General features: G+C 44.2%; 391 protein-coding genes and 17 pseudogenes (2 of these 408 running past the window's edge). 222 read left to right on the forward strand and 186 right to left on the reverse strand.

Features of this window, described 5'->3' with window-relative positions; all coding sequences use genetic code 11:
- Positions 1 to 334, forward strand: the 3' portion of a protein-coding gene (locus OCV52_RS20890; RefSeq protein WP_137407949.1) for a helix-turn-helix transcriptional regulator. Its footprint begins 449 nt before the window's first position; the window shows 334 of its 783 coding nt (coding positions 450–783); the start codon falls outside the window, past its left edge; its stop codon occupies positions 332 to 334.
- A 127-nt stretch (positions 335 to 461) separates the two neighbouring features.
- Here OCV52_RS20890 and pdxH read toward each other — a convergent pair whose 3' ends face one another.
- Positions 462 to 1,097 carry a pyridoxamine 5'-phosphate oxidase gene (pdxH, locus tag OCV52_RS20895; protein WP_102424646.1) on the reverse strand — a complete coding sequence of 212 codons (636 nt, stop codon included), beginning with the start codon at positions 1,095 to 1,097 and terminating at the stop codon, positions 462 to 464.
- Positions 1,098 to 1,264: 167 nt separating this feature from the next.
- Here pdxH and OCV52_RS20900 point away from each other — a divergent pair, with 167 nt between their 5' ends.
- From OCV52_RS20900 to OCV52_RS20930, 7 genes are all read left to right on the forward strand, one after another.
- Complete coding sequence (locus OCV52_RS20900) at positions 1,265 to 3,145, forward strand: sensor histidine kinase (protein ID WP_137407950.1); 1,881 nt, start codon at positions 1,265 to 1,267, stop codon at positions 3,143 to 3,145.
- A gap of 53 nt (positions 3,146 to 3,198) precedes the next feature.
- On the forward strand, positions 3,199 to 4,512 hold the full coding sequence (locus OCV52_RS20905; RefSeq protein WP_137407974.1) for a sigma-54-dependent transcriptional regulator: 1,314 nt from the start codon (positions 3,199 to 3,201) through the stop codon (positions 4,510 to 4,512).
- Positions 4,513 to 4,624: 112 nt separating this feature from the next.
- Positions 4,625 to 6,016: an HlyD family type I secretion periplasmic adaptor subunit gene (locus tag OCV52_RS20910; protein ID WP_137407951.1), complete on the forward strand. Its 1,392-nt coding sequence runs from the start codon at positions 4,625 to 4,627 to the stop codon at positions 6,014 to 6,016.
- A gap of 59 nt (positions 6,017 to 6,075) precedes the next feature.
- On the forward strand, positions 6,076 to 6,744 hold the full coding sequence (locus OCV52_RS20915; protein WP_061031924.1) for a transglutaminase-like cysteine peptidase: 669 nt from the start codon (positions 6,076 to 6,078) through the stop codon (positions 6,742 to 6,744).
- A gap of 5 nt (positions 6,745 to 6,749) precedes the next feature.
- Positions 6,750 to 8,660 (forward strand): bifunctional diguanylate cyclase/phosphodiesterase, encoded by a 1,911-nt coding sequence (locus OCV52_RS20920; RefSeq protein ID WP_137407952.1) that lies wholly within the window; start codon positions 6,750 to 6,752, stop codon positions 8,658 to 8,660.
- An 18-nt stretch (positions 8,661 to 8,678) separates the two neighbouring features.
- Positions 8,679 to 10,793: a type I secretion system permease/ATPase gene (locus OCV52_RS20925; protein WP_137407953.1), complete on the forward strand. Its 2,115-nt coding sequence runs from the start codon at positions 8,679 to 8,681 to the stop codon at positions 10,791 to 10,793.
- Between the two features lie 158 nt (positions 10,794 to 10,951).
- A complete protein-coding gene (locus tag OCV52_RS20930; protein ID WP_102424718.1) occupies positions 10,952 to 12,700 on the forward strand; it encodes an SgrR family transcriptional regulator in 1,749 nt (582 codons plus the stop codon).
- A 52-nt stretch (positions 12,701 to 12,752) separates the two neighbouring features.
- Here OCV52_RS20930 and OCV52_RS20935 read toward each other — a convergent pair whose 3' ends face one another.
- The 4 genes from OCV52_RS20935 to OCV52_RS20950 form a co-directional block, all read right to left on the reverse strand.
- On the reverse strand, positions 12,753 to 14,423 hold the full coding sequence (locus OCV52_RS20935) for a FapA family protein (protein ID WP_137407954.1): 1,671 nt from the start codon (positions 14,421 to 14,423) through the stop codon (positions 12,753 to 12,755).
- A gap of 353 nt (positions 14,424 to 14,776) precedes the next feature.
- The gene (locus tag OCV52_RS20940) at positions 14,777 to 16,903 is read right to left on the reverse strand and encodes a GNAT family N-acetyltransferase (protein WP_137407955.1); all 2,127 of its coding nucleotides are present in this window, start codon (positions 16,901 to 16,903) and stop codon (positions 14,777 to 14,779) included.
- A 93-nt stretch (positions 16,904 to 16,996) separates the two neighbouring features.
- The gene (locus OCV52_RS20945) at positions 16,997 to 17,971 is read right to left on the reverse strand and encodes a ParB/RepB/Spo0J family partition protein (RefSeq protein ID WP_008217970.1); all 975 of its coding nucleotides are present in this window, start codon (positions 17,969 to 17,971) and stop codon (positions 16,997 to 16,999) included.
- 5 nt (positions 17,972 to 17,976) lie between these two features.
- Entirely contained in the window at positions 17,977 to 19,194 is a 1,218-nt protein-coding gene (locus OCV52_RS20950) for a ParA family protein (RefSeq protein ID WP_008217969.1), read from the reverse strand.
- A 1,281-nt stretch (positions 19,195 to 20,475) separates the two neighbouring features.
- Between OCV52_RS20950 and OCV52_RS20955 the strand changes: the two genes are divergently transcribed.
- Positions 20,476 to 22,455 carry a replication initiator protein RctB domain-containing protein gene (locus tag OCV52_RS20955; RefSeq protein ID WP_137407956.1) on the forward strand — a complete coding sequence of 660 codons (1,980 nt, stop codon included), beginning with the start codon at positions 20,476 to 20,478 and terminating at the stop codon, positions 22,453 to 22,455.
- A 380-nt stretch (positions 22,456 to 22,835) separates the two neighbouring features.
- On the opposite strand, the gene OCV52_RS20960 is transcribed toward OCV52_RS20955, so the two are convergent.
- From OCV52_RS20960 to OCV52_RS20970, 3 genes are read right to left on the reverse strand one after another with little or no spacing between them, the layout of a single operon-like run.
- Positions 22,836 to 23,318 (reverse strand): transcriptional regulator, encoded by a 483-nt coding sequence (locus tag OCV52_RS20960; RefSeq protein WP_137407957.1) that lies wholly within the window; start codon positions 23,316 to 23,318, stop codon positions 22,836 to 22,838.
- Entirely contained in the window at positions 23,315 to 24,247 is a 933-nt protein-coding gene (locus tag OCV52_RS20965) for an ATP-binding cassette domain-containing protein (RefSeq protein WP_137407958.1), read from the reverse strand. The genes OCV52_RS20960 and OCV52_RS20965 overlap by 4 nt, the downstream gene beginning before the upstream one ends.
- An 8-nt stretch (positions 24,248 to 24,255) precedes the next feature.
- Positions 24,256 to 25,074, reverse strand: coding sequence for an ABC transporter ATP-binding protein (locus OCV52_RS20970; protein WP_137407959.1), 819 nt, complete (start codon positions 25,072 to 25,074; stop codon positions 24,256 to 24,258).
- 368 nt (positions 25,075 to 25,442) lie between these two features.
- Between OCV52_RS20970 and OCV52_RS20975 the strand changes: the two genes are divergently transcribed.
- Together OCV52_RS20975 and OCV52_RS20980 are read left to right on the forward strand one after the other, a co-directional pair.
- The gene (locus OCV52_RS20975; protein WP_004736928.1) at positions 25,443 to 25,637 is read left to right on the forward strand and encodes a PA3496 family putative envelope integrity protein; all 195 of its coding nucleotides are present in this window, start codon (positions 25,443 to 25,445) and stop codon (positions 25,635 to 25,637) included.
- A gap of 189 nt (positions 25,638 to 25,826) precedes the next feature.
- Positions 25,827 to 26,387: an NADAR family protein gene (locus OCV52_RS20980; RefSeq protein WP_137407960.1), complete on the forward strand. Its 561-nt coding sequence runs from the start codon at positions 25,827 to 25,829 to the stop codon at positions 26,385 to 26,387.
- 125 nt (positions 26,388 to 26,512) lie between these two features.
- On the opposite strand, the gene OCV52_RS20985 is transcribed toward OCV52_RS20980, so the two are convergent.
- Positions 26,513 to 27,271, reverse strand: coding sequence for a substrate-binding periplasmic protein (locus tag OCV52_RS20985; protein ID WP_137407961.1), 759 nt, complete (start codon positions 27,269 to 27,271; stop codon positions 26,513 to 26,515).
- An 88-nt stretch (positions 27,272 to 27,359) separates the two neighbouring features.
- Between OCV52_RS20985 and OCV52_RS20990 the strand changes: the two genes are divergently transcribed.
- Positions 27,360 to 29,750: a response regulator gene (locus OCV52_RS20990; protein ID WP_004736934.1), complete on the forward strand. Its 2,391-nt coding sequence runs from the start codon at positions 27,360 to 27,362 to the stop codon at positions 29,748 to 29,750.
- 98 nt (positions 29,751 to 29,848) lie between these two features.
- Here OCV52_RS20990 and OCV52_RS20995 read toward each other — a convergent pair whose 3' ends face one another.
- Complete coding sequence (locus OCV52_RS20995; protein WP_105024031.1) at positions 29,849 to 30,577, reverse strand: UTRA domain-containing protein; 729 nt, start codon at positions 30,575 to 30,577, stop codon at positions 29,849 to 29,851.
- A gap of 211 nt (positions 30,578 to 30,788) precedes the next feature.
- Between OCV52_RS20995 and OCV52_RS21000 the strand changes: the two genes are divergently transcribed.
- Genes OCV52_RS21000 through OCV52_RS21025 form a run of 6 tightly spaced genes read left to right on the forward strand, consistent with a single transcriptional unit; the run spans position 30,789 to position 36,123 of the window.
- Entirely contained in the window at positions 30,789 to 31,871 is a 1,083-nt protein-coding gene (locus tag OCV52_RS21000; RefSeq protein WP_105024030.1) for an ABC transporter substrate-binding protein, read from the forward strand.
- A 33-nt stretch (positions 31,872 to 31,904) separates the two neighbouring features.
- Entirely contained in the window at positions 31,905 to 32,768 is an 864-nt protein-coding gene (locus OCV52_RS21005; RefSeq protein WP_137407962.1) for an alkaline phosphatase family protein, read from the forward strand.
- Positions 32,765 to 33,658 carry an ABC transporter permease gene (locus OCV52_RS21010; RefSeq protein WP_137407963.1) on the forward strand — a complete coding sequence of 298 codons (894 nt, stop codon included), beginning with the start codon at positions 32,765 to 32,767 and terminating at the stop codon, positions 33,656 to 33,658. The genes OCV52_RS21005 and OCV52_RS21010 overlap by 4 nt, the downstream gene beginning before the upstream one ends.
- Positions 33,658 to 34,443, forward strand: a complete 786-nt coding sequence (locus tag OCV52_RS21015; protein ID WP_137407964.1) for an ABC transporter permease — start codon at positions 33,658 to 33,660, stop codon at positions 34,441 to 34,443. The genes OCV52_RS21010 and OCV52_RS21015 overlap by 1 nt, the downstream gene beginning before the upstream one ends.
- A complete protein-coding gene (locus OCV52_RS21020) occupies positions 34,443 to 35,462 on the forward strand; it encodes an ABC transporter ATP-binding protein (protein WP_004736940.1) in 1,020 nt (339 codons plus the stop codon). Before OCV52_RS21015 ends, OCV52_RS21020 begins: the two co-directional genes overlap by 1 nt.
- Position 35,463: 1 nt before the next feature.
- On the forward strand, positions 35,464 to 36,123 hold the full coding sequence (locus tag OCV52_RS21025; RefSeq protein WP_137407965.1) for an HAD family hydrolase: 660 nt from the start codon (positions 35,464 to 35,466) through the stop codon (positions 36,121 to 36,123).
- A gap of 94 nt (positions 36,124 to 36,217) precedes the next feature.
- Here the strand turns inward: OCV52_RS21025 and OCV52_RS21030 are convergent, their stop codons facing one another.
- On the reverse strand, positions 36,218 to 36,400 hold the full coding sequence (locus tag OCV52_RS21030; RefSeq protein WP_137407966.1) for a hypothetical protein: 183 nt from the start codon (positions 36,398 to 36,400) through the stop codon (positions 36,218 to 36,220).
- 103 nt (positions 36,401 to 36,503) lie between these two features.
- Here OCV52_RS21030 and hppD point away from each other — a divergent pair, with 103 nt between their 5' ends.
- The 4 genes from hppD to maiA are packed head-to-tail and all read left to right on the forward strand — an operon-like array spanning position 36,504 to position 40,456.
- Positions 36,504 to 37,577, forward strand: a complete 1,074-nt coding sequence (hppD, locus tag OCV52_RS21035) for a 4-hydroxyphenylpyruvate dioxygenase (RefSeq protein ID WP_004736942.1) — start codon at positions 36,504 to 36,506, stop codon at positions 37,575 to 37,577.
- Positions 37,570 to 38,700, forward strand: coding sequence for a homogentisate 1,2-dioxygenase (locus OCV52_RS21040; protein WP_004736943.1), 1,131 nt, complete (start codon positions 37,570 to 37,572; stop codon positions 38,698 to 38,700). The genes hppD and OCV52_RS21040 overlap by 8 nt, the downstream gene beginning before the upstream one ends.
- A 12-nt stretch (positions 38,701 to 38,712) precedes the next feature.
- The gene (locus OCV52_RS21045; protein WP_137407967.1) at positions 38,713 to 39,750 is read left to right on the forward strand and encodes a fumarylacetoacetate hydrolase family protein; all 1,038 of its coding nucleotides are present in this window, start codon (positions 38,713 to 38,715) and stop codon (positions 39,748 to 39,750) included.
- 22 nt (positions 39,751 to 39,772) lie between these two features.
- Positions 39,773 to 40,456: a maleylacetoacetate isomerase gene (maiA, locus tag OCV52_RS21050; RefSeq protein WP_137407968.1), complete on the forward strand. Its 684-nt coding sequence runs from the start codon at positions 39,773 to 39,775 to the stop codon at positions 40,454 to 40,456.
- Positions 40,457 to 40,536: 80 nt separating this feature from the next.
- On the opposite strand, the gene OCV52_RS21055 is transcribed toward maiA, so the two are convergent.
- Positions 40,537 to 42,522, reverse strand: coding sequence for an acetoacetate--CoA ligase (locus tag OCV52_RS21055; RefSeq protein ID WP_137407969.1), 1,986 nt, complete (start codon positions 42,520 to 42,522; stop codon positions 40,537 to 40,539).
- Between the two features lie 200 nt (positions 42,523 to 42,722).
- Between OCV52_RS21055 and phhA the strand changes: the two genes are divergently transcribed.
- From phhA to OCV52_RS21075, 4 genes are all read left to right on the forward strand, one after another.
- Positions 42,723 to 43,517, forward strand: coding sequence for a phenylalanine 4-monooxygenase (gene phhA / locus OCV52_RS21060; RefSeq protein ID WP_137407970.1), 795 nt, complete (start codon positions 42,723 to 42,725; stop codon positions 43,515 to 43,517).
- Entirely contained in the window at positions 43,507 to 43,845 is a 339-nt protein-coding gene (locus OCV52_RS21065; protein WP_137407971.1) for a 4a-hydroxytetrahydrobiopterin dehydratase, read from the forward strand. The genes phhA and OCV52_RS21065 overlap by 11 nt, the downstream gene beginning before the upstream one ends.
- Before the next feature lie 217 nt (positions 43,846 to 44,062).
- A complete protein-coding gene (locus OCV52_RS21070; protein ID WP_004736949.1) occupies positions 44,063 to 44,272 on the forward strand; it encodes a DUF3283 family protein in 210 nt (69 codons plus the stop codon).
- Between the two features lie 96 nt (positions 44,273 to 44,368).
- A complete protein-coding gene (locus tag OCV52_RS21075) occupies positions 44,369 to 45,085 on the forward strand; it encodes a YebC/PmpR family DNA-binding transcriptional regulator (protein ID WP_004736950.1) in 717 nt (238 codons plus the stop codon).
- 127 nt (positions 45,086 to 45,212) lie between these two features.
- On the opposite strand, the gene OCV52_RS21080 is transcribed toward OCV52_RS21075, so the two are convergent.
- Entirely contained in the window at positions 45,213 to 45,443 is a 231-nt protein-coding gene (locus tag OCV52_RS21080; RefSeq protein WP_004736951.1) for a DUF2798 domain-containing protein, read from the reverse strand.
- Positions 45,444 to 45,527: 84 nt separating this feature from the next.
- Here OCV52_RS21080 and OCV52_RS21085 point away from each other — a divergent pair, with 84 nt between their 5' ends.
- The 7 genes from OCV52_RS21085 (at position 45,528) to OCV52_RS21115 (ending at position 52,838) form a co-directional block, all read left to right on the forward strand.
- A complete protein-coding gene (locus OCV52_RS21085) occupies positions 45,528 to 46,427 on the forward strand; it encodes a LysR family transcriptional regulator (protein ID WP_137407972.1) in 900 nt (299 codons plus the stop codon).
- Between the two features lie 16 nt (positions 46,428 to 46,443).
- On the forward strand, positions 46,444 to 47,319 hold the full coding sequence (locus tag OCV52_RS21090) for an NAD(P)-dependent oxidoreductase (protein ID WP_004736953.1): 876 nt from the start codon (positions 46,444 to 46,446) through the stop codon (positions 47,317 to 47,319).
- A gap of 166 nt (positions 47,320 to 47,485) precedes the next feature.
- Complete coding sequence (locus tag OCV52_RS21095) at positions 47,486 to 48,058, forward strand: TetR/AcrR family transcriptional regulator (protein ID WP_137407973.1); 573 nt, start codon at positions 47,486 to 47,488, stop codon at positions 48,056 to 48,058.
- Between the two features lie 108 nt (positions 48,059 to 48,166).
- Positions 48,167 to 49,087, forward strand: a complete 921-nt coding sequence (locus tag OCV52_RS21100) for an IS5 family transposase (protein WP_096995464.1) — start codon at positions 48,167 to 48,169, stop codon at positions 49,085 to 49,087.
- Positions 49,088 to 49,690: 603 nt separating this feature from the next.
- Entirely contained in the window at positions 49,691 to 50,461 is a 771-nt protein-coding gene (locus tag OCV52_RS21105; RefSeq protein ID WP_010647221.1) for an SDR family NAD(P)-dependent oxidoreductase, read from the forward strand.
- Between the two features lie 83 nt (positions 50,462 to 50,544).
- Positions 50,545 to 51,090, forward strand: coding sequence for an OsmC family protein (locus tag OCV52_RS21110; RefSeq protein ID WP_032553968.1), 546 nt, complete (start codon positions 50,545 to 50,547; stop codon positions 51,088 to 51,090).
- Positions 51,091 to 51,368: 278 nt separating this feature from the next.
- Positions 51,369 to 52,838, forward strand: a complete 1,470-nt coding sequence (locus tag OCV52_RS21115) for a S41 family peptidase (protein WP_137408273.1) — start codon at positions 51,369 to 51,371, stop codon at positions 52,836 to 52,838.
- Between the two features lie 201 nt (positions 52,839 to 53,039).
- On the opposite strand, the gene OCV52_RS21120 is transcribed toward OCV52_RS21115, so the two are convergent.
- A complete protein-coding gene (locus OCV52_RS21120; protein WP_137408274.1) occupies positions 53,040 to 53,813 on the reverse strand; it encodes a hypothetical protein in 774 nt (257 codons plus the stop codon).
- Between the two features lie 522 nt (positions 53,814 to 54,335).
- Here OCV52_RS21120 and OCV52_RS21125 point away from each other — a divergent pair.
- From OCV52_RS21125 to rlmJ, 12 genes are all read left to right on the forward strand, one after another.
- The gene (locus OCV52_RS21125) at positions 54,336 to 55,010 is read left to right on the forward strand and encodes a hypothetical protein (protein WP_137408275.1); all 675 of its coding nucleotides are present in this window, start codon (positions 54,336 to 54,338) and stop codon (positions 55,008 to 55,010) included.
- Between the two features lie 66 nt (positions 55,011 to 55,076).
- Complete coding sequence (locus tag OCV52_RS21130) at positions 55,077 to 55,775, forward strand: ABC transporter ATP-binding protein (RefSeq protein ID WP_137408276.1); 699 nt, start codon at positions 55,077 to 55,079, stop codon at positions 55,773 to 55,775.
- Positions 55,763 to 57,052, forward strand: coding sequence for an ABC transporter permease (locus tag OCV52_RS21135; protein WP_137408277.1), 1,290 nt, complete (start codon positions 55,763 to 55,765; stop codon positions 57,050 to 57,052). Before OCV52_RS21130 ends, OCV52_RS21135 begins: the two co-directional genes overlap by 13 nt.
- Positions 57,045 to 57,827 carry an outer membrane lipoprotein-sorting protein gene (locus OCV52_RS21140; protein WP_137408278.1) on the forward strand — a complete coding sequence of 261 codons (783 nt, stop codon included), beginning with the start codon at positions 57,045 to 57,047 and terminating at the stop codon, positions 57,825 to 57,827. The genes OCV52_RS21135 and OCV52_RS21140 overlap by 8 nt, the downstream gene beginning before the upstream one ends.
- 9 nt (positions 57,828 to 57,836) lie before the next feature.
- A complete protein-coding gene (locus tag OCV52_RS21145; protein ID WP_137408279.1) occupies positions 57,837 to 59,129 on the forward strand; it encodes a hypothetical protein in 1,293 nt (430 codons plus the stop codon).
- Positions 59,129 to 60,187: a sensor histidine kinase gene (locus OCV52_RS21150; RefSeq protein ID WP_137408280.1), complete on the forward strand. Its 1,059-nt coding sequence runs from the start codon at positions 59,129 to 59,131 to the stop codon at positions 60,185 to 60,187. Before OCV52_RS21145 ends, OCV52_RS21150 begins: the two co-directional genes overlap by 1 nt.
- A gap of 49 nt (positions 60,188 to 60,236) precedes the next feature.
- Positions 60,237 to 61,085 carry a LytR/AlgR family response regulator transcription factor gene (locus OCV52_RS21155; protein ID WP_137408281.1) on the forward strand — a complete coding sequence of 283 codons (849 nt, stop codon included), beginning with the start codon at positions 60,237 to 60,239 and terminating at the stop codon, positions 61,083 to 61,085.
- Positions 61,086 to 61,261: 176 nt separating this feature from the next.
- A complete protein-coding gene (locus tag OCV52_RS21160; protein WP_137408282.1) occupies positions 61,262 to 64,036 on the forward strand; it encodes an insulinase family protein in 2,775 nt (924 codons plus the stop codon).
- Positions 64,037 to 64,289: 253 nt separating this feature from the next.
- The gene (locus OCV52_RS21165) at positions 64,290 to 64,754 is read left to right on the forward strand and encodes a hypothetical protein (protein ID WP_137408308.1); all 465 of its coding nucleotides are present in this window, start codon (positions 64,290 to 64,292) and stop codon (positions 64,752 to 64,754) included.
- Positions 64,755 to 64,918: 164 nt separating this feature from the next.
- The gene (secD, locus tag OCV52_RS21170; RefSeq protein ID WP_137408283.1) at positions 64,919 to 66,718 is read left to right on the forward strand and encodes a protein translocase subunit SecD; all 1,800 of its coding nucleotides are present in this window, start codon (positions 64,919 to 64,921) and stop codon (positions 66,716 to 66,718) included.
- A gap of 2 nt (positions 66,719 to 66,720) precedes the next feature.
- Positions 66,721 to 67,662, forward strand: a complete 942-nt coding sequence (gene secF / locus OCV52_RS21175) for a protein translocase subunit SecF (protein WP_105024009.1) — start codon at positions 66,721 to 66,723, stop codon at positions 67,660 to 67,662.
- A 202-nt stretch (positions 67,663 to 67,864) separates the two neighbouring features.
- Positions 67,865 to 68,731, forward strand: a complete 867-nt coding sequence (gene rlmJ, locus OCV52_RS21180; protein ID WP_137408284.1) for a 23S rRNA (adenine(2030)-N(6))-methyltransferase RlmJ — start codon at positions 67,865 to 67,867, stop codon at positions 68,729 to 68,731.
- A gap of 269 nt (positions 68,732 to 69,000) precedes the next feature.
- Here the strand turns inward: rlmJ and OCV52_RS21185 are convergent, their stop codons facing one another.
- The 4 genes from OCV52_RS21185 to OCV52_RS21200 all read right to left on the reverse strand — a co-directional run bounded on the left by OCV52_RS21185 (position 69,001) and on the right by OCV52_RS21200 (position 73,154).
- Positions 69,001 to 69,822, reverse strand: a complete 822-nt coding sequence (locus OCV52_RS21185; protein ID WP_063524818.1) for an HNH endonuclease — start codon at positions 69,820 to 69,822, stop codon at positions 69,001 to 69,003.
- Between the two features lie 206 nt (positions 69,823 to 70,028).
- Positions 70,029 to 71,117: an alkene reductase gene (locus OCV52_RS21190; RefSeq protein ID WP_137408285.1), complete on the reverse strand. Its 1,089-nt coding sequence runs from the start codon at positions 71,115 to 71,117 to the stop codon at positions 70,029 to 70,031.
- A gap of 74 nt (positions 71,118 to 71,191) precedes the next feature.
- Positions 71,192 to 72,385, reverse strand: coding sequence for an MFS transporter (locus OCV52_RS21195; RefSeq protein WP_137408286.1), 1,194 nt, complete (start codon positions 72,383 to 72,385; stop codon positions 71,192 to 71,194).
- Positions 72,386 to 72,470: 85 nt separating this feature from the next.
- A complete protein-coding gene (locus OCV52_RS21200; RefSeq protein ID WP_137408287.1) occupies positions 72,471 to 73,154 on the reverse strand; it encodes an SDR family oxidoreductase in 684 nt (227 codons plus the stop codon).
- Positions 73,155 to 73,278: 124 nt separating this feature from the next.
- Between OCV52_RS21200 and OCV52_RS21205 the strand changes: the two genes are divergently transcribed.
- The 5 genes and pseudogenes from OCV52_RS21205 to OCV52_RS21225 all read left to right on the forward strand — a co-directional run bounded on the left by OCV52_RS21205 (position 73,279) and on the right by OCV52_RS21225 (position 76,992).
- Positions 73,279 to 74,211 (forward strand): LysR family transcriptional regulator, encoded by a 933-nt coding sequence (locus OCV52_RS21205; RefSeq protein ID WP_137408288.1) that lies wholly within the window; start codon positions 73,279 to 73,281, stop codon positions 74,209 to 74,211.
- Positions 74,212 to 74,311: 100 nt separating this feature from the next.
- A complete protein-coding gene (locus OCV52_RS21210; protein ID WP_102424287.1) occupies positions 74,312 to 74,704 on the forward strand; it encodes a GFA family protein in 393 nt (130 codons plus the stop codon).
- A gap of 10 nt (positions 74,705 to 74,714) precedes the next feature.
- Positions 74,715 to 75,182, forward strand: coding sequence for an OsmC family protein (locus OCV52_RS21215; RefSeq protein ID WP_137408289.1), 468 nt, complete (start codon positions 74,715 to 74,717; stop codon positions 75,180 to 75,182).
- 122 nt (positions 75,183 to 75,304) lie between these two features.
- Positions 75,305 to 76,493, forward strand: a pseudogene (locus OCV52_RS21220) (MalY/PatB family protein).
- Between the two features lie 154 nt (positions 76,494 to 76,647).
- Complete coding sequence (locus OCV52_RS21225) at positions 76,648 to 76,992, forward strand: ribosome recycling factor family protein (protein WP_061032887.1); 345 nt, start codon at positions 76,648 to 76,650, stop codon at positions 76,990 to 76,992.
- Positions 76,993 to 77,123: 131 nt separating this feature from the next.
- Here the strand turns inward: OCV52_RS21225 and OCV52_RS21230 are convergent, their stop codons facing one another.
- A complete protein-coding gene (locus OCV52_RS21230; RefSeq protein ID WP_004736983.1) occupies positions 77,124 to 77,363 on the reverse strand; it encodes an RNA recognition motif domain-containing protein in 240 nt (79 codons plus the stop codon).
- A gap of 131 nt (positions 77,364 to 77,494) precedes the next feature.
- On the reverse strand, positions 77,495 to 77,758 hold the full coding sequence (locus tag OCV52_RS21235) for a DNA polymerase III subunit epsilon (RefSeq protein WP_137408290.1): 264 nt from the start codon (positions 77,756 to 77,758) through the stop codon (positions 77,495 to 77,497).
- 42 nt (positions 77,759 to 77,800) lie between these two features.
- Between OCV52_RS21235 and OCV52_RS21240 the strand changes: the two genes are divergently transcribed.
- On the forward strand, positions 77,801 to 77,968 hold the full coding sequence (locus tag OCV52_RS21240; protein ID WP_170222462.1) for a hypothetical protein: 168 nt from the start codon (positions 77,801 to 77,803) through the stop codon (positions 77,966 to 77,968).
- Positions 77,969 to 77,985: 17 nt separating this feature from the next.
- Here OCV52_RS21240 and OCV52_RS21245 read toward each other — a convergent pair whose 3' ends face one another.
- The 13 genes from OCV52_RS21245 to OCV52_RS21305 form a co-directional block, all read right to left on the reverse strand.
- Positions 77,986 to 78,528 (reverse strand): DUF3833 domain-containing protein, encoded by a 543-nt coding sequence (locus OCV52_RS21245; RefSeq protein WP_137408291.1) that lies wholly within the window; start codon positions 78,526 to 78,528, stop codon positions 77,986 to 77,988.
- The gene (locus tag OCV52_RS21250; RefSeq protein WP_137408292.1) at positions 78,525 to 79,130 is read right to left on the reverse strand and encodes a chalcone isomerase family protein; all 606 of its coding nucleotides are present in this window, start codon (positions 79,128 to 79,130) and stop codon (positions 78,525 to 78,527) included. Before OCV52_RS21250 ends, OCV52_RS21245 begins: the two co-directional genes overlap by 4 nt.
- Before the next feature lie 3 nt (positions 79,131 to 79,133).
- Entirely contained in the window at positions 79,134 to 79,658 is a 525-nt protein-coding gene (locus OCV52_RS21255; protein WP_137408293.1) for a DUF2878 domain-containing protein, read from the reverse strand.
- Complete coding sequence (locus tag OCV52_RS21260) at positions 79,636 to 80,916, reverse strand: SAM-dependent methyltransferase (protein WP_137408294.1); 1,281 nt, start codon at positions 80,914 to 80,916, stop codon at positions 79,636 to 79,638. The genes OCV52_RS21255 and OCV52_RS21260 overlap by 23 nt, the downstream gene beginning before the upstream one ends.
- Before the next feature lie 103 nt (positions 80,917 to 81,019).
- Positions 81,020 to 81,823: a DUF1365 domain-containing protein gene (locus OCV52_RS21265; RefSeq protein WP_137408295.1), complete on the reverse strand. Its 804-nt coding sequence runs from the start codon at positions 81,821 to 81,823 to the stop codon at positions 81,020 to 81,022.
- On the reverse strand, positions 81,820 to 83,091 hold the full coding sequence (locus tag OCV52_RS21270; RefSeq protein WP_137408296.1) for an NAD(P)/FAD-dependent oxidoreductase: 1,272 nt from the start codon (positions 83,089 to 83,091) through the stop codon (positions 81,820 to 81,822). The genes OCV52_RS21265 and OCV52_RS21270 overlap by 4 nt, the downstream gene beginning before the upstream one ends.
- A 2-nt stretch (positions 83,092 to 83,093) precedes the next feature.
- Positions 83,094 to 83,825, reverse strand: a complete 732-nt coding sequence (locus OCV52_RS21275) for an SDR family NAD(P)-dependent oxidoreductase (RefSeq protein WP_137408297.1) — start codon at positions 83,823 to 83,825, stop codon at positions 83,094 to 83,096.
- Positions 83,825 to 84,256 carry a nuclear transport factor 2 family protein gene (locus OCV52_RS21280; RefSeq protein WP_137408298.1) on the reverse strand — a complete coding sequence of 144 codons (432 nt, stop codon included), beginning with the start codon at positions 84,254 to 84,256 and terminating at the stop codon, positions 83,825 to 83,827. The genes OCV52_RS21275 and OCV52_RS21280 overlap by 1 nt, the downstream gene beginning before the upstream one ends.
- A gap of 14 nt (positions 84,257 to 84,270) precedes the next feature.
- Complete coding sequence (gene phrB, locus OCV52_RS21285; RefSeq protein WP_137408299.1) at positions 84,271 to 85,686, reverse strand: deoxyribodipyrimidine photo-lyase; 1,416 nt, start codon at positions 85,684 to 85,686, stop codon at positions 84,271 to 84,273.
- Positions 85,683 to 86,630 carry a YbgA family protein gene (locus tag OCV52_RS21290; protein ID WP_137408300.1) on the reverse strand — a complete coding sequence of 316 codons (948 nt, stop codon included), beginning with the start codon at positions 86,628 to 86,630 and terminating at the stop codon, positions 85,683 to 85,685. The genes phrB and OCV52_RS21290 overlap by 4 nt, the downstream gene beginning before the upstream one ends.
- A gap of 125 nt (positions 86,631 to 86,755) precedes the next feature.
- Positions 86,756 to 87,436, reverse strand: coding sequence for a ChrR family anti-sigma-E factor (locus OCV52_RS21295; protein ID WP_137408301.1), 681 nt, complete (start codon positions 87,434 to 87,436; stop codon positions 86,756 to 86,758).
- Positions 87,429 to 88,076, reverse strand: a complete 648-nt coding sequence (locus tag OCV52_RS21300; protein ID WP_004736997.1) for a sigma-70 family RNA polymerase sigma factor — start codon at positions 88,074 to 88,076, stop codon at positions 87,429 to 87,431. Before OCV52_RS21300 ends, OCV52_RS21295 begins: the two co-directional genes overlap by 8 nt.
- Positions 88,077 to 88,185: 109 nt before the next feature.
- Complete coding sequence (locus tag OCV52_RS21305; protein WP_137408302.1) at positions 88,186 to 88,806, reverse strand: LON peptidase substrate-binding domain-containing protein; 621 nt, start codon at positions 88,804 to 88,806, stop codon at positions 88,186 to 88,188.
- A 287-nt stretch (positions 88,807 to 89,093) separates the two neighbouring features.
- Here OCV52_RS21305 and OCV52_RS21310 point away from each other — a divergent pair, with 287 nt between their 5' ends.
- Positions 89,094 to 89,480, forward strand: a complete 387-nt coding sequence (locus tag OCV52_RS21310; RefSeq protein ID WP_004736999.1) for a tautomerase family protein — start codon at positions 89,094 to 89,096, stop codon at positions 89,478 to 89,480.
- A 120-nt stretch (positions 89,481 to 89,600) separates the two neighbouring features.
- On the opposite strand, the gene OCV52_RS21315 is transcribed toward OCV52_RS21310, so the two are convergent.
- Positions 89,601 to 90,413, reverse strand: coding sequence for a DUF4344 domain-containing metallopeptidase (locus OCV52_RS21315; protein WP_137408303.1), 813 nt, complete (start codon positions 90,411 to 90,413; stop codon positions 89,601 to 89,603).
- Between the two features lie 187 nt (positions 90,414 to 90,600).
- Between OCV52_RS21315 and OCV52_RS21320 the strand changes: the two genes are divergently transcribed.
- Both OCV52_RS21320 and gltS read left to right on the forward strand, forming a co-directional pair.
- Entirely contained in the window at positions 90,601 to 90,957 is a 357-nt protein-coding gene (locus OCV52_RS21320) for a YibL family ribosome-associated protein (RefSeq protein WP_004737001.1), read from the forward strand.
- A 315-nt stretch (positions 90,958 to 91,272) separates the two neighbouring features.
- A complete protein-coding gene (gene gltS / locus OCV52_RS21325; RefSeq protein ID WP_102426651.1) occupies positions 91,273 to 92,499 on the forward strand; it encodes a sodium/glutamate symporter in 1,227 nt (408 codons plus the stop codon).
- 567 nt (positions 92,500 to 93,066) lie between these two features.
- On the opposite strand, the gene OCV52_RS21330 is transcribed toward gltS, so the two are convergent.
- From OCV52_RS21330 to OCV52_RS21345, 4 genes are all read right to left on the reverse strand, one after another.
- Positions 93,067 to 93,981 (reverse strand): patatin-like phospholipase family protein, encoded by a 915-nt coding sequence (locus OCV52_RS21330; RefSeq protein ID WP_137408304.1) that lies wholly within the window; start codon positions 93,979 to 93,981, stop codon positions 93,067 to 93,069.
- A gap of 339 nt (positions 93,982 to 94,320) precedes the next feature.
- Entirely contained in the window at positions 94,321 to 95,454 is a 1,134-nt protein-coding gene (gene cfa / locus OCV52_RS21335; protein ID WP_004737004.1) for a cyclopropane fatty acyl phospholipid synthase, read from the reverse strand.
- Between the two features lie 424 nt (positions 95,455 to 95,878).
- Positions 95,879 to 96,535: a nitroreductase family protein gene (locus OCV52_RS21340; protein ID WP_004737005.1), complete on the reverse strand. Its 657-nt coding sequence runs from the start codon at positions 96,533 to 96,535 to the stop codon at positions 95,879 to 95,881.
- Between the two features lie 324 nt (positions 96,536 to 96,859).
- Complete coding sequence (locus OCV52_RS21345; protein WP_105023984.1) at positions 96,860 to 97,726, reverse strand: glycerol kinase; 867 nt, start codon at positions 97,724 to 97,726, stop codon at positions 96,860 to 96,862.
- Positions 97,727 to 98,287: 561 nt separating this feature from the next.
- On the opposite strand from OCV52_RS21345, the gene OCV52_RS21350 reads away from it, so the two are divergent.
- From OCV52_RS21350 to OCV52_RS21360, 3 genes are all read left to right on the forward strand, one after another.
- Entirely contained in the window at positions 98,288 to 100,180 is a 1,893-nt protein-coding gene (locus OCV52_RS21350; protein ID WP_004737007.1) for a PTS mannitol transporter subunit IICBA, read from the forward strand.
- Positions 100,181 to 100,363: 183 nt separating this feature from the next.
- A complete protein-coding gene (locus OCV52_RS21355; RefSeq protein WP_137408305.1) occupies positions 100,364 to 101,512 on the forward strand; it encodes a mannitol-1-phosphate 5-dehydrogenase in 1,149 nt (382 codons plus the stop codon).
- A 50-nt stretch (positions 101,513 to 101,562) separates the two neighbouring features.
- On the forward strand, positions 101,563 to 102,099 hold the full coding sequence (locus OCV52_RS21360; RefSeq protein WP_206383574.1) for an MltR family transcriptional regulator: 537 nt from the start codon (positions 101,563 to 101,565) through the stop codon (positions 102,097 to 102,099).
- A 287-nt stretch (positions 102,100 to 102,386) separates the two neighbouring features.
- Here OCV52_RS21360 and nagB read toward each other — a convergent pair whose 3' ends face one another.
- Positions 102,387 to 103,187, reverse strand: a complete 801-nt coding sequence (nagB, locus tag OCV52_RS21365) for a glucosamine-6-phosphate deaminase (protein WP_004737010.1) — start codon at positions 103,185 to 103,187, stop codon at positions 102,387 to 102,389.
- A gap of 536 nt (positions 103,188 to 103,723) precedes the next feature.
- Positions 103,724 to 104,077 carry a DUF413 domain-containing protein gene (locus tag OCV52_RS21370; protein WP_128163264.1) on the reverse strand — a complete coding sequence of 118 codons (354 nt, stop codon included), beginning with the start codon at positions 104,075 to 104,077 and terminating at the stop codon, positions 103,724 to 103,726.
- A 154-nt stretch (positions 104,078 to 104,231) separates the two neighbouring features.
- On the opposite strand from OCV52_RS21370, the gene OCV52_RS21375 reads away from it, so the two are divergent.
- Positions 104,232 to 105,122, forward strand: a complete 891-nt coding sequence (locus tag OCV52_RS21375; protein ID WP_137408307.1) for a LysR family transcriptional regulator — start codon at positions 104,232 to 104,234, stop codon at positions 105,120 to 105,122.
- A gap of 83 nt (positions 105,123 to 105,205) precedes the next feature.
- Here OCV52_RS21375 and OCV52_RS21380 read toward each other — a convergent pair whose 3' ends face one another.
- Together OCV52_RS21380 and OCV52_RS21385 are read right to left on the reverse strand one after the other, a co-directional pair.
- On the reverse strand, positions 105,206 to 106,582 hold the full coding sequence (locus OCV52_RS21380) for an IS4 family transposase (RefSeq protein ID WP_261900842.1): 1,377 nt from the start codon (positions 106,580 to 106,582) through the stop codon (positions 105,206 to 105,208).
- Between the two features lie 250 nt (positions 106,583 to 106,832).
- Positions 106,833 to 107,036 (reverse strand): hypothetical protein, encoded by a 204-nt coding sequence (locus OCV52_RS21385; RefSeq protein ID WP_008216777.1) that lies wholly within the window; start codon positions 107,034 to 107,036, stop codon positions 106,833 to 106,835.
- A 238-nt stretch (positions 107,037 to 107,274) separates the two neighbouring features.
- Here OCV52_RS21385 and OCV52_RS21390 point away from each other — a divergent pair, with 238 nt between their 5' ends.
- The 3 genes from OCV52_RS21390 to OCV52_RS21400 all read left to right on the forward strand — a co-directional run bounded on the left by OCV52_RS21390 (position 107,275) and on the right by OCV52_RS21400 (position 109,717).
- Positions 107,275 to 108,651 (forward strand): AlkA N-terminal domain-containing protein, encoded by a 1,377-nt coding sequence (locus OCV52_RS21390; protein WP_137408942.1) that lies wholly within the window; start codon positions 107,275 to 107,277, stop codon positions 108,649 to 108,651.
- A gap of 48 nt (positions 108,652 to 108,699) precedes the next feature.
- Positions 108,700 to 109,182 (forward strand): methylated-DNA--[protein]-cysteine S-methyltransferase, encoded by a 483-nt coding sequence (locus OCV52_RS21395; protein ID WP_102425403.1) that lies wholly within the window; start codon positions 108,700 to 108,702, stop codon positions 109,180 to 109,182.
- Between the two features lie 160 nt (positions 109,183 to 109,342).
- Positions 109,343 to 109,717: a hypothetical protein gene (locus tag OCV52_RS21400; RefSeq protein ID WP_137408943.1), complete on the forward strand. Its 375-nt coding sequence runs from the start codon at positions 109,343 to 109,345 to the stop codon at positions 109,715 to 109,717.
- An 11-nt stretch (positions 109,718 to 109,728) separates the two neighbouring features.
- Here OCV52_RS21400 and nhaD read toward each other — a convergent pair whose 3' ends face one another.
- Together nhaD and OCV52_RS21410 are read right to left on the reverse strand one after the other, a co-directional pair.
- A complete protein-coding gene (gene nhaD / locus OCV52_RS21405) occupies positions 109,729 to 111,168 on the reverse strand; it encodes a sodium:proton antiporter NhaD (protein ID WP_137408944.1) in 1,440 nt (479 codons plus the stop codon).
- Positions 111,169 to 111,382: 214 nt separating this feature from the next.
- Positions 111,383 to 111,553 carry a hypothetical protein gene (locus OCV52_RS21410; RefSeq protein WP_170259340.1) on the reverse strand — a complete coding sequence of 57 codons (171 nt, stop codon included), beginning with the start codon at positions 111,551 to 111,553 and terminating at the stop codon, positions 111,383 to 111,385.
- Between the two features lie 469 nt (positions 111,554 to 112,022).
- On the opposite strand from OCV52_RS21410, the gene OCV52_RS21415 reads away from it, so the two are divergent.
- From OCV52_RS21415 to OCV52_RS21430, 4 genes are all read left to right on the forward strand, one after another.
- Entirely contained in the window at positions 112,023 to 112,760 is a 738-nt protein-coding gene (locus OCV52_RS21415) for a nucleoside recognition domain-containing protein (RefSeq protein ID WP_102425097.1), read from the forward strand.
- A 71-nt stretch (positions 112,761 to 112,831) separates the two neighbouring features.
- Positions 112,832 to 113,227 (forward strand): YjiG family protein, encoded by a 396-nt coding sequence (locus tag OCV52_RS21420; RefSeq protein WP_240700707.1) that lies wholly within the window; start codon positions 112,832 to 112,834, stop codon positions 113,225 to 113,227.
- A 605-nt stretch (positions 113,228 to 113,832) separates the two neighbouring features.
- Positions 113,833 to 114,219, forward strand: coding sequence for an MAPEG family protein (locus OCV52_RS21425; RefSeq protein WP_061032915.1), 387 nt, complete (start codon positions 113,833 to 113,835; stop codon positions 114,217 to 114,219).
- Between the two features lie 8 nt (positions 114,220 to 114,227).
- Positions 114,228 to 114,758 (forward strand): DNA mismatch repair protein, encoded by a 531-nt coding sequence (locus tag OCV52_RS21430; RefSeq protein WP_137408946.1) that lies wholly within the window; start codon positions 114,228 to 114,230, stop codon positions 114,756 to 114,758.
- A gap of 34 nt (positions 114,759 to 114,792) precedes the next feature.
- On the opposite strand, the gene OCV52_RS21435 is transcribed toward OCV52_RS21430, so the two are convergent.
- Together OCV52_RS21435 and OCV52_RS21440 are read right to left on the reverse strand one after the other, a co-directional pair.
- Positions 114,793 to 115,419, reverse strand: coding sequence for an START domain-containing protein (locus tag OCV52_RS21435; RefSeq protein WP_137408947.1), 627 nt, complete (start codon positions 115,417 to 115,419; stop codon positions 114,793 to 114,795).
- Positions 115,420 to 115,582: 163 nt separating this feature from the next.
- Positions 115,583 to 116,059 (reverse strand): YHS domain-containing (seleno)protein, encoded by a 477-nt coding sequence (locus OCV52_RS21440; RefSeq protein WP_137408948.1) that lies wholly within the window; start codon positions 116,057 to 116,059, stop codon positions 115,583 to 115,585.
- Between the two features lie 110 nt (positions 116,060 to 116,169).
- Between OCV52_RS21440 and OCV52_RS21445 the strand changes: the two genes are divergently transcribed.
- Both OCV52_RS21445 and OCV52_RS21450 read left to right on the forward strand, forming a co-directional pair.
- Positions 116,170 to 116,994 carry an AraC family transcriptional regulator gene (locus OCV52_RS21445; RefSeq protein WP_137408949.1) on the forward strand — a complete coding sequence of 275 codons (825 nt, stop codon included), beginning with the start codon at positions 116,170 to 116,172 and terminating at the stop codon, positions 116,992 to 116,994.
- A gap of 229 nt (positions 116,995 to 117,223) precedes the next feature.
- Complete coding sequence (locus OCV52_RS21450; RefSeq protein WP_137408950.1) at positions 117,224 to 118,102, forward strand: 6-pyruvoyl trahydropterin synthase family protein; 879 nt, start codon at positions 117,224 to 117,226, stop codon at positions 118,100 to 118,102.
- A gap of 122 nt (positions 118,103 to 118,224) precedes the next feature.
- Here the strand turns inward: OCV52_RS21450 and OCV52_RS21455 are convergent, their stop codons facing one another.
- Both OCV52_RS21455 and OCV52_RS21460 read right to left on the reverse strand, forming a co-directional pair.
- A complete protein-coding gene (locus tag OCV52_RS21455; protein WP_137408951.1) occupies positions 118,225 to 119,265 on the reverse strand; it encodes an acyltransferase in 1,041 nt (346 codons plus the stop codon).
- Positions 119,266 to 119,387: 122 nt separating this feature from the next.
- Positions 119,388 to 120,344 carry an AEC family transporter gene (locus OCV52_RS21460; RefSeq protein WP_137408952.1) on the reverse strand — a complete coding sequence of 319 codons (957 nt, stop codon included), beginning with the start codon at positions 120,342 to 120,344 and terminating at the stop codon, positions 119,388 to 119,390.
- A gap of 163 nt (positions 120,345 to 120,507) precedes the next feature.
- Here OCV52_RS21460 and OCV52_RS21465 point away from each other — a divergent pair, with 163 nt between their 5' ends.
- On the forward strand, positions 120,508 to 121,101 hold the full coding sequence (locus OCV52_RS21465; RefSeq protein WP_137408953.1) for a TetR/AcrR family transcriptional regulator: 594 nt from the start codon (positions 120,508 to 120,510) through the stop codon (positions 121,099 to 121,101).
- A gap of 144 nt (positions 121,102 to 121,245) precedes the next feature.
- Positions 121,246 to 122,094 carry an alpha/beta hydrolase gene (locus tag OCV52_RS21470; RefSeq protein WP_137408954.1) on the forward strand — a complete coding sequence of 283 codons (849 nt, stop codon included), beginning with the start codon at positions 121,246 to 121,248 and terminating at the stop codon, positions 122,092 to 122,094.
- Between the two features lie 90 nt (positions 122,095 to 122,184).
- Here the strand turns inward: OCV52_RS21470 and OCV52_RS21475 are convergent, their stop codons facing one another.
- Positions 122,185 to 124,725: a glycosyl hydrolase family 18 protein gene (locus tag OCV52_RS21475; protein WP_137408955.1), complete on the reverse strand. Its 2,541-nt coding sequence runs from the start codon at positions 124,723 to 124,725 to the stop codon at positions 122,185 to 122,187.
- A gap of 382 nt (positions 124,726 to 125,107) precedes the next feature.
- On the reverse strand, positions 125,108 to 125,572 hold the full coding sequence (locus OCV52_RS21480) for a DUF2850 domain-containing protein (RefSeq protein ID WP_137408956.1): 465 nt from the start codon (positions 125,570 to 125,572) through the stop codon (positions 125,108 to 125,110).
- 308 nt (positions 125,573 to 125,880) lie between these two features.
- Here OCV52_RS21480 and ppnP point away from each other — a divergent pair, with 308 nt between their 5' ends.
- The gene (ppnP, locus tag OCV52_RS21485) at positions 125,881 to 126,162 is read left to right on the forward strand and encodes a pyrimidine/purine nucleoside phosphorylase (RefSeq protein WP_102424116.1); all 282 of its coding nucleotides are present in this window, start codon (positions 125,881 to 125,883) and stop codon (positions 126,160 to 126,162) included.
- A 167-nt stretch (positions 126,163 to 126,329) separates the two neighbouring features.
- Here ppnP and OCV52_RS21490 read toward each other — a convergent pair whose 3' ends face one another.
- Positions 126,330 to 127,193: a pirin family protein gene (locus tag OCV52_RS21490; protein WP_137408957.1), complete on the reverse strand. Its 864-nt coding sequence runs from the start codon at positions 127,191 to 127,193 to the stop codon at positions 126,330 to 126,332.
- A gap of 157 nt (positions 127,194 to 127,350) precedes the next feature.
- On the opposite strand from OCV52_RS21490, the gene OCV52_RS21495 reads away from it, so the two are divergent.
- Positions 127,351 to 127,632: a hypothetical protein gene (locus OCV52_RS21495; RefSeq protein WP_008216740.1), complete on the forward strand. Its 282-nt coding sequence runs from the start codon at positions 127,351 to 127,353 to the stop codon at positions 127,630 to 127,632.
- Positions 127,633 to 127,634: 2 nt separating this feature from the next.
- On the opposite strand, the gene OCV52_RS21500 is transcribed toward OCV52_RS21495, so the two are convergent.
- Positions 127,635 to 128,819, reverse strand: a complete 1,185-nt coding sequence (locus OCV52_RS21500; protein WP_137408959.1) for a GGDEF domain-containing protein — start codon at positions 128,817 to 128,819, stop codon at positions 127,635 to 127,637.
- A 281-nt stretch (positions 128,820 to 129,100) separates the two neighbouring features.
- On the opposite strand from OCV52_RS21500, the gene OCV52_RS21505 reads away from it, so the two are divergent.
- Positions 129,101 to 129,439, forward strand: coding sequence for a DUF1840 domain-containing protein (locus tag OCV52_RS21505; RefSeq protein WP_137408958.1), 339 nt, complete (start codon positions 129,101 to 129,103; stop codon positions 129,437 to 129,439).
- A 143-nt stretch (positions 129,440 to 129,582) separates the two neighbouring features.
- Here the strand turns inward: OCV52_RS21505 and OCV52_RS21510 are convergent, their stop codons facing one another.
- From OCV52_RS21510 to OCV52_RS21525, 4 genes are all read right to left on the reverse strand, one after another.
- Positions 129,583 to 129,777, reverse strand: a complete 195-nt coding sequence (locus OCV52_RS21510; protein WP_240700706.1) for a hypothetical protein — start codon at positions 129,775 to 129,777, stop codon at positions 129,583 to 129,585.
- Between the two features lie 38 nt (positions 129,778 to 129,815).
- Positions 129,816 to 131,024, reverse strand: coding sequence for an IS256 family transposase (locus OCV52_RS21515; RefSeq protein ID WP_261900885.1), 1,209 nt, complete (start codon positions 131,022 to 131,024; stop codon positions 129,816 to 129,818).
- A 26-nt stretch (positions 131,025 to 131,050) separates the two neighbouring features.
- Entirely contained in the window at positions 131,051 to 131,494 is a 444-nt protein-coding gene (locus OCV52_RS21520) for a hypothetical protein (RefSeq protein WP_240700714.1), read from the reverse strand.
- Positions 131,495 to 131,817: 323 nt separating this feature from the next.
- Positions 131,818 to 132,285 carry a hypothetical protein gene (locus tag OCV52_RS21525; protein ID WP_240700715.1) on the reverse strand — a complete coding sequence of 156 codons (468 nt, stop codon included), beginning with the start codon at positions 132,283 to 132,285 and terminating at the stop codon, positions 131,818 to 131,820.
- A gap of 77 nt (positions 132,286 to 132,362) precedes the next feature.
- Between OCV52_RS21525 and OCV52_RS21530 the strand changes: the two genes are divergently transcribed.
- Together OCV52_RS21530 and OCV52_RS21535 are read left to right on the forward strand one after the other, a co-directional pair.
- Positions 132,363 to 132,620, forward strand: coding sequence for a hypothetical protein (locus tag OCV52_RS21530; protein ID WP_137409119.1), 258 nt, complete (start codon positions 132,363 to 132,365; stop codon positions 132,618 to 132,620).
- 19 nt (positions 132,621 to 132,639) lie between these two features.
- A complete protein-coding gene (locus tag OCV52_RS21535; RefSeq protein ID WP_137409120.1) occupies positions 132,640 to 132,885 on the forward strand; it encodes a hypothetical protein in 246 nt (81 codons plus the stop codon).
- Between the two features lie 115 nt (positions 132,886 to 133,000).
- Here OCV52_RS21535 and OCV52_RS21540 read toward each other — a convergent pair.
- Positions 133,001 to 133,329: pseudogene (locus OCV52_RS21540) on the reverse strand (recombinase family protein); the annotation flags it as partial.
- A gap of 558 nt (positions 133,330 to 133,887) precedes the next feature.
- Between OCV52_RS21540 and OCV52_RS21545 the strand changes: the two are divergent.
- Positions 133,888 to 135,120, forward strand: coding sequence for a DUF711 family protein (locus tag OCV52_RS21545; protein WP_137409121.1), 1,233 nt, complete (start codon positions 133,888 to 133,890; stop codon positions 135,118 to 135,120).
- Positions 135,121 to 135,374: 254 nt separating this feature from the next.
- On the opposite strand, the gene OCV52_RS21550 is transcribed toward OCV52_RS21545, so the two are convergent.
- Positions 135,375 to 137,207, reverse strand: a complete 1,833-nt coding sequence (locus OCV52_RS21550) for an ABC transporter ATP-binding protein (protein WP_137409122.1) — start codon at positions 137,205 to 137,207, stop codon at positions 135,375 to 135,377.
- A 590-nt stretch (positions 137,208 to 137,797) separates the two neighbouring features.
- On the opposite strand from OCV52_RS21550, the gene OCV52_RS21555 reads away from it, so the two are divergent.
- Positions 137,798 to 138,772: an arginine deiminase-related protein gene (locus OCV52_RS21555; RefSeq protein WP_137409123.1), complete on the forward strand. Its 975-nt coding sequence runs from the start codon at positions 137,798 to 137,800 to the stop codon at positions 138,770 to 138,772.
- A gap of 101 nt (positions 138,773 to 138,873) precedes the next feature.
- Here OCV52_RS21555 and OCV52_RS21560 read toward each other — a convergent pair whose 3' ends face one another.
- Positions 138,874 to 139,506 (reverse strand): esterase/lipase family protein, encoded by a 633-nt coding sequence (locus OCV52_RS21560; protein ID WP_137409124.1) that lies wholly within the window; start codon positions 139,504 to 139,506, stop codon positions 138,874 to 138,876.
- Positions 139,507 to 139,618: 112 nt separating this feature from the next.
- Positions 139,619 to 140,458 carry a helix-turn-helix domain-containing protein gene (locus OCV52_RS21565; RefSeq protein WP_137409125.1) on the reverse strand — a complete coding sequence of 280 codons (840 nt, stop codon included), beginning with the start codon at positions 140,456 to 140,458 and terminating at the stop codon, positions 139,619 to 139,621.
- A 97-nt stretch (positions 140,459 to 140,555) separates the two neighbouring features.
- Between OCV52_RS21565 and OCV52_RS21570 the strand changes: the two genes are divergently transcribed.
- Positions 140,556 to 141,464 carry an IS5 family transposase gene (locus OCV52_RS21570; RefSeq protein ID WP_150897877.1) on the forward strand — a complete coding sequence of 303 codons (909 nt, stop codon included), beginning with the start codon at positions 140,556 to 140,558 and terminating at the stop codon, positions 141,462 to 141,464.
- 223 nt (positions 141,465 to 141,687) lie between these two features.
- On the opposite strand, the gene OCV52_RS21575 is transcribed toward OCV52_RS21570, so the two are convergent.
- Positions 141,688 to 142,260, reverse strand: a complete 573-nt coding sequence (locus OCV52_RS21575; protein WP_004736887.1) for a porin family protein — start codon at positions 142,258 to 142,260, stop codon at positions 141,688 to 141,690.
- 516 nt (positions 142,261 to 142,776) lie between these two features.
- Between OCV52_RS21575 and OCV52_RS21580 the strand changes: the two genes are divergently transcribed.
- On the forward strand, positions 142,777 to 143,259 hold the full coding sequence (locus tag OCV52_RS21580; RefSeq protein WP_137408465.1) for a hypothetical protein: 483 nt from the start codon (positions 142,777 to 142,779) through the stop codon (positions 143,257 to 143,259).
- Between the two features lie 206 nt (positions 143,260 to 143,465).
- On the opposite strand, the gene OCV52_RS21585 is transcribed toward OCV52_RS21580, so the two are convergent.
- Positions 143,466 to 145,538, reverse strand: a complete 2,073-nt coding sequence (locus OCV52_RS21585) for an ATP-binding protein (RefSeq protein WP_137408464.1) — start codon at positions 145,536 to 145,538, stop codon at positions 143,466 to 143,468.
- Between the two features lie 206 nt (positions 145,539 to 145,744).
- Here OCV52_RS21585 and OCV52_RS21590 point away from each other — a divergent pair, with 206 nt between their 5' ends.
- The 4 genes from OCV52_RS21590 (at position 145,745) to lhgO (ending at position 151,990) form a co-directional block, all read left to right on the forward strand.
- Positions 145,745 to 147,085, forward strand: a complete 1,341-nt coding sequence (locus tag OCV52_RS21590) for a sigma-54-dependent transcriptional regulator (RefSeq protein WP_137408463.1) — start codon at positions 145,745 to 145,747, stop codon at positions 147,083 to 147,085.
- Between the two features lie 321 nt (positions 147,086 to 147,406).
- Positions 147,407 to 148,420 (forward strand): TAXI family TRAP transporter solute-binding subunit, encoded by a 1,014-nt coding sequence (locus tag OCV52_RS21595; RefSeq protein ID WP_004736883.1) that lies wholly within the window; start codon positions 147,407 to 147,409, stop codon positions 148,418 to 148,420.
- A gap of 148 nt (positions 148,421 to 148,568) precedes the next feature.
- Entirely contained in the window at positions 148,569 to 150,746 is a 2,178-nt protein-coding gene (locus OCV52_RS21600) for a TRAP transporter permease (protein ID WP_137408462.1), read from the forward strand.
- A 26-nt stretch (positions 150,747 to 150,772) separates the two neighbouring features.
- Positions 150,773 to 151,990: an L-2-hydroxyglutarate oxidase gene (gene lhgO, locus OCV52_RS21605; protein WP_137408461.1), complete on the forward strand. Its 1,218-nt coding sequence runs from the start codon at positions 150,773 to 150,775 to the stop codon at positions 151,988 to 151,990.
- 86 nt (positions 151,991 to 152,076) lie between these two features.
- Here the strand turns inward: lhgO and OCV52_RS21610 are convergent, their stop codons facing one another.
- The 9 genes from OCV52_RS21610 to OCV52_RS21650 all read right to left on the reverse strand — a co-directional run bounded on the left by OCV52_RS21610 (position 152,077) and on the right by OCV52_RS21650 (position 166,132).
- Positions 152,077 to 152,850: an ADP-ribosyltransferase gene (locus tag OCV52_RS21610; protein ID WP_004736880.1), complete on the reverse strand. Its 774-nt coding sequence runs from the start codon at positions 152,848 to 152,850 to the stop codon at positions 152,077 to 152,079.
- Between the two features lie 15 nt (positions 152,851 to 152,865).
- A complete protein-coding gene (locus OCV52_RS21615; RefSeq protein WP_004736878.1) occupies positions 152,866 to 153,615 on the reverse strand; it encodes an ADP-ribosyltransferase in 750 nt (249 codons plus the stop codon).
- 12 nt (positions 153,616 to 153,627) lie between these two features.
- Positions 153,628 to 156,225: a hypothetical protein gene (locus OCV52_RS21620; protein WP_137408460.1), complete on the reverse strand. Its 2,598-nt coding sequence runs from the start codon at positions 156,223 to 156,225 to the stop codon at positions 153,628 to 153,630.
- 217 nt (positions 156,226 to 156,442) lie between these two features.
- A complete protein-coding gene (locus OCV52_RS21625) occupies positions 156,443 to 158,335 on the reverse strand; it encodes a methyl-accepting chemotaxis protein (RefSeq protein WP_137408459.1) in 1,893 nt (630 codons plus the stop codon).
- 706 nt (positions 158,336 to 159,041) lie between these two features.
- The gene (locus OCV52_RS21630; RefSeq protein ID WP_137408458.1) at positions 159,042 to 160,577 is read right to left on the reverse strand and encodes a M28 family metallopeptidase; all 1,536 of its coding nucleotides are present in this window, start codon (positions 160,575 to 160,577) and stop codon (positions 159,042 to 159,044) included.
- Between the two features lie 110 nt (positions 160,578 to 160,687).
- Entirely contained in the window at positions 160,688 to 163,057 is a 2,370-nt protein-coding gene (locus OCV52_RS21635) for a M4 family metallopeptidase (protein WP_137408457.1), read from the reverse strand.
- A 539-nt stretch (positions 163,058 to 163,596) separates the two neighbouring features.
- Positions 163,597 to 163,872, reverse strand: a complete 276-nt coding sequence (locus OCV52_RS21640; protein ID WP_061031988.1) for a hypothetical protein — start codon at positions 163,870 to 163,872, stop codon at positions 163,597 to 163,599.
- Positions 163,873 to 164,071: 199 nt separating this feature from the next.
- Positions 164,072 to 165,391, reverse strand: coding sequence for an ATP-binding protein (locus OCV52_RS21645; RefSeq protein ID WP_137408456.1), 1,320 nt, complete (start codon positions 165,389 to 165,391; stop codon positions 164,072 to 164,074).
- Between the two features lie 36 nt (positions 165,392 to 165,427).
- A complete protein-coding gene (locus tag OCV52_RS21650) occupies positions 165,428 to 166,132 on the reverse strand; it encodes a response regulator (RefSeq protein WP_137408455.1) in 705 nt (234 codons plus the stop codon).
- Positions 166,133 to 166,584: 452 nt separating this feature from the next.
- On the opposite strand from OCV52_RS21650, the gene OCV52_RS21655 reads away from it, so the two are divergent.
- The 11 genes from OCV52_RS21655 (at position 166,585) to OCV52_RS21705 (ending at position 179,567) form a co-directional block, all read left to right on the forward strand.
- Positions 166,585 to 167,676 (forward strand): alpha/beta hydrolase, encoded by a 1,092-nt coding sequence (locus OCV52_RS21655; RefSeq protein ID WP_137408454.1) that lies wholly within the window; start codon positions 166,585 to 166,587, stop codon positions 167,674 to 167,676.
- Between the two features lie 226 nt (positions 167,677 to 167,902).
- On the forward strand, positions 167,903 to 169,585 hold the full coding sequence (locus tag OCV52_RS21660; RefSeq protein WP_137408453.1) for an LruC domain-containing protein: 1,683 nt from the start codon (positions 167,903 to 167,905) through the stop codon (positions 169,583 to 169,585).
- Positions 169,586 to 169,594: 9 nt separating this feature from the next.
- Complete coding sequence (locus tag OCV52_RS21665; protein WP_102425773.1) at positions 169,595 to 170,104, forward strand: hypothetical protein; 510 nt, start codon at positions 169,595 to 169,597, stop codon at positions 170,102 to 170,104.
- A 401-nt stretch (positions 170,105 to 170,505) separates the two neighbouring features.
- Positions 170,506 to 171,108, forward strand: coding sequence for a transcriptional regulator BetI (gene betI / locus OCV52_RS21670; RefSeq protein WP_061031994.1), 603 nt, complete (start codon positions 170,506 to 170,508; stop codon positions 171,106 to 171,108).
- A gap of 104 nt (positions 171,109 to 171,212) precedes the next feature.
- On the forward strand, positions 171,213 to 172,673 hold the full coding sequence (gene betB, locus OCV52_RS21675) for a betaine-aldehyde dehydrogenase (RefSeq protein ID WP_137408452.1): 1,461 nt from the start codon (positions 171,213 to 171,215) through the stop codon (positions 172,671 to 172,673).
- Between the two features lie 71 nt (positions 172,674 to 172,744).
- A complete protein-coding gene (gene betA, locus OCV52_RS21680; RefSeq protein WP_137408451.1) occupies positions 172,745 to 174,448 on the forward strand; it encodes a choline dehydrogenase in 1,704 nt (567 codons plus the stop codon).
- A 112-nt stretch (positions 174,449 to 174,560) separates the two neighbouring features.
- Positions 174,561 to 175,532 carry a choline ABC transporter substrate-binding protein gene (locus OCV52_RS21685; RefSeq protein WP_137408450.1) on the forward strand — a complete coding sequence of 324 codons (972 nt, stop codon included), beginning with the start codon at positions 174,561 to 174,563 and terminating at the stop codon, positions 175,530 to 175,532.
- A 76-nt stretch (positions 175,533 to 175,608) separates the two neighbouring features.
- Positions 175,609 to 176,451 (forward strand): choline ABC transporter permease subunit, encoded by an 843-nt coding sequence (gene choW, locus OCV52_RS21690; protein ID WP_004736863.1) that lies wholly within the window; start codon positions 175,609 to 175,611, stop codon positions 176,449 to 176,451.
- 2 nt (positions 176,452 to 176,453) lie between these two features.
- Positions 176,454 to 177,668, forward strand: a complete 1,215-nt coding sequence (gene choV, locus OCV52_RS21695; RefSeq protein WP_137408449.1) for a choline ABC transporter ATP-binding protein — start codon at positions 176,454 to 176,456, stop codon at positions 177,666 to 177,668.
- A gap of 353 nt (positions 177,669 to 178,021) precedes the next feature.
- Positions 178,022 to 178,504 carry a MarR family winged helix-turn-helix transcriptional regulator gene (locus OCV52_RS21700; protein ID WP_004736861.1) on the forward strand — a complete coding sequence of 161 codons (483 nt, stop codon included), beginning with the start codon at positions 178,022 to 178,024 and terminating at the stop codon, positions 178,502 to 178,504.
- A 406-nt stretch (positions 178,505 to 178,910) separates the two neighbouring features.
- On the forward strand, positions 178,911 to 179,567 hold the full coding sequence (locus OCV52_RS21705) for a Qnr family pentapeptide repeat protein (protein WP_137408448.1): 657 nt from the start codon (positions 178,911 to 178,913) through the stop codon (positions 179,565 to 179,567).
- Positions 179,568 to 179,907: 340 nt separating this feature from the next.
- Here the strand turns inward: OCV52_RS21705 and OCV52_RS21710 are convergent, their stop codons facing one another.
- Positions 179,908 to 181,020 carry a linear amide C-N hydrolase gene (locus OCV52_RS21710; RefSeq protein ID WP_137408447.1) on the reverse strand — a complete coding sequence of 371 codons (1,113 nt, stop codon included), beginning with the start codon at positions 181,018 to 181,020 and terminating at the stop codon, positions 179,908 to 179,910.
- Between the two features lie 417 nt (positions 181,021 to 181,437).
- On the opposite strand from OCV52_RS21710, the gene OCV52_RS21715 reads away from it, so the two are divergent.
- Positions 181,438 to 181,707 (forward strand): winged helix-turn-helix transcriptional regulator, encoded by a 270-nt coding sequence (locus tag OCV52_RS21715; protein ID WP_004736858.1) that lies wholly within the window; start codon positions 181,438 to 181,440, stop codon positions 181,705 to 181,707.
- 72 nt (positions 181,708 to 181,779) lie between these two features.
- Complete coding sequence (locus OCV52_RS21720; protein ID WP_008216064.1) at positions 181,780 to 182,067, forward strand: YciI family protein; 288 nt, start codon at positions 181,780 to 181,782, stop codon at positions 182,065 to 182,067.
- A gap of 211 nt (positions 182,068 to 182,278) precedes the next feature.
- On the opposite strand, the gene mrdA is transcribed toward OCV52_RS21720, so the two are convergent.
- Positions 182,279 to 184,129, reverse strand: coding sequence for a penicillin-binding protein 2 (gene mrdA / locus OCV52_RS21725; protein WP_137408446.1), 1,851 nt, complete (start codon positions 184,127 to 184,129; stop codon positions 182,279 to 182,281).
- A 329-nt stretch (positions 184,130 to 184,458) separates the two neighbouring features.
- Between mrdA and OCV52_RS21730 the strand changes: the two genes are divergently transcribed.
- Positions 184,459 to 184,890 carry a GNAT family N-acetyltransferase gene (locus OCV52_RS21730; protein ID WP_102424726.1) on the forward strand — a complete coding sequence of 144 codons (432 nt, stop codon included), beginning with the start codon at positions 184,459 to 184,461 and terminating at the stop codon, positions 184,888 to 184,890.
- A gap of 147 nt (positions 184,891 to 185,037) precedes the next feature.
- Here OCV52_RS21730 and OCV52_RS21735 read toward each other — a convergent pair whose 3' ends face one another.
- Complete coding sequence (locus OCV52_RS21735) at positions 185,038 to 185,253, reverse strand: hypothetical protein (RefSeq protein ID WP_102424727.1); 216 nt, start codon at positions 185,251 to 185,253, stop codon at positions 185,038 to 185,040.
- Positions 185,254 to 185,701: 448 nt separating this feature from the next.
- Between OCV52_RS21735 and OCV52_RS21740 the strand changes: the two genes are divergently transcribed.
- On the forward strand, positions 185,702 to 185,962 hold the full coding sequence (locus OCV52_RS21740; RefSeq protein ID WP_017072477.1) for a DUF5062 family protein: 261 nt from the start codon (positions 185,702 to 185,704) through the stop codon (positions 185,960 to 185,962).
- 90 nt (positions 185,963 to 186,052) lie between these two features.
- On the opposite strand, the gene OCV52_RS21745 is transcribed toward OCV52_RS21740, so the two are convergent.
- The gene (locus OCV52_RS21745; RefSeq protein WP_137408445.1) at positions 186,053 to 188,314 is read right to left on the reverse strand and encodes a hypothetical protein; all 2,262 of its coding nucleotides are present in this window, start codon (positions 188,312 to 188,314) and stop codon (positions 186,053 to 186,055) included.
- 332 nt (positions 188,315 to 188,646) lie between these two features.
- Here OCV52_RS21745 and OCV52_RS21750 point away from each other — a divergent pair, with 332 nt between their 5' ends.
- The 3 genes from OCV52_RS21750 to OCV52_RS21760 all read left to right on the forward strand — a co-directional run bounded on the left by OCV52_RS21750 (position 188,647) and on the right by OCV52_RS21760 (position 189,913).
- The gene (locus tag OCV52_RS21750) at positions 188,647 to 188,802 is read left to right on the forward strand and encodes a DUF5993 family protein (protein ID WP_004736852.1); all 156 of its coding nucleotides are present in this window, start codon (positions 188,647 to 188,649) and stop codon (positions 188,800 to 188,802) included.
- A gap of 9 nt (positions 188,803 to 188,811) precedes the next feature.
- Complete coding sequence (locus tag OCV52_RS21755; protein WP_063524954.1) at positions 188,812 to 189,351, forward strand: disulfide bond formation protein B; 540 nt, start codon at positions 188,812 to 188,814, stop codon at positions 189,349 to 189,351.
- A 355-nt stretch (positions 189,352 to 189,706) separates the two neighbouring features.
- Complete coding sequence (locus OCV52_RS21760; RefSeq protein ID WP_063524955.1) at positions 189,707 to 189,913, forward strand: hypothetical protein; 207 nt, start codon at positions 189,707 to 189,709, stop codon at positions 189,911 to 189,913.
- 38 nt (positions 189,914 to 189,951) lie between these two features.
- Here the strand turns inward: OCV52_RS21760 and OCV52_RS21765 are convergent, their stop codons facing one another.
- Positions 189,952 to 190,548 (reverse strand): sugar O-acetyltransferase, encoded by a 597-nt coding sequence (locus OCV52_RS21765; RefSeq protein WP_137408444.1) that lies wholly within the window; start codon positions 190,546 to 190,548, stop codon positions 189,952 to 189,954.
- A gap of 133 nt (positions 190,549 to 190,681) precedes the next feature.
- The gene (gene add / locus OCV52_RS21770) at positions 190,682 to 191,680 is read right to left on the reverse strand and encodes an adenosine deaminase (protein WP_137408443.1); all 999 of its coding nucleotides are present in this window, start codon (positions 191,678 to 191,680) and stop codon (positions 190,682 to 190,684) included.
- Between the two features lie 120 nt (positions 191,681 to 191,800).
- On the opposite strand from add, the gene OCV52_RS21775 reads away from it, so the two are divergent.
- Complete coding sequence (locus OCV52_RS21775; protein ID WP_004736845.1) at positions 191,801 to 192,745, forward strand: LysR substrate-binding domain-containing protein; 945 nt, start codon at positions 191,801 to 191,803, stop codon at positions 192,743 to 192,745.
- A gap of 140 nt (positions 192,746 to 192,885) precedes the next feature.
- Here OCV52_RS21775 and OCV52_RS21780 read toward each other — a convergent pair.
- A pseudogene (locus tag OCV52_RS21780) lies at positions 192,886 to 193,200 on the reverse strand (glutathione transferase); the annotation flags it as partial.
- 71 nt (positions 193,201 to 193,271) lie between these two features.
- Between OCV52_RS21780 and OCV52_RS21785 the strand changes: the two are divergent.
- Positions 193,272 to 194,192, forward strand: coding sequence for an IS5 family transposase (locus OCV52_RS21785; RefSeq protein ID WP_261900886.1), 921 nt, complete (start codon positions 193,272 to 193,274; stop codon positions 194,190 to 194,192).
- A gap of 52 nt (positions 194,193 to 194,244) precedes the next feature.
- Here the strand turns inward: OCV52_RS21785 and OCV52_RS21790 are convergent.
- From OCV52_RS21790 to OCV52_RS21815, 6 genes and pseudogenes are all read right to left on the reverse strand, one after another.
- Positions 194,245 to 194,346, reverse strand: a pseudogene (locus tag OCV52_RS21790) (VOC family protein); the annotation flags it as partial.
- Positions 194,347 to 194,418: 72 nt separating this feature from the next.
- The gene (locus OCV52_RS21795; RefSeq protein WP_137406138.1) at positions 194,419 to 196,002 is read right to left on the reverse strand and encodes an SgrR family transcriptional regulator; all 1,584 of its coding nucleotides are present in this window, start codon (positions 196,000 to 196,002) and stop codon (positions 194,419 to 194,421) included.
- Between the two features lie 703 nt (positions 196,003 to 196,705).
- The gene (locus OCV52_RS21800; RefSeq protein ID WP_008216026.1) at positions 196,706 to 197,104 is read right to left on the reverse strand and encodes a DUF1090 domain-containing protein; all 399 of its coding nucleotides are present in this window, start codon (positions 197,102 to 197,104) and stop codon (positions 196,706 to 196,708) included.
- 134 nt (positions 197,105 to 197,238) lie between these two features.
- Entirely contained in the window at positions 197,239 to 198,744 is a 1,506-nt protein-coding gene (locus OCV52_RS21805; protein ID WP_137406139.1) for an SgrR family transcriptional regulator, read from the reverse strand.
- Between the two features lie 9 nt (positions 198,745 to 198,753).
- Positions 198,754 to 199,764: a Gfo/Idh/MocA family protein gene (locus OCV52_RS21810; RefSeq protein ID WP_137406140.1), complete on the reverse strand. Its 1,011-nt coding sequence runs from the start codon at positions 199,762 to 199,764 to the stop codon at positions 198,754 to 198,756.
- A 112-nt stretch (positions 199,765 to 199,876) separates the two neighbouring features.
- Positions 199,877 to 200,776, reverse strand: coding sequence for a homocysteine S-methyltransferase family protein (locus tag OCV52_RS21815; protein ID WP_137406141.1), 900 nt, complete (start codon positions 200,774 to 200,776; stop codon positions 199,877 to 199,879).
- 229 nt (positions 200,777 to 201,005) lie between these two features.
- Here OCV52_RS21815 and OCV52_RS21820 point away from each other — a divergent pair, with 229 nt between their 5' ends.
- Positions 201,006 to 201,707 (forward strand): lipoate--protein ligase family protein, encoded by a 702-nt coding sequence (locus tag OCV52_RS21820; protein ID WP_137406142.1) that lies wholly within the window; start codon positions 201,006 to 201,008, stop codon positions 201,705 to 201,707.
- A 2-nt stretch (positions 201,708 to 201,709) separates the two neighbouring features.
- Here OCV52_RS21820 and OCV52_RS21825 read toward each other — a convergent pair whose 3' ends face one another.
- Both OCV52_RS21825 and OCV52_RS21830 read right to left on the reverse strand, forming a co-directional pair.
- Positions 201,710 to 202,564, reverse strand: coding sequence for an SDR family NAD(P)-dependent oxidoreductase (locus OCV52_RS21825; RefSeq protein WP_137406143.1), 855 nt, complete (start codon positions 202,562 to 202,564; stop codon positions 201,710 to 201,712).
- Between the two features lie 252 nt (positions 202,565 to 202,816).
- Positions 202,817 to 203,254: pseudogene (locus OCV52_RS21830) on the reverse strand (alkyl sulfatase C-terminal domain-containing protein); the annotation flags it as partial.
- On the opposite strand from OCV52_RS21830, the pseudogene OCV52_RS21835 reads away from it, so the two are divergent.
- A pseudogene (locus OCV52_RS21835) lies at positions 203,247 to 204,011 on the forward strand (LysR substrate-binding domain-containing protein); the annotation flags it as partial. The pseudogenes OCV52_RS21830 and OCV52_RS21835 overlap by 8 nt on opposite strands.
- A 55-nt stretch (positions 204,012 to 204,066) precedes the next feature.
- On the opposite strand, the gene OCV52_RS21840 reads toward OCV52_RS21835, so the two are convergent.
- The gene (locus OCV52_RS21840; protein WP_249042796.1) at positions 204,067 to 204,906 is read right to left on the reverse strand and encodes a DMT family transporter; all 840 of its coding nucleotides are present in this window, start codon (positions 204,904 to 204,906) and stop codon (positions 204,067 to 204,069) included.
- 253 nt (positions 204,907 to 205,159) lie between these two features.
- Here OCV52_RS21840 and OCV52_RS21845 point away from each other — a divergent pair, with 253 nt between their 5' ends.
- Both OCV52_RS21845 and OCV52_RS21850 read left to right on the forward strand, forming a co-directional pair.
- Positions 205,160 to 205,549 (forward strand): VOC family protein, encoded by a 390-nt coding sequence (locus tag OCV52_RS21845; protein WP_128162807.1) that lies wholly within the window; start codon positions 205,160 to 205,162, stop codon positions 205,547 to 205,549.
- Between the two features lie 40 nt (positions 205,550 to 205,589).
- Entirely contained in the window at positions 205,590 to 206,114 is a 525-nt protein-coding gene (locus tag OCV52_RS21850; RefSeq protein WP_137406145.1) for a hypothetical protein, read from the forward strand.
- Between the two features lie 84 nt (positions 206,115 to 206,198).
- Here the strand turns inward: OCV52_RS21850 and OCV52_RS21855 are convergent.
- A pseudogene (locus OCV52_RS21855) lies at positions 206,199 to 207,113 on the reverse strand (DMT family transporter).
- Between the two features lie 789 nt (positions 207,114 to 207,902).
- On the opposite strand from OCV52_RS21855, the gene OCV52_RS21860 reads away from it, so the two are divergent.
- From OCV52_RS21860 to OCV52_RS21900, 9 genes and pseudogenes are all read left to right on the forward strand, one after another.
- Positions 207,903 to 209,030: a hypothetical protein gene (locus tag OCV52_RS21860; protein ID WP_004736821.1), complete on the forward strand. Its 1,128-nt coding sequence runs from the start codon at positions 207,903 to 207,905 to the stop codon at positions 209,028 to 209,030.
- A gap of 63 nt (positions 209,031 to 209,093) precedes the next feature.
- A complete protein-coding gene (locus OCV52_RS21865; RefSeq protein ID WP_137406146.1) occupies positions 209,094 to 212,786 on the forward strand; it encodes an RHS repeat domain-containing protein in 3,693 nt (1,230 codons plus the stop codon).
- Positions 212,776 to 213,906 carry an RHS repeat-associated core domain-containing protein gene (locus tag OCV52_RS21870; RefSeq protein WP_004736818.1) on the forward strand — a complete coding sequence of 377 codons (1,131 nt, stop codon included), beginning with the start codon at positions 212,776 to 212,778 and terminating at the stop codon, positions 213,904 to 213,906. Before OCV52_RS21865 ends, OCV52_RS21870 begins: the two co-directional genes overlap by 11 nt.
- Positions 213,907 to 214,181: 275 nt before the next feature.
- The gene (locus OCV52_RS21875) at positions 214,182 to 215,621 is read left to right on the forward strand and encodes a 6-phospho-beta-glucosidase (protein WP_137406147.1); all 1,440 of its coding nucleotides are present in this window, start codon (positions 214,182 to 214,184) and stop codon (positions 215,619 to 215,621) included.
- A 96-nt stretch (positions 215,622 to 215,717) separates the two neighbouring features.
- Complete coding sequence (locus tag OCV52_RS21880; protein WP_137406148.1) at positions 215,718 to 216,716, forward strand: LacI family DNA-binding transcriptional regulator; 999 nt, start codon at positions 215,718 to 215,720, stop codon at positions 216,714 to 216,716.
- Between the two features lie 250 nt (positions 216,717 to 216,966).
- Positions 216,967 to 217,140 (forward strand): annotated as a pseudogene (locus OCV52_RS21885) (maltose acetyltransferase domain-containing protein); the annotation flags it as partial.
- Positions 217,141 to 217,259: 119 nt separating this feature from the next.
- A complete protein-coding gene (locus OCV52_RS21890) occupies positions 217,260 to 217,802 on the forward strand; it encodes a recombinase family protein (protein WP_137406149.1) in 543 nt (180 codons plus the stop codon).
- Between the two features lie 3 nt (positions 217,803 to 217,805).
- Complete coding sequence (locus OCV52_RS21895) at positions 217,806 to 218,564, forward strand: hypothetical protein (protein ID WP_137406150.1); 759 nt, start codon at positions 217,806 to 217,808, stop codon at positions 218,562 to 218,564.
- 1,025 nt (positions 218,565 to 219,589) lie between these two features.
- Positions 219,590 to 221,719, forward strand: a complete 2,130-nt coding sequence (locus OCV52_RS21900) for a hypothetical protein (RefSeq protein WP_137406151.1) — start codon at positions 219,590 to 219,592, stop codon at positions 221,717 to 221,719.
- Between the two features lie 78 nt (positions 221,720 to 221,797).
- Here OCV52_RS21900 and OCV52_RS21905 read toward each other — a convergent pair whose 3' ends face one another.
- Positions 221,798 to 221,956: a hypothetical protein gene (locus tag OCV52_RS21905; protein ID WP_170222394.1), complete on the reverse strand. Its 159-nt coding sequence runs from the start codon at positions 221,954 to 221,956 to the stop codon at positions 221,798 to 221,800.
- A 238-nt stretch (positions 221,957 to 222,194) separates the two neighbouring features.
- On the opposite strand from OCV52_RS21905, the gene OCV52_RS21910 reads away from it, so the two are divergent.
- From OCV52_RS21910 to OCV52_RS21945, 8 genes are all read left to right on the forward strand, one after another.
- Complete coding sequence (locus OCV52_RS21910; protein WP_137406152.1) at positions 222,195 to 223,007, forward strand: DUF2971 domain-containing protein; 813 nt, start codon at positions 222,195 to 222,197, stop codon at positions 223,005 to 223,007.
- A 136-nt stretch (positions 223,008 to 223,143) separates the two neighbouring features.
- Complete coding sequence (locus OCV52_RS21915; protein WP_137406153.1) at positions 223,144 to 223,725, forward strand: hypothetical protein; 582 nt, start codon at positions 223,144 to 223,146, stop codon at positions 223,723 to 223,725.
- 832 nt (positions 223,726 to 224,557) lie between these two features.
- The gene (locus tag OCV52_RS21920) at positions 224,558 to 225,526 is read left to right on the forward strand and encodes an LPD25 domain-containing protein (RefSeq protein WP_137406154.1); all 969 of its coding nucleotides are present in this window, start codon (positions 224,558 to 224,560) and stop codon (positions 225,524 to 225,526) included.
- 53 nt (positions 225,527 to 225,579) lie between these two features.
- Positions 225,580 to 225,768, forward strand: a complete 189-nt coding sequence (locus tag OCV52_RS21925) for a hypothetical protein (protein WP_137406155.1) — start codon at positions 225,580 to 225,582, stop codon at positions 225,766 to 225,768.
- Between the two features lie 283 nt (positions 225,769 to 226,051).
- The gene (locus OCV52_RS21930) at positions 226,052 to 226,873 is read left to right on the forward strand and encodes a restriction endonuclease (RefSeq protein WP_137406156.1); all 822 of its coding nucleotides are present in this window, start codon (positions 226,052 to 226,054) and stop codon (positions 226,871 to 226,873) included.
- Between the two features lie 273 nt (positions 226,874 to 227,146).
- Positions 227,147 to 228,085, forward strand: a complete 939-nt coding sequence (locus tag OCV52_RS21935) for a hypothetical protein (protein WP_137406157.1) — start codon at positions 227,147 to 227,149, stop codon at positions 228,083 to 228,085.
- A gap of 181 nt (positions 228,086 to 228,266) precedes the next feature.
- Entirely contained in the window at positions 228,267 to 228,674 is a 408-nt protein-coding gene (locus tag OCV52_RS21940; protein ID WP_137406158.1) for a LexA family protein, read from the forward strand.
- On the forward strand, positions 228,674 to 229,930 hold the full coding sequence (locus tag OCV52_RS21945; RefSeq protein ID WP_137406159.1) for a Y-family DNA polymerase: 1,257 nt from the start codon (positions 228,674 to 228,676) through the stop codon (positions 229,928 to 229,930). The genes OCV52_RS21940 and OCV52_RS21945 overlap by 1 nt, the downstream gene beginning before the upstream one ends.
- 82 nt (positions 229,931 to 230,012) lie before the next feature.
- On the opposite strand, the gene OCV52_RS21950 is transcribed toward OCV52_RS21945, so the two are convergent.
- Positions 230,013 to 230,423: an OST-HTH/LOTUS domain-containing protein gene (locus OCV52_RS21950; RefSeq protein ID WP_170222395.1), complete on the reverse strand. Its 411-nt coding sequence runs from the start codon at positions 230,421 to 230,423 to the stop codon at positions 230,013 to 230,015.
- An 84-nt stretch (positions 230,424 to 230,507) separates the two neighbouring features.
- Here OCV52_RS21950 and OCV52_RS21955 point away from each other — a divergent pair.
- The 3 genes and pseudogenes from OCV52_RS21955 to OCV52_RS21965 form a co-directional block, all read left to right on the forward strand.
- A pseudogene (locus tag OCV52_RS21955) lies at positions 230,508 to 230,891 on the forward strand (sugar O-acetyltransferase); the annotation flags it as partial.
- A 417-nt stretch (positions 230,892 to 231,308) separates the two neighbouring features.
- On the forward strand, positions 231,309 to 232,457 hold the full coding sequence (locus OCV52_RS21960) for an S-(hydroxymethyl)glutathione dehydrogenase/class III alcohol dehydrogenase (protein WP_137406162.1): 1,149 nt from the start codon (positions 231,309 to 231,311) through the stop codon (positions 232,455 to 232,457).
- Between the two features lie 165 nt (positions 232,458 to 232,622).
- Positions 232,623 to 233,903 (forward strand): dicarboxylate/amino acid:cation symporter, encoded by a 1,281-nt coding sequence (locus OCV52_RS21965; RefSeq protein WP_261900887.1) that lies wholly within the window; start codon positions 232,623 to 232,625, stop codon positions 233,901 to 233,903.
- A gap of 81 nt (positions 233,904 to 233,984) precedes the next feature.
- Here the strand turns inward: OCV52_RS21965 and OCV52_RS21970 are convergent, their stop codons facing one another.
- The 4 genes and pseudogenes from OCV52_RS21970 to OCV52_RS21985 form a co-directional block, all read right to left on the reverse strand.
- Positions 233,985 to 234,275, reverse strand: a complete 291-nt coding sequence (locus OCV52_RS21970) for a putative quinol monooxygenase (RefSeq protein WP_137406164.1) — start codon at positions 234,273 to 234,275, stop codon at positions 233,985 to 233,987.
- 202 nt (positions 234,276 to 234,477) lie between these two features.
- A pseudogene (locus OCV52_RS21975) lies at positions 234,478 to 234,976 on the reverse strand (hypothetical protein).
- A 209-nt stretch (positions 234,977 to 235,185) separates the two neighbouring features.
- On the reverse strand, positions 235,186 to 235,977 hold the full coding sequence (locus OCV52_RS21980) for an oxalate:formate antiporter (protein ID WP_137406165.1): 792 nt from the start codon (positions 235,975 to 235,977) through the stop codon (positions 235,186 to 235,188).
- A 226-nt stretch (positions 235,978 to 236,203) separates the two neighbouring features.
- Positions 236,204 to 236,770 carry a dihydrofolate reductase family protein gene (locus OCV52_RS21985; protein ID WP_102425860.1) on the reverse strand — a complete coding sequence of 189 codons (567 nt, stop codon included), beginning with the start codon at positions 236,768 to 236,770 and terminating at the stop codon, positions 236,204 to 236,206.
- 60 nt (positions 236,771 to 236,830) lie between these two features.
- On the opposite strand from OCV52_RS21985, the gene OCV52_RS21990 reads away from it, so the two are divergent.
- Both OCV52_RS21990 and OCV52_RS21995 read left to right on the forward strand, forming a co-directional pair.
- A complete protein-coding gene (locus OCV52_RS21990) occupies positions 236,831 to 237,400 on the forward strand; it encodes a TetR/AcrR family transcriptional regulator (RefSeq protein WP_105023901.1) in 570 nt (189 codons plus the stop codon).
- Positions 237,401 to 237,606: 206 nt separating this feature from the next.
- A complete protein-coding gene (locus tag OCV52_RS21995) occupies positions 237,607 to 239,136 on the forward strand; it encodes a phospholipase D family protein (protein WP_137406166.1) in 1,530 nt (509 codons plus the stop codon).
- Positions 239,137 to 239,241: 105 nt separating this feature from the next.
- Here OCV52_RS21995 and nfsA read toward each other — a convergent pair whose 3' ends face one another.
- Positions 239,242 to 239,964: an oxygen-insensitive NADPH nitroreductase gene (gene nfsA / locus OCV52_RS22000; RefSeq protein WP_137406167.1), complete on the reverse strand. Its 723-nt coding sequence runs from the start codon at positions 239,962 to 239,964 to the stop codon at positions 239,242 to 239,244.
- Between the two features lie 247 nt (positions 239,965 to 240,211).
- On the opposite strand from nfsA, the pseudogene OCV52_RS22005 reads away from it, so the two are divergent.
- Positions 240,212 to 240,310 (forward strand): annotated as a pseudogene (locus OCV52_RS22005) (haloacid dehalogenase-like hydrolase); the annotation flags it as partial.
- Between the two features lie 571 nt (positions 240,311 to 240,881).
- Complete coding sequence (locus OCV52_RS22010) at positions 240,882 to 241,118, forward strand: YdcH family protein (RefSeq protein ID WP_004740376.1); 237 nt, start codon at positions 240,882 to 240,884, stop codon at positions 241,116 to 241,118.
- Between the two features lie 181 nt (positions 241,119 to 241,299).
- Here OCV52_RS22010 and glpD read toward each other — a convergent pair whose 3' ends face one another.
- The 5 genes from glpD to OCV52_RS22035 all read right to left on the reverse strand — a co-directional run bounded on the left by glpD (position 241,300) and on the right by OCV52_RS22035 (position 247,518).
- A complete protein-coding gene (gene glpD / locus OCV52_RS22015; protein ID WP_137406168.1) occupies positions 241,300 to 242,859 on the reverse strand; it encodes a glycerol-3-phosphate dehydrogenase in 1,560 nt (519 codons plus the stop codon).
- A 288-nt stretch (positions 242,860 to 243,147) separates the two neighbouring features.
- A complete protein-coding gene (locus tag OCV52_RS22020; protein ID WP_137406169.1) occupies positions 243,148 to 243,942 on the reverse strand; it encodes a DeoR/GlpR family transcriptional regulator in 795 nt (264 codons plus the stop codon).
- Between the two features lie 260 nt (positions 243,943 to 244,202).
- The gene (gene glpK, locus OCV52_RS22025) at positions 244,203 to 245,723 is read right to left on the reverse strand and encodes a glycerol kinase GlpK (protein WP_137406170.1); all 1,521 of its coding nucleotides are present in this window, start codon (positions 245,721 to 245,723) and stop codon (positions 244,203 to 244,205) included.
- A gap of 58 nt (positions 245,724 to 245,781) precedes the next feature.
- A complete protein-coding gene (locus OCV52_RS22030; RefSeq protein WP_137406171.1) occupies positions 245,782 to 246,636 on the reverse strand; it encodes an MIP/aquaporin family protein in 855 nt (284 codons plus the stop codon).
- A gap of 450 nt (positions 246,637 to 247,086) precedes the next feature.
- Positions 247,087 to 247,518, reverse strand: coding sequence for a PACE efflux transporter (locus OCV52_RS22035; RefSeq protein WP_137406172.1), 432 nt, complete (start codon positions 247,516 to 247,518; stop codon positions 247,087 to 247,089).
- Positions 247,519 to 247,629: 111 nt separating this feature from the next.
- Here OCV52_RS22035 and OCV52_RS22040 point away from each other — a divergent pair, with 111 nt between their 5' ends.
- Positions 247,630 to 248,517, forward strand: a complete 888-nt coding sequence (locus OCV52_RS22040; protein WP_137406173.1) for a LysR family transcriptional regulator — start codon at positions 247,630 to 247,632, stop codon at positions 248,515 to 248,517.
- Positions 248,518 to 248,610: 93 nt separating this feature from the next.
- On the opposite strand, the gene arsB is transcribed toward OCV52_RS22040, so the two are convergent.
- The 3 genes from arsB to OCV52_RS22055 form a co-directional block, all read right to left on the reverse strand.
- Entirely contained in the window at positions 248,611 to 249,666 is a 1,056-nt protein-coding gene (arsB, locus tag OCV52_RS22045; protein ID WP_137406174.1) for an ACR3 family arsenite efflux transporter, read from the reverse strand.
- Between the two features lie 109 nt (positions 249,667 to 249,775).
- Positions 249,776 to 250,117 (reverse strand): ArsR/SmtB family transcription factor, encoded by a 342-nt coding sequence (locus OCV52_RS22050; protein ID WP_004740382.1) that lies wholly within the window; start codon positions 250,115 to 250,117, stop codon positions 249,776 to 249,778.
- A gap of 178 nt (positions 250,118 to 250,295) precedes the next feature.
- Positions 250,296 to 250,811, reverse strand: a complete 516-nt coding sequence (locus OCV52_RS22055) for an HPP family protein (RefSeq protein WP_137406175.1) — start codon at positions 250,809 to 250,811, stop codon at positions 250,296 to 250,298.
- A gap of 125 nt (positions 250,812 to 250,936) precedes the next feature.
- Between OCV52_RS22055 and OCV52_RS22060 the strand changes: the two genes are divergently transcribed.
- Both OCV52_RS22060 and OCV52_RS22065 read left to right on the forward strand, forming a co-directional pair.
- On the forward strand, positions 250,937 to 251,509 hold the full coding sequence (locus tag OCV52_RS22060) for a TetR/AcrR family transcriptional regulator (protein ID WP_137406176.1): 573 nt from the start codon (positions 250,937 to 250,939) through the stop codon (positions 251,507 to 251,509).
- Positions 251,510 to 251,746: 237 nt separating this feature from the next.
- Entirely contained in the window at positions 251,747 to 252,544 is a 798-nt protein-coding gene (locus OCV52_RS22065) for a Cof-type HAD-IIB family hydrolase (protein WP_137406177.1), read from the forward strand.
- A gap of 91 nt (positions 252,545 to 252,635) precedes the next feature.
- On the opposite strand, the gene OCV52_RS22070 is transcribed toward OCV52_RS22065, so the two are convergent.
- On the reverse strand, positions 252,636 to 253,835 hold the full coding sequence (locus OCV52_RS22070) for an MFS transporter (RefSeq protein WP_137406178.1): 1,200 nt from the start codon (positions 253,833 to 253,835) through the stop codon (positions 252,636 to 252,638).
- A gap of 193 nt (positions 253,836 to 254,028) precedes the next feature.
- On the opposite strand from OCV52_RS22070, the gene OCV52_RS22075 reads away from it, so the two are divergent.
- Both OCV52_RS22075 and OCV52_RS22080 read left to right on the forward strand, forming a co-directional pair.
- Positions 254,029 to 254,676, forward strand: a complete 648-nt coding sequence (locus OCV52_RS22075) for a DsbA family oxidoreductase (RefSeq protein WP_137406179.1) — start codon at positions 254,029 to 254,031, stop codon at positions 254,674 to 254,676.
- A 34-nt stretch (positions 254,677 to 254,710) separates the two neighbouring features.
- A pseudogene (locus OCV52_RS22080) lies at positions 254,711 to 255,908 on the forward strand (winged helix-turn-helix domain-containing protein).
- A 63-nt stretch (positions 255,909 to 255,971) separates the two neighbouring features.
- On the opposite strand, the gene OCV52_RS22085 reads toward OCV52_RS22080, so the two are convergent.
- A complete protein-coding gene (locus tag OCV52_RS22085) occupies positions 255,972 to 256,910 on the reverse strand; it encodes a LysR family transcriptional regulator (protein ID WP_137406180.1) in 939 nt (312 codons plus the stop codon).
- A 106-nt stretch (positions 256,911 to 257,016) separates the two neighbouring features.
- Here OCV52_RS22085 and OCV52_RS22090 point away from each other — a divergent pair, with 106 nt between their 5' ends.
- The 4 genes from OCV52_RS22090 (at position 257,017) to OCV52_RS22105 (ending at position 261,447) form a co-directional block, all read left to right on the forward strand.
- Complete coding sequence (locus OCV52_RS22090; protein ID WP_137406181.1) at positions 257,017 to 257,319, forward strand: putative quinol monooxygenase; 303 nt, start codon at positions 257,017 to 257,019, stop codon at positions 257,317 to 257,319.
- Between the two features lie 3 nt (positions 257,320 to 257,322).
- Positions 257,323 to 258,297: a Gfo/Idh/MocA family protein gene (locus tag OCV52_RS22095; protein WP_137406182.1), complete on the forward strand. Its 975-nt coding sequence runs from the start codon at positions 257,323 to 257,325 to the stop codon at positions 258,295 to 258,297.
- A 199-nt stretch (positions 258,298 to 258,496) separates the two neighbouring features.
- Positions 258,497 to 258,835, forward strand: a complete 339-nt coding sequence (locus OCV52_RS22100; protein WP_137406183.1) for a Fis family transcriptional regulator — start codon at positions 258,497 to 258,499, stop codon at positions 258,833 to 258,835.
- Positions 258,836 to 259,215: 380 nt separating this feature from the next.
- Positions 259,216 to 261,447: a hypothetical protein gene (locus OCV52_RS22105; protein ID WP_137406184.1), complete on the forward strand. Its 2,232-nt coding sequence runs from the start codon at positions 259,216 to 259,218 to the stop codon at positions 261,445 to 261,447.
- Positions 261,448 to 261,519: 72 nt separating this feature from the next.
- Here OCV52_RS22105 and OCV52_RS22110 read toward each other — a convergent pair whose 3' ends face one another.
- Both OCV52_RS22110 and OCV52_RS22115 read right to left on the reverse strand, forming a co-directional pair.
- A complete protein-coding gene (locus OCV52_RS22110) occupies positions 261,520 to 261,981 on the reverse strand; it encodes a hypothetical protein (protein ID WP_137406185.1) in 462 nt (153 codons plus the stop codon).
- Positions 261,982 to 262,161: 180 nt separating this feature from the next.
- Positions 262,162 to 262,920 carry a DeoR/GlpR family DNA-binding transcription regulator gene (locus OCV52_RS22115; RefSeq protein WP_137406186.1) on the reverse strand — a complete coding sequence of 253 codons (759 nt, stop codon included), beginning with the start codon at positions 262,918 to 262,920 and terminating at the stop codon, positions 262,162 to 262,164.
- A 280-nt stretch (positions 262,921 to 263,200) separates the two neighbouring features.
- On the opposite strand from OCV52_RS22115, the gene ltnD reads away from it, so the two are divergent.
- The 8 genes from ltnD (at position 263,201) to OCV52_RS22155 (ending at position 272,439) form a co-directional block, all read left to right on the forward strand.
- A complete protein-coding gene (gene ltnD / locus OCV52_RS22120; protein WP_137406187.1) occupies positions 263,201 to 264,115 on the forward strand; it encodes an L-threonate dehydrogenase in 915 nt (304 codons plus the stop codon).
- A 2-nt stretch (positions 264,116 to 264,117) separates the two neighbouring features.
- Entirely contained in the window at positions 264,118 to 265,374 is a 1,257-nt protein-coding gene (otnK, locus tag OCV52_RS22125; protein WP_137406188.1) for a 3-oxo-tetronate kinase, read from the forward strand.
- An 11-nt stretch (positions 265,375 to 265,385) separates the two neighbouring features.
- Positions 265,386 to 266,033: a 3-oxo-tetronate 4-phosphate decarboxylase gene (gene otnC, locus OCV52_RS22130; protein ID WP_181359905.1), complete on the forward strand. Its 648-nt coding sequence runs from the start codon at positions 265,386 to 265,388 to the stop codon at positions 266,031 to 266,033.
- On the forward strand, positions 266,033 to 266,809 hold the full coding sequence (gene otnI / locus OCV52_RS22135; protein WP_108019598.1) for a 2-oxo-tetronate isomerase: 777 nt from the start codon (positions 266,033 to 266,035) through the stop codon (positions 266,807 to 266,809). Before otnC ends, otnI begins: the two co-directional genes overlap by 1 nt.
- A gap of 159 nt (positions 266,810 to 266,968) precedes the next feature.
- Complete coding sequence (locus OCV52_RS22140) at positions 266,969 to 268,423, forward strand: GntP family permease (protein WP_137406189.1); 1,455 nt, start codon at positions 266,969 to 266,971, stop codon at positions 268,421 to 268,423.
- A 113-nt stretch (positions 268,424 to 268,536) separates the two neighbouring features.
- Positions 268,537 to 269,706 (forward strand): glycerate kinase, encoded by a 1,170-nt coding sequence (locus tag OCV52_RS22145; protein WP_137406190.1) that lies wholly within the window; start codon positions 268,537 to 268,539, stop codon positions 269,704 to 269,706.
- Between the two features lie 200 nt (positions 269,707 to 269,906).
- Positions 269,907 to 271,358 carry a catalase gene (locus tag OCV52_RS22150; protein ID WP_137406191.1) on the forward strand — a complete coding sequence of 484 codons (1,452 nt, stop codon included), beginning with the start codon at positions 269,907 to 269,909 and terminating at the stop codon, positions 271,356 to 271,358.
- 208 nt (positions 271,359 to 271,566) lie between these two features.
- A complete protein-coding gene (locus OCV52_RS22155; protein ID WP_137406192.1) occupies positions 271,567 to 272,439 on the forward strand; it encodes a patatin-like phospholipase family protein in 873 nt (290 codons plus the stop codon).
- A gap of 93 nt (positions 272,440 to 272,532) precedes the next feature.
- Here the strand turns inward: OCV52_RS22155 and OCV52_RS22160 are convergent, their stop codons facing one another.
- The 3 genes from OCV52_RS22160 to OCV52_RS22170 all read right to left on the reverse strand — a co-directional run bounded on the left by OCV52_RS22160 (position 272,533) and on the right by OCV52_RS22170 (position 274,946).
- Positions 272,533 to 273,528: a 2-hydroxyacid dehydrogenase gene (locus OCV52_RS22160; protein ID WP_137406193.1), complete on the reverse strand. Its 996-nt coding sequence runs from the start codon at positions 273,526 to 273,528 to the stop codon at positions 272,533 to 272,535.
- Between the two features lie 222 nt (positions 273,529 to 273,750).
- Positions 273,751 to 274,083 (reverse strand): DUF1971 domain-containing protein, encoded by a 333-nt coding sequence (locus OCV52_RS22165; RefSeq protein ID WP_004740404.1) that lies wholly within the window; start codon positions 274,081 to 274,083, stop codon positions 273,751 to 273,753.
- Between the two features lie 62 nt (positions 274,084 to 274,145).
- Positions 274,146 to 274,946 (reverse strand): ferredoxin--NADP reductase, encoded by an 801-nt coding sequence (locus OCV52_RS22170; RefSeq protein ID WP_137406194.1) that lies wholly within the window; start codon positions 274,944 to 274,946, stop codon positions 274,146 to 274,148.
- A gap of 331 nt (positions 274,947 to 275,277) precedes the next feature.
- Between OCV52_RS22170 and OCV52_RS22175 the strand changes: the two genes are divergently transcribed.
- Positions 275,278 to 276,222, forward strand: a complete 945-nt coding sequence (locus OCV52_RS22175) for an acyltransferase (protein ID WP_137406195.1) — start codon at positions 275,278 to 275,280, stop codon at positions 276,220 to 276,222.
- 105 nt (positions 276,223 to 276,327) lie between these two features.
- Here the strand turns inward: OCV52_RS22175 and OCV52_RS22180 are convergent, their stop codons facing one another.
- The 3 genes and pseudogenes from OCV52_RS22180 to glgX all read right to left on the reverse strand — a co-directional run bounded on the left by OCV52_RS22180 (position 276,328) and on the right by glgX (position 281,063).
- Complete coding sequence (locus OCV52_RS22180; RefSeq protein WP_137406196.1) at positions 276,328 to 277,056, reverse strand: tRNA (adenine(22)-N(1))-methyltransferase; 729 nt, start codon at positions 277,054 to 277,056, stop codon at positions 276,328 to 276,330.
- A gap of 130 nt (positions 277,057 to 277,186) precedes the next feature.
- Positions 277,187 to 278,842 (reverse strand): annotated as a pseudogene (locus OCV52_RS22185) (sensor domain-containing diguanylate cyclase); the annotation flags it as partial.
- A 241-nt stretch (positions 278,843 to 279,083) separates the two neighbouring features.
- Positions 279,084 to 281,063, reverse strand: coding sequence for a glycogen debranching protein GlgX (gene glgX, locus OCV52_RS22190; RefSeq protein WP_137406197.1), 1,980 nt, complete (start codon positions 281,061 to 281,063; stop codon positions 279,084 to 279,086).
- A 434-nt stretch (positions 281,064 to 281,497) separates the two neighbouring features.
- Here glgX and lamB point away from each other — a divergent pair, with 434 nt between their 5' ends.
- A complete protein-coding gene (gene lamB, locus OCV52_RS22195) occupies positions 281,498 to 282,721 on the forward strand; it encodes a maltoporin LamB (protein ID WP_061032119.1) in 1,224 nt (407 codons plus the stop codon).
- A 165-nt stretch (positions 282,722 to 282,886) separates the two neighbouring features.
- Positions 282,887 to 283,711 (forward strand): MalM family protein, encoded by an 825-nt coding sequence (locus OCV52_RS22200; protein ID WP_137406199.1) that lies wholly within the window; start codon positions 282,887 to 282,889, stop codon positions 283,709 to 283,711.
- A 478-nt stretch (positions 283,712 to 284,189) separates the two neighbouring features.
- On the opposite strand, the gene pulA is transcribed toward OCV52_RS22200, so the two are convergent.
- Both pulA and OCV52_RS22210 read right to left on the reverse strand, forming a co-directional pair.
- The gene (pulA, locus tag OCV52_RS22205) at positions 284,190 to 287,888 is read right to left on the reverse strand and encodes a pullulanase-type alpha-1,6-glucosidase (RefSeq protein WP_137406200.1); all 3,699 of its coding nucleotides are present in this window, start codon (positions 287,886 to 287,888) and stop codon (positions 284,190 to 284,192) included.
- A 349-nt stretch (positions 287,889 to 288,237) separates the two neighbouring features.
- Positions 288,238 to 289,946, reverse strand: a pseudogene (locus OCV52_RS22210) (alpha-amylase family protein).
- Positions 289,947 to 290,103: 157 nt separating this feature from the next.
- Between OCV52_RS22210 and OCV52_RS22215 the strand changes: the two are divergent.
- Positions 290,104 to 290,493, forward strand: coding sequence for a DUF1294 domain-containing protein (locus OCV52_RS22215; RefSeq protein WP_102423292.1), 390 nt, complete (start codon positions 290,104 to 290,106; stop codon positions 290,491 to 290,493).
- Between the two features lie 55 nt (positions 290,494 to 290,548).
- On the opposite strand, the gene OCV52_RS22220 is transcribed toward OCV52_RS22215, so the two are convergent.
- Positions 290,549 to 291,133 (reverse strand): LysE family translocator, encoded by a 585-nt coding sequence (locus OCV52_RS22220; RefSeq protein ID WP_086714841.1) that lies wholly within the window; start codon positions 291,131 to 291,133, stop codon positions 290,549 to 290,551.
- Positions 291,134 to 291,274: 141 nt separating this feature from the next.
- Between OCV52_RS22220 and OCV52_RS22225 the strand changes: the two genes are divergently transcribed.
- From OCV52_RS22225 to OCV52_RS22235, 3 genes are all read left to right on the forward strand, one after another.
- Positions 291,275 to 291,715, forward strand: a complete 441-nt coding sequence (locus OCV52_RS22225) for an Lrp/AsnC family transcriptional regulator (RefSeq protein ID WP_137406201.1) — start codon at positions 291,275 to 291,277, stop codon at positions 291,713 to 291,715.
- A gap of 26 nt (positions 291,716 to 291,741) precedes the next feature.
- Complete coding sequence (locus OCV52_RS22230; RefSeq protein WP_137406202.1) at positions 291,742 to 292,671, forward strand: LysR family transcriptional regulator; 930 nt, start codon at positions 291,742 to 291,744, stop codon at positions 292,669 to 292,671.
- A 624-nt stretch (positions 292,672 to 293,295) separates the two neighbouring features.
- Positions 293,296 to 294,462, forward strand: a complete 1,167-nt coding sequence (locus OCV52_RS22235; protein WP_137406203.1) for a tetratricopeptide repeat protein — start codon at positions 293,296 to 293,298, stop codon at positions 294,460 to 294,462.
- 157 nt (positions 294,463 to 294,619) lie between these two features.
- Here the strand turns inward: OCV52_RS22235 and sstT are convergent, their stop codons facing one another.
- The 7 genes from sstT to malT form a co-directional block, all read right to left on the reverse strand.
- Positions 294,620 to 295,834: a serine/threonine transporter SstT gene (gene sstT / locus OCV52_RS22240; protein WP_004740432.1), complete on the reverse strand. Its 1,215-nt coding sequence runs from the start codon at positions 295,832 to 295,834 to the stop codon at positions 294,620 to 294,622.
- 404 nt (positions 295,835 to 296,238) lie between these two features.
- Positions 296,239 to 297,303, reverse strand: a complete 1,065-nt coding sequence (gene rsgA, locus OCV52_RS22245; protein ID WP_137406204.1) for a ribosome small subunit-dependent GTPase A — start codon at positions 297,301 to 297,303, stop codon at positions 296,239 to 296,241.
- 490 nt (positions 297,304 to 297,793) lie between these two features.
- Complete coding sequence (locus OCV52_RS22250; protein ID WP_063525377.1) at positions 297,794 to 298,252, reverse strand: copper chaperone PCu(A)C; 459 nt, start codon at positions 298,250 to 298,252, stop codon at positions 297,794 to 297,796.
- 148 nt (positions 298,253 to 298,400) lie between these two features.
- Complete coding sequence (locus OCV52_RS22255; protein WP_137406205.1) at positions 298,401 to 298,997, reverse strand: SCO family protein; 597 nt, start codon at positions 298,995 to 298,997, stop codon at positions 298,401 to 298,403.
- Positions 298,994 to 299,434, reverse strand: a complete 441-nt coding sequence (locus tag OCV52_RS22260; RefSeq protein WP_008215856.1) for a hypothetical protein — start codon at positions 299,432 to 299,434, stop codon at positions 298,994 to 298,996. The genes OCV52_RS22255 and OCV52_RS22260 overlap by 4 nt, the downstream gene beginning before the upstream one ends.
- 196 nt (positions 299,435 to 299,630) lie before the next feature.
- On the reverse strand, positions 299,631 to 300,551 hold the full coding sequence (locus tag OCV52_RS22265; protein WP_137406206.1) for a DUF368 domain-containing protein: 921 nt from the start codon (positions 300,549 to 300,551) through the stop codon (positions 299,631 to 299,633).
- Positions 300,552 to 301,113: 562 nt separating this feature from the next.
- Entirely contained in the window at positions 301,114 to 303,822 is a 2,709-nt protein-coding gene (gene malT / locus OCV52_RS22270) for an HTH-type transcriptional regulator MalT (protein ID WP_137406207.1), read from the reverse strand.
- Positions 303,823 to 304,389: 567 nt separating this feature from the next.
- Between malT and OCV52_RS22275 the strand changes: the two genes are divergently transcribed.
- The 3 genes from OCV52_RS22275 (at position 304,390) to glgB (ending at position 311,560) form a co-directional block, all read left to right on the forward strand.
- On the forward strand, positions 304,390 to 306,843 hold the full coding sequence (locus OCV52_RS22275) for a glycogen/starch/alpha-glucan phosphorylase (RefSeq protein ID WP_137406208.1): 2,454 nt from the start codon (positions 304,390 to 304,392) through the stop codon (positions 306,841 to 306,843).
- A 176-nt stretch (positions 306,844 to 307,019) separates the two neighbouring features.
- Positions 307,020 to 309,200, forward strand: a complete 2,181-nt coding sequence (malQ, locus tag OCV52_RS22280; RefSeq protein WP_137406209.1) for a 4-alpha-glucanotransferase — start codon at positions 307,020 to 307,022, stop codon at positions 309,198 to 309,200.
- Between the two features lie 176 nt (positions 309,201 to 309,376).
- Positions 309,377 to 311,560 (forward strand): 1,4-alpha-glucan branching protein GlgB, encoded by a 2,184-nt coding sequence (glgB, locus tag OCV52_RS22285; RefSeq protein ID WP_137406210.1) that lies wholly within the window; start codon positions 309,377 to 309,379, stop codon positions 311,558 to 311,560.
- Between the two features lie 81 nt (positions 311,561 to 311,641).
- Here glgB and OCV52_RS22290 read toward each other — a convergent pair whose 3' ends face one another.
- The 7 genes from OCV52_RS22290 to OCV52_RS22320 all read right to left on the reverse strand — a co-directional run bounded on the left by OCV52_RS22290 (position 311,642) and on the right by OCV52_RS22320 (position 317,970).
- Positions 311,642 to 312,112 carry a TetR/AcrR family transcriptional regulator gene (locus OCV52_RS22290; protein WP_137406211.1) on the reverse strand — a complete coding sequence of 157 codons (471 nt, stop codon included), beginning with the start codon at positions 312,110 to 312,112 and terminating at the stop codon, positions 311,642 to 311,644.
- A gap of 261 nt (positions 312,113 to 312,373) precedes the next feature.
- On the reverse strand, positions 312,374 to 312,844 hold the full coding sequence (locus tag OCV52_RS22295; protein WP_137406212.1) for a TetR/AcrR family transcriptional regulator: 471 nt from the start codon (positions 312,842 to 312,844) through the stop codon (positions 312,374 to 312,376).
- Positions 312,845 to 313,057: 213 nt separating this feature from the next.
- Positions 313,058 to 313,897: an energy-coupling factor transporter transmembrane component T family protein gene (locus OCV52_RS22300; RefSeq protein WP_102423602.1), complete on the reverse strand. Its 840-nt coding sequence runs from the start codon at positions 313,895 to 313,897 to the stop codon at positions 313,058 to 313,060.
- The gene (locus tag OCV52_RS22305) at positions 313,894 to 315,588 is read right to left on the reverse strand and encodes an ABC transporter ATP-binding protein (protein WP_137406213.1); all 1,695 of its coding nucleotides are present in this window, start codon (positions 315,586 to 315,588) and stop codon (positions 313,894 to 313,896) included. The genes OCV52_RS22300 and OCV52_RS22305 overlap by 4 nt, the downstream gene beginning before the upstream one ends.
- Positions 315,589 to 315,594: 6 nt before the next feature.
- Entirely contained in the window at positions 315,595 to 316,143 is a 549-nt protein-coding gene (locus OCV52_RS22310; RefSeq protein ID WP_004737739.1) for an ECF-type riboflavin transporter substrate-binding protein, read from the reverse strand.
- Positions 316,144 to 316,444: 301 nt separating this feature from the next.
- Positions 316,445 to 317,575, reverse strand: a complete 1,131-nt coding sequence (locus OCV52_RS22315) for an HlyD family secretion protein (RefSeq protein WP_137406214.1) — start codon at positions 317,573 to 317,575, stop codon at positions 316,445 to 316,447.
- Positions 317,575 to 317,970, reverse strand: a complete 396-nt coding sequence (locus tag OCV52_RS22320) for a DUF3302 domain-containing protein (RefSeq protein WP_137406215.1) — start codon at positions 317,968 to 317,970, stop codon at positions 317,575 to 317,577. The genes OCV52_RS22315 and OCV52_RS22320 overlap by 1 nt, the downstream gene beginning before the upstream one ends.
- Positions 317,971 to 318,218: 248 nt before the next feature.
- On the opposite strand from OCV52_RS22320, the gene OCV52_RS22325 reads away from it, so the two are divergent.
- Positions 318,219 to 319,121: a DMT family transporter gene (locus tag OCV52_RS22325; protein ID WP_137406216.1), complete on the forward strand. Its 903-nt coding sequence runs from the start codon at positions 318,219 to 318,221 to the stop codon at positions 319,119 to 319,121.
- A gap of 96 nt (positions 319,122 to 319,217) precedes the next feature.
- On the opposite strand, the gene OCV52_RS22330 is transcribed toward OCV52_RS22325, so the two are convergent.
- The 4 genes from OCV52_RS22330 to deoD all read right to left on the reverse strand — a co-directional run bounded on the left by OCV52_RS22330 (position 319,218) and on the right by deoD (position 324,714).
- Positions 319,218 to 320,798: a GGDEF domain-containing protein gene (locus OCV52_RS22330; protein WP_137406217.1), complete on the reverse strand. Its 1,581-nt coding sequence runs from the start codon at positions 320,796 to 320,798 to the stop codon at positions 319,218 to 319,220.
- Positions 320,798 to 322,267, reverse strand: coding sequence for a hypothetical protein (locus tag OCV52_RS22335; protein WP_137406218.1), 1,470 nt, complete (start codon positions 322,265 to 322,267; stop codon positions 320,798 to 320,800). Before OCV52_RS22335 ends, OCV52_RS22330 begins: the two co-directional genes overlap by 1 nt.
- 185 nt (positions 322,268 to 322,452) lie before the next feature.
- Positions 322,453 to 323,922 carry an IS1 family transposase gene (locus tag OCV52_RS22340; RefSeq protein ID WP_137406219.1) on the reverse strand — a complete coding sequence of 490 codons (1,470 nt, stop codon included), beginning with the start codon at positions 323,920 to 323,922 and terminating at the stop codon, positions 322,453 to 322,455.
- 81 nt (positions 323,923 to 324,003) lie between these two features.
- Positions 324,004 to 324,714, reverse strand: coding sequence for a purine-nucleoside phosphorylase (gene deoD / locus OCV52_RS22345; RefSeq protein ID WP_004737732.1), 711 nt, complete (start codon positions 324,712 to 324,714; stop codon positions 324,004 to 324,006).
- A gap of 348 nt (positions 324,715 to 325,062) precedes the next feature.
- On the opposite strand from deoD, the gene OCV52_RS22350 reads away from it, so the two are divergent.
- Positions 325,063 to 326,058 (forward strand): L,D-transpeptidase family protein, encoded by a 996-nt coding sequence (locus OCV52_RS22350; protein ID WP_137406220.1) that lies wholly within the window; start codon positions 325,063 to 325,065, stop codon positions 326,056 to 326,058.
- A gap of 152 nt (positions 326,059 to 326,210) precedes the next feature.
- On the opposite strand, the gene OCV52_RS22355 is transcribed toward OCV52_RS22350, so the two are convergent.
- Positions 326,211 to 326,477 carry an Lpp/OprI family alanine-zipper lipoprotein gene (locus tag OCV52_RS22355; RefSeq protein WP_137406221.1) on the reverse strand — a complete coding sequence of 89 codons (267 nt, stop codon included), beginning with the start codon at positions 326,475 to 326,477 and terminating at the stop codon, positions 326,211 to 326,213.
- A 361-nt stretch (positions 326,478 to 326,838) separates the two neighbouring features.
- On the opposite strand from OCV52_RS22355, the gene OCV52_RS22360 reads away from it, so the two are divergent.
- Positions 326,839 to 328,170 (forward strand): DEAD/DEAH box helicase, encoded by a 1,332-nt coding sequence (locus OCV52_RS22360; protein WP_061032142.1) that lies wholly within the window; start codon positions 326,839 to 326,841, stop codon positions 328,168 to 328,170.
- 246 nt (positions 328,171 to 328,416) lie between these two features.
- On the opposite strand, the gene OCV52_RS22365 is transcribed toward OCV52_RS22360, so the two are convergent.
- Positions 328,417 to 329,667: an SGNH/GDSL hydrolase family protein gene (locus tag OCV52_RS22365; protein ID WP_137406222.1), complete on the reverse strand. Its 1,251-nt coding sequence runs from the start codon at positions 329,665 to 329,667 to the stop codon at positions 328,417 to 328,419.
- Positions 329,668 to 330,092: 425 nt separating this feature from the next.
- Here OCV52_RS22365 and OCV52_RS22370 point away from each other — a divergent pair, with 425 nt between their 5' ends.
- From OCV52_RS22370 to OCV52_RS22400, 7 genes are all read left to right on the forward strand, one after another.
- Positions 330,093 to 331,034: an esterase/lipase family protein gene (locus OCV52_RS22370; RefSeq protein ID WP_137406223.1), complete on the forward strand. Its 942-nt coding sequence runs from the start codon at positions 330,093 to 330,095 to the stop codon at positions 331,032 to 331,034.
- Positions 331,035 to 331,073: 39 nt separating this feature from the next.
- Positions 331,074 to 331,967, forward strand: coding sequence for a lipase secretion chaperone (locus OCV52_RS22375; RefSeq protein WP_137406224.1), 894 nt, complete (start codon positions 331,074 to 331,076; stop codon positions 331,965 to 331,967).
- A gap of 313 nt (positions 331,968 to 332,280) precedes the next feature.
- Complete coding sequence (locus tag OCV52_RS22380; protein WP_137406225.1) at positions 332,281 to 334,299, forward strand: prolyl oligopeptidase family serine peptidase; 2,019 nt, start codon at positions 332,281 to 332,283, stop codon at positions 334,297 to 334,299.
- Positions 334,300 to 336,441, forward strand: coding sequence for a TonB-dependent hemoglobin/transferrin/lactoferrin family receptor (locus tag OCV52_RS22385; RefSeq protein ID WP_137406226.1), 2,142 nt, complete (start codon positions 334,300 to 334,302; stop codon positions 336,439 to 336,441).
- A gap of 9 nt (positions 336,442 to 336,450) precedes the next feature.
- Positions 336,451 to 338,778, forward strand: coding sequence for a proprotein convertase P-domain-containing protein (locus OCV52_RS22390; RefSeq protein ID WP_137406227.1), 2,328 nt, complete (start codon positions 336,451 to 336,453; stop codon positions 338,776 to 338,778).
- A gap of 4 nt (positions 338,779 to 338,782) precedes the next feature.
- Entirely contained in the window at positions 338,783 to 340,270 is a 1,488-nt protein-coding gene (locus OCV52_RS22395; RefSeq protein ID WP_137406228.1) for an Lcl domain-containing protein, read from the forward strand.
- 2 nt (positions 340,271 to 340,272) lie between these two features.
- Positions 340,273 to 340,830, forward strand: coding sequence for an Lcl C-terminal domain-containing protein (locus tag OCV52_RS22400; protein WP_137406229.1), 558 nt, complete (start codon positions 340,273 to 340,275; stop codon positions 340,828 to 340,830).
- Positions 340,831 to 340,919: 89 nt separating this feature from the next.
- Here the strand turns inward: OCV52_RS22400 and OCV52_RS22405 are convergent, their stop codons facing one another.
- Complete coding sequence (locus OCV52_RS22405) at positions 340,920 to 342,563, reverse strand: methyl-accepting chemotaxis protein (RefSeq protein ID WP_137406230.1); 1,644 nt, start codon at positions 342,561 to 342,563, stop codon at positions 340,920 to 340,922.
- A gap of 468 nt (positions 342,564 to 343,031) precedes the next feature.
- Between OCV52_RS22405 and OCV52_RS22410 the strand changes: the two genes are divergently transcribed.
- From OCV52_RS22410 to OCV52_RS22430, 5 genes are all read left to right on the forward strand, one after another.
- The gene (locus OCV52_RS22410; protein ID WP_137406231.1) at positions 343,032 to 343,853 is read left to right on the forward strand and encodes a phosphate ABC transporter substrate-binding protein; all 822 of its coding nucleotides are present in this window, start codon (positions 343,032 to 343,034) and stop codon (positions 343,851 to 343,853) included.
- A gap of 112 nt (positions 343,854 to 343,965) precedes the next feature.
- Positions 343,966 to 344,895: a phosphate ABC transporter permease subunit PstC gene (gene pstC, locus OCV52_RS22415; protein WP_008215818.1), complete on the forward strand. Its 930-nt coding sequence runs from the start codon at positions 343,966 to 343,968 to the stop codon at positions 344,893 to 344,895.
- Positions 344,896 to 344,910: 15 nt separating this feature from the next.
- Positions 344,911 to 345,774 (forward strand): phosphate ABC transporter permease PstA, encoded by an 864-nt coding sequence (gene pstA, locus OCV52_RS22420; protein WP_032498030.1) that lies wholly within the window; start codon positions 344,911 to 344,913, stop codon positions 345,772 to 345,774.
- Between the two features lie 93 nt (positions 345,775 to 345,867).
- Positions 345,868 to 346,617 carry a phosphate ABC transporter ATP-binding protein PstB gene (gene pstB / locus OCV52_RS22425; protein ID WP_004737715.1) on the forward strand — a complete coding sequence of 250 codons (750 nt, stop codon included), beginning with the start codon at positions 345,868 to 345,870 and terminating at the stop codon, positions 346,615 to 346,617.
- Between the two features lie 336 nt (positions 346,618 to 346,953).
- On the forward strand, positions 346,954 to 349,098 hold the full coding sequence (locus OCV52_RS22430; protein ID WP_137406232.1) for a sensor domain-containing diguanylate cyclase: 2,145 nt from the start codon (positions 346,954 to 346,956) through the stop codon (positions 349,096 to 349,098).
- Positions 349,099 to 349,167: 69 nt separating this feature from the next.
- On the opposite strand, the gene OCV52_RS22435 is transcribed toward OCV52_RS22430, so the two are convergent.
- Genes OCV52_RS22435 through OCV52_RS22460 form a run of 6 tightly spaced genes read right to left on the reverse strand, consistent with a single transcriptional unit; the run spans position 349,168 to position 356,071 of the window.
- Complete coding sequence (locus tag OCV52_RS22435; protein ID WP_137406233.1) at positions 349,168 to 350,847, reverse strand: BatD family protein; 1,680 nt, start codon at positions 350,845 to 350,847, stop codon at positions 349,168 to 349,170.
- Between the two features lie 2 nt (positions 350,848 to 350,849).
- Positions 350,850 to 352,718 carry a VWA domain-containing protein gene (locus OCV52_RS22440; protein ID WP_137406234.1) on the reverse strand — a complete coding sequence of 623 codons (1,869 nt, stop codon included), beginning with the start codon at positions 352,716 to 352,718 and terminating at the stop codon, positions 350,850 to 350,852.
- On the reverse strand, positions 352,711 to 353,703 hold the full coding sequence (locus OCV52_RS22445) for a vWA domain-containing protein (protein WP_137406235.1): 993 nt from the start codon (positions 353,701 to 353,703) through the stop codon (positions 352,711 to 352,713). Before OCV52_RS22445 ends, OCV52_RS22440 begins: the two co-directional genes overlap by 8 nt.
- Positions 353,696 to 354,181, reverse strand: coding sequence for a DUF4381 domain-containing protein (locus OCV52_RS22450; protein ID WP_137406236.1), 486 nt, complete (start codon positions 354,179 to 354,181; stop codon positions 353,696 to 353,698). The genes OCV52_RS22445 and OCV52_RS22450 overlap by 8 nt, the downstream gene beginning before the upstream one ends.
- The gene (locus OCV52_RS22455) at positions 354,178 to 355,104 is read right to left on the reverse strand and encodes a DUF58 domain-containing protein (protein WP_063525344.1); all 927 of its coding nucleotides are present in this window, start codon (positions 355,102 to 355,104) and stop codon (positions 354,178 to 354,180) included. Before OCV52_RS22455 ends, OCV52_RS22450 begins: the two co-directional genes overlap by 4 nt.
- Before the next feature lie 10 nt (positions 355,105 to 355,114).
- Positions 355,115 to 356,071, reverse strand: coding sequence for an AAA family ATPase (locus OCV52_RS22460; protein ID WP_137406237.1), 957 nt, complete (start codon positions 356,069 to 356,071; stop codon positions 355,115 to 355,117).
- Positions 356,072 to 356,534: 463 nt separating this feature from the next.
- Between OCV52_RS22460 and OCV52_RS22465 the strand changes: the two genes are divergently transcribed.
- Together OCV52_RS22465 and OCV52_RS22470 are read left to right on the forward strand one after the other, a co-directional pair.
- Positions 356,535 to 358,451, forward strand: a complete 1,917-nt coding sequence (locus OCV52_RS22465) for a methyl-accepting chemotaxis protein (protein WP_137406238.1) — start codon at positions 356,535 to 356,537, stop codon at positions 358,449 to 358,451.
- A 212-nt stretch (positions 358,452 to 358,663) separates the two neighbouring features.
- Positions 358,664 to 358,864 carry a restriction endonuclease subunit S domain-containing protein gene (locus OCV52_RS22470; protein WP_137406239.1) on the forward strand — a complete coding sequence of 67 codons (201 nt, stop codon included), beginning with the start codon at positions 358,664 to 358,666 and terminating at the stop codon, positions 358,862 to 358,864.
- A 211-nt stretch (positions 358,865 to 359,075) separates the two neighbouring features.
- Here the strand turns inward: OCV52_RS22470 and malK are convergent, their stop codons facing one another.
- The gene (gene malK, locus OCV52_RS22475; RefSeq protein ID WP_063525341.1) at positions 359,076 to 360,188 is read right to left on the reverse strand and encodes a maltose/maltodextrin ABC transporter ATP-binding protein MalK; all 1,113 of its coding nucleotides are present in this window, start codon (positions 360,186 to 360,188) and stop codon (positions 359,076 to 359,078) included.
- A 656-nt stretch (positions 360,189 to 360,844) separates the two neighbouring features.
- On the opposite strand from malK, the gene malE reads away from it, so the two are divergent.
- The 3 genes from malE (at position 360,845) to malG (ending at position 364,584) form a co-directional block, all read left to right on the forward strand.
- Positions 360,845 to 362,029 (forward strand): maltose/maltodextrin ABC transporter substrate-binding protein MalE, encoded by a 1,185-nt coding sequence (gene malE, locus OCV52_RS22480; RefSeq protein ID WP_137406240.1) that lies wholly within the window; start codon positions 360,845 to 360,847, stop codon positions 362,027 to 362,029.
- An 81-nt stretch (positions 362,030 to 362,110) separates the two neighbouring features.
- Positions 362,111 to 363,682: a maltose ABC transporter permease MalF gene (malF, locus tag OCV52_RS22485; RefSeq protein ID WP_137406241.1), complete on the forward strand. Its 1,572-nt coding sequence runs from the start codon at positions 362,111 to 362,113 to the stop codon at positions 363,680 to 363,682.
- An 11-nt stretch (positions 363,683 to 363,693) separates the two neighbouring features.
- Positions 363,694 to 364,584, forward strand: a complete 891-nt coding sequence (gene malG / locus OCV52_RS22490) for a maltose ABC transporter permease MalG (protein ID WP_063525338.1) — start codon at positions 363,694 to 363,696, stop codon at positions 364,582 to 364,584.
- Positions 364,585 to 365,168: 584 nt separating this feature from the next.
- Here the strand turns inward: malG and OCV52_RS22495 are convergent.
- The 4 genes and pseudogenes from OCV52_RS22495 to OCV52_RS22515 all read right to left on the reverse strand — a co-directional run bounded on the left by OCV52_RS22495 (position 365,169) and on the right by OCV52_RS22515 (position 369,271).
- On the reverse strand, positions 365,169 to 365,414 hold the full coding sequence (locus OCV52_RS22495; RefSeq protein ID WP_032498029.1) for a hypothetical protein: 246 nt from the start codon (positions 365,412 to 365,414) through the stop codon (positions 365,169 to 365,171).
- Positions 365,415 to 365,700: 286 nt separating this feature from the next.
- Positions 365,701 to 366,204, reverse strand: a complete 504-nt coding sequence (locus OCV52_RS22500) for an acyl-CoA thioesterase (RefSeq protein WP_137406242.1) — start codon at positions 366,202 to 366,204, stop codon at positions 365,701 to 365,703.
- A gap of 360 nt (positions 366,205 to 366,564) precedes the next feature.
- Positions 366,565 to 368,185 (reverse strand): annotated as a pseudogene (locus OCV52_RS22510) (peptide ABC transporter substrate-binding protein).
- Between the two features lie 192 nt (positions 368,186 to 368,377).
- A complete protein-coding gene (locus OCV52_RS22515; RefSeq protein WP_102350028.1) occupies positions 368,378 to 369,271 on the reverse strand; it encodes a DMT family transporter in 894 nt (297 codons plus the stop codon).
- Positions 369,272 to 369,370: 99 nt separating this feature from the next.
- Here OCV52_RS22515 and OCV52_RS22520 point away from each other — a divergent pair, with 99 nt between their 5' ends.
- The 3 genes from OCV52_RS22520 to OCV52_RS22530 all read left to right on the forward strand — a co-directional run bounded on the left by OCV52_RS22520 (position 369,371) and on the right by OCV52_RS22530 (position 372,607).
- Positions 369,371 to 370,159 carry an AraC family transcriptional regulator gene (locus tag OCV52_RS22520; protein WP_004737696.1) on the forward strand — a complete coding sequence of 263 codons (789 nt, stop codon included), beginning with the start codon at positions 369,371 to 369,373 and terminating at the stop codon, positions 370,157 to 370,159.
- A gap of 209 nt (positions 370,160 to 370,368) precedes the next feature.
- A complete protein-coding gene (locus OCV52_RS22525; protein WP_137406243.1) occupies positions 370,369 to 371,613 on the forward strand; it encodes a hypothetical protein in 1,245 nt (414 codons plus the stop codon).
- Between the two features lie 199 nt (positions 371,614 to 371,812).
- Positions 371,813 to 372,607, forward strand: coding sequence for an endonuclease I family protein (locus OCV52_RS22530; RefSeq protein ID WP_128165012.1), 795 nt, complete (start codon positions 371,813 to 371,815; stop codon positions 372,605 to 372,607).
- 120 nt (positions 372,608 to 372,727) lie between these two features.
- On the opposite strand, the gene OCV52_RS22535 is transcribed toward OCV52_RS22530, so the two are convergent.
- From OCV52_RS22535 to OCV52_RS22570, 8 genes are all read right to left on the reverse strand, one after another.
- Positions 372,728 to 373,453: a 2'-5' RNA ligase family protein gene (locus tag OCV52_RS22535; protein ID WP_137406244.1), complete on the reverse strand. Its 726-nt coding sequence runs from the start codon at positions 373,451 to 373,453 to the stop codon at positions 372,728 to 372,730.
- A gap of 126 nt (positions 373,454 to 373,579) precedes the next feature.
- Positions 373,580 to 374,065 (reverse strand): GNAT family N-acetyltransferase, encoded by a 486-nt coding sequence (locus OCV52_RS22540; protein WP_137406245.1) that lies wholly within the window; start codon positions 374,063 to 374,065, stop codon positions 373,580 to 373,582.
- A 56-nt stretch (positions 374,066 to 374,121) separates the two neighbouring features.
- A complete protein-coding gene (locus tag OCV52_RS22545; protein WP_137406246.1) occupies positions 374,122 to 374,499 on the reverse strand; it encodes a nuclear transport factor 2 family protein in 378 nt (125 codons plus the stop codon).
- 110 nt (positions 374,500 to 374,609) lie between these two features.
- The gene (locus OCV52_RS22550) at positions 374,610 to 375,020 is read right to left on the reverse strand and encodes a cytidine deaminase (protein WP_137406247.1); all 411 of its coding nucleotides are present in this window, start codon (positions 375,018 to 375,020) and stop codon (positions 374,610 to 374,612) included.
- 31 nt (positions 375,021 to 375,051) lie between these two features.
- The gene (locus OCV52_RS22555) at positions 375,052 to 375,465 is read right to left on the reverse strand and encodes an RDD family protein (protein ID WP_137406248.1); all 414 of its coding nucleotides are present in this window, start codon (positions 375,463 to 375,465) and stop codon (positions 375,052 to 375,054) included.
- A 472-nt stretch (positions 375,466 to 375,937) separates the two neighbouring features.
- Entirely contained in the window at positions 375,938 to 377,068 is a 1,131-nt protein-coding gene (locus OCV52_RS22560; protein WP_137406249.1) for a lipocalin-like domain-containing protein, read from the reverse strand.
- Positions 377,068 to 379,578: an ABC transporter permease gene (locus OCV52_RS22565; RefSeq protein ID WP_137406250.1), complete on the reverse strand. Its 2,511-nt coding sequence runs from the start codon at positions 379,576 to 379,578 to the stop codon at positions 377,068 to 377,070. Before OCV52_RS22565 ends, OCV52_RS22560 begins: the two co-directional genes overlap by 1 nt.
- Complete coding sequence (locus tag OCV52_RS22570) at positions 379,565 to 380,275, reverse strand: ABC transporter ATP-binding protein (protein ID WP_137406251.1); 711 nt, start codon at positions 380,273 to 380,275, stop codon at positions 379,565 to 379,567. Before OCV52_RS22570 ends, OCV52_RS22565 begins: the two co-directional genes overlap by 14 nt.
- Positions 380,276 to 380,628: 353 nt before the next feature.
- Here OCV52_RS22570 and OCV52_RS22575 point away from each other — a divergent pair, with 353 nt between their 5' ends.
- The 3 genes from OCV52_RS22575 (at position 380,629) to OCV52_RS22585 (ending at position 383,416) form a co-directional block, all read left to right on the forward strand.
- On the forward strand, positions 380,629 to 381,423 hold the full coding sequence (locus tag OCV52_RS22575; protein WP_029225988.1) for an ABC transporter ATP-binding protein: 795 nt from the start codon (positions 380,629 to 380,631) through the stop codon (positions 381,421 to 381,423).
- Complete coding sequence (locus tag OCV52_RS22580; RefSeq protein WP_137406252.1) at positions 381,420 to 382,382, forward strand: ABC transporter substrate-binding protein; 963 nt, start codon at positions 381,420 to 381,422, stop codon at positions 382,380 to 382,382. The genes OCV52_RS22575 and OCV52_RS22580 overlap by 4 nt, the downstream gene beginning before the upstream one ends.
- Before the next feature lie 86 nt (positions 382,383 to 382,468).
- Positions 382,469 to 383,416 carry a FecCD family ABC transporter permease gene (locus OCV52_RS22585; protein WP_137406265.1) on the forward strand — a complete coding sequence of 316 codons (948 nt, stop codon included), beginning with the start codon at positions 382,469 to 382,471 and terminating at the stop codon, positions 383,414 to 383,416.
- Positions 383,417 to 383,540: 124 nt separating this feature from the next.
- Here the strand turns inward: OCV52_RS22585 and OCV52_RS22590 are convergent, their stop codons facing one another.
- The 4 genes from OCV52_RS22590 to OCV52_RS22605 all read right to left on the reverse strand — a co-directional run bounded on the left by OCV52_RS22590 (position 383,541) and on the right by OCV52_RS22605 (position 387,468).
- Positions 383,541 to 384,530, reverse strand: a complete 990-nt coding sequence (locus OCV52_RS22590; protein ID WP_137406253.1) for a zinc-dependent alcohol dehydrogenase family protein — start codon at positions 384,528 to 384,530, stop codon at positions 383,541 to 383,543.
- Positions 384,531 to 384,647: 117 nt separating this feature from the next.
- Positions 384,648 to 384,899 (reverse strand): hypothetical protein, encoded by a 252-nt coding sequence (locus tag OCV52_RS22595; protein ID WP_137406254.1) that lies wholly within the window; start codon positions 384,897 to 384,899, stop codon positions 384,648 to 384,650.
- Between the two features lie 232 nt (positions 384,900 to 385,131).
- Complete coding sequence (locus OCV52_RS22600) at positions 385,132 to 386,013, reverse strand: DMT family transporter (RefSeq protein WP_137406255.1); 882 nt, start codon at positions 386,011 to 386,013, stop codon at positions 385,132 to 385,134.
- Between the two features lie 123 nt (positions 386,014 to 386,136).
- Positions 386,137 to 387,468, reverse strand: a complete 1,332-nt coding sequence (locus tag OCV52_RS22605; protein WP_137406256.1) for an MFS transporter — start codon at positions 387,466 to 387,468, stop codon at positions 386,137 to 386,139.
- Between the two features lie 318 nt (positions 387,469 to 387,786).
- On the opposite strand from OCV52_RS22605, the gene OCV52_RS22610 reads away from it, so the two are divergent.
- Positions 387,787 to 388,536, forward strand: coding sequence for a helix-turn-helix domain-containing protein (locus tag OCV52_RS22610; protein ID WP_137406257.1), 750 nt, complete (start codon positions 387,787 to 387,789; stop codon positions 388,534 to 388,536).
- A gap of 100 nt (positions 388,537 to 388,636) precedes the next feature.
- Positions 388,637 to 389,830 (forward strand): MFS transporter, encoded by a 1,194-nt coding sequence (locus OCV52_RS22615; protein WP_137406258.1) that lies wholly within the window; start codon positions 388,637 to 388,639, stop codon positions 389,828 to 389,830.
- A 142-nt stretch (positions 389,831 to 389,972) separates the two neighbouring features.
- Here OCV52_RS22615 and luxN read toward each other — a convergent pair whose 3' ends face one another.
- Together luxN and OCV52_RS22625 are read right to left on the reverse strand one after the other, a co-directional pair.
- Positions 389,973 to 392,588 carry a quorum-sensing autoinducer 1 sensor kinase/phosphatase LuxN gene (gene luxN / locus OCV52_RS22620; protein WP_137406259.1) on the reverse strand — a complete coding sequence of 872 codons (2,616 nt, stop codon included), beginning with the start codon at positions 392,586 to 392,588 and terminating at the stop codon, positions 389,973 to 389,975.
- Positions 392,589 to 392,594: 6 nt separating this feature from the next.
- Entirely contained in the window at positions 392,595 to 393,773 is a 1,179-nt protein-coding gene (locus tag OCV52_RS22625; protein WP_137406260.1) for an acyl-homoserine-lactone synthase, read from the reverse strand.
- A gap of 415 nt (positions 393,774 to 394,188) precedes the next feature.
- Here OCV52_RS22625 and OCV52_RS22630 point away from each other — a divergent pair, with 415 nt between their 5' ends.
- From OCV52_RS22630 to OCV52_RS22640, 3 genes are all read left to right on the forward strand, one after another.
- Positions 394,189 to 396,618 (forward strand): M9 family metallopeptidase, encoded by a 2,430-nt coding sequence (locus OCV52_RS22630; RefSeq protein WP_137406261.1) that lies wholly within the window; start codon positions 394,189 to 394,191, stop codon positions 396,616 to 396,618.
- 205 nt (positions 396,619 to 396,823) lie between these two features.
- Positions 396,824 to 397,216, forward strand: coding sequence for a cystatin domain-containing protein (locus OCV52_RS22635; protein ID WP_061032179.1), 393 nt, complete (start codon positions 396,824 to 396,826; stop codon positions 397,214 to 397,216).
- A gap of 155 nt (positions 397,217 to 397,371) precedes the next feature.
- A complete protein-coding gene (locus tag OCV52_RS22640; protein WP_102265919.1) occupies positions 397,372 to 398,748 on the forward strand; it encodes an IS4 family transposase in 1,377 nt (458 codons plus the stop codon).
- Between the two features lie 79 nt (positions 398,749 to 398,827).
- Here the strand turns inward: OCV52_RS22640 and OCV52_RS22645 are convergent, their stop codons facing one another.
- A complete protein-coding gene (locus OCV52_RS22645) occupies positions 398,828 to 399,427 on the reverse strand; it encodes a hypothetical protein (protein ID WP_137408599.1) in 600 nt (199 codons plus the stop codon).
- 254 nt (positions 399,428 to 399,681) lie between these two features.
- Positions 399,682 to 401,280: an isocitrate lyase gene (locus OCV52_RS22650; protein WP_137408600.1), complete on the reverse strand. Its 1,599-nt coding sequence runs from the start codon at positions 401,278 to 401,280 to the stop codon at positions 399,682 to 399,684.
- A gap of 129 nt (positions 401,281 to 401,409) precedes the next feature.
- Between OCV52_RS22650 and OCV52_RS22655 the strand changes: the two genes are divergently transcribed.
- The 3 genes and pseudogenes from OCV52_RS22655 (at position 401,410) to OCV52_RS22665 (ending at position 406,054) form a co-directional block, all read left to right on the forward strand.
- Complete coding sequence (locus OCV52_RS22655) at positions 401,410 to 402,363, forward strand: LysR family transcriptional regulator (protein ID WP_063525311.1); 954 nt, start codon at positions 401,410 to 401,412, stop codon at positions 402,361 to 402,363.
- A 118-nt stretch (positions 402,364 to 402,481) separates the two neighbouring features.
- A complete protein-coding gene (locus tag OCV52_RS22660; protein ID WP_137408601.1) occupies positions 402,482 to 404,665 on the forward strand; it encodes a malate synthase G in 2,184 nt (727 codons plus the stop codon).
- A 195-nt stretch (positions 404,666 to 404,860) separates the two neighbouring features.
- A pseudogene (locus tag OCV52_RS22665) lies at positions 404,861 to 406,054 on the forward strand (ISL3 family transposase).
- Between the two features lie 86 nt (positions 406,055 to 406,140).
- Here OCV52_RS22665 and OCV52_RS22670 read toward each other — a convergent pair.
- Positions 406,141 to 407,568 carry an NAD-dependent succinate-semialdehyde dehydrogenase gene (locus OCV52_RS22670; RefSeq protein ID WP_137408602.1) on the reverse strand — a complete coding sequence of 476 codons (1,428 nt, stop codon included), beginning with the start codon at positions 407,566 to 407,568 and terminating at the stop codon, positions 406,141 to 406,143.
- 87 nt (positions 407,569 to 407,655) lie between these two features.
- Complete coding sequence (locus OCV52_RS22675) at positions 407,656 to 408,444, reverse strand: IclR family transcriptional regulator (RefSeq protein WP_008215739.1); 789 nt, start codon at positions 408,442 to 408,444, stop codon at positions 407,656 to 407,658.
- Between the two features lie 153 nt (positions 408,445 to 408,597).
- Between OCV52_RS22675 and pta the strand changes: the two genes are divergently transcribed.
- Positions 408,598 to 409,671, forward strand: coding sequence for a phosphate acetyltransferase (gene pta, locus OCV52_RS22680; RefSeq protein ID WP_137408603.1), 1,074 nt, complete (start codon positions 408,598 to 408,600; stop codon positions 409,669 to 409,671).
- Positions 409,672 to 409,738: 67 nt separating this feature from the next.
- Positions 409,739 to 410,506 carry a sulfite exporter TauE/SafE family protein gene (locus OCV52_RS22685; RefSeq protein ID WP_137408604.1) on the forward strand — a complete coding sequence of 256 codons (768 nt, stop codon included), beginning with the start codon at positions 409,739 to 409,741 and terminating at the stop codon, positions 410,504 to 410,506.
- A 49-nt stretch (positions 410,507 to 410,555) separates the two neighbouring features.
- Here OCV52_RS22685 and OCV52_RS22690 read toward each other — a convergent pair whose 3' ends face one another.
- On the reverse strand, positions 410,556 to 412,277 hold the full coding sequence (locus tag OCV52_RS22690; RefSeq protein WP_137408605.1) for a cobaltochelatase CobT-related protein: 1,722 nt from the start codon (positions 412,275 to 412,277) through the stop codon (positions 410,556 to 410,558).
- Positions 412,278 to 412,280: 3 nt separating this feature from the next.
- Entirely contained in the window at positions 412,281 to 413,261 is a 981-nt protein-coding gene (locus tag OCV52_RS22695; protein ID WP_137408606.1) for an AAA family ATPase, read from the reverse strand.
- Positions 413,262 to 413,526: 265 nt separating this feature from the next.
- On the opposite strand from OCV52_RS22695, the gene xsc reads away from it, so the two are divergent.
- From xsc to OCV52_RS22745, 10 genes are all read left to right on the forward strand, one after another.
- Complete coding sequence (xsc, locus tag OCV52_RS22700; RefSeq protein WP_061032189.1) at positions 413,527 to 415,338, forward strand: sulfoacetaldehyde acetyltransferase; 1,812 nt, start codon at positions 413,527 to 413,529, stop codon at positions 415,336 to 415,338.
- Between the two features lie 376 nt (positions 415,339 to 415,714).
- The gene (locus tag OCV52_RS22705) at positions 415,715 to 416,521 is read left to right on the forward strand and encodes an FRG domain-containing protein (protein WP_137408607.1); all 807 of its coding nucleotides are present in this window, start codon (positions 415,715 to 415,717) and stop codon (positions 416,519 to 416,521) included.
- 285 nt (positions 416,522 to 416,806) lie between these two features.
- A complete protein-coding gene (locus OCV52_RS22710; RefSeq protein WP_137408608.1) occupies positions 416,807 to 417,232 on the forward strand; it encodes a nuclear transport factor 2 family protein in 426 nt (141 codons plus the stop codon).
- A gap of 48 nt (positions 417,233 to 417,280) precedes the next feature.
- Positions 417,281 to 418,747 (forward strand): NAD(P)/FAD-dependent oxidoreductase, encoded by a 1,467-nt coding sequence (locus OCV52_RS22715; RefSeq protein ID WP_137408609.1) that lies wholly within the window; start codon positions 417,281 to 417,283, stop codon positions 418,745 to 418,747.
- A 117-nt stretch (positions 418,748 to 418,864) separates the two neighbouring features.
- Positions 418,865 to 419,866, forward strand: coding sequence for a TRAP transporter substrate-binding protein (locus OCV52_RS22720; RefSeq protein ID WP_137408610.1), 1,002 nt, complete (start codon positions 418,865 to 418,867; stop codon positions 419,864 to 419,866).
- A 163-nt stretch (positions 419,867 to 420,029) separates the two neighbouring features.
- Entirely contained in the window at positions 420,030 to 420,572 is a 543-nt protein-coding gene (locus OCV52_RS22725) for a TRAP transporter small permease (protein ID WP_137408611.1), read from the forward strand.
- Between the two features lie 34 nt (positions 420,573 to 420,606).
- A complete protein-coding gene (locus tag OCV52_RS22730) occupies positions 420,607 to 421,947 on the forward strand; it encodes a TRAP transporter large permease (protein WP_102424990.1) in 1,341 nt (446 codons plus the stop codon).
- 11 nt (positions 421,948 to 421,958) lie between these two features.
- Positions 421,959 to 422,879 carry a cache domain-containing protein gene (locus OCV52_RS22735; protein ID WP_137408612.1) on the forward strand — a complete coding sequence of 307 codons (921 nt, stop codon included), beginning with the start codon at positions 421,959 to 421,961 and terminating at the stop codon, positions 422,877 to 422,879.
- 246 nt (positions 422,880 to 423,125) lie between these two features.
- Entirely contained in the window at positions 423,126 to 423,698 is a 573-nt protein-coding gene (locus tag OCV52_RS22740) for an aldolase/citrate lyase/malate synthase family protein (protein ID WP_061032195.1), read from the forward strand.
- 456 nt (positions 423,699 to 424,154) lie between these two features.
- Entirely contained in the window at positions 424,155 to 425,762 is a 1,608-nt protein-coding gene (locus OCV52_RS22745; RefSeq protein ID WP_137408613.1) for a BCCT family transporter, read from the forward strand.
- 176 nt (positions 425,763 to 425,938) lie between these two features.
- Here OCV52_RS22745 and OCV52_RS22750 read toward each other — a convergent pair whose 3' ends face one another.
- Positions 425,939 to 426,865 carry a M14 family metallopeptidase gene (locus OCV52_RS22750; protein ID WP_137408614.1) on the reverse strand — a complete coding sequence of 309 codons (927 nt, stop codon included), beginning with the start codon at positions 426,863 to 426,865 and terminating at the stop codon, positions 425,939 to 425,941.
- Positions 426,866 to 427,039: 174 nt separating this feature from the next.
- Here OCV52_RS22750 and OCV52_RS22755 point away from each other — a divergent pair, with 174 nt between their 5' ends.
- Positions 427,040 to 427,945, forward strand: a complete 906-nt coding sequence (locus tag OCV52_RS22755; protein WP_137408615.1) for a DUF808 domain-containing protein — start codon at positions 427,040 to 427,042, stop codon at positions 427,943 to 427,945.
- Between the two features lie 135 nt (positions 427,946 to 428,080).
- On the opposite strand, the gene pyrC is transcribed toward OCV52_RS22755, so the two are convergent.
- Positions 428,081 to 429,109, reverse strand: coding sequence for a dihydroorotase (gene pyrC / locus OCV52_RS22760; RefSeq protein WP_137408616.1), 1,029 nt, complete (start codon positions 429,107 to 429,109; stop codon positions 428,081 to 428,083).
- A gap of 192 nt (positions 429,110 to 429,301) precedes the next feature.
- Positions 429,302 to 429,460: a YqaE/Pmp3 family membrane protein gene (locus OCV52_RS22765; RefSeq protein ID WP_004737661.1), complete on the reverse strand. Its 159-nt coding sequence runs from the start codon at positions 429,458 to 429,460 to the stop codon at positions 429,302 to 429,304.
- Between the two features lie 218 nt (positions 429,461 to 429,678).
- Between OCV52_RS22765 and OCV52_RS22770 the strand changes: the two genes are divergently transcribed.
- Positions 429,679 to 431,535 (forward strand): hybrid-cluster NAD(P)-dependent oxidoreductase, encoded by a 1,857-nt coding sequence (locus OCV52_RS22770; RefSeq protein ID WP_137408617.1) that lies wholly within the window; start codon positions 429,679 to 429,681, stop codon positions 431,533 to 431,535.
- Positions 431,536 to 431,620: 85 nt separating this feature from the next.
- Here OCV52_RS22770 and nadE read toward each other — a convergent pair whose 3' ends face one another.
- Positions 431,621 to 432,451, reverse strand: coding sequence for an ammonia-dependent NAD(+) synthetase (gene nadE, locus OCV52_RS22775; RefSeq protein ID WP_137408618.1), 831 nt, complete (start codon positions 432,449 to 432,451; stop codon positions 431,621 to 431,623).
- Positions 432,452 to 432,560: 109 nt separating this feature from the next.
- Here nadE and OCV52_RS22780 point away from each other — a divergent pair, with 109 nt between their 5' ends.
- The gene (locus OCV52_RS22780) at positions 432,561 to 433,082 is read left to right on the forward strand and encodes a nicotinate-nicotinamide nucleotide adenylyltransferase (RefSeq protein WP_137408619.1); all 522 of its coding nucleotides are present in this window, start codon (positions 432,561 to 432,563) and stop codon (positions 433,080 to 433,082) included.
- Positions 433,083 to 433,104: 22 nt separating this feature from the next.
- Positions 433,105 to 433,596: a hypothetical protein gene (locus OCV52_RS22785; protein WP_137408620.1), complete on the forward strand. Its 492-nt coding sequence runs from the start codon at positions 433,105 to 433,107 to the stop codon at positions 433,594 to 433,596.
- Between the two features lie 151 nt (positions 433,597 to 433,747).
- Here the strand turns inward: OCV52_RS22785 and OCV52_RS22790 are convergent, their stop codons facing one another.
- A complete protein-coding gene (locus OCV52_RS22790) occupies positions 433,748 to 434,374 on the reverse strand; it encodes an AraC family transcriptional regulator (RefSeq protein WP_137408621.1) in 627 nt (208 codons plus the stop codon).
- Positions 434,375 to 434,549: 175 nt separating this feature from the next.
- On the opposite strand from OCV52_RS22790, the gene OCV52_RS22795 reads away from it, so the two are divergent.
- Positions 434,550 to 435,656, forward strand: a complete 1,107-nt coding sequence (locus OCV52_RS22795) for a 1-acyl-sn-glycerol-3-phosphate acyltransferase (protein WP_032498059.1) — start codon at positions 434,550 to 434,552, stop codon at positions 435,654 to 435,656.
- Between the two features lie 103 nt (positions 435,657 to 435,759).
- Here the strand turns inward: OCV52_RS22795 and OCV52_RS22800 are convergent, their stop codons facing one another.
- Positions 435,760 to 436,359: a hypothetical protein gene (locus tag OCV52_RS22800; protein WP_008215701.1), complete on the reverse strand. Its 600-nt coding sequence runs from the start codon at positions 436,357 to 436,359 to the stop codon at positions 435,760 to 435,762.
- A gap of 137 nt (positions 436,360 to 436,496) precedes the next feature.
- Here OCV52_RS22800 and OCV52_RS22805 point away from each other — a divergent pair.
- Positions 436,497 to 436,778 (forward strand): annotated as a pseudogene (locus OCV52_RS22805) (YnjH family protein).
- A 38-nt stretch (positions 436,779 to 436,816) separates the two neighbouring features.
- Here OCV52_RS22805 and OCV52_RS22810 read toward each other — a convergent pair.
- Complete coding sequence (locus OCV52_RS22810) at positions 436,817 to 437,116, reverse strand: YfcZ/YiiS family protein (RefSeq protein ID WP_137408622.1); 300 nt, start codon at positions 437,114 to 437,116, stop codon at positions 436,817 to 436,819.
- A gap of 530 nt (positions 437,117 to 437,646) precedes the next feature.
- Between OCV52_RS22810 and OCV52_RS22815 the strand changes: the two genes are divergently transcribed.
- From OCV52_RS22815 to OCV52_RS22835, 5 genes are all read left to right on the forward strand, one after another.
- Positions 437,647 to 438,108: a TetR/AcrR family transcriptional regulator gene (locus OCV52_RS22815; RefSeq protein WP_004737753.1), complete on the forward strand. Its 462-nt coding sequence runs from the start codon at positions 437,647 to 437,649 to the stop codon at positions 438,106 to 438,108.
- Positions 438,109 to 438,299: 191 nt separating this feature from the next.
- The gene (locus OCV52_RS22820) at positions 438,300 to 439,493 is read left to right on the forward strand and encodes an ISL3 family transposase (protein ID WP_261900840.1); all 1,194 of its coding nucleotides are present in this window, start codon (positions 438,300 to 438,302) and stop codon (positions 439,491 to 439,493) included.
- Between the two features lie 416 nt (positions 439,494 to 439,909).
- Positions 439,910 to 440,095 (forward strand): hypothetical protein, encoded by a 186-nt coding sequence (locus tag OCV52_RS22825; RefSeq protein WP_137406689.1) that lies wholly within the window; start codon positions 439,910 to 439,912, stop codon positions 440,093 to 440,095.
- Positions 440,096 to 440,489: 394 nt separating this feature from the next.
- Positions 440,490 to 441,383, forward strand: coding sequence for a hypothetical protein (locus tag OCV52_RS22830; protein ID WP_137406690.1), 894 nt, complete (start codon positions 440,490 to 440,492; stop codon positions 441,381 to 441,383).
- A gap of 255 nt (positions 441,384 to 441,638) precedes the next feature.
- Positions 441,639 to 442,847: an IS256 family transposase gene (locus tag OCV52_RS22835; protein ID WP_137406691.1), complete on the forward strand. Its 1,209-nt coding sequence runs from the start codon at positions 441,639 to 441,641 to the stop codon at positions 442,845 to 442,847.
- Positions 442,848 to 443,296: 449 nt separating this feature from the next.
- On the opposite strand, the gene OCV52_RS22840 is transcribed toward OCV52_RS22835, so the two are convergent.
- From OCV52_RS22840 to OCV52_RS22865, 6 genes are all read right to left on the reverse strand, one after another.
- Positions 443,297 to 444,079, reverse strand: coding sequence for a heme ABC transporter ATP-binding protein (locus OCV52_RS22840; RefSeq protein WP_102425009.1), 783 nt, complete (start codon positions 444,077 to 444,079; stop codon positions 443,297 to 443,299).
- The gene (locus tag OCV52_RS22845; protein ID WP_137406692.1) at positions 444,079 to 445,116 is read right to left on the reverse strand and encodes a FecCD family ABC transporter permease; all 1,038 of its coding nucleotides are present in this window, start codon (positions 445,114 to 445,116) and stop codon (positions 444,079 to 444,081) included. The genes OCV52_RS22840 and OCV52_RS22845 overlap by 1 nt, the downstream gene beginning before the upstream one ends.
- Positions 445,117 to 445,219: 103 nt before the next feature.
- Positions 445,220 to 446,110, reverse strand: coding sequence for a heme/hemin ABC transporter substrate-binding protein (locus OCV52_RS22850; RefSeq protein ID WP_137406693.1), 891 nt, complete (start codon positions 446,108 to 446,110; stop codon positions 445,220 to 445,222).
- Positions 446,111 to 446,255: 145 nt separating this feature from the next.
- On the reverse strand, positions 446,256 to 446,669 hold the full coding sequence (locus OCV52_RS22855; protein WP_102425006.1) for an ExbD/TolR family protein: 414 nt from the start codon (positions 446,667 to 446,669) through the stop codon (positions 446,256 to 446,258).
- Positions 446,666 to 447,367 carry a MotA/TolQ/ExbB proton channel family protein gene (locus tag OCV52_RS22860; RefSeq protein ID WP_137406694.1) on the reverse strand — a complete coding sequence of 234 codons (702 nt, stop codon included), beginning with the start codon at positions 447,365 to 447,367 and terminating at the stop codon, positions 446,666 to 446,668. Before OCV52_RS22860 ends, OCV52_RS22855 begins: the two co-directional genes overlap by 4 nt.
- 2 nt (positions 447,368 to 447,369) lie before the next feature.
- The gene (locus OCV52_RS22865; protein WP_137406695.1) at positions 447,370 to 448,179 is read right to left on the reverse strand and encodes an energy transducer TonB; all 810 of its coding nucleotides are present in this window, start codon (positions 448,177 to 448,179) and stop codon (positions 447,370 to 447,372) included.
- Between the two features lie 161 nt (positions 448,180 to 448,340).
- Between OCV52_RS22865 and hutW the strand changes: the two genes are divergently transcribed.
- The 4 genes from hutW to OCV52_RS22885 all read left to right on the forward strand — a co-directional run bounded on the left by hutW (position 448,341) and on the right by OCV52_RS22885 (position 451,701).
- Positions 448,341 to 449,750, forward strand: a complete 1,410-nt coding sequence (hutW, locus tag OCV52_RS22870) for a heme anaerobic degradation radical SAM methyltransferase ChuW/HutW (protein ID WP_137406696.1) — start codon at positions 448,341 to 448,343, stop codon at positions 449,748 to 449,750.
- Between the two features lie 57 nt (positions 449,751 to 449,807).
- Entirely contained in the window at positions 449,808 to 450,329 is a 522-nt protein-coding gene (gene hutX / locus OCV52_RS22875) for a heme utilization cystosolic carrier protein HutX (RefSeq protein ID WP_137406697.1), read from the forward strand.
- 119 nt (positions 450,330 to 450,448) lie between these two features.
- Positions 450,449 to 450,979 (forward strand): heme utilization protein HutZ, encoded by a 531-nt coding sequence (gene hutZ / locus OCV52_RS22880; RefSeq protein ID WP_102295703.1) that lies wholly within the window; start codon positions 450,449 to 450,451, stop codon positions 450,977 to 450,979.
- A 161-nt stretch (positions 450,980 to 451,140) separates the two neighbouring features.
- A complete protein-coding gene (locus tag OCV52_RS22885) occupies positions 451,141 to 451,701 on the forward strand; it encodes an ATP:cob(I)alamin adenosyltransferase (RefSeq protein ID WP_137406698.1) in 561 nt (186 codons plus the stop codon).
- A gap of 92 nt (positions 451,702 to 451,793) precedes the next feature.
- Here the strand turns inward: OCV52_RS22885 and OCV52_RS22890 are convergent, their stop codons facing one another.
- On the reverse strand, positions 451,794 to 452,708 hold the full coding sequence (locus tag OCV52_RS22890; protein ID WP_137406699.1) for a chemotaxis protein: 915 nt from the start codon (positions 452,706 to 452,708) through the stop codon (positions 451,794 to 451,796).
- 214 nt (positions 452,709 to 452,922) lie between these two features.
- Here OCV52_RS22890 and ppiC point away from each other — a divergent pair, with 214 nt between their 5' ends.
- Positions 452,923 to 453,201 (forward strand): peptidylprolyl isomerase PpiC, encoded by a 279-nt coding sequence (ppiC, locus tag OCV52_RS22895; protein ID WP_008215675.1) that lies wholly within the window; start codon positions 452,923 to 452,925, stop codon positions 453,199 to 453,201.
- Positions 453,202 to 453,755: 554 nt separating this feature from the next.
- Entirely contained in the window at positions 453,756 to 455,141 is a 1,386-nt protein-coding gene (locus tag OCV52_RS22900; RefSeq protein WP_137406700.1) for an alpha-amylase family glycosyl hydrolase, read from the forward strand.
- 130 nt (positions 455,142 to 455,271) lie between these two features.
- Here OCV52_RS22900 and OCV52_RS22905 read toward each other — a convergent pair whose 3' ends face one another.
- From OCV52_RS22905 to OCV52_RS22920, 4 genes are all read right to left on the reverse strand, one after another.
- On the reverse strand, positions 455,272 to 457,143 hold the full coding sequence (locus tag OCV52_RS22905; protein ID WP_137406701.1) for a methyl-accepting chemotaxis protein: 1,872 nt from the start codon (positions 457,141 to 457,143) through the stop codon (positions 455,272 to 455,274).
- Between the two features lie 435 nt (positions 457,144 to 457,578).
- Entirely contained in the window at positions 457,579 to 458,949 is a 1,371-nt protein-coding gene (locus OCV52_RS22910) for a YjiH family protein (protein ID WP_137406702.1), read from the reverse strand.
- Between the two features lie 228 nt (positions 458,950 to 459,177).
- A complete protein-coding gene (locus OCV52_RS22915; RefSeq protein ID WP_137406703.1) occupies positions 459,178 to 459,852 on the reverse strand; it encodes a YoaK family protein in 675 nt (224 codons plus the stop codon).
- Positions 459,853 to 460,004: 152 nt separating this feature from the next.
- Positions 460,005 to 460,487, reverse strand: coding sequence for a GFA family protein (locus OCV52_RS22920; RefSeq protein ID WP_198778901.1), 483 nt, complete (start codon positions 460,485 to 460,487; stop codon positions 460,005 to 460,007).
- 32 nt (positions 460,488 to 460,519) lie between these two features.
- Between OCV52_RS22920 and OCV52_RS22925 the strand changes: the two genes are divergently transcribed.
- On the forward strand, positions 460,520 to 461,173 hold the full coding sequence (locus OCV52_RS22925) for a hypothetical protein (RefSeq protein WP_137406704.1): 654 nt from the start codon (positions 460,520 to 460,522) through the stop codon (positions 461,171 to 461,173).
- Positions 461,174 to 461,296: 123 nt separating this feature from the next.
- Positions 461,297 to 461,373: the beginning of an isoamylase early set domain-containing protein gene (locus tag OCV52_RS22930; RefSeq protein WP_004737771.1), read on the forward strand. Its footprint extends 223 nt past the window's final position; only the first 77 of its 300 coding nucleotides appear in the window; it begins with the start codon at positions 461,297 to 461,299; its stop codon lies off the right edge, out of view.

The raw sequence follows: 461,373 nt of genomic DNA on the forward strand, positions 1-461,373 counted from the left end.
GGGTCACTGGGTGTGTCAGGCAACTTGCGCCAAAGACAATCAAGCATCAATCGCAGGCTCAACTCCGCGAGTGTCTAAACTGCAAAAGAAACTGACCTCACGTGAATCAGAAGTCCTATTTTTACTGCTTTTCGGTAAGAAGCCTCAATACATTGCATTGACGTTGAACATCTCAATCAAGACGGTCGAGGGGCATGTCGCTAGACTAAAGCAAAAGTTCGATGCACGTAGTAAGAGTCAGTTAATCGAGTATGCATTGGATTCAGGATTAGGCTCTGTGATTCCTGAAACCTTACTTAAGAAACAGATCTCAGTGGTTCTACACAGCGACTGATTAACGACTCCTAGCGCCCATAAAGATAAAAAGACAGACAAAAAAATACCGTTGATGTGGATGAACACAAGATCAACGGTATCTTCCTAATTTTACTGTCTTTACTGCTGAGTCCAGCAGACTCAAACTATGGCGCTAGGCGATCAATGTCCCAGCTGTTGTCTTGGCGTGAGAACAAGAAGCGATCATGCAGGCGGTGCTCACCACCTTGCCAAAATTCAATGCTATCGACGCGCACTCGGAAGCCACCCCAGAAAGAAGGAACCGGAATCTCGCCTTTCGCAAACTTCTGTTTAAGCTCTAGATACTTGCCTTCTAAGATGCCACGTGCAGAGATACGGCTACTTTGCTTACTTGCGATAGCTGCCAATTGGCTCTCTTTTGGACGAGACGAGAAGTACTTCATGTTTTCCATCGCCGTCAGCTTTTCAGCCGTACCAGTAATATGAACTTGTCGCTCTAACGGATGCCAAGGGAAGTGCAAACTGATCTTGCTGTTGTGCTCAAGTTGCTGCGCTTTGCGGCTACCTAGGTTGGTGTAAAAAACGAAACCATCTTTATCAACATTCTTCAGCAAAACAATACGTTGGAATGGCTGTCCATTTTCATCAACCGTCGCCACTGTCATTGCCGTCGGATCCATCAACTTAGCTTCAATCGCTTGCTCTAACCAAAGGTTAAATTGGTCAATTGGGTCTGTGGCTAAGTCTTTACGTCTCAATCCACCCTGAGCGTATTCACGACGAATGTCTGTCAGTTCCATTTGGTTGCTCCTTTTAATTTTTTTGTGATTCTGCGCCGTAATCCTTTGAAACACAAGTCTAAGCCTTGGTTTTGTCTCATTGAAGGTGCTCTGTGTTAACGAGATCTCGGTACGCTAACCGTCATATTGATAGTCTATATGTAAACTGATTGTAACTTGAGTTTCTCGTGTCTAAAAAACTGTCTAACCTGATCACGCCTTTTATATTTTTCTCATTGATACTGGGAACGGCAGGGCTAACTGCTACTCACTTTTTGGCAGGTCAATACCAAGAGCAAGTTGTCACACAACAACTCAATGAAGCGGCGAACAAAGCCAACCTCCAGATCGATTCTGAATTGGATAAGTTCAAACAAATACCTGACTTGCTCAGCCACGACCCGCGCTTGCTGTCTTACTTCGATGAGTCGCCACAGGCGGATAACATCTCCACAGCTGAACTCAACACCTTGTTATTCGAGTGGTCGGGGCAAAGCCAAGCCGATACCATCTATATCCACGATCCGAGCGGCACAGTGGTTGCGTCAAGTAACTATCGAAAGCCTCGAACTTTCGTTGGCGAAAACTTCGCGTTTCGCCCCTACTTTGCCTCTGCAATAAAAGGCCATAAAACCCAATATGTCGCACTCGGCGCTCGCTCTGATGTGCGAGGCTATTTCTTATCTTCACCACTTTATATCGACGATGACATCGTAGGCGTCATCACGGTGAAAGTAAGCTTAGAAAACCTAGAAAACATTCTAACTAGCGACGAATTTGAGATTGTGGTGCTTGATTCCAACCAAGTGGTATTTCTCTCTAGTCAGACACCTTGGCTTTATCACTCATTGCTACCATTAACGGATCAACAGCAGCAAGATATCGCAGCGCAACGCCAATACGGTCAAAACAAAATTTCGATCATTGATGCGTTTAACTCTTCGAGCCAAACAACCGATGCAAGCAAAGCGCTTACTGCAAACCAGTTATTTAAACTTGGAAATTTTAACCTTTACCCTGCCGCTACCAGTGACAACCAGTACCAAGTTGTGGCTATCAAGGACACAAGATCCGAACTGCTCAAGGTGCTGCAGCTCGACGTTATCTTCATTGTGATTTACAGCTTAGTCATGCTGATTGCTTGGTCGTGGCGCCAAACCTACCTCGCGAAAGTAGCACTTACTGAACTCAATCAGAACCTAGAGCAAACCGTAGATAAGCGAACTCAATATCTGAAGCAATCCAATCAACAACTTCAACAGACACTCTTTCAATATCAAGAGTCTCAAGTGAAGTTAAAACAGACAGAGAAAGAGCTAACGCAAACCGCTAAGTTAGCCGTACTGGGTGAGCTGTCAGCCAGTATTAATCATGAAATTAATCAACCACTTGCTGCGCTTAGAACCTATAGCGAAAACAGCGTCAAGCTGCTTGAGATGGGACGTTCAGACTTAGTAAAAAGTAATCTGGATAAAATGATCGTGCTAAACACCTCGATTACCGAGATCATTGCACGCCTTAAGGTATTTACGCGCAAGGTAACCAAGCAAGAACATCATGTAGCGAACCTACATCAAGCGATCAACAATGCCACCAGCATTCTCAGCGCGCTGATGCTCAAACAAGGCATCACCCTAAGGTTAAGTACCGTGCCAGATGACATTAACATCGCGATTCACCCAACCGAACTTGAGCAAGTGTTGGTTAATCTGATGCACAATGCGACACAAGCGCTTTCGCAACAAGCCACACAACAAGTAGCACTTCAAAACGACTTGGAAACTCAAGAAGGGAAGCAACCGACCATTCCTCAAATTGGCGTAGAGTGGCAGCTTAATAATGATGCCTGCCAACTGATCATTTGGGATAACGGGATTGGTATCGCCAGCGATAAACTGGAACATTTGTTCGACCCGTTTTTTACCACTAAGCCTGAAGGATTAGGGCTCGGGCTTTCGATATCGAAGCGAATCATTGAAGCCTATCACGGCACGATCAGCGCAAGCCAGCTCGAGCCTTCAGGCATGGTATTCTCTCTGAATATTCCACTGTACCAAGAAAAATGCTAAATGATTGTTATTAATAGCTTTATTCAACATTAAGGACTCAACACTTGCACTCTATGCCTAAACTCTACTTTGTCGATGATGAACCCGCGATTCGTGACTCGGTAGAACAAGCCATGCTCATTGAAGGTATCGACATTGTCTGCTTTCCTAATGCGATCGAGGCTCTCAAGCAGATTAATATCACGCAAGCAGGCATTGTGATCACTGACATTCACATGCCAGTGATGGATGGTATTCAATTTACACAGAAACTATTGAGTCAAAATCCGAATTTTCAAATCATCGTACTGACTGGACACGGTGATGTGCAAACCGCCGTTTCAGCGATGAAGTCCGGTGCTTATGATTTTCTAGAAAAACCATTTGTGGTTGATGCCCTGCTTACCGCAGTAAGAAAAGCAGCAGATAAGCTCGCCTTGGTTGAAGAAAACAACCTACTTAGAAAAGAGCTCGCGATGCAAAATCAGGTTGGCCCTAAGCTGATTGGTCAGTCTCAATCAATGCAGACATTGCGCCGCGAATTGATCACCTTAGATTGCAAACAGAACCCGCTATTACTGTTTGTTGGTGATATAGGAACAGGCAAACGCATCACTGCGCAGTACACCCACGATTTACACAGCCAACCAACAGCGGAGCTTTGTCCGATTGCTGCATTTAATTTACCGCGCAATGACGAATCGACATTTCACCAATTCGTGCTTCAATTATTTCAAAAGCATCAAGGTGGAACGCTCTATATTCATGAAACAGAAGCATTAACTTCACAACAATGGCAGTGGTTAGCGGCTCTAAAACCGACTCTACTTCGTGAAAACTCATGCAAGACTTATGCAACTTGTGTCATTATCGCAACTACAGTAGTACCGACTACAATTACAAATGAGCTGCGTCGATTTAATCTATTACCATTAGCACAAAGAACGGAAGATATCGGGTCTTTGTTCAAACACTTTGCTCGAGGTGCAGCAAGTCGTTATCAGTTGCCTCCGCCGGTAATCACAGAAAAAGAGATTCAACGCTTGATAGCCACTCACTGGGGCGAAAACATTCGCCAGCTTCGTCAACATGCCGAGCTGCGCGTGCTAACTCAGGTGAAGCAACCAGCACTCGACAATCAAGAGTCAGGTCAAGCAGACAGTCCAGAACAAGCGGATGACGGTTCGCTAGACGTCAATATTGAAGAACAACAACAGTCATTAAGCCAACGTACCGACAGCTTTGAACAAATCCTCTTGATAGAAGCACTGCATCGCCATCAAGGGCGCTTAAAAGACGTACAACAAGAGCTGCAAGTGTCGAGGAAAACCCTCTATGACAAGCTAAGAAAGCACCAACTCGACAAAACAGATTTCAAAAACAGATAAGAGTTAAAAAATATATAGATTCAAATATTTAAAGGAGCAATTTCTTAACATTTATCAAAAGTAAGAATACACTCAATAGGCTTGCACTTTTATTCAGCAAACAAGGACTGTTATGAGCCAGAAGAATTTCAGCAAATTGAACGAAACCGAACTTGAGTACGTCGACGATAAAACCGCGGCACTACTACTCAATACGCCGACCAGTGCGCGTATCATGTTGTGGATGATCGTTCTGTTCTTTATTGCTGCTATTGGGTGGTCCGCTTGGGCGGAAATCGACAAGGTTACTGTCGGGCAGGGCAAAGTGATCCCCTCTTCCCAGATCCAAGTTGTGCAAAACCTTGAAGGTGGCCTAGTTAAAGAGATCTTAGTTAAAGAAGGTCAACAGGTTCAAAAAGGCCAACAACTGCTATTGATCGATGACACTCGATTCCGCTCTGACTTCCGTGAACGTGAACAGCAAGTTGCCAACTTAACTGCCAACGTATTGATGCTTTCCGCATCGTTAACCAGCGTAGTAATCAATGAAGACTTTAACGAAAAAGAGTGGAAGAAAAGTGTCACTCTCGATTATGGAAAACTCGCTTTCCCACCTAAGTTCTACGAGGTTCAACCTGAGCTGGTTAATCGTCAAAAAGCAGAATACCGCCAAGATTTAAACAACCTTAAAAACCAACTTTCCGTTTTTGATCAACAAGTTGAACAGAAACAACAAGACCTTGTCGAGATAAAAGCGCGTGTGCGAAACCTAAAGCAGAGTTACCAATTTGCTCGCCAAGAACTGGACATCACCAAACCGCTTGCCGACGAAGGCGTGGTACCAAGAATTGAATTGCTTAAGCTGCAACGACAAGTCAACGATACTCGCCGAGAAATGACCTCAAGTGAGCTTAAAATCCCTCTGCTACGCTCTGCAATCAAAGAAGCCATGCTCAGCCGTATCGATGCGGCGCTCAACTTCCGCTCTGAACAACAAGAAAAGCTCAACCAAGCACAAGATAAACTCTCGGCACTGACTGAATCTGCGGTTGGCCTCGAAGACAGAGTAAACCGTACAGTTGTCGTTTCTCCAGTAACCGGCACCGTTAAAACGTTAGGTATCAATACCGTGGGTGGTGTAATCCAGCCAGGTATGGACATCGTTGAGATTGTACCGACCGAAGACTCCTTGCTGGTTGAAGCAAAAATTGCCCCACAAGACATCGCATTCCTGCGCCCAGAACTGACCGCCATTGTTAAGTTCAGTGCTTATGACTTCACTAAATATGGTGGCTTAGAAGGCGTGTTGGAACACATCAGCGCCGATACGACACAAGATGAAGAAGGCAACAGCTTTTACATCGTGCGTGTACGTACCGAGAAACATAATTTTGGACAAAACGAAGAGCTGCCAATCATTCCAGGTATGACAGCCTCGGTCGATATCATCACGGGTAAAAGAACCGTACTTGAGTACATGTTAAAACCTATCCTCAGTGCACAAAACAACGCACTGAAAGAGTAAGGACGTTTGATGGTTAACAATGCCTTTCAATACATAGTGAACCAACAAGAGCTGAGGCTATGAAGTCTCGAATATCGCTGTTACTGCTCGTCCTCACCTCTTTTACTTCTGTCGCTCTCAATAAGAACGACCAAAGGTGGATCGATGCGGTCACGCAGACCTACGGCGAGAGAGCCGGAAAACGCGTGGCAACCTGGCGTTCAAATATGACGTCATACGATGGTTTAAGCGAAAAAGAAAAGCTCACGTCAGTTAATCAGTTCTTCAATCAGATGTACTTTGTCGACGACAGCATTCTGTGGGGAAAAAACGACTACTGGGCGACCCCGCTGGAATTTTTAGGCAGTAACGCAGGCGACTGTGAAGACTTCACCATTGCCAAATACTTCTCTCTGCTTGAACTAGGCGTTCCAGATAAGAAATTGCGATTAGTGTACGTAAAAGCACTGGAGCTAAACCAATTCCACATGGTGTTGGCTTACTACTCCACACCGAGTGCAGAACCACTAATTTTGGATAACTTAAACCCTGAGATAAAGCGCGGTTCTAAGCGCCCTGACCTACGACCAATTTACAGTTTCAACGGTAAAAACCTTTGGTTAATCAAGTCGGCAGCAGGCAGCGGCAAGCTAGCAGGGAAATCTTCAAGATTGAGCTTATGGAACGACTTACGTTCCCGTGAGCGCTCTCTAAAATTAAACAAACCCATTATCAATTACGATGAGTAGGTACAATGACTTTATATAAACAGCTTGTGGTCGGGATGGTTGCGGTGTTCATATTACTGATGACGTCAGTCTTTATGATCGAATTCAATACTACTCGTGGATACTTAGAGGAGCAGCAACGCTCTGAGGTAAGTAATACCATTAATACTGTTGGACTGGCTCTTGCCCCTTACCTTGAAGAAAAGGACAAGGTATCGGTAGAGTCTGTTATCAACGCTCTGTTTGATGGCAGTTCTTACTCGGTCGTACGATTGATTTTTCTCGACAGCGGTGAAGACATCATCCGTTCATACCCTGTAAAACCTTCGGGCGTACCCCATTGGTTTACCAATCTCAACCTATTTGAACCCGTTCATGACCGCCGAGTGATCACCAGCGGTTGGATGCAGCTTGCAGAAGTAGAGATCGTCAGCCATCCAGGCCCGGCCTATGATCAACTGTGGCAAGCCTTTACCCGCTTATTAAGCATCTTTGGTGTGATCTTCTTACTCGGCTTGATCTCGATTTCATGGATCCTTAAGCGAGCACTACGCCCACTATCGATGATCATCACCAAAATGGATCAGATCGCTAAGAACCAATTCGGTGAGCCATTAACACGTCCTAAAACAAAAGATCTGATCTTGGTGGTTGATGGCATCAATCACATGTCGACTCAAGTTGAACAAGCCTTTAAAAACCAAGCAAAAGAAGCTCAAAAGCTACGTGAAAGAGCGTACATTGACCCAGTTTCTCAGCTGGGTAATCGCGCTTACTACATGTCGCAATTAAATCAGTGGCTAGAAGAATCGAGCTTAGGTGGCCTTGCAGTACTGAAAGCGGAATTTATCAGTGAAGAGTACGACGAGAAAGGTTACCAAGAAGGTGATACGTTAGTGCATCAATTGGCAGAACAACTGCAAGCTTCCATCTCATCGCCAGATATCACCATCGCACGTATTTCTAGTGACGAGTTTGGTTTCATTATGCCGAACATTGATGAAAGCGAACTTAAACTGGTTGCAAGCAGCATCGTAAACTGTATTCAAAGCCTAGGCTCAGATCCAACAGGCATGGCAAACCCACACATTGCATTGGGTGTAACACACAGCAACAAACGTAAAACCAGCACCGAAATCATGTCACTGGTCGATAACGCGCTCTCTAGTGCTAAAGCGAATCGTGAACTCGCTTACGGCTACGTCACAGCTGATGACCATGGCGCTGTAATGGGTAAACAGCAATGGCGTATGTTGGTTGAAGAGGCGATCATCAATGACCTTGTGACATTCCGCCTACAAGCTGCGAACAACGCGTTTGGTAAAACCTATCACCAAGAGGTGTTCTCTGCGATTGAGAAAGATGGCATTCGTTACGGTGCCAACCAGTACCTATACGCACTGGAGCAGCTTGAAATGAGCCACATTCTCGACCAATACGTTATCGAGAAGATGATTGAGAAGCTAACAGCAAAAGAGGTGACCAGCCCAATCGCAATCAATATCTCACCAAGCAGTATTTCTCAGCCAAGCTTTATCCGTTGGATTGGCAAAACACTTGAGCAAAACGCTTCAGTTGCTCACCTGCTGCACTTTGAGATCCCAGAAAACTGTTTCATCAACGTTCCGCACTATACGGCACTATTGTGTAACACCATTCGTAATGCTGAAGCGATGTTTGGTGTCGATAACTACGGACGTAACTTCCAATCACTGGACTACATCAACGAGTACCGTCCTAGCTACGTGAAGCTAGATTACCTGTTCACGCATAACTTGGACGATGAGAAGCAGAAATTCACGCTCACGTCGATTTCACGAACGGCTCATAACCTTGGTGTCACCACCATCGCATCTCGAATAGAAACTCAGACCCAGTTAGATATCTTGTCTGATAACTACGTAGAAGTGTTCCAAGGCTTCATTGTTGATAAATAGTTGTAAGGGTTATATCGCATGCAAGATCCACTATTGAACTCATTGATCTACGTTAGCCGATATTACGGATTAGCGAACTCGCCTGAGGCGTTGGTCAATGGGTTGCCACTATCAGACGGAAAGCTAACCCCTTTCCTGTTCCCACGTTCGGCAGAACGTGCGGGGCTAGTGGCAAAAGAAAACCGTTCCGACTTAGATAACATCCCACACCTAATTTTGCCGGCGGTATTATTGCTAAAGCAGGGCGAAGCGTGTGTGCTCAACAGCATCGACCTTGAAAAACAAGAAGCTGAAATCATCACAGCTGAGAGTGGAATGGTGCCAATAATCATTCCTGTTGCCGAACTTAAAGAGCAGTTCATTGGCCGCTACTTCTTAGTTAAAAAGCAGTTCCGCTATGACGAGCGCTCACCAGAAGTCCTGAAAACACGGAAAGGTCACTGGTTTTGGAGCACCATTTGGGAATCGAAAAACATCTATCGTGATGTTTTGATCGCATCAATTCTTATCAATATTTTCGCGATTGCCGCGCCGATGTTTACGCGTTTGGTATATGACAAAGTAGTACCCAACCTCGCATTTGAAACCTTGTGGGTGTTAGCGAGCGGTATCTTCGTGGTATTCCTGTTCGATCTGCTCTTAAAGTTGATGCGTAGCTACTTCATCGACGTCGCGGGGAAAAAATCCGATATCCTGATTTCATCTAAATTGTTCAGCAAGGTGCTTGGCATTCGTATGGAAGCAAAACCAGCTTCAGTTGGTGCCTTCGCGAAGAACTTGCAAGAGTTTGAGTCAATTCGAGAGTTCTTTACCTCAGCTACGATTGGTTCTCTGATCGATTTACCTTTCGCGCTTATGTTCCTAGCCTTAATTTGGTTAATGGCGGGCAACTTAGTGTTTGTTCCAGTCGCTGGTGTGGTGATACTGATCATCTACGCGTTGCTGATTCAAGGTCCACTGCGTCGCACCATTGAAGAAGGTTCGCGCCTAGCCTCTCAGAAATACGCAAACTTGATTGAGAGTTTGGCAGGCCTAGAAACCGTTAAGTTATTCAGCGCACAGAGCCAGTTCCAATTCCGTTGGGAAGAAGCTGTTGCTCACATGGCGAACTGGAACATTAAAAGCCGTCGCATTACCGACAGCATCCAAAACACCGCTGGCTTTGTTCAGCAAAGTACCAATGTCGGGATGATCATTTTTGGTGTGTATCTAATTGCGGAAGGCGAACTGACGATGGGTGGTTTGATCGCTGCAACCATGTTGAGTGGCCGTGCGATCGGTCCTCTCGTTCAATTGTCGCTGCTTTCTACACGTTACAACCAAGCCAAATCTTCAATGACGTTGATTGAACAAGTGATGTCGATGCCTGACGAGCAAGAAGAAGGTAAGCGTTACATTCACCGACCAATCATCCAAGGTCATATTGCGCTGGATAAAGTGACGTTCCACTATCCTGATTCGCCCGTCGCTTCAGTACGAGATCTCAGCCTAACCATAGCACCCGGCGAGAAGGTGGCCATCATCGGTCGTATTGGTTCAGGTAAAACAACCCTAGAACGCCTGATTATGGGCCTGTACAAGCCCACAGAAGGCCATGTACGCATTGATGATACCGATATGGAGCAACTTCACCATGTCGACGTACGACGCAATATAGGCTGTGTACCGCAAGACAGTAACCTATTCTATGGCTCAGTCAGAGATAACATTACTCTAGGTCGCCCTTTGGTGGACGATCGTGATGTGATGGATGCTGCGAACCGTGCCGGTGTAACAGCCTTTACTCAACAAGATCCTGCTGGCCTAGAACGTCAAGTAGGTGAAGGTGGTGGTTTGCTTTCAGGTGGTCAACGCCAGTCAATTGCGATTGCCAGAGCTTTCTTAGGCCGTCCTCCGGTATTGCTAATGGATGAGCCGACCAGTGCAATGGATAACCGTTCAGAAATGCACATTAAGCACCAGCTTAGTCAACTGTTACCAAGTGAAACGCTGATCCTTATCACTCACAAAACCTCGATGTTAGATGTTGTAGACCGAGTCATCGTAATGGAGAAAGGCAGCATAATTGCTGATGGCCCGAAAGCGAAGGTTCTGTCCGACCTTAAACAAGGTCGTGTAAGAGCAGTTAGCTAAAGCCTGTCATCAACACAATCACCAAAGGGGAGCGAATGCTCCCCTTTTTTATTCCCTTAAACCGTGGCAAAAGGGGAACAAAGTAACTGAACATTTTCTTATTTTCTCGAAGTTAAGTTGAGTAAAATACCAGGCTATCCATTAACAAAGGGCTCTTGGTGTCTAATCTCAACCTGCTTAGGTATTATCAGCGAATCGCACCCATGGGTGTCGGCAGCGAAATGAAAACCACAGTACAGGAAGTGGCTGATTTACTGTGTACTTCTCCTCGACATGCTCGCAACCTGTTATCACAAATGCAAGAGCTAGCGTGGTTAACCTGGCTACCTAAAGCCGGTCGAAACCAACGATCTTCGCTACTGTTAAATATCGAATTAGGCGCACTCAAAGAGAGCCTTGCTCTAGAGAGAATCCAACAAGGCAAGTATGAGAAAGCTTTGGCTATTGTGGATGAAGACGAAGCAACGTTTGGCCGCCTGCTGAAAACCACCTCAGGGGCTTCTGTTCAGGAAGGCCGTGTCAGTATCCAACTCACATACAAGCGAATGTTTGAACGCATTGTGCCACACCAATTACACCGCTGTAGCGAGCGCTTCTTCTTGCGTCAGGTGTATTGCTGCTTGGTATCCAGCCATGACAATGGCGTTATCAAACCAGAACTCGCTCACCACTGGCGCTATGACGAAGCGAGCTATCAATGGACATTCCACCTTCGTCCCGGGCTTACGTTCCACAACGACGAGTCAATTGACGCTGATACCATTGTGAGCCTCTTTGCTAAACTCAGTGCCCTTCCCTATTATCAAAAAGAGCTCGCGCATGTCAGCGACATCAGCGCCCCACATCCACTGAAAGTGGTATTTACACTAAGCAAACCAGATCAAGGGTTCGCAGGGCTTGTGTCTGGTGTCAAATACGGTATTCAGCCAGCAAACCAAGTTAATGTTGCAAACAACAATGCAGTGATTGGCAGTGGCCCATTTACAGTGGTCGAACACGACAAAAACAGACTTAAACTGCAAGCGTTCGATGGCTACTATTCGTGTCGTGTATTAGTCGACTTAGTCACGATTTGGAGCGTCAACGACGAGAAAATGGAGAACCCGTCGCTTTCCAGTAATACACCGATCCAAGTATCTGAAACGACAAGCGGTATTGAAGTCTCAATACAAACGCCTAATGCGACTCACTCGAGTCAACACAGTCGCACTGAAGACGGCTGCTTGTTCGCGTTATTCAACCATCATGCTAAGCACCCGTTAACACGTGCCCAACGTTGTTACATTACAGAATTAATTCAGCCGCAGCGACTACTCGAAGTATTTCGCAAAGAGAAGATTCATTACGGCAGTGTCGTTGCCAACAACTTATTACCTGTTTGGAAGCCCGTTTTACGCCCATTTGGTGAATTCAGCGCGCTACCAAAAACCATTACCATTGCTGGATACAACTATACAGCGCTGCGTCGATGCGCTCGGGCTATTTCTTCAGTACTTGCCGAGCACAACTGTGTGGTTGAAATGGTGATGTATTCCTATCGCGAGTTGAATGAAAAAGCGAACAACGGCACACTCGATGAGACACTGATCTTAACGAATATCAATTTAGACGATAACCGTCATGCTTCAGCGTTTTCTAATTTCTACTGTAATAACGTGCTGTACCACACTCTAGGACAGACAAATGCCAACTGGCTTGATCAACAATTGGAAAATCTACGAGCATGCACTCCGTTAGAAGATTACCTAACAGCGCTAGAACCGATCGCTTCAACGTTAGTCAGTGAGTACTGGATAGCGCCAATGTTTCATCACACGCAAACATTACGATTTCAAGGTGTCTTAGAAGATGTCGCACTCACTAATTGGGGATGGCCAGATATTCGTTCGGTGTGGTCTTCTGATTAAAGAACTGTTGCGATGAGGATGTTTTGATAGAGGCGCCGCACACTGACGCCCTTTATAGTGAAATGTCTTCTTGTTCCATCTTAAAGGAACATTGAATCTCGTATTGATTGAAGGAAAACACACTTCCCCCATGGGTGCGCTTGGTCGTCACAGTTTCATCACCAAACTGCACGGTGACTCGTGTATAAACCTTTTCGTGTGCTTCGACTGTGCACTCCGCAAGGTTCGTTTCAAATTCCGCTTCCAGAGTATCCAACTTTTGTTTAGTGCTTTCTATGGCATGATTGTTCTTCTCGCGCTGCTGCTCTATTTGTAACGCTTGTTCTTCGCTTCGCTCTGCTTTAGGTAGTTTCTTAAACTCGAGCTCTTGGCGAATCACGTCCATAGTCTGTTCTTGCGCGTGTCTGTAGATTTCCTTGAGTTCAGCAATCTTCTGTCGGTAACCATCATAACGAGCAAAACCATGAACCTTAGTTGCAGTATCTCCTTCAACACCTAAGAAAACGCACTCCACCTTGCCACCCACTTTCGCTTCACCGCCACTGAGTGTGCCGTGCTTCTTGAGTGAGTCCATCACAATAAGGTTGTTACCACAGCGTATTTCGTTACTCATGCTGTGCACGCCAAAACGTATATCGCCCGCCGTCTGTAATTCGGCGTTTTGAGCATAGCTTGCCGTGATAGACCCTTTGCTAAATACCTTACAGCTTTTCGGTTCTCCCTCTTTGGTTGTATGTCCGATGATTCCTTTCGCGACTTTGATATCGCCTTGCGCCTGAACTTCAGCCGATTCAATAAAACCGCCGACGGTAATACTCCCTGTGGCTTTCACAACCATGCCTGGTTCAATGTTGCCAGAGACAAACACATTACCTTTAAACTTGACGTGTCCAGTAGAGACATCGACATTGCTAACACACAATGCGTCATCCACTTCGATGGTTTGATCTTTAATGATGGGCAAGCCAGGGTGGGAAGCGAGCAATAGATTAGGATCATCAGGAGAAATGTACGTGCCTTTACCAGGCTTGATTAAGCGGTCTTGTCCAGGGATTGGCGGGATGACTCGACCTTGAACCGTAAAGCCAGCGACACCTTTAGTCGCGGGTGTGCGCTTCATCAATTGGTCATTCAATCCAACGGTGATGGTTTCTCCCAAATCCCGCATATCAATCTTGCCTTCGTCTTTACTTCGGGGCTTTAGAACTTGGCGCGTAATGTCTTCCACAAGCGCTGCAAACTTAGCGTCTTTCCCCCTGATCGGCTGAGTGCCTTTAGCGACAGGCTGAGTAAACTTTTCTCCCGGCCTAAGCTTACTACTCATCATTAATACTTTTCTGAGGGCTAACTTATTAATCCCTTTAGTGATGTGAGCTTGGGCTAGACAATGAATGATGTCACTACCGCGCAGAGGGTTTCCGTTGTATGGACCAGTAACAACAAGACTCGCTAACATCTCATCATCGGATAGTTGCACCTCTACACTGGCGTCACGAACTTCAGCAATCAAAATACCTTCGTAAGCTTCTCCTTTGCCTTCTTTAGCAAGAGAGACAAAACGCAGCACTTCTTCTTCAAAAAGAAAATAGCTTGATGCGTCTATTGCTTCCAAGGCTGGTGGCAGTGTCTTGTTATCAAAGCTTGCATCAACCACAAACCCTGACGGCAGACATGCCATCACTTGTTGCTTATCTTCCGACAGTGTAACGATGTTATCCCACATTCGAATTGAGTATCCCTAATGACTCAGTTGTTATTCAGTCTATATAAATCAATCTGAGCTTAGAATCGTCACATTATAATAATCAGCGTCACATCACTTACTTTCGTGGCTGCAAAGATGACTCATAATTAAGACGTACTCATTTTATGATTTGCCTCACCTTTACAAAGACAAAGCGACAATTCTCACACGGTTTGATTTGAAGTTTCACTGTCCTGTGATGTGGTGAGTTAAATAAGAAATTGAGGGAGTGGAATCGAAATGAGGCAGAAGGCTTGGGATTAAGGGACAGTTTACAGTGTAAATTCAACATTCTAATTTACACTGTAAATCACATTTGAAATTGGCTGTCGCTATTTACACTGTAAATTCACCAATAAGGCTTCTACATCTTTTCGGAATTGAGCCTCAGCTTGCTTACGCCCAACAAAGTTAAATTGTTCAACACAGCTCCCCCACCCTTTCTGTTGAACAACTTTGGCAAGCAACAAATCAGAAACGGAAGAATGAACGACATTCGTAGAATCGAGGGGGACTACCTGAGCTTGACGTGCATTACTAATAAGCACCAACTTCAACACACTGTAGCCAATGCTGTCGTAACTATTCCCTCCTTCAACATAGTTCTTGATAAGTTGGGCTTCAAGCTCGCAGATTGATTCACAATAAGTTGGCAGCAGTGCACGCACCATATCGACTTCAAGAGAGGCTAGTGAACCCGAAACGACAAAACAAAAGCTGCGCTCAAAATGTTGCAGAAGTTGGCTGACCCAACTTTCAGAATTGGCATTAAGAGGCTTAACCATTAGCACAGAGTGGCAACCACTTGCCTGATCACGCTGATGGCCAATATGTACTGGAGCAAAATCGTTGTTACGCCAGAATGCAATCAAATCACTGGTCGCGCCAAAACTCGTCGCTAAGTAGTCGGCTTGTTCGATATGTTGCGACAACTTATCCAACATCCAACTGCCAATACCAAAACCTTGATGACGTGTTGATACAGCAATACGCATCACTCTGATACAGTGGTTCGTTGCTGCTTGTGTGGCTCCAAGTTGATTAGCTAACAACACAGGAGCAAGATGACCTTGTGGTCTGCGTTTTCCAATTTGAATCTGGGAAATCAATTCACTGTCTAACCCACCCTCTTGCGTGACCAACATACAACCCAAACACTCTTCTTGCTGCCACACGGCGTACAATTGAATCGCAGAGTTGCTTAGGAACTGCATCAGGTCATTTGGAGATGTTTGATAATGAGCATCAACCAGCAGAGAGAAACATTGATGGAGCTTACTTGGGTTAGCTAAACAATCTTGCTTGGATAACTCGACCAAACTTAGTGAGTTGAGTTTCTCATTAGAAAGCACTTCAACTTTGTGCTCTGCCGTATCAATTGATGAGGCTGCACCAAGTAAGAAACAATCAAACAACCAAGCTTCAAGCGGGTCGTTATTATTCCAACGGATAGGCTGTTCAAGTCTGTATCCTTTCCAGCCCGGACGATACTTAGAAAGCCATGCTTCGAATTTGATTCCGAAACCTCGACCACTGCCTTCATAGCCGTGCACTGTGGTTGAAAAAACCATGCGGTGATAATTGTCGACCATAGATTTCAACATTGGGATAGGAATCGCCGCCGCTTCATCAACCAATAATAAATCGCACTCGGGCTTTGATTTTAGTAGTTCGTCTGGCGCAACAAATCTAAGGCTGCCACCTTGATAACAAACATGAGTAGCATTCACGACTTCACAATCATCGAGACGTTGCTTCGCATGTGAAAAAACAGGCTCAGTGGCTTTAACAGATGGAGCTGTCACAACAATGTTGAATCCAGGACGTTCAACCAAAAGCTGCGCTGCTGCAATACCTAACGTCGAGCTTTTACCACGGCCTCTATCAGCCGTTAAAATCAAAGGACGCTTTCGATGGCCAAACACCACTTTTTTGACTAACTCAATGGCGACATTCTGCTGCGCAAATCGATCTAGATGTTTGGGATCGTTATTCTTTTGTGGAAGCAAATCAAAGCTGTGCTCCAATCCTGAAGCTTCATCACCTTGAGACACGGAAATAAGCTTTTCGAAATGCGTATGTAACCAACGTTGGCCAAACACTAAACCTTCGGTATTTTCGATATCAGGCGGTAACACCAACAACAGTCCGCCACCAATCAAGGCACCGAGTGCTGCACTAAAGCCATTCGCATCAAACTGCTCTCTAAAATCACAAACAAGCACTTGGCATTCGCGACCAAGAAGTTGCTGACCTTTCTTTGCAGGGGCATGTATAACGCCGCCAAATGGAGTCCCACCAATTTGGAAAACGGTTTGTGTGTTGTTCTCTTTGAGGTAACTAGAGATAGCAGAGTTTTGCCATGTCGCATCGCCATTAAACACCACGCCGTAACGGTGATCATTATGTTGGGCGATATCGGAAAGTGTATGCAGAAACGTGTTGATTGGGCTTGTCATAATTCGTGTCCAGATTCATCTAAACACAGTTTATCACAGCCAAATAAAAAGCCGCATAAAGCGGCTTTAGAGAAGTTTTGGAAAGTAAACGACTTAGTCGAGTTTCGATTGCACGAACGCTAGGATTTCTTGCATTGTTGCATCATCAACTTTCTTCAGGTTTAACGCTAGGTTTGAACCCTTACGGCTGTATGAAGCACGACCTTTGATAAGCTCAACTTTTGGTGACGCCTTTTTCGCTGGCGCAGGAGCCAACTCAAGAATCCAACCTTCTAGCGTTTCCGTTACGTCTTTAGTTAGACGAGTCACACCTTGTGCTTCACTGCGCTGCCATACAAAACCTTCAGACGCATCACACTTAGTGAGCAATGTTTGCTGCTGGTCTTCAGTCAGACCACTGAATTGCTTATGCAGTTTAACAATCGTTGGACGACCAAGGTCGCTCACATTTGGGTAAGCTTGAAGTAGTTCAAGTGGCAGAGCCGCTGCTTTCAAAGCACCACTCACTAGCGCTTCGCTGCATTGGAACATTTTTGCTAGTGCTTTTTGGTCTTCAGCTTCGCCTTTATCAAGCTTGGCTTGCATCTCTTTACCCTTCTCGTACAGAGAAAGCGGTTTATGAGCGTTCGCTACATCAGATAAGAACTTAGCGTGTTCGCCGTTAATGTTTTCAGCAACATAGATTAGGAACTCTTTGTCAGCCAAAATACATGACATACGACGACGGCTACCATCAAGAACTTCAATCTTACCGTCTTTGTTTTTACGACCTACTGCCGGGTATTGCTGGCCGCGTTCTTTCAATGTTGTAAGAACATCAGAAAGAGCATGTTCGTTTAGGAAAGATTGCTCACGAGCATTCTCTTCAAAAACAACGGTGCGAGTTGCTACTTCAGAAGCAGGAATTCGGACCAATTCAAATGAAACTAAATCTTCGCCAGCAACAGAAAGCTCGATCACTTGAGCCTGTTCTTTGGCAGCAGTTTGCGCTTCTTGGGGCGTAGCAACACGACGTTTGTTTGCCTTACCAAATAGCTTTGCATTTAAGTCAGATGTTTTAATTGCCATTCTTGTTATCCCTGATTAAGTGAAGGCCAGTTGCTATGTAATACTCGCTCTAATTCTAGAGCACTTTTTTGTACCGCGTCTTGAGCGACAGCCAGAGTCTTCTTACCGCCTTCAAAATCACTCACAGTAAGGTCGAAAACTGTGCTGTAAGTATCTGCACAAGTCTCGAATGCGCGGCTTCTTGGAATCGTTGCCATCATTACTTGGTCATTCAACAGGTAGTTCATTTCAGTCAGTACTGATACTTGTTTCTTGTTATCGTCTTCAAACATGGTTGGCATCAGACGAACAAACTCAAGCCCTTTCCAATCGTCCGGGAACATTTCGTACACGGTTGGTAAGTGTTGGAAGAAGTTAACCGTTGAAGCCCAATCCAAACGCTTCGCCGCACATGGAATCAAAAGTGCGTTAGACGCGTACATTGCATTCCATACCAGCGGGTCTACGTGCGGGCCGGTATCAATCATAATCACGTCAAAATCATCCGCGATTTTATCGATAAGCTTCTCTTTTAAAAGACGTACAATATCTAAAGACTGATCTTGAGAAAGGCTTTGCCACGCTTCAGCATTAAACATTGCATCTTCTGGGAACGCAGAAATCGTCTTTAGGTTTGGATATTGTGTTGGCAACAATACATTTTTGCGCAGAAATTCTTGGTCAACCTCTTGGCCTTCAGGCACGTTGTCCAGCATGATATCAACAGCAGAATAAATGCTATCGTGCTCAGCACCACTAATTTGTGGGTTTAGGAACAAACGCAGTGAGCCTTGTGGATCTAAATCGATCAGACAGATGCGGTAACGCTTATCAAGATTCAAAGATAAGCATGCCGCTAAATGAACCGCTGTCATTGATTTACCCGTACCACCCTTTTGGTTCTGTACGTTGATAATCCATGGCTTATTGCCCGCATGCTGTTTACGTTGGTGGAACTTTGGCACTTCAGCCGCGTCCATTAGCATGTGAGCTTCGGTCAATGAAATCGAGTAATGGTTGGCATTATTCTTCGTAAACTGATGGCCTTCCGCCTCAAGCTTAGTGATAGCTTCATCCAATTTACGACGAGTTAAACCAGAACGAGTCTCCATCATGGCCTTAGACATAGGCGGAAAATGCTCATCACTTCGCTCTTCCAAAATAATCTCAATTCGGTCAGCCTGAACTTGTTGAGTTTGTTCGGCTAGCTGATAGAGCTTATCAATCGTTTGTTCTCTTTTCATTGCCAGTTTCCGTAATGATTAACCAAGTACAAATTGTACAGCGATTAACAATAAAAACAACAAAAACATGAACATACATTTATGAGTAAAATCACATAAAATAGACTGAATTTTTACAGTTTGATGAAATAGTATCTAAAACGAATACAAATTTGACCATTTTCATAGTGTATAACGAGCCTAATTTCTCCTTAGATTTTAAATGTTACATCATCACTTATTTACAATGTAAATGAGAATATGAAGAAAAACCTTCGGAACGATTGAAATACAACCATAGATTACGGTAGATGTGATTTGTATTCGAATATTGATTGTGAAACAGGTGATGAACATACACGTTCAATAACAGAGTTGATTGATGCTAGATAAATAACTCGCAGACCTAAAATTTAGTCGTCAGTTGGCCAAACGAACAATCGTGTCGCCGACGACGACGGAAGAATGATCATGGGTTTCATCACATATGCTTGGATTGATAAGCACATATTATGAAGCATGATCAAGGCTTATGGTCCCCAATATTGATCCACTAAAATGCGCGCTCCAAATGATCAATCTCCGGAAAAATGATCAAGCAGATATCGTTCCGGAAGCATATATTTTCAGGGCTAACTTACGGACGAATGCTTTTGGAATGGGGATTCAAGGCTCATAAGGCTTAAACACTAGGAAATTCAATCGACACGAGCTGAGAATACGTAAACATGACAATTTCATGATCATGCTTCCTATATTTAGCGGGTTCTCTTTCCGGAGCTCCAAATCAGTAATGAGTAATCAATATTGAGTGGATTTTGTACGACAGGAGGTAGGAACGATAAAAATACCGACTCACTTGATCATCGTTCCGATACATTGATAATCAAAAATATCCACATTGCCAGCAAATAAGTACTTCGAAACAAAGTAGACAAAGATCGGCTGTGGATAAGCTGTATAACCATAATGATCATGCTTTCGAATCAATAATGATCATGCTTACAATGACTTAATGATCATCGTTCTGACTCGCTGTGATCATGCTTTCTTCTGTTTTATGATCATCGTTTCGAGTAACTTATGATCATGCTTTCCAAGCGAATTTTATTTAACAGTTTAAATTCAGCAACTTAAAAGCAAACTTACAGCCAGATCATTAGATCACTTAATCATTTAAGATCATATTAATCAAAAAGATCAGTTATTTAAAAGCCAATAAATTCTCTTTATTTATGATCATTCTTTCTTTATCATTCAGGAACTATAGTGAAATTACGGTTAGTGTGATACGGATCAAAAATGAAACCAGAAGAGAAATTGTTAATTAAGGCACGAAGCCATAAAGATGGTCATTTATTTGAGGTATCTGAAACAGCCGTTGAATGGATAGAACAATATCAACACTTCAAAGGTGTCACCAAAAGCATAGTTGAGCTTCTTAACCTAATTTCACTTCGTGGGTTTAGTAGCAAAGACGGGTACGTCTCCACCACTGAGATTATCGAATCAACCGATGGTCAAGTCACTCGCGCGGCCTTACAGCAAAGGCTGAGAGCAGCAGTCAATATTGGATTGTTCAAACAAATCCCCGTTCGCTTTGAAGAAGGCCTTGCTGGTAAAACCATGTTGCATCGCTTTGTGAACCCAAACCAACTGATTTCGGTACTGGGTGCCACAAGCTTAGTAACAGAAAGCGTGAAACAAAATGAAAAGCAAAAGCGCTCTAAAGCCCTAGCTCAAACCAAAGTAAACAAGCGCTTACTGAATGAACATGGACTGAATACCCCACCAACGATGAAAGATGAAGCGGATCAATTCATTGTTTCGCCAACCAATTGGGCGGGGATTATTGATCAAGCGTTAGCGCCGCCTAGAACTCGTAAGAGCTACCAGAAATCCATGGTTTCGATCTCTGGCACTCGAGCGGTGATCGAGACACGATCTTCTAAAAATATCATGACGGTTGACGATCTGATGACGCTATTCGCGTTATTTACGCTCACCGTTCAATATCATGATCATCACCAAGATGATTACCACCTAGACGCTAAACACACACCGAACAAAACACCACTCTACATCACTGATATTTTGTCTTTGCGTGGCAAGAAAGACAGCGGCCCAGCACGTGATTCGATCCGCGACAGTATTGATCGTATTGAATTCACTGATTTCCAACTGCATGAGCTTACAGGCCGCTGGCTTAGTGAGAACATGCCAGAAGGTTTTAAGAGTGATCGTTTCCGATTCTTAGCTAGAACCATTACCGCATCGGAAGAAGCGCCTACAGAGGGCTCTGACGGCGAAATTCGCATTAAACCGAACCTATACATCTTGGTTTGGGAACCTTCGTTCTACGAAGAGCTGCTGACGCGTGATTATTTCTTCCTATTTCCGCCAGAAATTCTGAAGCAACATACCTTGGTCTTCCAAATGTATTCGTACTTTAGAAGCCGCATGGCACGTCGTCATTCAGATTGTATGTTGCTCAGTGAGCTCAACCAGAAATTGGCGCGTAACATTGATTGGCGTCGGTTCTCGATGGATCTGATCCGTGAACTCAGAAAGTTGGGCGAAGTAGGGGATCATGAAGATACCTTCCTGGTTAACCTTTGGGGTTATCACTTGACGATCACCGCGTTGATCGAAAAAGGCAAAACGACGGATTATCAAGTAGATATCAAGTGTAACGTGGAAGAAGTACTACGTTACTCAAGAGCACGAACTACCAACGCCGGTAAACGTAATATGGCGCCGACGCTACCGAACCCGCTTCGTAACGAAATGGTTTCCAAGCAGAAGCTGGAAGAGCTGTCTGAAATCATTGATGGTGAGTTCGAGCCAATCCAACGTAAAGCACCATCACCAAGAGGCAAGTTAGGACGTCGCGTTAAACAACGTAAGCACTCTGTAGAGATTAACGCTGATGAGATCATGATAACGCTCTCTAAATATACCTCTGCAGAGGCTCTAGAACGCAGTATAACGGCTTTATCTGCTATGACAGGGCTCTCGCATGCCTCAATCAAAGAAGAGTGTTCAGAGCTTATTGAGAAGCTTGATTGGCTGAGAGTAGGGGATGAGATCATTCCTTACGAAACACTAAGTAAGTTAATTGAGCTATATAACGATCGCGATAGTAACAGTAATCGCCACCTTTCGATTGAACGTCTTATCTCAGGCTTAGCGGTGCGTCGTAAGGTTTGTAAGCAAGTTCACGAAGGGCATTTGGATGAAAATGTATTCCTAGCGTTGGATGAAATGGCGATAGGTCATTAATTCTGTGCCAGTTTTCAGTGCTATGAATGGGTCTTTGAAACACATTAGGTGTTGATAAGAACCGCACCTAACGCTGACAAAGTGATGACAAAGTAGCGCACTCGGTTGATTATTATTTATCCCGAATAGACAACCTTTTGTCCTTTCTTATGATTAATAGATTGGCTCATATTTTGTTACATCATACTGAATAGATTTTTGCGAGTTCCCCCAAGGGACTCGCTTTTTTTTTGTCTAAAATCCGCCTAACTATTAAAAATCAACAGCTTAAGATATTCTTTACCGAAGCATGATCAAGGCTAGATCATGCTTTCATGGATCCAACTCATCGCTACCGATGAAAACTTTTACGAAAAAGTATCAGATCAATAACTCGGTGATCAGTGAATCTGATGTTTTACATTGCCTTGATCATCGTTTCGGGGATGGCTGGCCATAAAGCGGACATGCGACTCGATCAACTTCTCTGATTCTGCTTGCCAGCGCGGCTCCTGCTGTTGATTGGCAAACTCTAGAGCCAGTACACACAGATGCTGAACTCGTTGAGTACACCACTCTTGCAAGTCTGGCTCCGCTTTGGGGTCACAAGACACCGCTTGCAGCTTGCCGTAAGCAAACATTAGGTATTGGTAAGCCTTTTCTTGATGGTGTGCATTTTCGTTCGGCTGTCGATAGAAGGTAAAGATTCTCAGGCAGCCATCTAACCAACATGCGATGCCTTTGCTTTGTTCATCCGTGATCAACGGCCCCCAGAGTGCATCTGGAGGCGTTAAGAGCAAAGGTTCTAACCGTTCCACTTGATCATGCTTTCGGGCTTTGTACCAATCTCCGATCCGCTCTAACCAAGTGTCTAGTTCATTCATGCAACATTATCCCATTGTTTTACAAAGTGATTATCAGCAACTTGCTTAACGTTATGCTGTATTTCACTGCTTTGTTCTCGAATACGATCTGCGTCTATTGAATAGTTTGGTTCATTTTTAACGAGTTCGCCAAATGGCAGATCAGGATCTGGCACCGCAGAGCTCAATAGCTTGGTGTATGGGTGTTGAGGATTGGTCAAGATCGACTGAGTGGATCCCCATTCGACGATCTGTCCTTTGTACATAACTGCTGTTTCTTCTGCTATGTAATGTGCGGTCGCGAGATCATGGGTTATGTACAAAAAGCCAATCCCGAGTTCTTTCTTCATTCGTTGCATTAGGTTGAGCACGCCAAGTCGAATTGAAACATCCAGCATGGAGGTGGGTTCGTCGGCAAGAATAACCTCAGCGCCAACAGCCAGTGCTCTTGCTAGGTTAACCCTTTGTCTTTGGCCTCCACTGAGCTCGTGAGGGTACTTAGCCAGTGTTTCAATGGGTAACTCCACCAGCGTTAATAACTCTTCCAGACGCTCTGCTAGCGCTTTTTTATTAGCGACTTGCTTATGAATCTTGAGAGGGCGCGTTAAATGGTGCTCTATAGTATGTGTCGGATTCAACGAGCCAAACGGGTCTTGGAACACCATTTGCACTCTGCTGCGGTAGTCCAAGATCTCTTTGCGGCTGTTGAGGGTTGAGATGTCTTTGCCATTGAACAGGATCTCGCCTTCTGTCGGTGGGTAAACCTTGGTCATTAGCCTCGCGCAGGTACTTTTTCCGCAGCCTGATTCGCCAACGAGAGCTAACGTTCTTCCTGCGTATAAGTCAAAACTCACGCCATGCAGGGCTCTAAATATCTCCTCTTTGCCAAATCCGCCACCAACGGTGAACTCTTTAACGAGGTTTTTTACTTGCATAATTGGTTGTGACATTGAAGCTCCTAGCACGCTGTGGCGTGAGCATGTTCGTGAATATTAGGGAATGAACTCCACAGCTTTTGGGTGTAGGAGTGTTGAGGGTTATTGCGAATCTCATAGGCTTGATTGACTTCAACTATCTTGCCATGACGCATAATGGCAATGCGGTCACACAGCTGGCTCATCAGGGCCAAATCGTGGGTGATAAAGAGGATTGAGAAGCCGAACTCTTCTCTGAGTTGGTGTATCTGTTGCAATATTTCTCGTTGAACGACGACATCCAATGCCGTGGTTGGCTCATCCATGATGATCAGTTTGGGATTGAGCGCGAGAGCAATCGCAATCACTAATCGTTGACGCATACCGCCACTAAATTGGTGAGGATATTCGGTCAGGCGATGACGAGGGATATTCACTAGGTCGAGCAGCTTTTCTGCGCGATCCTTGGCTTGTTCATCACTCATCCCTTTGTGGTGGCGTAACACATCGGCAAACTGTTCTTCAATGGTTAACACTGGGTTGAGTGAGTTCATGGCACTCTGAAACACCATGGCGATCTCACTCCAGCGTAATGTATTAAGCTGGCTGTCAGATAGTCTCAGTAGGTCTTGCCCACCAAAAAGTATTTGACCGCCAGAGATGAATGCGGGCGGCTTATGAAGTCGGTTAATGGCAAATGCGATGGTGCTCTTGCCACAGCCTGACTCGCCAGCCAGGCCAAAGATTTCTCCTTGTCCTATGCTAAAGCTGACGGACTTTACCGCGTTGAAGTCTCCGTCATCGGTGATGTAGTCGACACATAGGTTCTTCACTTCGAGAAGAGGTGTATCTGGATTTTCCATAGATATGATAGATACTCAGTTATGATATTGATAACTATTATCATTAACATGTGTTGGATTTAGTGAAAGCGATCAGCACAAAAACAATGAAGTGCCTCGAAATTTATCTTGGGGTATTTCAGGAATTTTCAGTGGGAAACGCGAAAACTAAGGGAGGAAAGTGAGAGTTGGATCAAACCACATTTCTTATGGGGAATTTTTTAAATGTAATTGCAGAAAATGGCTTTGGCAAAGTTTAAATGAGCTATTTATTAATTAGCTTTATGAAGCGTCGGAATCATCACATTTCAGTGCAGAATTTCTTAACAAGCGAAATAGCATTTGCTACAGATTACCTGTCCATTACATGGTGCTTTTCGGAGGAAAACATGTCCATTAATTCTATCAACCATGATGAAATGACAAACATTGCAAACAAGTGGGATGCTGAAGAAGAAGTATCTTTCAAGCCAGAAAAGAAAATGAAGTCCGCTGAAGCTCGTCGTCGTATCGAGGCGCTAAGAGAAATTAGAGAAAGCGGTTTGAGTCTGGAAGAAGCGAGGGAGCTGGGTCTTATTCACTAATATCCCCGATTGCATTTAATAGGGTGGCTCAGTGCCACCCTTTGATTTATAAGCACTTTATTCATCTCTCTTTCGATTCTCATCTGTAATTTCACCTTCTGGACACAAAGTTCACTCACACAAATTTTCTCAGTGGTCTCTACTTTTCGTTTAAAAGCAGGCTGACGGCATACTCTTGAACTAAGTTGTTTGACAGCAATATGTGACGCCACTAATTTTAAAGGCAAAGCAAAAATATGCGATGTCGTTGGTAGGGAGAAGGCTATGTCCAATTCTGTGGCTCAAGCTGAAGAAGTGTTGTTTTATGAACCAGAAGATCCGAACGGATACCTTTCAAATTTTGCTGCTTGCCCGATCAAGGTAGATGGGCAAGTGTGGGCAACCAGTGAGCACTATTATCAGGCAATGAAGTTTTCTTCACCGTCGCTGAGAAACATGATTCTTGAAGCCTGCACACCTGCTGAAGCATTCGCTTTGAGCCGCCAATACGAAGAGCAGGTTCGAGAGGACTGGTACGATATTCGTGTAGAGGTAATGCGATTCATTGTGACCGAGAAATTCACACAGAACCCGCAGTTTGCTTTGTTTTTAACGAGCACGGGTGATTCGGTGATCAAAGAGCACTCTCATAAAGACCATTTTTGGGGAGATGGGGGAGATGGAACCGGTGAGAATCACTTAGGGAAAATTTTGATGGCAGTGCGCCAACAACTTCGTAGTCAGCAACTGCATTTGATCACATCACATTAATTACATATTAAAAAGGCCGCTCTGGTTAGCTTGTACGCTAAAAACAGAGCGGCCTTTTGTATTTCTGTAGTTCCGGTATCCGAAGTCGCTAGAGTGCGCTAACGAGCCATAGAATGACGTTAGAACTATAAGTAACTTTGGACGATGTCATCAAGCTGTCCATCGTCTTTCATTTGGTCTAAACGTTGGTTAATAAAAGTTTCGAGCTTGGGATCCATTTCTGGGTCGAAAGCCAAATGAATTGGGTAGTTACTGATGACTGAACCGAAGTCCTGCATTTGGTAATCATCGATATTGAGTTTCTGATCGTTTAGGTTGTATTTGATTCGTGATTCCATTTCTACAAATACGGTATCACCAGGTGCACGTTTAATAACGCGGAATGCGGCTGTATAATCTTTTACTCGGATCTCATTAAGCTTGCCTTGCTTGATGTACGGCTCTAAGTTTGGATATTCAAATCCCACGAGCAATACCACTGCCTTGCCATCTAAATCGTCAATGGTATTGAACTCGAACGGTTTCTTACCGCTACTCAGCAATACGTGTTTTACATTGTAAATTGGCTCTTCAGACAGGTTTACTGATTGGATGTTCCCCCAGCTAGGGCTGCCGTAGGTAACCCAATTTGGGTTCTCTCTCGCATCTAGCTTGTCAATCATTCGATTAAAAGGGTAAGTGTGGTAGTTAATCTCGTACTGGCTATCGTCAAACACGGCTTCAACAATATCAGAAACGATTCCTCTGTGGGATGACCCGTCAGTTTCGATCTGAAAAGGTTGCGCTTGGCTCGCAATAATGTAGTAGTGAAGAGGCTCGCTTGAGAAAGCATAACTGCTTGAAAACAAACTGACTATGGATGCAACGATAAGATGTTTTTTCATAACCTTCCCTAGTTATTTGATGAATGACTACTACTATACTAGTTGAGTAATTGTAGTTTACTAAGATAACAACATTGGTAATTTTTATATGGTGAAAAAAGGAAAACGCTATATTGGACTCTCTCGACAGTTAATCGGGGCCATCATTGCTATCAGTACCTTATTCACAGTTATAGTGACAGGTCTGGGGCTGTATGTGGAGTACCAAAATCGAGTTTCTTTTATCAGTTCTCAGATCGAACAGGTCAAAGCTGGCTACCTTTCTGGTTTAACGTCAAGCCTTTGGGTTGAAGATCGCGCTCAGTTGTTTGTGCAAGCGGAGGGCATCTCCCGCCTCCCTTCGGTCAGTTATCTTCTTATCGAAAGCCCTGACGAAAAAATCTTAGAGCTTGGCAGCCCTACGACCGGGCAATCTTATTCTCAGTCATGGGAAATGGTGTATCAAATGGGGGGGAAAGACTTCCCACTTGCCACCCTCACGGTGCAGTCCGATTTAAGTATGATCCTCAATGACTTCGAAGAACGAGTGCTGTTGTTACTCGCTTTTGAAGCTGTGAAAATCTTTTTGCTGTCATTGGTCTCTTTGGCCATTGTTTATCGCTTGGTCGTCAAACGCTTGATGACCATGTCCTCTCAGATAAACGAGCAGCAAGTTGAAGACAATAAACCCCGTTTTTTAACGCCAACCGACTCTACTTATAAAGATGAAATATCGACGCTGGAAAACAGCTACAACCAATCAATCGAACGCATTCGTCAACAGTATCAAGAGTTGATTAAAGCCAAAGAGACGGCTGAAGTTGCTAACCGCAACAAGAGTGAATTTTTGGCTAACATGAGCCACGAAATCCGTACTCCCATGAATGGAATTATCGGACTTTCGTCTCTGCTTTCAGAAATGGATATGCCGAAAGAGCAAAAAGAGTATGTCAACATGCTCAATACCTCTTCACTTACCCTGCTAGACCTTATCAATGACATCTTGGATTATTCGAAAATTGAAGCGGGACGTTTAGAGCTTCAACAAGAGCCGATGAAAATGATGGGCATTGCGGCTGATGTTGAGTCGACGTTCAGAGTTAAAGCCGAGCAAAAAGGGCTTCGATTCCAACTAGCAATAGATCCTAAGATTCCAACCATGGTGATTGGTGATGGAACGCAGCTCAGACAAGTGCTGAATAATTTAGTGGGTAATGCCATTAAATTTACCGAGCGCGGTCATGTGACACTTTCTCTTCGTTTAGAAAAAGTGATTGAGCCTGAGCAGAAATTGAGAGTTCGATTTGAAGTTGCCGATAGCGGTATTGGTATCGCAGAAGACAAACAAAAATCGGTATTTGATAAGTTTCAGCAGGCTGATGGCAGTACCACTCGTATTTACGGCGGCACAGGATTGGGTCTGACCATATGCGATAAGATAGTGTCCTTAATGGGCAGTAAGCTTGAGCTAACCAGTATTGAAGGCAAGGGCAGTACCTTTTACTTTGTGGCTGACTTTGATCCGTGTTTGGAGCTCGACGAGAGTAATATCGATTTCAATAAGGTCTCGGTGTTGCTGGTGGATGATAGCCAACTGAACATGCGTATCACATCGACACAGCTACAATCGTTTGGTGTGTCCTCTACATGCTGTGAAACAGCAACCGAAGCGCTAGAGCTCGTTTCAGAGTCTGTCGAAAACGCTTCGCCTTACGACTTAGTGTTGATTGATAAAGTGATGCCTTCCATCGATGGGTTTCAGCTTGCAAGAAAACTGATAGAGCGCTTTGGCAAAGCCTGCCCTAAGCTTGTCATGATCTCTGCCGACCCTCGTAAGCAAGACGAAATGCATGCTAAGCAAGTGGGGTTTATTGCCTACATTGCTCGCCCGTATCAAGATAATCAGCTTAAATGGACCATCAGTGAGGTGTTGGCGAGAACAGCTGAAACCGAGACCTTTACCTATCCAAATCGAGGTGAGGTGGCGTTTAAGGACAATGACCCTCTATCAACCACTAAACCCGCGGTGGTGGCGAAAGAGGGCGTCGAGGCCGAAGAGTCTAAGCCTCAACCTGAAACTGTGTTGTTTAGCGGTAAAGTACTGGTGGTCGAAGACTCCAGAGTCAACCAACAAGTTGCTAAGATGATGCTCAAGAAGCTTGGTTTTGAAGTGGATATTGCCGACAACGGTAAAGTCGGAGTCGATAAATTTAAGCACAACGAATATCAGATGATCTTCATGGATTGTCAGATGCCAGTGCTCGATGGCTTTGAAGCGACGAAACAGATTAGAGCACTCGAAGAAGGGACGTCGAAACATATTCCTATTGTGGCGCTGACAGCCAACGTAGTGCTGAAAGATAAGCACTTATGTTTTGATGTGGGGATGGATGAGTTTCTACCTAAGCCTGTTAATCAAGGTACACTGAGAGAAGTCGTAGCGAGTTTTTTGTCTGATAAGAACAAGCTTACAGGCGACAGTGAGCAGAAGATTGTTTAGTCCGCGCGCCATTAAATCTCATCGTTAAAACCCAAAACTCCGACTTAATCCGTCGGAGTTTTTGTATATGTGACTTTACTCTCTAAAAAGATACGGCACTAGCCAATGCTATCAATGTGGATCACTACTGAGTCTGGTCGCCAGTATTCCAGTTCGCAGTCCATCAACTCGCCATCTTGCTTGTAGTTCACACGACAGATCTTCAGCACTGGCTGGCCCTCAGCTAAATTCAACGCCTTAGCGACATAGGCTGGGGCTGAAGTGGGAATGACATCAAAGCGCGAACGTTTGGTCTCATAGCCATACTTCTCTCTATAAATACCTGTCAGCGACATGGTGAGGTTTTCCGACAATATTTTTTCAAACAGGGGCGCTTTCAATACGTTTTCAACGAACAGCACCGCTCTGCCATCAATAAAGCGTAATCGCTCAATCACATGTATTGGCGTTATCTGCTCTATCTCTAATGCTTTGGCGTAATCACCTGCCGCCATTTCTGTACGGGTGCTCAGCAGTCGTGTTTCTGCAATGCGATCTTGTTCGCGAATCATTTGATGAAAGTGAGAGCGAGACAATGGGTTGTAGAGAATACGTTCGGGTGACACATACCAGCCTCGGCGCTCCTCTCGGTATATCAGACCTTCAGTTTCTAATGACACCAATGCATCTTTAAGCGTGATTCGAGTGGTGGAAAACAGTTCGCTGAGCTCTCGTTCGGATGGCAGTTTTTGCCCCTCGGTGAAGATACCCGATTGAAGCTGTTCTCTAATGCTCGCCTTAATTCTACCTAGCTGTGTCCCTGATTGCGCTGTTGCCAATGTTCTCATTACTGATCTAGTCCATAAGTTCGTGTGCTCAATAAGGTAAACCATGGAGTTAACAGGAATGTGACAGTAAACAAAGGCTTACTGTCATATGAGTGAAATATAACTGCCACGAAAATGCACCCTAACTGTCAAATAAGTTGCGCGAAAGCGTCATATTCTGGCGATAGCATACAAAACGAACTTACTGACCTAGTCCAGAGGGATAGAGACAATGAAAACTTTGCTTAGCCGTTCAACTGTATCGCCAGCCAAAATGATTGGCGCAACGCTAATAACGGCAACACTTTCAATGCCAGCGATGGCGAAAGATGCTGATCTTGAGTCACTGATTGAAGCCGCTCAAAAAGAGGGTGCGGTTTACAGTGTGGGCATGCCAGACAGTTGGGCAAACTGGAAAGGCACATGGGCTGATCTGAAAGCGAACTACGGTTTGAAGCATCAGGATACAGACATGAGCTCAGCACAAGAGATCTCGAAATTTGAAGCAGAGAAAAGAAATGCAACCGCAGATATCGGTGACGTTGGCTTCGCCTTTGCACGTGTTGCGGTGAAGAAAGACGTGACTCAGCCATACAAGCCAAGTACTTGGAATGATATTCCGGATTGGGCGAAAGACAAAGATGGTCACTGGGCTCTGGCTTATACGGGCACTATCTCATTTATCTCAAACAACAATCTTGTTAAAGACGCACCAAAATCTTGGAGTGACCTACTAGAAGGCGATTACAAAGTCACTGTTGGTGACGTAGGTGTCGCAGCACAAGCTAACAACGCGATTCTAGCGGCAGCATTTGCGAATGGCGGTGACGAGTCGAACCTAAAACCGGCGATTAAGTTCTTTGGTGAACTAGCGAAGCAAGGCCGCCTATCTTACACCGACCCAAGCATTGCGAACCTTGAAAAAGGTGAAGTGGAAGTCGCGATCATGTGGGATTTCAACGCACTGAACTACCGCGACAAGATTGACCGTGAGCGCTTCACTGTAAATATTCCACAAGATGGTTCAGTGATCTCTGGTTACACCACCATCATCAACAAATATGCGAAGAACCCGAATGCCGCGAAGCTGGCTCGTGAATACATCTTCAGTGACCAAGGCCAGATCAACCTAGCTGAAGGTTACGCGCGCCCAATCCGTAGCAACGTGACGCTTCCTCAATCAGTACAAGACAAGCTGATCTCGAACGAGCAATACAGCAACGTTCATCCAGTCACTGACTTCTCAGCATGGGAAAAATCAGCACGTCGCCTGCCGCGCCAATGGCAAGAAAGCGTCTTGATTCATCAGCAGTAATCCATATTCAAAACAAGCAACAGAGAATAGACCATGAGCAATAAGGTTATCCTTGTTGTTCTAGATGGACTGAATTATCAGGTAGCCCGTGATTGCATGGGCTACCTGAACGGTCTTCTAGAACTGAGCGATCTTCAGGAAAAACAAGGCGACTCGCTAAATGTGAGCACGCCAAAACACAAGCTTCGCGCCACACTTTACCCAATGCAGTGTGAGCTGCCGTCCATGTCACGTCCACTGTATGAATGCATCTTAACCGGAGTTCGCCCCGTTGAGAGTGGCATCGTTAACAACCAAATTGTGCGTTTATCGAATCACGAATCGATTTTTAGCTTGGCCAAGTCACAGGGCAAAGTAACAGCTGCCGCGGCGTATCACTGGGTGAGTGAGCTGTATAACCGAGCGCCATTTGATGCGGTGCGTGATCGCTTTACCAACGACGAAACCATGAACATTCAACATGGCTGTTTCTACCACTGGGACCACTACCCAGATGAAGCCTTGTTCTTGGATGCTGAGCATTTGCGTGTCACCCATCAGCCGGACTTCTTGCTGATTCACCCAATGAACATTGACGACATGGGCCACAAGCACGGGTTGGACTCTCGCCAATATCGCAATAGTGCACGTGGCGCGGATATTTACCTATCGAACTACCTTGAGAAATGGGTTGACGATGGTTATCAGGTGATCATCACCAGTGACCACGGCATGAATAATGACTTATCACACGGTGGCATTCTGCCTGAAGAACGTGAAGTGCCATTCTTTGTGATTGGCGATAAGTTCACACACCAAGCCTGTTCAGTGAAACAGACTGATATTTGCGGCAGTGTGTGTCAGCTACTCAACCTTGAACACGATAAATCTTACACTCAGGAATTGTTGGCCCTATGAGCAGTTCTGTAATCACGCAGAGCGATGGCTCTGCCCTTAAACCTCAAACCAAATCTTGGTTCAAACGCTTCAAGCCCGCTTTGTGGCTTGCGCCTTTCGCCCTGTTTTTCTATCTGTTCCAGCTAGCACCTATGGTCTGGGTGCTGATCAACAGCTTCTTCTACGACGATGAGCTTTCTCTCGAAAACTACTCTGAAATATTCGATTCTGCCTTCATGATGCAGGCCTTCGGCAACAGTTCATGGTTGTCGATTTGGTCGAGTATTGTCGGCTTGGCGATTGCGACTCTGCTCGTTTCTTCATTGCGCCGCGTTGATTCTAAAATCCGCGATGCGGTGATTGCTTTCACCAATATGAGCAGCAACTTCTCTGGGGTGCCTCTGTCGTTCGCCTTCATCATCATCTTAGGCACCAATGGTGCAATCACCTTATTGCTCAAGCAGTACGGATTGCTGGGTGACTTCGACTTGTACGGCAAGTGGGGCTTGCTGGCGATTTACATCTACTTCCAGATTCCACTGGCGGTGTTGTTGCTGTATCCAGCGTTTGATGCCCTTAGTGACGACTGGCAAGCGGCCTCAGCGTTGCTTGGTGCGAAAACCTGGCAATACTGGACCAAAGTTGCGCTTCCTGTGCTGTCTCCGGCCTTATTTGGCACCTTCATCATCTTGATTGCTAATGCGATTGGCGCGTATGCAAGCGTGTATGCGTTGACCTCGGGTAACTACAACGTGATTACGATTCGTATAGCGAGCTTGGTATCGGGCGATTTGTTCCTAGAACCTAATCTAGCTGCGGCGATCTCCGTGATTCTGATGGCGATGCTGGCCTTCATCACAGTGATTAACCAATGGCTGATCAGCAAAAGCTACGCAGGGAAGAGAAAGTAATGAATACTGTAAATACTCACTTTCATAAAACGGTTGTCTATTCGATCGTTGGTATCATGATGATCCCGATCTTAGCGACCTTCATCTACTCGATCTCTTCACGTTGGGGCGCCACGATCTTGCCTGATGGCTTTACTTTGGATTGGTACATCAACCTGCTGACGGATCCTCGCTTCTTACAAGCCTTTGGCCGTTCACTGTTTATCTGTGTAGCGGCGTTGTCACTGAGTGTGGTGTTGATTCTGCCTGCGATTTTCGTGGTGTTTTACTATTTCCCGAAACTCGACAAGGTCATGAATATCATGATCTTATTACCGTTCGCGGTGCCATCAGTGGTGTCGTCGGTGGGTTTGCTTCAGCTGTATGCCGATAGCGAAATCTCACTGATAGGCACACCATGGATTCTGATTGGTACTTACTTCACCATCGCGCTGCCATTTATGTATCGCGCGATTGCCAACAGCTTTGAAGCGATCAATCTGCACGACTTGATGGACGCGGCTCACCTGCTCGGCGCAAGCACCACCAAGGCATTCTTGCTGATTATTCTGCCAAACCTTAAGAAAGGCTTAATGGCATCGCTGTTCTTGTCGTTCTCGTTCCTACTTGGCGAGTTCGTGTTTGCCAACATCTTGGTTGGTACACGTTACGAGACACTGCAAATCTACCTATACAACATGCGTCAAACCAGCGGTCACTTCACGTCAGCCCTTGTGATGACGTACTTCCTGTTTATTTTCTTACTGACTTGGTTGGCAAGTCGTTTCAGCCAAGGAACCAAATAATGAGCTATGTAAATGCGATAAACCTCACCAAGCGTTTTGGTGACAACACAGTATTTGAAGACATTGAATTTTCCATCGAGAAGGGGGAATTCATCACGTTACTTGGCCCAAGTGGCTGTGGTAAATCAACGCTGCTACGTAGCTTAGCAGGCCTAAATCCGGTCGATGGTGGCGAGATTTGGGTGAATGGTGAAGAGATCACTCACCAAGTGCCGCAAGAGCGTGGCATTGGCATGGTGTTTCAATCTTATGCGCTGTTCCCGAACATGACGGTTGAGGGCAACATTGCGTTTGGCCTTAAAATGAAAAAGCTTGCTGCTGACGAGATCAAGCGCGAAGTGGCGAAAGTGATTGGGCTAGTGGACTTATCGGGCAAAGAGAAGTTCTACCCGCATCAGTTATCAGGTGGTCAGCGTCAGCGTGTGGCTTTGGCCAGAGCCTTGGTGGTCAAGCCGCGTATTTTATTGCTTGATGAACCACTTTCAGCGCTGGATGCGAAGATCCGTAAACATCTACGCCAACAGATCCGAGATATCCAAAAAGAGATGAATCTGACCACGATCTTCGTGACTCACGATCAAGAAGAAGCGATGATCATGTCTGACCGTATCTTCCTGATGAATAAAGGCGAGATTGTCCAAGCGGGCACACCTGAAGAGATCTACACTCAACCAGCTAATGAGTTTGTGGCAGGGTTCATGGGACACTACAACTTGGTGCAGGCGAACAAGGCTAAGCAGCTGTTCGATATTGAAACCGAGTGGAAAGTGGCGATTCGACCTGAATCTATCTACGTTAAAGAGCAAGGCCGACAATATGGCGAACATATCTCTGCGCCGAAGACCGGCACCATTCGCAACCACCAGCTTTTGGGCAACGTGATTCGCTACCAAGTGGACGTTGATGAGTGTGAATTAACGGTCGACTTACTTAACCGTTCTTCTGAACGACTGTTGGCAAACGGCAGCCAACTTGAACTCCTGTTTAACCTTAACGAAATTCAACCAGTGAGAGCCTAAGATGTTCAAACCTTTGTATGTATTTGATATGGACGAAACGCTGATCAATGCCGATGCAGCGATGCTCTGGAATGAATTCTTGGTTGAAAAGGGCATTGCTACAGCACCGAAATTTATTGAAGAAGACCAACGCTTAATGGGCTTATATTCAGAAGGTAAGCTGAACATGGAAGACTACCTCGAGTTTGCTATGGAGCCACTGGCTGACATGCCGACTGAGCAAGTCAGGGCTTTGGTGGAAGAGTGTGTTGAGCAGTATATTTTACCTAGGCAGTTCAAACAGTCGAAATCATTAATAGAGCAGCTTGAGCGTGACGATATCGACATGTTGATCATCTCAGCGAGCGTCACTTTTTTAGTAAAAGCAGTGGGCCGTAAGATTGGTATCGAGAATGCACTCGGTATCGATTTGGTAGAAAACCAAGGCCGTTTTACTTCTCAAATATTAGGCGTGCCAAGCTACCGAGAAGGTAAAGTCACCCGTTTGAAAGAGTGGTTAGATAATCAAGAAACTAACTATTCAGACATTCACTTTTATACCGATTCAATCAACGACTTACCTTTGTGTGAACACGCTGATTTTGCGTATTTAGTGAACCCATGCCCGCGTTTGAAAGCACTGGCCGATAAACCGAATTGGTCGATTCTGAACTGGGATTAACGCGAGCCCTATATTCTAATTAGCTTCGTTTTAGAACTTATCAAGCCGCTGACTACAGCGGCTTTTTTGCCTCATCAGTCTAATGTTCGACTTATCACCTTAGCTCACAAAAGCTTGAATGTAACAATTCAATAACATCTCTTGCTTGCCTGTAAATCAAACCATCATCTTTCAACCCCTTGATAGCGCTCACTTTCTTGTGAATAGAGCTTGAGTGTAACAAATATTTTACAAATTGACGGGTTTTTAGCGTGATTGTCCATTTCTCTCTATCCATTCCAATCTGTCGGCTTGTGGGCCAAATTTAGTTAAGGACAAAAAACAAACAATCATTTCACAAAAAACGTAACACAAGACCGATAGGTACAAGGAGAAAGTTCATGGTGGAGTCATACAACCCGCTTGGTACGGATGGATTCGAGTTTGTTGAATACACAGCTGTCGACCACAAGGGAATTGAGCAACTTAAAGCGCTGTTTGTGTCACTGGGTTTTGCCGAGATCGCTAAGCACCGTTCAAAAGAGGCTTGGCTTTATCGACAAGGTGACATCAACTTTATCGTCAATGAACAACCACACAGCCAAGCTGAAGCGTTCGCTAAAGTTCACGGCCCATCGGTGTGTGGCATGGCGTTTCGTGTTAACGATGCAACCACGGCAATGACACAGGCGTCTAGCGGTGGTGGGGAAGAGTACAAGACAGAAATCGGGCCAATGGAACTGAGCATTCCTGCCATTTACGGTATCGGTGAAAGTCTGCTTTATTTCGTTGACCGTTACGGCAAGCAGAGCATCTATGATGTTGATTTCCGATTCTATGATGATGCGGAAGAGCGCATGGCAAAAGCTGATGTAGGCCTCTACGAGATTGATCACCTTACGCACAACGTGAAACAAGGCAATATGGACCTGTGGTCTGGTTTTTATGAGCGTATCGGTAACTTCCGCGAGATTCGATACTTTGATATCGAAGGTAAGCTGACAGGCCTTGTGAGCCGAGCAATGACCTCCCCATGTGGTAAAATCCGCATCCCTATCAATGAGTCTTCAGACGACAAATCACAAATTGAAGAGTTCATCCGCGAATACAACGGTGAAGGCATTCAACACATCGCACTTGCGACAGATGACATCTACAAAACAGTGAAAACTCTGCGTGATCGCGGCATGGACTTTATGCCAACGCCAGACACCTACTACGAGAAAGTTGATGAGCGCGTTAAAGGCCACGGAGAAGACACTGATCTGCTGCGTGAGCTTCGTGTTCTGATTGATGGTGCACCGACGAAAGACGGCATCTTGCTGCAAATTTTCACACAGACGGTTATTGGGCCTGTGTTCTTTGAAATCATTCAGCGTAAAGGCAATGAAGGCTTTGGTGAAGGCAACTTCAAGGCGCTGTTTGAATCGATCGAAGAGGACCAGATTCGTCGAGGAGTATTAGACGATGCATAAATGGATCTCGTTTCCTCATCGGGAGGGGGTGTGCTCTAAACAAGCGCATGCTGATTTCCCCGAAGAGGCTATCTATGAGCGAGAGGCGGGCCGAAGTGGTTTCTTCGGCCCTGCCGCTCACTTCCATCACCAACATGCGCCGACAGGTTGGTCTGAGTGGGAGGGCGACTTACGCCCTCGCGCTTTTGATTTTACGCTGGTGGAAAAAGCCAGTCAGATAACCCCTTGGGCTGTGCCTCATCTTTTGCACAACGCGGACTGCAAAATTCGCGTATGGCGCATGGATGAGAAGATGGATTTCTTGGTACGTAACTCCGATGGCGATGAACTACTGTTCATTCACCAAGGCAGGGCTGATTTCTATTGCGACTATGGTCATTTAGAGGTGAGTGAAGGGGATTACGTGATGATCCCGCGTTCGACCAATTGGCGCTTGGAGCCAAGTGAACCAATGTTCATCCTGATGATTGAGAACACCGACGCCGCTTATTCCTTGCCAGAGAAGGGCATGGTCGGCAATCACGCGGTGTTTGATCCGGCGGTTCTTGAAATCCCATCGATTAACGATCAATTCCGCGCTCAGTATTCAGAAGATCAAACTCAAGTGCAGGTGAAACGCCACGAAAAAGTCAGTGTGATCACTTATCCGTTCAATCCTTTAGACGCGGTTGGCTGGCATGGTGATTTGGCCGTGGTGAAAGTGAATTGGCGCGATATCAGACCGCTGATGTCACATCGCTACCACTTGCCACCGTCTGCACATACCACCTTTGTTGGCGCAGGCTTTGTGGTTTGTACCTTTGTGCCACGCCCGATAGAGAGCGACCCTGGTGCGCTGAAAGTGCCGTTCTACCATAACAACGATGATTACGATGAAGTGCTTTTCTATCACGCTGGAGACTTTTTCAGTCGTGACAATATTGAAGCGGGCATGGTGACTTTCCACCCTGCTGGCTTCACTCATGGTCCTCACCCGAAAGCCTTTAAGGCTGGGCAAGCATATAAGAAAAAGTTTACCGACGAAGTGGCTGTGATGATTGATACCCGTCATGCACTGCAGTTTTCTGATGAGCTCGATAGCGTTGAGAACAAAGAATATGTCTACAGTTGGCAAGAGAAGTAAGGGGCAACAAGGATGAAATTAGCAACCAAGAAAAATGGTACTCGCGATGGTCTATTGATGGTCGTGAGTAGAGATCTAAAACAGTGTGTGCCAGCGACGGATATTTTCCACGCGATGCATCTGACGCCGACAATGCAAGTCGCTCTGGATAACTGGGACAGCGTTGCACCTCAGTTAGAGGAGCTATACAACTCGATCAACACTGGTCATGTAACGGGCAGTGAAGTGTTTGCGCCTCATTATTGTGAATCGCCTCTGCCACGCGCTTATCAATGGGCGGATGGCAGCGCGTATGTAAACCACGTTGAGCTGGTGCGTAAGGCTCGTGGCGCTGAAATGCCAGAAAGCTTCTGGGTTGACCCGCTCATGTATCAAGGTGGCTCAGATTCGTTTATTGGCCCACATGACAATATTGAATTTGCCAGTGACGAGTGGGGTATCGATTTTGAGGGCGAAGTCGCGGTGGTTACCGGAGATGTGCCAATGGGTGCAAGTGCCGAGCAAGCGCATGATTCGATTCGTCTGCTGATGCTAGTGAATGATGTGTCGTTGCGTGGTTTGATTCCTGCTGAGCTCGCTAAGGGCTTTGGTTTCTTCCAGTCTAAACCGTCTTCAGCGTTCTCTCCGGTTGCCGTTACGCCTGATGAGTTGAGGGAACATTGGAAAGGGAGCAAGGTGCACCTGCCACTGACTTCAACCTACAACGACACGCCTTTTGGTTGTCCAAATGCAGGTGTGGATATGACCTTCAATTTCGCGGAGCTGATTGTCCATGCTGCGAAAACTCGTCCACTGTCGGCTGGTGCAATCATTGGCTCTGGCACGGTATCGAACAAACAAGGCACTGACCACGGCACCTCGATTGCAGAAGGTGGTGTAGGCTACTCCTGCATTGCTGAAGTACGCATGATAGAGACAATTCGTGATGGTAAGCCGTTGACTCAGTTCATGTCGTTTGGTGACTCGATTAAGCTTGAGATGTTTGATGAGGCTGGTGACTCGATCTTTGGCGCGATTGACCAAAAAGTCAGTCAATATCGACAGCCATAAATAAGCTATCGAGAGGCACGATATGAACAAGAAGATCACGCTCTATGGTTATTGGCGCTCTTCGGCAGCCTATCGAGTGCGTATTGGGTTGAATCTAAAGCAACTTAGCTATGAGTCGAAATCGGTGCATTTAGTGCGTAATGGTGGCGAGCAGCATGATCCACAATATCGTGATCTCAATGCCAGTGAATTGGTGCCAGTGCTGGTGGATGGTGACGTTCAACTCAATCAGTCGCTGACGATTTTACAATACTTGGACGAGAGCTATTTGTGTGAGAGCAGCCCAGATTCCTTGTTGATTCCAGAGCAAACACCACTGCGTTACCAAGCGTTGGCGATGGCTCAGGATATTGCGATGGAAATTCACCCTCTGAACAATCTGCGTGTGCTGCAGTATTTGGAGAGAGAATTGTCGTGTGAACAAGAGGCGAAAATGGATTGGCTTCATCATTGGATGAGCCAGGGGTTCCATGCTTTAGAAGAGAAGTTGGCTAAACACAGAAAAGTGTACGGTGACTCAGTGTATAGCCTCACGGATTCACCTTGTATCGTCGATATTTGCTTAGTGCCGCAAGTTTACAATGCGCTGCGCTTTGATGTGGATATGTCGCCTTATCCGCTGATTAACTCGATTGTTGCAGCGTGTAACCAGTTACCTGCGTTCATTGATGCTATGCCAGAGAATCAGGCGGATGCGAACGTATAGCTCAGATTAAGCCCCAATGGCTGTGAAGAGTAGAAAGCCCTCCACGATGTTCATTCGTGAAGGGCTTTTTTGATTCAAGCTTAAAGCGAAATTACACGCTTGATCTCATCGAGCACATCCGCATTGGCTATCGCGCCGATGTTCTCAACGGGTTTGCCATTTACCACCTGTTTCACTGCCAGCTCTACCAGTTTTCCTGAGCGTGTTTTTGGCACGTCGCTGATAGTAAAAATTTGGCTAGGTACATGCCTAGGTGAACAAGAGGATTTGAGCTTGTGCTTAATGGCGGCCAATAGCGTTTCATTGAGAACCACACCTTGCTGCAGTTGAACGAACAACCAGACCTGCTCATTGCGGTCGACATCTTTACCGACGGCGATGGAATCTATGATGCCCTCAATGGTGTTCACTTGTTGGTAGATCTCAGCAGTACCAATACGCACACCACCAGGGTTGAGCGTAGTGTCACCTCGCCCGTAGAACAGATAGCCGCCATACACGCTCTGCGCGACCTCATCACCGTGATGCCATACATTTTCGAACCTGTCCCAATAAGTGCTGTGATAACGCTCTCCGGTGTCATTCCAGAAGCCTACTGGGAAGTTTGGGAGGGAATTGGTACACACCAGTTCACCACGTTCGTGATCGACTTTATGGCCCGTTGAATTGAATACCTTGATGTCGACGCCAAGCCCTGCCTGTTGGCACTCGCCGCGATACACCGGCGAAATAGGATTACCTAACACGAAGCATCCGCAAATATCTGTACCGCCAGAGATAGACGCTAAATGCAGGTCTTGTTTGATGTGTTTGTAAACGTAATCAAATTGCTCTGGGTAAAGCACAGAACCCGTTGAGCACAGTGTTCTTAAATTAGGCAGAGAGTGACTGTCGATAGGTGAGAGCTCTGCCTTCTCAATCGCTTCTAGATACTTGGCAGATGTACCAAACAGCGACACATCGGCGCGCTGTGCCAAGTCCCACAGTACATTGGGTTGTGGGTAAACAGGGCTGCCATCAAAGATCACTAAACAAGCACCGCTGGCGAGCGCAGAGACGTGCCAGTTCCACATCATCCAACCACATGTGGTGTAGTAGAAAACGCGATCTTTCGGCTTAACATCGCTGTGCAGTTGATGCTCTTTTAGGTGGTTGATGATGGTGCCGCCAACAGAGTGCACTATGCACTTTGGCTTACCTGTGGTTCCAGAAGAGTAGAGCACAAACAGCGGATCATTGAAGCCGATACGCACAAACCGAACAGGCTGTGGCTGGTAATGATTGATGATGTTGTGCCAGCTTTGTAGCGACACGTCGTGCTCAAAATCATTCTTTTTTAAATAGCCGATCTGACACACCTGTTTTAGCTCACTGAGGTGCTCAATGATGGCGCTGTTCTTGTCTGCCATATCAAATGTTTTACCATTGAAGGTGTAACCATCGCAGGTGAATAGCACCTTGGGTTTCACTTGGCCAAACCGCTCAATCACACTCTCAACGCCAAAATCAGGCGAGGTTGACGTCCAAATCGCTCCTAAGCTGGTGGTCGCGAGCATGGCTATCACGGTTTGTGGTAGGTAGGGCGTATACGCAGCAACTACATCACCTTGCTCGATGCCGCTATCAACAAGCCATTGCTGTACGTTGGAGACAGCTTCACACAAGGCTTTCCATGTGTAGCTCTGCTGCTCACCACGTTCATTCTCAAACCAAATCGCGTGCTGGTCAGGCATGGTTTGCGCCAAGCGCAGCAAGTTCTCGGCATAGTTTACTTGCGCATTCGGAAACCAAATCGCATCACGATTCGATTTAGGCTGCTGCCATCGGCTCTCACCTTGCGTTTGAATTTCACTTCCTTGTGAGCCAACCACGCCACAAAACTGCCACACGTTTTTCCAAAACGACTCCGGTTGATCCACCGACCATTGATGTAGCTCGGCGTAGCTTTGTATACCTCTATCTAGATGTAATTCAGACAGATCAAAGTTGTCGATAAATCGGGTTAAGTTGGCACCAGCGATACGCTGCTCACTTGGCTGCCAAACTGGCTTGTTGCTTTCGTACATTCCTTTACCTTTAACAAAAACTTAACGATTTCAGTCTGGTATGAAGGTTTTACAAAGTCAAAAGATCAGTGAAATAAGGCTTTGATATATTTATGTAAATAAAATGTTACATAAAGGGGTGTTTCGAAAAATAGTGTAAATTTGGCGCTTACAATGAGTGGGGATAGGCTTAAAGGGAGACATTCGAAAGGAGGTACGTAATGACTCAATATCATTCTAAGCCCGTGAGCCAAGAGGGATGGGTTGAGTGGAGCCTCGAAGAAGACGCCATTTGGCACGACTTGGTGAAAAGGCAACTGGACGTCATTGATGATCGCGCATGTGAAGCCTATCTTCATGGATTGACGCTGCTTGATCTGCCATTAGACAGAGTTCCTCAACTACCTGAGATAAACAAAGTTCTAAAGGAAACAACAGGTTGGCAAGTACATCCCGTACCTGCGTTGATAGATTTCGACCGTTTCTTTGATTTGCTCGCCAATAAGCGATTCCCTGTAGCCACATTTTTGAGAACGCGAGACGAGTTTGATTACCTACAAGAACCAGATTTCTTTCATGAAATTTTTGGTCACTGTGCCATGCTCACTAATCCTGATTTTGCCGCTTTCACTGAGCAATATGGAAAGCTAGGCCAAGCCGCCACCTCTAAACAGCGAGGTTATCTTGCCCGTTTGTATTGGTTTACGGTTGAGTTCGGATTAGTAAAAGAAGGCGATAAATTGAAAATCTACGGCGGCGGCATTCTCTCTTCTCCAGCAGAAACCCATTATGCGCTGGAAGGGGAGTTGGCCGTTCGTGAGCGTTTTGATTTGCAAACGGTGCTAAGAACCCCTTATCGCATCGACATCATGCAACCGAAATATTATGTGATTAATGACTTAGCTGAGCTATTTCAAATCAGTCAAGAAAACCTGTTACAGCAAGCTGATCTCGCAATTGAAGCGGGGTTACTACCACCACTTTTTGAACCCAAGGAACCGACACATGTTGAATGAATTAAAATGCGAAGCCTGCAGTATTGACGCGATTGCCCTGACTAAAGCTGAACAACAGTCGCTATTGTTGGAGTTGTTTGATTGGCAAATCATCGAAAGAGACGGCATCCCGCAGCTTGAAAAGGTATACAAGTTTAAGAACTACAAACAAGCATGGGCATTCAGCAATAAAGTGTCAGAGTTGGCAGAAGAAGAGTTCCATCATCCTTCTATCCTATTGGAGTGGGGTAAAGTCACCGTCACCTGGTGGAGTCACTCAATCAAAGGCCTGCACAAAAATGACTTCATCTGTGCCTCACGCTGCGATGTGTTCGCGGAGAGTGAGTAGCATTGTAATTTGATTAACCGATTCGGTTCGTGTTGCGGGCCGAATCATTGATACTCTCGTTGTAAAAGGGCTAACTTCTCTTACCCCAACTTGACCTGCATCAGCACTTGCTTGGTTTCTTGTCTCATAAATCCTGTCTGCTACTCATAGTATTGGTTTTATGAGGCTGCTCTATGATATATTTCTCGGCCAAGTGTATTACAGACGAAGGCGACTAATGTCTATCAACCTTTCACTCCTTCCACCCAGCGAGAAAAACAAAATCGAACTGGATAAGCAGGCATCGTTTCTAGTATGGAAATTGAAGCAGGCTAAATGTGGCCCAGAAGCCATTGTTGAAGAAGCAATGAAGCTCGGTGACCCAGATGAAAAGGCGTGGTTTGAACAGTCTGTAGAAAAATACAAACGAGTAATGGGCGTCGCATAACCGCAGACAAACCTTGCTCAGCAAAGCTGTAGAATTGAAATGACACAGTAATTTGCTAGAATTTGCCCCGTTAATTGAATCAGAGAGAAGATCCCGATGGGAAGAAGTTTTGAAGTGCGCAAAGCCTCAATGGCTAAAACTGCTGGCGCAAAAATTAAAGTTTATTCCAAATACGGTAAAGAAATTTACATGTGTGCGAAGAATGGTGGTTCAGATCCAGACATGAACCTTTCGCTAAAGCACCTTATTGCTAAAGCGAAGAAAGACCAAGTTCCTGCACACGTTATCGACAAAGCGATCGACAAAGCAAACGGCGGCGGTGGTGAAGACTACGCACCAGCTCGTTACGAAGGCTTTGGCCCAGGCGGCACAAGCGTAATCGTTGACTGTCTAACTGACAACGGCAACCGTACTTTCCAAGACGTTCGCCAATGTTTCGTTAAAACTGGCGCGAAAATCGGTGTTGAAGGTTCTGTTTCTCACATGTTCGCTCACCAAGCTGTATTCCAGTTCAAAGGTGAAGATGACGAGATCATCCTAGAAACACTAATGATGGACGACGTAGACGTAACAGATGTAGAGCTAGAAGATGGTGTAATCACTGTATTCGCTCCAACAACTGAATTCTTCAAAACGAAGACTGCACTAACTAACGCGTTCCCTGAGCTAGTTCTAGATGTTGAGGAAATTACTTTCGTTCCTCAAACTATGACGCCAGTAGCGGAAGAAGATTCTGAGAAGTTCCAGAAGTTCCTAGACCTTCTTGATGACTGTGATGACGTTCAGCAGGTTTACCACAACGCTGAGCTGTAATTTTTACAGTGACAATAGTTAATAAAAACCGAGCCTAGTGCTCGGTTTTTTTATCTTTTGAGTATTGATCAGCCTTGATCATCGTTCCGCATTTTTGCCAACAAAGAGCCCGTTGATACAGCACTGATTAGCAAAGCGTGCGTGGTCGACAAATCCACTCAGACAGCTTTCGAATCAAAGGGAGTACTGTAAGGTTCAGCACAATGGCACACGGCCAAGCAAGAAAGAAGCTTTGTAACCAGATTGGCGGCCACTCGTGGCTGAATCCCATTTTATAGCCAGAAATTAACCCAGACATGATGGTTGCCATGGTGAGTGAGGATAAAATCGCGGTTACCCAAAATTGTTTTTTGCTCATATATGTTTCTCCCGTGATTTTCTGTAACTGATGAGATAAGGTTACAACTATCCATTAATGAGAAAAATAGGCATAAATAGAAATATGAATTCCATATTCGGAAACATTGACGATCTATTCCTGTTTTGTACTGTGGTTGAAGAGGGCTCGTTGCTGTCGGCATCGAAGCGGCTTCAACTGCCTGTGTCGACCATGTCACGCCGGTTAACCGCTTTAGAAGAGCGTTTGAGCATCCGCTTGTTAGAAAAGAAGGGTAGGGAGCTGGTGGCGACGAAAGATGGCGAGGCGGCTTTTGCAGCGCTGAGTAGTGGCATGGAGTCTCTTCATCAAGGTTTTAGTAGCCTGCTTGAAGAACGTGATGCCATTCAAGGCAAGATTAAACTCGCAGTCCCTCATAATTTCTATAGTGGTTTTCTTCGCCCGACTGTCGAGCAATACCTTACTCAATATCCAAATGTGCAGCTCAATCTGATTTTGAGCCAGCAACAAGTGGTGCCTCAAACCGACCGTGATTTGTTGATCACGTTTCAGATTTCCGAAATGGAAGGCATGATCGCTCGACCATTGTTTAAAGCGAAACATGGTTTTTTTGCAAGCCAAACCTATTTAGAATCACGTGAGCCGATCGTTAAACCACAAGATCTCGAACATCAAGACTGGATTAACGTTGATGATGTGTTTGATATGCCGCTTTACAAAGCGGGTCACCTGGAACAGATGGTGACGATCAGGCCTAAGTTTATTGTGAACGATATTCGTGCGGTCGCGGCAGCAGCGCAGAAGGGGCTGGGTATCGCTTCGCTGCCTTTTCGTCATGTGGATCCGGAAATGAATCTGGTTCAAGTACTCCCTGAGTACCATCGGGGTGATCGTCAAGCGTATTTAGTGTACAAAGAAAGAAAATATCAGCCGAAGGCTTTAACTCTGCTTATTGAGGCGTTAATTAAAAGCGTTCAGTCGTTCCATAGCGACGAGCTGAGTTAAACAAAAGGAGAAAGAGATGAAAGTAAGTTTTATCGGGTTAGGTGTTATGGGTTTCCCAATGGCAGGACACCTAGTCAAAGCCGGTTTCGAGGTAACGGTATTTAACCGTACTCATAGCAAAGCATTGGACTGGGCTGGAAAGCACCAAGGTAGAACCGCTGAGAGCGTTGCTGAGTGTGTGGCAGAAGCCGATGTTGTGCTGGTTTGCGTGGGTAACGATGATGACGTACGCAGCATGACAACCAGTGAAACAGGTGCATTGGCCGCTATGAAGCCAAACGCGATTCTTGTTGACCACACCACAACGTCTGCAATCCTGTCTGAAGAGCTTGAAGTCGCTGCGAAGCAAGCTGGAGTTCGTTTTATGGATGCACCAGTGTCTGGTGGTCAAGCAGGTGCAGAGAACGGCGTGCTAACTATCATGTGTGGTGGTGAGCAACAGCTATTCAACGACCTTCAACCTGTGTTTGAAGCTTACGGTAAATCGTCAGTTCTGATGGGTAAAGTCGGCCAAGGCCAGCGCGCGAAAATGGTTAACCAGATCTGCATCGCAGGTGTGTTGAATGGCTTATCTGAAGGCTTAGTGCTTGCTGAGAAATCAGGTTTAGATATCCCAACTCTGGTTGATTGCCTCAAAAACGGCGCTGCTGGTTCGTGGCAGATGGAAAACCGCGCTACGACAATGGCGCAAGACAAGTTTGATTTCGGTTTCGCCATTGATTGGATGATCAAAGACTTAGGTTTCTGTTTAGATGAAGCTGAGCGCCAAGGCATTCAACTTCCATTGACGGAGAAGACCAACAACGCATACAAGGCTCTTTCTGCACAAGGTGAAGGCCGCATGGATACCTCTGTATTGATGAAAGCTGTGGTTGAAGAGACAAAGAAGTAGAAAGATAGAAACTTCGTTTAGATAATTAAAAATAGCCGCTAATCAGCGGCTATTTTTTTGCCCACCCACACTCGAACTTTGCACCTCCTGGAAAACCATACCTACTGATAGATAGGCAATCCCTGTGAATTATGCTATATTCACCTAAAATATAGGTGGAATTAATATGAAAGAACTTAATCCAACGGCAGAAAAGATCGTCGATTTAGCGGAAAGTTATATGCAAAGCCGAGGTTTTAATGGCTTCAGTTTTCGCGACATTCAAAATGAGCTTGGGATAAAGACTGCGAGTATCCATTATCATTTCAAAACGAAACAAGACCTGGCTCAAACGGTATTTGAACGTTACCTTGTTAATTACGAAGTAGCGTTAAAGCGGATCGAGAGTCAAGACATCTCTGCAGAAGGTAAAATTGAAGCATTAGCCGAAATTTTTGTTGATGTACGCGAGAACAACAAACTGTGTCTATGTGGTATGTATGCTTCTGACTTCTATTTTTTAGCGGATGGTTTGGAAAGCCTATTGTCTAAATTTGTTCAAATTAATGAAGACTTTATTCGTAAAAGCATAGAGCAGGGGATTGCGAGTGGACATTTCCGTTCTGGATTAGAAGCGACTCAAGCTGCGAGGCTAATTTTTGTCGCCTTAGAGGGGGGGATTTTACTGTCTCAATTCAAGGACACAGATTATATCCGTTCAGTGAAAGCCAGCTGTTTAAACATTCTGCAGGCGTCATAGTTTATCGCTCAGATTGATACGGCGCGGTAGGCTTTGTTGCGTAAATCGATGGAACCAAATCAAGAAGCTACGATCTGATCAGCTACACCTTTTAATCGTCGTAGCCTCATGCCTAAACCTCGTTACAAAACAACTAACTGGAAGCAGTACAATCAAGCCTTAACCAATCGTGGTTCTCTGACCTTTTGGATTGATGAGGAAGCGATAGCCGAGTGGAAGCAAAACAAACAAGGCAAGCGTGGTAGACCTCGCCGGTTCAGCGACTTAGCCATTACTACTGCATTGATGGTGAAACGCGTGTTCTCTATGCCATTGAGAGCGCTGCAAGGATTTCTAGACTCCGTATTTAAGCTGGCTAACATCCCACTTGTTTGCCCACACTACACCTGTATAAGCCGCCGAGCTAAGGAAGTTGAGGTTTCATTTAAACCCAAAACCAGAGGAGCAATACAACATCTGGCAATTGATGCCACTGGCCTCAAGGTTTATGGCGAAGGTGAATGGAAGGTCAAAAAGCATGGTACTGATGGGAAGCGCAGAGTCTGGCGTAAGCTACATTTAGCCGTTGATACTAGCAGTCACGAAATAGTCGCAGCAGAGCTGAGTTTATCTAACGTTACCGATGGCGAAGTGCTTCCCAACCTACTTAAGCAGACACGTCGTAAAATCATTGAGGTATCAGGTGATGGTGCTTATGACACAAGACATTGCCATGATGCAATACGTATAAAGCGAGCGGTTCCGCTAATCCCGCCACGCGAAGGGGCTGCCTTCTGGGAGCAAGGACACCCTCGCAATTTAGCAGTTGGTTGTCAGAAGCTTTATGGCTCCAACAATAAGTGGAAAAAGCGGTATGGCTATCACAAGCGGTCGCTATCAGAGACAGCAATGTATCGAGTGAAACAGTTGCTAGGTGGGAAATTAAGCCTGAGAAACTACAACGCTCAAGTTGGCGAGACTTACGCTATGATCAAAGCGCTGAATAAGCTTACGGGGTTAGGTATGCCTGAAACTCAGTATATTGTTTAAGAGTCAAGCACATGGGACAGGCATGTCTTCGCTCTGAATTAAGCAACAAAGCCCTTTACAATCTATTGCATAGCAAATGGTTTTATATGTGAAGTCATTCACATGTTAATTATGTTGCAAAGTTGACGGGATGTGGTGAAATGTTGATGATGCTCTGACTCTTCCAGGGTGTATCCACGGCATAGCAATGGGCTTTGTAGGAGACATTGTCATCGCGCTGTAGATATATTGGACGTAGTGCAACCCAAAAGAGGTTGTAGTTTTGAAAGCGAGGCTTAGCCCTCGCTTTTTTTATGTCTGCAAACTGTTCATTGGACAAAAATTCGTAATGGTTCTGACTCACTAAATGGTGTTGTAGACACTTTTTATGAGACGGATGCTTATTTTACAAAAATAATTCTATAACCTATGTTTATGATAAATATGGGTTTTTATTGAAAACAACTTTATCTATCTACTGGTAGGTAGATAAAGTTGTTGACGCGAAACCGATCCGATCTTAAAGTACACCCACTGACGAGGAGATGGTCTCTACTACTCCTCCATTTTTTTGAATAAGCAACCTATCTACTAGTAGGTAGTTTTTAAGTTAAGGATTTCATTATGTTTAATACATCTTCTATTGCACTAATTGTTGGCGGTTCTTCTGGTATGGGTAAAGCAACAGCAGAGCGACTGCTTAAGTCTGGTGTGCCTGTAATGATCCTCTCTCATGATAAACAGAATCTTGCTGAAGCAAAATTGGATCTGGAATCAACCACGAATGGTCATGTTGAAACTGCTCAGGTTGATTTATACGACCCTTCTGCTGTTCAAAGCTTTATTGAACAGTTAAATGCAGAAAAACGTCACATTGGCTACTTGGTGAACGCGGCTGGTTTCTTCAAACCGGTCGATTTCCTAGAGCATTCTGAGCAAGATTACGACCTTCAGTTAGATATGAACCGTGCTTTCTTCTTCATTACACAAGCTGTTGCGAAAAATATGAAACAGCACGGTGGTGGCGCAATTGTAAACATCGGTTCTATGTGGGCACACCAAGCAATTAAAGCAACGCCTTCTTCAGCTTACTCAATGCAGAAAGCGGCACTACATGCACTAACAAAAAACTTGGCCATTGAACTAGGTGACCACGGTGTACGTGTAAACGCAGTGGCTCCAGCAGTCGTGATGTCGACAATTTATAAGTCATTCATCGCTGAAGACGAGATTGAATCTGCACTACAAGGCTTTAACGATTTCCACCCAATCGGTCGAATTGGTTCTACAGACGATGTTGCTGATGCAATTGAATACCTACTATCGAATAAGTCTTCTTGGGTAACGGGTACGATTCTAAATGTCGATGGCGGCGTGATGGCGGGTCGAAACTAAATTACAAGTCGCCTTCCACGCGGTGTGGGAGGCACTACATGAATATTAATCACTATAAACAAGAAATAATTAAAGGATTTAACATGAGTAATGCACCATTAAATGGCCTTAACTTAGAAGACCTATCAGCTTATACGAAAGTTATTACTGATGATGCAACACAAGCGGTATCTGAATACGGCATTGTTGCTGAATGGAAAGGCGGTGTTCATAGCGAAATTCGCACGTTGAACCAAAAGGTAGGTGGAACAGAAATCGTTAAAGATTTTACTTTCGACGTGGGTGAACCAGAAGAGCTTCTTGGCAATAACGCATACCCTACGCCACAAGATTACCTGCTGGGTGGCATGGCTGGCTGTATGATGGTTGGTTTTGTTGCAGGCGCCAGTGCCCGCGGCATTCGTTTAGAGTCTGTAAAGCTGACCATCAAAGGGGCTTTGGATCTTCGTGGGTTCTTGAATGTATCTGAAGAAGCTCCGGTTGGCTTCGAAGAGATCCAATTTCAGTTTGAAGTTCAAGGTGATGGTACTCAAGCTGATTACGATGAAGTTATTGCTGGGGTCCAACAATTTTCTCCGAATTACCGAACAATCAGTGATGCCGTTAAAGTCTCAGCGATTGTGGCTTAATTAAACGATTTTATTTAATTAGCTAAAAATATAGAACCCTTTTTTAATTTATGCACTGCCAATGCTTTGAGCCTATATTTTAATATAGGCTCTTTTTTTATTCTTAATTCTCTAAATTAGGTGGGTTTAAATTAGATTTTTTTAAATTTGACAATGTTAATTTATTCTATTCTAATTAATGATGTAATAGACTCAGTTACATAAAACATACATATACCTACACTGCTTATTATCAAATTAATTTATCATTTTTAACTTCCGTATAGTGGAGTAATAAAATGAAACCTCTTAAATATGTGATGACACTTGCTTTAATTCAAGGCTCATTCGCATGTCATAGCGAACAAATTAAAAAAGACCAGACCCATGATATTAATGGGGTTTGGTTTAGCCAACGAGACGGCGAAATTAAAGTTATCGAAAATGAGACTACAAGAACGATACAAGTGGTTAATAACACTTGTTATGAAGTGTCTAACTCTCTGAGTTATGGTACAGAGTTGAGTTATGAGGCGATAAAACAGCATTCCATTCGTCAAGATAATCAATTGATTCTTAATATTCTTCGACCTAGACCTTTTACTTATACTTTAGTTAGTAATATCAATGATGTATGTACTGAAGGTCTTGGTCACTCTATGTTTCGCGATGGTTATTTTGATTTTGATGCTCAATCGATGTTCGATATATATTGGCAAGATATGAACAACCACTATGCCTTTTTTGATGAACGTAACATTGACTGGGATGAGGTTTATGAAAAATATCATGATGACTTATACGGTGCAGACGACGAGCAGCTAATTAATGTATTCGATGAAATACTTCGTCACTTAAAGGATGATCATAGTTCTATTTCTATCCCTTCAAAAGAGCTGCAGATATGGTATAGCAATAAAGCCACCTTGGAACAAAAATTGGAGTTGGAAGCTGACCAGTTAAATATTCCTGAATCCGAAAAAGAAAGCTACATAACCAGTCAGAAGGATAAAATCACGCTCAATATCATGAAGTATTTGTTTGAACATGAACAGGAAGGTTTTAAAAAACGAGCTTCTCTTGAGAGCAAGGAACATCGTCTTAACTGGGGCATCATTGATAATAAAGGCATACCGACTGGATACTTAAGAATTGGCGACTTCATGAGCTATATCGATGAAGGTTTAATAACAGAAACGCCTAGACTAAACACAGATAAAGCTCATCGTCAGTTTGAAGAATTAGTGACTAAAGTTTTAACGCAGCTAAATGATACCCAGTCGTTGATTATCGATATCCGTGAAAATGAGGGTGGGCTTGATATGCAAGGTCTATGGTTATTGCAGCATTTGATTGAAGAGCAGCAGTTAGCTTGGCATGTTAGCTCTTACTTCAAAGGTGAATTCAGCCATGATGTTGATGTCATGATGACCCCAAGCGATGGTATTTCATATACAAAACCGATTGTACTTTTGACCTCTTTTGGAACGGTCAGTGCAGCAGAGACATTCGCATCGGCAATGAAGACGCTCCCTCACGTGACCATCGTTGGTGAATCAACATCAGGCGCCACCTCAGATGCATTTGGCAGAATGCTTCCCAATGGCTGGGAGTATTCATTAAGTAATTTATATTATAAGAATCGCGACCTTAAAAACCATGAAGTTACAGGGGTGCAGCCAGAGCACGTGGTTAGAAACTTTGTGTTAGAAGATCGTCAGCAAGGCCGAGATGCAGCACTTGAAAAAGCATTGTCATTACTTTATTAAGCCTAACGAGTGCCTAGTTAGAGTGTCACTTGGATAACGAAAAATAGCCGCTGATTAGCGGCTATTTTTGTGTGGCTTGTATAAATCAAGACAAGCCTATCGATGGTTATGTGTACCTGATTAGTTAGGTACACATAATGCTTGTAATCAGGTTTGAGCTAGAGACTAATCTAGGTTAACACGCTCAAATTTGACAGTGTGTCAACCGGTGTTTTGACTTGATTCTGTTGCGTAATACAGAGATACCTTACCATTTGAATGAAGGTAGAATTCTTCACCTGTATTCACTTGAAGCGTCGAATTTTCAGAATTTCGAGAATCAATGTAGTTGATCGATACTGCGGTGATAGCATTTCCGTTTTCATCGGTTGCGCTTCCCGTCGCCGAAACTCGATACGTCGTATCCGCATCAATAAAATGTGATAGAGGCTGAGCGTTGCCTGCAAGAATATTGTGATCAGACGCGCTAACAGCGACACCTTCTTGAACAGGTAAACCACAGAATTCTGCTGTTACTTTGATTACTTCGATGGTTTCATTTGAACCTGTACGGCCTAACCCAAGATTCAGTTTTCCGTCAACTAAACGTGAAAAATAACGGTCATTGTTTAGATGCGTGTTAAGTTCAATTCTACCAGCGTTATTCGAGTTGCCGTTTGATCCACTCTCTCCCTCAAGGATACCTGAAATCGACATTGCTTCTGTAGTGCGGTTAGCTAAAAGAACCTTAACTGAAAAGTCTCGTGGATTTTCAATCTTGTCGTAGCCGAAATCAAAATCAAACTTTTCGATTTCACCCCATGTACTGGTGTTGTAATCAATGAAGAGTGGTTTATCTGGCTCGATGATACTTTCTAGCCATTGAGAGCCATCGGTTTCTCCCGTGTAGCAGCCGCTGCTGGCCATTGACTGCGCTGATGTCATGAATAATGCACTGGTGATAGCTGTGATAACCGATTTGTTAAGTAAGTTCATTTTGTTCTCATTGAATTGTTATAAGACTAGCCATTGTTTAGAACGACCGACGTACGCGAATTATAGCTATCAAAGCATTGATTAATTGACCTGATGGTTTTTTGTTCTTTTAAATCAGTGGCTTGTGACGAGCTATTTCGGGTTGTGCACTGTATTAATACACAGTGTGAAATCAAGCCCTTATAGTGGTAAATGTTATGGGGTTATGCATTGGTTGTGTGAATTCATTATGTTGTGTTTAAATTATGTACTAATGTTGCTTGAGTCGTTCTAATTAGCTTTATAAAGGGCTAAATTATTTGGGTTAATTGAAATGGCCAGTTAACAAACAGTGCAGCATGATGGTGACTAAACTTGAATCTTTCTTTGCAGAGAAGGGTAATTACTCCCACCTCTAACTTCCCCACTCACGCCTTCACTCAACCATTCACTCCGCATTATTGCCATTCGTCGCATTGATAAAACGGCATGACAGTTTGTGGTTAACCTTTCAAAGTCAAAATTTGAAAGGGATTACACATCATGACGGTTTCAAACACTTCAAACTCATTTACTGCTCTGTTTCGTCGTTCACTTTTAATTGGGTTAGCTTTAATCGCTCCTACTCTGGCGCTAGCTAATCCAAGTTCATACGTGCTTGATATTTACAATCAAGCCGCGCAAGGCAATGAAGACCTGGTCGAGGTGGCCTATGAACGCCTCAATGACACGCTGCAACAAGACGGTGCGACGCCGCTGACTTTGGTTTACCTAGGCAGCACAGAAACCTTAATGGGTCGTGATGCACTCTTGCCTTGGAACAAAATGAAGTATGTCGAGAAGGGCTTATCGACCATAGATAAATCACTGGTGTTGCTGAAAGACGAAGACCAACCCATTCATGAACAACCTCGTGTTCAAGGATTACCAGATTCTTACCTGACTCGCGCCATGGCCGCGGTGACTTACACTTCTCTACCTGGCATGTTTAACCACTTTGATCGCGGTTATGACTTGTTCCTCTCGCTACTCGCGGAAGATGAATTTCAACAACAGCACTTCTCCGCAACCTCATGGATTTATCGCTACGCAATTACTGCATCGATTCGTGCTGAAGACCTAACGCAAGCACAGGCGTGGTTAAAACAAATGGAAATGGCCGATGCCGATAACATCGAAACGATGACTGCTAAGGCCCTAATAGCGAAAGCTAAGTAATAGTTGCGAAAGTGAAATAAAGGGCATGGAAGCTGAATAGTTGGCGAGTAATAAGAGGAAAACGGAATGATTGAATTTAAAGGTATCGGTAAGTCGTATCTCACGGGTGGACAAAGTGTCGATGCTCTCAAGGGAGTCGATGGTCAGATAAAACGTGGTGAAATGGTGGCACTGTGCGGCCCTTCTGGATCAGGGAAAAGTACGCTTTTGAACATCCTAGGTTTGTTGGATATGGACTATCGAGGTGAGATAAATATTGATGGCAAAGCGTATCCAACAGAGCAGATTGCTGCTGCGCGTTTTCGCCGCCAGTCATTGGGTTTTGTGTTTCAGCGCTTCAACCTTGTTCCGGTGATGACAGCACTTGAGAACGTCGCATATCCGTTGATGCTGAACCAATGTTCAAAGCAAGAACAGCAGATCAGAGCCCAAGATATGTTAGATCGTGTTGGGCTAGGGGGTTATATCCGTCACCGTCCAGACAACCTTTCAGGTGGTCAGCAGCAACGTGTAGCGATAGCCAGAGCATTGGTCCACAACCCAAGTTTAGTGATTGCTGATGAGCCTACTGCCAGCTTAGACAGCCACACAGCCAATCTGGTGATCGACATTATGAAAGAGCTCGGTCACGAGATGGGCACCACCTTTATCGTCGCAACGCATGACCCAAGAATGGCGCAGCGTTGTAATCGAGTGATTGAACTTATCGACGGCCAACTGGCGCCACAAGCTGAAGCAATGGAGGTTATCTCATGGGCAAGTTAACGCAAGGCTTTAGCTCCGTTTTACTTCCAACTTCGGTGCGTTTGGCGTGGCTTAATTTATTGAGAAATAGTCGACGCAGCTTGCTTTCTGTGTTGATCATCGCGATTGCGGTGTTTGCACTGACTAGTGCGGGCGGTTATGGGCTTTACACCTACGAATCCTTGAGGGAATCAACCGCGCGCGATACTGGTCATCTTACTTTGAGTACGCCGGGCTATTTTGAACAAGACGAAGACATGCCGCTGAGCAATGGTTTAGATAATGTTCAAGCGCTCACCAAGAGCATTATTGGCGAAAGTGATGTGCGTGGTGTGCAGCCACGAGTTTACTTTAGTGGTTTGGTGTCTAACGGAAGCAAGTCGACCATCTTTATGGGAACAGGCGTTAATGAGCGCGAGTTCGACATGAAAGGACCTTTCCTTGACGTGCGCAGCGGTCAAACCCTCTCGGATGTGAAATCACCAAGATACGACAGCCAAGAGCCACAAGTGATGCTCGGAACCGACCTTGCTCGTAACCTTAAAGTGGCCGTTGGTGATTGGGTCACATTGCTTGCGACCACCAGTGATGGCGCATTGAATGCCTTTGATTTTAAGGTGCAGGGTATCTACTCGACTGGTGTGCCTGAGTTGGACAAACGTCAGTTGTACGTACACATCACCACCGCCCAAGAGCTTTTAGCGTCGGATAAAGTCAGCACCTTATCGGTATTCCTTTTTGAAACCAAAAAGACTTCTACGGTTCAACAACGCATCCAATTGGCTTTGGACAAGCAAGTTGGTCAACAGGGCTCAGATATTGAGATCACCCCATGGCAAGCTCGCGCGTTTTTCTACACCAAGGTTAAAGACCTTTACGACCGTATCTTCGGCATCATGGGCGCAGTGATGGCATTGGTGGTGTTTGTGTCTCTGTTCAACACCATGACCATGTCGGTGACAGAACGCACTCGTGAAATCGGCACCTTATCGGCACTCGGCAGTTACCCATCAGAAATCGTGGCGGGTTTTCTAAAAGAGGCGGGCTTACTGGCGGTGATTGGCAGTGCGATCGGCGCACTAGTGAGTGGTTTAGTGTCGGTGTTATTGCTGGTGATTGATGTGCAAATGCCACCACCTCCGGGTCGAACCGAAGGTTACCCACTCAATATTTATTTCTCATTGGAATTGGTTGGTTACGCTACTTTGGGTGTGCTGACGATCTGTTTGCTGGCTGCTTATTTCTCTGCTCGCAAAGGCGTAAATAAGCCAATCACGGAGGCGCTGGTTTATGTATAAATTTACTCGTTCACTCACTGTTTTAGATTCTGCGTTGGCCTTGGCTCTAGTATCAGCACCAAGCTGGGCTATCGATTCACAGCAAGTTACCGAGATGATTGCTAAGGCAGACAGCTACCGTTTGAACAGCGAACAGGCGTCGAAAGTGGTGTCTCTGGTCACGCTATATCAAGACGAGCAACTAGACAAAACCCGCGAATACAACGTCTACACAAGACCAAACCGAGAGTCGCTGGTTGTGTTCAAGTCGGCGGTCGAGGCGAGTCAAAAGATGCTGATGATAGAGGACAACTATTGGTTACTGATGCCGAAATCTCGCCGTCCAATTCGTATCACCCCGATGCAAAAATTGCTTGGTGAAGCTTCGGTTGGTGATATCTCAACGCTGACTTGGAGCGAAGACTACCAAGGCGAGTGGGTTGCTGAACAATCGGTTGAGATGCCAAGTGGTGATCAGTTTGATACCCATCACTTAAAACTTACCGCAAAAACTAAGGGCGCGAGTTATCAATCCATAGATCTGTGGTTAACGGCAGACCGAGCGTTTCCTGTTAAAGCGGATCTGTATCTGCGTTCAGGTAAGTTAGCCAAGCAAGCTTGGTTTACTGAAGGCGTGCGAGATGGCTTGCCAAGTGTAGTTTCGATGACTTTGCTCGATAAGATTCAACCAAGTAAGAAAACCGTGATTGAGTACCGCGAGGTAAGCGAACAAGCTTTAGCGGACAAATACTACAACCCTGCTTACTTATCACGTAATAGTGTGTCTGGGCTTTAGGTGGCTGGAATGAAAGTTCTCAATCGCAAGTTTCACATCAAGTATTCAGCCGTTACTTTGCTTGCTTTGTCTTGTGTGAGTAACACGATTCAAGCGGACGCTCTGAACCTAGCCTGGGACTGGCAACTGAGTGCTGAGGCCGTTGAATCGAGAGAGTCGCCATTTAACCCTTTCGTATCTGACAATCGCCAGTCACTCAATGGTTTGTTGGATCTTGAGGTTGGATATGGCAATTGGCTTGGCTTGTTTGCAATGAAAGCCAACGACATTTTGAGCAATGACCCACAGGGGAATGAGGCAAGCTTTGAATCGGAATTCATTGTGCGCGAGCTATTTTGGCAAGGTGGTGTTGAACTGTCTAATTCAGCGTTCGGTGAGCACTACCTTGATGTCACGCTCGGAAAGGTTCGCCTAGATTGGGGCGTTGGTTATGGCTACCGACCTTTAGACATCATCAAGCCTTACCGACAAAACCCTGTTGGCATTGTCGCAGAAGAGGGCGCAGGTGTGGCTTCAGCGTCACTGTTCGATATGACGGGCGAATGGACACTGATTTACAGCGATTCATCATGGACTTCCCAAGATGTGAATCAATTCGAAAAGCAGAATCAGCAACAAGGGGTTGGCTTACGTCGTTACAATTTAGTAGGCGATCACGAATATCAATGGGTCGCTTATTACGACGATGTACGCCACGGCTTGCTTGGAGCGAGTTTGGTGTCGGTATTGAACCTCGCATGGGAGTTTCACGGTTCGATGGTTTATCAGCGACAAAGTTTGGGTTACAGCCAGCCCAATTCACTGCTTGAACCGGTTTATCGAGAAGAGCAGGGCGAGGCTTACCAAGCCTTACTCGGACTAACATGGGCCAATGAGGCGGGCCACAATGTGGTACTGGAATACTGGTTTGATAGCCGCGCTTGGAGTGATTCTGAGTGGCAAAGCGCTTTAGATAATGCTGAGTCTTTATCTCTTAATCCCATGACGACATCGTTGGCGGGCTCTTACGCTCAAGGTTATCAACACGCTAATTTGGTTCAACACAATCTCATGTTTCACTGGTCTTTGGACTCGACACATGGCTGGCTTGAAGATATCACGCCAACATTTGATGTCATGCTGTCTCCACAAGACGGTGGCTTTATTGCTACGCAGTGGCTCAATTATCAGGCTTTCGATAATGGTGATTCATCGTTGGAATTGGAACTTGCTGCACGCTTTCTAGGCGGTAAAAGTGATTCTGCTTACGCCAACTTACCGGATAGTCATATGATTCTTTTAAATATCAAAGGACGATTTTAATGGACACTTCTTCAAACAGTCGGTTTGCATGGATTAAAAGCTTTGCGTTCACTACGCTATTTTGCGTTCTTATTGCAATTACAACCAATACGATTTGGGGAGGCGGGTTTACGCTCAACTTGGCCATCAGCTTCGGCTTTGGCTACAGCGCGGTGGGTTCTTCGTTTGTTTTGGTTAAGTGGTTTAAACGAGAATCTCGCGTCTTTGAAGTTGGCGTTTCGATGCTCATTGCTATGGTGGTGGGTACCTTGAATGCACACTATTGGTTGAACGGCTTTTTCGGCTCTAACCTTTCCGATCTTAAATCCGTGATACTGCTTGGTGTGATCTTCTGTTCCGTTTGTTATTACTACTTGTACACAAGAGAGCAGCAGCTACGAGCCGATAATGAATTAGAGGTGGCGAAGCGTCGCCAAGCTGATCAAGAAAAGGTCGTGGTATTAAGCCAGCTTAAACAGTTGCAAAGCCAAATTGAGCCGCACTTCTTGTTCAACACTCTTGCGACCATCAATGTATTGATTGAGAGTGACAGCGCCAAAGCTAAGTTGATGCTTGAAAAGCTGACTGACTTGTTACGTGTGACCCTGAAGAACAGTCTTACTGAGCAATCGACCATCGCTCAAGAGGTCGATCTGCTAGACGCTTATCTCAACATCCAGAAGATACGATTAGATGAGCGTTTGACGTTCTCGATTGAAACCAACGACATCAGCGAGCAGCAAGTGATTCCGCCTTTCTTGATTCAACCTTTGGTTGAGAATGCGTTAACACACGGAATTGAACCTAAGGCTACTGGTGGTGAAGTCAATATCCGAATTGTTCAGCAAGACGACCAGATGAAAATTGAAGTATCAGACAGTGGCGTGGGGCTGACAGCACCGTCTATTGCTGCTGGCCATGGTGTTGGATTGAGTAATATTCGTCAGCGTATTGATACCCTATACGGAGATAAGGCGAGCCTGACGATCACAGAGCGAGCGACTGGCGGCGTGGTGTCAACTATCTTGTTGCCGCTCATCAGCGAAACTAGCTCCGAGAATGCAGTTTTGAAACTCTAAGTACTGTTAAAAAACAGACGATTTACAGTGTGAATTTAAAGGAAGAATAATGATCAACTCAGGAGTAAAGCCCAGCGTGACGGCAATTATTGCAGACGATGAAGCGCTGTTAAGACATCACTTGGATAAGAGTCTTGCTGAGGTTTGGCCTGAGCTAGAGATTATCAGCAAGGCCAAAAATGGGACAGAGGCTATGCAGAGCATTCAGCAGCTACAACCTGATGTCGCCTTTCTTGATATTCGCATGCCAGAGCTTGATGGCATTTCGTTAGCCAAGCAATTGAACAAGCTTGCATCACCGCCGCTGGTGGTCTTTGTTACGGCTTACGACGAGTATGCAGTTAAAGCTTTTGAGCACAATGCGATAGATTACCTACTCAAGCCAATCAATGAAGAGCGCCTGCTTGCTACCTGTCAGAAGGTTCAAGCGCGCTTATCAAGTAATCAAACACAGTCCGGTCACATGCCAGAACAACCCGATATTGCTGCACTCATGAGTCAACTTCAGCAACTGTCACAGTCGGCATCACAGCAAACGCAGCCTCCTTATTTGTCGCAGAAAAAGTATCTCACGTGGCTCAAAGCCAGTGTTGGCGAAGACATTCACCTGATCGCCGTTGATGATGTGGCGTATTTCAAAGCAGAAGATAAGTACGTATCGATATTTAAGAAAGTGCAGGGTGGGCTTTTAGAGGAGTTTATTCTTCGTGTATCTCTAAAAGAGTTACTCGCTCAACTTAATCCGGATGAGTTTTGGCAGATTCATCGCTCAGTGGTGGTGAAAGTGTCGGCTATTGATAAGGTCAAAAAAGGACTATCCGGTCAGATGTCTGCGTATGTATCCGGTGACAAGTTGCCAATCAGCCGTGCCTCACAAGCTTTGTTTAAAGGAATGTAGTCTGCTTTTCTTCCCCTTACTCCTGAACTTCTAGTTGAATATGGCTGACTTTACATGTGTTATTGTAATTTATAAGATGACGATCTAGATCACAACTATACTCATTTGGTTCAATATTAAATAATAATCATTAACTCAATCTGTATATTGTCAGTGAATGACATTAAGAGGTTGTTATGAAGACATATTATTTAGCGACGGCAATATGCTTTGCCCTGGTTGGTTGCAGTTCTACATCAAAAACCAATGAAACTTTAATTCAACCAGATCCTGCCTGGACATCTGCTCAACTGGATAATGGTTTTACCTACCATGTTTATCCTGATCATGAAGCATCGGTATCTGTGCGTTTAGTTGTGCACGCGGGCTCCATTCAAGAAACACCTCAACAAGAAGGCTATGCTCACTTTGTCGAGCACATGGCATTTAATGGCAGCAAGAACTTCTCTCAAAACGATGTGATTCGTCTATTTGAAGAAGCTGGCTCCAGCTTTGGTGCGGACATCAATGCCTATACTTCCTATGAAGATACGGTGTATGAATTAGATTTGCCAGATAACCTCCAATTAGAGCAAGCATTGACTTGGATGCGTGACGTTGGCGATGGCCTCGATCTCTCTAGTTCGGAAGTTGAAAAAGAAAAGGGAGTGATTCTTGGTGAGTTTCGTATAGCTCGTCTCGATGATAAGTCGTTCCCTGAGAAATATGTTGATTACCTTTTCGAAGGCAGCCCTTATGAATCGCAAGATGCGCTAGGAACTAAAGCTTCGGTTATGGCTGCCACGTCGGAAGGGCTTACCGACTTTTACCAAACTTGGTATCAACCTCAAATCGTTGAGCTAGTGGTTTCTGGTGATGTGGACCTTAAAACAGTGATCCCAATGATTGAAGAGAAATTTTCGAGCTGGGAGCGCGGTAAAACGTCAAAGCCACAAAAGCAGAATACGACTTCGTTCAATGAAGGTGACTACATTGAATATGCTGGCAGAGAAGCTCCGAGTATTTCTTTGACGTTTAACCGAGGTTTAAACACTGTTGAAACCCACGCTCAACAACATCAGCGTTGGTTGGATGAAACCACTCAGATTCTTATTCAACAGCGTTTAGAGGCAGACTTTAATGATGCAGCGCTACCGACGCAATGGATAACGTCAGATAACATCAGGTTGGGTGCTCTGCTTTATTCATCGACAAGTGTTGGCTTCCCAGCAGGCAGCCGTGATGCGGTTCAGAAAGCGTTGGTTTCTACTTTAACGTCGTTACGTGATTACGGTGTTTCTGAAGGAGAAATTGCGAGTGAGCTCCATTATTATCAAGACTCACTGGATGATATTGAGCACGACTGGGATAAAAGGGACAGTGTGGATCACGTGAACGATAAAGTGAACGCATTATTGTCTGGCGATATTGTCCAATCTCAAAAAGACTATCAGGCCAGCATGGAAGCCTTTCTTGCTAATTTAAGCCTTGAAGCGATTAATAAAAATATCAAAGAAGTCCTTTCGAGTGATTACTTTTTGATTGTCGGCATGGATGACAATGAGGATCGCACAGCGGTTCTGGCTTCTCTCGATGGATTAAAAGCTTCTTATAGTCAGCAGGGTACACAGACATTCGTAACGGCAACAGCCAGTGCATTTGCTTCGCCTGCCGTACCCGGTGAGGTTGAATTGGTAGAGCAAATGTACGCCGATCCAAATATTCAAAAGTGGACTTTAAGTAATGGTATCGACATGTGGTACCTACGTGATTCATACGCGAAAGACGATGTTGGAATAATGTACGTGAGTCTTGGCGGTAAAGCGGCGTTGGATCCGGATTTATACGCAGCTGCAAATGTGACATTACCTGTTATTGCTCGAAGTGGTGCTGGTGACTTTACGGGATCTGAGCTGAAAGCCTACTTTGATCGTGAAGGGATTTTAGTCGATTCTTTTATTTCTTCGACGCGACATGGCATTGAGTTTAATATCGAAAAAGATGGGATGAGTGACGCGTTTGCTGCGCTATATACCTTCATTGTGTCTCCTAAAGTGAATTCTGATCAGTTTGAAGCTGTGAAGCAAGAGCTAGTGCAAGATAAAGAGTCCTTCCTAAGTACGCCTGTTGGTCAATTTGAACAAGCGATCAATCAAAATATTTATCGCTCGGGAAGCCGCTATCTATTCGTAAATAAAGAGCGTGTTAAAGCGGTTTCTGTTGAAGATGTCCGTGCTGTTCATCAACAATTATTTGGTCAACTAAGACACAACCAGTTGGTGGTCGTTGGTGATATCGACCCAAGTGAGTTGAAACCTCTAGTTCGTAAGTACTTAGCTTCAATTCCATTGCAAGCGGGGACGGTGCCAGACTTCAAAGTGGAGTACAAGCAACCAACGAAACCACGTATTGATGTCGCGATCAACAACGTAAATAGTGCGGAATATATCTTACGAGTGATTCCAGAGCCGACGACGATAGAAAGTGGAGGCTGGACTGCAAAAGATGTCTTCATGGAAGACTTATTGCAACGTTTAGTCGCATCTCGTTTAGACTCTTATGTTCGTGAAGAGTTGAGTTTAGATTATTCACCTTATGCTTATGCGGCTTCGAATGATGGTGAACCGACTCATGAGTGGGTAATCGGAGCAATGATCGCGCCGGAGAACGTAGATACTGTTGAAATGGCGATTGATAGAGTGATCTCAGACCTCCTACAAGGTATTTCTGAAGACGAACTGCATTCGATAGTAAAACAGTTTGAATCTGACTTCGTGCCACTAGAGGCAAGCTCTATCGATCAGGCGTGGTTTGTGTCTCGTTATCTATTGTATGGGTATGGAGTGGAAGCTTTGGCTGATGTTGACCGAGTCGCTAAATCAATATCGGTTGAAGACATGAATGCTCTGCTCCATCACCTATTTGGCGAGAATAGCCGTAAGGTTAAGAACATCATGCGTCCTGAAGCTTAATCGCTTTGATACTGTGTAATAGCTATAAAACGTCATAACAATCAGCGTTGGACGCATACGTAATGGAAAGCCAAGCCTAGTTGCTTGGCTTTTTCTTTTTTTAGAACCATTGAAGCTTAATCGGTTGCATTGAATCATTTTCTAAAAAAATGTTTTAAATCAAGACAGCGTTTCATTTGTGTTGTAGATTGGCGATCTACGAGAATGTTGTTTGGATATTAGATTGCTTAAACTGGGTACCCGATTAGTCTTAATGTTGTTTTTACTGAGCTTTGGCTTAGTGAACTCTAACGGCTATTCGTTTCCTTCTAAGCCGTTTCAAATCGAGACTGCTCAACAGCAATCTTTCGCGCAAAAACAGTGTCAGAACGCTGCCATTGATGACCCATCGGCCTATTTGGAGTGCGATAAAGTTCAAGTAGGCGCTTCGTCAGTGGGTGACAGCTCCAACTATCACGATACTGAATCTAGCCTTCAAGCGACGACTTACCGACGTATGTCAACCAATGAGCAAGAAAGCGCGCCCGACCTTGAGCCTGCTTATCACTTGCTGATTGACTTCTCTCCCCCTTCTTTACTGGCTTCGCTGTTAGCGACAACCCCGATGTTGGACCTCAAACAGCACTGGACCAGTATTGTCAGCTCTCCGCCTTCCCGTTTGTCGGGGTGGAAAGAGGGCAACATCCAATATTCACATTTCCGAGAACTTATTAGCTAATCGTTTGCCCCTGATTGGTCGCATCGACGATCCCTTGTGTCCGTTGTTCTATCCAATCCTCAAAACAATTCGCGAATGCACTCTGCTGTCGTTTAATCAGTTTGGTCTGGTTGGCGTCAGTTTCGTACCTGTTCGCAACATATTAGCTTAAGAAATAAGAGATCTTGACTGTGAAAAAACGCATTCCAAGAAAACAAATCAACCACTACTCGAAGTGGAAATACGTGGTACTTATCACCACCATTATCATCATGGTTCTGAGCGCTTTACCGTCTTGGTATGGCGAAGATGCTTCGGTTCAAATTAACAATCGCTCTGAACAAACCATCGACGCGACGCAGGTGACTCAATACCTTGCGAGCGAAGGCATCCAAGCTAAATCGGCTTATCAGAAAGACAAGCGTTTAGTGGTGATCTTAGAAGATGCCGAGCAGCAAGCAAAAGCCAAAGAAGTACTGAATGAGCGTCTGCTTGATACTGCAACCGTCGCGTTAGCAATGGAGCCAGCAGCACCAAAATGGCTGACTGACATGGGCTTTGCACCTATTCAGCTAGGCCTTGACCTACGTGGTGGTGTGCAGTTCTTACTCGAAGTAGACATGGAACCGGTTTACCACGCGCAAGCGCAAGCCATAGCTGATGAAATCACCAGCCAAGTGCGTTATGCCCGCGGTAAAGTGGTAAACGACAAAGTGGAATTTAACTTCCGTACCGATGCGGATTTTGAAAAGGCGCAGAAGCTGATTCGTGAAGAGTTCCCGCAATGGCTACGTGACAGCTCAGACAAAAAGCTGACTCTGACGCAATCAGAAGATGAACAACGTACGCTTCGCAACCTAACGGTTCAACAAAACCTACAAATCATGCGTAGCCGTATTGAGGAGCTAGGTATCACCGAAGCTTCAATTCAGCGCCAAGGTGAAAGCCGTATCCGTATCGAATTACCGGGTGTACAAGATCCCGCAGCTGCAAAAGACGTGATTGGTGCCACTGCATCATTGGCGTTCTACTCGGTTTACGACAACCCAACACGCAACACTCAAACGCTGAAAGATACCGATGGCAACCGTGTGGTTGTTGCTCGCAAAGCAGTACTAAGTGGTGAACATATTATTGATGCACGTAGTGGCATTGGTGAAATGGGCAGCGCAGAAGTAAACATCACCCTAGATTCTGCGGGTGGTAAGAAAATGTCTGAGTTCTCTCGTCATAATATCGGTAAGCCGATGGCGACAGTGTACAGTGAGTACAGCCGCGACAGAGCCGGTAATAGCGAGAAAACCAGTGAAGTGATCAGCGTTGCGAACATCCAATCTCAATTGGGTAGCCGCTTCAGAATTACAGGTGCAGGCAGCATGGCTGAAGCGCAAGAGCTTGCTCTATTGCTTCGTGCAGGTTCACTAACAGCGCCAGTCACTATCATTGAAGAGCGTACCATTGGTCCATCTTTGGGCGCAGAAAACGTGACTAACGGTTTTGCTGCACTGGCGCTTGGCCTTGGTCTTACTCTAACGTTCATGGCGCTATGGTATCGCCGTCTTGGTTGGGTCGCGAATGGTGCGCTTATCGTTAACATGGTAACGCTGTTTGGTCTGATCGCATTGCTACCGGGTGCGGTATTAACACTGCCGGGTATTGCTGGCTTGGTATTAACCGTTGGTATGGCGGTGGATACTAACGTACTTATCTTCGAACGTATTCGAGACAAAATGAAAGAAGGACGCAGCTTTGCTAGCTCCATCGATCGTGGTTTCGATAGCGCGTTCTCGTCTATCTTCGATGCTAACTTCACCACCATGATTGTAGCTGTCGCTCTTTACACCATTGGTAACGGACCAATTCAAGGCTTTGCTTTGACACTGGGCTTGGGTCTTCTAACCAGTATGTTTACGGGCATTTTTGCTTCACGAGCGATCATCAATTTGGTTTGGGGGCGTGACCAACGCCACGATGTAAGGATTTAAGCATGAGTACTTCAACAAAAATGACAATTTCAGAACGCTATTTTTCCAATAGCAATATGACTCTCCTGCGTAAGGTGATGTCGGTAATCTCTATTGTTCTGTTCATGAGCTCAGTAATGCTAGTGGCCGTGAAAGGGTTTAACTGGGGTTTGGACTTTACAGGCGGTGTGGTTGCTGAGGTTCAACTTTCTGATCAAGTGACCAAAGACGCATTGAAAACACAGCTTGATGCCGCTTTCCAACAAGACGTGCAAGTGGTTGGCATGGCAGAGCAAGACCGCTGGACCATTCGCTACAGCCAACTGACAGACGCACCGCAGATTAACTTAGTTGATGCTTTGGCATCGGTGAGTGACCAAGTGAAAGTGCTGAACAGCAGTGTGGTTGGCCCTCAAGTGGGTCAAGACATGGTTGACCAAGGTGGTTTAGCGGTATTGGTGTGTTTCTTAATGATCATGCTTTACCTAAGTGTACGATTTGAGTGGCGTTTAGCTCTAGGTGCTCTGGCTGCGATCATTTACGATGTGACGATTATCTTCGGCTTATTCGCTTTGACTCAGTTTGAGTTCAACCTAACGGTGCTGGCCGCGGTATTAGCGATTCTGGGCTATTCACTGAATGACTCAATCATCATTGCTGACCGTGTCCGTGAGATGCTGCGTGGCAACCCTAACGGCGATACCGACAACCTGCTTAACGAATCAGTCAAAGCGACGTTCTCTCGTACCATGGTGACTTCAGGTACGACTTTGTTAACAGTATCTGCGCTTTGGTTGCTTGGTGGCGCAGCGCTACAAGGTTTTGCGATTGCATTGGTTGTCGGTATTGCGAGTGGTACATGGTCTTCAATCTCGGTCGGTATCACCCTTCCGAAATTACTTGGCCTACAGCCTTGTCACTATCAAGTGAAACCGCCGGTAGAAGTTGAGGGTGAGTACCCTTAAGTTATCTATTTTGATAATGCTGCAACTCAGTAAGTGAGTTTACTTTAGCCCTTCGTTTTTAACCGAACGAAGGGCTTTATTTTATTTAAGAGTCAATTAGTTAGAGAAAAGAGAGCCTATTTCAAAAAACGACGGGTTGAGCAGGCAAGCACTAATGATATGAAGTATGTTTATATGATGTTAGTAGAAATGAGGCAAGGGAATGGAATATCGACATCAATGTCACGTAGGCGACCACGGTGATGCACTGAAGCACCCTGTATTAAGTGCTCTGGTTCAGTCATTAATGCAGCAGCATTCGCGCCTCAATGTTATCGACACTCACTCAGGTACAGGGTGTTACGACCTAACCACTGCGCCAAGTAATCACGCTGGCGAGTTTGCAGAAGGGGTTGGGTACCTTTGGCGAAACAAGGCGTACCTTCCTGAGTCATTCGCATCTTTTATGTCGGTGTTGGAATACTACAATCCGAATCAACTTATTACGCTGTATCCCGGTTCAGCGGCGATTACCTATCAACAAGGTCGCAGCCAAGATAGCTTCTATTTTTCAGATATTCAGCAAGATGAAGCCGACTTACTGCAAACCAATATTGAGAAGTTACAACGCGATCTGGATGTCTCTAGCAAGCTGACCATTAGTGCGGGCGATGGGCTTAAAGCGCTGCCTGACGATGTCGCGAAACATGATAGCCATCACCTGATAGTTATCGATCCACCTTACGAAACGGATTCCGAATATCTCGCGGTGATTGATGCTTTGGTTAAGGCCTATCAGCAGTCAGAGAGAGTCTCTGCGCTGATTTGGTATCCACTCTACACCGATGACAAAAGCTCACTGATTTTGAACCACTGCGTGACAGCGGTGAAAGATGGCTTGCTACCAAGCCCTATCAAATCGGAATTGCGACTGCGCGATCCTAAGGGCGATGACCGACTCATCGGTAGCGGTTTGTTGTTATTTAACCCACCACAAGGCATTGCAGGGACGGTTGCTGACACGCTCGATTACTTACATAGTCAGCTTGCAACTAATGGTGAAGGCTACTGGCAAATGAAAAGCCTATAAATCTGATTGGTATGGGCTTTCTGATGAATTAGTAGACACACTTCACTAAATCACTGTTATTTATGTGGTTTAAATTGACCAAACGCTAACTTTTATTGATTGATTAATTGCCGTGAATCATTTAAAAATGGAATATTGGTGCGCGCAAGTGCATAATGGCTCATAAGTTAAATAATTAGCCCAAATTAATATCAGATTGTGGTTTACCCCCTAAACTGCATTAGGCTCGCACTAGTCACGCGAGCCTTTCTTTTGCCTGAAAGAAATGTTTATAACAATTCTTCTTCAATCTTTAGTGCCTTCTCTCTGAGCTGGGAGTTGAACTCAGTAGCGTTTATTGAGTAGTGCGCTTCTCGGTGGCAATTAGGGCAGAGAGCAATCACGTTTTCAGGACAATCAGCACCACCATCCGCTAATCGTGTCAGGTGATGTACCTCTAGGTAGGGACCAGACTTTGCCTCAAAGGGCGATGCTATTTCACAGCCTTCACAAGTTCCATCTGCTCGTTTCTTTGCATAAAACTTGATAGCGTCACTACGATATTTCACGTGCGTGAGTTGCTCTTTAGGGCTAGCTTTAAGTGGTGTTGAAGCTAAAGCGATGTCTCGTAACTGCTTCAGTGATTTACTTTTAGTTGGCTTGGTAAGGTATGACATTTTTGGAGTTTGAATTTTATCTCCAATACTTTGCGGGACTATATCTAAATGGAAAATTATTGCGTCGCGAAGTTGGTCGTTTTTGTCGGGGCGTTGCTCTATGTGATGACAAATGTAGTTGCAAACTCCAACGAATCTAACCAAACCAGTTGAGACAGATTCAAATAAGAGAATCTCTTTTAGGTTGTTTTGGTGTTCAAAGATGGCCAAGTTTCCTTTAATCATCTGCATATCACCTTCTTGCCCTTCTCCTGTATATCGGAAAGTCCCGTCTGCACTAAAGCCATCAGAGTAACCAAATTCTTCACCTGCATCGCTTGTGAAGATAAATACATATGGGTGTGCTGCAGGCGTAGCTATACCACCATATTGCTGACCTTTGTAACGGCCGTGTATATCTGTACGTCGATTGTAAACTTGTCCTACGTTGAACAATGGAGAGTCCTCATTTATCCGTTTGAATCGGAATTTTTATTGATATTTTTGTAGTTTATTTTTATGTAAAGTTTAAATATAACAGTGGTTTAAGTGAAAATATGTAAGTGGATTCTTGGGTGTGAAAAGGTATCGGCTTGGTCACGTTTTTAAAGAGATAAGCCTGCAGGACTCATGCAGGCTTGGGGGTATTTAATTCTTTACCACTACAACGCTGGATAATCGATATAGCCCTTTTCGTTGCCGCCGAATAGAGTCGTGCCATCGAGCTGTGATAGCTCGCTACCGTTTCGTAGGCGTGATACGAGATCTGGATTTGCTACGAATGGGCGACCAAATGCGACGAGATCCGCGTAGCCTTTGCTTAATACTTCTTCGGCGCGTTCTGGTGTGTAGCTGCCAGCGACGATGATGGTGTTGGAGAACAAGGCTCTTAGTTCGACACGGAAGCTTTCAGGTATCACAGGTGCGTCATCCCAGTCGGCTTCTGACAGGTGCAGATAAGCGATATCACGAGCTTGCAGTGCTTTCGAAGCCTCCAAAATGGTTGGCACTATGTCTGGGCAGTTCATGTCTTTGAAGGTGATGAATGGCGCCAAACGCACGCCGACTTTATCGGCACCTATCTCTGCAATCACTGCATCCACTACTTCGATTAGAAAACGAAGTCGATTCTCGCGGCTACCTCCGTAGTTGTCAGTGCGCTTGTTTGAGTTAGTTCTTAGGAATTGATCAATCAAGTAGCCATTGCCGCCGTGGATCTCGACACCATTAAAGCCTGCTTCGATGGCTTTCTTTGCTGAGTTCGCAAAATCTTGAACCACTCGATCGATGTCTGCTTGAGTCATCTCTCTTGGTTGGATGCAATCGACCATGTTGCCGTTGCCATTCTCATCAGAAATCCACACCTGAGTTTCTATTGGAGCCAAAGCTGACGGTGCAATCGGCAGTTCGCCCTTTTGAAAGGTAGGGTGAGACACACGGCCGACATGCCAGAGTTGACAGAATATTGCTGCGCCTTGCTCTTTGGCGGCTGTGGTTACTGACTTCCAACCTTCAATTTGTGCATCGGTATAAACGCCGGGAGTGAATGAGTAGCCTTGAGAGTCATCAGAGATCTGTGTCGCTTCAGTGATGATAAGCCCGGCACTTGCACGTTGTTGGTAATAAGTCGCCATCATGTCGTTTGGTACATTGCCAGGTTGACTAGTACGAGCGCGTGTCATGGGTGCCATAACAACTCGGTTTTGCAATTCTAGGCCTTTGAGTTCTGATGTTTCGAATAATTTGTTCATGGTCTCTACCTTGTTTTAATTCGGTGTTCTTTAGTTCTGTGTCTTTTAGTTTTTTATTCGGGTTATAGAGCGGATTACTTGCTTTCCGCTGGGCTGAAAATAGAGTTGCTTTGTGGCTTGTTTGCTCGGTTAGCTTTGGCGATAAGCAGTAAACCAATGACAGGAACAACAACGGCTGCGAACGGAATCATTCCTGCACCTAACTGGCTGTCGAGAACCATGCCACCAAGGAAACCACCGAAGGCATTCGCTAGGTTAAAGGCAGAAATGTTGGCTGTAGCAGCAAGTTCTTGTCCTTCGCCGCCATGGTTCATTACTCGAAGTTGCATGGCAGGAACGTTCGCAAATGATGCAATACCAAAGACAAATACCGCTGCAACGAATAGGATTTTGTTGTCTACCACTAGGCCCACCACAACCAGTGAAGCGATCATCGCGACAGCCCAAAACATGGAAGCTTTGCCTAAATCTTTATCGGAAGAGCGGCCGCCCAATGTGTTACCTATGATTAAGCCAACACCGACAATGACTAAGATCCAAGTAACTGAGTCTTGACCGTAACCCGTGATGTGCATGGCAATAGGCGCAAGGTAGCCGTAAAGCTTCATAAACCCAGACCAAGCAAAAGCGGTGATCGCTAAGCTGATAAGCAGCATTGGATTTCTAAATGCCATTAGTTGAGTTTTGATGTCTTTCGCTTCGCTGTGACCGCTTGATTTGATAGATGTCAGGATAGAAATCATTGCGATGGTGCCAAGTGCAGCTACGGTAAAGAAGGTGGTGTGCCAACCGAACTGCAAGCTAATCCATGTACCAGCGGGAACGCCAAGAACGTTAGCCAGTGTTAAGCCTGCGAACATTTGACCAACCGCGCGGCCTGCCATTTTTTCCGACACTAGGTTGGTCGCAACAACCGCACCTATGCCATAGAAAGGCCCTTGAACTAAGCCTGCAATCACACGGCTAGCGAGCAGCAATGAGTAGTTAGGTGCTAGGGCTGACAAGACATTACCAATAATGAATAGCGCCATTAATCCAATCAGCACCATCTTCTTATTAAAGCGAGCAAGGTAGATGGTTAAGATTGGCCCGCCGATAACGATAGCTAACGCATAAGCACTGATTAGATAACCTGCTTGGCCTTCTGTGATCGAAAGGGATGTGGCAATTTGTGGAAGAATGCCTGCGATAACAAACTCAGCGGTGCCGATCGCAAATGCTGCGAGTGTCAGTATCCAAACTTGGAATGGGATCTGTTCTTTTTTCATGATGATATGCCTATGTAAATTCTGGTTTGTTAGGACGCTTAGGTACACGTCCTAACGGTTGTTCTTTGTGTCTTTGCGAGGTGTTTTAGCCGAGTAGCGCGCCGCCATCGATGTCGATAATTGAGCCAGTCACATATGAGTTTTTAATCGCGAACAGGTAGCCCATGGCGGCCTCTGAAGCATCACCGACTTTACCAACAGGTAAGTTATTCTTGGCGTTGTCATACATGGCGTTACGAGATGAGTCGTCCATATTCTTGTAGGCTTCGGTCATGGTTAAGCCTGGGCTGACGGCGTTCACTCGAATAGGCGAAAGTTCTTTTGCAAGCACTTTAGTCACGCTCTCTAGTGCGGCGTTGATGGCGGTTTTTACGTAAGTGCCTGAGACTACTTTGCGCGACAACATGCCTGTGGTGAGCGTGATAGAACCGTTGGGTTTGATGTAACGTGCCGCATGCTTGGCAACGTTCAGGCTGCCCCAAAATTTGGTATCAAATGCCGTTTTTGCGTCTTCAAGCGCAACATCTGTCACCTTTCCTGCGGGAGCAGATGAGCCAGCCGTAACCACCAAATGATCGAAGGGACCAATGGATTCGAAGTACTCGCAAATCGACTTTTCATTACTGATATCAACGCCTGTATGTCGACCAGCAATGTGTACTGTGTTGTCTTCGTTTCTCAATTGCATCGCTAATGCTTTACCGATGCCAGACGTGCCACCAATGATGACGAAAGTGCTTTTTTCTTGGTTCGTTACTAAGTTGTTCATGTTCTGAATTCCTGCATGTTCTGCTGATGGTTGTCATTATATTTATTCGATTAATTTTGATAATTGACTAAAATGTGAATTCATTATTCGGCTGAGATGAACAGTGTGGCGAGGAAGAAGTAGCATGGATAAGTTTTCAGACATGGCGATGTTCGTCAGCATCGTGAAGCATCAGGGGTTGGCTGCGGCAGGGCGAGAGCTAGGCTTATCACCTGCGACCATGACGGCAAGGCTACAAGCTCTGGAGGAACGATATGGCGTGAAGCTGTTGAATCGAAGTACTCGACATGTGTCTTTAACTGACTCTGGCGAGCTGTATCACAAGGCGTGTTTGGAGATATTGGATAACGTTAGCGAAGCCGAAAACTTGATTCAAAATGGTGTCAAAGAGGTTAAAGGCCCTTTAAAAATCGCCGCTCCCAAAGACATCGGCAAGCAGTACATTCTTCCTATTCTCTCTGAGTTCTGTCAGCAATATCCCGACGTGATCCCTTACCTGTATTTGAACGATAACCTGTCGAATATTGCAGAGTCGGGCATGGATGTGGTGATTCGCTACGGAGAGTTAGTTGACAGCAGTTTGATATCAAGACGTTTATCCCCGAGCCGACGTGTGCTGTGTGCTTCTCCTGAATATCTTGCCAAGCATGGAACGCCCCTAACGCCGCAAGACTTAGTAGACCATGACTGCTTAGCCATGCTGCGTAGCAATGAAGAACTCAAGACATGGCACTTTCAAGATCACGATATGAAGAAGTCGATTACCGTTGTGCCAAAGCGATTCTCAGACGATGGCGAAGTGATTCGCTACTGGGCATTAAAAAGCGAGGGTATTGCGCTCAAATCAGTGTTGGATGTGCAAGATGACATCAATAACCAACGCCTTGTGACTTTGCTCAACGGCTATATGAAAAACTTCAATACTTCGACCTCTGTATCAAGCGCAGACTTGAATGTGGTGTACATCAGCAAGAAGTATCAACCTAAGCGAATTCGACTATTTTTGGATTTCCTAATCGATAATTTTGGCCGTTTGACAGATAAATCAATTAATTAACGCGATATGACAAAACTCTCGAACTGAAAACGGGACTACGGACAGAACGCGCTCAACTGGTTATGATGTGAGCAATACATGGATGTTACTGGAGAGAACAATGAAAATAGTTGGCAATACGCTGATCAAACCATTCCATAAAGCGACCTGTCACTGCGGTGCGGTGGAGTTAGAGCTTAGCCTACCTAACGGCATCGAAAAGCCGCGTCGCTGCGATTGCTCTATTTGTCGTCGTAAAGGGGCGGTTGTTGGTTCTGTAGCCTTGGATGGTATCAAGATCCTCAAAGGTGCAGAGCATCTCAAGTTATATCAATTCAATACCAACACCGCGAAGCACTACTTCTGTTCGAACTGCGGTATCTATACCCACCATCAACGTCGCTCTAGCCCAAATGAATATGGATTCAATATTGGTTGCTTGGAAGGGGTGAACCCTTTTGATATTGGTGATGTGGTGACTAACGATGGGGTTAACCACCCTGCGGATCGCTAAGGAGAAAAGTATGTCTGATTATGGTGCCCTGATTCGCTGGCAGAAAGGCGGCGATGAGGCTTTTAGCGATAACCAATACAGTCGCGGGCATACGTGGGAATTTGATGGTGGCGTTATCGTACCTGCGTCGTCATCACCTCATGTGGTGCCATTGCCACTTTCGGTGGCTGAAAATGTTGATCCAGAAGAAGCCTTTATTGCGGCGATTGCCAGTTGTCATATGCTGACGTTTTTGGGCATTGCAGCTAAACAGAAGTACCTGATCGACTCTTATGTCGATGATGCCGTCGGTGTGCTGGAAGAAGATGAATCAGGTCGTTCATCTGTGACTAAGGTGACTCTGCGCCCTAAGATTGTGTTTTTAGGTACCAAAAATCCTACCGCCAAGCAGCTCGACAAACTGCATCACTTGGCGCACAAAAACTGTTTCATTGCGAACTCGGTCAAGACTGAGATTGTGGTCGAGATGCGAGATTAATTTAAAACAATCACAAGATTTCTTTAAAAGCTTCGTCCTTTTTATCTCGCTATCGTCTTAAGGGTATTCATGCAATTTCGTTGATTGCAAAAAGACCGAACACACTATTTGAGGACTCCTCCATGACAGCGTTTAACAGTGCATCGAATTACGGTGAAAATGCGTTTATCAAAAGCAAACCAGAGGTGCTAGAGAGCATTTACAATACCGCCGATGTATTTCCTTACTGGGTTGCCGACATGGATTTTCAGATAGCGGAACCCATCACTCAAGAGCTGAATCGTTTGGTCGAACGCGGCGTGTATTCTTACGAGTTTCATGAGCAAGCGGTGTTTGAAGCCCTTTCAAAATGGTATGCAAAGCGTCATGGGCTAAACCTTTCAGCGGACAAATTTGTGCAGGTGCCGGGTGTGCTCTCTGGTATTGCCTTGTTACTGCGTCAGTTTACTAATGAAGGTGATGGCGTGCTTATTCATACGCCAGCCTATCACCAGTTTTCTAACTTGGTGAACAAAGCCGGTCGCGAGGTAGTGAAAAGCCCGTTGGTAAATGATGGCCAAAGTTACCAAATTGATTTCGAGGGGATGGAGCAACAGATCGTCGACCATAAAGTGAAAACGATGATTTTCTGTAACCCCCATAACCCAACTGGCCGTGTATGGACAGCGCAAGAAATAGAGCAAGTTGTTGAGATCGCTAAGCGCCATGATGTCCTGATCATCAGCGATGAAATCCATTCTGGTATTATTTTTGAAGGCCATACTTTCACGAGCTTGACCAGTTTCGATTACTACAAGGTGATTACCTTGATTGGTTCTCCGGCGAAAACCTTTGGCATGCACAGTATTTCTAACGGTTATGTCTACACCAATAACGAAGCGCTATTTGAAGCGTTTAAAGCCAACGTAGCGGCGATGTACCTTGATCACGGTAACGCTTTGACGACATTTGCAACCATTGCTGCTTTTGAAAAGGGGGGAAGAGTGGCTAGAGGGTATGTTGGTGTACTTACAAGAGACGGTTAAGTGGGTTACTGAGTTTGCTGAAAAGCGCATTCCTCAATTGAAAGTGTTCCAGCCACAAGGTACTTATCAGGTATGGTTTGATTTTTCTGCGTTAGGTTTCTCTAAAGAAAAGCTTAAAAATACCGTGTTTGAGCAGGCGGGGATGGGGTTAACTCCGGGCGGATGGTTTGGCGCTGAGAGCTATCATTTCATGCGAATGAACATTGCGACGTCTCGCGACAATATCGAAAAATCGTTTGAGGTACTGGCAAACGCGATTGATAATGCAGAGCAAGCTAAACGCTAGTTTTGACACGATAATGCCATTTCAAATCGGATAACCGCGAGTCAGCTTAGTGCATGGCTGGCGGTTTTTTTGTGTCTGTGTAATCCTACTCACGGTTTCACAAAGCTGTTTTAGACAGCGCAGAATGATTATAGAGATTGATTGGCAGAGAGTTATGTTTAGCGTCCCACTGAATAGTTTTGTACATCGTGTGAGTGATAAGAGCCAAGTAATGGCAAACGCTGCTGAGTGTGGATGTCAGTTGAAGCGAGTTCGTCGCTCACGCAACTGGTTATTGGTGGCTCAAGAGCATCAATTGATCGAATTCAAAGCTTTGTTAACTCATGAAAAAGACGGCTGGATAACTGTAGCCATAGACAAGGTACTGCCAAAACCTGTGGTGTGTTTGGCGTCGCTGTTAGCCGCAACTCCTTCTATGACCGTTGCTCAATTGGTGATGGAGTCTGGATGTTCAATGGCCGAAGCACGACGAGCCATTGATGACTATGAAGGGTTATAGATAAGTTGTGAGCGCTTGAAAAGTACTGAGCAGCAAAAAGCCCGTAACGATATGGCGTTATTTCAGCGCGATATCGTTACGGGCTTTATCATCTGAGTTTCTGTGAAACCAGTGAGAGCGTTAAAGTCGAATTAAGAGTTAGCGACTTTTACACGAATCGTGTTTTTGCCAAGCTTGGTCATGTGCAGCTTGTCTAGTGCAGTTTTCGCTTCTTCTTGCTCTGGCATTTCAACGAAAGCAAAACCTTTTGAGTAGCCAGTTTCTTGGTCTAATACTAGGTTGCATGCTTTTACTGAACCGAACTCAGAAAATAGTACACGGATGTCTTGCTCTGTTGTTGAGCGAGATAGGTTACGAACTAGAAGTTTCATAATGAACCTTGAATATGAATTTACGTCGCGCATTGTCGCACATTTTGAAGGTCACCCTTACAAAATAATTTAAGATCTCATTTGCTTGGGTAGCCAAGATCTGCGGCTGCACTTTGAGTTGTTTGTCGTGATTATTCGTCGTCGAACTGTTTGATGGTGAAGGCGTCTTCGATTCGGTTCAGCTCTTCTTGTTCTTTCTGACGAAGCTCTTCTTGGCGAGCAATTTTCATCTCATTGAGACGTTTCTTCTCTGACTTGGTCAGGAACTTAACGGCTTTTTTGTTGGTTAATGCGTAAGCAGTTACGTCTTCACCTTTTTCTCTGCGCTCGTTTACGCGTTGTGAGAAACGTTCATTGTCGCGAGCTTTACGCTCCGCTGAGGTTAACTTGCTCATGCTTTAAAGCCTTTTTAATTTATCGTGATAGGGAATCTACACGTGGCGAAACAAAGGGGCATTCATCAGTATGAGGTATTGGCCATTTGTACGCTGGTGGCGCATCTTAGCACAGCGGGGGAGCATGTAGGCATGCTATTGAGGGATTATACGAAACAGCCCACAACGCGTCGTCGTGGGCTGGATTCTAAAGCGGGTGATTCAGATTGATTTGAAGGGCGAGTTGTCTAAATCTTTTCGATGTACAGGATGACCTCTCCGACCTTAAAGCCGAACTTGGACATTTCGGTCTTGTTGAATAATCGCGTTTCGTCCATTAAGAACATCCAATCATCTAGTGTGACTTCATAGGTACTGCCATCGACTTCAATTTCTAGGTCGTATTTCCAGTACAGAGCAGAGCCTTGGGTTTCACCATAAGCGGTTCCTACCACATCGTTAGCAGTGCCTGAGTAAGTGTTGTCGCCGGTTTTTATCAGGTTCCAAATTCGGGTTGAGCGTTCACCATCGGCAAATGAGAACCACTCTTTGATTTCACCGTTGTTGCCTTCCCACGTAGCGATCAGTTTGGCATCAAAGCGTCGTAGCAAGTTGCCGGAGCGGTCGAGTACCATACCGTAAGCCATTAACTCGCCATTGAAGAAGGTCTCAAGTTTGAGCTCTGGTGTTGTGTCGACGTGATTATCAAGGCTGGCAGAGCCGCAGCCTGTTAGCCAACTAAGAGACAGTATTGCTAGAGCAAATTTGATTATTGTTGTTTTTGGATTCATTTATTCAAACCTAATAGTTGTTTGCGTAGGCCTGGTTCGGAGGTGTTTTCAGAGAGCCAGATAGCAAGGAAGGCATCGCCAAATTGTTTGTCTTGAATGACACCGATAGGTTGCTCATCGAAGTAAAAACGGCTCACGTTGTCTTCTTCAACACGAATCGTCAGTGTGCTTCCAGCTTCTACATTTGGCCACATTGAATAGAGTGGCTTCAACCAGCGCTCGATGTTGCTGTTAGGGTAGCCGAGCTTGTTCCACTGATCCTCGGTTGCTTCGACTAGGTCCTTACTGTCTATCGCGCGGTAGTACTCTATTTTCAAAGCGCGTTCTGAACTCGAAGGTGCGGTGTAGAATTCAGCAGAGTAGAGGGTCCAAAATAGGTAATTCATTTCCCCTTGTCCGCGCTTATTTAAATCGTCGACAGCAGAGGCGCGAGCTTGACCAGCAAACAGCATTGCTGCGATTAATAGAGAGAGGGTGAAGGCCCCTAAATTTGCTTTCATGTACTGATTGTTTACAGCCGTTTGAGTGTTAGATTGGGCACACGCGCCACTCTCAGTGCTCTCTGAGTGGAGCGCCTGTGTCCGTTTGAGTGAGTAAGCCATAAGTCACCTCGTTGTCCTTGCCATTGTCGGTTTCATTAAGTTGGAGTAGGCGGCCACAAGAAGAGGCAAAAATATCCCCCAACTCAACGCAAGGGCAGCAACTACCGATGCATCTGGCCAAGTAGCAAGGAGGGCTCCCGCTTTGATTCCTCCCCAATAACTACTAGTACCCGCTACGAACCCTAAGGCGAACAAGATCACTTTTGAGCATTTTAAGAGCCAGTTAAGGCTGTGGTTGAAACTAATCAAGAACATGATCCATAGGCAGACGAGCCATACAGGGAACCATGATTGATTGGCAATGGCAGGGTCGACGGCGAAGACGCCGAAGTGAAGCATGAGGCTATCAAGCAGTAGCCCCAATGGTAATAAAACGAGTATTTTAATGTCGCTGTGGCGAGTCGGTGATAATAGGAAGTGAATGATCACCAGCAGCGGCGTTACGAACGGGGCTTGAGCGGTGAAGAACGCACTACAAACCCAGGTCGCTTGAAACAGAATGAGATTAATAATCCAAAACCGTTTCATCTTTCGCTCCAAAGTAACGAGGTTTTCTTGCGACTAAATGGTGAGTGCTGATCACTCGCTCTTTGAACGCACCTTCACAGTAGCAGAAGTAGAAGGTCCAAAGGCGCTTGAACTCTTCTGAATAGCCCAGAGACTGCAATTCTTCCCAGCTGTTTTGAAAGGCAATGTTCCAGTCATTCAGTGTGCGAGCGTAATGCAGACCAATATCGTCGATCTCTTGAACGACAAGGTCGGTACTGGTCGCAAGATGCTGGGTCATCACTGATACAGAAGGTAAGCAGCCGCCAGGGAAAATGTACTTTTGGATAAAGTCGACGCCTTTACGGTACTTTTCATAACGCCCATCAGCGATGGTAATCGCTTGAATCAGCATTTTGCCGGAAGGCTTCAACAATGAAGAGCATTTCTCAAAGAAGGTTTGCAGGTATTCGTGACCTACCGCTTCTATCATCTCAATGGAAACCAACTTGTCGTATTCACCCGTGAGGTTGCGATAGTCTTCTTTGAGTAGAGTAATTTTGTCGGTTAATCCGAGCGATTTTACGCGCTGCTCTGCTAGCTCGTGTTGTGCATCTGAAATAGTGGTGGTGGTGACGTGGCAGCCATAATGTTGTGCCATGAAGATTGCTAAACCACCCCAGCCAGTCCCTATTTCAACCACGCTATCCGATTCTGAAAGTTCTAAACGCTCACAGATGGTTCTCATCTTGTTTTGTTGTGCTTTAGAAAGGGTTAATGCGTCTTCGCTGTAGATCGCTGACGAGTACTGCATTGAGCTATCAAGAAAACGTTCGTACAGCTCATTACCGATGTCGTAGTGAGCCAAAATGTTTCGCTTAGAGCCTTGCTCGGTGTTGGCGTTTTTGCGACGAAGCAGTAGATTCTTAATGCGAGAAATCCACTGGGTTTTGTCGTCTAGCTCATCTAATTGGGATTGGTTGCGAGCCATAATCTGGATAACGCGGGTTAGATTTGGACTGGTCCATTTCCCATCAATGTAGGCTTCGGATGCGCCAATACTGCCGTTAATAACAACATCTTTAAAAAAGGTCGCATCATGAATCACGATTCGACCTTTTAAGTCTGCTTCTCTGTCACCAAACACCGAATGCTGGTCTCGCTCGATGATTTCCAGCGTTGCAAATTGCAGACGCTCTAGGACCTTAAAAATTAAAGCTCGATACTTACAGTTGCTTGAAACAGCAACGGCTTTGGCTTGGTGTTCAATGTTGTTGTTTTGTTTTGCAAGCTGTTCCATGTCAACCTCGCTGAGAATTCATTCTAACTTTTTATCAACTAAGTTGGGTGCCGTTCGTTGATTTGAGCACACTCACAACATAATCGAGTATTGGTTCTGGCGCTTAAGGTGTCGAGTCCGGATGCGCCACAAACGGTACTTTTTTCAGGAATAACTTGAGAGCCTGATAATAAATCCCCATCACGACTTTCACCGTCATTGCCGGGATTTTAACAACCGTTCGTCTAATGTTTGTTTTCGTTACTGACTGCTTAGTCAAAGCTAGTGTCGCATCGAATATTCGTTCGCTTCTGCGGCTTTCGATGTGGACAAGCGTTCGTTTCGCTGGTGGCTTAATCTTCCAAAAATAGGTCATGTTTAAATCCATGAACGGCGAAACGTGAAAATCTTTTTTAACTTTTAGCTCTTGGCGCATGTCGATCAGATAATAGTGTCTCTCTCGCCAAGGTGTGTTGCTAACCTCGGCCAACATATATCGACACTCGTCTGCTTCGTTGTAACAGAAAAAGCAGTTGATTGGACTAAAGTAAATACCTAAACATCGGCATTGAGCCAGCATTGTCACACGGTTTACATCAGACCAATCTCCACCAAGCTGTTGTACTTTGGTTGCTATACGTTGTTTTAGAGATTTAGGTTCATCGCTAATTGCCTTTTCTTCTTTTTCAGCAAGATAATCCGATTCGACAAAGCGAATCGGGTTGTACCAGCGAGTCCCAAACAGCACACTTCTCGCAGTGGTCTTAGGCAGCTCATCGATATCTAGCCCCATCATGTAGAGCTGGTAGCTGAACTCATGGGGGATATCACCAAAGCGGCGATGTCTGACGTTTCCCCAATAGATACCGCTGACTTCACTCTGTTCAGATGCTATTTCTGTGTTGGATGCTAGGGCCTCGGTGTTCATTTTGCTGCGCTCGTGCTGAGATCCAGACCGAAGCGCTTGGTCACATCCAATGCGCTATGCACACCATCTTCGTGGAACCCGTTGTACCAATACGCACCTGCGAAATGCGTATTCTGTTTACCGCAAATTCGGTCACGCTGTTGCTGTGCATTAACCGTGTTGGAGTTCAATACTGGGTGGTGATACACAAAGCTTCGGATGATCTTTTCTGGAGCAATGGCTTCACTCTGGTTTAAGGTCACGCAGAAGGTATCTTTGCTCTCTATTCCCTGCAGAATATTCATGTTGTAAGTGACACAAGCTGGTCGCTTGCTATTACCATCCAGCATGTAGTTCCAACTTGCCCACGCCAGCTTTCTGTCTGGTAGCAAGCTGGTATCGGTATGAAGAACTACTTCGTTGCGGCTGTATGGAATCTCGCCCAGTACTCGCTGCTCATGTTCGGTCGCGTCACCAAGTAGGCGTAAGGCTTGGTCTGAGTGACAAGCGAATATCACTTCATCGAAGTCTTGTGTGCCGCCATCTTCAAACTCAATGGTAATGCCAGCCTCTTGGCGGGTGACTTGTTTGATTAATGTGTTCAACGCGACCGGTTTGTTTAAACGCGAAAGGATGATCTCAACATAAGAGCGAGACCCTTTAGGGATCACATACCACTGCGGGCGGTTGGCAATGTCTAGCAGGCCGTGGTTGTAGAAGAACTGAATGAAGAATTTGAGTTCGAACTCTTCCATCTCTTCAAGACTTGTTGACCAAATAGCCGCACCCATTGGAAGAATGTAGTGTTGGCTAAAGAAGTCAGAAAATTGGTTGTCGCGTAGGAAACTGCCAAGGGTAACGTCAGGGGTGAAGCGGTTACTTTCAAATTGAGCCTTACACAACTTGTTGAATTTCAGAATGTCAGATATTAATGACCAGAACTGCGGTTTGAAGATGTTGCTCCTCTGCGCAAATAGCGAGTTGATGCTGTGACCATTGTATTCAAACTGAGTGGTTGTGTTGTGAACGCTGAAACTCATCTCGGTGGGTTGCCTTTCGACACCCAACTGTTCGAGTAGTTGATTGAAGTTTGGGTAGGTTCGATCGTTGAACACGATGAAGCCAGTATCAATCGAGAACGCCGAGCCTTGATGTTCAATATCAACGGTGGCGGTGTGCCCACCAACGTAATCATTTTTTTCGAATACTGTTACGTCGTGGTGTTTATCTAATATGTGCGCGCAAGTAAGTCCAGAAATACCTGAACCAATAATGGCGATTTTCATCATTGTTATACCATCCTTGAAGCGAGTTTTTGCCAAACTGAAGTTGGAAGCATTCTTAATAGCTTCATCAACATGATGAATCGTCGAGGGAAATCGATCTCGCTCTTTCCTTGAGCAATTCCGTTAACGATTCGCTGGGTTGCAGCCTCACTACTTATAATCATAGGCATAGAGAACGTGTTTCGCTCGGTTAAAGGCGTTTCCACAAAGCCAGGATGCACAATTGAGACATGAATATTGTGCTTGGCAAGATCAACCGAAAGCGTTTTTCCTAAGTAAGTGAGTGCAGCCTTGGAAGCGCCATAAGCCTCGGCTCGTGGCAGAGGCAAAAAGCTAGCGCTAGAGCTAACTAAAACCAAGCGTCCGCCGGGTTTGATGTTTTTCAACCAAGACTTTAGAGCGTAACCAATGGAGATTAAGTTAATGTTGATGACACGCTCAAAAAGCTCTGCATCAAAGTTGACTGGATCATCGATGTATTCACAGTCACCCGCATTGAGTATCAGCAGGTCGAGAGGTTTGTCTTGGTCAAGCTCTGGGAAATTGTGGTAATCCGTCAAATCAAAGCACAGTGGTGTGATCGACGACTCCGCGATGTCTGTCTCGTGTGAATCGACTAGGGCTTGTAATTTATCTTGGCTACGACCACAAGCAATGACTTGATGTCCTTGCTGGGCATAATCAATAGCGAGTGATTGGCCGATACCAGAGGTCGCGCCTGTGATCATAATACGCATTATCGGCTCGCTCTTTTCTTGATGGATTTGATGGCGCAGCCTAATACCGGAACATGTTCATACAACATAGAGCCGACATCGAGATAGTCTCTATGGTAAATCACTTGATCATCGAGCATTTTAAGATGGCTGTGGCCTTGCACCTCAATAGGCTTCTGCCCATTAAGTTGCTTGTGTACAAAGTGCATTGTCCAATATACCGATGCTTCTCCGTTAACTTCAAACGTGTGCTCGATGTGAAAGTCACAGCTAGTCACTTGGGTGTAAATGTTGTCGAAGTAGTGAGTTAGCGCTGCAATGCCGCTGACATGATGTAGCGGGTCTTGGAATTCGATATTAGGGTGATAAACCGTCTTTAGCACGTCGAAATTGTCCGTTCCGAGCTCTCGATACATGTTGAGAAAGTTATCAAGCCATAGAGAGTTATCCATAATATTCACTCTAATTATTTGAAAAAGGCTAAGGCTCTCAATCGTGCTTCTTTATGTTCAACGATGGGTTGCCAGTATTCACTGTTTATTCCGTTTTTTGCTATGTAATCATGTGGGAAATGCACATGCTTATCCGGAATATTTTTCAGTTCTGGTATGTACTTACGGATAAAAATTCCCTTCGGATCAAACTTTTCACTCTGGGTGATTGGATTGAAGATTCGAAAGTAAGGTTGTGCATCACAGCCGGTACTTGAAGCCCACTGCCAGCCGCCATTGTTGGCACTAAAATCACCGTCAATTAGGTGATCCATAAAGAAGCGCTCACCCCAACGCCAGTCAATCAACAAATGTTTAGTTAGAAAGCTAGCGACTACCATTCTTAACCTGTTGTGCATCCAGCCGGTGTCAAGCAGTTGGCGCATGGCCGCATCAACTAGAGGGTAGCCTGTTTTCCCTTCACACCAAGCTTTAAAGTTAGGGTGGTCTTGATACCAGTCTAAGCCATTGTATTTCTGTTGAAAGTTAGCGCCTTTAACCAGTTTAGGATGATGGAACATCAAATGCTTATAAAAATCGCGCCAAATGAGTTCATTAAGCCAAGAGAAGGCAGGCAATTGGGTATCAAACAGTAGATCCGGTTGTTGTTGGATTAACTGAATGGCTAACCATCTTGGGCTTACCGCGCCAATCGCTAAGTAAGGCGATAAACCTGAGGTGCCTTTTATCGACGGGATGTCTCTTAGGTGAGCGTAGTCGTTGACCTTGTTGGCTAGGAAGTTAGGAATCACATTGCCAAGTACGTCTTGGCTTAGTGGCCAACGGCTTGAGTCAACATGTGGAAAGTCGAAATCATAGTCACTGGCAAGCTGGAGCGTTTGCAGGTTGTCAGGCAACTCAGTCTTAGCATTGTTATTAGAAGCGAGTGCCGCAGGGCTGCACTGAATCCCTTTAGCTTGAACTTCTTTTAACCAGGCATTTTTAAATGGCGTGAAAACCTTGAACATCTCACCTTGCTGGTTAAGCACACTGCCTAGAGGGAGCATCACATCACAGTCACTGGTCTTAAGGTTTATGCCGCTCGATATCAGTTGTTGGTCACGAGCCTGTTCATCGGCCTCTGGCTCTGAATTGGCGAAAACAACCTGAGAACCGAGTTGTTGGTACAGCTCAGTCAATTGCTTGGCTTGATCATCAAAATCGGTCGCTTTAAGGTGCAGCAGGGTTATCCCCAAGTCGGCAAGTTCAGCTTCCAGTTGCTTTAAATGGCGGAAGATAAAGTCTGCTTTAATAGGAGCAAGGTGATGCTGATACCACTGTTGTGGTGTCGAAATAAAAACGGCGATAGACACGCCGTTTTCGATTGCTGAGACAAGAGCTGGGTTATCGTGAATTCGCAGGTCTCGTCTTATCCATAGAATGTCGCTCAATATCCGTATCTCAGTTTTAGTTCTTGCGGATGAGGGTTTAGGTAAACCTGTGATTGCAGGTATTCGTTTGGATACTCCATCAAGTAGTGGTTGATCAGTGTCAGTGGCACTAATAGCGGGATCACGCCCTCTCTGAAAGATGCAATTTGGTTGGATAATTCTTGTTTGTGAGCACTGCTGAGTTGCTTCTTAAAGTAACCTTGCAAGTGCTGAAGCGTGTTGGCGTGCGTACCACGGTTTGCATGGTGTGATAACGCTGTCATTAATCCTTCAATGTACTGGTCTGCAAGCTCATTGATATCTAAGTCATTACTTGCTAATAGCTTGCCAAGACTCTTATAGCTTTCAACGTGATGACACATCACTAAGTACTTGTGCGCGCTGTGGAACCGGATAAGCTTGTGTTTTGTTACGCCCTCGTCAACTAGGTCTAGCCATTTCTGATACGTAAACACACGTGTCATGAAGTTCTCACGCAAAATAGGATCGTTAAGTCGGCCGTTTTCTTCAACTGGGAGTAGAGGATTAGCGTCCATGATTTGTTGTGTGAACATGCCAATACCTGTGGACTCAGATCCACGTCCATGGTGATGATAAACTTTCACACGCTCCATACCGCAAGTTGGGCTCTTCTGGCAAACAATGAAGCCCGCTATATGCTGGTTGTTCTTTGAGTAACTTTGTCCGAACTCGATCAGTTCTTGAGTTACGTCACCTGACCCGTCTGGGCGGGAAACGTGAATGATATCGTCTAACATCCGTGTCTGACGAATAGTTGGGCGCGGCGTTGGCAATCCAACTGCCATTTCAGGGCACACTGGCTCAAGCTCAACGTAATCTGCAAGATCTTCAGTACAGAAGCGAGAACGTTTGTGGCCAGTATCGAACCTAACTTTATGACCGGCGACACATGCACTAATGCCTATTTTTATTTTTTTATCCATTGGTCAATTCCTTACGTTCATTGCTCATTTTATTTCTTATTATGTGGGATGTTGCTTATCCCACATTAATTTAGTCTGTTTTTGACGTTGTTTCCTAGCCGACTTTAAAAGTTCTGTGATGTAACTTAATAAATGTATTTACCTAGTGGGTTGAACAGCTGGCTCACCCCTTTGGTGAAGTACAAGGCGTCGCTTGATACTGTCAGGCACACACACCCTTCTTTCGTTGCTGGCTGATGGGTATGTTTTCCATCTAACCAAATGAAATCGCCTTTGTTGTAGACACCCATCTCGTCTTCAAAACTGCCTTCTAACAAAAGCGTAATCTCAAAGCCTTTATGTGTATGGCAAGGCACTTGACCGTCTTTATCGATGTGTAACAAGCTAGTGTGGTGCGCGTCATCTTCAAAATCGAGTCGTGCTCGAGATATCTTCCCAAGGTTCATCCAGTCCTTTCTCGCGATTGAACTCAACGCACGTGGAATAGTGAATGTGGTATCAGCCACAGTCACTTGTTCAGCTTTCGATTCCACCTCGATTGATTGCGACAAATCGGCGGTGATCTGATCAATAACGTCAAAATCGAAATCTATGTCGTCTGTAAGGAAGCTGTCCATCTCCTTACTTGTTGCTGTTTGCTGATCATCAAATACGCTGTCAGCTGCATTAGCAGTTAGCTGTTTCACTTTTGCCTGGCAATGTTCACAAAGCTCGACATGGCTGGACACAATTAGAAAAACTGAGTCAGCAAGAGTGCCGTCAACAAAGTTTTTCAATATTGCATCATTTGGGTGATGTTTAATCATGGCTTTGTTCCCCCATGTGAACCTTAAGTTTGGCTAGAGCTAGTCTTAAACGGGATTTCACGGTTCCAAGCGGGACGCCGAGTTGCTGAGCGAGTTGCTCTTGTGACAGCTCTTGGAAGTAAACGCCTTTCACTATGGTTTTCTGAGCTAAAGGGAGCTTCTCGATTTGCGTCATGACATGTCGGCTCATTAGATGATCGCCAAAAGGTAAATCTTCGTTTTGAGTCTCAGCCACCATAGCATCTAATGGCCAGATGTCGTCAGCTATTGTTTGCTCTGCTTTTGCTTTTACTTTGCGTAGCATATCGAATGCTGCGTTTCGCATTACTGTGTACACCCAAGTAGTCGCTGCACCTTTATCTTCATTGTAGAGGTGTGCTTTCTTCCAAACGTTGGTCATAGTGTCTTGGACCAGTTCGTTTGCGGCTGCTTCACCACCGAGTTTGCTGATTCCAAAACGTTTTATTTTCGGTGCAAAAAACTTGAACAAACAGGTGAATGCCTGTTTGTCCCGGTTTTCTCCCACCGAAATTAACCAGCTTGAGAGCTCTGTAGGTACTTTGTTTTCACTCGGTAATTTGTTGTCGGGAATGATGACATGCTCCTTACCCTTCCCTTTACTTCTGCTTTCCACTTGCATAGTCAGTAACCATCATGCGAATTTGAGTGGCACTACGTGCGCAGCATCAGTAGGGATCACTTTTGTTTAAATTAATTTTTTCTATACAAAATTATAGTGAAAAAAGCGTTCACTGCCCCGTAATGATTTGATTCAAAAAAGGAACTAGTGAAGGAAAACTCGCAGGTTCTGTAAATTCTGATTTCTTTTCTAACGGGATTGGCATCATCTCGAGCAATCGCGCACAAATCCACTGCGGGCTTTCAAAATCTGGGGTTGGGTAGAGTGTTCTGATTGAGTCGTGGTCACGGAACAACTGCACGAGAAATGCAGTGAAGACATTGGGCACATCATAATCTAGCGCTGGCCAATGGGGTAGATCACGAAATTGGCTTTTGATTAGGCCATCACTTTGGCGATATGAGGAGTGCAACTGCACCAAGGTTTGCCCTTCTACGTCGATCTCTAACAACTGATCATCCGACATGTTGAAGTCGACAATCGTTACCTTGGTTCCCCACGTACTAAGATGTTCGGACTTTGTGTTGTCTTGCGTCGCGATAATAAAACCTTCTCCTTTGGCAGCATTCGCCACCATGGTGAGGTATTTTTGTTCGAAGATTCTTAGCCTTTGTCTCCCTCCTGGCAAAAGAAAGATGGGGAGGGGGAACACAGCAAGCTCTAGAGAAGACTCTACGGGTTTGTCTGGTTTGGCTTCTGTCCGCGTGATCTTCCCAGTTGAATTGGGCACATAGCACTCCTTAGTTCAAAGATGATTTAGGAGGGTATACGGACTGTTTGAGAGGTTCGATCAATCTAGGTCAGAAGGTGGTTGTTTATTAATCAAAGTTGTTTGGCAAACCAGCTGCAATAGAAGGATATGTTTTTTGTTGCACATGTTCATAAATTCATCGTTCGTCTCTTCTTTAGTCAATGTCATTAGGTAGTATATGGATAAATAGTAAGCGAGCAGAAAGGGTGGATGGCTGCTTCTTTCTAACTTTCTTCTTTACTTAACATCACATCGAAGGACTGGTCATGATTGTTATTTATGGTATCAAAGAGTGCTTAAACCCGATTAAGCTAGAGCTATCTAATGTTTTGCAGCAGTGCTTAAATAGTGAGATGGGGTTGCCAGATGACAAGCGTGCACATCGTTTTGTGCCATTGGAACGAGATGACTTCTTTTACCCAGAAGGGCGAACGCAGGCCTATACCGTTATCGAGATTAATATGATGGAAGGACGCGCTGTTAACACCAAAAAGCGCTTAATTAAGAAGATCTTTTCTGAGATTGAAAAGCAGCTCTCTATCTCTCCGATCGATATTGAAATCACCATCAAAGAGCAGCCTTCACATTGTTGGGGTTTCCGAGGGATGACTGGCGATGAAGCACAAGATCTGAAGTACAAAGTGAACGTCTAGGTTTTGTCTGACGTCTCATTTTGCGTTCTCCAAACAACATTCAGCGGCTTTAAAAGCACGAAGCCGCTGTTGGAGGTAGCAGTTGAATGGGGAAACTTCTGAACTGTGATAGTGAAGCTCTTAACTATCGTCGCTCTCTTTTAAATATCGATGCCAATTGGCGTTGATGACATCAAAATGCTCTACGCAAAACTCCTTTCTGTCTTTCAGATAGTCGTTTTCTACTTCATCAAGTAAGTTTTTGTAGGCCTCGGGGTCGCTGCCATAGACCAAACATAGGGTTGAGAAGTAGCGCTGTAGGTCGAAGCCGTGCTCACCAATGTATTCACCCAAATCGTAATACTCTGGGCGGTCATCTGATTCGAAGGCGAACATATCAGCTGCGCTTATCGCTGCATCCGTGCCGTGTTCGACATAGTTGATAAGTAAGATGGTCGCTAAATCATCAACCGCGTCTTCTTCTTTACCTAGAATGGCTATTTGCTGATCTTCAACATAGGCATGGCCAGCCTCATGAATCAGCGTATGGAGCAAGGTATCGATGGCGCCAGTTTGCGCGGATTTCCGATAATCTTTTTCGTATTGGTTCTTTTCAAAATAGTTGAGTGATTCGGCGTAGAAGCTGTAAGGAATCAGTACATGATGAGTTTGCGGGTCGTAGAGCGGACCCTCATCGCCACCATATTGAATGACCAAAGGCTGTTTGAACAGGAACAACTGATTCGATAGGTCTACCATGGTGTCATTAACGCCACTCTGCTCAATCTCTTGCTTAAGCTGTCTCTCTGTTTCGTCTTGAGGCGCTGAATACTCAATAATCAGATTGTTGTCGTGCATGCTTTCATTAGAGGCTTCGCTGGATGCATAACTTGTGGCAAATACAGAGCCAAGGACTAGGCTGTAGGTCAATACTCTTTGTTTCGGTGATGTCATTACGCTTCCTTGTGGTTGATATCTGATCGGCGGATTAGTGGCATTTTTTTATCGATGAGCTGATAGACAGTTTAGGCTGTTTTTTATTCCAAAGGCTATTTATCAGATAAATTTCGGTTCAGGTAAACCCTTGTGCTATACTCCGCGCCCCAATCCGAATTGGCTTGCTTAATCTTAGGAAATTATTATGAGTGCTAAAAACGAACTTCAACAAATTAACAACCGTTTAGACAAGTGTCGCCATAAGTTAGCGGCTGCTAAAGCTCGTAATGATCGTCCTGTTGTTCGTCAATTTGAAGACGAAATCAAAAAGCTAACAAAGAAGATTGCACAGCTTAAGCACAAGCAAAGCTACGATGTGAATCAAGAACGTAAGTCGTTGCTTGATATGCCATTTAGCCGCGAGATTACTAAAGCTGAGCAAGCGGATATGGGTAAACTGAAAAAGTCTGTAAAAGGATTAGTCGTTGTTCACCCAATGACGAAGATTGGTAAAGAGCTTCGTCTTGAAGTTATGACGGGTTATGCTCCTAAGAAATTCTAATTACCAGCGATGGTAATAAAAGAGGAGCTAGCGATAGCTCCTTTTTGCTTTTTTAGGTATTCAGAAAGGGTTAAATCGACGATAGCATCGGCGACAAGATAAACAGATAGGTGTTGATTTGGGTCATAGAATCTCTCATCGCCTACTAAAGTTAACGTGTTACTAACATGACACTTAGCTGACACGCTAATGTGTTCGGTTTCTAATCCAACAATTTCTCATCAATTTGCACAAATATAGGCAGAGCAACACAAATACTTACAGATAAAACTAGACTCATTAAGGAAGATGAAAATGTAAAACAATAGAGGTTATATGAATCAATTAATTTCAATAGGGCCACTAGAATCTTTCTTAATCGCGATCAGCGTTTTGTTTCTAGGTCATTTTGTAAACGCAAAGCTACCGATTCTCAAAAAGTACAATATCCCAGAGCCCATAGTGGGCGGCTTAATTGTTGCTTTTGCGATTACAGGCCTGCATTTTAACGGCGTTGATCTAGAATTCTCCCTACCTTTACAGAACACATTCATGTTGATGTTCTTTGCGACTGTAGGTCTTGCTGCTAACTACACACAGTTAATGAAAGGCGGTGCGAAGGTATTCTTGTTCTTGGGCGTCGCTTCGGTATATATCATCATCCAAAATGGTGTGGGTGTGACGTTAGCTACCGCGCTTGGTCTTGAGCCGCTAATGGGCTTGATTGCAGGTTCTATTACGCTATCTGGTGGTCACGGTACAGGTGCAGCTTGGTCGCAAACCTTTGCTGATACTTATGGCATTGCCAACACGCTAGAAATCGCGATGGCTTCGGCAACCTTTGGTTTGATCGTTGGCGGTATCATCGGTAGCCCGGTGGCACAAAAGCTGATCGACAAAAACAACCTTGAATCAGAGTACGGCACAGGTACACAAACGCACGAGCGTTTCCCTGAGCTGGTGACGTATAACGAGTATGAAGAAGACAAAGTGACAGCCAAGAAGGTGATTGAAGTATTGTTCATTCTCCTTATCTGTATCACAGGTGCGCAATACCTAGAGCAATGGGTGGCGACTTTTGAAATTTCTTGGTTGACGATTCCTGACTTTGTTTACGCTCTGTTTATCGGTGTATTCATCACTAACGTGTTTGAAGTGACTAGGCTGCATAAAACCGATAGCGAAACCGTTGATATTCTGGGTACTGTGTCACTGTCTCTATTCTTGGCGATGGCGTTAATGAGCCTGAAACTGTGGAACATCTTTGACCTTGCGATCCCATTCTTGGTGATCTTGAGTGTTCAAGCAGTGGTACTTGGTCTGTTCTCTTACTTTGTGACGTTTAAAGTGATGGGTTCAAACTACGACGCAGCGGTTATGTCGGGTGGTCACTGTGGTTTCGGCCTAGGCGCAACACCTACAGCGGTAATGAACATGGGCTCTTTGGTGAACCGATTCGGTCCATCACCACAGGCGTTCATGGTGGTGCCAATCGTCGGCGCATTCTTCATTGATATCGTTAACCTGATTATCCTGCAAGGTTACATCTCGTTTATCGGTTAATGTGAACACTTCGCTTAACGCACAGAAAAGCCAGTCTATTGACTGGCTTTTTTTGTTTTGTAAGGCATGTTCTCTTATTTTTTAACTTCCCAAGCTTAGTCTAGAAGCTGCGTAGCAATATTGGCCAATCAGCATGTAAAATAAACATCAGAGAAATATTCTCTAAATAGCAGGTAAACAAGAGAGTATCTTTTCAGGAAAATCCGCTAGGACAACATGGAGTCTGGTAGGATTAAAATTATCTAATACTTTGCAAAATCTATGTAACTGTCCATATAATTTTCACACGATCTAAAATCTTGTTAACAAATACATCATTTTCCGACTCAACAGAACTCGTGGTTAGTTTTTAAGATCTGAAGGTAGAAGGTAAGTGATTTTTAAAAATAAGGCACTAAAGTCTCTCATAAAATGCATCGCATCTAGGTCGTAGCAGGCTCTCAATTTTAGATTAAATCTCGTAGCAAATAAGCTGATATCTGGTAATCTATAAGCATCTGTAATTTATGTATACTTTAACACTCTAACAAAATCAGAAGGTTATCAGGAACTAAATGGAAAACTTGATTATTTTAAGTGGTTATAATACTGTAAAAAGTACTTCCCTAGTTTTCGTCCATGTTCATAGTCAGAATGTAAAGATAATAAATCACTGCCTACTAAACTAGCATTTAATTTCTTACTTGGGTGAATTTCATATATAACAGCATCACCTGGTGGATCATTAATAAATTTTTCATTTCTTTCATAGTTTCTTTCATGAATTAGTAACATGTCGATTAATGCAGCTACTTTTGTTTTTGAAAGACACTTTTTAGCAACTTTAAGCCATTGGTGAGATGAGTAGGTCCCCTTAGGGTTAGTGCGAATCACAACAAGATTCTTAAAACCTCGATTATAAGCTTCTTCAACCGGGATCGGTTCGCTTAAACCACCATCGACCCAATACTTTTGATTAAAATAAACTGGGTGACGATTCAGTAGTGGTATTGAGCAAGAAGCTTTTAGACTATCTTCCCAAGAGCCTAGACTTAGATCGAAGAATTCAGCCTTATCCTCGTAAAGGCAAGAAGCGCAGGCAAGAACTTTCTTGTATTTCATATTCTTTTTACCTGTATCCCAATCAAGTTTCAAATTGCTTTTTGTCTCCTCGATCAACCAATCTAGATTCATTGCTCCTTTATTTGAAAATAGGTTGTAATAGTTAAAAAAATGTTTTTTTGTGGTAACTTCAGTAATTACACGATATGCGTGTTGTCGTTGGTTGCAAATATAAGATGCTAAATTTAAAGATCCTGCAGATGCTCCAATTAAAAGAGAAAATGGATTAAAATTATTCTCCATAAAAACGTCTAGTACTCCTGCTGTAAAAATCCCTTTTTGACCTCCCCCTTCAGTAATAAGTGCTAAGCTTGATAAATCATTCACTTTATGAAAAGGCTCAATACTGCTTCTGCAGATGGAAACGTTGACTCCTGACATATTTCACCATTTATCTTAACTAAAGATTTAATTTTCAACTTCTATAGGTGATAACTAGGTATGATAACCATATATAAAAATTTATTAGTTGAATTTTTATAATGCACCTGCCGGATTACTTATAAGTATTTCCACATTGTAACCCGGAGATTTTGTTAATTATTTTTAATTTTTTAATCTAGAATCCTAAAATAACCTTTAAATTTTACCTATTCATTTATTTTCTCTTTAGATTTTAAATGCAAAGAGACATTCAATGTGGTATGAAAAAATTCACCGAATCTGAATAAGGAAATTTTGATTAATATAAAATATTAGATATAAGTAAGGTATATTTTATCAACTAGAACGAGCTGTTGTAGGTAATGCTCTGCCATTTTTAGTTAGAGATATTTGTATCAAATTCAAATCACGATTCCTAAATGCACCAGCGCAGCTAAGTAAATAGTATCGCCACATCCTATAAAACATATCGCTATATTTATCTGATATTCTATGCCAATTTTTCTCAAAGTTTTCACACCAAGATAATAGTGTTTTATCATAATCCGGACCAAAATTATGGATATCTTCAATATTCATCTTTCCTTCTAAAGCAAGGCTTAATTGAGATATAGATGGGATAACTCCATTTGGGAATATATATTTATTAATCCATGGATCTGTTTTATTTACTGATATTGGACTACTTATGGTATGTAATAAAAATAAACCGTCATCTTTCATCAGTTCACATACACATTTAAAAAACTCATCATAGTTTTCAGGCCCGACGTGCTCTATCATACCAATTGAAACAACTTTGTCGTATTTATCATCCACTTCATATTCACGATAATCTTGCAAAATTATATTTACGTCTAATCCTTTTTCATTTGCAATTTTTTTTCCTAATTTCATTTGCTCTTGAGATAATGTTAAGCCATCGCAGATTACACCATAATTTTCTGCAGCATAGTTTATAAAACTTGCCCATCCACAGCCAATATCAAGTAATCTTTCACCTGGCTTTAAGTCTAATTTCCGACATATTAGATCCATTTTTTTTTCTTGAGCTTGGTCTAGGTTTTCAGCTCCATCCCAGTATGCACAAGTGTAAGTTAAACGCTTGTCTAGCATATTTTCATAAAGATCATTACCAATATCATAATGAAAAGGGACATCTTTTTTAACACGATTTATAGATTGCATGTTAAGTATATTTTTCATGCCGATATTTGCTGATATTTTTAGTATGTCTTTTTTTGATAGATGGCGTTCAATATCATATTTCAATAATTTACTAACTAGTATATCAATTCTATTGCAATCCCAAAGGTTATTCATATAACCTTCGCCAAAAGCAATCTTCCCTTTTTTTAAAAGGTCTTCATATATCTTATCATTATTTATTTTTATATCCCATTCATTGCTTCCATTGATTTCGATTCCAGCATCTTTAAGAATTTTATTTATTATTTCTTTGCTTGACATATTAGACCTTTATTGATAAGGATAGTTATTTGTTAGATTAAATATTAAATTATTTATATTTCTAACTAATATCAATATAGGGACAATTAAAGTCATTATTACGACAAGATAATGGTTTGCATGATTTTTTCTCCTTATATTATGTGGCTTTGATACTAAATTGATGGCACCAAATCCAAAGTATACTCTCTGATCTGCTACATTGAGGTCATTGATAGTTTCAAATGCGCAAGTTGGCTAGGGTGATTATTTAAAGTTTCTAAGTAATGCTGATGGAGGGATAATTTTGTTATGGAGTAGTGAACAGAGGCTATGATTTCAGGTTCGGTCTTCTTGCTCACATGAATAGAGCAAAATTTTTAGTAATGTTATTAGGCCAGACGAAAGTCTGGCCAAATAAGCAGTGCAATTTATTTGTTAGTTTTTAAAGCGTAGTCACGATTTGATCAAGAGCTAGACGCGCTTTTGGTTTACCATGGTTGTAGTCTTCGCCGTCTTTGTGGTAACCGATAGCCAGTGCTACATCAACAACGTGACCTTCTAGCTCATCAGCAAACTCTTCGCTGATCATTGCCGCGTCTACACCTTCCATTGGAGTTGAAGCGATACCAAGGCGAGCAAGCGTGTGCAGTGTGTTACCCAGTGCAATGTACACTTGAGACTTAGTCCAGTTACCGTTGAAACCTGTTTCGTCGGTGTTCATTTCTGCGAATGCGTAAGCACCTAAGAACTGTTCATACATTTCAGCAGGTAGGTGACCAGAGCTTACTTCCGTATCTGCGCGTTTCGCGAATTTCTCTTTAGTGTACTTAGGATCGTGAGCGAACAGGATTGTGTGTGACGCTTCTTTCGCATGTGGTTGGTTAAACTGGAACATGTTCTCGAAAGTGTTGTGGAAACGTTGTTTTGCCTCGTCGCTCTCAATGATGATGAATTTCCAAGGCTGAGAGTTGATAGAAGAAGCTGACAGACGAAGTGCTTCTTTGATTACTTCCATGTCTTCCGCAGAGATGCGTTTTTCTGCATCGTATTTTTTAGTTGTGTAACGAGTGTTTAGATCAGTAATGATTGGATGAGTCATGTTGAATCCTAATATCTATCAATAATAAATGTTGTAGGGTGTTATGTTCGGTAACGTCAACAATAAACGGATAACGCATTTGGGCTTTGTCTCTAATATCATCGGTCTTTAATAGAACGGGTTTCTAAGAAACAAGCGCTGAAATGGTCATCGAACATGCCCCAATAAATCGAGTATCTGCGGTAGCTCAAGTCGATGGAGGTAAGATAATAGAAGATTAGCTTGGGAAAAATAGCGAACATATCAAATCACTATGGTAAATAATGTCCATAATGATTCGATAAGTGTGATTTTAATAGGTTTGAATTGTCTAGATTCAGTCGTTTAGTACGCCTTGATGCCATACTGGCGCAACAATGGTGGAAGGACGCTGTCTAGGTTTGGGATATCTTCCGGTGTGATTTCGATTAAGCCAAAACCATGCTCATCATAGATTTTTCTCGTCGCTTCACGTTTTTCCTCGGCGATTGGCGCAGAGTCGGTTCCCCAAAATTGGATGTAGACTTTGCCACTTGGAAGATAAAAGTCACTGATCACTTCTTTTGCTATTGGCAGTGGACGCTCGTACGCATGTACCACACCCGCCATATATAGCCAGTTGTCGATGATTAGCTCTCCTTTTGAACGCACATAGTGCCCATCCAAGGTTCTATGCTTGGCCTCGAATTTTTGGCGGAAGCTAGAGAATGACACATCCGTTGAGTGGCTTTCTGCATCGTGCCCTAGGAATTCAACAACTGATTGCTTCAAACGTTTATTGCGGACTAATGAATCGTGCCATACCACGAATAGGTTTTGTGTGCCTTTATCTTCTCTTTGTTCACCACCAGCCCTTAAACCTGTCGAGGTGACGTGCCAACCGTTTTCTTCTCTTGTTATCCAACCAAGTTCATTGAGCAAGAGGTTAATTTTCTTTGCGCTGAGCTTGAAAGCACTCCCAAGTTGAGTTGCGGTTAGTGTTTGCCCTGAGAAGGTGTCCAAATCGATAAGTAGCTTCTCTGGCCAGACAATGAAGACACCAAACTTTTTGTGTTCTACATACTCCCCACCAAAGCTTTCCCCTCGTTCGGTCAGCACCCATCGATCCTGTGAACGTACGATATATCCGGCCGTTTTTAGGTCACTGAATAGAGTTTTAGCTTCTATATCTCTCTGCTTAGCGAGAGCTGATGTGGAGATCTTGTCTGACATAGTCTTCTCTTAACTCGTTATTGGGCTACTGGATAACGTTGGGGCAGGCGTTACTAGAATAACACATCTATTTTAAGCAATTTCGTTCCTTCATTGTTCATGTATTTTGAGGTTTAGGGGCTGGGAAAATCAGAATTTTGAAAATAGGCATTAATCTGATTTTTTGTAATTAAACTACAAAACAACAAGCTGAATTCATCTAGGTGCATATAAAATACACTTGGAATGGCGTTCTTTCATACATGTTTTATAGTTTTTAAGGTGTATCTTTTATTAAGTGTGATCTGGATCGCTAATTATTTTTAGTGGCTGAATTTACAAGTGTGATACGGATCTCATGTAAATGAGATTTATTATCGTTAATTTTGCTTTGTAATTTTAATTCATGGCGTTTTTGTGATCTAAATCGTTCCCAGTAACCCCCAAGTGTTTTTTGTGTGTGATTTCTATCACGAAAATTGGCTTGAGGTGCATTTTGGAAATGTTGTGATACATTTCAATCAACTTTTGAGCACACATTTTCGGTCATTTGACCAACCAATACACTACGGGGTTCTACCTATGTTATCACCAGAAGCGAAGATCAAGGTTCAAAACTTTGGTCGTTTCTTATCCAATATGGTAATGCCAAACATCGGCGCATTTATTGCGTGGGGTTTCATTACAGCACTATTCATCCCAACAGGTTGGTGGCCTAACGAAACGTTAGCATCAATGGTTGGTCCTATGATCACTTACTTGCTGCCATTATTGATTGGTTACACTGGTGGTAAGATGGTTGGTGGTGACCGCGGCGCGGTAGTAGGTGCCATCACAACAATGGGTGTTATCGTTGGTACTGACATCCCGATGTTCATGGGTGCAATGATTGTGGGCCCACTAGGCGGTATCGCAATCAAGAAATTCGATGAAGCTGTTCACGGTAAAGTGAAGAGTGGTTTCGAAATGCTAGTGAACAACTTCTCTGCTGGTATCATCGGCATGATCTGCGCGATCATCGCGTTCATCGTGATTGGTCCTGCTGTGAAAGTTCTGTCTTCTGGTTTAGCGGCTGGCGTTAACGTGATGGTTGAAGCGGGTGCACTACCTCTTGCTTCTATCTTTGTAGAACCGGCGAAAATCCTATTCCTAAACAACGCAATCAACCATGGTATTTTCTCTCCACTAGGTATTCAGCAGTCTGAAGAGATCGGCCGTTCTATCTTCTTCCTAATTGAAGCGAACCCAGGTCCTGGTCTAGGTCTACTACTTGCTTACATGGTATTTGGTAAAGGCAGCGCGAAGCAATCTGCTGCGGGTGCATCTATCATCCACTTCCTAGGTGGTATCCACGAAATTTACTTCCCATACGTTCTAATGAACCCACGTCTAATCCTTGCGGTAATCGCAGGTGGTATGGCTGGTGTATTCACTAACGTAATGTTCAGCTCTGGCCTAATCTCTCCAGCGTCTCCTGGTTCTATCTTCGCGATTCTGTTGATGACACCAAAAGGCTCTTACATCGGCGTGATTCTATCGGTTATCGCAGCAACGGCAGTATCGTTTGTTGTAGCGTCAATCCTTCTTAAAACATCAGCGCAAGATGATGAGGAAGATTCACTAGAGAAAGCATCAGCACAAATGAAAGACATGAAAGCGTCTTCTAAAGGTGCAGCAACGGGTGCAGACATCAACCTAGCTGACGTGAAAGCAGTATACGTAGCGTGTGATGCGGGTATGGGTTCAAGTGCAATGGGTGCAAGTCTACTGCGTAAGAAAGTAGATGCAGCGGACCTAAATATCACGGTAACTAACTACGCAATCAACAACTTACCAGCTGATTCACAAATTGTTATTACGCATAAAGATTTAACAGACCGTGCACGTAAAACCATTCCTGGTGCAATGCACATGTCTCTGAACAACTTCTTAGATGGCGCAGTATACGACAACCTAGTAGCAGAACTTGTTGAAGCACAAAGTGGTGAAGCGAAAGTAGAAGCACCGGCTCCTGCAGCAGCACCAGCTCAAGAAGGCAACAAGCTTGCACTGACTAATGACAGCATCTTCCTTGGCCTTAAAGCGACTCAGAAAGAAGACGCAATCAAGTTTGCTGGCGACCAATTAGTGAAACTTGGCAACGTATCTCCAGAGTACGTAGATGGCATGTTTGCTCGTGAAGAGCTTGTATCTACTTACCTAGGCGAGTCTATCGCAGTACCACACGGCACAATCGAAGCGAAGCAATACGTACAAACAACCGGCATCGTATTCTGTCAGTATCCTGAAGGTATTCAGTGGGGTGAAGATGAAGATGATATCGCGAAGATGGTTATCGGTATTGCCGCTCAAGGCGATGAGCACAACATGGTGCTGATGGCTATTACCAATTCACTTGATGATGAAGACGCTGTGGAATGCCTACAGAACACAACAAACCCTGCTGATGTTCTACGTATTCTTAGCGGAAACTAAAAAGCTCTAGTCAAGCTCCTAAGTGAAGGAGGCCGGTATCCCCCTACTGGCCTCATTTTCGGTCTAAATCTGTCTTAACAAGATTCAGTCTGAATAGCTTACTGCTTAATGTCTCTAGTTAATCATCAGGCATGTTGTTGAGCAGTTAGCTATCTAGATTCAAATATTTATAAGGTCAAAATTATGAAAGCGTTACATTTTGGTGCAGGTAATATCGGTCGTGGTTTCATTGGTAAACTTCTTTCTGACGCTGGTATGAAGGTTACTTTTGCTGACGTAAATGAAACGGTTGTTAATGCGTTAATTGAACGCCAAGAATACCCAGTGAAGATTGTTGGTGAAGAGTGCGTTGTTGAAACCGTTAAGAACGTGACAGCAGTAAACTCAGCAACAAGCGCTGTGGTAGATTGCATTGCTGAGTCTGACATTGTGACGACAGCCGTTGGCCCAACGGTTCTTAAGATTATTTCTAAGTCTATTGCTCAAGGTATCGAGAAGCGCGCAGCGGCAAACAATACTGCGCCAATGAACATCATCGCAGCAGAGAACATGGTTCGTGGTACTAGCCAACTAAAAGCGGCGGTTTTAGAGCATCTTTCTGATGACATGAAAGCGTTCACTGAAGAATATATTGGCTTTGTTGATTCAGCGGTTGACCGTATCGTGCCGCCAGCTGAAGCAGGTGAAACTGACCCTCTAGCAGTAACGGTTGAAACGTTCAGCGAGTGGATCGTAGACCAAACACAATTTAAAGGTGAGATTCCAAACATCCCAGGTATGGAATGCACTGACAACCTTATGGCTTTCGTTGAGCGTAAACTATTCACGCTAAATACAGGCCACTTGGTAACGGCATACCTTGGCGTGCTTGCAGGCCACGAAACAATCAAAGACGCGATTGAAGACCAAGCAATTTACGCTGAAGTAAAAGCGACGATGGAAGAGAGTGGTGAGGTGCTTATCAAGCGTTACGGCTTTGATCCAGAGGCACATGCAGCATACATCTTAAAAATTCTAGGCCGCTTTGCGAACCCATTTCTACGTGACGAAGTTGACCGCGTTGGCCGTCAACCAATCCGTAAACTGAGCCCACAAGACCGTCTAGTCAAGCCACTGAACGGTACGCTAGAATACGGCCTACCAAATGCACACCTTGTAAAAGCGATTGCCGCGGCTTTCCACTACAAGAATGAAGATGACCCTCAAGCGGTTGAACTTCAGGCAATGTTCGCAGAAAAAGGTTTTGCTGAGACATTAGCGCACTATTCTGAGCTGAATATCGACTCAGAAGTTGTTAAACTAGCGGAACAAGCTTACCTAGCATTGAAATGATAAATCATCAAAGTGCCACACCTGTGGCACTTTCTTATTGCCGAGCCGTTATGCCAATACATCCTAGTCATGAAACAGAATTACTCGAGGCCTTATCTGAAGCTGAGAGTGCTAGCGCCTGCTTGATGGCGGCTTATGATGCATTGGATGATACGGTGGATGCGGTTTTAAAAAACATCTTCAAGAAAGACGACACGGCGATTAAATTCGTTGTCGAACCTCTACTCAACAGCGGTGGGCCTTTAGGCGAGATAATGGTTCGTGGTAAATTGCTCTTGGGTCTGGGTGTTATCAGTAAAGAGCTTTATGACGATTTAGAGGTTTTCGTAACCTTGAAAGAGTGGGCAAAATTACAAGGTGACGACACCAGTTTTACCGAAGTTGATGTTATCTTTGAGCTCAATAAGGTACATGCGATTCAGCGTATTATGCCTATCGAATATGATGCGGAGATGGTCGAAACCATGTCCGGCCCGATGCTTCAAATGCTCTTAGGGCGACACCATCAGAAAGTGAAGTCGACCATTGTTTTGGCTATCACTGACATCATCAACACCTTATGTCGTGATAACGCCTTGAGTTCTTAGATTTCGTTATTGAACGTTTTCATTACGACACAACAACTCACTACCACTTGTTTTACCCATCCTAGAATAAATATTGATTGCTGTTTCTCTCATTGAGGAATCGCTTTTTTGTATTCACTCCATCCTTAATTTCTTCTGACCTAAGCAAGATCTGTATCGGAGATGACTCTCTCGCCTAGCATCCTATCTGATTGTTCAAACTCGTCGGTAGTTCAGCATATCGACGGCAAATTTCAGGTACAAAAAAAGCCACATAACGTGGCTTTTTGTTTCAACAAAACCTGAAATTATAGGTCTTGGATGTTTTCTGCTTCTAGCTCTTGGAAGTAGCGTAGAGTCTTAACTTTTAGCTCTTGTTGAGCAGGCTCATCAGCAACGATGATAGCTTTACGGTGCATTTGTAGTGCTGTAACAGTCCACATGTGGTTTACAGACCCTTCGATAGCAACTTGTAGAGCTTGTGCTTTGTTGTGCCCCATAGTCAGGATCATTACTTCTTCAGCGTCTAGTAGAGTCGCAACACCGATAGTTAGTGCGTATTTTGGCACTTGGTTGATGTCGTTGTCGAAGAAGCGAGAGTTCGCGATGCGAGTCTCTTCTGTTAGCGTCTTGATACGAGTACGAGAAGCTAGAGAAGAACCTGGTTCGTTGAATGCGATGTGACCGTCGATGCCGATACCGCCCATGAACAGGTTGATTTTGCCGTAAGAACGGATTTTTTCTTCGTAAGCTGCGCAGTGAGCGTCGATGTCTTCTGCTTGGCCGTCTAGTAGGTTGATGTTCTCTTCTTGAATATCAACGTGGTTGAAGAAGTTTGTGTACATGAAAGTACGGTAAGACTCAGGGTGGTTCGGATCGATACCTACGTACTCATCCATGTTGAATGTAACAACGTTTTTAAAGCTAACTTCACCCGCATTGTATAGTGCGATTAGCTCTTTGTAAGTCGTAAGTGGTGTGCCACCAGTTGGTAGACCAAGAACGAATGGACGATCAGCTGTTGGGTTGAATGCTTTGATCGCTTCAACGATGTGACGTGCTGCCCATTTACCTACTTGTGCCGCGTTGTTTAAAGGAATAAGTCTCATTTTTGTAGCCCCTAAGATAAGTAATTTATAGTGTGCTGAAACATTAATTCGCATTATAAAATAAGTGATCTGTTTCTGCCATTGTTTTAGGTCAAGTTTTTACTTGTTTCGTCGTATCTGTGACTCGAACTCGCAAAATTGCACACTTATTGTATGGATATTTGGTGGCGTTAAACAAGATTAATACGCTTGTCATATACCGCAATCTTGATTTAATTCAGCGCCTGAAAGGGTTCACCGATTTTGAAGTAGGAGTGAGCTAGAGGAGTATAGTAGAGGCGAGCAGAAAAGCATGACCCCGGGAGATAGGGCAGCATGCAACAAAGCCGCAGTAATAGCCGCTTTTGGAAAGGACTGTTAACTTTGCATTTGCAAGATTGAATACTGAGAGATAGCTATTGTGTGCTATCGCGATGAATTTTCTATAAATCTTGGTAAAACTTAATTGGTTAGCTAAAATTACTAATCACGAGGTGAAGTCGTGTTTGAAGGCAAAAAAAGCCCAAAGTGATGAGGTATCACTTTGAGCGACTTTACTAATCTTCTAACACTAACTCGCTGTCGTATTCTTCCCTAGGCACTTCGCCGCGTTTGCAGCCATTTAGGGTATGAAAGCGACGGCGTCCGCGAGCCAGTTGAATGTACTTCAACCAAACACGCTCTAACTTGGACTTTGCCTTATGAGGGTGAGACAACACTTTAAGGAAGTGCTTTTCTTCTGCATTGGTTGGTGTAAGTTCACCAGTCTCAAGTGCAAGCATAGTGTCGCCAAACAAGGTTAGGATTTCCTCTTCTGAAAGAGTAAAATCCCCTGACTTAGCGAACCCTCGTGGGAATTTAATGGTGTCATAAAAACGTTTTTTTCCGTGACGGAATTCGGTCTCAGACATATCAGCCTCAGTAATGTGGTTAGATAGAAATTAGTGTTTATTGCTCACGCGAAAATATTGTTAAAAGGCTAAAATAGGAAACAAAACGTTTTTGCCTTTACGATAAACAATCCTAGATCCGCTAGTTAGCAGATTTATTACAGAGATGTATTTGATGGATGTGAAAGTATTTAGAACCTTTCTTGAGGTTGCAAGGGTGCGCCACTTTGGGCGTGCTGCTGAAAACTTGTATTTAACACAAGCGGCGGTGAGTGCGCGGATCAAACAGCTAGAAGGCTATTTTGATACTCAGTTGTTCATCCGTGATCGTAATAACATCAAGCTTACCTCTTCAGGTGAGCGTTTGATTGGTTACGCTGAGGTGATGGTTTCTACTTTGCAACAGGCTAAGTTTGAGCTGTCACTAGAGAGTGGAAAAGCCTTGCAGCTAACGCTGGGTGGCACACCGAATATTTGGGATGCGTATTTACAAAACTGTCTGAGTGTTGTGACGGATTCTTTTGGTGGTTACGGCTTTATGGCAGAGGTGATGGGGCGTGAGCAACTGAACCGTAACTTGCTTGAGCGCACGTTAGATATGGCCTTTGCGTTTGACCAAATCAAAGCTGAAGAGCTGAACTGTAAAAAAGTGGCGGATCTCGTGTTGGTTTTGGTTTCGACACAACCTGATGATCTAGAATCCGTGTTCCAGCATAAGTATGTTTATGTTGATTGGGGAACTCGTTTTAGTTCTGAGCACGCAGAGCGTCATCCAAAAGTACCCGCACCGTACTTACGCACCTCAACGGCTCGTATTGCACTCGATTTCATTTTAGAGAAAGGGGGCAGTGCCTACTTGCCAGTGTCTCTTGTTGAACCTTTTATCGAGTCAGGACAGCTGCACAAGGTGAAAGGCGTTGAAGATTGGTATCGCCCGATTTACCTAAGCTACCGTAAAAACAGTACCTCGGTAGAGGCGATCATTCAGGTTGAGAAGTTGGTTAACGAGATTGACCCATCGACGGCATACACACTGCAACAAGCAGCTGAGCAAGCGCCAGAATAAAGTTACGATCTGCCACCAACTTATAGTGTTGATGAGATAAAAAATGGCTCCCAGTTGGGGCTGTCTCTTGATCACAAGTCTGGTTAATCAAGAGACTTGGCGAGTTCATACCCTTCAAGGATGGTTTGTAACCTAAGCCATCCTTGCCATAACGTCTTTATAGAAGCGCGACCTGTTCGCTTGGTATTCTTCCAACCACCTAACCGAGCAATACCGTTGTAAGCCCATGATATATTAGGCGCTTCTTTCGGTAGTTTTTTGCTCTCCAACTTGAGCCACATTAACTTCCACGCTTTGCCTTTTAATATCTGCTCACAACTGCTCTTAGATAACTCGTCTGATTCATTCATAAACCTCAACTGGAGTAACCGAGTCGCGATAAAAGCCAAAACGACGCTGAGCCTTTCTAAGTTATCCTTACTTTGCATTCTCAGTTGCTCAACTTCAGTCCCTTCACTTTTCCAGACTTTATGAAAATCTTCTATCAGCCAGCGCCGCTCATAATAACTGACGATTTTGAGTGCCTCTTCCTTGCTCGTTATCGGCTCTGAAGTCAGTAAGTGCCATGCGAGCTTATTACCACTCTCTCCTTGTTCTATACATCCCACGTAGTAAAGCGGAATGTTATCGAACTCTTTCTTGTTAGCAGGAGACTTGAGTGTCACGGGGGCATATTTGATATCTAAATGAGCCTTGCGAGCTTTACGACCGCCTTTTTGCGGTATTTCGAGCACTTTCTCTCCGGCTGATAACAGGGTAGAAGCATAGCTATAAAGACGATTATCGTGCTCTTCAATACAGCGGCTTTGCATTGAGCGAACGAGGAACCTTTGTTGTTGCTCTCGCTTGTAAGTGAGGTATTCAAATAGGTCGGCTTCTCTATCGCACACAGAAATGACATCCGAAATTTTATCGCCAAGTCGCTCAGCGACATGGCGAGAGGCTTGTTCCCACTTATAACTTTCTTTCTCTTTGTATGGTCGAGTCGCATGCTGGTGCCTTTGACCTCGCTTTTCTATATCACGAGTCCAGCGCTGTTGTTCAATTAAACCAATAACAGATTGAGTGTCGGGAGCAAAAAGTAAGGTTGAGTGTACAAACATGGCGCGATGTCGATTGCCTTGATTAGAGTGCCCGAGTTCATCTCGAATGCTGCGATGGGAGTAACTGAGAGAAGTGGTGTCTTCTAAGGCAAGAAGTGTTTGTTGCTCTAATGCTTCTTGTGCGGTGACATAAAAACCCGCTTCTGCGATATCTTCTGCTTTGATTTGCTCATTACGGATGAAGCGATAAGCCCCTTCCATTTCAGCAGGGGATATAATGAGTTTCGAGACGGGTACGCCAGGCTGCTCGGCCAGTGAGGCTGCGAGAGCAACGAGTCTTTGAGTGCGTCTAGGGTCATTAAGGTGGGCTTGACCGAACTGTTTTTGTGCCCAAAGGGTTGGCTCTATATAGGTCATGATAATCATCCTTGTCATTGCTTAGATGATCAGATCATGATACCTAAAAATAGTTCAAAAAAAATCCCCAAGCGTGGCTTAGGGATTTGTGTATAAGAGACAGCCCAGTTGGGGAGCCATTTTTTTGTTTAAACCAGATATATTCATATTGCCCAATTTAGAAAAAGCTCTAAGTCGGAAAACTGTTTAAGCCTGGTACGCGTAACCCTATTTCTATCGCGTGAGAACACGTAGAGATTTATCAGGACACTTATAGGTTCATTAGGTTTTCAATAGACTCTTCAAGAGAGTGTGACATGTACGAATGGATGGTGTGTCCGTCCGTTGCGTCTATCTCAATTTTAGTAATCCCATGATCCGCTTTTTCTTCAAGAAAGCCGAGTGATTGCTCGACTGATTGACTGGTGAGAACCTGTTGGTTTGATAAAACAATACGACACGTGTGAAGAACCATAGCCTTTTCCTTTTTATATTCGATAGGTCTCTGCATCTTTGGCGTGCTAAGTACCTATCGTTTGACGTTGTGAGAAGATTGACTTCTCTTGATTAAATTTAGTCGAATTGGATAAAAATAAAACCCTTTTTTGTGATTTATCTAACCTTCAGTTCCGAAAGTGGCTAGCGACAGTGGTTATTCACGGTAAACTTTTTGTTATCGGAGCCAAAATTATGGCCAAAGGGAAGAATAGAGTATGTCGAAAAAAATCCATCACAACAGTACGTTAACTAATGAGCAGTGCCACTTAGCTCGCTATGCGCGAGACGCGCGTTTTGATGGTATGTTCTTCACTGCGGTAAAAACGACGGGGATTTTCTGTCGCCCTATCTGCCCTGCAACACCACCGAAAGAAGAGAATGTCGAATATTTCTCTCATCAGGCTCAGGCATTAAAAGCAGGCTACCGACCTTGCTTACGCTGTCGACCAGACAGTGCGCCTTTCTCACCAGCATGGAAAGGGGTTGAAACCACTTTTCTTAGAGCGATGCAGCTGATCGATAACGGCGCATTGAGTTCAGGCTCAATCACCGATCTTGCAGCACGTTTAGGGATATCCGATCGGTATTTGCGAACCCTATTCGATACTTACATTGGCGTGTCGCCCAAGCAATATAGCCTGTACAGCCAGTTGATGTTTGCCAAGCAGTTACTGCATACCAGCAGTATGAGCATCACAGATGTCGGCTTTGCGAGTGGGTTTAATAGTACGCGTCGTTTCAATGATGCCTTTCAAAAGGAGCTGAAGCTTTCACCCAGTCAGATTCGACGAGCCAAACCTGATGACAGTCTGAGTAATCACGTCCAACTGACTTTTCATGGTCCATTAGATTGGAGTCATTTGCTGGACTTTTATCGACGAAGAATGATTGAGGGAATAGAAGAGGTCGGCGAGGACTATTACCAACGTACGGTGAAGGTGAATGGCTCGAAGGGCTGGTTCAAGGCGACCTTAGTCAAAGATAATAGCTTGGATATTGAGTTTGAGTTGGATGATATCAATCAGCTGCGAAGTTTTATTGCCCATATTCGACGTATGTTCGACCTTGATGTCGACATCGCTAAAGTTGAAGCCTTTTTTGCGACGATAGATCCTAACTTAGTCGCCAGAAGTGGCATTCGTATCCCAGGGGTGTGGAGTGCTTGGGAGGCCGGAGTTAGGGCGATCCTCGGTCAGCAAGTTTCGGTCACTGCGGCGATTGGTCAGCTGAACCTGTTGGTTAGAGAGCTTTCTGGTGCAGACGAGGAAACTTACTTTCCGACTCCAAAGCAAATAGCTGAGGCGGATGTAACTTTCTTAAGAATGCCGGGAAGCCGAAAGGAAACCCTAAAACGTTTTGCCGAATACATGGTCGACAACCAAGCCGAGCACCCTACCAAATGGATTGACCTAAAAGGCATTGGCCCTTGGACCATACAATACGCATTACTTCGTGGCTTGAGTGAGCCGAATCATTTGCTAGTGGGTGATTTAGTGGTGAAGAAGTTTATCGAGCACCGACCGGCTATCAATATAGAGAGTGTTTCACCGTGGGGCAGTTACGCTACGTTCCACTGTTGGAATCAGTCTTAATAGAAAGAGTAACTTGCGAACGTCCGCAATACAAAGTTAGGAGCAATCATGGCGAACCGTTTTACATATTATGACAGCCCGTTAGGCACTGTGACTCTGCAGGCGAATGAGCAAGGCTTACTCGGAGTTTGGTTTGAAACACACACAACGAAACCGGAAGACTTAGGTACACAAGAAGATAGCTTTCCGATTTTCCAATCGGTTAAAGACCAGCTCGATCGTTATTTTGCAGGAGAAGCTGTTCAGTTTGATGTACCGATCGCTGCCAAAGGCACTCCGTTTCAGCAATCGGTTTGGCACGCACTGACTACTATTCCTTACGGAGAAACGTGGAGCTATGCTCAGTTAGCCGACGCGATCGGTAATCCCAAAGCGGTGCGAGCTGTGGGGTTAGCCAATGGCAAGAACCCGGTATCAGTGATTATTCCGTGTCATCGAGTTATTGGTAAAAATGGCAAGTTGACGGGTTACGCGGGTGGAGTAGAGCGTAAACAGCGCTTGTTGGCGATTGAGGGAATTGGCCAAGAATAGATCGCTTGGTTATTGGTTATTGGGTTAAGTGATGCCTCGCAATGTTGAACTTAGCCTAGGGACCTTAAAAGTGTGACTTTGCAATAAAATCGTCACTTTCTGGAAAATACATATTTGGTTGCATATTCTTTAATCATGTTCTCTAGGCAAGGATGCCCAAATGAATAGTCAAATCCCTTTCTTACTCAGTTGCAGTAGTACGCTGTTACTGACAGGTTGTTTAAGCGATACCAGTCACCCTTTTGAAGTTCCACAGTTAGTTCTATTTAAAGGTATGTATGAAAGTACTGATAACGACAGCTATTTGCTTTTTGAGTCGGGGCAAGTTACTTATCAGGTAACGGATAACACAGTGACGCGTAGCTACAGCGTTGAAGACGATTTGATAACCATTGAGCTGAATTCAGGAAGCAGCCGAACGGATTCTAATTTGGTGATGAGAATTCAACGTCAAGGAGAGGTGTTCACTTGCAACCAATGCCCGGCGATGCAATTGAGCAACGTCTGGACACGAGTCGAAACCCCGCAGCAATAAGGCTCATCTAACTAGAATAACCCACCATTAAGCCATAAGTGAGCCGCGATGCTGACGGCGTAGCCAACCATGATGACTGGCATCCACTTTAGGTGTCCAAAGAAGGTGTATTTACCATGCGCCGCGCCCATTAAGGCCACACCAGCAGCACTACCAATCGATAACAAGCTCCCCCCAACTCCAGCGGTTAAGGTAATCAGTAACCAGTTCCCCATCGACATTTGTGGCTCCATCGATAGCACAGCAAACATCACTGGAATGTTATCGACAATCGCAGATAAGATGCCCACCATAATGTTGGCAAAAATTGGGTCCCACTGGCTGTACATCAAAATCGAAGCCAGCTCTAAATATCCGAGCAAGCTCAAACCGCCCACACACATTACCACACCGTAGAAGAACAATAATGTATCCCACTCTGCGTGAGACACTCTTCGAAATACATCAAACGGCACCACAGACCCGAGTCGTTTTAATGCACCTTCGTCATTATTGGCAATGGCCACTGCTTTTTTCTTCGCCAGCGAATTGGGCAGAGTTTTACGTAAGAAGTATCCGAAGAACTGTAGGTAAGCGAGCCCCATCATCATCCCCATCACTGGAGGGAAGTGCAGTACAGCGTGGAAAGCAACTGCGGTCGCGATAGTCATGATAAATAAGAACACGATTCGTCTTGCGCCACGCTTGAGTTCAACGTGTTGATGTACCGTGTCGGGCTGGGTGGTGGGTACAAAGTAAGACATGATTACCGCAGGGACTACATAGTTCATTACGGAAGGGATAAATAACGGGAGGAATTCGCTGAAGCTAACATAGCCAGCCTGCCACACCATTAGGGTTGTGATGTCACCAAATGGACTGAATGCGCCGCCAGCGTTGGCGGCAATAACGATATTTACACAAGCAAGGTTAACGAACTTAGGATTCGAACCCGCTACTTTAAGCACCACGGCGCACATCAGCAGAGCGGTGGTGAGGTTGTCGGCAATCGGAGAAATAAAAAACGCTAGAATGCCGGTCAACCAAAACAGCGAACGAAAATTAAAGCCTTTACCGACCATCCAGGCTTGCAGCGCATCAAACAGTCTTCGTTCTTCCATAGCGCTGATGTAGGTCATGGCGACGAGTAGGAAGAGTAGCAGCTCGGCATATTCCAATAAGTTGTGTTCGAGTGCTTGTTTCGCGACCTCAGTCAGATTGTGTTCTTGGTATGTGAAACCGATGATGATCCAAATCAGACCAGCAGCTAGCAGAACGGGTTTAGATTTTCGGAGTTTTAGATACTCTTCCATCATCACCACGATGTAGGCGACAACGAAAATGGTCAGTGATAAGTAGCCAGCAAATGAGCTAGTGAGCTTGAGTGGTTCTCCCAACTGAGAAGTGGCGGCACTTGCTACCGTAGAAAAAAACAGCAAAGAGAGGACAACAGAAAGCTGGATACCTAGCATGGATTACGCTCCAAAGTTAATAAGTTATTAACACGCGTAAAAGCGTAGACCTAAATAACCACATGGAGTGTGATAGATATCTTAATAATTCAACCGATTACAGGGGATGCAAGAGACTGTGATGCAAACGAAATATGGTCTTACATGTGGAAGCGGATAAAGAAAAAGCCCTACCGGATTTAGGGCCGATAGAGCTTATTCTGTGTCGCCAATATTATGCAGCATTGCGATCAAACGTCATTGTTTGTTCTGCAGCACATATCTCAACAGGCCAGCCATAGGATTGATACTCCATCGCAAGTTGGTCCGCAACTGCGCGAGATACCGTGGCTGTGATCCACGTGCCTTTGCCCATTACCTGATATTTGAGTGTTCTCATTTCCATCTTTATCACCATTTTCCTTCTATATTGGCTGCGCGAAGTCTATAGCACCTCTTAAGTCTGGAATTTCGAATTAAGCTCAAATCCTTTATAAAGTGGCTCATCGATTGAGGGCGGATTGAAACCTAATCAACCACAATGAAGCAGTTAACTTTTCCAAGGAAGGTTGCATGTTAAGTGCTTGATTTTGTTTTACTTTAAATCTATCAGGAAAAGTAATGTAGGAGATCTCTTACGTAAATATCAGAAATTGGATTGGGCAGGTGGTTATCGGTTTAGCGCTGATTTTTGTATCGTATCTGTGTATTTTCGGTTGCGTTGTTGCAGCAAATTCTATTTAGTTTTGTATGTTGCTGATGAACTTACATTCAAAGTCATACGCTATTTGATTTTGGTCAGTAACCTGTTGCTCATTAGTTTGCACTATCTATGCGTGTTCTGTTCCACATAAACCAGATGTATAGAGGTCCTTATGACTAATCCAGCGAAAACCGATCGTAAAGTCACGATCGGTAGTTACATCGCACTCGCCTTCGCGGTTGTGTTTTTTTCCGGCTTAATGCAGTCCAATGAATGGTATGGCGTATTCGATTTTACGACGCTTAACGGTTCATTCGGTAAAGTGGCTTACGATGTGAGTGAATCCGCCGATGGTATCCAAGCGGCAACCACCTCTTTGCGTGGTAAAGGCGGTAGTGGTGCTCGTGACGGTTTCATTTTTGCTTTGACACTTATTCCGACCGTGATGTTTGCTTTGGGTATGATCAACGTACTTGAGCACTACGGTGCGCTAGATGCGGCTCGTAAACTGCTTACTCCACTACTTCGTCCTCTTATGGGTATTCCTGGTAACTCAGGCTTGGCACTGATCGCTTCTTTACAAAGTACCGATGCAGGTGCCGCGATGACACGTCAGCTTAAAGATGAAGGGCATCTAACCAAGCGCGAAACTGATGTCTTTACCATGTTCCAATTCACAGCAGGTGCGGCGATCGTTAACTTCTTCTCGTCTGGCGCTGTGCTATTTACTCTAACCGCAATGGACGGTTCTCTCGCGGTAACATCATCTATTGGTCTTGCTGTGGCGGTGATGTTCATCTTTAAGTTTGTCGGTGCCAACCTGTTCCGTATCTACCTCAATATTACTGAAGGCAAAGAAGACAAACCAAAATCAGACAAAGAACAAAAACTGGAAGAGGAAGTAGCATAATGAGCGAAGTGAAAGCAAAGAAACCAATGGTGACTGATATTTTCGTTGAAGGTGCTAAGAAAGGCTAGGTTATTGCGACCACCTCGACAGTGCCAAACGTTCTGATGGCGTTTGTAATCATCAAAGCATTGCAGATTACGGGTGCGTTGGATCTGATGGGCAGTGTGTTTGCTCCAATCATGGCGGTGTTTGGTTTGCCGGGTGAAGCCGCTGCAGTATTGATCGGTGCGTGGATGTCGATGGGCGGTGCAGTGGGTGTGGTCATCACGCTGTTTGACCAAGGTATCTTGAATGGCAATCATATTGCGATCTTAGCGCCAGCTATTTACTTGATGGGCTCACAGGTTCAGTACATGGGCCGTATCATGGGACCAATTGGTACTGAAGGCCGTTACATTCCAGTGATGATCGCTATTTCAGTGTTGAATGCGTTTGGTGCGATGTTCCTAATGAACATTATTCTGTAGCCTAGCTTTTGAAGTTTCTTGGGCGTTAGAAAAAGGAAACCCCGTTTGGCTTTCACCAAACGGGGTATATTCTTTTTGTAGCCATCCTGCTACTGCGCGTTACTTATCTTTCAATAGGTAACTGGTGCTCCTTGCATCGTTCCTTGACGTGGCTAAATCCTTTAACCTATCCAATCCATCGCCTTCCTAGCGGTGTCCTTGCAAACTCATCATCCTGACAAGTGACTCTATCCTAGAGCAATAACTTCCTTGCTGATAACTCATCCTAAGTCATCAAATCTTCTTCCTGAAGATACCTAACCCATTAGGCTTTTTCCTGTTCCTGCCAACTCCCTGTCGACACATATATTAAACACTCTGGAGGCTTCTCCGACAATCTACTTCAAGCAAATAATCTGAAGGCAAAGCTAAGAAAAACTGTGCGGACTCATACAAAACAAGGGCTTGGGTTTGTAATCTAGGACTTTTCTGCGAAGCTTGATTGTAATCTCTTACGTTTGTTGTGAGAGATCTCTTACACGAGTACGGGCGTGAATGCTCTTTGTTTGCTGAATACAGATACGTTGAGGTAGTCCGCCGAATAAACTAACCAGTAGGAAATGATAATGGTTACAGCGTTATATGCTTCGTTGCTCACTTTGGTCATGTTATGGCTTTCTATTGAAGTGATTAAGCAAAGAAGAAAGAATCAAGTGGCACACGCAGATGGTGGTGTTGAATCGTTACAAGTGGCTCGTTCCGCTCAAAGTAATGCTATGGACTATATTCCGATTACCGTGATACTGATGGCGTTGCTCGAGTTCAACGGCGCCAATGTATGGCTGATCCACGTTATTGGTGTTGCTTTTGTTGCTGGTCGTATTATTCATGGGAAAAGCATCCTTGCTCGTAGTCTGAAGGGAAGAAAGCAAGGCATGTATTTGACCTTTGCCAGCATGGTGTCTTTAGTTGTTCTAAACTTGATTTATCTTCCTTTTGATAAGCTTATATAAGGACACGCATGGCGTTACGCCTCCCTCCACCATGGATGATTGTATTAACAGGGTTAGTGCTGAATATTCTGGCTATTGTTGTGTCGAGCCTAGTGCTCGACAAAATGGTGGTTGAACAAGCTCAGTATCGAGAGCGTCAACAGGGCAATGTATACTCGATTCAGTTGGCTTGGAATACGATTGAAACCTTAGAACGTAAGCGTGAATCTATGTTGTTGCACATGGATATCAGTACCTCTTCAAATTCGGCGGTGACACCGGAATTAGAAGAAGCAATGCGTGGTCAGCTTGGTGCGTGGGTCAGTGGCAAAGTCCCAGAGATTACCGTCGAAAACCTTTCTCAGATCATGATGTTGATAAACCAAGCTCAGCAATCACAACGTACACGTATCGATGACTTCTACCTTGATAATCTAACCTTATCTGAACGCCTCCAAGCTCTTGAAGAGCAGATGACCCTCTATAAAAATATTGCGCTCTTTCTTCAGATCTTTGGCTTAGCATTGATCCTTGCGCGTGACCTGGCGAGACGAAATTAACCGTCGCATGCCTTAAGCCAGACCTGATGTCGAGTTATTGGCCCAGGTTAGGGTGCTGTTGCCCTTGGTACTTTGGAAGCTGGTCTTTAAGCTTTTTGAAGGTACTGAATGCATTGTTAGCTGATAAGCGATTCATTAACCAGTCAGGCAAAATACCACCCGCATTCGCATATGCCGTATAGGTGATGTGGGTCAGGCCATTGGTTAGAGGCTGCAAAACCCATAGCGCATCGACCTCGTTGATTCGAATATACCCCGACTCTTTAGCCAAGTAATTAGATGCATCTTTAATGGTTAGGGTGAATTGACCGTCTTCTACTTCATATTTCGAATACGTCACCATATCTCGGTCTCGAGCAGGCCAAGGGGCTTTGAACTGGGTGTAGACGATATTCTCATTGTTAGATATTTGCATTAACACTTCACTGTGCGACACATTGTCGATCCAATTCTGTACGTTATCGCTGTCTTCCAACAATAAGAGAAAGCCTGAATAACTGGTTTCGACCTGCATTTGCGCTCGAACTTCAACAAGACCATTTCCATGGTTACGTTTATGAATGGTGATGCCGTTTTCGCTTTTGACGAACTGCCACGGAGTCGCGTAAGAAAGCGCTGAAAATAGACAGAGTCCAACTACCATAATCCTAGGTAATGTCATTATTCTTCCATGAAATGAAAAGCTTATCTGCCATGAGTATAGAATAAAAATAGGTTGGGTTCGCGTCGTAAGATGCTGCGTATTGAATATGGTTATTTGATATTGGGAAAAACGGAAGGCAGAGGGTCTTCCGTTTATAGAAGGGAGGATAGTGGCAATTTATCTAGAGCTTATAGGCCTCAACCGTTTTTATAGTGGTCCAATTGTTGTCGGCATCTTGAATGAACTCTTGTGTGTTCTCCAACCAACGCTTTTGTACTGACTTGTCTAAGTTCAGATATAACTTTCCATCTTCTATTTTCCAAGCTTGTGGATCGGTTTCAAACTTCTTACCCATTGCCACACCAAAGGCGCAGTACCCACCATATTGAGGCGCATAGGCTTGTGGATCGGCGCGGAATTGGTCTCGGTTTTCACTGCTCACAAACTGATAAATGGCATTTTTGTACGTTGCGGTGAATTCTGACGTGCCTTTCACTGGCCCTTTACTGTCGAAATAAGCAACCGGGTCGTAGCCTTTAATCGCGAGGTCGTTACTATCAACGCTCATATCAAGGTCAGCAGCCATTATTGAAAAGCTCGCGCCTAGTAACGCGGCTGTAAGAGTGATTTTTTGACTGGTCGATTTTAAATGTGACATATCAAGTTCCTTGTCAGTGTTAGTTAACTTGTATGAAATAAATTAGCCGACTGGTCCGGTCTATAGAGGGACAAAAGAACTAAAAAGTAAGCGAATCGTTCGGAGGATGCATGGATCTGCTGTCACAGTTGATGGAACACTTCTCGATACGCACCGGTGTTTTCTATTCTGGGAACTTGTGTGGGGTATCGTCATTCAACGCGCAACAGGGTAAAGAAGGGCACCTTCATGTATTGAGTGCCGGTGAGTTGACTCTATCGAGCTCTAGTATGGAACACAGGAAGCTCTCTCAGCCTTGTATCATCTACTTACCCAATAGCACACCACACGCGATTGAAGGGGTTGGAGACGGTGCAGAAGTTGTGTGTGCGAGTGTGGAATACCGTTCAGGGCAAATGAATCCTCTATTGTCTGCTCTTCCTGACGTGATCGTGATTCCGTTTGAAGACGCACCTAACCTTATGCCGGTGATTGAGGTGCTGTTTCGAGAATCGAACCAAGAGTTATCAGACCAGCAATACTTAATGGATAAGTTGAGTGACGCGCTAATGGCTTTGATTTTCCGCCATCTCATTGAACAACAGCAAATCGATCAAGGCGTATTTTCTGCGCTTGCTCACCCACGACTTGCTCCGGTAGTGACCGCCATTCACCTAATGCCAGCTCGACACTTTTCGATAGAGAAAATGGCTTCATTGGCGGCGATGTCTCGAACTCAGTTCATCGAAGCATTTAAGCGCGAGGTGGGCGAAACTCCGGGTGATTATGTCCAAAAGTGGCGTGTGTCTGTGGCTCAATCGTTGCTGTTGCAAAACAAGCCCATCAACTGGGTCGCGGATGAAGTGGGGTACAACAGTTATTCTGGATTTTCGCGAGCTTTCCAGCATGTCGCGGGAATGTCGCCGCGTTTATGGCTAAAGCAAAATGTAACGTGAAGCGCTTGCAACCCTACCTGCAATATGGCTATTAGCATGAGACTGGCCTATGTTTTAGCGGAAATTGAGCGTAGTTTGTTCATTTCTCGAATGACGGTGTAAAAAGGTGGACTTTATAAGCTTGTTGTAACATCCTGCCCGTCCTATTTTATCAGACATCAATGAGACGAAGTGCCTGCTGAACATTATTCAGCCTCCCGTATCTCATTAAAGCACTAAGGAGTTCCACTTGAACCTATTTGTAAGAGACCTTACCGTTATCGATTCTTCATACATCTGTGAACACAGAGGGGTCGTAGGAGATAGTTGGATTTTAGATGTCACCATGTCTGGTGAACTGAATGAAATGAGCATGGTTTTAGACTTTAGCAGAGTCAAAAAACAGATCAAAAACCTTGTTGATCAGCATGTCGATCACCGTTTACTGCTACCAATGAAAAATGCAGCGATCGTGCATCAAGCAAGTAAACCGGGCTACGCAAAAGTCGATGTATTGCGTGGTGATAAGAGTCTTCACTTGCACTGCCCTGATGAAGCTTACTGTCTGGTTGATGCAGAGGCGATCACAATCGAGAGCGTGACCGCACACGTTTATGACATTCTTCGCGATAACCTTCCAAGCAACGTCACAGGGTTAGAGATCACCCTTCGCCACGAGAACATTAATGGTGCGTTCTACCACTATACCCATGGTTTGAAAAAGCATGATGGTAACTGTCAGCGTATCGCGCATGGCCACCGTTCTCCGGTTGAAATTGTGGTTGACGGTCAGCGTGATGAACAACGTGAGCTAGAGTTTGCTAAGCGTTGGGAAGACATCTATCTAGGTTCTAAAGAAGACCAAGTTTCTGTTTCATCATTAAACCTAAGCGAGCATGCCAAGAGTGTGAATGACGAAAGCCACTATGGTTTTAGTTACATGGCCCCACAAGGTGAGTTTGAGTTAGCGATTGCTAAGAGTGAAACAGAGATCTTGCCAACGGATACCACGGTGGAATTACTGGCAGGCTATATTGCAGATCAAGTTGCTCCAAGTTTGGTAGAAAACCAATCACTACAAATTGTGGCTTATGAAGGTGTAGGTAAAGGCGCGATGGCGTTCCGATAACACCTCACGGTGACGCAAGTTCACTTTCTATCAGAACAAAAAAGGCAAGATACTAAGTTATCTTGCCTTTCTTTTTTGTGGCTAGTTAAACCGAGAAGGTTATTAGCGCGATTTTTTTGGTGCTAACGAAGCAGTACGTGTCGCAGTGGGCTTTTCTCAATCGCAACGACTAACCCAAAGCTGAGTAATACGGTGCCAAAGAATACGGTTAGGTCTTTTGCTAGCTCCGTAATGCCCAATACACCGCAGACATTGAACAGCAAGATGATGATTAATAGGTGACTAACGTAGATACCCAACATGCGATTTGAGATAGCACGAACCCATCCATAATTGCCCACGTTTGGATTGGCTAGAAGCCACATAAACGTGCCCATTCCCCATAGCGCAGTACCAAACAAGAAATCATGGATGTTGAATGCGATGTCGAATTTAGACAGCCATGCTGCTTCAGCAAAATGAATGCCCATGCCTAACAATATTAATCCTAGCGCCTTAGCCGACGACACTTTCCATTGATACTGACGAATAAGAAAACCCAAGGTGACCATCAATGTGCTGAAGAACGGGCCGTTACGGGTAAAGAAAGGTGCTTCCAGTCCAGTCAGGCTTGTATAACTTCCCGCTAAAACACCGTAGATGTAGAGTCCAGCTGCGAGAGGCAATAAAAGCTTATCGAGCTTCATCTCAACCATCAAAGCGATGATCAAAACTGCGAAGACTAAAGCTGGGATAAACCATAAATGCACTAAACCACCCTCTAAGAAAGAGTTGAGCGGTGTGCTCATCAGAAAGCCCCAGTAGCCTTGGCGTTCGCCCAGATAACCGAGCTCTTCAACCCTAGCGAGGTTGAATGGCATCACTAAGCAAATGATGCTCCATGCCAACCAAACTTTAAGCAGTGGTTTCGAGTAATTGATGACGGTCTCCCAAGGAGATGAGACGAGCTTAGGTTGAATCAGATAACCTGAAATTAGAAAGAACAGAGGTACTGCAAAGCGCGCGGCTTGATTAAGAATGTAACCAATCCATGGCACGTCATTGATTTGCCAATAAGTAAGGGCCATTTGGCCATGTAAGCCAATGATCGCCAAGATAGCAATCACTCGACCCAACTCGATACTGGCGATGCGTTGTGAAGGCGTATTTTGAACGGAAGACATATCAGATCTCTAAGAAAATTTTCGTAGAATCTAGCAGCCTTTCTGTTGAGCCAGTTAGCGCTAAATCAAGGGTTGCGACCTTTATATGAAGGCACGTATAGATTCTTTGAAGCCTGTCGCAGCTATAGTAAACCCATTGCAGTAAGTGCAAAGATGCCAAGCGTACAAGTGATAAGCGAGCCCATTGTTGTGAGTGCGATAATATTGGCAGCGAGCGTTGCATTCCCACCCATTGCACGTGCCATGACGTAACTCGCGGCTGCGGTTGGCGCTGCACTCATCAGGAAAATAAGACCAAGATCGAGCCCTTCAAAGCCCAAGACCAGTGCTGCTAAAGTAATAAGCAAGGGTGAAACAATGAGTCGGTAACTTGAGGAAAACCAAGTCGCGAGTTTCTCTTGTTTGAGAGAGCTGATATCCAATGAACCACCTGTACAAAGTAAAGCCAAAGGCAATGTCATTTTTGCCAAGTATTGCCCAGCGTCAGTGACCATCTTAGGGATTGGAATAGACAATGCGTAACAGAAAACACCGAGGAAAATGGCGATAATCAGAGGGTTCTTGGTTATTGATTTGGCGATTGCTTGAATGGCTTTATCGCCGGTGTCTGTGCCTTTAGGAGTTAGGGTAATCACCGCTTGAATGTTGTAGAGCACTGTAATAGATGCAACATAGATAGCAGCCAGTGCCACGCCTTGGTTGCCGTAGATATTGGCGACATACGCTAAACCTATGATGCCAGTATTCGCCCGAAACCCACCTTGGATGATAACGCCTTGGTCCTTCGACTCTTTAAACAATAACTTGGTGGATAGAGTAGCAATTAAGAAAAAGGCGAAATTAGCGGCTAAAGCAAATAGTACTAAGGTACTGCTTGCAGAGAAGTCATGTTCGGACTGAACAATACTCAAGAACAGCATTGCAGGTAAGGTGATTTGAAAAACAATTTTAGAGGCGACATCAATGAAGTTGTCATTGATTAAGCCAATTCGCTTGAGCATCACACCAAGAAACAACATCAAACAAATAGGGCCTGTTACTGACGCCGAAAACGCAAACTGTTCCCAAAGTGTGTTCATTATTTTTCCTTAAACTTAGCCAACTTCAATATCCTTTGAATACTGTCGCATTTTTCCACAATTCTTTGAGAAGAGAAATTGAATCCCAATAGATAAGTAAAAATCTTTGAAAAAAAGAACGAACGTGCTAAAAATAACGTATCAGATTTATCCTTGGTGAATAATGAGTAAAGGAAAGATAACCAAAGAGTATATTTTGAGTCATGCATTCGCACTTGCGAGTGAAAACGGGCTTGAGAGTTTGACGATTGGCGAATTAGCCAAACAGTGTGGCATGTCTAAGAGTGGCCTGTTTGCGCACTTCAACTCTAAGGAGAACCTGCAGCTCTCTGTACTCGAATATTCCAACGCTATATTCACCGAGCGAGTCATCATTCCAGCAAGAGAGCTTGGTGATGCTGACATTGAAGCGAAGTTAAAACAGTTGCTCGATAACTGGCTGGGTTGGAACCATTCGTTTCAAGGTAGCTGCATGTTTATTGATGCGTGGAAAGATGCTGGTAGTGAAACGTCTGTGATTCAGAAAGCGCTGCAGAAAACCATTTCGGTCTGGATTGACTACTTGACGATTCAGGTAGCAAAAGCGGTTGAGAGTCAGCAGTTTAGACCCGACTTAGATCCAAAACAGGCAACTTTTGAGCTATATGGTCTCTATCTGAGCGCGAACTTGTTTTACTCGTTACGAGGCCAACAAGCGAGCCACACGCATTTTTGGAGCGGTGTAGAGCGCTTAATCGCTAGCTGGAAAGCGGCTTAACTCGCGTCTAACAATTTTAAGAGAAGTGGCGGCAAGCACGTGTACACAGCTTTGCCCCATTTTTTATACTAACAAATAGCACGGTCGTTCGTTTTTCTGGCCGAGCTCGATCCGCCAATGAAGATGGCGATACAAGGAATAGTCATGAGTGACAAAATCTACTTTAATACATCGAACAAATTCAGCGTCAAGCGCAGCCTGATTGGTGCAACAACCAACCTGCACTACATCTTAGCGCCGAGCCATGCAAAGAAAACAGCGCGTAAGTTATTGCTCACGCCAATGCGTACCGAGCAGAAAAATGCTGATCCACAAGGGTTGATCAAGAGCGAAATTAAAGGCCGCGATGGCGTTCTTAAAACTTACTCTCTAGGTACTGGGCCAGTTTGGGTATTAACTCATGGTTGGTCAGGGACTGCGAGTCAGCTCTTTCCTTTGATGGAACACATCGCAGCTAAAGGTTTTACCGCTCTGGCTTACGATCACCCGGCGCATGGCGGCAGCGATGGCGTGCATGGTCATATTCCGGCGTTTGTGAACGGCCTTGAGGCGATTCTTGACTCGGTGGGTGAAGTGGCAGGCTTAGTTGGTCACAGCATGGGTACCGCTTCTGCGTTGGAATGTAAGCACGTTAAATTGGAAAACAAACCATTGTTGCTGATTGCACCTGTATTGGATTACCTCGATAACCTGTTCGGCAGCGTTGCTCGTTCAGGGTACTCAATGAAGTTGTTTGAGGCGGTAGTGGGAGAAGTAGAAGAACAGTTTAATTACCCAATCCAGTCTGTCGATCCCTATGGCAAGCTCGCGCTGCGTCAGTCTCAGACAATCATTGTGCATGATGAGCAAGACAAGTTTACCAAGTTTGATGTGTCACAGCGTGCAGCGAATGAAATGGATCGCGTTACCTTGATTGCTACTCAAGGGCAGGGCCATGGTCGAGTGATGAAGTGCCCTCAGGTATTTGAGAGTTTTGATACCTTGATTAGCTAGGTTCAGAAAAAACAACAAAAAGGCCAACCAGACATTTCTAGTTGGCCTTTGCTTTTAGGTGTTTAGTGAGTATTTAGCTAAAACCTATTTTTAGTTAGCACAGTTTGCTGGGCCAACTTCTTTCCATACACCCCATTCACCTGAGTTAACTGGGTCATCACCTTTGGTCCACCATTTCGCTTCCCAAACCTTACCAGCTTGAGTCACTTGGTCGCCGCCAGTGTAGACTGCACTTGAATCCCAAGCGTTAGTACATGTACCGCCGTCTGTGGTTTTCTTAAGTACTTTCACTGATGCAGCTGCGACTGATGAATCTGTACCGTCACTCACGGTCACAGAGAAGTTCAGAATAGTGTCTTGCGTGTATTCTGCTGCAACAAAGCTTACTGAAGCGCCTTGTACTGTTGCATCGATACCTGCAGGTACGTCCCATGTGAAGGTTAGTGTGTCTTGATCGACATCGCTAGACGCAGATGCATCCACGACCACAACGTCACCCGCATTGACTTCAGCCGGAGCCGTAACCACTGCAACTGGTGCTGTGTTAACTGGACCTGTATCTTTTGGATTGACCGTTACAACAACCGTGTCCGTTGACGTTGCGCCTTCGTTGTCCGTTACCGTTAGGCTGAAGGTCAGTGTTTCTTGCTGAACGACTTCAACAACATCGAAGCTTGCAACCACGGCATTCGCGTTAGCCAGTGTTACTGCTATACCGCCCACTTGAGACCAAGCGTAACTAGCAATTGTGCCATCACTGTCTTTTGAAGCGCTGCCATCTAGAGAAACAGAAGCAGGGCCTTCAACAGATTGGTCTGCACCTGCTGATGCGGTTGGTTTCTTGTTCACAGGTTCTGTAGTGCCACCTGCTAAACCCTCGTGCATTGCATTCAGGATATCGCCGTTATCCGCATCAATTTCCCAAGAGAACAGACCCGCAAGACCAAGGCTACGCACGTACGCACCTTTTGCTTTAACCGAGCGGTCGTCATCAAACGTGATCAACTGACCTGAAGTACGGTTCCAAACGTATGGCGCTTCTGCCATTTCGTCGTAGCCATATTCGAAGCCATTAATGCCTTGGTTGTTGGCGCCAAGCATGTTCGCTTTAATGCCTTTGTAGTCGATAACGCCATCTTCCCATACACCTTGTGCAGTGCTGCCTTTCAGTTTGCCATTACCGACACCTGTCATAGGGTCGCTTGGGTCAGAGAGTGTTGATGGTAGTACGCCTTCCCAACCACGACCGTACATTGCTGTACCTACGACAAGCTTGTTAGCTGGAACACCTTGCTGAAGCAATAATTGGATACCGTTGTCAGTGGTGTAAGCAGGGCCTGTGTATGGTTTGCCATTTTCATCAATGCCAGAGCCATCACACTGACCAGGACGCATGAAGTTACCGCAATTTAATGCTGTCTGGTGACCTAACACGTTGTTCCAACCGCCATAGAAGTCGTAAGTCATCGCAAAGATGTAGTCCATGTACTGGATCGCATCACCGTAATCCACATCCTCAATTTTGTCGTGACCAACACCGATCGCTGATGTGAGTTCGTAAGTACGACCATTTTCTGCTTCTAACTCATCAAGCATTGCGCGCAGTTCTGCCATCAGTGCGATATAAGCAGGGCCATCATTTACTGGGTCACCAAGTTCTGGCGCAGCACCGCCGCCGCCTGGGAATTCCCAATCGATATCTACGCCGTCATAGAATTTCCATGTATTTAGGAACTTCTTGACCGATGCTACGAAGGTGTCACGGTTGGCTTTGGTGGTGAAATCGAAGAATGGGTCTGACAGGGTCCAACCGCCAATTGAAGGGATGATTTTCAGATCAGGATTACGCTGCTTGAGCGCCATCATCATTGCATAGTTGCCCTTGATTGGTGAGCTGTATTCGTGACCTGCTTGAGGGAAACTTTTCTGGAAAGCTGCCCATGGGTCATGAATTACCACTTCGTAATCGTTGACGCCCTGACATGCCGTCATGAGTGCGTTGTAGCTGTTACCGCCAACCGATTTCACTGATTCGTTAGGACCACAAATTGGGATGAAGCCATAAAGGATATGGGTCAAGTTATCAGCGGGTAGGTTGTCGACGGTGTAATCACGGCCATAGATACCCCATTCAACAAAGTAAGTACCCACTACTGTGTTTGGGTCTGTATTGTATGACTTGTTGTTTGGATCAATGTTCATTGCTAGTGGTGCTAAGTGTGCACCATCCGTATCGGCGATAGTGATCTTAGCGGGTGCACTCTTGCTACAACCCGTTTCGTCACACGCTTCGATCTCCATATCAAACAAGCCACCCTGACCGTATTCGAATGAAGCTGTAGTTTGGCTGCCAGTGATTGGACCGGTCGCAACTTTAACGCCATCAAAGTAGATGTTGTACGTGTTTCCTGACGTTCCGCTCCACTGGTTAAACTTAACGTCGACCTTTGCTTTGTCTTGATACTTAACCATCTGGTTGTAGCCAGAAGTGGTTTCCATCGCGAGTTCAATTTTAGAAAACTGTAGGTTGTTGGAACCGTACATGTCGATGCTAGGTGCTGTTGGAGCAGCTAATGCTGTACCAGATAGCGCTAGAGCAATGCTCGCAGCACAGGTATTAAAACGAATCATACTATTTCTCTCATTCCTTGAAGGTTACGAGAACCAAATGGCCTCATAAGTTGCTCCGATCACTTTTGAAGGAGCTTCCCAGTCAGTATTCGAGAGAGTTTTAATTTCATAACTGAAAATAAATCTGTTTTCGATGGACAACTAAAAAATTGTATCTTGTTACAAATTTGTTGCTTAGTGAGTGAGAGGTCGAGTCCATGTTTTATAAAATGAAATGTCACCTAGCATGAAAATCTCATATGTGAAATTGTACGACATGAAGATATGTAAAAATGCGACTAGCTGCATGAAAATATCGTGACGTTGAAGCAAGATCTCGAATTAGTGGCGAGTAGATGGGAAGCTTAAAGAGTGTTGACGGAGTAATTGGGGCTACTGAAGGCTATCTTTTGAATTGCTCGGCCAATGAGGCGCGTCTTTGTTGCATGACACTGTGACTTTCAGCGGTAGCAGTATGTTCAAAACCTTCTTTGATAAATTGCTGGGCGGGTGTGCTTGGCTCCAGTCGCTTTAGGCGAGGTGAGTCGTAGGTGCCACTGATGGTGTAAACCCTTGGACCTGAACCTGTATTTATCGTGACGATTTTACCGTCAAACTCAAACGAGGTGGTGATAAGGCGATGATTGATCATTACCCCTTTTTCAGAAAGGGTCAGGATGTCGGTATTGTATGGCGGAGCACCAATCTCAATCCAATTACCGTGAACGTTACTTGGGCTGACAGACTTTTGGTGGGCTTGATAAGCAAAATAACCAGCGGTGACGGCAATCATAAAACCAGCTAATAGAAAGCCGTAGAGTAGTGAGTTGGCAAATAGATCTCTGCTTTTAGTGGGCTTTTTTGCCATTATCTCTTCATTTTTTTGCTTGTACCGTCTTTGAGTCTATAAATTAAAATCTTTGTTTGCAAAGATCGTTAGAAGAGTTAGAAGCAAGATCCAATGTTACGATAAATAGACTTGCTTTGATGTTTCTTTGAGTATTACCACCAATATTTATGTCATCAATGCAAGTTGCTGTCAGTAAATCTTAAGTTATGCGTATTTATTTCTTGTAGGAAAGTCGCGAATTGGTTAAAACAATTATCACCTAAGTCTACAGGTAGGCTTATTCGTTGAGCCCAATAACTGCAATTTTAAGATAACAAGGAAGTACAATGATTAAAGAAAACACATACTTTGAAGGTGGCGTTAAATCGTTAGCGTTTAATCAATCTGGCGCTGATGTGAGTGTTGGTGTGATGGCGGCTGGCGAATATACCTTCGGTACGGCGGCTCCAGAAAAGATGACGGTTGTAAAAGGCGCACTAACGGTAAAACGTGTTGGTGATGAAGACTGGACTACATACCAATCTGGTGAGTCTTTTGACGTTGCAGGCGATTCATCTTTTGACCTACAAGTAAAAGAAGCAACGGCTTACCTATGTGAGTACCTTTAGGGTGAAGTGAGTTAGCTTCTTTCCAATAAGAAAAAACCACGCTCTAAGAGCGTGGTTAAATAAGTGATAATAACCGGCAGTGGATAGTGTCACTTGTTTTACAGTCATCAAATCGACGACCAAATTCGTTGTTATCTTCTCAATCCCTCGAAAGTCCAAACCACACACTAATAAGTTTCAAACACGCCGCTGTTATAGTCTTGAATGGTTTGTTCAATCTCTTCCATAGAGTTCATGACAAATGGACCATAATGTACAACCGGTTCATCGATTGGCTCTCCGATAAAGATAAGTGCACCGGAATCCTCTTGGCTTTCTAAAGGCAGTACTTCAGCGCTTGTTAGGAACGCCAGTTGACCTTGGCTTATGATCTTGTCACCAATTTTAAGGCTGCCCTTGTACACATAAATCATGGCATTGTGACTAGCGTTAGTGCTTAGCGAGATTTGTTGCCCAATGCTCGCTCGCCAATCTGAAACACTCAGTGGCACGCCCGTTTGTTGTAGTGGTCCTTGTATTTTTAAAGTGTCAGCTGCAGGATTCAGTAATTCAAATCCTCCGGCAATAACTCTTAGTAAACCACTCTGCTCACTTTGGTGTTCAGTAATAGTCTCGCTTTGGAAGTCATGGTATTGCGCTGGCTTCATTTTGTCTTTGGCAGGTTGATTGATCCAAATCTGAAAACCATGAAGTGCACCTTCCTCCATCATCGGCATTTCACTGTGAATAACGCCACGACCTGCAGCCATCCATTGAGCCCCACCACTACGAAGCTCTCCAACATTGCCCATGTGGTCCTTATGTTGAAAGTGACCTTGCAGCATATAGGTGAGTGTCTCTATCCCACGGTGAGGATGGGGAGGGAAGCCGCCAACATAGTCTTTGCTCTCATCTGATTTGAGCTCATCAATCATCAAAAATGGAGAGAAGCGTTTGTTATTAAAACCAGCAACTCTTTGGATTTTAACCCCATGGCCATCGGACGTGGCGTGGGCTGAGATTACATGTTCTACGGTTCTTACATTCGACATATTGAAACCCTCATAAGCTTGAATAGGGTTAGTGTATGGAATTTAATTTATAAAGAAGATGGTGCTGCGTTGAGTGACTTATTCGAAAATTTTGAACAGGTAACAATATGAAATTAAGTCTATACTCAATATAGGGTAGACCGCCAAGGAGGCCGCTATGGCAGTACAACAAAAACATGGCGAAAGGCACGGTCGAATGGGCTTTGAAAATGACTTTACGACAGAGCAAGGTCAACGTTTTACTGAGGTTGCGAATAACGCGGTGAAACGTCGTATCAAAAAGCGCGAAGTTGAAGCGCCTTTCGTGCATTCAGCAAAGGAATCCGCGCTTAAAACCGTCACCAGATCTAAATGGGAAAACCGAAGCCGAGTTCGACAAGTGGTTTGGATTATTGTTATTGGCCTTGTCAGCTTATGGGCCATGTATATGGCTGGCTAACGCTAGCGAGTTTTTAGTAACGTTACATTGTTCCCTTCTACTTTAGTTTGTATATCCTCTTCACGTTCAGTGGAGTCGGCTTCTGAATGGATGCTGTCCATCGGACACTCTTCTATTAGGGTAGAAACAGGGTTGTCGTGATAATAAGCGTATCGGTTCTTGCCTGAATGCTTGGCAACATACATGGCTTTATCCGCACATCTCGTTAACTCATGTAAGTCTTGTGCGTCTTGTGGATACAAAGACACACCAACACTGAGCGTTAGTTCTTTTATTCTTTCATTTGTTTGGCAGCCGCTTTCGAATAAACCACAGATTCGGTCTAGAATTCCGTCGAGGTCTTTTCGGGTCGGGATATCGTAGAGCATTAATACAAACTCATCGCCTGCAAAACGCGCAATCGAATAGTCGTATTCGTGACTTTTTCGATCTCGAGTTCGAATATTGTTGCTCAAGCGATTCGCAAAGTGCTGCAGCACACTGTCGCCAACATCGTGTCCATAGCTGTCATTGATGCCTTTAAAATCATCGATATCTAAAAAAACCAATGCAGTAAGTGATCGCTCACTATCAACGGTTGTGAGTTTTTCAATAGCCCAACGTTCAAAGCTCCATCGATTTGCTAGCCCTGTGAGTTGGTCTCGGTAAGCTAAGTCTTCGATCCCTTCTTTATACAAGCGCTGTATATAACTTACTGCTTTGGTGTAGTAGTAAGCCGAGGTATGGCACACCAAGCTCATGGTAAACAAGCTAAGAATAAAGCGATGTGTGCTGTTAAAAGGTAGAGAAAAATTGCTAGGTAATGCAGTGATCAGCGTACTTATGAATAGACAAAAAGAGGTGCTTAGGATGACACCAATTCTGAAGTCGTTGATGAAAATAACGGCTGCCAAAATTGGATAGAGCCAAAGTATGCGGTCGGGAATGGCATAGCTGTATAAAAATAGGATGACGCCTTGCACAAGCAGTACACAGCTGAGAATTAACTCTGAGTACTCAGGGTTGTAGACTTTTCTTACATATATCGCGTTGGCGATAGCGATAAAAGCGAAGCACAGTTCAAACATGGACAGCGTGTAGTGTTGCCCCTGAAAGTAAGCCCATGTGTAAAAGATAAAGAGCGCGGCAGCAGTCAGTGAAAAGGAGTAGACGATTTTTTGTTTTCGTGTAGAGCGGATATCCGCCATCTCTTCAAGGTGCCTTCCTACAAGCCTGCTCATGTGATTTGTGCCACTAATTTTGATAATGGTATTAATACTAGATTAAATAGTGGGCTACGCAGAGCCTTAGCTGACCATTTAATGTGACTATTATCAAGATTTCATATGAAAGGTTGATTAACGCATTCTAAATGGTGATGGATATCACTAATGGTGCGGCTCGCCAAAAGCAAGTGGACGATATGTGCTTGCTTTCCAATGATTTACTCCACATAGTTCTTCTACTACTGATTATTAAGGGATCAATTATGTTAATCACGTTCAGTTGTAAAGCGCACGCAAGTGTCACGATGTTTGGTGAAGTAGGCCTCCAGTTTATTAAAATGCTCGGACATAGTGGCACTATCCCGGGAGCGATTGATGCTTCAGAGGTTCCCCAAGCATTGAATAACCTGCGCATTGCAATCGCTGCGGAGCAAAATCAAGCTGTAGAGCAAAACGATACGGATGACGACAATGAAGATGAAGTTATTGAAGCGCCAGTAAACATTGGCAGCCGAGCATTTCCGTTGGTAGAACTATTAAAAGCAGCCATTAAAGAAGAGTGTGAAGTGATGTGGGAAGATGGTAGCGGTAAGCATTTGTAGAGGTATTTGCTCCAAATCCTGTGATTGAGTTTTTGTGTCGAGAGCAAAGTATGGTTTGCAAAAAAGAACAAGCCAATAAGATATTGGCTTGTTTATATTACTCATCGATTACTGAATAGAAGGTAAATACTAAAATACAGTGGCTATGGTGTTAGCATGTTATTCAGAATGAACTGTTTCGTCGCTTCGCCAAAAACATAAGCCTCGCTACCGGTTTCTGAAATTCCTTTGTAAGTAATACGCACAAAACCATCTATGGCAGAAAGGTAAGCTGAGTTATCTTGCTTCTGGTAGTTTGACCATGTGGCTTGTGAGTGGAGTGATTCAGGAATCGTCACCTGAGACCCTGTAAATAATTCTGTGTAACTGCTCTTGGTTACAAGTATTCAGTTAATCGATCTTCGAACATAATCATAAAACGGTTTAGCGCTTGCTTCCAGTGATGAATTGGCATTGTCCACCTCTTGGAAGCATCCATAATCGCCAGGTACACCACCTTTTTGGCGGATTCATCTGTCGGGAACAGCTTACGTTTCTTGGTCGCTTTCCTGATGACGCTATTTAGTGATTCTATCGCATTGGTCGTGTAGATAGCTCTGCGGATATCTTGAGGATAGCTGAACAGAGTGTTGAGGTTATCCCAATGAGCCGTCCACGAGCGGCTGATTTGAGGGTACTTTTCATCCCATTTATCACCAAAGTGCTCTAGCGCCAACAGAGCTTCATCTTCAGTCGTAGCTTGATAGATTTCCTTTAAGTCTGCGGTAATAGTCTTGTAATCTTTCCACGGAACGTATTTCATTGAGTTTCGTACCATGTGTACGATACAGAGCTGGATTTGAGTTTTTGGATAAACGGCATTGATGGCATCAGGAAAGCCCTTGAGGCCATCAACACAAGCGATGAGGATATCATTTACACCACGATTTTGAAGTTCGGTAAGTACACTGAGCCAGAACTTCGCCCCTTCAGTTTCGGACATCCACATCCCAAGAAGTTCTTTCTGACCTTCCATATTGACACCGAGAGCAAGGTAAATGGCTTTGTTGATGACTTGCTTATTTTGGCGCACCTTCACAACAATGCAGTCTAGGTAAACGACGGGATAAACCGAATCAAGAGGGCGGGCTTGCCACTCAACAACTTGTTCTAAAACAGCATCAGTGACTTTAGATATTAGACTGGCGGAGATATCAGCATTGTACATTTCTTTGAAGGTTGCGACGATTTCTCGGGTAGTCATTCCTTTGGCATACAAGCTTAAGATCTTGTCGTCCATCGATTGGAATCGAGTTTGATGCTTACGAACGAGCTTGGGTTCAAAGGACGCGTCACTGTCACGAGGGATTTCTAGTTGGATCTCACCATCGTCAGTAATTAGGCGTTTAGATGAGTAGCCATTTCGACTGTTACTATCGTTGGTCGGTGAGTGTTTTTCGTAGCCAAGGTGATCATCAAGTTCAGCATTTAAAGCTGTCTCAACCGTCACCTTGGTTAACATTTTCCTGAAGTCATCAAGATCTGAAGGAGTCTTAATTGACTTAGCGGCTTCGCGAGCGAAGGCTTCTAAAGCTTTCTTATCCATATTGCTTATCCTTAGCCATGACTGGCTTAATTATAAGCAGATACACAATTTAAATTACAGGCTCGATTTTCCGACAACGAAACATTCGATTTCATTGTGTTAATAAACTGCTCCAGCGCTTCAGATTGGATACCTACGCCAATAATGGATTGTCGACCAGCTAGAGTAACGTTTAAAAATTCGGCGGCTTCCATCCGCTTACCACTATCGGTAAAGATAGCCTTAACACGTTTGCTATCGGCAAAAAAACCTTGCAGCAACACTGCATTGTGAAACTTATTTAGGCTTTCGCGCGCTATGAGCAAATGGTTTTTCTCTGAACCAACCCCCATCTGTTCTTTGTTGACGATAAGAAAACCTTTACTTCGTACAAGCGGGTAAACAAGATCTTTAAATGATTTGTGCTCAGACAGTTCTACAGAAAACAACGCTCTTATTGCGTCAGGAGGTGACAATCCATCATATTTCACAAGACAACCTTAACAGCTTCTTTTCAGATGGCGGATTTTCCTCAAGAGCGTATTTCGCAATAAATTCCGCTCGCTTAAACCAATCAGATCGACAGTAATACCCACTTTTTGCGTACTGCTCTATCACACCCAAACAGTAACCTGCCCTTAAGCTTTCGGATAACGAAGTAGTTTGGGCAGCCAACAGGTGCTTTTCATTTTTGGACGCGTATATGTTAATTAACTCATTACAACTATCTGTCAATGAGAGATATTTAGCTGAAGTACTTGCTGGTACTAGCAAAAGACCAATAGCAATGATAAAGGTATTTTTACGTAGCATTCTAGATATCCGATGTGGTTTTTGGGGATTGCTCCTGCGAAGTAGCATTGAGCTTGTCGCTACTGTCATCTCCATTTAGAGCTTGAGAATAAATAACCTTTGTCCTTTTCTTCTTACTGGGCACTGCTATGTATAGGCTTAAAAGGATACAAGCAAACGCAAACAGCTGGCTATAGTTCTCACCATGAAGCATTGCCCAGTTTAGATATTCTGTCCCATCTAGCAAATCAGAGAAAGCGACAACACTGGCGGCCAACCAGACGAATAGTACAAATCTGCCATACCAGATTAAAGGCATGGATAGAATATTCCACCAACGCTCACTAGTTTGACGTGTGTAGAAGATATACCGCCGTAAAAGAACGAGAGCTAAGACGGTGAACACAGCCTCGAGAGTTGATATGTCGGACAAGCCCTCTTGGTGTTCGAAAATATTACTAAGCTCCAACCATAAGGATGTCAGTGCCATGATCCGCCCCAGCAGTTTTGGACACCAAGTTAAGTGAATACAGGCTTTGTTGCTTAATTTAGAAAGAAGGTATGTCTATGGCAGAGCTGATTAATCTAGACAACGCTTTGCTTACCATGCTTTTAAGACCTGCTTTTGGTGGCTATGACGAGCATGGTAATGAAAAGTCGGTGGATGTGTATTTGTTAAAGCTCCTATTGCAAGATGGACGCGTTTACATTCACCCATGTATGGGTGAGAAAAAGCAGATAAAAGCTCTTGAGCTTAAAATGAGGGCTAAAGGCCAAATCAATTTAGATTATTGGCAACAGGCTAGAGAAGCACAGAATTACTAACTAGGGGAACAGATTTCGTATGAAAGCATTCAAAAAAGCAGTACACGCAGTTAGGGAAACTGATGAGGTTATGGGCGGTTGGGTAGTTAGCCTTTATTACTATTTATTTGGGAAACCAAACGGCAAATCTAACAATGCTAATCACGTAAACGAAGCAGCACATATAGAGCAAAATAGAAATCTAGGACTAGGCGAGGCTGGCTATCAGCAGCAAGTGATCGACAACACCACATCCGCACAGTTAAGAAAACATAATGGCAACTAAGGGAATTTGTAACTAATTTTACTAACCCTCCCCTCCAAATTTTGCATGCAAAATTTGATAGATACCACCGCTGACGAATTACAATACATACTGTTTAGTGACAAGCAATGCATACCTACTCACCTTCACGCTGAGCATTCATCTTCTTAACGACACGTACAACTGTTCTCGCTGAGACGCCTATCATTTTGGCTGTCTCATTAATGCTCATCTGGTTACCCACTCTAAGCTTGTAGATTTTTTCATGCAGCTCTAAATCTGGCTTTCTTCCTTGATACTTCCCTCTTTCTTAGCCTTCTCGATACCTTGTTTTTGGCGTCGGCGTCTGTCTTCATAATCCTTTCGAGAAATTGCAGCCAACATGTCCATCATCATGTTATTGATGGCTTTGATCATTGAGTGCGTGAACTCATTAGAAATTTCTGGGGCCAGTGCAATATGAACAGCACGACCAATACTGGACACTAAGTTAAACGACTTTACATACCTTTATTCATAATAACCAATTTAGCAAAGCCACGAGCAAATTTGTGTTCAAAAGTGAGTCTCAAATCCAAGTGCTCCTATGTGATCACCAAGCGACTTTGCCATAAAACTTCGTTCAGTGATGAATAACAGTTAATTGAGATGTCTACAACAAGCCCCCAATACAGCCACTTTCTATTCTTTGTCCATATCATAAACGTTCTTTATCAGAGACAGATATTTGCTGAGTAAAACAGCTATTAGATCGGAGCTAAGACTAAAAAATCACTACGCTAGGTTGGCGATACTTATACTGTGTTTAAGGCATCGAGTAAGTCATGCCAAAAACTCAGTCCGCTGTCTAATGACTCCTCAGTTTAGGGCGTTCAGTTTTACGTGCGAATTACGCAGCAAAGCCATTCTGTACACTAAAAATGATCAGAAATTGTATCTTACTTAACAGCCGCTGAATGACTACTATTAGCTTTGATTAATGAAAAAATAAATGAAACCGCTAGTCAATTAAGGTTGTTGTGTATGGAATTCAAAAACAAAGAACTGTGTAAAATAAGAACTATTACTACTTTTTTGTCATTAACAAATGATAAAAAAACTTGGAGAAGTCAAATACAAAAAGCTGCTGATTTTTTTAATAATTTATCTGAAAAATTTATTAGTCAGGGCTATATAGTTCAATCTATTCGTATTGTCACCAATCCGTTTGGTGAATACTTAAATACTTTAAATATAGAAAGTGCTAAAGCTGATTTAACTCTACTAAGTAAATTGATTAATAGCCATAATAAAAGCGGATTACGTATTAGATTTGCTATCGGTGAAGTTAAAACTAAACATGAGCTTAGCCTTCTTCCTGAATTAATACGTGACTTCGGAGATTTGTGTAATGCTTGCGTTAATGTATCACCTGATGAGTTTGGTATTCTTGATAATGAGATGATTGACTTAGCAGCAACAACCGTAAAAAGAATTAGTGTATTAACTAGCCATGGTGAAGGTAACTTTAATTTTACAGTTAATTTTAACTGTAAACCATTTATCCCATATTTTCCTGCAAGCTACCACCGTTCAGAGCTTGAGGATAGCTTTGTGATTGGTTTGGAAACACCAGATCTTTTAGTGCAAGTATTAAAAGATATAAATGAAAATTATAATATTAAAAACCATAACGAAGCATTCAAAATATATTTTGACACAATGAAAACTGCTTTGCATTATCATATCGAGGAAATTAACCAACTTATTTTAGATTCAACGACAACAGATAGCTTCAATTTTGCAGGTTTTGATAGTTCTGCTGCACCGTCTAAAAGTTGCGCAAGTATGGTGGAAGTATATAAAGAATTAGGCGTTAAAAACTTTGGGGCCGCTGGTACAGTTGAGGTCTCTTCATTGTTAACTCGCGTATTTAAGTCAATGACTCACGTTAATCTAGTTGGATTTTCAGGCTTAATGCTCGCATTGACAGAGGATACAGGGCTTGCTGAGAGAACCATGACTAGTGATTTTGATATTCTGACCTTACTTACTAATAGTGCCGTCTGTGGTATCGGTTTAGACACAGTACCGATTCCAGGTAACACATCAATAGATAAAATTTCAGCGTTAATGCGCGATACAGGGACAATGGCCTATAGGTTGAATAAACCATTAACTGTGCGTTTGTTTCCTATTCCAAATTTAGTAGCAGGTGATGTTACTCAGTTTGAAAGCGACGATTTGTGTAACTCTGCCGTACTCAGTGTGGATTAAAGCGTAAGTAAAATTACTCACTCATAAAATGCCTGATATGTTACAGTGGGGCTTATCTCTTTCTCTACATAAACAAAAAATAAAAGATTATTGAGTAAGATTTTTAAGATACATACCCTAATGCAAAAACAAGCTAGCTGAACGCTAATCGTGAAAACCAGAGCATGAGCTCTGGTTTTTTTAGAAGCGATGTACTTATATTCTTCGTTATATTGTCGCCATTTAATGTTCTATTCTAATTAATGTTTTAAAGCCTAATTCTCGGAACCGATAAAGCCACCAGTCTGGTGATTCCACAACTGCGCATAGATACCATTTTGGTTAATCAGATCTTGGTGCGTGCCTTCTTCAACGATATTACCTTCATCTAAAACGATCAGGCGATCCATTGCTGCGATGGTGGATAGGCGGTGCGCAATTGCGATAACCGTCTTACCTTCCATTAACTCAATTAAGCTCTCTTGGATAGCAGCCTCTACCTCTGAATCTAGAGCTGAAGTCGCTTCATCAAGAACCAACAGTGGTGCATTTTTCAGAAGTACACGTGAAATTGCTACACGTTGGCGTTGACCACCAGAAAGCTTAACACCACGCTCGCCCACTTGAGCATCGTAACCAATGTTACCAAACGGGTCGGTTAGGGTTTCAATAAACTCATTCGCGTGCGCTTGCTTGGTTGCGGCATACACCTCTTCATCCGTCGCTTCCGGACGACCGTAAAGAATGTTGTCTTTGATCGAACGGTGAAGCAGTGAAGTGTCTTGTGTCACCATACCAATATTGCTGCGCAGTGAGTCTTGAGTAACGCTTGAGATCTCTTGATCATCAATCAGGATACGACCGCTTTCGACATCATGAAAACGCAGTAACAAGTTAACCAACGTCGATTTACCTGCGCCAGAACGTCCAACTAGACCTACCTTTTCACCTGGTTTGATGTTCAGGTTTAGCTTATTGATAACGCCTTTGTTTTCACCGTAGTTGAAGCTCACGTTTTCAAAGTTGATGCCGCCTTGTGGAACCTTAAGTGGCTGCGCGTCTTTCTTGTCTTCGATAGCGATAGGCTTCGACATGGTCTTAATGCCATCAATCACGGTACCTAGGTTTTCAAACAGGCCACCGATCTCCCACATGATCCATTTCGACATGCCGTTAATACGTAGAGCCAAACTCACCGCAATCGCAATGGCACCCACAGTGATTGCGCTATCGAGCCATAGGTAGATAGAGATACCTGCGATACTGAATACCAGTAAGTAGTTAGCGAATTCAACACAGATGTTGAAGCCAGTAACAAGGCGCATTTGGCGATACACGGTATCTAGGAAACCTTCCATGCCTTCTTCAGCGTATTCCGTTTCACGTTTGCTGTGTGAAAACAGTTTTACTGTCGCGATGTTGGTATAGCTATCAACAATTCGACCTGTCATGAGTGAACGAGCATCCGCCTGTTCCGATGACACATCTTTAAGTTTCGGGACGAAGTAAAGCTGAATACCGATGTAGACGAACAACCAGATCAACATTGGAGCCATCAAGCGCCAATCCGACTCGGCCAGCATGAACAGCATCGCGGTGAAGTAAACCGTTACGTAGACAAACACATCAACCATTTTGGTCACGGTTTCACGCACCGCGAGCGATGTTTGCATTACTTTGGTGGCGACACGTCCGGCAAAGTCATCTTGGTAGAAGGATAAGCTTTGCTTTAAAAGGTAGCGGTGCGCCAACCAGCGAATCGACATCGGATAGTTGCCAAGTAAGGTTTGATGAAGCAACAGTGAGTAGACACTGATTAAGATTGGCATTACGACCAACAGCAGCACTCCAAGGCCCACAAGAGTGGACTTGTTGTCAGCTAAGAAGGTTTCCGGGTTACTTGTTGATAGCCAGTCAACCAATTGTCCCATGTAACCAAATAACGCCACTTCGATGATCGCAATCGTCATGCTCATGATACCGAGCAAGATGAGTGGCTTTTCAAAGCCTCGCGTGTAGTGGCGGCAAAATGCCAGTATTCCAGCAGGAGGTTGTATCGGCTCTCCCTTTGGAAAGGCTTCAGTAAAGCCTTCAAACTTTTTGTACATAGATTTCCCTTTATAAACTCGTGTCTCTATATGCAGCGGCATCGTCGTGCAGCTTTGTTTTGATAGTCTCAATTTAAAATTTTCACAGTCTTAGTTTGAAATTTTATGAGCGCCCATACGCTCTTATAAGCATTAAATCATTCGATGGAGTTTGGTTTTCACTCTGGCTTAAATGCTTGGCTCTAGAGCTTGGTTTAACACCGTGTTTTAGTTATCGCGAAAGGTCCAAAACGTATTGTGTATGACGCTTATTTTAGATTGGATCAGATAGGGAGAGTTAAGCTTATTTCAAACGTAATTGATTGTTATGCAACGGTGATAATCCTAACGCTAAATGGATTAAATTGTAACCTAAACTAGCGGTAACACAGAAAAGAGCGCTCGGATATTTATTCAGCAAATTCTCTAATTGATATGCAAACTGTTGGTTCTTTCTGGTGTGCCGTTATCTTGCAGTAAAAATTATGGTTTAAACTGGGTTTGGCAGTAAATGTTTTGGATAAATATTCAAATCATTATTCTTTTCAGTGAATCTTGCCGTAACAACTTGTTTACAATTCTTAGGTAAATAAAAGATAGAGACGGTTGAAATGTTAAACCTACACAAAAAATCACTTCACATTACCAATGTTCAAAACGCCAATTGCGTTGTTATGGTGCCGCCAAAAGAGTTTCGATTTAACGAAGAAACTGCACGTGATAACGAGTTTCAAAACAGAGTTAACCTCACTGAAGCTGAGGTGAAGTTAGAAACTATGTCTGAATTCAAGACGATGGTGGCTTCATTACGTAAAGAGGGTGTGCAAGTTGTAGAGTTTGATTATCCAGAGCTTGGTGTGGAAACGCCAGATGCGGTGTTCCCAAACAATTGGTTCAGCACCTGTAGCGATGGCAGCTTATTCACCTTCCCAATGGCCTGTGAAAACCGTCAGAATGAAGTGAAACCAAATGCGCTTATTGAAGCATTAGAGGCGTCAGGTCGCGTTGTTAACCACACTGATTCGCTAGAGTCTTATATCGCGCAAGGTTCTTATCTTGAGAGCACGGGTGTGATGGTGATTGATCACATCAACAAGACCATCTATGCCGCGCTTTCTCAACGTTGTGACCGTGAAGTGTTAGAGGATTACGCTAAGCGTATTGGTTATTCACGCGTGGTCTCGTTCCAAACGGCATTGCCATCTGGCCAGCCGATCTATCATACCAATGTAATGATGGCGATTGGTGATAACTTCTGTGTAATCTGTGATGAAGTGATTCCAGAGTTTGAGCGCCGTTTTGTAGTCAAGTCACTCGCGAAGGACAAGCAGGTTATCTCGATCTCAATCGATCAGATGAACCGTTTCTGTGGCAATATTCTGCAGCTTGAAACTGTGAATGGCGACAAAGTGATCGCGATGTCTCAATCGGCTTACGATGCGTTCTCTCCAGCTCAACTTGCCCAGCTATCGACTCATGGAAAGTTGCTACCATTCGACGTAAAAACCATTGAAGACATTGGTGGCGGTTCAGTACGTTGTATGCTTGGTGAAGTGTTCCTACCAACACGAGTGAAGCGTCTGTAGCGAACGATGCATATTGAGCTCTAAGCCTTTGCATACCACTCTTGTAATAGAGTGGTATTTTTGTATTTAACGAACTTCGTGAAACAGGCGCGGGAGAAGGGCTAGGGAGCCCTCTTGAAAGCTCTGTGTTCGATAAATTGAGTAGAGAGCGTGACTACTTCCTTAGAGTACACCAGCGCGGTGTGATTGAGCTTGAGTGCGCAGGTGTCTGTTGCGCCTCGCAGGTTAGCGTCTTCAAGCGTCACTGTGCCATCTCCTAGGTTTCTGCCCAACACAATGCGTCCTACACCTGCGTCGTAGGTGCCAGTAATCACGCCAATCGGCACATCAATATCGTAGTCGCCTAAGCCATCACTTAAGATCATCTTGCTCGAACCGAATATAAAACCTAATCCATGATTCGACAGGGTTTTCGCGATAGTCGCACCATTGTGTGGTGTGCCCGCTGTAATGATGCAGGTGTCAGTGAAGTGTGGTTGGTAGAATTTGAAGTAATGACGAATCAGTAAGCCACCGAGTGAGTGACCAAAGAAATAGACCTTATCGTGCTCATCAAAGCGTGACTTTACGAAGCGATTTAGGCGTTTTGCTGCGGATGGGAATCGCAGTGAGTTGTAGGCAAACTTATGGGTAGTAAAGCCACGTTTCTTAAAATTTCTATCTAGATATTGCATGATCAACGCAGGCATATACAGACCATGAATTAAAACTATGTGTTTGTTTTTATTATTCATTATTGCCCTCCGTCTGATGGTGTTTTCAGTATATGGAGTCGCAATCCTAAACTCAACAAAACTTGCTACGAATGGGACACGATAGACAGAGATCTAGTGTGTGGGCAGCCCGTTACTCTGACCTGACACCGCCATATACATCTATGGTTAATCCACCTTCTTTGACATAGGTATTTGGTGTGAAGCCAATGGTCTTTTTTAAGTAACGAATCAGGTGTGGTTGGTCGCTAAATCCAAATTGAAAAGCGACGTCTAGCCAATCTATGTCATTCAACTCTTTCTTATAAAGATATTCGAGCATTGCTTCGAGTTTGTTCATGGATTGGCATTGCTTTAACGTTAGGCCTGTCACTTTGTTAAAGCTTCGTTCGAGTGTTCTTTGAGAACAAAATAGCGTGTCACCAAGTTCAGCTATGGGCGTCGAACCTATCACACTCAGTACTTTACGAGTGAGCTCGCTATGTCTATCGGTTCTAGCGGCGGATAACCAAGGTAGCAGTAAGTCATCCAACTGCTGGCAACAAGCTTCAAAGTCGCTTTGAGCAAGCTTAATCAGTGATGTTACATCGGCATCAGAATTGTTGAGTAGAACTGCAAGGTCGATGGTGTTAGCGCGATCTAAGCTTTGATGGGGGTAATCAGGGATTGTGAGCGAGTATAAAGCGCCGACGTGGAACTTGATGCCCAAGTGAATAAACGGCTTCGAGTGATCCAGTTCTATCGCCTTATGATGGGGCAATAATAGGTGGCTGCCAACTCCTTGTTGGACTTGTTGATTTATTGTGTAGTGATACGCTTGGTCGCTGGGTGACAGAATCAAATGTGCTGAAGGGGAAGGGGGGAGTATCGGAAATTGATGAGTTTGAGCGTCGGGCGTTTTCTCGATTAGCCAATAACAATCAATGTATTGAGCAACAGCTGAGGGTTTAGGAGACTGTAACCAATAGCTCATTCTAATTTCAACCTCTAATGGCGTTGTTGCCTAAATCAGTTGAACCTTTTTCGAGTCCTGCGATCTGATCCTTTATGATGGTTAGAGCGGTGACAACATGGGTAAGGCGAAAAAGAAGATAACTAACTGGGCGGAGTACAATAAGGCTTTGTGCAAACGGGGCTCGGTTACGTTCTGGATAGATGATACAGCCGTAGATGCATGGCGATGCAAAACCCATCATGGTAAGCGTGGTAGAGGCTTTCAGTACTCTGATACAGCGATTGAAACTGCCTTGATGATTAAAGGAGTATTCTCATTACCCTTGCGTGCTCTTCAAGGTTTTATCGACTCTATCTTTGAGTTATTGGATGTTCCACTGACGTCCCCAGACTACACCTGTATCAGTAAACGCTCGAAGACAGTCCAGGTGAAATACCGTAATAAATCTAAAGGGGCTATTCGTCATATAGCCATTGACTCGACTGGTCTCAAAGTCTTTGGCGAGGGGGAGTGGAAGGTGAAGAAGTACGGTGCCGAAAAACGTAGAACATGGCGCAAGCTGCACTTAGCCGTTGATGTAGATACCCATGAAGCCATTAGTGCCGAGGTCAGCCTGGTAAATGTTGGTGATAGCGAAGTGCTGCCAACGTTACTCAACCCTTTACGTAGAAAGATCGATGCTGTATCTGCCGATGGAGCATATGACACAAAAAGTTGCCACAATACTCTGAAGAATAAAGGTTGTACTCCGTTGATACCACCTCGAAAGAATGCAGCGTTTTGGGAAGATGGGCATCCCAGAAATGAAGCTGTAGAGGCTCTGAAAAACGGAACAATAGCGGAGTGGAAATCCGAGTCTGGTTATCACTATCGCTCAATATCTGAGACCGCAATGTCTCGATATAAAGGACTAACCAGCGGTAAATTGAGCTTGAGGTGTTACAACGCTCAAGTGGGTGAAATCATGGCGAATGTCAAAGCTATAAACAAAGTCATAGGACTAGGCATGCCTGTTCGAAGCTAACGGTGAGTCACATATGGCGTCGTTGACCTTCAAGCTGATTTGATCAACAACGCCACCTCTAATTAGGTTTATGTATGGTGATAAGTTTTTAAATATCTTCTAACCAGTGCCTATGAATCATAAATGGCAATATTTACGCGCTGTGGAATGATAAAATTCACTTTGCCGTTTTGATTGCAAAGTGAATTATTTACGTTAGGGTGTTCTAAGTAGGTTCGCTACATTAGAAGTTGTAAGAACCACCTAGGCTAACACTGCTGAATGCCAGTGTCTTATCTTCGGTTTTGAATGGACCGTAGTAGTTTTCTACGCTCACGGCATCAGCTTGTGAGATTAGGCGTAGTGTTAGGTTTTCGATTGGCGTGTATTCAACACCAAGGCCAAAGTGGAAGCCTGTACCGCTGTCATCATTGTAACCAGCGCTCTTGTTTGCGTGTAGGTCAACAGAGCTAAGACCAGCCAACACGAATGGGCGAATCGTGTTGTCGAACGTGTAACCTAGGTTTGCAGATACGGAAACAGACGTTGGAGATACTTTTGCTGTGCCCTGTTTGTAGTTTGCGTAATCATTGTAGCCAAGTTCAACACCAACGATACGGTTGAACTGGTAGCCACCATATAGGTTGTAACCCATACCATCTGAATCTAGGTTACCTTGACCGTCTGTATCAGAATCTTGATACACACCAAGGCCGCCACCGATGTACGCACCGCCGTCAGTTCCTGCTGCTAGGGCAGGAAAAGAAACCGCGCTGATTAAGCCCAGTGCCAATGCTGATTTCGCGAATTTGTTCATTGTTCTTACTCACTCTTTTATGTCATGCAGTATCAAGTATTTTTGTTATCGGCCTTTGACCGTTGGTGAGCATTATTCCGCAGTCTTATACGTATTACTGTATGGCTTTGTAAGCTAAATCGTTACATAGTAAAAGCTTATAAATAAGGGGATATATTTTTGTTAGCGTGAATAGTGCTCTAATTTTAATTTGATATGTTTGTATTGGAGATATTGTCCTTTCGTTACAAAAAATATTGTTCAAGAGTTTGCACAATAAACGGTAGTAAAAATTGGAATACATGCCATTGAGCTCGACTTGGGAATTGCAGTGCATCCACTCATAAAAATTAATGACGAAATGAGTAACACTCTCATGGGGATTTTTCTCGCTGTTATTATATTGAGTTTATTTTAAACTACTATCAATTGGTAATATAAACCATAACGATTACACAAATTGTAACAAGTTTTATTTGATTTAAAAATTTCAGGTACTAACATTGCGGTAATTTAATTGAACAGTGTTTTATATTTATGAGAAAGAAATTTTTTGCTTTGTTAATTTTGCCATTCTTAACACATGCTAAGAGCTCTGATTATGTTGTAGGTGCTGGGTTGAGTGCTGACAATAACCATATACTAGGTGGTTCAAGTAAAGAGACTTACATGCTTAGATCCGGCATCATTAATAATGATACTCACCGATTTCTTGGAACAGTTACCTACTCAAGTGAGAGTAAGTTGACTAAATACCTTGGCTCGTATGACTATATGTATGGTTTAGGTTCAAGTGGTAAGTTTAATACATTTATTGGTATAAGTGCTGGTTATAAACATCAAGACATTGACACTCCTGATAATAATAGTTTTTATTTATTCGGGGGGCAGGCTGGTGTTAATTACTTTTTCAGCGAATCTTGGTCTACAGAATTAGGATATCGAGTGCTAAGTGGAAGCACACAAGAGGATGAATGGATAAAGGATGAGTTATACATGACGCTAGATTACCGCTTTTAGAAATCTTATGGTATTTAATTTCGTAATTACAATGAAATATTTTTCAATTACGATGATTTTATTTGTAAATTTATTTTTATCTTAGTGGTCAACATTTTATATTCTTGAGAAATATAGTAATAGGTTATTGGTTTTTATAATTTTTTTAAATTTATAACTATACATTTTTTATATTGATTTCCGATGGCGCATGCCTGTAAATGTTGTTATTGCTCATGTTTATCGTCGATATTTTTTAGCGTTAGCGTGAACGTCATTCCTTGTTCTGGGTTGTTCTTGGCAATCAAATAGCCTTGCATATCGCGTACATTGTTGGCGGTGATGGCGAGCCCGAGTCCGAGCCCTTCGCCCATTTTTTTGTTGGTGTGGAAGGGTTCGAAAATGGTTTCTAGTTGGTCTTCGGATACGCCACAACCGTTATCTTGCACCTTGATGATCACACGCTCTTGTTCGGTATGAGCACTGATAACAATGGTCGCTGTTGACTGATTTTGCGTGGCATCGATAGCATTGCTTAAGAGATTACCGAGTACTTGTCTAAGTCGTGCTTCTTCTCCCATCACCATTGAAATATTAGAGGCGACACGTACTCGAATGTCGACACGTTCTAACGCGGCTTGGTGTATGCGCAGGGTTTCTTGAAGTGCGTCTGTTAGTGAAACCGGATAAGGCTTTTCCAATCTTTGAAAGGCGAAGGACTTCAGCTGACTCGTCATGTTGGCCATCCTGTCGATCAGGCTCATCACCAGGTCCATGTTAGCTTTCAACATCTTAGTCTCGCCTCTCTCCATCAGTAATTGATTACTTGAAAGCAAGGTTTTTAGGCCAGTAAGCGGTTGATTGAGTTCATGAGTAATCGCGCTCGACATACGCCCCAATGCGGCAAGTTTGCTTGATTCTACCAACTCTTGCTGTGCGTCTTTTAGGTCTTGCGTTCGCTCTTCTACTCTCAATTGAAGTGTTTTATTGGCTTTCTGTACCGCGATTTCCGCTTTCTTACGTTTACTGATATCAATAACAGTACACAGGTAATAGGTAGTAGCATGCCAAGGAAAGGGGCTAATGGAGAACAACACCGGGAAGTTGCTGCCGTCACTGCGTCTTGCCATAGTTTCAACACTGGTGATCTCGGCCAGTTCTTGGTATTGATCTAAGTTCTTCAGCAACTGCAAAGTGGTCGAGTTCGGGTTCCCGGCCTCAAAAAGTTGCCATGCTTTGATATTGCTGATCATGGAGTCGGATAGGCAGAAGTAGTTTTTCGCCATCAAGTTAATGTCGTGGATGTGACCGTGTTTATCGATCAGCACAAGTCCAACGTGTGTCTTGTTGATCATTCCAGACAACCGTTTTTCAGACTCTTCAATCAGCTTTTGGATTCGTAGGTTGCTGAGTTTTTTCTGGCGTCTTTGGTAGCGAATAACCAGCAATAGCATGATGAAAAGGCAGCCCACCGCCACGCTCCAACTTATCCAATTCGTAGTTTGGTTGAGGCTAGTTAATGGGGTGAGGTAGGTTAAACGCCAGTTGAGGTCGTCTAACTTGATCGACTGAATCAGATAGTCTTTACCTTGCAGTCGCCACACGCGAATGTGGGTTTGATCGTACAACTCGCGTTTGGTGGCAGTAGGCTGAGAACTGAAGGTGTCGTTAAACCAATCTGCACTGAGTTTGTGGTCACTTGAGAGAAAAAATTGTTCTCGAGGGTTTTGGAACAGTACCGCTTCGCCATCGGCGAACCATTGATCGGTCAGCAGCGACAAATCAATCTGCACCGCAACAATGCCTACTACATCAGAAGCTCGATAAACGGGCGCGGCAATAAAGTAGTCTGGGGTAACGCCTTTGTTTTTGGTCACCACCGAAATTGCCCCACCTTGCTGGTGGATCTTAGACACAATCGTGTTGGCGTTCTTTTTACTCAGCTTGCTCCTCTCAACACTAGAAACCAGTAAATCGCCCGTATCGGAGAGTAAATACCAGCCTTTGGTATTCGCCGCTTTGTCTAATTGAATGAGCTGTTTTTTGATGCGTTTTTCAAGGCGGTCTTCACCATCGATAAAGCGAACCGTGGTTTCGTCGTTGGTGACTAGGTAGGGCAGATAATAGAAACGTTTTAGTGTTCGCCTTGCTTCAGCGATGTAGCCAAGGAAGCGCTGCTCAGCATAACGTTGCGCTTGTTCAAGTTTCCACTGGCTGATTCCGTTTTTGGTTGTGACCTGCACTAAGCCAATAATTAAACAGGCAAATAGAAATAACCAATATCGATTGTTATTCATCATTCTTGATTAAATCCCTTTTAAATTAGTGGTTTAAGGCTGTGTTATGTTTGCTTTTTGAGCAGGTGGAGAGTGAAACAAGTTGAAGCTAACAAACATCATAAAACAGTTAAAGAGGTGTTACTCAAAGTGGGAGCTAGCTCCTTTTCGTCTGCTCGGTTTTTGAATACCGTGGGCGGCATATTTGGTTCAAGTGTTAGGAACAAACCATGCAACGTATAGCTTTGATTGAAGATGATGCGATTGTGCGTCAAGCAACCAGCCAGTGGTTACAGTTGGCCGGCTTCGACGTCACTGCGTTTGAGGTTGGGCAAGATGCGTTAAGCGCAGTAAAGCAAGGCGATTTTCACACCATCATTAGTGACGTGCGTTTGCCCGATATTGATGGGGTGGAATTACTTGGGAAATTTAAGAGTTTGGTGCCAGAAGTTCCAGTTATTTTGATTACCGGGCATGGCGATGTTGATATGGCGGTAAAGGCGTTACATCAAGGCGCCTATGATTTCATCGAAAAGCCATTTGATCCTGAGCGTCTCTCCCAAACTGTCTCTGAAGCGGTCGAGAAATATCAAAGCAGCCAAGACAGAGTTAACCGTCAAAGCTACTTAAATAACCTAAAGGGTATTGAGCAGGTCCTGATTGGTCGCAGTAAGGTGATGTGTGAACTGCGCGAACAGATACAGAAGGTGGCTTCCATAGACACTAATGTGATCATCTATGGTGAAACTGGCTGTGGTAAAGAGTTGGTCGCTTCTTGCTTGCATGAGTTTAGCGAGAGAAAAAGACACCCTTTTGTACCGCTTAACTGTGGTGCCATTCCTGAAAATTTGTTTGAGAGCGAACTGTTTGGGCATGAGGCCGGAGCTTTTACTGGTGCAGCTAAGCGACGCATCGGTAAGCTTGAGTTTGCTGATAAAGGCACGGTCTTCCTTGATGAGATCGAGAGCATGCCTTTGTCTATGCAGGTCAAAGTGCTAAGAACTTTACAAGACAATGTCGTTGAGCGTGTGGGGGGTAACCAGCAGCAACACGTTGATTTGAGGGTAGTATCTGCCTCGAAATGTGACTTATTGAATCATCCTGACTTTCGCCAAGACTTATTCTATCGTCTGAACGTTGCCCAGTTGCACTTGCCTCCGCTTAGTGAGCGTGAGGATGACGCTTTGATTCTTTTTGAACACTTTACTCAAGAAGCGAACAGCGAAACTCGAGTAGCCAGTGAAGCGGATCGCCATGCCTTATTGTCGTATGCGTGGCCGGGGAATGTACGTGAACTTCGCAATGTTGCGATTCGTTTTGCGTTGGATGAAAGCCTAACGGTTGGGGATATATTGGCGTGTCGCCCCAATTCGGTAACGGAATCTGCCACAGCGGGAATTCCGTTGGCGGTGCAGGTACAGAGTTTCGAACGTAAGGTGATTCACGATGCGTTAGTGCGTTATCAAGGGCGCATTAATGATGTGATGCAAGACTTAGATCTACCTCGCCGAACATTGAACCAAAAAATGGTGCGCTATGCGCTGAATCGAAGCGACTATGTCGAATCTTAGTGAGCAACAAGACTGTAGTGTTTATTGAAAGTTAATGAGCAATAAATGGCTCACTCTGTATTTGCGATTTTATAACTGTTGGTCACATTTCTCACGTAAAGTGTGATGTAGCTAACTTTATATAGATGTTAATGCCCTTTTTTAGTAAGCAAAAAATTGCTCATGCCATCAGTATGTAATAAGCAATAATCCGCCTACCGCTATTGATTTTTTTATTTAAATTTATTTAAATCAATAACTTAAAATTTGGCATTGTGCTTGCTACCTGGCTGTTGTTGTTAACAAAACTATAACGTGAATAACTCTACATGGAGAGTAACAATGAAATACAACAAGCTAGTTAAAACTTTAGCAATCGCAATGGCATCTATTGGCCTTATCAGCAACGCCTCTGCTCAAGAAGAGCGCAGCTATATTCTAGCGACAGCTTCAACAGGCGGCACTTACTACCCTGTAGGCGTAGCGTTGGCGACATTGAGTAAAGTTAAGCTTGCGCCGAAGCAGCACTTTTCTTTGGCGGCTATCAGTTCTGCAGGGTCGGGCGAGAACGTAAAACTACTGAATGAAAATGAAGCCCAGTTTGCTATCTTGCAAGGCTTGTACGGCGCGTGGGCTTGGCAGGGACTAGGGCCATACGAAAAATCGGGTAGCCAAACTCAGCTGCGCTCTGTCTCTATGCTTTGGCAAAATGTTGAACACTTTATTGTTCGTTCGGACCTAGCTGAAACAGGCACCATGAGTGATTTAGAAAATCTGAACGGCAAGAAATTTTCTATCGGTAAGAAAAACTCAGGTACAGAAAACTCAGGTCGTCAGATTATGAAGGGCCTATCAGTGAACCCAGAACAATTTAAACTTGCCTTTATGGGTTACGGCGGTAGCGCGAGCGCATTGCAAAACGGCACCATTGATGGCATGAACACCCCAGCAGGTGTACCTGTGGGCGCGGTAACCCAAGCTTTTGCAGCTCTAGGTGAAGATATTCAAATCCTGTCGTTTACCGATGAACAGATCAAACAAGCGAATGGCGATTACAACATCTGGACCAAGTACGAGATCCCTGCCAATACCTACCCAGGTGTTGATAAACCGATCACTACAATCGCTCAACCTAACTTCCTAGCGGTTCGTGAAGATATCTCAGAAGAAGATGTCTACCAACTGACCAAAGCTATCTATGAAAACCTACCTTTCCTACAAGGTATCCACAAAGCAACCAAAGCCATGGCGCTTGAGAAAGGGATTGCAGGTCTGCCTGTTCCACTTCACCCGGGCGCAGCTCGTTACTACAAAGAAGTGGGCATCGAGCTTCCTTCTGAGTTGATCGTTAACTAACGGCTTTCGTCGACTAACTGTTTTGGTCGATCCCCAATCTTTAATGGCTTAACCGATAGGTGCGCGTTCACGTTGTGAATGGGTTCGTGCGCCTGCATATTTTATGGATTTTCTCTGCGCATTTTGTTGTAGAGAGCAGGAGTTTTCTATGAGCGATTCGCTGCAGCAGGAACTGAAAAAATTTGAATTGCCGACCCGAACGGATTTTCCTTGGGTAGGCAAAGCGATAACAACCATGGGAGTGATTCTCTCCCTATTACACATTTGGTTTAATACCTTATCTACCTTACCGGAGCTTTGGATCTCTGCGACTCACTTTGCTGGTTTCGCGATCATTTGTGCGCTTTGGTATCCCGCTCATATCTCGCTGAAAAAGAGCAAGGTGGCACTTGCTGTCGATATCGGGATCGCATTGGCAGCATTGGCTTGCCTTATCTATATCCCCTTTGCAGAGGATGCACTTTATGAGCGAGGCGTGAAGTTCATCGCCAGTGATTGGTTCTTCTCTATCTTGGCGATTGCTATCGTCATCGAGCTGATTCGTCGTACCATGGGCTGGTTTATTCCTGTACTTATTCTGGTGTGTTTGAGCTACGTAGTGGTGTGGGGGCAATGGACCAGTGGCATCTTCCACTTTCCTGGTTTGAGCCTTGAGACACTGCTCTATCGAAGCTTTTATTCATCGGAAGGTATGTTTGGTTCTATCTCTAGAATCAGCTGGACCTTCGTATTCATGTTTATCCTATTTGGCGCTTTCTTAGTGCGCTCGGGTGTCGGTGACTACATTATTGATGTCTCTCGCGCGGCGGCGGGCAAAGTGATCGGTGGGCCTGGTTTTATTGCGGTGATTGGCTCTGGTTTGATGGGCTCAGTGTCTGGCTCTAGCGTGGCTAATACGGTGTCGACAGGCGTTATCAGTATTCCTCTGATGCAAAAAGCGGGTTTCCCTTCACGCTTTGCTGCTGGTGTGGAAGCTGCTGCATCAACAGGTGGGCAGTTGATGCCACCAGTGATGGGGGCAGGTGCTTTTATCATGGCGTCTTACACGCAGATCCCTTATGTCGATATCATTGCGGTCTCTTTCTTGCCAGCGCTTATTTACTTTTTGTCAGTGGCGTTTTTCGTACGTATTGAAGCGAAGCGTAGCGGTGTACAAAAAGTCTCTTCGGGTTGTGAGCCTCTATTAAAAGTACTCTTGTCTGGTTGGCATAATCTTATCCCTCTTGCGGTGCTGGTGACTCTATTGGTGCAAGGCTTTACGCCGACGTACGCTGCGGGTATCTCAATCGTCTCGGTAGTGGTTGCTTCGTGGTTCTCCAAAAACCATAAAATGGGACCAAAGGCGATCATCGAAGCGCTTTCTCAAGGCGCAAAAAACATGGCAACCACAGCCGTATTACTCGTGGGTATTGGCCTTGTGGTCAATGTGATCAGCACCACCGGGATAGGTAACACCTTCTCGTTGATGATCAATAGTTGGGCTAATGGTGACTTGTTGGTGATGATTGCCTTGATCGCGCTGGCATCTTTGATTCTCGGTATGGGCCTGCCAGTTACCGCGGCTTATATCGTGTTGGGTACTCTGTCTGCTCCAGCCTTGTACAAGTTAATTGCTGAAAGCCAGCTGCTTGACCTGTTGGTTTCGGGTCAGTTACCAGAGCAGGCGAAAGCAATTTTCATGTTGGCAGCACCAGAAAAGCTGGAACTGCTTAACGCACCTATGGCTCTGGAAACTGCAAAAGAACTGATTGCGTTAGTGCCCGCTAATTTTGTGGAAACGCTGCTTGAGCAAAGCTTAGGCTTGGAAGCGATTAGCCTTGCTCTATTGTCTGCACACTTAATCATTTTCTGGTTATCGCAAGACAGCAACGTGACGCCACCGGTTTGTTTGACCGCTTTTGCAGCAGCGACAATTGCTAAAACGCCACCAATGAGAACGGGCTTAATGGCATGGAAGATCGCTAAAGGCTTGTACTTGGTGCCACTGCTTATCGCTTACACCAACTTGGTAAGTTGGGATGTGACCTCGGTTTTAGTGACTGGTGGCTTTGCTATTATTGGTACTTATGCATTTATTGCAGCGATTGAAGGTTACCTCGAGAGCGAAATCAATCTTGTGTTGCGCGCGGTATTGATTGCCTTAGGTGTGGCTTTAGTTTGGCCTGATGTGTCAATCGTGATTCGCCTGGTCGGTGTGGCACTGTTTGTTGCTATCTTCATCTACAGCGGTCGTAAGTACGATATCAATCAAGTGAAAAAGCCGTCGGATGAAGAGCAAAAGTCTTTGCCTCAAACCGAGCCTGATACTGCCGCTTCTTCCCTATAATTTAAAGGACTGAATGTAGGAACATTATGAACTCAATATACGACTATATTATCGTTGGTGGTGGCATTGTTGGCGTGTCGACGGCATGGCAACTGCAACAAGCTCACCCTGATAAAAGTATCCTTTTAGTCGAAAAGGAGCGTGGCTTTGCGCAGCATCAAACGGGTCACAACAGTGGTGTGATTCACGCTGGCGTTTACTACGCTCCGGGTAGCTTGAAAGCGGATTTCTGTAAGCGAGGCGCAGAGCGTACTATCGCGTTTTGTCGTCAACATGATATCCCCGTCGAAAACTGCGGTAAGTTATTGGTTGCGACCAATGAGCAAGAAGTTGAGCGCATGAACGCGCTCTATCAGCGCTGTCATGATAACGATATTGATGTCGATTTATTGGACCAAGCGCAGCTCAAACTCGCCGAGCCGAACATCACTGGTTTAGGGGCGATTTACGTCAAAACCACCAGTATCGTAAACTACAAAAAAGTCACTGAAGTGATGGCTCAGCAGTTTGTTGAGGCGGGTGGGGAGTTGAGTTTAGGCACGGAAGTTATCCTGGCTGATGAGCAAGACGATGAGGTTCAGTTAACCTGCAAAGTGGATGGGCAAACCTTGCAGTTGAACAGTCGATTTTTGATCACTTGCTCAGGCCTAATGGCGGACAGAATGACCAAGATGCTTGGTATTGAAACTGACTTCCAAATCCTCCCTTATCGCGGTGAATACTATCAGCTTGATCCTAAACATAACCAAGTGGTGAACCACCTTATCTATCCGATCCCTGACCCTGAACTGCCTTTCCTCGGTGTGCATTTAACACGCATGATTGATGGCTCGGTAACGGTAGGGCCTAACGCGGTTCAAGGGTGGAAGCGGGAAGGCTACGGTAAGTTGAATTTTAGTGTTAAGGATACCTTGCAGATGCTGAGCTTTGCTGGCTTTTGGAAGGTGACGGCTAAGCACCTAAAAACCGGTTTGGTTGAGTTCAAAAACTCGTGGTGGAAGGCGGGGTATCTAAAGTTGGTTAATAAGTACTGCCCAAGCATCACTGTGTCTGACTTCAAACCCTACCCGGCAGGTATTCGTGCTCAAGCGGTACTGAAGGATGGTACCTTGGTTCATGACTTCCTGTTTGCGGAAAGCCCAAGAAGCTTGCATGTGTGCAATGCACCATCGCCAGCGGCGACCTCAGCGATGCCTATTGGCGAATACATTTGTGGCAAGATAATGCGTAAAACAAGTAGTTAAATTACCCCAGCTTCAATAATAAAAAAGACCATCATTATGATGGTCTTTTTTTTATCAGCCGCTTACAAAGTAGCAGGCACGCTAGACTACAGGCAAGAGAGTGAACTGCGGCTGCGAGCCGCGACTTCTTCACCGCTGTAACTGTCATAAATGTGGATATCAGGTTCCGCTTTTAGGTACCGTGAGGGGTTCTTTATTTCACGCATCTTGATGTAGTTCTTCTTCGGTGAGACTCGCTCAATCGCTTCTACTCGAAAGTAGGTGTTTGGCTTCGCGAGTATTTCTGCTTCATCTGGTTTGAACGTGTACGCGTTAATGGCGCGACCTGCTGACTTGAGTTCAATTTTGAATTGAGCAGCAGAAGCACCTTCATAAACACCGGCTGAAGAAAAGTGCTTGGCGACACTTGGTAGAGTTGATGTCGATAAAAACGCTTTCTCATGCAGAATATCACCCACGTTGAGTTTATCGAGCAGTGAGTTCTTGATGGATGAGCCACGATAAACCGTACCTTTGTAGTTAGGCAGTTTATTCATGACATTTCGCATGTGGAATACGCGTGATTTCAATGTACGGCCAAACATTTCGGATAAGTAGCCTTCAGGCTCTCCCGCTCTCATGTATTCATTCACCACATCATGGTCAACTCGGCCGTAATTCTTAATGGCAGAGTACTCTTCACTGATCATCTTTTTTTCAGCTTTTACATGGTGCGTCGTTGCCCAATCCATCAGGTCATCCGCAATTTGTTGTTGCGCCTGATAGGAGAGTGAACGGCCTTTAAACTCTGGAAACTCCTCACTCTGTGCCGAAAAACTTGTCAATAAAGAGAGGCAAAGCCCCCAAATAAATTTTTTCATTGCTTGACCCTTAGCTTATGTACAAACGAGAGAGTGCCAAAATGACGCTTCTACTTCTTCGCCTGAATAGAGGTTATATTTCTGAGTATTTTTGGCGGCAGATGCCTTTACCGTTTCCACGCCAATGTAGGTGTGGTTAGAGGTTCGCTCTATCTGGGTGATTCGAAAGTGTGCATTTGGCGCAAATAGAACCTCTGCTTCTTTGCTGTATTCCGAAAGCCCAGCAATGGTGTGCCCCCCCTGATTGATCTTGACTTCAAACAGTACTCGCTTGAGCCTTTGCGGGGAGTTGGGATGCACTACTGAAAAGCGCTTAGCGACTTCTGGGAGAGTCGAAGTTGAGGTAAATGCTGGCTCGACCAACACGTCCCCCTCTTCGAGCTTATTAAGCAGAGATTGTTTTACCCAAGTGCCTCGATAGGCGGTCCCTTTGTATTTTGGCAGCTTGTTGAGTGCCGATTTAACCGTGCGAATGTACTGCCTCGCATCCGCCCCTGCGACACCCCATGTTGAGGTGTCAGTGGCTCTTAGGTAGTCATTAGCGGTCTGATAGCCAGAAATGGAAAAGTCTTCCACTGCTTCCTTTTCATTAGCAGTGATAAAGGAATAGCGCCAATCATTGGAAGCCTTTGACCAGTCTTTGAAGTCTTCTGCTAGCTGGGTCACTTCTTCCTCTGAACGGTTTGGCTGTTTGAGCGAATCAAACGGTTGAGAGAAGGTCGTAAAACTCAGACAACAGAGCAGTAATAAAAAACGAGTATTCATAGTGTCCGCCCTTTATTGGTATTGGTAGCTGTTAGGGCTTAAATCACATGGAATGCCGAAAGTGTTCTGATTGATGACGGCATATTTCAGAGCCCCAAACATATTGAGCTGTTGGCGAGTGACGGCGTCGTACCATTCTGAGATAGGTGAAATCCAATACAGAGCATCATCAGCCGCAACATCAAGCAGTGCGCTCTTAAGGTATGGGTAGTAAATCATGCAGCTACGGCCCGGTTTATCGGTAAAGTTTTCATTTGTATTGCTTAACTTATCGAGTTTTTGATTGAGTTCAGACGTTGGGTTAAAGATGGCGTCGATAGAACGCTCAATGCGCGCATCGTAGCTATCAGGGATGATGTCTGAAATCAGGTAGCGCATAAGGTGAGCAGGCAGCATCTCTGAAAACAGAGCGGTGACTTCACCTTCCCCAGAGGCGTAGTGCCCAGTAGAGATATGCTGAGAATGGATGATCGATGTATAGCGCTGGAATTGGCCCACTTGTGAATGTAGCCACTCAATACCGTTGCTGTCGGAGACACTGATCGCTTCAGCAAGACGAGTTTTTACGATCCCTTTCGCGAGTTGCAGCGTGTTGCCTTGCAGGTGAGCAAGATCCAGTGAGGACGATTTCAGTGCAGAATAAATCAGTGGCGCATTTTTCTGAAGATCAATGCTACCTGGGTAAGTGAAGCTATAAAACTCGACGGCTCTCTTAGCCTGCCATTCACTCTCTAGCGCAGTGGTGATCAAGCCACCAAGCTTTTGATAGCGCTTCGAATGCACATAGGCGCCTTTGCCTGAGTAATTTGCGTGCCAATTGTTGATATAATGTAGCGACGCTTGTCGTGAAAGGTTCTCTTTTTGAAGGTAAGACAAGCTCCACCCAGCACATGCGCTACCGCCACCACATTCACCTTCAAGCATTGCGCTTGAGTCCAGTAACCAGTGATAAACCTGTTGTTTGTCGAATTCAGCTTGCTTTTTTAGACGTTGCTGCGCAGAAAAATCCAGCAACTGTTGTTCCAACCAACGCTCCTCTGCTTCGGCATTCCAACCATGATCAATTAGGTTACTAAGTGAATCGAAAAGCACGCGTTTTACTGCTTCTTTGCTTGGCGGCAAGATCTGAGCAATAACGGTATCTTCAGATGGAATAAATGGGCGAGTTTCTGCTGGCACCCAAGCGTACTCAACGCAACCCCTAAAGTTTGGATCGCCTCCTAGAATGCCAATACGAACGCATTTTTCGTAACCACTTTGCAGGACGATCTCTTTGTTGCGTATTTCTTGTGTTGTTGCTGGGCGCCCCAGAATGCTGCGTGTCATCTCGTCAATGGCGCTGCGCTCGGCTTGTCCCTTGAGGAAATTATGCATGGTTTCTACCGAACCTGAACGGAATAGTCGCTCTATGGCGATATCACCTTGTGTGAACATCTCTCTTTGTAGCTTGCTCATCAGTAGATTGACATGATTATCTGCCGTTTCGATGATCTGTGTTTTAGCCGCAAGTGTGCGTGCATACAGCTGTTGAACTGCAGCTTGGTCTAGCCCCTCAATTTGACCTGTTCGCAACTCATTCAGTTTGGCAATGGCTTGATCTAGCAGGTTCTGCTGACAGTGCTGAAGTTTGGCCAATGCGCGGTTCGCTTGGCGTTTTGAAGGTAATGCTGGTGGTAGGGAGTTACTCTCTTCAATATCATGATCAGGATAAAGGTCTGCCAGCACTCGAGTTTCCTCGTTACAGCTAGAGGCAATGTCCGATGCAAACAGTTGAGAGTCTTTGTGGTCGAGAGCCAGTTGGCTAAAGATGGCCTTGCGGAGCTCGTGATCGACCGCGGTGATCAGCTCTTCCGCCATAATGGTCTGAGCTTTTACCACTTCTTGATAATGTTGTTGGTATTTGAGGGCAAGATCGGTGGCAAAGCCGCGTGCAACGGCGTTCAACATCGCTTGCTGGTCTGAGGCGAGTTCTGCCCAATAAATTTTGTCTCTTAAATCTTGCTGCGTAACGAGATCCTCATGAACGTGATAACTGTAATGGTTACCTGCTGCAATTCTATCCCAGCGACTACTCAAAATTTGGCGGTCGATCTCTCTCGCAGGCAGCTTTAAAACGCCAAACCAATCGACGAGCCCCATTACTGTGGCAAATCGATCGTAAGAGGTACGTGATTCATCTTGGAAGCTAGTTGCGACCTCATTTGCCCAAAGCCCAACGGCAACCGCGTCGCCAATCGGTCCCAGAGCTTCCAGTGCACCTTTTGCTAGCCCTGTCGTTGAACGGCCCAAAGTGTCCATCAGCCTTACAGCTTCCTCAGGTGCTAGCGTAACAGCTGAGGTGGGGCCTGTTTCTAGTAAGGTGGCAGTTTCAGGGAAAACATCACTGGCTTCAGAGAGAGAGGGTTTTAAGTCGACAATGTGCTCTGGCGCTGATGGAAACAGGTTTTCAGGAGTAATACCTTCACCGAAGGCATCATAGTTTTTCTGTCGGATCTGATGAAAGCTTTCGCTGTCCAAGACGTTATATTCGTCTCCGATGTTACAGACCTGAAAGGCATTAACGTTGGATGAAATCATAGCAGTAATAAGTGCTAATCTTTTTAACTTCATAGGTTTATCCTTATTGTTAGCGAAGTTATATGCTTAATTTAGAAAGCAAAAAGCCTCTCCTTGCCGAGATGGAAAAGAGATAACTAGAGGTTGTTGTGTGAGGTGTTTTGAAAAATCGTCTACTCAAATCACCTGGGGGGTGATATGAGGTTTAGTTTTGGTGTTGTGATTAGGGGAATAGCTTCCCCTAATCAGTCTTTATTGAATCTTGCTGAGGTTAACGGTTTAGCTTAAAGGTACTGACTGCTTGTGTGAGCTTCTCAGACAGTGCAATAAGCTCTGACGCTTTCTCTTGGTTCGATGCAGACAAGCTGTGTGTCTGACGGGCTTTGTCATTGACGTCAACGATACTCTGGTTGATTTCGCCTGCGACAAGGGTCTGTTCTTCAGTCGCTGTGGCTATCTGTGTATTCATGTCTTCAATAATAGTAATAGAGCTCGAGATTTCATTGAGTGAAGCCTGTGCTTGCTTCGCATTCTCCATGGTGACATTTGACGCCTCTCTGTTCATCTGCATCATTTCCATAGAGCTATTGGCTTCAAGTTGCAGTGAAGTAATCACCTCTTGAATTTCGTTGGTACTCTGTTGAGTGCGGTTGGCTAGGTTACGAACCTCGTCAGCAACAACTGCGAAGCCTCGACCTTGCTCACCTGCTCGTGCGGCTTCAATGGCTGCGTTAAGAGCGAGTAGGTTAGTTTGGTCTGCAATGTCTTTGATCACGTCCAATACGGTGCCAATGCTTGAGGTTTTCTCACCTACAGTGTTAATAACATCGGATACTTCTTGAATCCCTTGAGAGAGGCTCACAATACTGTGATTTACAGTATCGAACGTTTGATTGCCAGACTGTGCTTCTTGAGCTGCTTGCATTGCCGCTTCTGAAGCTCGATGGGCGTTTTGTGCGACTTCATCTACAGCGACCGACATTTCGTTCATTGCCGTCGAAGTTTGCTCTAGCTGTTCCATTTGTGAGGCAGAGCTGGCATTCACGTTGTCGGCAGCGTTGGTTATGCCTTCGGCAAAGGTAAACAGGTCGTTTGATGAATTACGGATGGTTTCAATTGTGGTGCTCAGCTCATTGACCATATCGTTAACCGCAGCGTTAATACCAATCGTTTTACCCTGTTGCTGTTTGATTGCGGTAAAGTCACCAGAGGCTACTTTAGCTACTGTCGCTTCTATTTCGCTTGGCTCTCCACCGAGTGGGCGGTAAACCAAAACTTCAACAACGTAGTACACGCAACCCGCACAAATGAACAGTAGCGTCAAAGAGGTGATCAGAGTTTCAGTGAGGTTATCCTTTGAGTCTTGATTAACATTGCTCTCTTTATCCCACGCCCAGACACTCCAACCAAGATCGTTGATTTTAGCGCCTGCTGCCAAGAACTCAGTATTCTCATAAATGTACTCGAAGCTCTCTTCTCGAGTGGTGTCTCTGTTTGCGAAAGCTGGGATCTCGTTGAAGATATTTCTACCTATCAAAGACGCGTTTTGTGCAGCTAAGATAAAGCCGTCTTCACGAGTGACGAAGATTTTATTATTTGTGGTGAGTTGCTCGGTGAATCTAGTCAGGTCTTCAACCAGGATGTTTAGAGCAACAACGCCGACAATCTTGCCTTGTTTGTAGATAGGCGTTGCTAGAGACATTACTTGGTCGCCGGTTGATGCCAAATAAGGGCGAGTAATGATTTTGTCCTCGCCGCTCATTGCTTTCAAAAACCATTCGCGTTGTTTGGTTTTGGCATTAAAGTTTTCGATGATGCCATTGGTTTTTGACGAGTAGGAAGTACCATCCGCTAGAGAAAAGTAGATGTTAGTAACCTTGGTTGAGCTCATGGCACTATGGAGCGTTGTGATTGCTCGTGATGTGTCGACTTGACCACGCTCATCGAAAGACAGCTCATTGCTCACTACGTTCAAAATATCAAAGTAGCGATTAATTTTCTGTCCGATAGTATCTGCGATAAGTTGAGATTTATATCCCAACTGTTTTTTATAACTTACGGTCGACGAAGTCTCGAAATTCTTCCAGCTTAAAAAGCTTGTCGTCATGATTAACATGACTGTTAGCCCCATAATAGAAAGCATTATTTTTAGTTTAGCACTCATAACTTGTTCCAATATAAGCAGTGTTGATTATTTTTAAGATTTATTATAATTCAGATGAATATCCGAACTTCAAGTAATATAACACTTATAAAATTCACGTATAAGCTTGGTTTATTTGTGAATAATATACATCTAATTAATATATGCAATATTTATTAAATGCATTGATTACTTATTTATTTGGTGTATCAAGCGCTTGTTTTTATTGAACCAACATCCCAGAATTAAACTGGTCTTACTTGTTGGTTTTATTGCTTATGCCTTGGTGTGTATGGGGGTGCTCGTTGATTATTACCCTTAATTAAAATAAGGTTATGACATTTGTTTACTTTAAATAAATCATAAAATGAAAGTTTGTTTAATTTTATTTAAACTTTCTTACTGGTCTGAGTTGTGGATTCCCATAATAGAGAGGAGAGAATAGAATTAATAAAGGGGCCTCTAATTAAGGCTTTTCTATTTTAGCTTTTCTTTAAGTTAATGTGTGGGAGTAGTTTTCACTGATTAAAATAAGCGTAATATATTTATGGTCATTATTAGGTGAAAAGAATTTCTCTATTTACACTTAAATTAACGCATTTTCGTAAAATAGTATTGGCTCTCAAGTTCCTCAGTCTCTCTAACAAAAAACGCAGCCGGTTTGGCTGCGTTTGTTTTGGTTATTTTGGCAGTAAGCCATGTCATGCTTGAGTTTAGCTAGTCAGCCCTAGAGAAGTTCAGGAATAAAGTTAGCGATGATAGACACATCGCTGAAGTTGCGATAGCCGCGCACCATGATGCTGAATTCACCCGCAGGTTTGTTCAGTACACATTGTTCATTGCTGCTATTCTGGTACGGGCGGCAGTCAAAGTCCGCTTTCGATACCACACCGTTATATTTGACGTATAAGTCGGCATCGCCACTGCGAGGCCCCGTTATGGTTACGGTCAATTGCCCTGCGTATTCCGTCGTTACGGTAAAGAATTGCTCTTCACCGTAACCTGCGGATAGTCCTTCAATAGGGACGTCATACTGAAGTTCTGTTGGACCTGCAACAGGTGAATCCAAACTAGTTTCAACGAGATAAGCAATCGCCAACTTAGCGAACTTTGAGGCATGGGTTGCAGTCGGGTCTGAGTTCTCAATCGTATCATGCTGAGTGTGGATGCTAGGGTTGTAGTCGTTGAACATGCTCTCGAACGGCATAGCTGCTGAGTAGCCGACGTTGTGCCATGAGGCGTGATCGGAACAGGCATAACCACAACGGTCGAAACTGTAACTGATGTCGCTAGCATAGGTGTCAATCAACTCACTTAGGTAAGCCGTTAGGTTGCTGTCGGTATAATCCGTGATGAAGGTGATATCGTGCGCCGAGCCATTGTAGTTAGTCATGTCCAACTGAAGTACAGAGACAACATTTGCTTGTTCGTCTCTAAGTGCATTAGCCACATCTTGTGAGCCACGCAGCCCCACTTCTTCAGCCGCATAGCCATAGAACTTGATGGTTTTGTCTGGCTGAATACCACTAGCTATCATCAAACGCAGCGATTCAGTAACGGTAGCAATTCCCGACGCATCATCGTCTGCTCCTGGAGAGATTGTCCCTTCGCTCGTCCAAGAACCAACAGTTGAGTCGAGGTGTCCGCCAACGACAACGATCTCTTCTGGATACTTCGCGCCAAGTAAGGTGACTTCGACAGACTTTTGCGGATATTCTGCGTGCGTGATTTGGCGTGCCGAAGCGTATGGCACATCTTCGATTTCCCTTTTCCAACGATCTAGCAGCCAATCTGAAGCAGCAACACCCGTAGAAGTGGTATAAAAACGGTTGGTGAAGTCGGTTAGATTTTCGATGGTCGTAACCATGTTGCTTGGCTCAACCTGAGCGAGTAAATCATTCACTGTATCTTGATGGCTGATCGCCGGTTTTTCGAAGGTGCTCATTGTCAGCGGCATTGCGGCAGCTTTTAATGCGCTAGCCTTGTCTTCATGAACCATGTAGCCACCACAGCGGTGAGTTTCTTCGTGCATGTGGCTAGAAAGTTTAGCCAACTGTTTTGCGTTGATTTTTGCAATGATGGAGTGTTTATTTCCATTCACAGCTGGGTATACCGTTGCGCCGTGTTCAACTATCAGGTGCTGAGCGTCAGCATCGGTTGTGATCCAAACTTCTGAGCTTGCTGGCGGTGTGATTCCTAAAGATGCATAAGCCGTAGCGCTGCCAAATAGAGCCATAGCGAGGATACTTTTTTGAATAGCCATTTGATGTCCTTTTTATCGTTATATTTTTGTTTTTTATTGTTTTAGCTATGAGGATTTTCATTACCCACATAGTCAAAGGGCCCCTTTCGGAGCCCTGAATTAACTATCGATTATTGTGCTTTGATGAAACGGTAGTGCTTGGTTTCTGAACAAACATCGCTTGAGGTACACACTTGGTACTCCACATCTACTGTGCCGTTGTGACGGAACTTATCGACGTATGAGTTGAAGTCTGTTGCACCAACATTTTTGCCATTACGCTTAATCACGAAGTAATCGTTAGTGTCGTAATCCCATGCTAGCTTGACGCGAGCTTTACCATTCGGGTTCTTGTTACCGAATTTCAGTTTTAGTGGGAAACCTTCCGCAGAGTCACCTTCAATCGTGATTGATTTGCTTGTTGATGTTGCAACGCCAGCGTCGTCAGTTACGGTTAGTGTTACTACGTAGTTGCCCGCTTCAGCATAGGTGTAGCGAGTTACTTCACCCGTTTGTGTGCTGCCATCGCCAAGGTCCCATTGGTAAGAGACAATCTGGCCGTCGCTGTCTGAGCTTGTGCTTCGAAGTTCTACTTCTTTACCGACCACGGTGTGTTCGAATGAAGATACTGGTGGCACGTTGGCGCTGCCCGCTTCATACGCCGCTTTCAGGTTGGCTCCTGAGTATTCTGAGTAGCCCAGAATGTTAACGGTGTAGCGACCTGCTGTTGGGTTCTCGATGACACAAACTTCATTCGTCACGCTTTCACTCTTACAGATGTTCTCTTGTGGGCTTGGCGCATAATCTAGGCCAACATACATATCTGGATCACCTGTAGAGACAGCAAGATCAATCGTCAGTTTGTTTTGGCCTTCTGGCACTTCGATATCAAAGTAAGTCTTGGAACCTGTTTCACCAGCCACTGGTGCTTCAACACCATTTTCTAGACGCTGATATTCAGGCTCTGGCGGTAGTGGTGGCTCATCACATGGCGTCACTCCCACCAATGCGAATGCAGAAACTACGTCATCGGTATTGTAGCCAAGATCGGACGCAGAGTTTTTCACGCCACAAGCACCTTGCCAGAAATCACTGTTTTCCGACCAGTAGATCTGGTTAGCCAATACGAACAACTCGAATGCTTTCTTTGTGTCCCATCCTTGTGTCGTTGCAAGGTGGTAAAACGCCTTGTTGAATACACCTGAACTGTAGTGCACGTTTAAGCCGTCGTAGTATTCCGATGCGTTGTTGATTGAAGAACCGTCACGCGATGGGTCATCCATGTAACGTAGAGCACCGTCACCTTTAAAGATGTTGCGACCTACCATCCAGTCGTTGGTGCCTTTCATGTAGTATTCTGCTGCTTCTCCGGCCATATCAGAGAATGCTTCGTTCATACCACCAGATTGGTTTGCGTAGATCAGACCTGAGTTTTGCTCTGTGAAACCGTGGCTCACCTCGTGGGCAGACACGTCTAAGCTCACAAGTGGGTAGAAGAAGCTTTCACCATCACCAAAGGTCATCGCTTTGCCGTCCCAGAATGCGTTCTCGTAGTTAGAACCGTAGTGGACACGCATCATGAGTTTGAAAGAGAGTGGTGCTGTATCGAACCAGTTTTTATACATGTCGAAAACGATGTTACCGAAGTAGTGAGCATCGTTCAGAGGAGAGTAAGCTCCGTTCACTTCTTTATGCTCGTTGCGAGGGCATTCGTAGCTGTAAACAGTATCACCGTCTGTTGCGCCATTTAGGTCAACCGTGACAACGTTTTCCGATTCCATCACACACTCAGTGCCATTCTCTTGAACATCAAGGTAGTGGTAGTCGGTACCGTATTCGTACATGCCTGTCTTCTCGTTACCGCCAGGGCCTGTCCCTATCTGAGCGTGAGCAATACCTTCCCAGCGGTCGATGATTTCACCCGTATGAGCATCCAGCATAGTGAATGGGCGTGAAGGCTTTTCGCTACCTTTCACAAGGTAAGAAACCACGTACACGAGGCGTGTCTTATCACCCCCTTGTGCTCCAACACCTTGCTTCGACGCGGCTTGGTAGATAAACAGCTCATGTTGTACGTTGTCTAGTGATTTGCTAGCTAAGCTCTGGGCTTTTAGGTCTTTACTCGCCAGTTCAACAGCTTGAGCACTGTTGATGGATGGCTTAACGAAAGAGCGCTCCAGAGTCGTGGTTTTCAGGTAGCGACCTTGAACAGACTTAAGTGCGCCACCTTGAACACTTTGGGTTGCGTTTAGGTAGTGCCCCCAAACCGGCGTCCCCCAAATGTTTTGTTGGATCTTAACTTTGTAGATACCGCGCTTTTTCAGGTTAACTTCTTTAACCATTTTGAAGCTTGAAGAATTGCTGACGCCTAACTGAGTATTTAGCCCAGAGAAGCTTGTAAAGTTGATCGGTTGATTAATGCTAACGGATTCACCCGCGTGCACTGATAAAGACATAGCACTAGCTATAGCAACGGCAACTAAACGCTTTTTCATTTTCATTGTTATTTTCTCTTTCCATGTAAAATCCATGAAAACGTAACAAAAATATCACATTGAATTTACATTCTTCGTTCGGATTAATTAGTAGCATGGCAGAGCTCTCTTTTATTCATGAAAGTTATATTTCTCGTATTTACAGATGGTTATGATTTCTGTTTATTTTTCGACGTAATCATATGTTTTATTTATAAAATCATGATGAATTTATTAACTGTTATTTATCGAAGTGAAATAACCCCATTGTGTGAATTGATTTGTGCCTCAATTAATTGAGTTCAAGCTGATAGAAGAGTAAATGGTTGAAATGCGTACGTTGTACTTTGCGACGATTAAGCGATTTTAAAAATGATTTTGACGAAGATTCTATCTTTTAGACGCTTATTGCTTAAGTTGTCATTTATTTCGCATCGCGATTTTTGAGACGTTTTTTGGCACAGCGCTCAAAAAGTCAGGAACAAAAAAACCAGCGACGGATGCCACTGGTTTGAAGATTCTTGCTTGGGTTCGCTAGCGTTTAAAGTTACGCAAGCTCTGGCAACTTACTGTTTCTTACCGCCAACTTGAACGTAGTCGATACCGATAATGCGGTTGATGATACCAAGGGCGGAGCTTGTGTCAGAGTTTGTTGAACGGATGGTATCAACACTTGCGCCTTCAGGAACCAGTTCCATTGCACGATCTTGTGTGTTACCAGGAATTTGGAAGCCTACGATATTGAAGCTTTCAGCGTGCGCTGTGTACACTTCATCGTTGTGGCTAATACCTGAACAGCCTGCAAGAGAGACAATGCCCAAAACAACTAATAACTTTTTCATAAACATACCTTTAGAATAATTGGGATCTAGAGGGTTACCCTTTGGCACTCATGACTCATAAAGAACGTCGGAGCGGTTCTTCGCCGCACTCAAGTGACAAGCCATCAATAGCGGTACCAAGGCTATCTAGATCGAATAAATGGATAGGGAGACAGTGTCTCCCAACCGATGTGAGCATTATTCCAGAGGTGTTTTGTCGTTACTGTATGGCTTTGTCAGCTGCTTCGTTACACAGTGGAAAAGTGATGGTGAAGACCGCACCTTTCAAGCTTGGGCTTTGAGCAATTTGGACGGTTGCATGGTGTTGGGCGCAGATTTTATGGACGATAGATAACCCTAAGCCATGACCACTCTTCGCTTTGTTACGTGCTTTGTCGCCAACATAAAAGGGATCGAATAGGTGTGCTCGGTGTTCTTCTGCAACGCCATCACCATCGTCGTGCACCGCGATTTGCAGCTGCTCTTGGTGTTTAGTTACTTCAATTGAAATCTGTGTGCGTGCAAATTTCATGGCGTTACGTACGAGGTTATCCAAAGCACGATTGAGCAGGGTTTCGTCAGCGACTATCGATTGCTTGTGTTCTGGTAAGTAAAGGTCAATACTGAGCGCGGTCTCTTTGCTCCAGCGCGTCGTCGCGTGCTCGAGAAAGTCTTTTATTTCCAATGGCTGCTGTAGGCTTTCGAGTTCAGTGCTGTCGAGCTTGGCATAATACAAAAGCTCATCAACCATCTTCTCCATCTCTTCCGTGTCTTCAACAATGCTCTCAATGGTTTTCTCTTGTTCTTCGCTTAACGGCGTGTCTTTCAGCATTTCAGCTTGCCACTGAATACGAAATATTGGTGTGCGCAGTTCATGAGCGACCGCATTGGTGAGCGAGCGATTACTTTCAATTAAGCGGTGAATCCGATCGGCCATGAGGTTGAAGGACTTGTTCAATGATCCAATCGCAATGCCACTTGAGGTTTCAGCGCGCGAAGAGAGGTCCCCTTCTGCAAAGCTGAGAGTGGCAGATTCTAGCTTTTTAACTCGGCGGAATATGACCAGTACGTGGCATAAGCCATATAAGATAAAGCTTCCTAAAAAGAACAACCAAATAAGATCATCCTCTAACTCTATCTTTTGCCTAACAAACGCTTCGCTGTTGGGGAGGTAGTGGTAAGTGTTGTCACTACTTGCTAAGCGAAACCACAGGTCACGTTCGTCATCATGAAAGATAAAGGAGTCTGGATGAGCAATGAAGAATTGTGAAACGGGGTCTGGTATTTCATCTTGTGGGCTGAGGATCACCAGTTTATTTCGTGTGGTTTTGACAAACTGGTTTATTGCTTGATGAGCAGCTTCAAGCCCTTGATTCTTAACGATGTTTTCTATCAGCTGTTGATGGGCTGCCGCTTCATAATCTTGCAGTACATATTCGTAGTCAGTATTGAGCTGATAGACACTGATTTCATAGGCGATAATACCTGCCATAAAACAAACTAACAGCCCTATTAGGGACTCCAAATAGATACGTCGCATAATTGTTCTCTTTCATTACGCTCGTACTGAGCGAGGTTAATGCCAAGCGGTGGAAACAAATAAGTAACCTTTACCGCGAATGGTCTGAATTTTTTCTGCTGGCGCATGGTCGTCACCCAGTATTTTTCTCAGGCGTACGACTTTGTTATCAATGGTTCTATCAATCCCGTCATACTCAATGCCGCGCAACGTTTTTGTTAAATAGTCGCGAGATAGTGGTGTATCTGGGTTACTCGCTAATAGCCAGAGTAGGTCAAACTCACTGTCGGTAAGTGACAAAACCTCACCCGCCAGTTCGCATTTCTTATAGGTGTTTTTCAACAACAGTTGATCGAACTGTAGGCTGTCCGAGTCATCGGCTGAAGCGGTGTTAGCGTCTTGGCGGCGTAATAATGAACGAACTCTTGCAAGCAGAACTCTTGGTTTGATTGGCTTGGTGACATAGTCATCAGCCCCTGTCTCTAAGCCTGCGACATGATCAAAGTCGTCATCGCTAGCGGTGAGCATCAGAATTTTACCTTTGTAATGTGTACGCGTCTGTCGGCAGATTGTAAGTCCGTCGCTTACAGGAAGCATCAGATCCAATAAGACAATGTCTGGCTGTTCAGCGAGGATGGTCTGTGCAGCACTGCTGCCATCATCGAGTACCGAGACGTCAAAGTCTTGTGCGATAAAGTAGTCTTGCAACATTCTTTGAAGCTTCAAATCATCTTCCACGATGATCATTCTAGGTTTTGTCATTCCATTATCAGCCTTATCGTGTGTTTAATTTATGAGATTTCGTGAGTGCAATTATCTTACTCGGATAATCATAGTTGCATATTCGGTTCGAATGCTTCACGAAAAATACCTGATGCAAATGATTAAACACTTTATAAGTTAGTTCAATGCTGAATTGGCATTTATAACAAAAATAAAAAACATTGTTCAAATGTAAGACTGGCCGCCACCAAACCCAATTTTCGAATGGGTTTAATGGCGAGGTTCTATTTCAAGAGACTAGATGTAAAGCGGTAGGTGCACTAAGCCATACCCAATGGGATACTTGGAACTCTCGGGTGACTTTCAATAAGCCTGGAGGCAGTCCCGTTTTTTCGAGTATCAGTCGCTGTACATTCTATTACATTCCCACTACAGATAGTTTGAAGTCTAAATAATAGAATTTCCCCATCTTACGTTTGGGGAATCATTGCATGAAGTACTATCGAAACGCGTTGTTGGCATTACCATTAATCCTGTTAGCTGGATGCCAGTCTGGCTCCAACACAATGAAGAAACAATTACCTCAACCCAAAGCCGATTACGTGTTCTCATCGGCCAAGCTAGGAGAGTTGTATCAAGAGCGAGAAGAGATCCAAGAAGCCTTCATACTGAATTACGATGGTGTGCAGTACGAGAAAGTGATGTTTGCCGAGGACATAAGTGAGCAGAAGAAAGTCATCAGGCTTGTCGACCGACTGGGTCAAACCATTGACGTGTATTTCCCCGATGCTGGAGTTGATACCTGTGGCGTTTACAAGGAAGGCAACTTCTATGATGCGTTTGAGTGCAATGCTGCACAGCGCTCAGTGTCGAATGAAACCACGTTAATCCAAACGACAACTAGTGACAGAAAACAGCCTATTGAATTTGAGTTCTATACCGAAGCGTTAGATTACGTGACAACGCTAGGCTCTACGGTTCTAAACCGCTCTCTACAAGATAACAAAGTCACGGTTACCACTTCGTTCGCTTTTCAAGCCTTTTACCGAGATAGATTTAATGAGCCCGGTGTTGGTGAGCGCATTGACTCAACGTTAGGCGTATCAACCTATTCTCAGCTGTTTGATATTGTGAAGTTATCTCAAGGCCGAGATATGACATTAAAGTTCGATAATCATATTGGGGGGAGTGGCGATGATGAAATCAACATGTACACCGGACGCATGATCCATAGCAATAAGATGACAACCATCGTGACTCCAAGAGGGTCGGTTTTCTCGGGTGGTACGGACTTATTCGCAGCGGGTTACCCACGTATTTTACAACGTGCAGACACCAGTAAAGCCATTGAACAGAATAAGCAGGTTGGTGTGCATAGTTGGGCTGAGGGAGATAAAACCGCGAAAGAATTTCCTTACACTAACGAGAGCCATCGCAGCCAAGCGACTTACTTTAAGAAGGTGATGGGAGACAAAGGGATCGCTTTTTATATGTTTACCCTAAATTCAGCCCCAGCTTCTGGTGAGTATTGGATGACGAAAGCGGACTCTGATAAATACAGTTTCATTACCCGTATTGAGTAAGTTTGGGGACGACAACTGATCATTCTCCACCGATTGCTAAAGGTTGATAGTGGCTTTGTCATTATCAACCTTTTTTGTGGTTTTTGTTTCCATTTCAACTTCATTCTCAAATTGAGAAAAATGAATAGCTCGAATATAAATCTTTGTTATGAAAGAATTTATTTTTCGGCACTATACTTGCTCCTCTCCTCTTTACACGTTTCAGGCTAGTGAAAGAGGGAACAGAATGAAAAATTGGAATTCAGTCATACTGCCGAGTTGCTTGGTGCCATGTGTCGCGATGGCGTTGACCACGGCGGATCTAACGTTTGAATCTGGCGCGGATGCGTCCAACTATTCAGCAAAAGGTAAACCTAATAATACGTATTCGGTGTCAGCATCACTGCCCCAAGACGTGCTAACCAACGTCTATTCGATGTTGCCTGAAGGTACCACCGTCAACAGCGCTTTTATTGCCCCTGAGCGCTACTCGAGCATCGACATTGATGATGAGTTGGACGGTGCAGAGTACGCCACAGCCACAATCACTTTTTTGAACGAAGGGGCGGGTTACCGTAACACTCTTGGTTACTTCGTTTTTGATACCAATAACCCTCCAGCTACTAAAGACGATATCAACGCACACGTCGTGGTGTTTCCTAATACGTCCGTTGCTGATGTTGGGGAAATGCAAGAAGGGGACTCCATCGATCTCAGTGTCCAGCTTACGGCAGGTCAAACATTAGCCTTTTTTATCATCTCGAATGGTTGGGGCTGGGAAGGATCTTATAACAACATCCCGTGGCTTGGTGGCTGGGGCACACCTTTCTACAGCTATCCAGCGCTTAACCCTGAGGCGTCAGCTGACAATAGAAGACATAATGTTGCTTTCCTGGATACAGAGAATGAGTTTTTGGTACTTGGCTTTGAGGATATTTATCGTCCAACGGGAGACAACGATTTTAATGATTTGATCTTTACTGTTGAAGTTACGCCATTTATTGCTGTTGATGGGGTTAACGAAGATGGCACAACAGACTCAAAATATGAGGTGCTTGTCCAAGAGAACAATGAAGATGTGACAGTGACAACCGTCTACCCAAGTTCGAACAGCTACGCAACGATCGCCTTTGAGGATAACTGGCCACTAAAAGGTGACTACGACTTCAATGATGTGGTTTGGCGCTACAAAGTGACGGAGCAGCTCAATGGTCAACGAGAACTTAAAAACTTGACCGTAGATTACACTCTTCAAGCGATGGGGGCAGGCTACTCGAATGGTTATGCAGTGAAACTACCGAATGTTTTACCTGCGAACGTGGCATCTACCACACTCACTCGTAATGGCGTTGCCGTTGGTCACACGATTTTACAAGCGGGAGACAGTGAGACGATATTGATGGTGTCAGAAAATCTAAGAGAGGATCTGGAAAACTTAGGTGAACTAACAGAGAGCTGTGTTTTCTACCGAACCCAAAGTGCGTGTTCTGGGGTACAAAACGCTGACGTGCTTAACTACCAACTGTACGTGGAATTTACTACACCAGTATCACGTGATGATATAGGTTACCCACCTTATGACTCGTTTATCTTTGGAGCTGATGGTACTTATCACGGTGACTTCGTTGCGACCCCACCGGGTATGACGTGGCAAACTCACTTAAAAGAGTTTTCAGGTACAAGTGATATGAATGACACCTTGTTCAACAGTCATGATGATAGCTCTTCAGGCTCTGAGTCGTTCAAAACCAGCAATAACATGCCATGGGTTATTAATATTCGAGACGAATGGGATCACCCTGTAGAACTGGTTGATATCAGTGATGCCTATACGTCATTCCCTACATGGGTAACCAGCAGCGGTGAAACTGATGGTGAATGGTATAAAGCACCGACCACTAACAAAGTTATATCAGCGACGGATGAGTAGGAGAGCAGCATGAATAAGATCAGCAAATTAATCACCATGACATCCTTCTCACTCATAGTCAGTGCTTGTGGCGGCGGTGGAGGAGGTGGCGGTGGTAACACGAGTGCATCACCTGCACAGACTCCAGATGCGACACCGTCTCCAACGCCTGCTCAACTGCCTGCGTCAGCAATCCAACCAGCCGCGATCAGTACGTCTGACATTGTGGCGCCTGTTGGTTTCTCATTTGATATTGGGGAGAAGATCAGCTTGTCAATGGATTACACGGGAACGACGGCAGGGGCTCTTCATTTGTACTCTGAGTCAGCATTTGTCATGAGTAATGGTGATGTTGTTGCGGAGCCTACTTCTCGAATCACAACCGTTTATCCAACACACACCGATGTCGTAGAGTTAGAAGTCAATGGTAACTGGGAGCAGATCTATGCTCGTTGGGTGCCAATGAGTAGTAAGGAGCAAGAACAGAGCTGGGTGATCACACTTGATCAGTCGAGCAATAGTTACCATTTGGCTTTCTAGTAACGTGTCGCTTATCGACAAAATATTGAGCGATAGTATCTCCAACGTAAAGTACCCAAATATTTGGGTACTTTTATTTTTCACCTGCTTTCCCTTCCTTTATTCCAAAGAAAAATAGAGCTGAAAAGAGGGCTCTCTCATTTAGTAAGCCCACCTCCTCTTCTGCTTAAAACTTAGGCGTTTTAATCAATATCTGTTGAGCCATAACCATCATAGTTCAAACTTATAATGATTTTGATTAGTGCTCTAAATTAATGTTAAGTAGTTGTTTTTATTGTTATTTCTGTTTGAGTTGTGTTGTTTTGTTAACGGTTTGTTTTAAATAATCATTTGAACCCTAACTAAATTTCTGTCATTTTATATTTAACTGAACGTTCAATAAAAAATAAAAGGACTGAGAAATGCCGAAGGTTGGGATGCCTGACATACGTAAACCACAGCTTGTTCAAGCGACCATGACGGTGATTGATCGAGTCGGTTTGCATGCCGCAAGTATTGCGTTGATCAGCAAAGAAGCGGGAGTCTCTACCGGTATTATCAATCACTATTTTGGCGGCAAACATGGCCTGCTTGAAGAAACCATGCGCGAAATTCTTCGCCAACTCTCCAATACCATCACCACCTCATTAAAAGCCCTCCCTGTTGATGCTCACCAACAGAGGATCAATGCGATCATCGATGGCAACTTCGAAGGCTATCAAGCCGAGAATAAGGTCGCGAAGGCGTGGTTGGCGTTTTGGTCTTACTCCATGCATGACGAACAGTTAAAACGATTACAGCGCGTGAATGAAATACGTTTACTCTCGCATTTACGCCTTGAATTGAAAGGTATTTTGGATCATGAACAAGCGGATCTCGTTGCTCACGGGATTGCTTCTCTGATTGATGGTTTATGGCTGAGAGGCACGTTAAACCCTGATGGTATCGATGCTAAGAAAGCCAAAGCCATCATCAATGATTACCTTGATAAACAACTAACGTTCTACTCGTGTCATACCAAGTAGACCACAGTTTAGTCATAGAACAGCACTAGAACGACCAATACTTACAACTAACATTCAAACAAGACCAGCAGAGTCTAATAACAACAACTAAGTCAGAATCTCAAATGGAAATGAACTCGTTATACATTGACGGCGCAGCAGTGAAAGCTACGTCTGGTGAAACCTTTGATAGCATCAACCCTGCAAACGGCGAACCTATTGCCAAGCTGGGGCAAGCCTCTGCAGCGGATATAGATAGCGCTATCGAATCAGCAAAACGTGGCTTCGCAGTGTGGTCTGCAATGACAGCAGTCGAGCGTAGTCGTATTCTTTTGAAGGCGGTAGAAATACTTAGAGCTCGAAATGATGACCTTGCAAAACTTGAGGTTGTTGATACGGGTAAGCCACTACAAGAAGCGATTGAAGTGGACGTAGCCTCTGGCGCGGATGTTATTGAATACTTTGCTGGCCTGGCGCCGACGATGCAAGGTGACCAACAACCGCTTAGCGAATCTCAGTTTTTCTATACACGTCGTGAACCGTTAGGCATTTGTGCGGGCATTGGTGCGTGGAACTATCCAATCCAAATTGCGATGTGGAAATCAGCTCCGGCGCTGGCGGCGGGCAACGCGATGATTTTCAAACCGTCTGAAGAAACCCCTCTCACAGCTCTAAAGCTTGCAGAAATTTTTACCGAAGCTGGCCTTCCTGATGGTGTGTTCAACGTGGTTCAAGGTGACTATCGTGTTGGCCAAATGCTTACGGCTCATCCTGACATCGCTAAAGTGTCTTTCACGGGTGAAACCGGTACGGGTAAAGCAGTGATGGCTGACAGCGCTAAAACGCTGAAATCAGTGACGATGGAGCTTGGTGGAAAATCACCAATGATCGTGTTTGATGACGCAAAACTGGACGACGCGGTTTCGGCTTCTATGGTGGCAAACTTCTATACTCAAGGCGAAGTATGCACCAATGGTACTCGTGTTTATGTGCACGAAAATATTTATGACGCATTCATCGAACAACTCAAAACGCGCACAGAGAAATTGATCATTGGTAATCCAATGGAGATGGAGACTCAGATCGGTGCATTAATTTCTAAAGAGCATCTTTCGAAAGTCCTTGGTGCGATTGAGCTGGCTAAACAGTCTGGCGCAACTTTGTTGACGGGTGGCTACCAAGTAACGGATAACGGCCTCGAAAACGGCAATTTTGTTATTCCAACCGTGTTTGTCGACTGTGATGACTCTATGCCACATGTCCAGCAAGAGATCTTTGGCCCTGTGATGTCGGTGATGAAGTTTACCGACGAAGACGATGTGATTCGCCGTGCTAACGACACCAAATATGGTCTGGCTGCAGGTGTATTCACACAGAACCTTTCTCGCGCACACCGTGTGATTCACCAAATGCAGGCGGGTATTTGTTGGGTAAATACGTGGGGGGATTCACCGGCAGAAATGCCTGTTGGGGGCTACAAACTTTCGGGTATTGGTCGTGAAAACGGACCAGAGACTCTACTTCATTATACGCAGACTAAGAGTATTCTTGTCGAACTTGGCGATTACGCCAGCCCTTATGCCTAACGCGTAACACTCGATTTAACGGGCTAGCGTGAAGAGCTAGCCCAACTGACTCATCTCAGGGAATAGATAACATGGAACAACGCTACGATTATATTATCGTCGGCGCGGGTTCGGCCGGCTGTGTGTTAGCGGATAGGCTAACGGAAAGCGGTGAACATAGCGTTTTATTACTGGAAGCTGGTGGCACGGATAAGAGCATTTTTATCCAGATGCCAACCGCGCTTTCTTACCCAATGAATACTGAAAAGTACGCTTGGCAATTTGAAACCGAGCAGGAACCGGGCCTTGATGGACGTGAGCTGCACTGCCCACGTGGCAAGGTGTTAGGTGGTAGCTCGTCAATCAATGGCATGGTTTACGTGCGTGGCCACGCATGCGACTTCGACCAGTGGGAAGAAGAGGGCGCTGCCGGCTGGAATTACCAAGCGTGTTTGCCTTATTTCCGCCGTGCTGAATCGTGGAATAAAGGCGGTGACGAATACCGTGGTGACAATGGTCCTGTCGGCACATGTAACGGTAACGATATGGCGCTTAACCCACTTTACCAAGCCTTCATCGACGCGGGAAAAGACGCCGGTTACCCAGAAACACAAGACTACAACGGCTACCAGCAAGAAGGCTTTGGCACCATGCATATGACGGTAGATAAGGGTGTTAGAGCCTCAACCTCTAACGCTTATCTGCGTCGCGCATTGAAGCGCCCCAACCTTACGTTGAAAAAAGGCATCGTGGCACGCAAGTTTCTGATCGAGGCTCAATCGGATCAAATCAAGAAAGCAGTCGGTGTTGAGTTCGAAAAGTCTGGTCACGTTCAAACCGCGATGGCGAACAAAGAAGTGATCTCTTCTGCGGGCTCTATCGGTTCTGTTCAACTACTGCAACTGTCAGGTATAGGCCCGAAAGCGGTACTTGAAAAGGCAGGCGTGGAAGTTAAACACGAGTTGAATGGTGTGGGTGAAAACCTTCAAGACCACCTAGAAGTGTACTTTCAATACCACTGTAATGCACCTATCACGCTTAACAGTAAGCTTGGTTTAGTGAGTAAAGGAATGATAGGTGCAGAGTGGATTCTTACTCGCAAAGGCTTAGGTGCAACCAATCACTTTGAATCGTGCGCCTTCATTCGATCTCGTAAAGGATTGAAGTGGCCAAATATTCAATACCACTTCCTACCAGCGGCAATGCGTTACGACGGCCAAGCCGCTTTTGATGGTCATGGCTTCCAAGTACACGTTGGACCTAACAAGCCAGAAAGCCGCGGCACGGTAGCTATCACTTCGGCCGATCCGCATGCTAAGCCAGAGATCATTTTCAACTACATCTCGACCGAGCAAGACCGTCAAGATTGGCGTGATTGTATTCGCCTAACGCGCGAAATTTTGTCGCAACCTGCGATGGATATTTACCGTGGCGAAGAGATTCAGCCGGGCTCGGATGTGACCTCCGATGAAGCGATTGACGAGTGGGTTAAGCAGAATGTTGAAAGTGCTTATCACCCTTCCTGTGGCTGCAAAATGGGTTCAGATAACGACCCAATGGCGGTGCTTGATGAAGAGTGTCGTGTTCGCGGCGTTGATAATCTGCGTGTCGTTGACTCGTCTGTTTTCCCAACCATTCCAAACGGAAACTTAAACGCGCCAACCATCATGGTTGCTGAGCGCGCTTCCGATTTGATTTTGGGGAAACCAATGCTCAAAGAACAAGACGTGCCAGTGTGGATTGCGCCGGAATGGCAAGAAAAGCAAAGAATCAACAAACCAGTCAGGGAAGCGTAACACCCTATGACTAAGTGAAAAACAGCAATAAAAAAAATTAGTTAAAAGTCAGCAAAACTGCCTCTACTGTTTGAGAAGAGGCAGAAAAAAGGAAAGATTAAAAGGAACCATTATGACGACTCTAAACATGCACAACGTGACCACAAAAACGTTAGCCACATTTGCGATTAGCTCATTTGCATTTGCAGCTAACGCTTCCGTTGAACCACAACAATGTGAAAACGTCCGTTTTGCCGATGTCGGTTGGACTGACATTACTGCCACCACAGCTGTCACTACTGAGCTTTTAAAAGGCCTAGGTTACACCACCAAAACCGACCTACTTTCAGTACCTGTAACTTACTCTTCAATGGCTAATGGTGACATCGATGTGTTCCTAGGAAACTGGATGCCGACTATGGAAGGTGACATTGCTAAATACCGCGAAGCGGGCACTGTGGAAACGGTTCGTGCCAACCTTGAAGGTGCGAAATACACACTAGCGGTACCTAAATACGTGTACGACGCGGGGGTTAAAAGCTTCGCAGATCTTGCAAAGCACGCTGACAAGTTCAAAGACCGTATCTACGGCATTGAACCTGGTAATGATGGTAACCGTCTAATCCAATCGATGATCGACTCAGACGCATTCGGTCTAAAAGATTTTAGCCTAGTTGAGTCAAGCGAAGCGGGTATGGTATCGCAAGTATCACGCGCAGCACGCCGTAGCCAATGGATTGTTTACCTTGGTTGGGCACCGCACCCGATGAACAGTAACGTTGAGATGGAATACCTTTCTGGCGGTGATGACTTCTTTGGTCCGAATTACGGGGGCGCGAATGTTTACACCAATGTTCGTTCAAACTACCTATCTGAATGCTCAAACGTCGGTCAGCTTCTGCAAAACCTAGAGTTCACATTAGAGATGGAAAACCAGTTGATGGAAGCGATTTTGAACCAAAATGTGAAGCCAGAGAAAGCGGCTCAGCAATGGTTAAACAGCAATCCACAGGAAGTGGAAGCTTGGTTAGACAACGTAAAAACTCATAAAGGTGAGTCAGCAACTCAAGCGGTTACTGAATACCTAAAGCAAGTAAAAGCATAGTTCTACCTATCTGTTTACCAAAGCTACATAAAGAATAAAGGTGGGCTTCGGCCCGCCAATAATGAAAGGCAATATTGTGAATTTTATTACGGAAAACAAAATCCCTGTCGGACAATGGATGGAAGCTGGTGTTGACTGGTTAACTATCAACGCAGCGGGCTTTTTTGATGCTATTTCTATCTTTTTAGAAACCGTTATTCTGTTTTTAGTCGATGTATTTAAATGGATGCCGCCTGCGCTCCCTATCGTGATTACTGCTGCGATCGCTTGGTATTTACACCGTAAATTGTCGTTGGTGATTTTCGTTGTCGCGGCGCTTCTGACCATTCTCAACCTTGGCTATTGGCAAGAAATGCTGGAAACCTTTGTTCTCGTCTTTGCGGCGACAACGATTTCCGTATTAATTGGCGTACCGGTTGGCATCATGGCAGCGCACCGCCCTTGGTTATATACCTTACTACGCCCCATTCTTGATTTAATGCAGACGGTACCAACGTTTGTCTACCTTATCCCAACTTTGGTTCTATTCGGTTTAGGCATCGTTCCTGGCTTAATCTCAACCATAATTTTTGCTATTGCAGCGCCAATACGTCTGACCTACTTGGGTGTGACTAAGGTGCCAGAAGAGCTGATTGAAGCGGGTAAAGCGTTTGGCGCTAGCCGTATGAAGTTACTCCTCAAAGTGGAATTGCCGGCAGCATTACCAAGCATCATGGCAGGTGTCACTCAGTGCATCATGTTATCGCTTTCTATGGTCGTGATTGCGGCGCTTGTTGGTGCTGACGGGCTTGGTAAACCAGTGGTTCGAGCCTTGAACACAGTGAACATCTCACAAGGTTTTGAAGCGGGACTTGCGATTGTACTCGTTGCTATCATTCTGGATCGCTTGTGCAAAACACCTAACCAGAAGGAGGCTTAATCATGCCTATTTCTCAGGAACAAAAGACAGTGGACGCAATTACGATTAAAAACCTCGATGTCGTTTTTGGTGATAAATCGAAGCAAGCGCTTGAGTTGCTCGACCAAGGCAAAACTCGTCAAGAGATCATTGATGAGACAGGCCAAGTCGTGGGCGTAGACAATGTATCTCTCACGGTTAAAGAGGGCGAAATCTGCGTGCTGATGGGCTTATCGGGCTCAGGGAAATCTTCGTTACTTCGAGCTGTAAACGGCTTGAATGAGATCAGCCGCGGCTCGCTGGCGATTAAAGATGGCGATAAGCAGGTCGATTTAGGTGAACAGTGCGATGAAGCGACACTTCGTCACCTGCGTACCCACCGAGTTTCGATGGTGTTCCAAAAGTTTGCATTGATGCCTTGGTTAACCGTGTTGGATAACGTGGCGTTTGGCCTTGAAATGCAAGGTGTCGCCAAAGATGTTCGTCGTGCTAAGGCGCGTGAACAGCTTGAAATGGTTGGCTTAGCGGAATGGGAAACGAAATTCCCGCATGAGCTTTCTGGTGGTATGCAGCAACGTGTCGGTTTGGCACGAGCGTTTGCCATGGACACTGACATTCTATTGATGGACGAACCGTTCTCAGCGCTTGACCCATTGATTCGTGCACAGCTTCAAGATGAGTTGATCACACTGCAGAACAAGCTAAACAAAACGATTCTGTTCGTCAGCCATGACTTAGACGAAGCGCTGAAGATTGGTAACAACATCGCGATCATGGAATCAGGCAAACTGATTCAACACGGTAAACCTGAAGAGATCGTACTCACACCAAAAACCGAGTACGTGAAGGACTTCGTTGCTCATACTAACCCATTGAATGTACTAAAAGGTCGTTCACTGATGCTACCTTTGGATTCTTTAAAACAAGAAGATGAAAGCTGGCAGATCTGCGATTCAAAAGACCTATGGGTTGAGCAGAGCGAAGGGGAGCTATCTGTAAAAGGTGAATCGGATTTGGCACTTGTCGAGTGGAATGAGTCTGATGATTTAACCGAGATCAGCGGGTCGAGTGTGGTTGTGGTAAGCCCTGAGATTGGCATGCGCGATGCAATTAAGCTCAAGCAGATCAGTAACCATCCGATCTTGTTGGTTGAAGATAATCAATTGGTCGGAATCTTGGATAACAGTGAGTTTTACAACGCATTGACGGGGAATTTCCAACTCAATAATGCTGCTTAGTCGTTTGAGTTGAGCACACTCGCTTTTTAATGATAAATAGGTAGTGAAACCTCGCTACCTATCTGACTCTACTCTCTTTTTATTTTTCTCTTGTTCGCGACTTTTCTTTGATGGTTCGCCGCTTAAAACCGTAATATCAGTACTCAAAGTACAAAAGTGTTGTCACGCTCAAACTCAGAGGCATAGAAAAGATTGAGAATAGTATGAACATCAGTACAATGCGGAAAAATTAATGAAGTAATTTATCAATTTACAGTGTAATTCCTGAGCAACTTTAGCTCTATTAATTGGAGTTTCTAATCGCTCGAGCACTGTGAAAACATTCACCGTATATTAGTACAAAGGTCTGCATCTTGGACAAACATGACGAAATCCTGGTCGCTATTCGCCAAATTATTCGCGCTATCGATTTACATTCGAAGAAGCTGAGTAAAGAGTATGGTTTGACTGGCCCTCAATTAATCTTAATGAGAGCAATCCAAGAAATGGGCAACGTGACGATCAAAGAATTGTCTAACCACACCAATGTAAGCCAAGCGACCACCACTACGATCATTGATCGTCTAGAGGTGAATGGCTATGTACAACGTATCCGTAGTGTTGCTGACCGTCGTAAAGTACATGCAAACTTGACCGAAAAAGGTCAAGAGCTGCTAAACAATGCGCCACCACCATTGCAAGATAGCTTCGTTAACAAATTTCAAAACCTTGAGCCGTGGGAGCAAAGCCTGCTGCTTTCTTCGATGCAACGTGTGTCATCTATGATGAACGCGGAAGACATTGATGCCGCTCCAGTTCTTCAGCTTGAAGGTATCGCTAATATCGCGAAAAGCTAGACAACACAACCTGAGAACACGAGTTAAATTCAACCCTCGGTACTTATGAATCGGTTAGCCTCCACGATGGTGAGCTTCACCTATTTTGTTTTTAACTTCTCAGAAAAATTGAGTCTTGTACTTTCCTCCTCGTTAGCCAGGTTTCCTGGCTATTTAAAGCTTACTGATTTTTAAACATGCATCTTTATCTGATGATCAGCTACGTCACAAAACCTTCTGTAAGCCACAAAACTTTTTTCAATATAAGCGCGTTCTATCAACTAAAAACAGCCTGCTTAAATTGCTTATTTGGTGCCTTAAATTGGCTAAAAATGGGTGTTTTAAGTTGCTGTTTTTGTTGGTTTTTAATTTGATGTTTTCTGAAGATCCCAGTGGTAGTCTTAGCTTACTTTCTTTAGGGGGCTAAATGGACACTAATAACAGTACTTACCATCACCACAATTTCGCTCAACAAGATCTGTCTGATATGACTTTCACAGCATGTACCTTCATTCGCTGTGACTTTAGGCGTTGTAACCTACGTGACACGACCTTTATCAATTGTAAGTTCATTGAGCAAGGTTATATCGAAGGGTGCCACTTTGGTATCGCAGATTTGCGTGATGCAAGTTTTCAGAACTGCCATCTCGCCATGGCGAATTTTAGTAACGCCAATTGCTATGGGATTGAGCTACGTGAATGTGACTTGAAAGGGGCTAACTTTACGAGAACAAACTTTGCCAACCAGGTGAGTAATCGTATGTACTTTTGCTCAGCGTATATCACAGGCTGTAACTTGTCGTATGCTAACTTTGAACAGGCTTGTTTAGAAAAATGTGAACTGTTTGAGAACCGTTGGATAGGAACTTACCTTGCAGGAGCTTCATTAAAGGAGTCGGATCTGAGCCGAGGCGTATTCTCTGAAGATGTATGGGGACAGTTCAGTATGCAGGGAGCAAACTTGTGCCACGCTGAATTGGAGGGGTTAGATCCTCGTAAGGTCGACACATCGGGCATTAAAATTGTCGCTTGGCAACAAGAGCAACTGCTTGAAACTATGGGTATTGTGGTGATGCCTGATTAATAGGGTTAGCGAAATCTTTGATAAACCGAGAAAAGACGGTTGTTTTGCTTCTAACCACTCTGGCTGCACATGGTTTATACCTGCTTTATCTATGAAACTTATCTTGTGAGAGTTTTAGGTAAGATGTTGATTTTAATAGTCAAAGCAAGATTAAAATAAGGCACTTTCCTAGCAGGAAAGTGCCTTGCTCTTATCGGTTGAGTGCTTTACGTACTCACAATCTCTTCACCGACTTTGGCCCAGTTCGAACTAACCTCTAAGCTAAATCACGCCCTAATCTTTGATAGGCACCCACGTTCTTCTGAAGCTTGAAGCCTTGCTAAGTGTGGCGTAGTCAAAGTTATATGGCACAGAATGGTTGGTTTTTATTAATGTTTGTACAAGGCTGAGATTCTCGTTTGTTCGTGTTACGCCCCAATTCAACCACTTGTTTACCATTGACATCAAACATCGAGAAATCGTATGTCTCAACTTGATCTGTGTCCCATCGGTCTAGCTTGAGTGTTTTATTCTTTAAGTCTACTTGCGAAACCCATAAAGTTGGAAAGTTCGCGTCATAGGCGACGTCCCATTTTGTATACCCGCTACGCATCTCATGAGCAACACCTTCAATAATATTACTTAATTGTTTGTTGCCGCGGATACCAAAACGCTCTTCATACGCTTTTACTTCCTTAAGAGCATATTGAGCACGATAACGACGATCTATAGAGTTGATTGAAGCCGTTGGGAAGCGCTTTTCACTTAATAATTCTCTGTCCATTTCTGTCATAGTATCAAACGTTGGGTTGTTTGAAATGACATCTAAAGAACCTGTTCCTCGGTAGAGTTTCTTTTCACCATTTACCATTTCAACAAGGACAGTCTCACCAGAGTTATCAGCAAAAATGAAGTGAGCCAAGAAGTGGTTTACAGTTGTATTCGCATCATACAGACCAGGTACGCCACCAAGTTTTTGGTCACGGATGTTTGTGTTATTGATAATAGATTCTACTTCATCAAGGCTTTTTGCATTCGCAATAACGTATTGCACGAATCGCTGACCATCGATGTCTTGATTACCTTTTACTCGCGCTTTTTCATCTTGCCAGTCTGTATTGAGATAATGAATTTGACCAAGAACACCATGCTCGTTGATTGCTTCTGTGACAAACTCTGCGTCGAAGCTTGCAATCTCAATCATGGCATGTTTTGACTTGTAAACTTGATGGGCTCCCCCTGATTTGTTGAGGTCGACACCGTATACCGTGGGTGCTCGTGTATCAAGGACAGTTCCTCTCGGTACACCGCGCACAACACCTTGATCGTAACCTTCCCAGTCCATTGAACGTGTGACCATCGTCGTATCTAAAGTATCCGAGTGGTACAAAGCTCGTGTACAAGCTTGTGCTGTACCAGAAATGGCTCCAACCGTTGTGGCAACTAGGGTGAGTGTTAATAATTGTTTTTTCATGATTTAAGTAACCTAAAAGATAAGTTCGTATGTGTCGAATGCTAGGTGTTATGCGCTATATATGTCATTGGCTGATAGAATTTTGCACTCTTCAGAGTTGTGGTTAATTCAACTTTTATTTCTCAGAAAACATATAACAATAACTTGTTAAATAACCTTTGTTTCTATGTTGGATATTATGCAATCTTGAGCATATAAATTCAACTGACTCTCAATAAGTTAGAGGAGAGATTCATTTGCTAAAGCTTTGAAGGTAATTACCTCAATCAAGGCGTCATTTTTTTGCTATTAAAAACATAGCAAGTTAAATTATATCCGATTATACTCAGACACGTTTTTGATAGCGGAGGAACCTCAATGACTCATTTTAGTTGTCTCGGTAAGCCAGTTCGCGGCTCAGAGTCAGGAATCCCTATCATGGCATTATTTGACTTGCTGGGGAGACGTTGGGCTATGGGAGTTCTTTGGCAGCTATGTTCAGGTGGTCCCTGTACATTCCGTGAATTGCAGGATCGCTGTGAATCAATTTCTCCTGCCGTTTTAAATTCAAGAATTAAAGACTTAAGACAGGCAAAGTTACTTGAACGCGGAGAGGGGGGGTATCAACCTACGGATTTAGGAAAGCAAATCATCTCATCCCTTCATCCTTTAAAAGATTTAGCTGAACAATGGGTTGAAACACTCTAAGACGGAGAGTGAAAAGTGAATACTAAAAAAATTGCCTATGAAGCTATACAGTAACCTGAACGAGGAGCCATCATGTTTATTGTATCTTTAAATTATATTGGTAAATTATCAGAAGTTGATAAGTATCTTGAGGATCATATTGATTATCTGAATAAATACTACGAGCTGGGTATTTTTATTGCTTCCGGCAGGAAAGTGCCTCGTACTGGTGGGGTTATCCTTGCACAGGCGAAGGACCGCACTGCACTAGAAGGTATATTAAATCATGACCCTTTTATCATTTACAACCTTGCCGATTACGAGTTAACAGAGTTTATCCCAAGCAAGATGGTTCCTGAGCTTGCTTCGTTAATCAATTGACACTCAATGTTAATCTAAATGGAGCAAGATCAGTGAGTGGGCTTAGTTTCAAGCTCGTTGGTCTACGGAAACCTTTCGCACGATATCTATGTTTTAAGAATATTCTAATCCAAAAATTTATGTGCAACACACTATTACCAGAGCAGGGACTGGTAGTAGCCTAGTTACGTGTTGTCGCCTAAGTTAGATTATCGTTTTAATTTTACTTGTTTTATTTGATTAATACTTGGTCAAAGATTTTCTTAACGATGGGCGCACTATTGAAAGAACCGCCACCGGCATTTTCGAGGATTACTGTTACTACGATCTCCGGCTCTTCATAAGGGGCAAAGCCAGTAAACAACGCTAAATCTCTTAGATGTTCGGGAGTATTATCAGCATCGTACTCTTCGTTTTCTGCCAACCCGAAGACCTGGCTCGTGCCAGACTTCCCTGCGCTTTTATAGAGAGCGTTTCGAAATACTTTTCTAGAGGTGCCATTTTTACCATGATTTACTAGGTACATACCGTATCTAGCAAGTTCCCAGTAGTTTGATGGAACTCCTTGGATCGGCGGGGACTCGACTAGCTTATTTTTAGTCGAATCATTTTGATTCGATAAACTGTCGAGCAACTGGAGCGGCTTTTTCCGACCATTATTGACTAAAATTGAGGTGGCATTGGCTATCTGAATGGGAGTTGCTGTCCAGTAACCTTGCCCTATACCTATAGGTATGGTGTCGCCGATATACCAAGGCTTGTTAAAGCGATTCCGTTTCCACGCTCTAGTCGGCATGTTAGCTGACGTTTCCTCGAATATATCGATCCCGGTACTTTCGCCAAAGCCAAACATCATCATCCAGTTGGAGAGTGAGTCAATACCCATGTCGTATGCAATCTGATAGAAGAAGGTATTGACGGACTGTTCGATAGATTGAGTCACATCTACGTTACCATGCCCCCACTTTAGCCAATCGCGAAATGCACGAGTACTGCTGTTAGGGACTCGCCATGCGCCAACGCTTCGAACTTTGGTTCTCGGTGTTATGCTCCTTTCTTTTAAGGCTGCTACAGCAATAAATGGCTTAATAGTAGAGCCTGGAGAATAGGTGCCTAACGTAGCGCGGTTGATTAGTGGCCTATTCCTGTTGGTCAACAATGCTTTGTAGTCATGGTTAGATATACCTCCGACAAAGGCATTAGGGTCATAGCTAGGGCTAGACACCATCGCTAAAACACCGTTATCGTGAGGGTCTACCACTACTGCGGCTCCTTTGCGGCCTCCAAGCAGTTTATGTATATAAGATTGAAGTTCAACATCGATATTGAGGGTAATATCTTGTCCAGAGACTGGGGGGACGTATTTGAGCGTTCGTATGACGCGACCACGACTGTTTACTTCGACTTCTTGATAGCCTACTTTTCCATGTAGTACATCTTCATAATACCGTTCAATGCCAATTTTTCCGATGTTCCTAGTGGCTTTATAGTTGTGGTCTTTCCCTTCAGTGATGAGACGATTTAGGTCTGACTGGTTCAAGCGTGCAACATAGCCGAGCGAGTGTGTCAAAATATCAGCATAAGGATAATGTCTTTTTAGCGTTGCCATAACATCCACACCCGGATATTTATAACGATTTACCGAGAACCTAGCGACTTGTTCGTCATTAAGGTTGTCTAACAGAGGTATTGAACTAAAACGTCGTGCTCGCTTGAGGTTTTTTTTAAATCTCTCCTCTTGCTCTTGGGATATATCGATGATTCCACGTAGTTTCTCGATCGTTTCAGATATGTTTTCTATCTTTTCTGGTACTAGCTCTAAGCTAAATACTGGTACGTTCTCGGCTAAAATGATGCCGTTACGATCATAAATCAGGCCTCTGGTAGGGGGGACGGGGATGATTTTGATACGATTTGAATTAGAACGCGTTTGATAGTACTCATGTTGTGTCACCTGTAGGCAGTATATGTTTAGAACCAACAGTCCTGCTAGTAACACAATACATATAAAAGCAAACACCGCCCGACTTCTGAATAATCTAGCTTCTAGCTTATGATCTCGAAATTTGTTTCTTCTTCGCATTTATCATTGTCCTTCAACATGGCGGTGTTGAATTGACCATAAATGTAAACACAGATGATTTCGCTCACAAAAACATTCATTAAATGACTGACTGGGTGGGCATAACATATCTTTTTCTACTGCTTTGTTCGCTTTTTAGGGAAAGGAGGCTTGCATGATGATATGGATCGTATTGCGTATGTCAATTACAAGGCTATTTTTTGGGGGGTAAGGGACGTGTTTTCATCCGAGGATCTCCTACAGACATCATTGGCTCACTTAATGGTTTAGGCTTAATATACGTCTTCGCAGCTTCACATGTTTATATTCAGTTTAATCTAGAGAAAATTATGACTATAGAAAATGTGCTTCCTGAAGATTATGCAGAAATGCTTAAGGTTTGGGAGAATTCAGTCCGAGCTACTCATGACTTTATTACAGAAGAAGATATTGAGTTTTTTAAACCTATCATCATGGAACATGCGTTCCCTGCGGTTTCTTTGAAATGCGTTAAAAATGAATGTGGTTCGATAGTTGGCTTCGTGGGCGTCCATGATGCAAAAGTCGAGATGCTTTTCGTTTTGAATGAAGTTCGAGGACAAGGAGTAGGTACGGTGTTGTTGCAACATGCGATTGAGCAGTTGGCAGCGACCAAAGTTGACGTGAATGAGCAAAACCCACAAGCGGTAGGCTTCTATCAGCACATGGGGTTCAAAATTGAATCACGCTCACCACTTGATGACATGGGGAAACCATTTCCAATTCTGCATATGACGCTGTAAGACTCGGTTGTCGTATCACTCGGTTGTAATCAACCACAGTCTGTAGAAGAAAAGCCCAAAGCTAATAACTTTGGGCTTTTCCGTATTTGATAGCCAACATTTGATAATGGTTTGAAAAAGATAAATGCTTTGCTATCTCGAATTAGATTAGTGCATACCCGAGCGCATTTTGTCGGCAAGGGCAAAGAACACAAACAGCACAAAACACACCAAAGCAACACAAAGTGAAATTAGTATTGTTGTGGCATCTTTTGTCATTAATGGAACCACGATAGAAGCTAATGCTATCAAGATAACAAGGATATGAACGATTCGTCCGGGGATAGGATTTTTATGACAGAATGAAGCCCATAGGTAACGCATTATTAACACCAGTACAAGATTATTGGGTCTATTTTATTTATTTAATGAGTGTTTTGTAAATAACTTTTCGTTACGGGTGACTGTAAATGTGTTCTAAGTCGACATGGTATAAAACTAGTTAAATAACAGCGGCTTATTATTTATTTATAAAGCTAAAAGTATACAAGTGAAAATAATAGTATTCTGTATCCTTTAGCTTGGTAAGTTCAAATCCGGCAAATTTTTGGTTTCTTGACTGAAGACCTCATTTATTGAGTGTTTTGTTAAGATGTCGTTTGCGTATTGATTTCCGCCCTGTACATGTCAATTAGGCAGGTACCTATTTAGGGGCTGGAATTCGTTTAATGTCATTTATCAAAGAGAGTGTTCGAATTGAGAGCGCGGTAATCTTGTCTTAGATTCAGTTTGGTATACTCAAGGTTCAATCTAAGAAGATGATGGAGATGATATGTCGAAAACCGCGAAGATCATGAATGAAGATAAGCTGGTTAAAAAGGCTCTAGAAGTCGGTTTTAAAATGGCAAAGTTGCAAGGTTTCGATTTGCCGAACTCATCTCAACCAATCAAGGTTAAGGCTGTTTATCTATTTCTTGTTGAAGTAAATCAAATCACTCCGTTACCAGACAGTAAGTTGGATGGTGCAAATATTAAGAAGCGCCTAGCGTTATGGATACACAACGCATTGCCTGACAACGATCCTCTGAAGTAAGCAAAGAGTAATTCGTTTTTATCTTTGAAACCTAGCGACTACTCGCTAGGTTTCTTTGTTTTATGGTGACCAATTCAAGTTTGAGCTGCGTCAATAAAGTAGTATCAAGCCTTGGTAACCACCTACCTGCACTTCATCTAGATATTCTCCCACTCTACCATCAGCACTTACGGGCTTCATCGGTGGGTCTAATCGAATAGAAATTTTCTCTGCGGTATAAAAGTCAGCGTTTTTCCCATAAAAATCGGTGCGATAGAGAACGCGTCCATGCTCAAACTCTCTGGCAATCACCATGTCTTCTGGGCCGCCTTCGACAATCTGTTTATCTGATTGATAAAGGAAATAGGCATGAGTAGGTAATAGTGAAACCTTGCCATATGGTAGCTCTTGATGAGCGACCTGAGTTTGCGAAGTGTTGCCAACAATCGAGTAATCCTCAGGTTGTGGAGTGCGGGTTGAGAGCATCAGTGTAAGTGGTTGAAAGCCCTTTGGTATGGCTCCTGAAGGCACACCAAGATTAATGTTGAGCAGTGGTGTTGGCTGGTAAGCCATATTTTTGGGTACGCCAGCTTTCCAGAAATTATCTGTTGTGGTGTTGTTGCTCCCATATACGTAACCACTGTTCCATTGGTTGAAATAGCTTTGCTCGGGATGGTGATGGAGGTAATAGATGGCGAGAGTTGAGTATTGGTCTTGTTGCCAATTTTCTTGGTTGTTCCCAAAGAATTGCACGCGTCCATAACGCGTTGTGGCTTGTTGAATAACCTTCGACCCTGAATAGCCGATTGCTGAGTTATCCCAAAACTTCGATAGCCCGCCATAGCCGCTAAAGCCCGTTGACGGAAATATATAGTGCTCCCTGAAATACAGGTTTCCTGCATCGATAAGGTGCGCTTGCCCATTTCGACCATAGAGGTTAGCTGTTCCAATATTGAGCCCAATTAACGGTTTGTCATTAACGGCAGTCAATCGTTTGAGAAAGGCGGAAAACTGTTGTTTATAGCGTTCATCAGCTTCAGTTGAGCCTGCGATAGCATCAAGTTCAGCGATGTTTCCCCCAGAGTAGATATCAAATTGATTGCTACCTAAGAGTTTATTGGTGTCATCGTTGTAGGCGCCAGAGACACCTAGCTTGGTCCAATGTTGACCATAATAACTGCCCATTGCCATCAATAGCCCGGGATTAGCCAGATTGGTTAGCGACCATGAAGAGTTCTGGTCCCACATTTGACCAAAAGGAATAACCCGAGATTCCCAACGAAATCGAGCGGTGGCGGATTTGTTACTTCGATTCTGGTACTCAGCAGGAGACAAATAGTTGTCTTGGTTTAGGTCGGCCGATTGGTCGAAGCCACGAATTTTTCGCCAACGCTTTGGCTCATTAGGGGACGGGCTGTGGCTGCTCCCTTTAGAGCCAAGCGTCACTTTTTTCGACGGTAAGTCCTCTTTGGCAATTCTTGGAAAGCTATCTCTGAACTGGACGCGACTTAAACGGGGTCGAATATCACTTGCTTGACCTTGCCAGCGCACTCTAACTGCGTATAAACGACCACCATCACGGATAAAAGGCGAACCGAAATACTGCCCGCCACCATAACTGTTGCCACTACCATCATGAGTGCTTGCTCGTACCCAATCAGAGGGCACTTGCCAGCTAACCGCTTGGTTTTGAGTCATGTTCTCGGTGTTATCTTCACTTATAACAAGATGAGACCATGCAGTGACTTGGTTGTTGGCGTTCATCTCAGAAGGGTATTCAAGCCAAAACCTCCCACCTTGTGCAAAGCGTGAAAACTCAAAATCGACAACATCGAACTGTTCAGAGTGGTAAAGGTAGAGTGCACCACCTTGTTGGAAATTTTCAAAGACATCGGCATCCCAAGGTGGTGGTTGATAAAGGGCAAAACCGGCGTGCATTGAGTCTGCGGTATAACCCACAAGCATGGGTTTACGGTTTAACAGGGTATTCTCACCATGAGTGGGGTTTGGCTCTGCAAGGATTGTGTCTTCTGAAAAGTGTAAAAATAAATCTTCGTAATCGATGTCGTATCGTTCTGCTATTTCTCTAATCTCGTCTTCGAGTACACCTGAGTTCAACTCTAACTTTTGGTTGTACATGTAGCCAACGGCCGGGATATTGGTTTTAAGGTTTTGGTTAGCATTAGATCCAAATATCAAATCACTATGGTTGAGCTCCCAATCAATCACATCGTGGGTAGATATTTCATTGCCTTGTAAATCACTCCCTTGCTCATGTTGACCGGGCAGAACGATCGCGTAGTTAGCCCAAATAATATTGGGAATGGTAAGGCTGGTAAGAAATAGGGCAGAGAAAAATCGTGTTGTTTTCATTATGTTCCCTAGCCATTTACTATTAAGTGTTATCCCTGTTTGGTAAGTGTAGCTAATCTTAATATCTGTGCTTCGTTTCGTGGTATACCTGATGTTGAGGTGCGTATTCTTATATTGATTCGGCGTGTTACTTGCATCTTCTCTTGGCGGAAGCGTTTTGTTAGCGGTGGAAACTTGACAGGTTAACGCTTACTAACAAGTATTAAATTGATGATTTTTAATCCGTAATCCATAAATTTGCCGATTTTGAATGCTGTTTGTGGCGTCGGTGTGGATATTCATTTTGACGTTCAATATGACTGGACTTAATAAATAGCGAGGGAATACCTCTTATGATGTCTTTACTGTTTCTACTATTACTCGTGGCTATGCTATGCGCTTTTTTCGACAAAAAGACTGCAGCTTATGGCTTTTTTGCGGGCTCCGTGATCCTAGGGTTGTATTGGTTTAATCACCATGCGACTGATTCATTACCCATCTTATTGTAAGGAGCTAACATGAATCGAGATCAATTAACGCTCCTAAATACGCTTGGCCTACTCGGTATGACTGCCGTTCTGTTGATAGGCTTTATCCTTCAGTTTGTTCTTCATGAGTTGCCTTGCCCGCTGTGTTTATTGCAGCGCATCGGTTTCGTAATGGTTGCGTTTGGCTTTATGTTGAATGTGGTTTATGGACCTCAACCTCGTCACTATGGCATTGTTTTGATCGGTGCCTTGTATGGTGTCGCCACCTCACTACGGCAGGTATCGCTGCATGTGATTCCAGGCACGCCTGGCTATGGTAGTCCTATCTTTGGGATGCACTATTACACTTGGGCTTTCGTGTTATTTGCTGCGACCATATTAGCGGTTGCCGTCATTTTAATATTGACCAATAAAGAACCGTCGCAAGAAGCTTATAAGATGAGTAACTTGGGGCGTGTGGCGTGCTTATTAGCCATCGTTGTGGTTGCCCTCAATGCCATTGCAACCTTTGTTGAATGCGGACCTTATCAGTGCCCTGATAATCCTATTAGTTACTGGCTACTGAGCTAGCTGTCCTCTGAGTTTATTTAGTGAAAAAGAGAGCCACAGCGCCAGCTGTGGCTTTGTTGTTTATGTGTGACTCCATTACGGTGCTTGGTAAGCATTACTATTGTTCCTCACAATTCGGATAAATACACAAATATCTATTACGGTGATTGCCTGTTTTGTATCTGAGGAAGGGGTGGGTAGGTGTTGTGGATGCCCGGTTACTTTGAGCATATTGTGGATTACTTTGGTAAGGCGGGGAAGAAAGGTAGATAGCGCCACGGTTGGTTGTTTTTTGTTCTTTTGTCAACTTGATACTTGAATTTAGCCATTTTCAGGCCAGACTTCTAATTGGGTTTAATGTAATTAGGAGGTAAGTATGGCTGCAGATAGAGATCTAGTGAACTTCAGCGAAGAGCATGAGCTTAATTATTGTCTCAGAAGTGCAGGTAAGCGCCAAACTAAAGCAAATCGAGATGCGCTTGTTGATTTGGGTAAACAAGTTAAACATGTTTTAGACAAACGTGTGTTGACTCAAGATGATGTAAGAGGTGCTATCCACGATCACGAGGATATGTTTGAGTGAGTATGATCGTCAGTCATTGCATTGCCTTTCGAGAGGCTTTATTGGCGAGTGTATTTGTTTTCATTCTTTCGATTCAGATACCGGATTAATTTGGCTGGTGTGCCGCCATAGAGACAGTCTGGTGGCACATCACTGTTGACGACAGAGTTGGCAGCGATAACGGAGCGAGCGCCAATTGTCACATCTTGATTAATGACCGAGTTCCCACCAATCCATACATCATCTTCAACGATAATAGGGAAACAGAAGGTTTCCCACTGACGACGACTTCTGTGATCCAGAGAGTGAGAAGCGGTATAAAACTGAACGCTCGGCCCCACTAAAACATTGTTGCCAATTTTGATTTTAGCACCGTCCAGCATGACCACATTCATGTTGATGAAGGTGTCGTCACCAATCTCGATGGTTTTACCAAACTCACAATGAAAAGGGGGCTGGATTAAGCTGCTGCTACCAACCTTACCAAATAGCTGCTCTTGCAATGTGTGTTGCTGGTCTGGGTCTTGGTGGCTGTTGAAAGCCATTAGCGACTTTCTGGCATTGGAACGCATGGTTTCAATTTCTTGGTCTGCACCATTATATACTTGCCCAGATAGCATCTTTTCTAGTTCAGTTTTAACGTTTGTATTACTCATGCTTGCCCACTTTCCGAGAGTCTCGGTCTAAATGACGAATACTGCAAGGTTAGCGATTTTCGGGCATAAAAAAAGAGAAAAGCCTCAGCCTTTCTCTTCCTGTTTTTCTACTTAGCAATCAAGATTGCTTAAATTAGATTTGCTCAACAAAACCCATTAGGTGCTGTTTTACTTCGTCTGAGGCAAATGCGCTTTCTACAGAGTACTTGTAGATTTCTGCGTAATCTTCTTTCGTTAGGTCGAAAGTTTCACATACGCGTTTCACTTCGTTAGTCATTGTTGTGTTCGACACAGTGCGGTTATCTGTGTTGATTGTTACAACGATGCCATCTTTCTTGAATTCAGAAATTGGGTGGTCGCTGAATTTGTGAATACATTTAGTTTGAACGTTACTCGTTGGGCAAGTTTCAAGCGCAACCTGCTTCTCTTTCACAATGTTGTACGCATCTTCGTTACCTTGGATGTGAACACCGTGGCCGATACGCTCAGCGTCCAGCATAGTAACAGCGTCGTAAACGTTTTGACCGTGCCATTGCTCACCTGCGTGAACCGTCACTCGGTAGCCTTGTTCGATCGCGTATTGCGTGTATTCAGGGAACTCAGCACAGAAACCTGGCTTTTCGCCGCCAGCAATATCAAATGCTACAACGCCTTTACCAAGGTATGGCTTACCTGCATCGATCACGTCTTTGATTGAATCTTTAGGGAACATACGTAGCACAGACATAATGTAGTTGCCCTTGATGTCGTATTTCTCTTCAGCACGCTTCATGCCTTTCACTGCACTTGCAATGATCGCGTCAAGAGACAGGCCTTTATTCACGTGCAGGATTGGTGCGAAACGAACTTCTAGGTACTTAACGTTTTCTAGTGCTGCGTCTTCGTAAAGCTCAAAAGAGATACGCTCAATCGCTTCTTCAGTTTGCATCACTTTAAGTGGCAGGCTGAAACAAGCTAGGTACTCATCTAGGTTTTTGCAATCTTCTGGCACAGTTAGAGATTGAACAACCGCATCACGGTCTTCAGGTAGTTCGATATTGTACTGTTTTGCTAGATCAATAATCGTATCTGGGCGAACACTTCCGTCTAGGTGGCAGTGTAAGTCAATCTTTGGTAGTGCTAGAAAATCCATGAGTATTCCTTAATTCTATTATTCTTTGAGTGTGTTAACTCACATGCGCTAAATTTACCAAGAGCATGATATGATTTAAAGTGACAAATAATCATCATTAACCTGAATTTGGGGAATATCATGGTCGATGTTAAAAGCTTACTTAAATGCGATATGAATTTGCTGCTGTGCTTACATGTTCTGATTGAAGAGCGTAGTGTGAGCAAAACGGCAGAGCGGCTGTTTTTGAGCCAATCTGCGGTAAGCAAACAACTTACCAAGCTGCGAGCTTTGTTTGACGACCCGCTATTTGAGCGTGAGTCTAAAGGGCTATTCCCAACCCCAAAAGCACTCGTATTGGCGCCTAAAATTCACCAAATTTTGCTGCAAATCGAAAAGCTAACTGTCCCTGAGGTGTTCGATCCTAAGGAGAGTGAGCGTACTTTCACTATAGACCTTGTTGAGACCGCCTACACTGCGGTTTATCCGCAATTTATGCCGACAGCGCTTGCCGATGCACCCCATATCACCATCAACAGTTCTACGTGGAGTAGTGATAGTTTCAAACGTTTGCTCAAGCGAGAAGTCGATTTTGGTATCGGTATTTTTGAATTAGATGAACGCGCCTCAACCCATGTGCAATGTATTCCGGATGAATTGGATTACGTTGAGCTATGCCTGGATTATTCCGTTTGTTTGATGCGTAACGATCACCCTGCTTTGCAAGAAGAGTGGAACCTCGACACCTTTCTTAAGTATCGACACATACAATTGGTGACGGGCGGAGCGGGCGACTGGTTATTGATGGAAGTACTTAACGCTAAGCAGTTAGAGATCAACAAGGCCGCCAACGTGTCGGATATCACTAGTGCTATCAAACTGTGTAAACAGAGCGACCTGTTGATGTGCTATCCATACAACTCGGTGCGCGATTATATCGATAGCGGTGAATTAGTGATGAAGCCAGTTCCCATCGATTTGGTACCTGGAGGGTTATTTTTATTGTGGCACCATTACTTTGATTCTGAGCCTAGCCATCGCTGGTTGCGAGAGCTGATTGTTAAAAAGACGCAAGACTCTCAATAGTAGGTTATTGATTTACTAATTATTGAGCGCAATAAAATGTTTTTCAGGCAGCTCGATGAAGCTGTTTGTGAGCATAAGTTGAGTGAATTTGCCTTTTTAGGCTGCCGTTAAATTAAAGAGTATTTAAACGCTTATCGTGCTTAAAGCCAAATGAGTCCGCTGTATGGTTTCGCTTTAAGTGCCTCTAACCTACTTTTAAGTGAGCCTGAGTGTATCTCCAGCTTATGACCATCAGGGTCTAAAATATAGAGTGAGTTCCCTTCGCTTTTGTTCTCTTTGAAAACTGTCGCGCCTGATGAAATAACACATTCTGTAAAGGCTTCAAATTCTTCTGGTGCAATATCAAAAGCTGTGTGTGTATAGTCATTTTTCGGGCAAGGTTCATCCAGAGCAAGACAAAACCAGAGGTCGCCCGCAGAAAGATAAGCTCCTTTGTCCCATTTAGCAGGCTTTGTTGCGTAAATCGATGGAACCAAATCAAGAAGCTACGATCTGATCAGCTACACCTTTTAATCGTCGTAGCCTCATGCCTAAACCTCGTTACAAAACAACTAACTGGAAGCAGTACAATCAAGCCTTAACCAATCGTGGTTCTCTGACCTTTTGGATTGATGAGGAAGCGATAGCCGAGTGGAAGCAAAACAAACAAGGCAAGCGTGGTAGACCTCGCCGGTTCAGCGACTTAGCCATTACTACTGCATTGATGGTGAAACGCGTGTTCTCTATGCCATTGAGAGCGCTGCAAGGATTTCTAGACTCCGTATTTAAGCTGGCTAACATCCCACTTGTTTGCCCACACTACACCTGTATAAGCCGCCGAGCTAAGGAAGTTGAGGTTTCATTTAAACCCAAAACCAGAGGAGTAATACAACATCTGGCAATTGATGCCACTGGCCTCAAGGTTTATGGCGAAGGTGAATGGAAGGTCAAAAAGCATGGTACTGATGGGAAGCGCAGAGTCTGGCGTAAGCTACATTTAGCCGTTGATACTAGCAGTCACGAAATAGTCGCAGCAGAGCTGAGTTTATCTAACGTTACCGATGGCGAAGTGCTTCCCAACCTACTTAAGCAGACACGTCGTAAAATCATTGAGGTATCAGGTGATGGTGCTTATGACACAAGACATTGCCATGATGCAATACGTATAAAGCGAGCGGTTCCGCTAATCCCGCCACGCGAAGGGGCTGCCTTCTGGGAGCAAGGACACCCTCGCAATTTAGCAGTTGGTTGTCAGAAGCTTTATGGCTCCAACAATAAGTGGAAAAAGCGGTATGGCTATCACAAGCGGTCGCTATCAGAGACAGCAATGTATCGAGTGAAACAGTTGCTAGGTGGGAAATTAAGCCTGAGAAACTACAACGCTCAAGTTGGCGAGACTTACGCTATGATCAAAGCGCTGAATAAGCTTACGGGGTTAGGTATGCCTGAAACTCAGTATATTGTTTAAGAGTCAAGCACATGGGACAGGCATGTCTTCGCTCTGAATTAAGCAACAAAGCCCATTTAGCATGAGCCGCAAACCCCAAAGTATCTCGATAGAAACGAATAGAACGTTCCAAGTCACTGACTGCAATGGTGATATGATTAAGCCCTAAGATCATTGCTTTTTTCATTAAATACTCCCACTAACTTAATGAATCGTATAAATATTTTATGACCATAATATACTCTACTTAATCTGGATTTACCCAAAGTTTTGCAAAATCGCACCAACCAATAGAGTTGATTTCGACATTTCTTACTCGAGATGGAACCGTTAGCGTTAAACTCTCTGACTTAAAGATCGCAAGAACATTATTGTTGTAGAGATCAGTTATTAGGCCATTTATTAAGGTTTCTTTTTGAGTAGGGGACTCAGTTTTACGTATGGTATTTAAAGTGTTAGCTAAATTATCATGCTGCTCCCAAGTTAGATTTTTACTCCAAAAAGGGTAAAGCTTGAAAAAAGCAAACAAGCTTGTAACTCGATCTCCCTCTAATCGAATCCCACCAATAGCCAAGTCTTGGTTAGGTACAGCACGTCCGTATGAATGCTGACGACCTATAGGCTTTTTATTTATGGATGAATTGGCACGCATTAACTTACGAGCAAAGTTGCGATTTTCATTGTTGTTCTCATAGCTGAACGATATGGGAAATGGCCATTCAAATGATGATTGGTCATTGCATTGAAACAAATTGATTAGTGAATTTTTGATGGAAGTGGTTTGGAGCTCACTATGATTAAGTAAAATGAAAAAGTAACCAATATCACTAGTTGATACTTTGTATTTGTTCTCATCACCATCAAGAAAGAAGAAATTCTCAGCGCACTTTTTGTCTTGCTCCCATTCCGGATGAATCCAAAGTTCAATCCTTTCAATTAATGCGCAGTGGCCGCTGTATTGGTCATTTCGTGCTAACCTAAGAACTCGAGTTGAGTTAACCTCAACAAGAAATGGCCCAGATCCTATGGGCAAGTAACTCATGTCTGGCTGGTAAATGCTATGTTTAGGCATAATTGCTGTTTCAGCTCTGGACAACAACAGAGGTAGGCTAGGGTCTTTGGTTTTTAATCTGATAATAATGCAATGCAACGAAGCTATTTCTATGTCGCTAATATGATCGTATAACCTTTGCCAGTACACAGATAGAGACAAGGCTTTTAAGCTTTCAACAACATCTATCGCTGTTACGGCTGATTGATCATGAAAAATTGCTGAGGATCTCAGGTGAAAAGTCCAATTCATATGGCCTTTATCACTTTCCCAGTGATGCGCAAGATCTCCTATAAGCTCTGACCCTTCATAGGTGACTAAAGTCTGAAAAACTTCATGAATTAGATGTCTTTCAGTTCGTTCTATAGATTTGTGAGGGTGTAGTGGTCCTATCTTTCTGTGAAATGGAGCGTAGATAGTTCTATCATTTTGGCTAGATGTTCGCTCCAAATATTGCTTTAATCCGACTGCAGCATCTCGTTTGTTAAAGCTCACTAATTGGTGTGCTTGTTCATATTTTGCGCTGTCTATAGCTTTATCTACTTGTGCGTAACAAGCATCGATTGGTTCTACGACGCAGTTAAGTTGCCCTCTTTTGCCTCGTCCTCTAGCTGGAGCCCAAGTCAGCCAATTCATTTCGGACATTTGTTTAAGTAGAGTTCGCGTATGCCTTGCACTGCACATAAAGGCGGTAGCGATCTGTTCAATAGTCACCTTATTAGTGCCGGGACCCATTTTTTGAAACAGGTCCTCGTATAATTCTAGTTTACGTTTATTCATTTATTTTCGCAGTATCGTTGGACTTTTCTCGTTGAGTCATTCGAGTATGACTCTCTCGTGTATCCTCCCAAAACTTGTTAGTGTCAAATATTTCATTGAGCCTTTGCACTCTTTGCGCAGGTGTCATATAGAAAATCCGAGCCAGCAATCCCCGCGTTCTCTCGTGCGGATAAGTTGATCGAATGAACTTTGCAATGTAGTCATAAGTTGTCATCTTTTTTACCTGTATGAATGAAAGCATAGACAGGCTAAATGATTTCAGGAAGACAAAACCGGAACACTTATAGAGTTTGTTCCTGTTTTACTAACTAAAGAGTCGTTGCTAATACACATAGTTCGCGAGTGCTGAGTGTAAACGGCGTGTGTTAAAAGTGATAAATCTGACATATATCAATAGTAATGGTTTAGGATAACTCGAGCTTCTTAACGTTGTGCAACCATATGTGAGTAGATTGAATTACTTTTTGTGGTAGTAGTGGTTGCATTTTTTCAGGTTTAAATATGGCTTCAGCTATAAAGGTTCCTTAGCTACCACTGAGCTTGTAAAACTTCATCACGAATATCCGTTTGGCGTACTCGAATATAAATATTGAATGGAGAGGCAATTAGGTTGTCTCAGATTTATAGCCGTTTTTTGTGAATGGTCTTACGAATGAGTAAGACCATTTTTTATTGAAGCCGCTTCGATGTGCGCGAATTTGGTTTAAGGGATTTCAGACAGTTCTTGCTTTAAGTCATCAATTTTACGCTGCTCTTTGTCTATCTTGCGCTGATATTTTTTAATTTTGTCCGACCTGTTGCCTTGTTTGGCTTTTTCTAAGTCGGCTTGGTATTCAGCCAAATCTTCCTCATTGGATTCGATTTTTGCACGAAGGTCGTCTTTCAAACCTTCGTTGGTGCAGTTTTCTTTTGCCGCTTTTAATGCCGTTGTGAGTCGGTCGACTTTGTATTGATTGTCGTATTGCTTAGCTTGTTCGATTTGATACTCGATCTCACAAAACTTTTTCTCACAGCCAGTAAGTGAGTTGCATGTCGTGCTTGCCATACTGCTAAAAGAAAATGCACTGAGGAGCAGTATTGAGCCTTTTAGGTGTCGATTCATGATTTACTTTCTACTGGTTCTATAGGGTTGAGCCTAGTTTCATCGCAACTTAACACCCGCACGCATTGCTTATGGCAGAAGAGTGTTAAAGGTAAGTCTATGTGTAGAATGACTTATCTCTATTAAAGATAGAATCAAATATGGCTAACCCACAACTTATCGAGGTCACACCAACCAAATCCATTTACTCGTGCTCCGTGTATTTTTTCAGATACCTCTAGATTGAATGCCTCTTTCTTAAGCTCAACCACTACTTCAGTCTTGTATAGCCAGCATTTGAGTTTCAAGAGCATTTTGGCGGCTTGCTCAAAGTCTGGTTCGCATTGAATTGAGGTTAAAGCCTGTTCGATGGTTGCGAGCATTTCAACGGGTAGTGACAAATCTCCAAAAGGGAAACGAGTAAAGAAGTTGAACCATGAGGAAAAGGTGTCGTTTTCATCAATAATGCTGCACAGCGTAATGTCTTTGGTAGCCGTGTAGTACCCATATTCGACACTGGTTTTTTGATCGCCAGATACTGACAACTGCTCGAAAAGAGCTTGGCATTCAGAGGTGTCCTCAACAGTGAACTCACGAGTGGTTTGGGACAACTTCGGGTTTTGAATCTTAAAGAAGATTGACCTGCAATTCTGTAGATCTGAATTACTCGCGCCATTCACCTTTACCGTTTTCTCTGGCATTTTGACGCACACTTGGTTTTGCGCACACGCCTTAGTTTGTGACCATTCAGGATAGACCCAAAGTTCGACTCGATTGAGAATAGGTGTGCTGTGTGAGTAGGCGTTATTGCGGTTTAACCTAAGCATCTTGCTTGAGAAAATCTCCAACGCGAAAGCGCCTGAGCCGATAAGTTTATTGTCTGATGTGTGCTCATATATCGAAGCCTCAGTTCTAGCCAGTAATCGAGGTAAATGCCAATCAGGCTCGCTAAGAGTCACTTTGATTACATCGCCAGTGACAGCCGATACTTCAACAATATGTTGATAGCATCGATGCCAGAGTTTGCTCTTAGATAGTGAGGATAGACATCGTACTATGTCTTGGGTTTCAAGCGTTTGACCACTATGGAATTGAACACCATTACGAACTTGGAAATGCCAAACGGTAGCATTTTCATTGGGTTGCCAGTGATAAGCTAAATCACCGCTCAGATTGCCTTGTTGAATAGAGGTTAGGCGCTGGCAAACCTGCATCACTAAGAAACGTTCAGTACGCCTTAGTACACGCTGAGGGTGAAGCGCTTCTAGTTCACGGTGGAAGGGGATGTACGCGACGCTTTGTGCCGGTTGACTAGCGCTATTTAGAAAGGCTTGAAGTGCTGCACCAGCATTGCGTCCATTAAAGCTTAAGGTGCTGAAGACCTGCTCGATATTGCCTGAATCTGCTTGGCTTTGTGCGTATTGGTAGCACGCTTCCATCGGCTCAATCAGACACGTGAGTTGTGCCTTTTTATTGCGTCCTGAACTGGCTTGCCACTCAATCCAGCCTTGCGCTGTCATTGCTTTGAGTAGGGTTTGAACGTGACGCTCACTCACATGTAGAAGCGTTGCGAGTTGACTGACTTGGCAGCGTGATACTCCAGGCCCAAAAGCCTGAAAAATTTTTTCGTACAGTTCAAGCTTGCGCTTTAGGTTGCCCAATTCGAATTCCTAAACGTTAGGTTGAGTTAAGTGTTGGTAGCCTGCATCAGCGAGCGCTTTTTCCATGGTTTCAAGAACCTGTGCACTTATCTTTGAGCTTAGGATATCAGACTCAAGTTTTCCTTCTAATACAAGTTGCAAGAAGTGCTCGATTTGATACTCGAACCCATTACCTTGGACGGGGTGCTCGATGGTGAAGGTTTCTTGTTTGTACTCCACCGTTATATGGGCTGGGTTCCACCACTTCTCTTTAATCGTAATGGTGATATCTGGGCCCGTTAATCGCGCTGCGCGTGGCAGGTTTCTTACCGTCGAAGCCGATATAGCCGCGTTGATCTCTCCGGAGAACTGGAAGCACGAATCGGTATCTACATTTGAACCTTCATAGAGGCTCGACATTTCGACTTGAGGTATAGAAGGCGTAATCCCAAGAGTGCGACATAAATCGTAGAAGAACCACAGACCATACACTCCAACATCAAGTGTTGCTCCGCCGGCTAAATCCGGGTTGAAGATAAACAGGTTTGGGTCGTAGTCGTGCTCATTACCAAAGCTGGCTTCTATCGAATCAAGCTTAATCTGGTTGCTGGTTAAAAATGCTGTAAGCTCGCGATAAGCTGGGAACACGACGGTCTTCATCGCTTCTAGCAACATTACGCCATTTTGCTCTGCCAGAGCTTTCATTTCTAACCAATCACCAAGGTTGGTAAAGGCTGGTTTTTCTACCAATACGTGCTTGTTATGGCTGAGAAATAGCTTGGCTAGAGGTTTGTGATAAGGGTGAACCGTGGCAATGTACACCGCTTCAACATCGGGATCTTGAGCCATGGCTTCATAAGATCCATAAGCTTTATCGCAATCAAACTTATTAGCAAACAGAGCCGCTCTTGATTGGTCACGTGCTGACACCGCGTAGAGTTCGCCAAATGAGCAGTGCTCTGTTAGCGCTGTTGCGAATCTATTCGCGATATTACCGAGCCCTGCGATACCCCATTTAATCTTACGTTGCGTGTCACTCATCACTTACTCCAATCGTTGTTTTGTCTTAGTTTACTTAGGAGTGTCACAAACAAATAGAGAACAGATCTTTCAATCTGTTCTCTATTTTTGTTATTTCAATCGAAGAGGCGTTTTAGCTTTGTGTGGAAGGCTTCCAATCCGCTAGGGCTTTAATATGTTTTGGTCCTATGCCGCAACACCCACCAATAATATTAGCGCCGAGGGCATGCCAGCGTTTTGCATAGGTTAAGTAACCTTGGCCATCTAACTCGCGCATTTCTTGAAGCATGTCATTCGCTTCATGTTCGCTGCTGATCGGAGCAAAGTTATTTGCATAGACACCGATTTCTAGATCTTGGCCTAACTTATCCATTACCTGTTTTGTATCGATAATCGCTTGATCCATCACTTCCGGTACTGAACAGTTAAACATGATGCCTGTCGCGTTAGACTGACAAACCAGTTTGACGGCTTCTTTTACGCTCTCACCTGAACGAATAGACGCAGAGTCGCCTTTAGTATCTTCTAAGCTAAAAGCGTAGTAACACGGTTTCGTTGATTGCTTAAGTACCCCATGAATGGATTCAAACTCTTGTATGCTGCATAGGGTTTCTACTAACCATAGGTCGATATTTGGTTCTTGTGCATCGTACAGGGTTTGAATGATAGATGCCGCTTCTTCAACTTTGAATAAGTCAGGTCGGTAGCTGCCAAATGGTGGTGGAATAGAGCCTGCCACTTTGACCGCTTGAGGCGCTTGGTCAGCAATTGCTTTCGCTAATTCGCCAGACAGCGCTGCTAGCTCAAATCCTCTTTGTGCAAACAGTTCTTCACCCAAATGAAAAGGCACACACGCATAGCTGTTAGTGATTATGATTTCAGCACCTGCATCGACAAAGTTTTGGTGCGCTTGGCTAACAAAATCTGGGGCTTCAATCAGCGCTTGAGCACTCCAAAGAGGTTGTGAGAACGGCGCGCCAATTTCTTTGAGTTCTCGGCCCATGCCGCCATCAAGTATGGTGAGTGTTTTCATATTCAATACTATCTAAAACAATTGCTGAAGTTCTGCCGACACCATATCAGACAACCTTGCGTGACTAAAGCAGTCCAAGCGCGAGGTTCTTAACAAAGCCAATACCTCATTGATAGGAACAATAAAATATTGCACCTCTGGCGCTATGTTGTATTGGATTAGGGGGATATATTATTAATCTAGTGCCAATGATTGACCTGAACCCAACAAGCTGTAGAGGAAAAGTGCATTGAAGTTAACGAATAAGCTCGTGCGTTACCCGCACATTGATGTTGATCGTGCGTTTGAAAAAGAAGATGAGCTATTGCAGCAGATACAGAATGGTGAGATTGGACAAGCCTTAATGTTGTGGCAAGCCAAAACGCCGACACTTGTTTTGCCTGCAGGTAAAAAGTGGCCAGTGACGTTTGAATCTAGAAAGCAGCTTGAGGATCAAGGTTGGCAACTCTCTTCGCGTAAAACGGGTGGTGCTCCCGTTCCCCAGCTACCGGGCGTGATTAACTTATCGCACATTTATCATTGGCCGAGCGATGAAGCGTACAATATTCAAAAAGCTTATCTGCATTTATGTGATGTTTTAACTCAATTTTTTAGAGAGTTAGGCGTTGATGTCGATGTGCATGCGACTCCAGGTTCTTATTGCGATGGTGATTACAATCTCAACATCAACAAGCAAAAAATAGTGGGGACGGCTCAGCGTGTGTTGCTGAAACGCGGGGGCGGTCAAATCGTACTTTCCCAAGCCTGTATCTTGTTAGATGCAGACTTAGAACACATCGTTGCGCCCGTGAACTTTTATAATCAGATTTGCAGCAATCCAACTGTTGTAGAGCCACACGTTCATACGCTTTTATCTGAACATGTGACGCCCATGCCCAACGTAGACTCACTGTTTCAGCAATTGAGCCAAGTTTTTATTAAGTATGCGTAGTGCTATGTGTCTGCCGGAATCAATGGGGGGGCGGCGGATAACTTTTCTTGCAACAGTCGCTCGATCACTTCCACCAGTTTACGGTTTTTAGTGGGATCAAGAGCATCGTTGTGAGGGTCTTTGAATAACCCAGAATCATTGTCAAAGTATCTTCCTGAGGCATCGGCAAACTCATCGCTGAGCGCTGCCCTACAAAGGATGTCTGCGCCAATTGCAAGATCATTACCATCAACGCCATAAGCATCTTTGACCAGCTTGCTCCCCAAGAAAGAGGCAGGGTTTACTGGAATAACCGCGAGGCCATTAGTTGATGGGCTATTTGCTAAGGCATTCGCCAAATCAATCGACCACATCGTTAGTGCGAGTTTACTTTGTGCGTAAACGGGGCCATCTAACTCTCCTGCATTTGGGCTGATAAGGGCACTTAAATCTACGGGTGACTGAGCTGCTGAAGATAGGTTGACGATACGGCTGTGCGTATTAAAAAGAGGAAGCAGCTTTTGTGTCAGTAGATAAGGTGCAATGGTGTTAACCACGAAGCGCACATCAAGGTTGTCTGAAGTGGTGATGTCCGACACCTTATACACGCCTGCGTTGTTGATGAGAACATCGAGTCGCTGGTGGCCAGCCATTATCTGAGTGGCGAGCGCTTCGACCTCTGAGAGTGTTGATAGGTCTGCTACGTAACTTTCAATGACCGCCGTTTTAGACAGTCGAGATAGAGCAGCCACAACTTTGTTGATCTTGGCAGGGTTTCGGCCATGAATCAGAATGTGATGTCCCTGCTGAGCGAGCATTTTTGCGGTCTCTAAACCAATGCCGTCAGTTGCTCCTGTGATCAGAATTATTTTCTGCATATCTTTCCCTTGATACCGATTCCGAAGCACTTTTATAACAAAGTTTTATTGCGCAAAGTTTCTAATACTTCACAGGATAGCGATAACAAGATCGTCCGTTATTGAGAAATCTGAAATAAATCGCTTGATGATTCATCAAACAAAAAAAGCCTCAACCCATCGAATGGGTGAGGCTTTGTCGTTAATAGCCGTCTGCCTTTTAGGCTTGATTTGACGTTGTTGTCGTTGTTATTCCGTTAGTGCGTAATGGTTTTAGTGGGCATGTTCTGCTGAATCTTTATATAGCTCAGCGTCCACTTCTTCACCTTTATTCGGACGTGGGACAATCTCAAATGAGGTGTCGGCTTCCGTCAGAGAAGAGAGCAGTTTGTTCAGTGATGATTTATCACCTTTCACGCCAGCTTGGCTATCTTCTAGCAGTTTATTGAGTGTTGTCTTCTTCAATACGATATCAGACACGTCTGCTTTATTGATGATCAGCGTAGTATCGGCATCTTGCAGTTCACTCACCTGAATGTTGTTTAGGTTACCGTTAGACATTTCTACGTAGTAGAACTCTTTCACGTCAGGCAGTTGAATATTCATGGTAAATGGCGTGTTTTGCGCTTTCAACGAATCCACTTTTACTGCTAAGTAATCCAATAGGTTCTCAATTGTCATATTCGCCAATACTTCTGGTGATACTGACCTTTTCATCCGTGAAGGGCGGGGTATCTCGCCGACTAATGCGGCGGTGCAACTGGCAAGTCGTGTAGAACCTGCTCTAGATGGAATTACGAGCGCGGTGAGTACGTTAAAGCAGTTCGACAATCAGCAGAATCACGTGTTTCGAGTTCTGGTTAATGAGATAGGTTTAACCAAGCTACAACCTCTTGTGGAGCAGGATGGCTCTTTAGGTAATATCTCAATCGAGTTCACCATGGTGCCGAATAATGAAGAGGATTTGCTGCAAAGTCTGAGCATGCAGCAAGCGGACTTAGCTATCGATATTCACTACCCACAAGTAAATGGGTACCTAAAGCAACCTTTGATTGAAGACGAACTAGTACTTATTGCCAGAAAAGGACATCCACGAATCAATGGCTCAGTGACAGAAGCGCAGTATTATCATGAAAAGCACATTACTTTCCGAATGCGTCGTACGCGTTTATACACCGCTGACTACTTTACTAAATCGCCGCTCAAGCAAAGAAAGGTCAGTGCGGAATGTGACTCGTTAATGACGATCTGTGTGTTGGTATCGGGCTCGGATTGTGTAGGCAGTACATCGCGTGATTTTGCTAACCAGTTTGCAGACTCTTTTCAGCTTCAAGTGCTCGAACAACCATTTGAAATCTTGCCGATGCAGCAATATATGATCTGGCATAAAAGAACCGATTTAAATTCTGCTCATCAGTGGTTGAGGGACAAGATCCAGCAGTATATGAAGAAGTCTAAAGTCGGTTGAGTTACATGTGAATCAAATAAAAACGGCCTCAAAATGAGGCCGTTTTTATATCTGGTTATTCCGCTTTTTGTTTTCGCTTTTGGCGTGCGCTTTTGAGCATCTTTGCAGGTGATAAACCGGTCACCAGCATGGTGCCTGTGATGACCAAGACAGAGCCAACCACAGTATTAATGCCAATGGCTTCACCTAAGAACAAGTTACCCCAGAGAATACCAAAGACTGGAATTAAAAAGGTGACTGAAAGGGCTGAAGGCGCACCAAGTTCATTGATGAGATTAAAGTACAGCAGATACGCTAATCCGGTACATACTGCACCTAATAAGATGACCGATGTGGTGATAGTAAGATCGAGCGCTTCTCGCATTGGCATGAAAAACACAAATGGCAATACGATTAACACCGCTGCCCACATGCTGCCGTGGGCATTGTTGAAGGCTTCAACCTTAGGTGCTGTTTTGGTGTAGTTAGACGCGATGCCGTAGCTAAATGCGGCCATCACGGCTGCAAAGATTGGAATAATGGCTTCTTGTCCAATATTGAACGCATCCCATCCAACCAACACGGTTACGCCCGTCACACCAATGCCTAGTCCAAGCAACACTTTGCTCTCAAGTGCAGTTTTGGTCCATATCGCACCTATGATCGCCGCCCATATCGGTGCAGTGGAGTTCAAAATCGCAAGGGTTGAAGCATTCAAAGTTTGAGCCGCATAAGCGAAACACAAAAAAGGAAGCGCGGTGTTAAACAAACCAAGAATGAAAAAGTGTTTCGAGTGAGCATTAAATGAGAGCTTTCTCTTTAGATAAAAAGAAACCAAAAGTAGGGTGATTGCCGCGCACAAAACTCGCGCTTCAATTAGGACCGCAGGCCCTAAAGGATTCGCTGCAATTCTCATGAAAAGGAACGAGCCTCCCCATATTGCAGCTAGCATGATCAGTTTAAAATAGCTCACAGTTTGAATCTCGATTGTGTAAAACACCGACTATGGAGCAAAGCTATCTATTACACAAATTGATATGCCAATATTGCGCAGCGACTTGGTGAAATATCACCAAATAAATAGGAAGGTATTTGACGTTTTCTGTTCTGTTTATTGCGCCTTATTTGCGGAATAACCTAATGCTAAATATCCACATTAGGTGTTAGAAATGAAGATTGAACATATCGCGATTTGGACCAAACAACTCGAAGTACTGAAACGCTTTTATGAAGATTACTTTGGTGCGACGTCTAACCAGAAATACCATAATCCAACTAAAGGCTTTTCTTCCTACTTCCTATCTTTTGATAGCGGCAGTCGATTAGAGCTGATGGAGATGGACTCGGTTCCTGAATCGAAAGATGACATCTATGATCAGTTCACGGGCTTTGTTCATATGGCGATTTCGTTGGGGTCAGAGCAAGCCGTCGATGAACTGACTCACCGCTTAGTCGAAGATGGTTATGAACGTTTAGACGGTCCAAGAAGAACGGGCGATGGTTATTATGAGAGCTGTGTCCTCGATCCTGATGGTAATCGCTTGGAACTTACCGTTTAATGTAAGGACTTGATTGAATGACTTACGGATTTGAGGGGGAATGATGAAGCGCATTTTGGCTTTTGTTTTTAGTCTGAGTTTGGTGGGATGTGCGTCTTCGGAGCTAGCGCAGGTTGATGCACCAGAGACGACAATCGAACCATCTCAACCGATTGGCTACCTTGGCTTCAAAGATCATCAAGACTGGGCTATCAAATTCAATGATTGTACGGTTTACGATCTAACCGGAGCTCAACCGTATCAATGGTTTGATCGCACTTCAGCGTCTGTAAGTTGTTATACCTTTAAACCAAGCGACGCTATTGCACCTTTGCCCGTCTATTCGAGTGCAAGTTTCGAAAGCGATCAGCTTACCTCGATTGAGCGTTTTCAAGGGTTACAGGTGTCGGATTCTGGCTGGGGCCGTTTTCCCATTGTCTATGATAAAAACGGCACCAATTGGCTAAGGGTTAAAGAAGGTTGGATTCATCTTACGCTCGCCGACCAGACGCTCGTCCAGTTCTACCCGGGAACTCAAGATCAGTCTGCTAAATCACAACGTGATCAGTATTTTGAGCACCATTGATCAACGAATGATCAATGCCCCTTGCTAAATGCGGTCTGGGGCATAAATAGCTAATCAGTTAGTAGTTAACCTGAACAATGACAGTTACTGTTCCTGCTTCGCTTTAATGATAAACGGTAGGATGGCACTGAATAAAATCACGCTCGCACCGATCAAGGCGAGTGAATTTGGCAGCTCAGCAAATAACAGATAGCTTAGAACTATTGAGTAGATCATTTGTGAGTATTCGACATTTGACACTACGCTCGCTTCTCCCCATTTATAGGCGGTCACTCCAAACCACTGCCCGATAGAAGAGATAACGCCGACCAGAGCTAATAAAGCCAGTTCAGACCATGTCGGCCATTGCTATTCGATGATCGCTGGGATTAACGCAACAGCGCCAACAAAGATGGCTTGGTAGGCCAATACAACGGTTTTCGACTCTACATTCGCCATTTTCCTCACACAGATAAACGCAATATCAGCACCTAATGCTGCGACTAATTCTGTTCCAACATAGAACAGAGATTCACTTTCTAAGGTCGGTTGTACGACTAACATCACTCCAGTAAAGCCAACTAAGATCGTCGTCATACGAGCCCAGCCAACGTTTTCTTTTAGGAATAGACGAGAGATAACAGCCACGAATAACACTTTCAGAAACCCTAATGCGGTTGCATCGGCAAACGGAATATTACTGACGGTTAAGAAGCTGAAGTAGAGTGCGATGAATGCTCCGGTGACACGCCATACATGCATTGACACCATTTTAGGGTGGAGCATTGCATCGATGTTGCTGATTATCGATGGCATTAATAAGGTGACGAAAACCAGTTGTCGAAATAGCAAGATCTGGAAAATGTCGATGGTTTGGCTCAACTCGCGGACAATAACGCCTACTAATATGAACAGCGCATTTGAGATAAGCGCCAGTGCAATTCCTTTTGCTGGGTCGGATAATTCGTCGAAAAATGAAAGCAGCGGACGAGGCACTGCGAAGGAACGATGAATAGACATAACACACTTCTTGATGAATGGGTGCTGAGCATAAAGCCTACACTGGTAGACGGGTCAAACATGGTTTTTAAAAAGTTCAAGGGATTAACAAGTAGAAGTGAATAAGCCTTTCATAATGTTAATTAAGAAGAATGAGGTAAAACCATATAGATTATTTTTATCATGATAAACGAAAGTTTATTTAATAACTTAATGATAAAAATTAAATTTTGACAAATTTAACGAGAGTTGAAATTTATTAGATAATAAGCAAGATGTCGGATATTCCCTTTTTATTTTAAAGAGTAAACGGCTAACGAATCACTCCAAATAATAAAAAACTTTCTAAAATCAATGATAATCTTAACATTAAAGGTGTTTATTGATGCGAGTCACAACAAATAAACAGTCTAGATTTTATAAAAACTAATCCTTTTTCCATTTGTGAAGTGGTGATTACCTGAATATCATTGAATTGGTGGTTTTACTATCAATATAAGCTACTGTTTTGTCGAGGAATTACTTTTCATTTGGTTTTATGTCTTAGTTGGCTTTAGCAAGGTTTAGAAATTTTACATTGATGAAGTGATTAATTAACTTGGCACTGTCCGTTTAATCAATTAAATGGCTTGTAAGTAATAGTTATCGGAATGGTCAATGGCGTTTACAAATTTGATGATGTGAACATTGAATAAGGCAAAGACCTTAAGATGATTTAATTATCAAAAAACTGTCATATCTAAAGATAATTGTGCTTTTTATTTAATTTCTTAACGAATAATGTTGAGGGTCAATACTATGAAGTTATCGATGAAGAAGTCATTGTTATTAGCAATGTCGGCATGTGTTTTTTCTAATGTAAGTGTTGCTGCCATTAATGGTGACTATCATGTGGTCGACGATGATCTGACGGCTGATCATAATGAAAGCAATGGTGTACCAATGCCTTTTTACGCTAACGGAAGAATGCAGTCAAAACTCAGCGTTTCTGTTTCTTTTGCGGATAGCTACGGCAGACCAGTGACCGTATCTAAGAGTGACTTAGAGGGGGCGATATCATTTTACCTAAAGAATAGTGGGCAGGAGTTAGGCAAAGATAAAGATTGCAGTTACGGAAGAGGTTGCTGGGGATACACGTTGAATCCAAATGATTACTCCCACCAAATGGGCAGCAGTTACGGTTACTCGAAGACTCTTCCCACGTCTCGTGTTTCAGCAAGTGATACTAAATTAACCGCTTGGGTTTATAGCAACGAAGTCGCTCAATACCGTGAAGTGTGTATGAAGGTTAAGTTCGATGCCGGAAGCCAGTATGACAACAATTACTACGATAGCTGTGCCTTCCCGAATGAAAGCAGTGCGTTCTACCAAAGCGTGCAGCCTAAGTCTTACAGCGCTGCTGACTTTTCTGAGCTTGGAGAAGGTGAAGTGGTGTGGGAAGAAGCCAACGCCGATGGGTTCTATTTTGATAAAGCAGAGATGCGTAACTTTTATGTGACGCCGAAAGATACGTCCGTTCAACTGGTTCAGGTTGCTATGGATAACTTTGACGAGTCAGATAGCGATAAAGTGTTCCTAAATGATGAATGGCTGGGCTGCTACTCAGATTGCCCTGACGATAATCGCTCTGTGAAAGGTTATATATTTGTTCCAGGTTCAGAGCGCAAAGTCTCTGACGAGTATGTCTGGAATAGTGCTGCTGGTGAAGGCCGAACTGCTGTGTGGCGTGTTAACCAACAGCTAAGATCAGTGACGCTTAGCAAGCTGTTATATTCGAACAACGGAACGTCAAATAACGATTCGCAAAAAGAGTACCGATTTACTGTATTTGACCAATACGGTAACAAGGGACCATTGAAGCTTATTTATCCTCAAAGTGAATTTACTGGTGGTGGTCAGAAGTGGGATTACACCCGTTGGACCCTAGTTAGCCAATAACACTCGAACAAAATAGAGTTAGCTCAAGCATTTGAGCTAACTCATCCACTTTAGGGGAAATTTATGTCTAATTGGACTTCAAATGCTTTTAACTTTGATAGTTTTTGTTCGGGCGGTGTAGACCAAAGGACCAGAAGCTACTCATACCAAATCTTACTTGGCTCTCTTATTGGTAACTGGCTCAAGGGACCAAACCTCGATATCTCCATTCAATTCTCACCATACTCAGCAGAAAACCTTGGTTTTGGTAAAGGCTGGAAGTTAAATCTTCCGCGATACGATATTGAAAATAAACAACTCTATCTAGCCAACGGGCAATCTTATCGCGCTGAATTAAATGCCAATCTAGAAATGAGTATTCGTTACAAAAAGTTGCTCGATTTTTCGGTATCGTCTAGCGCAAATGGTTACGAAATTACTTATAAAAATGGCCGTACTGATATCTTAGATAAAGATGGTGACATCATTAAGGTACGCCAAAGTAATGGGCATGCCCTCTATTTTTCTTGGCTCAATGTTGGCGGCAAGAAACGCTTGGAAAAAATTTGGGACGATAGAACAAACAAGCAAACAGCGCTGCTGTGGATTGAATATGTGAGCGCAGGTCGCGTCAATATTTTTACCAATCTTGGCAGTACCCACGAGGCCTTTTTTGGTCTTACACTAAATAACAGTAAGCTGGTTAAGTGTGACTTACCTGAGCGCGCCGGTAGCTATAGCTTTGGTTATCTAAACATTGGCACATACACGCTAATTGAGAAGGTGGTTCACCCTTGTGGCTTAACGGAAAGTCTGCGATACAAAGCTAATGGCATTCGAATTAATTCGATGACCTATTTACCTGCGGTGACTTCTCATGAGGTGCTGACTCTCAACTCTCCTGTTATTACGACAACCTATGACAGTATTGGTACCGATAGTCGTAATTTTATGGGGTATGGATCGCCCGGTGGAGAATTGAGCGAAGGGCTTGATAATTTGCTGGAGCGCGGTAGAGAGTACAGCTATCGCGTACAAAAAATTGAAAATGGCTCTATTGTCACAGCTCAAACCTACAATCAATTTCACTTGCTTGTTGAAGAAGCTCGACACGTCGATGGTAACCTGGTTCATTTGAAAAGGTTGGACTATCCCGCCATTGATAATCAAGAGTTTTCCGCTCAACCCGCTCAGTACTCATTGATCAGTAAAGAGGAGCAGGTTTGGTTCTCTGGATCGGATAGCCAAGTTCAAAATAGATTCTGGGACTATGACGAATACGGCAACATGCTTAGGTTTGTCGACGAGAATAGTATTACAGAACACTATGAATATTATGCTAAAAATGGAGAGGCGGGCTGTCCTGCATCACCAACGGGCATGGTTAATTTCGTTAAATCTCGCACGTTAGACAATGGCTCTGAACAAAGAGTGATTACTTACCAGTATGCTTCTCTAGAGGGGTTAAATGGTCAGCGAGACGTAGTGCTGAGTCTAGAAGAGGATACACAACGTTACCAAACTCATTACGCCTATCAAACTGATACAAGTGATACCTATTCATTTAGCCGACTGGCTTCGGTACAAAATGACATTCTTCACCCTAACGGTGTCTATTCTGCTACTTCACGCTATCAGTATGCATTGGATAATGATGTTCTTGAAGAACACGAAGAGCTGACTTGTCATGATAATACGAAAACCAATCTTGTTGTTGGCCACTACCTTGATATTGGTGAGTTAGCGCGACATGTCGACTCTGACGGTGTCAGCTGTTCATTTGCTTATGACACGCTTCGAAGAACCACCGAAGAGCGAATTGAAGGAAGTGCTTCCCGTTCGTACCAATATATCGTTGATACTGGTTTGAGCCGACAAACTCTGCTGTTAACTGACTGCAAAGGTAATTTGTGTGAGCAGAGCTGGGATGGTCAAGGGCGAGAATTAGAAGCCAAGGTTGGAAGTTCAGTCCTATGGACCAAAATGTACGATGCGTTTGGCAGGCTGCAAAGCAAGAGTACCTATGATGTGCTGCCCGATCGAAACTCTAGATCAGTGCCTGTAGTGTTAACTGAGAGCTATGAATACGATGATTGGGGGCAGGTTAAATCTACGTTGCTTGCTAACGGAAAGCGTCGCGTTGAATTTAACAACCTTGCATCGCGTAAGAAAACTCAGGGTATTGAAGGCTTAACCATGACGGTGAGCTCTCTGAACACTTGGGGTCTTGAAGACAAAAAAGAGCAGGGGATTCATAGCTGGGATTATGAGTATGATTCGTGGGGGAGGCTGATCAAAGAAACCAACCCGCTTGCTCAATCTAAGCACTACCATTACGACCGATTTGATCGCGTGATTCGCATGACTCAAGCGAACGGTGTCGATCACAACATCACATACGCTGAGCATACCGATCAGTCACAGGTTGTAGACCTGAAGATTGGAGGGACAACGGTGGGGCAACGTGATATTGATGGCTTAGGACGTCAGCGAACACTGCGACGCGGTGCGAGTACTCAAGCGGCGCTGAGTTGGTCCTACTCAGACAGCAGTAATATTCCTGAAACTGAAACTAGCTTGTCAGCGCCAGTGCGTCAGTTTACTCGCGATAGTCAGTTGGGTGTATTGAGTGCCAAGTCGTCTGATGGGCAGGTTGCTAACTATACTCATGACCCAATATCTGGCTTGCAAACCGGGAGTCAAGATAGTGAAGGCAATCAAAGCAGCATTACCTATTCGTCGAAGGGGTTACCTGAAGTTCAGGTAAATGACGGACAGTCTCGTTACTACAGTTATTCAGATGGCGGGGTTATCGCTGCCGTTGATAGCGACACGGATACTCGCCAGTATGGCTATGATGAACTCGGGCGTTTGGTGAAGCTGAGCTGCAATTCGACAACGGTATATTACGATTATGATGAGTTTGATCGGGTGATCGTCGAGACTTTAGTGTCTGGTAATCAAACCCAAATTACGGAGCTTGATTGGGATGAGTACAGCCGTGAAGTGAATCGTGCTGTTGCCTTGAACAACCATTATATCTTTGAGCAATCACAAGAATATAACGCGCTAGGTATGCTCGAATCTCGTACCAAAGAGTGTGCGACATTTGGCAACCTGACAGAAAGCTATACCTATGACGAGCTTGCTCAGCTTACTAAGGTCGAATTCTTTGGGGCGGGTCCTTTGAGTGATTGGGGACAGCCAATGACTTCAATTGAGTGGAGCTATGACGAGCTGGGTAACATGTTGACTCAGCGTACATTGACGGCTGAATCTGAAGATTTCGCTCGTTATTTTTACGAGTCGGATGACCCTAGTCGGTTGACCAGCATTACTCACTCTCATCCACAACTCGATAGCCAAATATCAATCCAGTACGACTTGAATGGCAACATGACTCAAGATGCGGATGGTCGAGTGCTCGAGTATGACAACTTTGACCGCCTGCAGCGTGTGTTTGCCGACAATACCGAATGGTTATACCACTATGACAGCAACGACCGACTCTCGGCTCAGCAGTCTTCTTCGGAATCTCGTCACTTTAGTTATCTGTGGGGTGATCTCTCAGCAATAGAAGAAAATGGCAAACTGACTCAGTATGTCTATCACGAAGGGGTACCAATATGGTCAGAGACAGGCTCGGAGACGACATTGTTAGCGACGGATCTAAATGGTTCTGTCATTGCCTCTAACACTTCAGGGAAAACGGGCTCGATGTACCGTTACTCTCCATATGGACAACGCGAGCAAGCGGGGAATGAAAATGAAGAATAAAGACTCGGTATTTATTACCCCACTTAATCGCCGTCAGTTTCTGATTAAAATTGGTCAAACAGCGGCAGTGGCTGGTGGCATATCCTTGCTACCGACTTCAGTTCGTTTGGCGATGGCGCAGTCGATGACAATCTCTCATTCAGACATTGGTTTCAATGGTGAGTGGCTAGACCCCGTGTTGCAAGGTTATCACTTAGGACAAGGCTATCGTGTTTACCAACCTAAGTTGATGCGTTTCAATGCCCCTGACAGTTTGGCGCCTTTTAATGAGGGTGTTCATAATGCTTATGTGTATTGTCACAATGATCCTATTAATTTCACTGACCCAAGTGGGCACCTGAATATCAGCAAGATCTTGTTTGGTGCTTTTGGTGTACTTGCTGGGATAGTTGGTATTGCATTGGCGGCACCTACTGGTGGTTCAAGCTTGGTGTTGGCGGCTGGTATCATCGGTGGTATTGCTGGGATGACCAGTGGCGCATTGCAAATCGCATCAGGTGTTATCGATGATGGGGACATTTCTCGTAAACTTGATATAGCGACGATTCCTTTCGATATTATTGGTGTGGTAAGTGGCGGGTATTCGGCCTATAAGTCGGTTCAGAATCTGCGTTGGGTAAGAGCTGGCGGTGCTCTAGAAGATGTGACACAGCCAGGCCTTGGTTCTCGCTTAATGAATAAAATCAGGCCTTCGAGTGAGTACAATGTGGCATGGGCCAGTAAAACGAACCCGGCCATGCGCATAGGAAGTTCTGAGGGACGGGTGATTGCAACCAGAATGACTCAGGGCGGCAAGACGATGACGTACACGCCTCCTCCGATTCATGGTGGCTACACAAAGATCCTCCTTGGGCAGGTAAAGGTTGGTGCACGAGGTTATACCATCTATCAAGGTATAATGACGGCGCGCTCGATCGGTAGTTTGGGCTGGTCTACGGTCAAAACAATACCTGGGCGTTTGGATCAGGAGAAGTCCTCAGCGGATAATATGGTAACTGAAGGCAGAAGTGCTAACCCTGCTGCTAAGAAGACCCAAATGTACGCACTTGAAGAGACCAGACAGCGCATAAAATATGGTAATGAAGTTCAGCAAATGATCCGTCAATTGCCATTGTCTTAGCCTGCTCTATTTTTCTTGAACACTGTAAAGCCAGCTCAACCTTAGTTGAGCTGGTTTTTTTGTATTTAATATTGGCGTTTTTGAACGTTATCTGTAAACCATGACCGCTTCCCTTAAATTCACTTTGTGATCAAAAAAGATCAAAAATAGTTGTTGAAACCGGTTTCAATGTGTATCTTTATTGCATCTTGAAATCGGTTTCAGAGTTTCAGCTTTTAAGTTTGTTACCTTAAACCTATCTATTTTCTAGCGAATAACTTGTAGTGAGTGATGGTATGAATAACGAATTTCCAAACAATTTTTTATGGGGTGGCGCGGTTGCGGCGCATCAGCTAGAAGGCGGCTGGGATGCGAATGGTAAAGGTGTTAGCGTTGTCGATGTATTAACAGCAGGCGCTCATGGTGTTCAGCGTCGAATCACCGATGGTGTGATCGACGGTGAAAACTACCCAAACCAAGTGGCGGTTGATTTCTACCATCGTTACAAAGAAGACATTCAGTTATTTGCTGAGATGGGCTTTAAGTGTTTCCGCACCAGTATCGCGTGGACGCGTATTTTCCCGAATGGCGATGAAGCCGAACCTTGTGAAGCGGGATTAAAATTTTACGATGACCTGTTTGATGAGCTTCTCAAATACGATATTCAGCCAGTTGTGACGCTGAGCCACTTTGAAATGCCTTACCATCTAGCCAAAGAATACGGCGGCTGGATTAACCGTAAAGTGATCGACTTCTTCGTTAAGTATTCAACTACGGTGATGGAGCGTTACCAGCACAAAGTGAAATACTGGATGACCTTTAACGAGATCAACAACCAAATGAATACCTCGGCAGATATCTTCGGTTGGTTGTGCTCTGGCGTGAAGTTCCCACAGTGCGAAAAGCCACAAGAAGCCATGTATCAAGCAGTTCACCATCAGTTTGTTGCGAGCGCATTGGTGGTGAAGAAAGGTCATGAGATCAACCCAGATCTTCAGATCGGTGCAATGTGTGCGATGGTGCCCTTCTACCCTCGTTCTTCAAAGCCAGAAGACATCATGGTGGCGCAGCAAGCGATGCGTGATCGTTATTTCTTCTCTGATGTCATGGTTCGTGGTCACTACCCAAGCTATGCCAAGCGTGATTGGGCTATCAAAGGCTTTAATATCGAAATGCAGCCTGAAGATGAGCAGATCCTAAAAGAGGGTAAAGCCGATTACTTAGGCTTTAGTTACTACATGTCGAATACCTTGGATTCTTCTTCGCATCAGTCGACTGAAGAAGCAATGGACGGTGGACATGAAAATTCGGTCGAGAACCCGTTCATCAAGTCGAGCGATTGGGGCTGGCCGATTGACCCAACAGGCTTGCGTTACTGCTTAGCATCTCTTTATGAGCGCTATGAAGTGCCACTGTTCATCGTTGAGAATGGTTTTGGTGCGGTTGATACCATCGAAGAAGATGGCAGCATTAATGATGACTATCGTATCGCTTACCTTGGCGATCACATCAAAGAGATGAAAAAAGCCGTTTCGATTGATGGCGTTGACTTGATGGGTTACACCCCTTGGGGCTGTATCGATTTGGTGTCGTTCACCACAGGTGAGATGAAAAAGCGCTACGGATTCATTTACGTAGACAAACACAACGATCAGTCAGGGACACTAGAGCGTAAGCGCAAGAAGTCTTTTGAGTGGTATAAAGGCGTGATTGCATCTAGCGGTGCCACTATTTAGAATGCCTGCAATTAAACGGCAGCGAGCGTTGCCGTTTCACTAAGCAATACAATTAGCTGGCTTAGGTCGGCTAGTTTTCTATAGAAGGGTAAGTGAATGGTCACCATGCTTGATGTTGCGAACCGCGCTGGCGTCTCTAAATCGACGGTCTCTCGCGTGCTGAACGGCAAGAACATCGTAAGGCCTGACGTTGCCAAGAAGGTCTTTGATGCGATTCAGGAGACAGGCTATCGACCAAACTTGTTGGCTCAACAATTGGCGACTAAGAAGACTAATTTTATCGGTTTTGTTATTACCAACGAGCTTTTCAACGGCCCTTACTTTTCGTCTTTGATGTATCACGCCGCTTCTTACAGTGAAAAATCCAATCATCAGTTGGTGATTACCGATGGTAAACACAGTGCTGAAGACGAGCGCAAAGCCATTAATTTTCTACTCGATATGAAATGCGCCGGGATCATCATTTATCCGCAATGCTTGAGTGAATCTAAAATCGCGCAGAGCATTGAGAGCACTGACACTCCCATTCTTGTGCTCAACCGTGAAATGCCTTCGAAGCCTGAGCATGCGATCACTACCGATCATTATCGAAGTGCTTGTTTGATGGTTGAACACATCATAGAGCAGGGACATACAGAGATTGCGGTTATCCGTGGTAAAGCTGGCTCGTCGACCGATGAACAGCGTTATCAAGCTTATCAAGATGTGCTCACTAAGCATGGTATTGAGCTAAACCAATCTAACGTTGCTCAAGGCAACTGGACCATGGAGAGTGGTTACCGTGCCGCTCAATCTTTAGTGGAACGTAAAGCAAGCTTCACTGCGATCCTGTCTGAAAACGATGACATGGCGATTGGTGCAATTAAGGCGTTAACTGAGCTGGGGTATTCATTACCTCAAGATATCTCTATCGTTGGCTTTGATAACAGTAAAGTAGGCGAGTTCCTCACACCAAGCTTAACCTCTGTGAGCGTTCCATTAGAGCAAATGACCCAAAAGGCGATTCTACAAATCGTTGGAGATTCGGAACACGCAGATGCCATCGACACTACGGGTAGTCTTGTCATTCGAGATTCAGTTGCACAGCGTACCTAAACGATATGACACATCAATTTCAATTGGCCTTTGCTTAATAGCAAAGGCTTTTTTATTGGTTTCATCTATGTGTTGCGTTTGTTGAGCATGAATTTTAATGGGTCGTTCACTACAAATCGTGACAGGAAGCGCATCTCCGTAAGCATCTTAAAACCGCTCTTATTGTGAGAGGGAAAGATATGCGGTATTGCCTTTTTTGGTCATTGTATTGACCATTACTGGGTCAGTCGTGTGGAAATAGGTAAATAACGTGAAAACAGAAAAACAGAAGATGTTGGCTGGAGAGCCTTACTTAGCATGGGATGAAGAGTTGTACGCTGAGCGAATCGAGTGTCGTAAGGTTCTGCAAAAGCTTAACAACATTATTCCAGATACCGATGAATGGCGCACGGCGATTGATAAGCTGATCCCTGATTCTGAAGGTGTACTTTAAGGACACCTATCAAAAGGATCGTTTTCAGTGTTCACAAACTCCTATTGATATCTAATGGACATGACCATTATAGTTAGTGTAACTAAATGAACATATTAAGGCGTTAACTCATGCTAATTGGCTATGCCCGTGTCAGCTCGAGCGATCAGTCGCTCGACATTCAGGTTGAACAGCTCAAACTGGTTGGCTGTGAAAAAATCTTTCAAGAGAACGCGAGTGGTAAAAGTGCCGAGCGTGAGCAGCTGAACGCTTTAATCGATTTCTCTCGGGAAGGGGACACCATCCATGTGATGAAAGTGGACCGTTTAGCTCGTAACACTATCGATGCCCTGCAAATTGCTGATGCGCTGGCAAAGAAAGGCGCGGGCTTAGTCTTTCACGATCTGGGCAATGTCGACATTAATAGCGATGTCGGTCGAGTCATTTACACCACGATATCGGCGTTCGCAGAGATGGAAAGAAAACGTATCTTACAGCGCTGTAACGAGGGCAGGGAGCGAGCACGAGAAGAGGGAAGGCACCTCGGCCGATTTCCTAATAAGCAGCTTCATGAGCGTATTCAGGAGCTTGCAGGGCAGGGGATGAATAAGCACGCGATCAGCAAAGAGTTAGGGTGCAGCCGGACGACGGTTTATAAGGTGTTAAGGAAATAATGTATGTCTTATTGGCGAACATTGAGTGATGGTAGAAAAGTTATAGTCCAGGGTGCAGGGCCTGAGTGTGTTTCATCGATATCAAAAAGCTTAAAAAACCCAGAATCACTGGTGAGAATGCGTGGGAAGCCAATTAGCGAGCAAGGTAAAATATTTTCAACGTTGTGTTTTTGGTGTAAAGCACCAGTTTACTTTGTAGAGAATTCAAGTAATGGTGGCTGCTTTTTAGCTGATCGAACACCCTCAGAGGGGGGCTGGAAAGTTCACTCATGCTGGCTCATAAATAAGGGGGCTTATAAGAGCGTAGTAATTAAACATTACCGTCAAAAAATGAAAGAGAAAAAACGGCTTAAAGCTCCTCAAAAGGTCACAAATAAGACTAAGAAAAAGACACAAACTCTCGATAGCGAACTTGTAAACAAAGTTAGAAGACTACGTCTTTACCATTCAGACAAGAAACTCCCCAAGTTTTTTGTAGCAAACTTTGAGCAGATTGAAGTAAATCCCCACATCTTAATAAATAAGAAAAGCTATCAAGTAGCACAGTTTAGAGATAGAGACTATTTAATTAGAGCGTTAATCCAAAGTGAGTCTTTCCCTAACGGTTTATTGGGACGAAGGACTTGTATGATTTCTCTAAAGGTTAAAAAGTTGGGTAAAGAAAGACTTCCGATTATCTCAGAGGTATTCGCTCAGGATAAAGTATTCATCGACCTACCTCGAAGAATTAAGTCCTTTGAAATGATAGAGTTACAGCAATAGGATGGCCTTGCTCACCACTCCAGCCAAAACTTGCCACTTCTCAGTGGTGAACACGCAAAAACATGTCATGGGCTAAACACGTGCCGCTGCGCGCCACAGCCCATCACATAAACGTCTTCACCACTCAGGCGGCTACGCTTTGTCTTCCATAGCAAAGCCCCTTAAAAGCTCTGTTATCAACCCCAAACCCCAAGCTTGGGGCCTTTAGTTCAAATTGAACATAATGTGGAATAATACAAAATAGCACGTGCCGGTTCGCCAGCAAGCTGTCGGGCACTGGGCTACTTCAAGTATTATTGGACATTATGTGTAAATTTTCACAACCGCATAAAAAGCATGCTTTCAGGCGGCCAGGCAAGCTGGCAATTGTTTATCTGCCTTGCCCAAAAACACGGGCAAAGCAGGGCAATTGGCTAACGCATCAAAACACAAACAACGTGTTTTCATGCGGGTACGTTCATCACTTTCTATGATTCACCACTTGTGGTGCTTTCGTTGTTGCCCGTGCCGGTCAATCCATAAAAGGCGCAAGCTGTTTTATGGCATACCACCACATCCCCCGCCCACCCAATGCTGCGCCCCGTTCTTTGGTTCTAGGGTGTTCTACGTTTGCGGTGGGCTTGGTGCTACGCGGTTTAATATTCACTTGTAATTTAATGGCGCAGCAGCTGTGGTCGTGTCGTGGTGGGTTGGTGTATTTGTGCTTTCGGGGGGATTCCACCCACGGAACATGTGTTTTCCCCTACCATAAACTATTCGATTAAGTTGATAACTGTTCATTCTCGTCATTAGGCGACATCCTACAGTCTAACTTCACGTCATGTGTCATAAATTATTGATTATTGGTTGAGTTAATATGAGAATGACTGCATTTCCGAATGATGAAAAACGCCAATTTTTCGTCTAATAAGCGTTAGTTGCCATGCGTTAATATGGTATTCAATCATTTGTTTCACTTATAGAAATGTGCAACTTAGGACATATAATCCCGTATGTTGGCTAGCAATGATAATGATAGAGGTAAAATGTTAAGCAAACATATGTTTCACTTCGCTCTAGTTCATGAGCAATTCGCTGAAACTGGCGATTTAGTTAGAGGGCTTTTGCCTCTTTTTACTCCGCTTTTATCTGACTTGGAAGGCAAAGAGTTCGTACCAGAAAAGTTTTGTAAAGAGATAAATGCTACATATGGTCTGGAAATGCATCCATATGTAGCCGAAGATCTTGCGCCAAAACTAGTGGAGGCAGGGGTCTTAACTATCATAAATGAGAGGAACAAGGGCAAAAGATATTATATCGACTCAATTCCAAAAATAGACAATGCCAAGCTTCAGTCTGATATACAAAAGATATTCAGCGAGTATGAGAAGCGTGCTAAGAAGAATATGAAGCAAGCTAAGGTGGCTAGCCCTGATGTAGACTATTCAAGTGAGTTTATCTCAAGATTGGTTCAGATAGATACCTTTGTAGAAAAATACGCCCCTAGCAAAGTTAAACAATATAAATGTAGCGACATTCTAGACTACACTTTTGTCTGGTTTGTAAATGCAATTGAAGAGAAAGGCGGTGAACTAAAAGAAGTACTAAATAAAGCTTATTCTGGCTGTATTTTGTCAGAAGTTGTTCTGAGTATTAAAGAGCCATCAATCGCAAATGGTTCGATTAACGGAAAAAGTTTCTATATAGACGCCCCGATTCTACTCAACGTATTAGGCTTTAACGATGAATACTCCGTCCAATGTTCAAGGCTATTGATCAACAAAATTCTAGATGAAGGCGGTATTCTTACTACAACCGAAAACTACATTGAAGAGGCTCAAACATCCATTAGAATAGCACTTTCAAATAGAGATAGAAAACAACCAAGAGTTAGCTCTTTAGATCATTATATTTTCAAGAACCCATGCAAGATCATAGATGTAAGAACGGCTCAGAATAGTGTAAAAGATATTTTATCTCAACAATACAATTTCAGCGTTAATAATAAGTATATAAACATATCCTCATATGCAAGTAATCTTCATGGTGCTGCTCTAAAAGAGAAGTTATCAACAGAATTGTCTTGGTATAGTAATGAAGTTGCATTGTACAATGATGTAGAGTCTATTACGTATGTTGTAGCTAATCATGGGTACTCTTCGATTAAGAATATCGCTGAATCCAAATCTTTTCTTATATCACCGAATGAAAGCTTGATTAAATCAGCTAATAAAGTTCTGTATACACTCAGAACATTCACTAAGCCAGATATGACTCCGTTACTTAGTGAAAAAAAATTAGCGGTGCTCTTATGGGTTATTAGTGGCGGAGTTGGCCAAGATATAACTTCGCTCACCCTCGTTAGCTCTTGTGCTCGTGCTTTTGAGATGCACAAAGAGGTTTTCTATAAGGTTAAAGAGTTCTTAAAGAACTTACCGGAAGAAAAAGTTAAAGACTATGAACGCATAGTTTGTAATGATCGCGTCTTTAACTATTTAATCGACGAGGTAGGCTCAAACTATAACCAAATAGATGAAGATAACTTTGAAGAACTACTTGTTCAATCTAAAATTAGGCTTGATGAAGAAGAAAGATTAAAAGAGTTGCTCTATAGTTCCGAGAAGTCTAATTTGGAAGACAAGGTCAGAAAGGTTGAGTTAGAAAGAAACAAAGCTCGTGAAGCTATTGTTGCCAAATCAAAAGACCAAGTTATTAAGGAAAAGCAAAATTCTGAACTTAATGACAAGGTTGGAAAGCTACAAGAAAAAGTAGAGTTTTTGGAACGTCAAACATCTGAATCTAAGAGTAGTTACCTTAATGAAATTGAAAACGTTAAAGAGGAATCGTCTCGTGACATTGAAGCTAGCGTTCATGCTGCCCGAAATGAAGTAAGAGCGGATAACTTTTCTCGTTTGTCGTTATTTTTTGAGAAAATTCTTAGATTATTGGTTTCCTTAACGTTGGCTTTGGTTTGCTATCAAGTGAGTGCTATGTCTCTCCCAAACACTATTGTTTTTGCTGATATTACTATATCTGGTGAAACTGCGGGTTTCGTTAAGTACCTTATTTCGGTAATACCATTTATTGCAACTTGGGTATTACCAGACTTCATTTTTGGCGGAACTATTAAAAAGCTAAGTGATAAAACTGCTGGTAGAATTTTGACTACGTCTTAGGTTGTACAATGTTAGTTACGTTCGTCAGGGTGATAAATAGCAACTAACAAATAAGGATTAAGCGTTGTGTAGCTAACGTTAAATACCAAGTGTTGAACAAGACTGAGCTTCTATATCAGTAAATTGTGCGATCTGCTCTAGAAGGGTGGCCGCCTTGATGCTTTTCTCAAGGCGAGTACGCTCTTCGTAAGGAAGAAATTTAGACACGTCATTTGGGGTGTGCGTTTCCCCTATCAAATCTAATCCAATGAAAGAGGAGCAGACCTTGGGGCCTATATAGGTTGAAAATAGTATTGTTCAGAATACGCCGGAGTTATACGGAAACTTTTGGCAATTTCTGAAGTTCATATCCTAGGCGCTAGGCAATACGGGCATGAGATTGAACGTGAGTGTAATTGGCGTTACTATTTGTTGCATATAATTACGGAAAAAATCTGTCGATAAAACGTTAGTTGCTTCGAGGAATAGGTTAAGCATGATTCTTTATAAATATATGTCATTTCAGTCTGCTTCGAAGGTAATGAAGAATAGCTCAATAGGCTTTTCTTGTTTGGAAGACCTTAATGATCCATTTGAAGGTACAGCTATCTGTTTTGAAGAATCAGATACATTGAGTAGTAAGCTACAGAAAAATCCGCACCGCAATCGACTAAGTAGAAATTATGGGGTGTTGTCTCTTACGCGCAACCCGCTAAACCCTCTGATGTGGGCACATTATGGTGATGACCACAGAGGTGTAGTTATTGGCATTGATATGAAAAAGGCTAATTTGCTGGATGAAAAATCATGTGTAATTCCTGCCCAATATGGTGAGATAGTTTACACATCAACCATGCCACAAAATATGCTCCCGACTTCAAGCGCCGAGTCATTAATGTCTATAGGTACAGAATATGAATGTTTTAGACATCATAATTACGGTCTGTTTAAAAACGCATTTCTTATGAAAGATCTAACATGGGGGTACGAAGAGGAGGTGAGAGTTGTAAAAAAAATTAATGGTTCTCAGAAATCTCGTTACTCGGCATGTGAGTTTGAGAATGAAGCAGGAACATGGAATCAAGTAACAATTCTGGGGCGTCCACTGTATTGTTTATCGCTTCCTAAAGAATCAATAGTTGAAGCATATCTAGGTTGTTCTACCTACAGCAATGTTACCCGTTTGGGTATGAACGAAGATGATTACTTTAATATCCGAAAAGCTTGGCAATCAAGTGGTGTAAATGTTCAATTAGTACGCCGCAAGGTAGGGACTTGGGACTTAGAAGTTTCTGACTACAAAATTTAGAACGCAACAACAAATTGTTCAAGCAGCCAGCTAACAGTTGGCGATTTTGGTTTGGTTTAGTGATCACAGTGGCTTTGTTTGAATGTAGTGGCAGTTAGCTGCTACTTAACAATGCGTTAGGGATTAGGAGTATAATTTGGATTTTTTACAACAATATGCGAAAGAAATATTCGCTTTATCAGTACCGTTATTAACGTGGTTCTTAAACTACTACTTTAAGGCTAAAGCAAAGTTGCATGTTGCTAGCCCTCATGGATTTACATTTTTAGTCGAAGAGCCAGTTAAGGATCAAAATGGTAACGTCGTAAGCCAAAGACAAACCGTGAAAACAATGTCTCATATTGTTTCGAATCCTGGTCAGGATACAGCGACTAAAGTTGAGTTAGTTTTCAACTGGAAACCACCTTGTATTAATATTTGGCCTTCTCGACATTTCATAGAACACGAGCAGAATGATGGTCGCTATGTCATGGTCTTTGACTCACTAGCACCTCGCGAGCAAATAACTTGTGAGTTGCTGTCAGTAAATAATGATCTTCCTGCGTTAATAAATGTCAGAAGTGATCAATGTACTGCAACCCAAATAACGATGTGTCCACAGCCTGTGGTTGCACTTTGGAAGCAAAGAATAGTAGCTATATTGATGTTTCTTGGTCTATCTTTAGCAATCTATGTAAGTACGGTATTTCTTCAGTTTTTACTTGCGGTAGCACAATAAAATACGCCCTAACAGATAAGGATTAAGCGTTGCTTAGCCAACGTTAAATCCCAAGTATTGAACAAGCCCGAGCCTCAATGTAGGTAAATTGTGCGATGTTCTCTAGAAGGGTGGCGGCCTTGATACTTGTCTCAAGGCGAATGCGGTCTTCGTAAGGCAGAGGTTTCGACACATCATCCAGTGTGTCCTGCACGTCAGTTTTGCTATTTTCCATACCTGTAGTTATTCACAACTTTCTGATGTAAGGTTTTTCGAAACTAATTTCTGTCCGAAATCAGATTTACAGGCTCAGTCTTAACCTGTGATCACCGTTATTTATTTTTACTGGCTAGGTTTAAGATGCTGATTGTTGGCGTTGTTAGGATAATTATCCTCTAACTAATCGATAAGCACTTCAAGTTACCCATCATGTCGCCACCAAACGTCATGGCTTGGTTACTTTGGCATGTTTGTATTGATAACACCGAAGCTGAGACCTGCTTTATCTCGCGTACCTCTTCGCTCGTTCCTCCCTCCTCGGTGGCTCAACCAAGCCAATAAAAAATACAAACAGCGTATTTCCTATTGTCTTAGCCCTACGGGTCACAATCAGGGCTAGGCAAGCTTTCACTTTTGCGGCCAAGTGCTGTCTGAGTATGCGTGGTGTTTGTGCTCTATTTTGTCCTTGGCTGGGTTTCAACGTTTCGTTTACGCCACTTCTATCCTTCGCCTGCAGAACTTCACTAGAAAAAGTGAAATGAACGCTGCGCGCTTTTGCCAGTGAAAACCATGCAGGCTGCCGGGAAGTTAGGCGAAAACGACGATGAAACCCTAACAACCCAAGGAGCACAGCATGTCACATTCCCTTTCTTCGCAAACTCACAGCACTAAGCCCGCAAAAGCGAGCAACGTATCCCCGTTGCATCCGTCAGGCTCTACAACAATGAAGGTGGTGCCGCTGTCTGTTGTGATTCACTGGTCTGAATCTTCCAGGCTACAAACGGGTGAAGAGTTTGAGTTCGAAATCTTTGAGGCCATTGCACTGAAAGCTGCTTTGGATAATCCATTAGGTGGTTACGACAAAACAGAAGTAACGGTGAAGTTCGAAGGTGGCCATCAGCATCGTTGCCGCGTCGATTTGGGTTGCGGTGGTAATGAGTGTGGGTTTGCGGACCACTGTTTTCGTGTACTCGAGTACGCCCTATCGCTTGAGAAAAGTGATCCGTCGCATTGGTACTTTACTCACGCCCAAGGGCGTGAGCTGCTCGCATTGCTTAAAACCTATCAGTTAAATCGGCATACGGTGGCGTTGTCTCGATCTCAGGTGTTAGCGCGCACCCGTTTAGCGAAAGCGCAACAAGAAGCCGAGGAACAGGCCAAGGCTAAACAAAGAAAAGCGGCACACCAACAGCAAGTAGAACGAGAGAAGGCGTTTCGGGCATCGCTTTCCATACCGGATTGGGCGCAGGGTGTCATTGTGGCCACGTACACCGTATTTGATGAGGAAAGTAGCGATCCTTATGGTGATGACTACCGCTTCAATACCGAAAAAACGATTGTTCTCGCCTGGTCTAAACATACGCGCCGGTTGTTCCCAGAGCTGCGCAAAGCGTGCTTAAACCATGAAGATACGACGTTTTTAGCGGATAAAACGCAAAGTAGTGAACACCGAGAAAACTATTCAATGGGGGCCGGTACCTATCTCACGAATAAAGATTTTATTCGTTGTGGTTGGTCGGTGCGTAAAGTGCGCTTTTGGCGTGAAGACTGCAAAGCGGTTTATGTTCCACAGGGTGAACTGGCTCAAGCCGTTCAAGCATAACTGGGCGGGGCTAACGCCCCGCACTCCCCTCGTAAATCACTGGAGGCGTGACAATGTCACAAGAAGGTCGCTTTACTATTGATGCTCGCTTAGTCCACTTGTTCGAAAAGTTAGCCGCATTAAACCCGCCTATTGGCCAAATGGTGGCTGCGTTGAATATTGTGCTTGCCGAGAATGGAGAGAAGATCGTGACAAAAGAGGATTTTGAGCGGTTTTTAGAACAGCTTGAGGAGTGGGAATGAAAAAAGGCGCCATTGTGTCGAATTTCTCTTTTCATCTTTGAAGCAAGGAGGCCTGGCTAGCGCGCGAATCCTTCACTTTCGGTCTGGTGAATTTGGGGAATAAGCTATAGGTCAACGGCGGCGCATCCAATTTCTTGAATTAATTCTTCCTTGCGGTATACCGGGTCACCTCGATATAAAATTTATTTAGTCAGTGAGCACCCTAGCATTATTAATCTAAATGTTTCTATCCTATTATTACCTATGTTCTAATGCGTATAGTTGAGTATTAAGAGCGAAAGTAATGGCGCGGCGTAAAGATGGAATTATATGGCATTTAATGGCTGCTCCATGGTGGCTAAGTGTATTGTTTGCTGTCGTTATATACTTTGGCCTATCGTACCTGTTGCCGTGCTTAGCGGCTAAAAGTGATAATTTCATCCTTAATGCCTTGGGTTCCAACCTTCCACTGGTAGCTCCCCATTTAGCCTTTCTATTTTTGTTCCCTGCGCCAATAGCTTGTTTTAGGCAGTACATGCGAAAACGAAGCTACCATACGACCACTTCCCAAATAAAGATTTGCAAGAATACTTCGCCATTGAATGACTTAAATTGGGTCGAGTTTGAAAGCTATATTGGAGAATACTTTAAATTTCAGGGTTATGACGTTAAACAATCTTTCTCTCAGAAGGCCGACGGTGGTGTTGATATTTGGCTGACGAAAAACGGTGAGCTGAGCCTTGTGCAATGTAAGCATTGGAAAACTCGTAAAGTTGGCGTGCAAGTTCTAAGAGAAATGTATGGAGTTATGATCGCTAACAATGCCAGTAAAATGATCATAGTCACATCAGGGGGGTTCACATCTGAAGCAATTGCCTTCGCGGTGGATAAACGATTATGGCTCGTTAATGGCAGTGAACTGGTTCATATGGTTGAAGACGGCCGCTATTTTCAGAATAAAACAGTGGTACCTGAACCTAAAAATGTGTCCTCAGCGGAAGATCGAGTTTGTCCTCAGTGTCGCTCTAAGCTTGTGTTACGTGTTGCTAGAAGGGGAATGAATACAGGTAAGCGCTTTTATGGCTGTTCAAATTATCCTACGTGTCGTTATACATGCGATTGCTAATGTGTGTGTTGTGAGAGAGCGAATAAAACATTGTAAGGGCGTGAGTATTCCTACGAAATATAATCCGATGAAAATGGCTAAGACCACCCTCACTTTGGTTAATGGTCTGGTTGAGAATCGAATTGCTTAAAATCTGCCGGAATTATACTGATTGTCTTAAATTAAAAATCTGAATTAGAAAACGATAAGGAGCTGCGGCAAAACTTCATGAAAAAATTAACATTAATAACTGCGATATCTCTTCTTATGCTGGGCTGTGCTAGGAGTCCTTATTTGAAAGACAAACATCGCGACGATATAAAAACAACCGATGTAGATTCAAAAGCAGAAGTTGAGTTAGTGGAAAAAATTGGATACCTAAGCCGCAGCTTGATGGAGGCAGACGACAGAGCCGAAATTGTTGCCCGTATCAGACAAAAAGAAATTGAATTTAACAGTGGAATGAATGCTGGAACATCTGGTGGTATAGCCAGTGCTACGGTAAATCTAACCCAAGGAACACTTAATTCGACTAATGCCAGTCAGGTTGGATTGGCTGTCTCAGCAGGAAGCTTTTTACTTGGTGAGGTGTTTGATGGCAGCTATGAAAATTTTGCCAGAGTTTGGTTGCCTGCTGTTATAAATGGTAAAGATATATCGACACCAGAACAAGCTGCACAAGCCTATCAAGAGCTTCATGAGGCAAAAGTAGCAGAGTTGGCGAAAAAATTAGGTTGGACATACAAGTGTGTAATCTATTGCGATAAGAATAATAAGGTTTACTATTTTAAAAATAATGGACAGAAGCTTTCAGATAAGTACTTCTACCAACCAAATGATTTTTATCTTTCAACCTATATTGCATGGGGATTCGAGGAAGTCAAAGATGATGATCCAGTTAAATACTTACTAGGTTCTGATATCAAGTGGCGCTCGAAGGGCCGAACGGGGTTACGCACCTCACTACACGCTGAAGCAGTCAAAAATGAGGATGGCTCATTGAAGATCGTTGTAGCTGAAAATGGTATCACAGATTACTATTATAAAAAGGATCTCAAGCCAACATTACTCGGTCAACAGATCATGAGTGAACAATTTGACTCGCCATATATGATTGACGGCACTCAAGAAACGATTCCACCAAGAATTTATTACAATAACGATGTTTACCTCTTTTACAGTAACAGTTCTACAAACCTCACGAGGAAGCGATTAAAAATAGGAAAGCTGTAAGAAGTTGAAAGAGCTCGGCTAAGCAAAGTAATGTCTTGAGTCGAGCTTTTAATTTCCCCCAAATACAATCCCACCTCATAGTGAAACATGGGTCATTAAGATGTTACTTAGCCGCATCTCAGGCTTGCGCTTCTGGACATTTTTACCCATAATAATACTGTACATATAAACAGTGTTATTTATGAACGTTATTCCTATTTCAGCCCGTGCTGGCATCACTGGCTTTGAGTCACCTGCTGCGGAGTACCGCCAACTTTCGCTTGATTTAGATGAGTTACTGGTCGAGCACCCAAGCGCGACTTTTTTAGGGCGCGCGAGCGGCGACTCGATGCAAGGGGTCGGTATCTTCGATGGGGATATTCTGATTGTCGATCGCCATGTCACCTTGAGTAATATGGATGTGATTGTGGCCAACCTGAATGGCGAATTCGTGTGTAAGTTGCTTGATATTAAGCATCGCCAGCTGCTTTCTGCTAACCCTGGCCACGCACCAGTTTTGGTCCAAGATTGCGATACCTTTACAGTGGAAGGCGTCGTCATACGTTCGATACGCTGTCACCGGGCCAGTCATTTATTGGGGCAAGGGTAATGTTTGCCCTGGTTGATGCCAATGCGTTTTACTGCAGCGCCGAGCAAGTCTTTCGCCCCGAATGGCGTGGTAAGCCTGTTGTTGTTCTGTCCAATAATGATGGTTGCGTAGTCGCGGCAAACCGCCAAGCCAAAGAGTGCGGAGTCGAGAAGTTTAAGCCCTACTTCCAGATGAAAACACTGTGCGAGCAACGCGGCGTTATCGCGCTCTCTTCTAACTATGAGCTTTACGGTGACTTATCGAGCAAGATGATGGAAGTCATCGGCCGATTTGCTCCTGAGCAGCACATCTACTCTATCGATGAATCTTTTCTCTCTTTCGAGCGAACGGCGCTCGCGATACCGTGTCTTCGTGAGCATGGGCAAACCCTCAGAAAATCGGTGTGGCGAGAATGTCGGTTACCTGTGTGTGTGGGCATTGGACCGACGTTAACTCTGGCCAAAATCGCCAATCAAGCGGCAAAGAAAATCGCTGGGTTTGATGGGGTGTGCGTGCTCGATACTTTAGTGGAACGCGAACGTGTCCTCGCTCAGCTCTCAGTAAGTGATGTGTGGGGAGTAGGAAAACGGCTGACGACTCACCTAAAACACCTTGGAATCACCACCGCGTTACAACTGGCCAAGTACCCGGCGCCATTGGCCCGCAAGGTGTTTAATGTGGAGTTAGAACGCACTGTGCGTGAGCTCAATGGCCAAGTCTGTAAACAGTGGGATGCAGCAAGAGCCGATAAAAAACAGATCTTTTCTACGCGCAGCTTTGGCGAACGCATTGAAGACGAAACCTTATTACGTCAGGCGTTGTGTCACCACGCGGGCATAGCATCGCGTAAAGCAAGAAAGCAGCAATCCTTATGTAAGGTGCTAATGTGCTTTGCCTCGAGTTCGCCCTTTGATGATGCGCCCTATAACCGGCGTGTCGTCCACCGGTTCCCTTACCCAACGGCGGATGTCACGCAAATAACTCAAGTGGTTTCTGAACTCACAGCGCAGCTCTTTTCAGAAGGCGTGCGCTTTTACAAAGTGGGAGTTGGGCTATTGGGTTTGGTTGATGGGAGGCAAGAGCAAACGGACTTGTTTAACCCAACCCCAAACAATACGCCGTTAATGTCGGTGTTTGATGGTCTGAATCGACGTTTTGGCCAGAATACGGTATTCCTTGGCGCTCAAGGCATTGAGCAAAAGTGGCAAATGCGGCGTCAGCTTCTAACACCGCAGTACACGACATCTTGGACAGATTTGCCTCAGGTTAAGTGCTGAAGTTAACTTCAGCACACAATATCAATTCCGAGAAAGACATTTCTTTAGCAACAAGGGGAACAATGTTGGGATTTTTGTTAAATCAGCCAATCTTAATATTTGTTGCTCCAGGCGTGGGGCCATGATGCTTTGAGCTCTTTTGAAAGTAGACCTTCTGATTTGATTTTATCTTTGACCAGTGTTTTTCGTCTATCAAGTCATCCCTACGAAAATAAAACTCCTCTCCCTGGCACACGATAAACGCAAAACCTTTGCCTTTCTTAGGTGTCGCTTTCACCGTACCTATAGCGTTGGCAAGGCGCACGTAACAACGGTCGTCTCGAACATCATGAATTTCCAGTTGGTTCGTTTTGTTGATGATCAGTTTCTTTAGGCTTGCGCTACCGTAACTTCTAGGGTCAAAAGCACTGTCTAATTGCTTCAATTTAGTGCCGAGGTCACCAAGATAGATACTGTCATTGTCTCCAACTAACTGCCAGTATGCGTCGAGCAACAGCTTGTCCAGTTCTGCATCATCTCCGGCATCTCCAGCTTGGTTATCCTCACAGCCAATATTCTCAACATAAACAAAGTTGTATATTTAGAACCACCATTTCGCTGCGACTACGGCTCAAACATTAAGCTCGGTAAGAACTTTTACGCCAACTTTAATTGTGTCGTGTTAGATATGGCTGAAGTAACGATTGGCGACAATGTGCTGTTTGCCCCTAATGTACAAGTGCTTGCGGCAGGTCACCCATTGGATGTAAAGAGCCGTGTTGATGAAGGCGTTGAGTTCGGTACGCCAATCACGATTGGTGACAATGCTTGGATTGGTGCTGGCGTGATTATTTGCCCAAGCGTGAATATTGGTAAGAATAGTGTGATCGGTGCGGGTAGTGTTGTGACCAAAGATATTCCAGACAATGTGGTCGCAGTCGGTAACCCATGCCGAGTATTAAAGCCAATTGATAATGAATAGTAGAACAACCAAAGAGACAAAGCCCGAATCTAGATTCGGGCTTTTCTATTCTAGCTAGATGCTAGATGCTAGATGCTAGATGCTAGATGCTAGATGCAGCGACTTGCGGAGTCTGTTTCTTGTCTAGCAGACCACTGAATCGAGTTAATACAGTAGCGAGTCAATGCGGTATTCTATAAATCATCCTCGGTATCTAAGCGTATCTCTGCGTTTATCGATTTTATTCAGCCTAGGTTAAACCTTTGATTCGCTGTTAGACGAAGTTAATCTTCCTATTTATTATTACTAATATGTAATAATTATTCTCATAAATATGGGATTATCAAACTTGATAGTCACACCTATACTAGCCCCAACAAAACGAGAGAGCGATAACAAACAAGCTTAACGTTGACTGACTAATATAGGAAATATCACATGACTATCGAAATCAAACCTGGTCAAACTCATATCCAATCTAAAGCAATGGTTGCTTGGAAAGCTGGTGAGCCACTAAAGCGTGAAACGGTTGATGTTGAACTGCCAAAGGCTGGCGAAGTACTTGTTCGTATCGTTGCTACTGGTGTTTGTCACACTGACGCATTCACTCTTTCAGGTGACGATCCAGAAGGTATCTTCCCTTCTATCCTTGGTCACGAAGGTGGCGGTATCGTTGAAATGGTCGGCGAAGGCGTAACAAGCGTTGAAGTTGGCGACCACGTTATCCCACTTTACACAGCAGAGTGTGGCGAATGTAAATTCTGTAAGTCTGGCAAAACTAATCTTTGCCAAGCGGTTCGCGAAACTCAAGGTAAAGGTCTAATGCCAGACGGCACAAGCCGTTTCTCTATCAATGGTGAGCCAATTTTCCACTACATGGGTTGTTCTACTTTCTCTGAGTACACTGTACTTCCAGAAATCTCACTAGCGAAAGTAAACAAAGAAGCACCTCTTGAGGAAGTTTGTCTTCTAGGTTGTGGCGTAACCACTGGTATGGGGGCGGTACTAAACACAGCTAAAGTTGAAAAAGGCGACACAGTTGCCGTATTCGGCCTAGGTGGTATCGGTCTTTCTGCAATCATCGGTGCTCGTATGGCGGGTGCAAGCAAAATCATCGGTGTTGATATCAACGAGAGCAAATTCGAGCTAGCAAAACAACTTGGCGCGACTGACTGCATCAACCCAATGAAATTCGACAAGCCAATCCAAGACGTTATTGTTGAGATGACAGACGGTGGTGTTGATTACTCATTCGAGTGTATCGGTAACGTAAACGTGATGCGTCAAGCTCTTGAATGTTGTCACAAAGGTTGGGGCGAATCTGTAATCATCGGTGTTGCAGGTGCAGGTCAAGAGATCTCAACTCGTCCATTCCAACTAGTAACAGGTCGTGTATGGCGTGGTTCTGCTTTTGGTGGTGTTAAAGGCCGCTCTGAACTACCAGAAATCGTAAACCGTTACATGGCGGGTGAGTTCGGACTACAAGAGTTCATCACTCACACTATGGGCCTTGAAGACGTAAACGAAGCATTCGACCTAATGCACAAAGGTGAGTCTATCCGTACTGTTCTACACATGGATAAATAGCCTTAAGTCCTAAACCTTATCTGGTTTTCTTAAAGTCCGTTAGAGCAAATCTAACGGACTTTATTTTTTATTAGGCACACTTTACCAAGGCATATTTTTTATTTAAGGTGTCTTCCCTTTATAAAGGTATCTGAACTGTCCTACAGGGTTACTGGAACCGTCCTTATGTTAACTAAACTTCGCCACTCTCTACCTCTACAGTTAATGTTAGCTGCTTTGCTTGCATGGCTTTTTGCACAATTTATTGCTTCAACCACAGGTATTACCCAAACGGGGTGGTATCAGTTCTTAATGCTCGGCAAAACTACCTATATCGGCTTGCTAAAAATGGTCGTTGGCTTAGTAGTTTTATTCTCGTTATTGCAAGGTATAACCAGCATTGGTTCGATAACTCGATTGAAGCAAATTGGCCGTAACACAGTACTTTTCTATAGCTTCACGACGCTGATAGCCATCTCTTTGGGCTTGGGAGCTTCATTGCTTTTGCCTGCTTGGGAGCCTTTAACCAGCGTTGCTATGATTGGAGACGATGTTCAGCTCATAAGCGAAGATGCGGCAGGTGGAGTTGCGATTGCTAGCAAGCTTTTTAGTATGGCTTTAGTTAACCCAGTAGCGGCGTTAACTAACGGTAACTTGCTCGCGATTGTCGTGTTCTCATTCATGCTCGGTATTGCTTTGCTTTCTTCATTGCCAGAAAAACACCCGATTTTTGAGGTACTGAATGGCTTAAATAAGAGCATCAATACCATTGTTGGTTGGATTATTCGTCTAGCTCCGTTTGCGGTTTTCGCCATTGTCCTTGATTTTACCGTTCGTGGTGGCGAGTCACTGTTTGAGCAATTGGCACTGTTTGCTTTGCTCGTGTTTGTGCTGACTCTGATCCACGGAGCGATTGTACTGCCGGCCATTGCGAAGGTGATGACTGGGATTCGTCTTAGCACACTATTCAAAGGTATCTCGGCACCGATGGCGATGGCGTTCGCAACGTCATCAAGCTCTGCTACTTTGCCACTTGCGATGCAGAGCGCAGAAGAAAAGCTCGGCGTATCGCAAAGTACAAGTAGCATGGTGTTACCACTTGGCGCAGTGATGAACATGGATGGGACGGCACTTTTTGAAGGTGTTGCGGCAATCTTCTTGGCTCAATTGTTTGGTGTGGACCTCACGACTTCTGGCTTGGTGATGATCTTCATTATGGCGATGGTCTCTTCTGTCGGGGCTCCGGGTATGCCATCTGGATCTATGTCTGGCATGCAGCTGGTGTTATTGGCCGCAGGTATACCACTGGAAGCGATCGCGATTCTGCTGATTATTGAACGTCCGTTAGATACATTTCGTACGGCAGTTAATGTAGAAGGTGACATGATTGCTGCACTGGTCGTGGATAAATGGCAGAAGCAACAAAAGACAGTGCTTGAACCAACACTGGGCGAATCTGTAGCTTAGAGAATACCAAGTTCAATGAAAAAGCCCGTTCAGGTGTTCTGAACGGGCTTTTTGTTGTTTGTTAATGTGTTCAGTCAGCGACTAACCGATTTTCGTCATTTCATTGAGAGTGAATGACGCCACACAACCTTCGGTTGCAGCCATGTACTCAGCGAGATGAGTATTCCCCATGTGCGCTTGCCACAGTTCGCGTGATGTCCAGTTTTCGTAGAAAGTGAAATGCGCAGGTTTTTCGTTGTCTTGGTGTAGGTCGTAGTTGATGCAACCTTCTTCTGCACGAGTGGTATCAATTAGCTTTAGCAGTTCTGCTTTAACCACTTCAACTTTGTCTTCGTTAGCGACGATGTTTACGATGATAGTCAGTTGAGTCATGTTTGTTACCTATATTATTTGATTCACCAAAGCGGTGCTGTTCACTGAGTTGCTCTTTATTGGATGAGCAATCATCAGTGCCGATGAACAAAGAATAGTAAGAAGGCTCATGATGATAAACCGCGCTCCGTTAGAATTATTATCAAAAATTAATTGATAATAAAGGAGCTATTAGGTGTTGATTAACAAAGGTAATTGAACTTTAAAACCCGCCCGCCCAGGCATCGAAGTCATCAATATTGTCGAGTTCTTGCTGGCTTCTTGGGGCTGGGTAATAAGGCAGGGCTAATCTCACAACTGAAGGTAATAGCTCCCATTCTGGCGTCATCTTAAGGCGCTTCAATTCATCATTGAGACGAACAAACATATAGTAGCCGTCGCTGTGGGTATTGGCGTAGCTTACGATTGTGGCGATATCACAAGAAGGTAGTTTTACATCTCGGCCAAGTGGGTAGAGCTGATGAAGCGCAAAGCTTACTTTTGGATCTTGTAATTTGCCTTGTTTAAAGCGCTCTAGGCCAATAGCGGTTGAGGTCGTGTGAGGCTTCCAGCCTGTGAGGAACAAGCCACTCAAACTATCTTGGAACGGCTTACCTTTTCGATTACCTTCATTGCTAATGAATTGAACCGTCAGTTTGTCTCCTGATTCTTCCAGAATTTCTAAAAAACTGTTCACCAGTGCGATCGACTAAAAGCTTCATAAGACATAAATACCATTAAGAATGGGATACGATAAATGGTACTACTTTTGGGTAGGATTGTGTAGGAGCGATCAACCCGTTCTTGCAAGTGCCGTGTCAAGATTGCCGTACTTATCATGATTGTACTGAGAACGAATACGCCGAGAGCAATTAGCCCTCGGCGCATTTATGAATTGGCTGTTAAAACCTGTGGCTTACTTAATACGGAATTAGCTTAACTCTTCCTCAACGTATTGAAGACAAAATGACTGAGCATGATCATCAATGTTGACTTGCTCGTTACCTCTAAACTCAAGGTACAGTGTGACTGCTTGTTTGAGTGCCGGGATCAATGCGTCACGTTCTGGCATCGCGACGGTTTTTACGAGTGCTTGCGCAAACTTAGGCAGTCGTTCTTCAATTTTCCTCACACCAGACGGCGTGAGCCCAGCTTGCTTTAGCGCCAGCGGAGATAGAACGTTTTGACGAATGAAAGAGAGAGACTCAACTGTTTCGAAGTATTCGCCACGAGCTATCTTGGTTGCGGCATAGTGCGTCCAAATCCAAAAACGATCTTCAATCCATTGCGGGTCTGGTTGTGGGTAGCGTGGTTCCGCGCTGCTGAACACATCGGTTAATAAGCTATTTCGTTCCCATAACACTTGGTTGTTATCAACTCGAACTGCTGCGTCTGGTAGCGAGACAAATTTGAAATCAACGTGAACAGGCTCTGGGCCAAATACCGACACAATTAAACGTGGCTCACCAACGTGTTCACCCGTGAAGGCAGCGACTTTACCGCCAATGCTATCAAGAATGTTGAACCGTTCTTGCATTACGCTTTCATAGTCGGCTGGGTTAACCGCGATAACAAAATCTAAGTCGCTGTATTTGTCCATCGAGTTAGCGCCAAAGGAGCCACTTGCGGCGATGCCACATATACGAGGATCTTGAGACAAGACATCAACCACTTTGATGAGAAGTGCTTTGTGAGGTGCTGGAAGAGTGCTTGGGTAGTTCATATTTTACCTATCTTAAAAAGTTAGAACTGCAATGCAGCTAGTGCGGCAAAATCAACGCAGCATTATAGAGTGTCAATGTTGGCTTAGCTTGTCAATGATTAGCTTGTGAGCAGAATTAGGAACGGCTTCGAGGAGAGAGCTGGGTTGCAGACTTTAGGTTTCTTAAGTAAAGGAGGCATGATGAGCCAACTCGATTTTGGCTCATCAACATCGATCATTAAGTGGCTTAACGCTTACGTAAATAGTGAGTAGTTACGATCTCATCGAGGTAAGTCGTGACACTTTTTAGCGTAAAGTCGAGAGGAGAGACTAAGTCACCAAATAGCGGAGCACCACCACCAAGAACGACAGGGATCGTCGAGATAATCAGTTCATCAACCAGGTCTTCTTTCAGGAAGTTTTGAATGGTCACACCGCCATCAATATACAGATTGTTAAGGCCTTTGCTGTTTAGATCTTCGATGATCTGAGTGAGTTCGCCCTTTATCAAGAACACTTTACCTTCAAGCTCTTTAGGCACTTCAGTCAACGTGTTACTCAAAACATAAACCGGTTTTGTGTAAGGCCAATCAATACCGAAGCTCAGCACCATATCCATGGTGTTTCGGCCCATTACCAAAGCATCGATACGATCGATATGGGCGTTGTACCCCATGTCATCACCCTCTGGATTTGGGATGGCTTGTAACCAATCTAGACCACCGTTTTTGTCTGCAATGTAACCATCAAGACTCGTACCGATAAAGACAATATTTGACATTGTTAACTCCGAAATTGAACAGGAACTTGGCATTTACGCTGTATTAAATTAAAATATTCTACAGTGTAGAAATTTAGTTTAAGAGGTGGTGTTATGACTGTCAAGGATCAAAAGCGAGGTCGACCAAAGAGTGGATCAAGTCAACTGAGTGCAGAAAAGATCTTAGATACGGCAAAGAGCATGATGCGTGAAGGCGGTAAAGTTCCGAGTATCAGAGGATTAGCCACAGAGCTCGGTGTCGATGCGATGGCGATATACCATTACTTCAAAAACAAAAATGATCTATTGGAGTCGATCACTGTCTCATTGGTAGGTGCAGTGGCACAGCCTGAGCAAAACCAAGTGTGGCAAGAGAACTTGTATCAGCTTAGCGTGAGCTATCTTTCAGTGTTGAATGACTATCGCGGGCTACTAGAAACTTTGCTGACGATGAAATCGCTTGGGCCCGTTGAAGTCTTTAGTGAGCGCTTTGAAGCGGTAGTGAATCCGTTGAATCTTACATCAGAGCAATCCGAAGATGCTCTTCATTTGCTAGTTGACTACTTGCATGGCTATGCGCTTGCATTGAACTGTAACCCGGATAGAACTGAGATTACGGTTGAGATGGTGAGAAAGCCTTTAGGCCTTTATTGCTTGGGTATCGAACAACTGAAAACGTCATGACCTTGTAGTCAGTATTGATGCCTGAATAGGTGAATTCGGTACAGTGTTCCTCATGATGAAGTCGCTAAGTTTTATTTATACTGGATAATTACCTATAAATTTCTGGATTTAGCAGTAATAATCAATGAATAACCTCGAACAACTTGGTCGTTGAAAAGTTGTCGAGGCCAATTCAAAGACCTCACCGTGAAAAGGAAGTCAAACACATGCCTGCGCTCCAACGCATCAGCTTAACCTTATTACTCGTCGCTGTACTCGGCGGCTGTTCTTCATTACCAGAAGGCATCGATCACCCGGCAGAACCGTACACCTCTTATGGACCAAGCGCTTTATCGGTTTTGGCGGATGAATATCAACCCGCATCAGAGCAGGCGTCGACGGCCGTTCGTTTACAAGAATCCGGTTGGGACGCTTTAGCTCAGCGCTTGGCACTGGTTGAAAGTGCAGAGCACACCATCGATATTCAATACTACATCTGGAACTCGGACGAATCGGGCAAGTATCTCGCTAGTCGCTTGCTAGCCGCTGCTGATCGCGGTGTTAAGGTTCGAGTGATGCTGGATGACATCAACCTCAATGAGCGTGAAGGGTTATTGTCGGCACTCGACGCTCACCCGAATGTTGAGATCCGAATTTTTAACCCAACACCAGCGCGCCGTGGTTTCAGTAAGTGGCTGAGCTTCCTTGGCGATTTTTCTCGTTTAAACCGCCGTATGCACAATAAATCCTTCACTGTAGATGGTACTTTGTCTGTGGTGGGTGGACGTAATATTGGTGATGAATACTTCGATCTTTCTGACGAGATTAACTTCCGCGATCGTGATGTATTGGTGATGGGGACCGTCGTTACCACTATCCAAACCAGTTTTATTGAATATTGGGATAGCCGTTGGTCTTATCCTGTCGCTATGTTGGGTGACGAAGAGCAACCAGATCTTTCAAAGATTGACGACATAACCGTTCCACAATACAAGAACTACCCAGAGTTACCATTAAATCGCGAAGCAGCAGATAGCCTACTGAAAAAGGCTCTTGATGAGATGACTTGGGTGAATGCTCGTTTCGCTTACGATCGCCCTGTGCCTGTCGATTCAGACAATACTGATGAACCCAAAGCAACGGCAGTTCTGTTGGGACAACTAGCAAGCGAGTCGAAACAAGAGATCTTGCTTGAGTCGGCTTACTTGGTATTCGATGATGGCCAATTAGATGAGTGGCAAACGTTGAACAACGAAGGCGTTGAGATAAAAGCATTGACCAACTCAATGGCGTCAAACGACTTGGTTACTAACCACTCTGCTTACGCGGGCAGACGCTACGATATGTTAGAGCATGGAATCGACCTGTTTGAGCTAAAACCAGATTCCAAGTTGTGTGAAGCATCCACCCAAGACGTGTCTAAGTGTGCGCCAGAGACAGCTTATGGTCTGCATGCGAAATCAGTGGTATTTGACCGCAGTATTGCGAGTATTGGCTCATTTAACTTCAACCTGCGCTCGACTTACCTAAATACGGAGTCGGTGTTAATCATTGAAAACACAGCAATTGCTGAAACCCTAGCTGAAACTATCGAGCAGGCGATGAGCGAAGACAACAGTTGGCGTTTGGAGCTAGAAGACGGTGATGTGTATTGGTACTCAGGTGAGCAAAGTTGGGATAGCGAACCAGAAACCGGCAAGTGGGAACGCATGCAATCAGGCTTCCTACAGCTTCTTCCGATAGAGAAATACCTCTAATAAAATCAGAACCCTAGAAAAGAAAAATGTCAGCGCATATACGCTGACATTTTTTGTTTGTGATGATGGAAAGATAGCTTGTGTATCTGAGCGCGGTCTTGAACGCTATCTCTTAGTCAGTTGCTTACTGTTCAAGTACGGCAAAATATGTGGGCGAGATTCTCCAGAGAGTTTCTGTGTGATCTGCTGTGACCAACTGCTTTGCTTTTGGTTACTTGAGCGGTTGGCGTAGTAGCTCTGCATTGAATCATCATAGCTAGCGATCTCATCTAGGTTCAATGGTTGGTATTGGTTTTCGTGCATCACCACATGAGCTGGAAGGCGGGGTTTAATCTCTGGTTGCTGTGCAGGGTGACCTAAACACATACCAAAGAGCACGGCTGTGTGCTGTGGAAGTTCTAATAGCTCATCAACCTGTTGGGCGCTATTGCGCAAGCCACCAATGTACACGCCACCTAATCCCAACGACTCCGCAGCTAACATGCAGTTCTGCGCCATAATGCCAGAATCGACGGCGCCAATCAGAGTTAGCTCGGTAAAGTCGGTTTTTACCTCAGGGTTAATCTGAGCGTGGCGTTGATAGTCGATACAGAACACCAAAAACTCAGCAGCACTTTCCACATAAGGCTGGTTGCCTGAGTATTCCGCTAGCAGCTTACGCTTCTCTTTGTCTGTTACTCTAACGATGGAAACAGCCTGTAATAAGCTTGATGATGATGCGGCGAGACCTGCCTGGACAATTAAATCTAGGTGCTCTTTTTCTATTGGTTGGTCGGTATATTGACGAATGGAGCGATGCCCCAAGATGGTCTCAATCGTACTATTCATAGCGCTCTGACTGTCCTTGTTTTTATGATGTATTACAAATCACCATAACGACATTTTTTAGTCGGGTAAACCTCTAACTCCATAACTCTTTTATATTTGAACTAGCCTTTGAAGTTAGCTCTTTGTAAGTACTCAAGGAACAGCAATATAAGCTTCGGTTATAGTGTTCATAAGTGGAAAATTAGAGTAGAGCAACTAGGGTGAATGACATTAAGTCCGTTAATTAATTCAACAACATGGTCGTGCTATGAAGAAAATAACCCTTTTATCTTTCACGATATTATCTAGCCTCTCGTTCTCATCTCTTGCTAAAGACTGTGACCCTAATCTGCTGCCTTCATTGAAGATAGTTAGAGCAAACCAGCTGTTGCTTCTGTTGCCAAAACTTTCGTTGGTTTGTTGATAGAGGCATGATCGTGAGAATGAGATTCCAAGGTAACAGTGGCACGACCCAAGATTATGACCTTGAGCGCTGTGAGACGGAAATTCCAACGGACTTATATGAATCTAAACAGTAGGCTACTAATTATTTCACATTGAGATAAAGCTTCGCTTTTATCAATAGCACATTAATACCTTTTCCTTCTGGTGAGGGTATTTTATTTAAAATCTAACAACTGATTCGACTATATTGTGGATTATCAACGAATGCTGACGCTGATACGCTTTGGTGTATTCGAGCACGCTCTGTGCTTGTAGACTCGAGAGACCAATATGAAATATGAGGGAAAAGTATATCGTTACTGAGACAATTCAATTTAACACCCTCGATTTTGTAGGGGGATGTTGTAAATTTGTGAGTCTAAATTGTCTATATTCTATGCTGTGTACTGGATCTCATTTGTTATTTGAGTCCCTTGCTAAGCTTAATAATTAACATGTAATACCAATCACTTTAATCAACTGAAGAGGTTTCTATGCTAGGTGAAAATCACTCTCTTGTTCACGAATTTCCTGAAATGAAAGACAAAATTGCTGAGCTTGCTAAAACTGATGATGGCTTTGCAACAGACATGAAGACATACGACAACCTTGATAAAGAGATTCGTAAACTTGAGCTGAAAGATTCACCCATTGATGATGGCTCAATGCACCAACTTAAGCACGACCGTTCTGTGCTGAAAGATGCGTTATATGCTCGCTTGAACAGTTAATGGACGACAGCTTTTAGATATCGACAATAAAAACTCTTTCGGGAGTTTTTTTGTTTGTAAGAGATGGCGCTTGCTTAAGTAATTGGGTGTGGTTTGATTACCTAGTAATAAAAAAGCTTAGCGCGGGTGACGCTAAGCTTGGTTATTAATCAGGTTTTTGGACTGTGCTTGTTGGCAGGTATTAGCCTACCTGAGAAAAGCTTACCACTTTACGTTGTAACTTCTCTTTTAAGTAGTCAGACAATGCTTGTTGCTCAGATTCGCTCATGTACAAGCCAAGCTTGGTTCTGCGCCATAAGATGTCTTCTTCTGTCATTGCCATCTCTTGGTTGATCAAGTAATCAATCTCAGCTTGGTAAACACCGTGTGCTTCGCTTGAGAACTGAATACCAAGATCCGATTCACACGTAGCGCCTTCAAGTAGATGCCATGTGTAAGTACCAAATTGGGTCACGTAACGAAGCAGCAGTGCTTCTGATGCCCAAGGGTATTTCGTGTGCATCATTGTGGCAAGCTGTTCGCGGCTGCAGCTGAAGTTACCACCCGGTAGCGTGTCGTTAGCTGTCCAAGGTGCCCCCATATGTTTCAGGTAAGGTTCTAGCTTGTTTACAGCTGCTTCACCAAGCTTACGATAAGTGGTTAGTTTGCCACCGAAAATAGAAAGCAGTGGCGCTTGGTCAAACTCAGCATCTAATTCTAATGTGTAGTCACGGGTTATTGCTTGTGGTGAGTCAGATTCATCATCGCAAAGCGGTCTCACGCCACTGAAATTCCACACTACATCGTCACGCTCTAGTTGCTTAACAAAATGCTGGTTTACAATATCAATTAAGTAATCAACTTCTACATCGTCGATAGCTACTTCGCGGGGATCGCCTTTGTATTCAAGATCGGTTGTACCGATGAGTGAGAACTTATCTAAGTAAGGGATCATGAACACGATGCGGTTATCTTTATTTTGTAGAATGTATGATTGTGGTTCGTCATGAACACGCGGGACCACAATGTGTGAGCCTTTGATTAGGCGAATATTACGCGGTGATGTTTGCTCCAAACCATCATCAAAGAACTGTTTCACCCAAGGGCCAGCTGCGTTGACCAACGCTTTCGCTTTGCGCTCAAAACGTTGGTTTGTCATCACATCAAGAATAGTTACATGCCAAATGTCGCCTTCACGGTGTGCTTTTTCGACTCGGCAGTAGTTGCGTACTTCTGCGTTGTTTTCTTTCGCTGCCAACACGTTCAGTAATACCATACGCGCATCATCTACCCAGCAGTCTGAGTATTCGAAACCTGTTTTCATTTCTGGTTTCAGCAAACCTGATTGAGCCAAGTTCACCGTTTTACTTCCAGGAAGAGTCGTACGTTTGCCCAAGTTGTCGTAAAGGAACAAGCCACAGCGAATCATCCAAGCTGGACGTAAAAATGGACGGTGCGGTAAACGGAAACGCATTGGTTGTGCAACATGAGGTGCTTTTCTCAGCAACACTTCACGTTCTGCGAGTGCTTCTGAAACTAAACGAAACTCGTAATGTTCAAGGTAACGTAAGCCACCGTGGATTAGCTTTGAACTTGCAGAAGACGTCGCAGAGGCGAAATCATTTGCTTCGTATAAACCAACGTTTAGACCACGACCAGCAGCATCTGCCGCGATACCCGCACCATTGATGCCGCCGCCAATAACGATTAAGTCTAGAGTTGAAGATGTACTATTGTTTGAATTAGTTTGTTGAGCACTCATGGTTTTGACCTCTTTCTGAGCGAACGAGCATTTTAGAACATAGTTTAATCCTATATTAACTTTCGTTTTCGGTCATTTGTTATTTTCGTTTATGCGCGTTTTATGTGATTTGCACATAAAAAAACCTTCGCTTATGACAGCGAAGGTTCCAAATAACTCTGATTCGAGCATAGAAGTGATACTGTTCATGTTCAAGTACGACTTTCTAAGTAACAAAAGAGCCCATTATCGACAGGGTGATCTATCAATAGTGGACTCTTCTAATGAACATGATTTCTGAGCGTTTTTTTATTCGCCCGAGGCTAGTGGTTGAGAAGCAGTCTCGATCACTTCTAGTGGGACCGATGAATCCTTGAGGATGTTCAGGATCTCTTCTGGTGGTTGTTTATTGGTGAATACCATGTGTGCTTGAGAGATGTTACCCAGCTTCACCATTGCGTTACGACCAAACTTACTGTGGTCGACTGCCAGGAAGATGCTGCGGCTGTTTTCAATGATGGCTTGCTTCACTCGAACTTCATGGTAGTCAAAATCAAGCAGTGAGCCGTCGAAGTCGATACCGCTGATCCCTAGAATGCCGAAGTCGAGGCGGAACTGCTTTACGAAATCGAGTGTTGCTTCACCCACGATGCCACCATCACGGTTTCTTACTTCACCACCTGCCAAGATAACTTTTATCTCTGGGTTTGGTAGAAGGATACTGGCAACGTTGATGTTGTTAGTCACGACTCTGAGTTGTTTGTGGTTTTTGTTCAGCGCGCGTGCCACGGATTCTGGTGTGGTGCCGATATCAACGAACAAGGTTGCACCATCTGGAATGTGTTTTACCAGCTCGTCGGCAATCACATCTTTTTCATTGAAGTTAAGCGCTTTACGCGTGTTGTAAGAGGTGTTTTCTGAGCTAAGAGGAATAGTAGCACCACCATGATAGCGACGGATTTTATTGCTATCAGCCAGCTCATTGAGATCTCGTCTGATGGTTTGTGGGCTAACATCGAACTTCTCTACGAGCTCTTCGGTGCTCACATATCCTTGTGTTTTTACCAGGTCTACAATCTGCTGGTGTCTTGGTATTTGCTTCACTTAACTTACCACTCCCTGCGCGCTGCAATACTTTAGCGCACCTAATTCTAAATATTACCTCGCGCTATTGTGCTCGAATTGATACTCAGAGAGAAGTAATGATGGTAAGGAATTATGTCTAAACCGCAAAAACGTTGATCAAAACATGAAAAAAAGGCCCCAAACGCAAAAAAGAGCACAATATAGTGCTCTTTTTAGTTTCGTTTACTGAGGAAAGAACAATTCAATCGAAAAGAGAGTGATTATTCGAACGCTCGATTTTACTCTTCGTCGTCATCGTGCAGTTCAGACCAAACTTGTGCACACTTGATAGCACGTTTCCAACCTTTGTAACGGCAGTTACGTTTCTCTTCATCGTGGTGTGGCAAGAAAGTACGGTCTAGTACTGCTTTGTCTTGAAGCTCATCGATGCTGTCCCAAAAACCAACCGCCAGACCAGCAAGGTATGCTGCACCCAGAGCCGTTACTTCAGTTACTTCAGGACGGTGAACTTCTGTATCTAGCACGTCTGATTGGAACTGCATTAGGAAGTTGTTCGCTACTGCACCGCCATCAACACGTAGGTTTGCTAGCTTGATGCCAGAGTCCGCTTGCATCGCATCCAGTACGTCACGAGTTTGGTAAGCAATACCTTCCAGTGTTGCACGGATGATGTGGTTAGAGTTAACACCACGAGTTAGGCCAACAATCGTACCGCGAGCGTAAGCATCCCAGTATGGTGCGCCTAGACCAGTAAATGCAGGAACAACGTAAACACCGTTTGACGTATCGACTTTAGTTGCGAAGTATTCAGAATCTTCTGCGCCAGCCAGTAGTTTCATTTCATCACGTAGCCATTGGATAGATGCGCCACCCATGAATACCGCACCTTCAAGTGCGTAAGCTGGTTCGCCTTTAGGACCACATGCTAATGTCGTTAATAGACCGTTCTTCGATGTTACTTTCTCTTGGCCTGTGTTCATCAGTAGGAAACAGCCCGTGCCGTATGTGTTTTTCGCTTGGCCAGCTTCAACACACATTTGACCGTAAAGCGCTGCTTGTTGGTCACCCGCAATACCCGCGATTGGAATACGAGTACCACCTTTACCACCAAGGTTCGTTTGGCCGTAAACTTCAGAAGAGCGTTTCACTTCAGGCATCATAGATGCTGGAATACCCATCTCGTCTAGTAGCTTGCTGTCCCAGCATAGGTCGTTGATGTTAAACAACATAGTACGTGATGCGTTAGTGTAATCCGTAACGTGTACACGGCCTTGAGTCATCTTCCAAACCAACCAAGTATCAACCGTACCGAACAGTAACTTACCTGCTTCAGCGTCTTCGCGAGCACCTTCAACGTTGTCTAGAATCCATTTTACTTTTGTACCTGAGAAATACGGGTCAAGGACTAAACCTGTATTGTCACGTACGTAGTCTTCTAGGCCGCGCTCTTTAAGTTCTTCACAGATTTCTGCAGTACGACGACATTGCCATACGATAGCGTTGTATACCGGTTTGCCAGTCTCTTTGTTCCAAACGATAGTGGTTTCACGTTGGTTAGTGATACCGATACCCGCTAGCTCGTCGCTGCGAATACCTGCTTTTGCTAGAGCTTCAACCAATGTAGAGCTTTGAGTCGCCCAGATTTCCATTGGATCATGCTCAACCCAGCCAGCCTTTGGATAAATTTGAGTAAATTCTCGTTGAGAAGAGCTTACGATGTTTGCATCGTGATCGAGGATTACAGCGCGAGAGCTTGTAGTGCCTTGGTCTAGGGCAACAATGTATTTTTGCTCGGTCATGGTAAGAATCCTTTTTGTTCCGTTATTTATATTTTAGTAAATGTAAGGTCGCTTGGGGTTAAGCTTGAGCTTGTTCAGCTTCTTCTTCTGTTTCACATTGGTTTGGAATTGTGCAGCCATTGCCTTCCACTGGTAGGTGAGCACCGATAACACGTGGGTACAACCAACCACCAAAACACGCACCAGCAATAGGAGCAAGAATTGGAACGATGAAGTAAGGAATATCACGAGCACCGGTTAATGCAAAATCCCAACCTGCAAAGTAAGCGAAAAGTTTTGGTCCGAAGTCACGTGCTGGGTTCATAGCAAAGCCAGTTAGTGGACCTAGAGAGCCACCAATTACCGCAATAAGGATACCGATCAGTAGAGGGTTCATTGCGCCACGTGATGCGCCATTGTTCTCGTCGCCCAGTGCCAGAATGGCAAACATCAATACAGCAGTAATCACGAATTCCACAGCAAAAGCGCCGAAGAAAGAGAGTGAAGCATGTGGGTAAGTCGAGAAGATACCAGCAGTTGATAGTGCGTCTTGGCTGCTACGAACAAAGTTATGAGCAATTTCGTAATCGGTGAACAAGTTGCTGTATAGGCTGTAAACCAAAGCTGCAGAGCAGAAGGCACCAAGTAATTGAGAGATGATGTAAGGCACAACTTTCGCCTTATCAAATCCATGGAACATGGCTAACGCAATAGTTACTGCAGGGTTTATGTGTGCGCCAGAAACGCCAGCTGTACAGTAAATTGCGATTGATACGCCGAAGCCCCAGATGATACTAACTTCCCATTGTCCGAATGTTGCACCTGTTAATACCAGTGCAGCCACACAGCCAACGCCAAAGAAGATGAGCAGACCAGTACCGATAAATTCGGCGAGGCATTGCCCAAATAAAGAAGGTTGTTTGTTTGTTGTCATGTTCGAGTCCTTGTTATTTTTGCTTATCTAGCACACGTATTGTGCATAAATTTGCGAACTCGAAAATAAACGAGCATTAAAAGTGAGCGTTTGAGCATAAAATTGTTAATTAAACTGACTTGAAATGTTAAACCGAACACTTTTGCTCGAAAAAGAAGCTTGTATGGACGCTATTGCGCGAATGTATGTCCTGTGAGGTCGCTAAAAGTACCTGTATGTAAGCAGATGCACAACTGGTACGAGGAGTTGATGGCTGGATTTGTGATGCTGATTCGCGAGTGGTGGTTTATTAAACTTGGATCTTGTGGACCTATCCTAGTTCTCAAATGTTGGAAAAGCTTTAACAAACAATGATGTACTTAAGCTATGACAAAAAATGCCAGATCCATACTGAATCTGGCAATTCGTTTTGTTTATCGCTCAGTGATGATATTTGAGCGAATTGGTGACTTAGTTGAGAGCGCTAACTTTTCCTTGTGTAACAAGGTAGTCTCTTACTGAATCGTACGCCCAGTTAAATCCGATAGCGTAGAGTACAAAGAAAATGACTAGGCCAATGTCCATAATCAATACGGTCAGAAAATCGAGCTTTAACACCCATATCAAAACTGGCAGCGTTACAGTCATTAAACCAAGTTCAAATCCCAATCCGTGTAAAACTCGTGTTTTCTTGGTTCGTTTTGTTCTGTCTGCCCCGAAGATTTTGTCGTAGCCGTAGTTGTAGACGTAGTTCCAAGCCATTGCTATTAGCGACATCGCAAGTGCTAACCCCGCCATTTCCCCAGCTCCATGACCAGTAATGTAGGTTGCTAGCCCTGCCATCATGATCAGTGCGAACACTTCAAATAGCACCATATGTAGAATTCGTTCTTTGTGTGACATGTACTTTCTCTTTCTGTTGAATCTATATTTGCTGTTTGAAAGGTATGTTATCTTTAATTATGATTATAGAAAGATAGTAACTATCACCAATGGTGATGATAGGTTGGTGGCATGTATAACATTGAACAGCTTAAAATGTTCGTTTACGCAGTAGAGCTGGGTTCTTTCTCAGCAAGTGCTCGTCATTTGGGTAAGGTGCAATCGGCGGTCAGCCAAGGCATCAGCAATCTTGAAATAGATTTCAATGTAGAGTTATTTGATCGTTCGACTCGCAAACCTTCGCTAACGAAAGAAGGGGAGCAACTGTTTAAACAAGTGAAAGCAATCGTCCTTCAGGTTGAAGATCTCAATGCTTCCGTTAGTGCGATAGGAACTGGCGAAGAAGGGCTTATTAAAATCGCATTAGACGATTCCTTGTTGGTCCCCAACCTATCCAGAATCCTAAGTGAATTCAGCCAACATTTCCCTGCTACTGAGGTTGAGTTGATCGCTTGTACCACAACAGAAGTGAATCCTTTCGTCGTTGAAGAGAAGGCAGACCTTGGTTTGATGTTCACCAACTTGGCTTTTGATGTCGGTTCTGAACCTTGCTTTATTGGGCACTTACCGTTTGTTGCTGTTTGTCACCCAAGCCACAAGCTAGCCAAAACGGGTGTAGCGAAGTTGTCGGATTTACTGCCTCATCGTCAGCTCATGCTGAGGGGGGATAAAGGTAAGATGATGGATCAGTTTCCACTTATAGCGGGCAAGGTATGGTGGTCGAACAGCTTTATCGTCATCAAGGAAATGATCCTTGGTAGTGATGTCGGCTGGGCGTACTTACCCAAACACCTTGTGGAAGAAGAGTTGAGTAAACAGCGCTTAGTTGAGGTGAACGTCGCATTTGACCACAAAACGTGGTCGCCTCCGGTTGATTTGGTTTTATCGAAAACACGCTCGAAAGGACCTGCTTTGCTTTGGCTTGAACAAGCATTGAAAGGCCTATTAGACGAAACATAAGCTGGATGAGACTTAAATTGGATTAATCTGGATAGAGAAAAGGTTCACAAATTACTTTGTGAGCCTTTCTGTTTTAAGCGATACGCGATTTTTCTAGTTCGCAGATTTCACTGTGAGACCGTTGTAGTACTTGTCTTTCATCTTAAGTGCAACGTTCACTAGGTAAATCAGCACAGGTACTTCAATCAGTGGTCCAATAACGCCTGCAAACGCTTGGTCTGAGTTGATACCGAATACAGAGATTGCTACGGCAATCGCTAACTCAAAGTTGTTACCAGTCGCAGTGAAGGCAATTGATGCGTTCTTGTCGTATTCAATGCCCATCTTCTTACCAATGAAGAAACTGATGAAGAACATAGCAGTGAAGTAGATTGTCAGTGGAACAGCAATCAACAATACGTCCATTGGCAACTCAACAATCATCTCGCCTTTTAGGCTGAACATCAGAACGATAGTTGCTAGCAGTGCAATAAGTGTCATTGGGGAAATACGCGGAATGAACACCTCGGTGTACCACTGCTCACCTTTCATCGACACAAGGATCTTACGGCTTAGGAAGCCTGCTAGGAATGGGATACCTAGGTAGATAAGTACGCTGTGTGCAATATCGATCATTGAGATATCAACCAGCATACCTTCGTAACCGAATACAGGAGGAAGAACGCTGATGAACAACCACGCCATAAAGCTGTAGCTAACCACTTGGAACGCACTGTTTAGAGCAACCAAGGCGGCACCATATTCTTTGTTACCGCCACCGATGTCGTTCCAAACTAGAACCATTGCCACACAACGTGCAAGACCAATTAGAATCACGCCGACCATGTAACCAGGGTGATCGCCCAAGAGAGTCAGTGCCAATACGAACATGAGGATTGGGCCAACAAACCAGTTCATGATCAAAGAGAGCTTGATGGCTTTCTTATCTTTTACCACGGTGCCTAGCAGGTTGTAGTTAACCTTAGCCAGAGGTGGGTACATCATTGAGATAAGGCCTATCGCAAGTGGAATGTTGGTGGTGCCAACAGACATTGAATCGTTCCACTGTTCGATCTGTGGGAATAGGGTACCCAGCAGTACACCAAGGCCCATGGCGATGAAGATCCATAGTGTTAAGTAGCGATCTAGAAAACCTAACTTTGGTTTCATGGTAATCTCTCTTTGTTGATATCGTAAATCGTCGAAAAACGATTAATTGTGGCAAAAAAACACGCTTAAAAGTAAAGGCTATCAAAGCCAATCATTCAAGCGTGAACTTCTATTTTAAAATGCTGTTAAATACCGATTCGAAGCGTTGAATATTGTCGCGGTCGATGCGGTAACACATCTTTGGCGGAATAGACTCAGCGGTAATGAAGCCTGAGTTTTTTAATATTCTTAAGTGTTCTGACACTGTTGATTGAGCTAAACCTAATTCACTCACCAGATCACTGTTTAAGCAGCCACCTGACTTTTCTAGTGCAGACAAGATGCTAAGTATGCGAATTCGAGCTGGATGCGCGAGTGCTTTTGCTAACGCAGCCATCTCTTTTTCTGCTTCAGCATTACTCGGCGGAAGAGGTAGAGAACAGCTTTCTGTTGCTTGGCATGTTGCAGTCATACTTAAGTGGCTCACTTACTACTAATCGTTAAAAGACGATTGATAGTAAGCCTATTTCTTTTGGCGGTCAATGCGAATTTTAAAAGTCGCACAACTTAAAGAGCAAACATGCTATATCACATCCATGATTAAGGCCAACTTAGCGATTACCGCGTGAGTTAGAAATAAGTGATTAGCTCTATTTTCCTATCCAATACAGCGGCCATCCTTGTTGTGTCGAGGTGTTATTGAGCATGGCGCCAACCAAAACGAGCGCGACACTGCCAACTAAAACAGGCGTAAACAAGAAGGTCCAATCGACGAGTGATGTACCTGCTAACGCGATAACAATCGGGTTCGCGCCAGCGGGTGGATGAACCGCTCGAAAGTACTGCATCAAAAATATCGCGCTACCTACTGCTAGCGGCATCACTAAATAAGAATCACCGAAACCATACAGCGCTGCGAGCCCGACTGCCGCGGAAATGAAATGACCCGCAATGATGTTGCGTGGCTGAGCAAGCGGCGAGGTTGGCACCGCAAACAACAGCACACAAGTCGCGCCAAACGGTGCCATTAACCAAGGCACTTGCGACTGCCCAGCAAGCAAACATAAGATCAATATGCCTACCGTACCACCGACAAAACCCTTAAGTAGTTGGCTCAGCGTTGCCTTTGGAGGTAGCTCTCCTCCACCGATCAGTTTTTTTATCATCACGAACTCCCACCTATGACTAGAAAATAAAGTGTACAGATCTGTACTTTTTGATTTTAATGATACAGATCTGTACACTCTTTACAACGTGAAATTTTGCGACCTTAATTGAACGAGTGGATAGGATGAGTAAGAAAGAACTAATCTTGGATGTGACTGAATCTTTGTTTAATCGTCTTGGTTATACTGCCGTGGGGGTGGATATGATTCGAGATGCTGCAGCAGTTTCTAAGACGTCTATGTACCGTCACTTTGGTTCAAAAGCTAAACTGATTGAAGCCGTGTTGGCTAGGCGTCACCAGCGATTCGAGTCGAGTTTAGAGGCGGCACTTTCATCTACCTCAGGACTGCATAATCAACTGGATGTATTGCTAGATTGGCACTTTGCTTGGTTTGAACAGCCAGACTTCAAAGGTTGTATGTTCATGCACGCGCTTGCCGAATTTAAAGAATCGGAAGATGACATTGCGATGCTTGCACAACAGCACAAATCATGGCTCAAGAGCATTATTCTAAAGGTCGTTAGCGGTGGTGGAGAGGTAGGTACTGCAACATCTGATCTGCGCAGTGAATCGGTCATCACTTTCATTGAAGGTTTAATCGTCAGGAGTGAGTTTGGTGTATTAGATTTAAGCTTAGATTCAAACAAAGAAGCTTACCGAAAAGCATTGCATTCACTTGCTACTATAGCGATATAATCGAACGCAGAACCGTTACCCAAGATAACGAAAAATCATAATCTACTATTTAATTTTTATACCAATCACAGTAAATGATCAGAAATAGCGCAGGAAAAAGACTTGAGAACAAGGCGGAATTTTTTGGTAAGTAGTTATTCTACAATCAAAAATTCTAACGCAGTTATCGAGTATTTTAACCAGCTAGGATGAACAGTTATTTACTACGATTGGTATTACTTATAGGTAAGCTCTGAAATGCCACAACAGAACATCAAATTTATCGCTGCTGATATGGACGGCACTCTGCTTAATGAACACGGAAAATTAGACCCAGAATTTTTTAACCTCTATGAGCGATTAGAAGCTCAAGACATTATCTTTGCTGCTGCGTCGGGTCGTCAGTACTACAGTTTAATGGAAACTTTTGATCCTATTAAAGATCGCATGATGTTTGTTGCTGAAAACGGCACATTAGTGATGCACAAAGGTGAAGAACTCTACAGCTGCTTGCTAGATACAGATGCAATCAAAGATATCATCAAAGAAGCGCGTGCTATCGAAGGCGCTCATGTTGTGTTGTGTGGTAAGAAGTCGGCATACATCGAAACCAAAGACGAGCGTGCTCTAGAGGAAATCTCTAAGTACTACCATCGCCGTGAGCAGGTAGAAGATCTGTTGGCGGTTGAAGATGAGTTTATCAAGGTGGCTATTTGCCACTTTGACGGCTCACAAGAGAAAGTAAACCCAAGCATCGACGCTAAGTTTGGTGAAAATTACCAAGTGGTTGTAAGCGCAAAAATTTGGTTGGATGTAATGAATGCTGAGGCTTCAAAAGGGGCGGCAATTAAGCATCTCCAGAACACATTAGGTTTCACTTACGAACAGACCATGAGCTTTGGCGACTACCTAAATGATTACGAGATGCTTAAAGAAAGTTACCACTCATATGCGATGGAAAATGCACATCCAAAACTGAAAGAGATAGCTCGTTTTGGCGCGCCAAGTAATGTTGATGCGGGCGTATTCCAAGTGTTGGAAAAGCTTCTCGCCTAACGTTTAAAATCCTTTCTAGATTTTTATCAAAGCCGACTCACTAACATGAGTCGGCTTTTTTATTGGTAATCTCGAATTTTGATAATTCGCTTTAACATTGATTCGCTAAGGTACACTCCGGCTTAATTTGTCTGCCAAGTTTACCCATCCAAAATGTGGCAGCCAGAACCACGGCTCCAGCAATGGTAAAACCATAAATAATCGCATCGGCTTGCGCCAATACGGCAATCAACACATAACTTAGGCTCTGGGTTAATGTAGCGAATAGCGCTAGCCCTCCATCTACTCTTCCTCTTTGTTTTATTGCTACCGCATGGTGCATCCAATTGGTTCGGGCAATTCTATTGAGTGCGTTGAATGCACCGAAAATGAAAGTAAGAACAATAAGATATGCAGGATTCTCTGCTTGGCTCATCAACAATAAAGAGACTCCGATGATGTACATCGCTATTTGGATGATTGTTTTGTGAGATGCAGACTTCAGAATCAGTGGTAAAGATATCCCAATAATCAGTGCCCCCATGCCGAGAGAGATATTGTAAAGTGCAAGCCAGTCTCCGGTGATATTCAGTTCTGAAAACCAAATCGGAATTAAACGGCTCAAAAAGGTCACCATCGGATATGAGAGACAAGAAACAATCAGGAAACCATAGAATTGAGGCGATTGAGAGAACACATCTTTAATTTCGACCAATTGCTGTTTGAATGGTGTATTTACACTCTCCGTGATTTGTCTTCTGTAAGGTGTCACCAAGTAACTTATTGCTGAAATGCTCGAGGCAATACCTGCAAAAATCGCAAATTCAATAATGCTCCACTGCTCGAGTAAGACAACACCAAGAGCGCCTGCACCCAAAGTTGTCGACTGCAAAATAATCTCTTGGTGACTCGAAATTTTCGCATATTCATGGTGGTCGTAATTCTCTTGCGTAAAGGCATTGTTGGTGTGCCAGGCAAGGCTACTAGAAACCCAAAAAATGAGTTGAGCGGCACCCAGAACGACAATAGAACCGAAGCCAAACCAGTAAATTGCAGCGACAATAAATGCGGTTGAAGCCTGGATTACCTGCGCGATGATCAAAATATTTTTACGAGAATGGCGGTCGATCAACGCTGAAAAATAGGGTGTAGCAAGAAAGGTAGTGATCGTACAGACCAGAGCCGTGAGCGCAACAAAAGTGCCCATATTGGGCGTTGCTAGCATTAGCCACGGAAGTGCCAACATAAATAGCCCTGAGCTAATGCCATCAAAGAAGCGTCCGGTAAGGTAGGGTGGTGTTTTTCTTTTCATATCTCTGTCTCATCGTCTCCGTTTTGTATCACTCTACAACTTAAAGTTAACTTTAAGTCAAAGGTTAATTGAGAGAAATTTGATAGCGAATATGTCGATATTTGAACGAGTGTTCATATTGTTGTGGTCTTAATGGCAACACGGATATCCACCTTGTATTGGATCTGCCTTATTAACGATATTTGGAATGACGATGAGTAAGAAACTTCAACTCGATATTATTTCTGACGTAATGTGCCCATGGTGCGTCGTCGGTTACAAAAACCTAGAGCAGGCTGTTTCAGAGCTAGCTTTAGAACAACAGATTGAACTTGAATGGAAGCCATTTGAGTTGAATCCAGATATGCCGCAAGAGGGTGAAAACCTGCGTGAGCATATCATGAGAAAATACGGTTCTAGTGCAGAAGAAAGTCAGCGCTCACGTGAGCAACTGGCAGCTCGCGGCAAAGCGGTAGGGTTCGATTTCAATTTTTATGACAGCATGAGAATGGTGAATTCACGCCACTTACATGCGCTGCTTGATTTTGCTCTAGCGCACGGAAAACAGACAGAGTTGAAGCTACGCTTCTTCACAGCGCATTTTTCAGAGCAAAAAGATCTGTCAGATCTGGATGTTATTGCGCAAGAGCTTGAAGCGGTTGGCTTAGTTGCAACGAAGGCACTGAAACGCTTAAAGAACACCGACAACTTAAAGCAAATAGAAGCGCAAGAGTTCGAATGGCAACGCATGGGTATCTCTGCGGTTCCTACTGTGGTTTTCAACCGCAAGAGTGCAGTAACTGGCGCGCAGACGGTCGAAACGTACAAGCAGATCCTTCAAGAGCTTATTGCTGAATCATAAGCTGGTCATTGCTATCAATTAAAGTTTGGAGTTCATGGAATCACTTTCACTCGCACAAGCGAAAAAAATTGTACTGCTATCGCAAAAGCTACCGCCTAAAAAGCTGCCACCCAAAAAGAAACGTAATGGGGGCGCTTTGGCGAGCACGCTGTCTGCGATTGAAAACCTTGGCTATTTGCAAATTGATACGATCTCTGTGATTCAAAGAGCCCACCATCATACGCTGTGGAATCGTAATCCAGATTACCAACTTAGCCATCTTGATAAGTTGTTAGAGCGTCGTGAGGTACTTGAGTATTGGTCGCATGCTGCTGCGTATTTACCCATGCGAGATTACCGTTTCAGTTTGCATCGAAAAAATGCGTTCGCAAGCGGTAAGCTGAAGCATTGGTATAAAAAAGACGAGGCACTCATGGCTCATGTTCTCAAACGTATTGAGAACGAAGGGCCATTAATGGCGAAAGACTTTGAAGGCGATAGACCAAACCCCGGCGGATGGGGCGGTAAACCTGCCAAACAGGCCCTAGAAACTTTGTTTATGCAAGGTGACTGAATGGTGCCAAGCCGAGTGAACTTTCATAAGGTGTATGACCTAACCGAGCGAGTTGTGCCGAGTGGCATTGATACCTCTGAACCCACAGAACAAGAGTACATTGATTCGTTATTTAGAAGCGAACGGTGTGGGCATCGCATCGGAGATGAGCTATCTCCTTAAGAACACCAAGCCACTGATACAGAAGACACTCCAACAGATGCTTGAAGACAAGCGAATAGTGAAAGTGGATGTTCAAGGTGCTGGTTACTACGTGTTGCCTAATGCGTTTGAGCTACTGAATCAGCCACTATCACGAACCAAGTTAAAGGTACTTTCTCCGTTCGATAATCTGTTGATTCAACGTAAGCGAATGCAATCACTGTTTAACTTTGACTACCTTCTCGAGTGCTATGTTCCTGAAGCCAAGCGCCAGTTTGGTTATTTCAGTTTGCCGATTCTATGGCAAGGAGAGCTGGTGGCGCGAATGGATTGCAAGGTCGACAGAAAGAGCCGTTTACTCAATATTCGTAACTTGGTTGTGGAAGATAGAATCAAAAACCATGAGTCGTTGATTCATGCCTTATCTGATGAGCTTAAACACTTCATGGTGTTCAACCAATGTGATGAGATGGTCGTTCACAATACTACGCCTTCTGGCCTTGGCAGTTACTTGATGAGTCATTGGCAAACGCTTTAACCTTCATCGTTGGTTCAAAGCCATTAGTAACGCAGCCCACCTTAGTTACTTAAATCACTCTAGTTATTTAGAAAGCTCGGCTAACAAGAACTCGACAAAGGTTCTGTTTTTCAAAGACAGTTGCTTGGTTTTGTAGAGCAAGTGAATCGGCTTAGGCAAAGGTGCCATACCGGGTAGGATCTCCAGTAAAGCACCACGTTCAATCTCTTCTGCGACTAAGATAGTTGGCTGTAACAACACACCTACGCCTTGTAGGGCGGCATATCGCAACACATCTCCATTGTTCGACATCAAACGCACTTGGCCTTTATTCCCCGAGCTATGCGCCGCTTGGTGGTTCTTAGGGGCTAGGAGTTGCGGCTCACTGTTTTGGGTATTGCGTAGTTGGGGTTCGCGACCATTCACATCACGACGGCTGCTGTAACTAAATCCAAGCGATGGGTGCTGTGCGAGATCTTCTAATACACGAATCTCTGCATGTTGGTTTAGGTATTCAGGCGCTGCGCAGTAACACATCTCGTAATCACCTAAATATCTGGCGACTAAACTGGAGTCAGACAGGTCACCGATTCGCACAATCAAATCAATATCGGAGGAATAAGGATCAACAAGATCGTTGTTCAGCACGAGCTCGACATTAATCGTCGGATTATTGGCAAGGAACTTCGCCACTATCGGGGCAAGCACCTTGTTCCCATAGGTGACTGGGCAGTTTATTTTGACCGTGCCTTGAGGCTGGTTTTCTAAGGTTTGAATTAGATTTTCAGCATTACTGATGTCTTCCAGAATTCGTTTACATTCTCGATAGTAGAGCTGCCCTGAATCGGTTAAAGACTGCTTACGCGTAGTACGATGAATCAGTTGAGAGTTGAGGCTCGCTTCAAGGTGATGGACATGTTTACTGATCATGGTCGCCGACAGGTTGAAGTGGTTGGCGGCGCTGCGAAAGCTGCCTTGTTCCACTACGTAAACGAAGACTTTCATGCTAGTTAACTTATCCATTAAACACTCTTGGTTGATAAATAATAAACAAAAGGTGAGTTTATCAATTATTAGGGGTTAATTATATTAATGGCAAACCAATAGTTGACCAAAATAAGAGCGTGAAATGCCTCAAACAAACGAAACTATCTTTGTTACTGCCGAACTTAAGATTAAAACCAATATTGAACGTGAGGCTGCGATTGAAGCCATCGAACAGTTTTGTCTAGATATGCAGAGCGAATCAGGCTGTCTACAAGCGATTGCAACCTATGACCAAAACCAAAGCGACCGAGTGATCTTGCTTGAGCAATACGCTGACCGTGAAGCCATTAACCAGCACTTTGGAATGCCTCATACCCAAGCGTTTATCGAGCGTGATATAACAGAGCTAGTACAAGCATTTGAAACTCATAAGAAGGAGATCTAAGCAATGAAATGGGGAATCTTAGGAACCAGCTTTATCTCAGGCGTTATGGCCGATGCGATTAAAGGCGATGCTCAAAGCGAGCTTTATGCCGTTGCAGGACGCACAGAGAAAACACTCAATGAGTTTGCTGCCCAATACCAACCAACACGAACTCTCAATAGCTATGAAGCTCTGATTGAAGATGAGTCGGTCGACATTCTCTACATCGCGCTACCTAACCACGTTCACCACGAATACGTGATTAAAGCCGCTCAAAAAGGCAAAGCAATTCTGTGTGAAAAGTCGTTATCGGTTGATATGGAAAAAACCGAACAAGCTCTGCAAGCGGTGAAAGAAGCGGGCGTATTTTTCGCAGAAGGTCTGATGTACTTGAATCATCCATTGATCGCCAAGCTTCATCAAGAATTAGCTACAGGTGAGATCGGTGAAGTACGCTCTATTCAAGGCTCATACGTTGCGGCGATTGACCAGTTTGTGAACCCTGCGAGTAAAGGCGCGTTATACAACCTTGGCTGTTACCCAGTGTCGCTGATTCATTCTATCGCGCAGCAACAATTTGGTGAGACAGTGTTTGATGACGTGAAGATCGCGGCAATTGGCCGACGTGGTCAAGATGGTAATATCTGCGAGTCGTCTGCGATGATGCGTTTCAATGATCACTTCACTGCACAAATCCATACTGCAGAAGACCACGGCTTAAAGCATGGTTTTACGATTTTAGGCAGTAAAGGCTGTATCATTCTCGATACCAACCCATGGCTACCGACCGAAGACAACACATTTACAGTTGAGATCTATGAAACATCGAAACGTGAAGTGAAAGTCGAAGCGCAAGGCGATGGCTTCCATTACCAAGTGCGTAATATCCGCCAAGCGGTTGAGCAAGGCGACACACAACTTGTAGCACCCATGGCTACTCACCAAGATTCACGCGTAATCATGAAGTTACTGACTGATTGGGAACAAGCGGCGAGCTAGTTTCTTTGCCAAGTCCGGTATACGCCTCATACTTGGTAGCCTCGTAAGCTATCAAGCATGAGGTGTTTCTCTAATCCCTCTAGCCCATGATCCTCCATAAATACTTTGCATTTGAAACGGCCACAGTGTCCAATATCGGTTAAGACTACATTGACCAAAAAACCTTATATTTTAAGGTGTTAAATAGGGACCTTGCTTTATGCGTAAATCAGACAAGAAGATCGAAAATCGAATTAGAGACGTGCTAACTGACGTGTGTGAAGATACGTTGAAAGGCTACAATGGTTTTCTTTGGGTGACTCATACGGTCAATTTTTCTTCCTTTCCACAAAGCTTAAAAATCGTTTGTGTGTTCGATAGCAATCAAGATAGAACGAATTTCTTAGAGGTTGGTGGTCAACAGCAGGTGGCTTCCGTTATTCAAAGTGCATTCAATCAGGTTGGGATTAAGCTGAAGAGCATTGATAAGCACCTAAGCTTCGATACACAAGAAAATTGCGACCGTGACCACCAAGGTAAGTGGAATTTGAGGCTGTAATTCTCCCCCCTGAAACATCTTGGTATTTGAGCAAGGGTACCGGATTTTGGTGGTGTTGCTTCGGAAACACCATAATCTCTTTCTATCCCCCAATTCTCATTTTGAGAATAAATGCCCTTCAATTTTCACTATCTGTGAAAGTTACCTTACGAGAAAAATTAAGATTATAAGTTTTTAGTTTTCCTTGTAACGCGCTGAGTTTGAATATCTATTTATATGGACTGCTGGCAGGTAACTGGCTTTCAGGCGGAGCACCCTTGATCAATACTTATATCTAACCAATACTTTTTCTTATTTTGATTCCTAAATTGACACGTAAGTTGGCTGACTTTTCGTCTCGTTATATGAGTTACGACAGTATCGATTAGGAAGTTTTGATAATGAAAACCTACATTCTCTGGGTACTAGCACTCATTTCATCATACTTGGTTGCTAGTCACTCGTTTGCCGTTGGTACAGCGGTAGTATTACCTGGGCAACATGAGCCCGGCACTGCTCTCGACGGTTCCCCTTTATCTGCGGATGATGTTATTGATTGGGAGATCGCCAACAGCGACATTGTATTCGGCGCTTATTCAGACATTGCTGACAACCAACACGCTATAACCATTGGCTATATGTATAACCAAGCAATGGCGGTGAATTCGGGTTGGTTGGAAAACGATCTTCGCAATCAAGCCGAGTTGGATGGCATTAACTTCGAAGACTATTTCCTTCACTTTTCCGAAGATACAGTTATCGCCGAAGTTGACAAAACGCACGGTGAAAACACACTGTTAAATCGAAAACCCGTAATTGTTGGGTATACAGCCAGTGAGGATCACGCGGGATTTTGGCTTTACCAACAACCACCTTGGGATGCAGATGTATTTGAGAATTTCGAAAGCGGTGGGGCGCTTTATATCTACCATGCGGAGCCGTTTGATCGTTTAACCTTCAAGTTTTCTCAGTTCGCTACGGGTGGAGAGTTTTGGATTGAATACCCGGCTGCCGTTGATTCTCATGGGATGGTGTCTCAGTGGGAGAGGCTTGAGAGTAAGAAAGATAGAACTCTCAACATGACCAAAAACCAGTCTGTGATTTGGAACCCACCAAGTGATTGGATGAGAGCGGCGACACATGATGGCAGTGGCGCAAGCTATGGTGGTGGGCAGTATTTTGGTTCAACTTTTGTAAGAGATGGCGGACGCTTTTATGTTGTTAGAGTTCGTTGGCAGGGGGATAACCCACAAGACCGCCCGCGTTTAAAAGATGTGAAGCTAAAAAACAGTTTTCCGACGGTGAAACTGAATGATGCAACCACAGTCACGCCAGACGGAAGTGCTATCAGCCAATGGCGTAAAATCCGTGGTTTTGATGTTGCTGCAGACCTCAATGGTGATAACTACTTGTCACAAAGCGAGTACCGTAATCGCACAAATAAAAACGCCACCGCTCGCTTTCGTTGGGAATCGATAGTCATTCCATTTGGTCGAATGTGGAGTGCTGATTCCTCTTGGGCGCTAACGAATATGGCTAATTTGGACTACCTGTCGGCAATACATGGCTATTACCAACAAAGTTGGGGTGAACAAGGCCTGAATGGTACTTACAACGATGATACCAATAAGTTGATCGGCGCTAATCAATTCTTTGTTTACTCAGGTGGGCATGTTCAGGAGCTTGGTGCTGTCGCTGGCTCAAGTGAAGCGGATGAGCTCTATAAACTGCAATTTTCAGAGTTCCTGAAAAACCTATCATTGCTGGATAGTGCTTCGTTGATTGGATTGAATATAGGAACGGCAAATTTGCTAGGAAGAAACGGTCAGTCTCACTTGCGCGAAGCCGGATCACTATATCTCAGAGAGCACTATATCTTCCCTTCTACCGGCTTTAGCGGTTACTCAGGAATATCAAAACACTGGGATAACTCTGCACTCGCTTATGCTGAGCAAGGCGTTATTTTTCAGGCAACTACGCGCTACGGACGTGTTCATCACTACGGGAATAGTGAGCAAAACTGGAAGCAAGATCAGTACTCCGCTTTAGCGATTTACCATCTGAGTTGCCACCCTCACTATAGCTATTTTAACCAATGGAATAATGGTTATGTTTATGGGAGCGGCAATACCACATCAGATAACTTTTGGCGGAGTGGTATACCTAAGAATTTGGCGTATCAGCCAAGCTCGCTTTTGGCTGTTGAGCTAGGTGAGCCTGCGAACCAAATTCCACAAGGCTTTGACGCCATCCCTTTTATGCTCTCGACAAATACGCCTGTGCCCGCCGATTACACCATAGTCGGTTATGCATCGATGAACGAGATGGTGCACCAAGACTTACCTGATGGTATGACGCATGTATTGCCGACGTTTACCTATTTTATTTACCAATCTGAAGAGCAAGTGGTTGCTGGTGGACCAGAAGATATGGTGTTAGCGAGAGAGTTTGATCATGGGCGAGTGCTGTATCGCACCGATTTCCACGGCAAGAGCGCAAGCTTTTATGAGACAGAGAAACTGACGATTACATTGGATGTTCCGATGAAGCCAGTCGATGCAGATGGCAACATTGGTGAATATGTTAATCAGATAGAAATTGGCGGGTATGAAGGGGTGTTTCTACTTTACTAGCCTGAAACTTGAGGTGCTTTAAGTTGTTTGTCGGGCTTCTATTTTGGAAGCCCGCTCTTTGCCAACATTGAATTAGGCTCTTGAAATCAGCTTGTTGTTTTTACACTGTTTGAACTCTTTAGCGATCCATGGCTTTTCATTCAAGCCATTGTCAATTAGGGCGAATAGGTAACCATCAACCTTGCTTGAAGCCGCTGGGTATTCTTGAAATACGTGCTTAGGGTAACCGGGATACTCGGCCTCATATTCACTGTCCAGTTGCTTGCCCTGTTCTCGCCATTTAACGAATAGCTCTGAAGAAGAGGTTGGGTTCTTGTATTGACCTAGAATCCGTTGGTGATGAACCAATGCTACTTTAGCGCAGTGATTAGTTTGAACGACTTTCTGTATTAACTCAGCTTGTGTTTCGCTCATTGTCTTCGCGAGTGCGTTTTCTTGTTCGATGCGCGCTATTCGCTCACCAAAGGTTTCAGCGTGTGCAGAAAAGACAACAGAAATGGGTAAAACTAATGCTAAAAGGCGCTTGCAGAACATAACCTAACTCATTTAATGGATTCGTGACTATTATGCCGTTGAGTAACAATATTATTAACGAATAAAGGGACTTAATTGTAAGAATTATTTTTATCGAGTGGATTAATAAATGCTTTCTCGAGGGAAGCATTCAGGCTCTGAATGGCAATGCGTGAGCCTGAACTTTTGTGGCAATATTCGTTATGAGTTAATGACTTTGATCCCTTTGTCTTGTAGCTCATCGATGACGCTTTTAGGTAGGTTAATATCAGTAATTACGCCATTAAGCGCACCCATATCTAAAGCGTGGAAGCTGGCAATACGTCCGTATTTGGTTGAATCTGAAATAAGATAATTAGTGTGGGCTGCTTGAACAATGGCTTGTTTAACTAATACCTTATTTTCACAAGGCGTTGAGAGTCCCTTTAGATTCCAAGATGAAGAAGAGATAAACGCGATGTCGATATTCATGCCTGCCAAGAACTCAGCTACCTTACCGCCGATGCTGGACTGATTTTCTCGATCAATCTTGCCACCAGTATGGTAGATCTTCGACTGAGTGTTGTTCATCAGGTAAGCTGCAATTGCAAAATCATTGGTGATAATCAACAGGTCGTTTCTTCCAGCAAGATGGTGGGCGATTTCTAGTGAAGTTGTGCCTGCATCCAGATAAATAGTAGAGAATTCCGGCACAAGCTGTGCGGCAAGTAGGCCGATTTGAGCCTTCTCATCAGCTTGTTGCTCTACCTTTATGTCGTGTGACAATTCGCTGTGAAGTGCTTTGGTGAGTTGCACACCACCGGAAACAGAAATGACTTTTCCTGATGTTTCTAACTTCACGATATCTCGACGAATAGTCATATGAGATACCTCTAGGTGCTCTACGAGCTCAGAAATACTGATCACTTCTTGGTGTGATAGCAGGGATAAAATGGTTCTCTGACGTTCAGCTGGGATCATGTTCTTTCTTCTATATTCTTATTTTTCATCATCCTATCAATCTTTCTCTATTTTGTGAATATCTGTGAATATCTGTTGTGAATGAGTTATTAAAACTGCGATAGCGAACAAAAATGCCCCTAATGAATGCCTAGAAAGGGGTAAATTACTTCTTGGTGTTAATTTTTGTTAAAAGTGTGACTTATCACTAAGTCGCACTCGGTTGTTTCACATATAATCACAAACATAAACAAAAATTAACAAATCTAGAATTCAATAATTACGTGAAAGGCATCTTGTTATGAATGAAGTTCAATCTGTTGGTGTTATCGGTTTAGGTTCAATGGGCATGGGCGCAGCTAAGTCATGTGTGCGTGCAGGGCTTGATGTATATGGTTTCGACCTGAATCCACAAACGCTTGAAACTTTGGGTGAATATGGCGCTAAAGCGGTATCAACAAGTGCGCTTGAGTTTGCAGACAAACTCGATTCTGTTTTGGTACTGGTTGTGAATGCGGCTCAAGTTAACACCGTACTTTTTAAAACAGGCTTAGCGGCAGCACTAAAACCTAATACGCCAGTTATGGTCTCAGCAACAATTTCAGCGGAAGACGCAAAGCAGATCGAAGCTCAGCTATCTGAGTATGATCTTGTGATGCTTGACGCACCTGTTTCAGGTGGTGCGGTAAAAGCAGAAGCAGGTGAAATGACTATCATGGCTTCAGGTGCGATTACTACATTCGAGGCATTGGCTCCTGTACTCGATGCGACGGCGGCAAAAGTTTACAACATCGGTGAAGCTATTGGCCTTGGTGCGACGGTAAAGATCATCCACCAATTACTTGCAGGTGTTCACATTGCTGCAGGCGCTGAAGCAATGGCATTAGCAGCTCGCGCGAATATCCCTCTCGATCTGATGTATGACGTTGTGACTAACGCAGCGGGTAACTCGTGGATGTTCGAGAATCGCATGAAGCACGTTGTTGATGGTGATTACTCTCCAAAATCTATGGTCGATATCTTCGTAAAAGACTTGAAATTGGTATCGGATACCGCTCAAGACCTAAAATTCTCGCTTCCACTATCAAGTGCAGCACTGAATATGTTTGTAAGTGCGAGTAATGCTGGCTTTGGTCAAGAAGACGATAGCGCAGTAATCAAAGTGTTCCAAGGCATTGACCTACCGGGTGTTAACACACCAAAAGTGGAGAAGTAATCATGTTATTAGGTGTTATTGCAGACGATTTTACAGGTGCAACAGACATTGCTGGTTTCTTGGTTGAAAACGGGATGCGCACTATTCAATTGAACGGCATCCCGAAGGGTGACTTTGATGCTTCAGCGGATACGGTCGTGATCAGCCTTAAATCTCGCTCTTGCCCGGTAGATGAAGCGGTAACCGATTCGGTGACTGCGCTTAAATGGCTCCAATCTCAAGGCTGCCAACAGTTTTACTTCAAATATTGCTCGACGTTCGACAGCACAGCTGAGGGCAATATCGGTCCCGTAACCGATGCACTTTTGGCTGAGCTTGGCGAATCTTTCACTGTGGTTTGTCCTGCATTGCCCGTTAATGGTCGCACGGTTTACAACGGTCACTTGTTTGTTTTTGGTGAGCTATTAAGTGATTCAGGCATGCGTAATCACCCGGTTACACCGATGACAGATTCCAGTGTCGTTCGAATGATGGATGCACAATCAGAGGGTGTTTCTGGCTTGGTTAACTTCCAAACCATTGAACAAGGCTCTGATGCAGTCACCGCTCGTTTTGATGAATTAAAAGCTCAAGGCAACCGTTATGCGGTCGTTGATGCTTTTAACGCAGAACACTTGGTGACGTTAGGCCAAGCCGCTAAATCTCTGAAGTTAATCACAGGTGGTTCAGGCTTAGCAGCGGGCATAGCAAAAAACTGGATTGAACATCTTGCTGACCAAAGCGACGCAAAAAACGCAGGTAGCCCAATAAAAGCGCCAACGGTTGTGTTCTCGGGTTCTTGCTCGGTAATGACTAATCAACAAGTTACAGCTTACAAGCAACTCGCTCCTCATTTCGCTATCGACGTGAAGGCATGCTTAACCAACGATCAATACGCCAATGAAGTATTCGATTGGGTGATGACTAACAACCAAGGTGAGCTTGCTCCTTTGGTGTATGCAACCGCTGATGCGGCTGCACTGAAAGCCATTCAAGAAGAGTACGGTGCACAAGCTTCAAGCCATGCCGTAGAGCAATTCTTTAGCCTGTTAGCTATCAAGCTACAACAACATGGTGTGAAGAATTTCATCGTTGCTGGTGGTGAAACCTCAGGTGTTGTGACGCAAAGTTTAGCGGTTAAAGGTTTCCATATCGGTCCTCAAATCGCACCGGGTGTGCCTTGGGTTAAGTCGGTTGAAGGTGATCTTTCACTAGCACTTAAATCGGGCAACTTTGGTGACGAGAATTTCTTCGCTAGAGCGCAATCATTCTTTTCATAAGCGAGATTCAGATGAGTAAAGTTTTGATGAACGAACAGCAGTTAAGAGAGCAAATGGTAACGCTCGCTCGTTCGATGTTCGAACGAGGTTACGCGACAGGTGGTGCCGGTAATCTCTCTATCAAATTGCCAAATGGGCATTTTCTAGCAACACCAACCGGTTCTTCATTTGGTCGTCTTGTGGCTGAGGAATTATCGGTTGTCGATATCGATGGCAACCATATATCAGGCAAGAAACCGTCAAAAGAAGCGGCATTCCACCTAGCGATTTATAGAAACAATGCAGAGTGCAATGCGATTGTGCACTTACACTCAACATACCTGACTGCACTTTCATGCCTTGTAGGGTTAGATCGTAATAACGCGATTAAGGCATTTACGCCGTACTTTGTGATGCGAATTGGTGAATTACCTGTGATTCCTTACTTGCGCCCAGGAGACCCTCAGATCGCTGAAGAGCTTGCAAAGCGAGCTGGCGACTACCGAGCCTTTTTGTTGGCGAATCATGGTCCAGTAGTAACAGGCACTGATTTTGTCGATGCCGTGGACAATGCAGAAGAGTTAGAAGAGACCGCCAAATTAGCATTCTTATTGAAAGGGAATGATATCCGTTACTTAACGGACGAAGAAGTGATGGATTTAAAAGGGAGAGGCAAATAATGGCTAAGTTCGCAGCAAACTTAACGATGTTATTCACAGAAGTGCCATTTTTGGAGCGTTTTGAAAAAGCACACCAAGCCGGTTTCAAAGCAGTGGAATACTTATTCCCTTACGCGTTTGAAGCGGACGAGCTCGCAGAAAAAATGCAGAAATTTGGTTTTGAACAGGCCCTGTTCAATATGCCTCCAGGTGATTGGGATGCAGGTGAACGTGGCTTCGCAGCGATTCCTGGCCGTGAAGAAGAGTTTAAAGCCAGCGTTGATACAGCACTTATGTACGCTAAAGCACTGAATTGCAAGAAAGTTCACGCGATGTCGGGTCTACATGATGCGAATTTCACGAGGCATCAACACGTTGAAACCTTTATCTCAAACATTCGTTTTGCCGCAGATAAGTTTGCTGAGCAAGACATTGAATTGATGATTGAACCGCTGAATAGCCGTGATGTTCCTAATTACTTCGTAGCTCACCAACGTGATGCTGTCGAACTGATTAAGTTGGTCGATAGGTCAAATGTGAAGCTGCAACTTGACCTGTACCACGCACAAATCATGGATGGCGATTTAAGTACTTTGATTCGTGAGGTTGCCGCTTATACCGGTCATATCCAAATTGCTTCTGTACCAGAAAGACATGAACCATCGGAAGGCGAACTGAACTACCCACACTTATTTAGTGTTTTGGATGATTCGGGTTATCAAGGTTGGATTGGCTGTGAATACACCCCAAAAAATACAACTGAAGCTGGTTTGGAATGGGTTAAACCCTATTTATAGAAGCAGCCAGCTTGAGCCTTTAAGGCAGATTTGAACTCGTAAAAATAAGATAAAGCGGCCCAAAATAAAAGTCGCTGCACAATAAAGTGCTGCGGGCGGTACTCCTATGCCTCTCGCATGCAAACCCTACACAACAAATAGTACAAAAAGGAAAATACAATGGATGGAGCACTGATAGGCATCGTAATTGGCATTTTAGCCATGATGGGTATGATCATTAAAACGAGAATCCCGGTGGCACTTGCTATGATTATTGCCAGTATCATCATGGGTCTGTTTGCTGGAATGGCACCAACAGAGCTGATCAACGCAATTAAAGCTGGCTTTGGTGGCGTACTTGGCGGGATTGGTTTGATTATCGCGTTTGGCGTGATCATGGGCGCGTGTTTTGAGCGTTCTGGAGCCGCTGTTCGAATGGCAAAAACGTTTGTAAAGCTGTGTGGTAAAGGTCGCGAAGACTTAGCACTAGGTTTTACAGGTGTACTTGTCGCTATTCCGGTTTTCTGTGATTCTGCGTATATCATTTTGCATTCTCTTGTTCGCGCAATTTCACGTGACACTGGTAAGTCAGCGGTTGGCCTAGGTGTGACTCTAGCGCTTGGCCTACTGATCACTCACGCACTTGTACCACCAACACCGGGTCCAGTTGCAGTAGCCGGTATTCTTGGCGTTGACCTCGGTGAGTACATGCTTTGGGGTTTGATGGTTTCTATCCCTATGATGCTGCTTTCTATGATTTACATTCGCCGAGTAGGTAACGAGTACTACCGCGTACCAAACGGTGAAACATGGATTACTAACCAAGCTGATTGGGCAAACCTAGAGAAAGTAAAAGAGACAGACGACAAAGAACTACCAAGTAACTTCTTATCATTTGGTCCAATCCTTCTACCAATCGCATTCATCTTAATCAACACGCTTGTTGGCCAAGGTGACACTGCAATGCATACCGTTATTTCACTAATTGGTAACCCAGTGGTTGCTGTTGGTATCGGTGTTCTTATGGCGCTATACGGTCTTACTCGTCACATTGAGCGTAAAGATATGGTTAGCTCAATGGATGACGCGTTATCTACAACAGGTCTAATTCTTGTAGTAACTGGCTGTGGTGGTGCTATGGGTGCTGTTCTTAAAGCATCTGGTGCTGGTTCTCAAGTTGCAGAAGCTATCGCGAGCAGCGGCATTCCACCTCTACTTGTACCACTAGCCATTGCTTCAATGCTTCGTCTAATCCAAGGTTCAGCAACGGCATCTATGATGGTTGCAGCAACGATGACGCTGCCATTGGTTGAAACGTTAGGTCTAGACCCAGTATTCGTAGCACTTGCATGTGCGGTAGGCCCGGTTGGCTTCTCTCATTTGAACGATTCGTACTTCCACATCATCAACCGTACGCTAGGGATTACTGAACTAGCCGACCAAATCAAGATCTGGTCTGTGTCTTCAACTATCGCATGGGCGATTGGTGCAAGCATCATCATGGTTCTAAACTTGGTGTTTGGTAAAGGCGGTACACTGATTGATCCATTGATTCCAATTGCAGTTTTAGCAGCAGTATTTATCTGGCTAAAAAGCAAAGAGAAATCACAAGTAAAGGCAGCCGTTACTAACTAATACCGCTTACCTTTATATACTGCCCTTATTGCTTGATTGGCTTGCTAATCTGACATAGGGGCATTTTTGGATCGACAACCTATCAAAATTATTATTTCCTTGGATTTATCAGTATGAAAATAGTTATTGCACCAGACTCGTTTAAAGAATCTTTATCGGCTGTATCGGTGGCGGCGTGTATTGAACAAGGTTTTCGTGAAGTCTTCCCCGACGCGGATTACGTGACCTTGCCTTTGGCTGATGGCGGTGAGGGTACGGTTGATGTTTTGCTACAAGTTTTAGCAGGGAAAAAGCGAGTAACTCAGGTTGAAGGGCCATTGGGTATGCCTGTAAATGCGGAATGGGCAATGCTTGAACCTTCAGAGCGTAATCCAAACAAAACCGCACTGATTGAGATAGCGGCGGCATCTGGTCTAGATTTACTGACGCCAGAGCAGCGTGATCCTCTGGTGGCTTCTTCCTTTGGTACAGGTCAGCTCATTTTAGAAGCGATGCAGCAGGGCGCTCAAACGATCATTCTAGGCTTGGGCGGCAGTGCAACCAACGATGGCGGTGCGGGGATTGTTCAGGCGTTAGGGGGTAAGTTGCTCAATAGTGAAGGACAAGAGCTCAGCCGAGGTGGTGCTGTGCTAGCGGAGTTAGCATCTATTGACCTAACAGGTCTAGATTCACGCTGTGCCGATATAAAGTTGATTGTCGCATGTGATGTTGATAATCCATTGTGTGGTGATAATGGTGCTAGTCATATCTTCGGTCCACAAAAGGGTGCAACCCCAGAACAAGTTTTAATGCTTGATAAAGCTCTTGCGAATTTTGCTCAAATCGCTGAAACGCAGGGTTGTGTTAGTGGTGATGAACCCGTTCACAGCCGCACTGGTTATGGTGCCGCTGGTGGAGTTCCAATGGGACTCAGCTTGCTATTCAACATGCAGATTAAGCCCGGCATTGAGATGGTACTTGATGTATTACAAGCTGATGAGATATTGAAAGGTGCCGACCTTGTGATTACGGGGGAAGGGCAGATGGATAATCAAACCTTGCAAGGCAAAACACCTTATGGCATTGCCAAGCGTGCAAGTTTACAAGGTATTCCAACCATAGGTATTGCCGGATCACTGGGCACTGAAGTCGAAGCGCTTTATGGTGAAATGAGCAGTTTGTTCGGGACTGTGCGCTCTCCACAGTCACTCGAGCAAGTACTACGAGAAGCTGAATTGAACTTAATTAGGACGGCAAGAAATATAGCTTCGACGCTGAAGTTAGGTCATGTAATTCTTAAATAAAATTCGGTGATACAAAGGCTTAGTTAACTCACCTGTTCGATAGGTTTGATAGATAGCAACGATAAATATAAACGATTATATTTTCTGGTCACTCAGGTCTATTCTTTATCCATATTATTTTAGTGGTTTTTAATGTATTGAATCCGCTTAAATCTAAGATATGGCAACGATGCGATATCTTTTACCTTAAGGAATAGACCATGAGTAAAAAACTAACTACAGCTGCGGGTTGTCCTGTTGCTCATAACCAGAATGTTCAAACGGCGGGCAAACGTGGCCCACAGCTTCTACAAGATGTTTGGTTTTTAGAGAAATTGGCTCACTTTGATCGTGAAGTGATTCCAGAGCGTCGCATGCACGCAAAAGGCTCAGGTGCTTACGGTACATTTACCGTGACCCACGATATTACCAAATACACCAAGGCAAAACTGTTCTCTGAAGTTGGTAAGAAAACCGACTTGTTTGCACGTTTTACGACAGTAGCGGGCGAGCGTGGCGCGGCTGACGCAGAGCGTGATATCCGTGGTTTTGCATTGAAATTCTATACTGAAGAAGGTAGCTGGGACATGGTGGGTAACAACACGCCTGTGTTCTTCTTACGCGATCCTCTTAAATTCCCAGATCTAAATCATGCAGTGAAACGCGACCCACGTACTAACATGCGTAGCGCGAAGAACAACTGGGATTTCTGGACTTCTCTACCTGAAGCTCTTCACCAAATCACTATCGTAATGAGTGATCGTGGTATCCCTGCGACTTACCGCCACATGCACGGTTTTGGTAGCCACACATTTAGCTTTATCAACAGTGATAATGAGCGTTTCTGGGTTAAATTCCACTTCAAATCTCAGCAAGGTATTAAGAACTTGTCGGATGCTGAAGCAGCGAAGCTGATCGGCGAAGATCGTGAAAGTCATCAACGTGATCTGCTAGAAAGTATCGATAACCAAGACTTCCCAAAATGGACACTTAAAGTTCAAGTGATGCCAGAAGCGGACGCAGCGAAAGTACCTTACAACCCATTCGATCTTACTAAGATCTGGCCACATGCAGACTACCCATTAATTGAAGTGGGTGAGCTAGAGCTTAACCGTAACCCTGAGAACTTCTTCGCTGAAGTTGAGCAGTCAGCATTCAACCCTGCTAACGTGGTTCCGGGTATCAGCTTCTCTCCAGACAGAATGCTACAAGGTCGCTTGTTTGCTTACGGTGATGCGCAGCGCTACCGTTTAGGTGTGAACCATCAGCATATTCCGGTGAACGCACCTCGTTGCCCTGTCCACAGCTACCACCGTGACGGTGCGATGCGAGTAGATGGTAACTTTGGTGGCACATTAGGCTATGAGCCAAACAATGAAGGCCAATGGGCAGAGCAACCAGACTTTGCTGAGCCAGCATTAAACCTTGATGGTTCGGCAGCACACTGGGACCACCGTGAAGATGAAGATTACTTCTCACAACCGGGTGATCTTTTCCGCTTAATGACTGCAGAACAACAAGCGATTCTGTTTGATAACACAGCTCGTAACCTAGGCGGTGTGCCTAAAGAGATTCAACTACGCCACCTAAGACACTGTTACAAAGCCGATCCAGCATACGGCGAAGGCATTGGTAAACTGCTTGAAATCGATGTAAGCGAATTTAAGTCGTAACCGATTAGCTTGATTCGTTAAATGGAAGGCCGTTGAGTTAATCACTCAATGGCCTTTTTTATATCATTGGTATAAGTAAACTATTGAATCTTAGCCTATCACCTAACGATAGTTTTTTCCTATCGAAGTAATAAATTATGCCCATTATCTTTATGATTAGGGTGGGATTATCCTACGGCTATCAGTTTATAAAGTAGTAGAGTTTGAGATGAGTAAAAGTGCATTAATCGTTGAAGGTGGGGCAATGAGAGGCATCTTTGCAGCCGGAGTATTAGACGCCTTTATGCAAGATGATTTTCGTCCTTATGATTTTGCGATTGGTGTATCTGCGGGTGTGTCTAATCTGGTCGGTTACTTATCTCAGGCGCCAAAACGCAGCTACAGTGTGATTACCACAATGGCGACCGATAAAACGTTCTTGAACCCAGCCCGCTTCGCTAAAGGTGGTAACTTGGTTGATGTGAAGTGGTTATGGAATGAATCAAACCAACGTTACCCACTGGATTGTGGAGAGCTATTTTTAAGCATTCCACTGATTGCCGCGGTGACTAATGTCGACACAGGCAGTGCAGACTACTATCACATCAAGCCAGAAAATCTCTCGAACGTGGTTGAGGCAACAACCGCTCTGCCTATCGCTTATCGTGAAACACCGTGTTTCTCTGGTGGTTGTTATACCGATGGTGGGGTCGCGGATTCAATTCCGGTTCGTGAAGCATATCGACGAGGTGCGCGTGAGATAACTGTGATTCTTTCCCATCCACTGAGCTACCGAATGAAGCCGCAGAAGTATCAATGGATGCTGAAAAAGCTGTTAAAGAAATTCCCCAACATTGCAGAATCGATGGCGGTGCGTGCTGAAAACTACAACCAATCTTTGGAGTTCATTCGTAATCCGCCTGAAGATGCGACCATTAAGGTGATAGCGCCACCTGAGGCGTTCGCGGTTAAGCGACTCACTATGGATAAAGCGATATTGGATGCAGGTTATGAGATGGGCCTGAAAGCAGGGGAAGAACACTTGGCGATTCGCAAAGGGACCTATGGTTTAGATATCGAGGACTGCCACTTCTGCATCTAGTTTTGATACTGAGATAAACCAAAAAGCCACGCTATTCTTAAGAACCTGCGTGGCTTTGTATTTGTAGAGCTAGTTTGTTTTTAACTCAGTCCGTTATTCGACGAGTTCGTTGTCGCTGGTGTTGCCTGCAAAGAAAGCATCAACACTGGTTAGGGTTGTGTTCGCGATATTGAACAGAGCATCTTTGGTTAAGAAAGCTTGGTGACCTGTGAATAGCACGTTGTGACAAGCCGATAGACGGCGGAACACGTCATCAACAATTACGTCATTCGATTTGTCTTGGAAGAACAGCTCTTTCTCGTTGTCATACACATCAAGGCCAAGCGCGCCAATCTTACTCTGTTTAAGCGCTTCGATAGCCGCTGTGGAATCCAGTAGTTCACCACGGCTGGTGTTGACGATCATCACGCCGTCTTTCATCTTCTCAAACGCAGTCGCGTCTAATAGGTGATAGTTCTCTTTACTCATTGGGCAGTGTAGAGAAATCACATCCGACTCTTTGTAAAGTTCGTCTAGCTCTACATATTTAGCGCCTAGCTCAACGGCTAGTGGGCTTGGATATGGGTCGTAACATAGGATGTTCATGCCCAAGCCTTTCAGAATACGCATGGTCGCTAGGCCTATTTTACCGGAACCAATCACACCCACAGTTTTGCCGTAGAAGTTAAAGCCAACCAAGCCTTCTAGAGAGAAGTTTGCATCACGAGTGCGTTGGTATGCCTTGTGAAGTTTACGGTTCAAACACATCATCATGCCGACAGTGTGCTCTGCCACTGACTCTGGTGAATAAGCAGGAACGCGCACCACTTGTAAGCCAAGCTCTTTGGCTGCGTCTAGGTCGACCTTGTCAAAGCCAGCACAGCGCATTGCAATCAGTTTTGTACCGCCTTGTGCAAGAATCTCTAGCACTTCTCGCGATAGGTCGTCGTTTACAAACGCACAAACCACTTCATTGTCGTGCGCCATTTTCGCAGTGGTTGTGGTGAGGCGAAAATCATGGAAATGAAACTCAGCGTTGAGTTCGCCTTTCGCAAGGTTGAATGATTTTTCGTCGTATGATTTTGAGCTAAAAAAAGCAATGTTGAGCATGGCTTCCTCTCTTACCTAAAAAATGAATACCCCAATTATGTTTATTTGATAAGGGGTAAAAACTAACAACTCCGTTCAGTGTGCTAGAGTTTTTTTGTCTTGTCTATCACCATTAGTCATTGTAATTACTATGGTTATTTGGTCTCTTGTTGTTATTTACTGAACATCAAAAATCATACTACGATGTAGCTTGCTTATAAGTTCATCAATGCAGAGTCGATCTTACTTTCGAGTATTGAACATTTTTTTGGTCTCTTTTTCTGACCAGAAGTTAATGTTGAATTGCGCGTCGTCACTCAGTTCTACTCGGTGCCAATATTGAGGTGGGCTTGTGGCAAATTGCCCTGCTTCAATAGTGATAACGGTTTCTGGTTCTGTCGCTTCTGCATCGGCAAAGCCATAGAAAGTGACGGTGCCTTCCATTACGCAGATCTGACCAAACACGCCCTCAGCCGTATTGTGATGATTGAGCAATGCTGCTGGGATGTTGTCCTTAGTGAAAAACGGTGTTGAACGTTGAATTTTCCAGTGAGAAGGAATACGTAAATGACTCATATAAAACCTCTTATTTAACTGTTCTTTGAAGTTGATACTTCGGTGTTTTAGGTGGCCTATCTTTACCAGTAATTTTCACTGCTGAATTGACCAGGCTTTCGGCGTAGATGCTTTTCGAAACCTAAACTTGTTAGCGCATCACTTGTGTCACGAACCATTTGCGGATTGCCGCAAAGGTAGAAGAAACTGCGGGTTTGATTGAAAGTGACAGACGCGGCTTGCTCGAGGTCGCCTCCAAGTAACAAACTTGGGATTCGTCCGCGCAAAGTTCCGGTAACTGATTCTCTAGAAATAATTGGCACATATTTAAGTCTCCCTTGAAAGTGATCAACGAGTTGAGTGATACGATCTCGATAAGTCAGGTCTTGCTCTGTTCTGACGGCATGCACCAGAACCAGATTTTTGAATGAAGAGGCTTTGTCTGAAGCCAACTCATTTTGTTGTATCTGCATGCTCTCAAGCATTGAGATAAACGGGCCTACCGCGGTTCCGGTTGAAAGCATCCATAGATCGTCTGTGATCTCTGGGATCTCATCTAATGTCATAAAACCACTTGGGTCTTTGCCGACAAAGATTTCATCGCCTGCTTGCAATTCGTGAAGTTGAGGCGAGAGCTGACCGTTCTGATCCTTAATAATCAAAAACTCTAGATGCTGATGGCCTTGCTCATGCTCTGGTGCATTCACCATGGAATAAGCGCGTCTCACAAACTCACCTTCGTTATTGAGCAAACCAAGCTTAGTAAACTGACCTGCCTGATAAGAAGAGACAGGCGCACTGACTTGGAGTGAGAACAATTGATCTGTCCATTCTGTCTTGTTTAGGACTTTACCTGTGACTAAACCATGAGGAATATCTGTCATATCATCACCTTTAAGAAGAGAAGTTATCTCATTAAGGATACTCAACTATTTACACTTTAGAGTTGCATGTACCATGCCAATAATGAGAATGCTTATCAATACTGGATTTAAGGGTGATTTTTGGAGTAAGTGTTGTCAAAAAGACAGTGTTGAAATTGTGTCCAAATGACACTATGGTGTGTTTTGATTTCTTTTTAATAGGCTTTAGCAAGTTGAATATCGTTGAAATAGGTTGAGTGGTTTGACCCCTAGGATATTCAACCAATTACTGAAGAGAATAATTTATAGATGCGTATAATGGCGGCTTTCGTTCTCAATATAATTGTGTTTTATGCTTGATAATCTTCGTATGGCCTTGAACGTATTGTTCGTGACCATTAATACTGCATTCACCGCATTAGCTGTGAGCCTGTTTGCCCTAATCAAACTTATTTTGCCAATCTCTGTCATTCAAAAATCATGCACTCGCTTAGCTAACTTCACATTCTGGTGTTGGGCTTCTCTTAATTTGTGGATGTTGAACGCCAACAACGACATCGAATGGCAAGTGGAAGGGGGGGAAGATATTTCGACCAAGCAGTGGTATTTGATGATGTCTAACCACTTAAGCTGGGCAGATATTGTGATTTTGTCTTCGATCTTAAAAGACAAAATGCCGATGACGAAGTACTTCTTGAAACACGAATTGCTGTGCGTACCATTTGTTGGCTTGGCCTGCTGGGGCTTAGATATGCCATTCATGAGACGCTACTCTCGTGAGTTCCTATTACGCAACCCAGAACGCCGTAATGATGACTTCAATGCAATCAATAAAGCGTGTACTAAGTTCAAATTAGCACCGACAACATTGGTCAACTTTGTTGAAGGGACTCGTGCAAACCACGAGAAACTTGCGTCAGCGAAAACTCCTTACCGCCATCTATTGAAGCCGAAAACGGGTGGTGTGGCTTTTGCCTTATCTGCAATGGGTCCAATTTTGGATGGCATCGTGGATGTGACTTTAGCTTACCCTGAAAACCAAACCTCTCCGTTTGAAGATATGCTGAAAGGCAAAATGACTAAGGTCGTTGTGCGTATTAAATTGCATCCAATGGATGAGAACGTGAATGGTAACTACTTCGAAGATAAGGCATTTAAACGTCGCTTCCATAGCTGGTTAAACAACACTTGGAAAGAGAAAGATGCCTACCTAGATACGGTCTATGGGGTTGATAAGCCTTCTGAGGTAGAGACAGTTGATGAGGCTGATAAGCTTTATAAGAAACAAGAGCAGTAAGCTCAAACTGAACAAATAGTATTAAAAAAGCCGATAGCTCATTGAACTATCGGCTTTTTTTATTGATTCGACTTTCTTAACCTTCAACAATCAAGTTAGTCCTTACTATGGCTGAACCGCTTGGTAGGCATCAATAATATGCTTCACTTGGCTAGGTTTACCTTGTTTCTCTTGCCCTTGATGGATACGCAAGTAGTGCTGCAGTGTTTTTGCTTTGTACTGCTGAGATACCTTAATCTGCTCATCGTTGTTTGGAGTCCAGATCTTATCACCGACGTTTGAAATCTCGCTTACTGTCGAAGTATCTACTCTTTCACCTCGGTTATTGCTGACCAATAAAATTTCGTAGTAGCGGCGATTCTCCTCAATCAACACCTCATCAATCAGGCCGAACTTGAGCGATTTTAAGTGGCTTCTTAGCTCAAATTGCTGATGAACAGGGCAGAGCAAGAAGTCGATTGTTTTGTCTGGATGCTGGCGGTGAATATCGTCCACAAGCTTCTGTGTTAGATCGCCACCGACTCCTGCAATGATGACCAGATGCTTGCCTGTGTGTTTTTCCAATGGGATTGCAGAGACATCCATACAGTAGACTTGCCATTGGCTAGTGACTTTTTGTTGTGCCATCTCGCTTTGTGGAAAGTAACGCAGCAGTTTGCTTTCTAGCTCGCTCATTAGGGACGGAACAATATCGACAAAGTGAATTTGAGGGGCTTTGTTGTCCGCCAACAGTTGAACGCCCAAGAAGCCATGATCACAGCAACAGTCCCAAATGTGTTGGTAGTCATTACTGACAAGGGAGTGGAGAGTTTGCAGTCGGTTACTTAGCTTCATAAGGTCCGTATCGTTGGAAAGGTGAGGTTGTCGTGTTGAACGCGCATTGTAATGACTTTCTATAAAAACAAAAGCACCGAGAGCGTGAACCCTAGGTGCTTTGTTTTCATCGGTATCCGAGTAAGGGATTTGCTAGGGCTGTATCTGGCTCTCCCTCTATTTGAGAAAAACCGACACTCACGCCTAAAGAGAGGCTGATGTCTGGCGTCACAATCGTTTTCTCTGCTACGCCAATTCGGCATTGATCCAGTTGGAACTTGGCGTCGTTAGCGTCGTTTGCTTTGAATAATACCGCGAACTCTTTGCCTCCAACACGAGCAAGGCACAGCCCTTTAGGCTTCGGAAAGTACGAGCGCAAAGCCTCAGCTGTTAGCTTGATCATCTTGTCACCCACGGCTTCACCATAAGCACGGTTTAAGTGATCAAAGTTATCGATATCGAGTAGAGCGATATAGGTTTCTGGCTGGTTGGCGTAGTTTTCCAATGCAAGGTTGAAGCTGCTTTTATTGTCCAGTTGCGTCATCAGGTCTTTGCTACTCAACTGGTGCTGAAGCAGTAAGTTAGACAGTGAGACTTCCGTGTAATCTCTGATCATACGTAAGATATTCTGGCTAATAGGCAAGTTCGCATTTACATATAACACCGCAATTAACTGCTGACGTGAGTATAGAGGGAGACAATAGTGGCGCTGGTCTATTTTGAGTTTACGGGCGAGTGGATCGGCGTCTTGACCGTTTCGATAGACCATAGCATTTGCGACAAAACGTTCTGAGAGCACTTTGTCACAATGCACCGTTGATTTGTTCCCATGATAATCAAGTGTACTGAATGAGTGGTTCTCTGGTTGGTAGAGACAGAATTGAATACCTTTATGATAGGTAAAGTTATCCAAAATAGACTTCAGTTTGCGTTTAAAGCTCGCAAGGTCTTCTACTTTATTGAGCTGAGATAAAGAGACATTTAAACGATAAGCCAGGTAGTTGGCACCAATCCACAATAGAAGGAGCGAGCCAAGTACAACGCCTGTTAACGTAAATTGATGTGAGCTGGTTAAGATGTCGTGACGATCGGTGCCCGCAATAAACACCCAATTCAAGCTGTTGTCCGCATCAAATACCGATATTTTGAAATTATCTTGATAGTAGTACTCATGCTTTCCGGCCAATTGCCCTTGTGAAAGTTGGTGGCTAATACCCGCATGATAGCTAATGGACTTCGAGCCAATTCGTTTTGGGTCTGGATGGAAGACGAGTCGTTCAGTTGTTTTATCTACAACAAATACATAGCCATTATTTAGCGTTTTTAAATCTCTTAAGCCTTGTGTGGTGTGCAGTAAATCAAACTCAATCCAGATTTCTTCGTTGAGCTTTTCTGCTGTGTGTTTAACCGCGAAAACCCATCGACCATCTGCTTTCTGGTAAACGGAAGAGATGTAGAAATCTTCAACAACACCGTCTATTGAATACCATTGTATTGTGGCGATTTGCTCATTGGAAAGAGGAAGGCCACGGGTAGAGACGTAATGCTGAGAGTTAGGTTGGTATCGGATGATATCGGAGAAGTTTGGTGTTCTTTTTAGAATATTACCGCTGAGTTCACGAAATTTTTGGTCGCTAAAATCGGTGGTGTTGGGTAAGCCTAGACTGGTTTCTAAGAAATAGAGTTTGCCGAATACGGCCTCGATGTTGGAACGAATAGTCGCGCTTGCGATGCGAATGTTTGATGCTGATTGGTTGGTTGCTGCGGTCTCTACTTTGTCTAATTGAGCTGCTGCGAGGTAAAGCATTCCTCCGGTTAATAAGATTATGTATGGTTTAAAAAGCCGAATAAGTGTTTTAGGTAAAGCCATGATATCCAAAGACGTGATAGATTCATTTTTATAGTACGGCCATACTAAACAGTTTTATTAAGCACATCAATGCAAATGATTCCATATAAAAGAATGAGTTTTGTGATATTCAGCTAACAAAAAAGCCAGGTAAAAACATAACTGGCTTTTATGGTTTTTTCTTTATTATTGAGTGAGCTTAACTTTCACTTAACTCAGTTTTGTTTGGTGAGTAGTGCAAAATAGCCATCGATGTCGGTGAGAGCAACATTTCCCCTTCAGCGTGACCTGGTTTGACATTTCTCAGGTTGGTATCACATATCGTCACCCAGTTTTGTTCACGATCATTGGGTAAGCTGAAACGTGCCGGTGCATTGGTTTGGTTGATGAGGTAAATCAGTTCGTCGCCATCTTTACCTATACCAATGTGGAGTGCTACTGAACTTAAGCGGTTCCAATCATCATGCTCCATCAGCGTGCCATCAACACGGCTCCAGAAGATGCGGTTAGAGTTACGTTTCTCGCCACTGAATGCCTTGATAAAAGGCACCATGTACTGCTGTCGTGCGGCAATCATCTCAGATAACCAAGTTTTGAAGTAGGTCTTGCGCTCGGAATCTTCCCAGTTCAGCCAACTCGTCTCACTATCTTGGCAGTAAGCGTTATTGTTAGCTTTTTGAGTATGGGATAACACGTCTGCCGTCAGAATGTGTGGAATACCGAAAGCAAACAGCAGGCTCGCCATGAAGTTACGTTTCTGCTTTTCACGAGTCGCGATAACCAACAGGTTTTCGGTTTCACCCTCTACGCCGTAGTTTTCAGAGCGGTTGTCACCATGCCCATCACGGTTACTTTCACCATTTTCTTCATTGTGCTTATGCTTGTACGAGACAAGGTCTTGCATGGTGAAGCCATCATGGTAAGTGATGTAGTTGACGGTTAGTTTGTAAGGCCAGTGCGCTGCACTGTAGATATCACGAGACCCCATTAGGCGTGTAGCAAACTCTTTAAGGTAGCCTTGATCGCCGCGCCAGAAGCTACGTGTAATGTCTCTCAGCTTGTCGTTACATTCGTTCCAACCAAACGGAAAATTACCCACTTGGTAGCCGTTTGGGCCGATATCCCATGGCTCTGCGATCAATTTGGTCTCTTTAAGCACAGGGTCTTGAGCTACGGCTTTAAAGAAAGCAGCCTCAGGGTTGTAGTTGTCACCTTCGCGCCCCAGTGTGGCTGCCAAGTCAAAACGGAAGCCGTCGACTTGGAATTCGCTTACCCAGTAACGAAGCGTGTCCATGACTAGGTTGAGTGCTGGCTGGTGGGTAAGGTCGACGGTGTTCCCACAGCCTGTGAAGTTTGCATAATGGCAGCCGTGCTTGATGTAAGTTCGGCTATCTAGTGCCTTTAAGTTAAAGGTTGTGCCATCTTCGCCGCCTTCTGCTGTGTGGTTGTACACCACATCTAAGACCACTTCGATACCGTTGCGGTGCAGTTCACGAATCGCAGTTTTGAGCTCAGTTACGGCATCTTTCTCTGCATAACGAGGGTCGGGTACCATAAATAAATATGGGTTGTAGCCCCAGTAATTCACTTTACCCATATCAAGCAGGTGGGGTTCGTGCATGCAGGCCGCAATGGGCAAAAGTTGTAATGAGTTGATGTTTTGTTGCTTGTAGAACGCAAGCATTTCAGGGCTGACTAACCCTAGGTAACGGCCTTTGATATTACTTGCGACTTCAGGGTGAAGTTGAGATAGGCCTTTAACATGCGTTTCAAACAAAACGGTCTCTTCACGGCTACTTCGTGGCTTTTCGACGCCTTGCCAGTCGAAGGTATCATCAACAACGACACATTTCGCCATCGTAAAGCTTTTCTCATTACTATAAGGCGTGGTGTAGTGGAGCGGCTCACTTATCGCTTTAGCATAAGGGTCAGAAAGTAATATTGGACCATTAGCTGTTTCTGCAATGAATCCGTATTTTTGCCCCGCTTTAATACCTTCGATAAATACATATCGAATATCAGCGTATTCATTGTCCAATTTATAAGTTGTGAACTCCTCGTTCTCATCAAAAAGAGCGAGTGAAAGAGATTTACAGTCAGGAGAATAAATAGAGAAGTTGCAGCCAGTGTTACCTAGCGTTGCGCCTAGCGGATAAGGGCGAGCGAGCGTTCTAGTCATTGCTTGATTTCTTGTTCGTTTATCAACATCAGTGAACTATTAGTAAAAGGCTTTGTCACAGTAAGGTCAAGCAACTTCACAGATTAATTACGGTTAAAAAAATAATTGATCGATGAAGTTCAAATTATATATTTGAAGTAGATCTCACTTATGCTGAATAATTAGATCTTCGTGCTGTCTACTCCTCCTAGATTAAGTGATCTACCTCTTTAAAACGCCATTCTGTATATTTTCTACTCCCCTCTAGTCCCCCTTAATTTAGTTGGGGGTGGAGGAAGTCAAACTTGTCATCCCCTCTTAATATTGACCCCGTTGAAACGAATCAGGGGAAACCCTAAACCTCTCTATCTTACGACTACCATAACTGCCTTTGGTTGCCGCAAGAGAGCAAAAATATAAAAACCTAAAATAAATCGTCCTTAATGGAGTTAAGAATGAAAAAAGTAAGTTTGATTGCTGCTGCAGTGGCGACTACGCTAGCTGCTGGCTCTGCGTTCGCTGTTGACTTTAATGGTTACATGCGTGCTGGTACTGGTATCAGCGGCAACGGTAATGGTGATGTATCAGTTAACAAAAACGGTATTGGTCGTCTAGGTAACGAAAATGACAACTACTCTGAGTTTGGCCTAGCTGAAGAACTAAAAACTGGTGAGCAAACGTGGCGCGTTGAGTCAATGATTGCTTCTGGTGCACCAGGCGCAAATGGTTGGGAAGATTCTGATTTTAACGTGGCTCAGTTTGCAGTTAAAGCGAAAGGCGTTCTATCTTTCGACCAAGAAGCGACTCTTTGGGCTGGTAAAACATACTACCAACGTAAAGATATCCACATCACTGACTTCTATTTCCTAAACACATCTGGTACTGGTGGTGGTGTTGAAAACATTTCAATCGGTGACCAAAAGCTATCTGTTGCACTAATCCAAGATGGCGCGACTGACGATTCAACTGGTTACATCTTTGATGCTCGTCTAGCGAACATCGGCCTATGGCAAGATGCATCTCTAGAATTAGCACTAGCGTACAACTTCGCAACTGATTCAGATAACGCGAGCGAGTCTGCTGACGACGGCCTACTAGCTTCTGCAATTTTACACCAAGGAACGAGCAACGGCTTCCACCAGACAGTACTTCAGTACGGTACTAACGGTTACGGCGTACAAGCTGCAAACTTCTGGGGTTCTGGTTCTTACTACGCACGTGGTACTGAAGCATTTAACGAAGCATCCGGTTTCCGTCTAATTAACTGGGGTGTAATGAACCTTGGCGAATCTTGGGAAATGGGTCACCAACTAGCTTACCTAGCGGGTAGCGATATCGGTGGTGCAGATAAAGATGGTAACTACACAAACAAAACTTTCGACATCGATCAGTACTCTGCTGTAGTTCGTCCAATGTACAAGTGGAATGACACAATGCGCACAGTATTTGAAGCTGGCTACAACGCTGGTGAGCGCATCGCTGACGGTGGTCTAGCAACTGAAGATTTCGGTAACGCTAAATTCACAGTAGCTCAAGCTTGGGCTATGGGTGACAGCTTCTGGGCTCGTCCTGAAATCCGCGTTTACGGTTCTTACATCCTAGATACTGAAAACAAAGAAGCATTCAACGGCGACGATACAGAATATGTGTTCGGTATCCAAGCTGAAGCTTGGTGGTAAACACTTAGCGTAACCAATCCTAAACTGTCCTAATTCATAGCCGGCTCGCGTCGGCTATTTTTTTAAGGAATGTACGATTAAGTGGATCGTTCCCTAGGTGAATAGTTTTCTTTGTGGTAATTAAAGTTAGTAAATTTCTTAAAAAAATAACAAGAAGGAAGAGTTATGTATTTTAAAGCTCTAATGTTGAGTGGCTGTGTTGCGTTGGCCGGTTGTCAATCTGCACAAGTTGTAGAGCAGGTGCAAGTGGCACAAGCTGAACAAGTTAACTCTCTTGCTGGTCTTCAATTTGCCCCGATGAAGCTGCCAAGCTCGGCAATTTTCGATGTAACACCAGACAGCCAAATTTTGAACTATCAGGGTATAAATAGCCCTGTAGTCGCGATCGAGCTACCGGCGGATCGCGGTGAATACTCTATTAAGATTACAAGCATGATCGGCGACACTGCATTTGTCCCTAATGCGGTTATCTATGATAAGAACGGTCGTGAGTTAGAGCGCTATGGTAAAGATAGCTTCGAATACGCGAAACCAAGATTACATTTGGGTAATCGACTTGTTGCTGAAAACGATTTCTACCCGCCGACCACATCTCAGTCGGTTTACTTAGTTATCTATAGCGAGCAAGAAGATCTTGATGGTTTCACTGATGTCATTCACCCAGCTCGTTTGGACGCGGAAGGCCGTGGTAACTACCTACCAGAAGTTGAAGATATTCCAGTTCCAAACTCGAACGTTGGCAAAATAGAAGTAGCGATTGATCGAGTTGGTTTCTTCTCATTCGGTTCAAGCAGTGAATCAAATGCTAAGCCAGCAGCCGCGAAGGTTGAGGCGATTCAGCCAGAGACACAAACTTACTACCACAATGCAATCAAAGCCGCTGTCGAAGCAGACAATATTCCAAAAGCTTTGGGTCTATTAGACGAAGCGAAAGCACTAGGCATTGAAGGCGCACAAGAAGTCTTTGTAAAAGCAGTTAATAAAAAGTAGCTGATACAATTACAAAGTCTGATTTAAGAGAAGGGACCCTAATAGGGTCCTTTTTTATTGCTAGCGATAAATGAAATACTTTAATTAGTTAAATATTTGAGATTCGAAGACGCGAGCTTATAGATATTCACTAACGCTCTAGCTGATTAACGTAGGTCAATGTCATTTGGATCCGTGATTACTATTAAGTAGGCGTTGGCCTAGACAGCGTCTCTCATTTCTCTATTTCATGTACTTGATTCAAGAAAGCTTATCCTGGGTACAGGAACTGCAACCGAAAGTGAATAAAAAGAAGCCTTCATATTCACCAAGTGCCAACAAGGTTCCTCAATCACTAAAGGTTGAATGTTACTTATGTGTGTTAGGAGAAGGCTTTCTTAGGTTGGCGTTTATTGGGTACAAAAAAGGGAGACTGACGTCTCCCAAAGGCTAGCTTTCGCTTGTTTTATTATCTGTTACTTGAACCTCAGCTTGGAGCTTAATTCTTAGTGACAGATACCACAGCTTTGTCTACATTGTCGTCAAGCTCGTGAATCGCATTCAAAGTGAAGGTGTAGCTGCCCGCTTCCGTTACGCTCAATTGGCAATTGCCACCTGTGCCAATATCGATTGACCCGCTTGTAAGCTCTACAGAATCGCAACCAAAGTTAGGTGTTTCCCAATCAGCATCCGCAAACTTGAAGCCATAGCTACCCGCTTCTAAGTTGCCTGTTACAGAATAAACCCCATTAGCAACAAAGCTCATCGCCCAATCATCAACAGGGTTCCAACCATTCATATCACCACGCACGTACACGGTAGTTTGACCGTACGGAGGAATGCTAGATACATCCTTGTCTGAGTTATCAACCGGCAAACCAGCGCCTTGTGCACCGTTTTGTGCTTGTACAAACACAGCGGTGGTTAGTGCTGGAACAGTGAATGATTCATTAGCAAAGCTTGCGCCTTTCACTATGTCATCCGCTGAGTTTTGTTGAACCTCGTGAAGCGCAAAGCCTGTCGCTCCTGAGATTTTGAACGATTGAGATTCATTGGTTGAGTTTACAATCGCGACAATCGCATCGTTCGCTGGATCGAGGTCTGAACCTGCGAATACACCATCATCGATAGACATCACGATTAGGCCTTCGACTTGGTCTTCGCCAACGTTACGGAAATCGACTCGCTTCATGACTTCGTCAGCTGTATCTAAGCGGAACAGTTCACTTGAGCTGCGGATTTTTAATAACTCTAAGAACTGTTGTTTAGTGAGTTCAATGTCGTCTGCGTCTGGTTTCGCCGTTGGGTCAGCAATGATGGTTTTGATCAGATCCCAGTTCGCACCATCTTTGTCTTCACGAGGTAAGCCAACATTCCAGTTACTGTCAGAACCGTCGAAGAACACGCGGTTGTACCAATCACCAGAGTCATAAGAATCGCGCTGCATAGATTTCGAGCGCAGCAGTTCCGAACCCATGTGGATGAAAGGTATACCTTGACCCAACATCACGGTAGAGAGTGATACAGACTGCATTCGAGCACGATCTGCAGAGCTAGTACCAGTGGCGATCTTGTAAGCGTTGTTGTCCCAAAGTGTTTGGTTATCGTGTTTTGAAACATAAGAGATGTTCTCTGAAGGCATCTTGGTGTAACCGGCAGGTGCGCCATTGTAGTCGACGTTTTTACCCAGTTTGGTATCGCCTTTGTAATCAATCAACACGTATTCTGCGAGGTTACCTGCCATGCCTAAGCGAACAAGATCTTGGTTGTGCAAACGACCATTGATTGAGTCTTGATCTGTCTTGGTTTCTTCATTGGCAATCGCAGCATTACCGAAGCCTTGATTAAAGCGAAGCGGGTGGTTCCCTTCTGAGTCAACACCGCCATCGAATGGGCTACCGCCACGTACAGCGTCACGCAGTCGATCCGAGAATGTGCCGATCTCAGTGCCCGCCATGTTGATTTGGTTCGCTTGATCGAAGCGTGCATTATCGGCTACTTCGCCAAAATCCCAACCCTCACCGTAGAACAGGGTATTCGGGTCGATTTTGCGCACTTCTTCCAGCGCTTCGACCATCACGTCTTTTGGCTGGTGGCCCATTAAGTCAAAACGGAAACCATCCACTTTGTAGTCGTCAGCCCACACCTTGAGTGAGTCGACCATCAATTTACCCATCATTAGGTTTTCAGTCGCAGTATTGTCACAACAAGTCGAGTTTTCTACGCCACCTGTGTTGACGTTAAGACGGTGGTAGTACCCAGGGACAATCTTATCTAGTACCGACTTATCATTCACTCCAGATGCGTTGGTGTGGTTGTACACCACGTCCATGATCAGCTTGAGATCCATGTCGTGCGTGGCCTTAACCATTTGACGGAATTCTAGAATACGCTTTGATCCGTTTGGATCCGTTGCGTAGCTTCCTTCAGGAACCGTGTAATGGAATGGGTCGTAACCCCAGTTAAAGCTGTCGAGCATTCGTAAGTCGTTCATTAACGCTTGTGCATCGCCCGTTGAAGGGTCATAGCCGTCGAGTACGTCTTCGATAACTCTGTTTTCATCTTCATTACCACATAAGGCAGCGGCAGGTTTTACATCACACAGTTTCCCAACGGTATCGGTAATATCGACGCGGCTTGCTTCATCTTCATCAACGGTGGCGATATCAAATGCTGGCAAGATATGCAAAGTCGTCAGACCGGCATCTTTCAGCGCTTGAAGATGTTTGACTGATTCACGATCCGCTTCCGTAAGCGCAAGGTATTTTCCATTTAGGCTCGCTGTGCCGAGTTTGTCGCTGAAGCTAAAGTCACGCAGGTGAGATTCGTAAAGTACATGATCTTCGTCTTTCTTTACGGTTGGTCGTTCGTAGTCGTCCCAGTTCGCAGGCTTCAAGGTTGAATCATTCAGGTCAATCACTTGAGAGTATGCAGAGTTCTTCGACAAGCTGAGAGAGTAAGGGTCTGTCACAAGGCGATTTTCTATTTTGCCAGTGGTTGGGTGGTAAACCTTCACTTGGTAGCGGTAGTACATGTTGACGGCGTTAGACACCGATTCTGTTGCCCAGATGCCTGTCTCAGTACTTTCCGTCATTGGGATGACTTGTGAACTTTTTAGATCTTCACTGTATAAGACTAGCTCAACATCTTGGGCTGTAGGTGCCCATAGTTTAAAGGTAGCTGCGCTGCCGTCGATAATAGCACCGAGTTCTTCACTCATTGCATTACCGGCATCCTCACTAGCAAATACCGCGTCAAGCACGCCTGGTTTCTGAATCTCGGTCGAAGAGATAACATCGCCATTGGCATTGTAGGCTACAACAATGATCTGAGATTTCAAAATGGTGCGCAGTGTTGTGTCATCAACGTCAATCGCGACTGCTGGTAAACTTGCTAGGTGGCGGAAACGTTCTTTTAATTCAGAGGATAGCTCGCCATCTTTGCTCAGTTCAATTGCAGTGCCACCGACAATCTCTTTGTCATCATTCATTGAGATGCTGTTATCCAATGCATAGAAGAGTTTTAAAGAGTCTGCATTGCTGGCCGCTTCCCAACCTATGGTCGTAGCATCAAGCCAATGTGCTTTTTGACCATCAATATTCACTGGTCGTTCTGAAATAGGCTCGTAGTACAATTCGCTGCTGCCATGGAAACCAAACACACCTTGAGATTCACCGAGTTTATCTAGCTCAACTTTTGAGTTCGCGCTGCCAAAGGCTTTTTCATCACCATTGTGTAAGATGAAGTTCATACATTTGTGCGGGTCAGCGGCATCGGGATCCACTTTCAATACATAGTAGGCGCCGTAGGTATCGCTAATGCCGTCGTATTCGTAAGGGCTGTTCCAATCGCTTCCTGTCTCACTCAACCCCATGCCGACTAAATCGGTACTGGTACAGCCTTCGCCATTCCACAGGTGCAGTCCCCAGCCGTCATAAGTCGACCCAGAAGTGCTCGCTGCGGCAACATCACGTTTGTAGTAGATAACCACTTCGTTTTCTGCTGCAGGGTATAGACCACTGCTGCCAGTGTCAGTACCGTTGTCGCTGTTATTATCACTGCCACAACCTGCGATTAAAGTAGCGGTGAAAAGAGGTAAAATCGCTTTGGTTAAGGTTGATTTCTTGAAGCTTCTTTTCTTTGTATTGTTAAAGGTATTTCGTAGAGTTAAACATTGATTAATATTTATATTGTTCACGTTTCGATATCCATATTTCACTTTTTATGAAGATGAATATCCTAGTCTTAACGGTGGTCAACTATTTGTGATGTCTATATGTAAAGTTATTTTTAATAAGTAAAAATAAGAAACCTAGTGTCAATATCACGATTTGTACTTGGTTTATGTGGATTTACTTGGACCAAGAACTCATTTGTTTAATATCAATAGGATAGGGCGTAGTAACTAGGCGTAGAGAATAAGGATGATAGCTCATCCTTATAAATGTGAGGAAGGTATCGAAATGTTTGGGTGTTAATTTAACTTGGGAATTAAGTTATTTATCAATTAGCCTTTGTTCTCTTTCTAAATAATATCGACAAGGGTGTTAATTATTTAATGGTAATACCCAAACCAAGGATGCCAGCGGTTTTAATTCAATATTGAAACAGCCAACTCCTTCCTCCACACATAATTCTTGTGTCTGAATAGATTCGATATGTTCATTAAGTAAGTAACCACCATCCGCAATTTTGATTGCTTGGATTACATCACGTGGAATAACCAAGCAAACACGTTCTGTCGTGTGTTGGCTGAAATTCGCAGCAACTATTGTTAGCTCTTGGTCGTCATAGCGTAGAAAAGCGTAAACCGAACCACTCAAATTATTGCTTTGGTGTAAGTCTTGGTAATGTCCTGTCATTGAAGAGTGCTCGAGCGAAAAGTTCATCACCTTCTGATAAAAGTGACGCAGTTGCTTTTCGTTATCGTTTAATAGCCCGCCATCGAATGCGCCGTGGTTCATCCATTTTTGATGCTGTGGGACACCGACGTAATCGAAGATGGATGTACGCGAGGGTTGTCCAAAGCCTGCGTTCTCCGCGCCTGGTTCGCCGACGTCTTGTCCGAAGTAAATCATCGTTGGTGAACTGCTCAATAAGGCGCTGACGAGCATTGCAGGTTTTGCGATATTGGGGTCACCTACAAATTCAGGAGACGCGATGCGCTGTTCATCATGGTTATCCAAGAAGTGCAGCATGTGGTGTTCTATGTCCATCATTTGATGCTGAATCTCGGGAATAATGGCTGTTGAAGATTTGCCCTGCATAACGGCTTTGAGTCCATCATATAGGTCCACTTTATCGTATAGATAGTCCATTTTGCCTAAGTGAATGTAGTCGCGGTATAAGTCTGGTTGATAAACTTCTGCCATTAGAAAGGCATCGGGGTTTTGCATCTTGATGGATGAGTTGAGATAGCTCCAAAACTCGACCGGTACCATTTCAGCCATATCGTAACGAAACCCATCGATAGATTTCCAGAAATTGAAGTGATCTCGGTAATCACGTTGAGCATAGTCGCTCGGCAACTCAGGAAAGTCCTTTGAACCGTCAGGGCGTACGCCGTAATTGATCTTCACGGTTTCATACCAATCGTCGAAATTGGGTTTCGCTAGGCGTGAGCCATTACCAGTCCATTTAGCGGGTATTTCGACAAATGGAGAGCTTAGGGCTAGGTGTTGTTCACCACCAAGAGGGTAAAATTGGGCTCGATATTTGGCAGTTCAAAGGCGCTGTTAGGGATGTAATAGAAGTTATTGTTTCTGTGGTATTCGAGTGTAGTGTCATCGTGAGCACCAAAATCACTGACGCCCTCAGGATTGTTTAACCCTTTGTAATGACGTGCAACATGATTAGGGACGATATCGATGATCACCTTTAAGCCGTGGTCGTGGCTTCTTTTAATTAGCGCCTTAAACTCCTCCAGTCGGTGCTCGGGATTATCAGCGAGATCAGGGTTTACCGAGTAGTAAGCTTTGACAGCGTAAGGAGAGCCCGCACGGCCTTTTACTACGCTTGGGTGATCGTCTGAAATACCAATGTGTTTGTAGTCATTGATTAACGCGTGGTGAGGAACTCCGGTATACCAAATGTGAGTCATTCCAAGCTTGCGAATTTCAGACAGCGCTTTGTCTGTAAAATCACTGAATTTACCAACGCCATTTTGTTCAATGGTGCCCCACGGGACATGTTGGGTGTTTTTATTGCCAAATAAACGCGTAAAAACTTGGTAGATGGCGTACTTTTGGTTGTACATATTTATAATTCCTTTAACTTCCATCATGTTATGTAGGGATGAAAGGGCTTGTTTATTTTTTGCAGGCTAACCGAATTACAATACGCCTTACTCATCCTTATCAAAATCTACAGGGCGTAATTGCCACAGTATGTGAGCTGTTACCCAAAAGGAGTTGATGTTGTCTTCATCTATTCAAATCGCGATCACTTATTTGGTTCTGGTGGCGGTGTCTGTGTTGTTTGCGGAAAGCTCAAAAGTGCTATTGGCGTGGTATTTAGTTATCGGTGTCGTGACGTTTTTTGTGTACGCGAAAGACAAGCGAGCCGCGATTAATGGTAATTGGCGCGTGCCAGAGAAAACTCTGCACATCTTTTCGGTAGCTGGTGGTTGGTTAGGGGCTTTGATCGCACAAGATAAGCTACGTCATAAAACACAAAAACAGCCGTTCAGAGCTATTTATTGGTTAACAGTGTTTATCAATGTAGCGGCGTTTGTCTGGACGTTAACGCCGGTCGGGCAGGCAATGTTTGGTCGTTGGCTTGGTGAGCTGGTGGGTTACTTTTAACGAGAATAACGGTTAGCAGCAGAGTACTAACCGTTAAAATATAGAAGTTATTCGATTAGAGCATCGGAATGGTCGACGCTAACAGCAAGCCCGCCATACCATAGTTGAAGCTTTTGATGCGGACTGGCGTTGTTAGCCAATGTTGTAGCTGCTTGCCTGCTGCTGTCCAGAAGGTTACCGATGGCAGGTTAGCTAACGTGAAAATGGCTGCGATGATTGCAAGCTCCCACCATGAACTGCCACTGCTATAGACAGAAATGGCTGTCAGTGCCATTGACCAACCTTTCGGGTTAACCCATTGAAAACTTGCCGCGCCAATGAAGGTCATCGGTTTATAAGCTTCGGTGCTTTTCGCTTTTCCACTCTTGGCTATTTTAATTGCGAGGTACACCAAGTACGCAAGGCTCAGGTATTTCAATACTTGGTGAGTCACCGGATAGGCGTTGAAAATACCCATTAACCCAAAGCCAACCAGCAGCAACATAGCCGCAAAACCTAGAGCAATACCAAGCATGTGTGGAATGGTGCGGGCAAAGCCAACATTGGCACCAGAAGTCATGAGCATGATGTTATTTGGACCCGGCGTGAAGGTCGAGACAAACGCAAACAAGGCAAGTGCGCTAAGTTGTTCTAAAGGCATAATGGTTCTCCAGCAATAAAATGAACGAAGTGACTGACCGGTCATGACTTTCACGTGTTGAGAAACATAGTAGGTGGAAAGTGAGGCAATTATGTGCTTTTATTTCCTCTATTATCACTGAATGCACAATAATAAGTACTTATGGATAGATTTGACGAAAGGATATTGCAAGAGCTTAAGTTGGACGGCAGAATCTCCAACATTGAGCTCTCAGAGCGAATTGGCTTGTCGGCCTCAGCAACGTTAAGGCGTGTACAAGATCTTGAGCGCAAAGGCATCATTCAAGGTTATCGTGCGGTTCTAGATAACGGCTTAATGGGCGTGGGTTTTATCGCCTACGTTTCAATCGGTTTATCAAGCCACAAAAAATCTGCTCAATTGGAGTTTGAAGAGCACGTTGCTATGGAGAAAGAGGTGGTCGAGTGTCACAACATCACCGGAGCCAATGAGTACTTGTTGCGAGTCGAGACTAAAGACTTGCCGAGCTATAAGAAGTTTCATGCCGATGTGCTAGGGGAGTGCGCTCAGGTTCAATCCATCACAACCATGGTGGTGATGGACACCCCTAAAGATGAACGTTAATCGAGCTTAATATTAGGAGCGGCACAGTGCCCAATACCAATCAGTTGTTATTGTTCTTAGATGTGGTTCAACAAGGGTCGTTTACCAAAGCGGCAACCTTACACGACATGGACAATTCCTCCCTCTCTAAACAGATCAAAAAGCTTGAGCAAGACTTAGGTGTTCAGCTGCTCAACCGTTCTACTCGCTCGTTTTCTTTGACGTCGGCGGGTGAAGATATTCTTGCGCAAACCTATGTGCTGAAAGACACCATCAATCAGATCCAAGGCATTGCTGATTCGTATCAGTCTGAGCCAAAAGGTGTGCTACGAATTACGTCACCGATCTATTTTGGTCAGCAATACCTGCAACCTATCATCACGCAGTTCATGAGAAAGTACCCAGATGTTCAGATCGTACTTTCACTAGACGATAAGATCGCCAATATTATTGCAGGGCAATTTGATATTGCGTTCCGCTTTAGCAAGCTGGTGGAATCGAATTTGATTGCGAAGAAGATAGCTGACAGTAACTTCATGCTGGTCGCCTCGAATGACTTTGTGAAGCAACATGGTGAGCCGAAAACGCCACAAGATTTGTTGTCTCTGCCTGCGGTGATTTATACCAATGGTGATATGACCGTTGATCATCTGCGAATCAGTGAAGAGCCGCATGGCAACACTTTCCAGAGCCTGACGATTCGTGGTAACTACAAGGTGAGTGATGTTCGTACTATGGTGTCTTGTGTGAAAGATGGCTTAGGTTATGGCTTCCTTGATCAATCAAATCTGTACGCCTCCATGAAAGAGTTGGGCTTAGTGACACTGCTTCCTGATTACACCATCTCAACAGCGGATACTGCTATATACGCCGTCTACCCACACCGCAAGCAGACCAAATTAGTGAAAGAATTCATCACTTCAGTGCAAGATTATATTGGGTCGCCAACGATTTGGGAGAAGATGCAGCAAGATTAACGGTTTCTCTGCCATATCAAATCAAAAAAGAAGCTAGAACGTTACACGAACTGGCTTCTTTTTACTTTTCTAGCGTTCACTAATTTACAATGTAAAGTTCAGATATAGCTAGCGTGAGCGGCTTTTTCTCACAAAGAGTGCCCCTTGGTTGAAGTTAGTGATTGTGAATCACTTCTTTACCACTTTGGTAAGATTTTGTACCCAGTACGTGGCCTTCAATTTCTACTTCTTGATCGACGATCAGTGCCCGCTTCATAGATCTTGATATTTCACGTGCGAGTGACGTTGTCACACTCAGTGTGGCAACGTCACCGCTGCTTTCAGGTACAGGTCTTTAACCACCGGTTTCTGGTGAGCGGTTGAGTCTTACTTGATGAAAGGCAAGCTCGAGAGAACATCCTTATTGAAGCAAGATCACACGATTTGTGGGTTGCGTACGGATTAGTCTTTGCAGACTTCTTATCGTTATGTATTCCTGAGATACTGAATCAAGTTTAAGGCGGAGCGTGTAGGGACTGCGCCTCTTGTCACCATCAGGGCAATAGCCCCAGAAATTAACTACTCAATATAGTCTGCTTGTGGCCGATATAGGGTAGAACGAAACCGAATTAGGTTAAACATTTTATGAGTACAATGGGAATCGCAATTGGTGCGACTGCTCTTTCGTTAATACTTGTTGCCGTGTGGCTGATTTCTTTATCACTGAGAAAACAGCGCTTGGAACAAGAACGTAAAGCGCGTGCTGTCGCTTACCGAAAGGCGATTGAAAAAGCACGTATCCAAGAGCAAAAAGAGCGCCACTTTAAAGCAGAAACCGGGCATGTCCCGTCGATTCTATTTTTGGCGAAAGAAGCAGAGCGTAACAATATCAAGGAAGCGTTATATTGGTACGATAAAGCGGCGCATTTGGATAACGTCAACGGCATGTACGGCATTGTTCGCTTGAGCATGAAGCGCAAAGAAGACCTGATCTTAAGAGAACAAGCTAACTTTTGGCAGCTTGCGATCGCAGCCTTAGACAACGACATGTCGGCGAAATTTGAGATGGGTAAAGCGCTAGTTCATGGCCGTGGAACCGTAAAGAACATTCCTAAGGGTTACACCTATATTGAGGAATCTGCCGCTGGTGGTAATACCGAAGCGATGCTGTTCATGGGTGACTGGTGCCTAGACAAAGAAAACCCAGACTACTCTGCAGAAAGCTCTGTTGATTGGTATCGCAAAGCGGCTGAGAAAAACAGCCTAGACGGTAAGATTAAACTGGGTATGAGTTACTTAAATGGTGTCGGCGTAGAACCAAACCATGGTGAGGCCGTGTACTGGTTTGAAACTGCAGCAGAAAAGAACAGTGCAGAGGCGATGTTTAGAGCTGGTGAGGCGTGGATAGACCATGGTGACAACGGTAATGCGATTGCTTATATCTGGCTATTCCTATCTGCTCACTTTGGCTATTCAGAAGCTAAGCAGCAGCGAGACAAAGTAGGTGGTGAGCTGGGTGTCGATGCGGTTGTGGGTTTACAAGCGCTGACTAAACCGATCATGACGAAACTTACCCAACAAGCAATTACTAAGCATTCAATAATCAAAGCGCTTAATAAGCTCTACAAACGCAATATACCGATTCCAAAGAAAGTGAAAGAAGCGTCTGATGAAGAGGGTGAGTCATTAAATGTAGAGGCTAGCCATCTAGAAACGTCGCTATCGAATACAGAGCAAGCACCAGTAGAGAAGCAAGCCAATCAGACTAGTGACCCTCTAGATTTTAGTCAGTCTAATTGGAGCAGAAGCTAGTTAGTGGTGTTCACTGGATTATCCATGGGACATGTTATCCATCGTGATAAGTTAATACAGCTTGAGTGGATATAATGAAATTCAGACAACAAAAAAGGGAAGCCGATGCTTCCCTTTTTCTTTATATAGCTTTGGCTTACGAGCGAATAAAGGCTAATTAAGCTTTGTTCTGCTCAGCTTTACATACTGCAGCTGTGAACACTACGTCTGTCGAGCTGTTAAGCGCAGTTTCAGCAGAGTCTTGAATCACACCGATGATGAAACCTACCGCTACCACTTGCATCGCAACATCGTTCGAAATACCGAATAGACCACATGCTAGAGGGATAAGCAGCAGTGAGCCACCCGCAACACCAGATGCACCACATGCAGATACCGCAGCAACAAGGCTTAGTAGGATAGCAGTGAAGATATCAATCTCAATACCCATAGTGTGTACAGCAGCCAGCGTTAACACAGTGATAGTGATTGCAGCGCCAGCCATGTTGATGGTTGCACCTAGTGGGATAGATACAGAGTAAGTGTCTTCGTCTAGGTTTAGTTTCTTACAAAGGTTCATGTTTACTGGGATGTTCGCAGCACTTGAACGAGTGAAGAATGCAGTTACACCTGATTCACGAATACATTGGAATACTAGAGGGTATGGGTTCTGCTTTGTTTTAACGAAAACAAGCAGTGGGTTAACCACTAGAGCAATGATTAGCATTGAACCTAGTAGTACCGCTAGAAGTTGACCGTAGCTTGCTAGCGCCTCAAAACCAGTGGTTGCGAAAGTCGCTGAAACGAGACCGAAGATACCAAATGGCGCTAGGCGAATGATGAAGCGAACAATGTGTGAAACACTGTGGCTTAGATCTTCGAAAACCGCTTTTGTTGTTGCAGATGCGTGGTGCAGAGCAAGACCAAGACCGATAGCCCAAGCAAGAATACCGATGTAGTTTGCGTTCATTAGCGCGCTTACTGGGTTGTCTACAAGTTTAAATAGAAGCGTGTGAAGAACTTCACCGATACCTTGAGGAGGAGTAGCACCTTCTGCGCCAGCAACTAGCGTCAAAGTGGTTGGGAACATGAAGCTCAGTACTACTGCTGTTAGTGCTGCAGAGAAGGTACCAATCAAGTAAAGCACGATAATTGGACGCATATGAGTATGCTGACCTTTCTTTTGGTTTGCGATAGAAGCTGCAACAAGAATGAATACTAAAATTGGGGCAACAGCTTTCAGAGCGCCAACAAACAGACTACCTAAAAGGCCTGCGTCTTGAGCTGCTGAAGGAGAAACCATGGCGAGAACGACACCGAAAACAATACCAGCAAGGATCTGTAGGACAAGATTCCCACGAGCGATGCGGGCGAGCATGTTGTGATTTTGCATAAAATACCTGCAATTGTTAATTTATTATAGTGATGTATCTTTTATAAAGTTGTACCGAATCCGACTATACACTAGTGGAATGGGCGGTCATATTAGCTGGATCGTAGCGGGTGTCTAGGAATAGTTTACTTTTAGTGTGATTGTTTGCACTACGTGGTGTTTTTAGAGCTAAATGTTAAATAAATGTATTTTGATTGAGCTATAAATCTGCAAATTCATATTTGATGGAGCTAATATACTGTAAATTAGAGGGTGTAAATGGCGATTGGTGAGAACATTGTGTGCGTAAATAGTCGCTTCCCCATCACGTTGAAAAAAAGCCCCTTGCGATAAACATCATGGGGCTTGAAGTTTTCAGTTAAACGATGAGCTATGAACTTAGCTCGCGGCCATGCGTCAACTGTTTAAGCAGAGCCTTTCTTAATGTTGCGGCTTTCTGACTGTACGTTTCGGTACATTTTGGACAGCTGCTTATTGTTAGCGCGTTGCTCTGCTAGAGAAGCGCCGTTTCTTGCTTGTTCTCTCAGTAGCTTTTGATAGTTAGTAAATCGTCTTTCAGACAGTTCACCACTCTCAATAGCAGCCCTTATCTTGCATCCCGGCTCTGATTCATGATGACAATCAGAGAAGCGGCAGTGCATTGCTAACTCTTCTACGTCTGAAAAGGTTTCACTTACGCCTTCAGCGCAGTCTGCAAGTTGTAGCTCTCGCATTCCAGGAGTGTCGAGTAGCAAGCCACCTGACTCGAGCAAGTGGAGCGATCGTGATGTCGTTGTATGACGTCCTTTACTGTCGTCTTCACGAATACCACCAGTTGCCTGCGATGCTTCACCTAGCAATGAGTTAACCAAAGTTGACTTACCCACACCAGAAGAGCCCATTAGCGCGACGGTCTTGCCGGTTTTACACCAAGGTGAAAGTACTTGGGTTGAGTCTTGATCTAGGCTGTTGACCGCTTCGATCATGAGCATCGGGTCTAAGCTTTGTACCTGTCGTACTTTGTCTTCCCAGTCGTCACACAAGTCTTTCTTAGTTAGGACGATAACCGCTTCAACTTGGGCTTCATTGGCAAGTGCTAGATAGCGTTCAATGCGACTCAGATTAAAGTCGTTGTTCAATGAAACCACGATAAACACTGTGTCGATATTGGCTGAAATATATTGTTCAGCAACACGACTGCCCGCAGCTTTTCGGCTAAAGAGCGATTGGCGTTCGAGTAAGCGATCGAATTGCAGTTCAGAGTTCAATATTACCCAATCGCCAACGGTCATTGCGGGTTGGTTGTGATGAATGGGTAAAGTGATTTCGCCCTGCTCAGACGCCAATGTGTAGCCAATGCGATGGTGCGCGGTGATACGTGCTATTACTGAATGGTCGTAATCTTCAAGTGTTAGTTGTTGTTGAAATACAGGTTGCCATCCAAGTTGTTGAAGTGATATTGGATGAGAAAGTGTAGTTTGTGAATTCATGTCTATTTACCCAGACGTGCGAGCTTTCTTATGGGAGCATTTACTTCTTGTGAGATCTCTTATCGTTGGTGAGACCAGAAGCGTTACAAGCTCAAAAAGCGTCGTGACGTCAAAAATGCGTTAGAGTTTGGTTCGAATTCAAATAGATAGGACCCCGGATTGATTCATGCGTAGTGAGCATGCTTTGATCAGGTGTAAACCGGGTAAAAGTGTGCGGTAGCCAGCTGGTGGTTTAATGTTGGTAGTTCGAGATTAAAGTTGGTTTAACCAAACAAAATTAACGCATGACTTTTATTGCCAGTTTTAGTGTTTTTATTACAATCATCTTCTATTCTCCTTGGTTATTAATGTGGTCACGCTTTGCACAGAAAGCGAGCAAATTTTAACAAAAAGCCACGATGGCGAGAAGTCATCGTGGCTTGTTTTGTCTAATTTTTTACCGATATGTGTTGCGACTCTTAATAAGCCTCATGAGCATCAGTTTCTACAATTAGTGGTGATCGTGATTCATCTTTTTCATGCCACTCATCACTTTCTTAATAGGTGCTTCGAAAGTTTGTGTTTCGCCATTCGCGAAAGTCAGTGTCATTTCGATCTGCTCACCTTCTTTTAGACCATTTTTAAGGTCGAATAACATAATGTGCAGGCTGCCAGGCTTAAGTACGGCTTCACCATTAGCAGGGATTGTGATCTGTTGAACCTGACGCATTTTCATCACGTCACCTTCAACGATAACATCATGAAGCTCTACCTTACCTGCAGCTGGTGTTGTCGCAGAAACGATAGCGCGATCTTTGTCACTATGGTTCATTAGGGTCGTAAATACTGCGCTGTTCACCGCTGTTGGCGGTGTCGCACGAGCGTACGCGTCATGTACCATGATGTCGCTTTTTGCGTGAGCAAGAGGAGTGAGCAATAAGCCTGCTAGAGCAAGTGCTTTTAACTTCATGTTGTTGTCCTTATTGTTTTATGTGTTGGTCTGGGACCTGACTTTACGTTTCGAACTCTATTGGTTGAGTTCTTTATTTTTGTACACGCTGTTTCTAGAGCTTCTAGAGCTTCTAGAGCTTCTAGAGCTTCTAGAGTTTCTTAGCACTCTAACGCGTCAATGTGTTGATCGCTTCAACAATTGGTGCAGGCGTCAACGTGTGCGGTACTTTAGTAATCAAGGTACCGTTGGGCTTTAAAAAGTAGAAATATGAGCTGTGGTCAAGTGTGTATCCTAGCTCTGAATCTTCAAGCTGTGTCTTTCTGAAAATAACACCGTATTTATGCGCCAGATTCGTGGTTACATCCAATGGACCACTCATCCCTTCAATCATTGGGTTGAAGTACTGCGCGTATTTATATGACGCTTCCGCGGCATCGCGCTCTGGATCGAGAGAAACAAACATCGGGCGAATCTTGGCTTTCGATTCATCAGAGATTTGGTTGAGGGCTCCAGCTAGCATCGCTAGTGACGTTGGGCAAACGTCAGGACAGCGTGTGAAGCCAAAGTAAACGATACGAATTCTGTCATCGGTTTCGTCAAAGAGTTTTATTGGTTGGTTGTCTTTTCCAAAAAGCGTTGTTTCGGAGAATTGTTGTTTTTCAACGTGTTGCTCTTGAGCCTCTGTTTGACCATCGAGATAGCTTTTTACTCCAAAGCCAAGTACAAACGCTACAACCAGCGCTAGCGACCAATTCTTACTCATCTTGTCATCCTTATTGCAGGTTTTACGGTTTCAACACCATCGGTGAGCTCACCAAGCCAAGTCATGTGATCCATGGTACACACGGGCAAAATGACATCACCTTCATAGATGTTGTTACCAGTATTTTTTAATTGGAAACGTGCTGAGCCCATTTCCATCTCTAAACCGGTCAGCGATAGCATCAAGGTTTCCGAGGCCGCGCCTTCCCACACCACTTTGATTTTTGTTGGGACTAGAGGTTGAGCTGTTTCATGCTCAAGGGTCATAGCAACGCTGTCTTGCTCACACGATGTTGTTGAAAGCATGCAGTAGTCATCTAAGTTGACGTCAGGAGAGTGGCTCTCTACTACCGATTTAAATTGCTCGACTGCCTGTGGTCCATAAAAGCCAGCGACCAGCGCAATACCGAGCGCAGCAACCTTTAATGCTGGGTGCATGTCGTGTTCTCATTTGATTTTATAAGAACGGCGATGGTATCACACCACTCAATACGTGCTTGTATCAAAAAGCAATTTTGTGCGTATGGTAGATATAAAAAAGCGAAGCCAGTAGCTTCGCTTTGATTCAATTTACTGACACGTCGCTATTTAAGGAAAGCACCCTACATGCGAAATGCCGCTCGATTGTTAGAGGTTAGTCAGCATTGCGCTCGGCAAACTTTTCTAAGCCAAGAACTAATGCGATGGCAACCAACATCATGATCACAGCCAAGGTCAGTTGAGAAGGCTGAGAGGTGACGGCTTCGAAGTTAAATGGAGACAAGTTCTCTTGAATGAGAGGCACTTGCTCACCTTTAGAGTTGATGCGCCAGCTGATGGTCTCTTTCCAAGGCCAGATCTTAGGCAGCGTACCGATCATCAAACCAGTTAAGAACACAAGCGTGAAGTCGCGGAATGAACGCAATAGCCAAGACAGTACATGTGAGAAAGTCAGCAGTCCGAGCACACAGCCCGCAAGGAATAGCGCAAGTACATCGACTTGAAATGATTTAACGGCGCCAAGCACTGGGCCATACATGCCAATCAGGAGCAGAATAAAGCTGCCTGAAATACCGGGTAAAATCATCGCGCAGATAGCAATTGCACCCGCAATTAAGACGTTGATGCTGGTTGGCTCCATTTGCAGTGGCTTAAGCACAGTTATGCTATAAGCGAAGGCAACGCCAAGCAGTAGAAAGACGAATCGAATCATATCGCGCTTTTCTACTTGCTTAAGAATGTGGAAAACCGACACCAAGATTAAACCAAAGAAGAAAGACCACAGTGGAACTGGGTGGGTGACCAATAACCAAGAAATCAGTTTTGCGAATGTCGCAATGCTGGTGAACACGCCAGCGAATAATGAAATTAGGAAAAAGCCATTGATGTGGTTAAACGCGGCTTTGAAGCCTTCGCGCTTCCATAAACCAAGTACGCTAGGGTTAATTCTGCGAATGCTTTCTAAAAGCGTATCGTAAATACCTGTGATGAATGCGATGGTTCCGCCTGAAACGCCTGGGACAACGTCAGCCGCGCCCATGGCCATGCCTTTGAAAAAAGTACTTAAGTAGTTCATTGCTTCATAGAGTTGAGGGTGATTTCGTGCAGTATACAAACTTTGCTGTCAAAAAAGTATGAATATGCTACTAAGAAGGTGCTTTTCTTACTCTCTTAATTGTAAGGCAATACGTTGATGTGAATATCTGCCTAACATTTAAAATACAGTCACTTAGTAATTTATCATTAATGCTAGGGATGAAACTGGTCTCTTATCAATATTGCATCTTGATTGCATTATGCAAATGCACTTTGCAATTCGCATGTAAAATTAGCCGCTTTTATGCGATGCAGGGCTTATAAAATGCCTAATTAAAGTTGGCACGCTAACTGCATAGTACTAATCGACCCTTCTTAAGCCGAGGGTCACCTAGCCAACTGACGTTGTTAGTGAACCTATGATTTGTTCACAAATATATAGAGCCAATCGCGATTATTGCGGTTGGCTATTTTTTTGCCTGTCATTTGGTGTTCTCCTTTTTCTACTCCCGCCTCTATACTTTCAGGCTCTGAATTTCAGGTGAAAAAAAAGCCAGCCACCGTCGGTGACCAGCTTGTGTTTTCTCGAATTTCGAATCCGTTTAGTAACCCATTAACTGCAACAAATTCTCTGCTGTGCTTATCGCTTCTTTACGGTTAGCAATGTTGAGCTTCTGATAAAGATTTCGAATGTGAGTTTTGATCGTGGTGCCTGCTACATCCAGTTCTTGAGCGATTTGCTCGTTACTGAAGCCAGAGTAGATCAAGCCCAGTACCTGCCATTCACGTTGAGTGAGTGGGCTGGTACGTACAAGTTCAGGAATGTTTGGGTGATTAACCAAGTTTTCAACAAAGTCTTCATCAAAGTGAACTGAGCGGCTGCGCTGAGTGGTCGAGATATCCTTCATGATTTGTTGTGCTCGGTGACGTTCTAAATCACCTAGGCCTGGCTTGTTGCTCAACTTATCTAAGATATGTCCGATAGTGCCACCATCGACCAAGAAGTTACCGACCATGCCTGTTTGGTTGGTCATGTGTAGGGCTTCTTCAAGTAATACACGTGCGCTGTCTTCATCGTTGATTTGCGTGCGTAAAACAGCCTCGACGATCAAGTTTCTATTCGTATCGGTAATCAAGTGTGAGCGCTGTGCTTCGCTCTTTAAGAATGCTAATGCCTCTTCAGCCTCTTCATATTGCTCAAGAATAATGTGAGCACGCACGATGTTTCGCCACTGAAGCTGACAGAAGTGGTTGCTAGCAGACTCCGGTCTTACAGCAACGCTTAGCCAGTCACGGATTGCATCTTTATCGCCTTTCACTTGCCAGAACAAGATCAGAGACAGTGAAGCATTCGCCGTCCAGTCAACGTGGTAGGTTGATTGGCGTAACAAGTGTTGGATCTGGTCAATAAACTTCGACGCTTTGTCGATCTCACCACGGCTCAATGAAATACGAGCTAGCATTGAGTAACTATGAAGGTGTTTACTTGGAGAGTGGTGACCGAGGATATCTAAGCCTTTGTAGCAACACTCTTCCGCTTCATCTAAACGGTTCCAACACCAGAAGATCTGAGCTCGTACGCGTAGCAAGAATTCATGTAGAGGTACGTATTGAAGTTGATGTTCTTCAATCAACTTGAACGCGCTGTCTTGCAATTCAAATGCCGCTTGAACGTAGCCTTGAGCAATCAAGATTTCACTTTGTTGAAGAATCGCCCACAGTGCTTGATGGTAAACCTGATACTGGCGAGCCAACTTCTCAGTTTGCTGCATCATTGGTAGAGCGCGGCTCAGGTTACCCATGACATGATTGACTTCGCCAACAACTGAGGTTGCCACAATGCGGCTGCGATAAACCGTGGTATTAAGCTGGCTTAGAGAAAGCTCTGCGAGTTCGAGTGCTTTCTCTGGTTCGTTGCTGTTAATGGCTACCTGTGCACGTAAGGCGTTGTACTGGCCTTGTTGTTGAGTATCTAGCTCGATGTTTCGTGCTTGATACTGAGTTTCTGCCTCTTCTAACAGGGTGCCCACCTGATCATATCTGTGCTGACTCTGCGCTAGCCATGCCCGTAGCATCGACAGTTTTGGCTCGCTGTAGAGCTGATCGGTTGTAAGCTGCTTGATCGCCATTTCTAGTGATGACAATTCGCCTTGGTTGAACATTTGCCAACCGTGTTCACTGAGGATCTTAACAATTAAATCAGGATCATCGGCGCGCTGTGCGTGACGTAGGGCTTGGTGAGGTGTTTTCTTTTTGATCCAGGCTTTTGCTGCACTGCGGTGTAATTCAGCTTCTTGTTGCGGAATGCGAGCTTGGCGTTCATGAGCAAGGAATTCACCAAACAGGTTGTGGAAGCGATACCAGTTCTTCTCACCTTCAAGAGGGTAGATGAACAGACCAAATCGGTTTAGAGACTCGATCATACCGAGTGCGTCTTCACGCTGAGTAAGCGCGCATACCAGTTCATCATTAAAGTGATCAAGTACAGAACATTGCATCAAGAACTGGCGGGTTTCTTTGTCCAGCAGGTCGAAGACTTCTTCAACCAAGTAATCCCACAAGTGAGCATGATTGAAGTGAGAGAATGACTCAGCAGACTGCGCCAGTGTGCGTTTTTGGTGCTGTGCTTGAAGGGCGATAAGTTGCAACGCAGAAGGCCAACCTTCGACATAACTACAAATACTATCGGCGGTTGTGTCATCAATACCATCGGCAACGCGCTGATTAAAGAAGCGTGTCGTCTCTTCGGTATCGAATGCCAAAGAGTCATTGCCTAATTCGATCATTAAGTCACGAACGCGAAGGTTTGCTGTACCCAGTGGCGGTGTGCCGCGGCTGGTCACAACAAGCGTTAGGTTGTCGGGCATGTGCTTTAGGAAAAAGCGCATGGCTTCGTGGATGTCGTCATTGTTAACCAGGTGATAGTCATCCAATACAAGGAAACATTCCTGATGGAATTCAGACATCTCGGCGAAGACTTCGCTTAATAGAGAATGCAGCGATGAAAATTGTCTTTTCTCTGCCAGTTTTTGCGCATTAGGACAGGCGTTTTGCGTCGCTTTATTGAGTGATTGAAGTAGGTAGTTGATGAAACGGAAGGCATCGTTGTCACTATCATCGATGCTATACCAACCTACGTTAGGTTTTTCTACCAACCACTGGGCAGCCATGGTGGTCTTGCCGTATCCAGCTGGGGAGCGGAACAGTACGAGTTTATAGCAATCTGCATTCTGAAGCAGATCGAGAACCCTAGGACGCAGAATTGCATTGTGTAAGCGGCCGGGACGAGTCAGTTTCGAAGGGATCCACATGTCGAAGTTTTACACCTATTCCGTGGCTATGGTCTGGAATCTATCAAGCACGCATTGAGTGCTGTCCAATGACACTAGCCTAATTACTTAAGTCTTTACTCATATTACGTGAAGCAAAACGACACCGACTATGATCCTCCGCAGAAACCTTGCACTCCTGCATGTTTTTGAGTCTCTACGCCCTTTATTTGTGACTTTTCTCACAAAATGTGGTGGTTCGATAATGTGACTTTGTTTCTGTTTGCACTGCATTTAATGCAAAAGATGATACCCGGAAAATATTTTCGTGATCTGAAACTCAGATTTGACAATGACTCTGATTAGGTCAAATAAAAATCACATCAACCGAAGTTAAGTTATCGAACGGGAGCTTGTGATCTTAGTCACTCCAAGTTTTTGTTCGAAGTCAGAACATGAGAGTCAGATCACTAACCCTATGTCGGTACGCCCCCTACGCCCTCCCATCTACTCCTTGTTTGGCGCGTTAGCGGGAGGATGTTTAGTTTCTGGTGACCATGCACGATATGTCACAGATGAATTAGAACTATTAAAAGCGAGATTTCTGAAATGAAACCAACTCAGCAAAAAACTTTCGATAAAATGTCGTTCCAAGAAAGCGTTAAGAAACATCTATCTGCAACCTACGCAACTACTATAGAAAACGCAGATAGCCGCGCATGGTACCTAGCAATGGGTCGCGCGTTAGCCGAACTTACAACATTTGACCTGTTAGAAACTGAAAATGACGAGAAAATCAAAAATGCGAAGAGCGTGAACTACCTTTCGCTAGAATTCTTGATTGGTCGTCTAACGGGTAACAACCTAATCAGCATGGGTCTGTACGAACAGATCACGCATGCAATGGAAGAGTTAGGCCAGAACTTAACGGACCTTCTAGAAGAAGAACGTGATCCATCACTAGGTAATGGTGGTCTTGGTCGTCTAGCAGCATGTTTCATGGACTCTTGTGCAGCACAAGAATTCCCAACAGTAGGTTACGGCCTACACTATGAGTACGGTCTATTTAAGCAGTCTTTCGAAGACGGGCGTCAAAAAGAAGCACCGGATGCATGGCGTGGCGTTGAAGGCTACCCATGGGAAATCGCTCGTCCAGAACTTGCGCAACACATTGGTTTTTACGGTCATGTTGAAGTTGAATACATTGACGGTAAAGAAGTGCGTACTTGGGTTCCAGGTATGGAAGTAAAAGCAATGCCATGGGATCTACCAATCGTTGGTTACGAGTCAAGCACGGTTTACCCACTGCGTCTTTGGGAATGCCAGGCAATTGCACCATTCTCACTAGCAAGCTTCAACAACGGTGACTACTTCGAAGCACAACATGCGCTAATCGATGCGGGTAACATTACTAAGGTTCTATACCCGAACGATAACCACGAGAAGGGTAAAACGCTTCGTCTAATGCAGCAGTACTTCCACTCTGCAGCGTCTGTACGTGACATCCTACGTCGTCACGAAGCAGCAGGCTTCTCTCTAGCGGATCTTCCTAAGCAAGAGACTATCCAGTTAAACGATACGCACCCAACAATCGCGATCCCAGAGCTAATGCGCATTCTTATCGATGAGCGCGGCCTATCTTGGGATGAAGCGTGGGAAATCAGTGCACACACATTTGCATACACGAACCACACTCTACTTCCAGAAGCTCTAGAGACTTGGTCTGAGTCGCTAATCCAGCGTCTACTTCCACGTCACATGGAAATCATTTTTGAAATCAACCACCGCTTCCTGCAAGAAGTTCGTAAGATGTGGCCTGGTGACGGTGAGAAGCAAGCGAAGCTTTCTATCATCCAAGAAGGTTTCCACCGCATGGTTCGCATGGCAAACCTATGTGTAATTGGCTCTTACAAGGTAAACGGTGTAGCAGCGCTTCACTCTCAGCTAGTTAAGAAAGACTTATTCCCTGAGTTCAACGAAATCTTCCCAGGTAAACTGACTAACGTAACAAACGGTATTACACCACGTCGTTGGTTGAAGTTCTGTAACCCAGGTCTGTCTGCGCTAATCACAGATAAGATCGGTTCAGAATGGCCTGCGAAACTTGAGCAGCTAGAAGGCATTGCTAAGTACGCGACAGACCCGAAATTCCAAAAAGAATTCATGGCTGTTAAGAAAGAAAACAAACAGCGTCTTGCTGATTGGGTTCAAGAAAACATGGGTATCGAGCTAGATACTAACGCTATCTTCGACGTTCAAATCAAGCGTCTGCACGAGTACAAGCGTCAGCACCTAGACTTGCTTCACATTCTATCTCTGTACCACCGTATCCTTAACGAACCTGGTTTTGAGTGTGAGCCACGCGTATGTTTCTTCGCAGCAAAAGCAGCACCGGGTTACCACCTAGCGAAAGAGATCATGTTCGCAGTGAACAAGGTTGCGGAGAAGATCAACAACGATCCTCGCATCGGTAACAAGCTTAAGGTGGTATTCATCCCTGACTACCGTGTAAGCATGGCGGAAATCATCATCCCAGCGGCTGACGTTTCTCAGCAAATCTCGCTAGCGGGTAAAGAAGCATCGGGTACGGGTAACATGAAGATGGCTCTAAACGGCGCTCTAACTATCGGTACGATGGATGGTGCGAACGTTGAGATCCGTGAAGAAGTGGGTGATGAGAACATCTACATCTTCGGTCTAGACGTTGATGGTGTACAAGCACTGAAAGCTCAGGGTTACAACCCATACGATTACTACAATGCAGACCCACTACTGAAGGCGTCACTTGATCTACTAACAGGTGAAGAGTTCACACCAGGTCAACCAGGCCTTCTACGTGCAACGTTTGACAGCCTGCTAGATGGTGGTGACCCATATCTATGTCTTGCTGACTTTGCTTCTTACGTGAAAGCGCATGAAGACATGGGCACGCAATACAAAGACCAAGCGGGTTGGGCTAAGAAAGCGATTCTTAACACAGCATTGGTTGGTAAGTTCACATCAGACCGCTCTATCCGCGACTACGTGAACAACATCTGGAAACTAGAAGCGGTTAACCGTTAATAGTTCCCATGTAGCCAAGGCAGCCTCTGCCTTGGCTCAATTAGCTTGTGAGCAAACAGACGGCTTATCCGATAGCAATGCTTACAATCTGATTGTCACAAGCTAATTGATTAGTAAAAAATTAAATAAACAACCCTACAAAAATTGAAAGCGTCAGAACGTTTTCGGAGAGAGCGATGAAAGAACAGACCGTATTAAAACAAGTCGCAGAAATGGCAAACATTGCCGATAGTTACGTTAGTGCGTGGGGCGATGAAGCAAAGGTATCAGACGAAACTATTACGTCTCTATTGGCTTCATTGGGCTACGATACAAGCAGCGATGATGCACTATTAAAGTCAGCAGAAAGAAAACACAAAAAAGATGTACTAGACCCAGTTCTTGTCTTGCGTGATGGTGAGCCAGTAGAAGTGGCGCTGAATTTAGGTGTTAGTGCTCGTGAAAGCGAGTTCAGCTGGCGCTTAGAAACCGAGCAAGGAGAGGTACTCGAAGGCTATCTTCAATCTCAAGTCGTTCGTGATGAGCGTGCCGAGGGTGGCCCTTTAGTGTTTGCATTACCAAGTGATTTGGCATGGGGTTATCACAAGCTAATTGTGAGCCGTAAGCGCCGTAAGAAGCCTTACGAGATGACACTGATCATTACGCCAAAAGCGTGTTTCAAGCAGTCTCCAATTGAGCAAGGCAAAAAGCTTTGGGGGCCAAGTGTTCAGCTTTACACACTAAGAACTCAGCACAACTGGGGTATTGGTGATTTCGGTGACCTAAAACAGTTGGTTGCTGATATCGCGTCTCGCGGCGGTGACTTTGTCGGCCTAAACCCGATTCACTCATTGTTCCCTGCGAACCCTGAAGGTGCGAGCCCGTACAGCCCGTCGTCACGTCGTTGGTTGAACATCTTATACATTGATGTGAGCTCAGTACCTGAATTCGCATTAAGTGCAGAAGCACAACAAACTGTAGGCAGCGCAGAGTTCCAACAACGCCTACAGAAAGCTCGTGATGCACACTGGGTGAACTACACCGAAGTGTCTGAGTTGAAGATGAGTATCTTGCCTTTGCTATTCGCAGAGTTTAAGACTCGTCACCTAGACAAGAACAGCGATCGTGCACAAGCCTTCCTAGCATTTGTGGAAGAGGGCGGCGATAGCCTGATGCACCAAGCGGCGTTTGATGCACTGCACGGTGAACTGCATGCTGAAGATTCTGGTATGTGGGGATGGCCGGTATTCCCTGAGAAATACCGCACATTCGACAGCCCAGCAACACAGAAATACATCAAAGAGAACCTAGAGCAAGTGCATCTTTACATGTACCTGCAATGGTTAGCAAATTGCCAAATCAACGATGCTCAATCGCTTGCTGAAGAGAAAGGTATGGCGGTTGGTCTGTACCGAGACCTAGCGGTTGGTGTTGCAGATTCAGGCAGCGAGACATGGGCTGACGAAGGCAACCTAGTAATGGATGCGAGCATCGGTGCTCCACCAGATATCCTTGGTCCTCTAGGCCAAAACTGGGGCTTACCACCACTGAACCCAGAAGTGCTTCTAGAAACAAGCTACGACGCTTACATCAAGTTGCTTCGAGCAAACATGAAGCACTGTGGTGCGTTGCGTATTGACCACGTATTAGGTCTGCTTCGTCTATGGTGGATTCCAAAAGGTGAAGATGCAACGAAAGGTGCTTACATCTACTATCCAGTTCAAGACATGCTGTCGATTCTTGCTCTTGAATCTCATCGTTACCAATGTAGCGTTATCGGTGAAGATTTAGGTACTGTGCCGGATGAGATTGTCGATATCTTGGCTGATGCGGGTGTTCACTCGTACAAGGTATTTTTCTTCGAAACATCAGAAGAAGATGGTGGTTTCATCTCACCTGCTCATTATGCTGAACAGTCGATGGCGGCACTATGTACTCACGATATGCCAACACTACGTGGCTTCTGGCACTGCGATGACCTGAAAATGGGTCAAGAGATTGGTCTGTACCCAGATCAGGAGCAGCTGAACGGCTTGTTTGATGACCGTCTTGAATGTAAGCAAGGTATCCTAGACTCTGTGGCATGGCATGGTTTCTTACCTGAAGGTGTAGGCCGTGACGCGAGCCAAGTACCAATGGATTCTTACCTTGCTGAAGCATTGCAGTTACACGTTGCTGCTGGTGGCTCAACATTGCTAAGTGTTCAATTGGAAGATTGGTTAGAAATGGACCAGCCAGTAAACATTCCTGGCACGGTAGATGAGTACCCGAATTGGCGTCGTAAACTATCGATGAACCTAGACGAAATCTTTGCTCATGACGGCGTGAATCGAATTGCTTCTAAGCTCACAGAAGTTCGAGAAAAAGCAGGTAAATGATGAGTTTGAGTGGCTTTGAAAATAGGTGGTTTTTTGCTTACGCCGTACGAAACTACAACCTTGGTCACTCAATAATGAATGCTCATCTGGTAGAATAAATTGTCGTTATATTGCCCGCACTAATAGCGGGCATTTTTGTATTATATTTTTTGGATGTTTGGTTAGGGAGAAACGTTTTGGAACTAAGTTCGATTTCAAAGCAAAAACAAATATATACCCAACTATCACAGGCTTGTTTCACTGACCCATTTGCGTTTTTAGGGCCATACTTACCTTCAGAGCAAGGTGCATTACGTGTATGGATCCCTGGGGCAGATAAAGTCGAGTTGATTGTTGGAAAGGAACCTCGTATTGAGTTAGAGCGAGAGGATGAAAGTGGATTCATTCTTAAGCAAGAAAGAGACTTGCGTTTTACTCACTATAAGCTCGCAGTTGATTGGGCGGGAGTAGAGCAGATCATCGATGATCCTTACCAGTATCATGATCTGTACGCGAGCTATGAAGACCTTCACACACCTAAAGATATGTACCATCACATGGGGGCTCAGTTTGTTACGCTAGAGCGTGATGGTCAGACAATTTCTGGTACTCGCTTCTTGGTTTATGCACCGCATGCAACAGCGGCTAGCTTAGTCGGTAACTTCAACTCGTGGGACGGTCGCCGCCACCCTATGCAACGTTTGGACTACGGTATTTGGGGCTTATTCATTCCAGACTTGGAAGAGGGCGCTCAATATAAGTTCGAATTAAAAGGACCAAATGGTGAAGGCTTACCTCACAAGGCTGACCCATGGGGTTTCTACTCTGAGCAGTACCCTTCGTTCTCTTCTGTGACTTACGATCACGCTCGTTATGAGTGGCAAGATGCCAAATGGCAAAATCGCCCAGTGACAGAGAAGCGTAAAGAAGCGCTGTCGTTCTATGAATTACATGCTGGTTCTTGGAAGCGTAATGCTGAAGGTGATTTTCTAAACTACCGTGAGTTAGCGGCAGAGCTAATTCCGTACCTCACCGAGCTTGGTTACACTCACGTCGAGTTGATGCCAGTTTCAGAACACCCGTTCTATGGTTCATGGGGCTACCAGCCTGTTGGGCTTTTCGCACCAACGAGCCGCTTTGGTTCTCCGGATGATTTCAAATACTTTGTCGACCAATGTCACCAAGCTGGTCTAGGCGTTGTACTTGACTGGGTTCCAGCACACTTCCCAAGTGATGATCACGGCTTGGCTAACTTCGATGGTACACCGCTGTTTCACGACCCAGATCCACGTCGTGGTTGGCATCAAGATTGGAACTCTTACATCTACGACTTAGGTCGCGAACACGTACGTCGTTTCTTAGTGGCAAACGCGCTGTACTGGTTCGAGCAATTCCATATTGATGGTATTCGTGTGGATGCCGTAGCTTCAATGCTGTACCTCGATTATTCACGTAGTCATGATCAATGGATTCCAAATGTTGATGGTGGCAACGAAAACTATGACGCCATCGCGACATTGAAATGGATGAACGAAGAGGTCTACAAACATTTCCCGAACGCAATGACCATCGCGGAAGAGTCAACAGCATTCCCAGGTGTATCTGCACCAACATTCATGGGCGGTTTAGGTTTCGGCTTTAAGTGGAATATGGGTTGGATGCATGACAGTTTGTCTTACATTCAGGAAGACCCAATTAACCGTAAATACCACCACGATACGATTACTTTCCCGCTGGTTTACGCACACAGTGAGAACTATGTATTGTCACTGTCTCACGATGAGGTGGTTTATGGTAAAGGTTCTATCCATAACAAGATGCCTGGTGATGAGTGGCAGCAAACGGCTAACCTACGCGCATACATGGGTTACATGTACGCACAACCGGGTAAGAAGCTTAACTTTATGGGGGCCGAGTTTGGTCAGACTGCAGAGTGGAACCATGATGATCAACTGCAGTGGTTCGTATTAGACTACGAACGTCATCAAGGTGTCCAAAAGCTAACCAAAGACCTCAACCATCTTTACCGTAATGAAGCTTCGATGCACGATCTTGACTTCGACCCACGAGGCTTTGAATGGCGTCTTCAAGACTCTGCAGAGGCGAGTGTCTTGGCTCATGAACGTATCAGTGAATCAGGTGAACGCGTACTAGTGGTTTCGAACTTTACGCCAGTACCACATGAGCATTTCCGCCTAGGTGTTCCGGCACAAGGCAAGTACAGCCTATTACTCAATACTGATGATACTAAATACAACGGCAGTGGTTATGACGTGAAAGAGGTTGTCGAAATCGAAGCCGTTCAGAGTGAAGGGCTGAATACCTCGATTGAGCTTCGCCTACCGCCATTGTCGACTATTTTTTACAAGCTGAACCCGTAATGTAGTCCGGCACAATGCGCGCGTAGATAATACAAAAAAGGGAACCTTATGGTTCCCTTTTTCTATTTGACAGTATCTTGTTTAGTGCTGCTTGAAGTTCGTAAGGTAGAGCATAGAGCGTCCTACTACGGTTTCAATAATCCTAATAGAGTCAGTTCCAAAGCTCTCGAGCATTTTATTTTTAAATGCACCGTCTGAGCTGATATTAAACTCTTCTGGGCTTTTAACCTGAGATGCATGAAAGAACATCAACTTGATCACGTATAGGAATTGTTCATTACCGAGAGCGTTTTGCCAAGACTGAAGAAAGGCTTCTTCCGATGAGAATTCTAGGCTCTCTATAACGATAGATAGCATGGGTTGGTGCAATACGGAGCGGATAGCACGAGTCGTTGGGTAATAGCCCTGAAGCGTCGTTATACTAACCTCAACTTCTTGAGCAATCCTTGCATAAGTTAGTGCTTCATGACCTTCAGCAAGAAAAAGGTTGAGTACAATTTCATCGTAATGTTTTTGATTTTCTAGCTTCTGTATTTTAGTAATTCGAGACATTTATAAATTATAGTTGTCTATTTCATATTGGGAAAGTCTTGGTATGTAAGGGAAATTCAGGTATGTAAGGCGCGGTGAGCAAATAAATAACGGTAGATTTATACGTGATAGCGTTAAACTAGCTTTAATCACGAGGTTTATAAGTTGTCCATAAAAGGATATAAAAATGGACGCACTGATTGTGCAGCCTTCTTCAGTTGCTTGTGTTTTAGGTATGAAAAAGGAGCTTTAAAGCCCCTTTTTTATTGACGATGTATTTGCTCAGTGCTGTCGGAAGTTCGTAAGGTAGAGCATAGAGCGTCCTACTACGGTTTCAATAATCCTAATGGAGTCAGTTCCAAAGCTCTCGAGCATTTTACTCTTAAATGCGCCATCTGAGCTGATATTGAACTCTTCAGGGCTTTTAACTTGAGATGCATGAAAGAACATCAACTTGATCACGTATCGGAACTGTTCATCATCGAGAGCGTTTTGCCATGATTGAACAAACGCTTCCTCAGATGAGAAGTCTAGACTCTCTATAACAATCGATAGCATGTGTTGGTGTAACACGGAGCGGATAGCACGAGTTGATGGGTAGTAACCCTGAAGCGTTGTTAAACTAATGCCAATTTCCTGAGCAATCCTTGCATAAGTTAGTGCTTCATGTCCTTCAGCTAGAAAAAGGCTTAGTACGATCTCATCGTAGTGCTTTTGGTTTTCTAGTTTCTGTACTTGGGTAATTCGAGCCATTACAAATCTCTATTTCGCGCAACATTCTGTAAAAGGAATATTAAGAGTTTCTAAATTAGAATTCAAACCGAAGATGTGAGGAAACGGTTACTTTATCGTCAAAATCCGATGATTACGGTTTGTCCGGTTAAGTTTTGTTCAAAAGTGAATGGGGAAAATAAAACACCGCCCTATCGAGCGGTGTGTCATTTTAACTGATTGTTTAAACTGATACTAAAATGGATACCAAAACAAAGCTGGTTCAAGAATGCGTTTTGCGATAGCCAATATCACGATTAAACCGATGATAAATAAACAAATAAAATCGATGCGTTGTAATGGCGCGTAGCTATACCAAGTGCGCGACTTGTGTCTGCCAAAGCCACGCAGCGTCATAGCATTCGATATTTCATCTGCTCTATCTAGGCTTGAGAAAATCAATGGCCCTAACACTTTAGCAACATTTTTAATGCGTGTAAGAAGTGGCGCTTTCTTAGATAGTTCAACACCACGAGCTTGTTGGGCATGCATGATGTTGACGAAATCCTTCTTAACTTCTGGCAAATAACGTAGCGTTAAGCTCACTGCGTAGGCAATCTTGTAAGGAACACCAATGCGGTTGAGGCTAGCCGCAAACTCAGTCGGGTGCGTTGTGAATACAAAGATCAGCGCTATCGGAAACATACTCATGTACTTAAGTGTTACGGTCACCAAGTAAAACAATGTCTCTTGGCTCAACGAGTAGTTACCCGGTAATGTTAGCAATAAAGTTTCGCTGCCAATGAGCTCAGTACCTTGCTGTGGGGCTAGCAGATACATGAACAAAGCATTTAGGCTTAGGACACTAGCCGTACCTAGCAACAGAGGCTTATAAACCCTAACAGGTACTCTGGTTAGCTTGAGTAGGTAAAGCCCCGTTAGGATAAGTAACGTGATTAACCGTAGGTCGAATGTCGTTAATACAACAGTCACCCAAGCTAAGAAAAGAGCAAACTTAGTGATGCCGTTTAACGCATGCAGCGGTGATTTGGTATCAATGTAGTTGATGCCGAATTTTACTTTTGATGCATTCATAGCGAGCTTCTCTCGTAGTCGATGAAGTACTGCATAAATGCATTGGTGTCGTCGATTTTCATCATGGTCGCGAGTTCATAAATACTGGTGGTACAGAGGTTCGCACGCTCTAGAAGCGATGGTTGGCTGAACACCTCAGTCATGTCTGCGTTAGCAATCAGCTTGCTGTCAGCAATGACGATTGAGCGTGTGGTGTACTCTAGAACCAGGTGCATGTCGTGTGAAATGATCACGACGGTGATACCTAACTCGCGGTTAAGCTTTTGGATAAACGCCAGCATTGAGGTGTAGTTACGGTAATCTTGACCCGCTGTTGGTTCATCCAAGATCAGAAGCTCAGGTTCTAATACTAGGATAGAAGCAATCGTTACGCGTTTTTTCTGGCCGTAGCTCAGTGCTTCAATTGGCCAGTGGCGGAACTTACTCAAGCCACACAGCTCAAGAACGTTCTCAACTTTCTCTTTGATTTCCTGCTCTGCAACCCCACGATTACGCAGACCGAATGCAACTTCATCAAAGATCATATGATGAGAGATCATATGATTTGGGTTCTGCATAACAACGCCGACTTTCTGGCTTCTTTCGAAGATAGAAAGCTCTGATAGGTCTTCATCGTTAAGGTATGAAGAGCCTGAATCTGCGTCAATCACACCCATGATAATCTTGGTGATGGTCGATTTACCTGAGCCATTTTTACCTAAGATTGAAACGAACTCACCTTTGCCAATCTTAAAGCTAACGTCTTCGAGAGCGTTCTTTTCGCCATCATAGGAGTAAGTCAGACCGTGGACCTCAAGTAAAGGTTGGTACTGTTTCTCGGTAACTGGAGTCGGGCGCTCTGCAAACCAAGTCTGAACCGCAGGGCGGAATCTTTTGTAATCGAGAGCTTTGAGGTTTGATAGCTTATCTTCACTGGTCAAAGGTGCTTTCGCTGCCTTCAGAGCAGATAAATAAAGTGGTTCACGAATACCGTGTGTTTCAAGCAGTTCAGAAGCTAAGATTTCATCGGGTGTCATGTCTGCAACAATTTCACCGCGCTCCATCAAGATCACTCGGTCGATATCGCGGTGTAGAACATCCTCAAGGCGATGCTCGATGATTACAATAGTCTTGTTGGTTTCTTTATGAAGCTGGTCGATGATTTCGATAGTCGCTTTGCCCGTTTTCGGGTCAAGGCTAGCCAAAGGTTCATCAAACAATAGGATGTCAACGTCATCAACTAAGATGCCCGCTAATGACACGCGTTGTTTTTGGCCGCCAGATAGATCATGTGGCGAGCGATCAAGCATATCTGCTAAGTCGACCATTTTTGCTGTCGACTTAACCAGAGGGTACATATCAATGTTCGACACTAACTGATTTTCCAGCGCGAATGCGATGTCTTCACCAATACTCAAACCGACAAATTGGCTATCAGTATCTTGTAATACTGTGCCGACTTGCTCGGTATAGTCGTGCATTGAAAAATCAGAAATGTTCTTGCCGTTGATCTCTAAAGAACCGGTAACCTCACCTTTAATCGCGTGAGGGATTAGGCCGTTGAGACATTGACCTAGGGTAGATTTACCACTACCACTTGGTCCAATAATGACGATTTTCTCCCCTTTCTCTATCCTTAGATTGATATTTTTTAGCGTCGGTTTATCCAGCGACTCATATCTAAAAGAGAAGTTCGAAAATGCTATAGTCATTATCGCTTATGCCTCAGTCAGGTTACGGCTTTGTTTGTTGCGTTTAGCGACTGATTTCAGGATCAGCAAGCCAACAACAGCGATCAGAACGGTGTTACCCGCTGCAATAATAGACAGTTGAGTGAAGACTTTAGTAAACGGTTCTGCATAAAGGATGGTATCTAGGAATGCAGAGCAGCCGTAACCGACCACATTACCGGCAAGGGCAAGTACCACAAACAGCGCAAAATCTTTCATTGGCAATTCGCCTTGTTGAAGGCGGTTCTTGGTGAGCATCGGGAACAAACCGATGATCATGCCCACGATACCTGAGCCTAGTACCCAAGTTAACCAAACGCCCCAACCAGCGAATAGATCCGTTACCCAGTGGCCAATGAAGCCGACTAAGAAGCCTACAATTGGGCCGAACAAAACAGAAAACAGTGCTAACACCGCCATCGCTGGTTTTAATGTCGTATTAGCGAACACTGGGACACCAAACATAGGTAAACCACCAATGCCATACAGTGCTGCGCCAATGGCAATGACAACCACTGTTTTAGCTGAAAAGTTCATAGGTAACCTCAAATACTGAAAGATAAAAATAACAAAGAACGTATATTCGCCATTTCTAATAGGTATCTCATCGAGATCGTTTTTTAGGCAAATATGAAAAAGAAGGCGCGCATTATACAGTAGAACCCTTCCATAAGGGAAGGTAAGTGTCTAGATGTCTAAAATTCCATCCACATACGCCTATATGATGTAAAAAGCCGTGGGTTGTGGTTAATCAAGCAACAAAAAAGCCAGAGCAGGTCTGGCTTTTCATTCACATTAACAGTGTGTTAAGTCAGTTCTTGACCAACCTATACCTGGCTTAATGATCTAGGTATAGGTAGTTTTGCCAACTCTTCATGCGGATAAGTACTTTACGCATGATAGAGACGTGAGTGAAGCTATCTGAATAAACCGCAACTTCTACTGCTGTACCCATAGGTAAATGGAAATCAGACAGGTCATCAGTAATGCTTAATTTAACAAGCACACGGCCACTGGTACGCAATGCCTCAGTACCTAGTAGTTCACCTCTCGCTTGAAATTGGCTCTCACCGATGGCTGGAATCACTTCTTCGATTCGTCCTTTGAATACTCTGCCTGGTAATGCTCTGAACAGGAACTCTGCTTCGTAGCCTGGCTGTAAGCGCTGCAAGGAGTTTTGTCTAAAGGCTGCAGTGTAGAACTGGTCTTCTGTGTGGACAAAGGTCATCACAGGAGCGAGTGGAAGTGGTACCGCCATAACTCCCGGACGCAGCGCTAATTGTGTTACGTAACCATCTGTAGGTGCTCGAACGACAGTTTGCTCTAAGTTAAACTGAGCTTTACGCAATTCAGATAATAGACTTAACACCGCCGTGTTCTCACCACCGATCTCAGAATCTAAAGCAAATTTTGCTCTTTCTAAGGTTGCATCCGCCACTTTAACCGCTGCTTCTGATGCTTTGTAAGCTTGTCTACGAGTGTCCAATTGTTGTTCCGTAAAGGCGCCACTGTCGTAACCGCGCTTGTAACGAGAGAACTCACGCTGTGCTTTATCTCTTTCAGCAATGGCTTTGATTCTCGCAGCTTCTGCTTCAGCAACATCAGATTCCATTCCTAACGCACCTTGGCTCGCTTCTTTTACTTTTGCTTCTAATCTTGCGACCTCAGCCTCGAATGGAATAGGATCGATTTTAAAGAGGATATCACCCTTTTTAAGAGGTTTATTCGCCTTTACAGGTACTTCAATCACTTTACCTCTAACCCCTGAAACGATAGGAGTTGTTGAGTAAACTTGGTTACCAATCTGAGTGAAAGGGTGGTTATAGTTCATCAGTAAAATCAAAGTACCGATGATGATCACACCGCCAAGAACAGCAGTAGGGACAGTCCATTTATTGAGCGGAATGTTGAACACCTTAAAAATGGTGATACACAGTGCCGCATAGGTCATTATCAGCAGTAAATCCATTACTTAACCTCCTGATCTTGAGCTTCATTTTGGTCGTTGTTTTGCTTGCTTTGCTCTGGCTTTGCTTTCTTGAGCTGTGATATTTCTTCCTGAAGAGTGCTCACTTGGTCGATTAAGGTATCAACGCGGTGGTGAATATCGTGCTGTTCTTCTTCGAGTTTGGCAAAGCCCCACCCACGATCTTTGCGCCATAACGTCGCCCAGATCCAAAGAAACGGCCAAATAGTGTGTAGAGTGAAAAGGCTAACCCAGCCAGAGACATGAATAGCATCTTGATGAGGATGATTGCGTCCTTTAGCAATTTCATAGGGAATATCGTGAATGACGATGATGCCGTAGAAGATGACTAATGCTACGAAAATCAGTAGACCGAGCGCAAAGTAGTCTAAAAACATAACAGATCCTTGTGATGTTAGATATTAGTTTTAAATATAGTAGGCTACCATCCAAGTAATTGTTATCAAAATGATTTACCGAGTTATAAATAATGTGTTTTTGCTTCTAATGTGAGCGATGTCATTATTGGAACTTATAAAATCACTCTCTAATTTATTGAGTTATTTCTGTTATCTTGTTTGTCATACTGGTTCAATAGTGATCGTTGAAGTATGCGTGATGCACAAAACCACAAGGATGGATACAAATGTATATAGGTGAAATAGCGGCGATCGGTGCCGCTATCGTGTGGGCGTGTGCAACTTGGATTTATGGGCAATTTGGGCATCGTTTCTCAGCAATGCAGCTCAATATCATCAAGGGCTTGGTTGCTTCCGTAATGATGCTGCTTGTGATGCCGCTTATCCCAATGCCAGAGTTTGAACTGAGTGCTAATCACTTTTGGATATTGGTAATTTCAGGGATTATTGGAATCGCAATTGGTGACAGCGCTTACTTTGCTGCTTTGAAAAGAATTGGTGCTAATAAGACACTGCTGCTTGAGTCTTTAGCTCCGCCTCTTTCTGGCGTGCTGGCTTTGATGTTCTTAGGTGCTGCGTTGACACTTCAAAGTTGGCTCGGTGTCGTCATCACCACGTTAGCGGTGACCTTCGTAGTATTTCAGCCATCTAATTCGGTGAGTGATGATTCAACTAACCAAGCGCAATGGAGCGGCATTGGGTACGGGCTAGTAGCAAGTGTGTGCCAAGCTTCAGGTGTGGTCATTTCTCACTATGCTTTGGTTGCTGGTGATATCCCACCTTTGTTGGGGGCGTTGATTCGCCTGACAATCGGCGTGTTTGCGGTGATGATTATTATTCCTTTTGTTGAGAATAAACCTTACTCATCAATCAAAAGGGATTTGTGGGAGATGACGAAACTCGACAAACTATGGTTACTCAGCGCCATTTTTGTTGGGACGTTTCTCGCGCTTTGGTTGCAACAAATCGCTTTAAAAAATGCCAATCCCGCGATAGCTCAAACATTGATTGCGACCAGTCCGGTCTTTATTCTGGTGATCTATGCGTTGAAAGGGGAGAAGGTCTCAAAACAGAGTCTTATAGGCACGCTTGCCGCAGTAGGTGGAATATCTTTGTTCTTCTATCAATAACGTCTTTTCATGAATAGATAAAGCTCGAAGCAAGTTATTGTTTTGCTATTGGATAGTGCCGAGCTGAAGTGGTTCGGCACTACTTTAACTATTTCATTACTCGGTGCAGACTTGGTTTCGACCGTTTGCTTTTGCACGATATAAGGCTTTGTCTGCTCGATAGAAGGTACGCTGTGTATTCTCTCCCTCACGATGCATCGTGATACCAATACTGACTGTTAAGCCACGCTCACCGAGTATTTCATGCCAACCAAATTGGAAAATTCGTTCACGGTAATTCTCTGAGTGCATTTCTGCTTTTGCCATGTCGGTATTTTCGAGAATTACTAAGAACTCTTCCCCACCGAATCTGACACAGGAAGCGCCTCGGAACTTGAAGTATGACCTTAACTCTTGAGAAACACTTACAATTGCTTTATCGCCCACTAGGTGGCTCAGTTCATCATTGATCGACTTAAAGTGATCAATATCGACAACCATGAGTGCGAAAGAGGTGTCGTGTAACAGCATGTCTTTTAGCTTCACATCTAACCATCGGCGGTTGTTCAAACCAGTTAATGGGTCGGTGAAAACATCCTGTTGGAGCTGTGCCACAGCGTTTTTGTGCTGTTCGGTTGTCTCTTTTAGCTCTCGGTTTTCTTGTTCAGAGAGGATGAGTTTTAATTGCAGCTCGAATCTCGATAGGCGACGAAGCTGGCTGGCTCCTAGTTCACTGATTGGGATCTGTTTCATTAGATCCGTCTCAATTCGGTAGCCTTTTTTCTCGTAGCTTAGTGCTTCCTGAAAACGTCCTTGGTTCATGCACACGTCGCTTAGCGAATCATAGAACCGTTTAGCGAGTACTGGGGATGAGTAAACCTTCATGCGCTTGTCTGTACTCGACAAGATCATGCTGGCGTATTCTTGTTTACCAATTGCACTTAAACAATGAGCGAGCTCGAGACGTGTCATGGTTGCTAACCAACTTGCTTGCGTGTTGTTAGCAGAGTATTGAATCTTAGACAGGCAACGCAGTGCTTCGTGATACTTCTTATTTGCACGCAACACTTTTGCTTGGTATAGCAATATTTGAGCAGTCAGTAATTTGTTGCTGACCAGAATACTGAGCTCTTCACACTCATTGAGCAGGTCACTCGCTGCAGTAATCCTATTCAGTAGCACTAGGCTCGCCACCATATGAAGCTTGAACTTAAGACGAAGTGAGCGACTACTTATCGCATGGTCAATGCTGTTTATTTTCTGGTAATAGCGGAGAGCTCGGTTGTGGTCGCCATAAGCGTCACACAGGTTTCCCATACCTAGAATTGCCATGACGTATTCATCGATATAGCCATGTTCAACGGCGATGGATGATGAGCTAACGAACTCATTAAGTGCCGAAGTGTAATCCCCAACTTCTACCAAGCGATCACTTAGGCTAGTTTTTACGGTCAGAATATCTTCTATATCTGTTGGCAAATTTAATAGATTGAGTGCCAGTCTAAGTTCTTCGATACTGGTTTGGGTTTGCTGGAGTTCAGCGCGATATTCCGAACTAATGATATAGCAGTGCGCTTGCTCGGTTTTGGTTGTCGAAACATGCTGGCGAATATGATTCCAGAATATGATTGCTTCTTCACCTGAAACGGAAGAGGGGTCTAGACCGGCATCGGTGATTTTACTTAGTAGCGTTTCCATCAAACTCTTACCTCGGCATCGTCTTCTTCTAGTTGTTCCAGAGTGAATGGGAACGTCAAAATGTCATTGAGGCTGACGGTTGGTTTTGAACCTTTTAATCCTTTTCTATGCCATGGATAAATATCAAGCATGGTGCTTAGAGTTTGGAAGGTTCGCTCTGCGGCTTCGCCTTTTTCAGAGAGCATGAGCGCAACACGCTCAGAACTGAGCCTTGAAATGAAGTCATCTTGATTACATAAGGTGTGAGCGATTTCGGTACAGACATCTAAGTAATCGGGATCGACATGTTGAAAGATAATAATGCTGTGGTTTGAACGCTTAAGCTCTGTTTTGAACAGAACCAGCTGTTCCCACCAAAAGGTTTCAGACACGACATAAGAGAGATGCTTTTCAGGGTCATACTCGTGTTGGCCACGAATACGGTTGATGAGCTTTCTCGCTCTCTGTTCGAGCTGGCGTTTTGAACTGCGCGCTTTATCTAAACCCACGCGAGTGGTTTGTTCTCGAAGCATACCGATAGAATATTGACGGTACTTCTTAAAGGCGATCAAAGCGGCTTTAAAATCTTGGTTTTCTTCTGCGACCAACGATTGCTGATAACAGATTTGGCTGAGCAGCTCACCATTATCAAATTCGTTTGCTGACTCTTCCGCAAGCCTAAGTAACTCTGCAGCTTGCTCTGGTCTTTTTCTGAGTAACTCTAAGCGCGCACGGCTGATATAGGAGTGGGCTTTCATCCATACCAGATTGTGTTCAACCGCAAGTTTATGCGCTTTGGCTGTGGCACGCTCAGCGTCGTCTAAACGCTCAAGCCCAAGTAGTGCAAGGCCTCTGAAGTCCCACACCTCGGCATGCCAAGTGTTGTCTTTGTGTCCTTTTAACGCTTCTTCCGCACCATCTAATACCGACAGCATTTCAACATAGTTGTTGAGCAGGTAGTAATCCCACGCGAGAAGGATTCTTGCTTTGCCTTCAAGCCAACCAATACGGCTGTTGTTTGCCACTTTAACCGCGAGTTGGTGTGTTGAACGAGCCAGCTTATATTCGTGAGTTATTCGCCAGATGTTGCCCAGACCAATCAGGCATTCGATCTGTATTTCGACTTCATCGACCAATGCAGATTGCTCTAGCGCATTGATCCAGAACTGTTGTGCAGAATAGTATTTGGCTTGTCCCCAATATTGGAGCGCATGTAAGTGAAGGATTTCAGGAAGAAAAAGGTCGGTGTCTAATCGGGTCTGGCGCTTATAGGCTTCTTTGACGTACTTTAAACCTTTTTGGTAATCCATCAGGCTCCAGCAACATCTCGCCATTAACATAAGCGATTGGATCGCTCCTTCTTCAAACAGAACTTGTTCGGATCTGACGAGGCACTGCTGGGCAATTTCAAGGATCACCAGCGGTTCAGAGTCGACACGAGTTTTGAGTTGTTCTAGTTCTGTTTCAAGAAGGTACTGATTTTTGTCCAAGGCATAGATCCGTAATTATCGAACATATTGATAACACTATCATTATAAGAGTGTGATTTAGGATAAGCACTAATTATCTTTCTTAGAGCACTAAAGGAACACGTATCTTTTCCAATTATGGGTGTTACCTCATGTTGTTATCTAAAAATCAATGAGTTCCCTAATAATCATCTAGAGGTACGTTTCTATGAAAGTAGTTGCTTTAGGGTCAATGGCTGTTCCGCTACACCTAAGCGTTGCGCTGCCGTAAGCCCTTGCTTATCTTGGTAGCACAGATTGTGCCAAGCTCTAAATATGTCGAGTAATGGAAGAATGCCACCAGGACGAAGCTTACGTCTAGGCTCATTAATAAAGCTATCAAATAGCACCTGAAAACGCTCTTGATAAAACTTAGTTTGTTGAATTGAAGCAGTATTAAACCACTGTTTTGGCTCTGGATTGTTACCTGTTAGGTAGCAGATACCTTTCTGTTTATCACCTTGATTAGCAATAGCCCAACGGTCGCGCCACCAACTCATATGAACGATGTCGATCTTTTCAAAACTGTGATCGTCTTGCCATCCGGAATCTTCCTCGACGTACATAAGGTCAATATTTTGACTCTGTATGCGCGGCAAACAAACGCTTAGAGCGGCAGATCTAAGTAATGGATCTTGTGGCATATAGATCGCTACGTGCTTATTTTCATCGCACATGTCTAATACATGCAGGAAGTGAGCATAGGACGTATAAGGCGGTCGAATTAGCGCCCCTTTTGACGGGTAGCTAAATGCAGTGAGATTCCCCATTGGATCCTCAACGTTGCCTCGCGCCAAAATAACTTGGTATTGTTGCTCAATACGCTCTTTTAGCTTGTCAGAACGTTGCGGTAGCTCAAGGTTTGCCTCTGAAGAGTGCTCTTTGGATACAAAGCGTGCCACATCATCATACGGATTGTGGTCAACATTTCCTGAGGGCTCTTCATTTTGTGAGTAATTCACATGTTGGCAAAGGATGTACCCAGAGTGTGCTTCACCTGTCGCGATCCAAACCACACCGTTGTTGCTGTGAGGTTGTAAACGCTGATAGTGAGAGGCGAACTGATAATCTTTGGCATGGTTAACCCATCGAGCATCAATCATCGCGAGTTTGCGACGACAACGGCTAGCGATATGGTCAACATGATCATAGAAAGTTTTAGGGTTGATCTCTAATTTTCTGCAGATTTCACGTACAGAATATCCCATGAACAATAAGCCCATGAGGTTCTCTTGGAACTGGAGTTTTTTGTTGGAACCAGACCACTTGTCAACGAAGGTTGATTGGCAGTCTTTGCATCGATAACGCTGCCTGTCGCCACTGTAGCCGAAGGCATGGTAAAGATGTTTGTGAGTATGAACCGATAAGCCGAAGTTATCGCAATCATCATTACGACAGGCAGGGAGCCCATCGCTGTGAAGTTGTCTCAGGCGATGAAGTTCGCTTAACACTTCACGATTGTTAAGTAAGGGGGGGAAAGCTCCACATTCACGACAAACCATCGCTGGACGCTTAGGGTTAGCGTGTTGCAAAACATAACGTTTTGCATCGCTCAAGCCAAAGTTGTCACACGCCAATGTTTTACAAAAGTTGAGTTGCAAACCATCTGCATCTTTTGGCAGCTTGTCGTTAGACACGATCTCCCCCTCGGGATTATTTGAGCAGCCAAGCGAACTTGGCTGCGGGGTATTGCTTTTCAAAGTATCGTTAATCAATGATTAGATGTTGATAGCTGTCTCTAGAGCTACTTTCATCATGTCGTTGAACGATTTTTGACGCTCTTCTGAGCTTAGTTTTTCACCACGGATGATGTGGTCAGAAACTGTTAGGATTGTTAGTGCTTTCGCGCCTAGGTCTGCAGCAACGCCGTAGATACCTGCCGCTTCCATGTCTACACCTAGGATGCCTAGTTTTTCCATTTTCTCGAAGATGTCTGCTTCAGGTGTGTAGAATAGGTCAGCAGAGAATACGTTACCAACTTTCACTGGCACTTCTTGAGCGCGCGCTTGGTTTACAGCTTCTTCTAGAAGACCGAAATCAGCGATTGCTGCAAAGTCGTGGTCGTTAAAACGAATGCGGTTAACTTTAGAGTCTGTTGAAGCGCCCATACCGATAACAACGTCCATAAGTTTAACGTCGTCACGTACTGCACCACAGCTACCTACGCGAATTACGTTCTTTACACCGTACTCAGCGATCAGCTCGTGTGTGTAGATGCAAGCTGATGGGATACCCATACCGTGGCCCATCACAGAAACTTTCTTACCTTTGTAAGTGCCTGTGTAACCAAACATGTTGCGAACGTCACAAACTTGCTTAACGTCATCAAGGAATGTTTCAGCAATGTATTTTGCGCGAAGCGGGTCACCCGGCATCAGTACTGTTTCTGCGAAATCACCAGCTTGAGCGTTAATATGAGGTGTAGCCATGGTCGTTCTCCAAAGTTTAAACGGTAATTTTAGGAACAGAATTTAATCAATTACCGATTCTGTTGAATTGAATTCGTTTTGTTGAGGCAATATTAGCGAGTTAAAACGAGCCTCCATGAGACGTTAGTCACAAAATGGGTCTGCTATTATCGTTTTATTAATATTGATAACTAAATATGTTGAAAGCGTAAAGGCAATCGATTTTGTATCGATAAATTAAAGGTCAGATAAAGGAAACACTTAGACGAAAGCGCAATTGCATCTGGTGTTTGAGGCAACAATACATTGTAGAGACGTTTGATCAGCGATAATCTAAACTTTGATAAAGACGGCAAACCAAGGAATTGTATGTTGTATTGCCCTAACTCGACGCTTATGTACTCTATGAAAATATATATACGTAAGATCGCTTTGCTCGCACAGCGAACGACTAGGTTTACTGTGAAAGGGACTTTGATTGCTGCTGGGGTTGCGTCGTCGTGGGCCTCTGCGGCAACTTTTGAGCTTCCTCCGAAAGAGAGCCGTATTGTTGGCCGGATACAACAGCATGAAGTTGCTACTGGTGAAACGTTAGCCATCATTGCAAAGCAATACGATATCGGTTTTCTTTCTTTAATGGCGGCAAACAAAGGTGTTGATCCTTTTCTTCCTGCTGAAGGCTATGTACTGAGTATCCCTAGTCGTTTGATTCTGCCGGACACCCCAAGAAAGGGAATTGTGATTAACCTTGCCGAGTTAAGGCTGTATTACTTTGAGCCCGAGAAGAACCAGGTGCACGTATTCCCTGTCGGCATTGGTCGAGTAGGACGTGATACGCCAGAAATGATCACCAAGATAAGCCAAAAAAGACCCAACCCGACCTGGACACCACCGAAGTCAATCCGTCAAGAGTATCTAGAGAAAGGGATCGAATTACCTAGGGTGGTTCCTGCTGGACCAGAAAATCCTCTAGGTGAGTACGCGCTGCGACTTGCGTATGGAGCTGGGGATTACCTGATACACGGCACCAATAAGGACTTTGGGATTGGTCTGCGTGTGAGCTCTGGCTGTATTCGAATGGAACCTAAAGATATCGAGTGGCTTTTTGAGCAGGTGAGCCGCGGTGAGCAAGTGACGATCATTAATGAGCCGATCAAGATCTCGTTAGAACCAGATCGAAGTGTGTTTGTTGAAGCGCATGAGCCATTAACTCGCAGTGACGGTTCTAAGAAATCACTTCAAATTCCTGTTGAACTGAAGTGGTGGCTTGAAGATGCAGATTTGCCTAACTCAAAAGCCAAAGCGGTTATCTTTGCGCAAAATGGTGTACCTGTTGAAATTGCTCCTCCGGTGATTGAATTTTAACGCACTTCTTCTTATCTGAGGCAGTTTGCTCTACTAGATTCGCTAATTCCCCCAAAAAAACAAGAGCACCACATCTGTGAAGAGGTGGTGCTATCAATTTACTGCTTTTGCAACTTATTTAATCTACAGCTTAATCGCGTTTAAATATCAAACTACTTAGTGTAAGACTCAGCGATGTTGTCGATACGGTCGTTAGCACGATTCGCTTCTTCTTTTGCTGCCATAGCGGCTTCAGAAGCTTCTTGAGCTTTCATTTCTGCTGCTGCTTTATCACTCTTAAGTGCTTCAACTTCACTTGTAAGCTGAGCGACTTGGTTAGTTAGTTGATCCATTTCTGACACTGCAGCTTCTTCTGGCTCTGAAGAACAACCAGCTAGAATGAAAACTGAGGCTGCAGCTGCGATTAACGTCTTATTCATAAGAACTCCTTGCTTATTTACCATCAAAAAATGCGCTATACATTCTTTATCATATAGTCGCTTCATTAATGATTGTAGCGACTAATTTTTTAACTGCAAAAACAATAACTAAAGAAATTGCTAAATTTTTGAGGGAATTAGCTAAGCATCACGTTCTGTCTCACTTATGAGATGGCCGCTTTTGAAGGGCTTTTTCGTCGATTTAATGGGGCTACCCCTTTGCTAGCAACGCATACAATGTTCTAAACAACTTTGTTAGTAGGGATAAATTTTCTGTGATCTCTATCCTTATAAAGCATTTTCGCGGTATCATGTCACGTTAAAATAATTTTATTCAATACCATCATGACTGGAGAGTCCTTTGCACTTTAAAGATTTAGGCTTAGATAACCGCTTACTGAAGAACTTAAAACATTACGACTTTAAGAAAGCGACAGAGATCCAATCGAAAGCGATCCCTGTTGCTATTGCCGGTAAGGATCTATTGGCTTCATCAAAAACGGGTTCAGGCAAGACATTGGCGTTTGTTCTGCCAATGATTCACAAGGCATTAAAAACCAAAGCGTTTTCTGCTCGTGATCCTCGTGGTGTAATTTTGGCTCCTACTCGTGAGCTGGCTAAGCAAGTTTACGGTGAATTACGTAGCATGCTGGGTGGTTTGTCTTACGAAGCGGCGCTTATCCTAGGTGGCGAGAACTTTAACGACCAAGTGAAAGCACTGCGTAAGTATCCTCGTTTTATCGTTGCGACTCCAGGTCGTCTTGCTGACCACCTAGAGCACCGCTCGTTGTTCCTAGATGGTGTTGAAACGCTTATCCTTGATGAAGCAGACCGTATGCTTGATCTAGGCTTTGCTCCTGAACTTCGTCGCATTGCAAACGCTGCGAAGCACCGTCGTCGTCAAACGTTGATGTTCTCTGCAACACTTGATCACGCTGAAGTGAACGATATCGCGAATGAGATGTTAGACGCTCCTAAGCGTATTTCTGTTGGTGTTTCGAATGAGCAGCACCTTGATATCACACAGAAGTTCTACCTTTGTGACCACTTGGACCATAAAGAGGCGATTTTAGACCGCGTTCTGGAAGAGGCTGAGTACCGTCAGGTTATGATCTTCACGGCAACTCGTGCTGACACTGATCGTCTGACCGACAAGCTTAACGAGAAGAAGCTAAAAGCGGTTGCACTGAGTGGTAATCTAAACCAAACGCAACGTAATGCCATCATGAGCCAGTTTGAGCGCGCGGTTTACAAGATCTTGGTAACAACAGACGTTGCTTCACGTGGTATTGATATTCCAAACGTAAGCCACGTTATCAACTTTGATATGCCTAAACACACTGAAGAGTACGTTCACCGTGTTGGTCGTACCGGTCGTGCTGGTAATAAAGGTGATGCAATTTCTTTGGTGGGTCCAAAAGACTGGGACAGCTTCAAGCGTGTTGAGCTTTACCTGCAGCAAGACCTTAACTTCTCTGTTCTTGAAGGGTTAAAAGGCAAGTTCAAAGGCATAAAGCCTCGTAAGCCAGCCTTCAAGAAGGGCGGTCCAGCTAAGAAAGCGGGCAAACCTCAAGCGAAGAAGACAGCGAAGAAGCCAGTTAAACGCGATAAGAGTTTCCACCAAAATGTGGCTGTGGGTGATAGCGTGTTTATCCCTAAGAAAAAAGTTGCGCCAAAAGTGGACGACGAGTAATTTCTTGCGAGTCAAAGCGCCTCTGCTGATAAAATGAATACAAATAAAAACCGCCTATACAGGCGGTTTTTTTGTATCGATGTTTCTCTGCTTTTCCCTAGCCTAACTCAAACTTCGCTCACGACCCGCTTCGAAGAGCTGGGTATAACAGTATTTGAGTACATTGACTTCCGTCGACAACATTGAGTTTGCGATAAAATGTTGATCGCGTTATGGGGCGAATAGTGTCATCCCAGGCAAATTTTACTAGTCAAAGTTAAAGGTCGATAAATGAGTCATGAGAATATGCTCTGCGAGATATTTGTGTACTGCGGTCGTAGGATGAGTTACCCCCCAAAAGACATAATGGTCTGAACCATAGGCCGCACATTCATTGGTAAGGTTATGCTGGTAGAGATAATCGGCCGCAGAGTGACGTTGGATGTCTAAACAGGGTTCAGTTGCGTTTTGGAAACCATGTTGCTGCGGGTTTTCGGTAATGCTATTAAATAGAGTATAAGCATCGAATAGAACGATATTGAGTCCTCTTTGCTTGTAGTAGCTCACCTGTTCTTCGATAAAGAGATTAAACTCGATAATCTTACGTCTTACGAGCTCTGTTTCCGCGTCGCTCGTATACTTAAATTGTGGTGCCTTAGTTGCGTCTGGGAGTGTGAATAGCAAGATGTTTTGAGCGCCAGACCCTGTTAGCCGAATAAGAGCGCTACTAAAATCGGCTTTTACATCGACGACAGAGCGATCGTAATTCATAAAGTCGTTGAGTCCAAACTCTAAAGTAAACAGTGAGTTTTCTGGTTTGTAGTTTTTAGCTGCTTCCATGTATTTTAAGTATGACGTGACTTGATCATATACGCCTTTGAGAACGCCATACTGATTTGTGCCTGCTGCTCCACCAACTGCCCAGTTGTAAAGAGGTATATTTTTCTCTTTTGCCAAGTATTCAGTCCAGACCAAGCCGTTTGAGAAGTGACCTAAGAACCACGAGTTGGGATTTGGAAACACCCACTGCGAGCCGTTGAATAAGTTCCCAGTGTCAGAAAGGCTATCTCCAAATGTAATGATTCGATTAATTTGATTCTCTTGCCGTTCTTCGTCATTAGTCCATATCGAATGGTTGTAGGAGAAGCGACTGTCTGCTGCAAAATACGTGATATCTGCGGCATCATGCTGAAGGTCTAGGGTTTCATCACAACGTTGTTTAATTTCTGATTGCGGAGTTTCACTGAAGAACATGTTTTTGTAAGAGGAGGGTGACCACCAATATCCTTCAATGGTGTAATAATTGTCCTCTTTGTCTCTTGCCCATTTCCAATCCGTCGCGACCGAGTCATTTGATATGTCAGATCGGTACCAGCATCTTACGTATGTTTGTGTATCAAGCATCTGTTCTTGTGTTACTTCGTCGTGCATTGTTGAGTCTAAAGGCATTGATGTCTCTGTCTGAGCTGATGCAATTTGGGGCATCGTCAGCGCAAATACCAAGATCATTTTCTTCATTTTCGAGTACTCATTTAACAAGGGTTGTGTGTTTAATTACTTGATTGTTAATAATTAGAATCAATATCATTTTAAAATGTATCGAGCATTACTCGCTGTTGCGTCAATAACTCATATGAAGCACGTGTAATAAGTGTTACATAGATCCAACTTTCAACGAGTTTACGTTTATTCACTTTTCTTTGGACGCAAGCTCTTACCCGTATTTTTAGTGTTTGACTATTAATATTTGTGTCAACTAATGCTTATTAATCAGTTGCTTATTTTATATTTAGTTTGTTGTGACTTTCGTCGTTCAATGTTAATTGCAATTGTTTATTTCCAGTTCAACATCACAAATCTCGAGCCACTCTTTTTAGTTTTATAAAATTATCACCTACGTTTTTGATACTCATCAGAGGTCTAACTTGTTTAAGGAAAGAGCATTGAAAAAGATATTAATTTGGACAATCGCCTGCCTATCCAGCATGGGGGTTTATGCAGGAACGAGCGCATCGGCGTTGGAAGTCAGTGGATACACTGAAACCAAATATCCCATTGTGTTGGTGCACGGCTTATTTGGGTTCGATACGTTAGCAGGTGTGGATTACTTCTACGGAGTGCCTGAATCCTTAACCAAAGATGGCGCGAGCGTATATGTTGCACAGGTATCAGCGACGAATAGCTCAGAGGTTAGGGGAGAGCAGTTACTGGCTCAGGTCGAGACACTTTTAGCGGCAACAGGGGCAAATAAGGTTAACCTTGTCGGGCACAGTCATGGTGGCCCCACGGCGCGGTATGTGGCCTCAGTGAGACCAGACCTTGTCGCGTCGGTAACGAGTATTGGCGGCGTTCATAAAGGTTCAAAGGTAGCGGATTTAGTTCGTGGAACCGTACCTGAAGGGTCTGTCACCGAGGGAATTGCGGTTAAGTTGGCGGGGGGGTTGACGACACTCATCAATCTATTGTCTGGTGGTTCAGACCTTGAACAAGATGGCTTGGCATCACTAGAAGCGTTGACGACAGAAGGTTCTCTTGCTTTCAATCAATTTTATCCTGAAGGGGTTCCAACCTCTGCATGTGGTGATGGTGAGTGGCAAGCCAGTAACGGCGTTTATTACTACTCATGGACAGGGTCTTCCACTTTTACCAATCTTTTGGACCCGACCGATGCGGCGATGACAGTGCTAGGTTTAGCGTTTAACGAACCAAATGATGGGCTTGTTGGAGCTTGTAGTGCTCACCTAGGTAAAGTGATTGGGGATGATTACAAAATGAATCATCTGGATGAGATTAACGGTTTGCTGGGCATCCATCATTTGTTTGAGACTGACCCGGTAACATTGTATCGCCAGCACGCGAACCGATTGAAGTTGGCAGGCTTGTAGCTTGTCCTAATGATTCGTTAACACGATAAGGAAAATATAATGAATAAGGCCGCCATTTTTTCGATAACCACGATAGCCCTGATGAGTGCAGCGGCGGTCTTTATTTTATATCCAGTGGAAGAGGGCTTGAACCCAAGCGGTGACGAACGACAAAGTATCTCCTCGTTGAAAGTTAGTTCTCAACAAGATACTGATATTGATAGTGCATCGGCCAAAGACACTATGGATTACTTCGTCTCTGGACAAACAGAGCTTACCCTTGAAGATATTCGTAGTAACGTTGCACAGCATCATGCTCAATCACAAGGTGCAATAGTCGACGAGGCCTTGTTTGCCAAGTACCTTGATTACAAATCGGCATTGACGTCATTGGATGTTCAGTTCGACCCCTACTCGCTCTCTGTCGATGATTTGCAACGCTTAAACCTAGCCTTACTCGATCTTCAGGCTCAGTTTTTCAGCCCGAGCGAGATAAGTATTTTATTTACTCACGATAACCAAATGAGGGAAATTGCCCTAGAAAAGCTTCGATTGAAGCAAGAAGGGTTGAATGAGTTGGAGTACCAACAACGGTTAGACTCTTTAATCTCTGAGCAAGCAGACTACGTCCAAACGAGCCACAAGAATCAGGTGTTGCTTCAACAATTATCCAACTCTGAAGGGCTTGATCAGCAAGAGAAATACTTGAAGCGAAATGAACTGGTGGATGAAGATGCCGCGCAAAGGCTTGAAGAGCTCGACCAACAACGAGCGGATTTTGAAGGTGCTTTAGAAATCTACTTAGCGGAACGAAAAGATATTTTAGACGACACTGGGCTATCACAGGCCGAACGACAAGAGACAATTGCGGAGCTCAGAGTTGCCCACTTTCCTTCAAAGCAGATCAGAAGAGTCGAAGCGATAGAACGAATTTGGGATGCAGAGCTTGAGTAGCGAGGGGGATAAGGGCATGTTTTGGGCTACTGTGTGGAATTCTTCATCGAATTGACTCAAATTTTAGTCAGCAAGTAAACGTTGCCTTATTGTGTGAAAGGTAATATATCCGATCAATATCGATACTATTGACTGACTTTAACCCTAAAACTTAGTACAAGTGCTGCATGAATTTGCACGAGTAAACCGGCACAAATCGATTTATTTATTGTGATTAAAGTCATATAAATATGTAAATGATAATTGATCTCATTATCGTTTGGGTGCAGTATACGCGAAATTTATCAAATTAGCGTATGGATTTATTGCATTTATGAAAGCGTTTGTGCTGTTAGCTTTTGTCTTTTTGACGGGGAAGGTCAGTGCTACTGATCACTATTCTTGGTTACGAGATGATTCTCGTAGTGCAAGTAAGGTACTCGACTACCTTGCGGAACAGAATAATAAAACACAGCAATATCAAGACAGCATTCAACCTATAAGCGAGTCTTTAGAAAAAAAATGGCAAGAAAATCGTCCAGATCGAGCTGAAAAACCATGGCAGGAAATCAATGGTTATGAATATGCGATCTTAGAGCATAACGGGAAAAAAGCCTTACTTTCTCGAGAGGTTGGGCATACGGTTACAACGGAATTACTAAACCTTGATGAACGTTCTACTGCACACGACTATTATCAGTTAGCGGCTTGGGAGCTCGATTCTACCAAAACAAAACTAGCGATCGCCGAAGATATAACAGGGTCTGAGCAATACCAAGTAAGCGTGGTTGATCTTCGGACGAAGAGAGTTACGCCAATCGCTCAAAATGTGGATAACTCATTAGGCTGGTCACGTGATGGTCAATCTCTGTTTCTGATCGAACTCGAATCTAAAACGTCGAGACCTTATGCGCTTGTTCAATATTCTCTAGATCAATCATCTCCTATTGTTGTTCTTAGAGAATTAGACTCTTCTTGGTTGCTCTCGTATTACCAGACCAGCGACTCGCAATTTGCTGTTGTTCAGGTCAATAGTGAGAACTCAAGTGAGCAACGATTGTTAGACCTTGGCTCTGGTGAACTGACCGCACCTCTGTTACCTCGTGAACCAGGCATTGAATATTACGTTGATGTTTCTGGCTCTCGTGTATTCATCAACAGCAACCATGAACGCAGTCAATTTGCATTTTACTCTGTACCGCTGAACCAAGCTTCACAAGTAGAACAATGGAATACCCTCTTTGAGCCGGCTGATGAATCCAGAGTCAACAACTTCTATTTGTTTGAATCTGGTCCTGTGCTTATTAGCCAGAGTGGGGCAACTCAGTCTTTACACTTCTTTGATAGCAACAACCAATATCGTTTAAGCCAGCCATTAACCGAGGCGGGGCAGGTTGCTTGGGTGAGCCAAGTTGGCGACTACGCGAGTAATAAACTGCACATTAGAAGTATGTCTCTTACCCAACCGGCTAAGTGGGAGCGTTTGAGTACGAAAACTCTGAAACGAACGTTGTTCTCACAAGATCATTACTCCCACTATCACAAGTCTGAGTATCAAACTGAACAAATTACAGTTAACTCTGATGGAAAGATGATCCCTGTGACTCTTGCTTATCGAAAAGACAAGCTTACTAAAAAGACACCTGTGTTTTTGTACGGATATGGGGCCTATGGGATGACGATGAAGCCCTACTTTATGCCACAAATCATTAGCTTACTTGATGAAGGTGTAATTTATGCGATTGCACATGTTCGTGGTGGAGGCTTTTATGGTGATTCTTGGTATCAAGCTGGAAAAGGCATCAATAAAGAAAATGGTATTGCTGATTTCATTGCTACAGCACGGGCATTAAGAACGTATTACCAAGGTACACGATCCATCTACGCGATGGGCGGAAGTGCAGGAGGAACACTCGTTGCTGCCGCTTTGAATCAAGCCCCTGACTTGTTCGATGGCGCGGTGCTTAAAGTGCCGTTTGTCGATATTGTGAATAGCATGTCCGATTCTTCACTACCCCTAACAGCCCAACAATACGGAGAGTGGGGGAACCCTAACATCAAAGATGAATTGAAGGTGATGAAGCAATACGACCCGTACTTGAATCTCCGTAAGCAAGCTTACCCACCCATATTGATACAGATTGGCTTAAATGACCGTCGTGTTCCTTATTGGGAAGGCGCTAAATATTACGCGAAGTTAAATGAGTTAACGACAGGGCATGGGCCTTATCTATTGTCGACAAGCTTTACCCAAGGACATTCGACAGATAGGAGAAAGTCCTTATCTCAACAGGCGTTTGAATACGCATTCCTTTTATCACTTACCTTGAAAGACATTAAAGCGGAGCAGTAAATGAAGCTTTCCCCCCTATCAGCGGCAGTACTGAGTGTACTTGCTGCCAACCTCGTGCACGCCGAATCTGAGGTTTATCACTTTGAAGAAGTAGTCGTCACTGCCAATAAGATCGAGCAACCACTATCTGAAGTTGCAGGTTCAGTTGCTGTAATCACCGGTAAGGACTTGGAACAAAAAGGTGCAACTGAGCTTTACGACGCTATAAAGAGTGAACCCGGTGTTAGTGTTACAGGGGGCGCAGGCCGACCTCAAAACATTACGATTCGCGGCATGACAGGTAACCGCATCTTGATTGTGAAAGATGGAATCAAGTCTGCTGATGGCTTTGGTGCTAATGACATCAATGACAAGATAGGACGTAACTCGTTCGATATGTCTAACTTAGAAAGTATTGAGGTTATAAAAGGGGCGAGTTCATCTGTATATGGCTCTGGCGCGATTGGTGGTGTTGTCGTGGTGAAATCCAAACAGCCTGGAGACTACCTAGTTGATAAAGATTTCTATAGCGATGTATCGGCGACTTATGCGGGGATCAGTAACAAATATAAAGGTGCAACAAATTTAGCTTTTCGTGCAGGAAAATTTGAAAGTTTGCTTAATCTTTCTTACTGGGAAGGTGAAGAAACACGTAACTTCGATGAAGACCTATACCAAAGAGATGTCGATGGGGTCGGCGGTGGTTACACTCTTAATTACTGGTCTACAGATGCATTAATGTTGAAAGGTAACGTAGAGTACTACAAAGAAAATTTAAGCCGAAAAGAGGGCTCTTCTAAGATTCAAAAAGACGGCAAGTGGGACACGGAAGACTTTGATCAGCAAGGCTATACCGAGGCATTTTCTGCTTATGTGGGCTTGGAGTATCTTCCAACTAATACTTGGTTTGAGGAACTAGATACCAAGATTTATTGGCGTGACATGACAAACGAAGATACCACCAACCGGTTGATGTCTCGAACCAATAATAACGTTTCTGAATTACGCAGAACGATTGATTTTCGTGGTTTCACCGATCAGCTTCTTGGTGCTAGCGCCGACTTCATTAGTGCGTTTCAACATAAAAACATGAGCCATACACTGTCTTATGGCATGAGTATGGAAACAAATCTTCATGAGCGTCCAAGCCAATCTTCTGTTTTAGATTGGAATGGGTTGTCGCTCAATGCTGACGTTCCTTTTGCACCAGCACGTTCGTACAACTTTGCTGCATTTGTTCGTGATGCGATAGAAATTGATCATTGGACAGTGACGGCGGGCGCCCGTTTTGATGTGAACCAGATGAAACCCGAATCTCAAAACTCGATCAGTGGTTACGAGTTGAAAGAGCAAACCTCGAGCGAGTTATCTCCGAGTTTGTCTGTGAGCTATCAGCTAACGGAATCATTGAATACTTACCTTTCTTATAATCACGGCTTTAGAGCGCCCGGTTACGACAAAATCTATGGCTACCAGAATCATGATTTCGTTCCAATTACTCCGTTTGTGATTGTGCCAAATATGGATCTTGAGGCGGAAGCAAGTGATTCGTTTGAACTAGGCAGCAAGTTTGATAATGGACAGACACAGCTATACACCGCTGTCTTTTATCAGAAGTTCGATAATTTTATCGACGTCAAACAAATTACTTTTACTCCAGATCCAAACACAGGCAACTACTACAAGCAGTACCAAAATGTAAGTGGAGTCGAGACATATGGCATTGAGGCTTCAATTGCCCATCGTTTGAATGATGTGTGGAGTGTTAGTACCAAAGTCGGTTTTGTTGATGGGGAAGATGATGAAGGCGAAAAAGTTCGCACATTAACACCTTGGGAAGGTAATGCTGAAATCACTTACGACGATAATGCCTTCTCTGCTTATGCGCAGGTTAATTGGGCACAGGCGATGGATGAGGTACCTCAATGTGAAGATGACTTAGGGATGGTGACTGACTGCGCGACTACCTCTGGCTGGGCGAGTGTCGACTTGGGGGTTAGCTATGCTTGGAACTTTGGCTTAGATGTCAGCGCCAATGTGGTGAACCTATTCGACAAAGAATACATTCGATATCAAGACGTAGCGGGTATAGCAGATAGCAATAAAATTTATTCTACAGAGCCTGGTCGTTACTTCACCGTTAATGCCAAGTATGAGTTTTAAGGGGGACATATGAAAAAGAGTTCTCTTTACCTTGCGTTGTGTTTCGTTTCAGCAATAAGCAACGCTGCTGAGTGGGATTACCCAATTAATGATGCTGTTGTTACAACGCAACAGGAAGCGAAAGCTTATTTAGAACAAGCTTACCCAGATGTTGGTGTACTTAGATTTCGCTATGAAACGCACTCTAAATTGGGGAATCACTACAACTTCGATGTGTTGATTGGAGGAGAGTATCAACAACAGAAAACCGTCGTGTTATCGACCAATCTTGATGACCAGGTTTCACGAGTATTTAGAAGTCTGGAAAATACTGTGCTGCTCAACGGAGCACCAACAACGGCTGCTGAATTGGAAGTCCCTCGCCTGTTAGAGGCTGAGAGAGCACCTAGCTTGAGCAGTGGACAGGTTGTTTCAACGCAGGTGAATGTCTTTAGCCCTGATCTAAGAACCATGGACCGTGCTGCGCCACCAGAGAGGTTGTTAACCGATGTCAATCAGTATCCAAACGCCCCACATTACGTGCAAGCTGATGTGGATGTTTTGGACCATGGTGATGGTATCTATCTTACGAACTCTCGCGTATCGCAGGTCGATGCAACGGCTTTGTATTCTATTGACCCTGATTCAGGTGCTGCAATTAACCGTGACACATCAAATTTTCTTAGCGCAGAAGGCATAACAAAGTTTGCTGACTTGAATGAGTTACAAAGCATAGATTGGCAAGATACGCGCTTTCCACAGCTGATGGCTTTTGCTCATTTAGACCAGTCTTTACGCTACATCAGTAACTTGGGTTTTGATCTATTTGATGCGCCTTTAGAGTTTGATGGCAGAGGCTTATCTGCTGACAACTCGACCTATTACTATGGTCCTAAAGCGACGTTATTTGGCATTGGTGGTGGCTCTCCTGATGCTCTCGATGGTGATGTAATCCTGCACGAACTTGGGCATGGCATTCACTACCACATAGTAAAAGATTGGGCTTATGGCCATACAGGTGCAATTGGTGAAGGGTTTGGAGATTACTGGGCTGGGAGCTTTAGTTTTCGTAGTCAATATCAAGATGCACAAACGCGAGGTCAAGAATTCGAAATTGATACCGTCTTCAATTGGGATGGTTATTTTGGTGTAAGAAACACCACTCGCAGTTTATGGAACCAAAGAGCACGCTACTTTAGGCAAGCTGAGTACCGTCCTCATGAAAGTGTCGCTGGTGAGTTGGGTGATGAACTATGGTCAACACCACTCTTCCAGGCTTTAAAAGCGTCTGTTGAGCAGTATGGTGAAGTGGCATTTGAAGAGTTTGACTCAATTGTCTTGGAGTCGATGTATGGGGTAGGTCGAGGGCTGAAAATGCATGATTTGGCTGAGAGCACCTTGTTTGTCGCTCAGCAAATGTATCCAAACCGGGACTATGCCGAAATACTAAAGCACAAATTTGACGTACATGGGCTAGCGATTGAGCCATTTGAGGTCGAGGTAGCGAACCGCTATGTTGATCCAAGTAAGCCATTAGCAATTGAGCTTTATCCAACGCTCAGAACCGCTCAAGTTGATGGTCAAATCAATATATCCAAGTTGAAACAACCGTTCGTTAGCGATCCTGTTAACCAGTTATCTATTGAAGCTGCACTTCCTTCGGGAGAAGTTTGTGGTTCAGCAGTGACAATGAATACGAGCATTGACTATCGATACAGTGACACGCTGAAATCAAAAAATTGGCAGCAAGAATCGACATTGATTTATGGCTTGCCTGTTTTGGCATCTGATATCAAAGAAGTAAGTAGCTATCTTCCTGATAGTCGGCTTAGCTCTACAAACCAGCCTATTGTCGGTTTTAAAACGTTCAACTTCAGCCTTAATGGAACTGCCGAATTGGCTGATGACAGCTTTGGTCTGTATTTAAATATCGATCACCCGCGTTTGAGTGACCTGGTCGTGACTTTAATTTCCCCAAGGGGGACTCGGGTGGACCTACTGAACCATAAATCCACTCGATTTGCTGGCTTCGACGGTTATTTCACACTTAAACATGACCCTGTTCTTGATCCTTTCAAGGGAGAGCCAATTAACGGCTCTTGGCGTTTGGAAATCGCCGATTACGTGAATGGTGAAACAGGACATTTAAATAAGTGGGGCTTGGGCACTATTTCGAAATACGAATGTGGCGAGGCTGCGACTTCACCTAAAGAACCGCCGGTTGCCACTGGTTCTTCGGGCGGTTCCGTTTCACCGGTATTGATTCTATTTATGTCTTTGCTCTCATTGGGCAGGTCATTTGCTACGCGTTACTTGTCTTCGACGACAAGGCTCTTTAAAAACAAAACAAGAAGATAACTCTATGAAACCTCAATTGACAATTTTGGCCATTTCTTTGGCTCTTGCTGGCTGTGGTGGCTCGGGCGGTTCTGATACCCCGACATCCGCGTCCTCAGCACCAACTTATACAGTGTCAGGTGCAATTACAGCACAAAATATCGATTTGCAAAGTAAGGTTTGTGCGGACATAAACCAAAACTACATGTGTGATAGTAGTGAGCCAAGTTCGACAGCTAACGCGAATGGCGAGTTTAGTATCACTAGCATTAAGAAGTCGATTTTATCAGTTCCTCTATTAGCTCAAGTTGATACTGGGATTGCAGCGAATAGCGCCAGTGGCTCTGCCTCATCTTATGCTTATATAGCAGCTCCTGGTCTTCAAAAAACTACGGGCAACGAAATCAATGGTATTAGCTCACTGTTAGCTGGTTATGTTGCAGATGGGTTGACGGTTGCTGAGGCTAATAACAAGTTAAAAGCGCAGCTCGCGAAAAGCGGCATCACTATCTCTGGTGATATTCAAGACGACCTGTCTGCGTCTGAACTAGCGAGCTTGGAGCAAAATATTGTCTCGACGATTAAAGCGTTCAAGCATTCGAACCGCGCGTTCATGCTGGCACAGTTGAGTTCTAAATTTGATAAGAGTGCAGCCGATTATGTTAGTGGAGTGCTTTCCAATGATGAAGTTGCGGCATTTGCTGACTTCCTAGAAGGTGAACTAAAAGCTGCAACGGCATTGAATGACACTGGCGTGGTTCGTTATTTCTCAGACATTGATGACACACAAGATGTGGTAGAAGTGCAGAGTTCCTTTCCTGGGCAAGACGCTGAGTATGGCTTTGATAAAACCGAGTTAAACACTAATACAGGCAATGGTTTTCAGTTCGCTAAGCTAGATTCTAATGGGCAGGTATTAAGTGATGATGCAACGCAATGGTCTTGTGTTTTGGACCAACGTAGCGGCTTGATCTGGGAGTCAAAAACAGACGATGAAAACTCACTTCAATACAAAGATCGACAGTTCGCATTGGAACTACCAGGAGTGGTAACGCCTTATGATCAGGATGTGGATTTAGCGACATGTAAAACAAAAGGTGATGCGGTATGTACCACGCAAGATTACGTTGATCATATCAATGCACTGAACTTATGCGGTAAATCTGACTGGCGTTTACCGACGTTCCATGAGTTTTACAATTTGCTCGACTTCGGTGAGACCGAAAAGAATGCCGACGGTAAAGTTTACGGCCTAACTTACAAATACTTCCCTCATCAGAGTATTGGTGGCCAATATACAGAGATCGGTTCTGTTTGGAATCAATCTATTATTTTTAACCAATACAGCAATACGACGGTAGATGGGGGCTTTTATTACAATGAGATAGGTACATTGGGTGATGATCGAGGCTACATAAGTGCATTAGAGATCTACTCTGGTGATGTGGATTCATCAGATAACTACGATTCTTATCAATTCCCTGCTCGTTTAGTTTCACTACAAGGTAAATAGAAATGAAAAATGTACTTACCATCGCTTTAATCGGCCTATTTTCTGTGGGTGCTATGGCACAAGAGTGCAGCCTAGACATTGAGAAATCGGCACCAAGTACACGTTACATTGCGAACGATAATGGAACCTTTAGTGACGAGCTGACAGGATTAACTTGGATGCGTTGTCAACTAGGTAAAACATGGGATCCGAAGGCACTAGAATGTAGTGGAAAGGTAGAAACCTACCACTGGCAGAGTGCGCTTGCTATGGTTGAATCAATCAATGATGAAAGTGGTAGCCATGCTCTCCATCGTTTCGGTGGCCAAAAAGAGTGGCGTATGCCAAACATCAAAGAGCTGGTGTCTTTAAAAGAAGTGGCGTGCCATTCTCCGGCAATGAGCACTAAGGTATTCGGTGATACGTTTAATTTTGAGACGGGTAATTTAGCGGCTTATGTATGGAGCTCCACTCCTGCTGGTAATGGACAGAGTGTGATGACGCTTGATTCCATTAATGGTGAGGTTTATCAGTACAACGCTGCACAATATAAATTTAGCGTTTTGTTGGTTGCCGAGTGATCGAACTCTTATTGTGTAAATAACAAAGGCCGTGGTTTTCCACGGCCTTTTTAGTTTTGAACGATATGTTTTACTTCCAGTCTTAAACCTTACACCTTGAAGTAACCCAACTGCTGTTTCTGTTGCTCTGCAAGGTTCGATAGCTCATGGCTTGCAGCAGCAGCTTGAGTAATCCCGGTTACGTTCTGGCTTACTAAGCTGTAGATGTTGGAGATATTGCGGTTGATGTCTGACGTCACTTGGCTTTGTTCTTCCGCTGCCGAGGCTACCTGAGTGTTAATTTCCGTCATGTCCGTTACTGAGTTGGCAATACCAGAAAGAGCCTCGCTTACTTCAGCTGCAAGTGTTTGGTTGTGCTCTAGCATCGCCAGTGAGCTGCTCATGCTCTCGTTCGCATTGCCAGATTGAACCTGCAAACCTTCGATAATGGTTTGTATCTCTTTGGTTGAGTCTTGAGTACGTGCCGCTAGCATTCGAACCTCATCGGCAACCACAGCGAAACCACGACCACTTTCTCCAGCACGCGCCGCTTCAATAGCTGCATTCAGCGCAAGTAGGTTGGTCTGTTCAGAGATGCTTTGAATCACCTCAATCACTTTGCCTATCTGTTCTGAGTGCTCTTTCAGTGTTCCCACAACATTCGCTGCTTCACTAAGCTGAATAGCCATTTGCTCATTGGCTTTGTTGCTTTCGTTAAACAAACTCATGCTGTGCGTTGCCATTTCGTCGGCTTGCTTAGATGCCGAATCTGCTTGAACTGCATTTTCGTTAACGTGAGAAGCTGTGCTCTCCAATTGATTTACTGCAGAAGCAACTTGCTCAACTTCTTGCTTCTCTTGATCTGAGTTCACGCTTGATTGCGTCATTACTGCAGCCAGCTCTGTGGATGCAGAAGCGACTTCAATACTGATTCGAGAAAGTGAACTTACGGTGTCACGCAGTTGGTCTACCGATTGGTTTACGTCTTTTGCTAAGCGAGAGATTTCGTTGTCGCCGTACTCTTCTGCTTTTACTAGCAAGTTACCATTTGCGACTTCGCGCATAGTTGCCTGAATATTGCTTATTGGTTTAACAATGATGCTTGCGAGTACCCAACTGATGCCTAGTGCGACTGAAAGGATAACTAGCACTGCTACCGTCGCCGTATCAAGTGTATTGGTATGTTGCTGACCATTGATGTCCACTTCTTTCGTTGCAAGTAAGTTGAGCTTTTTAGATAGGGTATTGATGGCTTGTACCATCTCGTTGCCAGCATGACGGTATTGGTCAATGGCCACTTGGTAACGTGCATCGAAGTCAGAAGACAGAGCTGAATTACCATGTTTTGCCTTTAATAGAGGAAGCATTGTTGTACGAGAAAAGTCGACATAATGATTCATCGCCTTACTCATCGCTGCTACTTCGTCTTGCATCCCCGGCACAGTGTTTAAGGAGTTCAGTAGACGAGTGTTCAGGTCGCGCTTTTCATTAAGAGTTTGAACCAAGGGTTTCACATCATCTGCATTGAACAAGCTGTAGATCGCTTTGATGCGCATACCGTAGCTGTTGTCGACGATTTCGCTGAGTTCTTCTTTATGTAGTATCAACTGGTCTGTTGCGATAGATACCTCTTTAAAGGCATTTTCTAGTTTGTCACCACCGATAATAACCCCCGTAAAAAGCAATAAGACGGAAAAGAGTACAGGAATTAGTATTTGTATTTTTATAGATAAGCCACTGAGAAGTTGGCGCATGTAATGTCCCTCTTTGAATAAATAAATGAGCAGAAGCAATTGTTATTATTGTTATTAGTGGGTGATTCTAACTTCTGAGAATGACAATTCAATCAGTAATAGATTCAATTTGGATATATGTGATAGGTATTTGATAGGTAATGATTATTAATCGTTCAATTAAGCCTCTTGACCTTTATAAAGGTAAGGCTAATAAGAGGAGATCTAGACATGTTCTACGTAACGAACAGCAGTGATGGTTAATTGCGCAGGTTGTTTTAATTTGGTTGGAATAAATACTTAGTGCTTATAGAACAAGGTAATGTATTACTTTGAATGCATCTAATAAGGAGAGAACAAGAAAATAAATTGCAGTTGTCATATAGGCTTCAATTTAGTGAAACACAACTGTCACATTCGGATTCTAAAGTGGGCACCGTTCAAGCAAACACAACATTACGGCAATAACGCCACTAAAGGAAATTTGTGATGAAAAAGACAGTTATCGGTGCAATCGCACTTCTAGGCGCTCTAACAGTGAATACAGCTTCAGCTAAAGAAACTATCTCTGTAGTTGGCTCTAACAGTGCTTCTCCACTGGTTGAAGTTTTTGCAGAAACCTACATGAATAAAGGCGAACCAGTGTTCATCGAAATTCAAGCACCAGGTTCTTCTGCAGGCATCAAAGCAGCAAAAAATGGAAGTGCTGACCTAGGTATCTCTTCTCGTGACCTTAAAGAAGAAGAGAAATCTGCTGACCTGAAAGAGCTAGTTATCGCTCGTGACGGTATCGCAGTTGTTGTAAACCCAAATAACGAAGTATCTGCTCTGACTGCTGAGCAAATCACTTCAATCTACAAAGGCGACATCACTAACTGGAAAGATGTTGGTGGTGCAGACAAGCCAATCGTAGCAATCACTCGTGATACTGCATCTGGTACACGTGGTGCATTCGAAGACATCATGAAGCTTAAGAAGAAGATCGGCGATAAGAAAGTATCGGCTATCTCTCAACGTGCACAAGTTGCTAACGGTAACGGCGCACTTAAAGTTTCTGTAGCAAGCAACCCATACGCAATCGGCTTTATCTCTCTAGGTACAGTTGACGAATCTGTTCAAGCTCTAACTATCGACGGCGCTGAAGCGACTGTAGATAACGTTAAGAACGGTTCTTACAAAGTTGCTCGTCCTTTCCTAGTACTTTACAAGTCTGGCGCTCCAACAGCTGAAACTCAACAGTTCCTAGACTGGATGGTTGCAGGCGAAGCTCAAGCTATCGCTGGTAAGAAAGGCTACATCACAGTTAACTAATCTTAACTGACTCACTTTAAATTATTGCTCAGCCTGACTTTAGGCTGAGCCTTTTCTTTCAACTTTGGTTATTTCGAGCTCTTTTTGAGCCACAAAGTTTGAGATTTTATATATGACCATCGCAAATAGTGAAAAGCTTATGAATACTGAAGCGACTCAAATCAATAAGCCGAGTCTGCGCACCAAGAAGCGCGTTGACTGGAGAGAAAGAATCTTCCACGGCTTGTTCTTATCGAGTGCTGTAATCGGCATCGTATCACTAGCCGTTATCGCTTACTTTATCGTTGCAGAGAGTATCCCTGCATTCCAAGAAGCCGGTGTTTCTGGCATCGTTTTGGGTGTTGACTGGTTACCTCCAGCTCTATTCGGTGTTGCAACCATGATTGTTGCATCGATTGTGTCGACACTAGGCGCTGTAGTTGTTGGTGTTCCAGTAGGTGTACTAACCGCTATTTTTATTGCTGAGATTGCTCCTAAGCGTCTTGCAGATATTATTCGACCAGCAGTTGAACTTCTAGCGGGTATCCCGTCGGTAGTTTACGGCTTCTTTGGTCTGGTAATTATCGTTCCAATGATTCAGAACATCTTCTCTGTACCAGCGGGTAACACCATCCTGGCAGGTATCATCGTTCTGGGTATCATGATTCTTCCTACCGTTATTACGGTTTCTGAAACTTCGATTCGTGCAGTGCCACGCACCTATAAGGAAGGTTCACTTGCATTGGGTGCTTCTAAAATCTACACGATTTTTAAGCTGCTCGTTCCGGCCGCTCGTTCAGGCATTATGACTGGTGTGATTCTAGGTATCGGTCGTGCACTTGGTGAAACCATGGCAATCATCATGGTGATGGGTAACGCTCCAGCAATGCCAGAAGGTATTTTGGACTCGGCTCGTACACTAACAGCGAACATTGCGATTGAGATGTCTTACGCAAGTGGCGTTCACGCAAATGCACTCTACGCAACCGGTGTTGTACTTCTAGTGTTCATCATGATGTTAAATGGTGCTCTACTTTATCTTAACCGTGAAAAATCGAAGTAAGCGGGGATGAGTAATATGGATCTCGTAAAACTAAAACAAGCCCGTCAAACTAAAGATAACATCTTAAAGGGTTTTATCTGGGCGGCAGCAGCAGTCACTGTTGGTTTCTTATTCTGGATTATTTGGTACATCCTATCGAACGGTCTGCAATACGTAGATTGGAACTTCATCACTGACGATTACACTCGTACTGGTGAAGAACGTGGTATTTTCCCAATGATCATCGCTACGATCTACATGGTAATTGCATCGATTGCCGTTGCAGCACCACTGGGCATCATGACGGCAATCTACCTAACTGAATATGCGAAAGTGGGTAGCCGACTGGTTAAAGCGATTCGATTCTGTACTGAGTCTCTAGCGGGTATTCCGTCGATTATCTTCGGTCTATTCGGTATGACCTTCTTTGTATCGATTCTTGGTCTTGGCTTCTCGATTCTGTCGGGTGCACTAACGCTAAGTATCTTGATTCTTCCTGTAATCATTCGTACTACAGAAGAAGCATTGATGGCAGTACCACAAACTTACCGTGAAGGCTCATACGGCCTTGGCGCTTCAAAAATCTACACTATCTGGCGTTTGATCTTACCAAGCGCAATGCCAGGTATCTTAACTTCGGTCATTCTTAGTATTGGTCGTGTAATTGGTGAATCAGCGCCTGTGTTCTTAACAGCAGGTATGGTGGCACGTGTTCCTGAGTCGGTATTCGATTCTGGCCGTACACTAACGGTTCACTTATATAAGCTGACAACAGAGCTATTTACTATCGATGAGTGGAACCAAGCCTACGGCACGGCGACAGTCCTAATCGTATTGGTTCTCTTGATCAACATGGTTACAAAACTGATTGCAAGACGCTTCAACACGGCAACTTACTAAGCTCACTAGCTACTGGCTCAACAATAAAGAGAGCCCCCGTGATAAAGAAAGCATCAAGTTAGACACGAATTTAAGAATTTAGAGATTACGAACATGAACAAATTTGATATTGAGAACCTAGATCTGTTTTACGGCGACAACCAAGCGCTTAAATCTATCAACCTGCCAATTCCAACTCGTCAGGTGACTGCTCTGATTGGCCCATCTGGCTGTGGTAAATCAACACTATTGCGTTGTTTGAACCGCATGAATGACCTAATTGAAGGCGTTACTATCAAAGGTAAGCTGGATATGGATGGCACGGACATCTACGGCAATATCGATGTCGCTGACCTACGTATCCGCGTAGGCATGGTATTCCAAAAGCCAAACCCGTTCCCAATGAGCATCTACGAGAACGTGGCATACGGCCTACGTGCTCAAGGTATCAAAGACAAAAAACACATCGATGAAGTGGTTGAGCGCTCGCTACGCAGTGCTGCACTGTGGGATGAAGTAAAAGACCGTCTAAAAGCGCATGCATTTGGTCTGTCTGGTGGTCAACAACAGCGTCTATGTATCGCACGTACCATTGCAATGGAACCAGATGTAATCCTGATGGATGAACCAACATCGGCTCTAGATCCAATCGCGACACACAAGATTGAAGAATTGATGGAAGATCTGAAGAAAGACTTCACTATCGTTATCGTAACGCACTCAATGCAGCAAGCGCGTCGTATCTCAGACCGCACGGCTTTCTTCTTAATGGGAGAGCTTGTAGAGCATAACGAAACCAGTGTTATCTTCAGTGAACCAAAAGATGATCGTACTAAAGGTTACGTAAACGGTGACTTTGGTTAATCGACGATTTACGTGTGGTATTTAAGCGATTAGATACCTTTACACACTAACTGAAACGCAGGTTAGATAATCGAATAGAACAACAGAATTATCACTATAACTATAAGCGATGGAAGTTTTGCCCCACTTTAGGTGGGGCTTTTTTATGTGTCTAAAAAAGCCCCAATGTCGATGTGATTTTGGGCAGAGAATCCCATTTTTGTCGTCCTTCTCATGCTTGTGATAATGTTAAAGGTGAAACTGCGACCCGCTTAACATCTCATTTTTACTTACATTGATTGCATATCAAGGCTTCTGTATTTTTGCTTTATTCTTAATCGCCAATGGAAGGAAGCTGTGCCTGTTAAAGCCTTTGCAAAACAAATATCTGCGACACGCGACCATCGTCTGTTGGCTGAGTCTCTTTTTGACTATCTGGTTAAGGTGTTAGCCCCCAAAGGGATTGGCATATTTGCTGAGCCAACGCCAGAGAGCGACGCATTACCACTATTCTCTTACGGCGAACTCACCTCATTAGCGAACTATCCCGCTACATTTTGGCCTTGGGTTGCTCAGTTCGATACCGCGGACGGGGTTTTGCCAATGGCTATCAACACCTGTAAGTGGGAACACATGAAGGTACTTGGTGGTGAGTCATTCATCATGATGCTCGACAATGCGCCTGCCTCCAGAACTTATTTAATTGTTCAAAATTGCTGTACAGAGCAGATCAACCAGACTTTTGCTCAAGACCTTGATGTACTTCAGTTAGCCGCAGCCCGTTGGCAGTGCATTCGCGCAGAGAAGAACGCTGCGCTTGAAATCAAACACAGAGACACACGTGAAGCTCAATATTTAGACGAGATAAAGCTACGTGAACTGTTTGTAGAGAACATGAAGCTGGTCCATCAGGTCGCGCTTGAGCTTTCCAATCCCGAATCACTCGATGCGTTGTATAAAGCCTCGGTTGAGGCTGTGCGAGACAGGCTAGGATTTGATCGTGCGATCTTCATGTTGCTTGATATGAAAAAGCGTTGCTTCAGTGGCACTTATGGCACTGACGAAGCGGGTAAAACCAACAGTGAACACCACACTCAATACGATTTGCATCAACTTGAAGCGGAATACATTGAAGCGCTGTCTGATAACCATACTAATCTAGTCATCATCGATAATGCGCCCCTGTATACAGAAGGTAAGGTGGTTGGGCAGGGGTGGAATGGCATGCTTATCTTGCGTGAAGGGGACAAGCCAGTTGGTTGGATCGCCATGGATAACTACATTCATCGCTCACCGATTACTAACTATCAAAAGCAGATGCTTGAGTCTTTTGGCTCTCTGCTTTCTCAGATCTACATTCGCAAGCGCCAAGAGCAGAACATACGTATGTTGCACTCGAGTATGGTTGAGCTGTCTCGATGCGATAGCGTCAGTGAAGTCTGTAAGTCTGCTGTTAGTTTTGCGATTCAACATCTAGGTATCGATCGGCTGGCGGTTTTCCTGACGGACAAAGAATGCAGCTACATGCAGGGTACGTGGGGTACCGACATCAAAGGCGATATTGTCGATGAGTCTTATTATCGCTCTGAGCTGGTGGAGCGTGACATTGTCGCGGCAGCACGTGCTTGTCCGAATCAAGTCGCGTTCGAAGAGTCGGTCCCGATTTATCACGATTTCAATATTGTCGGGGTTGGTTGGACGGCCATGACTATGCTCACCACAAACACGGGTGAGCCAATTGCGTTTATCGCTGCCGACAACTTGCTAACTCGTAGCCCGCTAACCTCACAGCTTCGAGAGGTCATACGTATCTTTGCTTCAAGCCTTGCTGAGGTGCTGCAAAGAACCATGGCTCAAGAAGAGCTGAAAAAACTCAATGAAACACTGGAGCAAGAAGTCAGTAAGCGTACCCAAGAGCTAGAGTTGGCGAATGAACAATTGGATATCATTTCTAAACTCGACCCTCTGACACGCCTTGGAAATCGCCGTATGTTGTCGCAGGTTTTAGAAGACTTGAATTGCAACGATCAAGGTGCGTTTGCCTCACAGAACGAAATTACATTTGGGTTGATTCTTGTCGACCTTGATCATTTTGGTTTGTACAACAGTGTCTACGGTCATACTGAAGGGGATGCGGCTCTGAGGACAGTAGGTGAGATACTGAATGCCCATGTTCACAATGATAAAGAAACCTTCTGTCGGATTGGCGGAGAGGAGTTTATGTTGTTGATGATTGGCACGAATCACTCAGAGACAAAGCAACGTGCAGAGTCGATTAGGAAATGCATTGAAGAGGCAAAAATCCTGCATTGTGAAAGTAGTACCAGCCCATATTTAACGGCATCCGTTGGCTATGCCTCGATAACGTCTGACCAGCATCAGTTCGATTTTGATTTGTTGTATGGCAAGGCAGATAAAGCCTTGTATCAAGCCAAAGATTCGGGGCGAAATCGAATTGTTTCTGCATTAAAACGTAAAAAAGTCACAGCCTCTCTTTCTTAAAACAAAGGCCGTTGATCTTCATATGATCAACGGCCTTTGTGCTTGACTGTTCTTGATGAGCAGTGTCGACTAAAGCTTTTCTAACGAGCTATTATGCTTTTTACTCGCGACTCTCTTGGGCTTCTTCACCGTTTTGATTGCCAGATCAGGACTCCATGTTTGGGCTGATGAACCGGCTTCACCGTAAAGGCTTTGGTTTAGCTTGGTGAGTTCGGCTTCAAGGGTTTGCAATGCCTCATTACTTAGATCTGAATTTTCAGATTTCCATCGCTCAAATAAGGTTCTGGTCAGCACGCCATCTTTCGTTCTTAGCGCTTCAATAAGCGCTTCTGCGGTATCTGATTGACGTTCAACAGTGTGTGTTGGTTTTGTCGTTACACCGCGGCGTGACCAGAAGTAGAAGGCCATCGCAGAGCTAATCAACCATAAAGCAGCGAATAGGGCGGTGAGATAAGGCCAGAAACCAGGGTTATCGACATTAATCACCGTTGGCGATGCTTGCTGGAGCGGTGCGCTAGCAACTGAAGGTGCGCTTGATACAACGCGATCACTTGCTGTTACTGCTAGCTCTAGGCCCAGAGCTTTACTGGTTTGTTCTGATTGAGCATCAGTATTGAACCAAGCTTGGGAAACGTCAGGAAGCGAGATGTTTCCTGCTTCTTTTGGGATTAGAACCTGTTTGTACACTACAACTGCATCGCCGGACTTTGTGGTACCAAATTGTGGCTTTTCTTCATAAACACGAACCGATTTAGGGTAGGTGATATTCAGTTTTGGTAGTTGGTGCTGCGTTAAGTTACTCGCCGTCATGGTAATAGTACGAGTTAACGAATCACCCGCTTCCATTTCGATGGCTTGCTTATCGCCTTCTAATCCTTTGTTACCGGTTAATTCGTTACCTTGGCTATCAGACCATTGCTGTATCAATTTGAAGTTTGATGTTGGTAACCACTCACCCTTGTAGCCTTTTGGCACATCCTTTACGGTGACATCTAAGGTTTCAACGGGTGTGTCGAGTTGGAACAAACGTGTTGTACTAGAGTTGTTGGTTGAGTAGATGACGGCTCCTGTTAGCTTCGGCCCGTTCAGCTTAAATTGACCTGCTTTTTGCGATGAGATACGGAATGACTGTTGAACTACCGTCACCTCCTTTCCATTGAGAACGTCTTGAAATTGCTTCGATTCCCCAATAGGTTCCACATCTAAGCCTGAAGAGCTCGGTGGCGCGATTATCGGATCTTGAAGCCTTCTTGGATCCGCTTTAATGATCAGCTTTACATCAAGCTCTGCGGTCTCTTGTGGGTATAGTGAGCTCTTACTTAGGTTAAGTTGAAACTCAGCCATATCGTGTTGAGTCGGCGCCGCTTTATTAACGGCCACATTGATGGTGATGGGCTTGGTTTTAGCCCCTTCAATATCAAAACTAGGGATCTGTACCTGGCCTAAGCGCAGTGGAGCAAGGGTGATGTTCCACTCGCTTGACACCGAACGGCTACCATTAATGATGCGCATCGATGACCCAAAGCTTGGTGTGCCAACATAGAAGTCTTGCTGAAGCGCGGTGAGATCTAGAGCATCAGAAGAGACCTTCTCGTCGGTGGTAACTCTCAGTAGGAATACTTCATCTTTGGTGACACTGTTCTGTGAAACACTTGCTACGGCATTAGCAGCCAATGCTGAAAATGACGAGAAAGCGCCCAACAGCAGTGTTAGGGCTATGGATAAAAATGGCTTATTTAGAAATCGCATGGTTACCACTTTTTGTTCTGGTTGTTAGGAGCACTTTTTTGTTGTGCTTGTAAAATCATTTGCGCTTTAAGCAGTTGGCTTGGGTCACGCGCACTCTCTACTTGCTCAAGCTTTCGCATATCCGGGTCACTCGATAGCGGTTGCCCTGAGGCCTGTGCTACAGCTTGTTGAGCATTTTTATCACCTTTTTCGCCTGAAGCTTGCTGTGCGTTTGCACTTTGAGGCTGTGGCTTATCCTGCTCTTTTTCCTCAGACTGGTTTGCTGTACTTGGCTGCTTAGATTGCTCGCCCTCTTGTTTGTCTGCGTTTGCACTTGATTGGTCTTTGGCTTGCTCTTGGTTTGTGCTTTGAGGTTGGCTATCAGCTTTGCTCTGCAAGTTTTCATTGTCTGCAGAGTTTTGCTGTTGATCCTGTGAGCCTTGCGAAGAATCATTTTGCTGACCTTGCTGACCTTGCTGACCTTGCTGACCTTGCTGATTCTGCTGGTCTTGGTCTTTTTGGTCTTTGGATTCAGAATCATCTTGCTGTTGCTGTTGCTGTTGCTGGGCTTGTTTGACGATTTCTAGGTTGTTCTTCGCATACTCATGATCTGGGTTGTTTTGGAGAATACGTTGATACTCTTCAATCGCTTGATCGTACTTGCCTTGTTGTGCTTGAGCATTCGCAAGGTTGTAGCGAGCACTTTCGTCAGTCAAACCTTGTAGCGTTTGCTCAGCCGCTTCGAAGTCACCCGCTTTGTATTGTGAGATGCCTTTCCACTCTTGCTGTTTGAATTGTTCCGCAGCTTGCTGGAAATCTTCATCTTGATAAAACTGATAACCTACTTGGTCGTCGGTTTTCCATGGGCTTGCAAACGCCGTGTTCGGTTGGCTAAATGTTAAGACTGCAGCCAATCCGCACCAAATAACGCCTTTTCTGAAAAGCCCAACCGCAGGTAGCAATAGGAATGGCAGTAGCCAAAAGCCATTGTTGACTCTGGTGTTAAGTGAGTTATTGGTTTTGGTCACTTCCGTCGTTGTTGCAATGCGGTCGAGGTAGTTTGCGATGTGTTCGACATCTGAATTATCAAACTGAACTTCAGTAAAGGTGCCACCATAGCTGCGTGTCAGATCGCGCATGTTCTTTAAGTTGGTTCTTGCAACTACCGTCTGTCCTGAGTCGGTTTGCATCATCGAGCCACTTGGTAATGAGATTGGTGCGCCACTTTCACTACCCACCGCCAAGATAGATAGCGTCCAATTGCCACCAGATAGTAGCGAGTCGATCTCTTTCTTTTCTTGGTCATCGATGTCATCGGCAATGAGTACCAAATCACCTTGGTAGATCTTCGCGCGAGTCATCATCTCAATGGCAAGCTTAACTGCTGCGGGGGCATTACTACCTTGGAAAGGCATGATATCTGGAGATAAGTTCGGTACTTGGCTCTTAATCGTATTGATGTCTGACGTTAACGGGCTAATGGTATAAGCATCGCCAGCGTAAGCCACCATTCCGGTTAAGCCCTCTTTCCACAATGAGAGCAGATCGAGCGCTTTATATCGTACTTGTGTCAAACGGTTTGGTTTTATGTCGGTAGCGTAGAGCGACATCGACATATCCATCATCACAACTCGAGCCTGCGTTTTTTCAAAGCTAGGCTGCTCATTGTTTTGAAAGCTTGGTCCGGCTAGCGCAATAACACCAACCAACCACCAAATACCAAAGTAAGTGCTCTGTTTTTTAGAGGGCTTGCTTGATTCTGGAGCCAAATATCGCGCGATATGAGACGCCAGTAACCCTTGTTTTGATTGTCTCTTGCTGAGCCACCAAATAGCGGGCAGGGCAGCAAGTGCCAACAACCAATATGGGTAGATAAAAGTAAAGTTAGACATTGTTTCTCCTAATGGCTAACAGCATAAATGCGAAGAACATGGCAGCCGCCAAAGGCCATACAAACCACTCTTGTTGTGGTCGCCATATCTTGGTGGCATTTGTTACGGGTTCTAACTGGTTAATGGTGTCGTAAATCGTTGCCAGCTCTTTGCTGTCACGCGCTCGGAAGTATTGACCGCCAGTGCGTTTGGCAATTTCCATTAGCGTGCGTTCATCTAGATCTTGAGCGGTGTTTACTTTACGGCTCATGAAGAACTCTTTAACCACCATTTCACCTGCGCCAACACCGATAGTGTAGATAGTTGCGTTGTACTTCTTGGCAATATCTGCAGCCTCTAATGGGTCTAATACCCCAGCGGTATTACTGCCGTCGCTGAGTAGTACCATCACACGTTGAGGCGCATCACTATCAACAAAGGTCTTGGTCGCCAGTCCAATGCCGTCACCAATCGCGGTTTGATTACCTATCAGTCTTAGGACTGCTTGATTGAGTTGCTGTGACAGAGTGTCTCTATCCAAAGTCAAAGGTGTTTGTAGGTAGGCATGATCGGCAAAGAGCACCAAACCAACTCGGTCGCCTTTACGACGTTCAATGAAGTCACTCAACACATGTTTCACTGCTGATAAGCGGTCGATGTACTCGCCATTGAATTGCATGTCCTTTTGGCTCATCGAATAAGAGAGGTCAACTACCAACATTAAATCGCGGTGCTTCGGCTGAAACTCAACTGGTTCGCCATACCAAACTGGACGAGCGCTCGCCGTGACTAGCAGTAGCCAAATAAGCACTGACAACGCTTTTGGTAAGCGAGTACTCGGTGTCTTGGTATTGCTGTCCTCTGGCAAAAATGGAAGCTTAAGAGCGCTGCTTGATTCTGCTTTAGGTGAGAATATGTAAATGAGAAACGGCAGTGGTGCGAGGAAAAACATCCACCACCAAACGAACTCGATATTTAACCAGTTAGCGCTTAGAAAGTTAGTCATGACTACCTCGCTTTGGGGGCAGGGCTTTACGAAGCCACGTTTCGCAGTCGTCAACCAATTGCTGTTGGCTTTGACGCTGTTCGTCATTCATCGAAGTTGTATCTTGATAGAGTGACTGTCGCCACTGAGCTTGTTTCTCTACAAACAACGGCTTTTTCATTTGCGTATCTAAGAACTTCAACCAATCATCGCCTGCTAGGCCAGCCACTTTTTCGCGTGGGAAGTAGCTTAATGCTGCTTGGCGAAGAATACGTTGCGCTTCGCTCGGAGATAAACGATCTGAAGACTGACTATTTGTGAAGTAAGACAGCGCTTCTTGCTTTGGCTGTTGGTTGTTTTTTCTTCGCTTAGCAATATAAAACACGAAGGCAATCAGGATGATGAATGTGATAATCACTGCACACCAACCCCACGCCAGAGGCCACCATGTTGGCGCATCTGGTGTAATCACAGGGCTTAAATCTAAGGGCTGCTTCATGACTGAGCTCCTGATATCTGACTCATCAATGGCTGTGCACTCGACAACGAGCTATAGGGTATCGCAAGAGATAAACTCAACTCTTGTAGCTGCTGCTTTTTTAGGGAGAACGCGTGGTTGAGCTTTTGCTTCTCTTTGTTGGAGGAGAAGTTAAACCACTGCGTTTTACTGCCATCGGTGACTTGTTTTGAGCCTTTATAGGCTGTTTGACCTTGCTCAAGCGGGTCATAAAAATGTACCAGGCGTACTCTGTTGTGTCGGCGTATTTGACTAACAAGTGAGTAATCACTTTCTTGGTAACGTACAAAGTCACTGAGGAGGATAATATCGCTTCCTTTTGGGCAAAGTTGATGAAGAGACTTCAATCCATGCTCTAAGGTAGTATCGCAACGATTATCGTCATTGGTTAGCGCTGAATTATTGATTTCTATGACTTTTTGCAAAATACGCAAAGGAGCATGGTTACTGCCACTCGGTTTGATTTCTATGATCTCTTTACCGGTATCGATGACTGCACCAATTCGGTCTTTTTGAGCGACGGTTAACCAACACAACTGACTAGCAAAGTGCGCAAGTTGAACCGATTTCAGCAATAAGGTTGAGCCGAAAATCATGCTGCTTGATAAATCTAAGTACAAGATGACAGGCTGCTCTCTCTCTTCAGAGAACAACTTAGTATGCGCTTTGCCTGTTCTTGCGGTTACTCTCCAGTCAATGCTGCGTATGTCATCACCCGCTTGATATTGACGAACTTCTGAGAAATTCATCCCACGACCTTTGCGGTTACTTTCGTGTTGACCATTAAGCTGTGACCAGAGGCTTTTCGCTGGAGGCAACCATCGAACAGACTGCGCTTTGTACTGCAGTAGTTCGTCCAAGTTCAGCATCACGCCGTCACTGTGGTTCGGTAATAAATTATTCATGCGCGTGTCCTTATGCGCTACCAACCAACGAAATTAGGTGTGCAATCACTTGGTTTGCTGTGACACCTTCAGCTTGTGCGTGGTAGCTACGAAGCAGGCGGTGACGCAAGACAGGAAATGCCATCGTTTGAACATCTTGTGGTGTGACATAGTCGCGACCTGCAAGCCATGCATGTGCACGAGCGCAGCGGTCTAGAGCGATAGTCGCACGTGGACTCACCCCCATATCTAACCATTGAGCCAATTGGTCGCTGTACTGCTTAGGTTGGCGAGTCGCCATAACTAGTCTGATGATGTACTGCTCAATGGTATCTGCCATGTGGATATTGAGTACTTCTTGGCGCGCTTCAAAGATAGTCTGCTGAGAGATCTCTTGTGGCTGTACTGACTCGTTACCTTTAGCTTCACCACGGTTGAGTCGCAGGATCTCAAGCTCGCTTTCCATGTCTGGATATTCAACTTCAAGGTGCAGTAGGAAACGGTCTAACTGAGCTTCTGGCAATGGGTATGTACCTTCTTGCTCAATCGGGTTTTGTGTCGCCATTACCAAAAACAGGTCTGGCAGGGCGTAGGTTTTTCGGCCTGCAGTGACTTGCTTTTCAGCCATTGCTTCTAGCATCGCCGCTTGCACTTTTGCAGGAGCACGGTTGATCTCATCCGCTAGGATAAGTGAGTTAAAGATCGGCCCAGATTGGAACGTAAATTCCCCTGTCTCTGGTCGGAATATATCGGTGCCCGTTAAGTCGGCAGGCAGTAAGTCTGGGGTAAATTGAATGCGGTGGAAATCTCCTTCAACACAATCAGCCAGTGATTTGACTGCACGGGTCTTCGCTAACCCCGGAGGACCTTCAACCAGAATATGACCATCAGCAAGAAGTGCGATCATCAGTTGTTTGACGAGCTCTTGCTGACCAATGATTTGAGACTCTAAATAGTTTTGAAGGACTTCGAAATTCGTTTTGTGCATTTTGGACTCTCTGGGTAGCCATTTGATTTTTTATTGTGAGTATTGGTCACTTCTTGAAGGCAAAAAGTTCCGGTACATCCACGCAATTTATGTTTTCAAATTTGGAATGAATTACAAGCGCTTAGCGAGCAACCTGCTTATTAGGCGATTTTTATCACATCAGCTGATATTTATATAATAAAGCTGTAGTGATTCTCATATTTTTGTTCAACACGCCTTAATTTTACATTTTGAATTTTATGATTAATTAAAATATTGGCTAGATTTTTTCTGTTTCATTTGATGTGTATGTTGAATGATTCGTCTTGTTGCATTCCGTTTGCGTTTTTTTGTGAGAAAAGTCTCTAGTTTTATCAATCCTTGCCGATACATAACTCAGATTGTGCATTCCAGCCAAAGAGTGCACGAAAAAGCCCTGTTTTGGGGATACAAATTAAGAGCGATTCTTTTTAAAGGTCCAAATATGTTTAAAACTAACTCTCTGAGTATTAAGCAAAAGGTAGTACTGGGTATTACTTTTGCGGTTCTTGCCTCTACGGTTATTGTTGGCGCGATGGCACAGCAACAAGCACGAGATGTACTGAGTCATCGACTGGTCGATATTGAACTTCCTGGAATGCTAGAGCGAATCAATGGTGAGATTGACCGTGAAGTTTCTCAGCTATTACTGGCCGCTGAGCAAATTGCTTCAAATGAATTCATTTCCGATGTAATCGAGTCTACAGAGCGCGATCCAGCGTTAGAGAGTAAGTTGGTTAAACAACTGAATAATGTGCGTAACCAATACAACTTAAATGATGCTTCAGTAGCGAATCGTCAAACGGCGTATTACTGGAACCAAAATGGCTTCCTACGCCAGCTTAACCAACAACAAGATGGTTGGTTCTTTGGCTTTACTCAATCTGGGCAGCCAACCATGGTAAGCATGTTCCAAGAAGCGAACGGTGAAGTGAAGATGTTCGCTAACTACCAACAGCCTTCTGGTTTGGCGATGTCTGGTCTCTCAAAATCGATGGATGACATGGTGAGCTTGCTTAATGGCTTCAACATTGAGAATACTGGTTTTGTATTCTTGACTGATAGCCAAGGTGATGTGCAGATTCACCGTGAGCGTTCTCGCAGTGATTCTTCTCTTCAACAACTTTACGGTCCTCAAGCTAACCAACTTTTGAATAAATCAAGCTTTAACCTGATCACAACGGAAAGCCAAGGCCAAGAACTGTTTGTCGCAAGTTTGTATGTGTCTTCAATGGACTGGTTTGTTGTTGGCGTGGTACCAACGGGGGAAGTGTTTGCTGAGCTCGATGAGACAGCACAAAAGATGCTTATCATGACTGCGGTTGTGGCATTGGCATTTATCCTCATGGGCGTAGTGCTAGCAAACAGCATTACTCAGCCAATTAAGCTACTTGCTAAGCGTTTCAGTGACCTTGGTGAAGGTGACGGTGACCTTGCACAGCGTATCGAAGTGAAAGGCAATGATGAAATCGCTCAGCTTTCAAAAGGCTTCAACGGCTTCATTGAGAAGATTCACGAGTCGATGAAAGAAGTATGCTCTACAAGCCAAGCGCTTCAAGTGGCGGCGGAGAGCGTTTCTAACAAAGCACATATCACCCATGACAATAGCCAAGAGCAACGTGACCAGACCCTCCAAGTGGTGGCTGCAATCAACCAGATGGGCATGACCATCAGCGAGATTGCATCGAACGCGGCAACCGCTGCTGAAACGGCAACACAGGCTTCAGGCAATACAGAAGTTGGCCGTTTTGTAGTGAATAAAGCAAAAGATGCGATTAGCCGTTTGGCACAAGACATCGAAAGTACAGGTCAAGTAGTTGAGCAGCTTGCTTCAACAACGCAAGACATTGGCTCTATTCTGGGTGTTATCCGTGATATTTCAGAGCAAACCAACTTACTTGCATTGAACGCTGCGATTGAAGCTGCGCGTGCCGGTGAGCAAGGTCGTGGTTTTGCGGTTGTAGCGGATGAAGTTCGTAACTTAGCAAGTCGAACTGCGGATTCAACGGAAGAGATTCAGAAGATGATCAACCAACTGCAAAGCGATGCAAAAGATGCGGTAACCGCAATGAGTGCGGGCAAAGTGATTACGCTTGAAGGTGTATCAGCATCAGATGAAGCGGTCGATGTATTGGGCGGTATTTCTGACCGTATTGTTGATATCTCTGACCGTAACACGCAAGTCGCAACAGCAACTGAAGAGCAATCAACGGTGGTTCACACCATTAACCAGAACATCGAAGAGATCAACGCGATTAACGAAGTTACAACAGGCACAGCTGAGCAACTTGCTGAAGCGAGCCAAGAGCTTCGTGACTTGTCTTCTCGCCTAGATAAGATGGTCGGTTCATTTAAGCTTTAACCCTTTCAAGCGGTAACATGGCTAAGAAAGTGATATAGACGAAGAGCTGGATTCATTTCATCGTGAATCCGGCTCTTTTTATTGGTGGGCTCATTTGCTTCTAACTGCATTTAGCTTGATCTGGTTTCGGGCTTTGCTTTCAATCAACCTAGCATCATAGAGCGGAAATGAGTAAAATCTGATTAGGTTCAATATTTAGGTAAGTATGTATCATGAGCGATTTTGAAAAAAAACTAGAGCAGATTACTCAAGAGATGGGCGATGAGCCTGAGGTAAAACTGCCGTCACTTGAAGAGCAAAAAGCGATCGTTGCTGAATTTAAGCGACTAGAAGCGGAAGGCAAACTGACACCTGAAGTATTAGAAGCGCACTTTGGTCAGTTCAACAAAAAGAATGATACGCCAATCCACTAAGCTTGAAACAGACCTATTTTAGGTGAAACTGTTAAGTGATTGGTTGGGCTAAGGCTCAAACAGAACAAATAAAGGTCTAGCACTCGCTAGGCCTTTTTTATTGCTTACTGGTTTTTGTTGTTTACTGATATAGGTTGAATCTAAAGAAAAATCCCGCTTACAGCGTAAGAGGGATTTAAATTGAGCAAGCAATATCCTAAAGGCTTAGCGCTTATTCGGTGCCGTACTCTTTGTACAGGCGACGACATGCTTTGCCATCGCTGTGGAAAAGGTGACAACGGTGGGCTGGGATACCGATAGCAAGCTTGTCGCCAGGCTCTAAAGTTAGTGTGTCTGGTTGACGGTAGATAACGTCTGCATCAGCACTTTCAAGGTTCAGGTAAACCTGAGTTTCGTTGCCTAGTTTCTCAACGATCATTACGTCGCCTTCGATCGTTGCATCGCCCTGGTCAGCAGACATCAAGTGCTCAGGACGAACACCCAGAGACATACGGTCACCCACGTTAACGGTTGTGCCATCAACTGGAATCCAGAAAGTCGTGCCGTTTGAAAGTTGAACCAGTACGCGCTCTGCTTCAGCTTGCTCGATATGAACTGACATAAAGTTCATCTTAGGTGAGCCAATGAAGCCTGCAACAAAACGGTTTTGAGGGTAGTGGTAAAGGTCCAGTGGCTTACCCACTTGAGATACGTAACCGCCATCAAGAACAACGATTTTGTCAGCCATTGTCATCGCTTCCACTTGGTCGTGGGTAACGTAGATCATGGTGCAGCCAAGCTGACGCTGTAGTTTCGTGATTTGTGAACGCATTTGAACACGAAGTGCAGCATCTAGGTTAGATAACGGCTCATCCAGTAGGAATACGTTTGGTTGAGAAACCAGTGTTCGACCAATCGCAACACGCTGACGTTGACCACCAGAAAGCGCTTTAGGTTGACGCTCTAGTAGGTGACCAAGCTGCAGGATTTCAGCTGCATGTTCAACACGCTTATCGATTTCAGCTTTATCCGCTTTCGCTAGCTTAAGGCCAAAAGACATGTTGTCGTAAAGGTTTAGGTGAGGGTATAGCGCGTATGATTGGAATACCATACCTACGCCACGTTTTGATGGCTCAACGTCGTTCATACGCTCGTCGCCAATGTACAAATCACCTGAAGTGATGTCTTCTAGACCTGCGATACAACGTAACAACGTCGATTTACCACAGCCTGATGGTCCAACGAATACGACGAATTCACCTTCGTTGATCTCTAAGTTTACGTCCTTAGAAATCTGTACATCGCCATATGATTTATAAACGTTTTTTAAAGTGACACTCGCCATCTAGCTCGTCCTCGATCAAATTTTAAGTTGTACTGCTTATCATTATAAGAAATTTGTGGGCCAGCAGTAACTGTAGGAATTGGTAAGTACTGAGTGAGTAAAAAAAGTGGGTGGGGCTTGAATCGTTACCCAAGCCCCCCCGTCATTGCCAAACTGATGCCTATTTCCCCCACAACAAGCTAAACCTCCCCCGTGATTCCATCACAGGTTTAGCTTGATGCCTAATAAAGACAACAGCGGGCAGCTAAGCCAGCTTAATGAATCATGCGATACACATAATACTCGCTGGGAAAGAGTTCTCACTATCCACTCTCGGATGAACGTAGTCTCGGTGAATTAGCGTAAGCGCACATCCTCCTAATGGAAAATTAACTAGGGGGAGTAGGAGGGGATGAGTAGATAAATGAGCTCAATAATAATTAGCGATCCAGTTCAAATAAATTCACCGGATAACGGTGATGCCGATCACGCTGAGTGCGTTTTTTGTGATTTTAGTCTCTAATCTGACCGGATGGTGATCACGAATTTAAGCCATAATAGCTAGGGCGTAGTGGCTAGGATGATGAGCTAGTGAGTGTTTTCTCAGATCATAACTGTCGATAACTGGCTCGTCTTGGCTGATGTGCCCTACGTATAAGTATAAAAAGGATATTAACATGAAAAACGCTCTAAGCGCTGTAGCTCTAGGTACATTAGTTGCATTGGGTTCTTTTGGTGCAAACGCTGCTATCGAAGAAGGACAACTAACAATCTGGATAGGTGGTGACAAAGCTTACGAAGGGATGGCTGAAGTAGGTAAACGCTTTGAAGAAGACACTGGCGTTAAAGTAACAGTAGCTTTCCCTGACAAACTAGAAGAGAAGTTCTCTCAAGTTGCAGCGGCTGGTGACGGCCCAGATATGATTTTCTACGCACACGACCGTTTTGGTGGTTTTGCAGAAGCGGGTCTTCTTGTTGATATCAAACCTTCTAAAGAAACAAAAGAAGGTATCGTAGACTTCGCATGGGACGCAGTTTCTTACGAGGGTAAAACAATCGCTTACCCAGTTGCTGTTGAGTCAGTTTCTCTAATCTACAACAAAGCACTTGTTCCTAACCCACCTAAGTCTTGGGAAGAAATCCCAGCACTTAACGCTGAACTTCAAAAAGAAGGTAAGAAAGCGATCATGTGGCCTCTACGTGGTGGCGCATACTTCACATGGCCTCTACTAGCAGCTGACGGCGGTTACGCATTCAAACAGGTTGCTGAAGGTTACGACATTAAAGATGCAGGCGTAGCGACTGAAGGTGTTCAGAAGTCACTAGGTTTCATCGAGAAAATGGTACAAGACAAAGTTATCTCTGCAGACATGGACTACTCAGTAGCGGAGTCTGAGTTCGTTGCAGGTAACGTTGCAATGACAATCAACGGTCCTTGGGGCTGGGCAAACATCGAGAAAGCTGGCGTAGACTACGGCGTAGCAACTCTACCTAAGTTCAACGGTAAAGCATCTAAACCTTTCGTTGGCGTATGGGCTGGTGGTATCAGCACAGCTTCTCCAAACCGTGACCTAGCGGTTGAGTTCATGGAAAACTACCTACTGACTGATGAAGGTATGAAGAGCCTGAACGACGATAAACCACTTGGCGCTGTTGCTCTAAACTCTTTCCAACGTCAACTAGACAGCGACACTCGTATCGCAGCGACAATGGACAACGCGATGAACGGCGAAATCATGCCTAACATCCCTCAGTTCACAACGTTCTGGTACAGCATGGAAGAAGCGATCGGCAACGTAGTTGATGGTCGTCAAACAGTAGACCAAGCGCTGAAAGGTGCTGAAGCTCGCATGACTAAGTAATAACTAAGCACTACCTTTTAAGGAGAGGGCAACCTCTCCTTATTTTTCTATTTTTTATCTATATCGCTAGCAGGTTCCTCTATGCAGTCAGTTCAAGGTACAGATGCTATCCCAGCACCATCAAGCCTTCCAGGCAGTAAAAGCGTCTTCATCAAATGGGGGTTGCTTGGTAGCGTTGGCTTAATTAATGGCTACGCTACAATTCTAATGTATTCTCGCGGTGAGCTCGCTTTTGCGCTGCTTACAGTGATCTTAACGGCTTTAGCTCTTTACATTTTTGGTAGTAAGAAAACTTACGCCCACCGTTATATTTACCCGGGTATTGCCGGAATGATCTTGTTCATTCTTTTCCCATTGGCATACACCGTTGGGCTGGCGTTTACTAACTACAGCGCAAAAAACCAACTTTCTCTAGAACGTACTCAAACTGTTCTTTTAGACCGCTCTTTCCAAAGCGGCGAAAGCTACCCATTCACTTTGTACAAAACAGATAACGGCCACCAAATCGTGGTTAAAGATGGCGACCAACTGTTAGCGACTGACGTATTTTCGTTAGAAGGTATGACAGCGACAGATATGGACCTATCGGTTATCGAGTCGGCTCAAGGTGAAAAAGAGAAGATCAAAGCGATCATTCAAAACCGAGCAGCGATCAGTAGCGTAGATTTCCACCTGCCAAACGGTGATGACATCCGCATGAGTGGCTTACGTAAGTTTGCTTCAGTTGCTCCGCTTTATACACTTCAAGAAGATGGTGAAACACTGGTTAATAATGAAACCGGTGATGTTCTAAAGCCAAATATGGATGTGGGGTTCTACCAACCTGTTGACGCCAATGGCGAATTTACGGGCAACACAATCTCTCCTGGCTTTGTAGTTGGCATCGGCACACATAACTTTGAGCGTGTGTGGAAAGATGACGGTATTAAAGAACCTTTCATTAGTATCTTCATTTGGACGGTTATTTTCTCTGTATGTACAGTTGCGTTCACACTGGTTATCGGCCTTGTGCTTGCAAACATCGTACAGTGGGAAGAGCTGAAAGGCCGTTCCGTTTACCGAGTTCTACTGATTCTGCCTTATGCAGTACCAGCGTTTATCTCGATTCTTATCTTTAAAGGTCTATTCAACCAGAGCTTTGGTGAGATCAACATGGTACTTGAGAATATCTTCGGTCTAAGCCCGAACTGGTTCTCTGACCCGATTCTTGCGAAAACCATGGTGTTGATTGTAAACACATGGCTAGGTTTCCCTTACATGATGATTCTGTGTATGGGTCTGCTTAAAGCGATTCCTGATGACCTATACGAAGCGTCAGCAATCGATGGTGCGAACTTCTTGGATAACTTCAAGCGTATCACGTTCCCATTGATGATTAAGCCGCTAACACCGCTACTGATTGCAGCGTTTGCCTTTAACTTCAACAACTTCGTAATGATTCAATTATTGACAAACGGTGGCCCGAACATGATTGGTACTTCTGAGCCAGCGGGTTACACAGACTTGCTTGTAAGCTACACCTACCGAATTGCATTCGAAGGCGGCGGCGGTCAAGACTTTGGTCTAGCAAGTGCTATCGCGACGCTTATCTTCCTATTGGTTGGTGCACTAGCGTTACTAAACCTTCGTTTCACTAAACTGTCTCAAGATTAAGGAGCACGACAATGGCTATGGTACAAGGTAAAGGCCTTAAATACCGAGTGTGGGCAACACATGCACTGTTGTGGTGCTTCCTGGCAATGATTATCTTCCCACTACTGATGATCATCGCGATCTCGTTCCGTGAAGGTAACTTCGCAACGGGTAGTTTGATTCCAGATAATCCATCGCTGGAGCACTGGAAACTTGCACTAGGCATCTCAGTAACAAACGCCGATGGTTCGGTAACAACACCACCATTCCCAGTACTGACTTGGTTGTGGAACTCTGTGAAAGTTGCGGGTATTACATCGATTCTGATTGTGGCACTGTCTACGACATCAGCTTACGCGTTTGCTCGTATGCGCTTTAAAGGTAAGAACACAATCCTGAAAGCGATGATGATTTTCCAAATGTTCCCTGCGGTATTGGCTCTTGTGGCAATTTACGCACTGTTCGACAAACTTGGACAATACGTACCGTTCTTAGGCTTGAATACGCACGGTGGTTTGATCTTCTCTTACTTAGGCGGTATCGCACTACACGTATGGACGATCAAAGGCTATTTTGAGACGATTGATAACTCTCTAGAAGAAGCGGCAGCACTAGACGGTGCAACGCCATGGCAAGCATTCAGACTGGTTCTACTTCCACTGTCTGTGCCAATTCTAGCTGTTGTGTTTATCCTATCTTTCATTGCGACAGTTGGTGAGGTTCCAGTAGCGTCTATCCTACTTACCGATGTGAACTCTTACACGCTAGCCGTAGGTATGCAGCAATACCTATACCCTCAGAACTACTTATGGGGTGACTTTGCGGCAGCGGCTGTACTTTCAGCGCTTCCTATCACTATCGTGTTCTTACTTGCTCAACGCTGGTTAGTTGGCGGTTTGACGGCAGGTGGTGTAAAAGGATAAGCTGTATCCTATAAGAAAGAAAAAGAGCGACCATTAGGTCGCTCTATATTGGCATTTTTATTACATCATTTGGTTTGGCCGCCGATCAGTAATAAAAATAACCCTCAGGTTACGCATAGCTGGCTACTAATCAGGTTCCTTACGCTATTAATGATTAGTGGTTTTTGTAACTCTAACCCAGGTATTTACTTGGGTTTTTTTATGCCTGCTGTTTTTATCTCACCTTTGTGTCAGCTTTACTCGTTAACTGTCTACCCAGCGCGGTTGTTATGTTTACAACGGCTTAAGTATTCAAAGTTTCGAGTCACTTCTCTCCTAAACACTGACTGCATCATCTCGGTTACTTGAGGAAATGAACTAGTCTCACAAATCAGACATTCAGTATAAGGGGCGATTGGTCTATTGATATATTGCTAATATTCCATTGCGTGATACTTCAATGATTTGTATGCAACAACTATAGATATTGCATAAAAAAGGACATAGACACAACTGTGTCTTTTAGAGCTTTTGCTCGTTATTTCATATGCTTATATAAGGTGATTTGGATATTAGCTTTGTGAAGTGTTTGGTTGAGTATTGAGTTAGAACTCTTTACTTGAAGGAGCGCATCCAAGGTGTTGCAGTAATACATAGATACTTTCTTGATCCAAGGCAACGCGACGAAACAGGTCCGCAAACGTCGAGTCACCGCCGAAACAGGTTTGGATGTAGTGGTTGATCTCATTACTGTCGTAGCCTTCGACGTACAAAGTTCTAACCCATTGGTACTCAACAGCCTTCAAATTATTCAGTGTAGCTTCGCTAAGAGTGGGGCGTGTAACGCTCAAGTTTGGCTCCGGGAAATTTAATGCATCCATTATGATTGGCGGTATTTAACCAGAGCAAAATGACGACTTTATTACAGTCAAAATAAATCATTGAGCTTAGGGCAATTCATTATAAGTGTTGGCTGAGAATCACGTTCTATGTGTGTAACAGAGTGCCTTTAGGGCATGTTAGATAGGTAGATAGGTAGATAGGGTTAGATAAACGAATGCCAAGTGAGTGCTTGGCATTGAAACGGTTTGGTCTGAAAATAGCTGTTAAATGATACTGTCGGGCTAATGATTAACCTTATTTCAAGTATTTCACGTGTGCTTCCATCTCTTCACCGATCTGCTTTCTCATGTTCATGAGGCGAATAGCTGAATCTCTTAGTTCGACGTCTTCAGGTGTTTCTGGAATCCACTCTGGGACTTTAGTCGGGTTACCATTTTCATCAACAGCAACCATAATAACGATACAGTGAGTGGTTAGTCGGTTATTCAATTCTTTAGGGTCGCTGGCTTGTACATCGATAGCAATATGCATAGAAGAGGAACCGGTATAGATCACTTTTGCACTTACTTCTACCAAGTTACCTACATGGATTGGGGCAACAAATCGAATACCACCAGCATAGGCTGTAATACAATATTTGCCACTCCATCCAGCAGAGCAAGCATAGGCCGCTAAATCGATCCATTTCATTGCTGCACCACCATGAACTTTACCACCAAAGTTCACATCCCCGGGTTCAGCTAAAAAACGCAGAGTAACGTTTCGTTTACCATCTTGTCGGCTATTGTTACTGATCATGTGTCTTCCTTTATTATTTTATTGCATAACATGCGTGTTACTTGCTAATAACAATATACTTAAGACGACATAATTTAAAGCGGATAATCTCAAGGTCATGAGTATTTTTTCAAACGGATGAGAATCAGATGAAGGTTAGTCTTTACGGGGTTTATGGGAGCTTTAATAAACAAACTGTAGCGCACTCGAGTAACAAAGAAAAACACCTAGCGCAGTGCTAGGTGTTTTAAGCCATTAGGTACTCATTGCGGTACCTTTATTGTGTTAGCCAACTAACCGTTGTTTTATTTGGTTTAGTTAAAGTGATTCTATTCTCATTACCACTAAAGTGGTAGCAAAAGCTTTGTTGCTGAGCTCACTCTACTGTTTTATGAAGTATAGATCCTTGGCGTAGATATTTCCTTTCGGATTGTTGTTTGGGAAGCCTTTGAGGGTATTTCGAACTAATCGAGTGTGATCGTATTGATATAGAGGCATAGCTGCTGCAGGTTCATTTAATATCGACTCAACATGCTGGTATAAAGCAAAGCGATTAGCCTGAACTTCCGTCTTGCTTGCTTGCTGTAAAAGCTCATCTTAGTCTGGATTACAGAAACCATTTTCGTTTGCTGTGTGATCGCAAGTGAGTGCTTTTAGAAGAGCAGAGAGTTCTGGGTAATCGCCAAATCCCCATGAATGAGCAAGCTGATAGTCTCCGGTTCCTTTCGCTGCGACATGTGATTTCCATTCCATGTTTTGTAATTCAACATTTACCCCAAGAGGCTTCGACATTGAGGCAATTGCGATAGCAATTTTTGTGGTTCTCGCTGGTGTTATAGGTGAGTGTGAATTGCTGTGGGTTCGCTTTGTTGTATCCAGCGTCTTCAAGTAGCTATTTCGCTTCAGCTTGACGTTTTACACTATTTAGTGCTTCAAATACGGATTTCGGCGCCGTGTAGTTAGTAAGATTATTCGGTGTCACGCTGTAGGCTTCGGGGTCACCTTGCCCTGTTACCTTATCTACTAGTATCTCACGGTCTACGGCCATGCTTAGTGCTTGACGTACTCTGACATCATCAAATGGTGCCTGACGCGTGTTGAACGAGTAGACGTAAGAACCTAGCAAAGCTTGCGCTTTAATTTGCTCAGGGCTCTCTTTGACAAGTTTTTGGTAGTACTCAAGCTGCACGCGATTGGTCATATCAATCTCACCGGACTGATAACGAATAAGCTCGGCGTTTTGAGATGATAAACCTAGGTAGGTTACCTTATTAATAACCGTTGAATCGTTATCCCAATAGTTTGGGTTTCTCGTCACTTCGACGTATTCATTGGTAACCCATTTACTGAGAGTGTAAGCACCATTGGTCGTGATGTTTTCCGCACGAGTCCATTGATCTCCTTTCTCTTCAACCAATTTAGTTGGAAGAGGGAAGAAGGTTTTAATACTCATTAAACTCATGAAGTAGGGAGTAGGTTTCGATAAAGAGATCTCTACCGTGCGCTCGTCCAGTGCTTTAATCCCCAACTCTGAGGGATCTTTGTCTCCAGATAGAATTTCACTGGCGTTGACGATATTTGCCGTCGAGAAAACAAAACCGGTGTTATTGCCCGTTTTAGGAGACACGGCACTTTGCCAACCAAACACAAAGTCTGCTGCGGTCACAGGATCACCATTTGACCACTTCAGACCATCTTTTAAAACGAATGTGACCGTCTTTCCCCCGTCGCTGAATCTCCAACTGTCAGCTTGTCCCGGAATTATTTGTCCATCGCTGTTCTCGATAACAAAGCCTTCAAACATATCGTTGACGATAATATCTCCTGGCATGCCTGAGTTGACGAAGCTAGGGTCTAGCGTATTTGGCTCTGCACCATTCCCACGAACAAAATGCTGTTCTTTGGCGAGTGAAGTGCCAGAGGGTACAGAAGCAGCAATAGCTGAAGTCGAAGAGAGAGCGATAAGCGATGAGATAAGCAGAGGTAGCTTTGGTTGAATCATTGTAATTCCTTTTACAACTTAAACAGTACTCAATGCATTAAACATGACTCGGACACAGGCTGCAATACAGCAAGTGTGCATTAACGGAATTTGAAAGCGGTGTGAACAAAACGAAAATGCCTGCGGAGTAACGCAGGCATTGTTAAGTGGAACTTGTTCGTGTGTAGGAAGCTTAAAGTATGGGAACTTTACTTAACTTTGTTGAGGTAGTGGCGCTTCCAGTCTTGGTTTTCTTTTTACTTGAGCAAGGATAACACCAGAAACGACCATGATACCGCCAATGATATGGAACTGGTTAATCTCTTCGCCTAACCATGTCGATGCCAATACAATCGCGACTACAGGCATTAAGTTCATGAACATCGCACTTGAATCAGCGCCAATCGTGTCAATCGCTTTGACCCACATCCAAGGTGCTAAAATAGAAGCCGCTACCGCTGCGTAAGCAATCAAAGGAATGGCTTGTTGTGAAGGCACTAGCTGATCGCTCGTTAGCCAAAGTGGAGCCAACATCGCGACCGCGAATATCCCTTGCATGTAGATGACAACCCAATTGCTTATCGGCATTTTCCAACGTTTGAGCAACACGCAGTAAGAAGCATACACACAAGCTGCGATTAACATGTAGCCATCGCCTTGCGTTAACTCTTGATGGATGAAGAATAGGGGATCGCCTTTACCAAGCATTAATGCTAAGCCTGATAGAGACAACACACCGCCCACAATACTCAAACTTGAAATCGACTTGTTAAGCAGTGGCACGCTAAGGAATACGCTGATCAATGGCACTAATGATGTAATCAAAGCCATGTTCGAAGCGGAAGTGGTTAAGCCTGCGTAGTAACCTAAAGATTGGTTCAACACCATGCCTAGAAAGCCAAGGAAAGCCAGCTTTGTTAAGTTAGGTTTAATGATTGGCCATTGTTTGATTACCGAGCGAATGCAAAAAGGAGTCAGAATTAACATCGCAATAAACCAACGGTAAAAACTCATCGCGCTTGGTTCGATGGTGCTTGCAGCGAGCTTGTTGACTATCGCATTGGCACCCCAGATACAGACTGTGAAAAAAGGTAAAAGATAATGCATGTGAATTCCATCGCAAAATGAGTTGATGCGGCTAGTTTGACAGGTCGTTATACTTACAGATATCTTTAAAAAGACATCAGGCGCGATAGGAAGACAAGTTTGAAAAAACACCCAAGAAACCTTCACCCATCCTTATCAATTGATAAGGCACCATCCAACGTATTTATGAATTTTGAAGCGTTCTTATCGAATACTGAAACGCGTGTCCACAGTCACCCTTGGGGACAGGTTCAGTTGATCAGTGGTGGGATTCTTGAAATGGAGGCAGAGGGAACTCGTTTCTTGGCACCGCCACATCTCGCAATTTGGGTGCCAGCAGGGGTTAGGCACTGCAGTTATAACCGTAAACCACTTGATTACTGCTCACTGAATATCGCCCCAGAGTTAACTCAGCACCTTCCAGAAAAGACCAGCCTTATTAAGATCACGCCGATAGTCTCTTCGATCATTGATGACTTTCGTCAGCGTGATATTAACGTAGCACAAACTGAACCAGATAAGAGATTGGTCCAGGTCTTATTGGATCAACTCGCAGAGCGTCAAGTTGAACACCACTTCCTACCGTCAACCGACAACAAATACCTTGCGCCTATTTTAGCGGCGATAGAAGAGAACCCAACGGATGAGATTTCGTTGAAAGATTGGGCGGAGAAAGTCCATGCTACCGAGCGCACTTTGTCGCGTCATTGCCAAAGTGAATTGGGTATGAGTTTTACTGAATGGCGATTGCGCGTTCGTTATTTATACTCAATGGATCTGCTAAGAAATGGGCAGTCGGTTAAAGAAGTTGCGCTTACCTTAGGCTACAACCAAGCCAGTCCTTTCATCAGTATGTTCAAGAAGTATTCAGGCCAAACTCCCGAGCAGTATAAGAACCGTTTGTTGTAATAGGTTTAGTTAATTCCTTCGATTAACAGTGTGGAGGTTCTGATTTTTATATCTAAATCATTGTTTTAGTTGGCTGAATTCAATTGACTTTAGCTTAATTCTAGACCTGATTCTTTTATGGTTTTAATTTGGTTATATAAGCGTTTAGTTTTCTTTCGGTAATTCGGTGATGATTTATTTACCACTTGCTTGACGTATCGAGGAAAACCTTGAAGTTCCAAATCTCAATCATATCTGCGTTAGTTGCCACACTTACTGCATGCGGAGGTGGCGGCGGTTCGACACCCCCGGCTCAAAAGAAACAAACAGTAGTACCTCAAATGTCGGTCACTCCCGCCAAAGGTAGCGTGGCTGATCCCAAAGATGATGCAGCAAAGAAATTCGCTAGCAGCCCTGCTATGTATTCGGCTAACACTATTGGTAGCACCGATATTAAACAGTGCGAAAAGTCCCTGAACCTGTTCAACATTTACAGTATCGGTTGGGAAGATGAATTCAATAAGGGGCTATCGGATAAGCAACGAAAAGATCTTAAAGACTTCCGTGGCATTTATCTCGCAGACGGTAGAGTAGAGAATATCGTTAACACCAAGCAAACGATCGAAGCAAAAGATTGGATCAGCTATTTTTACTTTGATGCAAATTTTCAAGATTGCGAAGCTCGCCGCTACAAATCGTATGCTAAAGAGAGCAAAGTTGGCGAAGACATTACTGAGCTTCGTTATAAGTACAGTATTGACGCCGATGCTACTACAAACACACCTCAACAAAACATAAGTAACTACACCGCTTGGCAAACTGATTCTGCGAAAAACACAGTGATTGGCCTCGTGACCAACATTACAACGGGTAGTATTCAGCATAAACAACAACTGAAAAGCTTTAAATCTGATAGCGGGCGTTCTGTTGATAACGTCAGTTTCAGCAAGATGTTTAGAAACAGCTACTTTTTGGAGTCTTATGACAATGGGAAAGTTGAGTACCAAGTTGTGGGCGGTAAGGTGATTGATAGATATGGGAAGTCAAAATCGTCAGACCCTGATACATATTATGCCATTAACTTAATTTCTGCGTATTTCCCAGATGTAGGTACTCGAATTAACTGGTGTGTTCGAGGAAGCCAGCTGGTCTCAAATCAAGAGAAGCCAATCAGCGAAGCTCAATACAAACGCATTATTGGTGACGGTGACTTAGGTGCTGCGTATTGCGACCCATTTGATAAGAATATCGGCAAAGTTCGTTATTATGATACGAAAGGAAACAAAGTATTAGACAGCTCTGCTATCGCCAACGAGTTAAACAACAAGTTGGTACAAGGCACCGTTATTAAAGATAAGTTGGATCAACGCGTTAAAAACAAGAAGCTGTACTTAGGGAAAACACATAGTGAATATTTCCAGGATACTTCTCTGGTGAATCAAGTTGACCAGATTAAAGCTGACTTGACGCAGTAGGTTTACTGTCGCACTTTGCCCCACAACCTAATCAAATGAGTATTAGCCGAACGCAAATGAAGAATGCGTTCGGCTATTTTATTGCACCACCCATATTATTTTCAAAACAAACTAATTGCATATAAATTGTGTTTTGTAGAGTATGGGGGCACTCATCAATGGTGGGTGAATAACAACAATAACAAGGATAATAAAAACAATGAAAATGCGTTTAAATCTAAGCCTCTTGCTGATTTCGACGGCTCTTAGTCCAGTTGCGCTAGCTAATACTAGCTACCCTGATGGTTACTACCTTGAAGCTGAAGGGCTAAGCGGTAATGCCTTAAAAGATATGCTTGGTGTGATTGCTGCTCGCGGGCAAAAGCAACTCACTTACACTCAGGTGTGGTCTGCATTGAAAGACACCAACGAAGATCCGAATAATCCGAACAATGTGATTTTGTATTATAGCGGTCGTTCACAATCCAAAGACTTTACGTCATCAGGTAACAACGACAAGAATGCTTGGAACCGTGAACATCTTTGGCCAAAATCTTTTGGATTCAAGCGCAAAGATCAGTGGGGTTATACCGACATTCACCATCTTCAACCAACCGACGCAGAGATTAACTCTATCCGGTCGAACAAAGACTTTGATTTTGGTGGAGCGCCATTGAAAAAGTCGCCGCTTAACAAGACGGATTACGACAGCTTTGAACCTCGTGACGCAGTGAAAGGGGATACCGCTCGTTCGCTTTTTTACATGGCGGTGCGCTATGAAGGAAATAACGCGAAAATGCCGGACTTGTACTTAGTTGATGACACGTCGAGTTCTTCAGGGCAACCTAAGGTTGGAAAGCTGTGTACATTACTGCAATGGCATAACGCCGACCCTGTCGATGATTGGGAACGTAATCGCCATGAAAAAGCTGTTAAATGGCAAGGCAACCGCAACCCGTTCATTGATAATCCAAGCTGGGTAAATGACATATATGACAGCCGCTGTAATGGTTGATACATAAACTGAAGTCAATGCAATGAAGCCATCCTAGTGATGGCTTTTTATCTTGCGAACACTTTATTAGTGAGTGCTATTTGCAGTAGAGAACACTTAGTGTATCGATAAGCAACGTCGTTAAGCTTCAGCTAAGCTCTTTGTGTTTGTATTGAGTGATATGCAGGTTCTAGATAACGATTGAGTGATATCCAGGTGTTGGTACCAGTTATTGAAAACCAGTTCGAAGTCATTAAGAGTAATCCGACCAAACGTATGATTTCGATATTGCTCACAGAGGTTAAAAAGTCGCTGAGCATTATTGATTGGTGATCTAAAGCGAATCAAAGAGCTGTGAGCAGTGACCTGTTTGTATCGACTATCGAAAGTGACTCGTAGCCCTTCTTCTAATAACGCTTCACGTAACTTGTTTCGGAACTGTTCAAGTCCATTACCTATAGGAAAGCCTTGGAGGATGATACAGTTTTCAGAAGCACTTATGCCTTTATATTCAATCTCAATGGGTGCAATTGAACCTACAACTTTATTGAAAATCTCAATGTAGGATTGAGTATTAACCTGGGTAATTTCAAAGTTAGCAACGCATGAAATGATGGAAAGAATGGTTAAATGCAACTCCTCCCTAGGATGATAATATTGGTCGGGTTCGAGTATGTGTGCTGCTTCTTGAAATCTCAATATTTCATCGAGAAGAGCATTATTGCCTTGTTTTAGATAGGCTAGAGCAGTGATCCCTCTTCGAGTGTCGTTAGGTAGATCTAATAGATGTGCATCTAGTTCATATTGGTCGGTTTCAGATGCAACTTTAAAGCGTTGCCACATCTTGTCATAAATCTCTTTGCTCACAGGCTTCCTTAGATACTTATTAAGACAAAAGGTGAGTACAGAACTTATTCCATTGAGATACGTGGCTTAAAATGTATCCTCACTCAAATATTATGTTTAGCTGTTCCATTACTCGGTAGTGTGGGTTTAGGCTTCAACAGCTCCTATTTTCTTAGACATATTAAAACCAGTAATAGAGAAGCCCACTGCTTGGTAGAGTTTCAGTGCTCTTTCATTATGGTACGCAACTCTCAACTTTATTTGTTCAATACCATGCTCCTTAAGCTGCTGCTCGAATAGGCTTATAGCTTGCTTTCCATAGCCAGCACCTCGGTACAAATTAGATACGTAGAAGTCGTAGATGAAGGTAGAATTGTCTTCTGTATTAATGGAGTGCCAAAGGTAGCCGACAAGGCATGGTTGTCCATTTAACTGAGCTTCAATACAAAGAAGCGAATGCTCGTTTCCTTCAAGGCCATTGGGAAAGCAACGATGTAGATCTTTTTTAGCTAGCTCAACGGATCGCTCCATAGAGTGGCCATAGTTTTTCGCTATTTCACGGCTGTAATCGTCAATAAAATAGTCGCAGTAAGCGGGGTACTCTTCATGGCGCATTTCTCTAAGTTTAATCATGTATATCCTTGCGGTGTACTAATAAAGTCGCGATCTCATGTTTAAGATGCGATGTCTTAACTGTAGGTTAGCTCGAAAGGTAAACATGGTGTGCCTTGGTGGTATTTAAGCTGCCAACCAGCCTCAGTCAAAACCCATATAGAGCAACGTTTGGCATAGTTACTCACATCACCAAGTTCACTTACCAAAGCAGTATGATATTTTAGTAAGTGTACCGAAGGGCTTAGTAAAAGGCATTCGTAGTTTTGTGAGTGAATTTTTGAGGTGGAAGGTTCCTCTGCTCTCATCATTTTGACGATAGACATAAAGTCATAGCTATCGCCACTGCGACCGACTTCAGAAAAATCGGGATGTATTAAACGCTTAATATCATTGTTGTTTTGTCGAACTTCATATTGATGAAGATCGATTTCTTGCTGAATTAAAATGTCCAATAGAGCTCCCTAGCGTAGATTTCAAATTACCAGTTATCATGTTACGTATCATCCCTAGAAGCATTGTATAGAGTGCTTAGGGGCTTCGAGGCTTGGTAATAAGCGTTTTGTTATAGAGTGTTTCCATTTACTAACGACCAGTGGTGTGGCATTAATTCACGGATAGTTTTGAACACCAGCTTATTCTCTTTTGTTGAGATAGCTGCTTTAACCTCGCCTCCCCAATGAACCAGTCTTTCTTGGCAGACTCCACAAGGAGATAGCACCAAAAACTCACTACTCTCGTCTTCTCGACAGATACACAGAGAGTGCGTGACTTTTTCGTTCAATTTATGCGCTTCCAGAAAGGCGCCGACCTCCATACAAAGAGAAAGTGCATCATTTTTCGTATCGGGAGCAATACTTGTTAAAATTTTGCCTGTTTCCGTTCTTACAGCCGCAGCGCCACCCCAGCCTCGTGGATACCGTTTTTTAATCAGTTCAACGGCAGCGTGATATAACCCCTGTTCTTCTTGTTCCATAGCATCCTCTCCAAGCTGTCATTGTTTGTAGCTAGTGAACGATGACGACCGTTTTCGCCAACTTGTCACCTATTCTCTGTCTCTTTTTACCAAGAATAAAAAATGCGTCGATAATGCCAAGCAATGGTGATAGCAAATTGCGAAAGAGTGATTGTGTTAAGCTACAACTTTCTCCTGTAACCGAATCTATAACCGAAATTCCCAGTAGTTTCTTGCCAATACTTTGACCTCTCGGTAAACCATCAGAAAGTAGGAAGTACGAAGCTGCTATCAAGCTCGCTGACCAACCTGTTATATCTTGAGATAAGCCGATTGAATTACCTAACGAAAGAAAAAGCATGAATATGATAGCACTAATTAAAGTATCGATGAGCTCCCCTACATAACGACGCCCTGGGCTTGCTAGCTTATGCGCTGTAATTACACTGTCACTATTGTTTTTCACTTTTTCCCTTTATATGAATTGGATATTTGAGTTGCTTGATAATGTCAGGTCCACCTAGCTATGTTTGAGCGCGCTGTGACCTCCTTGGACGGATACTCTCTAACATACAGGGGCAATTAATTTGGATGATGATCCTGAAAATCGTGATGGTGTTGCCTGTAAAGAATGAACCGCGTAGCCAAATATTAAGCTATTAGCTTTTGTTGTTTTTACTCTTGGTAATATATCTAAAACTTATACTTGTTAGTATTTATTAAACAGACGTCGATGCATGATCGCTTCACAAAACGGAATCTCACTATTGAATGGTTGCGTTTTTAGGTGCGCATTTACTTATTGACTTGGTTGTATTTAATTTTTTGATGTTGTAGTGAATATGACTTTACGCTGTGACAAGATCGTTCGATTTGAATAGGTGGCTGGTTAATTTATGTCTTTTTATTGTCATTGCTTTATGATTGCTCAGACACACCTAATACCCAGTCAACTCCATATAGCCTGTACCTGAGTGTGTTCCTTTAATTGAGATTGGACCCTCCCAATAGGGAACCGATAGTGACATTTTTGCTTTTGGGTTGAGTGCCGAGACTGTCAGTTCTATTTGCTGGCTTGGAATTGAAACCAGCCACTCTGTTGGATAATCGCGCCCATCAATTACTGTTTGTTTGGTTACAGTGAGAGTAATGTCTTGCTGTGAAATGGCAGTGCCAGAACCATTTTGCTGCATCAGCCTTGCGTGAGCATAGCTGGCTTCGCCTGTTGCTGAGTTTCGCAGTTGGAATACGACTAGGCTCGTTTCATCACTGAGTCTCAGTGCAAACCAATCCCAGCCTTGTTGTGAATCGAGTAAGAACTGCGAGCTCCACTCTCTATCTATCCAACCTTTGCCTGAAACCTGATGTGTCACGCCATCAATCGTCACGTCGCCTGATACATCGATGAATGGCTGGCTGTAGTAGTAGGATGCGACTTTTCCGTCACCGCTTTTGGTGCTGTAGCCTTGCTCTCCTTGTTTTTGGTAGGGAGCGTCGCTAGTCAGTGTTAACGAGTAGCCAAACTGCTCTGAGTTAGCATTTAATGTGGCAGGGAACAAGTCATCAGTAGAAGATGTCCATTGCCAATCATCAAGATAGACGCGAAATGGTGATGTGTTTACGCCTGCCAGTTCAGCTTGATCGCGCGACCATTTTTCATCGGCGTAGTGTTTGTCTTCGGTGGTAACGGCACTGTGTGCCATGTAGATCTGCTGGCTTTGCCATGCGGTTAACTTGTTTTGTTCGGCGCTGTTTTCTGGAGCTGCGGCAAAGCGGAACTGTGTCCATTGTACGCCTAGTGTGTTGCCGTCCTCATCGATGAGGTTGGCTGTTAGGTACCACCACTCATGACGGAAACTCGGGTGTGTTTGATGGTCTTCAGGGAAGGTGAGTTCAACGCCTTTAATGACGGGACTGAATTGATCACTCTGCTGTTCGCTGTTCCCGCCGAGTATTGATCCCATGTCTTGAGCGGAATTCGGATCGACCTTGTCACAACCCCATAGAGATAGCAGACCCAGTGAGAGAGCAGATAGTCTGATTAACTTACTTTTCAAGCCAATGTTCATTACAACACCTCACTTTGCAAACTAGACACCACAGGCTTACTGACCAAGCGCCATAGAGGAATGAGTGTTGCAATCACAGCCACAATAATTGTGATGAAGGAAATACTGAGCGTATCACTCCAATTCCACTGATAATTTAAGCTCCAACCGAAGGCGCGAAGGGTGACGATGTCTGTTAGTACGTAGCCAACCATCGCACCAAGTGGGATGGCGATAACCAAAGTAAAGGTCACAAGCACAACGATTTGCCCGAGAACCATCGCCATTAACTTTTTGCGGCTTATGCCAAGTGCATACAACCGTGCGATAGCGGCCTTACGAGCATCGAGCAGCATGAAACACGCACAGAACAGGCCAATGACGGCAACCATCAAGGTGACGCCATTTAGTGCGCGTGTAATGGCGAAGGTTTGTGAAAAGATATCTAAAGCGAGGGATTTGATCTGCGCTTGATCGTAGAGCTGACTTGGGTGCAAGTTCAATTGCTGGCGCAGCTGTTCGTAGACTTGTTGTTGGTCACCAGAGACTTTAACCCCTAGGCTAGTCGGCAAGTTAGTAAAACCGCTTTCAAGCCATAAATTAGGGGCAAGCAATACCTCGCCATTGGGTGAGCCGTAGTCGTGGAAAATCGCACCGACGACTAGTGACTTGTTTGGAATAGAGTCGAGCTTAAGTTTGCTGTTCAAAGACAAACCAAGCTTCACCGCCGTGGGTTCGCTTATCGCAACCAGTTCACCTTGGTGAAAGCGCTGCCAAAAGTTATCTAGCTGCGATTGGAATACCATGGTTTGCGCTAATGTATCTTTGTCTTTGGTACCGAGTAACGTGGGCAAACCTTGTAAGTTATCGTCGACATAATATTGCTTATAAACGGTTTCAACGTTCTCAAACTGCTCTAATGCACGTTCTACGTTGGCGATTTCGCCTTGAGCCGGGCTCACGTAAATGTCGGCATGCAGCCGCTGTTCTAACCATTGCTTTAGAGTCGATTCAAAGCTGCCTACTAAGGTATTCATTCCCATATTAGCCGTTACAGCAAGCAGCAGCGCCATCATGGCAAGGGAAAGTGAAGATATGAGCTCTCGCAACTCAGCAAACAGGTACTGCATCAACCCCGACTGAGTGCGCTGTTCACTCCACTTTGCTAATACGCTGAGCGTTTTAGGCAGATACAAAGGAATAGATACCACTAATACACCAAGCCACGCCATGGTGAGGCGGTGATGTTCGCTAAGCCACAAGCCAGCTAATGCGATACCCGTGAGTGTTGTTCCAATAATAAACAGTTGGTTTTCGTTTGAAGCCTCTGGCGCTTGATAAAAGCCACCATGAGAGGAGAGCGGTTGGTGAATGCGTTGTTTAAAGTGCTGCCAGCAGGCAACAAGTGTGGCGGCTAAGGTGAGCAATAAGGCCTGAATTAACCATGACCACTGCCATGTGCCAGGCAGAAGTGTTGCTCCGTAAAGTTGCTCCAGCGTGATCGCCACGGTAGGATGGAGCCAGTGGCTTAATTGAATACCCAAAATGAAACCGAGTGCAGCTCCTAGGGTGACCAGAACGGTAAGCTCAATAAGCAAAGCTGAAAATACCATGCTTGGTGCCACACCGGCTTGCTGAATTTGAACCAGTAGTCGATTACGTTTCAGTAAACTGTATTTCACACCGTTATAAGCGATAAACAAACCTACCAAGAACGCGAGTAAGCTCATGGCAGTTAAGTTGAGGTGAAAGCTGTCGGTAATTGAGCCGAGATCGGTACTTTGGTTGTTAGTGATCCATTGCCCTTGTTCTGCGATGAGACTCTGCCAGTTATCTTGTGGTTGGTTCTCGACATTAAAAACGGCGATATAGCTCAGTTGACCTTGTTTGTTGAGCAGTTGTTGAGCGAATCCTATGTCCATCAGCATTCGACTCCCCAGTTGCCACTCATCAGGCAGCACAACCACTTGGGTAACGATGTCATCGAGGATCAGCGTTTCCACTTCGTCTAAGCTTTGATGCTGCGACTGGCTCATCATTACTATGGGCTTGCCTGCTAAGAGTTGAGGTAGGGGAAGTGCATTATCAAAAAGAGATATGCTTTGTTCGTTCCCTTCGGAGTAGCGAAATCTTGATGTGAGAGCGGCGATGAGCTCACTACCTTGGATTGACCAACGACGTCCTTGCTCGTCTCTCACACGCCCTTCAATCACAGGTAGTACCGCGCTGAGTCCGTTTTGTCTTAGCTTGAAGTAGAGCGACTCAGGTAGGTAGTTTTGTCCTGCTGGTGGAATGATTAGGTTCTGAGCCTGAGCGCTCAGTTGTTCGGTGGATTCTGCATAGCTGCGTTTGGCATTCAAGTTGATGGCTTGTACCGCGACAAACAAGGTGACCGCTAGCACAATGCCAATCAAGATCGCCGCGGCTTGCAATGGTGACTGACGATAGTGCGCCGCGAATAGGTTTAGCGTGAGTTTGGTGTGCGCAACCTTTAAGTGAGCAGGCGCGTTAGTAGCATTAGCCTTGAGCATGAGTCATCTCACTGGCTTGATTTTGGCCTATATGCTTGAGACTTCCATTGTCCAAGACCAGCTGCCTCTGCATAAAATCGGCGCATTCAGGGCTGTGCGTCACCAATAATACAGCGGTGTTGCCTTGTGTTGTGATCTCACTTAGTAATCTCATCACCTCCAACCCTGCTTTATGATCTAGGTTGCCTGTGGGCTCATCTGCAAGCAAAAGTTTAGGTTTATGAGCCAGCGCTCGAGCGATAGCGACACGCTGTTGTTGTCCACCAGATAGGGCTGATACGTGTCTATTAAGTAGTTTACTGATACCTAATGCTTCGACTAAGTAATCACACCAAGCTCCCCATTTCTGTTGGTTTAAATGCAATGGAAAGGCGATGTTTTGTTTTACGTTGAGTGGGGTGAGCAGGTTGAACTGCTGAAAAATAACGCCGAGCTTTTGGTGGCGGAAACGACTCCAGTGTTGGTCTTTCCAAGCTGAGGTATTTTCACCATCGAGCCATAACTCGCCTTCTGAAAGAGGTTCAAAGCCCGCAATTAGATTGAGTAGAGTACTCTTGCCACTGCCGCTTGACCCAGTCAAAGCAACGCTGACACCAGTCCCTAGATTGAAGTCGATATTGTCCAGTACTTGATGGCTCTCTTTGCCATCAATAAAGCTCTTACTGGCCTGTTGCAGTGTGACAACTGGGCTTTCCATTTCCTCTCCTTGTAATCAAAAAGCGATTGCCAAAGGTGTTATGTGTTGGCGATTACTATCACGATAGACTCTCTCAAACTGTAGACGACAATTTCAGAGATTAGAGCGATTTATATCGAATTATTAGTAACTTGTACTTGATTGTTGAAGGAATGGATCAGTTGGTAGCTGGATAAGTACCCCCTAAATAGGTTGTTATTCTCTAGGCTCGGTTAGGGTACTCGGGGTTTCTCGCGTTGATTGGCACCTTCTAAGATTATTTATTAATAACTATATTTTTAATTTGTTGTTATGTTATAACATAACCGAAAGTTATTTTTTGATACTCGGTGGGGAAATTGAATAAACCTGTATTGTCAGTGAAGGGGCTCTGCGCCAATGGTTTAGCAAACTGGAGGGCGGTCTCGGATGTGACATTTGACGTGAATGATGGGGAGTGTATTGCCATCATTGGGCCGAATGGAAGTGGAAAGTCTAGCTTACTAAAAGGAATTACAGGCGAGTACAAAGCCGTTGCCGGTGAGATGTTGTTGTCTGGTATCGAACTTGAAAGTCTAGCAAGGCAGCAGGTAGCGAAAAAGGTCGCGGTGGTTACGCAACATGAGCATGTGGATCCCCGTTTGAGTGTCTCTGAATACGTTGGCTTGGGGCGTACGCCGCACACTTTCTGCTGCAGTGCGAAAGAGCACAAGCGAGCAGTCAAACAGGCAATGGAAGATGTTGGGCTATTGCATAAAAGCCAACATAGCTTTGGTGAGTTATCGGGTGGTGAACAACAACGTGCAAGTATTGCACGAGCATTTGCACAAGAGCCTAGGCTTTTATTGCTAGACGAGCCGACTAACCACCTTGATCCTCTGGCTCGTCTTGAACTTCTGAGCCTTATTAAACAACGCGGCATTGCATCAGTTGTTGTGCTGCATGATCTGCCCTTAGTCGCCCCATTTGCCGATAAAGTTCTTCTGATGTCTGGCCAAAAAATGGTCACATTTGCATCGCCAGATACGGTCATTCAAGACCGCTATATGGTGCCCGTTTTTGGATTGCGCGTTTTGTCGTTCAATCACCCCAATATGTGCAGCACCATCCATCACTTTGAAGCTGCATCCAATCACTCTAATTTATCTCTAATAGGAGCAGCCCAATGAAGTGGCCTGTAATTTCTAGCCTTTTGTGTCTTTTACCTTTATCTATTGCCCATGCAACAAGCACTCAATACCCCGTTACGGTAGATAATTGCGGAAGCCCACTAACGATTAAGAAGCACCCTTCGCGTGCGGTCGTGCATGACATAAACATGGCTGATATGGCATTTGCTCTTGGCCTTCAGGAGGATTTGGTGGGTGTGACGGGCATTACTGGTTGGTACAAGATGTCTGGTTCATTCAAACAACGTTTAGGCGATATTCCAGAGCTTTCCCCTAAGTACCCGTCATTAGAAACATTGATTGCCTTGGATGCCGATTTCTTTTTTGCTGGCTGGAATTACGGGATGAAAGTAGGGGGAGAAGTGACGCCTCAAACACTGAAACCCTATGGAATCGATACCTTAGTGTTGTCGGAAAGCTGTATTCATACTCAGAGCCAAAAGCAAGGCGCTACCATGGACCTGCTTTATGATGATATGGAAAAGCTAGGCGTTATTTTCGATAAACAGTCAGAGGCCGAGGCTTTAGTGAACAGTTGGAAAGAGAGAATTGCAAAAGTCGCTGAACAACAAAAAGCGTCAGGAAAACCTAGTCCCAAAGTCTTTCTGTTTGATTCCGGTGAAGACAAGCCTTTTACTTCAGGTAAGTACGGAATACCTAATGCAATGATTGAAGCAGCCGGTGGACAAAATATTACAGGTGATATGGAAGCAAGCTGGGCACGAACTTCTTGGGAAAATGTGGCTAGCGCCAACCCGGATGTCATCATTCTTCTCGACTACCAAACTGCAAGTGGCGCCGGTTCGTTGCAACGTTTTCTAGAAGCTCATCCGTTAATGAAATACACCAATGCGGTGACTGCTGGTCGCTATGTCAAATTGCGTTATGAGCAGCTAACTCCTGGGCCAGCCAATATAGATGCTATTGAGAAACTTGCAGCCGCGTTTGTTTCTGAATAGCAGGCAAGGTTATTATCGAAAAGAGTAGTAGTCTTTTGATTTTATTTGATAAATATCGAGCAGTTTGGTTGATGGGTATCGGCGCAATGCTGCTCGCCTTTATGATGAGCTTACAATTTGGCTCTGTCCCTCTTTCTTTTAAAGAGGTGATGGTTGGATTGATCTCTTTTAATGATCCAAGCCCTGATATGACAAGCAGAATACTGTTCGACCTTAGGTTACCTAGGGCGTTATTAGCTGTTATTGCTGGTGCGGGGCTGGCGATGGTAGGAGCCTTACTCCAGACGTCGACACGCAATGACTTAGCGGATCCATTTCTGTTTGGCTTGTCATCAGGTGCGTCTGCTGGTGCAGTATTGGTGATCACTCAATTGGGTGATGCCTTGGGCATTTGGTCATTGCCGGTGGCGGCGTTCTCAGGAGGTATTGTTTCAGCCACAGCAGTTTTGATTCTGTTCTCTATGCAGAAGAAAAAGGGTAACGACAACCTGATCTTGTGTGGTTTGGCGATTTCATTCTTATTTGGAGCAATCACCAGCTTTTTAATCTATTCCGGCGATAAAAGAGCGGCGAGCTCAATTTTGTTCTGGACGATGGGAGGTCTTGGGCTTGCTCGTTGGGATAACTTGATTTTTGCGCTGGTGGGTGTGCTGTGTCTGGTTGCCTTAGTGGTTAAGCGTTATCGCGAACTCGACACTTTATTAGTGAGTGAGCAAACGACTAGCTCATTGGGCATCAACGTTCATCGCCTACAAAGTGAGATTTTTCTCTGCTGTGCGTTTTGCACCGCATCGATCGTGGCAATGACAGGCGTGGTTGGCTTCATTGGTTTGATGGTCCCTCATCTTGTTCGACCGTTTTCTGGGGTAACCCATAAACGAGCCATTCCTTTGATCGCACTTTGGGGGGCGGTGCTTTTGCTTTTTGGGGATGTGGTAAGTAGGACGATATTGGCACCACAAGAACTTCCTGTCGGGATTGTAACTGCGGCGTTGGGTGGGTTGTTTGTTTTGTATCTTGTCTGGCGCAAGTAGCTTGTTGGTTTAATCTGGAAAATTCACTAACCATAGAGCCTATGGAATTCTAACCACTATTTTCACACTGGCACTTTCGACCATCACTCTGGTGGTTGAAAGTGCATTCCTAAATCTCTTCAACTTAAGCAGGCAGCAAGATGATCTTGCCATCTAATCGTGTAGTTTTTGATTCAATAAGATCAATGGCTGTCTGAATTTGTTCGAGAGGAAAATAACGGTCGACTTCTAGTTGAATCTCGCTCTCGATGAAGTGATCGAGCATGGACTCGAATTTGTCACGGCGTACTTTTTTACCTTCAGCTTCTTCCCAATACCTCAAGAAGAAGGTGCTGAAATCGATAGCGTGATCTTTTGCGTATTCGAAGAAGCGTGGCTCATAAAAATCCAGAGACAGCGTGCCATAGTTGATAAAGCGCCCTTGTCTGCCCAGTGTATGAATGAGATCTGTTCCGGGTGACCCGCCAATCGCATCAAAAGCAACAGTTGGTTGAGGTAGGCCAAGTTGCCTGATTTGTGCAACCAAGTCATTTTTGGTATCCAACACATGCTTTGAAGTCGTAAGAGCGCGTTTGGGTTGTGACGTTACAACAATGGTTTGAAAGCCAAGCGATTGTGATAGTTGGGAGAAAATTTTACCAATGGCTGAACTGCCAGCGTTGATGATTAATACATCTTCTTGGGTCAACTTTGCTACTTCAGTTGTCAGTATCCATGCGGTGAGTGCATTAATGTACAACTGACACGCGTATCCGTTATCTAGATGTTGAGGCAGGTGGAAAAGATTGTCAGGTGAAACATCGACGTATTTCTGCCATGTTCCACTTGTTGCCACGAGCACTCGCTGGCCCACAGTAAACTCAGAGTGGCTAGACTCTACAACCGTACCTACTGCTTCAAACCCTGGCACTCTGGGCGGCTGGTGGCTGTGTTTGTATTGCCCAACACCGTAAATCGACAATAGGTCACTAGGGTTGATGTTGGTCGCTTCAATTTGTACTCGAACCTTATCTATATCGAGTGCCCCTAAAGTGACATGCTCGATCTTGAGAGATTCTTTCGGCTGCCCGAATCGGAACTGGCTAATTCGGGTGTTTCTTTTGGTATCTGTCATGAGTCGATTACTTAAGTTGGGTTAAGTGAACGTATTCGCTTTCTAGATAGCGCGTTCATAATGCCAGACTGGTGCTGTTCAACCAAGTAACTCATTTTCGTGTCACTGATTTTGAGACTATATGTCGGATTCTTGTGCTGACTTTGTTTTGTTGTTTGACGCTTGTGTGGCTGTCTGTGTAGTACTTATTGCATTGACTGTAGCTGCCGTAGGCGCAAAGTGTTTATCGTTAAGCGTTACTGTCATCGATTCATGTTTTACGGTTGTAGCTTCGGCTTGAGAGTGAGCGTCGTTTATTGTTTCTGCCAGTGTCATCATTGACGTTGTCGCAAGGATCGTGGCTAGAGTGATTTGAACAAATGTTTTCATAGATTGTTTTCCTATTGGCTAAAGTTATATGTGGATAGCTGATAGGCGCACTATAAAAATTATGGGAAGGTGGTTCTTATCATTTTACGCCATCGTATGATTTTTAGACGGCGTAAAGGTTTGGAGAGAGTAACTGAAAAGTGGGCATAAACCTTACTGTTTATTGCCACGCAGCTCTTTATTAGCACATAACTCTTGATTACCACGAAGCTTTCTATTGCAACAATAGCCTCTATTGCCACATCACAAGGATTGCAGCGACGGAAAGCAATATCAGCGCAAGGATGTCTTTGCGGGCAATGCTCTGCCCTAACCAGAAGTAGGAGATTAGTACCATAAAGACCACTTCGACTTGGCCTAATGTTTTCACGTATGGCACGGCTTGAAGAGACATCGCGCTAAACCAGCCAAGAGAACCAATCACACTCGCTAGGCTTGTCATCACAACCCGTTTTGATTTTTTGAATATCAGGCGCAATGTATCTGGCTCTTTAATCAGGAGAAACGTGCAGATAATTAATGTCTGTAGGCTAATGACCAAAAACAGCACCCAAGCAGCGCTATGAGGGAAAGGGAGTCCAATACTTAGGCTCGCTTCACGTACCCCAAGCGAGGTCAAGGCAAAGGCGGTGCTACATGCCATACCCAAGCAAAAGACTTTAGGAGAGAGGCTTCGCCAACCAGAAGCGCTACTCATGATGAGCACGCCCAATGTGCCGATCAATACGCCTATCCAACCTGTAACAGTCAACGCCGTACCAAAAAACAACACGGAAAGTACAGCAGAAACAGGAGCTTCACATTTGGCAAGCCCTGCACCTATGGCGTAGTTTTCGAGCTTAAATAGCATCACCATCAAGCCGGTCGCGAGGATCTGCATGATTGCTGCGGCAACGATATAGAAAATAAACTCACTGGAAAAATTGGGCGCGGAGACTGGCTGCCATTGATACAAAGCGTAGAGGTAGAGCAGTGCGATCGGACCTGCCCATATAAATCTTGCTAGCGTCACACCAGCCACGCTCATGGTGCCACTTAATTTGCTTTGAAAGGCATTACGCCAAGATTGGCTAAAGGCAGCAAGCAGGGTAAAGGCGATCCAACTAAAAGACATGGCGCTTCCGTGTGTGAGGTAATTTAATGATTATGTTAACAAAAAATTACCTGCTGAGAAGTGAAAGCGGTCTTTTTATGAGCAGAGCTTCACCTTTGCCCCGATTTGGCATGGCACTGAAATTTAAAAGATCGGTGCCTTCTTGTTTTTGAAGTAGAACCACCCGCTGATTATTACGAACAGAAAGGCGAAGTAATAGCAGAACGAAGATAGCGACGCCAAGAACGCGAGGTTTTGCTCTATCTCTTGCTCGGAGTAATTGTTAGAAACCAATTTGTAGTAGTAAGCATACAAAATACCGATCAGCCCATAACCGAGGTTAAACATCAAACCTTTGAAGCTAAGAACGGTGGCGCGGTTATGCGACTCGGTCTTTTTGTTCAGGTGGTAACTGATAAAAATGTTCATCGTCATGATGATAAAGATAAGCACCAGTGCAGGAATTACCCCATAGATTGACCAACCCAAACTGATCCAATAGTAGGTAGCGATACTTGCTAAGCCCATGACGATAATAAAGGTTTTCGGCTCGATACTTTCTGCCAGTCTGCGGCTTTGGCCTGCCAAAATGATTTTTAATAGACTGATTCCCGCGCCAATAAAACCGAAGTAAATAATTGGAATATCGATGGCAAGATAGTATTGGCTGTTCATAGTGAGGAACATGCGCGATGTGTGTTCGAACAGGCTGTAGTAGAGCAGTATGAAAAGCACGTAGGGCGTAGCGAGCACCCACTTACCTGTATCAGCGGTTAACTTGAGGCTGGCGATGGTCGTGGCTAACTTCGTTTGACCATTCGGCATCACTCTCTTTTCTTCACGCATGTTTACTGCAGCATAAATCGCGAGTAGCGCGACCAATAGTGTGGCAAGTACAGGAATACGCATCAGGTCTTTGGTGCTTTCAGGCTCGGCTAATCCAAGGAAATGAAAGATGTTCGCCATGAAATTCACGTCGTACATCGCCGCACCGATCAAGGTGACAAAGATGCCGACGCTTGAGGCGATACGAAGCTGGATCTGTAACACACGAGGCCATAGCTCCTCATTGCCTTGTTCTTTTAAAGTGTCATACGCCAGTGCTTCATCAGCACCGCTTGCTAATGCCATGGCTAACCCGCTGAGTATCCGGTTGACCAAAAAGACCATGAACACTAAGTTTGGATTTTCAGTCGGTACTAAGGCTATCATGGCGATTTCAACAAACATCACAAGGGACGAGAGCACCACTAGCTTCTTACGACCCAAGGTGTCGGCAAATGCTCCAGATGGGACTTCAGCAAGTACGATGGTCGCCGCCCACACTACGTTAAGCATGGCAAATTGCGAAAGGGTTAGGCCGTAATCTAAGTAGAGTAGAGTGAATACTGGGTAATAAAAACGCGCAAAGTAGCTGCTTCGAAACATTAGGAAGTAGCGAACATTGGGAATTTTTAGGATTTCTTTGAGCGTCATGATGAATTAGTCGATTAAATAACACATTATTATGTATAACTCTTTTCTCCTTTTAAATCATGAAATTGTTCAAAAATGATCGACGTCTGACCTAGTTAGAGAGCATTGAGCTGGTGCGGGGCTTATATGTTCCTTTATGAAGTATAGCGACTAGGGGACTAGCATTGTTCCGACTTATTGTCGTGTCATCGATAAGAGTTGTCGTAAGATATAAATAATTCCGCGTTTATCAGAGGTAGTGTCAGAGAACCAGACTCGATTGATCGATGACTTGAGAATATGAATGGGATGCCGATTAAAAATAGGAGTGGTACTTGGATGCATCATAACGAAAGGCTGGGGGAGATAATTAATTTGGATGATCATCAGGTGATGGTTAAACATTATGAATCTCATTATTCGAGTGAGGTTCACAGCCATGATTACTCTCACTTAGTTTTTATACATCAAGGTTGCCAAATTATCTCTACTGACAAGGATAGTTTGCTCTCTATGCCCGGCTCTTTAATTTACATTCCAGCTGGCGTACCACATCGTGCGGATGCCTTAAAGCAGTCACAGGTCTCCTTACTTCGCCTACCACTAGGTTCAATCCCTGAACTCACCGAAATATGTATCTTGGATATTTCTCCCATCGTTACTCAACTTTTCAGCTTATGGGAAAATGGTGGGCCGGAGCCAAAGCTTGAGCCCCATTATATTCAGGTTCTCATGGATCAATGCACCCTCTGTAAGGCAGTCGACAATCCGTTAATTGCAAAGGAAGGTATGGACAGAAGGCTGCTACCGGTAATTGATGCATTATCAAATAAGCCGAGTATTAAGTTATCTATCTCAGACTTGTCTAAACAAACAGGGGCTTCTGTACGTACTTTAAACCGACTTTTTTTGACTAGTTTCAAAGCATCTTTCAGGGAGATTCGCCAAAAAGTAGTGATGGAGCGTGCTGAGAAAATGATGGCAAAAGGGATTAGTGCTACTGAAATTGCATTCGAACTTGAGTACTCAAGCCTATCTGCTTTCTCTACTGCATTTAAAGAACATCAGAAAAAAGCACCCCAGAATTAAACTTGGCGTAAATTGTAAACATCGTGGCGCTTCACCCAAAAACTTAGTTTGAGGATCTTTTTAACATGATGCTCTGTTCTTAACGTTTATGGGAAATCGAGTGTCTAAAATAACTATTGTATTTATCAGCATCTTAATGGCATCGAGCTATTTTTTTGCGTCGAGTATGTATACGCCAAGCTTTCCAGATATACAAAGTGAACTGCGTACATCAGAGGCGTTAGTACAGCAGACTTTGAGCCTGTTTTTTATCGCTTTAGCATGCAGTCAGCTAATTTGCGGACCGTTGTCCGAGCGGTATGGACGAAAGCCCGTCGCTGTTCTTTCATCTGTGATCTTTGTGATTGGTTCGATGACATCTCTTATGGCTGACAGCATAAATGTTCTATTACTGGGCAGGGTAATCCAAGGCTTAGGTGTTGGTGGCCTTTATCTACTTTGCCGCACTATCCTTCAAGACGCATTCAGCAAGTCTGAACTCATGGGGATACTTGCTTGGTATGGGATTCTATTTATGAGCCTACCTGGTCTAACGCTCATTTTGGGGGGATATCTGACTCAGCACTTTGGTTGGCAAGGTAATTTTGTCTTCATGGCATGTTTATCGACTGCAACGCTGTTGATTATTTCAGTCATGAAACGCGAAACGATCAGTCACAAGAATCCAGATGCCATTAAGCCTAAACAGATACTAAGAGACTATGCTTTCATCACATCAAACGTAACGTTTCTGTGTTATTTGGCAATGATGTTTAGCGGGACAAGTTGCCTATTGCTTTTCCAAGTAACGGGTTCTTTTGTTGCTCAGAATCAGTTTGATCTAACGGCCGCGGATTATGGCGTAGGATCAATGGTTTTGATAGTGAGTAGCGTAGTATCCAGATTAATTTGGAACCAGTTTCTGAAACATCGTATCAGCGAAAATATGACTCTAGTCTATGGTGGTCTGATTCAGGTTTTGGGTAGCGTTGTCATAACATTAAGCCTTTTGCTGCATAGCTATTCAATAATGTTATTTGGGTTCGCGGTGATGGCTTTTGGTTCCGCATTCTTATTAGCAATAGCAGGTGTTTCGGCATTGTATCTGTTTCCTAATCACAAGGGGCAGGTTGGTGCTATCTACGGTGCTCTTCAGATGATTGGAGCATTTGGTTTTACGTTTTGTTTATCCCTCGTTCCAGCAACTCACGAGGTGATGGTTTTGAGCTGCTGGTTATTGTCTCTGATTAGCTGCGTTGCAATTATTACTATGTACATGTGCCAGCGAAAAACGTATGAAGTACCGGTCGCTTAACCAAGTTCGAGTTAGATAACTGATTGAATTGGTAATGTGACCACCTAATTGTACCCACAAAAAATCCCCTCAAAATAAACTTCTGAGGGGATTTTTGATTAACTATTGATGCGCTTATCAGCCACCAATAATGGGTAACCAACTATTCACTCTCCGCTTCTTTGGAAGCCTCTGTTGCCGTGTTTTTGTACAGCCATTTATCGAGCACAATTTTCAGAGCGTCTATGGATGTTGGCTTTTCTAGGCGGGCATCCATTAACTGTGCGATCATCTCTAGTTCACGCTGGCCTGACTCACCAGAAAGAGCGATGATAGGCGTGTTAGGTGAGCGTGCCTTGATGATCTGACTTGCTTCAAAACCATTCATGACTGGCATTTGTACATCCATTAATATCAAATCGACGTGATTTTTCCTAAACAGTTCGATGGCATTTTCCCCATTTTTTGCTTGCAGGCTGTTTACGCCCAGTCTGGTTAGATACATCTGAACAAGGGTACGTTGCACCTCTTTGTCGTCAACGATGAGCACGGTTGGGGCTATGCTATTCGTAGTAACTTGTGTAGCTATTGCATCGGATTTTTTTTCTTCAGTTCTGATGTTTTGGGGCTGTAAGACGGCTTCATCGGCTTTTTCGACATGGGTCTGGCTTTGCTGCCAGTCGTTAAAGTAAGGTGTCCGTAAAGTGTCCGCTTTTGGTGCATTGGGTACCACAGGGAAATAAAGATGGAACTCAGTAAATTGGCCGCGCTCGGATTGACACTCCACTCTGCCGCCAAATGAACGCATGACTCGTTGACAATAGCCTAACCCCAAGCCGCTACCACCGCTTTTTTGGTAAGAGAAGAAATCGTCGAAGATCTTGTGTCTGATCGCTTCATCAATGCCTGGCCCTGTATCTCTGAAAGTGAGGATATTTTCGTAAGAACCGACTTGGGAACTGATTTCGATTTGGCTATTTGGGTACGAATCAAAATAGTAAATTGCATTGCGGATAAGATTGAAAATTACAAAATTGAATAAAGTTTCGTTTAGATTTGCCACAAAATCTGCGTGTTGAGGTAAGCGAATACGTTCGATGATTTTCTCGTTTTCAAAACCATAGTGGCTGACGGCTTGATCTATTGCTTTGTGGATTGAAGTCATTGAGACCGGTCCATGGTCAAGTGAGCTGTCGCTAACCTCTCGTAATATAATATCAATTAGTTGTCGCCCGCGCTGAACGGCCGCTTGTCCATTTTCAATGTCAAGTTGGACCTGCTTTTCTGGGGCTTGGTTTTCGATATGCTGTTTCAAGACCTCGAAATGAAGTTGTACTTGAGCAAGTGGGTTACGCATCTCATGGGCTATGGAGTTGGCGAGTGCTCGGCTTTGGCGGACTCGTCTATCGGCTTCTATGGTACTTTGAACGCGGGCCAGTAAGGTCTGTAGCGCTGAAATCTCTTCATTAGAGAACATTTGATCATTGCTTTTGTGCGACGATACCAGTAAATGTGTGACAGACTTCCCTTGCCCGAACAATGGCATAACCAAGGCGGTATTGTTCAAACTCATCTTGTCATACAGTGCTTTGAGCGAAAGTTTGGAGGGTGTTTTGTAATCCAGCTCTTGAGATAACTCGTCGAACACCAGCACTGACTCGTTTGTTGAAAGATAGTCTTCGTAGAAGGTTTCGTTGTAGTTGCTATTAACAAGACGAAGCTTGTCTTCAGGGATTTGCAACAGCTGACCTAAACGGCGCATTGCATCGTCAATCGACAGTTTAAAATCTTCTTCCAAGGCCAGTATTTGCTGTACTGGGGTCTTCTTGTTTCCATAAACGAAGAAAGACGCATAGTGACTAACACGTTTGTAGAGTACGTGCCAGGTGATACCGATCATCGCACAGATTGGGATCGCGATTAACCATTGGTTATCGTCAGTTTGGGGGATGAATATCACGCCGAATGGAATTGCTAAAATCATGCATACTAAAAGTGTATTAAGACCAATGTAAGCAAGATATTTCACGCTGTAGAAACGTGAAGTCAGAAGAGCATAGCCAACAAACATCATCTCGCTAATGGAGAGTGCGGGAGGTAGCCAAGTTAGCGAAAAGTCCTTGAGGAAGTAAGTCATTCCGACTTGTATCGCTAGAGTGGATAGCATGTAGACTAGTATCCCAGATATCATATAGCTAGTTTTCGCGAGTGTTAGGCGATTACTATTGACCCTCATAGCTAGTAGGTTGAATAAAGTGAGCAGCATAGAGCAAAGCATAGCGTTGAAAAAGTATGAGGTGTGTGGCCCAAACTCTATACTGAACTGACTTGGTCCTAGCACTTCCACGTACTTAACTGTCTGATCTTGTTGTAAGTTTACACATAATGAATATGTAACCAGTAGGCTGAAGGTGAGACGTTGCCAAAAGTAAACGTTGTCTTTTCTCTGCTCTGCGTGTAGCTGACATGAGAAGTAAAAAGCAAAAGCAAAAGCCAAAGAAGAGGCAATGTTTGCAAACTTAGCCATGAAGATCGCTGTATCCATCCCCAACAACACAAGTAAGTCAGTATGGAAATATGCATTACATCCTATCCATGCAATTATACAGCAGGAATAAGCAATATAAGATGCATGATGTGATCGCCAAATACTTTCATTTTTTTGTCGCAAGCGAATGCAATAGTAAAATAGCCACATGACAACAATTGCTAAAGTTGCAAGAAGGATAATTGCTTTCGCATAGGAGATGGTTTCTAAGTTAAAATCAAAAACGATCATTGTTGATTACCACGTAGTGTTTTTGTTTTCACGAAGCATACGTCGGTAGTCACGAAAGTTAACTTGCTCAAACGCTCTTAACATGAGTTTAATATTCCACAGCCCGCGATAGGTCTTCGTACCATTTCCATTTAAATCACATACGCCTAAATGAAAGTAAGCTTTGGGGCCGATTGCTTTGTAAAAGTCGAGTATCAATGGTTGATCAATTATGGTGAAGCCTATTTTATAGTTGGCTTGGTATAAAAGATTAATCATTTCTTTTTGTGCAAGATAGAGGAAGAAGAGCTTTTGTGTGGTATTCCCGTTGACGGTTAGACGAAGTATTTCACAAAGCACCAATGTATCGGATATCTGTAACTGGAAGTGATGATCAAACTGCACAATAGAATTGCATTGCGATAGATCTGGCGGTGTAAAGAGTTTCAACCTTGTCAGTTCATCATAGCTGCGAAGTGGCATAGAATATTGCCAGTGTTCATTACTGAAGGGAGGCGCATAGCTTAACCAAGTGTCCTTGGTTGACCAGTCTTGCAGAAGTGCCGAGGATACTAGTGTTGGAAACGCTTCATCTACTGGGTGCTTGAGCAAGACAAAGTGTTTACCAGATTGCGAAAGGTGTAATAAAGGCAGCATCTCATACCATTTTTCACCCTTTATGAAGATCTCTAGATTACTTAAAGCAATCGCATCATTGATGGGCATGGCTTGTGGATGGCATGGTGTTTGTACCATGAGTGAATCGGACTCGATGTGCTCAATGATCGCGCCATAATACGCGGAATCTTTAATAGGTAACTCGATACGTGAGTTGGGAGGATCGCTCAGTGGTGATCTTGCCTTTATTACGGCAATCTCGCATTCGCACCAAAAGTCTAACCATGACATATAACATTGGCTTGCGGCCTTCTCTAACAAAACCAATTCAGGGTTCAAGGTGCTTGGGTATCGCTTAATGAGTTCGCGATAGTCCATCAACTCAAACAACACTGACAAGCTTTTGTTTTGATGCTCCGGGAACAAAGATTCAAGGAGGTTTCGTCGATAGTCAGTAACGGTTTGGAAAAGAGCGGTGCGCTGCTCGGTATGATAAGTATTGATGACGAGATCTATTAGTGCTCGTTGTTGCTTTTCGATAGACTCATCGCTAGCCAATAGCGAGTTTAAAGACGATAGTAGTTTCATGGTGTTAACCTAGATTGATATAATTATTTTTATTCGATCTGCACTTATTCCCTGACACTTATATTATGTAAGCCTTGAACTAACGTTATTTTCGTGTGTACAAATAACGTTGCTTGTGTCTACGAGATTAAAAACAAGTTGCATAATCGAGCGCAAGTCTACTACTTGCGTATTTTCTTAACAACCGAACTTTTTCTAGATTATAAAGCTCTAAATTAGTTTTTTCTCAATAACTTAAGAGCAATTCATACGCCTAGCCTAACATGTAGCTAGTGAGCATAAACCTTTGGTTTTATAAACTGATACTAAATATCTATTTTTTGAAGCAATCTCATAACTAATACGCAACTAAATTCACCTTTATAATTGTAGGGAATATAACGACGAGCCAAATATACAATTAACAAATATAATTATGCTTCATACTCGTTTATTTCCACGTCATCGCTTGGCGCTCGCTTGCTTACTTTCTAGTGCATCTACTTTCTCTTTTGCTCAAAGCCAATGTGAGGTGTCTGAACTTCAATTATCACCTGATCTCGCTCTTGCGGTTTCACTAGCCGACAACAGTTGTTATAGCTCTTGGTTCTCTGCATCAAAAAGTTCGTTAACCAATATCTACAGCGAAAACAGCCTGATCCAAATTAGTAATCTACTGAACTTAGAGATAGCCCGTTACCAAGGCGAATCTGAGCAAGCACGCAAGCTTGAAAACTTAGGTGAATTTGTACGCGCAGCTTATTACGTTCGTTATAACGCGCGAGAAGAAGATTTTTCAGAGGCGTTGAGCGAGCGCTTTGCACACTCAACCAATGCATTTCTTGCTAATCCTAATTCGCTAAATCAAGGGCGAGAACAAGTTGGTGCGCTGAAGAGCCTGACTCTAATGGTCGACAACGTGAAGCAGCTTTCACTCACTATGGATGCACAACTTGCGGCACTTAGCCATTTCAACCGTGAAACGGCGCAAGACACACAGTGGGTCGATGGGCTCAATAATCTATTTAGAGCGATGGCCGGCCATGCCGCTCGAGATGACTTCTACGACTACCTAGCAAACAACACTCAACATATAGATACACTAGCGACGTTTGCTCGCGAAAATCGCTGGGCTTTGGATACTGACGCAAGTTTTCTGGTTTATAACGCGGTGCGCGAGACTGGAAGGTTGCTAGCAAGCCCAGATAAAGCGACTAAAGATAAAGCGTTGCAGGTGATGCAAGATGTGATGGCGCAAAATCCACTGGGTAGTCAGCACGACAAACTGTGGCTAGCGGCGGTAGAAATGCTGGGTTACTTTGCACCAGAGGGTTTGAACGGGCTCGATCTTGAACAGGCGAAACGCGACGTTGCTCGACGTATCTTACCTAACCGCTACGAGTGTCAAGGTCCTGCTATTCTTCGCTCTCAAAATCTAACCGAGTCACAAGCTGCAAAGGCATGTGATGTATTGGCGGCAAAAGAGGCAGACTTTCACCAAGTGGCTAATACTGGGCAGCAACCGGTCGCTGACGACAACAATAATAATGTTGAGATCGCGGTATTTGGTAACAAAGGCAGCTATACTGATTACTCTTCATTCCTGTTTGGCAATACGACAGATAACGGTGGTCAGTACTTAGAAGGTAATCCGGCCGGCTTGGATAATGTCGCGCGTTTCGTGGCTTACCGTTACGACAATGGGGATGAGCTCTCCATTCTGAATTTTGAACATGAATACATGCATTACCTAGATGCACGCTTCAATCTATATGGCTCATTTAATGATAACTTGGCTCATGGCTACGTAGTGTGGTGGTTAGAAGGTTTCGCCGAATATATGCACTACAAGCTAGGCTACGATGCCGCAATACGCTTAATTGATAGTGGCAAGATGCGCCTATCGGATGTGTTTGCAACCACTTACTCTCATGATTCGAATCGTATTTACCGATGGGGGTATTTAGCGACTCGCTTTATGCTAGAGGAGCACCCCAATGAAGTGCAAAGCTTACTGGCACTGTCTCGTTCTGGTCAGTTTGCTGAATGGGCAAAGCAGGTAAAAGTGCTTGGCCAACAGTACGACGGTGAATTTGAACGTTGGCTAGATACGGTAACAAGTGAAGACAAACCTGAGCCTGGAGAACCAACTGAACCGACAGAACCAAGTGATCAAATCAAGACTCTTATTGCCAACCAAAGCCTAGTGTTGAGCGGTGAAGCATACAGTGAGCAGCTATTTTATGTTGACGTCCCTGAGAACACCACACACTTTGAGGTGTTAATTGAAGGGAAACCTCAAGGGGATGCTGATCTCTACATGAGCTACAACCGCGCTGCGCATTACTATGACTTTGAGTTCAGCCAGTATGGCAGTGGCAGCAATGAGGTGGTGGTATTTGAGCCAGAGGCGACGGGATATATTAAGCTCGGTCGTTACTACATGAGCGTTACGGGACGAACTGAATTCAACGGGGTGAAGCTGTTTGCATCTTTGGAAACAGAACAACCCGTTCCACAGTCTCCAGAGCAAGATGACCTAACACCTGTGGTATTAGAATCTGGTAAAGCTCATCTGTTTACTGTTCATCAACAACGTTACGCTGCCGTTTATGTTCCAGAGGGTGTACAAGAAGTTCGCGTATGGCTAATCGATCAAAATAATGATCCAGCAGAGAAAGGTAATGTTGATCTGTTTGCAAGCGGTGCATATTGGCCAACCGTTGGGCAGCATGACTATGCGTCGGATTATCGTGGCAGCAATGAGTATCTACAAATACCTGTGACTGAGGAAGGGTACTTACACTTCTTGTTAAGTGCAGAACAGCAAGGTGATGATGTCGAGATGTTAGTCTATTTTCATTAAGGTACAAATCTCGAATATATAGATAACAAGCCGAGTATAAACACTCGGCTTTGTTCTTCTGACAGTTTTCTGTGTTTATAGAGTATTTGCACCATAATCTCTGATGAAGTGATGACATTGGCGGTTTAAGCTTGTAAGCATATGAAACATCGAGATAACGGTGTGGTCACTTGTTAAAACTGAATGATTTATTTAGTGAGGATCTATGAAGAAAGCACGATTAACATCACTACTTGGAGTTGCGACTTTAGTTGGCGTGGTTGCTCTGGCTGGATGCAGTCAGAATGGTGAAGTGATGACTCAGTCACAAGAGAATACGAATCCGATCTGTAGTACTAAAAACCTAACTGGTGGTTGGTCGAAAAGTGAAGTCACACCACAAGCAGAGCAAGCGCTAGACGCCGTGCTTAGCCAAATGAACACGTCTGCAAAGCTTCAACAAATCTTGAGTGTTCGAACTCAAGTGGTGGCTGGTTTGAATTACGCGATTGAGTTTGAAATGGATAATGGTGAAGTGTGGAATACGATTGTATACCGCTCTCTACAAGGCGATATCGAAATGGTTCAGGCCGCGCAGCAAGGCCGTTTGTGTCAGTAGTCTAAGCTAGCTATCAAATATAACGTCTCACACAAAAATGGCTCCCAACTTGGCTGTCTCTTATACACAAATCCCTAAGCCACGCTTGGGGATTTTTTTGAACTATTTTTAGGTTTCATGATCTGATCATCTAAGCAATGACAAGGATGATTATCATGACCTATATAGAGCCAACCCTTTGGGCACAAAAACAGTTCGGTCAAGCCCACCTTAATGACCCTAGACGCACTCAAAGACTCGTTGCTCTCGCAGCCTCACTGGCCGAGCAGCCTGGCGTACCCGTCTCGAAACTCATTATATCCCCTGCTGAAATGGAAGGGGCTTATCGCTTCATCCGTAATGAGCAAATCAAAGCAGAAGATATCGCAGAAGCGGGTTTTTATGTCACCGCACAAGAAGCATTAGAGCAACAAACACTTCTTGCCTTAGAAGACACCACTTCTCTCAGTTACTCCCATCGCAGCATTCGAGATGAACTCGGGCACTCTAATCAAGGCAATCGACATCGCGCCATGTTTGTACACTCAACCTTACTTTTTGCTCCCGACACTCAATCTGTTATTGGTTTAATTGAACAACAGCGCTGGACTCGTGATATAGAAAAGCGAGGTCAAAGGCACCAGCATGCGACTCGACCATACAAAGAGAAAGAAAGTTATAAGTGGGAACAAGCCTCTCGCCATGTCGCTGAGCGACTTGGCGATAAAATTTCGGATGTCATTTCTGTGTGCGATAGAGAAGCCGACCTATTTGAATACCTCACTTACAAGCGAGAGCAACAACAAAGGTTCCTCGTTCGCTCAATGCAAAGCCGCTGTATTGAAGAGCACGATAATCGTCTTTATAGCTATGCTTCTACCCTGTTATCAGCCGGAGAGAAAGTGCTCGAAATACCGCAAAAAGGCGGTCGTAAAGCTCGCAAGGCTCATTTAGATATCAAATATGCCCCCGTGACACTCAAGTCTCCTGCTAACAAGAAAGAGTTCGATAACATTCCGCTTTACTACGTGGGATGTATAGAACAAGGAGAGAGTGGTAATAAGCTCGCATGGCACTTACTGACTTCAGAGCCGATAACGAGCAAGGAAGAGGCACTCAAAATCGTCAGTTATTATGAGCGGCGCTGGCTGATAGAAGATTTTCATAAAGTCTGGAAAAGTGAAGGGACTGAAGTTGAGCAACTGAGAATGCAAAGTAAGGATAACTTAGAAAGGCTCAGCGTCGTTTTGGCTTTTATCGCGACTCGGTTACTCCAGTTGAGGTTTATGAATGAATCAGACGAGTTATCTAAGAGCAGTTGTGAGCAGGTATTAAAAGGCAAAGCGTGGAAGTTAATGTGGCTCAAGTTGGAGAGCAAAAAACTACCGAAAGAAGCGCCTAATATATCATGGGCTTACAACGGTATTGCTCGGTTAGGTGGTTGGAAGAATACCAAGCGAACAGGTCGCGCTTCTATAAAGACGTTATGGCAAGGATGGCTTAGGTTACAAACCATCCTTGAAGGGTATGAACTCGCCAAGTCTCTTGATTAACCAGACTTGTGATCAAGAGACAGCCCAACTTGGAGCCATTTTTATTCTGATTAGCGCTTTATCGTAAGCTCGTAACGGTTTATTCCGCCTCAGATAATTCAGGTTCTGATACTTCGCTTTCAGATAACTCAACAACGCAAGCTCGGCTGATATCTTCATCGATGTATGCCATACCCAGTTTATTTAGGTAATCCATGCGGTCTGCAGTACGAAGATCGATATCAGGGCCTGCAATCTTGTTATCTTGGTAAACTTTAGCGAGATGAGCCATAAACTGCTCGCCCACACTCATCATTAACAGGCTCATCGCACCCACGTCCGGCCTTACTTTAGCGCGCTGTTTTTCAGACAGGTTTACCGCTAATACGATAGGTTGTTCATCACCTTCAAAACGAACGCTGCGCTCTCTCACCGTTTGTTGTGCCCAGTAGTACGCAAGCTCTTTGCTCTGAGTTAGGAACACAGGCTCTACAGATTCGGTGTAGTTATTGCCGATGGTTGCCATGGTTTTTACGGCGGCTTGGTTGAGTGCTTTATCACCCGAGCGTTTTAGTCCTTGGCCTTTAATAGAAGCGATTAATGCTGAAGAGGTTCCGTGATACCAAGTATCACCTGTTGCGAAACCATTTTCTGATAGCAGTGTTTTTGCATCTTGTAGGTGTTTAGGTATTGAAGTCATAGGCACTCTCAATCAAAAGAAATTTCAACAAACAGGAATCTCATAAAACATGAATACGGTTAGCTTAAACAGATGTTGCTTAGCTGACCGTGGGTTAGGGCACAAATCTGAGACTTTGAGATAAAGCTGGCAGTACAAGCCTTATCTCAAAGCCTTCCCCCGGATCTTACCGAAGTAAGAGAGAAGGGCGGGGGAGGCTTTAGCGTTAGCGATTAATCAAAAGTGCTAGTGACTAATCAAAAAAGTGCCAGCGATTAATCAAATTGGTTCGATGTATTCAGTTCACCCGCTGCTTTTAGTGCGTTTTCACCAGCGAAGTACTCTTTGTGGTCATCACCCATATCTGAACCAGACATGTTTTGGTGTTTAACACATGCGATACCTTGGCGGATTTCTTTACGTTGAACGTTAGCAACGTAGCCCAACATGCCTTGGTCACCGAAGTACTCTTTCGCAAGGTTATCGGTAGACAGCGCTGCAGTGTGGTAAGTAGGTAGAGTAATTAGGTGGTGGAAGATACCTGCTTCACGAGACGCATCTGCTTGGAATGTGCGAATCTTGTCATCAGCTCGTTTAGACAATTCAGTTTCGTCATATTCAGCACTCATTAGGCTAGCACGGTCGTAGGCAGAAACGTCTTCACCAGCTTCAACCATCGCATCGTATGCTTGTTGACGGAAGTTTAGCGTCCAGTTGAACGATGGAGAGTTGTTGTATACCAGTTTCGCATTAGGGTGTACTTCACGAACGCCATCCATCATCTCTTTGATTTGGCCGATGTGGGGCTTCTCTGTTTCAATCCAAAGCAGGTCAGCACCCGCGTTGATTGCTTCAATACAGTCAAATACACAGCGGTCTTCACCAGTACCTTGACGGAATTGGTACAAGCCAGATGGTAGACGCTTAGGACGTACCAGCTTGCCTTCACGGTTGAAGCAAACGTCGCCTTGTTTCATGTCAGCTACATCGATCTCTTCAACATCTAGGTAAGAGTTGTAGATGTCACCTTGGTCGCCCGGCTCTTTCACTACTGCGATTTCTTTTGTTAGACCTGCACCTTGTGAATCGGTACGCGCAACGATGATGCCGTTGTCGATGCCTAGCTCAAGGAAAGCGTAACGAAGTGCACGAAGTTTCGCGTGGAAATCAGCGTGAGGTACGGTTACTTTGCCGTCTTGGTGGCCACATTGCTTCTCATCGGCAACTTGGTTCTCGATTTGTAGACAACATGCACCTGCTTCAATCATCTGCTTAGCCATTAGGTAAGTCGCTTCTGCGTTACCGAAACCAGCATCGATATCCGCGATGATTGGCACTACGTGTGTTACGTGGTTGTCAATTTGGTCTTGGATGCGATCTTGTAGGTCAACATCACCTGCTTCACGAGCTGCGTCTAGTTCACGGAATAGACCGCCTAGTTCACGTGCATCTGCTTGGCGAAGGAAGGTGTATAGCTCTTCAACTAGCGCTGCAACTGATGTTTTCTCGTGCATTGACTGGTCTGGTAGTGGACCGAACTCTGAACGAAGTGCTGCAACCATCCAACCAGAAAGGTATAGGTAGCGGCGATCTGTTTTACCATCAAAGTGCTTCTTAATAGAAATCAACTTTTGTTGGCCGATAAAACCGTGCCAGCAACCTAGAGACTGAGTGTATTGAGAGCTGTCTTTATCGTAAGCCTCCATATCCGCACGCATGATATCTGCCGTGTATTGTGCGATATCTAGACCTGTTTTGAATTTGTTTTGAGCTCGCATACGAGCAGCAGATTCAGCATCGATTGCATCCCATGGAGCACCTGCAGCGCTTTTTGCAACTTCTATCATTTCGATATCTTGTGTAATTTGCGACATAACTATTCCTTAGTTTCACGTGGGTATGGTTGCCAACTTGGCTTGGATTAAAACTTTGCTATGGACAAAGAATAATCATACATGTGATAATTTTGTTAATTTATAGTTATTATATTCGGTATTTTTTATATGAATATTGCTCGTATAGACCTTAATTTACTTGTGTATTTAGACATGTTGCTACGTGAAAGAAACGTTACGCGAGCAGCGAATCAGCTGGGGATTACTCAGCCTGCAATGAGTAATGGACTGCGCCGATTACGCGATCTACTTGAGGATCCGTTGCTGGTCAGAACAAGTGAAGGAATGGTGCCAACCGAGCGCGCGCAAAAGTTGCAACCTTTGATTCGCAACATCTTGGCGAATGTAGAAAAGACCTTGCAACCGACGACGGAATTTAACGCAGAAGACAGTGAACGCGTATTTCGTATCATGGCGAGTGACTATGCTGAATCCACCATTATTCAGCCGCTATTAAGAAAGTTGAGTGAGATAGCGCCGAAAATACGCCTCGATATTATGACGCCAAGTGACGTGAGTTATCAGGATGTAGAGCAGGGTACCGTTGATATCATCATTAACCGCTTCGACGATATTCCTCAGTCTTTTCACCAGATGAGCCTTTGGCACGACGGCTTCTCTTGCCTATTCAGCTGCGATAATCCGATAGCTGACAATTTCGATATTCTTTCTTACTTAAAAGCGCAACACATTTGGGTGAGCAAAACCGGTATGGGTACGGGTGTTGGGATTAACCCAAGTGAAGCGCAGAAATTAGGTTGGATCGATGAAGCGCTAATGCGTATAGGTAAAACCCGAAACATTACCGTGTTTACTCGACATTACCTGTCAGCGATTTTATTCGCGCAACAGAAAAACCTGATCCTTACCATCCCAACCAAAGCAGCACAGCTGCAACGCAACAACCCTAAGTTATTGATCAAACCTGCTCCTTTTGCCATCGAACCTTTTGAAGTGAAGATGGCGTGGAGCCCGTTGTTACAAACCAATCCAGACCACCAGTGGATGCGTCGCTTGATAAAAAGTGTCGCCAATGAAATTGAAAGTGGTGTGACGGAATAACCCTATTTTTAGGGTATTTCTTTTGTGAATGTCCATTATAAGTGGCATAAATTAGCTAAATTTTCGTCAGTTACGTAAATTTAAGTGAGTAGTCAGTGATTAACTTGAGAGAGATTTTATGAGCAGTCGTATTCAACAGGGAAGCTTGAACATAGATAGCACCCTCTACCAACTAGTTAATGAACAGATCATCCCTAGCACGGGTATTCTTGCAGAAGACTTCTGGCAGTCATTTGCAACCATCCTCAAAGATCTGGCACCAAAGAACCGTGCATTGCTTATCAAGCGTGAAGATCTCCAACATCAAATCGATGTATGGCACCAAGAGCGTGCGGGTCAAACACTGGATGCTGCAGAATATAAACAGTTCCTACAGCAGATCGGCTACCTAGTACCTGAAGGCGATGACTTCCAAGTAACGACTGCCAATGTTGAGCCTGAAATCGCAACACAAGCTGGGCCGCAGCTTGTAGTGCCTATCATGAACGCGCGCTTTGCACTTAACGCAGCAAACGCGCGCTGGGGCAGTCTATATGATGCGCTCTACGGCACAGACGTGATCAGCGAGAGTGATGGCGCCGAGAAAGGCGGCAGCTTTAACCCTGTACGTGGTGCCAAAGTGGTGAGTTATGCTCGTGGTTTCCTTGATGATGCCGCACCGCTCAATGGCGTTTCTCATAAAGACGTGACTAAATACAGCATCAGTAACGTGAGTATCGGCAACACGCTTACCGCGACTCTAGATAACGGCGAAGAAGTCACGCTAATCGACCGCAATCAATTTATTGGTTATCAGGGTGACGCTAGTGCGCCTTCTTGTATCCTGCTTAAACACAATAACCTTCATATTGAAATTCAAATCGATCCTAGTGCACCAATCGGCAGCGTTGATGCAGCCGGTATTAAAGATGTGCTGGTGGAATCTGCACTGACTACCATTATGGATTGTGAAGACTCAGTAGCCGCTGTTGATGGTGAAGATAAGGCACTGGCTTACCGTAACTGGTTAGGCTTGATGAAAGGTGACCTACAAGAGTCGCTAGAAAAAAATGGCAAGACCATTGTTCGTAGCCTTAATCCAGATCGCCAATACACCAGCGTAACGGGTGGTGAGATCTCGCTTAAAGGCCGAAGCATGTTGTTTGTTCGTAATGTTGGTCATTTAATGACGAACCCAGCGATCATTGATGATGAAGGGAATGAAGTACCTGAAGGCATCATGGATGGCATGATTACCTCACTGATTGCTATGCATGATTTGAAAGGTAACAGCCCGTACCAAAACTCGATCGCTAATAGCATCAATATCGTAAAACCTAAGATGCATGGCCCTGAAGAAGTGACATTTACCAATGAGCTGTTTGGTCGCATTGAAGACGCATTAGGTTTAGAACGCTTTACTATCAAAGTTGGCATTATGGATGAAGAGCGCCGTACCTCTGTGAACTTGAAAGAGTGTATCCGCGCCGCTAAAGATCGTGTTGTGTTCATCAACACAGGTTTCTTAGACCGAACGGGTGACGAGATTCATACGAGTATGGAAGCGGGTCCATTTGCTCCTAAAACACAACTTAAAACCATGACATGGATTGGCGCTTACGAAGATCAAAACGTTGATCTGGGCTTAGCTTGTGGCCTGCAAGGTAAAGCCCAAATTGGTAAGGGTATGTGGCCAGAACCAGACAACATGGCAAAGATGATGGATGCCAAAATTGGTCATCCACAAGCGGGTGCTAATACCGCTTGGGTTCCTTCACCTACCGCTGCCACGTTACACGCATTGCACTACCACAAGGTCAGTGTACCGAGTCGCCAAAAAGAGCTGCGCGAGCGTGTGAGAGCGAACGTTGACGATATCCTTACTATTCCTCTACTGGGTAATCAAAAGCTGACTGCACAAGATATTCAAAATGAATTGGATAACAACACGCAAGGCATCCTAGGTTACGTAGTGCGTTGGATTGACCAAGGTGTAGGTTGTTCGAAAGTTCCTGATATTAATAACGTAGGACTTATGGAAGACCGTGCCACACTGCGTATTTCGAGCCAGCACATTGCAAACTGGTTACGCCATGGCATTTGCGATGAAGCCCAAGTGATGAAAACGATGAAGCGCATGGCTGCTGTTGTTGATGAGCAAAACGCTGGGGATCCAAGCTACCAGAATATGGCGCCTAATTTTGAAAACAGCATTGCGTTTTCTGCAGCGTGTCAGTTGGTGTTTGAAGGCTGTGCTCAACCAAGCGGTTATACAGAGCCAGTACTCCACGCTATGCGCTTGAAGCTGAAATCACTTAAGTAGCAAAACAACCGGATAATAAGAAAGAAAAGAATAACAACGATAAAAGTAACCCCCCTTAACCGAGCCCAAGGTGCCGCGCAATATAGCGCGGCTTTTTTTTGGTTCATCGCGGATTAGCGGGAACTAAAAACAAAAACGGTAGTAAGTGATATGGTTTAGTCGCCAAACAAAAATCATACACAAACTACCGTTTTCATGCCAAACCATACTTTCCTATCTTCATTCTGGGAAGGCTTTCATATAGTAAAGTCTCACCAGACAGCATCACTTATTACCCTGACTCTTAAACCCAACTCTGAGGCTAAGTGCCTTTGTGGTCTCGAGGCCGAGGCTATTCATGAGTATCAATGGCGTCATGTAAAAGAGGCCATGTTGCTCGGTGTTCCTGTTGAACTTTCCGTTCAAACACGAAGAATTAAGTGTCGTGTCTGCGGCATAAAAACAGAGTCTCTATCTTGGTTAGAGCCTTATGCTCGTATAACGAAGCGCTTAAAAAGTTATATAGAACAACTGCTGCCTCTTCTTCCCATTAAGCATATCTCCCAGTTAACAAGCGTACATTGGCACACCATTAAAGAGATAGATAAACGCCGACTTCCACGAGTGGTACCGTCAATGAAATGGGAGGGGCTAAGGCAACTCGTCATGGATGAGTTCGCTATCTTTAAAGGACATAGGTATGCCACGGTCATTGCTGACGCTAAGACGCACCAAGTCATTTGGATAGGGTTAGGCTGTAGCCGCAAGGACATACGACCGTTCTTCGAGCTGTTAGGCAAGCATGGCAATAATATCGAAGCGGTCGCGATGGACATGAATACGGCTTTTGACCTTGAAGTTCAAGCACATTGCCCGAACGCAAAAATCGTTTACGACTTATTCCATGTTGTTGCTTAGTTCGGTCGTGAGGTCATGGATAGAGTCAGAGTCGACCAAGCCAACAAACTCAAGCAAGATAAAAAAGCGAGGCAATGGGTCAAGCGTTCACGCTGGGTGTTGTTGAAAAATAGGGGCAACTTAAATACACAGCAAGACAGCTATCTTACAGAAATATTGAATATCAATAAGGACTTAATGACCACTTACATCCTCGGAGCACAACTCAAAGAGCTTTGGTATTGTGAATCAGAAGTGCATGCCAAAGGGCTCTGGGATACGTGGTGGGCACAAGTACAAGAGAGTGGGATTAAGCCATTAAAAGAGTTCGCACGAAAACTGAGTCCTTATCTTCACGGCATTCTCGCATCGGCAAGTTATCCGCTCAACACCTGCACATTGGAAGGGATAAACAACAAGATAAAGCTAATCAAGCGAATGGGATATGGGTATCGAGATACAGACTACTTCTTCTTGAAGATAAAAGCGGCTTTCCCCGGAAAGCCGCGATGAACCTTTTTTTTGCTTTCGTTTTCAGAGGGGTTGAGGAGCGAGGAGAAAAGCTAAGTTACCGCTAAAGCCTAGTTTCCACCGAAGCCTTAATTTCCACCAAAACATAGATACTTAATATCCATGTACTCATCGATGCCTTCTTTTGCCCCTTCACGACCAATGCCCGACTGTTTCACCCCACCAAACGGCGCTACTTCAGTAGAGATCAAGCCGTCATTGATGCCAACCATACCGTATTCAAGCGCTTCTGCTATCTTCCATACACGGTGAATATTCTGGCTGTAGAAGTAAGACGCTAAACCATAAATGGTATCGTTCGCCATCTCGATGAGTTCTTCATCGCTGTCAAACTTCATAACTGGAGCGACAGGGCCAAAGATCTCTTGTTGAACGATGTCCATGTCATGTTTCACGTTTTTAAGAATGACGGGCTGAATAAACTGGCCATCGAGTAATTGAGTTGGTGTAACAGGCTGTGCACCTTGCTCAATCGCTCGGTCAATTAAGCGTTGGATATTTTGTTTTGCTCTTTCACTGATGACTGGGCCGATATTGACGCCTTCATCTAAGCCATTGCCGACCTTAAGCTGTTGTACTGCTTGGTCGAACTTAGCTACAAATTCATCGTGTACTTTACTGTGGATATAGAAGCGGTTAGCACAAACACAAGTTTGCCCTGCATTGCGGAATTTAGATGCCATTGCTCCTTGCACGGCTGCGTCGATGTCTGCGTCGTCAAATACAATAAAGGGTGCGTTGCCGCCAAGCTCCATTGAAGTGCGTTTGATGCCTTTGGCGGCTTGCGCCATCAAAATGCTGCCAACACGGGTAGAGCCGGTAAATGAGATCTTTTTGATTAATGGATGAGAGGTAAACAGTTCGCCGATTTGTTCCGGACTAGTACCTAAAACCACTTGAATAAGGTCTTCAGGGATTCCAGCTTGGTAAGCCAGTTTAACGACCGCAAACGCAGAAAGTGGTGTCTCGTCAGAAGGTTTCACAATAAAACTACAGCCAGCCGCCAATGCAGGCGCTGCTTTACGCGTGATCATCGCCACGGGAAAGTTCCACGGCGTGATGGCACAGGCTAACCCAATCGGTTGTTTGATGGTGACTAGGCGTTTATCTGCCGCAGTACTTGGGATCGAATCGCCGTAGGTGCGCTTGGCTTCTTCGGCGAACCACTCAATAAAGCTTGCTCCGTAAACCACTTCGCCAGTCGCTTCTGCCAACGGTTTACCTTGTTCCATGGTCATCAAGCGAGCAAGATCATCTTTGTTTTCAAGGATCAACTTATACCAATTATTCAGTAGCGCAGCGCGAGTTTTGGCTGGAACTTTTGCCCACTCTTTCTGTGCGATATTTGCACGCTTGATAGCGTTATCTAGCTCCACCTCGCTAGAGATTGGCGCATAGCCAATGAGCTCACCGGTTGCTGGATTGGTGACCGTAACCGCGCTATCTGCTTCTGTCACCATAAAAGAGAGTAATTGCTTGTTGTTGATTTTGAGCATTGTGGTTCCTTATTGATGATTACTTAACACGTGTTGATCTAGTGAATGAACTTACCGTTGTCAAGGAGCCAGATAGCCTCAAACTATTTATTGTTGACCCCAGTTGTCCGCTTCGATTTTCGCTAGTGCTTTCGCTGCTTTTTGCAGTGCAGGCAAAAACTTAATCGCTTCATCTGGCTTCACTCGAATCACAGGTGCTTGAATTGCTAAACCAAGGTTGGATTGACCGGTTGGTGATGGGATGAGTACCGCAATACACACCAAACCTGGAAGAAACTCTTCATCGTCAATAGCATAGCCTTGGATCTTCGCTTCTTCGATATCTTGTTCTAGAACGGAGTAGTCGGTAATGGTTTTTACTGTGTACTGCGTCAGAGGCACATTCTCGATCAGTCGTCTGCGCTGTGATTTCGACATGTGAGCCAAAAACAGTTTGCCGGTAGCCGAGCAATGCACAGGAACGCGAGAACCTGGTTGGAGGTGGAAACGAAGTGGGGCTTCCGTTTCTGCACGGTCAAGGTAGATGATCTCGCCGCTTGATAGCGCTGTCAGGTTGCAGCTTTCGCCAACTTCTGCACGCAGGTTTTCAAGAATCGTGCGTCTTGCACTGTGCATAGTGCTATTGAAGAGTAGGTTTTCGGCCAGTTTTCTGAGTCGAATACCTGAGCTGTAGTGCTTATCGTCACCATCTCTTTGAATGATGCCTGCTGATTCCAGTTGTTGCAGCATGCGGTGTAACGTCGGTTTCGGTAGCCCGGTTTCTTCGACTAATCCTTGAAGAGAAATGAATTCGTCTTTCTGTGCGATTACCTCTAATAGAGCAAAAAGTCGAAGAGTTGGCGTATCTCCTTGAACTTGTGGTGTTTCTGTTTGCATACAGTGATTCATCCTTGCGATATGTCTATGTGTAAGAGTGTACATAGCAAATCAATTTCCTTCAATTATCTGAATAATATTTGACCTTTTTTATTATTTCAATAATATAAAGTTAAATTATGGAACAATTAATCTCAATAAATGGAGTTTATCATGAAGGCAATTGAACGGATTATTGATAAGGCTCACTTAGATCGTAAGCGCGTGGTGTTGAGCGAAGCGGAAGATCCTCGAGTGCTCGCCGCAGCACGATTAGCGATAGACAAACAGCTCGCCCATATCACGCTAGTGGGGGATGAGAAGGCGATTATTGAAGCCGCGCAGTTGCATCATATTAATCTTGCCGGTATTCACATTGTTTCACCTCAAACGTCGGCTCTGAAAGTCGTATTAGCTGAGCGCCTATATGAGTTAAGAAAAGCCAAAGGCATGACGTATGAAGATGCTTTGGAGAAGGTTAAAGACCCACTTATTTTTGCCAACTTGATGGTGAGGGAAGGGTTAGTAGACGGCACGGTAAATGGTGCGGTGTATACCACTTCTGATGTGGTGCGAGCTGCACTGCAGATCATCGGCCCTGCTCCCGATAGCGAGTTGGTATCGAGTTTCTTCCTTATGATGTTGTGTGAGCCTTTCCATAATCTAAAAGGTGGTCTGATTTTCAGTGACTGTGGCTTGGTGATTAACCCCAATGAAACGGAGCTGGCATCAATCGCGGTCGCCGCTTCTCAAAGTGCTCAGGCATTGCTAATGGAAGAGCCTAAGTTGGCGATGCTTTCATTCTCCACCAACGGTAGTGCGAAACATGAGTCGGTGGACAAGGTGCGCAGTGCTGCGCAGATCGTGAAACAGCGTTGCCCTGGTATTGCGGTTGACCAAGATGTTCAGCTTGATGCCGCAATTGTCACCGAAATCGCGGCTAAAAAGTTGCCTGATTCCGAAGTGAAAGGTCAATCCAATGTGTTGATCTTCCCCAACCTCGAAGCGGGCAATATAGGTTACAAGTTGGCAGAAAGGTTAGGTGGTGCGGTCGCCATTGGTCCTTTGCTCCAAGGGTTGAATCAACCGGCCAATGACTTATCAAGAGGGTGCTGCGCAGAGGATATCTTTAACGTCATTGCCGTTACCGCGCTACAAGCGCAGCAAGGGAAAGTGTCTGGCTCTAAGGCTGACACTGAAGCTAATGTTGAAGAAAGACAAGAGCCGACATTTGATTTTAGGTATTAACATTAGTTGCTTAAACTAACGCTGATATGCACTCATATTACCCCAAATAACCTATTTAGGATTGTTAATGGAGTTACCGGTTTTACTCGCCATTTTGGCCACTATTGCGCTAGGCACCTATTTTCAAACCGTCACGGGCTTTGGGTTAGGCATCATTGTGATTGGTTTGACGGTCAGCCTTAATCTAGTTTCCCTAAATGTTATTGCCGCGGTGGTGAGTATTGTCACCTTGTTCAATTGCTTGGTTGCTTTGATGGGCAAGCCGTTGCTTGGCGAGCTAAAAATCCTTGTGGTGTTGGTGATCGGTATTATTCCCGGCGTGTCACTTGGGGTGTTCTTGCTAGGCGAATTGAGCGAATCTGCAACGCATATCCTACGAGCTTTGTTAGGCGCTATGGTGCTATTCGCAGGCTTGAGTTTTATGTTCAAACCTAAAACTAGAACCCAACGCTCTACAACCCTGTCTTTTTTGGTGTCAGGGTTTAGCTCTGGTCTCGCGGGCGGGCTATTTGGTATGGCGGGTCCACCGATTGTTTATCATCTCTACAGGCAACCTTTTACGCTTGATTTAGTACGAAGCACACTGCTGATGGTGTTCGCTTGCACGTCGATGTCACGTACCGTGAATGTTTACGCTGCAGGCGATATGGAAGCAAGCATATTGTGGCTATCTGCGATTGCTATTCCTTTGGTGGTGCTTGTCACCATGTTCGCGCGCCGCTTTCCGCCTCCCTTGTCGAATGACCAACTCAGAAAGTTAGTATTTATGGTGTTGATGTTGATTGGTGGGTATTTGATGGCCGTGTCGGCATGGTCATTGTTGGGCTCTTCATAAACCAGCTCTATCAATGAGGCTAGCGACTCGCTAGCCGAAGCTTCACCGTCTAAACACGCTTTAGCATCTCAAAGATTCCTCTACATAGTCCAAACAAGCAGCTCTCTTGAGTATCCAACGTGATGTTACTGCGATAATAGGGGCTTAAATCTACCCCCATTCCTACGCCGTGGATTTCAATATTATTCTTGGTCGTCTCGCGATCAATCACCTGTTTGAGGTGGTTGTCTAAATAGAATTGATCATTGGCTGTGCTGGTGGCGGTATCCATCGGGCAACCGTCCGAAAACACAAACAAAACCTTTCGTTGTGCGCTGTGCTGCTGCAATCGCTGGCTGGCAAACTGAACCGCTTCGCCATCAATTCCTTCTTTGAAGATGTCCGCTTTACGAAGGCTTGCAATACCGAGTCGAGCGCGCCTCCAATGGGTATCAAAATCCTTAAATACGATATGTCTAACCTCGTTTAAACGCCCGGGATGTTTCGGTTGGCCTTGTTTGAGCCACTGTCGGTAAACCTTGCCACCGTTCCAGTTGTTGGTGGTGAAGCCGATAATTTCAAAGGGGATATTGGCGAGTCCAACGGATTTGAGGATCGTATCCATTAGTAGGCTTAGCTTGTGGCTGTGTTTTTGCATCGACCCTGAACAGTCCATCAAAAACGTGATGGCACATTGGTGAGACGGGCCAATTTCAGGCTGATAAAAAAACGTACGGTCTAAAGGAGAAGTGATGAGCTTAGTGATGGCAGTGGCGTTGACGATGCCTTCTTCTAGGTGTTCTTGGCGTCGAATTCGTTGTGGTGTGGCAACAAAACCAGACAGCATGGCGGCTAAGCGTCGGGTATTCACTTGTCTCGCCATCAAGTCATCAGTGAGTTTTTGTCTCAGTTCGAATAATAGGGCACGCCGGACGAGCTTATCTGCGGCGATCACTTGGTCAAATTCTGAATTGAATACTTGATAATTAGCGCCTGACAATTCGAAGACCTTACTACTGCCAGTGATGTCCGCATCAATCTCTTCATCTTCTATGTCCCCATCAACGATTAAAGCAAGTTGCGCGAGGATTTTAATGTCCTCTTCAACCGTTGGGGTGCTTGAGCTTTCACCCTCTTGTTCTTGGTTGATAAGTGCTTGTGCCAGAGACGCGAGCTCGTTGGCATAGTGAGCAAAACGCTGTTGATTGGCTCGATGTTCTTTTAATTGTTTTAGACAGCTACCAAATATAGGCACGATGCCTGCTCGAGTCGATTCAATGGTTTCAGCGATGGGATCCGAGACTGGAACACCCGTTAAGCGAGTGTGGATGACCTGCATTAATGTGAACAACAAAATACCAATGCGGGATTCAGTAAAGCCATTTTGATGATATTGATCGCTCCAATACGCAAAGTTGAACTGAATGCTCTTAGTGACGCCTTTTAGGTAAGCGGGAACTTGTGACTCGATTCGTACCTGTTCGCAAAAATCGAATAGTAAACGCTCGACTTCATTTTTTGGGCGCAACGAATAGTGAAGTTCAGCATCAGAAAGCAACAGCCTCAATGCGGATGAGTCAATTTTACCGTTCATCAATAATTTACTGTTGATGAGCTCATGGCGTGACACAAAGGTGAGATCGTTGGTGTGTGCCGATAAGTGATAACAAGGACGACTACCGTTGTAGAGGCGCTCTCCTCGGTAATTCAGGTTCAATTCACCGCTGATCGCTCTGGCAATCGACACGCCAATATCGAGGATCTTTTTCTGTTGGGAGGAAATATTAGCCATCGATTAAAACTCCGACTGAGCATAGCTCTGAGTATGCTCCTCTAGAGCTTCACCAAAGCAGCGGAAGTAATATTCGCGAACTAGCTCCTTCTCTTCGTCTTCACAACGGTTGAGGAACGACAGCCTAAATGCAGTGGCTACATTCTTGAATATTCGAATATTCTCAGCCCATGTGATTACTGTTCTTGGCGACATAACCGTTGATAAATCGCCGGCTCTAAATCCATTTCGCGTTAAACCGGCGGTGGCGATCATTTTCTCTATTAACTGATTACCGCTTTCATTGTTTAGCTCAGGACACTTTGATAGAACGATCTTGGTTTCATGTTGTGGGTCTAAATAGTTAAGTGTCGCGATGATGTTCCATCGGTCAAGTTGGCTATGGTTAAGCACTTGAGTACCAGAATACAAACCGGAAAAGTTACCTAAACCGAGAGTATTGCAGGTCGCAAACAGACGGAAAGAAGGGTGGGGAGTGATCACTCTGTTTTGCTCGAGCGAAGTGTATTTTCCGTCTTGCTCTAACAGTTGCTGAATCACAAACATCACATCAGGTCGGCCCGCATCGTATTCGTCCAATACTAATGCGATGGGTTGCTGAATGCTTTGTGGAAGAATGCCTTCCTTAAACTCCGTTACCTGCATTCCATCTTTAATGACGATGCTATCTTTGCCAATGAAATCCAATCGGCTTAAGTGCCCATCTAGGTTGATCCTCAAGCATGGCCAATTTAATCGTGCTGCCACTTGCTCTATATGAGAAGACTTGCCGGTTCCGTGTGTGCCTTGTATTAACGTGCGACGGTTAGATGTGAAGCCCGCTAATATTGCGAGCGTGACTTCAGGATCAAAACAGTAGTTGGGATCGATCTTCGGTACGTACTCTCCCGCCTTCTCAAAGGCCAACACCGTTAAATCGCTATCGATGCCGAAATGCTCTCTTACACTTACCTGTTGCGTTGGTCGCAATTCCTCATTGTTCATTCTTTATTCCCCATTATCGCTTCCATGACTGCTGTGATTTTTGAACTGCTATCGATTATTAACCTCTCTCTTGGAGTTAACGACACTTTTTTGTACGAAAAACTACCAATAATGTGATCCAGTTTTATTAATTAGAATGAATTGTTCCATTTTAACGCAAAAAGTTGACGCGCAAAAAATCTACTACTAAGGTGAATTTGAATTCAAAAAAGAGACGATTCATTCCGAAAAATGAAATTTAGGTTAACTCAAGGAGAATGGAAGAATGAGTGAGCAAGAAAAACGTACGGTTGTTTCCGGCACAGTAACAATGACACCATCAGAAGCGTTCGTTGAAACTATGGTCGCCAATGATGTCACCGATATGTTCGGCATCATGGGTTCGGCATTTATGGATGCAATGGATATCTTTGCTCCTGCTGGCATTCGATTGGTCCCAGTGGTACACGAGCAAGGTGCTGCTCACATGGCAGATGGTTACTCTCGAGTCTCTGGTCGCCACGGTGTCGTTATCGGTCAGAATGGACCGGGTATCAGTAACTGTGTAACAGCAATCGCAGCAGCGTATTGGGCACACAGCCCTGTTGTAATTGTGACGCCAGAGACCGGCACTAAAACAATGGGCTTAGGTGGTTTCCAAGAGTGTAACCAACTTCCAATGTTCCAAGAGTTTACTAAGTATCAAGGGCATGTAACGCACCCTGACCGTATGGCGGAGTACACAGGGCGATGCTTTGACCGCGCAATGAGCGAGATGGGGCCTACTCAACTTAACATCCCACGTGACTACTTCTACGGTGAGACTCAAACCGAGATCCCTCAACCGGCACGCTTAGACCGTGGCCCAGGTGGTGAAAAATCTCTGAATGAAGCGGCAGACCTGATTGCTGAAGCGAAATTCCCTGTCATCATTTCTGGTGGCGGTGTGGTAATGGCTGACGCGGTTCAAGAGTGTGCAGCGCTGGCTGAAAGACTGGGTGCGCCAGTAGTAAACAGCTACCTACACAATGACTCGTTCCCAGCAAGTCACCCATTATGGTGTGGTCCACTAGGTTACCAAGGTTCGAAGGCTGCAATGAAGTTGATGGCTCAAGCGGACGTGGTTATTGCTCTTGGTACTCGCCTTGGTCCATTCGGCACATTGCCTCAACACGGTATGGATTACTGGCCGAAGAACGCAAAAATCATTCAGATTGATGCGGACAACAAGATGCTTGGCTTGGTTAAGAAGATCTCTGTGGGTATTTGTGGTGATGCGAAAGCGGCTGCAGTGGCATTAACCGAGAGATTGGAAGGTCGTGCACTGCTGTGTGATGACAACAAAGGTGCTCGCCAAGACACCGTCGCAACAGAAAAAGCGCTGTGGGAAAAAGAGCTTGATGAGTGGACGCACGAGCGTGACTCATTCAGCTTAGACATGATCGAAGAAAACTCGCATGAGACTCCTTTCTCTGGTGGTGAATATCTTCACCCACGCCAAGTACTTCGTGAACTTGAAAAAGCGATGCCAGAAGACGTAATGGTCTCAACGGATATCGGTAACATCAACTCGGTCGCAAACAGCTACTTACGTTTTGAAAAACCGCGAAGCTTCTTTGCGGCAATGAGTTTCGGTAACTGTGGCTATGCGTTCCCGACCATCATTGGTGCGAAAGCAGCAGCACCTCATCGTCCAGCTATCTCTTACGCAGGCGACGGCGCGTGGGGCATGAGCCTGATGGAGACCATGACGTGTGTTCGTCACAACATTCCTGTGACTGCGGTGGTATTCCACAACCGTCAATGGGGCGCAGAGAAGAAGAACCAAGTCGACTTCTACAACCGACGTTTTGTCGCTGGTGAACTAGACAACCAAAGCTTTGCAGAGATCGCTCGAGCAATGGGTGCTGAAGGTATCACGGTTGATAAGCTAGAAGATGTTGGCCCAACTCTACAAAAAGCCATCGACATGCAAATGAACGAAGGCAAAACAACCATCATTGAGATCATGTGTACTCAAGAACTGGGCGACCCGTTCCGTCGAGACGCATTGTCTAAACCGGTTCGTTTCCTAGATAAATACAAAGATTACGTATAACCAATAGGAAGTTTGTCCGGCACTGTATTATCGAAAGTGTTAGGGAGAAGGCTATCGAGATCGGAGTCGGACAAACAAATTAAGTGATGGTTTTTGATATTAAATTGAACGTGAAAGAAAACTCTTTTTTCATTAAGTCATATTTTTTACGTTCCTTGCTCTGAATATTAGAGCACTAACCAAATCACTATTACACCAAATTAAATTGTATCGATATCGAGGTTTTATCAGTAATTATTATTAACCGAATATCAAAATAGTAATTATTGATGAGTCACTAGATTTATTCGACTTTAGTATGAGTATTCGAAGAGTCGTTAACCTTTATTTTTAGCTAAGAATCATTATTTATATAGGTGAGTGGTAGAAAATAGATATGAACAATAAACGGTATATAAGCTCACTCAAAGAACTGTATCAAATAATTGATTCATATATTAAAGAGTGCAACGAACCTTGTGGGTTGATTTATAACGTTTGTGATTACGAAAACAATAACTTGATGCCTAGCTTGGGTCGTTCTAATCGTAAGAACTTACGCCGAGTCGAACAAGATTTGCTTTCAACGGTTCGTATCTATGGTGGGCATTCATTGCACTCTCACGACATAAATGATTGGTTGCTGATGTGCTTAGCAAAGAAGCAGGGATTTCCCACTCGTTTACTTGAATGGAGCGATAACCTGCTTAATGCGCTGTGGGCTTTGTGTCATAGTCAGAGTAAAGACTGCATTAATATTACTAAAGCAATTGATTTTGAGAGAGTTAGTGATTTCTTTACACCATGTGGTGTTGAGAAAACTCAGATATTTCATGTTGTTGATTGTGATCAGCAAGAACAACGTAAGGACAAATGGTATTCCATTCATCCGTTTAAGGAAGGTTGCAATGATGCCATTCAACCTTTGTACGACGAGCAAGGATATTCAAACGGTCTAGTATCCGTTCATGTTCTTCCGTCAGCCAAAGTAAATCTGATAAAGGAGTTAATATCCATGAATGTGTTAAATGAACCTACAGAGTATAAAGAAGAGACACTGGTTGATTTGAAAAATGAATCACACGTCGATGGAAATAAGGTTATGGGTAAAGATGGAAGCAACATCGAATTACAAGTTAATACTCATGATCGAACTTTGGAACAATATGGACGAAAGTACCATCAAGATTTTGACTTCGACTAACGACTAATATCATTATCGAAAATTAAGACTTCGCTCATGTCTGATTTTAATTATTTAAATAGAGTGAAGTCTTGTTTAAATAAACTTAGAACACTAATTAAATTTATAAAAATACGAAATCTGTGAGCTTAAAGATTGTATATAACACAACTCGAAGTTAGAGTTGTGCGGCTTGTTATCAAGTTGTTAAATCTTTCAAGTTTCTAGTTTAAAAACTCTAATAAAAAAGTGGCGCAAAGCTACTGAAATTTAAACCAATAACGTAAACATAAAGGATTCTGGAATATGAATATGCAAACCAATGCAGCGACATTCGTGCTGGAAAACCAAGTCGACACAGCCTTTTTACAGTCATTCAGTGATGCTTGGAATAACCATGATATCGAAGCATTAATGTCGTTCATGACTGAAGATTGTGTATTCCATACTGTGGCTGGCGAAGGCTTAGTTGGAAATACTATCGAAGGGTACGAAGCGGTTCGAAAGAGCTTTGAATTGGTTTGGCAGAACTTCCCAGACGCCGCTTGGAGCGATCCTGTCCACTTTGTGTGCGGTGATCGCGCTGTGAGTGAATCAACGTTTTCTGCTACAAACCCGGATGGCAGCATTATTGAAGCTCGCATGGTTGATGTATTTACTCTGAAAGACGGAAAAATCAGCGTAAAAAATGCCTTCCGTAAAACAAGACCTCTTTTGACTCCCACAAGCTAGACACGAAATCGCAACCCGTTCACGTGTTATGACTAGGAGAGTCGAATTATGAGTTTAGTAATGGAACAACCAGCTGCCGATGTGCAGCCAAAGGTGAAAAGCACCCAAGCACAAGAAAGTACACAAGCAAAAGATAGATACGATCCAAAGTACGATCCATTGAAGGATAAAACGCCAGGTCATGGTAAAGAATACGCCCCAACGTATTGGGTAGATACTGCAGGTGCCCCACCTGAAGATGATGGCCCAATCACATCGGACATGGATGTCGATGTGGCGATCATCGGTTCAGGCTTTACTGGCCTAAGCACTGCGATACACCTTGCTGAGATGTATGGCATTAAAGCGACAGTGATTGAAGCGAACCGTTCAAGCTGGGGATGCAGCACTCGAAACGGTGGTCAAGCGCAGTGTGCCTCTGGGCGTTTGAAGCGTTCACAATGGATTGAACGCTGGGGCCTCGAAACGGCGCTAAAAATGCACCGCGAATGTGTCGATGGCATGGAAACCTTCAAGTCACTGATCAAAGACATCGATTGTGACCCACAACCTGGCGGTCATTTATATGTTGCTCACCGTCCAAAAGTGATGGCAACACTCGAGAAAGAAGCCAAGTTGTTGCGCGACACGTTTGACTACGATGCGCAGATCTTAGATGCAGAAACCGTAAAGCGTGATTACGTTGGAGACCAAGAAGCAGCAGGCGCGATGCATGAGCCAGAAGGGATTGGCATTCATGCAGGGAAGTTGGCGTTTGGTTATCTAAGAAAGGCACGAGCACTCGGCGTTAAAGTTCATCCATCGAGTCCAGTTATGGGCTGGGAGACTCGTGGCGGTGTGCATTACCTGAAAACGCCTGGTGGCGTTGTTAAAGCGCGTTCTGTCGGTGTTTGTACGGGTGGGTATACCAGTCAAGGCTTGCATTCAGAGCTTAAAAACCGCCTGTTGCCAGTACTGTCTAACTCAATGGTCACACGTCCGCTAACTCAAGAAGAAATCGCCGCGTGTAATTTCAAAACTAATCAAGTGATTACTGATACTCGAATTCTGCGTCACTACTACCGTTTGTTACCGGATAACCGAGTACAGATAGGTACACGCAGTGCTATCAGTGGCAAAAACGCACCTGAAAAGAAATATGAAGACATGCTAAGAGCGGACCTTACTCGAAAATTCCCGTCTCTCGATCAGATCAAAATCGATTATTCATGGTGGGGTTGGGTGGACGTCAGCCACGACATGATGCCGAGGATTTATCAACCGAATCCAAAACAATCCATCTTCTACGCCCTTGGATATGGCGGTAATGGCGTGATGTATTCCGCTCAAGCGGGTAAGCGTCTTGCTCAGTGGATTGCAGGCGAAGGTCACACGCTCGACCTACCAATATTTGAATCAAAACTTCCGTTCCCCAATGTGAGGGAAGTGGTGGAATCAGAGATGTTTGCGCCGTTTCGAAGAATGGGGCAGCGGTTCCTTTATCAGTGGTATTCGTTAAAGGATGAAAGGCTGTAACTACCCGAACATTGTTTCCAAAATAGGGAAATAGAACTACGACCAGGAAAGTTGTACCAGGTCACCTTGTGAGCAAAGTACAGGCAGGAAGTCTGTATGAAAGGAAAGGTTAAGACTATGAAATTTATTAAAAATAAAATTATTGCTGGTGTCACCATTGTAGCAACAGCGGTGCTATCTAATACCGCGGCAGCAGCGAATTTTAAAATAGCCATCGGCGATGCTGCTGGTGGTACGCAGTGGGAATTAGCGACATCGTTCTCTGAACTCATGGAGCAAAAAACAGACGGTAAAGTGAAAATCGATCTGTTCCCGAATGGTCAGTTAGGCAACGAGCAAGACACAGTAAATGATGCGGCAATCGGTCTTCTTGATTTCTCTGTACTGGCGATCAACAACGTCACCCCTTTTTCTCCGACGGTTGGTCTACTGACTATGCCTTACGTTATTCAGAGCGCAGAAGAAGCAGTGCTACTGACTCAAGGTCAAGTAGGCCAAGACTTAGTCGATAATACGATTCGTGATGCTGGTGTTCGTATTGTCGGTTGGGCTTATTCTGGCTTTAGGGTTTTGACTAACTCGAAAAAGCCTGTCGCTTCCCCAGAAGATCTTAAAGGGCTCGTGATTCGTGTTCCTCGTAACGAAATCATGATCGCTTCTTACCAAGCATGGGGCGTAAACCCAACGCCAATGGCTTGGTCTGAAACCTTTACTGGCCTGCAACAGGGCGTGGTAGATGGTCAAGATAACCCTTACATCACAGTGCATGCGATGAAGTTTAACGAAGTACAAAAGTACGTGACCAACATTCGCTACATTTTCTCTCTAGAACCTCTCATCGTGAGTGAAACGGTCTTCCAACAGCAAACACCTGAAATGCAGAAGATCATTCTTGAAGCAGGTCAGGAAGCGACAGAGCACAGCTTCGCTTATTTAGAAAATACGGAAAACCAAATTCGTGAAGAGCTACAAGCGAAGGGCATGGTATTCACAGACCCAGCAGACAACGAGCAAGAGTGGATCAACAAGGTGACTAAATCAGTTTGGCCTAAGTTCTACTCAAGCATCGGAGGCAAAGACAAGCTAGACGACGTTCTTGAGTTACTAGGTAGAAAGTAACGATTAGATTCGCCCTATCTGCTGTTCTCCGCGACTTAATCACCTAGCGATAGAACAGTGAGATAGGGCATTTACATGGCTGTACTCGTTGAGCTGTTCTGTACCTGATCTTTTAGGACCGTGAGCGACTGGTTGTCATGTGAAAATCAACATTGGAGGTTATATGTCAGTCGCTAAAACAATAAAAAAACACCTGAACAACATTGAGGAATATACATGTTGTTTGTTGCTTGCAAGCTTTGTCCTGTTGCTGTTTACACAAATCCTGACGCGTCAGCTATTCGACTACTCTATCCCGTGGGGGGATGAGGTCGCTACTTACATGTTCGTTTGGTTCGCTTATCTAGGGGCTGTTGTGGCGGCCAAGATGTCGGCACACAACCGAGTGAGTTTTCACTTCAAATTATTTCCGCCAATCGTGCAAACCGTCAGTGAAACCATCGCTGATTTCTTATGGCTCTGCTTCAACGGTTACTTTGTCTATCTCAGTTATGACTTCGTGTTCAACAAAATGAACCTGTTTTGGAAGTCTCAGACCACAGGTATCCCGATGAAGTATTTCTACATGATTTTACCTATCGCGTTTTCCCTGATGATGATTCGAATTATCTGGAACAACTATGAGCGCCTATTCAAAGGTGCAACCAATGAAGATCCAGAAGTGAAAGAGCTGCGAAAAATGACTGCACAAAAGTCTATGCAGTAGTCACAGAGAATAGTCGTAATAGAGAGATGTAATAATGGAATCCTATTTAACTCTAATTTTATTTGGTGGCTTCTTAACCCTGTTAATTCTAGGTGCACCAATCACAGTATCACTGGCCGGCGCTTCGATGGCGGCCTATATGTTGCTCGACAAAAATCCTATCGCACTGGTACAAATCGCATTTACTTCGGTAGGTAACTTCCCGCTCATGGCTCTGCCTGCTTTTGTGCTTGCGGGCGCATTAATGGAGGCGGCTGGGATCTCCAAACGTTTGGTTGATATTGCCGAAAGCTTAGCTGGGCCCGTAACAGGTGGACTTGGTGCGGCAACGGTAATGGCCTGTCTTTTCTTCGGTGCTATCTCTGGCTCTGGCCCAGCGACAACCGCCGCGGTAGGTATGCTAATGGTGCCTGCGATGGTTAAGCGTGACTACGATAAGAGCTACGCATCGGCCGTTACGGCTGCATCCGGAGGCTTGGGGATTATTATTCCACCATCCATTCCTTTAGTTATTTTTGGTATATCTGCGATGGGCTTAATGGCGCCACCAGAAGCCATTGCACAACATGGCCAGTTTGCTTCTTTATCGATTCCAAAGCTGTTTGTCGCCGGGGTTGTGCCGGGTTTCATCATGGCTTCGACACTGGTACTGACTAACTATTTCATTGCTAAGCGCGAAGGCTACAAAGGGCTTACTGAAACCTGGTCATTTGGTGATGTAAGGCATTACTTGCGTCGAGGTTTATGGTCGATACTAGCGCCATTTTTGATTCTTGGCGGTATCTACAGCGGTATGTTCACACCAACAGAGTCTGCGGTTGTGGCAATTTTTTATTCGCTGTTTGTGGGTGTATTTATTCACCGCGAGTTGTCATTCAAAAGCGTGATGAAATCTCTATCAACCACGACGTGGATCACCGGACGTGTATTGCTGATCCTGTTTGCTGCTACCGTGTTTGGTCGTTTACTGATTGAACAAAAAATTCCAGTGGTGGTGGCTGAATCTTTGCTCAGTTTTACTGACAACATGTACATGGTGTGGGCGCTTACGATTACTTTGCTGTTGTTCATCGGTATGTTCATGGAAACCTTAGCAGCGATTATGATCATCGTGCCGGTTCTATTACCAATCATGTACATGTTAGGCGCGGATCCTACCCACGTGGGTATTGTGGTCGTATGTACCTTATCGATAGGCTTTGCTACGCCGCCACTTGGCGAAAACATCTTTGTTGCCTCGGGAATAGGGGGTTCCACGGTTGAGCAAATCACCGCGAAGATCCATCCCTTTGTTCTTGCTTCTGTTGTGGGCGTTTTCGTTATCGCTTTCTTCCCACAAATTACGCTTTGGCTTCCGTCCTTAGTGGGCTATTAGGAGAGATAACCATGAATTTATCCAGAATCATCCTCATTGGTTGTGCTGTGTTTGCTGTCGTGAGTGGCATTAGTTTACGTGCCGAACATTCTGAAACAGAGAAACAAGCTAAGCCTGTTAATGTGCTTGATGTTTCTGAGCCCCACGTGGTGAGCGAGGCAGAGAGAAGAGCCAAGACTCTGCTGGCGAAAGCTGTAATCCACGTTCAAACCGAGGGTGATGAAAGCGTCAAAGATTTCATGAGTGACCCTGAGTACATAGACGGTGAGTTATACGTGTTTGCACTCGGAATTGATGGTCAATTTCTTGCCAGTGGCGGCTCTTCCATGGTGTTGGTGGGCGACAGTGTATTGGACACACAAGATGTTTACGGCAATCCATTTTTTCGAGAAATGATAACAAAAGCGGTCCACAACGGTTTTGGCGAGGTGGAATATCACTGGACGAACCCGACTGATCGTATGGGTGAACCGAAAACTACGTTCTTTGAGCGAGTAGGCGATGTGATTGTCGCTGTCGGTTATTACCCTGAACGTTCGAGTGCGGCCGAGGCAAAGAATTTATTGGCGAGAGCGATGACTGCGATAGTGGAGTCTGAACAAGATAGCTTGGTTGAGTTCAATGACGCTGAAGGCAGCTTTGTGGAAGGAGATTTGTATGTGTTTGTGATGGACATGAGTTCTGGAAAGCTACTAGCTCATGGCGTGTCACCGGAGTTGGTTGGGCGATCACACAACGAAATCTTGAGCCCAGATGATAAGCCGATCCTCACTGATATGTTGAATCTTGCGCGAGAAAATGGCCGTGGTGTTTATACCTATCGCTGGTTAAATCCATTGTCGAGTAAGGTCGAAACCAAGCATACCTACTATCGAGTTATCGATAACAAGCTAGTTGGGGTTGGATATTACACAAAATCAAACAAGACGTAAAAGTCAGGGTGTGGTGAGTGTAAGTCTATTAAAATTAATGACTTAATGCTCATTTTACCCCTAAAAATAGGAGTGTGTAAAAAAGCAATTTAGTAAAATTCACAGTGTGTAATTTTTGTTGTGAAATTGTTTCAAAAATAACAGTAGTATGAAAAACATGGAAACCGAGCAGTAAAGAACAAATCTGAAAAGGGTCATTAGGATGTTTGACCTACGTGAAATTTAAAGCCGTACGAGGGATAGACTATGAATATGCTGACACTAGACAAAACAGAACTTCACAGAAACCATTCAACTTTTATTGCTGAAGCTGTCTTTGCCGTCGAAATGGTGAAAGCAGACAAGCAACTCGAAAAGCAGAAGATGGCGAAACAGTTGCTAGATACTCTATTTCCTCTTGAGTCGGGCTCTCATGAAGATGTTGTGAGCTATGAGATTGACTACCGACATGTTCAGGTTTACTTCAAAAATGGTGAACACACAGGTCTGAAACGTGCTAAGCATTTTGTGGCATACACAGGTGATAAATCCAAACCATCATCAATCCTGTTCCGTGATGAAAGCGGTACGCACGTTGAAGTGACGATGGGCGCTCGGAAAGGCACAGGTAACCTTGAGCTTGTTGATATTGAAGATATCCAACTAGAGACATGCACTACCTTCGGTCAAACAGACGCAAGTATTTCTTCTGGAATCAGACACTGGGTTAGCCTAGTGAAGGGCGATGAAAGCGGCCGACCAAATGCATCAAGTGAAGATAAAGAGTTCACGGCGAAAAATGGTGATGACTACAATCTTGGATTCTGTTTCGCACTCTGATATCGAGCGCTGCAGTACGCAGCGCTAACAATCCATTTCTCTTTTACCTTTGGTAATTTGCCCGCCCCTATAGCGGGTTTTTTTATTAGAGCTATAAGTAAATTAGGCGATTATCAAAATCATATGCAGAAACTTTGGATGTGACGTTATAGTGTGTTGTTTTGATTTAAGTTGTTGTATTTAAATAATTTTGTTCTTTAATTTTATTCTGTTTTTATTAGGTTAACTATCATTATCGACGGTGGTTTGGGCTACTATTGAGCGAAATCTCAGTCAAAATGCTTTGAGCTGTGCTATAATGCGCGTCTTGGGATTGAGCCAGTAAGTCCATTTATCACTAACTATTGTGATTTTTATTGCCTTTTATTTAGGCGGTGCGGCGAGCCAATCAAGTAGTAGTTGGATATGGAGAGCGTCCTTATATTCGTTGAATCGGATATGCGAACATCATAATTTATGAGTTTTAAATCAAAAAAGTACAGTATTGAATCTACTGACTATCAAGTTGGTCAAGACAACGTCAGTAAATGGGGCATGGATGTCCATAACACAGTTTTCGTAGCCTCAGTCGGCTTATCTCTTCTCTTCATCATCACCCTTCTTGCACTGCCTCCTGCAGATGCCAAAGCGGCAATTGATTCCATCAAGGGTGCAGTTCTATCAAAGTTTGACTTCCTATTTATGTGGGGAGCTAACATCATGTTAATTTTTGCCGTTATTCTTGCATTTTCACCGCTAGGTAAAGTTCGCTTAGGTGGTGAAGACGCGACGGCAGACTATTCAATGGCCTCTTGGATCGCGATGTTATTCGCAGCAGGCATGGGTATTGGACTTATTTTCTGGGGTGTTGCTGAGCCAACCGCGTTCTTTACCAACTGGTTTGGTACTCCGCTTAATGCAGAACCTTTTACAGAAGCGGGTCGTGAGTTAGCGCTGGGTGCAACGGTATTCCACTGGGGTTTCCATGCTTGGGCTATCTACGGCATGACAGCACTTTGCCTAGCGTATTTTGTTTATAACAAAGGTCTACCACTATCTATGCGCTCAGTGTTTTACCCAATCTTGGGTGAGCGAGTGTGGGGCAAAACGGGTGATGTGATCGATGTGCTAACGGTACTGGTTACTCTGTTTGGTTTGGCGACTTCGTTAGGCTTAGGTGGTACACAAGCGGCAAGTGGTATTAGCCACGTGTTTGGCTTGGAAAACAATATCCTACTTCAGCAATCTATCATTGTTTTGATCATGGGTCTGGCGATCATCTCTGTACTTCGTGGTATGGACGGTGGTGTTAAGTTCCTAAGTAACCTAAACATGGTTATTGCGTTTGTATTTCTTGGCCTTATTGCAGTGCTTAACTTCACAACTGTGCTTGATTCTGTAGCAACAGCGGCAACGGGCTATGTGAAAAATATCTTGGCATTGAGCCAAAGCTCTGGTCGTGAAGACACGACATGGCTACATGGTTGGACTGTGTTCTACTGGGCATGGTGGGTAGCGTATGCACCATTCTTCGGTATGTTTGTAGCGCGTATTTCTAAAGGTCGTACGGTTCGTGAGTTCTTGTTCTGCGTACTGATTATCCCGACGCTAGTAACTTCGGCTTGGATGTCTGTGTTTGGTGGTGTGGCTATTGAACAGGTCATTAACCATGTTGGTCAACTTGGTCTTGATCAAGGGATCACAGATGTATCACTAAGCTTGTTCCACATGTTAGATGCGTACTCGTTTGGTAGCATCCTATCGGTTATCGCAGTAGCACTGATCATTGTGTTCTTCGTTACGACACTAGACTCAGGTTCGATTGTTATCGATGGTATGACGGCTGGTGGTAAGCTTGAAGTACCAGTGAAACAGAAAGTAGTGTGGGCGGTTATCTCAGGTGCGATTGCGATGGTGATGTTGTGGATTGGTGGTACTCAATCTATTCAAGCACTGCAATCTATTACGATTATCGCAGCGCTGCCGTTCACTATCATTCTTCTGATTGGCTGTGTGAGCCTGCTGAAAGGTCTATTTACAGAAGTAGATAAAGGCCAAGCAAACGTAAGTGAAACAGTGAAATAGAGCGATTTTCTAGTGAGGTAAATTACTCACTAGTGACGCTTGACTAAGAAACTCTCTTGTACTTTGTGCAAGGGAGTTTTTTATGTGCGTTAGCAAGAAATAAAAAAGCCACAAATGATTCGTCACTTGTGGCTTTTCTTAACTTTATGCTCGTTCACTAGAGATAAATTATTCGTTTACGCATTTAGCTCTTGTTGAATGACGTAATCTAGAGCACCAACGACAGCTGCAACTTGTGCATCGTTACACTCTTCATCCGTTACTTTGTCGCTGTCTGGGTAAACTTCTGTCGTTGTCCCGTACTTGCAGTTAGTTACGCCGCCACACAGGCCTAGCTCTTTCATTGGGTAGTTAATCACACCGTGCTGTGTCACCTCTGAGCCGATGATCTTACCGTCTGCATCTGCTGGGGCAATGTGGGTTACTTTTTCAACTGAAGCAATGACAGCCGCTTGGAATTCTGGCTGAGGATTTTCAGTGTCGCCTACTGTGTAGAAACCATCTGGAATCATACCTTCGATGTACTCAATGCCATCACGAGCAGCAAGTGCTGGGCGGAATTCAGTTTCATCAGAGTCTGTCGTTTCGTGCAGATCAACGTGAACCAATACCTCTGGTAGAGATGCTACTAATGCAAGTAGGTTTGCTGATTCCTCAGCAGGGGTACCTTCATAGAAAGAACGGTTTGGATCAACGGCATTTGGGTTCCATCGGTTGATGACTTCGTAACCCCAAGGGCTAACACAAGGTGCAACCACCACGTTGAAATGTGCTGCGTACTTCTCTGCTTGAGTATCTGCGAATTTGATCGCACCGTGTACACCACTTGTCTCATAACCGTGAACACCGCCAGTTACCAGAACGGTTGGTTTTGATGTGTCCCAGTTTTTGCTCTTGATTGCAAACAGAGGGAAACGAGCTTCAGCGTAGCTCAGTGCGCCGTATTGCTCGATATCAAAGCGGTCAGCTAATGCTTGGATTTTAGGAACGACTTCTTGCTGGTATTCGCGTTTAATGGTTCTTTGAGCAAACCATGCTTGACGTTCTGCTTCTTGCCATTTTTTTCCAGGTTCACCGATAGGGTAGCTGTATTCACTTTTCATCTATACTTTTTCTTTTATGTTCGTGAAAGATGCAGACAGACTAGTCCTGTCTCGCTGAGGCGGCAATAGAAAACACAGTTTGTGACTTTATTTTTTACAGACTCATAACTTTGATGAGTGAATTGATAGTGTTACATTTTATCTGTTGTTCAATCCTTTAAAAGAGACAATAAAATGGCTGGAGCAAGTTTACTCACATTGTTAGACGACATAGCCACAGTGCTAGACGATGTTGCACTGATGTCTAAAGTTGCAGCGAAGAAAACCGCAGGTGTATTAGGCGATGATTTAGCACTTAACGCACAGCAGGTTTCGGGTGTGTCTGCTGAGCGAGAAATCCCTGTGGTGTGGGCGGTTGCAAAAGGCTCATTCAAGAACAAGTTGATTCTTGTGCCTGCCGCCTTATTAATTAGTGCATTTATTCCTTGGTTGATTATGCCATTGCTGTTAATTGGTGGCTTATTTCTTTGTTTCGAAGGGGCTGAGAAGATCTTAGAAAAGTTCTTCCCGCACGTCCACCAAGATGACGACAAAGGAGATGAAGATAAAACTGGTGAGTCCATTGAGGACTATGAGGAGAGAAAGGTTAAAGGCGCAATTCGTACCGACTTCATCTTATCCGCAGAAATCATTGTGATTGCTCTAGGTACCGTGACGGGAACCAGCATCTTGACTCAGATTATTGTCGTGAGCTTGATTGCTGTTGTGATGACGATTGGGGTCTATGGCTTGGTTGCAGGGATCGTTAAGTTGGATGACTTAGGTTTCTATCTTCAACGTACATCTGACGGTAGCGCATTCAAAACAAAGCTGGGTAATGGGCTTGTTTCCTTTGCGCCCAAGCTAATGAAGATGCTTGCAGTTGTCGGTACGGCTGCCATGTTCTTGGTCGGTGGTGGTATCGTGGTTCATAACGTTCCTGCGATTCATCATTTGATTGAACCTATCATCATGGACTTCAGCGGGCATACGATAGCGACTGCCGTTGTTCCTACTTTGTTGAATGGCGTGATTGGTGTCGTGGCAGGGTTACTTGTTGTCGCGGTTTGGAGTGTGATAGAGAAGGTTCGCGGCAAGTAGGGCTTAAACAACGTCTTAGGCAATGAGTTTGTTAAATACTAAACAAAAAGGGTCACCCATAATCGGGTGACCCTTTTTAGTTGAAGTGAAGTATTTACGAAGTATCTACACGTATTTACTTTGCCTTCTGAGTACTTATTTTACTGACCAAGCAATCATCTCGCCGCCACGAATTGGCACAACGATGTCTGAACCAAATGGCATGGTTTCAGCAACGTTCCACTCTTCTTTTACTAGAGTGATGGTGTCTGTGTTACGTGGGATGCCATAGAAGTCAGGGCCATTGTGGCTTGCAAATGCTTCCAGGTTCTCAATCTTACCTTCTAGTTCAAACACTTCTGCGTACAGTTCAACAGCTGCGTGGGCTGTGTAAGAACCCGCACAACCACATGCTGACTCTTTTGCACCTTTTGCGTGTGGTGCTGAGTCTGTACCTAAGAAGAACTTCTTGCTGCCGCTTGTCGCTGCTTCAATTAGCGCTTTTTGGTGAGTGTTGCGCTTAAGGATTGGTAGGCAGTAGAAGTGTGGCTTAATGCCGCCAACTAGCATGTGGTTGCGGTTGTAAAGCAAGTGGTGAGCTGTGATTGTCGCGGCAACGTTGTCGTTCGCGTTCTTTACGAAATTCGCAGCATCTGCTGTTGTGATGTGCTCCAGAACGATTTTTAGGTTAGGGAAGTCATTCACGATTGGCGCAAGAACGGTGTCTAGGAACTCTTTCTCACGGTCAAAGATATCAACGTCGTGCGTGGTTACTTCGCCGTGTACCAAAAGTAGCATGCCAACTTCTTGCATAGCTTCTAGTACGTGGTAGATGTTCTTTGCAGAGGTTACACCCGAGTCAGAGTTGGTTGTTGCGCCAGCTGGGTATAGTTTCGCAGCCACTACAGCGCCAGACTCTTTCGCTTTGCGAATTTCGTCAGGTGTTGTTTTATCTGTTAGGTAAAGTGCCATTAGAGGCTGGAATTGCTCGCTTGGCTGCTCTGCCATGATGCGTTCACGGTAAGCTAGAGCCATTTCGGTATCAGTTACCGGTGGGATGGTATTTGGCATGATTAACGCTCGACCATTGTAGCGGCTGATATCGCGCACTGTATCTTTTAATACTTCGCCATCGCGTAGATGAACGTGCCAGTCGTCAGGACGAGTAATCGTAAGTTGTGTCATTGAAGGCTCCCACCATTTGAAGTGTTATGTAGTTGGAGCCTAAACTCTGCGAAATCTGTGAAAGCAATCGCTTACGTTTAGGCGACAGGATGATAGTGGAAAAGCATTTTCATTTCATCCTATTTTTAACTCTTCAGGGTCAGGAGCTTGTTTTTCCGCGTATTTTATTCGGTATTTATTTTTGAAGATGGATTATCGAGTCGCTACCCACAACCCGTGGATCATTCCCGGAACCCAGAAGAAGAAAGTGAGGACGATGTTGATCAAAAGGTCTTTGCCTGCGCCTCGTGCGAAAAACACACCCAAAGGAGGAAGCAGTACACATAAGATGATAATGACGAGTTTGTTCATGATAAATCCTTTTTATTCAATGAAAGTTCAATGCACTAACTGTATTCACAGTATAGAAGGTCTGGAGAGTGTTAATGCATTGCTGTCTTTATGTATAGAAGACAATGAGTTAAACATCTCAAGATATTCGCTTAGTATCAAGTGTTTAATGGCTGCCAGTTTATCTATTTATAACCATTTGTTAGCATTGGGACAAACTAAAAAACATTGGAATCGTTATGTCGCAGTCACCTCTAGATCGAAAGGCTTCAGAGCAAGCTCCTTCCTTATCTCAAATCAATGTGTTTCCGGTTAAATCAGTGGGCGGCATTGCGCTTTCTTCTGCTTGGGTTGAAAAACAAGGTCTCACTTTTGACAGACGTTTCATGCTGGCATTGGCTGATGGCTCAATGGTTACGGCGCGTAAATATCCTAAAATGGTTAAAGTGTCTTCCAGCTTACTGCCAGATGGTTTGATCTTTACTTATGAAGATAAAGAGCCACTGCGCCTTAAGTATGCGAACTTTAAGATGCAAGAAGCGCCAGCAACAGTGTGGAAAGACAGCTTCACGGCCTACACAACGAGTGACGAAGCTGATGACTGGTTTAGTGATGTATTGGGTGTACGTGTTGAGCTGCTTTTCTCTGGTGAACAATCGAATCGTGTTCGTGAAAAGTTGGGCCATAACGTCAGTTTTGCCGACGGTTACCCGATGTTAATCATCAGCCAAGCTTCGCTTGATGAGTTGAATCGCCGTAGTCCTGAAACGCATTCCATGGATCAGTTCCGCACCAACTTCGTGGTCTCAAACACTGAAGCGTTTGCTGAAGATGGCTGGAAGCGTATTCGAATTGGTGAGGTTGAGTTCGAGGCGGTGAAGCCTTGTGAACGTTGTATTCTAACAACTGTGGACGTTAGCAGTGGTGAGTTAAGAGCGACAAAAGAGCCACTGAATACCTTCTCTAAATTCAGAGCCAATGATCGTGGTGGCGTGTTCTTTGGTCAAAACCTAGTCGCGAAAAATGAAGGCTTGGTTAGAGCAGGTGATGTGGTTGAAGTACTCGAAACCAAAGAAAAAGAGTATTACGAAGACACATGGGTAGAGTCGCTGCACCTAACCTGTGTTGAGCGTGAGGAGATAGCTCGAGACTTTACGACGTTTTGGTTAGAGCCAGCGAAAGAGAGCCACTCTTTACCAAGTTACCAACCAGGTCAGCATCTGCCGATTGAAATGGTGATTGATGGCGAAAAAGTGTCTCGCCGTTACACGTTATCTTCGAGCCCATCTCGCGCGGGTCGTTTAGCGATTTCAGTGAAGCGCGTCAATGATGGCCAGATCTCTAATTGGTTGAACGACCATTTCCAAGTTGGCGATACCTTAGTGGCGCAAAACCCGGATGGTGCTTTCTACTTAGAAGAGAACCCAACGCACCCTTTATTATTGCTTTCTGCGGGTAGCGGTATCACGCCTATGCTGTCGATGCTTCGTTATTTAGCAGACCATGGTCAGATTAATGATGTGGTTTTCTATCATCAATGCAGCAGTGAAGAAGATATTCCTTATCAAGCTGAGATTGACCAGATCGCCAAAGAGCATGAAGGTTTACGTGTGATCTATTCATTGAGCCAACCAACGAAAGAGTGGGATGGTTTGTCTGGTCGTTTAAGCGTGTCTCATGTCGCTAAAATTGATGAGTTACACAAGCGCCAAGCGTTCGTGTGTGGCCCTGATGGCTTTATGGATAATGCCAAGAAACTGCTGATTCAAATGGGGCTTAACCCTCAGCATTATCATCACGAAGCATTTGGTGTCGCTCAGGCTACTGAAGAAACCGTGAAGCAATTACAACTGAGTGTTAACGGCTATCTTTTCGAAGGTAATAACCAGTCAACCTTACTAGAGCAAGCCGAGTCGGCGGGTGTGTCTATTGCATCAAGTTGTCGAGCGGGTTTTTGTGGTGCTTGTAAAGTGACCCTTGAGTCTGGGCAAGTTCATCAACCGGATGTACCAGCGCTGCAAGAACATGAACGCAACATGGGACAGATTTTAGCATGTTGCAGTGTGCCTCAAACCGATATCGAAGTTGTGGATTAATGGCTAATTAAGTCACTCCCTTCATAAAATAGAAAAGGCCGGAAGCTGAACTTCCGGCCTTTTTAATTGAGATTAACTTAAAGCATTAATCGTAGATTGTTGGAATTGGTTGACGCTTGTGTTGTGTTGCTTTGTAGATGCTCACTAAGCGGTCTGATACGTCTTGAGGTACTTCTTTACCTTCAAGGAAATCATCGATTTGATCGTAAGTTAAGTTTAGCGCTGCTTCGTCAGCTTTTTGTGGGTCAAGCTCTTCTAGATCGGCAGTTGGTACTTTCTTAACTAGCAACTCTGGCGCGCCTAGTGTTGCCGCTAGTTCACGAACTTGACGCTTGTTCAGGCCAAACAAAGGCGCTAAATCACAGGCACCGTCACCGTGTTTAGTGTAGAAGCCAGTGATGTTTTCTGCTGAATGATCAGTACCAATCACAAGACCACCAACGTAACCTGCGATTTCGTATTGTGCGATCATACGAGCTCGAGCTTTTACGTTACCTTTTACAAAGTCGATTTTTGCCGAGTCTGTTGGTAGTAGGCCCGTTCCTTCAAGTGCAATGTGAGAAGCCGCGTGAAGTCCATCAACACCTGCTTTAATGTTCACAGAAACTGATTGGGAAGGCTGAATAAAAGAAAGAGCAAGTTGTGCTTCATCTTCATCTTTTTGCTCGCCGTAAGGTAGGCGAACTGCGATGAATTGGTAGTCGTTGCTGCCTGTGCTTTCATTCAAGCTGTCAACAGCCAGTTGTGCTAGACGACCACAGGTAGTCGAGTCTACGCCACCACTGATACCAAGGATCAGGGACTTGCAGCCAGACTGCTGAAGTTTCGTTTTGATAAAGTCCACACGACGAGTCACTTCGAAGTGAGGGTCAATTGAAGGTAGTACGCGCATTTCGTCACGAATTAACTGTTCCATTCGTATTCCTTTCCTGCAAGCAAATTAAAAATCTAGTGTTATCATACCTAAATCATTCGATTTAAAAACCTCTTTGCACAAGCTTAGAAAGAGAAGGCAGCAATTAATAATGGAAAAAATAGCCATTTTCGGTAGTGCGTTTAATCCGCCGAGCTTAGGGCATAAAAGTGTGATTGATTCACTGGCTCATTTCGACAAGATTCTTCTGGTACCAAGTATTGCCCATGCTTGGGGAAAAGAGATGCTAGACTTTGATACGAGATGTCAGTTAGTTAACGCATTTATTAGTGATCTTTCATTGGCTCAAGTTGAACTATCATTGATCGAAAAGAGTTTGTTTACGCCCGGTGAAAGTGTGACAACTTATGCTGTACTCAGTGAATTACAAAAGTTACATGGTGACGCTGAACTCACGTTTGTTATCGGACCGGACAACTTCTTCAAGTTCTCATCTTTCTATAAATCAGGTGAGATTACCGAGCGATGGTCTGTAATGGCTTGCCCAGAGAAGGTGAAGATCCGTAGCACAGACATTCGTAATGCGTTGATAAGTGGAAGCGATGTATCAAAACTGAGTACAAAGTCAGTTACAAAGATGTTGCAAGGTAGTGATCTGTATACAATAATGTAGATTCACTAATTCAAGAGGTCTGATGACTATGCTAAAGCGCGCGATACCAGCGACGATGATCATTGCAGCATGCAGTTTACCTGCACAGGCTGAATGTGACTTTTTTAGCTTAGATTCAATCATGCTGACTTCTGATGATGAGAATAGCTGTCTAGATTTTTCCACGAGTATTGAGTCTTTTGGTGAGCGCATGCTGGAAATAACTGGTATGAGTGAAGACGAAGCCGAGAGCACACCAGACTATTGGTCTGACTGGGTACTTCAAACCAAAGATGCACCACTGTTAACTCAAAGCCTTGAGTCAAATTATGTTGGCTTAGGGATGTGGTTTCCTGAAGACTTAGAAGATGCGCAATATGATATGTCTACTGAAGAGTGGCTTTTGAATCACGGTTTGCAATTAAGCATTGGCTTCGGAGAGAAAGTAGAAGGGCAACCTCGTATGCGTTTTGATTATCGTTGGCACGATTCAAGAGATGCCGATTTGGTGATGCAAGTTGAGTTACCGTTTTAGACCAACACGATTCTTCTATAAGATTGTAAATCTAGCTTTTATTTATCCTGAATTAGTACTAAGAATTAAAAAAGCCGCAGAAACTCAGTTTTTGCGGCTTTATAGTATCTAAATATTGGCTTTTCTCAGCGACATTATGCCTTATTAGCGACTATAGATCGTCACCAAACACCAGCATACACAGTTGTTCAAACTCTTCTTCTTTACCTGAGAATAGGTCATCGATCACAGCTGCACGCTTCTGGCCTGATTGCATGCGCTTCTTCGCTTCGCGCATTACCATCACTAAGGTGTGCTCTTGTGGCAGGTTAGAGTCATCAATGTTCCACTGATTGAATCGTTGAGACAACGCACTTTCACAAAGCAGAGGTTTGAATGCCAGCACTTCTTGCTTGAGTACAGAAAGCATGTCTTTGCACGCTTGCTCGGTATTGTTAGCACCTGAAGCTCGGCCGTGAGTCAGTTCTAGCTTCTCTAGCAACGCCAAAGAGAGGTTAGTTTGCGTGATGTAACCTGCTTGGCGTGGGAAAGCATCTGTCAGTCGAACAGAGAAATCGACACGGCTAACTTGAGTGTTAGGGAAGTAGGTCAACGAAGTTAAGCAGTCAAATGGAATCCAAACGCTTTGGCCTGGTTCAACGGCGTACTCTTGATTACCCAGTTTGATCAAAACCAAGCCACTTTGAACCGATACAAGGCTATGTTTTAGTACTTTCTTGCGTGGTGTGATCACCAGGTGTGAAAAGTAAGCCGATGTATATTCAATAGCGAAGTTCATAGATAGTACCTTAATTTTGGAGCGTCAAGATTACCGTTAATCTCAAAGAATGCCAACAATAACAGGCTATTTTCACTGTTTCTGGTCTGACCTTGTCAAAAGTATGGGCTCTGTAGCTGCGAGAAGTCAAAACAACGCGTAGAATGAGCTAGCTTTTTATTATATGAATGAAAAAATGACCTCTCCAACTGATCCATATGTTGATATTCGTCCTTACGGCGATGATGAAATTCCAGCGGCACTAAACCGTCTTATTAATGATGAAGAATTCATCAGTGCGATTCTGAACTACCGTTTTTCGAATCACGCAGCTTGGTTCCAAGCATTAATGAGCCCAATTCTACGTGTTTACTTAAAAATGAAGTGGAGCAAGCTGACTAGCGTTGAATCGATTCAGATTGAAGTGAAAAAGTACTTACGTGACACGTTAGCGAACACCACAAACGGTGTGACGTACACAGGCTTAGAGTCATTGGATGTGAATCAAGCATACTTGTTTGTATCAAACCATCGTGACATTGCTATGGATCCAGCATTGGTGAACTACGCATTGCATCAACAAAATCACCAAACTTGCCGTATTGCGATTGGTGATAATCTTCTGAAGAAGCCGTGTGCGACAGAGTTGATGCGCTTGAATAAGAGCTTTATCGTTAAGCGCTCGCTTAAAGGGCCGCGTGAAATGATGAAAGCGTTAGGCCAGCTCTCTTCTTACATTAAGCACTCTTTAGATACTGGTAACTCTATCTGGATCGCTCAGAAAGAAGGCCGTGCAAAAGACGGTAATGATTTCACTGATCCTGCCATCCTTAAAATGTTTCATGTTGAAGGACGCAAACAGAAGCTGGCGTTCCCTGAATACGTGAAGTCACTGAAGATTGTCCCTGTCTCTATCTCATATGAGAATGATCCTTGTGATACGGCTAAAGCGATCGAGCTGTTTGAAAAAGATGTAAACGGCAGTTACGAAAAAGGCGAATTTGAAGATATCGAGAGCATTATCCAAGGTATCGTGGGCAATAAAGGGCGCATCCACGTTGGGTTTGGTCAGGTTATCGATCAAGACTTTGAGACTCCAGAAGCATTGGCTGAAGAGATTGACCGTCAGATCCATGATAACTACAAGCTGTTCCCTGTAAACCTGCTGGCGGCAGAGAAAGAAGATGACTCGATCACAGCTACGGTTAAGAAAGAGTTCGAAGACAAGCTAGCAACGTTGCCAAAAGGTGCGCGTCAGTACTTGATCGACAGCTACGCGAACCCAGTGAAGAACATTGGTTAACGAAGATTTCGCTTAATTGATTGAATTGAAAAAGGAGCCTTGAGCTCCTTTTTTGTTTTTTACTTATACTTTTTGATGGTAAGAGGCTAAGCCACAGGCAAGGCTAGCGCGCCACTGCACCGCCAAGTTCTAAATTTGTTGGCCAAGTCGTGACGGTGTTGCCACCTAAATAGATATTGCCTTTCACCGTCATCGTTTCTGGGAATGCAGTAATTGCTGAGCCGCCGATATACAGGTCACCATCAATCACAATGCCATTCGGCAGTTCGGTTAAAGGGGTGCGAATCACACTGAGGTCGCCTCTCACTCGTAGGCCGTTGGGCAGCCTTTGCAATGGAGTGTCAGTGAAATTAATGAACCCGCCGACTCTTACGCCTTTAGGCCAGCTGGTGATTTTGCTACCCATGAAGTCGGCGTAGCCTTTGATTTTTACACCACTTGCTACTCTGGTTAGCTGACTATTAGAAGCCTTGAGGCTGCCGTTAACATCAAGCCCTTTAGGTAAACGTGTGATCGGGGTGTTTTCGATATTAAGATTACCATCGACCACTAAACCGGTTGGAAGCGCTGTGTAAGGCTTATTTCGGAGATATAAGTTTCCGTAATTGTCCAGATGGTTCAATATTTGATAGTGATCGATTGGTTCTGCACTGACATTTGTTATGGTTAAAGAACCAATAATAAGTGCAATTATTCTGAGCATAACAGGCTTCTTATTACGATAGACGTTAACACTATAATGGAAAAATTATTCTCGCACAGTGTTTTACCCATTTGGCGGTAGATAAAATAGAAATCGTTTGGCTAATCAGAAATTCAGCGACAATGGCAGGTAAATGGATGACTAGAGTAAATATACAAATAATTAAGAGCGTCTTGGTAGCAAGTGCAATGTTTTGCTCAATGCCTGCCAATGCGAATAAAGTAATTTCAACGCCGGGGAAGGCTGCGGTGGTGGTTACTCAAAGTGGTTAACAGCAACGAGTTTGTTATTATGATGACAAGGCATACAGCATTGGGGCGGTGTTAGAAGTGTCTGGTGTTGTGATTCAGTGTCCTGCGGAAAATGATTTTGAGACGAATGGGGCACTTGCTTGGGTACAAATAAAAAAAGACGAGTAATTTAACTCGTCTTTATAATAAGAATATAAGTGCTTATATTAACGCGCTAGAGAGCGAGTCTTAAGTTCGAAAATAATCTTTTCTGCACTAACTTCAAACTTGAAGCGAGCGTGCAATTCAGTGCTTTCTTCCGTCATGTCTGACGCTTCGTACTCAACATTGCTAGAGACTTGCTTTGCTAGCTCTACGTACTTTGCAAATTCAGTTTCAATTAGGGCTTTTGAGTTACCGTAAACTGTTACCTCAGCAACATCGTCGCCTTCTTTGATGATGAACCCGATTTCGCCCGCGCAGCCGCAAGCTTCACATACGTCGTTGTTACCAATATCTTGGCTCATAAATAATCCTCTTACAAAATATAAGGTTATTCTAACGAGCAATTTGAACTGTATCTACAAAAATTAAAATCTTTGAACTAATTTGCATTGGTATGCTATGTTGTTTGTTACAGGGTTAAATGAATATGTACATTCGCGCCGACAAATATGTATGTGATCTATCTCATGTTTTGTTGAAAAGCAGTGTCATTAATTTGTTAGAATATCATTCAGTTAGTTGCTTCGTGACTAATTTTATAAGACTATCTATTGCTTGATAGGTATTTATACAATGAATTTATTGTTGGGTATTTGATATTCTAAGTAGTTATTTTAGATTAACCACTTAGAGCGGTAAGGTTACTTTCGAAGAATAATTAGACAAAGTGCCCAAAGAGGCAGCACTGTAAAGTTGTTTATGCGAAGTACTGGCGGGTATTTTAATGGAAATACTTGCGAAAAAATGCCTTGCTCACATAATGCTGATAACAATTTTCATTCTGACTTCATTTTATTGAGTTAGATGGATTTACAAAGAGAAGAGCCTGAATATGCCAAAGCGTAGTAAAGAAGATACAGAAATCACAATCCAGAAGATTATGGATGCCGTTGTAGACCAGTTACTAAGGTTGGGTTACGACAAGATGTCATACACGACTTTGAGTCAGCAAACGGGCGTTTCTCGTACAGGTATAAGCCACCACTTTCCAAAGAAAACAGATTTCACAGCTGCTCTAGACGGTCGAATCTTCAAGATGTTCATGGAGCACATTGATTTCGAAAATGGTCTTGATGCATTTTCAGCTAGCTGGGTTAAAGCGCTTGAAGACGCTGAGTTCCTAGCAATTTTACGTTTACTTTTCCACCATATCGTTACAGCTGAAAACGCACACGAATTTGCGGCAAACGGTATTGATCGTCTTTACAAGCTAACTGAGACTCAGTTTGGTGATACAAGCGGTAAAGAACTTGAGTGGTTGATTGGTAAATCACTGATTCGTATGAGCCAATAATCAATACGTACTAAAAGAAGCTCCTGAGGGGGCGATTTATAAAGCATGACTGAAAATGAATGCACCGGAAAGCCCCGTAATTAGGGGCTTTTCTTTGGTTCATCGCGGATTAGCGGGAACTAAAAACAAAAACGGTAGTAAGTGATATGGTTTAGTCGCCAAACAAAAATCATACACAAACTACCGTTTTCATGCCGAATCATACTTTCCTATCTTCATTCTGGGAAGGCTTTCAAGTCGTAAAGTCTCACCAGACAGCATCACTTATTACCCTGACTCTTGAACCGAACTCTGAGGCTAAGTGCCTTTGTGGTCTCGAGGCCGAGGCTATTCATGAGTATCAATGGCGTCATGTAAAAGAAGCCATGTTGCTCGGTGTTCCTGTTGTTCTTTCTGTTCAAACGCGAAGAATCAAGTGCCGTGAGTGTGGCATAAAAACAGAATCTCTATCTTGGTTGGAGCCTTATGCTCGTATAACGAAGCGCTTAAGAAGCTATATAGAACAATTACTGCCTCTTCTTCCTATTAAGCATATCTCCCGGTTAACGAACGTTCATTGGCACACCATTAAAGAGATAGATAAATCCCGACTTAGAAAAGTGGTACCGCCAGTGAAATGGGAGGAGCTAAGGCAACTCGTCATGGACGAGTTCGCCATCTTTAAAGGGCATCGATATGCCACGGTCATCGCTGACGCTAAGACACACCAAGTCATTTGGATAGGGTTAGGCCGAAGCCGTAAGGACATACGGCCGTTCTTCGAGCAACTAGGCAAGCATGGCAATAATATCGAAGCGGTCGCAATGGACATGAATACGGCTTTTGATCTTGAAGTTAAAGCACACTGTCCGAACGCAAAAATCGTTTACGACTTATTCCATGTTGTTGCTAAGTTCGGTCGAGAGGTGATGGATAGAGTCAGAGTCGACCAAGCCAACAAACTCAAGCAAGATAAAAAAGCGAGGCAATGGATCAAGCGCTCACGCTGGGTGTTGCTAAAAAACAGGGGTAATTTGAATACACAGCAAAACAGCTATCTTACCGAAATATTGAATATCAATAAGGACTTAATGACCACTTATATACTCGGAGCACAACTCAAAGAGCTTTGGTATTGTGAATCAGAAGTACATGCTAAAGGGCTCTGGGAGGCGTGGTGGGCACAAGTACAAGAGAGTGGAATTAAGCCATTGAAAGAGTTCGCACGAAAACTAAGGCCTTATCTTCACGGCATTATCGCATCTGCGAGTTATCCGCTTAACACCTGCACATTGGAAGGGATAAACAACAAGATAAAGCTAATCAAGCGAATGGGATATGGGTACCGAGATACAGACTACTTCTTCTTGAAGATAAAAGCGGCTTTCCCCGGAAAGCCGCGATGAACCTTTATTTATGGCTTTTGTTACCGCTTTTCAAGCAGCGGGTTATTACTTCTTGGGGGCTTAAATGGATGTAGATTTCACTCCTGCAAAATCTATTGCAGATTTACCAATTTCTGACCCAATATATGCACCTTGCCCACCTATGGCTGGGTGCTAGAACTTCAACCCAGAGCTGACCAGAACTCTTTAGCATGGCTTGAAGTGGTGCGAAAAAACACGGTATTACTCAAAAAAGAAAACCAAAGCGTAACTTTGACCCACTGACTATTCCGCAATCGCAGGGATATTAATATGAGTTCATTCGCAAGATTCGGTAAGACGGGCGTCAGTCCGCCTTTCTCTCAATACATCACCAATATGACCGCGCATTTACCTAAGATTATTAGAAAAGATATCGATTTAAGGTAAGTGCACGAGTGCGTCGTGCTGGGGCAACTGAACGTGGCTTAGCGTTGTTTGCTGGTGACGTAAAGCGTAACGCCGAGAGACAAACTAAACACATTGTTAGTAAATATCCGTTTGCAGCGCCCTCAAACGACACTCAACCTAAGCTAACCATTAGTCATGACATGTTGATGAGTGATGACCCACGAAGACCATGAGCATCGAATCAGAGCGTTAGAGAAAGAAGTTTTCTAAAAGACAAAAGGCCGCTAAAACTAGCGGCCTTCCTTTTTTGCGTAAAAATGAAAATTGTAATGGCAGGGGTGGAGAGATTCGAACTCCCAACACGCGGATTTGGAAAACTTTAATAATAATTAGAGCAAAGCCTAAGCTTACGCGATTCTATTTTAAAATTATTTGAGTGTAGTTCGCTTATTCAACTGATTTATATTGCTTTAATTGTTAAATAGAGGAAAATAAACACCGAAATCAAAATGAGAAATACTACTTATAAAGTATTGCGCGCGGATGAAAAATAAATAACAGAACGTGCTCCTTTTGGTGATGTTGGTTGGCGGTATTCCCGCACGATAGTAATGGATGGGGCGTATAATGCGAAAGATTATGTTGTTGGCTTTATTTACGATAGTTGGTTGCAAAGGTAGCGAAGGGGGAAATAGCAGTTCACCTAATGTGGATTTAAAGAGTTTATTTCCAGATTTCACTGAGGAGCAAATTCAGTCGCTAGAAGGGTCGAGTTGTGTTCAGAGCTGCTCGAATGTCCCTAAAGGCTCGTTGAGAGGTTACCACGAGTTTAGTGGTAAATTCGTTGATGAAAGTGCTCGTTGGGGAGGTGATGATGGCTTTATGCCTACGTATAACAGTCGAGGTTTGGTCATTACGGATAAATCTTGTGATAGTGATTATGTTAGAAAAAAAAGTAACTATGATTATGATTCCTCAGATAACTTAATTCGAAAGACATCTATATATCATGACACTTCAGCATGGACATATACATGGGAGTATGATGTTACCGGAAATGTTACCAGTTACTCCACGACCCGCTATACCGAATATAACGTTTATGATAGTGATAATAAACTAATAGGAGTAGATAACTATTTAGGTAGATACAATGTGACCTATATCTATGACACCAATGAACGGCTAGTAGAGATGCATAGAGAGAACATAGATACTGATAGTGTTTTTATCGAGTATTATTCTTATGAAACTGAAATTGATGCTGATGGTAATTTGGTAACTAAAACTTATAAGGGGTCTGAACCTTCTTTTACCAATGGGTTGCATATAGAAACAAAAGTGACTTCTGAAAGTGGAGAACTTTTGTCTACTACTGAAATAAATTACACTACGCAAGATGGAAATGAATCTATATCAACAGATTTTGATGGTCTGGGTAGAAAAATTCGTTCGTATGGAAATAAAATCTATGCTGGCTCTAACCTAAAATTCGAAGGTACATATATTTATTGTGACTAATAAGTAGTGATAGAAAAAGCAGTAATCTATTGTTTTTTGATTTGTCTAGCCTTGCTTGATCTGGTTCTCTATCCGTGGACATTTGGTAGTATGAGTGAACTAAATGATAAATAAAGCCCATTTCAGCGCTCTATCTGGAGATAGGGAAATGTGACTCAATTTATCCGCGCGGACAAATTGTGGATAGTAATTGAGACTGTCCTAAATTCTGTGTAACTGTCTAAACTTAAGCCTTAAAGGCTAAGGATGGATAGTATGGATAAGAAAGCACTTGAAGCTTTTGCTCGTGAAGCAGCTAAGTCAATTAAGACAGAAACTGATCTTGATGACTTCCGAAAAATGTTAACCAAGGTGACTGTTGAGACGGCATTGAATGTCGAGCTTGATGAGCACCTTGGTTACGAAAAACACTCCCCTAAACCTAGTTCTAACTCCCGTAATGGGTACTCCACCAAGTCGATTATCACTGATGATGGTGAAGTGCCAATAGACGTTCCTCGTGACCGAGAGTCAAGCTTTGAACCAAAGCTGGTTCGTAAGCATCAAACTCGCTTCCAGTCGATGGATGACAAAATCTTAAGCCTCTATGCTAAAGGCATGACGACCCGAGAAATCGTAGCCACATTCAAGGAAATGTACGATGCGGATGTCTCACCAACCCTTATATCTAAGGTGACGGACTCTGTTCTGGAGCAGGTTGTTGAATGGCAATCTCGCCCATTAGATGAAGTCTACCCCATCGTCTATCTCGACTGTATTGTCGTTAAAATCAGACAAGATAAACAGGTCATCAACAAAGCCGTTTATCTTGCTTTAGGCGTAAATATGGAGGGGCAAAAAGAACTGCTTGGTATGTGGCTGTCAGAAACGGAAGGCGCTAAGTTCTGGCTTGCTGTACTAACAGAGCTGCAAAACCGCGGAGTAAAAGACATTCTTATTGCATGTGTCGATGGCCTGAAGGGCTTTCCTGACGCCATTAATGCAGCATTCCCAAATACCCAGATACAACTCTGCATCGTCCATATGGTGAGAAACTCAGTCAAGTACGTACCTTGGAAGGACTATAAGGCTGTCACTGCCGATCTTAAGAAAATCTATCAATCGAAAACGGAAGATGAAGCACTACTCGCCTTAGAGCAGTTCTCAGATAAATGGGATGATAAATACCCTCAGATCAGCCGCTCCTGGACAGCGCATTGGAATAACCTGAACACGCTCTTCAACTACCCCGAAGACATTAGGCGAGCGATCTACACAACCAACGCTATAGAATCACTGAATAGCGTTATTAGAAAAGCGATTAAGAAGCGTAAACTGTTCCCGACTGATGAGTCGGCAAGAAAAGTGATCTTCTTAGCGATCCAGGATGCGTCCAAGAGATGGACAATGCCAATCAGAAACTGGCGACAAGCCCTGAACCGCTTTATGATTATGTTCGAAGACCGACTCACTGAATATATGTAACCCCGACAGTTACACAGAATTATTTACAGGGTCTAGTAATTAATAAATACCATTATAATACATACAGTTGCCATAACGAACAAAGCTCCTAAGGGAGCTTTTTTTGTGCCTATCGTTTGTACTCTTGTTCTTTTTCCATCGTACTCACCGCGCTTTTTTATCTGATTTTTTTGTATCCCAGGGCGTTATTTCTTTTCTTTTTAACCACTTACATTTATGCCTTTCCTGTAAAAAGCTAAGCAACCCTAATTGATAATGTTCACTTATATAGCCTCAAGCGCTCTTAGTGAGGCGTTTTGGGGTTCATTGCTATGGTTGCTAATAAAATTGAGTTTAAGGCGAGAGAGAGGCTATGAGCCAATAAAAAAAGCCTCGATAAAATCGAGGCTTATAGTGATTCAATTATCATTAGTGCAGGGTGCTAAAAATGAGCAGGATCTAAATCGAATTTATTGTGCTGGGTGCACCTGAGGAAAGCTCATCGTCGGGTGCTTTTCTACGATGCTTTTATATCCATAAACATCCTCAATCATTGACGGCTTGAGCGCTTCCCAAGGGCTGCCATCACACACTAAATTACCATCTTTCAATACCACCAATCGGTCGGAATACTGAGCCGCTAAGTTTAGATCGTGCAACACCACGATAACGGCTGCATTATGATTGTCTGCAAGTTCTCTCGCGATCTTTAGCGTGTTGTGCTGGTGGGCAAGATCCAATGCAGAGGTGGGTTCATCAAGCATCAAGATGCATTGGTCGCCAGAGTGGTGGAGTTGAGTGAGTACTCGAGCCAAGTGAACTCTCTGCTTTTCACCACCGGACAGAGAAGGGTAAAGCCTCTCTCCCAAGTGGGATACATCGGCGATGTCCATCTTTTGGTTCGCGATGTTGGTCAGAGTCTTGTTTGACTCTTGCAGTGGAATACCACCAAGTTCAACAACTTCGTGTGCCAGAAATGGGAAGGTCAACGTGCTGTGTTGAGGAAGCATAGCCAAGTGTTTTGCCAACTTGTGTGAAGGCCATTTGTCTTTAGCATGCCCAAAATATTGAATGTCGCCGGTACTTGATATCTCTTGGCACAAGGCTTTGAGGAGTGTGCTTTTGCCTGCTCCATTTGGGCCAAGCAGCGTGGTGACCTTTCCTGCTTCAATCTCTATGGATACGCTATCTAGTATCTTTTTGCTGCCGAACTTTACTTCAATATCGGTCGCTTTTAACGCTGCAGGAAACATTAAAGGATTCTCCCTTTCTGTTGGAATAGTAGGTACAAGAAGAAGGGCGCACCAATAATCGCAGTGACAATACCTACTGGCAGTTCTGCTGGGGCAAGAGCAACGCGTGAAAACATATCTGCCGCTGTTAACAGTAGTGCGCCTAGTACCGCTGATAAAGGTAACAGAACTCGGTGATCAGGACCTGCGAGCATGCGACCTAAATGTGGGATCACAAGCCCGATAAAACCAATCATGCCAGATAGGCTTACCGTGATACCCACACCTGCTGCCGTCAGTAGAATCAGTTGTCGTTTCAGTTTTTGAACTGGAATCCCCAGGTGTTGAGCTTCTGATTCACCTAGGAGTAGGGCATTCAGAGACATCGCTTGTCGGTAAAAAACGACGAACAGTCCAACGAGCGTAATTGCAGCAAGTATAATCCCCGACCATTTAGCGCCAGCTAATGAGCCCATCGACCATAGCGAAAGGTCACGCAGCATTTGATCATCAGCGATGAAATTTAAGAAGCCTATCCCTGCACCTGAAAGTGCGCTGATTGCGACACCTGCTAACAGCATGATAGTTACTGAAGTTCCGAATTTACCAGTACCAAGTTTGTAAACCAACAGGGTGGTCAAAGCACCGCCCAAAAAAGCAAATACAGGTACTGCGGCAAAGTTCATGAATGCCGGATATTGAAGCGAAAGCTGAGAAAACAGAACGATAGCTAATGCTGCTCCCAAGGCTGCACCGGCAGATACGCCAATGATACCAGGCTCAGCCAGTGGGTTGCGAAATAGCCCCTGCATGACGGCACCGCATAGTGCGAGAATGGCACCAATTAGCATGCATAGTATGGTTCTTGGCAGTCGAATTTCTTGGATCACCAAGTTGATGTGAGGTGCTAAGTCATTGTTTGGTTGAATTAAGCTTGTGGCGCTGTCCGCTAAGCTAATGTTCATTGGCCCAACAGTAATCGAGTACAGCGCGACAAAAACTAGGGTAGCACCTAGGCCTAACATCGATGTTTTCAGTGGGACGGATCGTAACAACATAAAGGGCCTCAATATCTATCTCTAACTTTAATCCCCTTTACTAACAACGTGAGTCTGTGGTGAGGGGGAGTGGATTAGCGATAGCAGAAATAGGGTGGTCGAGTTATAGCGGGTAAATAAGTGCGTTTAAACGCTTGGCTTCAGAGAGACTTTCTAGGCCAAGCCCACCAACCAAAGCACTGCCATTCACGGTGATGATTTGCTTGTTCATACCTGCAGGGGTTGCCGCTAACATGGGTAATGATTTAAGAATCGCATCAGCGCCGCCCATTTTTTGGTAACTACGGCCACTCACTAAAATGACATCAGGTTGCATCTCGACAAGCGATTCCATTGATAATGGTTTGTAAGATGTAAGGCTTTGAGCGGCTGGGTTGATACCGCCAGCCAACTCAATGATCGCATTTGGTGATGTTTCACCGCCAGCAACGTTCGCAGGGCGACCTTCGTGCAGCAATAGGAACAGTACTTTCTTGGCTTGGTTACTTGGTACTTGATTCGCTTTAAGTGCGGCAATCTTTTGATTCACATCGGCTTTAACTTGCTGTGAGTGATCTTCAGTGTGTGTGATCTTTGCGATTTGATCGATACGTTTTAGTAGTCCTTCAACGTTAGCCTCAGTGTTAACGATTTCGACATCGACGCCCGCAGATTTCAGTTGAGAGATCGCGTTGTCCGATCCCATCTCATCAGAACCAATCAGTGTGGTTGGCTCTAGAGCAAGCAAACCTTCAGCAGATAGGTTTCTGTGGTAGCCGATCTTAGGCAGTTTTTCAGATTGAGGGAAACGACTGGTCACATCAATGCCAACCAATTGTTCTTCTGCGCCAAGCGCTAAAACCAATTCTGTAACGGCGCTGCCAGCACTGATGATTCGTGGTTGTTCAATGTCGTTAGCCATCGCGGTTGGTGCGCTAAGAGCCAAGCTCATTGCTGCCAATGAAAAGAGAGAAGTCTTGGTCTTTAGTTTATTGAGCACGTTTAAGTTATTCATAATAAGTTCTTTATATCTTTTTGTATCGCGAAGAAACTCAGTGAGCAGTCCGTTCGCATGTGAGTTCTAATCAATGGAGATATTCAGGTCCGACTACTTGGTCTTAGTTACTAAGAGCCAAATCTTCTGAATATCGCGTGTCGCTCTAGCCATCGTCAGTGAGTAATTGAGTTGCAGGAATTCCATTCTCTTGAAGGAAAGACAGCAGTTTCACTAGGTTCTCCACGTTGGCGGCTTTATCCGCGCCAATGATGATCGGCTTTTTATCCGTTGAACCTGTCTCTTCGAGCAAGGCGATCTTGAAATTTTCCCAGTCAATGTATTCTTTTCCGTTGATAGCCCAGTAAGGTTCATGGTCTAAAATATTGACGCTAATCGAATCTTTGTGGACCTCTGAAACGTTTTTTACGTCCGAACTTGGTAGGTCAACTTCGAGTGATTCCAGCTTTACCGAAGCTGTAAGCAGTAGAAAAACCATCACAATAAAAATGATGTCGAGCAGAGGCGTTAAGTCTGGAGTTAGGCTCTGCGTATGGGATGAGTTTGGCGTTTTAATCATGCTTGGCTCACATTACCTACAGAGGCTTGGTTTGCAGACGCATGATTTACATCGCCAGACTGGTTTGTTTGAATAGACATGCCTTCTAGCCATACATTTACGTAATTCAGAGTGTGTTCTAGTTGAGCAAGCACTCGGTCAGCCCAAAGGCCCAATAGTTGTGCACCTGAAATAGCAGGCAGTGCGATCATTAAGCCAGCAGCGGTTGTTCTCATTGCCAATCCAAGACCGTCTGCTAGATCATTTGGTGTGATGCTGCCTGTTGTCGCGGCAACACCTTTGAACATTTCAATAAGGCCAAGTACCGTGCCAAGCAGCCCAATCAGTGGGCTAATCACGCCGATTAAGCCAAGCAGTCTTAGGCCTGCGTGCAATTGGTGGCGTTTTTCTTGTAGCCAGATCCCCGCAGCATCTTCACGTAACCCTTTTGAGAAAGAGTGGTGAGCAAGCAACATTGACACGCCCTTGTACAATAGCGGTCGTTTACCTGAAATCGACTGAGCAAGCGCTTCAATTTCTTGGCTGTTGGTTGGTGATATTTGGTTGAGCTCGCGGCGAATAGCGCGCTTGCCAACACCAATACTGAGCATGACTTGGAAGATTCGCTCAGCGATGATCATTGCCGTGAGTGCTGAACAGATAAGTAAAGGCCAAGTCATTAAGCCAAGTTGATCTTGTAAGTAACTGATTTGTTGCATGATTAATCCAACCTAAAACGAACAGGTATTTGCACACGGTGAGCGATTGCTCGGCCGTTGACAGTGTGAGGTGAGAACTTCCATTGTTTAATGGCTTCTAATGCGGCGTTATCGAGCATCAGTGCGCCTGATGAATTTACTAATGCTTGTTTAACTTGTTTACCTTCAGCGTCTAGCCAGATCTCGTAAGTAGCTACACCCTCAATACCACGACGTCGTGCTTGGCGAGGGTAGTTTGGCGGTGTAGGGCGAGCAGCAAAGGATGGCTTCGTGACCAACACTGGCTCTTGGTTTGAGACGCCTTGGTTTACTTCCTGAGGCTGGTTGGCAGAATCTTCCATATTCTTATCGACTTTCTTGTCGGCTAACTTTTCAGGTTGTGGTGTTGATTCTGTTTTTGGTCGTTCTTTCTTCACGACCTTTTTCTCAGTCACATGTTTCTTTTGAACCGGTTTCTTCTCGACTTTCTTTTCAACGACCTTTTTTTCTACTTTCTTTGGCTGTGGCTTGTTGGTGATCGCCTTTTTCTTAGGTGTTGGTTTAGCTTGCTTGGGTTCAGCGGCTTTTGGCTCCGCTGGTTTATGCTCAGCCTTTGAAACAGGTTCTTTGATTGGTTCTGGTTCAACCGGTTCGGTGACGGTTTTTTGTTGAGCTTGAGAAGGCATGCTCTTTGGAGTGAAGTTGATCGATACCGTGTTCGATTGGCTACCTGCAGGCATCGCAAATACTTTGGATTCTTGAGCGACAAACAATAGTGCCGCATGAATCACTAACGATGCGCCGCCTGCAATAACATACCTAGGAACGTTCACTTTCAATCCTTTACCAAATCTAAATTCTGTAGCAGATTATTGCTTAGAATCTAAATAAGATCAATTATCAATTGCATTATCATTTACGCCTATTTATGATTCTCTGAGTTTTTAGCGAATAGTCTTCCAGACTTTGCTATGTAAGTGTTTAGAGAGATTATATGAGTCTTAATATTTATAAATTTGACGAATCAATCTTGGGCGTTTCTAGCCCTGATCCGCTTCGTTTTGCGTTTGCCAAAAAGCATTCTGCACACGCCGGAGGAAGCTCAATTCTGGTTGAACCGAGCAAGAAGTTGGAGCTCTTTGATGAGTTGATGCTGAGTGAAGGGAAAAAACAGGATAAGCGTTGCTTGTATATCCATATTCCTTTTTGTCGAGTGCGTTGTACTTTCTGTAATTTTTTCCAAAATGCGGCAAGTCGCAAATTGGTAGACGAGTATTTCGATGCATTGATGGTCGAGCTCAAGCAAAAAGCCAACACACCATGGGCTCAGTCTGGATTGTTTCATGCCGTTTATATCGGTGGGGGAACACCAACCGCTCTGTCGCCTAAACAAGTCGAGCTATTAGGTAAGGCTATTCGCCAACACTTCCCTCTAGCAAACAATGTGGAAATGACCTTAGAAGGGCGCATCAACCGATTCGGCGATGATATGTTCGACAGTGCACTTGAAGGTGGCTTCAACCGTTTCTCATTTGGTATTCAGAGCTTCAATACTAAAGTACGACGTAGCGCGAAACGTTTAGATGACCGTGAAGTGGTTCTAGAACGTATCAGCTTTTTAAGTCGTACTGAGCAAGCACCGATCGTTCTTGACCTACTGTATGGATTACCTTATCAGTCGATGGATGTGTTCCAACAAGACCTAGAAGACTACATGTCGACGGGCGCACACGGCATTGACCTTTACCAACTGATTGTTGGGGGCAGTGCCCCTATGCTTAACCTCGTTGAGAAAGGAAAGATCCCGCCACCAGCCAACACACCCGACAAAGCAAGCATGTATTTAGCGGGCGTTGAGTTTATGGCTAAGCACAAAATTAAACAGCTGAGCGTGAATCACTGGACTCGCGATAACCGAGAACGCAGCATTTACAACAGCTTAGCGAAAACTTATGCCGAAGTGCTTCCGGTTGGTTGTGGTGCTGGTGGCAACATTGGCGGCCATGGTGTGATGCAACATCGAACTTTAGATAGCTACATGGAGTCTATTAAGCAAGGCCAATTACCTATTGCCATGATGACTAAGCAGAGTGCTTTGGAACCGATGTTCTCAACGTTAAAGGCAGGTTTCGATTCTGGTGTTGTTAGACGAAGTACGCTACCAAGCTTTATGGGACAAGAGACATTCGACTATTTAAAACCGCTGTTCGAACACTGGGAACAGAATGGTTTAGTTGAGCTATCTGAAGACTACCTGACTCTCACAATCGCTGGCAGCTTCTGGGCAGTAAGCCTAGCTCAGAGTGTTATTAAAGTACTTAACGCTGAGTATCAAGCGATGCACCCAGCGCCGAAAGCATCAGTTTCGGGTGTTCACCCGCATGCAAGCTTGAAGCACGCTTAATATCGAATTTTCATTTTATAACTTACGTAATTACTTGTTTATACGGAAATATATCCAATGACAGATACAACATTAGAAGTAACCGAAACTCTAGAGCAACGTGTCGCGCACATCCTAGAGGAAGAACCAAAACTGCTGCCAACTGCAATTGCAGAGAAGCTTGGCGTTTCAGAGGTTGAGGTAGTCGCTGCTTTTCCAAACGACATGGCAGTGATGCTAGATGGCAGCCGTGCTCAAGAAATCTTGGAAGGCTTAGTGGGTTGGGGACCAGTGACCACGATCGTACACTCATTTGGCTCAATCTTCGAAGTAAAAGCGCCGTTCCCGAAAGGCAAAGTAGCGCGTGGTTACTACAACCTTATGGGCAAAGAAGGCGAGCTTCATGGTCACCTGAAACTCGACAACATCAAGCAGATCGGTTTGGTGAGCAAAGCGTTCATGGGTCGTGAAAGTCATTACTTCGGTTTCTTCAGTGAAACGGGCGAGAACATTTTCAAGATTTACCTAGGCCGCAATGAAAAACGAGAGCTTATTGCTGACCAAGTAGAACGCTTCAAAGCACTAAAAGAACAAGCTTAAAAAGAATCAGCAGTAATAGTTAATAAGACATCAATGCTCGAGGATCGTTTAGTTTGCTAATGATCGCTCAACCTCGGGCAAACATAATAAATCAGAGAAAGCGAAGTAAGGAACTACCCATGGAACAGCAAGTAAAACAAGAACGTCTACAAGGTCGCCTAGGTCCAGAAATTAAAGAGTTTCGCCAAGAGCGCCGTACCCTTCAACTGGCAACGGTTGATGAAGAGGGCCGCCCGAACGTGAGCTACGCGCCCTTCGTTCAAAACCAAGAAGGTTACTTTGTTCTAATTTCTGATATTGCTCGTCACGCTCGTAACTTGAAAGAGAACCCACAAGTTTCTTTGATGATGATTGAAGATGAAGAGAGCTCAAAGCAGCTTTACGCACGTAAGCGTTTAACGTTTGATGCACAAGCGAGTGTTGTCGAGCGTGAAACAGAACTTTGGACTCAAGTGATTGGCCAGATGCAAGAGCGTTTCGGTGAGATCATCGATGGTTTGAGCCAGCTTCAAGATTTCTCTCTGTTCAATCTTAAAGCAGAGAACGGCTTGTTCGTTAAAGGCTTTGGTCAGGCATACCAAGTATCGGGTGACGATCTAGTAGATTTCGTTCACTTGCAAGAAGGCCACAAAAAAGTATCTAACGAGTAACCTTATGTAACTGGTTATTTAAGAAGCCCTCCAATGTGAGGGCTTTTTTACGTCTAAAAATCGTTGTAAACACACTGGGCGTTGATGTGAGAAAAAGCAGACTAAATCAAAGAGTTTGGTATATTGGCGTTTGATTAATATTTATGTGTAAGGATCGCTACGTGAAACCAGTAAGTCGAGATTGGGACGAGTTCTGTTACCCGTTTATTTATGAAGAAAGCCCTATCTGTGATTTTGAGATTCTGTCGGATGAGCTTTGTTGCCGAGTTGGATTGGTTCTTTCATTGGAATTGGAACCACAAGTTCGCGAGATCCTGCAACGCCTGCAGCCGAACATCTATCATTTGAATGGTTCCGTACGTGGGAAGTTAGCGATTACTGAATCCGAACTGGTCGAGCTTAAGCAAGATTACCACCGCATCCGTGAGCAGTTAGAAGGTGGCTTCAAAGGGTTCGTATTACCTGGTGGGAATCGAATATCGAGTGAGCTTCATTTGTGTCGTTGCCAGGCTAAGAAAGTGGTGCGAGCTTTGGTGAGCATTGAGCATCATGAAAGTAAAAAGTCACCGGATCCGATTCTTTTTAAATACGCTAACTTAGTTGCGAACACACTGTATGCATTGGCGTCTTTCACCAATCATGTCAATGAAGTAGAGGAAGTGGAATTCGTGAGTAAGAGCTATTCTATGCCCAAAAGCTCTACGCAGAAAAAGAGTGGCTAGCGATTAGCTCTATTCTTATTGAGATTTGAAGAAATAAGAGACTTAGAAGCTAAACCATTTAGCATGATGCTGGTTTAGCTTCGTGAAGAGCCCTAAGCAGCCGTAGAGGCGTCGTTTAAGACCTTTGCGCCGCGTAGCATGGCTTCGATTAACTCACCCGCATTGAACTTTTCAAGCGCTTCATGGGCACCCACCTGATTCGCACGATCAACACAGATCTCACTCGATAGTGAGGTATGTAAAATACAGTAAGCATGACTCAATGCACTGTCGTTTTGTACTTCAAATGCAAGTTCGTAACCATCCAATCCCGGCATTTCAATGTCACTGACAAGAAGGTCAATCGCTTTGCCCACGCTAGCTTGGCGTCGCATTAGTTCAATCGCATCCAAACCGTTATTACAGATGCTATAAGGAATGTTGATGCTGTCGAGAGCGTCAGATAGCTGCTTACGCGCAATCAAAGAGTCATCCACCAATAAGATGTTTAGTGCCTTGAGGCGCTCCCTTTCTACGTCGGTCAGCATTGGAATATGCGCGTTCTCGTAATCTGGGTAGATCTTAGAGAGCAGTAGTTCGACATCGAGCATTTGCACGATACGATCTTCAAAACGAGTAATGCCCGTCACAAATACATTACGACCGACACTCGCAGGTGGCGATTCAATACTCTTCCAATCACATTCAATGATTTTATCGATTGAGCGAACTAAGAATGCTACGACCGTTCTTAAGCAGTCGGTCACGATGAGTACACAATCATTGTATTCAGCGGGAGTGATCGGGCGAAAGCCAATCGCTGCAGACATATCAATCACTGGAACCGTAAGGTCGCGAATGGTCACGGTGCCAATCACATGGTGGTGAGAGTAGGGAATTTGGGTCATTGGTTGAAAAGGCACGATTTCCCTGACTTTAAGCGTGCCAATCGCAAAACTTTGAGTGAGGGACAATTTGAACATCAACATTCCCTGTGACTGACTCGCTTTACTGATCGGTTTGGCCATAATTGGCTCCTATTTACTACACGCTTAATTTATAAAGAATAATTTAAAGGGAAATAGCAGTCGCGGCAAGTAACTCTACTGTTTTTAGGGGCTTTAAGGCGGTTGTTTTCGGTTATAGAGTGAAGAATGGTGTTTCTTGGGTTAAAATCACGCTAAATACTCGCTGTCGACGAATGCAAGTCGGCAAGCAGACAGCAACAAACTGAGAGTTATCATGGCAAGAACAGCAGCAGCGCTTCATATTTTGGTGAAGCACAAAGAACAAGCAGAAGACATCATCAAGCAGCTAAAAAAGGGCGCTAAATTTCAAACATTAGCGAAGAAGCACTCAACGTGCCCATCGGGCAAAAAGGGCGGCGATTTAGGCGAGTTCCAAAAAGGTCAAATGGTGCCTCAGTTTGATAAGGTTTGTTTTTCTGGCGAGACGCTGGTCCCACATCTTGTTAAAACGAAATTCGGCTGGCACGTGGTTAAGGTTCTTTATAGAACCTAGTATAAGATATGTGTTAGATAGAATAGAAAGGAGCGTATATACGCTCCTTTTTTGTAACTTATCAGTGAATAATGGCTGAGTATTCATCCCGGACGTTATACGATAATTGTTGCTACGCCCTCAACTATCCGCCGTGACTAATCGGCAGGAGGATGAGGGTTTTTAATGAGTAACTCATATAATAAACACCATTCTTGAGGAAATTTAAGCAGCTTTGCCTTTTAGCCTTTGCCTTGATCTAGGGCGTGTTGATCTTTCGAGCTGATTTTTGCAGCGAGTTGCTGGGTATTTATACAAGGCAGAGGCTTGGATGTGTAGTTAGCCTACATGAGAAGCCGATAACGTAGTAGAAATGACCAGCAAACGCTGCCCGAAGGGTTCGAGCTGGGCGCCCCCGCAAAAAGCGTTTTACTCTTTGTTGAGGGAGATTTGCTTAGAATGACTAGGTTACTTCCCCCTCGCCGCTATTAAAACGCTTTTATCTCGAACAAAATTTAACCACGAAAGGTCAACACGCCCTACAAAGCTGTAAACGAGTTTGGTAGGAGAACAACATGGAGAGTTCAGCTATGTTAAGCAACCCAGCGACAGATGTTATTTTGCATGCCTTTGACTGGTGCTACGCTGACGTAATGAAGAACGCCCCACTGATCCAAGAGTTGGGTTATAAATCAGTTTTAGTTTCACCAGCGATGAAGTCGTTACGCGGCCCTAAGGGCGCTGATAGAGCGTCTGGCACTCAATGGTGGCAACGTTATCAGCCACAAGATTATCGTGTGATTGATAATCAGTTGGGTGACACACACGATTTTAAAGCGATGGTAGACACGTTAAAGCAACATGGGCTGCGTACCTATGTGGACGTGGTGTTCAACCACATGGCAAACGAGTCTGACATCCGTAGTGATCTGACCTATCCAAATGAACAAGATATGGCGTCTTACCAAAAAGACCCTGAATACTATGAATCTATCCGTTTGTTTGGTGATCTTTCTGAGTCGTTATTTAATGAAAATGACTTCGTAGAAGCGTTTGGAATCAAAAACTGGAAAGACACATGGGAAGTGCAGAATGGACGTATTACTGGCGGAGCCAGCGATCCGGGCTTACCAACCCTGTTAGACAACGACAATGTGGTTGAACAGCAGCGAGCTTACCTAAAAGCTATGAAAGCGATTGGTGTGAAAGGCTTCCGCATTGATGCTGCAAAGCACGTGACACTGTCACACTTGCGCAAGGTGTGGACGGATGATATCTGCGAAGAAATGCACATCTTTGGTGAGATCATCACCGATGGTGGCGCGACAGAGGAAGAGTACCAACTGTTTCTTGAGCCCTACCTAAAGCACACTCGTTTAGGAGCTTACGATTTCCCACTGTTCAATACTATCTTCAAAGCCTTTGAAGAGCAGGGCAGTTTTAAATCTTTGATTAACCCGTACTGTTTTGGGCAAGCTTTGTCGAACATGAGAGCGATAACCTTTGCAGTAACCCATGACATTCCAAACAACGAGGTGTTTTTGGAGCATGTAATGGATGAAGTGGACGAGCGTTTGGCTCATGCCTTCATTCTTGGTCGAGATGGCGGTGTACCACTGGTTTACAGTGAATTAAGCACAAGTGGTATCCTGGATCAGAATGGTCAGCCTCGTTGGCTCAATGATTGGCAAGCGCCTTACATGAAAAGCATGATTCAATTCCACAATCATGTTCATGGTGAAGCGATGCGTGTGGTTGAAGCAAATGATGACTTAATGGTGTTTGTTCGTGGAGATAAAGGCATTGTTGTGATCAACAAGTCGAAGCGCAGCAAAACTGCTTCGCTGACTTGGACTGGGCCTGTAACGGATTTATTGTCCGGTGATGTGATTGAGTGTGTTGATAACACCGTTACGATCAAGGTTGAGTCTAATCAATGCATGATGTTGATAACCAACTAATCTGAGCCTCATAAAGATCAATAGATCAGGCAGAAGGTGAAAAGACCAAAAGAAAGACCCGCATACTCGAGTGAGTAGCGGGCCTTTTTAATTTGAAGCTAAGAACCTAGTTCCTAGCAGCCAAAAGTAACTACACCGTAAACTTATTCAATAGCTCGTCTTGCTGGCGAACATTGTCGGTTTGTACTTGCATCGCGGTATTCGCTTCTTGAGCAGCAGTCGACACTTGTGTTGAAAGGTCTTTGATCTTAACTGTGTTGTTATTGATCTCTTCCGCTACTAAGCTCTGCTCTTCTGCTGCTGAAGCAATTTGAATGTTCATATCAGAGATACGCTGAATCGCGTCACGGATACGGTCCAGTGAAGAGTTTGCTTGCTGAGCACTTTCAACGGCATCGGTGGCAGTATCTTTACTTTGATTCATCGCGTTAGATACTGAGCTAGCACCGGCTTGTAGCTGTTCAATCATGTTACGGATTTCAGTTGTCGACTCTTGAGTACGCTGCGCTAGAGTTCGAACTTCATCGGCTACGACTGCGAAACCACGACCAGACTCACCCGCACGTGCTGCTTCAATTGCCGCGTTCAGTGCCAGTAGATTGGTTTGGTCAGCAATATCGTTGATAACTTTAAGAATCGTCTCGATGTTAGCTGTTGCTGATTCTAGAACTTGTACTTCAGCGACTGCTTGGTCGATACGCTCAGATAGGTTATCAATCGCTTGAGTGGTTTCACTTACTACAGAAGTACCGTCTAGTGTTGCGTCGTCGGCTTCACGAGCTGCTGCCGCTGCGCCTTGAGCATTGTTGGCTACTTCTGTTGCCGTTACTGCCATTTCGTTCATTGCGGTCGCTAGCTGTTCTAGCTCTTGCAGTTGCGTGTTCATCGCGCTTGCTGATTCTCCAGCACCTTTTACTGTGATTTCAGTACCACGTTTAATCTCCACACCAATCGCTTTCGATTGAATGATTTGATTTTGTAGGTTTTCAGTAAAGGTATTGAAGCCTCTAGCTAGGTCAGAGAACTCTTTATCTGTATTGGTATCTAGACGCTTAGTTAGGTCACCTTGGCCACTAGCCACGTCTTGAATCGCTTGGTTAAGAGCATCGAGTGGACGCATTAGCACACGAATCAGAACCGTGAGTGCAACGATACTAAGAATCACAGCGATCAAAGAATAGATCATTGAGCTGTTTTTCAAGTCTTCGACCGTTTGGTAAGCGATCTCTTCATCAAGGATGGCACCAATGTACCAATCTTCACTTGGGATATGAGTGAAGTTAACTAGGAACATTTTACCGTCGACTTCGATCTCTTGAGAGCCTTCGCGAATGGTTGCTTGTGGCATGTAGCTTGAAAGCTTTTCGCCGTTATTCTCAGCGTTTGGATGGGCAATCGTTGTGCCATCAGCAGTCACAAGGAATAGGTAACCGGCATCGAATAGGTTTACTTGGTTAACCAAGGTTGCCAGGTTTGTAAGCTCCAAATCGTAGAACATACCTGCTGTGAAGCGTCCGTTATCTTTAACTGGTGTACCAACCGAAATAATTACTTTTTTGCTTGATGCGTCCACATAAGGAGCGGTAACAACTAAACTGTTTTGGGATTTAGCATCAATATACCAAGGGCGAATTCGAGGGTCGTAATCCGGACCTGCTTCCCAACCGTCATCATTCTCGATAACGAAACCGTTTGCTTCATAACCAAAACCAACCGCTAGAAAGCTGTTTTTCAGTTTTGGTTTTTCTAGAATAGTTTTAACGTAGATGCGGTCTTGAGGGTTTATCTCGATGACTTCAGTCGTCGATTGCGCCAATGCTTTTTTGGCGTTCATTTCTGATACTACGGTGTTTTTTACACCAGATACCATTTCTTCTAGGCTCGCATTAACGTTGTTTTGTACAGCACTTCTCACAGTGTAAAGTTGTTGTATTGAAAGCAATGATACTGTCACTAGCAGCAAGGCTGATGATGCAGCAACCACCTTATGGCTAAATTTCATTGAATTTTCCCCTTCTCACAGGCTTTGCGAAGACTAAAGTTAATTGTGTTTTTGTATTTATATGTATCGACAGGATGGAAATTTACTTGAATGTAAATTCACAAAATAGACCACAAAAACACAACAATCTAAACAATACAAAATTCACTAAATCACATATTTGTTACTTTTAGTAATTGCTTCAATGAGTTGAAGAATAAGCAAACTGGGTGTTTAAGATGAAATTAAAAATGTATTAATTTTGCACTTATGCGTTTGGTTTTCTATATAAGGTAGGCATTTTAGATAAAAGATATGAACTTAAATGATATGCCATTTTTAAACATAAATGGGTTTGAATTTATAATTTGCCCATATTTTGGACAATAAAAAGCCCCACAAAAGTGAGGCTTTATAATTCGGGTTGCTTACTTAATTATATAAGTAGTATCTAATTTAGAATATTAGATGAGCAACGCCTGCAATAACTGGAAGTGTAATTAATGTACGCAGAATAAAGATAATAAACAGTTCTGCGATATTGACAGGAATCTTACTACCTAGAAGTAGAGCACCAACTTCAGACATGTAAATCAACTGAGTTACCGACATTGCTGCAATTACAAAGCGAGTCATTTCGTTATCGATAGACGCTGCAAGGATCGCTGGGATGAACATGTCTGCAAAACCAACCACGATGGTTTCTGATGCCGCAACCGCTTCAGGAACGCCTAATAGCTCAAGGAACGGAATGAAAGGTTGACCTAAGAATGAGAACACAGAAGTGTACTCTGCAATGACCAACGCCATTGTACCAAGACCCATAACCACAGGTAGTACACCAAATACCATGTCCACTGCGTTACGAACGCCTTCGCTAAATACAGACTTAACTGATTTAACTTGTGATGCTTTGTTTACTGCTAGCTCAAGGCCCCAAGAGAACGTTGAGTGACCTGCAGGGATTGCATCTGCGTCTTTCTCTGGCTTGCTGCCATCGATGAAAGTGTCTTTCTTCATGCTCAAAGGTGGTAGGCGAGGGATGATTACCGCCGCAACGATACCCGCTAGACAGATTGCTGCATAGAAAGGTAAGAACAGGTGCTCTAGCTCTACTTGAGCAATAACCACAAGACTGAACGTGATAGATACCGCTGAGAAAGTCGTACCTACAACCGCAGCTTCACGCTGTGTGTAGAACTTCTTCTCGTACTGTTTGCTTGTCAGCAGGATACCAACGCTGCCGTCACCTAACCAAGAAGCCATACAGTCGATAGCACTACGACCTGGCAGGTTGAAGATAGGGCGCATGACTTTACTTAGTAGTGTGCCGAACAGTTCTAATAAACCAAAGTTAAGTAGAAGAGGCAGTAACAGGCCAGCAAAAATGAACACTGAAAATAGTGTAGGCAGCAGGCCTTCTAGCACTAAGCCGCCGGTGTTCTCTTCCCAAATAAACTCAGGGCCAACTTGGAAGAACGCCATGAACGCTGCTGCACCGCCAATCAAACGAACCAACAACCACAGGGGAGAAGGGTTGAAAAGGCCGTTTAAAAATGAATTCGATGTAATGAATGTAGGCTTGAAAATGGTGCTTATAACTGAAGCTACAGACATGAAAGCGACGATCGCAGTGATGATAGAGACTAGATATTCACCGAAAACCGCTTGAATTGACTTGGCTAGGATAGCAACAGGGATAGTGAGATCGCCTTGGTAGCTAATTGGAGCCATGAAAAGGAATAAACCAATCAATGATGGGATTAGGAAAACCCAGAAACTGCCTTTAGATTTCTCTGTTTGAGCAGTATTCGTGTTGTTAGACATGTTATTGTTCTCGAATTTCTACACGTAAAAAAGCCACTTCCTTGGCATTTTTATTCACTAAACGTCCGTGTTTTCTTAATGGATGCAAGATTACCCAGTATTAATATTGCTTGCAATACTATTCATCAAATATCGCTAAATATTCATGCTGGTTATTCTGCTAACCATTAAGAGTTTAGAATAAAGTGTTGCAGATGTTACGTAATTTGAGGATATATTGCCAGTTTTTTATAAATTCACTGGTGTATCAGTTCGATAGGACAGATAGAGCCAGTAGCTAAACGCAATAAAAAAGGCAAAAGAGGCAGGGAAAGCCAGAGCCAAAATCTCAAAACGCTGGAATAAGCAAGCACCCGTTAAGCCGCCAAATAGAAAACCCATGACGATGAACATCAGCAGTTTGGCTTTACGGCGGTCAAAGGGCATACCTTTGAGGCGCGCGCCAATCATGATACCAAGATCCGTGATGATCCCACTCATGTGAGTGGTACGGATAATGGCGCCACTGTAGGTAGTGATCATTGCGTTCTGCAGGCCACATGCCGCGGAAGCAAAGTACTGACCGGATGTGTAGCCTTGTAGCAGTGCCCATAATGCTAAAAATAGTAGGCCACCCTCAATGCACAGAGCAACGCCGTATCGACGACCTAATTTTAGAGCCTGGTTTTCAATGAAAAAACCACTGAAAGCAGCGCCTAGCATAAAGCTCATGATGACGAGTAATAGATGTACTGAAGCAGAGGTTTGAGTGAGCAAGCTACTCCCCAATAAAGAGACCGTACCTGAAATGTGCGAAATAGCTTGGTGTTGAAAGCCAAGTAGTCCGATAGCATTCACGCTGCCAGCAAGGGCTGCTAGTAGGAGAGCCCCGTATTCAACCCAACGTGGTAGCTTAGAAATCATGTTGTTCACCTTGGGTTGAAAAAGAGGGGCAAATTATAACGCTAGCGAAAAGATACGCTAGCGCTGTGGGGCTTGGATATTTGATCTTAGGCAACACTATTGCAGTTAGTTTCTTTGCAAATGTAATCGCAATATTGGGCAGATGAAAGCTACTAATTATAGTGGCTCATTTGATGGTCAAATTTGACCCAACCGTGTTTACGTTCTTCGTAGACAGAAAAGCTCGGTAACGGAAAGTCTTGTTCTTTAAACAATCCAAGCGGGATGATGTAAAAGTCAGCGGCAGCAACGGATTGGAGCAGCATAGTAGTGCCACATTTAGGGCAGAATTGATAAGTAACTTCATTGCCAGTATCGCTTATCCGTGAAAAAGAGGTTACCTCTCCACTCAAGGAAATTTGCTCTGTTAGAAATCGAGCTTGTACACCAAAAACACTGCCGGTTCGTTTTTGACATTCATAGCAGTGGCAGACTGAGGTTCGTTGAGGCTCTCCTCTACACACGAGATTGACCGCACCGCAGCGACATTCGCAACTTCTGATATTTTTATCTTTACTATGATTGATATCCATCCGTACTCCAGTTCTGATTAGCCCTGTATTGATAATTATACTAAAGCCCTTTATGGTCTGCACAACAGGATGAAAACAAAAGAATAAAATTGCTCATGAAAAAGAAAATCTTACCGATTCCCCTGATTTTACTCATTCCCATTGTGATGTTGGTGGTTGTCATCGTAGCTGGGGTTTACCGCTTTAGCTTAAGTGATGAAGAAATCTTGGCGAAGTTCCCTTCTTCTCAGGTCAGTTACGACCCGGTTGTGGAAACTGTGTTTGACTTGAAGACAACTAACCCATGGACAATCAAAGTACCTGAAACGAATGCTTACGCTTTTATTAATGAAGTAGATGAGCCTCAATCGCTGGCTTCTGGACGTTACGATTCAGGCGTGGAGCGCGGAGTGGTAACCGTTGATACTCAAAAGCTATTCGCTGCCAAATTGGGAGAAACTCACTTTTATGTCGCGCCAATGTCGGTGTCTAACCAAGGTAGCGGTGTCTTTTATTATCTAGGCTTGTTCAAGCATGACCAACAGCGCAGTCGTGTGGTGCTGGTGGATCAACTCTTCCTCGGCGATCGTGTTCAGATCCAAACTTTAGAGGTCGCTAAACAGGACGTCACTCAAGCAAAAGGTAAACAAAACGGGGAAGGTTTTATCGGTTTTACTCAGCATTCTGCGGAACAATCTTTTGTAGAAGCCCCATCTGAAAAGGTGTTAATGAGTTTTTCTTTTGATATGCAATCAATTGGTGAGCAATAACGTTTTCGTTAATGTGAGGATCTGTTGTTTATGTGAGCCAAATTACATATTATCTTAGGTAGATGAATGAAATTTAGACACTCATAGCTTTGTGTCTGCTTACTTTACAAATGGAGCTTGCGAATGATTAATAAACGTTTTTTTAAAACGAAAGATGAAGTGGAAGTGACTTTTGAGCTAGAGGCTCAAGAAGCGAATTC

Source organism: Vibrio chagasii, from assembly GCF_024347355.1.
GTDB classification, from domain to species: domain Bacteria; phylum Pseudomonadota; class Gammaproteobacteria; order Enterobacterales; family Vibrionaceae; genus Vibrio; species Vibrio chagasii.

Coding starts and splice junctions, on each gene's coding strand:
- pdxH (WP_102424646.1), bottom strand. CDS start 1,097: ATGGAACTGACAGACATTCGTCGTGAATACGCTCAGGGTGGATTGAGA.
- OCV52_RS20905 (WP_137407974.1), top strand. CDS start 3,199: ATGCCTAAACTCTACTTTGTCGATGATGAACCCGCGATTCGTGACTCG.
- OCV52_RS20910 (WP_137407951.1), top strand. CDS start 4,625: ATGAGCCAGAAGAATTTCAGCAAATTGAACGAAACCGAACTTGAGTAC.
- OCV52_RS20915 (WP_061031924.1), top strand. CDS start 6,076: ATGAAGTCTCGAATATCGCTGTTACTGCTCGTCCTCACCTCTTTTACT.
- OCV52_RS20920 (WP_137407952.1), top strand. CDS start 6,750: ATGACTTTATATAAACAGCTTGTGGTCGGGATGGTTGCGGTGTTCATA.
- OCV52_RS20925 (WP_137407953.1), top strand. CDS start 8,679: ATGCAAGATCCACTATTGAACTCATTGATCTACGTTAGCCGATATTAC.
- OCV52_RS20935 (WP_137407954.1), bottom strand. CDS start 14,423: ATGTGGGATAACATCGTTACACTGTCGGAAGATAAGCAACAAGTGATG.
- OCV52_RS20940 (WP_137407955.1), bottom strand. CDS start 16,903: ATGACAAGCCCAATCAACACGTTTCTGCATACACTTTCCGATATCGCC.
- OCV52_RS20945 (WP_008217970.1), bottom strand. CDS start 17,971: ATGGCAATTAAAACATCTGACTTAAATGCAAAGCTATTTGGTAAGGCA.
- OCV52_RS20950 (WP_008217969.1), bottom strand. CDS start 19,194: ATGAAAAGAGAACAAACGATTGATAAGCTCTATCAGCTAGCCGAACAA.
- OCV52_RS20955 (WP_137407956.1), top strand. CDS start 20,476: ATGAAACCAGAAGAGAAATTGTTAATTAAGGCACGAAGCCATAAAGAT.
- OCV52_RS20960 (WP_137407957.1), bottom strand. CDS start 23,318: ATGAATGAACTAGACACTTGGTTAGAGCGGATCGGAGATTGGTACAAA.
- OCV52_RS20965 (WP_137407958.1), bottom strand. CDS start 24,247: ATGTCACAACCAATTATGCAAGTAAAAAACCTCGTTAAAGAGTTCACC.
- OCV52_RS20970 (WP_137407959.1), bottom strand. CDS start 25,074: ATGGAAAATCCAGATACACCTCTTCTCGAAGTGAAGAACCTATGTGTC.
- OCV52_RS20975 (WP_004736928.1), top strand. CDS start 25,443: ATGTCCATTAATTCTATCAACCATGATGAAATGACAAACATTGCAAAC.
- OCV52_RS20985 (WP_137407961.1), bottom strand. CDS start 27,271: ATGAAAAAACATCTTATCGTTGCATCCATAGTCAGTTTGTTTTCAAGC.
- OCV52_RS20990 (WP_004736934.1), top strand. CDS start 27,360: ATGGTGAAAAAAGGAAAACGCTATATTGGACTCTCTCGACAGTTAATC.
- OCV52_RS20995 (WP_105024031.1), bottom strand. CDS start 30,577: ATGAGAACATTGGCAACAGCGCAATCAGGGACACAGCTAGGTAGAATT.
- OCV52_RS21000 (WP_105024030.1), top strand. CDS start 30,789: ATGAAAACTTTGCTTAGCCGTTCAACTGTATCGCCAGCCAAAATGATT.
- OCV52_RS21005 (WP_137407962.1), top strand. CDS start 31,905: ATGAGCAATAAGGTTATCCTTGTTGTTCTAGATGGACTGAATTATCAG.
- OCV52_RS21010 (WP_137407963.1), top strand. CDS start 32,765: ATGAGCAGTTCTGTAATCACGCAGAGCGATGGCTCTGCCCTTAAACCT.
- OCV52_RS21015 (WP_137407964.1), top strand. CDS start 33,658: ATGAATACTGTAAATACTCACTTTCATAAAACGGTTGTCTATTCGATC.
- OCV52_RS21020 (WP_004736940.1), top strand. CDS start 34,443: ATGAGCTATGTAAATGCGATAAACCTCACCAAGCGTTTTGGTGACAAC.
- OCV52_RS21025 (WP_137407965.1), top strand. CDS start 35,464: ATGTTCAAACCTTTGTATGTATTTGATATGGACGAAACGCTGATCAAT.
- OCV52_RS21030 (WP_137407966.1), bottom strand. CDS start 36,400: ATGGATAGAGAGAAATGGACAATCACGCTAAAAACCCGTCAATTTGTA.
- hppD (WP_004736942.1), top strand. CDS start 36,504: ATGGTGGAGTCATACAACCCGCTTGGTACGGATGGATTCGAGTTTGTT.
- OCV52_RS21040 (WP_004736943.1), top strand. CDS start 37,570: ATGCATAAATGGATCTCGTTTCCTCATCGGGAGGGGGTGTGCTCTAAA.
- OCV52_RS21045 (WP_137407967.1), top strand. CDS start 38,713: ATGAAATTAGCAACCAAGAAAAATGGTACTCGCGATGGTCTATTGATG.
- maiA (WP_137407968.1), top strand. CDS start 39,773: ATGAACAAGAAGATCACGCTCTATGGTTATTGGCGCTCTTCGGCAGCC.
- OCV52_RS21055 (WP_137407969.1), bottom strand. CDS start 42,522: ATGTACGAAAGCAACAAGCCAGTTTGGCAGCCAAGTGAGCAGCGTATC.
- phhA (WP_137407970.1), top strand. CDS start 42,723: ATGACTCAATATCATTCTAAGCCCGTGAGCCAAGAGGGATGGGTTGAG.
- OCV52_RS21065 (WP_137407971.1), top strand. CDS start 43,507: ATGTTGAATGAATTAAAATGCGAAGCCTGCAGTATTGACGCGATTGCC.
- OCV52_RS21070 (WP_004736949.1), top strand. CDS start 44,063: ATGTCTATCAACCTTTCACTCCTTCCACCCAGCGAGAAAAACAAAATC.
- OCV52_RS21075 (WP_004736950.1), top strand. CDS start 44,369: ATGGGAAGAAGTTTTGAAGTGCGCAAAGCCTCAATGGCTAAAACTGCT.
- OCV52_RS21080 (WP_004736951.1), bottom strand. CDS start 45,443: ATGAGCAAAAAACAATTTTGGGTAACCGCGATTTTATCCTCACTCACC.
- OCV52_RS21085 (WP_137407972.1), top strand. CDS start 45,528: ATGAATTCCATATTCGGAAACATTGACGATCTATTCCTGTTTTGTACT.
- OCV52_RS21090 (WP_004736953.1), top strand. CDS start 46,444: ATGAAAGTAAGTTTTATCGGGTTAGGTGTTATGGGTTTCCCAATGGCA.
- OCV52_RS21095 (WP_137407973.1), top strand. CDS start 47,486: ATGAAAGAACTTAATCCAACGGCAGAAAAGATCGTCGATTTAGCGGAA.
- OCV52_RS21100 (WP_096995464.1), top strand. CDS start 48,167: ATGCCTAAACCTCGTTACAAAACAACTAACTGGAAGCAGTACAATCAA.
- OCV52_RS21105 (WP_010647221.1), top strand. CDS start 49,691: ATGTTTAATACATCTTCTATTGCACTAATTGTTGGCGGTTCTTCTGGT.
- OCV52_RS21110 (WP_032553968.1), top strand. CDS start 50,545: ATGAGTAATGCACCATTAAATGGCCTTAACTTAGAAGACCTATCAGCT.
- OCV52_RS21115 (WP_137408273.1), top strand. CDS start 51,369: ATGAAACCTCTTAAATATGTGATGACACTTGCTTTAATTCAAGGCTCA.
- OCV52_RS21120 (WP_137408274.1), bottom strand. CDS start 53,813: ATGAACTTACTTAACAAATCGGTTATCACAGCTATCACCAGTGCATTA.
- OCV52_RS21125 (WP_137408275.1), top strand. CDS start 54,336: ATGACGGTTTCAAACACTTCAAACTCATTTACTGCTCTGTTTCGTCGT.
- OCV52_RS21130 (WP_137408276.1), top strand. CDS start 55,077: ATGATTGAATTTAAAGGTATCGGTAAGTCGTATCTCACGGGTGGACAA.
- OCV52_RS21135 (WP_137408277.1), top strand. CDS start 55,763: ATGGGCAAGTTAACGCAAGGCTTTAGCTCCGTTTTACTTCCAACTTCG.
- OCV52_RS21140 (WP_137408278.1), top strand. CDS start 57,045: ATGTATAAATTTACTCGTTCACTCACTGTTTTAGATTCTGCGTTGGCC.
- OCV52_RS21145 (WP_137408279.1), top strand. CDS start 57,837: ATGAAAGTTCTCAATCGCAAGTTTCACATCAAGTATTCAGCCGTTACT.
- OCV52_RS21150 (WP_137408280.1), top strand. CDS start 59,129: ATGGACACTTCTTCAAACAGTCGGTTTGCATGGATTAAAAGCTTTGCG.
- OCV52_RS21155 (WP_137408281.1), top strand. CDS start 60,237: ATGATCAACTCAGGAGTAAAGCCCAGCGTGACGGCAATTATTGCAGAC.
- OCV52_RS21160 (WP_137408282.1), top strand. CDS start 61,262: ATGAAGACATATTATTTAGCGACGGCAATATGCTTTGCCCTGGTTGGT.
- OCV52_RS21165 (WP_137408308.1), top strand. CDS start 64,290: ATGTTGTTTTTACTGAGCTTTGGCTTAGTGAACTCTAACGGCTATTCG.
- secF (WP_105024009.1), top strand. CDS start 66,721: ATGAGTACTTCAACAAAAATGACAATTTCAGAACGCTATTTTTCCAAT.
- rlmJ (WP_137408284.1), top strand. CDS start 67,865: ATGGAATATCGACATCAATGTCACGTAGGCGACCACGGTGATGCACTG.
- OCV52_RS21190 (WP_137408285.1), bottom strand. CDS start 71,117: ATGAACAAATTATTCGAAACATCAGAACTCAAAGGCCTAGAATTGCAA.
- OCV52_RS21195 (WP_137408286.1), bottom strand. CDS start 72,385: ATGAAAAAAGAACAGATCCCATTCCAAGTTTGGATACTGACACTCGCA.
- OCV52_RS21200 (WP_137408287.1), bottom strand. CDS start 73,154: ATGAACAACTTAGTAACGAACCAAGAAAAAAGCACTTTCGTCATCATT.
- OCV52_RS21205 (WP_137408288.1), top strand. CDS start 73,279: ATGGATAAGTTTTCAGACATGGCGATGTTCGTCAGCATCGTGAAGCAT.
- OCV52_RS21210 (WP_102424287.1), top strand. CDS start 74,312: ATGAAAATAGTTGGCAATACGCTGATCAAACCATTCCATAAAGCGACC.
- OCV52_RS21215 (WP_137408289.1), top strand. CDS start 74,715: ATGTCTGATTATGGTGCCCTGATTCGCTGGCAGAAAGGCGGCGATGAG.
- OCV52_RS21225 (WP_061032887.1), top strand. CDS start 76,648: ATGTTTAGCGTCCCACTGAATAGTTTTGTACATCGTGTGAGTGATAAG.
- OCV52_RS21230 (WP_004736983.1), bottom strand. CDS start 77,363: ATGAAACTTCTAGTTCGTAACCTATCTCGCTCAACAACAGAGCAAGAC.
- OCV52_RS21235 (WP_137408290.1), bottom strand. CDS start 77,758: ATGAGCAAGTTAACCTCAGCGGAGCGTAAAGCTCGCGACAATGAACGT.
- OCV52_RS21245 (WP_137408291.1), bottom strand. CDS start 78,528: ATGAATCCAAAAACAACAATAATCAAATTTGCTCTAGCAATACTGTCT.
- OCV52_RS21250 (WP_137408292.1), bottom strand. CDS start 79,130: ATGGCTTACTCACTCAAACGGACACAGGCGCTCCACTCAGAGAGCACT.
- OCV52_RS21255 (WP_137408293.1), bottom strand. CDS start 79,658: ATGAAACGGTTTTGGATTATTAATCTCATTCTGTTTCAAGCGACCTGG.
- OCV52_RS21260 (WP_137408294.1), bottom strand. CDS start 80,916: ATGGAACAGCTTGCAAAACAAAACAACAACATTGAACACCAAGCCAAA.
- OCV52_RS21265 (WP_137408295.1), bottom strand. CDS start 81,823: ATGAACACCGAGGCCCTAGCATCCAACACAGAAATAGCATCTGAACAG.
- OCV52_RS21270 (WP_137408296.1), bottom strand. CDS start 83,091: ATGATGAAAATCGCCATTATTGGTTCAGGTATTTCTGGACTTACTTGC.
- OCV52_RS21275 (WP_137408297.1), bottom strand. CDS start 83,825: ATGCGTATTATGATCACAGGCGCGACCTCTGGTATCGGCCAATCACTC.
- OCV52_RS21280 (WP_137408298.1), bottom strand. CDS start 84,256: ATGGATAACTCTCTATGGCTTGATAACTTTCTCAACATGTATCGAGAG.
- OCV52_RS21290 (WP_137408300.1), bottom strand. CDS start 86,630: ATGGATAAAAAAATAAAAATAGGCATTAGTGCATGTGTCGCCGGTCAT.
- OCV52_RS21295 (WP_137408301.1), bottom strand. CDS start 87,436: ATGATTAAACATCACCCAAATGATGCAATATTGAAAAACTTTGTTGAC.
- OCV52_RS21300 (WP_004736997.1), bottom strand. CDS start 88,076: ATGCAAGTGGAAAGCAGAAGTAAAGGGAAGGGTAAGGAGCATGTCATC.
- OCV52_RS21310 (WP_004736999.1), top strand. CDS start 89,094: ATGATTGTTATTTATGGTATCAAAGAGTGCTTAAACCCGATTAAGCTA.
- OCV52_RS21315 (WP_137408303.1), bottom strand. CDS start 90,413: ATGACATCACCGAAACAAAGAGTATTGACCTACAGCCTAGTCCTTGGC.
- OCV52_RS21320 (WP_004737001.1), top strand. CDS start 90,601: ATGAGTGCTAAAAACGAACTTCAACAAATTAACAACCGTTTAGACAAG.
- gltS (WP_102426651.1), top strand. CDS start 91,273: ATGAATCAATTAATTTCAATAGGGCCACTAGAATCTTTCTTAATCGCG.
- OCV52_RS21330 (WP_137408304.1), bottom strand. CDS start 93,981: ATGTCAGGAGTCAACGTTTCCATCTGCAGAAGCAGTATTGAGCCTTTT.
- cfa (WP_004737004.1), bottom strand. CDS start 95,454: ATGTCAAGCAAAGAAATAATAAATAAAATTCTTAAAGATGCTGGAATC.
- OCV52_RS21340 (WP_004737005.1), bottom strand. CDS start 96,535: ATGACTCATCCAATCATTACTGATCTAAACACTCGTTACACAACTAAA.
- OCV52_RS21345 (WP_105023984.1), bottom strand. CDS start 97,726: ATGTCAGACAAGATCTCCACATCAGCTCTCGCTAAGCAGAGAGATATA.
- OCV52_RS21350 (WP_004737007.1), top strand. CDS start 98,288: ATGTTATCACCAGAAGCGAAGATCAAGGTTCAAAACTTTGGTCGTTTC.
- OCV52_RS21355 (WP_137408305.1), top strand. CDS start 100,364: ATGAAAGCGTTACATTTTGGTGCAGGTAATATCGGTCGTGGTTTCATT.
- OCV52_RS21360 (WP_206383574.1), top strand. CDS start 101,563: ATGCCAATACATCCTAGTCATGAAACAGAATTACTCGAGGCCTTATCT.
- nagB (WP_004737010.1), bottom strand. CDS start 103,187: ATGAGACTTATTCCTTTAAACAACGCGGCACAAGTAGGTAAATGGGCA.
- OCV52_RS21370 (WP_128163264.1), bottom strand. CDS start 104,077: ATGTCTGAGACCGAATTCCGTCACGGAAAAAAACGTTTTTATGACACC.
- OCV52_RS21375 (WP_137408307.1), top strand. CDS start 104,232: ATGGATGTGAAAGTATTTAGAACCTTTCTTGAGGTTGCAAGGGTGCGC.
- OCV52_RS21380 (WP_261900842.1), bottom strand. CDS start 106,582: ATGACCTATATAGAGCCAACCCTTTGGGCACAAAAACAGTTCGGTCAA.
- OCV52_RS21385 (WP_008216777.1), bottom strand. CDS start 107,036: ATGGTTCTTCACACGTGTCGTATTGTTTTATCAAACCAACAGGTTCTC.
- OCV52_RS21390 (WP_137408942.1), top strand. CDS start 107,275: ATGTCGAAAAAAATCCATCACAACAGTACGTTAACTAATGAGCAGTGC.
- OCV52_RS21395 (WP_102425403.1), top strand. CDS start 108,700: ATGGCGAACCGTTTTACATATTATGACAGCCCGTTAGGCACTGTGACT.
- OCV52_RS21400 (WP_137408943.1), top strand. CDS start 109,343: ATGAATAGTCAAATCCCTTTCTTACTCAGTTGCAGTAGTACGCTGTTA.
- nhaD (WP_137408944.1), bottom strand. CDS start 111,168: ATGCTAGGTATCCAGCTTTCTGTTGTCCTCTCTTTGCTGTTTTTTTCT.
- OCV52_RS21410 (WP_170259340.1), bottom strand. CDS start 111,553: ATGGAAATGAGAACACTCAAATATCAGGTAATGGGCAAAGGCACGTGG.
- OCV52_RS21415 (WP_102425097.1), top strand. CDS start 112,023: ATGACTAATCCAGCGAAAACCGATCGTAAAGTCACGATCGGTAGTTAC.
- OCV52_RS21425 (WP_061032915.1), top strand. CDS start 113,833: ATGGTTACAGCGTTATATGCTTCGTTGCTCACTTTGGTCATGTTATGG.
- OCV52_RS21430 (WP_137408946.1), top strand. CDS start 114,228: ATGGCGTTACGCCTCCCTCCACCATGGATGATTGTATTAACAGGGTTA.
- OCV52_RS21435 (WP_137408947.1), bottom strand. CDS start 115,419: ATGACATTACCTAGGATTATGGTAGTTGGACTCTGTCTATTTTCAGCG.
- OCV52_RS21440 (WP_137408948.1), bottom strand. CDS start 116,059: ATGTCACATTTAAAATCGACCAGTCAAAAAATCACTCTTACAGCCGCG.
- OCV52_RS21445 (WP_137408949.1), top strand. CDS start 116,170: ATGGATCTGCTGTCACAGTTGATGGAACACTTCTCGATACGCACCGGT.
- OCV52_RS21455 (WP_137408951.1), bottom strand. CDS start 119,265: ATGTCTTCCGTTCAAAATACGCCTTCACAACGCATCGCCAGTATCGAG.
- OCV52_RS21460 (WP_137408952.1), bottom strand. CDS start 120,344: ATGAACACACTTTGGGAACAGTTTGCGTTTTCGGCGTCAGTAACAGGC.
- OCV52_RS21465 (WP_137408953.1), top strand. CDS start 120,508: ATGAGTAAAGGAAAGATAACCAAAGAGTATATTTTGAGTCATGCATTC.
- OCV52_RS21470 (WP_137408954.1), top strand. CDS start 121,246: ATGAGTGACAAAATCTACTTTAATACATCGAACAAATTCAGCGTCAAG.
- OCV52_RS21475 (WP_137408955.1), bottom strand. CDS start 124,725: ATGATTCGTTTTAATACCTGTGCTGCGAGCATTGCTCTAGCGCTATCT.
- OCV52_RS21480 (WP_137408956.1), bottom strand. CDS start 125,572: ATGGCAAAAAAGCCCACTAAAAGCAGAGATCTATTTGCCAACTCACTA.
- ppnP (WP_102424116.1), top strand. CDS start 125,881: ATGATTAAAGAAAACACATACTTTGAAGGTGGCGTTAAATCGTTAGCG.
- OCV52_RS21490 (WP_137408957.1), bottom strand. CDS start 127,193: ATGTCGAATGTAAGAACCGTAGAACATGTAATCTCAGCCCACGCCACG.
- OCV52_RS21495 (WP_008216740.1), top strand. CDS start 127,351: ATGGCAGTACAACAAAAACATGGCGAAAGGCACGGTCGAATGGGCTTT.
- OCV52_RS21500 (WP_137408959.1), bottom strand. CDS start 128,819: ATGGCGGATATCCGCTCTACACGAAAACAAAAAATCGTCTACTCCTTT.
- OCV52_RS21505 (WP_137408958.1), top strand. CDS start 129,101: ATGTTAATCACGTTCAGTTGTAAAGCGCACGCAAGTGTCACGATGTTT.
- OCV52_RS21515 (WP_261900885.1), bottom strand. CDS start 131,024: ATGGATAAGAAAGCTTTAGAAGCCTTCGCTCGCGAAGCCGCTAAGTCA.
- OCV52_RS21525 (WP_240700715.1), bottom strand. CDS start 132,285: ATGGCACTGACATCCTTATGGTTGGAGCTTAGTAATATTTTCGAACAC.
- OCV52_RS21530 (WP_137409119.1), top strand. CDS start 132,363: ATGGCAGAGCTGATTAATCTAGACAACGCTTTGCTTACCATGCTTTTA.
- OCV52_RS21535 (WP_137409120.1), top strand. CDS start 132,640: ATGAAAGCATTCAAAAAAGCAGTACACGCAGTTAGGGAAACTGATGAG.
- OCV52_RS21545 (WP_137409121.1), top strand. CDS start 133,888: ATGGAATTCAAAAACAAAGAACTGTGTAAAATAAGAACTATTACTACT.
- OCV52_RS21550 (WP_137409122.1), bottom strand. CDS start 137,207: ATGTACAAAAAGTTTGAAGGCTTTACTGAAGCCTTTCCAAAGGGAGAG.
- OCV52_RS21555 (WP_137409123.1), top strand. CDS start 137,798: ATGTTAAACCTACACAAAAAATCACTTCACATTACCAATGTTCAAAAC.
- OCV52_RS21560 (WP_137409124.1), bottom strand. CDS start 139,506: ATGAATAATAAAAACAAACACATAGTTTTAATTCATGGTCTGTATATG.
- OCV52_RS21565 (WP_137409125.1), bottom strand. CDS start 140,458: ATGAGCTATTGGTTACAGTCTCCTAAACCCTCAGCTGTTGCTCAATAC.
- OCV52_RS21570 (WP_150897877.1), top strand. CDS start 140,556: ATGGGTAAGGCGAAAAAGAAGATAACTAACTGGGCGGAGTACAATAAG.
- OCV52_RS21575 (WP_004736887.1), bottom strand. CDS start 142,260: ATGAACAAATTCGCGAAATCAGCATTGGCACTGGGCTTAATCAGCGCG.
- OCV52_RS21580 (WP_137408465.1), top strand. CDS start 142,777: ATGAGAAAGAAATTTTTTGCTTTGTTAATTTTGCCATTCTTAACACAT.
- OCV52_RS21585 (WP_137408464.1), bottom strand. CDS start 145,538: ATGATGAATAACAATCGATATTGGTTATTTCTATTTGCCTGTTTAATT.
- OCV52_RS21590 (WP_137408463.1), top strand. CDS start 145,745: ATGCAACGTATAGCTTTGATTGAAGATGATGCGATTGTGCGTCAAGCA.
- OCV52_RS21595 (WP_004736883.1), top strand. CDS start 147,407: ATGAAATACAACAAGCTAGTTAAAACTTTAGCAATCGCAATGGCATCT.
- OCV52_RS21600 (WP_137408462.1), top strand. CDS start 148,569: ATGAGCGATTCGCTGCAGCAGGAACTGAAAAAATTTGAATTGCCGACC.
- lhgO (WP_137408461.1), top strand. CDS start 150,773: ATGAACTCAATATACGACTATATTATCGTTGGTGGTGGCATTGTTGGC.
- OCV52_RS21610 (WP_004736880.1), bottom strand. CDS start 152,850: ATGAAAAAATTTATTTGGGGGCTTTGCCTCTCTTTATTGACAAGTTTT.
- OCV52_RS21615 (WP_004736878.1), bottom strand. CDS start 153,615: ATGAATACTCGTTTTTTATTACTGCTCTGTTGTCTGAGTTTTACGACC.
- OCV52_RS21620 (WP_137408460.1), bottom strand. CDS start 156,225: ATGAAGTTAAAAAGATTAGCACTTATTACTGCTATGATTTCATCCAAC.
- OCV52_RS21625 (WP_137408459.1), bottom strand. CDS start 158,335: ATGAGTGCTAAACTAAAAATAATGCTTTCTATTATGGGGCTAACAGTC.
- OCV52_RS21630 (WP_137408458.1), bottom strand. CDS start 160,577: ATGGCTATTCAAAAAAGTATCCTCGCTATGGCTCTATTTGGCAGCGCT.
- OCV52_RS21635 (WP_137408457.1), bottom strand. CDS start 163,057: ATGAAAATGAAAAAGCGTTTAGTTGCCGTTGCTATAGCTAGTGCTATG.
- OCV52_RS21640 (WP_061031988.1), bottom strand. CDS start 163,872: ATGAAAAAGTTATTAGTTGTTTTGGGCATTGTCTCTCTTGCAGGCTGT.
- OCV52_RS21645 (WP_137408456.1), bottom strand. CDS start 165,391: ATGCGACGTATCTATTTGGAGTCCCTAATAGGGCTGTTAGTTTGTTTT.
- OCV52_RS21650 (WP_137408455.1), bottom strand. CDS start 166,132: ATGACAAAACCTAGAATGATCATCGTGGAAGATGATTTGAAGCTTCAA.
- OCV52_RS21655 (WP_137408454.1), top strand. CDS start 166,585: ATGAAGTACTATCGAAACGCGTTGTTGGCATTACCATTAATCCTGTTA.
- OCV52_RS21660 (WP_137408453.1), top strand. CDS start 167,903: ATGAAAAATTGGAATTCAGTCATACTGCCGAGTTGCTTGGTGCCATGT.
- OCV52_RS21665 (WP_102425773.1), top strand. CDS start 169,595: ATGAATAAGATCAGCAAATTAATCACCATGACATCCTTCTCACTCATA.
- betI (WP_061031994.1), top strand. CDS start 170,506: ATGCCGAAGGTTGGGATGCCTGACATACGTAAACCACAGCTTGTTCAA.
- betB (WP_137408452.1), top strand. CDS start 171,213: ATGGAAATGAACTCGTTATACATTGACGGCGCAGCAGTGAAAGCTACG.
- betA (WP_137408451.1), top strand. CDS start 172,745: ATGGAACAACGCTACGATTATATTATCGTCGGCGCGGGTTCGGCCGGC.
- OCV52_RS21685 (WP_137408450.1), top strand. CDS start 174,561: ATGACGACTCTAAACATGCACAACGTGACCACAAAAACGTTAGCCACA.
- choV (WP_137408449.1), top strand. CDS start 176,454: ATGCCTATTTCTCAGGAACAAAAGACAGTGGACGCAATTACGATTAAA.
- OCV52_RS21705 (WP_137408448.1), top strand. CDS start 178,911: ATGGACACTAATAACAGTACTTACCATCACCACAATTTCGCTCAACAA.
- OCV52_RS21710 (WP_137408447.1), bottom strand. CDS start 181,020: ATGAAAAAACAATTATTAACACTCACCCTAGTTGCCACAACGGTTGGA.
- OCV52_RS21715 (WP_004736858.1), top strand. CDS start 181,438: ATGGCATTATTTGACTTGCTGGGGAGACGTTGGGCTATGGGAGTTCTT.
- OCV52_RS21720 (WP_008216064.1), top strand. CDS start 181,780: ATGTTTATTGTATCTTTAAATTATATTGGTAAATTATCAGAAGTTGAT.
- mrdA (WP_137408446.1), bottom strand. CDS start 184,129: ATGCGAAGAAGAAACAAATTTCGAGATCATAAGCTAGAAGCTAGATTA.
- OCV52_RS21730 (WP_102424726.1), top strand. CDS start 184,459: ATGACTATAGAAAATGTGCTTCCTGAAGATTATGCAGAAATGCTTAAG.
- OCV52_RS21735 (WP_102424727.1), bottom strand. CDS start 185,253: ATGCGTTACCTATGGGCTTCATTCTGTCATAAAAATCCTATCCCCGGA.
- OCV52_RS21740 (WP_017072477.1), top strand. CDS start 185,702: ATGTCGAAAACCGCGAAGATCATGAATGAAGATAAGCTGGTTAAAAAG.
- OCV52_RS21745 (WP_137408445.1), bottom strand. CDS start 188,314: ATGAAAACAACACGATTTTTCTCTGCCCTATTTCTTACCAGCCTTACC.
- OCV52_RS21750 (WP_004736852.1), top strand. CDS start 188,647: ATGATGTCTTTACTGTTTCTACTATTACTCGTGGCTATGCTATGCGCT.
- OCV52_RS21755 (WP_063524954.1), top strand. CDS start 188,812: ATGAATCGAGATCAATTAACGCTCCTAAATACGCTTGGCCTACTCGGT.
- OCV52_RS21760 (WP_063524955.1), top strand. CDS start 189,707: ATGGCTGCAGATAGAGATCTAGTGAACTTCAGCGAAGAGCATGAGCTT.
- OCV52_RS21765 (WP_137408444.1), bottom strand. CDS start 190,548: ATGAGTAATACAAACGTTAAAACTGAACTAGAAAAGATGCTATCTGGG.
- add (WP_137408443.1), bottom strand. CDS start 191,680: ATGGATTTTCTAGCACTACCAAAGATTGACTTACACTGCCACCTAGAC.
- OCV52_RS21775 (WP_004736845.1), top strand. CDS start 191,801: ATGGTCGATGTTAAAAGCTTACTTAAATGCGATATGAATTTGCTGCTG.
- OCV52_RS21785 (WP_261900886.1), top strand. CDS start 193,272: ATGCCTAAACCTCGTTACAAAACAACTAACTGGAAGCAGTACAATCAA.
- OCV52_RS21795 (WP_137406138.1), bottom strand. CDS start 196,002: ATGAATAAACGTAAACTAGAATTATACGAGGACCTGTTTCAAAAAATG.
- OCV52_RS21800 (WP_008216026.1), bottom strand. CDS start 197,104: ATGAATCGACACCTAAAAGGCTCAATACTGCTCCTCAGTGCATTTTCT.
- OCV52_RS21810 (WP_137406140.1), bottom strand. CDS start 199,764: ATGAGTGACACGCAACGTAAGATTAAATGGGGTATCGCAGGGCTCGGT.
- OCV52_RS21815 (WP_137406141.1), bottom strand. CDS start 200,776: ATGAAAACACTCACCATACTTGATGGCGGCATGGGCCGAGAACTCAAA.
- OCV52_RS21825 (WP_137406143.1), bottom strand. CDS start 202,564: ATGCAGAAAATAATTCTGATCACAGGAGCAACTGACGGCATTGGTTTA.
- OCV52_RS21840 (WP_249042796.1), bottom strand. CDS start 204,906: ATGAGAATTGCAGCGAATCCTTTAGGGCCTGCGGTCCTAATTGAAGCG.
- OCV52_RS21845 (WP_128162807.1), top strand. CDS start 205,160: ATGAAGATTGAACATATCGCGATTTGGACCAAACAACTCGAAGTACTG.
- OCV52_RS21850 (WP_137406145.1), top strand. CDS start 205,590: ATGATGAAGCGCATTTTGGCTTTTGTTTTTAGTCTGAGTTTGGTGGGA.
- OCV52_RS21860 (WP_004736821.1), top strand. CDS start 207,903: ATGAAGAAGTCATTGTTATTAGCAATGTCGGCATGTGTTTTTTCTAAT.
- OCV52_RS21865 (WP_137406146.1), top strand. CDS start 209,094: ATGTCTAATTGGACTTCAAATGCTTTTAACTTTGATAGTTTTTGTTCG.
- OCV52_RS21870 (WP_004736818.1), top strand. CDS start 212,776: ATGAAGAATAAAGACTCGGTATTTATTACCCCACTTAATCGCCGTCAG.
- OCV52_RS21875 (WP_137406147.1), top strand. CDS start 214,182: ATGAATAACGAATTTCCAAACAATTTTTTATGGGGTGGCGCGGTTGCG.
- OCV52_RS21880 (WP_137406148.1), top strand. CDS start 215,718: ATGGTCACCATGCTTGATGTTGCGAACCGCGCTGGCGTCTCTAAATCG.
- OCV52_RS21890 (WP_137406149.1), top strand. CDS start 217,260: ATGCTAATTGGCTATGCCCGTGTCAGCTCGAGCGATCAGTCGCTCGAC.
- OCV52_RS21895 (WP_137406150.1), top strand. CDS start 217,806: ATGTCTTATTGGCGAACATTGAGTGATGGTAGAAAAGTTATAGTCCAG.
- OCV52_RS21900 (WP_137406151.1), top strand. CDS start 219,590: ATGTTAAGCAAACATATGTTTCACTTCGCTCTAGTTCATGAGCAATTC.
- OCV52_RS21910 (WP_137406152.1), top strand. CDS start 222,195: ATGATTCTTTATAAATATATGTCATTTCAGTCTGCTTCGAAGGTAATG.
- OCV52_RS21920 (WP_137406154.1), top strand. CDS start 224,558: ATGTCACATTCCCTTTCTTCGCAAACTCACAGCACTAAGCCCGCAAAA.
- OCV52_RS21925 (WP_137406155.1), top strand. CDS start 225,580: ATGTCACAAGAAGGTCGCTTTACTATTGATGCTCGCTTAGTCCACTTG.
- OCV52_RS21930 (WP_137406156.1), top strand. CDS start 226,052: ATGGCGCGGCGTAAAGATGGAATTATATGGCATTTAATGGCTGCTCCA.
- OCV52_RS21940 (WP_137406158.1), top strand. CDS start 228,267: ATGAACGTTATTCCTATTTCAGCCCGTGCTGGCATCACTGGCTTTGAG.
- OCV52_RS21945 (WP_137406159.1), top strand. CDS start 228,674: ATGTTTGCCCTGGTTGATGCCAATGCGTTTTACTGCAGCGCCGAGCAA.
- OCV52_RS21960 (WP_137406162.1), top strand. CDS start 231,309: ATGACTATCGAAATCAAACCTGGTCAAACTCATATCCAATCTAAAGCA.
- OCV52_RS21965 (WP_261900887.1), top strand. CDS start 232,623: ATGTTAACTAAACTTCGCCACTCTCTACCTCTACAGTTAATGTTAGCT.
- OCV52_RS21970 (WP_137406164.1), bottom strand. CDS start 234,275: ATGACTCAACTGACTATCATCGTAAACATCGTCGCTAACGAAGACAAA.
- OCV52_RS21980 (WP_137406165.1), bottom strand. CDS start 235,977: ATGAACTACCCAAGCACTCTTCCAGCACCTCACAAAGCACTTCTCATC.
- OCV52_RS21985 (WP_102425860.1), bottom strand. CDS start 236,770: ATGCCAAGTTCCTGTTCAATTTCGGAGTTAACAATGTCAAATATTGTC.
- OCV52_RS21990 (WP_105023901.1), top strand. CDS start 236,831: ATGACTGTCAAGGATCAAAAGCGAGGTCGACCAAAGAGTGGATCAAGT.
- OCV52_RS21995 (WP_137406166.1), top strand. CDS start 237,607: ATGCCTGCGCTCCAACGCATCAGCTTAACCTTATTACTCGTCGCTGTA.
- nfsA (WP_137406167.1), bottom strand. CDS start 239,964: ATGAATAGTACGATTGAGACCATCTTGGGGCATCGCTCCATTCGTCAA.
- OCV52_RS22010 (WP_004740376.1), top strand. CDS start 240,882: ATGCTAGGTGAAAATCACTCTCTTGTTCACGAATTTCCTGAAATGAAA.
- glpD (WP_137406168.1), bottom strand. CDS start 242,859: ATGAGTGCTCAACAAACTAATTCAAACAATAGTACATCTTCAACTCTA.
- glpK (WP_137406170.1), bottom strand. CDS start 245,723: ATGACCGAGCAAAAATACATTGTTGCCCTAGACCAAGGCACTACAAGC.
- OCV52_RS22030 (WP_137406171.1), bottom strand. CDS start 246,636: ATGACAACAAACAAACAACCTTCTTTATTTGGGCAATGCCTCGCCGAA.
- OCV52_RS22035 (WP_137406172.1), bottom strand. CDS start 247,518: ATGTCACACAAAGAACGAATTCTACATATGGTGCTATTTGAAGTGTTC.
- OCV52_RS22040 (WP_137406173.1), top strand. CDS start 247,630: ATGTATAACATTGAACAGCTTAAAATGTTCGTTTACGCAGTAGAGCTG.
- arsB (WP_137406174.1), bottom strand. CDS start 249,666: ATGAAACCAAAGTTAGGTTTTCTAGATCGCTACTTAACACTATGGATC.
- OCV52_RS22050 (WP_004740382.1), bottom strand. CDS start 250,117: ATGACTGCAACATGCCAAGCAACAGAAAGCTGTTCTCTACCTCTTCCG.
- OCV52_RS22055 (WP_137406175.1), bottom strand. CDS start 250,811: ATGATAAAAAAACTGATCGGTGGAGGAGAGCTACCTCCAAAGGCAACG.
- OCV52_RS22060 (WP_137406176.1), top strand. CDS start 250,937: ATGAGTAAGAAAGAACTAATCTTGGATGTGACTGAATCTTTGTTTAAT.
- OCV52_RS22065 (WP_137406177.1), top strand. CDS start 251,747: ATGCCACAACAGAACATCAAATTTATCGCTGCTGATATGGACGGCACT.
- OCV52_RS22070 (WP_137406178.1), bottom strand. CDS start 253,835: ATGAAAAGAAAAACACCACCCTACCTTACCGGACGCTTCTTTGATGGC.
- OCV52_RS22075 (WP_137406179.1), top strand. CDS start 254,029: ATGAGTAAGAAACTTCAACTCGATATTATTTCTGACGTAATGTGCCCA.
- OCV52_RS22085 (WP_137406180.1), bottom strand. CDS start 256,910: ATGGATAAGTTAACTAGCATGAAAGTCTTCGTTTACGTAGTGGAACAA.
- OCV52_RS22090 (WP_137406181.1), top strand. CDS start 257,017: ATGCCTCAAACAAACGAAACTATCTTTGTTACTGCCGAACTTAAGATT.
- OCV52_RS22095 (WP_137406182.1), top strand. CDS start 257,323: ATGAAATGGGGAATCTTAGGAACCAGCTTTATCTCAGGCGTTATGGCC.
- OCV52_RS22100 (WP_137406183.1), top strand. CDS start 258,497: ATGCGTAAATCAGACAAGAAGATCGAAAATCGAATTAGAGACGTGCTA.
- OCV52_RS22105 (WP_137406184.1), top strand. CDS start 259,216: ATGAAAACCTACATTCTCTGGGTACTAGCACTCATTTCATCATACTTG.
- OCV52_RS22110 (WP_137406185.1), bottom strand. CDS start 261,981: ATGTTCTGCAAGCGCCTTTTAGCATTAGTTTTACCCATTTCTGTTGTC.
- OCV52_RS22115 (WP_137406186.1), bottom strand. CDS start 262,920: ATGATCCCAGCTGAACGTCAGAGAACCATTTTATCCCTGCTATCACAC.
- ltnD (WP_137406187.1), top strand. CDS start 263,201: ATGAATGAAGTTCAATCTGTTGGTGTTATCGGTTTAGGTTCAATGGGC.
- otnK (WP_137406188.1), top strand. CDS start 264,118: ATGTTATTAGGTGTTATTGCAGACGATTTTACAGGTGCAACAGACATT.
- otnC (WP_181359905.1), top strand. CDS start 265,386: ATGAGTAAAGTTTTGATGAACGAACAGCAGTTAAGAGAGCAAATGGTA.
- otnI (WP_108019598.1), top strand. CDS start 266,033: ATGGCTAAGTTCGCAGCAAACTTAACGATGTTATTCACAGAAGTGCCA.
- OCV52_RS22140 (WP_137406189.1), top strand. CDS start 266,969: ATGGATGGAGCACTGATAGGCATCGTAATTGGCATTTTAGCCATGATG.
- OCV52_RS22145 (WP_137406190.1), top strand. CDS start 268,537: ATGAAAATAGTTATTGCACCAGACTCGTTTAAAGAATCTTTATCGGCT.
- OCV52_RS22150 (WP_137406191.1), top strand. CDS start 269,907: ATGAGTAAAAAACTAACTACAGCTGCGGGTTGTCCTGTTGCTCATAAC.
- OCV52_RS22155 (WP_137406192.1), top strand. CDS start 271,567: ATGAGTAAAAGTGCATTAATCGTTGAAGGTGGGGCAATGAGAGGCATC.
- OCV52_RS22160 (WP_137406193.1), bottom strand. CDS start 273,528: ATGCTCAACATTGCTTTTTTTAGCTCAAAATCATACGACGAAAAATCA.
- OCV52_RS22165 (WP_004740404.1), bottom strand. CDS start 274,083: ATGAGTCATTTACGTATTCCTTCTCACTGGAAAATTCAACGTTCAACA.
- OCV52_RS22170 (WP_137406194.1), bottom strand. CDS start 274,946: ATGACAGATATTCCTCATGGTTTAGTCACAGGTAAAGTCCTAAACAAG.
- OCV52_RS22175 (WP_137406195.1), top strand. CDS start 275,278: ATGCTTGATAATCTTCGTATGGCCTTGAACGTATTGTTCGTGACCATT.
- OCV52_RS22180 (WP_137406196.1), bottom strand. CDS start 277,056: ATGAAGCTAAGTAACCGACTGCAAACTCTCCACTCCCTTGTCAGTAAT.
- glgX (WP_137406197.1), bottom strand. CDS start 281,063: ATGACTAGAACGCTCGCTCGCCCTTATCCGCTAGGCGCAACGCTAGGT.
- lamB (WP_061032119.1), top strand. CDS start 281,498: ATGAAAAAAGTAAGTTTGATTGCTGCTGCAGTGGCGACTACGCTAGCT.
- OCV52_RS22200 (WP_137406199.1), top strand. CDS start 282,887: ATGTATTTTAAAGCTCTAATGTTGAGTGGCTGTGTTGCGTTGGCCGGT.
- OCV52_RS22215 (WP_102423292.1), top strand. CDS start 290,104: ATGTTGTCTTCATCTATTCAAATCGCGATCACTTATTTGGTTCTGGTG.
- OCV52_RS22220 (WP_086714841.1), bottom strand. CDS start 291,133: ATGCCTTTAGAACAACTTAGCGCACTTGCCTTGTTTGCGTTTGTCTCG.
- OCV52_RS22225 (WP_137406201.1), top strand. CDS start 291,275: ATGGATAGATTTGACGAAAGGATATTGCAAGAGCTTAAGTTGGACGGC.
- OCV52_RS22235 (WP_137406203.1), top strand. CDS start 293,296: ATGAGTACAATGGGAATCGCAATTGGTGCGACTGCTCTTTCGTTAATA.
- sstT (WP_004740432.1), bottom strand. CDS start 295,834: ATGCAAAATCACAACATGCTCGCCCGCATCGCTCGTGGGAATCTTGTC.
- rsgA (WP_137406204.1), bottom strand. CDS start 297,303: ATGAATTCACAAACTACACTTTCTCATCCAATATCACTTCAACAACTT.
- OCV52_RS22250 (WP_063525377.1), bottom strand. CDS start 298,252: ATGAAGTTAAAAGCACTTGCTCTAGCAGGCTTATTGCTCACTCCTCTT.
- OCV52_RS22255 (WP_137406205.1), bottom strand. CDS start 298,997: ATGAGTAAGAATTGGTCGCTAGCGCTGGTTGTAGCGTTTGTACTTGGC.
- OCV52_RS22260 (WP_008215856.1), bottom strand. CDS start 299,434: ATGCACCCAGCATTAAAGGTTGCTGCGCTCGGTATTGCGCTGGTCGCT.
- OCV52_RS22265 (WP_137406206.1), bottom strand. CDS start 300,551: ATGAACTACTTAAGTACTTTTTTCAAAGGCATGGCCATGGGCGCGGCT.
- malT (WP_137406207.1), bottom strand. CDS start 303,822: ATGTGGATCCCTTCGAAACTGACTCGTCCCGGCCGCTTACACAATGCA.
- OCV52_RS22275 (WP_137406208.1), top strand. CDS start 304,390: ATGAAACCAACTCAGCAAAAAACTTTCGATAAAATGTCGTTCCAAGAA.
- malQ (WP_137406209.1), top strand. CDS start 307,020: ATGAAAGAACAGACCGTATTAAAACAAGTCGCAGAAATGGCAAACATT.
- OCV52_RS22290 (WP_137406211.1), bottom strand. CDS start 312,112: ATGTCTCGAATTACTAAAATACAGAAGCTAGAAAATCAAAAACATTAC.
- OCV52_RS22295 (WP_137406212.1), bottom strand. CDS start 312,844: ATGGCTCGAATTACCCAAGTACAGAAACTAGAAAACCAAAAGCACTAC.
- OCV52_RS22300 (WP_102423602.1), bottom strand. CDS start 313,897: ATGAATGCATCAAAAGTAAAATTCGGCATCAACTACATTGATACCAAA.
- OCV52_RS22305 (WP_137406213.1), bottom strand. CDS start 315,588: ATGACTATAGCATTTTCGAACTTCTCTTTTAGATATGAGTCGCTGGAT.
- OCV52_RS22310 (WP_004737739.1), bottom strand. CDS start 316,143: ATGAACTTTTCAGCTAAAACAGTGGTTGTCATTGCCATTGGCGCAGCA.
- OCV52_RS22315 (WP_137406214.1), bottom strand. CDS start 317,575: ATGGATTTACTGCTGATAATGACCTATGCGGCACTGTGTATCACCATT.
- OCV52_RS22320 (WP_137406215.1), bottom strand. CDS start 317,970: ATGTTTTTAGACTACTTTGCGCTCGGTCTACTGATTTTCGTAGCATTA.
- OCV52_RS22325 (WP_137406216.1), top strand. CDS start 318,219: ATGTATATAGGTGAAATAGCGGCGATCGGTGCCGCTATCGTGTGGGCG.
- OCV52_RS22330 (WP_137406217.1), bottom strand. CDS start 320,798: ATGGAAACGCTACTAAGTAAAATCACCGATGCCGGTCTAGACCCCTCT.
- deoD (WP_004737732.1), bottom strand. CDS start 324,714: ATGGCTACACCTCATATTAACGCTCAAGCTGGTGATTTCGCAGAAACA.
- OCV52_RS22350 (WP_137406220.1), top strand. CDS start 325,063: ATGTTGTATTGCCCTAACTCGACGCTTATGTACTCTATGAAAATATAT.
- OCV52_RS22355 (WP_137406221.1), bottom strand. CDS start 326,477: ATGAATAAGACGTTAATCGCAGCTGCAGCCTCAGTTTTCATTCTAGCT.
- OCV52_RS22365 (WP_137406222.1), bottom strand. CDS start 329,667: ATGAAGAAAATGATCTTGGTATTTGCGCTGACGATGCCCCAAATTGCA.
- OCV52_RS22375 (WP_137406224.1), top strand. CDS start 331,074: ATGAATAAGGCCGCCATTTTTTCGATAACCACGATAGCCCTGATGAGT.
- OCV52_RS22380 (WP_137406225.1), top strand. CDS start 332,281: ATGAAAGCGTTTGTGCTGTTAGCTTTTGTCTTTTTGACGGGGAAGGTC.
- OCV52_RS22385 (WP_137406226.1), top strand. CDS start 334,300: ATGAAGCTTTCCCCCCTATCAGCGGCAGTACTGAGTGTACTTGCTGCC.
- OCV52_RS22390 (WP_137406227.1), top strand. CDS start 336,451: ATGAAAAAGAGTTCTCTTTACCTTGCGTTGTGTTTCGTTTCAGCAATA.
- OCV52_RS22395 (WP_137406228.1), top strand. CDS start 338,783: ATGAAACCTCAATTGACAATTTTGGCCATTTCTTTGGCTCTTGCTGGC.
- OCV52_RS22400 (WP_137406229.1), top strand. CDS start 340,273: ATGAAAAATGTACTTACCATCGCTTTAATCGGCCTATTTTCTGTGGGT.
- OCV52_RS22405 (WP_137406230.1), bottom strand. CDS start 342,563: ATGCGCCAACTTCTCAGTGGCTTATCTATAAAAATACAAATACTAATT.
- OCV52_RS22410 (WP_137406231.1), top strand. CDS start 343,032: ATGAAAAAGACAGTTATCGGTGCAATCGCACTTCTAGGCGCTCTAACA.
- pstC (WP_008215818.1), top strand. CDS start 343,966: ATGACCATCGCAAATAGTGAAAAGCTTATGAATACTGAAGCGACTCAA.
- pstA (WP_032498030.1), top strand. CDS start 344,911: ATGGATCTCGTAAAACTAAAACAAGCCCGTCAAACTAAAGATAACATC.
- pstB (WP_004737715.1), top strand. CDS start 345,868: ATGAACAAATTTGATATTGAGAACCTAGATCTGTTTTACGGCGACAAC.
- OCV52_RS22435 (WP_137406233.1), bottom strand. CDS start 350,847: ATGCGATTTCTAAATAAGCCATTTTTATCCATAGCCCTAACACTGCTG.
- OCV52_RS22440 (WP_137406234.1), bottom strand. CDS start 352,718: ATGTCTAACTTTACTTTTATCTACCCATATTGGTTGTTGGCACTTGCT.
- OCV52_RS22445 (WP_137406235.1), bottom strand. CDS start 353,703: ATGACTAACTTTCTAAGCGCTAACTGGTTAAATATCGAGTTCGTTTGG.
- OCV52_RS22450 (WP_137406236.1), bottom strand. CDS start 354,181: ATGAAGCAGCCCTTAGATTTAAGCCCTGTGATTACACCAGATGCGCCA.
- OCV52_RS22455 (WP_063525344.1), bottom strand. CDS start 355,104: ATGAATAATTTATTACCGAACCACAGTGACGGCGTGATGCTGAACTTG.
- OCV52_RS22460 (WP_137406237.1), bottom strand. CDS start 356,071: ATGCACAAAACGAATTTCGAAGTCCTTCAAAACTATTTAGAGTCTCAA.
- OCV52_RS22465 (WP_137406238.1), top strand. CDS start 356,535: ATGTTTAAAACTAACTCTCTGAGTATTAAGCAAAAGGTAGTACTGGGT.
- OCV52_RS22470 (WP_137406239.1), top strand. CDS start 358,664: ATGAGCGATTTTGAAAAAAAACTAGAGCAGATTACTCAAGAGATGGGC.
- malK (WP_063525341.1), bottom strand. CDS start 360,188: ATGGCGAGTGTCACTTTAAAAAACGTTTATAAATCATATGGCGATGTA.
- malE (WP_137406240.1), top strand. CDS start 360,845: ATGAAAAACGCTCTAAGCGCTGTAGCTCTAGGTACATTAGTTGCATTG.
- malF (WP_137406241.1), top strand. CDS start 362,111: ATGCAGTCAGTTCAAGGTACAGATGCTATCCCAGCACCATCAAGCCTT.
- malG (WP_063525338.1), top strand. CDS start 363,694: ATGGCTATGGTACAAGGTAAAGGCCTTAAATACCGAGTGTGGGCAACA.
- OCV52_RS22500 (WP_137406242.1), bottom strand. CDS start 366,204: ATGATCAGTAACAATAGCCGACAAGATGGTAAACGAAACGTTACTCTG.
- OCV52_RS22515 (WP_102350028.1), bottom strand. CDS start 369,271: ATGCATTATCTTTTACCTTTTTTCACAGTCTGTATCTGGGGTGCCAAT.
- OCV52_RS22530 (WP_128165012.1), top strand. CDS start 371,813: ATGAAAATGCGTTTAAATCTAAGCCTCTTGCTGATTTCGACGGCTCTT.
- OCV52_RS22540 (WP_137406245.1), bottom strand. CDS start 374,065: ATGATTAAACTTAGAGAAATGCGCCATGAAGAGTACCCCGCTTACTGC.
- OCV52_RS22550 (WP_137406247.1), bottom strand. CDS start 375,020: ATGGAACAAGAAGAACAGGGGTTATATCACGCTGCCGTTGAACTGATT.
- OCV52_RS22560 (WP_137406249.1), bottom strand. CDS start 377,068: ATGAACATTGGCTTGAAAAGTAAGTTAATCAGACTATCTGCTCTCTCA.
- OCV52_RS22565 (WP_137406250.1), bottom strand. CDS start 379,578: ATGCTCAAGGCTAATGCTACTAACGCGCCTGCTCACTTAAAGGTTGCG.
- OCV52_RS22570 (WP_137406251.1), bottom strand. CDS start 380,275: ATGGAAAGCCCAGTTGTCACACTGCAACAGGCCAGTAAGAGCTTTATT.
- OCV52_RS22580 (WP_137406252.1), top strand. CDS start 381,420: ATGAAGTGGCCTGTAATTTCTAGCCTTTTGTGTCTTTTACCTTTATCT.
- OCV52_RS22585 (WP_137406265.1), top strand. CDS start 382,469: ATGCTGCTCGCCTTTATGATGAGCTTACAATTTGGCTCTGTCCCTCTT.
- OCV52_RS22590 (WP_137406253.1), bottom strand. CDS start 384,530: ATGACAGATACCAAAAGAAACACCCGAATTAGCCAGTTCCGATTCGGG.
- OCV52_RS22595 (WP_137406254.1), bottom strand. CDS start 384,899: ATGAAAACATTTGTTCAAATCACTCTAGCCACGATCCTTGCGACAACG.
- OCV52_RS22600 (WP_137406255.1), bottom strand. CDS start 386,013: ATGTCTTTTAGTTGGATCGCCTTTACCCTGCTTGCTGCCTTTAGCCAA.
- OCV52_RS22605 (WP_137406256.1), bottom strand. CDS start 387,468: ATGACGCTCAAAGAAATCCTAAAAATTCCCAATGTTCGCTACTTCCTA.
- OCV52_RS22610 (WP_137406257.1), top strand. CDS start 387,787: ATGCATCATAACGAAAGGCTGGGGGAGATAATTAATTTGGATGATCAT.
- luxN (WP_137406259.1), bottom strand. CDS start 392,588: ATGATCGTTTTTGATTTTAACTTAGAAACCATCTCCTATGCGAAAGCA.
- OCV52_RS22625 (WP_137406260.1), bottom strand. CDS start 393,773: ATGAAACTACTATCGTCTTTAAACTCGCTATTGGCTAGCGATGAGTCT.
- OCV52_RS22630 (WP_137406261.1), top strand. CDS start 394,189: ATGCTTCATACTCGTTTATTTCCACGTCATCGCTTGGCGCTCGCTTGC.
- OCV52_RS22635 (WP_061032179.1), top strand. CDS start 396,824: ATGAAGAAAGCACGATTAACATCACTACTTGGAGTTGCGACTTTAGTT.
- OCV52_RS22640 (WP_102265919.1), top strand. CDS start 397,372: ATGACCTATATAGAGCCAACCCTTTGGGCACAAAAACAGTTCGGTCAA.
- OCV52_RS22645 (WP_137408599.1), bottom strand. CDS start 399,427: ATGACTTCAATACCTAAACACCTACAAGATGCAAAAACACTGCTATCA.
- OCV52_RS22650 (WP_137408600.1), bottom strand. CDS start 401,280: ATGTCGCAAATTACACAAGATATCGAAATGATAGAAGTTGCAAAAAGC.
- OCV52_RS22655 (WP_063525311.1), top strand. CDS start 401,410: ATGAATATTGCTCGTATAGACCTTAATTTACTTGTGTATTTAGACATG.
- OCV52_RS22660 (WP_137408601.1), top strand. CDS start 402,482: ATGAGCAGTCGTATTCAACAGGGAAGCTTGAACATAGATAGCACCCTC.
- OCV52_RS22670 (WP_137408602.1), bottom strand. CDS start 407,568: ATGCTCAAAATCAACAACAAGCAATTACTCTCTTTTATGGTGACAGAA.
- OCV52_RS22675 (WP_008215739.1), bottom strand. CDS start 408,444: ATGCAAACAGAAACACCACAAGTTCAAGGAGATACGCCAACTCTTCGA.
- pta (WP_137408603.1), top strand. CDS start 408,598: ATGAAGGCAATTGAACGGATTATTGATAAGGCTCACTTAGATCGTAAG.
- OCV52_RS22685 (WP_137408604.1), top strand. CDS start 409,739: ATGGAGTTACCGGTTTTACTCGCCATTTTGGCCACTATTGCGCTAGGC.
- OCV52_RS22690 (WP_137408605.1), bottom strand. CDS start 412,277: ATGGCTAATATTTCCTCCCAACAGAAAAAGATCCTCGATATTGGCGTG.
- OCV52_RS22695 (WP_137408606.1), bottom strand. CDS start 413,261: ATGAACAATGAGGAATTGCGACCAACGCAACAGGTAAGTGTAAGAGAG.
- xsc (WP_061032189.1), top strand. CDS start 413,527: ATGAGTGAGCAAGAAAAACGTACGGTTGTTTCCGGCACAGTAACAATG.
- OCV52_RS22705 (WP_137408607.1), top strand. CDS start 415,715: ATGAACAATAAACGGTATATAAGCTCACTCAAAGAACTGTATCAAATA.
- OCV52_RS22710 (WP_137408608.1), top strand. CDS start 416,807: ATGAATATGCAAACCAATGCAGCGACATTCGTGCTGGAAAACCAAGTC.
- OCV52_RS22715 (WP_137408609.1), top strand. CDS start 417,281: ATGAGTTTAGTAATGGAACAACCAGCTGCCGATGTGCAGCCAAAGGTG.
- OCV52_RS22720 (WP_137408610.1), top strand. CDS start 418,865: ATGAAATTTATTAAAAATAAAATTATTGCTGGTGTCACCATTGTAGCA.
- OCV52_RS22725 (WP_137408611.1), top strand. CDS start 420,030: ATGTCAGTCGCTAAAACAATAAAAAAACACCTGAACAACATTGAGGAA.
- OCV52_RS22730 (WP_102424990.1), top strand. CDS start 420,607: ATGGAATCCTATTTAACTCTAATTTTATTTGGTGGCTTCTTAACCCTG.
- OCV52_RS22735 (WP_137408612.1), top strand. CDS start 421,959: ATGAATTTATCCAGAATCATCCTCATTGGTTGTGCTGTGTTTGCTGTC.
- OCV52_RS22740 (WP_061032195.1), top strand. CDS start 423,126: ATGAATATGCTGACACTAGACAAAACAGAACTTCACAGAAACCATTCA.
- OCV52_RS22745 (WP_137408613.1), top strand. CDS start 424,155: ATGAGTTTTAAATCAAAAAAGTACAGTATTGAATCTACTGACTATCAA.
- OCV52_RS22750 (WP_137408614.1), bottom strand. CDS start 426,865: ATGAAAAGTGAATACAGCTACCCTATCGGTGAACCTGGAAAAAAATGG.
- OCV52_RS22755 (WP_137408615.1), top strand. CDS start 427,040: ATGGCTGGAGCAAGTTTACTCACATTGTTAGACGACATAGCCACAGTG.
- pyrC (WP_137408616.1), bottom strand. CDS start 429,109: ATGACACAACTTACGATTACTCGTCCTGACGACTGGCACGTTCATCTA.
- OCV52_RS22765 (WP_004737661.1), bottom strand. CDS start 429,460: ATGAACAAACTCGTCATTATCATCTTATGTGTACTGCTTCCTCCTTTG.
- OCV52_RS22770 (WP_137408617.1), top strand. CDS start 429,679: ATGTCGCAGTCACCTCTAGATCGAAAGGCTTCAGAGCAAGCTCCTTCC.
- nadE (WP_137408618.1), bottom strand. CDS start 432,451: ATGGAACAGTTAATTCGTGACGAAATGCGCGTACTACCTTCAATTGAC.
- OCV52_RS22780 (WP_137408619.1), top strand. CDS start 432,561: ATGGAAAAAATAGCCATTTTCGGTAGTGCGTTTAATCCGCCGAGCTTA.
- OCV52_RS22785 (WP_137408620.1), top strand. CDS start 433,105: ATGACTATGCTAAAGCGCGCGATACCAGCGACGATGATCATTGCAGCA.
- OCV52_RS22790 (WP_137408621.1), bottom strand. CDS start 434,374: ATGAACTTCGCTATTGAATATACATCGGCTTACTTTTCACACCTGGTG.
- OCV52_RS22795 (WP_032498059.1), top strand. CDS start 434,550: ATGACCTCTCCAACTGATCCATATGTTGATATTCGTCCTTACGGCGAT.
- OCV52_RS22800 (WP_008215701.1), bottom strand. CDS start 436,359: ATGCTCAGAATAATTGCACTTATTATTGGTTCTTTAACCATAACAAAT.
- OCV52_RS22810 (WP_137408622.1), bottom strand. CDS start 437,116: ATGAGCCAAGATATTGGTAACAACGACGTATGTGAAGCTTGCGGCTGC.
- OCV52_RS22815 (WP_004737753.1), top strand. CDS start 437,647: ATGCCAAAGCGTAGTAAAGAAGATACAGAAATCACAATCCAGAAGATT.
- OCV52_RS22820 (WP_261900840.1), top strand. CDS start 438,300: ATGCCGAATCATACTTTCCTATCTTCATTCTGGGAAGGCTTTCAAGTC.
- OCV52_RS22830 (WP_137406690.1), top strand. CDS start 440,490: ATGCGAAAGATTATGTTGTTGGCTTTATTTACGATAGTTGGTTGCAAA.
- OCV52_RS22835 (WP_137406691.1), top strand. CDS start 441,639: ATGGATAAGAAAGCACTTGAAGCTTTTGCTCGTGAAGCAGCTAAGTCA.
- OCV52_RS22840 (WP_102425009.1), bottom strand. CDS start 444,079: ATGTTTCCTGCAGCGTTAAAAGCGACCGATATTGAAGTAAAGTTCGGC.
- OCV52_RS22845 (WP_137406692.1), bottom strand. CDS start 445,116: ATGTTGTTACGATCCGTCCCACTGAAAACATCGATGTTAGGCCTAGGT.
- OCV52_RS22850 (WP_137406693.1), bottom strand. CDS start 446,110: ATGAATAACTTAAACGTGCTCAATAAACTAAAGACCAAGACTTCTCTC.
- OCV52_RS22855 (WP_102425006.1), bottom strand. CDS start 446,669: ATGATTAAAACGCCAAACTCATCCCATACGCAGAGCCTAACTCCAGAC.
- OCV52_RS22860 (WP_137406694.1), bottom strand. CDS start 447,367: ATGCAACAAATCAGTTACTTACAAGATCAACTTGGCTTAATGACTTGG.
- hutW (WP_137406696.1), top strand. CDS start 448,341: ATGAGTCTTAATATTTATAAATTTGACGAATCAATCTTGGGCGTTTCT.
- hutX (WP_137406697.1), top strand. CDS start 449,808: ATGACAGATACAACATTAGAAGTAACCGAAACTCTAGAGCAACGTGTC.
- hutZ (WP_102295703.1), top strand. CDS start 450,449: ATGGAACAGCAAGTAAAACAAGAACGTCTACAAGGTCGCCTAGGTCCA.
- OCV52_RS22890 (WP_137406699.1), bottom strand. CDS start 452,708: ATGGCCAAACCGATCAGTAAAGCGAGTCAGTCACAGGGAATGTTGATG.
- ppiC (WP_008215675.1), top strand. CDS start 452,923: ATGGCAAGAACAGCAGCAGCGCTTCATATTTTGGTGAAGCACAAAGAA.
- OCV52_RS22900 (WP_137406700.1), top strand. CDS start 453,756: ATGGAGAGTTCAGCTATGTTAAGCAACCCAGCGACAGATGTTATTTTG.
- OCV52_RS22905 (WP_137406701.1), bottom strand. CDS start 457,143: ATGAAATTTAGCCATAAGGTGGTTGCTGCATCATCAGCCTTGCTGCTA.
- OCV52_RS22910 (WP_137406702.1), bottom strand. CDS start 458,949: ATGTCTAACAACACGAATACTGCTCAAACAGAGAAATCTAAAGGCAGT.
- OCV52_RS22915 (WP_137406703.1), bottom strand. CDS start 459,852: ATGATTTCTAAGCTACCACGTTGGGTTGAATACGGGGCTCTCCTACTA.
- OCV52_RS22925 (WP_137406704.1), top strand. CDS start 460,520: ATGAAAAAGAAAATCTTACCGATTCCCCTGATTTTACTCATTCCCATT.